Source organism: Burkholderia contaminans, assembly GCF_029633825.1.
Lineage (GTDB): Bacteria > Pseudomonadota > Gammaproteobacteria > Burkholderiales > Burkholderiaceae > Burkholderia > Burkholderia contaminans.
This window is the reverse complement of sequence record NZ_CP090640.1, coordinates 1,603,929-2,065,301: the sequence shown is the minus strand read 5'-3', so window position 1 is coordinate 2,065,301 and position 461,373 is coordinate 1,603,929. Positions and strand designations below refer to the sequence as shown.

At 65.9% G+C, this 461,373-nt stretch carries 401 protein-coding genes, 5 tRNA genes, 3 rRNA genes, 1 other RNA gene, 6 pseudogenes and 1 riboswitch (1 of these 417 cut by a window edge); of the genes and pseudogenes, 181 read left to right on the top strand and 235 right to left on the bottom strand.

Going from position 1 to position 461,373, the window contains the following annotated elements; all coding sequences use genetic code 11:
• Positions 1-168, top strand: the end of a protein-coding gene (gene nusB, locus LXE91_RS09590; RefSeq protein ID WP_021157083.1) for a transcription antitermination factor NusB. Its footprint begins 270 nt before the window's first position; only the last 168 of its 438 coding nucleotides appear in the window; its start codon lies off the left edge, out of view; it ends in the stop codon at positions 166-168.
• Between the two features lie 72 nt (positions 169-240).
• Complete coding sequence (locus LXE91_RS09585; protein ID WP_039371039.1) at positions 241-1,437, top strand: pyridoxal phosphate-dependent aminotransferase; 1,197 nt, start codon at positions 241-243, stop codon at positions 1,435-1,437.
• Positions 1,438-1,535: 98 nt separating this feature from the next.
• On the opposite strand, the gene LXE91_RS09580 is transcribed toward LXE91_RS09585, so the two are convergent.
• Positions 1,536-2,648, bottom strand: a complete 1,113-nt coding sequence (locus tag LXE91_RS09580; RefSeq protein WP_039371029.1) for a lytic transglycosylase domain-containing protein — start codon at positions 2,646-2,648, stop codon at positions 1,536-1,538.
• 596 nt (positions 2,649-3,244) lie between these two features.
• Here LXE91_RS09580 and LXE91_RS09575 point away from each other — a divergent pair.
• Positions 3,245-4,801, top strand: a complete 1,557-nt coding sequence (locus LXE91_RS09575; RefSeq protein WP_039371026.1) for a UbiD family decarboxylase — start codon at positions 3,245-3,247, stop codon at positions 4,799-4,801.
• A 58-nt stretch (positions 4,802-4,859) separates the two neighbouring features.
• Positions 4,860-5,528: a LysE family transporter gene (locus LXE91_RS09570; RefSeq protein ID WP_039371023.1), complete on the top strand. Its 669-nt coding sequence runs from the start codon at positions 4,860-4,862 to the stop codon at positions 5,526-5,528.
• A gap of 123 nt (positions 5,529-5,651) precedes the next feature.
• Here LXE91_RS09570 and LXE91_RS09565 read toward each other — a convergent pair whose 3' ends face one another.
• Entirely contained in the window at positions 5,652-5,954 is a 303-nt protein-coding gene (locus tag LXE91_RS09565) for a hypothetical protein (RefSeq protein WP_039371021.1), read from the bottom strand.
• Positions 5,955-6,469: 515 nt separating this feature from the next.
• On the opposite strand from LXE91_RS09565, the pseudogene LXE91_RS09560 reads away from it, so the two are divergent.
• A pseudogene (locus LXE91_RS09560) lies at positions 6,470-7,397 on the top strand (Rossmann-like and DUF2520 domain-containing protein).
• Positions 7,398-7,468: 71 nt separating this feature from the next.
• Entirely contained in the window at positions 7,469-8,032 is a 564-nt protein-coding gene (locus LXE91_RS09555) for a YggT family protein (RefSeq protein WP_039371016.1), read from the top strand.
• Between the two features lie 16 nt (positions 8,033-8,048).
• Here the strand turns inward: LXE91_RS09555 and LXE91_RS09550 are convergent, their stop codons facing one another.
• From LXE91_RS09550 to LXE91_RS09530, 5 genes are all read right to left on the bottom strand, one after another.
• The gene (locus LXE91_RS09550; protein ID WP_039371071.1) at positions 8,049-8,399 is read right to left on the bottom strand and encodes a DUF190 domain-containing protein; all 351 of its coding nucleotides are present in this window, start codon (positions 8,397-8,399) and stop codon (positions 8,049-8,051) included.
• Between the two features lie 23 nt (positions 8,400-8,422).
• Positions 8,423-8,809: a fluoride efflux transporter CrcB gene (gene crcB, locus LXE91_RS09545; protein WP_039371014.1), complete on the bottom strand. Its 387-nt coding sequence runs from the start codon at positions 8,807-8,809 to the stop codon at positions 8,423-8,425.
• Positions 8,810-9,011: 202 nt separating this feature from the next.
• The gene (locus LXE91_RS09540) at positions 9,012-9,890 is read right to left on the bottom strand and encodes an SIR2 family NAD-dependent protein deacylase (RefSeq protein WP_039371012.1); all 879 of its coding nucleotides are present in this window, start codon (positions 9,888-9,890) and stop codon (positions 9,012-9,014) included.
• Between the two features lie 184 nt (positions 9,891-10,074).
• The gene (locus tag LXE91_RS09535; RefSeq protein WP_039371009.1) at positions 10,075-10,455 is read right to left on the bottom strand and encodes a TIR domain-containing protein; all 381 of its coding nucleotides are present in this window, start codon (positions 10,453-10,455) and stop codon (positions 10,075-10,077) included.
• A complete protein-coding gene (locus LXE91_RS09530; protein WP_039371006.1) occupies positions 10,452-11,051 on the bottom strand; it encodes an NUDIX domain-containing protein in 600 nt (199 codons plus the stop codon). Before LXE91_RS09530 ends, LXE91_RS09535 begins: the two co-directional genes overlap by 4 nt.
• Positions 11,052-11,132: 81 nt before the next feature.
• Between LXE91_RS09530 and LXE91_RS09525 the strand changes: the two genes are divergently transcribed.
• From LXE91_RS09525 to LXE91_RS09510, 5 genes and pseudogenes are all read left to right on the top strand, one after another.
• Positions 11,133-11,888, top strand: coding sequence for a DeoR/GlpR family DNA-binding transcription regulator (locus LXE91_RS09525; protein WP_021157071.1), 756 nt, complete (start codon positions 11,133-11,135; stop codon positions 11,886-11,888).
• 218 nt (positions 11,889-12,106) lie between these two features.
• The gene (locus LXE91_RS09520) at positions 12,107-12,718 is read left to right on the top strand and encodes a chromate transporter (protein WP_039371001.1); all 612 of its coding nucleotides are present in this window, start codon (positions 12,107-12,109) and stop codon (positions 12,716-12,718) included.
• On the top strand, positions 12,715-13,254 hold the full coding sequence (locus LXE91_RS09515) for a chromate transporter (RefSeq protein WP_039370998.1): 540 nt from the start codon (positions 12,715-12,717) through the stop codon (positions 13,252-13,254). The genes LXE91_RS09520 and LXE91_RS09515 overlap by 4 nt, the downstream gene beginning before the upstream one ends.
• 82 nt (positions 13,255-13,336) lie before the next feature.
• Positions 13,337-13,501, top strand: a pseudogene (locus tag LXE91_RS43655) (LysR substrate-binding domain-containing protein); the annotation flags it as partial.
• Positions 13,502-13,579: 78 nt separating this feature from the next.
• On the top strand, positions 13,580-14,224 hold the full coding sequence (locus LXE91_RS09510) for a LysE/ArgO family amino acid transporter (protein ID WP_039370995.1): 645 nt from the start codon (positions 13,580-13,582) through the stop codon (positions 14,222-14,224).
• Here the strand turns inward: LXE91_RS09510 and LXE91_RS09505 are convergent.
• Complete coding sequence (locus LXE91_RS09505) at positions 14,210-15,370, bottom strand: mandelate racemase/muconate lactonizing enzyme family protein (RefSeq protein ID WP_046196663.1); 1,161 nt, start codon at positions 15,368-15,370, stop codon at positions 14,210-14,212. The genes LXE91_RS09510 and LXE91_RS09505 overlap by 15 nt on opposite strands.
• A gap of 276 nt (positions 15,371-15,646) precedes the next feature.
• On the bottom strand, positions 15,647-15,991 hold the full coding sequence (locus LXE91_RS09500; protein WP_014897840.1) for a cupin domain-containing protein: 345 nt from the start codon (positions 15,989-15,991) through the stop codon (positions 15,647-15,649).
• A gap of 298 nt (positions 15,992-16,289) precedes the next feature.
• On the opposite strand from LXE91_RS09500, the gene LXE91_RS09495 reads away from it, so the two are divergent.
• Positions 16,290-16,364 (top strand) — tRNA-Gly (locus LXE91_RS09495).
• A 132-nt stretch (positions 16,365-16,496) separates the two neighbouring features.
• Positions 16,497-17,264, top strand: a complete 768-nt coding sequence (trmB, locus tag LXE91_RS09490; protein ID WP_039367728.1) for a tRNA (guanosine(46)-N7)-methyltransferase TrmB — start codon at positions 16,497-16,499, stop codon at positions 17,262-17,264.
• A 116-nt stretch (positions 17,265-17,380) separates the two neighbouring features.
• Here the strand turns inward: trmB and LXE91_RS09485 are convergent, their stop codons facing one another.
• The 3 genes from LXE91_RS09485 to LXE91_RS09475 form a co-directional block, all read right to left on the bottom strand.
• Positions 17,381-18,211 carry an undecaprenyl-diphosphate phosphatase gene (locus LXE91_RS09485; protein WP_039367732.1) on the bottom strand — a complete coding sequence of 277 codons (831 nt, stop codon included), beginning with the start codon at positions 18,209-18,211 and terminating at the stop codon, positions 17,381-17,383.
• A gap of 81 nt (positions 18,212-18,292) precedes the next feature.
• Positions 18,293-18,874 (bottom strand): DUF1439 domain-containing protein, encoded by a 582-nt coding sequence (locus LXE91_RS09480; RefSeq protein ID WP_039367734.1) that lies wholly within the window; start codon positions 18,872-18,874, stop codon positions 18,293-18,295.
• Positions 18,871-19,197 (bottom strand): YkgJ family cysteine cluster protein, encoded by a 327-nt coding sequence (locus LXE91_RS09475; protein WP_223821079.1) that lies wholly within the window; start codon positions 19,195-19,197, stop codon positions 18,871-18,873. Before LXE91_RS09475 ends, LXE91_RS09480 begins: the two co-directional genes overlap by 4 nt.
• A gap of 160 nt (positions 19,198-19,357) precedes the next feature.
• Here LXE91_RS09475 and hemN point away from each other — a divergent pair, with 160 nt between their 5' ends.
• The 16 genes from hemN (at position 19,358) to ureG (ending at position 34,047) form a co-directional block, all read left to right on the top strand.
• Positions 19,358-20,749 (top strand): oxygen-independent coproporphyrinogen III oxidase, encoded by a 1,392-nt coding sequence (gene hemN / locus LXE91_RS09470; protein ID WP_039367738.1) that lies wholly within the window; start codon positions 19,358-19,360, stop codon positions 20,747-20,749.
• 79 nt (positions 20,750-20,828) lie between these two features.
• A complete protein-coding gene (locus LXE91_RS09465; RefSeq protein WP_006488573.1) occupies positions 20,829-21,086 on the top strand; it encodes a hypothetical protein in 258 nt (85 codons plus the stop codon).
• A gap of 104 nt (positions 21,087-21,190) precedes the next feature.
• The gene (locus tag LXE91_RS09460; protein ID WP_039367744.1) at positions 21,191-21,844 is read left to right on the top strand and encodes a protein-L-isoaspartate O-methyltransferase family protein; all 654 of its coding nucleotides are present in this window, start codon (positions 21,191-21,193) and stop codon (positions 21,842-21,844) included.
• Positions 21,845-21,858: 14 nt separating this feature from the next.
• Positions 21,859-22,182, top strand: coding sequence for a rhodanese-like domain-containing protein (locus LXE91_RS09455; RefSeq protein ID WP_011351193.1), 324 nt, complete (start codon positions 21,859-21,861; stop codon positions 22,180-22,182).
• A 430-nt stretch (positions 22,183-22,612) separates the two neighbouring features.
• Complete coding sequence (gene urtA / locus LXE91_RS09450) at positions 22,613-23,920, top strand: urea ABC transporter substrate-binding protein (RefSeq protein WP_039367747.1); 1,308 nt, start codon at positions 22,613-22,615, stop codon at positions 23,918-23,920.
• A gap of 143 nt (positions 23,921-24,063) precedes the next feature.
• The gene (urtB, locus tag LXE91_RS09445) at positions 24,064-25,683 is read left to right on the top strand and encodes an urea ABC transporter permease subunit UrtB (RefSeq protein ID WP_039367750.1); all 1,620 of its coding nucleotides are present in this window, start codon (positions 24,064-24,066) and stop codon (positions 25,681-25,683) included.
• A 1-nt stretch (position 25,684) separates the two neighbouring features.
• Complete coding sequence (urtC, locus tag LXE91_RS09440; RefSeq protein WP_039367752.1) at positions 25,685-26,872, top strand: urea ABC transporter permease subunit UrtC; 1,188 nt, start codon at positions 25,685-25,687, stop codon at positions 26,870-26,872.
• Positions 26,869-27,726, top strand: coding sequence for an urea ABC transporter ATP-binding protein UrtD (urtD, locus tag LXE91_RS09435; RefSeq protein WP_039367755.1), 858 nt, complete (start codon positions 26,869-26,871; stop codon positions 27,724-27,726). The genes urtC and urtD overlap by 4 nt, the downstream gene beginning before the upstream one ends.
• Positions 27,727-27,730: 4 nt before the next feature.
• Complete coding sequence (gene urtE, locus LXE91_RS09430) at positions 27,731-28,423, top strand: urea ABC transporter ATP-binding subunit UrtE (protein ID WP_039367779.1); 693 nt, start codon at positions 27,731-27,733, stop codon at positions 28,421-28,423.
• A gap of 194 nt (positions 28,424-28,617) precedes the next feature.
• Positions 28,618-29,493, top strand: a complete 876-nt coding sequence (locus tag LXE91_RS09425; protein ID WP_039367758.1) for an urease accessory protein UreD — start codon at positions 28,618-28,620, stop codon at positions 29,491-29,493.
• A 236-nt stretch (positions 29,494-29,729) separates the two neighbouring features.
• Positions 29,730-30,032 carry an urease subunit gamma gene (ureA, locus tag LXE91_RS09420; protein WP_006406310.1) on the top strand — a complete coding sequence of 101 codons (303 nt, stop codon included), beginning with the start codon at positions 29,730-29,732 and terminating at the stop codon, positions 30,030-30,032.
• A gap of 8 nt (positions 30,033-30,040) precedes the next feature.
• Positions 30,041-30,346, top strand: a complete 306-nt coding sequence (locus LXE91_RS09415; protein ID WP_039367763.1) for an urease subunit beta — start codon at positions 30,041-30,043, stop codon at positions 30,344-30,346.
• Between the two features lie 28 nt (positions 30,347-30,374).
• A complete protein-coding gene (gene ureC / locus LXE91_RS09410) occupies positions 30,375-32,081 on the top strand; it encodes an urease subunit alpha (protein ID WP_039367766.1) in 1,707 nt (568 codons plus the stop codon).
• 22 nt (positions 32,082-32,103) lie between these two features.
• Positions 32,104-32,715 (top strand): urease accessory protein UreE, encoded by a 612-nt coding sequence (ureE, locus tag LXE91_RS09405; RefSeq protein ID WP_039367769.1) that lies wholly within the window; start codon positions 32,104-32,106, stop codon positions 32,713-32,715.
• On the top strand, positions 32,702-33,382 hold the full coding sequence (locus tag LXE91_RS09400; protein WP_039367783.1) for an urease accessory protein UreF: 681 nt from the start codon (positions 32,702-32,704) through the stop codon (positions 33,380-33,382). The genes ureE and LXE91_RS09400 overlap by 14 nt, the downstream gene beginning before the upstream one ends.
• Positions 33,383-33,399: 17 nt before the next feature.
• Positions 33,400-34,047, top strand: coding sequence for an urease accessory protein UreG (gene ureG / locus LXE91_RS09395; RefSeq protein ID WP_046196649.1), 648 nt, complete (start codon positions 33,400-33,402; stop codon positions 34,045-34,047).
• 64 nt (positions 34,048-34,111) lie between these two features.
• Here ureG and waaA read toward each other — a convergent pair whose 3' ends face one another.
• The 4 genes from waaA to LXE91_RS09375 all read right to left on the bottom strand — a co-directional run bounded on the left by waaA (position 34,112) and on the right by LXE91_RS09375 (position 38,988).
• Positions 34,112-35,467: a lipid IV(A) 3-deoxy-D-manno-octulosonic acid transferase gene (gene waaA / locus LXE91_RS09390; RefSeq protein WP_039361057.1), complete on the bottom strand. Its 1,356-nt coding sequence runs from the start codon at positions 35,465-35,467 to the stop codon at positions 34,112-34,114.
• A gap of 37 nt (positions 35,468-35,504) precedes the next feature.
• A complete protein-coding gene (gene kdoO / locus LXE91_RS09385; protein WP_039361059.1) occupies positions 35,505-36,389 on the bottom strand; it encodes a Kdo hydroxylase KdoO in 885 nt (294 codons plus the stop codon).
• 34 nt (positions 36,390-36,423) lie between these two features.
• The gene (waaC, locus tag LXE91_RS09380) at positions 36,424-37,419 is read right to left on the bottom strand and encodes a lipopolysaccharide heptosyltransferase I (protein ID WP_039361060.1); all 996 of its coding nucleotides are present in this window, start codon (positions 37,417-37,419) and stop codon (positions 36,424-36,426) included.
• Between the two features lie 174 nt (positions 37,420-37,593).
• Positions 37,594-38,988 carry a phosphomannomutase/phosphoglucomutase gene (locus LXE91_RS09375; protein ID WP_039361063.1) on the bottom strand — a complete coding sequence of 465 codons (1,395 nt, stop codon included), beginning with the start codon at positions 38,986-38,988 and terminating at the stop codon, positions 37,594-37,596.
• Between the two features lie 263 nt (positions 38,989-39,251).
• Between LXE91_RS09375 and LXE91_RS09370 the strand changes: the two genes are divergently transcribed.
• The 5 genes from LXE91_RS09370 to LXE91_RS09350 are packed head-to-tail and all read left to right on the top strand — an operon-like array spanning position 39,252 to position 44,688.
• Positions 39,252-40,508: a lipopolysaccharide biosynthesis protein gene (locus LXE91_RS09370; RefSeq protein ID WP_039361066.1), complete on the top strand. Its 1,257-nt coding sequence runs from the start codon at positions 39,252-39,254 to the stop codon at positions 40,506-40,508.
• Entirely contained in the window at positions 40,505-41,329 is an 825-nt protein-coding gene (locus LXE91_RS09365) for a glycosyltransferase (RefSeq protein ID WP_039361069.1), read from the top strand. Before LXE91_RS09370 ends, LXE91_RS09365 begins: the two co-directional genes overlap by 4 nt.
• A 50-nt stretch (positions 41,330-41,379) precedes the next feature.
• Positions 41,380-42,516 (top strand): glycosyltransferase family 4 protein, encoded by a 1,137-nt coding sequence (locus LXE91_RS09360; RefSeq protein ID WP_039361072.1) that lies wholly within the window; start codon positions 41,380-41,382, stop codon positions 42,514-42,516.
• A gap of 15 nt (positions 42,517-42,531) precedes the next feature.
• Positions 42,532-43,554: a UDP-glucose 4-epimerase GalE gene (galE, locus tag LXE91_RS09355; protein WP_039361075.1), complete on the top strand. Its 1,023-nt coding sequence runs from the start codon at positions 42,532-42,534 to the stop codon at positions 43,552-43,554.
• Positions 43,555-43,581: 27 nt separating this feature from the next.
• A complete protein-coding gene (locus tag LXE91_RS09350; RefSeq protein ID WP_039361077.1) occupies positions 43,582-44,688 on the top strand; it encodes an MraY family glycosyltransferase in 1,107 nt (368 codons plus the stop codon).
• An 81-nt stretch (positions 44,689-44,769) separates the two neighbouring features.
• Here LXE91_RS09350 and LXE91_RS09345 read toward each other — a convergent pair whose 3' ends face one another.
• From LXE91_RS09345 to rfbB (LXE91_RS09265), 17 genes are all read right to left on the bottom strand, one after another.
• A complete protein-coding gene (locus LXE91_RS09345) occupies positions 44,770-47,238 on the bottom strand; it encodes a protease pro-enzyme activation domain-containing protein (RefSeq protein WP_226251526.1) in 2,469 nt (822 codons plus the stop codon).
• A gap of 233 nt (positions 47,239-47,471) precedes the next feature.
• Positions 47,472-49,352: a polysaccharide biosynthesis protein gene (locus tag LXE91_RS09340; RefSeq protein ID WP_039361083.1), complete on the bottom strand. Its 1,881-nt coding sequence runs from the start codon at positions 49,350-49,352 to the stop codon at positions 47,472-47,474.
• Positions 49,353-49,364: 12 nt separating this feature from the next.
• Positions 49,365-50,372, bottom strand: coding sequence for an MraY family glycosyltransferase (locus LXE91_RS09335; RefSeq protein ID WP_039361086.1), 1,008 nt, complete (start codon positions 50,370-50,372; stop codon positions 49,365-49,367).
• An 8-nt stretch (positions 50,373-50,380) separates the two neighbouring features.
• Positions 50,381-51,343 (bottom strand): UDP-glucose 4-epimerase family protein, encoded by a 963-nt coding sequence (locus tag LXE91_RS09330; protein WP_039361088.1) that lies wholly within the window; start codon positions 51,341-51,343, stop codon positions 50,381-50,383.
• Between the two features lie 567 nt (positions 51,344-51,910).
• Positions 51,911-53,101, bottom strand: a complete 1,191-nt coding sequence (locus tag LXE91_RS09325; protein WP_039361090.1) for a glycosyltransferase — start codon at positions 53,099-53,101, stop codon at positions 51,911-51,913.
• Positions 53,098-54,162 carry a glycosyltransferase family 4 protein gene (locus tag LXE91_RS09320; RefSeq protein WP_223274440.1) on the bottom strand — a complete coding sequence of 355 codons (1,065 nt, stop codon included), beginning with the start codon at positions 54,160-54,162 and terminating at the stop codon, positions 53,098-53,100. The genes LXE91_RS09325 and LXE91_RS09320 overlap by 4 nt, the downstream gene beginning before the upstream one ends.
• A 37-nt stretch (positions 54,163-54,199) precedes the next feature.
• The gene (locus LXE91_RS09315) at positions 54,200-55,354 is read right to left on the bottom strand and encodes a glycosyltransferase family 4 protein (protein ID WP_046196651.1); all 1,155 of its coding nucleotides are present in this window, start codon (positions 55,352-55,354) and stop codon (positions 54,200-54,202) included.
• Positions 55,351-56,268, bottom strand: coding sequence for an NAD-dependent epimerase/dehydratase family protein (locus tag LXE91_RS09310; protein ID WP_039361095.1), 918 nt, complete (start codon positions 56,266-56,268; stop codon positions 55,351-55,353). The genes LXE91_RS09315 and LXE91_RS09310 overlap by 4 nt, the downstream gene beginning before the upstream one ends.
• Entirely contained in the window at positions 56,246-57,280 is a 1,035-nt protein-coding gene (gene gmd, locus LXE91_RS09305; RefSeq protein WP_039361098.1) for a GDP-mannose 4,6-dehydratase, read from the bottom strand. Before gmd ends, LXE91_RS09310 begins: the two co-directional genes overlap by 23 nt.
• Before the next feature lie 75 nt (positions 57,281-57,355).
• Positions 57,356-62,158 carry an FkbM family methyltransferase gene (locus tag LXE91_RS09300; protein WP_076841713.1) on the bottom strand — a complete coding sequence of 1,601 codons (4,803 nt, stop codon included), beginning with the start codon at positions 62,156-62,158 and terminating at the stop codon, positions 57,356-57,358.
• Entirely contained in the window at positions 62,155-63,378 is a 1,224-nt protein-coding gene (locus tag LXE91_RS09295; RefSeq protein ID WP_039361104.1) for an ABC transporter ATP-binding protein, read from the bottom strand. The genes LXE91_RS09300 and LXE91_RS09295 overlap by 4 nt, the downstream gene beginning before the upstream one ends.
• On the bottom strand, positions 63,378-64,172 hold the full coding sequence (locus tag LXE91_RS09290; protein WP_039361107.1) for an ABC transporter permease: 795 nt from the start codon (positions 64,170-64,172) through the stop codon (positions 63,378-63,380). The genes LXE91_RS09295 and LXE91_RS09290 overlap by 1 nt, the downstream gene beginning before the upstream one ends.
• Positions 64,172-65,620, bottom strand: coding sequence for a mannose-1-phosphate guanylyltransferase/mannose-6-phosphate isomerase (locus tag LXE91_RS09285; protein ID WP_039361109.1), 1,449 nt, complete (start codon positions 65,618-65,620; stop codon positions 64,172-64,174). Before LXE91_RS09285 ends, LXE91_RS09290 begins: the two co-directional genes overlap by 1 nt.
• Positions 65,621-66,005: 385 nt before the next feature.
• A complete protein-coding gene (rfbD, locus tag LXE91_RS09280) occupies positions 66,006-66,905 on the bottom strand; it encodes a dTDP-4-dehydrorhamnose reductase (RefSeq protein ID WP_039361111.1) in 900 nt (299 codons plus the stop codon).
• Positions 66,898-67,449 (bottom strand): dTDP-4-dehydrorhamnose 3,5-epimerase, encoded by a 552-nt coding sequence (gene rfbC / locus LXE91_RS09275; protein ID WP_039361113.1) that lies wholly within the window; start codon positions 67,447-67,449, stop codon positions 66,898-66,900. Before rfbC (LXE91_RS09275) ends, rfbD (LXE91_RS09280) begins: the two co-directional genes overlap by 8 nt.
• The gene (gene rfbA, locus LXE91_RS09270; RefSeq protein ID WP_039361116.1) at positions 67,434-68,327 is read right to left on the bottom strand and encodes a glucose-1-phosphate thymidylyltransferase RfbA; all 894 of its coding nucleotides are present in this window, start codon (positions 68,325-68,327) and stop codon (positions 67,434-67,436) included. Before rfbA (LXE91_RS09270) ends, rfbC (LXE91_RS09275) begins: the two co-directional genes overlap by 16 nt.
• Positions 68,328-68,338: 11 nt before the next feature.
• The gene (gene rfbB / locus LXE91_RS09265; RefSeq protein WP_039361120.1) at positions 68,339-69,400 is read right to left on the bottom strand and encodes a dTDP-glucose 4,6-dehydratase; all 1,062 of its coding nucleotides are present in this window, start codon (positions 69,398-69,400) and stop codon (positions 68,339-68,341) included.
• A 343-nt stretch (positions 69,401-69,743) separates the two neighbouring features.
• On the opposite strand from rfbB (LXE91_RS09265), the gene LXE91_RS09260 reads away from it, so the two are divergent.
• Positions 69,744-70,583: a symmetrical bis(5'-nucleosyl)-tetraphosphatase gene (locus LXE91_RS09260; protein WP_039361123.1), complete on the top strand. Its 840-nt coding sequence runs from the start codon at positions 69,744-69,746 to the stop codon at positions 70,581-70,583.
• A 39-nt stretch (positions 70,584-70,622) separates the two neighbouring features.
• Here the strand turns inward: LXE91_RS09260 and LXE91_RS09255 are convergent, their stop codons facing one another.
• The 8 genes from LXE91_RS09255 to LXE91_RS09220 all read right to left on the bottom strand — a co-directional run bounded on the left by LXE91_RS09255 (position 70,623) and on the right by LXE91_RS09220 (position 77,228).
• The gene (locus tag LXE91_RS09255; RefSeq protein WP_039361126.1) at positions 70,623-71,480 is read right to left on the bottom strand and encodes a lysophospholipid acyltransferase family protein; all 858 of its coding nucleotides are present in this window, start codon (positions 71,478-71,480) and stop codon (positions 70,623-70,625) included.
• A 19-nt stretch (positions 71,481-71,499) separates the two neighbouring features.
• Positions 71,500-72,780, bottom strand: coding sequence for a dihydroorotase (locus LXE91_RS09250; RefSeq protein WP_039361128.1), 1,281 nt, complete (start codon positions 72,778-72,780; stop codon positions 71,500-71,502).
• Positions 72,781-72,840: 60 nt separating this feature from the next.
• On the bottom strand, positions 72,841-73,872 hold the full coding sequence (locus LXE91_RS09245) for an aspartate carbamoyltransferase catalytic subunit (RefSeq protein ID WP_006476735.1): 1,032 nt from the start codon (positions 73,870-73,872) through the stop codon (positions 72,841-72,843).
• A 73-nt stretch (positions 73,873-73,945) separates the two neighbouring features.
• Positions 73,946-74,458: a bifunctional pyr operon transcriptional regulator/uracil phosphoribosyltransferase PyrR gene (pyrR, locus tag LXE91_RS09240; protein ID WP_039361132.1), complete on the bottom strand. Its 513-nt coding sequence runs from the start codon at positions 74,456-74,458 to the stop codon at positions 73,946-73,948.
• Complete coding sequence (ruvX, locus tag LXE91_RS09235) at positions 74,445-74,894, bottom strand: Holliday junction resolvase RuvX (protein ID WP_039361135.1); 450 nt, start codon at positions 74,892-74,894, stop codon at positions 74,445-74,447. The genes pyrR and ruvX overlap by 14 nt, the downstream gene beginning before the upstream one ends.
• Positions 74,891-75,469 carry a YqgE/AlgH family protein gene (locus LXE91_RS09230; RefSeq protein WP_011351143.1) on the bottom strand — a complete coding sequence of 193 codons (579 nt, stop codon included), beginning with the start codon at positions 75,467-75,469 and terminating at the stop codon, positions 74,891-74,893. The genes ruvX and LXE91_RS09230 overlap by 4 nt, the downstream gene beginning before the upstream one ends.
• A 182-nt stretch (positions 75,470-75,651) precedes the next feature.
• The gene (locus LXE91_RS09225; protein WP_039361137.1) at positions 75,652-76,953 is read right to left on the bottom strand and encodes a FimL-related protein; all 1,302 of its coding nucleotides are present in this window, start codon (positions 76,951-76,953) and stop codon (positions 75,652-75,654) included.
• A 104-nt stretch (positions 76,954-77,057) separates the two neighbouring features.
• Positions 77,058-77,228: a rubredoxin gene (locus LXE91_RS09220; RefSeq protein WP_004186709.1), complete on the bottom strand. Its 171-nt coding sequence runs from the start codon at positions 77,226-77,228 to the stop codon at positions 77,058-77,060.
• 254 nt (positions 77,229-77,482) lie between these two features.
• Between LXE91_RS09220 and LXE91_RS09215 the strand changes: the two genes are divergently transcribed.
• The 5 genes from LXE91_RS09215 to LXE91_RS09195 all read left to right on the top strand — a co-directional run bounded on the left by LXE91_RS09215 (position 77,483) and on the right by LXE91_RS09195 (position 83,737).
• On the top strand, positions 77,483-78,349 hold the full coding sequence (locus tag LXE91_RS09215; protein ID WP_039361143.1) for a hydroxymethylpyrimidine/phosphomethylpyrimidine kinase: 867 nt from the start codon (positions 77,483-77,485) through the stop codon (positions 78,347-78,349).
• Between the two features lie 970 nt (positions 78,350-79,319).
• A complete protein-coding gene (locus LXE91_RS09210; RefSeq protein ID WP_076841711.1) occupies positions 79,320-80,354 on the top strand; it encodes a glycosyltransferase family 2 protein in 1,035 nt (344 codons plus the stop codon).
• Positions 80,351-80,995 (top strand): class I SAM-dependent methyltransferase, encoded by a 645-nt coding sequence (locus LXE91_RS09205; RefSeq protein WP_039361147.1) that lies wholly within the window; start codon positions 80,351-80,353, stop codon positions 80,993-80,995. Before LXE91_RS09210 ends, LXE91_RS09205 begins: the two co-directional genes overlap by 4 nt.
• A complete protein-coding gene (locus LXE91_RS09200; protein WP_141715659.1) occupies positions 80,953-81,873 on the top strand; it encodes a hypothetical protein in 921 nt (306 codons plus the stop codon). The genes LXE91_RS09205 and LXE91_RS09200 overlap by 43 nt, the downstream gene beginning before the upstream one ends.
• Before the next feature lie 49 nt (positions 81,874-81,922).
• Complete coding sequence (locus LXE91_RS09195; RefSeq protein ID WP_039361151.1) at positions 81,923-83,737, top strand: hypothetical protein; 1,815 nt, start codon at positions 81,923-81,925, stop codon at positions 83,735-83,737.
• A gap of 137 nt (positions 83,738-83,874) precedes the next feature.
• On the opposite strand, the gene groL is transcribed toward LXE91_RS09195, so the two are convergent.
• Positions 83,875-85,515: a chaperonin GroEL gene (gene groL / locus LXE91_RS09190; RefSeq protein WP_039361154.1), complete on the bottom strand. Its 1,641-nt coding sequence runs from the start codon at positions 85,513-85,515 to the stop codon at positions 83,875-83,877.
• 46 nt (positions 85,516-85,561) lie between these two features.
• Positions 85,562-85,855: a co-chaperone GroES gene (groES, locus tag LXE91_RS09185; RefSeq protein WP_039361157.1), complete on the bottom strand. Its 294-nt coding sequence runs from the start codon at positions 85,853-85,855 to the stop codon at positions 85,562-85,564.
• Between the two features lie 680 nt (positions 85,856-86,535).
• Here groES and LXE91_RS09180 point away from each other — a divergent pair.
• The 6 genes from LXE91_RS09180 (at position 86,536) to LXE91_RS09155 (ending at position 94,297) form a co-directional block, all read left to right on the top strand.
• Entirely contained in the window at positions 86,536-88,002 is a 1,467-nt protein-coding gene (locus LXE91_RS09180) for a carbohydrate porin (protein WP_039361160.1), read from the top strand.
• Between the two features lie 66 nt (positions 88,003-88,068).
• On the top strand, positions 88,069-89,202 hold the full coding sequence (locus tag LXE91_RS09175) for a hypothetical protein (RefSeq protein WP_039361162.1): 1,134 nt from the start codon (positions 88,069-88,071) through the stop codon (positions 89,200-89,202).
• 11 nt (positions 89,203-89,213) lie between these two features.
• A complete protein-coding gene (efeB, locus tag LXE91_RS09170; protein WP_039361164.1) occupies positions 89,214-90,518 on the top strand; it encodes an iron uptake transporter deferrochelatase/peroxidase subunit in 1,305 nt (434 codons plus the stop codon).
• A 65-nt stretch (positions 90,519-90,583) separates the two neighbouring features.
• Positions 90,584-91,618, top strand: a complete 1,035-nt coding sequence (locus LXE91_RS09165; RefSeq protein WP_039361167.1) for an iron ABC transporter substrate-binding protein — start codon at positions 90,584-90,586, stop codon at positions 91,616-91,618.
• Positions 91,619-91,620: 2 nt separating this feature from the next.
• Positions 91,621-93,219, top strand: coding sequence for an ABC transporter permease (locus LXE91_RS09160; protein ID WP_039361169.1), 1,599 nt, complete (start codon positions 91,621-91,623; stop codon positions 93,217-93,219).
• Between the two features lie 28 nt (positions 93,220-93,247).
• On the top strand, positions 93,248-94,297 hold the full coding sequence (locus tag LXE91_RS09155) for an ABC transporter ATP-binding protein (protein WP_039361173.1): 1,050 nt from the start codon (positions 93,248-93,250) through the stop codon (positions 94,295-94,297).
• Positions 94,298-94,343: 46 nt separating this feature from the next.
• Here LXE91_RS09155 and LXE91_RS09150 read toward each other — a convergent pair whose 3' ends face one another.
• The 9 genes from LXE91_RS09150 to LXE91_RS09110 all read right to left on the bottom strand — a co-directional run bounded on the left by LXE91_RS09150 (position 94,344) and on the right by LXE91_RS09110 (position 103,677).
• A complete protein-coding gene (locus LXE91_RS09150) occupies positions 94,344-94,859 on the bottom strand; it encodes an SRPBCC family protein (protein WP_039361175.1) in 516 nt (171 codons plus the stop codon).
• Positions 94,860-94,903: 44 nt separating this feature from the next.
• Positions 94,904-95,536 carry a LolA family protein gene (locus tag LXE91_RS09145; RefSeq protein WP_039361178.1) on the bottom strand — a complete coding sequence of 211 codons (633 nt, stop codon included), beginning with the start codon at positions 95,534-95,536 and terminating at the stop codon, positions 94,904-94,906.
• Positions 95,533-95,964, bottom strand: coding sequence for a cupredoxin domain-containing protein (locus LXE91_RS09140; protein ID WP_046196665.1), 432 nt, complete (start codon positions 95,962-95,964; stop codon positions 95,533-95,535). Before LXE91_RS09140 ends, LXE91_RS09145 begins: the two co-directional genes overlap by 4 nt.
• 28 nt (positions 95,965-95,992) lie before the next feature.
• Positions 95,993-96,775, bottom strand: coding sequence for an anti-sigma factor family protein (locus LXE91_RS09135; protein WP_039361181.1), 783 nt, complete (start codon positions 96,773-96,775; stop codon positions 95,993-95,995).
• Positions 96,772-97,287 (bottom strand): sigma-70 family RNA polymerase sigma factor, encoded by a 516-nt coding sequence (locus tag LXE91_RS09130; RefSeq protein ID WP_039361534.1) that lies wholly within the window; start codon positions 97,285-97,287, stop codon positions 96,772-96,774. Before LXE91_RS09130 ends, LXE91_RS09135 begins: the two co-directional genes overlap by 4 nt.
• 34 nt (positions 97,288-97,321) lie before the next feature.
• On the bottom strand, positions 97,322-97,681 hold the full coding sequence (locus LXE91_RS09125) for a COG4315 family predicted lipoprotein (protein ID WP_039361183.1): 360 nt from the start codon (positions 97,679-97,681) through the stop codon (positions 97,322-97,324).
• A 294-nt stretch (positions 97,682-97,975) separates the two neighbouring features.
• On the bottom strand, positions 97,976-101,101 hold the full coding sequence (locus tag LXE91_RS09120; RefSeq protein WP_039361186.1) for a beta strand repeat-containing protein: 3,126 nt from the start codon (positions 101,099-101,101) through the stop codon (positions 97,976-97,978).
• A 484-nt stretch (positions 101,102-101,585) separates the two neighbouring features.
• The gene (locus tag LXE91_RS09115; protein WP_039361188.1) at positions 101,586-102,830 is read right to left on the bottom strand and encodes an NAD(P)/FAD-dependent oxidoreductase; all 1,245 of its coding nucleotides are present in this window, start codon (positions 102,828-102,830) and stop codon (positions 101,586-101,588) included.
• 67 nt (positions 102,831-102,897) lie between these two features.
• Complete coding sequence (locus LXE91_RS09110) at positions 102,898-103,677, bottom strand: ABC transporter substrate-binding protein (protein WP_039361190.1); 780 nt, start codon at positions 103,675-103,677, stop codon at positions 102,898-102,900.
• Between the two features lie 379 nt (positions 103,678-104,056).
• Between LXE91_RS09110 and LXE91_RS09105 the strand changes: the two genes are divergently transcribed.
• From LXE91_RS09105 to LXE91_RS09085, 5 genes are all read left to right on the top strand, one after another.
• Positions 104,057-105,031, top strand: a complete 975-nt coding sequence (locus LXE91_RS09105) for an ornithine cyclodeaminase family protein (RefSeq protein WP_039361192.1) — start codon at positions 104,057-104,059, stop codon at positions 105,029-105,031.
• Positions 105,028-105,822, top strand: coding sequence for a helix-turn-helix transcriptional regulator (locus LXE91_RS09100; RefSeq protein ID WP_039361194.1), 795 nt, complete (start codon positions 105,028-105,030; stop codon positions 105,820-105,822). Before LXE91_RS09105 ends, LXE91_RS09100 begins: the two co-directional genes overlap by 4 nt.
• A gap of 196 nt (positions 105,823-106,018) precedes the next feature.
• Entirely contained in the window at positions 106,019-106,750 is a 732-nt protein-coding gene (locus LXE91_RS09095) for a DsbA family oxidoreductase (protein WP_039361196.1), read from the top strand.
• Positions 106,751-106,888: 138 nt separating this feature from the next.
• Positions 106,889-108,328 carry a DHA2 family efflux MFS transporter permease subunit gene (locus tag LXE91_RS09090; RefSeq protein ID WP_039361197.1) on the top strand — a complete coding sequence of 480 codons (1,440 nt, stop codon included), beginning with the start codon at positions 106,889-106,891 and terminating at the stop codon, positions 108,326-108,328.
• A gap of 342 nt (positions 108,329-108,670) precedes the next feature.
• Positions 108,671-109,459, top strand: coding sequence for a sulfite exporter TauE/SafE family protein (locus LXE91_RS09085; protein WP_039361199.1), 789 nt, complete (start codon positions 108,671-108,673; stop codon positions 109,457-109,459).
• A gap of 157 nt (positions 109,460-109,616) precedes the next feature.
• On the opposite strand, the gene LXE91_RS09080 is transcribed toward LXE91_RS09085, so the two are convergent.
• The 3 genes from LXE91_RS09080 to LXE91_RS09070 all read right to left on the bottom strand — a co-directional run bounded on the left by LXE91_RS09080 (position 109,617) and on the right by LXE91_RS09070 (position 114,658).
• On the bottom strand, positions 109,617-111,452 hold the full coding sequence (locus LXE91_RS09080; protein WP_039361200.1) for a S10 family peptidase: 1,836 nt from the start codon (positions 111,450-111,452) through the stop codon (positions 109,617-109,619).
• 613 nt (positions 111,453-112,065) lie between these two features.
• Positions 112,066-114,156 (bottom strand): D-(-)-3-hydroxybutyrate oligomer hydrolase, encoded by a 2,091-nt coding sequence (locus LXE91_RS09075; protein WP_039361536.1) that lies wholly within the window; start codon positions 114,154-114,156, stop codon positions 112,066-112,068.
• 136 nt (positions 114,157-114,292) lie between these two features.
• A complete protein-coding gene (locus tag LXE91_RS09070; protein WP_039361202.1) occupies positions 114,293-114,658 on the bottom strand; it encodes a BON domain-containing protein in 366 nt (121 codons plus the stop codon).
• Between the two features lie 438 nt (positions 114,659-115,096).
• Here LXE91_RS09070 and LXE91_RS09065 point away from each other — a divergent pair, with 438 nt between their 5' ends.
• Together LXE91_RS09065 and LXE91_RS09055 are read left to right on the top strand one after the other, a co-directional pair.
• On the top strand, positions 115,097-117,271 hold the full coding sequence (locus LXE91_RS09065) for a DsbA family protein (protein WP_423191620.1): 2,175 nt from the start codon (positions 115,097-115,099) through the stop codon (positions 117,269-117,271).
• 69 nt (positions 117,272-117,340) lie between these two features.
• Positions 117,341-118,288: a LysR family transcriptional regulator gene (locus LXE91_RS09055; RefSeq protein ID WP_039361208.1), complete on the top strand. Its 948-nt coding sequence runs from the start codon at positions 117,341-117,343 to the stop codon at positions 118,286-118,288.
• A 34-nt stretch (positions 118,289-118,322) separates the two neighbouring features.
• Here LXE91_RS09055 and LXE91_RS09050 read toward each other — a convergent pair whose 3' ends face one another.
• The 4 genes from LXE91_RS09050 to xdhA all read right to left on the bottom strand — a co-directional run bounded on the left by LXE91_RS09050 (position 118,323) and on the right by xdhA (position 123,495).
• The gene (locus LXE91_RS09050) at positions 118,323-118,724 is read right to left on the bottom strand and encodes a polyketide cyclase (RefSeq protein ID WP_039361538.1); all 402 of its coding nucleotides are present in this window, start codon (positions 118,722-118,724) and stop codon (positions 118,323-118,325) included.
• Positions 118,725-118,812: 88 nt separating this feature from the next.
• Positions 118,813-119,430 carry a xanthine dehydrogenase accessory protein XdhC gene (xdhC, locus tag LXE91_RS09045; RefSeq protein WP_039361210.1) on the bottom strand — a complete coding sequence of 206 codons (618 nt, stop codon included), beginning with the start codon at positions 119,428-119,430 and terminating at the stop codon, positions 118,813-118,815.
• Between the two features lie 132 nt (positions 119,431-119,562).
• Positions 119,563-121,926 (bottom strand): xanthine dehydrogenase molybdopterin binding subunit, encoded by a 2,364-nt coding sequence (gene xdhB, locus LXE91_RS09040; RefSeq protein WP_039361212.1) that lies wholly within the window; start codon positions 121,924-121,926, stop codon positions 119,563-119,565.
• Positions 121,927-121,944: 18 nt separating this feature from the next.
• On the bottom strand, positions 121,945-123,495 hold the full coding sequence (xdhA, locus tag LXE91_RS09035; RefSeq protein ID WP_039361214.1) for a xanthine dehydrogenase small subunit: 1,551 nt from the start codon (positions 123,493-123,495) through the stop codon (positions 121,945-121,947).
• A 337-nt stretch (positions 123,496-123,832) separates the two neighbouring features.
• Here xdhA and LXE91_RS09030 point away from each other — a divergent pair, with 337 nt between their 5' ends.
• Entirely contained in the window at positions 123,833-125,047 is a 1,215-nt protein-coding gene (locus tag LXE91_RS09030) for an MFS transporter (RefSeq protein WP_039361216.1), read from the top strand.
• A 122-nt stretch (positions 125,048-125,169) separates the two neighbouring features.
• On the opposite strand, the gene LXE91_RS09025 is transcribed toward LXE91_RS09030, so the two are convergent.
• Positions 125,170-126,060: a DMT family transporter gene (locus LXE91_RS09025; RefSeq protein ID WP_039361219.1), complete on the bottom strand. Its 891-nt coding sequence runs from the start codon at positions 126,058-126,060 to the stop codon at positions 125,170-125,172.
• A 135-nt stretch (positions 126,061-126,195) separates the two neighbouring features.
• Between LXE91_RS09025 and LXE91_RS09020 the strand changes: the two genes are divergently transcribed.
• Complete coding sequence (locus tag LXE91_RS09020; RefSeq protein WP_039361220.1) at positions 126,196-127,131, top strand: helix-turn-helix domain-containing protein; 936 nt, start codon at positions 126,196-126,198, stop codon at positions 127,129-127,131.
• Between the two features lie 27 nt (positions 127,132-127,158).
• Here LXE91_RS09020 and LXE91_RS09015 read toward each other — a convergent pair whose 3' ends face one another.
• Complete coding sequence (locus LXE91_RS09015; RefSeq protein WP_039361540.1) at positions 127,159-128,370, bottom strand: pyridoxal-phosphate-dependent aminotransferase family protein; 1,212 nt, start codon at positions 128,368-128,370, stop codon at positions 127,159-127,161.
• Between the two features lie 180 nt (positions 128,371-128,550).
• Between LXE91_RS09015 and LXE91_RS09010 the strand changes: the two genes are divergently transcribed.
• The 6 genes from LXE91_RS09010 (at position 128,551) to LXE91_RS08985 (ending at position 134,727) form a co-directional block, all read left to right on the top strand.
• Complete coding sequence (locus LXE91_RS09010; protein ID WP_135370764.1) at positions 128,551-128,823, top strand: hypothetical protein; 273 nt, start codon at positions 128,551-128,553, stop codon at positions 128,821-128,823.
• Positions 128,824-129,112: 289 nt separating this feature from the next.
• Positions 129,113-130,096, top strand: coding sequence for a LysR family transcriptional regulator (locus LXE91_RS09005; RefSeq protein ID WP_039361223.1), 984 nt, complete (start codon positions 129,113-129,115; stop codon positions 130,094-130,096).
• 30 nt (positions 130,097-130,126) lie between these two features.
• Complete coding sequence (locus LXE91_RS09000) at positions 130,127-131,125, top strand: 2-hydroxyacid dehydrogenase (RefSeq protein ID WP_039361225.1); 999 nt, start codon at positions 130,127-130,129, stop codon at positions 131,123-131,125.
• 180 nt (positions 131,126-131,305) lie between these two features.
• Positions 131,306-132,070, top strand: coding sequence for a 5,6-dimethylbenzimidazole synthase (gene bluB, locus LXE91_RS08995; protein ID WP_039361227.1), 765 nt, complete (start codon positions 131,306-131,308; stop codon positions 132,068-132,070).
• 233 nt (positions 132,071-132,303) lie between these two features.
• On the top strand, positions 132,304-133,473 hold the full coding sequence (locus tag LXE91_RS08990) for an MFS transporter (protein ID WP_039361228.1): 1,170 nt from the start codon (positions 132,304-132,306) through the stop codon (positions 133,471-133,473).
• Positions 133,474-133,566: 93 nt separating this feature from the next.
• A complete protein-coding gene (locus LXE91_RS08985) occupies positions 133,567-134,727 on the top strand; it encodes an MFS transporter (RefSeq protein WP_039361230.1) in 1,161 nt (386 codons plus the stop codon).
• Positions 134,728-134,878: 151 nt separating this feature from the next.
• Here the strand turns inward: LXE91_RS08985 and fahA are convergent, their stop codons facing one another.
• Genes fahA through LXE91_RS08960 form a run of 5 tightly spaced genes read right to left on the bottom strand, consistent with a single transcriptional unit; the run spans position 134,879 to position 140,805 of the window.
• A complete protein-coding gene (gene fahA, locus LXE91_RS08980) occupies positions 134,879-136,183 on the bottom strand; it encodes a fumarylacetoacetase (RefSeq protein ID WP_039361232.1) in 1,305 nt (434 codons plus the stop codon).
• Positions 136,180-137,514: a homogentisate 1,2-dioxygenase gene (gene hmgA / locus LXE91_RS08975; RefSeq protein WP_039361235.1), complete on the bottom strand. Its 1,335-nt coding sequence runs from the start codon at positions 137,512-137,514 to the stop codon at positions 136,180-136,182. The genes fahA and hmgA overlap by 4 nt, the downstream gene beginning before the upstream one ends.
• Before the next feature lie 15 nt (positions 137,515-137,529).
• Positions 137,530-138,888, bottom strand: a complete 1,359-nt coding sequence (locus LXE91_RS08970) for an MFS transporter (protein ID WP_039361237.1) — start codon at positions 138,886-138,888, stop codon at positions 137,530-137,532.
• Positions 138,885-139,115 (bottom strand): DUF2783 domain-containing protein, encoded by a 231-nt coding sequence (locus tag LXE91_RS08965; RefSeq protein ID WP_039361239.1) that lies wholly within the window; start codon positions 139,113-139,115, stop codon positions 138,885-138,887. The genes LXE91_RS08970 and LXE91_RS08965 overlap by 4 nt, the downstream gene beginning before the upstream one ends.
• 28 nt (positions 139,116-139,143) lie before the next feature.
• Positions 139,144-140,805: an FAD-dependent oxidoreductase gene (locus LXE91_RS08960; protein WP_039361240.1), complete on the bottom strand. Its 1,662-nt coding sequence runs from the start codon at positions 140,803-140,805 to the stop codon at positions 139,144-139,146.
• A gap of 361 nt (positions 140,806-141,166) precedes the next feature.
• Here LXE91_RS08960 and LXE91_RS08955 point away from each other — a divergent pair, with 361 nt between their 5' ends.
• Complete coding sequence (locus LXE91_RS08955) at positions 141,167-141,970, top strand: EAL domain-containing protein (RefSeq protein ID WP_039361242.1); 804 nt, start codon at positions 141,167-141,169, stop codon at positions 141,968-141,970.
• A 204-nt stretch (positions 141,971-142,174) separates the two neighbouring features.
• On the opposite strand, the gene LXE91_RS08950 is transcribed toward LXE91_RS08955, so the two are convergent.
• Positions 142,175-142,585 (bottom strand): GFA family protein, encoded by a 411-nt coding sequence (locus LXE91_RS08950; protein ID WP_039361245.1) that lies wholly within the window; start codon positions 142,583-142,585, stop codon positions 142,175-142,177.
• 137 nt (positions 142,586-142,722) lie between these two features.
• Positions 142,723-143,514, bottom strand: coding sequence for an IclR family transcriptional regulator (locus LXE91_RS08945; RefSeq protein ID WP_039361247.1), 792 nt, complete (start codon positions 143,512-143,514; stop codon positions 142,723-142,725).
• A 410-nt stretch (positions 143,515-143,924) separates the two neighbouring features.
• Here LXE91_RS08945 and LXE91_RS08940 point away from each other — a divergent pair, with 410 nt between their 5' ends.
• Positions 143,925-145,112, top strand: a complete 1,188-nt coding sequence (locus tag LXE91_RS08940; protein ID WP_039361249.1) for an acyl-CoA dehydrogenase — start codon at positions 143,925-143,927, stop codon at positions 145,110-145,112.
• 150 nt (positions 145,113-145,262) lie between these two features.
• Here the strand turns inward: LXE91_RS08940 and LXE91_RS08935 are convergent, their stop codons facing one another.
• Positions 145,263-145,901 (bottom strand): peroxiredoxin, encoded by a 639-nt coding sequence (locus LXE91_RS08935; RefSeq protein WP_039361250.1) that lies wholly within the window; start codon positions 145,899-145,901, stop codon positions 145,263-145,265.
• An 85-nt stretch (positions 145,902-145,986) separates the two neighbouring features.
• On the opposite strand from LXE91_RS08935, the gene LXE91_RS08930 reads away from it, so the two are divergent.
• From LXE91_RS08930 to LXE91_RS08915, 4 genes are all read left to right on the top strand, one after another.
• Positions 145,987-146,199 (top strand): hypothetical protein, encoded by a 213-nt coding sequence (locus LXE91_RS08930; RefSeq protein WP_152683221.1) that lies wholly within the window; start codon positions 145,987-145,989, stop codon positions 146,197-146,199.
• A gap of 19 nt (positions 146,200-146,218) precedes the next feature.
• Positions 146,219-146,521, top strand: coding sequence for an ElaB/YgaM/YqjD family protein (locus LXE91_RS08925; RefSeq protein WP_006494044.1), 303 nt, complete (start codon positions 146,219-146,221; stop codon positions 146,519-146,521).
• 123 nt (positions 146,522-146,644) lie between these two features.
• Positions 146,645-147,034: a phage holin family protein gene (locus tag LXE91_RS08920; RefSeq protein ID WP_039361254.1), complete on the top strand. Its 390-nt coding sequence runs from the start codon at positions 146,645-146,647 to the stop codon at positions 147,032-147,034.
• Positions 147,035-147,077: 43 nt separating this feature from the next.
• A complete protein-coding gene (locus tag LXE91_RS08915) occupies positions 147,078-147,521 on the top strand; it encodes a DUF3318 domain-containing protein (protein WP_039361256.1) in 444 nt (147 codons plus the stop codon).
• A gap of 57 nt (positions 147,522-147,578) precedes the next feature.
• On the opposite strand, the gene LXE91_RS08910 is transcribed toward LXE91_RS08915, so the two are convergent.
• The 7 genes from LXE91_RS08910 to glyA all read right to left on the bottom strand — a co-directional run bounded on the left by LXE91_RS08910 (position 147,579) and on the right by glyA (position 152,364).
• A complete protein-coding gene (locus LXE91_RS08910) occupies positions 147,579-148,025 on the bottom strand; it encodes a type IV pilin protein (RefSeq protein WP_052760097.1) in 447 nt (148 codons plus the stop codon).
• Positions 148,022-148,483: a hypothetical protein gene (locus LXE91_RS08905; protein WP_039361544.1), complete on the bottom strand. Its 462-nt coding sequence runs from the start codon at positions 148,481-148,483 to the stop codon at positions 148,022-148,024. Before LXE91_RS08905 ends, LXE91_RS08910 begins: the two co-directional genes overlap by 4 nt.
• 200 nt (positions 148,484-148,683) lie before the next feature.
• Positions 148,684-149,517, bottom strand: a complete 834-nt coding sequence (locus tag LXE91_RS08900) for a PilW family protein (RefSeq protein ID WP_039361261.1) — start codon at positions 149,515-149,517, stop codon at positions 148,684-148,686.
• Complete coding sequence (locus LXE91_RS08895) at positions 149,507-149,896, bottom strand: type IV pilus modification PilV family protein (RefSeq protein ID WP_220497419.1); 390 nt, start codon at positions 149,894-149,896, stop codon at positions 149,507-149,509. Before LXE91_RS08895 ends, LXE91_RS08900 begins: the two co-directional genes overlap by 11 nt.
• A 17-nt stretch (positions 149,897-149,913) precedes the next feature.
• A complete protein-coding gene (locus LXE91_RS08890; RefSeq protein WP_039361265.1) occupies positions 149,914-150,477 on the bottom strand; it encodes a GspH/FimT family pseudopilin in 564 nt (187 codons plus the stop codon).
• Between the two features lie 153 nt (positions 150,478-150,630).
• Positions 150,631-151,110, bottom strand: coding sequence for a transcriptional regulator NrdR (gene nrdR, locus LXE91_RS08885; RefSeq protein ID WP_006476792.1), 480 nt, complete (start codon positions 151,108-151,110; stop codon positions 150,631-150,633).
• 6 nt (positions 151,111-151,116) lie between these two features.
• Complete coding sequence (glyA, locus tag LXE91_RS08880; RefSeq protein WP_039361267.1) at positions 151,117-152,364, bottom strand: serine hydroxymethyltransferase; 1,248 nt, start codon at positions 152,362-152,364, stop codon at positions 151,117-151,119.
• 137 nt (positions 152,365-152,501) lie between these two features.
• Positions 152,502-152,602: riboswitch (ZMP/ZTP riboswitch) on the bottom strand.
• Positions 152,603-152,782: 180 nt separating this feature from the next.
• Here glyA and LXE91_RS08875 point away from each other — a divergent pair.
• The 9 genes from LXE91_RS08875 (at position 152,783) to LXE91_RS08835 (ending at position 159,324) form a co-directional block, all read left to right on the top strand.
• Positions 152,783-153,529 carry an SDR family NAD(P)-dependent oxidoreductase gene (locus tag LXE91_RS08875; RefSeq protein ID WP_039361269.1) on the top strand — a complete coding sequence of 249 codons (747 nt, stop codon included), beginning with the start codon at positions 152,783-152,785 and terminating at the stop codon, positions 153,527-153,529.
• Between the two features lie 100 nt (positions 153,530-153,629).
• Positions 153,630-154,115: a tol-pal system-associated acyl-CoA thioesterase gene (ybgC, locus tag LXE91_RS08870; RefSeq protein WP_039361271.1), complete on the top strand. Its 486-nt coding sequence runs from the start codon at positions 153,630-153,632 to the stop codon at positions 154,113-154,115.
• Between the two features lie 130 nt (positions 154,116-154,245).
• Positions 154,246-154,923 (top strand): protein TolQ, encoded by a 678-nt coding sequence (gene tolQ / locus LXE91_RS08865; RefSeq protein WP_021157170.1) that lies wholly within the window; start codon positions 154,246-154,248, stop codon positions 154,921-154,923.
• Positions 154,924-154,933: 10 nt separating this feature from the next.
• A complete protein-coding gene (gene tolR / locus LXE91_RS08860) occupies positions 154,934-155,383 on the top strand; it encodes a protein TolR (RefSeq protein WP_011351075.1) in 450 nt (149 codons plus the stop codon).
• Positions 155,380-156,435, top strand: coding sequence for a cell envelope integrity protein TolA (gene tolA / locus LXE91_RS08855; protein ID WP_039361274.1), 1,056 nt, complete (start codon positions 155,380-155,382; stop codon positions 156,433-156,435). The genes tolR and tolA overlap by 4 nt, the downstream gene beginning before the upstream one ends.
• Before the next feature lie 109 nt (positions 156,436-156,544).
• Positions 156,545-157,840: a Tol-Pal system beta propeller repeat protein TolB gene (gene tolB / locus LXE91_RS08850; protein WP_039361276.1), complete on the top strand. Its 1,296-nt coding sequence runs from the start codon at positions 156,545-156,547 to the stop codon at positions 157,838-157,840.
• Positions 157,841-157,857: 17 nt separating this feature from the next.
• Positions 157,858-158,370 (top strand): peptidoglycan-associated lipoprotein Pal, encoded by a 513-nt coding sequence (gene pal, locus LXE91_RS08845; RefSeq protein ID WP_039361278.1) that lies wholly within the window; start codon positions 157,858-157,860, stop codon positions 158,368-158,370.
• 19 nt (positions 158,371-158,389) lie between these two features.
• A complete protein-coding gene (ybgF, locus tag LXE91_RS08840; protein WP_039361280.1) occupies positions 158,390-159,139 on the top strand; it encodes a tol-pal system protein YbgF in 750 nt (249 codons plus the stop codon).
• A 108-nt stretch (positions 159,140-159,247) separates the two neighbouring features.
• Positions 159,248-159,324 (top strand) — tRNA-Lys (locus LXE91_RS08835).
• A gap of 131 nt (positions 159,325-159,455) precedes the next feature.
• Here the strand turns inward: LXE91_RS08835 and LXE91_RS08830 are convergent.
• The 8 genes from LXE91_RS08830 to LXE91_RS08795 all read right to left on the bottom strand — a co-directional run bounded on the left by LXE91_RS08830 (position 159,456) and on the right by LXE91_RS08795 (position 166,694).
• Positions 159,456-160,403 (bottom strand): fatty acid desaturase family protein, encoded by a 948-nt coding sequence (locus LXE91_RS08830; RefSeq protein ID WP_039361282.1) that lies wholly within the window; start codon positions 160,401-160,403, stop codon positions 159,456-159,458.
• Positions 160,400-161,038, bottom strand: coding sequence for a phosphatase PAP2 family protein (locus LXE91_RS08825; RefSeq protein WP_223274324.1), 639 nt, complete (start codon positions 161,036-161,038; stop codon positions 160,400-160,402). Before LXE91_RS08825 ends, LXE91_RS08830 begins: the two co-directional genes overlap by 4 nt.
• Positions 161,014-162,171, bottom strand: a complete 1,158-nt coding sequence (locus LXE91_RS08820; RefSeq protein WP_039361284.1) for a glycosyltransferase family protein — start codon at positions 162,169-162,171, stop codon at positions 161,014-161,016. The genes LXE91_RS08825 and LXE91_RS08820 overlap by 25 nt, the downstream gene beginning before the upstream one ends.
• On the bottom strand, positions 162,168-162,917 hold the full coding sequence (locus LXE91_RS08815; RefSeq protein ID WP_046196653.1) for a ferritin family protein: 750 nt from the start codon (positions 162,915-162,917) through the stop codon (positions 162,168-162,170). The genes LXE91_RS08820 and LXE91_RS08815 overlap by 4 nt, the downstream gene beginning before the upstream one ends.
• Positions 162,914-163,930: a hypothetical protein gene (locus LXE91_RS08810; RefSeq protein WP_039361286.1), complete on the bottom strand. Its 1,017-nt coding sequence runs from the start codon at positions 163,928-163,930 to the stop codon at positions 162,914-162,916. The genes LXE91_RS08815 and LXE91_RS08810 overlap by 4 nt, the downstream gene beginning before the upstream one ends.
• Positions 163,931-163,995: 65 nt before the next feature.
• Positions 163,996-165,060 (bottom strand): glycosyltransferase family 2 protein, encoded by a 1,065-nt coding sequence (locus tag LXE91_RS08805; protein ID WP_046196667.1) that lies wholly within the window; start codon positions 165,058-165,060, stop codon positions 163,996-163,998.
• Between the two features lie 139 nt (positions 165,061-165,199).
• Positions 165,200-165,643 (bottom strand): inner membrane protein YiaA, encoded by a 444-nt coding sequence (gene yiaA, locus LXE91_RS08800; RefSeq protein WP_039361552.1) that lies wholly within the window; start codon positions 165,641-165,643, stop codon positions 165,200-165,202.
• A 103-nt stretch (positions 165,644-165,746) separates the two neighbouring features.
• Complete coding sequence (locus tag LXE91_RS08795) at positions 165,747-166,694, bottom strand: cupin domain-containing protein (protein ID WP_039361288.1); 948 nt, start codon at positions 166,692-166,694, stop codon at positions 165,747-165,749.
• Between the two features lie 128 nt (positions 166,695-166,822).
• Between LXE91_RS08795 and LXE91_RS08790 the strand changes: the two genes are divergently transcribed.
• The 3 genes from LXE91_RS08790 to cysC all read left to right on the top strand — a co-directional run bounded on the left by LXE91_RS08790 (position 166,823) and on the right by cysC (position 168,965).
• A complete protein-coding gene (locus tag LXE91_RS08790; protein ID WP_011351062.1) occupies positions 166,823-167,152 on the top strand; it encodes a carboxymuconolactone decarboxylase family protein in 330 nt (109 codons plus the stop codon).
• A gap of 213 nt (positions 167,153-167,365) precedes the next feature.
• On the top strand, positions 167,366-168,199 hold the full coding sequence (locus tag LXE91_RS08785) for a class II glutamine amidotransferase (RefSeq protein ID WP_039361554.1): 834 nt from the start codon (positions 167,366-167,368) through the stop codon (positions 168,197-168,199).
• A 169-nt stretch (positions 168,200-168,368) separates the two neighbouring features.
• Positions 168,369-168,965: an adenylyl-sulfate kinase gene (cysC, locus tag LXE91_RS08780; protein ID WP_046196654.1), complete on the top strand. Its 597-nt coding sequence runs from the start codon at positions 168,369-168,371 to the stop codon at positions 168,963-168,965.
• Positions 168,966-169,109: 144 nt separating this feature from the next.
• Here cysC and LXE91_RS08775 read toward each other — a convergent pair whose 3' ends face one another.
• The 20 genes from LXE91_RS08775 to LXE91_RS08680 form a co-directional block, all read right to left on the bottom strand.
• Complete coding sequence (locus LXE91_RS08775) at positions 169,110-169,784, bottom strand: GNAT family N-acetyltransferase (protein WP_039361291.1); 675 nt, start codon at positions 169,782-169,784, stop codon at positions 169,110-169,112.
• Positions 169,781-171,109 (bottom strand): aminotransferase class I/II-fold pyridoxal phosphate-dependent enzyme, encoded by a 1,329-nt coding sequence (locus tag LXE91_RS08770; RefSeq protein WP_046543650.1) that lies wholly within the window; start codon positions 171,107-171,109, stop codon positions 169,781-169,783. The genes LXE91_RS08775 and LXE91_RS08770 overlap by 4 nt, the downstream gene beginning before the upstream one ends.
• 65 nt (positions 171,110-171,174) lie before the next feature.
• Positions 171,175-172,092 (bottom strand): UDP-3-O-acyl N-acetylglycosamine deacetylase, encoded by a 918-nt coding sequence (locus tag LXE91_RS08765; protein ID WP_039361296.1) that lies wholly within the window; start codon positions 172,090-172,092, stop codon positions 171,175-171,177.
• Positions 172,089-179,726: a type I polyketide synthase gene (locus tag LXE91_RS08760; protein WP_039361298.1), complete on the bottom strand. Its 7,638-nt coding sequence runs from the start codon at positions 179,724-179,726 to the stop codon at positions 172,089-172,091. Before LXE91_RS08760 ends, LXE91_RS08765 begins: the two co-directional genes overlap by 4 nt.
• 3 nt (positions 179,727-179,729) lie before the next feature.
• Positions 179,730-181,259 carry an LTA synthase family protein gene (locus tag LXE91_RS08755; RefSeq protein WP_039361300.1) on the bottom strand — a complete coding sequence of 510 codons (1,530 nt, stop codon included), beginning with the start codon at positions 181,257-181,259 and terminating at the stop codon, positions 179,730-179,732.
• Entirely contained in the window at positions 181,256-182,047 is a 792-nt protein-coding gene (locus tag LXE91_RS08750) for an SDR family NAD(P)-dependent oxidoreductase (RefSeq protein ID WP_039361302.1), read from the bottom strand. Before LXE91_RS08750 ends, LXE91_RS08755 begins: the two co-directional genes overlap by 4 nt.
• The gene (locus LXE91_RS08745) at positions 182,040-183,245 is read right to left on the bottom strand and encodes a capsule biosynthesis protein (protein WP_039361304.1); all 1,206 of its coding nucleotides are present in this window, start codon (positions 183,243-183,245) and stop codon (positions 182,040-182,042) included. Before LXE91_RS08745 ends, LXE91_RS08750 begins: the two co-directional genes overlap by 8 nt.
• Positions 183,246-183,844: 599 nt before the next feature.
• Positions 183,845-184,801 (bottom strand): phytanoyl-CoA dioxygenase family protein, encoded by a 957-nt coding sequence (locus LXE91_RS08740; protein ID WP_046196655.1) that lies wholly within the window; start codon positions 184,799-184,801, stop codon positions 183,845-183,847.
• Between the two features lie 130 nt (positions 184,802-184,931).
• On the bottom strand, positions 184,932-187,232 hold the full coding sequence (locus LXE91_RS08735; protein ID WP_082139521.1) for a glycosyltransferase family 2 protein: 2,301 nt from the start codon (positions 187,230-187,232) through the stop codon (positions 184,932-184,934).
• 295 nt (positions 187,233-187,527) lie between these two features.
• On the bottom strand, positions 187,528-189,789 hold the full coding sequence (locus tag LXE91_RS08730; RefSeq protein WP_082139509.1) for a glycosyltransferase family 2 protein: 2,262 nt from the start codon (positions 189,787-189,789) through the stop codon (positions 187,528-187,530).
• Positions 189,790-189,809: 20 nt separating this feature from the next.
• On the bottom strand, positions 189,810-190,352 hold the full coding sequence (rfbC, locus tag LXE91_RS08725) for a dTDP-4-dehydrorhamnose 3,5-epimerase (protein ID WP_039361306.1): 543 nt from the start codon (positions 190,350-190,352) through the stop codon (positions 189,810-189,812).
• A complete protein-coding gene (rfbA, locus tag LXE91_RS08720) occupies positions 190,349-191,233 on the bottom strand; it encodes a glucose-1-phosphate thymidylyltransferase RfbA (protein ID WP_039361307.1) in 885 nt (294 codons plus the stop codon). The genes rfbC (LXE91_RS08725) and rfbA (LXE91_RS08720) overlap by 4 nt, the downstream gene beginning before the upstream one ends.
• A 17-nt stretch (positions 191,234-191,250) precedes the next feature.
• A complete protein-coding gene (gene rfbD / locus LXE91_RS08715) occupies positions 191,251-192,141 on the bottom strand; it encodes a dTDP-4-dehydrorhamnose reductase (RefSeq protein ID WP_046196669.1) in 891 nt (296 codons plus the stop codon).
• The gene (gene rfbB, locus LXE91_RS08710) at positions 192,141-193,202 is read right to left on the bottom strand and encodes a dTDP-glucose 4,6-dehydratase (protein WP_198113707.1); all 1,062 of its coding nucleotides are present in this window, start codon (positions 193,200-193,202) and stop codon (positions 192,141-192,143) included. Before rfbB (LXE91_RS08710) ends, rfbD (LXE91_RS08715) begins: the two co-directional genes overlap by 1 nt.
• Before the next feature lie 63 nt (positions 193,203-193,265).
• A complete protein-coding gene (locus tag LXE91_RS08705; RefSeq protein WP_135370762.1) occupies positions 193,266-194,744 on the bottom strand; it encodes a class I SAM-dependent methyltransferase in 1,479 nt (492 codons plus the stop codon).
• Between the two features lie 296 nt (positions 194,745-195,040).
• The gene (locus LXE91_RS08700) at positions 195,041-197,992 is read right to left on the bottom strand and encodes a glycosyltransferase (protein ID WP_083264160.1); all 2,952 of its coding nucleotides are present in this window, start codon (positions 197,990-197,992) and stop codon (positions 195,041-195,043) included.
• Positions 197,993-198,057: 65 nt separating this feature from the next.
• Positions 198,058-198,711 (bottom strand): ABC transporter ATP-binding protein, encoded by a 654-nt coding sequence (locus LXE91_RS08695; protein WP_039361315.1) that lies wholly within the window; start codon positions 198,709-198,711, stop codon positions 198,058-198,060.
• 8 nt (positions 198,712-198,719) lie between these two features.
• Positions 198,720-199,514 (bottom strand): ABC transporter permease, encoded by a 795-nt coding sequence (locus LXE91_RS08690; protein ID WP_034200980.1) that lies wholly within the window; start codon positions 199,512-199,514, stop codon positions 198,720-198,722.
• On the bottom strand, positions 199,504-200,610 hold the full coding sequence (locus tag LXE91_RS08685; protein WP_039361319.1) for a KpsE/RkpR family capsule polysaccharide export protein: 1,107 nt from the start codon (positions 200,608-200,610) through the stop codon (positions 199,504-199,506). The genes LXE91_RS08690 and LXE91_RS08685 overlap by 11 nt, the downstream gene beginning before the upstream one ends.
• A 2-nt stretch (positions 200,611-200,612) precedes the next feature.
• Complete coding sequence (locus LXE91_RS08680; protein WP_039361321.1) at positions 200,613-201,797, bottom strand: polysaccharide biosynthesis/export family protein; 1,185 nt, start codon at positions 201,795-201,797, stop codon at positions 200,613-200,615.
• Between the two features lie 434 nt (positions 201,798-202,231).
• On the opposite strand from LXE91_RS08680, the gene LXE91_RS08675 reads away from it, so the two are divergent.
• From LXE91_RS08675 to LXE91_RS08655, 5 genes and pseudogenes are all read left to right on the top strand, one after another.
• Positions 202,232-203,383: a glycosyltransferase family 4 protein gene (locus LXE91_RS08675; RefSeq protein WP_039361323.1), complete on the top strand. Its 1,152-nt coding sequence runs from the start codon at positions 202,232-202,234 to the stop codon at positions 203,381-203,383.
• 27 nt (positions 203,384-203,410) lie between these two features.
• Positions 203,411-205,423, top strand: a complete 2,013-nt coding sequence (locus tag LXE91_RS08670; protein ID WP_046196670.1) for a capsular polysaccharide biosynthesis protein — start codon at positions 203,411-203,413, stop codon at positions 205,421-205,423.
• A 251-nt stretch (positions 205,424-205,674) separates the two neighbouring features.
• Complete coding sequence (locus tag LXE91_RS08665; protein ID WP_039361326.1) at positions 205,675-206,487, top strand: mechanosensitive ion channel family protein; 813 nt, start codon at positions 205,675-205,677, stop codon at positions 206,485-206,487.
• Positions 206,488-206,731: 244 nt separating this feature from the next.
• A complete protein-coding gene (locus LXE91_RS08660; RefSeq protein WP_135370761.1) occupies positions 206,732-208,717 on the top strand; it encodes a coiled-coil domain-containing protein in 1,986 nt (661 codons plus the stop codon).
• A gap of 696 nt (positions 208,718-209,413) precedes the next feature.
• Positions 209,414-209,828 (top strand): annotated as a pseudogene (locus LXE91_RS08655) (cupin domain-containing protein); the annotation flags it as partial.
• Positions 209,829-209,976: 148 nt separating this feature from the next.
• Here the strand turns inward: LXE91_RS08655 and LXE91_RS08650 are convergent.
• Positions 209,977-210,660, bottom strand: coding sequence for a DedA family protein (locus tag LXE91_RS08650; RefSeq protein WP_039361333.1), 684 nt, complete (start codon positions 210,658-210,660; stop codon positions 209,977-209,979).
• 172 nt (positions 210,661-210,832) lie between these two features.
• Here LXE91_RS08650 and mutL point away from each other — a divergent pair, with 172 nt between their 5' ends.
• Both mutL and miaA read left to right on the top strand, forming a co-directional pair.
• On the top strand, positions 210,833-212,824 hold the full coding sequence (gene mutL / locus LXE91_RS08645) for a DNA mismatch repair endonuclease MutL (RefSeq protein WP_039361335.1): 1,992 nt from the start codon (positions 210,833-210,835) through the stop codon (positions 212,822-212,824).
• A complete protein-coding gene (miaA, locus tag LXE91_RS08640) occupies positions 212,821-213,801 on the top strand; it encodes a tRNA (adenosine(37)-N6)-dimethylallyltransferase MiaA (protein ID WP_039361336.1) in 981 nt (326 codons plus the stop codon). Before mutL ends, miaA begins: the two co-directional genes overlap by 4 nt.
• A 5-nt stretch (positions 213,802-213,806) precedes the next feature.
• Here the strand turns inward: miaA and tetR are convergent, their stop codons facing one another.
• Positions 213,807-214,439, bottom strand: a complete 633-nt coding sequence (gene tetR / locus LXE91_RS08635; protein WP_039361339.1) for a tetracycline resistance transcriptional repressor TetR — start codon at positions 214,437-214,439, stop codon at positions 213,807-213,809.
• 63 nt (positions 214,440-214,502) lie between these two features.
• On the opposite strand from tetR, the gene tet reads away from it, so the two are divergent.
• Positions 214,503-215,696, top strand: coding sequence for a Tet(A)/Tet(B)/Tet(C) family tetracycline efflux MFS transporter (tet, locus tag LXE91_RS08630; protein WP_039361340.1), 1,194 nt, complete (start codon positions 214,503-214,505; stop codon positions 215,694-215,696).
• Between the two features lie 22 nt (positions 215,697-215,718).
• On the opposite strand, the gene LXE91_RS08625 is transcribed toward tet, so the two are convergent.
• Together LXE91_RS08625 and purM are read right to left on the bottom strand one after the other, a co-directional pair.
• Positions 215,719-216,114, bottom strand: a complete 396-nt coding sequence (locus tag LXE91_RS08625; protein ID WP_039361342.1) for a YybH family protein — start codon at positions 216,112-216,114, stop codon at positions 215,719-215,721.
• A 111-nt stretch (positions 216,115-216,225) separates the two neighbouring features.
• Positions 216,226-217,281 carry a phosphoribosylformylglycinamidine cyclo-ligase gene (gene purM / locus LXE91_RS08620; protein WP_006484927.1) on the bottom strand — a complete coding sequence of 352 codons (1,056 nt, stop codon included), beginning with the start codon at positions 217,279-217,281 and terminating at the stop codon, positions 216,226-216,228.
• Between the two features lie 250 nt (positions 217,282-217,531).
• Between purM and hda the strand changes: the two genes are divergently transcribed.
• From hda to panB, 6 genes are read left to right on the top strand one after another with little or no spacing between them, the layout of a single operon-like run.
• The gene (hda, locus tag LXE91_RS08615) at positions 217,532-218,266 is read left to right on the top strand and encodes a DnaA regulatory inactivator Hda (RefSeq protein ID WP_039361344.1); all 735 of its coding nucleotides are present in this window, start codon (positions 217,532-217,534) and stop codon (positions 218,264-218,266) included.
• Between the two features lie 11 nt (positions 218,267-218,277).
• A complete protein-coding gene (locus LXE91_RS08610; RefSeq protein WP_039361346.1) occupies positions 218,278-218,955 on the top strand; it encodes a histidinol-phosphatase in 678 nt (225 codons plus the stop codon).
• A 5-nt stretch (positions 218,956-218,960) separates the two neighbouring features.
• The gene (gene pcnB / locus LXE91_RS08605) at positions 218,961-220,517 is read left to right on the top strand and encodes a polynucleotide adenylyltransferase PcnB (RefSeq protein WP_039361348.1); all 1,557 of its coding nucleotides are present in this window, start codon (positions 218,961-218,963) and stop codon (positions 220,515-220,517) included.
• Between the two features lie 35 nt (positions 220,518-220,552).
• Positions 220,553-221,095 carry a 2-amino-4-hydroxy-6-hydroxymethyldihydropteridine diphosphokinase gene (gene folK / locus LXE91_RS08600; RefSeq protein WP_039361350.1) on the top strand — a complete coding sequence of 181 codons (543 nt, stop codon included), beginning with the start codon at positions 220,553-220,555 and terminating at the stop codon, positions 221,093-221,095.
• Positions 221,092-221,778: a deoxynucleoside kinase gene (locus tag LXE91_RS08595; RefSeq protein ID WP_039361352.1), complete on the top strand. Its 687-nt coding sequence runs from the start codon at positions 221,092-221,094 to the stop codon at positions 221,776-221,778. The genes folK and LXE91_RS08595 overlap by 4 nt, the downstream gene beginning before the upstream one ends.
• 45 nt (positions 221,779-221,823) lie before the next feature.
• Positions 221,824-222,639, top strand: a complete 816-nt coding sequence (panB, locus tag LXE91_RS08590; RefSeq protein ID WP_039361353.1) for a 3-methyl-2-oxobutanoate hydroxymethyltransferase — start codon at positions 221,824-221,826, stop codon at positions 222,637-222,639.
• 117 nt (positions 222,640-222,756) lie between these two features.
• Here the strand turns inward: panB and LXE91_RS08585 are convergent, their stop codons facing one another.
• From LXE91_RS08585 to grpE, 5 genes are all read right to left on the bottom strand, one after another.
• Positions 222,757-224,691 (bottom strand): chorismate-binding protein, encoded by a 1,935-nt coding sequence (locus LXE91_RS08585; RefSeq protein ID WP_039361354.1) that lies wholly within the window; start codon positions 224,689-224,691, stop codon positions 222,757-222,759.
• A 13-nt stretch (positions 224,692-224,704) separates the two neighbouring features.
• Entirely contained in the window at positions 224,705-225,841 is a 1,137-nt protein-coding gene (dnaJ, locus tag LXE91_RS08580; RefSeq protein WP_039361355.1) for a molecular chaperone DnaJ, read from the bottom strand.
• Between the two features lie 267 nt (positions 225,842-226,108).
• Positions 226,109-228,061, bottom strand: coding sequence for a molecular chaperone DnaK (dnaK, locus tag LXE91_RS08575; RefSeq protein ID WP_039361356.1), 1,953 nt, complete (start codon positions 228,059-228,061; stop codon positions 226,109-226,111).
• Positions 228,062-228,208: 147 nt separating this feature from the next.
• On the bottom strand, positions 228,209-228,634 hold the full coding sequence (locus tag LXE91_RS08570) for a thioredoxin family protein (protein ID WP_039361357.1): 426 nt from the start codon (positions 228,632-228,634) through the stop codon (positions 228,209-228,211).
• 10 nt (positions 228,635-228,644) lie between these two features.
• Positions 228,645-229,190 (bottom strand): nucleotide exchange factor GrpE, encoded by a 546-nt coding sequence (gene grpE / locus LXE91_RS08565; protein WP_039361358.1) that lies wholly within the window; start codon positions 229,188-229,190, stop codon positions 228,645-228,647.
• A 355-nt stretch (positions 229,191-229,545) separates the two neighbouring features.
• Here grpE and LXE91_RS08560 point away from each other — a divergent pair, with 355 nt between their 5' ends.
• Complete coding sequence (locus LXE91_RS08560; protein WP_006476841.1) at positions 229,546-229,707, top strand: hypothetical protein; 162 nt, start codon at positions 229,546-229,548, stop codon at positions 229,705-229,707.
• On the opposite strand, the gene LXE91_RS08555 is transcribed toward LXE91_RS08560, so the two are convergent.
• The 3 genes from LXE91_RS08555 to hrcA form a co-directional block, all read right to left on the bottom strand.
• Positions 229,679-230,086, bottom strand: a complete 408-nt coding sequence (locus LXE91_RS08555) for an RNA-binding S4 domain-containing protein (protein WP_039361359.1) — start codon at positions 230,084-230,086, stop codon at positions 229,679-229,681. The two genes, LXE91_RS08560 and LXE91_RS08555, sit on opposite strands and share 29 nt — an antisense overlap.
• A gap of 84 nt (positions 230,087-230,170) precedes the next feature.
• Positions 230,171-231,235, bottom strand: a complete 1,065-nt coding sequence (gene hemH, locus LXE91_RS08550; RefSeq protein WP_039361360.1) for a ferrochelatase — start codon at positions 231,233-231,235, stop codon at positions 230,171-230,173.
• A 147-nt stretch (positions 231,236-231,382) separates the two neighbouring features.
• Positions 231,383-232,405, bottom strand: coding sequence for a heat-inducible transcriptional repressor HrcA (gene hrcA / locus LXE91_RS08545; RefSeq protein ID WP_031399637.1), 1,023 nt, complete (start codon positions 232,403-232,405; stop codon positions 231,383-231,385).
• A 131-nt stretch (positions 232,406-232,536) separates the two neighbouring features.
• On the opposite strand from hrcA, the gene LXE91_RS08540 reads away from it, so the two are divergent.
• The gene (locus LXE91_RS08540) at positions 232,537-233,439 is read left to right on the top strand and encodes an NAD kinase (RefSeq protein ID WP_039361361.1); all 903 of its coding nucleotides are present in this window, start codon (positions 232,537-232,539) and stop codon (positions 233,437-233,439) included.
• Between the two features lie 19 nt (positions 233,440-233,458).
• Entirely contained in the window at positions 233,459-235,108 is a 1,650-nt protein-coding gene (gene recN / locus LXE91_RS08535) for a DNA repair protein RecN (protein WP_039361362.1), read from the top strand.
• A 115-nt stretch (positions 235,109-235,223) separates the two neighbouring features.
• Here recN and glnE read toward each other — a convergent pair whose 3' ends face one another.
• On the bottom strand, positions 235,224-238,028 hold the full coding sequence (gene glnE / locus LXE91_RS08530) for a bifunctional [glutamate--ammonia ligase]-adenylyl-L-tyrosine phosphorylase/[glutamate--ammonia-ligase] adenylyltransferase (protein ID WP_212271368.1): 2,805 nt from the start codon (positions 238,026-238,028) through the stop codon (positions 235,224-235,226).
• 227 nt (positions 238,029-238,255) lie between these two features.
• On the opposite strand from glnE, the gene LXE91_RS08525 reads away from it, so the two are divergent.
• From LXE91_RS08525 to tldD, 3 genes are all read left to right on the top strand, one after another.
• Positions 238,256-242,455: a YhdP family phospholipid transporter gene (locus tag LXE91_RS08525; RefSeq protein ID WP_046196659.1), complete on the top strand. Its 4,200-nt coding sequence runs from the start codon at positions 238,256-238,258 to the stop codon at positions 242,453-242,455.
• A gap of 63 nt (positions 242,456-242,518) precedes the next feature.
• A complete protein-coding gene (locus LXE91_RS08520; protein WP_039361364.1) occupies positions 242,519-243,346 on the top strand; it encodes a carbon-nitrogen hydrolase family protein in 828 nt (275 codons plus the stop codon).
• A gap of 85 nt (positions 243,347-243,431) precedes the next feature.
• Complete coding sequence (tldD, locus tag LXE91_RS08515) at positions 243,432-244,898, top strand: metalloprotease TldD (protein ID WP_039361365.1); 1,467 nt, start codon at positions 243,432-243,434, stop codon at positions 244,896-244,898.
• A gap of 110 nt (positions 244,899-245,008) precedes the next feature.
• On the opposite strand, the gene LXE91_RS08510 is transcribed toward tldD, so the two are convergent.
• On the bottom strand, positions 245,009-245,302 hold the full coding sequence (locus tag LXE91_RS08510) for a hypothetical protein (protein ID WP_172625586.1): 294 nt from the start codon (positions 245,300-245,302) through the stop codon (positions 245,009-245,011).
• On the opposite strand from LXE91_RS08510, the gene aroG reads away from it, so the two are divergent.
• The 3 genes from aroG (at position 245,301) to LXE91_RS08495 (ending at position 247,153) form a co-directional block, all read left to right on the top strand.
• Positions 245,301-246,374 carry a 3-deoxy-7-phosphoheptulonate synthase AroG gene (aroG, locus tag LXE91_RS08505; protein WP_039361366.1) on the top strand — a complete coding sequence of 358 codons (1,074 nt, stop codon included), beginning with the start codon at positions 245,301-245,303 and terminating at the stop codon, positions 246,372-246,374. The genes LXE91_RS08510 and aroG overlap by 2 nt on opposite strands.
• Positions 246,375-246,497: 123 nt before the next feature.
• Positions 246,498-246,767 carry a type II toxin-antitoxin system Phd/YefM family antitoxin gene (locus LXE91_RS08500; RefSeq protein WP_039361367.1) on the top strand — a complete coding sequence of 90 codons (270 nt, stop codon included), beginning with the start codon at positions 246,498-246,500 and terminating at the stop codon, positions 246,765-246,767.
• Complete coding sequence (locus LXE91_RS08495) at positions 246,764-247,153, top strand: type II toxin-antitoxin system VapC family toxin (protein ID WP_011351011.1); 390 nt, start codon at positions 246,764-246,766, stop codon at positions 247,151-247,153. The genes LXE91_RS08500 and LXE91_RS08495 overlap by 4 nt, the downstream gene beginning before the upstream one ends.
• A gap of 73 nt (positions 247,154-247,226) precedes the next feature.
• Here the strand turns inward: LXE91_RS08495 and hmpA are convergent, their stop codons facing one another.
• Complete coding sequence (gene hmpA, locus LXE91_RS08490; protein ID WP_039361369.1) at positions 247,227-248,435, bottom strand: NO-inducible flavohemoprotein; 1,209 nt, start codon at positions 248,433-248,435, stop codon at positions 247,227-247,229.
• Between the two features lie 92 nt (positions 248,436-248,527).
• Positions 248,528-249,079, bottom strand: coding sequence for a cob(I)yrinic acid a,c-diamide adenosyltransferase (locus LXE91_RS08485; protein ID WP_039361370.1), 552 nt, complete (start codon positions 249,077-249,079; stop codon positions 248,528-248,530).
• A 172-nt stretch (positions 249,080-249,251) separates the two neighbouring features.
• On the opposite strand from LXE91_RS08485, the gene LXE91_RS08480 reads away from it, so the two are divergent.
• The 4 genes from LXE91_RS08480 (at position 249,252) to glcF (ending at position 255,039) form a co-directional block, all read left to right on the top strand.
• Positions 249,252-250,661 carry an FAD-binding oxidoreductase gene (locus LXE91_RS08480; protein WP_039361566.1) on the top strand — a complete coding sequence of 470 codons (1,410 nt, stop codon included), beginning with the start codon at positions 249,252-249,254 and terminating at the stop codon, positions 250,659-250,661.
• 41 nt (positions 250,662-250,702) lie between these two features.
• Entirely contained in the window at positions 250,703-252,196 is a 1,494-nt protein-coding gene (locus LXE91_RS08475; RefSeq protein WP_039361371.1) for an FAD-linked oxidase C-terminal domain-containing protein, read from the top strand.
• Positions 252,197-252,381: 185 nt separating this feature from the next.
• Complete coding sequence (glcE, locus tag LXE91_RS08470; RefSeq protein ID WP_039361372.1) at positions 252,382-253,470, top strand: glycolate oxidase subunit GlcE; 1,089 nt, start codon at positions 252,382-252,384, stop codon at positions 253,468-253,470.
• Positions 253,471-253,812: 342 nt separating this feature from the next.
• Positions 253,813-255,039 carry a glycolate oxidase subunit GlcF gene (gene glcF / locus LXE91_RS08465; protein WP_039361373.1) on the top strand — a complete coding sequence of 409 codons (1,227 nt, stop codon included), beginning with the start codon at positions 253,813-253,815 and terminating at the stop codon, positions 255,037-255,039.
• 7 nt (positions 255,040-255,046) lie between these two features.
• On the opposite strand, the gene LXE91_RS08460 is transcribed toward glcF, so the two are convergent.
• Positions 255,047-255,172, bottom strand: a complete 126-nt coding sequence (locus tag LXE91_RS08460) for a hypothetical protein (RefSeq protein ID WP_259397673.1) — start codon at positions 255,170-255,172, stop codon at positions 255,047-255,049.
• Here LXE91_RS08460 and LXE91_RS08455 point away from each other — a divergent pair.
• On the top strand, positions 255,171-255,869 hold the full coding sequence (locus LXE91_RS08455) for a YggS family pyridoxal phosphate-dependent enzyme (protein ID WP_039361568.1): 699 nt from the start codon (positions 255,171-255,173) through the stop codon (positions 255,867-255,869). The two genes, LXE91_RS08460 and LXE91_RS08455, sit on opposite strands and share 2 nt — an antisense overlap.
• Before the next feature lie 54 nt (positions 255,870-255,923).
• The gene (gene proC / locus LXE91_RS08450) at positions 255,924-256,736 is read left to right on the top strand and encodes a pyrroline-5-carboxylate reductase (RefSeq protein ID WP_039361374.1); all 813 of its coding nucleotides are present in this window, start codon (positions 255,924-255,926) and stop codon (positions 256,734-256,736) included.
• A 159-nt stretch (positions 256,737-256,895) separates the two neighbouring features.
• On the opposite strand, the gene ubiA is transcribed toward proC, so the two are convergent.
• The 7 genes from ubiA to recG all read right to left on the bottom strand — a co-directional run bounded on the left by ubiA (position 256,896) and on the right by recG (position 265,061).
• Positions 256,896-257,759 carry a 4-hydroxybenzoate octaprenyltransferase gene (gene ubiA, locus LXE91_RS08445; protein ID WP_039361380.1) on the bottom strand — a complete coding sequence of 288 codons (864 nt, stop codon included), beginning with the start codon at positions 257,757-257,759 and terminating at the stop codon, positions 256,896-256,898.
• 232 nt (positions 257,760-257,991) lie between these two features.
• Positions 257,992-258,480 (bottom strand): non-specific DNA-binding protein DpsA, encoded by a 489-nt coding sequence (gene dpsA, locus LXE91_RS08440; protein ID WP_039361381.1) that lies wholly within the window; start codon positions 258,478-258,480, stop codon positions 257,992-257,994.
• 120 nt (positions 258,481-258,600) lie between these two features.
• Complete coding sequence (locus LXE91_RS08435; RefSeq protein ID WP_256093560.1) at positions 258,601-258,735, bottom strand: hypothetical protein; 135 nt, start codon at positions 258,733-258,735, stop codon at positions 258,601-258,603.
• 101 nt (positions 258,736-258,836) lie between these two features.
• Positions 258,837-261,023, bottom strand: a complete 2,187-nt coding sequence (gene katG, locus LXE91_RS08430; protein WP_039361383.1) for a catalase/peroxidase HPI — start codon at positions 261,021-261,023, stop codon at positions 258,837-258,839.
• A 100-nt stretch (positions 261,024-261,123) separates the two neighbouring features.
• Positions 261,124-261,252 (bottom strand): hypothetical protein, encoded by a 129-nt coding sequence (locus tag LXE91_RS08425; RefSeq protein WP_256093559.1) that lies wholly within the window; start codon positions 261,250-261,252, stop codon positions 261,124-261,126.
• A gap of 393 nt (positions 261,253-261,645) precedes the next feature.
• Entirely contained in the window at positions 261,646-262,605 is a 960-nt protein-coding gene (locus tag LXE91_RS08420; RefSeq protein ID WP_039361386.1) for a hydrogen peroxide-inducible genes activator, read from the bottom strand.
• Positions 262,606-262,730: 125 nt separating this feature from the next.
• A complete protein-coding gene (gene recG / locus LXE91_RS08415) occupies positions 262,731-265,061 on the bottom strand; it encodes an ATP-dependent DNA helicase RecG (protein ID WP_039361388.1) in 2,331 nt (776 codons plus the stop codon).
• 167 nt (positions 265,062-265,228) lie between these two features.
• Here recG and queA point away from each other — a divergent pair, with 167 nt between their 5' ends.
• From queA to LXE91_RS08385, 6 genes are all read left to right on the top strand, one after another.
• Complete coding sequence (queA, locus tag LXE91_RS08410) at positions 265,229-266,296, top strand: tRNA preQ1(34) S-adenosylmethionine ribosyltransferase-isomerase QueA (protein WP_039361390.1); 1,068 nt, start codon at positions 265,229-265,231, stop codon at positions 266,294-266,296.
• A 213-nt stretch (positions 266,297-266,509) separates the two neighbouring features.
• Entirely contained in the window at positions 266,510-267,697 is a 1,188-nt protein-coding gene (gene tgt / locus LXE91_RS08405) for a tRNA guanosine(34) transglycosylase Tgt (RefSeq protein ID WP_039361392.1), read from the top strand.
• 256 nt (positions 267,698-267,953) lie between these two features.
• Positions 267,954-268,277 (top strand): preprotein translocase subunit YajC, encoded by a 324-nt coding sequence (gene yajC / locus LXE91_RS08400; protein WP_006476868.1) that lies wholly within the window; start codon positions 267,954-267,956, stop codon positions 268,275-268,277.
• A 106-nt stretch (positions 268,278-268,383) separates the two neighbouring features.
• Positions 268,384-270,402 carry a protein translocase subunit SecD gene (gene secD, locus LXE91_RS08395; RefSeq protein WP_039361394.1) on the top strand — a complete coding sequence of 673 codons (2,019 nt, stop codon included), beginning with the start codon at positions 268,384-268,386 and terminating at the stop codon, positions 270,400-270,402.
• Positions 270,403-270,418: 16 nt separating this feature from the next.
• Positions 270,419-271,369: a protein translocase subunit SecF gene (gene secF, locus LXE91_RS08390; RefSeq protein WP_039361396.1), complete on the top strand. Its 951-nt coding sequence runs from the start codon at positions 270,419-270,421 to the stop codon at positions 271,367-271,369.
• Positions 271,370-271,573: 204 nt separating this feature from the next.
• Entirely contained in the window at positions 271,574-273,190 is a 1,617-nt protein-coding gene (locus LXE91_RS08385) for a S41 family peptidase (RefSeq protein ID WP_220497421.1), read from the top strand.
• 19 nt (positions 273,191-273,209) lie between these two features.
• Here LXE91_RS08385 and LXE91_RS08380 read toward each other — a convergent pair whose 3' ends face one another.
• The 4 genes from LXE91_RS08380 to LXE91_RS08365 form a co-directional block, all read right to left on the bottom strand.
• Positions 273,210-274,487: an MFS transporter gene (locus LXE91_RS08380; RefSeq protein WP_039361398.1), complete on the bottom strand. Its 1,278-nt coding sequence runs from the start codon at positions 274,485-274,487 to the stop codon at positions 273,210-273,212.
• Positions 274,488-274,681: 194 nt separating this feature from the next.
• Positions 274,682-275,263 (bottom strand): YceI family protein, encoded by a 582-nt coding sequence (locus LXE91_RS08375; RefSeq protein WP_039361400.1) that lies wholly within the window; start codon positions 275,261-275,263, stop codon positions 274,682-274,684.
• Between the two features lie 65 nt (positions 275,264-275,328).
• Complete coding sequence (locus LXE91_RS08370; RefSeq protein WP_006482463.1) at positions 275,329-275,889, bottom strand: YceI family protein; 561 nt, start codon at positions 275,887-275,889, stop codon at positions 275,329-275,331.
• A gap of 8 nt (positions 275,890-275,897) precedes the next feature.
• Positions 275,898-276,458 (bottom strand): cytochrome b, encoded by a 561-nt coding sequence (locus tag LXE91_RS08365; RefSeq protein WP_039361403.1) that lies wholly within the window; start codon positions 276,456-276,458, stop codon positions 275,898-275,900.
• A 257-nt stretch (positions 276,459-276,715) separates the two neighbouring features.
• On the opposite strand from LXE91_RS08365, the gene LXE91_RS08360 reads away from it, so the two are divergent.
• The 8 genes from LXE91_RS08360 (at position 276,716) to LXE91_RS08325 (ending at position 286,093) form a co-directional block, all read left to right on the top strand.
• Positions 276,716-277,381, top strand: a complete 666-nt coding sequence (locus LXE91_RS08360) for a paraquat-inducible protein A (RefSeq protein WP_039361406.1) — start codon at positions 276,716-276,718, stop codon at positions 277,379-277,381.
• A complete protein-coding gene (locus tag LXE91_RS08355) occupies positions 277,378-278,007 on the top strand; it encodes a paraquat-inducible protein A (protein ID WP_039361408.1) in 630 nt (209 codons plus the stop codon). The genes LXE91_RS08360 and LXE91_RS08355 overlap by 4 nt, the downstream gene beginning before the upstream one ends.
• Positions 278,000-279,619 carry a PqiB family protein gene (locus LXE91_RS08350; protein WP_039361410.1) on the top strand — a complete coding sequence of 540 codons (1,620 nt, stop codon included), beginning with the start codon at positions 278,000-278,002 and terminating at the stop codon, positions 279,617-279,619. The genes LXE91_RS08355 and LXE91_RS08350 overlap by 8 nt, the downstream gene beginning before the upstream one ends.
• On the top strand, positions 279,616-280,344 hold the full coding sequence (locus LXE91_RS08345) for a PqiC family protein (protein ID WP_039361412.1): 729 nt from the start codon (positions 279,616-279,618) through the stop codon (positions 280,342-280,344). The genes LXE91_RS08350 and LXE91_RS08345 overlap by 4 nt, the downstream gene beginning before the upstream one ends.
• Before the next feature lie 472 nt (positions 280,345-280,816).
• Entirely contained in the window at positions 280,817-282,940 is a 2,124-nt protein-coding gene (locus tag LXE91_RS08340) for a site-specific recombinase (protein ID WP_039361415.1), read from the top strand.
• A gap of 165 nt (positions 282,941-283,105) precedes the next feature.
• Complete coding sequence (locus LXE91_RS08335; RefSeq protein WP_039361417.1) at positions 283,106-284,407, top strand: THUMP domain-containing class I SAM-dependent RNA methyltransferase; 1,302 nt, start codon at positions 283,106-283,108, stop codon at positions 284,405-284,407.
• 521 nt (positions 284,408-284,928) lie between these two features.
• Positions 284,929-285,333: a VOC family protein gene (locus tag LXE91_RS08330; protein ID WP_039361419.1), complete on the top strand. Its 405-nt coding sequence runs from the start codon at positions 284,929-284,931 to the stop codon at positions 285,331-285,333.
• Positions 285,334-285,406: 73 nt separating this feature from the next.
• Positions 285,407-286,093 carry a helix-turn-helix transcriptional regulator gene (locus LXE91_RS08325; RefSeq protein ID WP_039361421.1) on the top strand — a complete coding sequence of 229 codons (687 nt, stop codon included), beginning with the start codon at positions 285,407-285,409 and terminating at the stop codon, positions 286,091-286,093.
• 82 nt (positions 286,094-286,175) lie between these two features.
• Here the strand turns inward: LXE91_RS08325 and LXE91_RS08320 are convergent, their stop codons facing one another.
• Positions 286,176-287,099, bottom strand: a complete 924-nt coding sequence (locus LXE91_RS08320; protein WP_039361423.1) for a carbon-nitrogen hydrolase family protein — start codon at positions 287,097-287,099, stop codon at positions 286,176-286,178.
• An 80-nt stretch (positions 287,100-287,179) separates the two neighbouring features.
• Between LXE91_RS08320 and LXE91_RS08315 the strand changes: the two genes are divergently transcribed.
• The 3 genes from LXE91_RS08315 to mnmA all read left to right on the top strand — a co-directional run bounded on the left by LXE91_RS08315 (position 287,180) and on the right by mnmA (position 289,843).
• Positions 287,180-288,100, top strand: coding sequence for a LysR family transcriptional regulator (locus LXE91_RS08315; RefSeq protein WP_039361425.1), 921 nt, complete (start codon positions 287,180-287,182; stop codon positions 288,098-288,100).
• A gap of 88 nt (positions 288,101-288,188) precedes the next feature.
• On the top strand, positions 288,189-288,698 hold the full coding sequence (locus tag LXE91_RS08310) for an NUDIX hydrolase (RefSeq protein ID WP_039361426.1): 510 nt from the start codon (positions 288,189-288,191) through the stop codon (positions 288,696-288,698).
• Positions 288,695-289,843: a tRNA 2-thiouridine(34) synthase MnmA gene (gene mnmA / locus LXE91_RS08305; RefSeq protein ID WP_039361428.1), complete on the top strand. Its 1,149-nt coding sequence runs from the start codon at positions 288,695-288,697 to the stop codon at positions 289,841-289,843. The genes LXE91_RS08310 and mnmA overlap by 4 nt, the downstream gene beginning before the upstream one ends.
• Positions 289,844-289,897: 54 nt before the next feature.
• Here mnmA and LXE91_RS08300 read toward each other — a convergent pair whose 3' ends face one another.
• On the bottom strand, positions 289,898-290,272 hold the full coding sequence (locus LXE91_RS08300; RefSeq protein WP_039361430.1) for a winged helix-turn-helix transcriptional regulator: 375 nt from the start codon (positions 290,270-290,272) through the stop codon (positions 289,898-289,900).
• A 74-nt stretch (positions 290,273-290,346) separates the two neighbouring features.
• On the opposite strand from LXE91_RS08300, the gene LXE91_RS08295 reads away from it, so the two are divergent.
• Positions 290,347-291,117, top strand: a complete 771-nt coding sequence (locus tag LXE91_RS08295) for an NAD(P)H-dependent oxidoreductase (RefSeq protein WP_039361432.1) — start codon at positions 290,347-290,349, stop codon at positions 291,115-291,117.
• A gap of 190 nt (positions 291,118-291,307) precedes the next feature.
• Positions 291,308-292,927, top strand: a complete 1,620-nt coding sequence (locus LXE91_RS08290; RefSeq protein WP_039361434.1) for an FMN-binding glutamate synthase family protein — start codon at positions 291,308-291,310, stop codon at positions 292,925-292,927.
• A gap of 111 nt (positions 292,928-293,038) precedes the next feature.
• Here LXE91_RS08290 and LXE91_RS08285 read toward each other — a convergent pair whose 3' ends face one another.
• The gene (locus LXE91_RS08285) at positions 293,039-293,653 is read right to left on the bottom strand and encodes a glutathione S-transferase family protein (RefSeq protein WP_039361436.1); all 615 of its coding nucleotides are present in this window, start codon (positions 293,651-293,653) and stop codon (positions 293,039-293,041) included.
• A gap of 184 nt (positions 293,654-293,837) precedes the next feature.
• On the opposite strand from LXE91_RS08285, the gene LXE91_RS08280 reads away from it, so the two are divergent.
• From LXE91_RS08280 to LXE91_RS08235, 10 genes are all read left to right on the top strand, one after another.
• Complete coding sequence (locus LXE91_RS08280; protein ID WP_039361438.1) at positions 293,838-295,223, top strand: aminopeptidase P N-terminal domain-containing protein; 1,386 nt, start codon at positions 293,838-293,840, stop codon at positions 295,221-295,223.
• 40 nt (positions 295,224-295,263) lie between these two features.
• Entirely contained in the window at positions 295,264-296,451 is a 1,188-nt protein-coding gene (locus tag LXE91_RS08275) for a UbiH/UbiF/VisC/COQ6 family ubiquinone biosynthesis hydroxylase (RefSeq protein WP_278068127.1), read from the top strand.
• A 124-nt stretch (positions 296,452-296,575) separates the two neighbouring features.
• Positions 296,576-297,643 carry a tRNA dihydrouridine synthase DusB gene (gene dusB / locus LXE91_RS08270; RefSeq protein WP_006497523.1) on the top strand — a complete coding sequence of 356 codons (1,068 nt, stop codon included), beginning with the start codon at positions 296,576-296,578 and terminating at the stop codon, positions 297,641-297,643.
• Complete coding sequence (locus LXE91_RS08265; RefSeq protein WP_006476892.1) at positions 297,640-297,873, top strand: Fis family transcriptional regulator; 234 nt, start codon at positions 297,640-297,642, stop codon at positions 297,871-297,873. The genes dusB and LXE91_RS08265 overlap by 4 nt, the downstream gene beginning before the upstream one ends.
• A 44-nt stretch (positions 297,874-297,917) precedes the next feature.
• Entirely contained in the window at positions 297,918-299,483 is a 1,566-nt protein-coding gene (gene purH, locus LXE91_RS08260; RefSeq protein WP_039361442.1) for a bifunctional phosphoribosylaminoimidazolecarboxamide formyltransferase/IMP cyclohydrolase, read from the top strand.
• A gap of 153 nt (positions 299,484-299,636) precedes the next feature.
• Positions 299,637-300,179, top strand: a complete 543-nt coding sequence (ruvC, locus tag LXE91_RS08255) for a crossover junction endodeoxyribonuclease RuvC (protein ID WP_039361444.1) — start codon at positions 299,637-299,639, stop codon at positions 300,177-300,179.
• A gap of 154 nt (positions 300,180-300,333) precedes the next feature.
• A complete protein-coding gene (gene ruvA / locus LXE91_RS08250; protein ID WP_039361446.1) occupies positions 300,334-300,915 on the top strand; it encodes a Holliday junction branch migration protein RuvA in 582 nt (193 codons plus the stop codon).
• 119 nt (positions 300,916-301,034) lie between these two features.
• Positions 301,035-302,105, top strand: a complete 1,071-nt coding sequence (ruvB, locus tag LXE91_RS08245; protein WP_039361448.1) for a Holliday junction branch migration DNA helicase RuvB — start codon at positions 301,035-301,037, stop codon at positions 302,103-302,105.
• A 24-nt stretch (positions 302,106-302,129) separates the two neighbouring features.
• Positions 302,130-303,083, top strand: coding sequence for an oxygenase MpaB family protein (locus LXE91_RS08240; RefSeq protein WP_039361450.1), 954 nt, complete (start codon positions 302,130-302,132; stop codon positions 303,081-303,083).
• 152 nt (positions 303,084-303,235) lie between these two features.
• Positions 303,236-304,363: a ParB/Srx family N-terminal domain-containing protein gene (locus LXE91_RS08235; protein ID WP_039361572.1), complete on the top strand. Its 1,128-nt coding sequence runs from the start codon at positions 303,236-303,238 to the stop codon at positions 304,361-304,363.
• A gap of 60 nt (positions 304,364-304,423) precedes the next feature.
• Here the strand turns inward: LXE91_RS08235 and LXE91_RS08230 are convergent, their stop codons facing one another.
• Genes LXE91_RS08230 through tyrS form a run of 3 tightly spaced genes read right to left on the bottom strand, consistent with a single transcriptional unit; the run spans position 304,424 to position 306,806 of the window.
• Positions 304,424-305,086, bottom strand: a complete 663-nt coding sequence (locus LXE91_RS08230) for a histidine phosphatase family protein (RefSeq protein ID WP_039361452.1) — start codon at positions 305,084-305,086, stop codon at positions 304,424-304,426.
• Positions 305,087-305,109: 23 nt separating this feature from the next.
• Positions 305,110-305,568 carry a D-aminoacyl-tRNA deacylase gene (gene dtd, locus LXE91_RS08225; protein WP_011350959.1) on the bottom strand — a complete coding sequence of 153 codons (459 nt, stop codon included), beginning with the start codon at positions 305,566-305,568 and terminating at the stop codon, positions 305,110-305,112.
• Entirely contained in the window at positions 305,565-306,806 is a 1,242-nt protein-coding gene (gene tyrS, locus LXE91_RS08220; protein ID WP_039361454.1) for a tyrosine--tRNA ligase, read from the bottom strand. Before tyrS ends, dtd begins: the two co-directional genes overlap by 4 nt.
• 142 nt (positions 306,807-306,948) lie before the next feature.
• On the opposite strand from tyrS, the gene LXE91_RS08215 reads away from it, so the two are divergent.
• Positions 306,949-308,097, top strand: a complete 1,149-nt coding sequence (locus LXE91_RS08215) for an anhydro-N-acetylmuramic acid kinase (RefSeq protein WP_039361457.1) — start codon at positions 306,949-306,951, stop codon at positions 308,095-308,097.
• Positions 308,098-308,209: 112 nt separating this feature from the next.
• On the opposite strand, the gene erpA is transcribed toward LXE91_RS08215, so the two are convergent.
• The 3 genes from erpA to rplM all read right to left on the bottom strand — a co-directional run bounded on the left by erpA (position 308,210) and on the right by rplM (position 309,632).
• Positions 308,210-308,581, bottom strand: a complete 372-nt coding sequence (erpA, locus tag LXE91_RS08210; RefSeq protein WP_011350956.1) for an iron-sulfur cluster insertion protein ErpA — start codon at positions 308,579-308,581, stop codon at positions 308,210-308,212.
• A 218-nt stretch (positions 308,582-308,799) separates the two neighbouring features.
• Positions 308,800-309,192: a 30S ribosomal protein S9 gene (rpsI, locus tag LXE91_RS08205; RefSeq protein ID WP_011883283.1), complete on the bottom strand. Its 393-nt coding sequence runs from the start codon at positions 309,190-309,192 to the stop codon at positions 308,800-308,802.
• Between the two features lie 11 nt (positions 309,193-309,203).
• The gene (gene rplM / locus LXE91_RS08200) at positions 309,204-309,632 is read right to left on the bottom strand and encodes a 50S ribosomal protein L13 (protein WP_009687896.1); all 429 of its coding nucleotides are present in this window, start codon (positions 309,630-309,632) and stop codon (positions 309,204-309,206) included.
• Positions 309,633-309,943: 311 nt separating this feature from the next.
• Between rplM and LXE91_RS08195 the strand changes: the two genes are divergently transcribed.
• Both LXE91_RS08195 and LXE91_RS08190 read left to right on the top strand, forming a co-directional pair.
• Entirely contained in the window at positions 309,944-310,249 is a 306-nt protein-coding gene (locus LXE91_RS08195) for a DUF1090 family protein (protein WP_039361461.1), read from the top strand.
• A 411-nt stretch (positions 310,250-310,660) separates the two neighbouring features.
• Positions 310,661-311,125 (top strand): OsmC family protein, encoded by a 465-nt coding sequence (locus LXE91_RS08190; RefSeq protein WP_172625585.1) that lies wholly within the window; start codon positions 310,661-310,663, stop codon positions 311,123-311,125.
• Positions 311,126-311,195: 70 nt separating this feature from the next.
• Here the strand turns inward: LXE91_RS08190 and rnpB are convergent.
• Together rnpB and pyrC are read right to left on the bottom strand one after the other, a co-directional pair.
• Positions 311,196-311,607: RNase P RNA component class A (rnpB, locus tag LXE91_RS08185), an RNA gene on the bottom strand.
• A 68-nt stretch (positions 311,608-311,675) separates the two neighbouring features.
• A complete protein-coding gene (gene pyrC, locus LXE91_RS08180) occupies positions 311,676-312,740 on the bottom strand; it encodes a dihydroorotase (protein ID WP_027788369.1) in 1,065 nt (354 codons plus the stop codon).
• 205 nt (positions 312,741-312,945) lie between these two features.
• On the opposite strand from pyrC, the gene LXE91_RS08175 reads away from it, so the two are divergent.
• The 3 genes from LXE91_RS08175 (at position 312,946) to LXE91_RS08165 (ending at position 319,755) form a co-directional block, all read left to right on the top strand.
• Positions 312,946-313,857 (top strand): class II glutamine amidotransferase, encoded by a 912-nt coding sequence (locus LXE91_RS08175; protein ID WP_039361465.1) that lies wholly within the window; start codon positions 312,946-312,948, stop codon positions 313,855-313,857.
• A gap of 92 nt (positions 313,858-313,949) precedes the next feature.
• Complete coding sequence (locus LXE91_RS08170) at positions 313,950-314,345, top strand: hypothetical protein (protein ID WP_135370758.1); 396 nt, start codon at positions 313,950-313,952, stop codon at positions 314,343-314,345.
• 148 nt (positions 314,346-314,493) lie between these two features.
• Positions 314,494-319,755, top strand: a complete 5,262-nt coding sequence (locus LXE91_RS08165) for an autotransporter outer membrane beta-barrel domain-containing protein (protein ID WP_039361467.1) — start codon at positions 314,494-314,496, stop codon at positions 319,753-319,755.
• A 100-nt stretch (positions 319,756-319,855) separates the two neighbouring features.
• On the opposite strand, the gene LXE91_RS08160 is transcribed toward LXE91_RS08165, so the two are convergent.
• The 6 genes from LXE91_RS08160 to LXE91_RS08135 all read right to left on the bottom strand — a co-directional run bounded on the left by LXE91_RS08160 (position 319,856) and on the right by LXE91_RS08135 (position 325,757).
• Positions 319,856-320,581 (bottom strand): amino acid ABC transporter ATP-binding protein, encoded by a 726-nt coding sequence (locus tag LXE91_RS08160; protein ID WP_027788372.1) that lies wholly within the window; start codon positions 320,579-320,581, stop codon positions 319,856-319,858.
• Entirely contained in the window at positions 320,578-321,255 is a 678-nt protein-coding gene (gene gltK, locus LXE91_RS08155; RefSeq protein ID WP_039361469.1) for a glutamate/aspartate ABC transporter permease GltK, read from the bottom strand. The genes LXE91_RS08160 and gltK overlap by 4 nt, the downstream gene beginning before the upstream one ends.
• Entirely contained in the window at positions 321,255-321,995 is a 741-nt protein-coding gene (locus LXE91_RS08150) for an amino acid ABC transporter permease (RefSeq protein WP_039361471.1), read from the bottom strand. The genes gltK and LXE91_RS08150 overlap by 1 nt, the downstream gene beginning before the upstream one ends.
• A gap of 84 nt (positions 321,996-322,079) precedes the next feature.
• Positions 322,080-322,973 carry a glutamate/aspartate ABC transporter substrate-binding protein gene (locus LXE91_RS08145; RefSeq protein ID WP_039361473.1) on the bottom strand — a complete coding sequence of 298 codons (894 nt, stop codon included), beginning with the start codon at positions 322,971-322,973 and terminating at the stop codon, positions 322,080-322,082.
• 267 nt (positions 322,974-323,240) lie between these two features.
• A complete protein-coding gene (locus LXE91_RS08140; protein ID WP_039361475.1) occupies positions 323,241-324,527 on the bottom strand; it encodes a Glu/Leu/Phe/Val family dehydrogenase in 1,287 nt (428 codons plus the stop codon).
• Between the two features lie 276 nt (positions 324,528-324,803).
• The gene (locus tag LXE91_RS08135; protein WP_039361477.1) at positions 324,804-325,757 is read right to left on the bottom strand and encodes a LysR substrate-binding domain-containing protein; all 954 of its coding nucleotides are present in this window, start codon (positions 325,755-325,757) and stop codon (positions 324,804-324,806) included.
• Positions 325,758-325,988: 231 nt separating this feature from the next.
• Between LXE91_RS08135 and purB the strand changes: the two genes are divergently transcribed.
• Positions 325,989-327,377, top strand: coding sequence for an adenylosuccinate lyase (purB, locus tag LXE91_RS08130; RefSeq protein ID WP_039361481.1), 1,389 nt, complete (start codon positions 325,989-325,991; stop codon positions 327,375-327,377).
• Positions 327,378-327,455: 78 nt separating this feature from the next.
• Here the strand turns inward: purB and LXE91_RS08125 are convergent, their stop codons facing one another.
• Entirely contained in the window at positions 327,456-328,877 is a 1,422-nt protein-coding gene (locus tag LXE91_RS08125; RefSeq protein ID WP_039361483.1) for an NAD(P)/FAD-dependent oxidoreductase, read from the bottom strand.
• A gap of 276 nt (positions 328,878-329,153) precedes the next feature.
• Here LXE91_RS08125 and LXE91_RS08120 point away from each other — a divergent pair, with 276 nt between their 5' ends.
• Positions 329,154-329,801: a TetR/AcrR family transcriptional regulator gene (locus LXE91_RS08120; protein ID WP_039361485.1), complete on the top strand. Its 648-nt coding sequence runs from the start codon at positions 329,154-329,156 to the stop codon at positions 329,799-329,801.
• Positions 329,802-329,879: 78 nt separating this feature from the next.
• On the opposite strand, the gene LXE91_RS08115 is transcribed toward LXE91_RS08120, so the two are convergent.
• The 4 genes from LXE91_RS08115 to edd form a co-directional block, all read right to left on the bottom strand.
• On the bottom strand, positions 329,880-330,383 hold the full coding sequence (locus LXE91_RS08115; protein ID WP_039361487.1) for a gluconokinase: 504 nt from the start codon (positions 330,381-330,383) through the stop codon (positions 329,880-329,882).
• A 13-nt stretch (positions 330,384-330,396) separates the two neighbouring features.
• Positions 330,397-331,758 carry a GntP family permease gene (locus LXE91_RS08110; protein WP_039361489.1) on the bottom strand — a complete coding sequence of 454 codons (1,362 nt, stop codon included), beginning with the start codon at positions 331,756-331,758 and terminating at the stop codon, positions 330,397-330,399.
• A 531-nt stretch (positions 331,759-332,289) separates the two neighbouring features.
• Positions 332,290-332,916, bottom strand: a complete 627-nt coding sequence (gene eda, locus LXE91_RS08105) for a bifunctional 4-hydroxy-2-oxoglutarate aldolase/2-dehydro-3-deoxy-phosphogluconate aldolase (protein WP_039361491.1) — start codon at positions 332,914-332,916, stop codon at positions 332,290-332,292.
• Positions 332,917-332,935: 19 nt separating this feature from the next.
• On the bottom strand, positions 332,936-334,792 hold the full coding sequence (gene edd, locus LXE91_RS08100) for a phosphogluconate dehydratase (protein WP_039361493.1): 1,857 nt from the start codon (positions 334,790-334,792) through the stop codon (positions 332,936-332,938).
• A gap of 282 nt (positions 334,793-335,074) precedes the next feature.
• Here edd and LXE91_RS08095 point away from each other — a divergent pair, with 282 nt between their 5' ends.
• A complete protein-coding gene (locus LXE91_RS08095) occupies positions 335,075-335,923 on the top strand; it encodes a MurR/RpiR family transcriptional regulator (RefSeq protein WP_039361495.1) in 849 nt (282 codons plus the stop codon).
• Positions 335,924-336,029: 106 nt separating this feature from the next.
• Here LXE91_RS08095 and LXE91_RS08090 read toward each other — a convergent pair whose 3' ends face one another.
• From LXE91_RS08090 to LXE91_RS08050, 9 genes and pseudogenes are all read right to left on the bottom strand, one after another.
• Positions 336,030-336,452, bottom strand: a complete 423-nt coding sequence (locus LXE91_RS08090; RefSeq protein WP_011350935.1) for a CopD family protein — start codon at positions 336,450-336,452, stop codon at positions 336,030-336,032.
• Positions 336,453-336,471: 19 nt separating this feature from the next.
• Positions 336,472-337,743: a glutamate-5-semialdehyde dehydrogenase gene (locus LXE91_RS08085; RefSeq protein WP_039361497.1), complete on the bottom strand. Its 1,272-nt coding sequence runs from the start codon at positions 337,741-337,743 to the stop codon at positions 336,472-336,474.
• 138 nt (positions 337,744-337,881) lie between these two features.
• Entirely contained in the window at positions 337,882-338,976 is a 1,095-nt protein-coding gene (holA, locus tag LXE91_RS08080; RefSeq protein WP_039361500.1) for a DNA polymerase III subunit delta, read from the bottom strand.
• A gap of 18 nt (positions 338,977-338,994) precedes the next feature.
• Entirely contained in the window at positions 338,995-339,549 is a 555-nt protein-coding gene (locus tag LXE91_RS08075; RefSeq protein ID WP_039361502.1) for an LPS-assembly lipoprotein LptE, read from the bottom strand.
• A 39-nt stretch (positions 339,550-339,588) separates the two neighbouring features.
• Complete coding sequence (gene leuS, locus LXE91_RS08070) at positions 339,589-342,183, bottom strand: leucine--tRNA ligase (protein WP_046543647.1); 2,595 nt, start codon at positions 342,181-342,183, stop codon at positions 339,589-339,591.
• 291 nt (positions 342,184-342,474) lie between these two features.
• Positions 342,475-342,936, bottom strand: a complete 462-nt coding sequence (locus LXE91_RS08065) for an ExbD/TolR family protein (RefSeq protein ID WP_039361506.1) — start codon at positions 342,934-342,936, stop codon at positions 342,475-342,477.
• A gap of 24 nt (positions 342,937-342,960) precedes the next feature.
• On the bottom strand, positions 342,961-343,629 hold the full coding sequence (locus tag LXE91_RS08060; protein WP_278068126.1) for a MotA/TolQ/ExbB proton channel family protein: 669 nt from the start codon (positions 343,627-343,629) through the stop codon (positions 342,961-342,963).
• Between the two features lie 18 nt (positions 343,630-343,647).
• Positions 343,648-344,445, bottom strand: coding sequence for a 4-hydroxy-tetrahydrodipicolinate reductase (gene dapB / locus LXE91_RS08055; RefSeq protein WP_039361509.1), 798 nt, complete (start codon positions 344,443-344,445; stop codon positions 343,648-343,650).
• 62 nt (positions 344,446-344,507) lie between these two features.
• Positions 344,508-345,324 (bottom strand): annotated as a pseudogene (locus LXE91_RS08050) (outer membrane protein assembly factor BamE).
• Between the two features lie 142 nt (positions 345,325-345,466).
• Between LXE91_RS08050 and fur the strand changes: the two are divergent.
• Positions 345,467-345,895, top strand: a complete 429-nt coding sequence (gene fur / locus LXE91_RS08045) for a ferric iron uptake transcriptional regulator (RefSeq protein ID WP_006400349.1) — start codon at positions 345,467-345,469, stop codon at positions 345,893-345,895.
• 170 nt (positions 345,896-346,065) lie between these two features.
• Here fur and LXE91_RS08040 read toward each other — a convergent pair whose 3' ends face one another.
• The 3 genes from LXE91_RS08040 to LXE91_RS08030 form a co-directional block, all read right to left on the bottom strand.
• The gene (locus LXE91_RS08040) at positions 346,066-346,584 is read right to left on the bottom strand and encodes an ureidoglycolate lyase (RefSeq protein ID WP_039361513.1); all 519 of its coding nucleotides are present in this window, start codon (positions 346,582-346,584) and stop codon (positions 346,066-346,068) included.
• 14 nt (positions 346,585-346,598) lie between these two features.
• Complete coding sequence (alc, locus tag LXE91_RS08035; RefSeq protein ID WP_039361515.1) at positions 346,599-347,606, bottom strand: allantoicase; 1,008 nt, start codon at positions 347,604-347,606, stop codon at positions 346,599-346,601.
• Positions 347,607-347,711: 105 nt separating this feature from the next.
• The gene (locus LXE91_RS08030) at positions 347,712-349,034 is read right to left on the bottom strand and encodes a C4-dicarboxylate transporter DctA (protein ID WP_039361575.1); all 1,323 of its coding nucleotides are present in this window, start codon (positions 349,032-349,034) and stop codon (positions 347,712-347,714) included.
• Positions 349,035-349,246: 212 nt separating this feature from the next.
• On the opposite strand from LXE91_RS08030, the gene LXE91_RS08025 reads away from it, so the two are divergent.
• Positions 349,247-349,969 carry a FadR/GntR family transcriptional regulator gene (locus LXE91_RS08025; protein ID WP_076841700.1) on the top strand — a complete coding sequence of 241 codons (723 nt, stop codon included), beginning with the start codon at positions 349,247-349,249 and terminating at the stop codon, positions 349,967-349,969.
• A 223-nt stretch (positions 349,970-350,192) separates the two neighbouring features.
• On the opposite strand, the gene LXE91_RS08020 is transcribed toward LXE91_RS08025, so the two are convergent.
• Both LXE91_RS08020 and LXE91_RS08015 read right to left on the bottom strand, forming a co-directional pair.
• On the bottom strand, positions 350,193-351,251 hold the full coding sequence (locus LXE91_RS08020) for an L-idonate 5-dehydrogenase (RefSeq protein ID WP_039361519.1): 1,059 nt from the start codon (positions 351,249-351,251) through the stop codon (positions 350,193-350,195).
• A 13-nt stretch (positions 351,252-351,264) separates the two neighbouring features.
• Complete coding sequence (locus tag LXE91_RS08015; RefSeq protein WP_039361577.1) at positions 351,265-352,038, bottom strand: SDR family NAD(P)-dependent oxidoreductase; 774 nt, start codon at positions 352,036-352,038, stop codon at positions 351,265-351,267.
• A 151-nt stretch (positions 352,039-352,189) separates the two neighbouring features.
• On the opposite strand from LXE91_RS08015, the gene LXE91_RS08010 reads away from it, so the two are divergent.
• On the top strand, positions 352,190-353,092 hold the full coding sequence (locus LXE91_RS08010; protein ID WP_039361520.1) for a LysR family transcriptional regulator: 903 nt from the start codon (positions 352,190-352,192) through the stop codon (positions 353,090-353,092).
• A gap of 266 nt (positions 353,093-353,358) precedes the next feature.
• Here LXE91_RS08010 and LXE91_RS08005 read toward each other — a convergent pair whose 3' ends face one another.
• From LXE91_RS08005 to tkt, 3 genes are all read right to left on the bottom strand, one after another.
• Positions 353,359-354,384 (bottom strand): IS110 family RNA-guided transposase, encoded by a 1,026-nt coding sequence (locus LXE91_RS08005; protein WP_278068125.1) that lies wholly within the window; start codon positions 354,382-354,384, stop codon positions 353,359-353,361.
• A 147-nt stretch (positions 354,385-354,531) separates the two neighbouring features.
• Positions 354,532-355,542, bottom strand: a complete 1,011-nt coding sequence (gene gap, locus LXE91_RS08000; RefSeq protein ID WP_039339278.1) for a type I glyceraldehyde-3-phosphate dehydrogenase — start codon at positions 355,540-355,542, stop codon at positions 354,532-354,534.
• A gap of 87 nt (positions 355,543-355,629) precedes the next feature.
• Positions 355,630-357,702 carry a transketolase gene (tkt, locus tag LXE91_RS07995; protein ID WP_039339276.1) on the bottom strand — a complete coding sequence of 691 codons (2,073 nt, stop codon included), beginning with the start codon at positions 357,700-357,702 and terminating at the stop codon, positions 355,630-355,632.
• Between the two features lie 217 nt (positions 357,703-357,919).
• On the opposite strand from tkt, the gene speE reads away from it, so the two are divergent.
• The 3 genes from speE (at position 357,920) to LXE91_RS07980 (ending at position 360,141) form a co-directional block, all read left to right on the top strand.
• Positions 357,920-358,777 (top strand): polyamine aminopropyltransferase, encoded by an 858-nt coding sequence (speE, locus tag LXE91_RS07990; RefSeq protein WP_039339273.1) that lies wholly within the window; start codon positions 357,920-357,922, stop codon positions 358,775-358,777.
• Positions 358,778-358,939: 162 nt separating this feature from the next.
• Positions 358,940-359,356 carry a VOC family protein gene (locus LXE91_RS07985; RefSeq protein ID WP_039339271.1) on the top strand — a complete coding sequence of 139 codons (417 nt, stop codon included), beginning with the start codon at positions 358,940-358,942 and terminating at the stop codon, positions 359,354-359,356.
• A gap of 17 nt (positions 359,357-359,373) precedes the next feature.
• Complete coding sequence (locus LXE91_RS07980) at positions 359,374-360,141, top strand: 16S rRNA (uracil(1498)-N(3))-methyltransferase (RefSeq protein WP_039339268.1); 768 nt, start codon at positions 359,374-359,376, stop codon at positions 360,139-360,141.
• 93 nt (positions 360,142-360,234) lie between these two features.
• Here LXE91_RS07980 and LXE91_RS07975 read toward each other — a convergent pair whose 3' ends face one another.
• From LXE91_RS07975 to LXE91_RS07965, 3 genes are all read right to left on the bottom strand, one after another.
• Positions 360,235-360,798, bottom strand: coding sequence for a barstar family protein (locus LXE91_RS07975; protein WP_006476945.1), 564 nt, complete (start codon positions 360,796-360,798; stop codon positions 360,235-360,237).
• Positions 360,799-360,814: 16 nt separating this feature from the next.
• Entirely contained in the window at positions 360,815-361,246 is a 432-nt protein-coding gene (locus LXE91_RS07970; RefSeq protein WP_039339266.1) for a guanyl-specific ribonuclease, read from the bottom strand.
• Positions 361,247-361,624: 378 nt separating this feature from the next.
• On the bottom strand, positions 361,625-363,967 hold the full coding sequence (locus LXE91_RS07965) for an NADP-dependent malic enzyme (protein WP_269755970.1): 2,343 nt from the start codon (positions 363,965-363,967) through the stop codon (positions 361,625-361,627).
• Between the two features lie 135 nt (positions 363,968-364,102).
• On the opposite strand from LXE91_RS07965, the pseudogene thiL reads away from it, so the two are divergent.
• From thiL to LXE91_RS07950, 3 genes and pseudogenes are all read left to right on the top strand, one after another.
• Positions 364,103-365,100: pseudogene (gene thiL / locus LXE91_RS07960) on the top strand (thiamine-phosphate kinase).
• Positions 365,090-365,641 (top strand): phosphatidylglycerophosphatase A family protein, encoded by a 552-nt coding sequence (locus LXE91_RS07955; RefSeq protein ID WP_039352988.1) that lies wholly within the window; start codon positions 365,090-365,092, stop codon positions 365,639-365,641. Before thiL ends, LXE91_RS07955 begins: the two are co-directional and overlap by 11 nt.
• 31 nt (positions 365,642-365,672) lie before the next feature.
• On the top strand, positions 365,673-366,173 hold the full coding sequence (locus tag LXE91_RS07950; RefSeq protein ID WP_039352991.1) for a CinA family protein: 501 nt from the start codon (positions 365,673-365,675) through the stop codon (positions 366,171-366,173).
• 38 nt (positions 366,174-366,211) lie between these two features.
• On the opposite strand, the gene LXE91_RS07945 is transcribed toward LXE91_RS07950, so the two are convergent.
• The 18 genes from LXE91_RS07945 to mpl all read right to left on the bottom strand — a co-directional run bounded on the left by LXE91_RS07945 (position 366,212) and on the right by mpl (position 386,099).
• Positions 366,212-367,270: a hypothetical protein gene (locus LXE91_RS07945; RefSeq protein WP_039352993.1), complete on the bottom strand. Its 1,059-nt coding sequence runs from the start codon at positions 367,268-367,270 to the stop codon at positions 366,212-366,214.
• Positions 367,271-367,505: 235 nt separating this feature from the next.
• Positions 367,506-368,333, bottom strand: a complete 828-nt coding sequence (gene pyrF / locus LXE91_RS07940) for an orotidine-5'-phosphate decarboxylase (RefSeq protein ID WP_011350899.1) — start codon at positions 368,331-368,333, stop codon at positions 367,506-367,508.
• 39 nt (positions 368,334-368,372) lie between these two features.
• Positions 368,373-369,434 (bottom strand): aldose 1-epimerase, encoded by a 1,062-nt coding sequence (locus LXE91_RS07935; protein ID WP_039352996.1) that lies wholly within the window; start codon positions 369,432-369,434, stop codon positions 368,373-368,375.
• Positions 369,435-369,483: 49 nt separating this feature from the next.
• Positions 369,484-370,290, bottom strand: a complete 807-nt coding sequence (locus tag LXE91_RS07930; RefSeq protein ID WP_039352999.1) for an SDR family NAD(P)-dependent oxidoreductase — start codon at positions 370,288-370,290, stop codon at positions 369,484-369,486.
• Between the two features lie 29 nt (positions 370,291-370,319).
• Positions 370,320-371,336: an L-arabinose ABC transporter permease AraH gene (gene araH, locus LXE91_RS07925; RefSeq protein WP_039353002.1), complete on the bottom strand. Its 1,017-nt coding sequence runs from the start codon at positions 371,334-371,336 to the stop codon at positions 370,320-370,322.
• 70 nt (positions 371,337-371,406) lie between these two features.
• Positions 371,407-372,918, bottom strand: a complete 1,512-nt coding sequence (gene araG / locus LXE91_RS07920) for an L-arabinose ABC transporter ATP-binding protein AraG (RefSeq protein WP_039353005.1) — start codon at positions 372,916-372,918, stop codon at positions 371,407-371,409.
• Between the two features lie 67 nt (positions 372,919-372,985).
• Positions 372,986-373,981, bottom strand: a complete 996-nt coding sequence (locus LXE91_RS07915) for an arabinose ABC transporter substrate-binding protein (protein ID WP_039353007.1) — start codon at positions 373,979-373,981, stop codon at positions 372,986-372,988.
• A gap of 102 nt (positions 373,982-374,083) precedes the next feature.
• The gene (locus LXE91_RS07910; protein ID WP_039353010.1) at positions 374,084-374,863 is read right to left on the bottom strand and encodes an SDR family oxidoreductase; all 780 of its coding nucleotides are present in this window, start codon (positions 374,861-374,863) and stop codon (positions 374,084-374,086) included.
• The gene (locus LXE91_RS07905) at positions 374,863-375,540 is read right to left on the bottom strand and encodes a 2-dehydro-3-deoxy-6-phosphogalactonate aldolase (protein ID WP_039353183.1); all 678 of its coding nucleotides are present in this window, start codon (positions 375,538-375,540) and stop codon (positions 374,863-374,865) included. The genes LXE91_RS07910 and LXE91_RS07905 overlap by 1 nt, the downstream gene beginning before the upstream one ends.
• Positions 375,541-375,562: 22 nt before the next feature.
• Positions 375,563-376,588 carry a 2-dehydro-3-deoxygalactonokinase gene (locus LXE91_RS07900; protein WP_039353013.1) on the bottom strand — a complete coding sequence of 342 codons (1,026 nt, stop codon included), beginning with the start codon at positions 376,586-376,588 and terminating at the stop codon, positions 375,563-375,565.
• On the bottom strand, positions 376,585-377,484 hold the full coding sequence (locus LXE91_RS07895; protein WP_011350890.1) for an IclR family transcriptional regulator: 900 nt from the start codon (positions 377,482-377,484) through the stop codon (positions 376,585-376,587). Before LXE91_RS07895 ends, LXE91_RS07900 begins: the two co-directional genes overlap by 4 nt.
• Positions 377,485-377,833: 349 nt before the next feature.
• Positions 377,834-378,235: an EF-hand domain-containing protein gene (locus LXE91_RS07890; RefSeq protein ID WP_039353016.1), complete on the bottom strand. Its 402-nt coding sequence runs from the start codon at positions 378,233-378,235 to the stop codon at positions 377,834-377,836.
• An 80-nt stretch (positions 378,236-378,315) separates the two neighbouring features.
• The gene (locus tag LXE91_RS07885; RefSeq protein WP_039353019.1) at positions 378,316-379,926 is read right to left on the bottom strand and encodes a S10 family peptidase; all 1,611 of its coding nucleotides are present in this window, start codon (positions 379,924-379,926) and stop codon (positions 378,316-378,318) included.
• A gap of 435 nt (positions 379,927-380,361) precedes the next feature.
• Positions 380,362-381,099: a monofunctional biosynthetic peptidoglycan transglycosylase gene (gene mtgA, locus LXE91_RS07880; RefSeq protein WP_039353022.1), complete on the bottom strand. Its 738-nt coding sequence runs from the start codon at positions 381,097-381,099 to the stop codon at positions 380,362-380,364.
• Between the two features lie 14 nt (positions 381,100-381,113).
• Entirely contained in the window at positions 381,114-381,983 is an 870-nt protein-coding gene (gene aroE / locus LXE91_RS07875; protein ID WP_039353025.1) for a shikimate dehydrogenase, read from the bottom strand.
• Entirely contained in the window at positions 381,980-384,067 is a 2,088-nt protein-coding gene (locus LXE91_RS07870; protein WP_039353028.1) for a ribonuclease catalytic domain-containing protein, read from the bottom strand. Before LXE91_RS07870 ends, aroE begins: the two co-directional genes overlap by 4 nt.
• Positions 384,068-384,147: 80 nt before the next feature.
• Positions 384,148-384,717 (bottom strand): YqiA/YcfP family alpha/beta fold hydrolase, encoded by a 570-nt coding sequence (locus LXE91_RS07865; protein ID WP_039353030.1) that lies wholly within the window; start codon positions 384,715-384,717, stop codon positions 384,148-384,150.
• The gene (mpl, locus tag LXE91_RS07860; RefSeq protein ID WP_039353033.1) at positions 384,714-386,099 is read right to left on the bottom strand and encodes a UDP-N-acetylmuramate:L-alanyl-gamma-D-glutamyl-meso-diaminopimelate ligase; all 1,386 of its coding nucleotides are present in this window, start codon (positions 386,097-386,099) and stop codon (positions 384,714-384,716) included. Before mpl ends, LXE91_RS07865 begins: the two co-directional genes overlap by 4 nt.
• Positions 386,100-386,344: 245 nt before the next feature.
• Here mpl and LXE91_RS07855 point away from each other — a divergent pair, with 245 nt between their 5' ends.
• The 10 genes from LXE91_RS07855 to LXE91_RS07810 all read left to right on the top strand — a co-directional run bounded on the left by LXE91_RS07855 (position 386,345) and on the right by LXE91_RS07810 (position 394,578).
• Positions 386,345-386,989 carry a hypothetical protein gene (locus tag LXE91_RS07855; RefSeq protein WP_039353186.1) on the top strand — a complete coding sequence of 215 codons (645 nt, stop codon included), beginning with the start codon at positions 386,345-386,347 and terminating at the stop codon, positions 386,987-386,989.
• 7 nt (positions 386,990-386,996) lie between these two features.
• Positions 386,997-387,548, top strand: a complete 552-nt coding sequence (locus tag LXE91_RS07850; RefSeq protein WP_039353036.1) for a TlpA family protein disulfide reductase — start codon at positions 386,997-386,999, stop codon at positions 387,546-387,548.
• A 194-nt stretch (positions 387,549-387,742) separates the two neighbouring features.
• Positions 387,743-388,195, top strand: a complete 453-nt coding sequence (aroQ, locus tag LXE91_RS07845; RefSeq protein WP_039353039.1) for a type II 3-dehydroquinate dehydratase — start codon at positions 387,743-387,745, stop codon at positions 388,193-388,195.
• 66 nt (positions 388,196-388,261) lie between these two features.
• Positions 388,262-388,735 carry an acetyl-CoA carboxylase biotin carboxyl carrier protein gene (gene accB / locus LXE91_RS07840; protein WP_039353042.1) on the top strand — a complete coding sequence of 158 codons (474 nt, stop codon included), beginning with the start codon at positions 388,262-388,264 and terminating at the stop codon, positions 388,733-388,735.
• Positions 388,736-388,819: 84 nt separating this feature from the next.
• Positions 388,820-390,187, top strand: a complete 1,368-nt coding sequence (gene accC / locus LXE91_RS07835) for an acetyl-CoA carboxylase biotin carboxylase subunit (RefSeq protein ID WP_021161890.1) — start codon at positions 388,820-388,822, stop codon at positions 390,185-390,187.
• A 2-nt stretch (positions 390,188-390,189) separates the two neighbouring features.
• Positions 390,190-391,092 carry a 50S ribosomal protein L11 methyltransferase gene (gene prmA, locus LXE91_RS07830; protein WP_039353046.1) on the top strand — a complete coding sequence of 301 codons (903 nt, stop codon included), beginning with the start codon at positions 390,190-390,192 and terminating at the stop codon, positions 391,090-391,092.
• A 45-nt stretch (positions 391,093-391,137) separates the two neighbouring features.
• Positions 391,138-392,484 carry a DUF3426 domain-containing protein gene (locus LXE91_RS07825; RefSeq protein WP_039353048.1) on the top strand — a complete coding sequence of 449 codons (1,347 nt, stop codon included), beginning with the start codon at positions 391,138-391,140 and terminating at the stop codon, positions 392,482-392,484.
• 73 nt (positions 392,485-392,557) lie between these two features.
• Positions 392,558-393,061 carry a thiol peroxidase gene (gene tpx / locus LXE91_RS07820; RefSeq protein WP_011350875.1) on the top strand — a complete coding sequence of 168 codons (504 nt, stop codon included), beginning with the start codon at positions 392,558-392,560 and terminating at the stop codon, positions 393,059-393,061.
• Between the two features lie 85 nt (positions 393,062-393,146).
• Positions 393,147-394,085 (top strand): carbohydrate kinase family protein, encoded by a 939-nt coding sequence (locus tag LXE91_RS07815; RefSeq protein ID WP_039353051.1) that lies wholly within the window; start codon positions 393,147-393,149, stop codon positions 394,083-394,085.
• Positions 394,086-394,104: 19 nt separating this feature from the next.
• A complete protein-coding gene (locus tag LXE91_RS07810) occupies positions 394,105-394,578 on the top strand; it encodes an outer membrane lipoprotein (RefSeq protein WP_021161893.1) in 474 nt (157 codons plus the stop codon).
• A 242-nt stretch (positions 394,579-394,820) separates the two neighbouring features.
• Here LXE91_RS07810 and LXE91_RS07805 read toward each other — a convergent pair whose 3' ends face one another.
• From LXE91_RS07805 to LXE91_RS07775, 7 genes are all read right to left on the bottom strand, one after another.
• The gene (locus tag LXE91_RS07805; RefSeq protein ID WP_039353054.1) at positions 394,821-395,522 is read right to left on the bottom strand and encodes a histone H1-like DNA-binding protein; all 702 of its coding nucleotides are present in this window, start codon (positions 395,520-395,522) and stop codon (positions 394,821-394,823) included.
• 28 nt (positions 395,523-395,550) lie between these two features.
• Positions 395,551-395,877, bottom strand: coding sequence for a hypothetical protein (locus tag LXE91_RS07800; RefSeq protein WP_076841698.1), 327 nt, complete (start codon positions 395,875-395,877; stop codon positions 395,551-395,553).
• Between the two features lie 82 nt (positions 395,878-395,959).
• A complete protein-coding gene (locus LXE91_RS07795; protein ID WP_039353057.1) occupies positions 395,960-397,171 on the bottom strand; it encodes a ribonucleotide-diphosphate reductase subunit beta in 1,212 nt (403 codons plus the stop codon).
• Positions 397,172-397,536: 365 nt separating this feature from the next.
• Entirely contained in the window at positions 397,537-400,530 is a 2,994-nt protein-coding gene (locus LXE91_RS07790; protein WP_039353060.1) for a ribonucleoside-diphosphate reductase subunit alpha, read from the bottom strand.
• A gap of 451 nt (positions 400,531-400,981) precedes the next feature.
• Entirely contained in the window at positions 400,982-401,572 is a 591-nt protein-coding gene (gene ampD, locus LXE91_RS07785) for a 1,6-anhydro-N-acetylmuramyl-L-alanine amidase AmpD (protein WP_039353063.1), read from the bottom strand.
• Positions 401,569-401,886: a PP0621 family protein gene (locus LXE91_RS07780; RefSeq protein WP_039353065.1), complete on the bottom strand. Its 318-nt coding sequence runs from the start codon at positions 401,884-401,886 to the stop codon at positions 401,569-401,571. The genes ampD and LXE91_RS07780 overlap by 4 nt, the downstream gene beginning before the upstream one ends.
• A 13-nt stretch (positions 401,887-401,899) precedes the next feature.
• On the bottom strand, positions 401,900-402,793 hold the full coding sequence (locus tag LXE91_RS07775; protein ID WP_011350867.1) for a cytochrome C assembly family protein: 894 nt from the start codon (positions 402,791-402,793) through the stop codon (positions 401,900-401,902).
• Between the two features lie 89 nt (positions 402,794-402,882).
• Between LXE91_RS07775 and ffh the strand changes: the two genes are divergently transcribed.
• Positions 402,883-404,250: a signal recognition particle protein gene (gene ffh / locus LXE91_RS07770; RefSeq protein ID WP_021159890.1), complete on the top strand. Its 1,368-nt coding sequence runs from the start codon at positions 402,883-402,885 to the stop codon at positions 404,248-404,250.
• Positions 404,251-404,344: 94 nt separating this feature from the next.
• Positions 404,345-404,896 carry a hypoxanthine-guanine phosphoribosyltransferase gene (locus LXE91_RS07765; RefSeq protein ID WP_039353080.1) on the top strand — a complete coding sequence of 184 codons (552 nt, stop codon included), beginning with the start codon at positions 404,345-404,347 and terminating at the stop codon, positions 404,894-404,896.
• Positions 404,897-404,989: 93 nt separating this feature from the next.
• Here the strand turns inward: LXE91_RS07765 and LXE91_RS07760 are convergent, their stop codons facing one another.
• Together LXE91_RS07760 and LXE91_RS07755 are read right to left on the bottom strand one after the other, a co-directional pair.
• On the bottom strand, positions 404,990-405,592 hold the full coding sequence (locus tag LXE91_RS07760; protein ID WP_011350864.1) for a MarC family protein: 603 nt from the start codon (positions 405,590-405,592) through the stop codon (positions 404,990-404,992).
• Between the two features lie 21 nt (positions 405,593-405,613).
• Positions 405,614-407,350, bottom strand: a complete 1,737-nt coding sequence (locus LXE91_RS07755) for a proline--tRNA ligase (RefSeq protein WP_039353083.1) — start codon at positions 407,348-407,350, stop codon at positions 405,614-405,616.
• Positions 407,351-407,568: 218 nt separating this feature from the next.
• Between LXE91_RS07755 and LXE91_RS07750 the strand changes: the two genes are divergently transcribed.
• Both LXE91_RS07750 and LXE91_RS07745 read left to right on the top strand, forming a co-directional pair.
• Entirely contained in the window at positions 407,569-408,216 is a 648-nt protein-coding gene (locus tag LXE91_RS07750; protein ID WP_039353086.1) for an RNA pyrophosphohydrolase, read from the top strand.
• Positions 408,217-408,229: 13 nt separating this feature from the next.
• The gene (locus LXE91_RS07745; RefSeq protein ID WP_039353089.1) at positions 408,230-408,838 is read left to right on the top strand and encodes a CNP1-like family protein; all 609 of its coding nucleotides are present in this window, start codon (positions 408,230-408,232) and stop codon (positions 408,836-408,838) included.
• 93 nt (positions 408,839-408,931) lie between these two features.
• Here LXE91_RS07745 and proB read toward each other — a convergent pair whose 3' ends face one another.
• From proB to rplU, 4 genes are all read right to left on the bottom strand, one after another.
• Positions 408,932-410,050, bottom strand: coding sequence for a glutamate 5-kinase (proB, locus tag LXE91_RS07740; RefSeq protein WP_039353092.1), 1,119 nt, complete (start codon positions 410,048-410,050; stop codon positions 408,932-408,934).
• Positions 410,051-410,140: 90 nt separating this feature from the next.
• A complete protein-coding gene (gene obgE / locus LXE91_RS07735) occupies positions 410,141-411,253 on the bottom strand; it encodes a GTPase ObgE (RefSeq protein WP_039353096.1) in 1,113 nt (370 codons plus the stop codon).
• 188 nt (positions 411,254-411,441) lie between these two features.
• On the bottom strand, positions 411,442-411,705 hold the full coding sequence (gene rpmA, locus LXE91_RS07730; protein ID WP_006476999.1) for a 50S ribosomal protein L27: 264 nt from the start codon (positions 411,703-411,705) through the stop codon (positions 411,442-411,444).
• A gap of 24 nt (positions 411,706-411,729) precedes the next feature.
• On the bottom strand, positions 411,730-412,041 hold the full coding sequence (gene rplU / locus LXE91_RS07725) for a 50S ribosomal protein L21 (RefSeq protein WP_006025184.1): 312 nt from the start codon (positions 412,039-412,041) through the stop codon (positions 411,730-411,732).
• Positions 412,042-412,251: 210 nt separating this feature from the next.
• Here rplU and LXE91_RS07720 point away from each other — a divergent pair, with 210 nt between their 5' ends.
• The 9 genes and pseudogenes from LXE91_RS07720 to LXE91_RS07680 all read left to right on the top strand — a co-directional run bounded on the left by LXE91_RS07720 (position 412,252) and on the right by LXE91_RS07680 (position 420,130).
• A complete protein-coding gene (locus LXE91_RS07720; protein ID WP_011544516.1) occupies positions 412,252-413,247 on the top strand; it encodes a polyprenyl synthetase family protein in 996 nt (331 codons plus the stop codon).
• Between the two features lie 149 nt (positions 413,248-413,396).
• Positions 413,397-413,473, top strand: a tRNA-Pro gene (locus LXE91_RS07715).
• Between the two features lie 140 nt (positions 413,474-413,613).
• Positions 413,614-414,906: an HlyC/CorC family transporter gene (locus LXE91_RS07710; RefSeq protein WP_039353101.1), complete on the top strand. Its 1,293-nt coding sequence runs from the start codon at positions 413,614-413,616 to the stop codon at positions 414,904-414,906.
• Between the two features lie 83 nt (positions 414,907-414,989).
• Positions 414,990-416,264, top strand: coding sequence for a GspE/PulE family protein (locus LXE91_RS07705; protein WP_039353105.1), 1,275 nt, complete (start codon positions 414,990-414,992; stop codon positions 416,262-416,264).
• Positions 416,261-417,473: pseudogene (locus tag LXE91_RS07700) on the top strand (type II secretion system F family protein). Before LXE91_RS07705 ends, LXE91_RS07700 begins: the two are co-directional and overlap by 4 nt.
• A gap of 44 nt (positions 417,474-417,517) precedes the next feature.
• Entirely contained in the window at positions 417,518-418,429 is a 912-nt protein-coding gene (locus LXE91_RS07695) for a prepilin peptidase (protein WP_039353111.1), read from the top strand.
• Between the two features lies 1 nt (position 418,430).
• Positions 418,431-419,039: a dephospho-CoA kinase gene (coaE, locus tag LXE91_RS07690; protein WP_039353116.1), complete on the top strand. Its 609-nt coding sequence runs from the start codon at positions 418,431-418,433 to the stop codon at positions 419,037-419,039.
• Positions 419,040-419,148: 109 nt separating this feature from the next.
• Complete coding sequence (gene zapD, locus LXE91_RS07685; RefSeq protein ID WP_039353119.1) at positions 419,149-419,904, top strand: cell division protein ZapD; 756 nt, start codon at positions 419,149-419,151, stop codon at positions 419,902-419,904.
• Between the two features lie 25 nt (positions 419,905-419,929).
• Complete coding sequence (locus LXE91_RS07680) at positions 419,930-420,130, top strand: DNA gyrase inhibitor YacG (RefSeq protein WP_039353122.1); 201 nt, start codon at positions 419,930-419,932, stop codon at positions 420,128-420,130.
• Positions 420,131-420,190: 60 nt separating this feature from the next.
• On the opposite strand, the gene LXE91_RS07675 is transcribed toward LXE91_RS07680, so the two are convergent.
• The 4 genes from LXE91_RS07675 to secA all read right to left on the bottom strand — a co-directional run bounded on the left by LXE91_RS07675 (position 420,191) and on the right by secA (position 425,704).
• Positions 420,191-420,634, bottom strand: a complete 444-nt coding sequence (locus LXE91_RS07675) for an NUDIX domain-containing protein (RefSeq protein WP_039353126.1) — start codon at positions 420,632-420,634, stop codon at positions 420,191-420,193.
• Complete coding sequence (locus LXE91_RS07670) at positions 420,631-421,500, bottom strand: ATP-binding protein (protein WP_039353128.1); 870 nt, start codon at positions 421,498-421,500, stop codon at positions 420,631-420,633. The genes LXE91_RS07675 and LXE91_RS07670 overlap by 4 nt, the downstream gene beginning before the upstream one ends.
• 19 nt (positions 421,501-421,519) lie before the next feature.
• On the bottom strand, positions 421,520-422,761 hold the full coding sequence (gene argJ, locus LXE91_RS07665; protein ID WP_039353131.1) for a bifunctional glutamate N-acetyltransferase/amino-acid acetyltransferase ArgJ: 1,242 nt from the start codon (positions 422,759-422,761) through the stop codon (positions 421,520-421,522).
• A gap of 144 nt (positions 422,762-422,905) precedes the next feature.
• Positions 422,906-425,704 (bottom strand): preprotein translocase subunit SecA, encoded by a 2,799-nt coding sequence (gene secA / locus LXE91_RS07660; RefSeq protein WP_039353134.1) that lies wholly within the window; start codon positions 425,702-425,704, stop codon positions 422,906-422,908.
• 256 nt (positions 425,705-425,960) lie between these two features.
• On the opposite strand from secA, the gene LXE91_RS07655 reads away from it, so the two are divergent.
• A complete protein-coding gene (locus LXE91_RS07655; protein ID WP_039353137.1) occupies positions 425,961-426,437 on the top strand; it encodes a DciA family protein in 477 nt (158 codons plus the stop codon).
• A gap of 88 nt (positions 426,438-426,525) precedes the next feature.
• Here LXE91_RS07655 and lpxC read toward each other — a convergent pair whose 3' ends face one another.
• From lpxC to coq7, 18 genes are all read right to left on the bottom strand, one after another.
• Positions 426,526-427,443: a UDP-3-O-acyl-N-acetylglucosamine deacetylase gene (gene lpxC, locus LXE91_RS07650; RefSeq protein WP_039353141.1), complete on the bottom strand. Its 918-nt coding sequence runs from the start codon at positions 427,441-427,443 to the stop codon at positions 426,526-426,528.
• 240 nt (positions 427,444-427,683) lie between these two features.
• Positions 427,684-428,190, bottom strand: coding sequence for a peroxiredoxin (locus LXE91_RS07645; RefSeq protein WP_039353143.1), 507 nt, complete (start codon positions 428,188-428,190; stop codon positions 427,684-427,686).
• A gap of 188 nt (positions 428,191-428,378) precedes the next feature.
• Positions 428,379-429,575, bottom strand: a complete 1,197-nt coding sequence (gene ftsZ / locus LXE91_RS07640; protein ID WP_011350843.1) for a cell division protein FtsZ — start codon at positions 429,573-429,575, stop codon at positions 428,379-428,381.
• 192 nt (positions 429,576-429,767) lie between these two features.
• Complete coding sequence (ftsA, locus tag LXE91_RS07635; RefSeq protein ID WP_006487138.1) at positions 429,768-431,000, bottom strand: cell division protein FtsA; 1,233 nt, start codon at positions 430,998-431,000, stop codon at positions 429,768-429,770.
• A 26-nt stretch (positions 431,001-431,026) separates the two neighbouring features.
• Positions 431,027-431,779, bottom strand: coding sequence for a cell division protein FtsQ/DivIB (locus LXE91_RS07630; RefSeq protein ID WP_039353148.1), 753 nt, complete (start codon positions 431,777-431,779; stop codon positions 431,027-431,029).
• Positions 431,780-431,798: 19 nt separating this feature from the next.
• Positions 431,799-432,740: a D-alanine--D-alanine ligase gene (locus LXE91_RS07625; protein ID WP_039353151.1), complete on the bottom strand. Its 942-nt coding sequence runs from the start codon at positions 432,738-432,740 to the stop codon at positions 431,799-431,801.
• Between the two features lies 1 nt (position 432,741).
• Positions 432,742-434,139 (bottom strand): UDP-N-acetylmuramate--L-alanine ligase, encoded by a 1,398-nt coding sequence (murC, locus tag LXE91_RS07620; protein ID WP_039353153.1) that lies wholly within the window; start codon positions 434,137-434,139, stop codon positions 432,742-432,744.
• On the bottom strand, positions 434,136-435,239 hold the full coding sequence (gene murG, locus LXE91_RS07615; RefSeq protein ID WP_039353154.1) for an undecaprenyldiphospho-muramoylpentapeptide beta-N-acetylglucosaminyltransferase: 1,104 nt from the start codon (positions 435,237-435,239) through the stop codon (positions 434,136-434,138). Before murG ends, murC begins: the two co-directional genes overlap by 4 nt.
• A 121-nt stretch (positions 435,240-435,360) precedes the next feature.
• Positions 435,361-436,644, bottom strand: coding sequence for a putative lipid II flippase FtsW (ftsW, locus tag LXE91_RS07610; protein ID WP_039353156.1), 1,284 nt, complete (start codon positions 436,642-436,644; stop codon positions 435,361-435,363).
• Complete coding sequence (murD, locus tag LXE91_RS07605) at positions 436,641-438,155, bottom strand: UDP-N-acetylmuramoyl-L-alanine--D-glutamate ligase (protein ID WP_039353188.1); 1,515 nt, start codon at positions 438,153-438,155, stop codon at positions 436,641-436,643. The genes ftsW and murD overlap by 4 nt, the downstream gene beginning before the upstream one ends.
• Positions 438,156-438,183: 28 nt before the next feature.
• The gene (gene mraY / locus LXE91_RS07600; RefSeq protein WP_006477019.1) at positions 438,184-439,353 is read right to left on the bottom strand and encodes a phospho-N-acetylmuramoyl-pentapeptide-transferase; all 1,170 of its coding nucleotides are present in this window, start codon (positions 439,351-439,353) and stop codon (positions 438,184-438,186) included.
• 16 nt (positions 439,354-439,369) lie between these two features.
• Positions 439,370-440,776 carry a UDP-N-acetylmuramoyl-tripeptide--D-alanyl-D-alanine ligase gene (locus LXE91_RS07595; RefSeq protein WP_039353158.1) on the bottom strand — a complete coding sequence of 469 codons (1,407 nt, stop codon included), beginning with the start codon at positions 440,774-440,776 and terminating at the stop codon, positions 439,370-439,372.
• Positions 440,773-442,311 (bottom strand): UDP-N-acetylmuramoyl-L-alanyl-D-glutamate--2,6-diaminopimelate ligase, encoded by a 1,539-nt coding sequence (locus tag LXE91_RS07590; RefSeq protein WP_039353160.1) that lies wholly within the window; start codon positions 442,309-442,311, stop codon positions 440,773-440,775. Before LXE91_RS07590 ends, LXE91_RS07595 begins: the two co-directional genes overlap by 4 nt.
• Positions 442,308-444,155, bottom strand: coding sequence for a peptidoglycan D,D-transpeptidase FtsI family protein (locus LXE91_RS07585; protein ID WP_039353162.1), 1,848 nt, complete (start codon positions 444,153-444,155; stop codon positions 442,308-442,310). The genes LXE91_RS07590 and LXE91_RS07585 overlap by 4 nt, the downstream gene beginning before the upstream one ends.
• Positions 444,152-444,493 carry a cell division protein FtsL gene (ftsL, locus tag LXE91_RS07580; RefSeq protein WP_009694564.1) on the bottom strand — a complete coding sequence of 114 codons (342 nt, stop codon included), beginning with the start codon at positions 444,491-444,493 and terminating at the stop codon, positions 444,152-444,154. Before ftsL ends, LXE91_RS07585 begins: the two co-directional genes overlap by 4 nt.
• The gene (gene rsmH / locus LXE91_RS07575) at positions 444,490-445,431 is read right to left on the bottom strand and encodes a 16S rRNA (cytosine(1402)-N(4))-methyltransferase RsmH (protein WP_011350832.1); all 942 of its coding nucleotides are present in this window, start codon (positions 445,429-445,431) and stop codon (positions 444,490-444,492) included. Before rsmH ends, ftsL begins: the two co-directional genes overlap by 4 nt.
• 23 nt (positions 445,432-445,454) lie before the next feature.
• Positions 445,455-445,883, bottom strand: a complete 429-nt coding sequence (gene mraZ / locus LXE91_RS07570) for a division/cell wall cluster transcriptional repressor MraZ (RefSeq protein WP_006487094.1) — start codon at positions 445,881-445,883, stop codon at positions 445,455-445,457.
• Positions 445,884-446,269: 386 nt separating this feature from the next.
• Complete coding sequence (coq7, locus tag LXE91_RS07565) at positions 446,270-446,896, bottom strand: 2-polyprenyl-3-methyl-6-methoxy-1,4-benzoquinone monooxygenase (RefSeq protein ID WP_039353168.1); 627 nt, start codon at positions 446,894-446,896, stop codon at positions 446,270-446,272.
• 276 nt (positions 446,897-447,172) lie between these two features.
• On the opposite strand from coq7, the gene LXE91_RS07560 reads away from it, so the two are divergent.
• Positions 447,173-448,324, top strand: a complete 1,152-nt coding sequence (locus LXE91_RS07560) for a porin (RefSeq protein WP_039353171.1) — start codon at positions 447,173-447,175, stop codon at positions 448,322-448,324.
• Between the two features lie 277 nt (positions 448,325-448,601).
• On the opposite strand, the gene LXE91_RS07555 is transcribed toward LXE91_RS07560, so the two are convergent.
• The 8 genes from LXE91_RS07555 to LXE91_RS07520 form a co-directional block, all read right to left on the bottom strand.
• A complete protein-coding gene (locus tag LXE91_RS07555; protein WP_039353174.1) occupies positions 448,602-450,275 on the bottom strand; it encodes a long-chain fatty acid--CoA ligase in 1,674 nt (557 codons plus the stop codon).
• A gap of 136 nt (positions 450,276-450,411) precedes the next feature.
• On the bottom strand, positions 450,412-452,487 hold the full coding sequence (locus LXE91_RS07550) for a molybdopterin-containing oxidoreductase family protein (RefSeq protein WP_039353177.1): 2,076 nt from the start codon (positions 452,485-452,487) through the stop codon (positions 450,412-450,414).
• Between the two features lie 432 nt (positions 452,488-452,919).
• Positions 452,920-453,032, bottom strand: a 5S ribosomal RNA gene (gene rrf / locus LXE91_RS07545).
• A gap of 152 nt (positions 453,033-453,184) precedes the next feature.
• Positions 453,185-456,058 (bottom strand): 23S ribosomal RNA (locus LXE91_RS07540).
• Positions 456,059-456,399: 341 nt separating this feature from the next.
• Positions 456,400-456,475, bottom strand: a tRNA-Ala gene (locus tag LXE91_RS07535).
• 39 nt (positions 456,476-456,514) lie between these two features.
• A tRNA-Ile gene (locus LXE91_RS07530) sits at positions 456,515-456,591 on the bottom strand.
• A gap of 64 nt (positions 456,592-456,655) precedes the next feature.
• Positions 456,656-458,186: ribosomal RNA gene (locus LXE91_RS07525) — 16S ribosomal RNA — on the bottom strand.
• Together the 16S, 23S and 5S rRNA genes with 2 tRNA genes alongside form the textbook arrangement of a ribosomal RNA operon.
• Before the next feature lie 567 nt (positions 458,187-458,753).
• A complete protein-coding gene (locus LXE91_RS07520; RefSeq protein ID WP_039362373.1) occupies positions 458,754-459,530 on the bottom strand; it encodes an enoyl-CoA hydratase in 777 nt (258 codons plus the stop codon).
• 129 nt (positions 459,531-459,659) lie between these two features.
• Between LXE91_RS07520 and paaN the strand changes: the two genes are divergently transcribed.
• Positions 459,660-461,366, top strand: a complete 1,707-nt coding sequence (gene paaN, locus LXE91_RS07515) for a phenylacetic acid degradation protein PaaN (RefSeq protein WP_039362370.1) — start codon at positions 459,660-459,662, stop codon at positions 461,364-461,366.
• Positions 461,367-461,373: the final 7 nt, after the last annotated feature.

The window sequence follows — 461,373 nt, the reverse complement described above, 5'->3', positions numbered from 1 at the left end:
GAGCTCACGCACCACGTCGAAACGCCGTACCGCGTGATCATCAATGAAGCTGTCGAACTCGCGAAGACGTTCGGCGGCTCCGACGGCTACAAGTACGTGAACGGCGTGCTCGACAAGCTCGCCGCGAAGCTGCGCCCCGCCGAAACGCAGGCGCGCCGCAACGGCTGAACCCGTTGGTCCGGAACGGGCGCGCATGCGCCCGTTTTTTCTTTTGCCCGCCTCCCTCGCCCTGCCCGCCCGATGAATACCGCCACCGATTCGCTCGTCAGACTCGCCGCACGCGTCGACGCGATCCAGCCCTTCTACGTGATGGAACTGATGAAGGAGGCACAGCGTCTCGAGTCCTCGGGGCGCGATGTTATCCACATGGGCATCGGCGAGCCGGATTTCACTGCGCCGGAGCCGGTCGTCGAAGCGGCCGCGGCCGCGCTGCGCCGTGGCGTCACCCAATATACGAGCGCGCTCGGCATCGCACCGCTGCGCGAGGCGATCGCCGCGCACTACGCACGCGCCTACGGCCTCACGATCAGCCCGGAACGGATCGTCGTGACGGCCGGCGCGTCGGCCGCGCTGCTGCTCGCGTGCCTCGCGCTCGTCGGGCGCGACGACGAGGTGCTGATGCCCGACCCGTCGTATCCGTGCAACCGGCACTTCGTCGCGGCGGCCGAAGGCCGCGCGGTGCTCGTGCCGAGCGGCCCGGATGCGCGCTTCCAGCTCACCGAGGATGACGTCCGTACGCGCTGGGGCGACCGCACGCGCGGCGTGCTGCTCGCGTCGCCGTCGAACCCGACCGGCACATCGCTCGAGCCGGACGAGCTGAAACGGATCGTCGAAGCCGTGCGCGCACGCGGCGGCTTCACGATCGTCGACGAGATCTACCAGGGGCTCAGCTACGACGCGGCGCCCGTGTCGGCGCTGTCGTTCGGCGACGACGTCGTCACCGTGAACAGCTTCTCCAAGTATTTCAGCATGACGGGCTGGCGGCTCGGCTGGCTGGTCGTGCCGCCCGCGCTGGTCGGCACGTTCGAGAAGCTGGCGCAGAACCTGTTCATCTGCCCGTCGGCGCTCGCGCAACACGCGGCGCTCGCGTGCTTCGAGCCGGCCGCGCTCGACATCTACGAAGCGCGCCGGCTCGAATTCAAGCGCCGTCGCGATTTCATCGCACCGGCGCTCGAACGGCTCGGCTTCACGGTGCCCGTGATGCCGGACGGCGCGTTCTACGTGTATGCGCACTGCGGCGGCGTCGCCCACCCTGCGGCCGGCGACAGCGCCGCGCTCACGACGGCAATGCTGCACGATGCGGGCGTCGTGCTGGTGCCCGGCATGGACTTCGGTGTCCATGCGCCGCGTGACTATATCCGCCTGTCCTATGCGACCGCCTACTCGCGGCTCGAGGAAGCGGTCGACCGGCTCGCGACGCTGTTCGGGCAACACTGACACGCGGCCGGCACGGCGGCCACTCCGCCCACCGCAAAAGCAAAAAGGCACCCGATCCGGGTGCCTTTTTCATGTCCTGCCGGCTGGAGCCGTGCAAGTTACGCGCCAAGCTCCGAACGATCGCCGTGCGACTGCTTCGCGGTATCGACGCTCGCGTCGTCCTGCGACGGGGCTTCCTTCGATGCCGTCGACTTCGCCGACGTTTCGAGCGTCGCATGCACGCGCTTCGCGCCGCCTGCGGCCGCCGTCACGGCGGCGGCCGTGACGATCGGCTTCGCCGGCGCCTGCGGCGCATTGACCGGCACGCTACGACCACGTGCGACGTCACGCAGGCGACCGCGCTCGGCCATCACCTTCGAACCGTAGCCGTTGTCGTCGGGGTTCGTCGAGCCGTTGTACAGGCGCAGGCCGTTCGCGAGCGAGCCGCCGCGTGCGATGCAGTCCTTCAGCACGAGTGCGCCGACCTGGAGGTTCGCGAGCGGCTGCAGGGCGGTATCGGTGCCGCCGAAATACTCGAACTTGTCGGAATGGACCTTCGACATGACCTGCATCAGGCCCTTCGCACCGACGCCGCTTTCGGCATACGGGTTGAAGCCCGACTCGATCGCCATCACGGACAGCAGCAGCAGCGGATCGAGGCCGACGTCACGGCCGGTCTGGAACGCAGCCTTGACGAGCTGGCCGAGAGGCTCCTGTGCGACGCGGTAACGGCGCGACAGGTAGGTCGCGACGAGCGCCTGTTCGCGATTCGATGCGAGCGCACGGTCGTCACGCGCATCGGCCGCCACGCGCTGGGTCGGGATCAGCTTCGCCAGCGCGACGGGCGACGGGCCGTTGCGGGCCGGATCGGACGCATCGCCCTGCGCGGCGGCGGCTTCCGGTGCGACGTCGAGGCCGACCGCAAGCGCGTCCGTTTCGGGACTGTTGTCTTCCTGCTGCGGCTGCGCGCCGGCGGGCGCGAAGTTCGGCAGCGGATGGCCGGTCAGCAGACGGGCCGGGCCGGCTTGCACGGCCGCGGATACGACCGGCATCAGCTTCGCGGCGAGCGTGCCGCGGACGGTTGGCAGCAGCCACAGTGCAAGCGCAACTGCGACAGCGAGACAGCCGACAACGCTGAATAGATGGTGACTGACACGCGTCCCGCGACGCAGCATGCTGCGCACGAATTGCGCATGCTGCTCACTAGGACGCCACGATAACCAAGCGTTCATTCAGATCATCTCCCATGAACATGACTCGTGCGGCTCGCTCAGCTCGATGGCGAGACAGGTAACGCGCCGCGGAATCACGACGCCGCACGCTTTGGTTGGGGCGTGCAAGCATCGGGGAAACGGTATAAGTACCGTTCGAGGCCACGGTGTAAGAGGGCCGGCACCTTCGCACAATGGGCGAGGCGGGCATACGCGGTGGCACCCACGCAAAAAACCAGCGTCTGGTGGCGCTGGCTGAGACTACGACTAATGCCGTCGGATACGCCGTGCAGGATTCGGCGGACGGTGACGCGCTGCGTCAAAGATCGGTGATTGGCGGCTCGAAGCCTTTTACCCTGCAGCCAATGTGAGCGGATTCTAGCAGGGTTTTATAGATCGTCAACACTATAAAACATTGAAATCATAACAAAAAGTAATTTACGAGCACTCTTCAGATCGCAAGTCCCGTGCCGTAGGGGGTTTGCGCGCGGTCGACTTTTTTCTCCGCCGGGCGGGCATGCGGCAGCGCGGGTAAAATCGTCGGTCGATTCGGGGTCGCAGCCGGCCGCTGCGCCCACCCATCGCTGCCCGCCTGGCGGGTGGCCCGGACCATCTTCATGAAATACAAAGACTTACGCGATTTCATCCAGCGCCTCGAGGCGCTCGGCGAGCTGCGACGCGTCACGCAGCCCGTGTCGCCCGTGCTCGAAATGACCGAGCTGTGCGACCGCGTACTGCGCGCCGGCGGCCCTGCGCTGCTGTTCAACGCGCCGACCGGCTACGACTTCCCGGTGCTCGGCAACCTGTTCGGCACGCCGCGCCGCGTCGCGCTCGGGATGGGCGTCGATGCGGGCGACGACGCCGCGCTCGATTCGCTGCGCGATCTCGGGCGCCTGCTGTCCGCATTGAAGGAACCCGATCCGCCGAAGAGCCTGAAGGACGCCGGCAAGCTGCTGTCGCTCGCGAAGGCCGTGTGGGACATGGCGCCGAAATCGGTGTCGTCGCCGCCGTGCCAGGAGATCGTCTGGGAAGGCGCCGACGTCGATCTGAACCGGCTACCGATCCAGACCTGCTGGCCTGGCGACGCGGGGCCGCTCGTCACGTGGGGCTTGACGGTCACGCGCGGGCCGAACAAGTCGCGGCAGAACCTCGGTATCTACCGCCAGCAGCTGATCGGACGCAACAAGCTGATCATGCGCTGGCTCGCGCATCGCGGCGGCGCGCTCGACTTCCGCGAATTCGCGCTGCAGAACCCCGGCAAGCCGTATCCGGTCGCGGTCGTGCTCGGCGCCGATCCGGCCACGACGCTCGGCGCGGTGACGCCGGTGCCCGATTCGCTGTCCGAGTACCAGTTCGCCGGCCTGCTACGCGGCAGCCGCACCGAGCTCGCGAAGTGCCTGACGCCCGGCGTCGACACGCTGCAGGTACCCGCACGCGCGGAGGTCGTGCTCGAAGGCTTCATTTATCCGCAGGAAGGCGCCCCCGCCCCGGCGCCGGCCGGCGCACCGCCGCGCCCGGCCGGCAATGCGTCCGCCAAGTACGAGCACGCGCTCGAAGGCCCGTACGGCGACCACACCGGTTACTACAACGAGCAGGAGTGGTTCCCGGTGTTCACTGTCGAGCGCATCACGATGCGCCGCGATGCGATCTACCACTCGACCTACACGGGCAAGCCGCCTGACGAGCCGGCGGTGCTCGGCGTCGCGCTCAACGAGGTGTTCGTGCCGCTACTGCAGAAGCAGTTCACCGAGATCACCGACTTCTACCTGCCGCCCGAAGGCTGCAGCTACCGGATGGCCATCGTCCAGATGAAGAAGAGCTACGCGGGCCACGCGAAGCGCGTGATGTTCGGCGTGTGGAGCTTCCTGCGGCAGTTCATGTATACGAAGTTCATCGTGGTCGTCGACGAGGACGTGAACATCCGCGACTGGAAGGAAGTGATCTGGGCGATCACGACGCGCGTCGACCCCGTGCGCGACACCGTGATGGTCGACAGCACGCCGATCGACTATCTCGATTTCGCGTCGCCGGTGGCCGGCCTCGGTTCGAAGATGGGCCTCGACGCGACCAACAAGTGGCCCGGCGAGACCAGCCGCGAATGGGGCCGCCCGATCGAGATGGATGCGGCCGTGAAGGCGCGCGTCGACCGGCTCTGGCAGGAGATCGGCCTCTGACGCCATGCGGCCGGCGCCTGCCGGCCCGTGGACTGCCATCGCGACACGAACCTCGAAGATGACCTTTCCGCCCGCCTCCATGCTGTCCGACGGCTTCTTTCTGTCGCTGTCGTTGTGTCTCGACATCGGCCTCGTCAATGTCGCGATGCTGTCGCTGACGCTGTCGCACGGCTTCCGGCCGGGCTTCTGGCTCGGTCTCGGCTCGTGCGTCGGCGATCTCGTCTATGCGGCGCTCGCACTTGGCGGGATGGCCGTGCTGCTGCAGTTCGAGCCGGTGCGCTGGATCGTATGGATCGGCGGCGGCGCCGTGCTGCTGTTCCTCACGTGGAAGATGGCGCGTGAAGCGCTCGCGCCGGCCAAGACGGCCGGCGACGATGCCGAGGACACGCCGCAGCCGCGCGCCAGTGCGCGGCGCAGTTTCCTGCGCGGGATGCTGCTCGCGATGTCGTCGCCGAGCGCGATCCTGTGGTTCGCGGCGGTCGGCGGCGCGCTGATCGCGAAAGCCGGCGCGACCACGCCGGCCACCGCATCGGTGTTCCTGTCGGGCTTTTTCCTCGGCGGCCTCGCGTGGACGCTCTTCATGTGCACGCTCGCAAGCCAGGGCCGCAAGCGCGCGGGCGCCGGGCTGATGCGCGGGTGTCACATCGCGTCGGCGCTGCTGTTCGCGTATTTCTCGTACAGCGTGATCGTCGGCGGGTACCGCGACCTGATCGTGCGCGCGGTGTAATCGAAACCGGCCTGCACGCACCACTCATCGAAGTCGGGCGTCAACCCAAAGAAAAACGGCGCAGCGCCCCTCGCGGGACGTTGCGCCGTTTTGCCACGCGCGGCCCAGGCCGCGCGGCACGAATCAGCGACGCCAGTAGCCGTGATGGCCCCAGCCGCCACCATAGTAGCCATGGTGCCAGTACGGTCGGCCATAGTAGCCGCCGACGACCACGGCGGGCGGCGGTGCGTAGTAGGCCGGCGCCGGTGCGTAGTAGACGGGCGGAGGCGGCGGCGCGTAGTACACGGGCGGCGGCGGTGCATAGACGGGGTACGCGGGCGCGACCGGGATACCGATGCCGACCCCGATCGACACGTGAGCCTGCGCAGCGCTTGCGGCACCCAGGCCCAGCGCGGCGGCGGCGATGAACGGAATGAGCTTTTTCACTTCGATTCTCCTGCTGGAGCGGTATTTTGTGCGCCCCTGTCGGCAACGGCGGGCATGCACGTCGCATGGAAGCAATGTAGCGAAAACCCGCCCCTCGCGTGTCGTGCATTTGTTGCAAATTGCAATTGCACGCGGGCGAAGCCGCCGTGCGACATGGCTCGCAGCGCCTGCGGCGACCCTTGCCGGTCGCGCGATTCCGTCCGGTGAGTCGGGTCGCACCATCAGGGCCGGTCAGTCTTACCGGATACGCAGCGCGCGGCGGGCACGCAACCGTAATGAACGATTACAAATTCGAGACAAGATGCCGACATTTCAAGCCGGATACGGGACGATATGTTTCGGGGTCGGGTTCCGTGATCTTGAAGCGACCGTGTGCCGGGCGGTGAAACACTTGCCGATATAGCGCCGCAAACCGATGAGCCAGCCACGTGCCCATGCAGAAACTGCCGTTTCACGGCCCCGCGGTCATTCCTGCGATACTGGCGGCTGCTTCGTTTTCGCTTACACCCGCCGCCATGTCCGTTCCCGACACACCCCGCCTCGGCTTTATCGGCGCCGGCCGTCTCGCACGCTGCGTCGCGCAGCGCTTTGCGCAGGCCGGCTTTCCGGTCGTCGCGATCGCGAGCCGCACGCCCGCGTCGGCCGCCGCGCTCGCCGCGCGCATCGACGGCTGCCGGGCGGTCGACACCCCGCAACAGGTTGCCGACGCCGCCGACCTGGTCTTCCTGACGGTGCCCGACGACCATCTCGCGCCGACGGCCGCGGCGCTGCACTTCGACGCGTCACGAGCTGGCCGGCAGGCCGTCGTTCACTGCAGCGGCGCGTCGGCGGTCGCCCTGCTCGATCCGGCGAAGCAGCAAGGCGCAGCCACCGGCGGCTTCCATCCTCTCTATCTGTTTGGCGGCACCGACGCCGACCTCGCCCGCATCGACGGCTGCTCGGTCACGATCGAAGCCGACGGCGCGTTGCATGCGACGCTGCTGCGACTTGCTGCCGCACTCGGCTGCCATCCGCTGTCGATTCCCGCGGGCGGCCGGATGCTCTATCACGCGGCCGCGCACTACGCGGCGAGCTTCGCGCTGTGCGCGCTGGCGGAAGCCGTCGAGCTGTGGCGCGGCCTCGGTTTCGACGAGGACGCCGCGCTGCGCGCACTGCTGCCGATGCTGGCCGGCACGATCGAGACCGCGCGCGACAAGGGGCTCGCGAACGCGCTGTCCGGCCCGGTGTCGCGCGGCGACACGGGCATCGTCGAACGCCAGTTGGCACTGCTTGAAACGCGCGGCGGCGATCACGCGACGCTCTACGCGCTGCTGACGCGCCGCGCGATCGCGCTCGCGGCGCAGCGCGCCACGCCGCCGGCGTCGCTGCCGGCGCTCGCCGACGCCGTCGAAACGTCGCTCGCGCGCACCGCCGCGCCCCTCCCCGCCGCAAGACGAGGCGTGATAATGTGTCGGCCGATGCGCCGCCATCCGGCGTTGGCGGCCGCACGCTACTGACTAAAAAGGATGCCAACGATGTTCGGCGAGATCGCCCGTTTTCTGCTCAATACCGTCTTCACGCTGTTCGGCGCCGCGCTGATCCTGCGCGTCTGGATGCAGGCCGTCCGCGTGCCACCGTACAACCCCGTCACGCAGGCCGTGCTGCAGGCAACCAACTGGCTCGTGCTGCCGCTGCGCCGCGTGATCGCGGGCGTGCGCGGCATCGACTGGGCCAGCGTCGTCGCCGCGCTGCTCACCGCGCTCGTCTACGTCGTGCTGATGGTCGTGATGGCCGGCTTCGATCCGGCCTCGGTGATCGCGACGCTCGTCGTGGTCGCGCTGCTCACCGTCGTGAAGTGGGCGCTCAATCTCGTGATCTGGATGACGATCCTGATGGCGCTGCTGTCGTGGCTCAACCCGCGCTCGCCGGCGATGCCGATCCTCTACCAGCTCACCGCGCCGTTCCTGAACCCGCTGCGCCGCATCATCCCGAACCTCGGCGGCATCGACCTGTCGCCGATCCTGCTGTTCGTGATCGTGCAGGTACTGCTGATGATCGTCACGCGCGCCGCCGTGTCGCTGACTATGTTCGGCATCTGACGCTCACGCCGCCCCCCTACGCCGCCGGCCCCTGCGCCGGCGGTGCGCCAAGCGTGTCGATCACGCCGAAGCGCGCCGGCATCATCGCGTAGCACACACGCACCTTCTCGTGCGACAGCCTGTCGAGCAAGCGCTGCGCCTCGTCCTCGCTGACGATGAATTCGATCTCGATCGCGAGCGACCCCTGCAGTTCGAAGAAGCGGTCCTCGTGCAGCACGCGATGCTGGCCGAACCCGGCCATCGCGCGAAACGCGGAACCGCCCGCGACGCCCATCCGGTTCGCCTCCTCCAGCAGCCATTCCCACAGCGGCTTCCAGTGCAGCCGATGCTTCTCGTGCACGTAGAAGCGCAGGAAGATCTTGTCCATCGCACCCTCCGATGGCGGCACGCTCAGGCCGCCGCGAGCCACGCGCGCGCGGTCCACATGCCGAGCGCCGTCAGCACGAACGATCCAGTCAAGTGTAGGGCAGCCACCGCAAACGCCCATCCGAATTCGCCCTGCACCGCATGCGTCACCACTTCGACCGAATAGGTCGAGAACGTCGTGAGGCCGCCGAGAAAGCCCGTGATCACGAACAGTCGCCACTCGGGCGGCAGCCCGACGCGGGTCGTGAACACGACGGCGGCGATGCCGATCACGTAGCCACCGATCAGGTTCGCGGCGAGCGTGCCGAGCGGCACGGCGGGAAAGTATGCATTGAGCGCGAGACTCAGGAACCAGCGCAGCAGCGCGCCGAGCCCGGCGCCGACGAAGATCGCGACGATCGAATAGAACAAGGGCGCTCCCGGTCGAAGATGCGGCTGGAGTCAGCCGCCGGCCCCCGGTTGCCCGGGGCGAGGTCCGCTCCCGGACGCCGATGGCGCGTGCGCGGGCGGCACACGCTGAACTGTATGCGGATTCGCCGCGCACCTGCAACGGCGGCCGCCTGCGGGAAACCGGCCCGTTCGGGGCCTTCGGGTCGTCAGCCCGCCCTCAGGCTCACGCGCGTTGCCAGGCTGCGTCGAGCGCGCGCAGCGTTGCCAGCGCGCCGCCCTTCAGGCCGATCACGTCCGCACGGCGCGCATGCGCCTCGCGCGCGTTGATGCGGATCACGTCGGCGCCGAGCCGTTCGCTCAGCAGGCGCACGGTCGGGATCGCGGTGCCCGCGCCGATCTCGACCACGGCAACGCGCCCGGCCCGCGCGAGCCAGTCTTCCAGCGCCCGTTCCTGCGCGTCGTAGCGCGCCCCGAGCCAGCCGGTGTCGCCGAACATCAGGATGTTCGGCCGCGCGAGGCCGCCGCAGTGCGGACAGCGCGGCATGTCGCCGACGAGGCGGCAGGTGGCTTCGTTGACGTCCGGCACGAACGGCGCCGCTTCCCACGTGTCGTCCGAACACGGGCGCAGGCACTGCATCGCATGGATCGAACCGTGGATCTCGACGATCCGCGCCGGATCGAAGCCGGCTTTCTGGAACTGGCCGTCGACGTTGCTCGTCAGCACGAAGCCGCCGTTCGGCATCGCGTCGATCCAGCGGCGGAGGATCGAGAATCCCGCATGCGGCTGCGTCGCGCGGTAAAGCGCGAGACGGTGCCCGTAGAAGCCCCACGCGATCGGCGCGCGTGCCCGGAATGCGTGCGGCGAGGCGATCTCGTGGAATTCGAAACGCTCGTGGCGCAGCGCCGGATAGGCGCGCCAGAAGCCGTCCGTGCCGCGAAAGTCAGGCAGCCCGGAATCGACGCCCATGCCGGCGCCGGCCGTCACGAGCAAGGCGTCGGCACGCGCGAGCGCGGCGACGGCGGAAGCGACGAGATCGGCAGGCAGCTGCGCGGCGGCAGCAGCAGCAGCAGCGGTCGCGGCAGCGGAATCGGAAAGCGGCATGATGGGACGGAGGTGGCGTCGGTCGGTGCTCGAGTGGCGTCGCGATCATACGCCGGTTCGCGCGCAGCGCGGCATGCGCGATTCGACGGCGCGCCCCGATGCTCGCCCGGCCGCGGCGGATGCAGGCAGCCGGCCGATGCTGGCGGCGGCCGGAGGCGCCACGGCCGGCCGCCTTCCCGTCTGTTCAGCGCTCCGAATCGTCCTGCGCGACCGGAATGTCGTCGGCCGCGAAGTACACCGGCTTGCCGAGCTGCCGCGCAAGACCGACGTCCATGTCCGCCCCGCGCGACGCACCGTCGATGCGCAGCACGGCATCGCAGCGGCGCAGCAACCGGTGCGCGGCCGGATACAGGAATGTCTCGCTGATCGCGTCGCCGACCTGTCGCGACCCGGCCGCAACGGCGAGCGGCAGCGACACCCATTCGCCGATCATCGGCACGTGTCCGCGGCGATACACGGCAAGCGCCGCCTCCTCCAGGCGATGCAGGTTCGCGGCGATGCGCGCGGGGTCGCCGTCCGTGCCGCTGCGATAGGGGCCGGCGACCAGCACGAGCAGCGGCGTCATGCCGTGCGCGCGCCGGAGGTTTCCCGCAGCGCGACGTACTGGAGCAACATGATCGTCTTCGCATCGACGATTTCGCCGCGCTCGATTGCGTCCAGCGCCGCCTGCAGCGGCATCTCGACGACCTCGAGATCCTCGCCCTCTTCCGCAACGCCGCCGCCGTCGCCGGTGCGCAGCGACGCATCGTATTCGCCGACGAAGAAATGCAGCTTCTCCGTCACCGAGCCCGGGCTCATGAATGCTTCGAACACCTTGCGCACGCCGCGCACGCGATAGCCGGTCTCTTCCTCGGCCTCCGCGCGGATGCGGGCTTCGGGCGTCGCGTCGTCGAGCAGGCCGGCAGCGGCCTCGAGCAGCATCCCATCGTGCCCGTTGACGAATGCCGGCATCCGGAACTGCCGCGTCAGCAGCACGTCGCCCGTCCCGGCGTTGCGCAGCAGGATGGTCGCGCCATTGCCGCGATCGTAGGTCTCGCGGCTCAGGCGCTGCCACGTTCCGTCGCGGCGCAGGAAATCGAACGTCACCTTCTTCAGCACATACCAGTCATCGGACAGCACCGTCGTATCGACGATGCGGACACGGTCCCGCGTTGCAGCCATCCCAGCCTCCGGTTCGACAAAAGACGGCGCCCATGGTAACGTGCATATTCGTGCAACTTCAAGAAAATTCGTGCAAACACGATGCTGACGACTCAACGCAAGAAAGCGATCCTCGACGCACTCGCGCGTGACGGCCAGGTGCTGGCGGTCGAACTGAGCGCGCAATTCGGCGTGTCCGAAGATACCGTCCGCCGCGACTTGCGCGAGCTTGCGGCCGAAGGCCTGCTGCAGCGCGTGCATGGCGGTGCGCTGCCGGCATCGCCCGCCGTTGCGCCGTTCGCGCAGCGCGAGACGCTCGAAACGGCGGAGAAGCGGCGCATCGCGCGGCGGGCCGCGGAGATGATCGCGCCCGGACAGGTGGCGATCGTCGACGGTGGCACCACCTCGGCGCTGCTCGTCAGCCAGTTGCCGGCCGACCTGCGCGCGACGATCGTCACGCACAGCCCGAGTGTCGCGGTGGCGCTCGCCGCGCATCCGTCGATCGACGTGATCCTGATCGGCGGGCGGCTCTACAAGCATTCGATCGTGGCCGTCGGCGCGGCGGCGATGGAAGGCATCGCGCGCATCCACGCGGACCTGTACTTCATGGGCGTCACGGGCGTGCATCCGGTCGCGGGGCTCAGCACCGGCGATTTCGAGGAAGCGGCGATCAAGCGCGCGCTCGCCGAACGCGCGGCCGAGACGGTCGTGCTCGCGTCGCAGTCGAAGCTGCGCGCGGCGTCGCAGTTCGTGATCGGCGAGCTCACGCTGGCGCACACCGTGGTGGTCGAAAAGGAAACCGACGCCGCGCTGACGAAGCCGATCGAGGCGGCGGGGGTGACGGTCGTGCGCGCGTAGCGGCGGCGGGGGGCTGGCCGCGCGGGGTGTGCGGGGCGCGTGGGGCGCACAAGATGCGCGGGATGCGCGGGGGCGCGGGATGTGTCGGATGCCCCGGAATACGCCCGCCGACTCAGCAGCGGTCTTCCATCACACCGCCCCCGAGCCCATGTCAGCGTGCTGACAGGCTCCGCTTGCTAACATGGGCGACCGCCCAACCGCCACGCGCCGCCCGCCCGATGCCCCCGCCCTCCGCCGCCACCTCACCTGCGCCGCCAGCAGGCGACGCACCGCCGCCCGGCGTCCTCGCGCTGTTCATCGCGTTCTCGCAGATCGGCCTGACCAGTTTCGGCGGCGGGCTCAGCGGGCGGATGATGCGCGACTTCGTCTACGAGCGGCGCTGGCTCGACGAGGAGGCGTTCCTCAATGGCCTCGCGCTGTCGCAGGCGCTGCCGGGCGTCAACGTGAAGAACCTCGCGATCTGGATCGGCTACCGGCTCGCCGGATGGCGCGGCGCCGTGGCCGGCTTCACCGGCATCATCGCGCCGCCCGCCGTGCTGATCGTGCTGTTCGGCGTCGCGTTCTCGACCCTCACGCGCTTTCCGCTCACGCATGTCGCGCTCGCCGGTGCGGCAGCCGCGGCGATCGGGCTGTCGATCTCGATGGCGATCACGGCGGTGCGCCGATTGCCGCGCCGCGCGCTGCCGTTCGCGGTGATGGCGCTCACCTTCGTGTCGGTGGCCGTGCTGCACTGGCCGCTCGTGTGGACCGTGCTGGTCGGCGGCACGCTGAGCGTCGCGCTCGAATATCGCCGCGCGGCCGCTACGCCGGCCGGGAGCGACACGCGATGACCGCATCGCAACGCTACGCCGCGCTGTTCGGTGTGTTCGCGCCGCTGTCGATCGCGACGATCGGCGGCGGACAGGCGATCATCGCCGACATCCAGCGGCAGGTCGTCAACGTACATCACTGGATGACCGCCACGCAATTCGTGAACGACTTCGCGATCGCGCGGATGGCGCCGGGCCCCGGCTCGCTGCTGGCGACGCTGATCGGCTGGCAGGTGGCCGGCTTCTGGGGCGCGGTGATCGCGACGCTCGCGCTGTTCGGCCCGACGGCGTTCCTGATCTACGGCGTCGCGCATCTTTGGCGGCGGCACAAGGGCGCGCGCTGGCAGATCGCGCTCGAGGCCGGCCTGCGCCCGGTTGCGGCCGGCATGATCCTCGCGTCGGTGTGGGTGCTGCTGCAGACGCTCGACGGCGGCTGGACCGCGCGCGCGATCGCGGTCGCGTCGACGCTGTGCGTGATGTACACGCGCATTCACGCGCTGCTGCTGATCGCGATCGGCGCGCTGTTGCTCGTCGGCGTGCACGCGCTCGGCATGTGATGCGCGGCGACGCGGCAAGCGATGGCGGCCGCGAACGACGCAGCCGATACGCGTGCGGCAATACTAGCGCGTCCGCATACCATCACCGTGTGCGCACCGGCTGTTCGCGCGCGACCCGTCGCGGTGCTGGCACGATACGGCGCTCGTCAGCAACGCGGTGCAGAAGGTGAAAGCGGAGATCGTCCTGCTGTTCGACACGCTCGGACAGCGGCCCGAGTGGGCGGCCGGGCGCCCGAAACGGCATTGACAATGCCCTCGGGCGCCCCTTAAGGTTTCGTTCATCGTAACCATCACCGGTTCAGCTTAAGAGGTTGTCGGCCCGCTCGTGCTCGACACCTCTGCCTTCATCGAAGGCCTGCTGCTTGGCGCCGGACTGTTCACGTCCGTCGGCCCCAAGGACGCTTTCGTCATCAAGCGCTCGATCTCGAGCCCCCATCTGCTTTCCATCGCCGTCGTCTGCGCGGGCAGCGACGCGCTGCTGATCATGCTCGGCGTGCAGGGATTGTCGTCGTTGCTGTCGCGACATCCCGGCGTGGTGCTGGCCGCATTGTGGGCCGGAATCGCGTATCTCGCCGGCTATGGCCTGCTCGCGCTGCGCTCGGCGATCCGGCGACGACAGCCCGAGCACGTCGACGGTCCGCGCACGGGCAGCGAACCCACGCGTGCGCGCACGGTGCTCGCGACCGCCGCCGTCTCGCTGCTGAATCCGTATGCGTGGATCGATACCGTGCTGCTGCTCGGTACCGTCATCGTGAGTCACACGCCGGCCGCGCGCGCGCCGTTTGCGATCGGCGCGATGACGGCTTCGTTCGCATGGTTCCTGATGCTCGCCTATGGCGCGCGCGCGTGCCGCGCATGGTTCGCCCGTACGCTGGCATGGCGCGTGCTCGATTGCTTCGTCGCGGTGATGATGCTCGGCTTCGCGGTGCGTTTCGCGATCGACGCGCTTCAGGCGTCAGCGGCGCGATAACGAGCGTAACACCTCGTGCGCGCCGGCATGCAGCTCGAAGCCGATGCCTGGTGCCTGCGGTACCCGCGCGTATCCGGCGTCGACACTCGCGCCATCAGCCAGTCCGCTGAACGGATGGAAGGCGAACGGATTGACTTCCGCGCCGCCGAGCCCAAGCGCCGCGACGACATGCAGCGAGAACAGGTGGCCGCCGTGCGGCCAGAATGCGTCGCGCCGCCAGCCGCGCGATGCAAAGTGCTCGACGATCTGCAGATAGCCCGGCAGCCCGTAGGCATGCACCGGATCGAACACCAGCACGTCGCGATCGGGGCGCAAACCGCCGTAGCGGTCGAGCAGCTTCGCTTCCGCGAGCGAGAACAGCGCTTCGCCGGCCGCGATCGGCGGTGCGTAGCGTGTGGCGAGATCCGCCTGGAGCGGCAGGTCGAGCGGATCGCAGATGTCCTCGAACCACCAGAGGTCGAACGGCGCGAGCATCGCGGCGGCGGCGTCGACGGTCGTCGCGTCGTACGTGTTCATCGCGTCGACCGCGAGATGCGAACTGTCCGCCAATTGCCTTGCGGCCGCTTCGATGCGCCTGCTGTCCTGGCCGAGATCCGCGCCGCCGATCTTGATCTTCGCGTGCGTGTAGCCGAGATCGGCGATGCGGCGCATCTCGTCCGACAGCCGCGCGAGATCGTCATGCGGATAGCGGTAGCCGCCGCCTGCATAGACGCGCACGCGTGGTGCCGCCGTGCGTTCAAGTCGGTCAGCGAGAAAGCGATGGAGCGGCAAGTCGGCGATCTTCGCGGCGGCATCCCAGATCGCCATGTCGAGCGTGCCGACTGCGACGCATCGTTCGCCGTGCCCACCCGGCTTTTCGCCGGCCATCATCGCGCGCCATGCGCGAAACGGGTCGAGGTTCGTGCCGGCTTCGTCGGCAAGCGTATCGGCAGCGGCCAGCAGGCGTGGCGCGAACCGCTCGCGGATCAGGCCGCCCTGCGCGAAGCGGCCTACCGATGCGTAGCCGTAGCCCGTCACCGGGTGGCCATCGCGCACGACGTCGGTGGTGACCGCGACAACGCTCGTCGTCAGGCCGCCGGACGGGATCGCCGGATCGGCATAGCGGGACACGGGAATCGCTCGTTCGTGGATCGCGGTGATGCGCATGGTCGGGGTTCCGAAGGTGACGGCCGAGCGCTGGCGCACGAAACACGCGATGCGGCCGGCACGATGGGCGGACCGCTGCATCATAGGCGCTGTCGCCGCAGGCTGCAGGCGAGCGCCACCGTGGCGGACGATCGCGCTGCAGCCGTTGCGTAAGCGCGGAATTCCGATCCGGAACGAGCTCTATTGAGCCGGAATCGTCCGCTTGCCCTCCCGGCTCCGGGAGCCGGGAAGGGTTCGGGCGACGCAGGTATGCGTGGAGGGAATCGACCGGCCCGCTCAGGCAAAGACGAAGTACTTGCGCACCGTTTCCACCACTTCCCAAGTGCCTTTCATGCCGGGTTCGATCACGAATACGTCGCCGGCCTTCAGGTGCACCGCCTCCTCGCCTTCCGGCGTGATGATGCAGTAGCCGTCGAGGAAGTGGCAGTACTCCCATTTTTCGTAGTTCACCTCGAACTTGCCCGGCGTGCAGATCCAGGTGCCCATGATCTTGCTGCCGTCCTTCGAGAGGTAGGCGTTCAGGTTCACGGTGTGCGGATCGCCGCCGATGCGCTTCCACTTGGTCGCATCGAGGACCGGGGTCGGGCAGGTTTTGCGCAGAACGGTGATGAAATCGGACATGTCGGCTCCAGACTAACGATCGTATGAGAGGCCTGTCACGTTAGTTCGAAAGCATCGGGGGGACTTGTATGCTTCCGACGCGGACTCGTCTATTTTCGACACGGGCTTGCAAGCGGGCACGTTGCCGCGCTTAGTCGATTCCTCGTTGCGCCGACGGGCCGATGCCGGTCGATCCTGGTTGACGACCGTTCCCGGTGGCGCCCCCGCACCTCCGTCGAGCGTTGCCGCCCTCGAAGCCACCGCCCCAAACAAGCCCACTTGCCACATCCCTGCCAAAGCCTGTAGAATTGCGCGTTCTGCGGGCGTCGTATAATGGCCATTACCTCAGCTTCCCAAGCTGATGACGTGGGTTCGATTCCCATCGCCCGCTCCACTTTCCGGCTGCATCGCAGCCTGCGCATGAGCCGCCTCGTCGAAGGCGGCTTTTTTGTACCATGTGCCGGTTCCCCCGGCGCACTGCTGCGCAACGGGCCCTCGCCCGCAACCGAGCCTTTCTCTGTCACCGATGATGCACGACGATCCGAACGAAGCCGGCCTGCCGCCGCACGACGACGCCATTCCTGACGAAGCCGCCGAAGGCGCCGACGCAGTCAATCCGCTGCACCACCGCCGCATCCGCAGCTTCGTGACGCGCGCCGGCCGCGTATCGACCGGCCAGCGCCGCGCAATGGACGAACTCGGCCCGCGCTTCGTGGTGCCGTATGCGCCGGAGTTGCCCGACTGGAACGCGGTGTTCGGCCGCAGCGCACCGCGCATCCTCGAGATCGGCTTCGGGATGGGCGCATCGACCGCGGAAATCGCCGCGAACCGCCCCGGCGACGACTTCCTCGGCGTCGAGGTGCACGAACCGGGCGTCGGCGCACTGCTGAAGCTGATCGGCGAGCAGGATCTGTCGAACATCCGGATCATCCAGCATGACGCGGTCGAAGTGCTCGAGCACATGCTCGCGCCGGAAAGCCTCGACGGCGTGCACATCTTCTTCCCCGATCCGTGGCACAAGGCGCGCCACCACAAGCGCCGGCTGATCCAGCCGCCGCTCGTCGCGCATCTCGCGTCGCGCCTGAAGCCCGGCGCGTACATTCACTGCGCGACCGACTGGCAGAACTACGCGGAACAGATGCTCGAAGTGCTCGGCGCCGAGCCGACGCTCGAAAACACGGCCGCCGACTACGCGCCGCGCCCCGACTATCGCCCGGTGACGAAGTTCGAACGGCGCGGGCTGCGGCTCGGCCACGGCGTGTGGGACCTGGTGTTCCGCAAGCGCGCAGGCTGAGCCCTCCCGCCGAGTCGGGCGCACGCCGCCCTGCTCCGAACAAGAAAAAGCCCGACCGGCCTGTGCCGATCGGGCTTTTTCTTTTCATGCGTGGCGCGCCGGCCTTCGTGTTCGCGTCACGCCCAGTTCAGCCAGCCGCTGTACCCGACCAGCAGCACGAACAGCCCGAACGCGATCCGGTACCACGCGAACACCGTGAAATCGTGCGACGCGACATAGCGCAGCAGCCAGCGCACGCACACGAACGCGCTGACGAATGCCGCGACCGCGCCCAGCACGAACAGGCCGAGCGAATCGACGGTGAACGCCTGCCAGTCCTTGACGGTTTCATAGAGCGTCGCGCCGAAGATGATCGGGATCGCGAGGAAGAACGAGAATTCGGTGGCCACGCGCCGGTCGAGGCCGAACAGCATCCCGCCGATGATCGTCGAGCCCGAGCGCGACATGCCGGGAATCAGCGCAAAACACTGTGCGATGCCGACCTTCAGCGCATCGAGCGGCGTCAGCGCGTCGACCGACACCACGCGCGGCGGCTCGCTGCGCTCGCGCTGTCGCGCCTCGGCCCACAAGATGATCGCGCCGCCCACGACGAGCGCGAACGCGACGGGGACCGGCGAGAACAGCACGGCCTTGATCTTCTTCTCGAACAGGAGGCCGAGCGCAATGGCGGGAATCGTCGCGATCACGACGTTCAGCGTGAAGCGCCGCGCGTCGGGCCGGCTCGGCAGCCCGGATACGATGGACGCGATCCGTTGCCGGTATTCCCAGCAGACCGCGAGGATCGCGCCGAACTGGATCACGACGTCGAACGTCTTCGCATGCGAATCGTTGAAATTCAGGAAGCTGCCCGCGACGATCAGGTGACCGGTGCTCGATACCGGCAGGAATTCCGTCAGCCCCTCGACGACGCCGAGGATCAAAGCCTTGCAGATCAGGATCCAGTCCATCCGTGGCCCAACTCCGAAATGGTCGAATGAATGGGCCACTCTTCCGCGCGCGGCCCCCCTCCGGCCGAGCGCGGTTCGTCGTCATTTTTCGACGATCGCCACGCGTATGCCGTTTGTAAGAATCGTAATTGTACCGGGTTCGTAGTTCACCCCGGCAAATTGCAGTTGTTCGGGCTTGAACGTATAGATCGGATAGTTGGTCAGCAACTGCGTCGCGAGCAGGCCGGCGGCCGCGCCGACCTGCTGCGCGTACATCTGCGCGTCGCCGTCGAGCGCGAGGCTGTCGACGGCCGGCGACCTCAGCACGACCGAGCGGCTCGGCGCGTCGTAAGCCAGCTGGCCCGACACGGTGAACTTGCCGCTGACGGGCGCGCGCAGGAACGGGCTCACGAAGTGCGCGTCGAGCTGCACGGCCACGCGGTTCTGGTCGGGCAGCAGGTTGACGGCCGGGTTCGCGAGCGACACGTCGACGACCTGCGCGACCGTCTTCTGGTACGGGAACTTGCGCGCGACGGCTTTCTGCACGTCACCGCGCGAGAACGTGTAGTGATCGGGGATGAACGGAAACGTCGACGCACACGCGGCAAGCGAGAGCGTCACGCCGATGGCGCCGACGGTTGCGGCGAGAAAACAGCGCCGGCCGGGCGCGCAAGGTGCGGTCATGCTGAACACTCTCCTGGTTGCGACGGCCGCGTCGCGGCCTCGAGACGCGTGAGCCACGCGAGTGCGTCGCCGCGCGACGCGCCGCACATGTCCGCGGCCGGCTGCAGCCCGGAACAGCACGCGGGCCGCTCGGGGCGGCCGAAGATCCGGCAGCGCAGATCGTCGCCGAGCTGCACGCAGCGCACGCCGGCGGGCTTGCCGTCGGGCATGCCGGGAATCGGGCTGGAAATCGACGGCGCGATGCAGCACGCACCGCAGCCCTCGCGGCACGCATGCGGCGGCGGGACGGCTGACGCCGGGCGGACAGGCAATTCGACGGACACTCGGCTCTCTCGAACGAACAACAAAAGACGGTGCGGCAACCGGACGCGGTGCCGGCAGCCCCACCCCGCATTGTGCCATCGCCGGCTGCGACGTTATTACACAATGCAGCCGAATCGCGCGTTTATATACTCGAAAGCATCTAAAAAGCGCGAGATCATCATGCGTTCCGGTTCTGCCGACACATTGTTCCGTCCCGATTTGCTCGCGAAATACGGCGCGAACGGGCCGCGCTATACGTCGTATCCCACCGCGCTGCAGTTCCGCGACGATTTCGACCCGACCGACTATGTCCGTGCGGCAAGCGACCCCGGCGCATCGTCGAGCGAGCTGTCGCTGTACTTCCACATTCCGTTCTGCAACACCGCGTGCTTCTACTGCGGCTGCAACAAGATCGCGACCAACAACCACCGCCGCGCGCGCCCGTATCTCGACCAGCTCAAGCTCGAGATGGCGCTGCAGGCCGCGCTGTTCGATCCCGCGCGCCCGGTCACGCAGCTGCACTGGGGCGGCGGCACGCCCACCTTCCTGTCCGACGATGAAACGGCCGAGCTGATGGCGGCCACGCGCGAGCACTTCATGCTCGCGCCGGATGCCGACGCCGAGTTCTCGATCGAGATCGACCCGCGCACGGTCACGCCCGCGACGCTCGTCCACCTGCGCAATATCGGCTTCAACCGGCTGAGCCTCGGCGTGCAGGATTTCGATCCGGTCGTGCAGCAGGCGATCAACCGCATCCAGCCGCTGGCGATGACGGCCGACCTGCTCTCCGCCGCGCGCACAACGGGCTTCCACTCGGTGAGCGTCGACCTGATCTACGGGCTGCCGCACCAGACCGTCTCCGTGTTCGCGCGCACGCTGGAAACGATCATCGAACTCGCCCCCGACCGGCTGTCGGTGTTCGGCTACGCGCACATGCCGCACCTGTTCAAGATGCAGCGGCAGATCGACGGCGCGACGCTGCCGCCGCCGGAAACGCGCATCGCACTGCTCGGCCTCGCGATCGACATGCTGACGTCGGCCAGCTACGTGTACATCGGGATGGACCACTTCGCGCGGCCGTCCGACGAACTCGTGCGGGCGCAGCGCAACGGCACGCTGCAGCGCAATTTCCAGGGCTACAGCACGCGCGCGGATACCGATCTCGTCGGGTTCGGCGTGTCGTCGATCGGCAAGGTCGGCGACGTCTACGCACAGAACGCGAAGGACCTGCCCGCCTACGGCGCCGCGCTCGACGCGGGCCGGCTGCCGATCGCGCGCGGCGTGCGGCTCACGCCCGACGACCGGCTGCGCCGCGACGTGATCACGCAACTGATGTGCAACCTCGACCTGCCGTTCTCGCACGTCGAGGCCGCGCACGGCATCCGCTTCGCCGATCATTTCGCGCGCGAACTCGACGCGCTGCGCCCGTTCGAGCGCGACGGGCTGCTGACGATCGCGGCCGACCGCCTGACGATCCATCCGGCCGGCCGGATGGTCGTGCGCAACATCGCGATGGCATTCGACGCGTATCTCGGCCAGACGCCGCAGCAGCGCTACTCGCGCACGGTCTGAGCCCGACGTGCCCGGCCGGCCGCACGCGGGCGGCCGGTTTGATACAGTGTGGGGCTTACGCTCCGCCAGAATCCGCACGATGCGCACCACCAAAGCGACCCACGCGGTCGAACGCCTGAAGACCCGCTCCGGCAACCCGCAATTCGCGGCCGTCGCGATGGCGGGCGGCCTGTTCTATCTCGTCGACCGCTCCGGCGGCACCGCCGAGAAGCGCTGCGAGCCGCTACCGCTCGACGAGTTCGTCAAGTTCGTCGACGAATTTGGCCCCAAAAAGCCGCGCAAGGCGAGCAAGCTCGATCTCGCGTTCGAGGCGCAGATCAAGAAGAGCAAGGGGTAAAGGTCTGTTGCAGGCCGCCTGAAGGCTTCGCGGCCGCCCCGTTTGGTACAATCACGAAGTTTCTCTATCCCCGCTGATGGCCGACCAGGCTGCGTGACCACACCATGAATATCGAAAACGCGCGTTTCAACATGATCGAACAACAGATCCGGCCGTGGGACGTGCTGGATCTCGACGTCCTGGGACTGCTGTCGATCGTCAAGCGTGAAAACTACGTTCAGGCCGAATACCGCGATCTCGCGTTCGCCGACCTCGAACTGCCGCTGCCGGGTGGCGGCAAGATGCTGTTCCCGCGCGTCGAAGCGCGCGTGCTGCAGGAGTTGACGGTCAAGAAGCACGAGAACGTGCTCGTGATCGGCGCCGGCTCGGGCTACCTGGCCGCGCTGTTCGCGCACCGCGCGCAGCACGTGACGGCCGTCGAGATCGACCCGACCAACGCGAAGTTCGCGGAAGACAACCTGCGCAACGACGGCGTGACCAACGCGGAAGTCGTGCTCGGCGACGGTTCGCGCGGCTGGGCCGGCAAGGCGCCGTATGACGTGATCTGCGTCGCGGGCGGCCTGCCCGTCGTGCCGCAGGAAATGCTCGAACAGCTGAAGGTCGGTGGCCGCCTCGCGGCATTCGTCGGCGGCCGTCCGGTGATGAAGGCGCAGATCATCACGCGCATCGACGACAAGCAGTACCGCGTCGCCGACGTGTTCGAAACGTACATCGACCACCTCGTCAACGCGATCGAGCCGTCGCGCTTCAAGTTCTGAGCGGCGGAGCCCCCATGCAGATCCTGACGGCCGCGATGCTCGCGGAATGGCTCGGCGACAAGGCGCGCCCCGCGCCGGTCGTGCTCGACGTGCGCGAACCGTGGGAAATCGCGACCGCGCACATCGCCGGCAGCGTGTCGATCCCGATGCAGCAGATTCCCGCGCGCAGCGAAGAGCTCGACGACGAAGCGGAAATCGTCTGCGTGTGCCATCACGGGATGCGCAGCGCGCAGGTCGCGATGTTCCTCGAATCGCGCGGCTTCACGAAGCTGTACAACCTGCAAGGCGGGATCGACGCGTGGTCGCGCGACGTCGATCCGTCCGTGCCGCGTTACTGATCCTGCCCGCGGCGCATCACGCGCCGCCTCGCCGACCGGCACCCTGCCGCCGGCCGCACCGATCCCCCGAACGGGCACGCATCGCGTGCCCGTTTCTCTTTTCCACTCCGGTTCATCACTTCGACGGCACTGCGCTGCGCCCGCGCCCTGCCCGCGTGATGCGAAGTCGTGGTGCACGACGGTTCCAGCCCGACGCGCAGGCTCAGGCACCGGAACGGGGAACCGCGACCGTGCACCATTTACGCCCGCGAACCTGCACCGCGACGGACCGCGCATGCTGCACGACGCATCATCCGCACCGTCACGACGCCCCGCACCGCCCCGCGCAGGCACGCCGGACGTGCATCCGCACGACTGGCACATGCCTTGCGTTACTCGTTGGCCGACGCCTTCAAGGCGCACGCATATCCAACACGTCAAGGGGAACCCGATGAAACGTCGCAGTCTGTTGAAGTTCGGTTCGATGGCCGGCGCGCTCGCGCTCGCGGGCAAGAGCCCGTTCGCCCACGCGGCCGATGCGGGCACCGGCCCGATCAAGGTCGGCATCCTGCACTCGCTGTCGGGCACGATGGCGATCTCGGAGACGTCGCTGAAGGATACCGCGCTGATGACGATCGCCGACATCAACAAGAGCGGCGGTGTGATGGGCCGCAAGCTCGAGCCCGTGGTGGTCGATCCCGCGTCGAACTGGCCGCTGTTCGCGGAGAAGGCGCGCCAGTTGCTCACGCAGGACAAGGTCGCGTGCGTGTTCGGCTGCTGGACGTCGGTGTCGCGCAAATCGGTGCTGCCGGTGTTCGAGGAACTGAACGGGCTGCTCTACTACCCGGTGCAGTACGAAGGCGAGGAAATGTCGCGCAACGTGTTCTACACGGGTGCGGCGCCCAACCAGCAGGCGATCCCGGCCGTCGAGTACCTGATGAGCGCGGAAGGCGGCGGCGCGAAGCGCTTCTTCCTGCTCGGCACCGACTACGTGTATCCGCGCACGACCAACAAGATCCTGCGCGCGTTCCTGAAATCGAAGGGCGTGAAGGACGCGGATATTCAGGAGGTCTACACGCCGTTCGGCCATAGCGACTATCAGACCATCGTCGCGAACATCAAGAACTTCTCGCAAGGCGGCAAGACGACCGTGATCTCGACGATCAACGGCGACTCGAACGTGCCGTTCTACAAGGAGCTCGGCAACCAGGGGATCAAGGCGACCGACGTGCCGGTCGTCGCGTTCTCGGTCGGCGAGGAAGAACTGCGCGGGATCGACACGAAGCCGCTCGTCGGCCACCTCGCCGCGTGGAATTACTTCATGTCGGTGAAGAACCCGACCAACACGAAGTTCAAGGACCAGTTCGCCGCGTGGGTGAAGGCGAACAACCTGCCGGGCGGCGCGAAGCGCGTGACCAACGACCCGATGGAAGCGACCTACGTCGGCATCCACATGTGGAAGCAGGCCGTCGAGAAGGCGAAGAGCACCGACGTCGACAAGGTGCGCGTTGCGATGATCGGCCAGACCGTCGCCGCGCCGTCGGGCTTCACGCTCGCGATGGACGGCAACCATCACCTGCACAAGCCGGTGATGATCGGCGAAATTCGCGGCGACGGGCAGTTCAACGTGGTGTGGAAGACCAAGACCGCGGTGCGCGCGCAACCGTGGAGCCCGTTCATCGCCGGCAACCAGGGCAAGCCGGACATCGTCACGTCGATCCCGGCCTTCCTGCGCCGGCAGCGCGCGGCGCTCGCCTGATGCAGGGCGGTACGTCGCGTGTCACGCGCGACGTACCGCTCGCACGCCGATGCCGAACCCGCTGCGCGGGCCGCGCTCGCCGTGATGAACCGCCCGCGCATCGCCGCACGCATCCGCTTCCCCACGCCCGACAGGAATTCCCGATGCCTACACGCTTTCGCCGAGCCGCCGTCGCGATCGTCGCGTGCGCCGCCCTCGCGGGCGGGCTGCCGCGCGCCGCGTTCGCGCTGACGGCTACCGATACCGCGGCGCTCGCCGGCGACGACTTCGACGCGAAGACGGCCGCGATCGAACGGCTCGCCGCCGACTCCGATCCGCGCGCCGTCGCGGTGCTCAACGCACTGTCGACCGGCGACGCGCTCGCGACCGGCGACGGCCGCCTGCTGATCCAGACCGGCGACACCGCGCACGATGCGCTCACGCAGGCCGCGACGCCGGCCGGCGACGCGCAGCCGGTGATGCTGAACAACCTGCTGCGCACGAAGATCACGGGCGCGCTGTCGGGGCTCGCGCTCGCATCGCCCGACATCGCCGCACGCCGCGACGCGATCGACGCGTTGCTGAAATCGCCCGACCCGGCGCTCAAGCCGATGATCGACCGCGCGCGTGCAAAGGAAACCGACCCCGCGCTGAAGCGCCGCCTCGACGCACTATGGGCGATCGCCGCGCTGCACGATGCCGATCCGGCGAAGCGTCTCGAAGCCGTGCAGGTGGTGGCCGCGCGGCACGACCTCGACATGATCGAGCAGTTGCGCCCGCTCGTCGCGAAGAACGCCGACGGCAGCTATGCGGAGCCCGACGCGCGCGTACGTGACGCCGCGCAGCAAGGTCTCGACGCACTGCATTCGCTGCAGCGCCGCGGCGAAATTGTCGGCACGCTGTTCGCCGGACTGTCGCTCGGCAGCGTGCTGCTGCTCGCCGCGCTCGGCCTCGCGATCACGTACGGGCTGATCGGCGTGATCAACATGGCGCACGGCGAATTCCTGATGATCGGTGCGTACGCAACCTATGTCGTGCAGACGCTGATCCAGCGCTATGCGCCCGGTGCGTTCGACTGGTATCCGCTCGTCGCGGTGCCGGTGTCGTTCGTGACGGCCGCGCTCGTCGGCATCGTGCTCGAGCGGCTCGTGCTGCGGCACCTGTACGGCCGCCCGCTCGAAACGCTGCTCGCAACCTTCGGCGTGAGCCTGATCCTGATCCAGGCGACGCGGATGCTGTTCGGCGCGCAGAACGTGCAGGTCGTGAACCCGTCGTGGATGAGCGGCGGCGTGACCGTGATGCAGAACCTGATCCTGCCGTACAACCGGCTCGCGATCCTCGCCTTCGCTCTCGCAGTCGTATTCGTCGCATGGGCCGTGCTGACGAAGACGCAGCTCGGCCTGTTCGTGCGCGCCGTCACGCAGAACCGCCGGATGGCCGCGTGCGTCGGCGTGAAGACCGCGCGCGTCGACGCGTATGCATTCGCGTTCGGCGCGGGCATCGCCGGCCTCGGCGGCTGCGCGCTGTCGCAGATCGGCAACGTGGGCCCCGACCTCGGCCAGAACTACATCATCGATTCGTTCATGGCGGTCGTGCTCGGCGGCGTCGGGCAAATCGCCGGCACCGTGCTCGGCGGCTTCGGGCTCGGCCTCGCGAGCAAGGCGATCGAGCCGTTCTGGGGCGCCGTGCTCGCGAAGATCGCGGTGCTGGTGATGATCGTGCTGTTCATCCAGAAACGTCCGCAGGGCATGTTTGCCCCGAAGGGCCGCAGTGCGGAGGCTTGACGTGACTTCAACCACCCACTCGTTGTCGAACCCCACCGTCGACTCGCCGAAGCCGGCCGCTGCCGCACGCGCGGCAGACGGTTTCGCGCTCGGCCTGCCGCCCCGCCCCGCGCTGCTGTCGCGGCGCGCGTGGCTCGCGCTGATCGCGCTGTGCATCGCAATCGGCATCGGCGTGCCGCTCGCCGCGCTCGTCGCGCCCGAGTCGAGCGCGTTCCATCTGTCCGCGTACGCGATGACGCTCACCGGCAAGCTGATGTGCTACGCGATCGCCGCGCTCGCGCTCGATCTCGTCTGGGGCTACTGCGGGATCCTGAGCCTCGGCCACGGGCTGTTCTTCGCGCTCGGCGGCTATGCGATCGGCATGTACCTGATGCGCGAGATCGGCCGCGACGGCAAGTACGGCAGCGACCTGCCCGACTTCATGGTGTTCCTCGACTGGCACCAGTTGCCGTGGTACTGGAGCGGCACGCAGCATCTCGCGTGGGCGCTCGCGCTCGTCGTGCTCGTACCGGCCGTGCTCGCATGGGTGTTCGGCTTCTTCACGTTCCGCTCGCGCGTGAAGGGCGTGTACCTGTCGATCATCACGCAGGCCATGACGTTCGCGGCGATGCTGCTGTTCTATCGCAACGAGACTGGCTTCGGCGGCAACAACGGCTTCACCGACTTCAAGCGCATCGCGGGCTTCGCGATCACGTCGCCCGGCACGCGCACGGTGCTGTTGCTGCTGACGTTCGCGACGCTCGTGCTCGCGTTCATCGCCGCGCGCGCGATCGTCACCAGCAAGCTCGGGCGCGTCGTCACCGCGGTGCGCGACGGCGAGACGCGGCTGATGTTCCTCGGCTACAGCCCGCTTGCGTACAAGCTGTTCGTATGGACCGTGTCGGCCGTGCTGTGCGGCATCGCGGGCGCGCTGTACGTGCCGCAGGTCGGCATCATCAATCCCGGCGAGATGTCGCCCGGCAACTCGATCGAGATGGCGATCTGGGTCGCGGTGGGCGGGCGAGGCACGCTGATCGGGCCGATCGTCGGCGCGTTCGCGGTGAACGGCGCGAAGAGCCTGTTTACCGCGTATTTCGCCGAATACTGGCTGTTCTTCCTCGGCCTGATCTTCGTGCTCGTGCCGCTGCTGCTGCCGCGCGGGATCATGGGCCTCGTCGAAACCGTGCTCGCGAAGGGGAAACGCGCATGAACGGAACGGCCCTCTACCAATTCACGCCGCCGCCCGAGGACGAAGGGCTGGCCGTCAGCGGCACCGCGTCGATGGGGCGCGTGGTGCCGCCCGGCATCGACACGTCGCACGGCACGATCCTCTACCTCGAGGATATCGAGGTGAGCTTCGACGGCTTCCGCGCGCTGAAGAAGCTGTCGCTCGCGATCGACGCGGGCGAGCTGCGCTGCGTGATCGGCCCGAACGGCGCAGGCAAGACGACGATGATGGACGTGATCACCGGCAAGACACGCCCCGACGCGGGCAAGGTGTTTCTCGGCCAGACGATCGACCTCGCGCGGATGAACGAGCCCGAGATCGCACGCGCGGGCATCGGCCGCAAGTTCCAGAAGCCGACCGTGTTCGAACAGCATCCGGTGTGGGAGAACCTCGAGCTTGCGATGCAGACCGACAAGGGCTGGCTCGCGTCGCTGCGCGCGCGGCTCGACCGCACCGCGCAGGCGAAGATCGAGGAGACGCTCGCGCTGATCGGCCTCGAAAGCCAGGCCTTTCGCGCGGCAGGCGAGCTGTCGCACGGGCAGAAGCAGCGGCTCGAGATCGGCATGCTGCTGATGCAGCGCCCCGCGCTGCTGCTGCTCGACGAGCCCGCGGCCGGCATGACCGACCACGAGACGATGGAACTCGCCGAGCTGCTGAACACGTTGCGCGGTACCTGTTCGATGATGGTCGTCGAGCACGACATGGAATTCGTCGCGGCGCTCGCGGGCGACACCGGCCGCGTGACGGTGATAGCCGAAGGCGCGGTGCTCGCGCAAGGCACGCTCGACCAGGTCAAGCGCGACGACGCGGTGATCGAGTCTTACCTTGGACGATGATGCGATGCTGAAGATCGATGCACTGAACCAGTACTACGGCGGCAGCCACATCCTGCGCAACGTGAGCCTCGCCGCCGACGACGGCAAGCTCACCGTGCTGCTCGGCCGCAACGGCGTCGGCAAGAGCACGCTGCTGCGCTGCCTGATGGGCGTCGTCGCCGCGAAGAGCGGCAGCGTGTCGTGGCGCGGAACGGCGCTCGGCGCGATGCCGCCGTATGCGCGCGTCGCGGCCGGGCTCGCCTACGTGCCGCAGGGCCGCGACATCTTTCCGCGGCTGACCGTCGAGGAGAACCTGCTCGTCGGCGCGGCGAGCCGCAAGGCGCCATCGAAGGTGCCCGATCGCATCTACGACCTGTTCCCGGTGCTGAAGGACATGCGCGCGCGGCGCGGCGGCGACCTGTCGGGCGGCCAGCAGCAGCAGCTCGCGATCGGCCGTGCGCTGATGAGCGAACCGCAGTTGCTGATCCTCGACGAGCCGACCGAAGGCATCCAGCCGTCGATCATCCAGGACATCGGCCGCACGCTTCGCCAGCTCGTCGACGAATCGAAGATGACCGTGCTGCTCGTCGAGCAGTATTACGACTTCGCCCGATCGATCGCCGACCGCTACTGGGTAATGAGCCGCGGCGAGATCGTCGCGGGCGGCGACGCGCACGAGATGGAAGCGAACGGCGTGCGCGAGCTGATCGCGGTGTAGCGGGACAGGTGGCTCGGGGCGGCGTCGCTTCCGGCCATCGATCCGGCGCCTCGTCGAACGGCACATGTCGGTCTCACGCCGGCAAAACGACACGGCGCGGGATCGGCGTTGCCACGCCCTGCAACGCGGGTATCGAAGCGTATATTGTTGCGGTAGCATCCTCGTTCACCGCGCCCGTCCCCTGTTTCCCGCCGATGTCCGCCCCAGATTCCCATGCCCCGCTGTCCCGCCCCGCCGTCGCCAAGTCGTGGCGCGGCCGCCTCGAACTCGGCTTCGAGCGGCACGGCGCGCGCACGACGCTCGCGCACCGGCTGCACGACGGCCCGCTGCGCGTGCAGCGGCCGCTGTACCCGGAAGGCGATGCGGTCTGCCACGCAGTGATCGTCCACCCGCCGGGCGGCGTCGCGGGCGGCGACCGGCTCGACATCGACATCGCGCTCGGCGACGGCACGCACGCGGTGCTGACGACGCCCGGCGCGACCAAGTGGTACAAGTCGAACGGGCTGGACGCGACACAGCGCATCGGCATCACGGTCGGCGAGCACGCGAAGCTCGACTGGCTGCCGCAGAACAACCTGTTCTTCGACTCGGCGCATGCTGCGCTCGATTTCACGGTCAAGCTCGGCGCGGGCGCCAGCGCGATCGGCTGGGACGCGTCGCAGCTCGGCCGACAGGCGGCAGGCGAAACCTGGTCGGCGGGCCGCATCGCGTCGACTTCGGCGCTCGTCGATGCCGACGGCCGGCCGCTGTGGACCGAACGCGCGCTGCTCGATGCGCACGACCCGCTGCGCGGCGCGCTGCAGGGTCTCGCCGGTTTCCCCGCGTACGGCACGCTGTGGGCCGCCGGCACCGCGTGCGACGCCGCGCTCGCCGAATCGCTCGCCGCGCGGATGCCGTTCGACGGCACGCTACGCGCGGGCGCGACCTGCGTGACGCCGGGCGTCGTGCTGGTTCGCGCGCTGTCGACGTCGATGGAAGCGCTGCTACGGCACTTCACCGAGTGCTGGCTGCAGCTGCGGCCGATCGTGCACGGCGTCGACGCACGGCCGCTGCGCCTCTGGCAAACCTGAGCGCGGCCGCGCCACGCACCGTTTCGGCGCAGTGTCGCGGCGGGCGCTGCACGTTGCCCATGCATCGCGCACCACGATTGCGCATCGCGCTGCGTTTCATGCACATGGCACGCGCCTTGCTCCTTACATAACCGATACACGACGCACGCAAAACAGCGCGGTGCTACGATGAACCGCGCGTTCGCCCCGTTGCGCGCGCACCGATAAAAATTACGTTTTCCTGAACGTCTGCCTTCATGAAACTGACTCCCCGCGAGAAGGACAAGCTGCTGATCTTCACGGCGGCGCTGCTGGCCGAGCGTCGCCGCGCACGCGGCCTGAAGCTCAACTATCCGGAGGCGGTCGCCTTCATCACCGCCGCGCTGATGGAAGCCGCGCGCGACGGCAAGACGGTCGCCGAAGTGATGCATTACGGCACGACGCTGCTCACGCGCGACGACGTGATGGACGGCGTGCCGGAGATGATTCCCGACATCCAGGTCGAGGCGACCTTCCCCGACGGCACGAAGCTCGTGACCGTCCATCACCCGATTCCGTGAGGCCCCGCATGATCCCCGGCGAAATCCTCACCGACGACGGCGAACACGAACTGAACGCGGGCCGCGCGACGCTGACGCTCGTCGTCGCGAACACCGGCGACCGCCCGGTGCAGGTCGGCTCGCACTACCACTTCTTCGAAGTCAACGACGCGCTGTCGTTCGATCGCGCGGCCGCACGCGGCTTTCGCCTGAACATCGCGGCCGGCACCGCGGTGCGCTTCGAGCCGGGCCAGACGCGCACCATCGAGCTGGTCGCGCTCGCGGGCGATCGGGCCGTCTATGGTTTTCAGGGCAAGGTGATGGGGCCGCTGTAAGCCGCGCCCCGCTCTTCAGGAACAGCACATGACACTACGCTTGAGCCGCCGCGCGTACGCGGAAATGTTCGGGCCGACGACGGGCGACCGCGTCCGGCTCGCCGATACCGAACTGCTGATCGAGATCGAACGCGACTACACGACCTACGGCGAGGAAGTGAAATTCGGCGGCGGGAAGGTGATCCGCGACGGGATGGGCCAGTCGCAGCGCGTGGCCGCCGACGTGCCCGACACGATCATCACGAACGCGGTGATCCTCGATCACTGGGGCATCGTGAAGGCCGACATCGCGATCAAGCACGGCCGCATCGCCGCGATCGGCAAGGCCGGCAACCCGGACATTCAACCGGGCGTGACGATCGCGATCGGCGCGGCGACCGAGGTGATCGCCGGCGAAGGACTGATCGTGACGGCCGGCGGCATCGACACGCACATCCACTTCATCAGCCCGCAGCAGATCGACGAGGCGCTCGCGTCGGGCGTCACGACGATGCTCGGCGGCGGCACGGGGCCGGCCACCGGCACCAACGCGACGACCTGCACGCCGGGCCCGTGGCACATGGAGCGGATGCTGCAGGCCGCCGACGGCTGGCCGATCAACCTCGGCTTCCTCGGCAAGGGCAATGCGAGCCTGCCGCAGCCGCTCGTCGAGCAGATCGCGGCCGGCGCGATCGGGCTGAAGCTGCACGAGGACTGGGGCACGACGCCCGCGGCGATCGACAACTGCCTGTCCGTCGCCGACGACACCGACACGCAGGTCGCGATCCACACCGATACGCTGAACGAAGGCGGCTTCGTCGAATCGACGGTCGCCGCGTTCAAGGGCCGCACGATCCACACGTACCACACCGAAGGCGCGGGCGGCGGCCATGCGCCGGACATCCTGAAGGTGTGCGGCGAGATGAACGTGCTGCCGTCGTCGACCAACCCGACGCGCCCGTACACGATCAACACGCTCGACGAGCACCTCGACATGCTGATGGTGTGCCATCACCTCGATCCGTCGATCGCCGAGGATCTCGCGTTCGCCGAATCGCGCATTCGCCGCGAGACGATCGCGGCCGAGGACATCCTGCACGATCTCGGCGCGCTGTCGATGCTGTCGTCCGACTCGCAGGCGATGGGCCGCGTCGGCGAAGTGATCATCCGCACCTGGCAGACCGCGCACAAGATGAAGGTGCAGCGCGGCGCACTGCCGGAAGACAGCACGCGCAACGACAACTTCCGCGCGAAGCGCTACGTCGCGAAGTACACGATCAACCCGGCGCTCACGCATGGCATCGCGCACGAAGTCGGCTCGATCGAGCCGGGCAAGTGGGCCGACCTCGTGCTGTGGGAACCCGCGTTCTTCGGGATCAAGCCGTCGATGATCCTGAAGGGCGGGATGATCGCGATGGCGCAGATGGGCGATCCGAACGCGTCGATCCCGACGCCGCAGCCGGTCCACTATCGCGAGATGTTCGCCACCCGCGGCGGTGCGCTCGCGCGCACGTCGCTGACCTTCGTGTCGCAGATGGCCGCCGATGCGGGCATCGCGGAACGCTACGGCCTCGCGAAGCGGATCGTGCCGGTGCGCAACTGCCGCAACGTGACGAAGGCCGACATGATCCACAACGCGTGGCGCCCGTCGATCAGCGTCGATCCGGAAACCTACGACGTGATCGCCGACGGCCAGTTGCTCACCTGCGAACCGGCCACGGTGCTGCCGATGGCGCAGCGCTATTTCCTGTTCTGATCCGATTGCCGGTTTTCGATTCATGCGCACCCTCGACAAACGCATTGCCCCGAACGTGAAACTCGCCGCGTCGCTCGTCGCGCGCGCACCGACGCTCACGCTCGCCTACGACGCCCGCTGCAAGAGCCGCCTCGCGGCGACGCTCGACACCGGCGAGGAGGTCGCGGTCCTGCTGCCGCGCGGCACGATCCTGCGCGACGGCGACGTGCTCGTCGCCGACGACGGCGCACTCGTGCGCATTGCCGCGGCGCCCGAGACCGTGCTGCGCGTGAGCGCGGCCGATCCGCTCACGCTGATGCGCGCCGCGTACCACCTCGGCAATCGTCACACGCCAGTCGAGATCGGCGACGGCTACCTGAAGCTCGAAGCCGACCCGGTGCTCGCGGACATGTTGCGCCGCCTCGGCACGCAGGTCGAGGAGACCCTCGCACCGTTCCAGCCGGAAGCCGGTGCGTACGGCGGCGGCCACAAGCACGGGCACGATGCGACGTTCGCCGAGGATTACGCACTTGCGCAGCAGGTGTTCGGCGAGCATCACGGCCACTCGCATTCGCACGATCACGACCACGACCACGACCACGACCATCAGCATGGCCCCGGTTGCGCGCACGGCCACGGCCATGACCACCACTGAACTCGTCGCGCTGCTGCACCTCGCGTCGCCGGCGCTGCCGATCGGCGCGTTCAGCTATTCGCAGGGGCTCGAAGCGGCGCTCGACGCGAACCTGATCCACGACGCGGATACCGCGCGCGACTGGATCGCGAGCGGCCTGACCGACGTGCTCGCGCACGGCGAGCTGCCGTTCCTCGCGCACCAGCTCGCGCGCTGGCACGCGCACGACGCGCCGGCACTCGCCGCCGAGAATGCGTGGTTCATCGCGAGCCGCGAATCGGCGGAACTGCGCCGCGAGACCGAACAGATGGGCTGGTCGCTCGCGCAGCTGTGCGCGTCGCTCGAATGGGGCGATGCCGAGCGCCGCGCGACGCTCGCGGCGATTGCGCCGATCGCGCTGCCCACCGCATTCGCATACGCGGCCGCCGCGCACGACGCGAGCGCCGATGCGGTGCTCGCCGCTTATGCATTCGGCTGGGTCGAGAACCAGACGTCCGCCGCGCTGAAGGCCGTGCCGCTCGGCCAGCTCGCCGGGCAACGCATCATCGTCGCGCTGCGCGGTGCGATCGACGCGGCCGTGCGCCGCGCGCTCGCGACCCCGCCCGACGCCGTCAACACGTTCGCGCCGCAGCTCGGCATCCTGTCCGCGCGGCACGAAAGCCAGTATTCGCGGTTGTTCCGCTCCTGAACCCGACGCTACCCGCCATGAACGCACCTGCTCCCTCCTCCGCCCGCCGCACGAAGAAACTGCCGCCGCTGCGCGTCGGCATCGGCGGCCCCGTCGGCTCCGGCAAGACCACGCTGCTCGAAATGCTGTGCAAGGCGATGCGCGACAAGTACGACCTCGTCGCGATCACCAACGACATCTATACGAAGGAAGACCAGCGCCTGCTGACGGTCGCGGGCGCGCTGCCCGAGGAACGCATCATGGGCGTCGAGACGGGCGGCTGCCCACACACGGCGATTCGCGAGGACGCGTCGATCAACCTCGAAGCCGTCGACCGGATGCTGTCGCGCTTTCCCGATGCCGACATCGTGTTCATCGAATCGGGCGGCGACAATCTCGCGGCGACCTTCAGCCCCGAGCTGTCGGACCTGACGATCTACGTGATCGACGTCGCGGGCGGCGAGAAGATTCCGCGCAAGGGCGGCCCCGGCATCACGAAGTCCGACCTGCTCGTGATCAACAAGACGGATCTCGCGCCGCTGGTCGGCGCGAACCTCGACGTGATGGCGTCCGACACGAAGAAGATGCGCGGCGAGCGGCCTTACGTGATGACGAACCTGAAGGCGCTCGAAGGCGTCGCGGACGTGATCGCGTTCATCGAGAAGAAGGGTTTGCTGACGGTCTGAGCGGCGCGGCGGCGCCATACGGTTGCCGCCACGCATGCTCCCGGCGGCATGGCGCCGCCTTTGCCTAGTCGTCGGAAGGGTCCTGCGCGTCCTGCAGTGCGCGCACGCCGCGTTCGGCGGGCGGCAGCAGTGCCGCGAGCACGTCCACCGTGCGCGCGGTCGCGCCGCGGTGGCGCGACGCGAATGCGGCGCCGGCCGCGCCCATTGCGATACGCCGCGCCTTGTCGGCGAACAGCGCATCGAGCACGTGCGCGAGATCGAGCGGATCCTCGACCTGCAGCGCAGCGCCGGTCGCGACCGCGTCGGCGGTCGCCTGCGTGAAGTTGAACACGTGCTTGCCGATCAGCACGGGCACGCCGACCGCGCAAGCCTCGATCAGGTTCTGGCCGCCGAGCGGCAACAGGCTGCCGCCGATGAACGCGATGTCGGCCGCCGCGTAATACGCGCCGAGCTCGCCCATCGAATCGCCGAGCAGCACCGTCACGTCATCCGGCAGCGGCTCGGCAGCCGGCCGGCCAGACGCGAGCGCGGCCTTGTCTGCCGCCCACACCGAGCGTCGCACGCACTTGAGCCCGCTGCGCTCAATGAGCGCCTCGACCTCGGCGAAACGCTGCGGATGACGCGGCACGAGCACCAGCAACGCGCCGGGCGTGCGCATGGCCGCAAAGGCCTGCAGCACCAGCGCCTCCTCGTTCTCGCGCGTGCTCGCAGCCACCCATACGGGCCGCGCGCCGATCGCGTCGCGCCACGCATGGCCGCGCGCCGCGAGTTCCGGCGGCGTCGTCATGTCGAACTTCAGGTTGCCGAGCACGGTCACGTTGCGCGCACCGAGCGACGTCAGCCGCTCCGCATCGGCCGGGCTCTGCGCGAGCACGCGCGAGAAGCCGCCGAACACGTCGTGCGTCGCCGCGCCGAACTTCGAGGCACGCCGGAACGAACGCGCGGACATGCGCGCATTGGTCAGCACCAGCGGCACGTCCGCACGGCGGCACTCGTCGATCAGCGTCGGCCACACTTCGGTTTCCATCACGAGGCCGAGCGTCGGCCGCCACGCGTGCAGGAAACGCCGCACCGCGCCGGGCATGTCGTACGGCAGGTAGCAGCGCAGCACGCGATCGCCGAAGATCTGTTCGCCGGTCGCACGGCCGCTCGGCGTCATGTGCGTGAGCAGGATGCGCGCATCGGGTCGGGCGTGCATCAGCGCGTCGATCAGCGGCTGCGCCGCGCGCGTCTCGCCGACCGATACCGCATGCACCCAGATCAGCGGTGCACGGTCGTCGCGCGAGCGGCCCGCCACGTGGCCGAAGCGTTCGCCGATGTGCTCGCGATAGCCGCGCTCCTTGCGCGAGCGCACATAGAGCCGGATGACGGCGATCGGTGCGACGAGCCACCACAGCGCGCGATAGATCACCCTCAGCATGCGGCGACCCTCGTGTTGCAACGGAGAAGTGGCGCGCTCAAACCAGCGACCTGCCCGTCAGGCGTTCGAGGATGCCGAGCGGCGCGCATTCGCGGCGGACCATCGCGTCGACCGGCAGGAAGAAGGTCTGTTCGAGCATGAACTGGCCGGACATCACAGCGTGCGAAGTCTGATCGGAGAAACATATCCACACGCAGCCCGGCGGGAACGGCATCGTCTCCTGCGGGCTCGTCTTCTGGTAGTCGAGATCGGCCTTCATGCTGTCGTGCAGGTTCAGCATCAGGTGGTCGTACGCGCTGCGCGGCGACTTCGTCACGTGCAGCAGGTTCAGCAGCCACGCCGAACCCGGGAATTGCGGCCGGATCTTCGGCAGGAAACGCTTCGCGACGTCCTCGAACGGCTCGCCGACGCGCCATACGCGCGGCACGCCGGCCGGGTTCACGTTCGTGAACACGCGCAGGATGCGCTCGCCGTAGTTGGGCCGCGACGGGAACGCGTCGACGTGCAGCCGGCTGTCGTCCTTGCGCCACGACGTCTGGCGCGTCTCGACCTGCATCAGCCGCAGGCTCGTCGGCGCGACGCGCAGCTTGCCGCGGTATTCGGGAAAGAGGCCGTCGACGAGCGTGCCGGCCTGCTGCTGGAAGCGCGCGACGAGCGCGCGCACCGCCGACTGCGTGACGCTGTCGCCGAGCACGCCGGCGAGCGCGCCGCCGTTCGGCGCGAGGCTGATGTTCTTGCGTTTCGGGTCGGCGAGCGCCGGATCGAGCAACGCTTCCTCGCCGCCGTCGATCGCGAAGCGCAGGTGCGGGAAATACAGCACCTTGCCCTCCTCGACGGCGGCCAGCAGCTGCTCGCGCGGCGCCGACAGGTTGTGTCCGCTCCAGTCGGCGGACGGGACTTCGATGATCTGGGATTCGCTCATGGTCGGTTCGCGTGGGTTCGCGCGTGTGTCAGCGTTACAGGAGACCGAAGCCCGCGAGCGCCGACTTCACCTGCGCGATCGACGGGGGTTGCCCCGCCGTGCCGAGATTGACGACGCTCGGCGACCAGTAGCCGCCGGTGCGCCAGGCCGTCGCGAAATTGTACAGTTCGACCGTCGGACGCTTCAGCGCGGCCGCGATGTGAACCAGACCTGTATCAACCCCGACCGTCGCGGCCGCGCCGTCGATCAGACCGACCACGGCCGGCAGCGACAGCTTCGGCGGCACGATTGCCGCATCGCCGAATTCCTTCGCCAGCCGCTCGCTGGTCGCGCGCTCCGCGTCGTTGCCCCACGGCAGCACGAGCGACGCGCCGCGCCGCACGAGGGCCTGCCCGAGTTCGATCCATGCGGCGTCCGGCCATTGCTTGTCGGCGCGCGACGTCGCATGGACGAACACCACGTACGGCACCGGCAGGTTCAGGCCGAGCGCGGCCACCGCGAGCGCCGCCGCGCGCGTATCGAGGCCGAAGTCGACCGGATCGGCCGGCGTCGGCGCCGGGTCGCTCAGCGCGGCTGCGACGAGTTGCCGCGAGCGCTCGACGACGTGCGTGCGCGGCGCGATCGGCACGCGCTTGCGATAGAAGAAGCGCACGGGCCACTCGTAGCCGGCGCCGTCGGTGCGGTTGCCGAGCCCGACGAGCGGGCCGCGCGCCCAGCTCGCGACCCAGGCCGTCTTGATGAGGCCCTGGCAGTCGATCACGAGGTCGTACTGCTCGGCCGCGAGGCGCTGGCGGAACGCGCGGATCTCGCGCCACGTGGCGCCCGAGAGCGGCTTCTTGCGCCAGCGGCGCAGCGAGAACGGCAACACGTTGCGCACGCCGTCGACGAGCTTGACCAGGTCGACGAAGCTTTCCTCGACGAGCCAGTCGATCTGCGCATCGGGGTGGCGGCGCCGGATATCGGCGATCACCGGCATGTTGTGCACGACGTCGCCCAGCGACGACACGCGCACGATCAGGATCTTTTGCACGCTGAAAAAACGCCGGCAGGCAGCCGGCGACAGACATAAAGGAGGGATTTTATCCCGGCCGACGGGCCGGACAGACAAAAAGCGGCCGCACGCCTGTGGCGTGCGCCGCTTTTCGGGGATGGCGCGACGATCGGACTCACCGTCGGGCCGGTGGCGGCCCGAGGCCGCCGACGCTCAGAACGGCAGCTTGACGTCCGGCTTCGCGGCCGTCAGCACGCGGCGGAAGTCCTCCTGGATACGCTTGAGCCCTTCCTGCGTCTCCGACTCGAAACGCATCACGACGACCGGCGTCGTGTTCGACGAACGCGCGAGGCCGAAGCCGTCCGGGTACTCGACACGCAGGCCGTCGATCGTCACGACTTCCTCGGCGCCGTCGAACTTCGCCTCTTTCTGCAGCTTGTCGATCAGGCGGAAGTTCTCGCCCTCGTCGAGCCACAGCTGCAGTTCAGGCGTGCTCATCGCGTCCGGCAGCCCGTTCAGCAGCGCGCTCGGGTCGGCCGTCTTCGCGAGGATCTCGAGCAGGCGCGCGCCCGTGTAGAGACCGTCGTCGAAGCCGTACCAGCGATCCTTGAAGAACACGTGGCCGCTCATTTCTCCGGCGAGCGGTGCCCCCGTCTCGCGCAGCTTCGCCTTCACGAGCGAGTGGCCCGTCTTCCACATCAGCGGCTCGCCGCCCTTCGACTTCACCCATTGCGCGAGGTGGCGCGTGCACTTCACGTCATAGATGATCTGCGCGCCCGGGTTGCGCGACAGCACTTCTTCCGCGAACAGCATCAGCTGGCGGTCCGGATAGATGATCTTGCCGTCCTTCGTGACGACGCCGAGGCGGTCGCCGTCGCCGTCGAACGCGAAGCCGATCTCGGCGTCGGTGTCCTTCAGCGCCTGGATCACGTCCTGCAGGTTTTCCGGGTGGGCGGGATCCGGGTGGTGGTTCGGGAACGTGCCGTCGATGTCGGTGAAGCGCTCGACGAGCTCGCAGCCGAGCGCCTTGAACAAACGCGTCGCGAGCGGGCCGGCCACGCCGTTGCCGGCGTCGACGACGAGCTTCATCGGGCGGGCCGGCTTGATGTCGCCGACGATGCGCGCGATGTACTGATCGGCCACGTCGATCTGTTCGTACGAGCCGCTGCCCGTCTCGAAGCGCTCGTCGACGATGCGCCGGTACAGCGCCTGGATCTGCTCGCCGTAGATCGCGGCGCCGCGCAGCACCATCTTGAAGCCGTTGTAGTCGGGCGGGTTGTGGCTGCCCGTGACGACGATGCACGAATCGACGCGGCGCTCGCCGCCCTTCAGCGCGAGCGGGACGTTCGCCGCGAAATAACCGACCGGTGTGGGCACCATACCGACGTCGACCACGTCGACGCCTGCCGCACGCAGGCCGTCGGCCAGTGCGCCGACGAGGTCCGGCCCGGACAGGCGGCCGTCGCGCGCGACGACGACCGCATCGCCGCCCTGCGCACGCACTTCACTGCCGAATGCCCGGCCGATCGCGCGTGCGGTGTCGGTGTCGAGCGTCTTGCCGACCACGCCACGAATGTCATATGCCTTGAAGATGGATTGGGAGATCATCGATTCTCTTCTCTCGGTTGCGTGCATGGAAAATTGTCTGGCTTGCCTGGCCGCCGCTCGCCCGTGCCGCGCATGATACATGCGGGCCCGGCACGGCGTGAAACTGCTGGCGCCGAACGGCGGGAGCGACCCCGATCCCACTTATAATCGCGGGTTTTGATGACGCGCATACCGCCCATTTTAATGCCTAGCCGTCCCGTCGCCGCCAACCTGCAGCCTCCGGGCGCCCTGCCGGCCGCCTCGCGCGCACGCCGCTGCCGCGCATGCTGAAGCGCTTCGGCAACCCGGACGTCGCGAAGGCCGTCGCGAATCTCGTCTGGCTGGGGCTCGAACGGCTCACGCAGATCGGCGTCGCGATCGCGATCAGCGGCCTGCTGGCCCGTTATTTCGGGCCAGATGTGTTCGGCAAATGGCAGTATGCGAATACGCTCCTCCTGGTACTGGCGCCGCTCACCTGGGTGTGCGGCGCGGAAATCCTCGTCCCGACCATCGTCCAGCGCCCGCCCGCCCAGCTCGGCGCGGTGCTCGGCAGCGCATTCGCGCTGCGCATCGCCGTCTCCGTCGCCGCGCTCGTCGCGACCTGGATCGCGATCGCCGCGGGCGCCTTCGATCCGCTGGTCGGCGCGATGCTCGCGGGCCTCGCGGTCACGATGGTGTTCCGCGAGCCGTTCGTCGGCGTCATCAACGCGTGGCTGCAGAGCATGACCTACAGCAAGCCGCAGCTCGTCACCAGCATGGTCACCGCGCTGGTGAAGGCGCTGCTCGTCTGGCTGCTGGTCCGCGCGGCCGCGGGCCCCGCCCGCTTCGCGTGGCTGTGGGCGCTCGAGGCCGCCGCAATCGGCTTCGCGCTACTGCTGTACTACCGGCATCGTAACGGCGGCGCGCTCGGCTGGACGTTCGACAAACCGCTGTTCAGGCACTTTGCAACAGCTGGCACCGTATTTTGGCTCGGCCTCATCTGCATGTACCTGTTCCTGAAGCTCGACCGCCTGATGCTCGAGCGTCACGTGTCGTTCGCCGATCTCGGCCGCTACTCGGCCGCGCAGCAACTCAACGAGAACTGGATCACGCTCGCGCTGATGCTCGCGCAGACGATCGCGCCCGCCTTCGTCTACCGCGTGCAGGACGTCGCGCGGCTGCGCCGCAACATCGTCCGGCTGATCGCGATGACGGCCTGCCTGATGACGGCCGGCGCGCTCGTGCTCGACGCCGCCGCCCCGCTGATCGTCGGCAAGGTGTTCGGCCACGGCTACGAGGCCTCGGTCGACATCTTCCGCTGGGCGGTCTGGCTGTCGGTGCCGGCCGGCATCGAGGCGATAGGCAATCTTATCGTTCTCAAATATCAAGCAAAATTCGTGTTGCTGTCGAAATGGCTGCTCGCGCTCGCGATCGCGGCGCTCGTCAACCTGTTCGCGATCCCGCGGCTCGGCCTGTACGGCGCGCTCGTCGGGCTGGCGGCCGGCTACCTGGCCGCCGCCGCCGTCAATTTTTATTACATCCGTTTCAAGCTGCGACCATGACGTCCCCTGATTGCCCGACCCCGCTCGACGACGTGGCCGTGCTGATGCCGGCCTACAACGGGCACGACGACGTCGGTCGGACCCTCGCGTCGTTTCGCGAGGACACGCCCGTGCACGTGCTGATCGTCGATGACGGCAGCACGCCGCCGATCGTCGCACCCGACCTGCCCGGCCTCACGATCGACGTGCTGCGCATGCCGCAGAACGGCGGCATCGAGCGTGCGCTCGCGGCCGGCATCGATGCGCTCGCGGCGCGCGGCTTCCGCTATGCGGCGCGCATCGACGCGGGCGATCTCGCCGCGCCTCAGCGCCTCGCCAAAGAGCGCGCGTACCTCGGCGCCCACCCGCGCGTGGCCTGTGTCGGCATGTGGACGCAAGTCGTGTCCCGCGCCGGCGAACCGCGCTTCATGCTGACCCCGCCCACCGATCCGGGCACGCTGCGCCGCACGCGCTTCCTGCGCTCGCCGCTCGTGCATCCGTCGGTGATGCTGCGCATCGACGCCGTGCGTGAAGTGGGGAACTATCGTGCGAAATACCGTGCGGCCGAGGATCTCGATCTTTTTTTGCGGTTAATGGAACGCTACGATTGCGCGAACCTGCCGGAACTGGGCCTCTATTACGAACTGAACGAGGGCGGGATCAGTGCGACCAAGCGCCGGCGCCAGCTGGTGTCGACGCTCACGCTGCTGCTGAGCCACTTCAACGCGCTGAACCCGTACGACTGGGCCGGCCTCGCCAAGAACCTGCTGCATTTCGTGACGCCGTACCGGACGTTGCAGCGGATCAAGCAGACGCTGTTCGCCGCGCGGCCGTCCGCGTGACGCCCATTCGGCGTATCCGGCATTTACGACGCTTTATTTATTCTTTTTTCATGTCCGCCACCTCCCCGCTGCGCATCGCGCTCGTCTGCAACACGGCCTGGGCGATCTACACGTATCGCCACGGGCTGATCCGTACGCTCGTCGCGCGCGGCGCCGAGGTCATCGTGATCGCGCCGCACGACCGCACGGTGCCGCTGCTCGAGCAGATGGGCTGCCGCTACGTGGCGCTCTCGGTTGCATCGAAAGGCACGAGCCCGCGCGAGGATCTCGGCACGCTCGCCGCGCTGGTGCGTCACTACCGTGCGCTGAAGCCCGATCTCGTGTTCCATTACACGATCAAGCCGAACATCTACGGCTCGGTCGCCGCGTGGCTCGCGCGCGTGCCGTCGATCGCGGTGACGACCGGGCTCGGCTACGTCTTCATCCAGAAGAGCCGCGCGGCAAGCGTCGCGAAGCGCCTGTACCGGTTCGCGTTCCGCTTCCCGCGTGAAGTGTGGTTCCTGAACCGCGACGATCTCGCGACCTTCACCGATGAGCAGTTGCTCGCGCATCCCGAACGCGCGCGGCTGCTGCACGGCGAAGGCGTCGATCTCGAACAGTTCGCGCCGGTGCCGCTGCCGGCCGGCGACGCACCTGTCTTCATCCTGATCGGCCGGCTGCTATGGGACAAGGGTGTGCGCGAATATGTGGAGGCCGCGCGCATCGTGCGTACGCGCTTCCCGAACGCGCGCTTCCAGCTGCTCGGGCCGCTCGGCGTCGATAATCCAAGCGCGATCGGCCGCGCGGATGTCGATGCGTGGGCCGCCGAAGGCGTGATCGAATATCTCGGCGAAGCGCACGACGTGCGCCCGCATATCGCGGCGGCCGACTGCGTCGTACTGCCGTCGTACCGCGAAGGCGTGCCGCGTACGCTGATGGAAGCATCGGCGATGGGCCGCCCGATCGTCGCGACCGACGTGCCGGGCTGCCGCGACGTCGTCGCCGACGGCGAAACGGGGTTCCTGTGCCGCGTGCGCGACAGCGCGAGCCTCGCGGAACAACTGAATCGCATGATCGCGCTCGGACCGGAAGGCCGGGCAGCGCTGGGCGCACGCGGCCGGCAAAAGGTCGCGGCGGAGTTCGACGAGCAACAGGTCGTCGAGCGCTATCGGGAGACCATCCATTCGTTGACCGGATTCACACTTTGAAGGAGCGCATCTGCAATGACCGCTAAAGGCACCATCCTCGTTACCGGCGGCGCGGGCTACATCGGCTCGCACACGGCCGTCGAGCTGCTCGACAACGGCTACGATGTCGTGATCGTCGACAACCTCGTCAACAGCAAGGCCGAATCCGTGCGCCGCATCGAGCGGATCACGGGCAAGACGCCCGCGTTCCATCAGGTCGACGTGTGCGACGAAGCCGCGCTCGCCAAGGTATTCGATGCGCACCCGATCACCGGCACGATCCATTTCGCGGCGCTCAAGGCCGTCGGTGAATCGGTCGCGAAGCCGCTCGAGTACTACCAGAACAACATCGGCGGCCTGCTCGCCGTGCTCAAGGTGATGCGCAAGCGCAACGTCAGGCAGTTCGTGTTCAGCTCGTCCGCGACCGTATACGGCGTGCCCGAGCGCTCGCCGATCGACGAATCGTTCCCGCTGTCCGCGACGAACCCGTATGGCCAGTCGAAGCTGATCGCCGAGCAGATCCTGCGCGATCTCGAGGTTTCCGACCCGTCGTGGCGCATCGCGACGCTGCGCTACTTCAACCCGGTCGGCGCACATGCGAGCGGGCTGATCGGCGAGGATCCGGCCGGCATCCCGAACAACCTGATGCCGTACGTCGCGCAGGTCGCGGTCGGCAAGCTGGAAAGGCTGCGCGTGTTCGGCTCCGACTACCCGACGCCGGACGGCACCGGCGTGCGCGACTACATCCACGTGGTCGATCTCGCGAAGGGGCACATCGCCGCACTCGACGCGCTCGCGAAGCGCGACGCGAGCTTCGTCGTGAACCTCGGCACGGGCCAGGGCTACAGCGTGCTGGAAGTCGTGCGTGCATTCGAAAAGGCGTCGGGCCGCCCGGTGCCGTACGAGCTCGTCGCGCGCCGCCCGGGCGATATCGCCGAGTGCTACGCGAATCCGCAGGCCGCGGCCGACATCATCGGCTGGCGCGCGACGCTCGGTATCGAGGAAATGTGCGCCGACCACTGGCGATGGCAGGAGGGGAACCCACGCGGTTTTGTATAATCCGCTGTCCATTTTTCGAGCGATCCCATGCTCAGCTTCGCGTCCGGCTTCATCGTCTCCCTGCTCGTCACGCTGTTCATCGTGCGCTATGCGCACCTTCACGAGAAATTCTCGATCGACAGCGACCTGGCCGGCGTGCAGAAATTCCACGTGCGGCCCGTGCCGCGGGTCGGGGGCATCGGGATCCTCGCGGGCGTCGTCGTTGCGGCGCTGATCCTGTCCCGGCGCTATCCGACGATCGCCGGCAGCATCCTGGGCATCACCGCCTGCGGAATGCCGGCCTTCCTGTCCGGCCTCGTCGAGGACCTGACCAAGCGGGTGTCGCCGCGCGCGCGGCTGCTCTGCACGATGGGCGCGGCCGCGCTGGCGTTCTGGCTGATGAACATTGCAGTCACGCGCATCAGCGTGCCGCCGCTAGACTTCCTGCTCGGTTATGTCGCCATTTCGGCGTTCGTCACCGTGCTCGCGGTCGCGGCGCTCGCGAACGCGATCAACATCATCGACGGCTTCAACGGGCTCGCGTCGATGGTCAGCTTCATGATGTTCGCGTCGCTCGCGTATGTCGCGTTCCACGTCAACGACCCGGTCGTGATGTCCGCGTCGATCATCATGATGGGCGCCGTGCTCGGGTTTTTCCTGTGGAATTTCCCGGCCGGGCTGATCTTCCTCGGCGACGGCGGTGCGTATTTCATCGGCTTCATGCTCGCGGAGCTCGCGATCATGCTCGTGATGCGCAACCGCGAGGTGTCCGCGTGGTACCCGGTGCTGCTGTTCATGTACCCGATCTTCGAAACCTGCTTCTCGATCTACCGGAAGAAATTCATTCGCGGGATGTCGCCGGGGATTCCGGACGGCGTGCACCTGCACATGCTCGTGTACAAGCGGCTGATGCGCTGGGCCGTCGGCACGAAGCATGCGCATGACCTGACGCGGCGGAATTCGCTCACGTCGCCCTATCTCTGGCTGCTTTGCCTCGTCGCGGTGATACCCGCAACGCTGTTCTGGCGGCACACGGTGCACCTGTTCGTGTTCGTCGTGCTGTTTGCGCTGACTTACGTGTGGCTCTATCTGAGCATCGTGCGGTTCAGGGCGCCGCGGTGGATGGTGGTGAGGAAGGGGAAGCGGGGGTATTGAGGGGGGCGGGTAGCCGGCTCGCACGGCCCGCGACTGGTTACGGGGCCGTGATGATGTTGCTACACCGCGAGGCACGGCCCACTAGATTCCGGAGGTATTCGTGCTCCAGCGCGGCTGTCGTGTATAGATCACAATGTTACCGTCGTCCTGAACAGCAGTCACCGCGCCCGAATATCCGCTGGTACCGGAATACCAGAGCGGGACGCCCGTCGGGCTGTAGACGACCAGATTGCCATCCGTTTGCATCGTCGCAAATGCACCCGGATGACTATAAGTACCCGAACTCCATTGCGCAACGCCCTGGCGAGCCAGCACCAAGTTCCCGTCTCTCTGCATAGTCACCACGTTTGCACCGTTGCCTGAAGTAAGACTTTGGCCACTGCCGAGGGTGACACCACCCGCCCAGACGGCCGGGCCACTTGTGGAGTTCGTATACACGCTCGAACCGGTCGATGTTGCAAATACCGGAAAGGAAGACCGATAGATCACCATGTTGCCGTCGTCCTGAACGGCAAGATACTGGCCGAAAGACGCACTGTTGGTCGCCGAATACCACAACGCGTTGCCGCTAGCGCCATATATCACAAAATTGCCATCGGCCTGGAAGACGGCATGCGCCCCGATGTTGCCATACGTGCCGGAATTCCATATCGCGGCACCATTGGCTGCGTTAAACAGCACGAGGTTGCCGTCATCCTGCATGGCGAGCGCATGGCTTCGAGACGGCGAATAAACGATTTGCCCAGGCTTGAGTATCGTACCTGCATTAATGTAGCCGCCGTAGATCGGCGACGTCGGAGCGCATATCGCCGAATTCAGCACGCTGACAATCGGTGAGCCCCAGCCGGTCACGAAGTCCCAGCCGGAACCGGCGCTGTATGCGCCGTTGCTGCCGTAGGTGACATCGTGAAAGACGGACCCGGTCGTTGATTGAACGCTGTATATCGTGGGCGCCGCGAACCCCAGCTTCGTCGCGCAACTGCCGGACAGCATCCGCGCCCAGGTCGCGCTGAACAGCGGCGCGGACAGGCTCGTGCCGCCCACCGTCACGAGCTGTCCGCCGACGATGACCTGTGCGCCGCTATTAGGATCGGCATCGAATGCAAGATCCGGCAGGCCGCGGAGCGCGCGCCCCTTGAGCGCGGGTACGTTCGACTGCCATGTCGGAATCGGTTCGAAGCCGCTGGTGCCGCCGCCGCTGTAGTTCCAGGCCGTCTCGCCGGCGTAGCTTCCATTCCCGTTCGTATAGAGGCTCGTGCCGCCTACGGATACGACATAGGGCGAACTGGCCGGATATTGCACCGATGTGCCGGTGCAGCCATATGCCACGCTGCCCGCATCCCCGGAACTCACCGAGAAAGTCTGTCCCTGCGCGACAGCGAGTTGGAACAGCGTATCGATGGAGGCCGTCGGTGCCCAGTTCTCGCAACCGCCAATCGACATATTGATGACCCGGGCGGTGTTGTCGCTCACGGCGCGATTGATCGCGAGCGCAATGTCGCTCCACGCTAACGAGTGCGCAACATAGAAATTGAGTTGCTTGACGCCGCCGGACATCCCGACGATGGTCTGGCTGTCAAGCGACCATTCCATGTTTGCGCTCGTGTCGGCGCTGGGCGTCCCGACCTTGATCACCGAAACGGGAACGGCGGGCAACTTGTTGTTGCTCGTGAACGTAGCCAGGTCGATCACAGGCTGCGTCACGTCGCCTTCGGCAATGATGCCGATCGTGGTGTTGGCCGCCGTCGGGGCGCTGCCGACGGAATAAATACCGGGAAATTCCGTCGGGTTATGGCCCACCGTGACTGCGGAGGTCGTCGGCGACGCATTTGCAGCCGGGGCGGCGGCATTGGAAGCGGGCACGAAATTGGGATGCACGCGAGTCGCGGTATCGAGCCCGAGAACCCCCTGGACGACCCCGCTGATCGCATTGGGCACAATCTCGGGGGCGGTGTTGATATGCGAGTTGGTGCCGTCCGCCATCGCGACCGGGACGAGCGACGTCTGGAACACGCCGGATATTACGCCGGCCGGGGCATCGGCTTCGACGATCATGTTGTTGTCGGCCACCTTGATGTTCGTGAAGCCCTTACTTCCCAAATAGGCCTCCACGTTGGCGACCTGCTCAGCGGTGGGTGCGTATTGCGCGGCAATCTGCGCGGAAGTCAGCACGGCCCCGAAGCGGGCGCTTCCGGGCGTTCGCGCATCCTGCAGAAAGTGGCTCAATCCCGCTTCGTCATTCAGCTTGAGCACCAGCGCGACATGAACCGGTGCCGTCGCGCTCATCGGCGCCGCACTCACCACGTTGCCGGTCGCACGCAGCGCCGACAGTCTGCCGGTTTGCGCAGTAGCCACCGACGGACTTGCGTCGTCGTCCCCGCCGCCGCAACCGGCAAGCGCGAACACCATGAGTGCCGCGCTGATTCCCCTGGCAATATGTTTCATCGAATTGGTATGAACCGGAGAGCTCGTATTTGGTTTTTCACTCTTGTTCTTTACGGCAATCGCACGGCTACCTTGAGGAAAACACAGGCAGGAAATGGCCGGCATTCAAATACGCAGACATATCGAGGCAATGCTCGTCACCCCAATTCGCGCTTTCGGTCTCTTCCAATAAACGCCACATCGTTGTAAAGCTGAAAGAATCGCGTGGCGGGATTCGTCACGCGTCAACGACTTTATCCGCGGTGATTTCACCAATAAAAAATGCCGTTCAGTACACCACTGAACGGCATGGATTCCGCGATCGATCGTTGTCTCGGCACGATCGATTGCCGGCCTGATCACTCGCTGGCAACGATCCGTTTCGGCACGCTTTGCAACACCGGCGCGACGGTCGTCTGATATTCCGGCACCCAGCGCCGCAGATCGCGCCGCACCTCGTCGTCGCTGAGCACGCGGTGCTGCATCAGCCACGGCAACAGCTCATCGAGCAGATGGTCCGGCACTTCCCGGGCGCGGGCGATCCGCAGTTTCGGATGCGGCGTGCGCGTGGTCGTCTCGTCGTCCGCGAGCAGTTCCTCATAGAGCTTCTCGCCAAGACGCAGCCCCGTGAATTCGATCCGGATCTGCCCGTCCGAGAAACCGTAGAGACGAATCAGATCGCGCGCAAGGTCGACGATCTTGACCGGCTCGCCCATGTCGAGAATGAAGATCTCGCCGCCGTGGCCCATGCTCGACGCCTGCAGCACCAGTTGCGATGCTTCCGGAATCGTCATGAAGAAGCGCGTGATCTCGGGATGCGTGACCGTCACCGGCCCGCCCTTCGCGATCTGCTGCTGAAACTTCGGAATCACGCTGCCGGCACTGCCCAGCACGTTGCCGAAGCGCACCGTCTCGAACTGCGTGCCGTCGCTCGTCTGCTGCAATGCCTGGCACGCCATCTCGGCAAGGCGCTTGCTCGCGCCCATCACATTGGTCGGATTGACGGCCTTGTCGGTCGAGATCAGCACGAAGTGACGCACGTTGTGGCGGATCGCCGAGCGCGCGACGCGGTAGGTGCCGAGCACGTTGTTGCGCAGCGCCTGCCACGCGTTGTGCTCTTCCATCAACGGCACGTGCTTGTAGGCAGCCGCGTGGAATACGATGTGCGGTGCGTGACGCGACATCACCTGATCGAGCAGCAGCGAATCCTTCGCGTCGCCGATAATCGGCACGATAGGTTGGTCGGGGAAACGCTCGCGCAGTTCCTCGGTGAGCCGGTACATCGCATATTCGGAGAGATCGAACGCGACCAGTTGCGCCGGCTTGAAACGGAGGATCTGCCGACACAGCTCGGAACCGATCGAACCACCCGCCCCCGTCACCATCACGACACGACCGCGCAGCAGCGCCTCGACATGCGGCGTGTCGATCGTCACGGCCTCGCGGCCGAGCAGGTCCTCGAGGTCGATGTTCCGCACCTGCGACAGGAACCCCTGCCCCGGCATCAGCGCGGTCAGCGACGGCAGTACCATCGCCTTGATGCCGGCGCGCACGCACAGCGTCGCGACGCGGCGCTGCGTTTCGACGGATTCCGACGGAATCGCGATGATCGCGTATTCGACCTTCATCGCGTCGGTCCAGTGCTTCAGATCGTTGAACGAACCGAGCACCTTGTAGCCGTAGATTTCGCGCCCCCGCTTGGTCGTGTCGTCGTCGAGCAGGCCGACCAGACGCCATTCACCAGAGCGCGACAGTTCACGGGCGAGGCTGGCGCCGGCCGTACCCGCGCCGAGCACCAGTACGGGCTTGCCCTGCCCGACGAGCCCGCCGTACAGGTAGAACTCCTTCGTTGCACGGTACAGCGCACGAGCGCCACCCATCACGAGGAACAGCATCAGCGGCGACACGAGCAGCACCGAGCGCGGGATGATCGGTGACGGCTGGAACATCACCGCACCGATCATTACGATCACGCCGCCGCCGATCACGGCCTTCGAGATCCGCATCAGGTCGGGAAGGCTCGCGAATACCCACAGTCCGCGATACAGGCCGAACACATGGAACATCAACGCATAGACCGGCAGCACCCAGACAAGCGAGGTCAAGCCGCCGCTCATGAAATCGGGCGGAACACTACCGTTGAACCGGATGAGATAAGCGAACAACCACGCGGCAGCGACCGCCGTCAGGTCAAACAGGAAAGCGCTCAACGAAAGCCATGATGCTTTGGATCGCAACATCGGCGGGACACCTCAAGAGTTGTTTTCGGCGATCGACTGAAACCGTCGCCAGCGCACGTCGATCAACAATCCGATACATGCCAGGACGCCATACCACGCGAAGAACGACAGCCACTGCTGCAATTCCGGGCGGCCCTTTGCCCACACGGCGACGATTATGCCCGCGAGCATGATGAGGTACCAATAAAAAGCGGTGCGGCGGTGACCTACGCCCGCTCGAACCATCCTTTGATAATAATGCTCCCGGTGCGCCTGCCAGAACTTTTCGCCGCGTAACAGACGTCTCAAAAGTGTTACAGATGCGTCGGCAATAAAGGGTGCGAACACGAGCGCCGGAAACCAGATTGGCCAGACGTTGGCCCGCCAACCCCAGTAGCCGAGCGCACCGGCCAGAAATCCCAACGGAATCGAGCCTGCGTCGCCGAGAAACAGCCTCGCCGGATGCAAATTCAGCAGAAGAAAGCCGAGCGCCGCACCCGCGATCGCAGCGCCGCCCGCCGTGAGATCCGGCGACGTGCCCAACGCAGCGACCGCATATGCACCGAATCCGAACAGCGCCATCCCGCCAGCCAGACCGTCAGCGCCGTCCATGAAGTTGTAAAGATTGGTCAACCAGACCATCACGAAACCGACGCACACGAGGAGCCACCACGGCGCGGCCGCCGGATACGCGGCGATCAGCGCGATGACCGCTGCAAGATGCGCTGCGAACCGCACACGCGCCGGCAGCCCGCGCCGGTCGTCGATTTGCGACACGGCCGCGAGCCCCGCCGCCGCAACGGCGATCGGCCACATCCGCGGCGCGAGCCACAGCAGCGCAACGACGCTCACCGGTACGATGCCCCAGCCGCCCACACGCGGTGTCGGACGCGTGTGCAGCGAACGGTCGTTCGGAATGTCGGTTGCGAGCCGCCACGCCAGGCCGGTGGCGAGCAGCGCGCGCAGGATCGTCGTCGACGCGGCGGCGGCGGGTAGGGCCACCGCCAGCGCGGCGAGCCACGTGGTAATCGCGAATGGCATGTTGCTTATTATCGGATGTCGCGCGAACGATACCACGCGGCGGTCGCTTCGAGACCTTGCCGGGTGGTATAAGGAGGATGCCAGCCCAGCACGCGCCGCAGGCGGCCGGTATCGAGTTGGAGGCTGCCCGTCAGGCGATCGATCGCGGCGCTGCGCCCGGTCAGCTTGCCCAGTGCGCGCAACGCTCCGGCCGGAACCGGGAACAAACGCGCAGGCTTTCCGAGCGCGTCGCCGACCATCCGCAGCAGCCCGGCAACCGACGGCGCATCGTCGTCAGCGACGTGGAAGCACCCGCTCGCGGCGCGCGGATCTGTCGCGCATCGCAGCAGCGCGTCCGCGAGGTTGTCGACGTAGACAAGGCTGCGCCGCGCGGCAATCGTACCAAGCGGCAGCGGCGTACCGCGAGACACGGCGTCGAGCATCCGCAGAAAGTTCGCGCGTACGTCCGGCCCGTAGACGAGCGGCGGCCGGACGATCACGACGTCGAGGCCGACTGTCTCGCCGAACTGCGCGAGTTCCCGCTCAGCGCGCAGTTTCGAGCGCCCGTACGCGTCCTGCGGGTCGGGCGTGACGTCTTCCGCGAGCGGTGCGCCCGCGTCGCGCTCGCCGACCGCCTTGATACTGCTCGCGAAGACTATGCGTCGCACGCCGTGCGCACGCGCTGCCTCGGCGACACGTAGCGTGCCGGTCACGTTGGTCCCGTTGAATGCGGCATCCGGATCAGGTGACTCGTCGCGCATCACGTGGACGCGCGCAGCCAGATGGATGACGCAGTCTGCTTCGAGGTCTTCAGGCCATGAGGCTTCGAGTCCGTAGAAATCGGGGGTGTCATGTACCCATACGCGCACGCCCGCGACGCATCCATCGGGCCTGCGCACCAGCGCGGTTACGGTATGTCCCGCCGCCAGTGCCAGCCGGCAGACCGCGCGACCGACGAAGCCGTTCGCGCCTGTCACGATTATGTGGCTCACCACCACCTCCAGCCGAAGCGGTCACGGACATTACCGACCGATGCAGCGATTTGCCGTTCGCAAAGTAGCCCCGTGTCGATATGCACATCGTTAGCGCTACTGCCATCAATCCGGCATGGATCGATCTGACGCTCCTGTCGTGCGACATGCGTCACGGGCTCGTGCACCGCGTCCTGCCGACCTCTCATTTGCCAGAGCCAAGCGCAACCAGGGCAACAGGCGCCGGAAAACGACAGCCCATTGGTAGAGGAGAACGGCGTGCTTGTATGGTTCATGCGCGATTTGATGGCCCTATGGATAGGTCGCCAGCTACAGGTGGAAGACTCACGATGGCGAAACTCGTCCTTCATTCAGCAATTTATCTCTATCGGCCGGACTACCTATCGGATTGAGTCCCGGTTAATACCTGTGATGGAAGCGTGCGCCGGGGCACACTGGATCGCGTCGACTTCAATCTCAGGGTCAGAAAGCCAAGTTGGTCGTCCAAGGCGATAGGAACGGCTTCGCAGTGCAAACGACCTTCGAGGCGACATCGCTCTCGAGTGCGCGCTTACCGGTTCGCATCATTCATACAACCAACGCGCCCACCCTCTCAACGAGCGGCGCTAGCATCCGTTCCCATCCGTGTTCCCGTTCGACAAACGTCCTCGCGCGCGCGGCCATCTCGGCCGCAAATGCCTCATCGAAAACCAGCCCTTCGATACGGCGAACGAACTCCTCCGGCGTATCCGCGATCAGCAGATCCTGCCCGCTTTTCGCGCCAAGGCCCTCGTGCCCCAGCGATGTGGTGACGACCGGCAACCCGAGCGCCATGTACTCAAGGATCTTGTTCTGCACCCCGGCGCCGATCCGCATCGGGCACACGCCAATCGCGCCGTCCGACGCCGCTTCCGCAACCGAGGCGACCCGCCCCGTCACCTCGACACCTTCGTAGGCACGGAAGCGTTCAGCCAGCACGGGCGCAATGGAACCAACGATCCTGAAACGGTAGCCCGCACGCTTACGTAGCAACGGCAACACTTCTTCGGCGAAGAAACGGCACATGTCCTGGTTCTGGACCGTCCGCATGTCGCCTATGAAAATCAGCAGGCGGCTCGCCATGCTGCGCGCCACGTACGGCAGGCCAGACAAATCCACACCATTCGAGCACACCATCACCTTCCGAGCCGATTCGCCGGGAAACAGGTAGTCGCGGTCGGTCTTGGAGACCAGCACCGACAGATCAAAGTCGTCGACGATCATCCGCTCGTAGTCGAGCAGGCGTTTCGCCTCGATGCCGAACACGCGCGACTTGAGCCCTCGCGCATGCCTAAGCTGCTTGACCCGGCTATAGTTGAGCGAGATCGCGTCAGTCATTTCCAGGACGCGCGGCTTATCCGATTTGCGCACGTACTCGGCGCAGCGCACCAGATGAACGAACACACCGTCGTGCAACGGCAGCAGCCAGGAAACGGCCGCCGCAAACGCTCGGCTCCGGTAGTAGGCAACCTGCAACGGTGTACGCGTGGGCAGCGCAAGCAAAGTATTGACGTACGAACGCCATCTTGGCAGAAAGACCCGCTCGACTCGATCGAATACACCGTCGTCCGGCAATGCGGCGCACATCTCTTCGGGGGTCTCACACAAGCTCAACAGCGTCAGCGAGTAATGGCGGGACAATACCCTGCAGAGGTGATAGACCCGCAACTTGTCGCCGCCGATCACCGGGTAGGGAAATCTGGGTGTCAGGACCAACAGCTTTTTCTTGGCTGTGCTCACGACAAACGCTCCCAGAAGTCCTGAATCAACGGACTAACGGTCGACTCGGAAAACGTGCGAGCACGGCTTATACCCCCGCGAACCATCACATCGACCGCGGCGGCGCCGCTGCAAATCTTGCGAATCTGCTCGGCCATATCGCCGACCGAAAACGGATCGAAATGCAGACCACACCCGCCGACGATCTCAGGCATCGATGTTGTATTACTGCACGCGACAGGCGTACCCGACGCCATGGCCTCGAGGAGTGGGATGCCAAACCCTTCGAACAAGGAAGCAAAGATGAACGCCCGCGCTTGCCGGTAGTACATCGTCAACTCCTGCCGGGAAACATAGCCGAGTAGCTCGACATGGCCTCCGAGCCCCAGTGCTGCTGCGCGTTGGAGAAAATACTTGTGATGTGGGGTTTTAATCCCGGCAATACACAATTTGAGATCCTCGCTTAGCGTCGGCCTGGCCAATGCAAAGGCTTGCAAGAGACGATCAACATTTTTGCTGGGTACCTCCCCCGCCACCGTGAACAGGTACGGCTGACGCTCTGCTCGACTCAGCGGGGGAGCAAACCAACTGTCCGAAATCGAGCACGGAATGACGTGCACATCCTGCTCCGACAGGCCGAATTTTTCCACCAACTCCCGTTGGGTAAACTGGGAGACGGTTAGCACGACATCGGCCCGACGCGCCAATCGGGGCACGACATGCCGCCGGTAAACCCGCCCGGCGGTCTGATACAAGGATCTCGACGCAGGAAGCACACGCCACGGTTGCAGAAAGATCAAATCATAGATGACGGAGATCAGCCGCGTGCTGCCCGTCGACCGCAATGGCCCGGTGTTGTACGGACAAAGCAGGTAATCCAGCTTCTGCTCCCGGCACAGCCGAGGCAGTTCGATCTGCTCCCACAATGGAAAGAAACCGCGGCCATCGCTGATACACGGCCATTCGTCGGTAGTTACGCCGCTCGGGGCGAGTCCTAGCACCGACTCACTGACCGGTGCGACCAGCTGTCGGGCGAACCGTCCCATGCCACGGTAGTTACCAACCATCCAGGTGATATCCACCCCCAACTTCACGCAGCACTCTCCCAGGCAAATTCAATCAGTGGCGACATGAACCATCCAGAACAGCGCGATAGACTGCGCGGGTCTTTTCGGCACACGCCTCCCAGGTCAACTCGCGCGCGCGCTCCAGCCCTGCCGCGCGAAGGGCGTCGGCCACGTGCGGATGGTCGATCAACAGTTGCATGGCGTCGGCAATTTCACCGGAGTTGCAGGGATCGACCATGACTGCTGCTTCCCCGGCCACTTCGGGAACGGATGTCGTGTTGGACGCGATAACAGGAAGACCCGAGGCGAACGCCTCCACAACCGGCAGTCCAAAGCCCTCGCCCAACGACGCAAACACCAGTGCGCTTGCAGCCTGCATCAGTGCACGCACATCGAAATCGGGCAAATATTCCAACCAGCGAACGCTGCCCTCCGCCTCGAGCGCGCGCAAGCGGGCGACAAGGCTCTCGCACCCCCACCCGGCGCGGCCGACCACAATCAACGGTACTTCACGGCGCAATTCAGCCGGGAGGCTCGAGTGCGCATCGAGAACACGATCGAGATTTTTCCGCGGCTGCAAGGTTCCCACACACAGGAAAAAGCGCGCGGGCAAGCCCATTCGTTTCAACACCTCATCGCGAGTCGTTCGGTCGATCTGCTCAAAAAACCGGCGATGCACGCCCAAAGGCACGACGGAAATGCGTTCCGGTGCGATGCGGAAATGTTCGGCAATCGCCTGCTTCGAATACTCGGAGATCGTGATCACATGATCCGCCCAGCCCCCTGAGCGTCGCAATAGCCAACGTCGCAGCGCAGCCAGCCGCATTGTCGTCCACTCGGGATTCGACAACGGAATGGCATCCATCAACGTTGCGATGACAGGTATGCCGGAGAACTTGGGAATCAGGTGGTCCGTCGCATGAAACACATCTATGTGCTGCGCAACAAGCTCCTTCTCGGCGAGGCAGGTCCACGAACTCACGGCGCCCAGCGTCGTCATGACCGAATGCCGGCCCAGATTTACGGGCGGGTGAGCACCCGGGAACACGCCGTCGCCAACCATGGCGCGATAGCCGGCAGGAATCAGCTCGATCTTCCCCTGTGCCAGCAGCGCGCGCCCCAATTCCCGCGTATACGAGCCGATGCCGTCCACCCCGCCGCGAGCGATGCTCCGGGCCAGGGCCGTCGTTCCAAAGCCGACCTTCACCCATGCCCCTCGTCGTACATCCAGCTCAATGTGCGTTCCAGCGGATAATCTTCGAGCGGCCCGACAACGGACTCCAGCCGGGCTGCATTGCCCTGCAGGCGCCGTACTTCATTCGCTCGCACGAACGCAGGATTGACGCGCACTTCGATCTGGTAGCCCGCGATCTGCTCCATCATCGCAATCACAGCCTTCAAGGAAACCGCCCGGCCCGAGCACACGTTAAAGACGCCACCAATCGGTGCAAGCTGCAGCAAGCGCCGATATGCATCCACCACGCGACGCACGTCGGAAAAATCTCGCTCGACATCAATATTGCCGAGTTCGATCACACGCTCGCCGCGCTGGAAATGGCTGACGATCTTCGGCAGCAGAAACTGACCGGACTGTCCCACGCCGGTGTAGTTGAACGGACGCGCGATGACAATTGGCAGCTTGTCCGTCCACAAGCGCGCCATATATTCCATCGACAGCTTGCTGACCGCATAGTCGTTCGCAGGATTCGGCTCCACCGACTCGTCGATGATCTCGACCGCCGCATTCCCGTAGATATTGGCGCTACTGGCCAGCAGAACCGCCTTGGGACGGTTCTTAAGACCCGCCAGCGCCTCCAGCAGGTTGCGCGTGCCGACCACGTTGGTGCGATAAATCGCATCCGCATCGCCGTGCGCGACGAACGCGATCGCAGCAAGATGCGCGACCACATCTGGCTGCACATCTGCCACGACCCGTGCCAGCTGCGCCCGGTCGCACAGATCGACTTGATGGATGTCCGGCCCCAGCGGTTCGGAACCGTGCGCGGTCCCAAAAACGCGATAACCCGCCGCCTCCAGCGATCGTGCCAAATAACGGCCCGTGAAGCCGGCGAGCCCCGTCACCAGCGCCCGAGGCGCCTCAGAACGAGAAGCCGCGCTCATTGCGACGCAAGTCCGCTTCGACCATCATCGCGCACAGCTGCTCGAGCGTGGTCTTGGGTTCCCAACCCAGTTTCTGCTTGGCCTTCTCCGGGTTGCCGATCAGCAAATCGACTTCAGCAGGGCGATGGAACTTCGGATTGACCTTGACAACCGTCTTGCCGCTTGCAACATCAACCCCGATCTCGTTTTCGTCCTGGCCCTTGAACTGGAGGTCGACACCCGTAGCCTTGAATGCCATTCGCACAAAGTCGCGCACCGTCTCCGTACGATTCGTGGCCAGCACGAAGGTATCCGGTTCGTCGGCCTGCAGCATGCGCCACATTCCTTCGACATATTCCTTCGCGAAGCCCCAGTCACGCTTCGCATCCATGTTGCCCAGTTCGAGCACGTCGAGCTGGCCGAGCTTGATCTTGGCGACGGAGTCAGTAATTTTACGCGTCACGAACTCGCGGCCGCGCAGCGGCGATTCGTGATTGAACAGGATGCCGCTGCAGCCGAAGATGTCGTAGCTTTCGCGGTAATTCACCGTGATCCAGTGTGCGTACAACTTCGCAACGCCATAAGGGCTGCGCGGATAGAACGGCGTCGATTCGATCTGCGGCACGGCCTGCACCTTGCCGAACATCTCGGATGTGCTCGCCTGATAGAAACGAATCTTCGGGTTGACGATACGGATCGCCTCGAGCAGGTTCAGCGGACCAATCCCGGTGATTTCCGCAGTGGTAACCGGCTGTTCGAAGGACACGCCAACGAAGCTTTGTGCCGCAAGGTTATAGACCTCGGTTGCGCCGGTAGTCTGCAAAAGCCGGATGCTTGCCGACAGATCCGTCAGGTCATATTCGACCAGATGCAGGTTCGGATGCTTCGCGATGCCCAACTCTTCGATGCGCCAGAAGTTGACCGAGCTCGTGCGGCGATAGGTGCCGTAGACCTGATAGCCCTTATCGAGCAAGAGCTCGGCAAGGTAAGCGCCATCCTGGCCAGAAATACCGGTTACGATTGCTGATTTCATATCTTTCACTAAAACAATTCAGGTTATTTATCTTACCAAAAAGGAAATGACCTCAAACGACTGTCACGCGAAAATTCATTCCCGCGACTCAGCAACAGGAATAACGTTCTCGAGCATCATTTTTGTACTTTCCTTCCAAGTAAGCCAAGGCATATCGCCTGACCGCGGATGCAACCCATCCTTATATAAACTCAACCACTCAGACACGGATTGAGCCAGATCCTCCGGCTTTTCTCCAGCAAAATAAAATGCAAATTTACCAGCCACTTCTCGAAACACTGGTATCCCCCTGGCGATAATCGGCAGTCGATGCTGCGCCGCCTCGATCAGCGGAAGACCAAATCCCTCATTGTAAGAAGCGGCAATCAAACACGCCCCTGCGGCGTAAAGCTTCTCCAAATACACATCACTCACACCTTCCAACCAGAAAAGGCGTTTATTAAGTTCAGAATGATTGCGTAAACGTTTAGCCAGCCCATCCACCATCCATCCCTGCTTTCCAGCAATTACCAGATTGACTTTAAGACCGTCTCTCCAGAGCTGTTCAAAAGCATCCAGCACTTGCTCATGTCCTTTTCTCGGCTCCAGCGTCCCGACCATAAGGAAGGACGTATCGATCTTCATCGCCTCCAAGACACGATCCGACTCAACCGATGAATCTTGAACAGGTGTTGCAAAATCAATATCCGCCCCAAGGTGGAAATAGTCAATTCTCGGCAGCGATTTATCCGGGAACTGATTTCTCAACCAAGCCTCGACATCATGCGCAACAGCCTGAGAAATGCACACCAAACCATCAGCACAGTTTACCAACGAGCTCAACCATGCATGAAATGCCTGGGTTATTCCCGCAACAGTATGATGTGGGTCACGCAGCGGAATAATATCGTAGATTACATAGTACGCACGAGCACCAGAAAGACGAAAATCGGATATATCTTGCTCAGCCTCAGGAAACAAATGCGCAGCCAAGTCGAGACCGAGGAATATATCGCCCGACCGCACCTCGATTGGCAAACCATCGCGCCAAGAACTCCCCTCAGGACTGAATTTACCTGTATATCGAAATCCTTGGCCTTTATCACCATATACCGGCCTTATTTCATAACCGTCCGGCGGGGTCCGGAACAATTCAGCGAGCACATTTCGGACCACACGTTGAATCCCTGTTCGGGCATCGCGATGGTAGATCTCCGACACATCGACCAACAACTGTTTCCGCTGATTTTCCTCCCACATCGCTAGCCAGTCATGGCGAGCAGGAGCCACTACATCTGCTAGTTGACGCTCTCGACGCAGTGTCGCCATCAAAGTCAGCAAACGAGTCGACAACTTGCTCCAATCTCGAGCTTGAAGCCAAGCGCGTTGGCGCTCAATCAAATCGGTAGTGAGTTGGGATTGAGCATGCAGACTCTGCACCGCACGAAGGACATCCGCGGCGCCGTTCCCTTCCATCTTCCAAGTCACATCTGCCAAATCGGAAAAAATCTCCAATGGGCTAACCAAAACTGGCTTAAGTGTAGACAAGCCAATAGTTACAGCACCGCTGGCACTTTCGCGAGTATCTCGGTACGGAAACACAATGTAATCCGCCGCACCCAAAAGCCTCTGGCAGGTTTCTATTGATCGATAGTCGGTAATCCACGAAATTTTATCATTCACACCTAGCTGACGTGCGCGCTCCTGACAGTGCAATATTATTTGCTCACTGCGCTCATCAAGTATCGAATTCAATGCGACCAGATGAACAGCTCGCCCGACGGCCTTTGAAAGCGGCTCGATAACTTCAACCAACGTATCGATACCTTTATGCGGAAGGGCGAAACCAAAACATCCTAAAACCAGCGCATCACCTGGTATTCCGAGTTCTGCGCGTGCACCTTGTTCATGAGGCTCGTCCAATGGCTGGATTACACCATGATGCAAAAGCATTACGTTATCGGCCAGACCCAGGGCCAACATATGATTCAGGTCTTCTGGCTTGTGCACAATGATGCGATCAAGCTTGGCCAACAGCTTGACTGCTGCCGCGGTTACACGGCACTCCTCCAGCAACGGCAATGTGGAATGCAACTCCAATACCACTACTCGCCCCTGATCATGCAATGCCGCCAAACGCTGGCAGCAAATCTCAGAAAGCGGGAACAAGCTTGGCTGATGCTGCACCAATACAACCTGCGCATCCGTTTTTGCAATACGATCCAATACTTCAGGCACTGTGTCATTAGCGCCCACGCGCCAACTGACCAGCGCATTAGCCGGGGCCGAATCCGTGCGGTCGTCACAATAAACGTTCAGCTGTACCCCCGGGTTGTCATTCACGGCGACTAGCAGTTTGTGGCTGTATTCAGCGATACCGCAGCGTGTCGCCCATGGACTCACCAATGCCAAGTGCAATGACTCGAATTTATTTACTGGTTTGCAATCTGCAAGCCACCCCGCACTCGCCAATAAACTGCGCGCACTATTTTCCCAACGGTAGGTGCTCCGCACGTGGTTCAAAGCGACTTGTCGTTGAGCGTTTAGTTCCGGATCTTCAGCCAGGACCCGCTTATGGAGTATACGTAGCTTAGCGGTCAAATCGGCCGCGTCAGGCTCCATCCAGCAAGAGTCACTGGACCGGACGTGGCTACGTGACGGAGCGAAGTGGAAGTTCACTAGTGTGGACGTCGCACGGGTGCAAAAATCAACTTGAGCGCCATAACCAGTGGTAATTACAGGCAAAGCCATAGCGAGGGCTTCCGCTGCCGGAAGATTGAAACCTTCACCGCGCGTTGGCAATACCATGGCATGTGCAGTGCGATAAAGCGCCAGCAACCCTTCGTCGTCAAGTGGGTTCTCATCGATGACAACGCGAGCAGGTCTCTCAAATTCGGCGCTAATTTCCTTCAGTTGCGCACCAATTTGGTTGTGCGGATTGGGAAACGTCTTAATGTATAGCTCAACGTCGTCGTCAGCGGTAAACGCCTTCAAATAGGATGTCAGCAGCACATCAACACCCTTGCGTTCGAATACCGACGATACATGTAAAAAGCGGAAACGCTGCCCCTCGGTCACACGCAAATCACCCAATGGCTGTACATCATCGGATACGAGATGATCAATACCAATAGGAATGACAAAAATTGGAACACTACAGCCAGAGTTGATCAAGGCGCGTTTAACCGATTCCGCGGCAACCCACACCAAGTCAAAAAAAGCATTTATATGATTAACAATGCCCTCTGGAACCGAAGTTTCCTCCCAAAAGAACACCATGCCTCGCTGCCCTGCAGGCAGATCGTCATTGATAAACGGGTAGTGATGGACGATTGAAATCGCATCATCAACAGCCTCGGCAGGAATACTCCTTCGGAGCGCCTGATGCAGAACTTCGTCCTGGTCAGGAGGCAAATTCGGAACCTCAGTATATGGCGTTCCGTGATAAGGCACGAAACTCACCAACTTCCGGGTAACCTGCTCCAATGCGCCAGCCAATCCTCGGTTAACGATGGCAAGGCTGTAGTGACCCTCGACGTGTCCGACCAAACGCACCCATCGACGCGTGCTCGACGCGACTTCGGGCAAAAGCATTGCTTCTGGAATACTCGGTGCTGATGGCAATACGCTTGGATTCGCCAGCAATCCGCCTTCTGCGTCCTTACGCAACACCGGAAGTATCGAGGTTTGTTGGACAAGTATCCGGGCCAGTCGCCCCTTCAGCGCGGGCAATCGATTAAGGACCATCAACATGACGCGCTTGACCTGCGGATATCGGTCAATACGCACGGCTGCATATCGAAGCAAGACCTTAGTCAAGATCTTGCCCCTCAACGACGCGGAAGACACCAAGATGCTTAGTTTCCGCAAAGGCGCAGTAATGCGCCAAGAGTTGCTCGCATAAACTGCAGCCAATTGCGTTGCGACCTGTGCATGCTGTCCAGATGCATGTGCCAGAGCATCCTCGACCTCTTGCATACGTGCGGCAAGGTCGCGCATCTGCGCGTTCTCAGCCTGCAGCGCGGCGCGGCTCTCTTGGGCCGCCCGGAATTGCTCTTGCGATTGATGCAATTGCTCTCGCAATTGATGCAATTGCTCTTGTGACTGAGACCAATGCTCTTGCAATCGATGCAATTGCTCTTGTGACTGACACCAATGCTCTTGTGATTGATGCAGTTGTTCTTGTGCCTTCTGAAGACTTCCCTCCAAAAGTACTTGGTCGCTCCGTACAAAACCGTCAAACACGTTGGGAGGATACTTAAACGCCTCCGCTAGGTCACCATGCTCGCGAGCGAGATAGTACCTATTCAAACCGTCAGCATAGACGAGGCTGTAGCCATGCTGCACCAGCATTGGCTCCCACAACTGATAGTTTTCCACTATCGAATTGGGTAGCGTCGCCTCAACAACGACAATCCAAGGACGGTATTGCTCGAAATTCATTCCGGCAATGACAGACTGCTCAAAGCCCTCAACATCCACCTTTAGAAAATGGATATCACTAGGGGCGTATTCTTTGCAAATCTCAGTCAGGGTCCGCACTGCCACTTTGTGCCAAGTTCCGTTGTGCCCGTCCTCCTGGTGTTTCTTTATCACCGACGGAGAAGACGTGGCCCAACCGCGAACATCAGCTTCCCAAAGATCTAGCTCACCACTGGCCGCACCAGCCGCACACTGGAGATTGGTATCCTCGGGACGATCCCGCTGCAGATCATCCCAATGAGATCGCAGTGGTTCAACATTAATGCCGCGCCAACCTCGCTCATAAAACGCCTTGGTTACCGAATCGATATTCGGATCATTAGCCCCTACGTCGATATAGAAACCCTTCTCCACTGCCTTCAAAGCACGCCAGAGAATGACATCCTCGAGATTCTGTGCGTAAGAAATAAATCTCATCGTTGCTCTATACCAATTTCCGGATCGATCCACGCCAATCCCACAAACGTCGGCTTGCTGACGTTAATGACATTAAAAACCAATGCCAGATCACGCCACTCGTAATTATGGACCAAATGCGTATCAGTGCTGACCAGTGCAGTCTGTATGGAATACGTCCCAGCCCCCAACGAAGCCGAGAAATTAACATTGAACCGAACCAAAGAACCAGCGCGAACATTAACCAGAGGCTGCTTCTTCAAATCCGTATTGGTGCCATAAACCACTTGACCCAATCTATCTTTAATGCCGTAACCCAATACCAAACGCTCGATAAAGGCATGAACACGCACATCCACGCGTAACGTCACGGATTGACCGACGTCTACTACTTCGATTCGCTTTCCGTTAATATCCAACAGCGCAATATCTTCGACGACGGCCTCGCCAGTTCCAGAAACTGTCTGCACCTTGCCATTTTCCAAAACTTCCTGCTGCACGCTTTGATTTTGATGATCTGCAAGTAATGCATTGTAGTAGTCCATTACTGCTTCGGGCTCGCCCTCCATAGCGAGCTTGCCGGCGTCGAGCAAAATGGCGCGATCACAGATGGACTGGATAGCCTGCTTGTCGTGCGACACGATCAGAAGCGTGGTTCCCCGCTTGCGGAACTCACGGATGCGGTCGAAGCTTTTGTGCTGGAAGTAGGCATCGCCCACTGACAGGGCCTCGTCCACAATGAGCACGTCGGGGCGGCGAGCCGTTGCCACGGCGAAGGCCAGCCGCACCTGCATGCCGCTGGAATACACTCGCACCGGTTCATCAATGTACTCACCGATCTCGGCGAAAGCCTCGATATCGGGCATGAGCGTCAAAATCTCTTCTACACTCATGCCCAACAATTGGCCCGCCATGATAGCGTTCTGCCTGCCTGTGAAGTCTGGATGAAAGCCCATACCCAACTCCAGCAATGCCGCCACGCGGCCCGTCATCTCGACGGAGCCAGTGGTAGGTTGGGTAGTACCGACGATCATCTTGAGCAAGGTACTCTTGCCCGCGCCGTTCATGCCGATAATGCCCACGGCCTCGCCCGCGCGTACTTCAAAATTCAGGCCTTGCTGCACCCAATGCAGTTCGTGACGAGGTTTGCCGCGCGGGTCCAGCCACTCCAATAGGCGTGACCAGCGCGAGGGGTACTTTTTGTAGGCCTTGCCCAGATTTCTAACGACAATGGTGCCCATCAGAGTTCATCCACCATTTCACCCGCATGTTTGCGGAAGAGAGTAAAGCCCAACCCGCACAACGCTAATGCCAACACCAACACGGGCCATAGGCTATACCAGTTGGGCCAAGCCCCCCGCACCAGAATCGTCTGAAAGGCTTCAATCAACCGCGACATGGGGTTGAAGCGCATCCAAGACTGAACGCGCTCGGGCAATATGCTCACTGAGTAAACAATGGGCGTCATCCAAAACCAGAAACTAAGGACAATACCGAAGAACTGGCCCACGTCGCGGAAGAACACGTTGAGCACACCCAATGTAATGCCCAGACCAACGGCAAATAACACCAGCAAAGCGATCGTGGGTATCAGAGCGACAAAGGCCAAGCCGGGAAAATTACCGGAAAACATCAAAAACACGGTGAACAGCCCGAACACAATGCCAAAGTTGACCAAGGCATTGGCCACCGCGATCACTGGCAGGCAGAGACGCGGGAAACTCAATTTCTTGAGCAGGTTCGCATTTTCGATGAAGGTGTTCTGCCCCCGACCGACGATCTCCGTGAATAGGCCCCAAGTAAGCACACCCGCGCACAGGTAAACGCTGTATGCAAAACGGTTCTCCACCCCAGGCAAGCGATTGTGCATGACACCGGAGAAGATCACCGTGTAAACCACGATCATCGACAGTGGGTTGAGCACCGTCCATGCCGCGCCCAGCAAGGAGTTGCGGTACTTGGATTGGAACTCACGCTTCACGCTCCCCAGTATGAAGCCGCGGTAGCTCCACAAGGCTTTGAATATTCCCAGCATCACGCGCGCCCGTAAACGTCTTGGAAACGAACGATGTCGTCCTCTCCCAGATACTCGCCGCTCTGCACCTCGATCATCACGAGGTCCAGCACACCCGGATTCTCGAGGCGGTGCTTGTGCCCGGCAGGAATATAGGTGGACTCGTTGGTCCGGACGAAGATTTCCTGATCGCCGTTGACGACCTTGGCCATCCCGCTCACGACGATCCAGTGCTCGCTGCGATGATGATGCATCTGCAGGCTCAGGCTCCCGCCCGGCTTCACTTCGATACGCTTGATCTTGAACCGCGGCCCTTCTTCCAGGACCGTATAGGTGCCCCACGGGCGGCTCACCGTGCGATGCAGCTTGTATGCGTCGTGATTGCGTTTCTTCAGGCGCGCGACGACCTGCTTCACATCCTGCGCGCGGTCGGGATGCGCGACCAGCAATGCGTCGGGCGTATCGATGATCATCAGGTCAGCCACGCCGACCGACGCCACGACGCGATCCTGCGTCTGCACGTACATGTTGCGACTATCGACGAAGATCGCATCGCCGACAGCACGGTTGCTGTCCTCGTCCGGCTCGACCAGGTCACGCACCGCGCCCCACGAACCGATGTCGCTCCAGCCGAAGCTCGAAGGCACCACCGCCACGTTCGACGAGCGCTCCATCACCGCATAGTCGATCGAGATGTCGGGCATTTTCTCGAATGCTTCGGCGGGAATCTCGAGCATCTGCGTCGACGCCTTGTTCGCTTCCTGCACCGCTGCCCAGCATGATTCCGCGGCAGCGGCGACGTCCGGCGCATGACGCGCCATCTCGTCGAGAATGACGCCGGCCTTGAAACAGAACATGCCCGAATTCCACAGGTAGTTGCCCGCCGCCAGGTACTCGGCCGCCTTCGCGGCATCCGGCTTCTCGACGAAGCGCAGCGCTGCACGGCCGGCCCCAACCGGTTCCCCGGCCTCGATGTAGCCGAAGCCGGTATCCGGGCTCGTCGGTACGATGCCGAACGTCACCAGCCGACCCTGCTTCGCCAGTTCGGCCGCGCTCGCGACGGCGGCCACGAAACCCTTCTGGTCCTGCACCAGGTGATCGGCCGCCAGCACCAGCATCAGTGCGTCGCGCCCGTATTTTTCAGCGACGTGATGCGCCGCCATCGCCACGGCGGGTGCCGTGTTGCGACCGGCCGGCTCGAGCATGAACACGCCGGGCCGCTGTTCGCCGAGCGACGCGCTCGCGAACTCGTCCTTGCTCATGAAGTAGTAGTCGCGGTTGGTGACCGTCAGCAATTCTCCGCACGACACATCCTCACCGCCGCCAACCACCGCAGCAGCGCGACGGTAGGTCTTCAGCAGCAGACTCTCGCCATCGGCGAGCTTCATGAACGGTTTGGGATGCCCTTCGCGAGAGACGGGCCAAAGTCGCGTACCGGCACCACCGGACAGGATGACGGGGATTAACATCACATTCACTCCAGATTTAGTATTCGCTGGCGAAGCCAACGCCTTCGCCACTTACATCCATACACCCGCCGGCGTAGTTGCCAGCCGGTCATGCCCAACCCGGCCAGAATGGAATTATAGCCGGCGCCAATCCCCCGAAAACGACCGTCACCCTGGAACGGCCGCCAGAACAGGCCCGAAGACACTTGCCGCGCAACCATCCGGCCCCACATCGGTCCCGATCGGCATCCAATCGTTACCGAACGGTCACCTCGACATCGCCGAATGCGCCACGCCGGTCGTCGTCAGGCCGGGGCCAGCACCTTGCCACCCGTGAACGATCCGACACGACCGTCACTCGGGCCTGCGCCCACTCGACGGTCGCACGCATGCGGGCAGACCGGGATCACTCGCCCAGACACAGCGCCAGCGCCTCGCGCCAGTCCGGCATCTGCAGCCCGAACGTCGCACTCAGTTTGTCCAGCACCAATCTCGAATTCGCAGGCCGCCGCGCCGGCGTCGGATACTCGCTCGACGCGATCGGCTCGACCTGCGGTGCAGGCGCCACCTTCGCGGTCGCGAAGATGGCTTCGGCAAAGCCGCACCAGGAGGTCGCGCCAGCCGACGTGAGGTGGTATACACCGGAGCGGCTTGCCCACCAGTCGGCGTCGCTCGACGCCGCGCCCTGCGCGACGATGTGCGCCGTGGCGGCCGCGATGGTCCTCGCCCAAGTCGGCGCACCGATCTGGTCCGCAACGATCCGCAACGCCGGTCGCTCGGCACCCAGCCTCAGCATCGTCGGCAGGAAGTTTCTGCCCCGACGGCCATACACCCAGCTCGTTCGCAGAATCAGGTGCGCACATCCCGTCGCCGCGATCGCCCGCTCGCCGTCGAGCTTCGTCGCGCCGTAGACGTTCAACGGATTCGTCGCGTCGGTTTCCTCGTACGCCTCCGCTTTCGTGCCGTCGAACACGTAGTCGGTCGAGTAGTGAACCAGCGCACCGCCGCTGCGCGCCATTTCTTCCGCGAACACGCGTGGCACGTCGGCGTTCAGCCGACGCGCGACATCGACATCGTTCTCGGCCTGGTCCACCGCCGTATAGGCGGCCGGATTGACGATCAGCGACGGCTTCACGTCGCGCACGAATGCCCGCACGCGTTCGGTATCGGACAGATCGAGCGTCGCTCGGTCGCACGGCACCACGCGGCCGAGCCCCTGCAGCGTCCCCAGCAGTTCGAAGCCGACCTGACCGTTCACACCCGTTACAAGGATCGTCGGCGCGGCGTTCGGGTCGGTCTTACGCATAGACATCGGACTCGCTCAGACGCTTGCCTGCCGCGTCCTTCGGCGCCAGGACCGGTTCGCCGTCGATCGGCCATGCGATGCCGACCTCCGGGTCGTTCCAGACGATGCTGCGCTCGTGCTCGGGAAACCAGTAGTCGGTGGTCTTGTAAAGGAATTGCGCGGCCTCCGACAGCACGACGAATCCGTGCGCGAAACCGGGCGGCACCCAAAGCTGACGATGGTTGTCGGCCGACAGGACCACGCCGACCCACTTGCCGAAATTCGGGGAGCTGCGGCGAATATCCACCGCGACATCGAACACCTCGCCTTCGATCACGCGCACGAGCTTTCCCTGCGCATGTTCGATCTGGTAGTGCAGCCCACGCAGCACCCCCTTGGTCGACCGCGAATGGTTGTCCTGAACGAATTCGACATCGGATCCAACGCGTTGCGAGAACTCGCGTGCGTTGAAGCTCTCGTAAAAATAGCCGCGTGCGTCACCGAAAACCTTCGGCTCGATGAGCTTGACGTCGGGCAACGCCGTTGACGTTACGTGGATTGCCATGCGACCTGATGGGTGAGAAGGTTCCGGAGGTACTGCCCGTAGGCATTCTTCGCGAGCGGCTGCGCCAGTTTCAGCACCTGTTCCGCGTCGATCCAGTTGCGGCGATACGCGATCTCTTCAGGACACGCAACCACGAGCCCCTGACGCTTCTGCAGCGTCGCGATGAACGTCGCGGCCTCGATCAGGGAATCGTGCGTGCCGGTATCGAGCCACGCGTAGCCGCGCCCCATGATCTCGACGTTCAACGTGCCGTCCGCGAGATACCGCGAATTGACGTCCGTGATTTCCAGTTCGCCTCGTGCGGACGGCCTGATGTCTGCCGCGATGTCGCACACGCGGTTGTCATAGAAGTACAGCCCCGTGACCGCATACTGCGAACGCGGTTTCGCTGGCTTCTCCTCGATCGACAGCGCGCGGAAGTTCCGGTCGAACTCCACCACGCCGTAGCGCTCGGGGTCGTGCACGTGATAGGCGAACACGGTCGCGCCTGCATCGCGCTCGTTCGCGCGCTCGAGCTGCTTCGCGAGATCGTGCCCGTAGAAAATGTTGTCGCCGAGGATGAGCGCCGACGGATCGTTGCCGACGAAGTCACGGCCGATGACGAACGCTTGCGCGAGCCCGTCCGGCGACGGCTGCGTCGCATACTCGATATGCATCCCCCACTGGCTGCCGTCGCCGAGCATCGACGCGAAGCGCGGGGTGTCCTGCGGTGTCGAGATGATCAGCACGTCCCGGATGCCCGCGATCATCAGCGTCGACAGCGGGTAATAGATCATCGGCTTGTCGTACACCGGCAGCAATTGCTTCGAGACCGCGTGCGTGATCGGATAGAGCCGCGTGCCTGAGCCGCCGGCCAGAATGATGCCCTTGCGTGTCATCACCGCTCCTGTCAAACGCGCTCTGCGTAGTTGGTCTCGACCCACTTGCGGTATTCGCCCGAGGCCACCTCGTCGGACCACGCCTGGTTGTCGAGATACCAGAATACCGTCTTCGCGAGGCCGGTCGCGAACGTCTCGGCCGGTTTCCAGCCGAGTTCGCGCTCGAGTTTGCGCGCGTCGATCGCGTAACGGCGATCGTGCCCCGGACGATCCTTCACGTATGCAATCTGATCGCGATACGAACCTTGCGCCCTGGGCCGCGCGCTATCGAGCAGATCGCACAGTGTATGCACGACGTCGAGGTTCGTCATTTCGTTCCAGCCGCCGACGTTGTACGTCTCGCCCGGCACGCCGCGCGCGAGCACTTCGCGAATCGCGCTGCAGTGATCGCCGACGTACAGCCAGTCGCGCACGTTCTTACCATCGCCGTAGACGGGCAGCGGCTTGCCGGCGAGTGCATTGGCAATCATCAGCGGAATGAGCTTTTCGGGGAACTGGTACGGGCCGTAGTTGTTCGAGCAATTGGTCGTCAGCGTCGGCAGGCCGTATGTATGGTGATACGCACGCACCAGGTGATCAGAGCCAGCCTTCGTCGCCGAATACGGGCTGTTGGGCGCATACGGCGTCGTTTCGGAGAACTGTGGATCGGTCGGGGACAGCGAACCGAACACTTCGTCGGTCGACACGTGCAGGAACCGGAAGCCGGCTTGCTCCACCTCGGGCAACGCACCCCAGTACTGACGCGCGGCTTCGAGCAGCGTAAAGGTGCCGACCACGTTCGTCTGAACGAACTCGGCCGGACCGTGAATCGAGCGATCGACGTGGCTTTCCGCTGCGAAATGCAGGATCGCGCGCGGCCGGTGGGCGGCCAACAGCGTATCGAGTGCCGCGCGATCGCAGATGTCGACGCGAGCGAATACGTGCTTCGGGCTTCCGTTCAACGATTGCAGCGTACGAAGGTTGCCTGCGTAGGTAAGCTTGTCGACGTTGAGCACGGCCTCGTCGGATTGACGCAGCCAGTCGATTACGAAATTGGCGCCGATAAAACCCGCGCCGCCCGTCACCAGGATCATGAGGCTCCCTTTAGTCATACATGGCGTGCCTCAAGCAAGGGCCGCCACAAACTCCGAACGCGACGTCACCGTGCGCGTCCCCCCAAGGCGGGCATTCTAACTGCTGACCTTAACCGTCAAAGTCATGAAATGCTAATTTTGTTGAGGAGCGGCCAATTATAAGAAGCTGCGTCGGTCAAACGCCATGTCGCTAACAACTTGAAACAGTCCGCCGGCTCCTCCGCCACCAAAAAATCGGCATTCAAATCAATACGTTAAAATTGTTCGATTACGCGCGAAGTCGCCCGCCAGCGATCGCCCCCCTTTTTCGATCAGCGCCAGGATTCGTCACACCTTGCCTCTCATGACCCTCCCCCCCATCGCCATCGGCGACATCCAAGGCTGCCATTCAGCTTTCCAGTCTTTGCTCGACAAGCTTTCAGCCCCCGCCGACACGCCCCTCTGGATCGCCGGCGACGTCGTCAACCGCGGCCCGGGCTCCCTCGCTGCGCTGCGCGCGGTCGTCGACCTCGGCCCGCGCGCGACCGTCGTGCTCGGCAACCACGACCTGCACCTGCTCGCGGTCTCCGCCGGCCTGCGCACCGAGCGCCCGGGCGACACCATCGGCGAGATCCTCGACGCGCCCGACGCCGACGCGCTGCTCGACTGGGTCCGCCATCGCCCGTTCGTGCATGTCGAAGACGGAAAGCTGCTCGTGCACGCCGGCGTGTTGCCGCAATGGGATGCCACGCTCGCGCTCGAACTCGCGGACGAACTGCAGCGCGCGTTGCGCGCCCCCGACTGGCGCGACACGCTGCAAGGCCTGTACGGCAACGAGCCGAACCAATGGAGTCCGAACCTGAAAAAGCGCGACCGGATGCGCGTCGCATTCAACGCATTCACGCGCGTGCGCTTCTGCACGCCCGACGGCGTGATGGAATTCAAGGCGAACGGCGGCCCAGACAGCGCGCCGCCCGGCTACCTGCCGTGGTTCGACGTGCCGGGGCGCCGCACGGAGGACGTGACGGTCGTGTTCGGGCACTGGGCCGCACTCGGCCTGATGGTGCGAGACAACGTCGTCGCGCTCGATTCGGGATGTGTGTGGGGGAACCAGCTGTCGGCCGTGCGGCTCACGGCCGATCCGGCCCGGCGCACGGTCACGCAGGTGCAGTGCGAAGCGTGCCGCACGCCGGGCGGCGAGTGACGGCACACTGATTCGCCCGGCCGCCGGAAGCGCCGCGTCTCACCCCTCGCGCCCCGGCACCGGCTCCTCGGCCGCCGCGTCGCCCGCCGCACCGGCGCCGAGCCCGGTCGCCGGATACGCATGCTTCTGCAATTCCGCGAGCGACTCGGCCGTCGGCTTGCCAACCTTCTCCTGCAGCTTTGCAAGCGCAGCCGCGATCGCATCGCGCGCCGCCGCGGACGTCGCGCGCCGGTCGCCACCCGGCGCGATCGGTTCACACACGTACAGGTGCGCGACGAGCGGGCCGCCGCGCAACACCATGTCGAGCGACGTGCCCAGCGCCAGTTCGCCCGTATACGCTGGCGCGACCGACTGCCGCCCCTGCGCATCCTCGTACATCAGGCAGATCGGCTGCACCGCGCAGCCGGCCGACACCGCGGCCTGGAACAGGTTCGCATGGAACGGCAGCAGTTCCTGCCCGTCGGTCGTCGTCCCTTCCGGAAACACGCACATCAGCCCGCCGTTACGCAGGCGCTCGGCCATCTCGTGCATGACACGCATCGCCTCGGTGCGCTTCTCGCGCTGCAGGAACACGGTGTCGAGCTTCTCGGCGAGCCAGCCGACCACCGGCCACTGCCGCACCTCGGCTTTCGACACGAACGGCGTCGGCCGCCATGCGTTGACCGTGTAGATGTCGAGCCACGACACGTGATTGCCGACCACGAGCGCGCTCGCGTCGAGCCGCGCGCTGTCGTTATGGACGACGAGACGCATCCCGCAGATCCGCAGCAGCTTGAGCGACCAGCGGCGTATCAGCTCGGCGCGGCGCGCGGGCGTGACGTGCGAAAAACGCAGCGCGACGATCGCCATGCCGCGCAACAGGTGAAAGACGAGACGCAGCTTGCGAATGGCAATCATGGCGAGAGTCCGGCGTGGTTCAGTGGCGCTCGAATGCGACCTGCCCGGCCACGAGCGTCGCGCGCACGGTGGCCGGCAGTTCGTAGCCGAGGAACGGCGAGTTGTGGCCCTGGCTCTTCAGCGCCCGCGGCTCGACACGCCAGTGTGCACGCGGGTCGAACACGCACAGGTCGGCCGCGCCGCCTTCGGTGAGGCGGCCGGCCGGCAGCTTCAGCACATCGGCCGGCGCGGACGTGATGCGGCGCAGCGCCTGCGCGAGCGGCGTGCGCGTCTCGTCGGCCCACTTCAGCGTCAGCGACAGCAGCAGCTCGAGCCCCGTCGCGCCCGGCGTCGCTTCGCCGAACGGCAGCAGCTTCTCGTCGTCGTCGACCGGCGTGTGGTCGGAGCAGATCGCATCGATCGTGCCGTCGGCGAGCGCCACGCGAATCGCTTCGCGATCGCGCTCGCTGCGCAGCGGCGGATCGAGCCGGAACTGCGAATCGAAATAGCCGATGTCGACGTCGATCAGGTGCACGTGATTGACACCGACGTCACAGGTCACGGGCAGCCCCTCGGCCTTCGCCTCGCGCACGAGCGCGAGGCCGGCGGCGGACGACAACCGCGCGAGATGCACGCGCGCGCCCGTCACGCGCATCAGTTCGAAGATCGTGTGCAACGCGATCGTCTCGGCCGCGACCGGCACGCCGGACAGCCCGAGCCGCGACGCCAGCGCACCGCTCGCGGCGACACCGCCGCGGCCGATGAATGCGTCTTGCGGGCGCAGCCACGTGGTGTAGTCGTAAGTGCTCGCGTACTGCAGCGCGCGCAGCAGCACCTGCGTGTCGCGCACCGGCACGTTGGCATGCGTGAAGCCGACGCAACCGGACTCGGTCAGCGCGACCATCTCGGTGATCACCTCACCCTTGAGGCCGACCGTCAGCGCGCCGAGCGGATGCACATTCGCCTGGCGCAGGTTGCGCGCGCGGAACTTGAGCATCTCGACGAGGCCCGGCTCGTCGAGCACGGGGTCGGTATCCGGCGGACACACGAGGGTCGTGACACCGCCCGCGACGGCCGCGGCCATCTCGGACGCGAGCGTCGCCTTGTGCTCGTAGCCGGGTTCGCGCAACCGCGCACACAGGTCGACGAGGCCGGGCGCGACGATCAGGCCAGCCGCGTCGATCGTCTTGTCCGCGTTGAATCCGGCCGGCGCCGCCGTGCCGAGCGCGGCGATCGTGCCGTCCGCGACGAATACGTCGGCCTGCTGCTCGGTGCCGGCGACCGGGTCGATCAGCGTGCCGCCTTTGATATGAATCTTCATGCGCTGTCTGTGAATACGTTGAATGCGTTGAATGCCTGATGAAGGATGCGCGAAACGGGCTCAGTCGCTGTTGCCGGCGACGATGCCCATCACCGCCATCCGCACGGCGATGCCGAAGGTGACCTGGTTGAGGATCACCGACTGCGGGCCATCGGCGACCTGCGAATCGATCTCGACGCCGCGGTTCATCGGCCCCGGGTGCATCACGATCGCGTCGGGCGCGGCGAGCGCAAGGCGCTCGGGCGTCAGGCCCCACGTCTTGAAGTACTCCTGCGCGGACGGCAGCAGCGCGCCGCTCATCCGCTCGTTCTGCAGGCGCAGCATGATGATCACGTCGACGCCCTTCAGCCCTTCGTCGAGGTTGTGGAACACCTTCACGCCCATCTGCTCGAGACCGCCGGGCAGCAGCGTGCGCGGGCCGATCGCGCGCACTTCCGGCACGCCGAGCGTGGTGAGTGCATGGATGTCGGAGCGCGCGACGCGCGAATGCAGGATGTCGCCGACGATCGCCACGCGCAGCTTCGTGAAGTCGCGCTTGTAGTGACGGATCGTGTACATGTCGAGCAGGCCCTGCGTCGGGTGCGCATGGCGGCCGTCGCCGGCGTTGATCACGTGCACGTGCGGCGCGCAGTGCTCGGCGATCAGGTACGGCGCGCCGCTCGACGCGTGGCGCACGACGAACAGGTCGGCATGCATCGCCGACAGGTTGTTGATCGTGTCGAGCAGGGATTCGCCCTTGCTCGTCGACGATGCATTGATGTTCAGGTTCAGCACGTCGGCCGACAGGCGCGTCGCGGCGATCTCGAAGGTCGTGCGTGTGCGCGTCGAGTTCTCGAAGAACAGGTTGAACACGGACTTGCCGCGCAGCAGCGGCACCTTCTTCACTTCACGGTCCGTCACGCTGACGAACTGCTCGGCCGTATCGAGGATATGGTTGACGATCGAGCGCGGCAGGCCCTCGATCGACAGCAGGTGCTTCAGCTCGCCGTTTTTCGTGAGCTGCGGGTTGCCCTTCAGGAAGCCGTAGCGGAACCGGTCGGGGCTCGCGGCCGCAGCGGGATTGCCGGTGCGGCCAGTGGTGTCGGTGGTCATGGTGTGCGTGATTCCAACTATGCAAACGGGCCGCGGTGAAAACCAGCGGCCCGGGATACGGTTCGCGTGTCGTTCAGGCGCCGTGCGCCTCGACGCGCAGCGTGAACTGCGCATCGTCGCGTGCGAGCACGAGCGTCGCGCCGGCCGGCACGTCGAGCGCGCCGCCCGCGAAGCGCGCGGCAACCGGCAGCTCGCGGCCGCCGCGATCGGCGAGCACCGCGAGCTCGACCGCGGCCGGACGGCCGTAGTCGAACAACTCGTTGAGTGCCGCGCGCACGGTGCGCCCGGTAAACAGCACGTCGTCGACGAGCACGATGCGCGCGCCGTCGATCTCGAACGGCAGCGACGTCGGGCTGGCCTGGCTGTGCAGCCCCTTCTTCGCGTAATCGTCGCGGTGCAGCGCGACGTTCACGACACCGAACGCCGGCGCGCCGAGATCGCGCGCGAGGCGCTCGGCAAGCCATGCGCCGCCGCTGTGAATGCCGGCGAGCCGCGGGCCGCCCGGTTCGGCGAAAGCCGTGCCGTACGCGGCGCGGATCTGGTCGAGCAGGACGCGGTAAAGCGCCTCGGCGTCAATGGTGCTCATGGTCGGACAATTGATCGAGATACTGTTGAAGGATGACGCGCGCGGCCTCGGCATCGAGCATGTCGGCCAGGGCGCGGCCGCGCACGTTGCGCTCGCGCAGCCCGGCCTCGGCCTCCACCGACGAATAGCGCTCGTCGACCCACGTGACGGGCAGCCCGAAGCGGCCGTTCAGCTGGTTGCCGAAGCGCTTCGCCTGCTGCGTCATGTCGTGCGGCGTGCCGTCCGGATGCATCGGCAGGCCGACGACGAGCGCGTCCGGCCGCCATTCGGCCAGCAGGTCGCCAACCGCCTTGAAACGGTGTTCGCGGTTCAGGTTCTGGATTACGACGAGCGCACGGGCCGAGCGCGTCAGCGCGTTGCCGACCGCGACGCCGATACGTTTTTCGCCGTAGTCGAACGCCAGGAGCGTCGCATCGCGCGCGCTCGCGCCACTCATGCGTGCCCTGCTTCGCCGGACAGCATCGACGAGCTGACGCCGAGCAGGCCGAGTGCGGCTTCGAAGCGCTCTTCGGCCGGCGTGTCGAACACGATGCGCGGATCGGCGGCGACCGTCAGCCAGCCGTTGCGGGAAATTTCTTCCTCGAGCTGCCCGGCACCCCAGCCGGCATGGCCGAGCGTCAGCAGGAAGCGCTTCGGGCCGGTGCCCGTCGCGACCGCCTCGAGCACGTCCTTCGACGTGGTCATCTCCAGCCCGCCCTCGACGGACATCGACGAGTTGTAGCTCGCGCCCTCCACCGGCTCGTGCAGCACGAAACCGCGCTCGGTCTGTACCGGGCCGCCGAAGTACACAGGGATGTGCAGCAGCGGCTCGATGTCGAGCTTCAGGTCGATGCGGTTGAACAGCGATTCGAGGTCGATGTCGGTAGGACGATTGATGACGAGGCCGAGCGCACCGCGCTCGCTGTGATCGCAAAGATAGACCACCGTTCCCGAGAACGTCGGATCGGCCATGTTCGGCATGGCGATCAGGAACTGGTTGGTGAGATTGATGCGATCGGAAGGCTTTGACATGGTTTGAATTTTAGCAAAGACGCCGCGGCCTGACCGGGCCGCGATCAACAAGCAACGCCGCACCGCGCTGGCAACGGCGCGCACGGATCACACGGCACTCTAACACGCGCGCGGGCGCTGTCGGCAGCGTGTTGCGGGCCCGCGCGGCAAGGGCCGCCGGCGCGTGTCCGTCCCCTTGTTCGTCAGGCCCGGCCGAGCGCCGCGCCGAGCGCGCCGGACGCCGCCGTGAGGTCCGGCGGCGCAACACCGGCTGCGATCTTCAGCAGCGCCGCGCGCAGCATGTCGGACGCGTGGCCGTGCGCATCGAGGCCGCCGTCGGCGAGCGGCACGCCGTGCGCCGCACGCCGCCACGCGAGGCCGAGCGTGTCGGCCAGGAGTGCCGCGTGACCGAGCCCGAGCGCGCACGCGGCCGTGCCGACCCGGTAGGCGGCGCCGGACGCATGCCATGCGGCCCCCGCATCGGCTCTCGCCGGATCGGTAGCAAGGTCGGCCATCGACGCGTCGGCCGTCTGCAGGAAATCCTCGTAGGCATGCGCGTTGACCGTCACGACGCCGAGTGCGCGAGTCGGCGCGGCGGCAACCGCGTCGTGCTCGGCCCGGGCGGCATCGGCCTCCCACAGCGCTTCGGACGCGGGCGTGCCCGCGACGTGCCAGTCGACCGTCAGCCCGTAGTCGTGCAGCACGTCGACGAGCGCGACATCCTCGGCCGCGGCGCCGAACAGCGCGAAATCGCGCCACAGCAGCGCCACCGTCTCGCGCACGAGTTCGGGCGGCGCACTGCGCCGGCCCTGCGCGTGCTCGCCGAGCAGCAGGTTCGTCCGCGCGAGAAATCGCTTCAGTTCGGGCGCGCCGCTGGCACGCAGCGCACGCACGCATGCGGCCGCGAGCCGCCAGAAATCGTATGGATCGTCGCCGGCGAGCGCGGCCAGCATCGCATCGAGTTCGTCGAGTGCCGCATCGGGCGCGCCGTGTTCCGCGCGCAGCACGCCGAGCAACGCCTGTTCGTAGCGGGCGCGAATCCGGGTCGCGAACGCGTCGGGCAGCACGCGCAGCGCGGCTGGCGGCACCGCGCGGCCAACGAGCGCGAGCGCGTCGAGCGGCGCATGCGCGCGCAGGTCGGCGGCGCTTTGCGCACGCAAGGCACTGAAGTGTTCGAAGAGAACGGGCGAGCAGGCAAGCTCGCGCAGGTTGTGGCGTGCGACTGCCGCGCGGAAATCGCGCAGCGCGGCACGCCAGCCGGCCGAAGTCGGCTCGGTGGCGACGAGCGGCGCAGCCGCCGACAGCTGCCCCGCGAAACGCGCGGCCGGCAGCCAGCCGGCTTCCGCCAGCACGGCCGCTGCAGCGGACAGCGGTGCGGCCGCATCGTCGCGATGCTCGAAAGCGTCGGCGGCCGCCGCAAGCCATGCGTCGGCCGCACGCACGGCTCCGCCGCGCGGGTTGGGCAGTGCGTCAGGGTGGGGAACGTTCGCCGGTTCGGGCCTCATGGACACGCGCGCCTGTCATCGTCAACTCGCTCGCGCAAGCCCCGGCGCGCGAGCGCCGGGCCGATGCGAGGCCTGAGCGGTGTGTCCGTGGGCCAAGGGTCCGGTCAGATCTGGACCATCTCGAAGTCTTCCTTGCGGGCGCCGCATTCAGGACACGTCCAGTTGATCGGGACGTCTTCCCAGCGCGTGCCCGGGGCAATGCCCTCTTCCGGCAGCCCGGCTTCTTCGTCGTAAATCCAGCCACAAATCAGGCACATCCAGCTCTTGTATTCCATCTTAAGCCGCGTCGGGAAAGTCGGTAAATTCGGGAGCCATGATGGTACCGTGTCGGGGCCGGACTGCCTAGCAATCGCGCTGGAGTAACGCGACTACGTTGCGCTGCGCTAAAAAATCCGTCGTGCGGGCCGGATTCCGCCGCATAATGGCTGAAAAGTGCGGCCTGCCGGGCAACACAGGGCCGAAAACGCCCATTTCGCCTCGCCGTCCGCATGCCCGTCGCTTTCCCGTTTTTCTCTTGCCCCATTTTTACATGTCCAGCAACGCCCCTCCGATCGTCCTCACCTTTGGCCTGTCCGACCCCACCGGCGGCTCTGGCATTCAAGCCGATCTGTTGACCCTGGCGAGCATGGGCTGTCATGGCGTGTCCGTCATGACGGGCTACACCGTGCGCGACTCGGCCGCCTGCGACGAAGTGACCGGCCTCGATCCCGACGTGGTCGCCGCCCAGGCGCGCATGCTGCTCGAAGACATGCCGGTTGCGGCGTTCAAGATCGGCGCGGCGACGCGCGCGGAAGTCGTGAGCGCGATCGCCGAGGTGGTCGCCGACTACGACGGCGTGCCGCTCGTGCTCGCGCCCGACTTCACGCTCGACGACGAGCACGTGCTCGCAGCCGACGACCTGCGCGAATCGATCGCCGACCTGCTGGCGCCTCAAACCACGCTGCTGGTCGCCGACTACGCGACGCTGATCGCGCTCGCGCAGCCGGACGGCGACGCCGAGGCGCCGAATCTCGACGCGGCCGTCTCGCACCTGCTGTCGCAAGGCTGCGAGTACATCCTGTCGTCCGAGACGGGCTCGCACCGGCTCGTCAACACGCTGTACGGCGAGGAAGGCCAGCTCCGCGAGGACATGTGGGATCGCTCGCCGCACCGGCTGATGGGCATCACCGACACGCTGGGCGCGGCCATCGCGGCGCTGCTCGCGAACGGCCAGGAGCCGCCCGAAGCGGTTCGCGAAGCGCAGGAATATCTGTACCAGGCCGTGCGTGACGCGTTCCGGCCCGGCATGGGTGCGTACCTGCCCGACCGGTTCTTCTGGGCGCGCAGCAACGAAGACTCGGATACGCCGCCGGCCGTCAAGGCCGACCCGGCGCCGAGGACGTCGCACCGGCATTGAGGTGACTGGGGGCACGCGGGCGTTTGAGCGATCAAACGCACGCGTGCCCCTTTTGCCCCCTTACGGCACGCATCCGTCATTCAGTCCGACACGACTGCAGTCCTTTTGGCTGAATCCACCTTCCTCCAGCCCGATTCGATTCGTATCAACGCTCGGTTGAGCGATGAACGGACATCGAACATTTCAACACCCAAGCCAACACCCAAGCTCGCCAAAAATCGAATCGGTCCGTTCGCGTGCAGTTACGGCCTTCACGATGAAGACAACGACACTTCGTGTTATCTGCCGGGATTCTGATTACGATCGCTCAGCGAATCCATAAAAAAGACCCGCATCGCTGCGTCCGTCGTCGGCCGCAGGCCTGCAACCGACGCTGCGTTCGGCAGCACGGTACGCGTCAGGCGCGCAGTAACGAAGACTCCGAACGTCCGATGACGGAAGGCTGCAAAAGCTCGCCGAGAATTGCCCACCACGAAGCTAACGGCCGGATCTTCATGCGTCAGTGCGCCTGGACCGACACCGGAAGATCTGCCGGCCGCGCCTCCGCGCTCGCATCAACGCCCCCTCCATTCCGCGACGCCCTTCCTCGTCAGGTGCAGTGCAGCATACAACGTGTCGCCTTCTTCCTTCCCCCTCTGCCCGGCGCTGCCGACTACCCGACGCCCACGCCTCCCGCCGCAGTTTTTGCAACTTTTGGTTACAAGATAACAGACAGCCCGTCTACACCGACACACCGATCCATGTGGCCGGTTCGCCCGTGGACACTGACCATACCGTAAAAAATCAGCGCGTTTCCGATCGCATCGGGACGTCGTTTTGCTGCCCACGATCGATCATGGAAAGTAATTTATCGTAATTTTTTGTCAATTCAATTTGATTTATATTTCATGGACGTTCGCCAAAACACGATATTGTTTTTCTCAATATTTGAAATCCGGCGACGCGGGGGCGAATCTACCTCTCACGGACGATGAAATTAATTATTCAAATCCCCTGCTTCAACGAGGCCGCCACGTTGCCGATTGCGCTGGCGGCATTGCCTCGCCGAGTGCCGGGTTTTGATAGGGTCGAATGGTTGATCGTCGACGACGGCAGCACCGACTCGACAGTCGATGTAGCGCGCGCCGCCGGTGTCGACCACATCGTCCGACATCCGCGCAACCAGGGCTTGGCGCGCGCGTTCACGACCGGGCTCGAAGCCTGCCTGAAACGCGGCGCCGATGTCATCGTCAATACCGACGCCGACAACCAATACAATGCAGCCGATATTCCCGCGCTCATTCGGCCTATATATGCGGGTGAAGCCGATATCGTAGTCGGGTCACGGCCGATCGACGAAATCGATCATTTCTCGCCGATCAAGAAATCGCTGCAGAAAATCGGCAGCTGGGTGGTTCGTGCAGTCAGCCGTACCGAGATTCCCGATACGACGAGCGGTTTTCGCGCCTACAGCCGCCATGCCGCCCAACGCCTGACAGTATTCAGCGATTACACCTACACCCTGGAAACGATCATCCAGGCAGGGCAGCGCAACATGTCGATCGTCTCGGTACCGATCCGCGTCAACGGGTTCCTGCGACCGTCTCGCCTGGTCAAAAGCATCCACTCGTACGTGATGCGATCGGCCCACACGATCTTCAGGATCTTCGTCATCTATCGGCCTGCCGCATTTTTCGGCACGCTCGGTGCCATTCTGTTCGGCACGGGTGTACTGACCGGACTGCGCTTCGTCTACTTCTGGGCGACCGGCAACGGCACCGGACACGTCCAGTCCCTCATCCTTGCATCGATCCTCGTCGGCGCCGGATTCCAGACGCTGTTGATCGCCATCGTTGCAGACCTCCTGTCGACCAACCGCAAACTGCTCGAGGACGTACGCTTCGCGGTCAAGCAGATGCAAACGGATCTCGACCCTGCTGCCCCGACCAAACAGACACAAGCGAACCGCGGCCACGTCGCCGCGGTCGAGAAGGAAACCACGCGCGCCTTCGGGGTCGTTCAATGAAGATGTCGGGTGGCATGGCCGAACAGGGCATCGTCGTTGGCAACAACTACGACAAGTACGGCTCGACGAATCCGATCGTGCGGCGCCTCATGCGAGGTTTCGACGACGCGTTGACCGATTTCGTAACGCAAGCGGCACCATCGTCGATCCATGAAATCGGCTGCGGCGAAGGCTACTGGGTCCTGCGGTGGCGACAACAGGGCCTTCAGGCCACGGGAAGCGATTTTTCTACTCGCGTGATCGAGCTGGCGCAGGAGAACGCCGTGACGCAGTGCGTCGACCCGGCGCATTTCTCCCGCCAGGACGTCTATCGGATCGAAGCGCAGGACATACAAGCGGATCTCGTCGTCTGTTGCGAAGTGCTGGAACATCTCGAGCAGCCGGAAGTCGCGCTGCGCAACATCGCGACGCTCGGCGCTCGCCACGTGATTTTCAGCGTTCCGCGCGAACCGGTCTGGAGCGCGATGAATGTCGCGCGAGGCAAATATATCTCCGCCCTCGGGAACACGCCCGGCCACATACAGCGCTGGTCGAAACGGGCATTCATCGCATTCGTTTCCACGCGCTTCGACATCTTGTGTGTGCGCACCCCCTTGCCGTGGACGATGTTGCTTTGCCGCCCTCGCATCGCCGCACGGTAGTGAAGTTAGGCAAGCAGCAACGACGCTGGATACACGTCACCGGTAGCGCGCTGGGCGCACTCGGCACGATCTTCGTCGGCGTGAAGCTCGTCGAGTACAGCCACCAGCTTTCGCTCGACACTTTCTCGGCCGTTACCTGGAGCGCCGTAGCGACACTCGGCGCCGGTTACGGGGCTTGCGGCATGCTGCTTGCACTGGCCTGGCTGCAGTTGCTCACCCACCACGGTGTCACGTCGTCGCGCCTCTGGGCGATCAAGACGTACGGCGTCTCGCAGCTTGCCAAATATACGCCGGGCAACATTTTCCATCTCGCTGGCCGACAAGCGATTTGCGTTGCTGCGGGCCTGCCTGCATGGCCCGTTGCCAAATCGATCGTGTGGGAACTAGCGGTCATTGCGTCGACCGCCCTTCCGTTTGCACTGATGGCGGCACCGCTCAAATGGCCGGTGATCGGCACGGCAACCGCCATCGCTGCGTTCGCGGGCGCGCTTGCCATTGCCGTGTCGGGCATCCGGACCTGCTGGTCCCTTTGCATTGCCCGGGCGGTATCGCTGTATGCAGCGTTTCTGCTCGTCTCCGGGCTGATCTTCAGCGCCCTGCTGGCGATCACGGTGCAACACGCGAAGATCGACACGCACGATGCCGCATTCTGGTTGCCCGTATGCGGCGCCTATGTCATTGCCTGGCTCGCCGGGCTCGTCACGCCCGGTGCACCAGCGGGCGTGGGCGTTCGCGAAGCCGTCCTGTACTGGCTGATGCATGGTGTCGTCGGACAAGCGGACCTCATCACCGCGATTGTCCTCGGCCGCATGGTGACGGTAGCCGGCGACCTGATGTTCTTTGTCGGCGCCGCCCTGGTGCCCAGGCCCCCACACTGACCCGGATATGCGTACCACTCCAACAAGCCAGCATCCGTTAGGATCAACCTTGCGCGAGTCGCTGCCGTTCGCGGTCGCGCTATCGATTGTTGCCGTCATCTACGGGGCCGTGCCATTCATCGCCCTTCCGACACTCGGTCAGGCACTGTGGATTTCGTCGTTCGCCCAGTCTTTCGCAAACAGCGGATGGCCATCGATCTTCGTCCACAATTTCGGCCTCCCCGTCCCCGCGCCGATTGCGTTCGGCCTATCCGGCGCGCTGGTGGAAAGCGCTATGCTTGCGGCCACGCCGCTGAACCCCGCCGACGCGTACAGCACGACCACGTTGCTGTTCCTGGCGCTCGCGCTGTGGGGCTCGAAACGCTATGCGTCGGCACTGGGTGCCCCCGCGCGATATGCGCTGGCGTTGGCCTTGGTGTGGGCAACCATGCCGGTCATTTGGGCGCACTCCGGCTATTCGATGCTGTCGATCGGGATCGCGCTGTTGCCGCTTTATCTGTGGACGACGCACCGGCTATGCGAAGCGATCGACGCACGACGCTCCCGGACGATCGCGATATCGGCGCTCGCCCTTGCGGCCGTCGCATGCCTGGCCGTCTTCACCGACGGCTATACGTTCGTCATGTTCGCCTTCGGCTCACTCGTCCAGTATGCGGGCTGGCTCAAGCGATCGAGTGGCCGCAGGGTACGCCTGCTTGCCGTCGGCATGCCGATTTATGCCGCGGACTTCGGACTCGCGTTCGTGCTTTACCGTCAATTCGTCGGCACGCAGAGCTTCGCAGCGGATCCGCTGTCGGTATTCCGTGGCTTCGGCGTCGACGTCACCATGCTCGTACAGCCAACCCAAGGACTTCTGTGGCTATGGGATGTGCTCCGCATCAGCACCCCGAGAAGCGACTCGGCCTACTTCGGCGACGCATCAGTGTGGCTCACGACGTTCATCGCCCCCATCGCCATCGCAGGCCTGGCCGGATTCGTGCTGTCGAAAAACAAGACCCACGGCATTCCGCTACTGGTGCTTGGCATGCTTGCGACGTACCTCGCGCTCGGGCCGTCATTGAAAGTCCATTCCGTGCGGCCCGACGCCGACCGGGCTGCAGGCAACTTCCAGGCCGCGATGCCGCCCGAATATGCGGTCGCGCCTACCGGAACGGCCTATCTGTCGACGCACGTACCGGGCTTCAGGAACATGCGCGCGTCGTATCGATGGTCCGCCCTGACCGTTCTGGCATTCTGGGCATTGTTTGTACTACTGATCGCGGAGTTGTCGCGTCGCGACAGGAACAAGGCTGCGTGGTGGCTGTTGGGTCTGATGATGGTGTCCAACCTGCCGAATCCGGAATCAGGGCTCACGTATTCCGAAGTCCGCCATTACGAACATCAGGTGCGGGTGCATGCGCCACTGCACTTCCGCGACCAGTTCGCGCAGCTCGACCAGTCGATCGTCGCTGACTTCCGGCAGGATGCCCCGAAGGATGGCATCACCGCGTTTTTCCCCCAGGGCAACGACTTTCTCGCCGCCTACCTGGCCGCTGCATCGAATACACACACCTACAACATCGGCGGCGACAAGAACGTTGCGCTGGCACAGGAGCACTGGCCCGCATCCATCTCGACACTGTTCGCGTCCGACACGACGACGCTCGCCGGTAACATCGAACGCACCCTCGGGGATCGCAGCGTCCGCGCCGTCGTCATCAGCTACGTCGACCTGCTATGGAATGCACATCAATGGCCACCGTCATCAGCAGAGCTGGCCCAGGCTCGCGCACGCTACGCCCCGGCAGTGAGTACGCTCTCGGCCGATCCCCGTTTCGTCGTGAAGGAGCGACCCTACTACGCGTTGGTCATGGCGCGCGAATAGCACGGGTGCCAGCCGCCCACTTTCACCTCGCATCGTCATCCGCGCGCACATAAAAAAAGACCCGCATCGCTGCGGGTCTTTTTCTTTGGCTGGAACACGCATCGCTGCGCGCTCCGGACACCATCGACCGAAGTCGATTACATGTCCATGCCCATGCCGCCCATGCCGCCCGGCATGCCGCCCGGCATCGGTGCGTCTTCCTTCGGCAGTTCTGCAACAGCTGCGTCCGTCGTCAGCAGCAGGCCCGCAACCGAAGCTGCGTTCTGCAGTGCGGTACGCGTGACCTTGGTCGGGTCGACGACACCGGCTTCGACCATGTCGACGTACTCGCCCGTCGCTGCGTTGTAGCCGTAGTTGCCTTGGCCTGCAGCAACTGCCGCCACCACGACGCTGGCTTCTTCGCCGCCGTTCGTGACGATCTGGCGCAGCGGCTCTTCCATTGCGCGCAGCACGATCTTGATGCCGGCGTTTTGATCGGCGTTAGCGCCGGTCAGGCCTGCGATCGCGGTGCGAGCGCGGATCAGCGCAACGCCGCCACCTGCCACGATGCCTTCTTCCACAGCTGCGCGCGTTGCGTGCAGTGCGTCTTCGACACGTGCCTTCTTTTCCTTCATTTCGACTTCGGTCGCAGCGCCGACCTTGATCACTGCAACACCGCCGGCCAGCTTGGCCACGCGCTCTTGCAGCTTTTCACGGTCGTAGTCCGACGTCGCTTCTTCGATTTGCGCGCGCACTTGCTTCACGCGTGCTTCGATGTTCACGGCTTCGCCTGCGCCGTCGATGATCGTCGTGTTTTCCTTGCCCACTTCGATGCGCTTCGCCTGGCCCAGTTCTGCCAGCGTTGCCTTCTCGAGCGTCAGGCCGGTTTCTTCCGCGATCACCTGGCCGCCGGTCAGGATCGCGATGTCTTCCAGCATCGCCTTGCGACGATCGCCGAAGCCCGGTGCCTTGACCGCAACGGTCTTCAGGATGCCGCGGATGTTGTTGACGACCAGCGTTGCGAGCGCTTCGCCTTCGATGTCTTCAGCGATGATCAGCAGCGGACGGCCAGCCTTCGCGACTTGCTCGAGTACCGGCAGCAGATCACGGATGTTCGACACCTTCTTGTCGTGCAGCAGCACGAACGGGTTGTCGAGGACGGCGACTTGCTTTTCCGGATTGTTGATGAAGTACGGCGAAAGGTAGCCGCGGTCGAATTGCATGCCTTCGACGACGTCGAGTTCGTCTGCCAGCGACTTGCCGTCTTCGACGGTGATGACGCCTTCCTTGCCGACCTTGTCCATCGCTTCAGCGATGCGATCGCCGATCGACGTGTCGCTGTTCGCCGAGATCGAGCCGACCTGTGCGATTTCCTTGTTCGTCGTGCACGGCTTGCTGATCTTCTTCAGCTCTTCGACAGCCGCTGCGACTGCCTTGTCGATGCCGCGCTTCAGGTCCATCGGGTTCATGCCCGATGCGACGTACTTCATGCCTTCGCGGACGATCGATTGCGCGAGGACGGTTGCCGTCGTCGTGCCGTCGCCTGCGTTGTCGCTGGTCTTGGAAGCAACTTCCTTGACCATTTGCGCGCCCATGTTCTGGAGCTTGTCCTTCAGCTCGATTTCCTTCGCGACCGACACACCGTCCTTGGTGACCGTCGGGCCGCCGAAGCTGCGCTCGAGCACCACGTTGCGGCCCTTCGGACCCAGCGTGACCTTGACTGCGTTGGCGAGAATGTTCACGCCTTCGACCATCTTCGAACGGGCGGAATCGCCGAATACGACGTCTTTAGCTGCCATCTTCTAACTCCTTGAATTCTTGGGAATATGTACCGTCAGTGGACGCTTACTTCGCGTTGACCACGGCCATGATGTCTTCTTCGCGCATGACCAGCAGTTCGCTGCCGTCGACCTTCACGGTCTGGCCTGCGTACTTGCCGAACAGGACGCGATCGCCGACCTTCACGTCGAGCGCGATCGGAGCGCCCTTGTCGTCGCGCTTGCCCGGGCCGACGGCCAGGACTTCGCCCTGGTCCGGCTTTTCAGCAGCGGCGTCGGGGATCACGATGCCCGAGGCGGTCTTGGTTTCCTGATCCAGGCGCTTGACGATCACGCGATCGTGCAAAGGACGAAGGTTCATATTCACTCCTCTCTTGACTGAGATTGAAGAACGCTTAGGGAATCTGCCCGGCTTATCGCCCGGCAGAGAATTGTTAGCACTCTCGTGCAGCGAGTGCTAATTATATGGACGGGTTTTGACAAATTCAAGAAGGGAAACCGGAGGAATTTTCGGGGCGGGGACGGGACGAAAAAAGCATACGAATCCAACAAAAATCCATTAAAAACAAATACCTAAAAGAATCGCCCAGCCTTGCCGGCCGGCCCGCGCGGCCCCGGAATCTCATCGCGCCCCGTTTGGACACCGGGAAAGCACGGAGTTCCCGCGATCGGCGGCGTCATCCTGATAAATTCCGTGGCGGCGTCGATTCCGTCTGCCGGCACGCGCCATCCGACGCCCGCCGGCTGCCTCCTGCGCCCCGCCCCCCCGCCCCATCGATCCGCATCGATCCATTCATTTTCATTACACCGATATTTACGGTTTACCTCGGCACTAAACACGTGCTGGCCTCCATCCGTAAGGAGGCGGATTACATTCAGTAATTTAGATGCGAATCATTCTCGTTTACATTGACTTTCGCATTTGACACTCCTACGATGCGCCGCGTTGCGTTCATCTTCATGCGCTGGCCAATCAGTGCCGAGCGTCCGGACAGCGACCGACAAGCAGGACTCCAGACTAAATAGAACCAGGGATTTGATATGAAGTTTGCGTCGTTCCAGGGAGACAACATCCGGGCCCGGATGCGCCCCGCCGCGTGTGCGGCCATCCTCGCGTGCGCATCGTTCGCGAGCGGCGCGGCTTTTGCCGCCGTGCCGGTCGACGCACAGCCCGAAGCCCCCGAAGCCGACCTGGCGATCCAGGCGAAGCCGACCAACATGTGGACCGGCATCTGGACGCGCCAGAACCTGCTCGGCGACATGGGCGGCATCCGCCCATGGCTCGGCAAGTATGGCGCGACGCTGCTGATCACCGAAACCAGCGAATACCTCGCGAACGTGCGCGGCGGGCTGAACCGCGGCGGCGCCTACGACGGGCTGACGACGGCCACGTTGACGGTCGACACGCAGAAGGCGATCGGCCTGCCCGGCGGCACGTTCAACGTCAGCGCGCTGCAGATCCACGGCACCAACCTGAGTGCGCGCAATCTCGGCACGCTCAACACTGCGAGCGGCATCGAGGCGCAGGGCACGACGCGCCTGTGGGAGCTGTGGTACCAGCAGTCGTTCATGGACAAGCGCGTCGACGTGAAGATCGGCCAGCAGAGCCTGGACCAGGAATTCATGGTCAGCACGTATGCGAACACGTTCGTCAACACGATGTTCGGCTGGCCCGCGCTGCCGTCGTACGACCTGCCCAACGGCGGCCCCGCCTATCCGCTCGCGGGTCTCGGCGTGCGCGTACGCGCGCAGATCACGCCGAAGCTCACCGCGCTCGCAGGCGTGTTCGACGGCGATCCGCTCGGCAACAACCCGAATAACCTGAGCGGCACCAACTTCAACCTGCACAACGGCGCGCTCTATATCGGCGAACTGCAGTACGCGCTGAACCAGCCGTCCGACGGCGAAATGGACACCGGCCGCTCGAACGGGCTGCCGGGCACCTACAAGATCGGCGTCTGGTATCACAACGGCCGCTTCGCGGACCAGAACGTCGGCACCGACGGGCTGTCGCTCGCGGACCCGGCGTCGAACGGCACTGCGCAGCAGCGTCACGGCAACTACAGCTTCTACGCGGTGGCCGACCAGATGATCTGGCGCCCCGACCCGACCGGCCCGCGCAGCCTCGGCGTGTTCGCGCGCGTGATGGGCGCGCCGGGTGACCGTAACCTGGTGAGTTTCTCGGCCAACGCGGGGATCGTGCTGAAGGCGCCGTTCGAAGGCCGCGACAACGACAGCGTCGGCCTCGGCGTCACGTACATCCAGGTCGGCAACCACGTGACCGACCTCGACCAGACCGCGCGAACGTTCGCGACCGGCCCGTACGGCGTGCGCACCCGCGAGACGACGCTCGAAGCGACCTACCAGTACCAGGTCAACCCGTGGTGGATCGTCCAGGCCGACGCGCAGTACACGTTCAATGCCGGTGCTGGCCAGAACCCGAGCGACGCGACCCAGCCGCTGCGCAACACATTCGTGATCGGCGCGCGTACGACGATCACGTTCTGAGCGTGACGCGCCCACGCTGACCATTTTCGCGCGCCGCCCGGACGGCGCGCTCCCCAGGAGATTCACATGATTCAATCCGCCCCGCTTCGCCGCCTCGCGACGGGCGCACTGGCCGCCGCCGCGCTGACGGCCGCCGCCGGCGCACTCGCCGAGCCGCAAGGTTTCCTCGAGACCGTGCATCGCCACACCACGCTCGTCAACACGGTGCCGGACAACGGCGACCAGAACCCGTACGCGATCGCGGTCGCGCCGGTGTCGGCCGGCACGATCCAGGCGGGCGACGTGCTCGTCGACAACTTCAACAACTCGGCGAACCTGCAAGGCACCGGCAGCACAATCGTCAACTACCGCCCGTCGACGAAGCAGCTGAGCCTGTTCGCGTCGATCCCGCGCGACCTGAAGGCGTGCCCCGGGGGCGTCGGCCTGTCGACGGCGATGACGATGCTCAAGTCGGGCTGGGTGATCGTCGGCAGCACGCCGAGCAACGACGGCACGACCAACACCAAGGGCGCCGGCTGCCTGATCGTGCTCGATCCGCAAGGCAAGATCGCGTCGACGTGGTCGACGCCCAACATCAACGACCCGTGGGGCAACATGGCCGTGGTCGACCGCGGCGACAGCGCGACGCTGTTCGTCAGCATGGCCGGCTTCGGCGTCGGCGGCGCGGACGGCAATCCACCTATCTACAAGCAGGCGACGGTACTGCGTCTCGACCTCGACGTGCCGGCCGGCAAGCCGCCCGTGATCAAGCAAGAAACGGTCGTCGCAAGCGGCCTCGGCGCGCAGGCCGACAAGGGCGTGTTCCTGGTCGGCCCGACCGGCCTCGCGCTGTCGGGCGACCAGAAGAAGCTGTACGTGTCGGACGCGATCGGCAACCGCATCGTCGAGATCGACGACCCGCTCACGCGCGACACCAGCGCGGGCGTCGGCCGCCAGGTCACCGCCGACGGCTTCCTGCGCCGCCCGCTCGCGCTCGCCACCGCACCGAACGGTCACCTGCTCGCAACCAATGCGCAGAACGGCCAGGTCGTCGAAATCGACCCGGTTGCCGGCAAGCAGATCTACGCGCGCTGGATCAACACCGACAAGGCGCAGACGCCCCCCGGCAACGGCAACCTGTTCGGCATCGCGATGACACCTGAAGGCGACGGTTTCTACTACGTCGCGGACGACGTCAACACGCTGTTGCTCGCGAAGTAACGGAGCCCATCATGGCAGACGATTCCAACCAGCCACCACGCCCCGCGCGGCGTGGCTTCCTGAAGGCGGGCGGCGCCGCGGTGGCCGCCGGCCTCGCGGCAGCGTCGATCCCGGCCGCGAAGGCGGCGGATGCACCAGCCCCCGCGCCCGCGCCCGCTTTCGCGCATGACGACGTCGAGCCGTTCTACGGCAAGCACCAGAGCGGCATCGCGACGCCGCAGCAGCGCCACGCGTATTTCGCGGCGCTCGACCTGACGACGGCCCAGCGCGCGGATGTCATCGCGCTGCTGAAGACCTGGACCGACGCCGCCGCGCGGATGACGCGCGGCGATACCGCGCAACCGCTCGCCCCGACGGGCGGCGACGAAGTCGCGCCGGCGGACGGCGGCGACGCGCTCGGCCTCGGCCCTGCGCGCCTGACGATCACGTTCGGCTTCGGCCCCGGCATGTTCGTGCTGGCGGGCAAGGACCGCTTCGGCCTCGCGAAGCACCGCCCCGCTGCGCTCGTCGACCTGCCACGTTTCAACGGCGACCAGCTGCTGCCCGAGAAGACCGGCGGCGACCTGTTCATCCAGGCGTGCGCGGACGACGCGCAGGTCGCGTTCCACGCGGTGCGCCAGCTCGTGCGCCTCGGCGCGAAGGCGACGCAGATGCGCTGGGGCCAGGCCGGCTTCACGTCGGGCAAGCCCGGCGAAACACCGCGCAACCTGATGGGCTTCAAGGACGGCACGATGAATCCGCCGATGTCCGACCCGGCCGCGATGAACGAATTCGTATGGGCCGGCAGCGAAGGCCCGGCATGGATGAACGGCGGCACCTACACGGTCGTGCGCCGGATCCGCATCACGCTCGAGCACTGGGACAACACGGAACTCGGCTTCCAGGAGCAGGTGGTCGGCCGTCACAAGTACAGCGGCGCGCCGCTCGGCCAGAAGAACGAGTTCGAGGCACTCGATCTCGACGCGGCCGACAAGGACGGCAACCCGGTGATCCCCGACAACTCGCACGCGCGTCTCGCGTCGCCGCAGTTGAACAACGGCGCGCAGATCCTGCGCCGCGCGTACTCGTACAACGACAGCACGAACTTCTACATCGAGCGCTGGCCGCCGTGGCGCCAGCAGACCGAGTACGACGCGGGGCTGATGTTCGTCGCGCACCAGCGCGACCCGCGCAAGGGCTTCATTCCGATCAACGAGAAGCTCGCGAAGCTGGACATCATGAACCAGTTCACCACGCACGTCGGCAGCGCGATCTTCGCGTGTCCGCCGGGCGCGCAACCGGGTTCGTACATCGGCGCCGCGCTGTTCGAGGCATGACGACACGCAACGCAAGGCAACGCACACCTTCCCGGCCCGGCCGGGTGCAACCTGCTGAAAACCACATGAACACTTCACCCGTTAGCCGCCCGCTGCGGCACCTGATTTCCGCGGCGGCCGCCGCGCTCATGCTGACCGGCGCACTGCACGCCGCGCGTGCACACGCCGCGACGCTCACGCTGTACAACGCGCAGCACGAGCAGGTCGTCAACCAGCTCGTCAAGGACTTCGAAGCACAGAGCGGCATCACCGTGAAGGTGCGCTCGGGCGAAGGCCCGGCGCTCGCCGCGCAGCTCGTCGCGGAAGGCGACCGCACGCCGGCCGACGTGTACTTCACCGAGAACTCGCCGGAGCTCGTGCTGCTCGACCGCAAGGGCCTGTTCGCGAAGACGGACGCCGCCACGCTGCAGTCGGTGCCCGCGCGCTTCAACCCGGCGGACGGCAACTGGGTCGGCGTGCTCGCGCGCGAGAACGTGCTTATCTACAACACCGCGAAAATCCAGCCGCAGCAGTTGCCCGCTTCGCTGCTCGATCTCGCGAAGCCCGAATGGAAGGGCAAGGTCGGTGTCGCGCCGAGCGACGCGGACTTTCTGCCGCTCGTGAGCGCGGTGCTCGCCCTGCACGGCGAAGCCGCGACGCTGCAATGGCTGAAGGGCCTGAAGGCCAACGCGCAGATCTTCGACGACGACGAAGGCGTGACGGCGGCCGTCAACCGCGGCGGCGTGCTGACCGGCATCGTCAACAACTACTACTGGGACCGCCTGCACGCCGAGCTCGGCGACAAGTCGACCCGCAGCGCGATCTACCACTTCGGCAAGGGCGACGTCGGCGGTGCCGTCAACGTGTCCGGTGCCGCGGTGCTGAAGGCATCGAAGCACCAGCCGGAAGCGCAGAAATTCGTCGCGTATCTCGTCAGCGAGCGCGCGCAGAAACTGATGGCCGGCGGCCATATCAGCTTCGAGTATCCGCTGCATCCGGGCGTCGCTCCGGATCCGATCCTGAAGCCGTTCAACGAACTGACCCCGCCGGCGCTGACGTTCGAACAGCTCGGCGATGACAGCCAGGCCGGCAAGCTGCTGCGCCAGGCCGGTCTGCTCTGACCATGAGCGACGCCGTGTCCCGCACGGCACGCGCCGCACGCGGCGGCGAGCACATGGCGACACGGCGCCGCCCGTCACGCGCGCTCGTCGCCGCGGCCGCGTGCGGGCCGCTCGCGATCCTGCTGCCGCTCGGCTTCACGCTGTACCGCGCGGCCACTTTCGGCATCGACGATGCGATCGAGCTGCTGTGGCGCCCGCTCGTCGGCGAACTGCTGGTCAACACGCTGTCGATCACGCTCGCCGCGACCCTCGCGTGCACGCTGCTCGGCACGGCGCTCGCGTGGTTCATCGAGCGCACCGACCTGCCTGCCCGGCCGCTGTGGACCGCGCTCGCGGCGGCGCCGCTCGCGGTGCCGCCGTTCATCACGAGCTATGCGTGGGTGTCGCTGAGCCTCGACCTGCAGGATTTCCTCGGCGCGCTGATCGTGCTGACCTCCGCGTACTTCCCGCTCGTCTACCTGCCGGTGGCCGCCGCGCTGCGCGAGCTCGATCCCGCGCTGGAAGAAAGCGCGCGCACACTCGGCTGCTCGCCGTGGCATACCTTCTTTCGCGTCGTGCTGCCGCAGCTGCGCCCCGCGCTGTGCGGCGGGATGCTGCTCGTCGCGCTCGGCGTGCTGTCCGAGTTCGGCGCATTCCAGTTGCTGCGCTTTCGCACCTTCACGACCGAGATCTACGCGGAATATCGCACCGCATTCGACGGCGGCGGCGCATCGCTGCTCGGCTGCGTGCTGATCGCGCTGTGCCTGCTGTGCCTTGCGATCGAAGCGCGCGCACGCGGCCATGCGCGCTACGGTCATACGCACCGGGCCGCGCGCCGCGTCGCGATGCGTTACCCGCTTGGCCGTCTGCGCGGCCCCGTCACCGTTGCATTCGCCGCACTCGCGGCCGCGACGCTCGGCGTCCCGCTCGCGATGATCGGCTACTGGCTCACGCAACAGGGCGCGGCCGCCGTCACGCCGGCCGACGTGTCGCCCGAGCTGCTGTGGCAGGCCACGCTCGCATCGTCCGGCTATGGCCTGATGGCCGCAGCCGTCACGACGCTGCTCGCACTGCCGCTCGCGTTCCTGCTGGTCCGTTATCCGGGCCGCGTCGCGACGCTGCTCGAGCGCACCGCGATGACCGTGCAGGGCGTGCCGGGCATCGTCGTCGCGCTGGCGATCGTGTCGATCACGGTGCGACTGCTGCAGCCGCTCTACCAGAGCGCACCCGCGCTCGTCGGCGCATACGCGATCCTGTTCCTGCCGCTCGCGGTCGTCAGCGTGCGCGCCGCGCTGTCGCACGTGCAGGTCCGGCTCGAGGAAACCGCGCGCTCACTCGGCCTTGGCTGGCGCGCGACCCTCACGCGCGTGGTACTGCCGCTCGCGGCACCCGGCCTCGGCGCGGCCGCGACGATGGTGTTCATCTCGGTCGTGACGGAACTCAACGCGACGCTGCTGCTGTCGCCGATCGGCACCCGCACGCTCGCGACGCAGGTGTGGAGCGATACGGCGACGCTCGCATTCGCCGCCGCGGCGCCCTACGCGGCGCTGCTCGTCGCGCTGTCGCTCGGCGCATCGGGACTGCTGTTCCTGCTGCTCGGCCGCGCGTCGGTGCGCAACTGAGCGACGCCCTTTTTCCCCGGAACCGCCCATGAGCGAACTACGCATCCACGGCCTGTCGAAATCGTTCGGATCGCATACCGTCCTGCACGACATCGACCTCACGGTGCGGCGCGGCTCGCGCCTCGCGCTGCTCGGCCCGTCCGGCAGCGGCAAGACCACGCTGCTGCGCGTGCTGTGCGGCTTCGAGCGCGCCGAGCGCGGCACCGTCGAAATCGATGGCCGCCGCGTGGCCGCGCCCGACGTGCACCTGCCGCCCGAACAGCGCCGGATCGGCTACGTGCCGCAGGAAGGCGCGCTGTTTCCGCATCTGTCGGTGGCCGACAACATCGCGTTCGGGCTGCCGCGCGCGGCGCGGCGGCGCCATCATCGCGTCGACGAACTGCTCGAGATGGTCGGGCTCCCCGCGTCGTATGCGAGCCGTGCGCCGCAGCAACTGTCCGGCGGGCAGCAGCAGCGCGTCGCGCTCGCACGCGCGCTCGCGCCCGAGCCGTCGCTCGTGATCCTCGACGAACCGTTCTCGGCGCTCGACACGTCGCTGCGCCACGAAACGCGCAGCGCAGTCGCCGATGCACTTGCCGCAGCCGGCGCGACATCGGTGCTCGTCACGCACGACCAGCCCGAAGCAATGACCCTCGGCGATGAAGTAGCCGTGATGTGGCATGGCCGGCTCGTGCAGACGGCCGCGCCGCAGACGTTGTATCGTCAGCCCATCACGCGCGACGTCGCGTCGTTCGTCGGGCAGGCGGTGCTGCTCGCAGGCCGTGTGCGCGGCACGCACATCGCCTGCGCGCTCGGCGACCTGCCGCTCGTCGCGCCGCTGCCGGACGGTCCGGCCGATGCGATGCTGCGTCCCGAGCAGATCGGCATCGTGCCGCTCACGCACGCCGATGCGGCGCGCGGCCATACGGCGCGTGTCGAAGCCGCGCAGTTCGCGGGCCAGGACGCCGACGTGCTCCTGCGCCTCGATGCCGATGGCGACGTGCGCGTGCGCGCACGCGTGCCGGGACACCGGTGTCCGGCCGTCGGCGAACGTGTCGCACTGGTGGTGGATGGCGCGGTGATGGCGTACGCGTGCTGAGCGGCGCAGCACGCCGCTACGCGCTTTTCCTCGCGTTCACCCGCGTTCAGGCATCGGCGCAGCCCGCGTCCGGCAGCGGCCGGAACGTCCGGCCCTCCGTCTCGACTGCCGCGCCCAGCAGCCGCGCGAGCCCCTTCGCGCCTTCACGCATCACGACGTCGTGATTCCATCGGAACAGCGGGCGACCGAGCCACTCCAGCCGGTTCATCCAGCGCACGTGCGTGCGGATGTGCCAGTCGTAGCGCACGATCGTACGGGCGCCGTCGGCAATGAACGACCAGCATCCGTCGCCTTCGATCGCGCCGCCAGCACGGCCTTCGAGTGCATGCGGCGGCTCGACGCGTCGCACGCGCATGTCGAAGGTCAACCGGTAAGGCAGCGCCCCCTTCCACGTGTACCGGTGCAGCGCGCCGACGCCGCGCACGTCGCCCGGCTCGATCTCGACGGTGCGCACGGCCCCCTTCCACCAGACGGGCCAGCGGTCGACCTGGTAGATCGCGTCCCACACCGCCACGAGCGGCGCGTCCACGCGCCAGATCGTCGAGAACCGGTATTCCGCCATGCAGCCTCCGGCATGCCTGTCACGGGCATGAGTCAGCGCACCGCTCAGGGCGCGAAGAAGCGTTCGGGAAACGCGACGTCGATCTCGACGTCGTCGAGCGTCACGGTTTCGAGCGGCACGTCGTCACCGTCCGCGAAACTGACGACCTTCAGCGGAAAGCCGTCCTCGGTATCGAGCCACAGCCGGTAGCGATGCACGCCGTCGACCGCATGCGCGGGCGCGCCCGTGACCGACACGCGCAGCGCAGTGCGGCCGCCGACGGCCTCCTCGCCTTCGGTCACCGTCGCACCGCCCTCCTGCAGCGCATGGACGTTGCGCAGCAGTTCGCCGACGTCCGACCGGTCGACCCGGTGGCCGCTGCGGTCGCGCACGAGCGGATTGGACGGCGACAGCGTCAGCGCGGGCGGCGCGTGCGCGCCGAACGGACGCAACCGCACCTTGCCGTCGCCGGGATCGTACGCGAGCACCGCGCCGTGATGCGGCGACACGAAATCCATCCGGACGAAGCCCGGTTTCAGGTACGCGTAACGGATCTCGGTGTGCTCGCCGCCGCGCGCGGACGAGCGGATCGTCGCGCGATACGAGCGGACGTGGTCGAAATGCGCCTGCGCGACGGTCACGGGATCGGCGGTCATGCTCGCTCCTATCAGGCTCGCGGCCAGCAACGCGGCGATCACGGCGCCGCCTCGACATCGAGCGCGCCTTCCATCCCGCGCTCGCGATGGCTTTTGAAAAACAGCAGCCGATGCGTGCAATAGTAGGCGAACCGGCCCGGCTGCGACGGCGTGAAGCGAAACGTCTTCGGCGTCGTGCCGAGCTCGGTGCGCACCGCGATGCCGGCCTGCGGCGCATCGATTTCGAAGCTGTGCGGCACCGGCCCGGGCTCGGCCGACACGGTCAGCTCGACCGGCACGTGCGCCCGCACGATCACGTGGTTCGGCCGGAAGAAGTAGCTGCCGCCGACGATCGCCACCCGTTGCACGCCATCGGCGTCGACCGGCACGCGCAGCGGCACGTCACCGTCCGCCTGCGCAAGCGCCGTGCCCGCGGCGAGCGCCGCCAGCACCAGCATCGGCACGAGCCCCTTCGTCATCGTCGTCTTCATCACGTGCTCCCTGCCGGCGCCGCGCGCGTCACCCCTTCCACGCATCGGTCGGGCCGCCTAGCGCGCCGCACGCGTCGATCGCGAGTTCGCGCAGGCGCCGTTCGTCGCCCTGGCCGGACAATGCATAGCCCATCCCGCGATCCGACCAGAAATACGTGTAGCGGCCGCCGGCCGACATCGCCTGCGGCGCGAGACGCCGTGTGTCGTAGGCCGTCATGTACAGCGTCACGCGTTCGCCGTCCGCGCGCTGGTACATGAGTTGCGCGGCCGGCCCCGCTTCGCCCGGGAGCAGCCGGCCGCCGAGCAACCGGTAACCGTATTCGTCGAGCGACGGCGCACGCACGGGCCGCCCGAGACGCGCGGACAGCCACGCGACGAGATGGTCAGGGTCGCCCGCACTGACCTCGACCGGATGGTCGCGGTCGGCCACGTACGTCGCATAGGCGACATCCGCGCGCGCGGCGAACCCCGGTTCACCGCCGAACGCCACCCAGCCCGCATGCAGCGCGACACCGATCAGCAGCCCGGCCGCGAGCCCCGCGAACGCATAGGCGATCCCGCGCCGGCGCGGCTCACGACGTTGCACGAACAGCGCGGGCGCGGCGGCCGGCAGCGGAAACAGCGCCTGCAGTGCATCGCGCTGCGCCCGATAGTGCGCGAGTCGTTCGGCCTCCTCCGGATCGGCCAGCACGCGCTCGAGCACCTCGCGACGCTCGTGCCCGGACAGCTCGCCGTCCAGCAACGCGGACAGCAGTTGCGCCGACGCATCGTCATCCCGCGCGTTCGAAGGCTTGTGCGGATCGTCCATCATGTCTTCCCGATCACCCGTAATGCAGCCGTGCCGTGCGCCGGCGGCTCGTCGGACAACAGCGCACGCATCTGGCCGCGCGCCCGTGCGAGCCGCGACATCACCGTCCCCACCGGGACGCCGAGCACTTCCGCGGCATCGCGATAGCTCAATTCCTCGAGCGCGACCAGCAGCAGCACCTCGCGCTGTTCGACCGGCAGCCGGTACAGCGCGCGCTGCACGTCGCGCAGCACCAGCCCGCCGATTTCGCCGGCCGGTGCGGCCATCGTCTGCCACGGCGCCGTCGCGTCGTCGACCGCGATCTCGTGCCGTGCGCGCAACTGGTCGATGAAGCGGTGCCGCAGCAGCGTCAGCAGCCATGCGCGCAGGTTGCCGCCGTCGCGCGGCGGGCGGTTCAGCGCTCGCTCGAGCGTGTCCTGCACGAGATCGTCTGCCCAGGCCCGGTCACCCGTCAGCGCGCGCGCATAACGCGTGAGATGCGGCAACCACACCAGCAGGTCCGATTCGTAGCTCATCAGGATGCCTCGCGCACCGCCCCACCGCCCGTCGTCACGGACGCGCGACGTGCCACATGCCGCCGACCCCATCGCCGCCCGCGTCACCGGGCTTGTGATCGAGCTTCCAGCGATACAGCGGGCGCCCGCGGTATGCCCATTGCTTGCTGCCGTCGTCGCGCGCGACGACACTCAGCGCGCCGGTTGCCTTGTCGTACGCGTCGGCCAGCGCAGGCGGCCAGTTCGTCGCGCATGCGCGGTCGCATGCGCTCTTGCCGGGCGCATCGCGATCGAACACGTACAGCGTCATGTGATCTTCGTCGACCAGCTTTCCGTCGCCGGCTCGCGGCGGTTCCGCGGCGGCCGGTCGCACGACTGCCGCCGTCAGCGCGGCGACGACGAGTATCCGGTTCATGCCCTTTCTCCTTGACACGGCATCGCGATACGGCGGCACCGGCCGGGACGATCGGCTTCGTCACGACCATTATCCCGCCGGCCGGCGTTGCCGGGATTCGGTATGTAAACGGATGGAGGCGACCGGTTATTCCACGCCGGCCGGCGAGCGTCGTCTTCGGCGGCGGCAACCATTCGTGCGGCGAAAGAAAAAAGGGGCACCAAAAGACAACGCGGCATGACATTGCTGTCATGCCGCGTTGTGCGGCCCGTTGCGCACGGCGGCCGATCCGGCTCCGCCGTGCGTGCGCGCCGGTTACTTCGGCAGTGCGCCCGTGAGCGACTGGAGCAGCGACGACACCGGCGCGAGCGGGTTGCCCGGCGCGCTGTTGCCCGAATGCGGCGTGACCGACAGGCCCGGCGCGGAGCCGAGCGCCGTGCCCACCGTCGTGCCGACCGCGTTGACGACCGTCGCCGTCGCGTTGGCGCCCGTCGTCAGCAGCGAGCCGACTGCGCCCGCCGTGCCGCCGGCCGCGTTCGCACCCGAGCCGAGCAGGCTGCCGCCCGCTGCCGCCGTCGAACCGGCCGCGCCCGACAGCGCGCCGGCCGCCTGCCCGAGGGCTACCGGACCGTTCGCGAGTGCGCCCGTCACCGAACCGAGCGCACCGGTCAGTGCGCCGGCCGGGTTGCTGCCGCCCGTCAGACCGCTCACGAGGTTCGTGATCGGGGCGATCGGGTTGCTGCCCGCCGCGCCCGACAGCGTGCCGACGACCTGGTTCACGACGCCTTGCACCGGCGCCAGCGGGTTCGAGCCGCCGAGGTTGCCGAGCGTGCCGACCACCTGGTTCACGACGCCCTGTACCGGGGCCAGCGGACTCGAGCCGCCGAGGTTGCCGAGTGCGCCCACGACGGAGCCGACCGCGTTACCCAGTGCGTTCGTGGCCGTGCCGACCGCGTTGCTGCTGCCGAGCGTGCCGACGACCTGGTTCACGACGCCCTGCACCGGTGCCAGCGGGTTCGAGCCACCGAGGTTGCCGAGTGCGCCCGTCACCGAGCCCAGTGCGCCGGTCAGCGCGCCGGCTGCGTTGCCGCCCGTCGGCAGCGCATTCTGCAGGCCGTTGACGAGGTTCGTGATCGGCGTGATCGGGCTACCGCCACCGGCGCCGGACAGCGTGCCGACGACCTGGTTCACGACGCCTTGCACCGGCGCCAGCGGGCTTCCCGCGCCGCCGAGCGTACCGGCGAGCTGCGTGACGACGCCCTGCACCGGAGCCAGCGGGCTTCCCGCGCCGCCGACGTTGCCGAGCGTGCCCGTGATCGTGTTGACCGCGTTGCTCAGTGCGCCGGCCGGATTGCCGCTGCCGAGCGTACCCGTGACCTGGTCGACGACGCTCTGGATCGGCGCCAGCGGGTTCGAGCCGCCGCCGATGCCGCCCAATGCACCCGTCACCGTGCCGAGCGCGCCGGTCAGTGCGCCTGCCGGGTTGCCGCTACCGAGTGCGCCCGTGACCTGGTTCACGACGCCTTGCACCGGTGCCAGCGGGTTCGAGCCGCCGCCGATACCGCCCAGTGCACCCGTCACCGTGCCGAGGGCGCCGGTCAGTGCACCTGCCGGATTGCCGCTGCCGAGCGCGCCCGTGACCTGGTTCACGACGCCTTGCACCGGCGCCAGCGGGTTCGAGCCACCGCCGATACCGCCCAGTGCACCCGTCACCGTGCCGAGGGCGCCGGTCAGTGCACCTGCCGGATTGCCGCTGCCGAGCGCGCCCGTGACTTGGTTCACAACGCCTTGAACCGGCGCCAGCGGATTCGAGCCACCGCCGATGCCGCCCAATGCGCCCGTCACTTGATTGACGACGCCTTGAACCGGAGCCAGCGGGTCCGAGCCGCCGCCGATGCCTCCCAATGCACCCGTGACCGTGCCGAGGGCACCGGTCAGTGCACCCGCCGGATTGCCGCTGCCGAGCGCACCCGTTACTTGATTCACGACGCCTTGAACCGGTGCCAGCGGGTTCGAGCCGCCGCCGATACCGCCCAATGCGCCCGTCACCGTGCCGAGTGCGCCAGTCAGTGCGCCAGCCGGATTGCCGCTACCGAGTGCGCCCGTGACCTGGTTCACGACGCCTTGAACCGGCGCCAGCGGATTCGAGCCACCGCCGATGCCGCCCAGTGCGCCCGTCGCCGTACCGAGCGCGCTGCTCAGTGCCCCGGTCGCGGTGTTCAGCGCACCGGTCAGGGCACCTGCCGGATTGCCTCCGCTCAGCGCACCCGTTACTTGATTCACGACGCCTTGAACCGGCGCCAGCGGGCTCGAGCCGCCACCAATACCACCCAACGCGCCCGTCACCGTGCCGAGTGCACCGGTCAGTGCGCCGGCCGGGTTGCCGCCACCGAGCGCCCCCGTCACTTGATTGACCACACCTTGCACCGGCGCCAGCGGATCCGAACCACCGCCGATGCCACCCAACGCGCCCGTCACCGTGCCGAGCGCGCCAGTCAGTGCGCCAGCCGGGTTGCCGCTACCGAGCGCACCCGTTACTTGATTGACCACGCCTTGCACCGGCGCCAGCGGGTTTGAACCACCGCCGATGCCACCCAGTGCGCCCGTCACCGTACCGAGCGCACCAGTCAATGCACCAGCCGGGTTGCCGCTACCGAGCGCACCCGTTACCTGGTTCACGACGCCTTGAACCGGCGCCAGCGGGTTTGAACCGCCGCCGATACCGCCCAGCGCGCCCGTTACCGTGCCGAGGGCACCGGTCAACGCGCCGGCCGGATTGCCGCCACCGAGCGCACCCGTTACTTGATTGACCACACCTTGCACCGGCGCCAGCGGATCCGAGCCACCGCCGATGCCACCCAGCGCACCCGTGACCGTGCCGAGCGCGCCAGTCAGTGCACCAGCCGGATTGCCGCCACCGAGCGCACCCGTTACTTGATTGACGACGCCTTGCACCGGCGCCAGCGGGTTCGAGCCACCGCCGATACCGCCCAGTGCACCCGTCACCGTGCCAACCGCATTGCTCAGCGTCCCCGTCGCCGTATTCAGCGCACCGGTCAACGCACCCGCCGGGTTGCCGCCGCCCAACGCACCCGTCACCTGATTCAGCACACCCTGGACCGGCGCGAGCGGCTGCACCGTGCCGCCGCCACCGCCGAGTGCGCCGGTCACCGCCCCCACGGCGCCCGACAGTACTTGGCCGGGATCGCCCAGCGACGTCTGGATCGCGCCCGCCCCGCCTGCCGCCACGGTGACCGAGCCCAGCGGCGACGTACCCGTCGCGACCAACCCGACCGACACGCTGTTCGTCGGCGGGTTGACGATCACTTGCGGAATCGGCAGCGCATCAAGGGCCCCCGCCATCGCGGAACCCGAAGCCAGTACCCCGAACACCGTCGCGACCGACAGCGCTACACCCGTCAATTTCAGATTGTGTCCCATCTTTATTTTCCCCATCTCGGTTGGCACAACGTTGATAAAGCATGGGGACCGATTGCACGAAGTGTGCCAATTCGAAAAACAGGATTGATTCGTCTGTCTAATGACCGGCAATAACGCTTTTTTAATCGATTTCAGACGAAATTCACGGCATTCACGCCGCAATCATCTGACGAAAAAGGCCGCTGGAACACGGATGTAACGTAACGTTTGCGAGCCCCGCGGTAACGTGTTCCGGTACATTCCGCGTAACACCGGAACATCCGCTGCAACGGCGCACCACACCGTCACGAGCGACCGCCTATTACGTATTTCAGCAATATGAAAATGCATTGCTCAATCGCCGATTTGCCGATTTTCTTTATTTCGCGATTATCTTTCTCGGCGATTACGCAGATCATTTCCGATTGCGCGATTTCCGATAATTCGGATAGCAGAATGAAACATTGTGAAGGCCGGCGCGCGCGACGCAGCGCGCACCGCCGGATCAGCCGAAGCGCGCGGGCCGGTACGGATGGGGATCGATATAGGTCGGCGCGCCCGTCATCATTTCGGCGAGCAGGCGTCCGGTTGCGGGGCCGAGCGTGAGCCCGTGGTGACAATGGCCGAACGCGAACCACAGGTGGCGATGGCGCGGCGCGGGCCCGATCACCGGGCGCATGTCGGGCGTGCACGGCCGCATCCCGAGCCACGGTTCGGGATCGAGCCGCTCGCCGATGCCGAATGCATCGCGCGCCAGCGGCTCGGCGCGCGCGAGCTGCACGCCGGTCGGCGGTGCGCCGCGCAGCGCGATCTCGACGCCGGTCGTGAGCCGCAGGCGGCCGCCTTCCATCGGCGCGACGACGAAACCTGCCTCGGTATCGCACACAGGCACGTTCAACGGCGCGCGCGTGGGCCGGTAGTGCATGTGGTAGCCGCGCTTCGCGCGCAGCGGAATCCGGTAGCCAAGCGGCTCGAAGACGTGATCGGACCACGGCCCGAGCGCCACCACGGCCGAGCGCGCCGAGATCGGCCCGTGCTCGGTACCGACCTGCCAGCCGTCATCGACCTGCACGAGCGTCCTGGCATCGCCGAGCGCGAACGTGCCGCCGGCGCGCTCGAACAGCCGCGCGTAGGCCTTGGTCAACCCGCCCGGGCTCGACACGGTCTTCGGGTCCTGCCAGTGGAATGCGCCGCAGAACGCGTCGCCGATACCGGGCTCGCGCGCCCGCAACGCACCCGCGTCGAGCACGGTCATCCGCAGCCCGTGCGCGTCGGCCACGCGCTGCTGCGCGCGCGTTTCCGCATCGAACAGCGCGGGCGAACGGAACGCCTCGATCCACCCGCCGTCGTGCACGAGCGGCTGGGCATCGGTGCGTGCGAGCAGCGCGTCGTGCTCGGCGACGCTCGCGGCGACGAGCGGCAACAGGTCGCGCGCAGCGGCCGCGAGCCGCTGCGGCGACGATTCGCGCCAGAAGCGCGCGAGCCAGCCCGCATACGCGGGCAGCGCGCGGTAGTCCCAGTAGAGATCGACCGAGCGGTTGCGCGCATAGCGCAGCAGCGTGCCGAGCCGGCGCGGAAACGCGTACGGCACGACCGACGAGCGCTCGATCAGCCCCGCATTGCCGTGGCTCGTTTCCTCGCCAGGCGCGCGCCGGTCGACGAGCGCGACGCGCAGCCCGCGATCCTGCAGATGCAGCGCCGACGACACGCCGACGATGCCGGCCCCCAGAACGATGACGTCGAAGTCCATGATTCCCCGTACTGCGTCGAGATTCGATGCGGCACGCGCCGGCGCGGCGGCCGGCGCGCGCCGGTGCTCACTTCGCGACGATGTCGCGCTTGAAGTACTTCTGCGACAGCGCGCTGAGCGTGCCGTCCTTCTTCAGCGCGTCGAGCGCGCCGACGATCTTCGCCTGCAGCGCCTTGTCGCTCTTGCGCATTCCAAAGCCCGTGCCTTCGCCGAGCGTCGCCGGATCCTTCAGCGGCTCGCCGACGATCTGGTAGTCGCGGCCGGCCGGCTTGTCGAGGAAACCGTCCTGCGCGGTCTGCGCTTCCTGCACGGCCGCGTCGAGACGACCCGCGACGAGATCCGCATAGATCTGGTCCTGATCCTGGTACGACACGACGGCCACACCCGCCGTGGCCCAGTGCGCCTTCAGGAAATCCTCCTGCGACGAGCCCTGCAGCACGCCGACGTGCTTGCCGCGCAGGCTCGCGACGTCAGGCCGCAGCGACGAGCCGTGCCTGGCGATCATCACGATCGGCACCACGTAGATCGCCGGCGTGAAGTCGATGCTCTGCCGGCGCTTCGACGTGATGTTCATCGCCGAGTTGATCGCGTCGAACTTGCGCGCCTGCAGCGCCGGGATCAAGCCGTCGAACGCATTCTCGACCCACACGCATTTCATGTTCAGCTTCGCGCACACCGCGTTGCCGATGTCGACGTCGAAACCCTGCAGCTGGCCGGCCGGCGTCTTGCTCTCGAACGGCGGATACGCGGCTTCGATCCCGAAGCGCAACGTGGTCTGTTCCGCATGGGCCGTGACGGCCGCGCAGGCAAGCGCCGCAGCGGCGCAAAGGGAGAGCTTCCAGTTCATGACGGTCCTTCCGTTCTGGATTGAGGCGATGAAGATCGGTACACGACGGCCCGGGCCGGGCGCCGGATCGGCATTCGAAGCAGGCAGCCACCACGCTGCGACGTGTCGTGTCCTGCACGCGAAATATAGACTCAAAGTCTACTATAGACTATAGGGGATACGAGAATCGTGCCCCGATACGCGACGTCCGGAATTCGCCAGGCATTCTGAATGCCTTTGATTTACCGCTGTTTTTTTAGAACCGCGCGACGACACCAAGTCTCGAACAGAAAAATTCTCCCGATTTTGTTTGTCTATATTAGACTTTTCGTCCATCACGAACACCGCCGGACACCGTCGATCGAGACGGCCCTGTCCGGCCCCGACCGGAGATGTCCCCATGACGCAAACCGCCCCGACCCTGCCGCTGACCGTCGACGAAGCCGCGGTGCGCGCGGCCCTGCCGTCGCTCGACGTGCTCGGTACGCTGCGCAGCATGTTCGCGTCGCTCGCCGCGGCGCGCGCGGTGCAGCCGCCGCAAACGCTGACGCTGTTTCCCGACCAGGCCGGCGACTTCATCACGTATCTCGGCGCGCTCGCCGACGCGCAGGTATTCGGCGCGAAGCTGTCGCCGTATGTCGTGACGGGCGGCAAGCCTGACGGGAAACCCATCGTCACCGCGTGGACCGCGCTCATGTCGATGCGCACGGGCCAGCCGCTGATGTGGTGCGACGCGGGGCTGCTGACCGTCGAGCGCACGGCCGGCACGACCGCGCTCGCGGTCGACTGCCTCGCGCCGCGCGACGCGCGCCATCTCGCGATCGTCGGCGCGGGCGCGGTCGGCCTCGCGCACCTGCGGCACACGGCGGGCTTGCGCGACTGGGAGACGATCCGCGTGTATGCGCCTTCGCTCGCCGGCGACGCGGCGCAGCAGGCGGCGCTCGCGCAGCTCGATCCGCGCGCCCGCGCCGCGGCGAGCGTCGAAGCCTGCGTGCGCGACGCGGACGTCGTGATGCTGTGCACGTCGTCGGGCACGCCCGTGCTCGGCGACGGGATGCTCACGCGCCCCGCGCTCGTCACGTCGATCAGCACGAACGTCGCACGCGCACACGAAATCCCGCCCGCCTGGCTGCCCGACATGGACGTGTACTGCGACTACCGGCACACGACACCCGCGAGCGCCGGCGAGATGCAGATCGCGGCGGCCGAGCACGGCTGGGACGCCGCGCGGATCGCCGGCGACCTGCCCGCGCTCGTCGCCGGCACCTGCCCGGCGCCGTCGTATGCCCGTCACGCGTTCTTCCGCTCGATCGGCCTCGGGCTCGAGGACATCGCGATCGCGCACGCGCTGTACACGCACCTGGCACGCGCATGAGCGGCACGCGCGCGCGGGGCCGATACAATGGCGCAACCGCCGCGGCGGCCGCGCGCGGGCGCACGGGCATGCCGGCCAACGGTGCGCCGGCGCTCCGGCCCGACGCGCTGCCCGGCCCCCGCCCACCCGAGATGGCGAACCCGATGCGCAAGAAGAAATCCCCCGTCAAAGACCTGCTGCTCACCCGTTATGCGCCGATCGCCGACGGTATCGCCGCGCTGTTCTTCCCGTACGCGGAAGTCGTGATTCACGACCTGCACGACCAGACCGTGCTGTATCTCGCGAACAACCTGTCGAAGCGCGAGGTCGGCGACGATTCCGCGCTCGAGGAAATCGACCATTCCGCGCGCGAGCGCGTGATCGGCCCTTACGAGAAGCTGAACTGGGACGGCCGCCGGATGCGCTGCGTCAGCAACGTGCTGTTCGACGACGAAGGCCGCCCGGCCGGGATGATGTGCATCAACTTCAACATCGCGGTGTTCGACGAGGTGCGCGCGACGCTCGACCTGTTCATCAAGGGCGCGGGCGTCGTCGCGCAGCCGGACGAGTTGTTCCGCGACGACTGGCAGGAGCGCATCAACACGTTCCTGCACGGCTGGCTGCGCGAGCGGCAGGTCGGGCTGAACGGGCTCACGCGCGAGCACCGGCGCGAGCTCGTCGAAGCGCTTTACGCGGAGGGCGCGTTTCGCGGCAAGAGCGCGGCGAACTACGTCGCGAACGTGCTCGGGATGGGCCGCGCGACGGTCTACAAGCACCTCAAGCACCTGAAGGAAACGCAGGGCGACGCTTGAGCGAAACACGTCGCGGGCCGGCGCGCCGCAACGCGCGGCGGCGGCCCGCATCGGCAATCGCTATCGGGGCGCCGCTTCCGTGTCTATGCTTCGTGGTACGCCGGGCGCCCGTTTCACCCGGTCGCCGGGCAAGACGAAGCGTCGAAGCACGAAGTGATATAGTCCCGGTTACATTTTTTGCTGCCCGGAACCGCCCATGACGACCGCTCCCGCCCCGACTGCCCGCCCGACCCTGACCGTCGAAATCTGGTCCGACCTGATCTGCCCGTGGTGCTGGATCGGCAAGCGCCGCTTCGATGAGGCGCTCGCCACGTTCGCGCACGCCGACCGCGTCGACGTCGCGCTGCGCGCGTACCGGCTGATGCCCGGCCAGCCCGTCGAGCCGGTCGAGGCGATGCTCGGCGGCAAGTACCGGATGTCGCCCGCGCAGGTCGACCAGATGCTGCGCCAGGTCACCGATGCCGCCGCCAGCGTCGGGCTGCGCTACGACCTGCCCGGCACGCTCGTCGGCGACACGCTCGATGGCCACCGGCTCGTGAAGCTCGCGGAAGCGACGGGCCGCGCGCACGCGCTGACCGAGCGGCTGTACCGCGCGTATTTCTGCGAGCACGGCTCGCTGTTCGATCACGCCGAGCTGACCGAATTCGCGGTCGAGGCCGGGCTCGAGCGCTCGGCCGTCGAAGCCGTGCTGCGCAGCGACCAGTACCGCGCCGAAGTCGAAGCCGACGTCGCCCGCGCCGCGCAGATCGGCGGGCGCGGCGTGCCGCTGTTCGTGTTCGGCGGCCGCTACGCGGTGTCGGGCGCGCAGCCGGCCGACGCATTCGCGCAGGCGCTCGACCAGGCATGGCGCGACGGCATCGTCGAGCTCGACGGCGGCGACGCGGCCGCGTGCGGCCCCGATGGCTGCGAGTTGCCGGCGCGCTCGTAACGCCCGTCGCATCCATCATCACGCGCGTCCCGCCCGGACGCGCGACTACGCTTCGCTGCTGCCACAAACCGGCAGGAAGCCCGCGCCGATGGCGCCTACAATGCAGCCTTCCAATAACGATCAGAAGGCGGCAAGCCCATGACCCACGGGATTCACGGCGAGAAGCGCTGGTACGCGCTGATCGTCCTCTGCCTCGGCGTGCTGATGATCGTGCTCGACAGCACGATCGTGAACGTCGCACTGCCGTCGATCAGCACCGACCTCCATTTCACCGAGACGGCCCTCGTGTGGGTCGTCAACGCGTACCTGCTGACGTTCGGCGGCTGCCTGCTGCTCGGCGGCCGGCTCGGCGACCTGTACGGCCAGCGGCGCATGTTCCTTGCCGGCCTCGTCGTCTTCACGCTCGCATCGCTCGCGTGCGGCCTCGCGCAATCGCAGGCGATGCTGATCGCCGCGCGCGCGGTGCAGGGAATCGGCGGCGCGGTCGTATCGGCCGTCGCGCTGTCGCTGATCATGAATCTCTTCACCGAACCCGGCGAACGCGCCCGCGCGATGGGCGTGTACGGCTTCGTCTGCGCGGGCGGCGGCAGCATCGGCGTGCTGCTCGGCGGGCTGCTGACGAGCTCGCTGTCGTGGCACTGGATCTTCCTCGTCAACCTGCCGATCGGCATCGCGGTCTATGCGATGTGCGTCTCGCTGCTGCCGCGCCTGCGCGCGCCGGCCGGCACCGCGCGGCTCGACGTCGCGGGCGCGATCACCGTGACCGCGTCGCTGATGCTGGCCGTCTACGGGATCGTCGGCGGCAACGAAGCCGGCTGGCTGTCGACGCAGACCGTCGCACTGATCGGTGCAGCGGTCGCGCTGCTCGCGATGTTCATCGCGATCGAGGCGCGCGCCGCGCATCCGCTGATGCCGCTCTCGCTGTTCTCGTCGCGCAACGTCGCGCTCGCGAACGTGATCGCCGTGCTGTGGGCGGCCGCGATGTTCGCGTGGTTCTTCCTGTCCGCGCTGTACATGCAGCGCGTGCTCGGCTACGGGCCGCTGCAGGTCGGCCTTGCATTCCTGCCGGCGAACCTGATCATGGCCGCGTTCTCGCTCGGGCTGTCCGCGCGGATCGTGATGCGCTTCGGCATCCGCGGCCCGATCGCGGCCGGCCTGCTGATCGCTGCGTGCGGCCTCGCACTGTTCTCGCGTGCGCCGGTGGACGGCGGCTTCGTCTGGCACGTGCTGCCCGGCATGACGCTGCTCGGCATCGGCGCGGGCGTCGCGTTCAACCCGGTGCTGCTCGCCGCGATGAGCGACGTCGATCCGTCCGATTCCGGGCTCGCGTCAGGGATCGTCAACACTGCATTCATGATGGGCGGCGCGCTCGGCCTCGCCGTGCTCGCGAGCCTCGCGGCCGCCCGCAGCAACACGCTCGCGGCAGCGAATGCCGCGCCGCTCGACGCGCTGAACGGCGGCTACCATGCGGCCTTCGCATTCGGTGCGGCGTTCGCCGCCGTCGCCGCGCTGATCGGCTTCGCGCTGCGCATCCGGCAGCAGGGTGCGGTCGAAGGCGTCGGCCCCGCGATGCACTGACCGGGCGGCGGCGGCTGGTGGCATCGACCGCCGCCATCGAACCGGGGCGCGCACTGTCGCGCCCTTTTTCATACCTGCCGGGCCTCGCACCCGCTTTCTGTTCACCGGGCGTTTCGGGCCGATCCGTCGCGAGGAGAACGGCCATCGCGCCCCTCGCGCTGCTCAAACGCCCGTTTTACTTCGAGCCGGATGCCCGCCCCACGGGCTTTCCCCTCCGATTTTTAACGCAGTCGTACATCCACGCGCCACATTTGCGACAATGGCGGACTTTGACGCGCGCGCCGCGGCCGCGCGCCGCCGCCGAACATCGCACAACCGTCGCCGCATAACCGCCTGCTTCCGATGTCGCTTCCCCATATCGACCTGCTGTACTCGTTGTCCGGCCTGTTCGTCGGCATCCTCGTCGGCCTGACGGGCGTTGGCGGTGGTTCGTTGATGACGCCGATCCTCGTGCTGCTGTTCGGCGTCCACCCTGCAACGGCGGTCGGCACCGACCTGCTGTACGCGGCCGCGACCAAGGCCACCGGCACCCTCGTCCACGGCCTGAAAGGCTCGATCGACTGGCGCATCACGGGCCGGCTCGCGGCGGGCAGCGTCCCGGCCGCGGCCATCACGCTGTGGTGGCTGCATACGCACGGGATGAACGCGCCGGGTACCGCGCGGATGATCCAGCTCGTGCTCGGCGTCGCGTTGCTGCTCACGTCACTCGCGCTCATCTTCCGGCCGCAGCTCACCGCGTTCGCCGCGCGCAACCCGCTCGCGCCGAGCCCCACGCGCACGCTGTGGTCGACCGTACTGACGGGCGCCGTGCTCGGCGTACTCGTGTCGATGACGTCGGTCGGTGCCGGCGCGATCGGCGTGACGGTGCTCCTGCTGCTGTATCCGGCGCTCGCGACGACCCGCATCGTCGGCTCCGACATCGCGCACGCGGTGCCGCTCACGCTCGTCGCGGGCATGGGCCACTGGCTGCTCGGCTCGGTCGACTGGTCGATGCTGCTGTCGCTGCTGCTCGGCTCGCTGCCCGGTATCGTGCTCGGCAGCCTGCTGTCGGCGCGCGCGCCCGAACGACTGCTGCGCAACCTGCTCGCCTCGACGCTCGTCGCGGTCGGCATCCGGCTCGTGCTGGCGTAACACGCGGCGCGCACACCCTGTCCTCGACGGTTTGACGCCATTTCGCGGCCGGCGCACAACGCGCCGGCCCATCGCCCTCCGCAAATGAAAACAGCCCGACCGGCCTGCGCCGATCGGGCTGTCGTCCATCCGGGGCGGCGCGAGCCGCCCGTGCCGCTTACTGCCCCTGTTGCTGCAACTTCTGCTGCTTGAGCTGCTGCGTGCGCATCTGCAGCTTCAGCACGCGCTGCAGCGCAGTGCGGTTGGCCAGGATGCCGTCGTAGAAGTTGGCGAGATCGCCCTTCAGCGCGGTCCGCGACGCGTCGTTCAGGTAGATCATGTGGCCCGACGGGTAGTTCTTGATCGTCAGGTTCTGCGCCTTGAGCGTCGGGTCGAGCGGCATCTGCGCGAGCGTCAGCTCCGTCTGGTGGAACGGCGTGACGGCGTCGAAATAGCCGTTTGCCGACAGCACCTTCAGGTCCGGGTTCACGCTCATCGTCGACGCCAGATCGCCCGCCGTGTACAGCGTATTGCCGCCGCCCTTGTTCGCGCCGGTCGGGTCGGTATGGCTGAAGTCCCAGTTGTTGAAGACCTGGTCGTTCAGGTCCACGAACGACGACGTCGACGTGTACTTGAGGTCGGTGTTGATGTAGCTGTTCCACAGCACCGTGTACGCGCCGCCCACGTTCGTGATCGACGGATCGTTGCTGCCCGAGTTCGGCAGGATGTACGGTGCGATGCCCTTGCCCGTGAAGTTCGCGCGACCGTCGTACTGGCCGATCTGCGTGCCCGGCACGAGCGTCAGGAAGAACGTGTACGGCGGGTTGTCGTTCGACGACGGCACGTTGCCGAGCGCGGCCGGGTTGCCGAACGTCTGGATCAGCGACGTCGGATCCGTGCCGATGTATGCGCCCATCTGCTGCGCGGTCTGCAGGTTCAGGTTCAGCCGCACGTTCACGAAGCCGCCGTCCTGCGGGTTCGGCTTCTGCGCGAGCGGCGCGAGCGTGTTGTCCGCGTAGTTGCGGGCCTGGACCATGTACGCGTCGAGGTCGGTCGGCGTCGGGTTGAGCGTCGTCTTCTTCCAGTAGAACGCATCGGCCGCGAGCGTCGGGAACGTGCCCGGCGCGGACAGCGCATTCGCGTAGTCGAGGATCGACGATTGCAGCGTGATCCCGTTCAGGTCGATGCCGTCCTCATGCAGCACCCACGACACGACCGCGCTGCGCGCGGTGCCGTACGACTCGCCGTACAGGAACTTCGGCGAATTCCAGCGCGAGTATTTCGTCAGGTAGCGCTGGATGAAGCGGTCGATCGAGCGGGCGTCCTGGTCGGTGCCCCAGAAATCCTTGTTCTTCGCCGGGGCGATCGCCGCCGAGTAACCGGTGCCGACCGGGTTGATGAACACGAGGTCGGTACGGTCGAGCAGGCTGTCCGGGTTGTCGAGCAGCTTGTACGGCGCGGGCGGCGTGAAGTTCGGGAACGACGACTGCAGGCGTTTCGGCCCGTACGAGCCGAGCAGCAGGTAGACCGACGACGAGCCGGGGCCGCCGTTGTAGAAGAACGTGACCGGGCGCGGCTTCGACGGGTCCGGATTGTCCTGCGTGTACGCGACGTAGAACATCTTCGCGTTCGGCGCCGACGTGACCGGATCGATCGTCGTCAGGTGGCCCGTGGTGGCCGTGTACTTGATGGCCTTGCCGCCGATCGTGACCGTACGGTGCACGACGGCCGCCCCTTCCGTGGAATCCGTGACCGCGTCGTTCGGCCCGGTGCCGTACACGTCGTTGTCGACGTACGGCTGGTCGGCCGCGGCGGCCGTGGCGTTGGTGTTGGCCGACGTGCTGGCGCCGGCCGACGTCGCGGCGGCGGCGGCGGCCGAAGCGGCCGGGCTCGCCCCGTCGTCGCCACCGCACCCCGTGACGAGCAGCGCAGCGGCCGCGGCCGCTGCGAGCGGCACGCTCAGTGTCGTTCCGAATAGCGCGAAACCGTCTTTCAAGGACTTCCGTGTCGTCATTATTGCCTCTCGAACAGAACGATAAATACCGCCGGTCGCAAAGGATCATCTGCGCCGGCGCTCCGCACCGGGAATGCATTCGTTATGCGACGCACTCCGAGTTTTTTACCGGCTCGACGAATACCGACCGGCATGATTTACCCCACCCATATTTTTGCGACTGCACAATGGAATCAATTCCATTGCGAACGACAATTCGATAATCCGCAGCAATACATATTCATTCGGCGTATTTGCACACGCACAAAATCGACGGCAAAAGCACACCCCGCCAGGCCACTACCCACAAGGGCGCCTCGCTTCGAACAGACGAACAATCCCCCTCGGCGAGATGCCGATTAATCGAAAAACGACGATCAATCGCGACTCGAGCCGATTTAATAAAATCGAAAGGATCGATTAACTAAACGGAAAGGAATATCTCGTATCTGGAATTTATTAAATTAAGTGAAAATACCGGCGCATATTAGGGTCCCGATTTATCGCCGTAAAGTAATAATTTGTTACGGCGCTCGCCATTCCAATAAAAGGCAGTTCGGGACCGATTCCAGGGCAACCAAAAGAAAAAGCCGGACGACTGTCCGGCTTCGTGAGGGCGGCGCGGCGCTCGCCGTCAGAGCGGCACGTCGATCGCGCCGGCCCCGACGGGAATCGCGTTCGCGCCCGGCGCAGCCGAGATCGGCGGCAGGTTCGCGCCCGTCAGCGCGGGCGCGGCGCCCGGCGTGCCGCCGCGCGGCACCGTGCGGATCACCTGCGACGGCGGCAGCGGCGCGCCGTTCTTCAGGTGCTTCCACATCAGGTTCAGCGCCTGCAGGTTGTAGTAATGAACCGGCACGAAGCGCGTGTCGAAGCCCGGCACCGGCAGGAACGCGTCGAAGTGCTGGCCGTTCGTCACCTCGTAGAACACGAGCTGGCTGCGTCCGCCTTCGCTGATGCCGTTCTGCGCGACATACGCGCGCGACGCGTGGTTCACGGGCACGAGCGCGTCGCTGCGGCCCTGCACGATGATCGCCGGCTTGCCCTGCAGGTTCGCGTTCACGCGCACCGCGTCGACGTTCGCGGGCATCCCGAGCATCCCGTTCGTCCAGAGCTGGCGCAGGCACAGCGCGCCCGCGAAGCTTGCATCGGGAGTGGCGAGCCGGTGATCGACGCCCACGCCCGTGTTGAACACGAGGTTGATGCCGGACGTCGGCGGCACGCCGTTGCCGACGCCGAACACGGCCGGCATCGGCGACGTGGCCGGCGCGGCGACGGCGCCCGTCGCCGGGTTCGTCGTCGCGAAGCTGAAATTGCACAGGTTGTCGGTGACGTGCGAGCGCGTGTACGCGTTCGCATACGTGACCGCGATCGCCGGAATCGCCTGCGAATCCCACATCGGCGCCTGCAGCAGGTCGGAATCGGCGAGATAGCCGGCCGCGTGGAGCTGCGCGAGCGCGTCGGCGGCCTGGCTTTGCGTATCGGCGCCCGACACGAGCCCGGCCGCGGCGAGCGTCGCGCAGCGCTGGGTGCGGATCGACTGCGTGGTCGCCGCCGGCAGCGCGCTCAGGGACGGCGCGTCGGCAAGCGACGCGGACGCGGCCGCGCATGGCTCCAGCAGATTCGCGAGCGTCGCATAGTCGGCCAGCGGCCGGCCGAACGACGGCACGGGCTGGCCGCCCGAGCGCACGACCGCGTTCGGCGCCATCCGCACGTTGATCTGCGGCTCGCCGACCACGACCGCGGTGATCCAGCCGCGGTTGTCCTGTTCGGCCGCCGCGAGCGACGCGCCGCCGCCGTTGCTGACCGACGCGGCGATCGTCGTGACGTCGCCCGCGCGATAGCGCACGCCGTGATGCGAGCCGTCGATCAGCGGTCCGAACTGCTCGTTGAGCGCCCAGTACGCGAACTCGACCGACTGCAGCGTGACGCGCCCCCAGTCCTGCTCGGGATTCTGCTGCGAATGCGCATGCTTGAACGCATAGCGGTTCGGGAAGCGGGAATTGAATGTGGCGAGCTCGCCGCTGGTGGCGTTCGCGGTGAACAGGCTCGCGGTGCCGGCCAGCACCGCGTTGGCGAGCGTGCCGTCGATCAGCGTGATGGTGTCCGACATCAGCTCGTGCGCGCCGTTGCCGCCGCCCTTGTCGTTGTAGGCGACCGCGCAGCCGCGCTTGAGCGCCCATTCGCCGGCCGCGGAAATCGCGCCGTACACGCCGCGCGAGCCCGACGACGTCGCGGTGACGATGCACGGCTGCGCGGGATTGAAGCTGGCGGGCACCTGCACGAGCAGCGTGACGTTCTTGCTGCCGCTACCGTCGTCGGCGTACGCGAGATATTCGGTGCCGGGAATCTTGCCTTCGCCGAGCGTGTCGTTGCCGTCGAGGTCGACGTTCGGCCCCCAGAAGCGGCCGTAGCCGCCGTTCGCGCTCATGTCGACGAGCGCGCGATAGTTCGACCAGATCGCGAGACGGCGCAACTCGGCGCTCGTCGGCCGGGCGGCATTCGCAAAGCCGGGGGCGCTCGCCGAGCCGAGGCCCGTCTTGCCGAGGCCGGCCGTCAGCAGGTCGTCGCTCGCGCCGTCGTAGGCCGTCGTGCGCACGCTGCCGGACACGAAACCGGGCAACCGGTTGCGCTCGGCCGATTCGTCGCCGTTACAGGCGCCGAGTATCGCGACCGCGGCCAGCGCCGCGCCGAAAACCATCCGCCTGCCCCACCCGAGCCTCGTCATCGCCGCCCTCTCGATATCGTTGTCGGTCCGCCGCCGCTTCATGCGGCTTGCGGCCTCTCAAGCGCAAACGGGCCCCGGCATGCCGGGGCCCGCCTGGAAACGGGCGCATGCGGCGCTCGCGCGCCGCTGCCCGGCGTTACTGCTGCTGAACCGTCAGCTTGTTGCTGACCGACGTCACGCCCTGCACGCCCTTCGCCGCCTCTTCCGCCTTGTCGATCTGAGCCTGGTCTGGCACCGTGCCCTCCAGCGTGATCGCGCCGCCCTTCGAACGCACGACGATGTTCGCCACGTCGATGCCGCCGGCCTTCGTAATGGCCTTGCGCACCGCATAGCCCAGCTTGCGGTTCGCCTTCTTCGCGGTCTTCGCGGCGGCCTTCGGCGCGCTGGTCGCGGCCGCGGGCGCTTCCGTTGCCGCGGCATCGCTCGACTGCGCATACACGCTGCCAGACAGACAGGCCGCCACGGCGGCGACGCCCAACGCTCTCAACACGATCGACTTCATGCTATCTCCTTATCACTCCGGAACGGCCGTGCACAGTACGGCCGATTACCCCCAAAAAACAGCCGGCCCGCGCGCGAACGGGCGGGACAGCCGGTGTTTTCCACGGCGATACGAGAGAGGCGAGACGGGCTGGCGGCAGGCGCACGCGAAAGCGGGCCGGCCGGGCCGGACAGCCGCCGGCCGAACGCGCCCGGTCTCATTGCGTGCCGGGTCGCGCGCAAATCGGGCGCGGCTGCGTCGCACAATGTAATCCAGCGCCCGCCGAAGCGCAAAGCTTTTGACGCGGGGCCGCCCGCCGGTGTCGCCGCGGTGCCGCGCGAGGCCGCCCCACTCGCGCTTGCCCGGTGAAACCGGGTACCATCGCCGCGAGCATCGGCGTCGTCCATGACGGCCGTCCGATCGTCACCGATACGTCACGCCAGCGTCATCCGCCGCCCCATGAAGCCAGCCCGCCCTCGCCCGCCCCGCCGCATCCTCGCCCGCTTCGTCGCGGTGTCGTGGCGCGACCTCGCGCTGTCGATCGGCCCGACCGTGCTGCTCGCCGGCGCGGCCGTCTGGCTCGCGGTCAAGCTGATCCAGCCGGCCCCGCCGTCCACGCTCGTGATCTCGTCCGGTCCGCCCGGCAGCACGTACTGGAACGCCGCGCAGAAATACAAGACGATCCTCGCGAAGAACGGCGTCACGCTCGACGTCCAGTCATCCGAAGGGTCCGCCCAGAACCTCGCGCGGCTGTCGAACCCGAACGCGCCGGTCGACGTCGGCTTCGTGCAGAGCGGCATCGGCCCGAAGGAGCGCGACGAACACCTCGTGTCGCTCGGCAGCATCGGCTACGTACCGCTCGCGATCATGTACCGCGGGCCGGTCGTCGCGCGCCTGTCCGACTTCAAGGGCAAGCGGCTCGCGCTCGGCGCGGAAGGCAGCGGCGCGCGCGAGCTGAGCCTCGCGTTGCTGAAGATGAACGGCATCGTGCCGGGCGGCTCGACCGAGCTGCTGCCGACCGCCGGCGAAGACGCGGCCACCGCGCTGCTCGACGGCAAGATCGACGCGGCGTTCCTGTCCGGCGACTCGACGCAGATCCCGGTGATGGCGAAGCTGTTCCGCGCGCCGGGCGTGCACGTGTATTCGTTCACGCAGGCCGAGGCGTATGCGCGGCGCTTTCCGTACCTGACCGCGATCACGCTGCCGATGGGGGTCTACGATCTCGGCCGGAACCTGCCGCCCGCCGACATCCACACGGTCGCGCCGACCATCGAGCTCGTCGCGCGCGACTCGCTGCACCCGGCGTTGTCCGACCTGCTGATCGAGGCCGCGCGCGAGGTGCACGGACACGCGACGATCCTGCAGCACGCGGGCGAATTCCCGTCGTCCGTCACGCGCGGCTTCCCGCTCTCCGACGACGCCGCGCGCTACTACAAATCAGGCAAGACCTTCCTGTACCGGCGGCTGCCGTTCTGGGTCGCGAGCCTCGTCGACCGGCTGCTCGTCGTGGTCGTGCCGCTGATCGTCGTGCTGATCCCCGGGCTGCGGCTCGTGCCGTCGCTGTACGGCTGGCGCGTGCGCTCGCGCATCTACCGCTGGTACGGCGCGCTGATCGCGCTCGAGCGCAGCGCGCTCGGCGAGCATACGGCCGAGGAGCGCGTGAAGTTGCTCGACGAGCTCGACGACATCGAGGAAGCCGTGAACCGGATGAAGATGCCGCTGGCCTATGCCGGGCAGTTCTACGTGCTGCGCGAGCACATCGGCTTCGTGCGCGAACGGCTCACCGCGCACGACCAGGACACGCCGGCCGGCCCGCCGGGCGCCGGCGGGCCGCCGCACGCACGTGCCGAGGCCGCGCCGCCGGCCGGCACGCCCCTCGGGCGACTCCCGGTTCCGCGTGAGCGGACGATCCGCGATCATTGCCGCATGCGCGCGCCGCCGCGTAACATGGAGGCCGCCGCCAGGCGCCGCACGCCCCACCCTCTGGAGATCGCCATGACAACCGGCCTCGACACCGCCCAACCCGCCTGGTTCTACGACTTCGTGTCGCCGTTCTCCTACCTGCTCCTCGAACAGCATGACAAGTGGCCGGACGTGCCGTTCGAACCCGTCGCCGTGTCGCTGCCCGACCTGCAGCGTCACTGGGGCCAGCGCCCGACCGCCGACGTACCGACCAAGCGTGTGTTCACCTATCGTCACGCACTGTTTCGCGCAGAACAGCTGGGTATCCGCTTCAAGATGCCGCCCTCCCATCCGTTCGATTCCGACAAGGTGCTACGTCTCGCGATCGCGCTGCGCGCCGACATCGCGACCGTGCTGGAAATGTTCCGGTTCATCTGGCATGACGGCAACGATCCGTCGACGCCGGCCGGGTTCGCCGCGCTGTGCGAACGCGTCGGCGTCGGCCACGGCGACGAGCTGATCGAATTCGAGGAGACGAGCGCGCAGCTGCGCCGCAACACCGACGACGCGATCGCGCTCGGCGTGTTCGGCGTGCCGACGTTCTGGATGAACCAGCAGCTGTTCTGGGGCGAGGACGCGCTGCCGATGGTGCTGTACTGCGCACGCACGCCGAACTGGCTCGAATCGCGCGAGGTCAAGCGGATCAGCACGCTGCCGAAGAGCCGTCCGTGATGGCCGGTATCACGCACGCCGGCGCGCGGCTGCGGTAAGGTTACGCTTCACCCGAATCACCCCCAATCGATGGAAGACGACGACCGTACCGCCTCGCTCGATATCTGGCTCGTGCGCGTGTTGCGCACGCTGCTGCTCGAGCGCAGCGTCACGCAGGCCGCGCTGCGGCTGAACCAGACCCAGCCCGCGATCAGCACCGCGCTGCGCAAGCTGCGCGAGACGCTGAACGACCCGATCCTCGTGCGCGGCAAATCCGGCATGGTGCCGACCGAATACGGCGCATCGCTGCTCGAGGCCGCGCAGCGCGCGCTGCGCGAGGTCGACTTCATCGCGACGCCGCACGGCGACTTCGATCCGTCGTCCGCGCGGCGCACGTTCCGCGTCGCCGCACCCGATTACCTGAACGATTTCTTCATGCCGACGCTGATCGAGCGCTTTCGCGACGCGGCGCCGCATGCGCATCTGGAAATCGATTCGCTGAATCCCGCACTCGATCACGCGGGCGCGCTCGAATCGGGCGCGCTCGATCTCGTGATCGGCAACTGGCCGAAGCCCGACCCGCAGTTCGCGCGTCAGGACCTGTTCTCCGACACGATCGTGTGCCTGATGCGCGATGCGCACCCGCTCGCACGCGAGCCGCTCACGCGCGAAGCGTATGCGTCGGCCGCGCACGTCGCGCCGACGCCGTACACCGGCGACAAGCGCAACGCGATCGAAATCGGCCTGGCACGCGCGCGCCTCACGCGGCGCATCGTGACGACGCTGCCGTACTTCGGGATCGTGCCGCAGGTGCTGCTGCAGTCGGACCTGATCTTCACGACGACGCGCCGCTTCGCAACACACTATGCGCAGCTGATGCCGCTCGTCGTCGTCACGCCGCCCGTGCCGTTCCCGCGCATCAAGAGCTACCTGCTCACGCATCCGCAGCCCGACCGCCCGACCGACATCGCGTGGCTGTGCGCGCTGATGCAGAGCGTGTCCGACGAGCTGACGGTTCCCCGCAGCCGCAAGCGCTGAGCCGCGACACACAACACGGCGCGGCCGCTCGAGCTCAGGCCGTGCAGAAGGTTTCCTGCAGATGGGTCCAGCGCACGACGCCCGCCGCGTCGCGCTCGAACACGGCAGTTGCGCGACGCGCGGGCAGCTCGCCCGAGGCCGCGTGCTGCGCTTCGAGATAGGTGACGGTCACATGCGACGCGTCGGCCGCGAGCACGCGGGTGTCCGACAGCGTGATGCGCAGCCCCGGCTTCGCGCCGGCGAGCTTTGCGAACAGTGCGCGCGTACCGTCGTGATCGACGACGCGGCCGTCGGTCAGGATCATCGTGAATTCGGCGGAAAACGCGGCGAGCAGCGCGTCGAGCGCCTCGGGCGCGGTATCGACGCCGGACAGCCAGCGCTCGATGGCGACGAGGCTCGCATCGAGCGCGTCGAGATAAACCTGATGATCGGACATGGCACGTGCACGGTAAGGCGCGGCCCGATGCCGCGCGTCGTCGTGCAGTGTATGCAAAATCGCGCGGCCCTGCGCTGGCCGCGCGGCGCTACCGCGCGCAGGTCGCGTCGTCGCGCGCACGTCCCGATGCGGCGGCCTTCGCGTCGGCCACCGGCATGCCCGAGCGCGCCTGCAGCAGCTCCGCGCACACGGCCACCGCGATCGCGCCCGGCGCCTTGTCGACGATCCCCGCAACGCCGATCGGGCACACCATTTCCACGAGCCGCGCCGGATCGACGCCGCGCGCGGCAAGCCGGCGCTCGAACTTCACGCGCTTGGTACGCGAGCCGATCATCCCGAAGTACGCGTAGTCGCGCCGCCGCATGATCTGCGCGGCGAGCGAGAAGTCGAGCGCGTGGTTGTGCGTCATCACGAGGAAGTACGCGCCGGGCGGCGCGGCGTCGACGACGGCCTCCGGCGTGTCGGTCGGCTCCGGCTGCACGTTCGGCGGACATTCGTCCGGGAACAGCTCGTCGCGCGTGTCGACCCACTGCACGACGCACGGCAGCGCGCCGAGCAGCGTGACGAGCGCGTGACCGACGTGCCCGGCGCCGAACAGCACGACGTGCATCGGCGCCGGCGTACCGGTCGCGCGGTTGCGCTGGCCGGTGCCCGGTGCGAACACCGCAGTCGACGCGGTGCGGAGCGCGCGTGCGGGGCCGTTCATGTCAGTCTCCGCCGGGCCGCCCCAAGGAGGCTGACCACCCCGTCGGGGGGAGCCGTGCATGGGACCGGAGCAAGCGCTGAAGCGCCAACTCCGGTCGACAGCGAACGAAGTGAGCGTGGGGGCTGTTTCATCTCAGACAGCCTGGGCGGCGCGTGCCGCACGCACCGCGCTGACCGCACGCAGGATCGACTCGCCGGTCGCCGGCGCATCGAGCAGCGGGTTCACCTTGTAGTCGCCGACCGCGGCCACTGCATCGCGCACCGCGAAGAACACCGAGAACGGCAGCAGCAGCGGCGGCTCGCCGACGGCCTTCGAACGGTGAATGCTGTCCTCGACGTTGCGGTTGTTGAACAGCTTCACGTTGAATTCGGGCGGCGTGTCGTTCACCGTCGGGATCTTGTACGTGGACGGCGCATGCGTCATCAGCTTGCCGCCCTTGTTCCACCACAGCTCCTCGGTCGTGAGCCAGCCCATCCCCTGGATGAACGCGCCTTCGACCTGGCCGATGTCGAGCGCCGGGTTCAGCGACACGCCCACGTCGTGCAGCGCATCGACGCGCAGCGTGCGCATCTCGCCCGTCAGCGTGTCGATCACGACTTCCGACACGGCTGCGCCGTACGAGTAGTAGTAGAACGGCCGACCCTGCAGCTTCGACTGATCCCAGTACAGCTTCGGCGTCGCGTAGAAACCGTCGGACCACAGCTGCACGCGCGCGAGGTACGCCTTCGCGATCACTTCGCCGAACGGCACGCCGTTGCCGCCGATCCACACGAAGTCGTTGCCGAACTTCACGTCGGCCGCATCGACCTTGCCGTCGCCGAACTGCTTCGCCGCGAACACCGCGAGCCGCTCGCGCAGCTGGCGGGCCGCATCCTGCGCGGCCTTGCCGTTCAGGTCCGAGCCCGTCGACGCAGCGGTCGCCGACGTGTTCGCGACCTTGCTGGTGTCGGTCGCCGTCACGCGGATCCGCCCGAAGCGGATGCCGAGCTCGTGCGCGACGACCTGCGCGACCTTCGTGTTGAGCCCCTGCCCCATCTCCGTGCCGCCGTGGTTCACGAGCACCGAGCCGTCGGTGTAGATGTGCACCAGCGCGCCGGCCTGGTTGAAGTGCGTGACGTTGAACGCAATGCCGAACTTCACCGGCGTGAGCGCGATGCCCTTCTTCAGCACCGTATTGCGCGCGTTGAATGCGCGCACGCCCGCGCGCCGCGCGCGGTAGTCGCTCGTCGCCTCGAGTTCGCCGAGCAGTTCCTGCAGCACGTTGTCCTCGACCGTCTGCCCGTAAGGCGTGACGTTGCGTTCGGTCTTGCCGTACAGGTTCGCATAGCGCACGTCGAGCGGATCGCGATCGAGCGAACGCGCGACGTCGTCGAGGATGTACTCGATCGCGAACGCGCCCTGCGGGCCGCCGAAACCGCGGAACGCGGTGTTCGACTGCGTGTTGGTCTTGCCGCAGTAGCCTGCGATGGCGACGTCGCCGAGCCAGTACGCGTTGTCGAAGTGGCACACCGCGCGCGTCATCACCGGGCCCGACAGGTCGGCCGAGAAGCCGCAGCGCGACGTCATGTCGAGCGCCACGCCGTCGATGCGGCCGTCGTCGTCGTAGCCGACGTCGAAGCGGTAATGGAAGTCGTGCCGCTTGCCGGTGATCATCATGTCGTCGTCGCGGTCCGGACGCAGCTTCACCGGGCACAGCAGCTTCCACGCGGCAAGCGCCGCACAGCACGCGAAGAGCCCCGACTGCGATTCCTTGCCGCCGAACCCGCCACCCATCCGGCGGCATTCGACCAGCACGTTGTGCGACGCGACGCCGAGCACGTGCGCGACGAGGTGCTGCATCTCGCTCGGATGCTGCGTCGAGCAGTACACGTGCATCCCGTCGTCATCCTTCGGCACCGCGTACGCGATCTGCCCTTCGAGGTAGAACTGCTCCTGGCCGCCGAGCAGCATCTCGCCCGACTCGCGATGCGGCGCGACGGCGAGCCGTGCAGCCGCGTCGCCGCGCGCAAGCTTCAGCGGCGGGATCACGTAGGTTTCGGCCGCGCGCGCTTCCTGCGCGGTGAGGATCGCCGGCAGTTCCTCGTAGTCGACCTGCGCGCGGCGTGCGGCGAGCCGCGCGGTTTCATGCGACGTCGCGACGACGATGAACATCGGCTGGCCGACGAACTGCACGATGCCCTTCGCGAGCACCGGGTCGTCGTGGATGATCGGGCCGCAATCGTTGACGCCCGGAATATCGTCGGCCGTGAACACGGCGACCACGCCCGGCGTCGCGCGCACCGCGTCGAAGTTCATCGACACGATCTTCGCGTGCGGCTTCGCCGACAGGCCGAGCGCCGCGTGCAGCGTGCCCGCGACGACCGGGATGTCGTCGGTGTAGGTTGCACGCCCGCTGACGTGCAGGTGCGCGGATTCGTGCGCGCGCGAGACGTGGACCTGCGCGGCGTCGGCTTGCGGATCGAGGGTGCTCAGGAACGGTTCTGCTTGCTGGTTCATGTTCGGTGTTCTCCGTCTTCAGACGCGCGCCGCGTCGGTGCCGAGTTCGGCGGCCACTTCACGCACATTCAGGGCTTGCTGCGGCAGCGGGTCGTGCGGGCGCGTCTCCAGCCAGAATCGGTAAATCAGGTTCTTCGCGGTATCGAGGCGGTACGTGCTCGTCGCGCGCATGTCGGTGAGCGGCTGGTAGTCGCGCTCGAGCGCCTGCATCGCGGCCTGCGCGGTCGCTTCGTGCCACTGCGCGCCGTCGAGCACGGCTTCCGTCCGGGTCGCACGCTTCGGCGTCGCTGCCATCCCGCCGAACGCGACGCGCGGCTCGCGGATCGTGTCGCCGTCAGCAATGAACGCGAATGCCGCGCACACGGCCGAGATGTCGGAGTCGAACCGCTTCGACAGCTTGTACGTGCGGAACTGCAGCTTCGCGCGCGCGCCGGTGCGGGTCGGCACCTTCAGGCCGACGACGAATTCGTGCGGCGCCATGTCCTTCTGCTGGTAGCCCGTGTACAGCGCCTCGAGCGGCAGCTCGCGCACCGTGTCGCCGCCGCGCAGCACCACGCGCGCGCCGAGCGCGATCAGGCCCGGCATCGAATCGCCGATCGGCGAGCCGTTCGCGACGTTGCCGCCGAGCGTGCCCGCGTTGCGGATCGGCAGCGACGCGAAGCGCTTCCACATCTCGGTCAGTTCCGGATACTGGCCGGCCAGCGCCGCATACCCTTTCTCGACCGTCACGCCAGCCCCGATTTCGATCCAGTCGTCACCGTGCACGATGTTCTGCAGTTCGGCGATCTGGCCGACGTAGATCAGGTCGTCGAGCCGGCGCATCTGCTTGGTGACCCACAGGCCGATATCGGTGCTACCTGCCAGGATGCGCGCGTCGGGCCGCTCGACCTTCAGCGCGGCCAGCGCGTCGAGCGTGCGCGGCGCCGCGAAGCGCGCGCCGTCGATCGTCGTGTAGTCGAACGTCTCGTCACGCTTGAGCGACGCGAGCGTGCGGGCCAGCACGGCCGTGTCGACCGGCGCTGACGGCGCCGGCGCTTCGAACATCTGCACGGCCGCGTCGACGATCGGGCGATAGCCGGTGCAGCGGCACAGGTTGCCGGTCAGCGCATCGGCGATCTCGGTGCGCGTCGGCACGTCCTTCGCCTTCGCGCACGTGCCGGCGCTGCCGCAGCCTTCGTGGCCGTGCTTCTCGTACAGCGCCCACATCGACATCACGAAGCCGGGCGTGCAGAACCCGCATTGCGAACCGTGGCAGTCGACCATCGCCTGCTGCACCGGATGCAGCGCGCCGTCCGGCTGACGCAGGTCCTCGACCGTCAGCAGCGCCTTGCCGTCCAGCGTCGGCAGGAACTGGATGCATGCGTTGACGGCCTTGAATTCCACCGCGCCGGCGTCGGTCAGTTCGCCGACGACGACCGTGCACGCGCCGCAGTCGCCTTCCGCGCAGCCTTCCTTGGTGCCGGTGCAATGCGCGTCCTCGCGCAGGTATTGCAGCACGGTGCGGGTAACGTCCGCGCCGCTGACTTCGCGGATCGCGTGACGATGGTAGAAGCGGATCGGCTCACTCATGTCTCGATGGTTCTTCAAATGGGGGCAAGGCGGCCCGCGCAGTGCGCTCGACCGACGTTTTTCCGACAGTTTGCACGCTATCACCATCAAATTTCGCAACCCATAGCCCATCACGCATGGGGCCCATATAACTGCCGCGATATGAGCGGCGGGCCCGCCCGGCGGCCTTTCCAGACGGCGCTCCCGGCCCCTTCCCCGCGCCCCCGCAACCGTCCGCCATCGTCGAAAACAGGTCCCGATTAACTAAATGGTACCTGCGTGAAAACCGGTTCCATGGGAAAATCCCGATTCCCTTTTTCGCCGTCTTCCTGCTGTTTCGTCCATTCGTTCCGACCCCATGTCAACCGATTCCGCCACACCGCCGCGCAGCGGGTTCGCGGTCACGCTGCAAATCGTGTCCGTCGTCTGCTTCACGTTCATCTGCTACCTGACCATCGGCCTGCCGCTCGCGGTGCTGCCGGGCTTCGTCCACGACGACCTCGGCTTTTCCGCGATCGTCGCGGGCGGCGCGATCAGCGTCCAGTATTTCGCGACGCTCGCGTCGCGCCCGCTCGCCGGGCGCCTGGCCGATACGCTCGGCCCGAAGCAGACGGTGCTGCGCGGGCTGGTCGGTTGCGGCGTGTCGGGTGTGCTGCTGCTCGTCGCGCTGCTGCTCGCGCACTGGCCGGTCGCGAGCCTCGTGCTGCTGGTCGCGAGCCGGCTCGTGCTCGGCGTCGGCGAGAGCCTGTGCGGCACCGGCGCGATCCTGTGGGGCATCGGCCGGGTCGGCGTCACGCACAACGCGAAGGTGATCTCGTGGAACGGCATCGCGACCTACGGCGCGCTCGCGCTCGGCGCGCCGGTCGGCGTCGCGATCGCGAATACGCTGAATCCGGCGCTGATCGGCGTGATCGTGATCGCACTGGCCGCCGCCGGCTTCTACCTCGCGCGCCTGATCGCTTCGGTGCCGCTCGTGCACGGCGAACGGATGTCGTATGCGAGCGTGTTCACGCGCGTACTGCCGCACGGCCTCGGCCTCGCGCTCGGCTCGGCCGGCTTCGGCTCGATCGCGACCTTCGTCACGCTGTACTACGCGGCGCGCCACTGGCCGAACGCCGCACTGTCGCTGACCGTGTTCGGCACGCTGTTCATCGGCGCGCGCCTGCTGTTCGCAAACACGATCAAGACCTACGGCGGCTTCCGCGTCGCGATCGTGTCGTTCGCATTCGAATGTTCGGGCCTGTTGCTGCTGTGGCTCGCGCCGGTGCCGCACATCGCGCTCGTCGGCGCCGCGCTGACAGGTTTCGGCTTCGCGCTGATCTTCCCGGCGCTCGGCGTAGAGGCCGTCGCGCTCGTGCCGCCCGCGAGCCGTGGTGCGGCGCTGTCCGCGTACTCGGTGTTCCTCGATCTGTCGCTCGGCATCACGGGCCCGCTCGCCGGCTATGTCGCGGGCGCGTTCGGCTATCCGCAGGTGTTCCTGTTCGCGGCGGTGGCGGCCGCGGCGGGCGTCGCACTGTCGATGGTGCTGTACCAGCGGCAGGCGCGGGTCGAGGGAAGCGGCGCAGCGGCCTGATCGCGCTGTTCATGAAAAGGGGGGCTGGTCGCGGAAATCACGCCGCCGGCCGCCAAATGGAAAACGCCCGCATCGCGCGGGCGTTTTTGCATCCGACTCGGCCGGTGTAGCGGACAAGCCGATCAGGCCGTCCGCAGAAACAACCGCCGCGTGAGGTCGAACGCGACGAGATTGCCGGCCACGACGAGCAGCAGCCCCACCACCGCCAGCGGCGACCACTGGTAGCCCTCGAACACCGTCGACACGGCCAGCGCGACGATCGGGAACAGCACCGTGCAGTACGCGGCACGCTCGGGCCCGATCCGGCCGACGAGGGTCAGATAGGCGGTAAAGCCGATCACCGAGCCGGGCACGGCCAGGTAGACGAGCGCGCCGAGATAGCGCGGGCTCGTGTCGAGCGTGAACGGCATCCCGGCCGCCACGCTGCCGACGGTCAGGATCGCCGCGCCGATCAGCATCGCCCAGCCGTTGGTCGCGAGCGGGTGCAGCCCCATCGACTGCATCCGGCTCGACAGCAGGTTGCCGATCGAGAAACACATCGTGCCCGCAAACGCGATCGCGAGCCCCATCCACGTCGCATGGTCGTCGAGGTGGCCGGCCATCTGCTGCCAGAACAGGCATGCGATACCGGCCAGCCCGAGCAGCGCACCGGCGATCGCCGACGGCCGCAGCGGACGGCCCATGAACAAGCGGCCGTTGATCGAGTTCAGCAGCGGTGCGGTCGAGAAGATCACCGCGACGAGGCCGCTCGGCACGACCTGTTCCGCATAGTAGAAGCACAGGAAGTTCAGGCAAAACAGCGCAAAGCCCTGCGCGAGGAGAAAGCGCCACGCTTCGCGCGGCGGGCGCACCGGCCGGCGCATCACGCGCAGCAGCGCGAACAGCACGGCGGCCGCGAGCCAGAAGCGCCACGCGATCGACACGGGCGGCGGCACGGAGGCGAGCTGCCACTTGATCGCGATCCAGGTGGTGCCCCAGATCAGCACGGTGACGAAATAAAGCGACAGGTTCATGGCGGCAACGATCCAGAAAGCGGGTGAGACGGATCCCGACTATGCCGCCGCCCGGCGCGCGCCGATTGTCCGGAATTGCGGTCTTTTTCGGGCGGCCGCACGCGGCGCCGCGCGCCCGCTTATACTCGGGCCATCATGAGCCTCTCCCTTTCCGCGCCCCCCGTCGACCACCCCACCGCCCTGGCTGGCGGCGATCTGCCGTTCGGCCTGCAGTCGGTCTGCCGCACGCTCGCCGACGCGAACGCGACGCTCGAACGCTTCGCGTGGCTCGGCGACCATCTGGCGATCGCCGAATGGACGCGGATCACCGACGAAAGCGAGACGGTCTACGAGCAGCCGGGCCACCACACGCTGTCGTGCTACCTCGACGGCGGCTACCGGACGGAGCGCCAGCGCGTGCCGCGCTACGGCGCGCCGAGCCTGCTGTGCGCGCTGCCGGGCGACCATGAATCGCGCTGGTGGGTGCGCGGCGAGATGCACTTCATCCACCTGTATTTCCTGCCCGAGCACTTCACGCAGCGCGCGATCCGCGAACTCGACCGTGAGCCGCGCGAGCTGAAGCTCGCGGACCGCACTTACTTCGAGGATGCGCGCGTCGCCGCGCTGCTGCGCTCGCTCGCGCTGGACGGCTGGGACGATGCCGACGAACGGCTGCGCGTGAACGAGACCGCGCACGAGGTGCTGAGCCTGCTGCTGCGCGGGCAGAGCACGACCCGCACCGACACGTCGTTCCGCGGCGGGCTCGCGCCGGCCGTGCGCCGCCGCGTGCGCGACTACATCGACACGTACCTGACGCAACCGCTGACGCTCGGCGAACTCGCCGACGTCGCCGCGCTGTCCGAGTACCACTTCTCGCGGATGTTCCGGCTGTCGTTCGGCCGCGCGCCGCATGCGTGGGTGGCCGAGCAGCGCCTCGCGCGGGCGCGCGAGCTGCTGCGCACGACGGCGCTGCCGCTCGCGCAGATCGCGGCCGAGTGCGGCTATGCGAATGCCGGCCACTTCAGCCATCGCTTTCGCGACGCACATGGCACGACGCCGAATACGTACCGGCGCGCGATGCAGGGCCGCTGAGCGCGACCCCTCTCCCCGTTTCGCGGCTTACGCGCCGCGCCGCGACAGTTCCTGTTCGAGTGCCGCGACGCCGGCCGGCAGGTCGACCGGCACCTTCAGATCGACCATCGTGCGGCCAAATGCATGCAGCGTGCGGAACAGGTTGTGTTCGCGGCACTGCTCGCCCATCTGCCCGATCCGTACGATCGGCAAGCCGAACGAGCCCGAGATCTCGACCTGGTACTGCTTCGAGATATGGCCGCAGACCATCCCCGGCGTGAGCCCTTCCGGCGTCTCGATCCCGACCACTGAATTGAGCCGGCAGTCCTTCGGCGCATAGAGCTTGAGACCCATCGACTCGACGCCCGCCTGCAGCGCGAGCGAGCAGCGCAGGTGGCGCGCGAAGCGGCTTTCGAGCGTCTCCGCACAGACGAGCCGCAGCGCTTCGTGCAGCGCGAGCACGCCCGACACGGGCGCCGTGTAGTGATAACCGGCGTTGTGCCAGAAGTTCTCGGCGAGCGCCATGTCGAGGCACCAGTGCGCGTTCGGCTCGGGGCGAGTCTTCATCCGCTCCCACGCGGCATCGGAGAACGCGATCAGCGACACGCCCGGAATCGACGACAGCCCCTTCTGGCCGCCCGTGATCACCGCGTCGATACCCCACGCGTCCATCTCGAGCGGCATCGTCGACAGCGTGCACACCGCGTCGACGACCACCAGCGCGCCGGCCGCCTTCGCGAGCGCCGCGATGTCGCGCAGGTCGCGGTTCCATACGGTATTCGACGTCTCGCCCTGCACGATCGTGACGATCTCGGGCCGCTCGCGCGCGATTGCGTCCGCGATCTCGTCGAGGCTGGCGACTGCGCGGTCGGCCACTTCGAGCGTCGCGACGTCGGCGCCGACGCGCGTGGCCATCTCGGCCATCCGCGCGCTGAAGAAGCCGTTGCGGATCGACAGCACGCGCGTGCCGCGCCACGCGAGGTTCGAGATCGCCATCTCCATCGCGGCCGAACCGGGCCCCGCGACACCGAGCACCCACTTCGTGCGGGTCTGGAACACGTAGCGCGCCATCTCCTTCACCTGCTCGATGATCTTCGCCATCGTCGCGCCGAGGTGGTTGATCACGACCGTGTTCGCCTTCGCGACGGCGGCCGGGATCGGGACCGGGCCGGCCCCCATCATCAGCAGCGGTTCTTCGGGCAGGATCGCGTCGAGCGGCACGACGACGGGACAGGGAATCGGCGAGTAATCAATGGACATGGCTGGCAAAAGGTGAGGAAAGGAAGTGCACGGACGCCCGCCGCACTGCATGGCGAACTGATCGATCATTCCGCGTTCCGCCGCCTCGCGCAAGAGGCACGCGCGGCCGGACAGCGCGACGGCGGCCCGGTCGCCGGACCGGGCCAGCGGCCGTGCGCCGGCCGTCCGGATTGAAAATGGATGGCCGGCCAGGTGGTGAAACGGTTCCACTCGCGCGTCAATCGCACGATTTACTTCGTCAATAACACCGCGCCTCGTCGACATCGCCGCTTCAGCGCGACTTCCGCATCGATTGAAATAGACCGGATCCATGATGAAAATCATCTCGCAGAATCCGATACGCAAAACCCTGGCATGCCCGAAAAACATCCATTATTTCGGCATGAATTGGGGCACGCTTCCTGGCAATACCTGAAGAAATCCGCACAAATTGATCACAACTTGTTGAATTAAATACGAAATACTCGCATGAGACATGCTTATCGAATACCGTGCCGCCTTTGAACGGCAGGCATGCGAGACAGCGCCACGTTTAACCCGTTACTCCCGATTTCGATTTTCCGCAACCCGCCCCTTTTCTCAGGTTGACGGATATCGCTCTGTATTGAACAATCATCTGCGGAATCGAAAAAAACGATTTTTCGATACGACGGAAAACTGAGGGCCGCGCGAGGCGCTTTCGAGGTTGCGCGGCGTAAAACCACAACCATAATCAATCAACCGGGCCAGAAATACGCAAGCCATGAACCAGATTCAGACCATGCGTGTATTCGTCTGCGTCGCCGAGCAGCAGAGCTTCCGGCGCGCGGCGCACCATCTCGGCGTGTCCAATGCACTCGTCACGCGTTCGATCGCGATGCTCGAGGGCCACCTGAACACCCGGCTGATCCACCGCACCACGCGGAACCTGTCGCTCACCGAGGCCGGCGTGCGCTACCTCGACGGGTGCCGGGCGCTGCTCGAGGAATTCGACCATCTCGAATCGTCCGTCGCGCATGCCGTGCGCGAACCGGCCGGCACGCTGCGTGTCGTCGCGTCGGGCCTGCTGTCGCCGCTTGCGCTGACACCGCTCGTCAGCACCTTCCGGCACCGCTATCCCGAGTTGCGCGTGCAGCTGACCGTCGCCGAGGGGCCGCTCGACGTGCTCGATTCCGGGTACGACGTCGGCATCGTCACGGGCAACCGGCTCGACGGCAACCCGACGCTGATCGGCCACGCACTTTCGCCCAACCCGTTCGTCGCGGTCGCGGCGCCGGCCTATCTCGAGCGACGCGGCGAACCGCGCCTGCCCGACGACCTGCCGGGCCACGACTGGGTCACGCTCGCGCCGCACCAGCATGCGCCCACGTGGCAACTGGTCGGCCACGACGGCGTCGCGCATTCCGTCACGGTGCGTCCGGCCTGCACGGTCAACCAGCTCGCGCTCGTCCACGCGGCCGCCGTGGCCGGCGCGGGCATCGCGGTGCTGCCCGAGCCGTGCGTCGCCAGCGCGCTCGCCAGCGGCGCGCTCGTGCGGCTGATGGCCGGCTATCGGATCGACGATCCCGACACGCAGCTGTCGCTCGTCTACCCGAATCGCCAGTACGTGCCGGCGCGCACGCGCAGCTTCGTCGAGCACGCGCTCGATCACTTCAGCGCGCAGCCGGCCCGCGAACACACCGATTACGGCTTCCTGCGGCCGTCGCGCGGCCCCGACCGCTCCGACATCGTCACGGGGCTGCAGTAAACTGCGCGCGTCAGCCTTCGGAGGTGCAACGTGCGCGTGATCCTGTTCAGCAGCCGGCAGTACGACGACGATTCGTTTGCTGCCGCCAACCGGCAGTTCGGCTATCGGCTGCACTTCCAGCCGTCGCACCTCGACGCGGAAACCGCGATCCTCGCGCACGGCTATGACGTCGTCTGCCCGTTCGTCAACGACACCGTCGACGCGGCCGTCCTCGAACGGCTGGCGGACGGCGGCACGCGCCTGATCGCGCTGCGCTCGGCGGGCTTCAACCACGTCGACCTGGCCGCCGCCGAGCGGCTCGGCATCACGGTGGTGCGCGTGCCCGCCTATTCACCGCACGCGGTTGCCGAGCACGCGGTCGCGCTGATCCTCGCCCTCAACCGGCGCCTGCCGCGCGCCGTCGCGCGCACCCGCGAAGGCGACTTCTCGCTGAACGGCCTGCTCGGCTTCGACCTGCACGGCAAGACCGTCGGCGTGATCGGCACCGGCATCATCGGCAGCGTATTCGCGAAGATCATGATGGGCTTCGGGATGCATGTGCTCGCGCACTCGGTGCCGCCGTACAACGACGAGCTGATCGCGTTCGGCGCGCGCTATGTCGAGCTCGACGCGTTGCTGCACCACGCCGACATCGTCAGCCTGCACTGCCCGCTGCTGCCGTCGACGCACCATCTGATCAACGAACGGACGCTCGCGCGGATGAAGCACGGCGCGATGCTGATCAACACCGGGCGCGGCGGCCTCGTCGATGCGCAGGCGCTGGTCGACGCGCTCAAGAGCGGCCAGCTCGGCCATCTCGGGCTCGACGTGTACGAAGAGGAAAGCGGGCTCTTCTTCGAGGATCACTCCGACCTGCCGCTGCAGGACGACGTGCTCGCCCGCCTGCTGACGTTCCCGAACGTGATCGTCACGTCGCACCAGGCATTCTTCACGCGCGAAGCGCTCGCCGAGATCGCGCACACCACGCTGTTGAACATCGAGGCGTGGCATGCGGGCACGCCGCAGAACGTCGTGACGGCGAATCGCTGAGAAATCGACTAAACCGGGCCATTTCGTGGTTGCAAGCGATATCGCAATCGTTTGCTTTTGATCGCCGCTGAAAACACGACCTTTTGCGTCAACAATTTCGCGCTTTGTTTCAAATGATGTAACGCGGCGCGTGCGCCGTCTGCTATCGTTGCGCCGACGTTATCCCGCCGCCTCCCGTCCATGCGTTTCGACGATTCCGACATCGCCGCCGTCTACCGCGCCATTTTCGAACGGCGCGACATGCGCCACTTCACGCCGGCGCCCGTCGATCCCTCCGTGCTCGCGCGCCTGCTGCGCGCGGCGCATCACGCCCCGAGCGTCGGCTTCATGCAGCCGTGGCGCTTCATCCGCGTCACCGATCCGGCGCTGCGCACCGCGATCCACGCGCTGGTCGACGCCGAGCGCCGTGCGACCGCCGACGCGCTCGGCGAGCGCCAGGACGAATTCATGCGGCTGAAAGTCGAAGGCGTGCGCGAATGCGGCGAGCTGCTGGTCGTCGCGCTCGCCGACGGCCGCGAGCGCCACGTGTTCGGCCGTCGCACGCTGCCGGAGATGGATCTCGCGTCCGCCGCGTGCGCGATCCAGAACATGTGGCTCGCGGCCCGCGCCGAAGGGCTCGGGATGGGTTGGGTGTCGCTGTTCGACGTCGAAGCGCTGCGCACGCTGCTGCGGATGCCCGACGGCGCGAAGCCGATCGCCGTGCTGTGCGTCGGGCACGTCGACGCGTTCTACGCAAAGCCGATGCTCGAGCAGGAGCGCTGGGCCGCGCGGATGCCGATCGAAGCGTGCCTGTTCGAAAACGGCTGGAGCGATCCGGCCGCGATCGATGCCGCCGGCTCACCATCATCGCCCGCCGACGTGGCGGACGCGGCAACGGAAACCGGGACCGACTCGGCAAGCGCTTCGACCGCGAGCGTCGGCGGGTCCCGCGAACGCATCGCCTGAGAGCCCGCGCCATCATCGTTCCGCCCCCGCAATTTCACCGCCGCCAGGGCCGCCGAATCCCACACTGTGAGCGCCACGCGGGCAATCCCGTCGCACGCCGGCAACAACCGTTTTGGCCCCAAGCATAGGGGTTTTCACTGAAGTAGAATCGCGGCTGTCGTTCGCCTTCCCGCCCGCCCCGCACCGCGCATCCTGCGCCAGCCCGAGCGGCGGCTTTTCCCGAGCCCACCGCGATGCCCTTACCTCTTTTCGCCCTCGCCGTCGCCGCATTTGGAATCGGTACCACCGAATTCGTGATCATGGGGTTGCTGCCCGATGTCGCGCGCGATCTCGGCGTGTCGATCCCGGCCGCCGGCATGCTCGTGTCGGGCTATGCGCTCGGCGTGACGATCGGTGCGCCGATCCTTGCGATCGTCACCGCGAAGATGCCGCGCAAGCGCGCGCTGATGGGCCTGATCGGGCTGTTCATCGCGGGCAACCTGTTCTGCGCGATCGCGCCGGGCTATGCGGTGCTGATGGCCGCGCGCGTCGTCACGGCGTTCTGCCACGGCGCGTTCTTCGGGATCGGCTCGGTGGTCGCGAGCAACCTCGTTGCGCCGAACCGTCGCGCGCAGGCGATCGCGCTGATGTTCACCGGCCTGACGCTCGCGAACGTGCTCGGCGTGCCGCTCGGCACCGCGCTCGGCCAGGCATACGGCTGGCGCGCGACGTTCTGGGCCGTCACCGGCATCGGCATCGCCGCGGCCGCCGCGCTCGCCGTCTGCCTGCCGAAGAATCTCGCGATGCCCGACACCAGCATCACGCGCGAATTCAGCGTGCTGAAACATCCGCAGGTGCTGATGGTGCTCGGCATCAGCGTGCTCGCGTCGGCGAGCCTGTTCAGCGTGTTCACGTACATCACGCCGATCCTCGAGGACGTGACGGGCTTCTCGCCGCGCCAGGTCACCTACGTGCTGCTGCTGTTCGGCCTCGGGCTGACGGTCGGCGGCACGCTCGGCGGCAAGCTCGCCGACTGGCGCCGGATGCCGTCGCTGATCGCGACGCTCGCGCTGATCGGCGTGGTCCTCGCGCTGTTCGCGGGCACGATGCACCTGCCGTTCGCCGCGCTCGCGACGATCTTCGTGTGGGGCATCCTCGCGTTCGCGATCGTGCCGCCGCTGCAGATCCTGATCGTCGACCGCGCCAGCGACGCGCCGAACCTCGCGTCGACGCTGAACCAGGGCGCGTTCAACCTCGGCAACGCGACCGGCGCGTGGCTCGGCGGGATGGCGATCGGCTCAGGCGTGTCGCTCGTGAACCTGCCATGGGTCGGTGTGGCGATGGCTGTTGCAGCGCTCGCGCTCACGCTGTGGTCGGCGTCGCTCGAACGACGACCGGTAACCGTGCCGACCGAGTACGTCTGAAGCCACCCTGTCGAAATCGTTGCGTGCACAACTCCACGCGGACCTGATGGCCTTCATGGACCTTTCAAGGTCCGCGGTGTAGCATCCCCGCCGATGAAAGCCATTCTTAATCGCGATTTCCTCGCACTCATCCTGAGCGTCGCGGTCGTCGGTCTCGGCACCGGCGCCACGCTGCCGCTCACCGCACTCGCGCTGACCGAAGCCGGACACGGCACCAACGTCGTCGGCATGCTGACGGCCGCGCAGGCACTCGGCGGCCTCGCGATCGTCCCGTTCGTCACCGCGCTCGCGCGACACATCGGCTCGCGCCGCGCGATCGTCGTATCGGTCGTGCTGCTCGCGGCCGCCACCGCACTGATGCAGTTCACGTCGAACCTGATCCTGTGGGGCGCGCTGCGCGTGCTGTGCGGCGCGGCGCTAATGCTGCTGTTCACGATCGGCGAGGCGTGGGTCAACCAGCTCGCCGACGATTCGACGCGCGGCCGCGTCGTCGCGATCTACGCGACCAACTTCACGCTGTTCCAGATGGCGGGCCCCGTGCTCGTGAGCCAGATCGCCGAGGCAACGAGCATCCGCTTCGCGTTGTGCGGCGCACTGTTCCTGCTCGCGCTGCCGACGCTCGCGACGATCCGGCGCGCACCGCTCGCCGGCGACGACGCGCATCACGAAGCGCACGGCCGCTGGCTCGACATCCTGCCGCGCATGCCCGCGCTGATCATCGGCACCGGCTTCTTCGCGCTGTTCGACACGCTCGCGCTGTCGCTGCTACCGCTCTATGCGATGGACCACGGCGTCGCGAGCGCGACCGCCGTGCTGCTCGCGTCGATCATGCTGTTCGGCGATACCGCGATGCAGTTCCCGATCGGCTGGCTCGCGGACAAGCTCGGCCGCGAACGCGTGCACCTCAGCGCAGGCTGGATCGTGCTCGCCGGCCTGCCGCTGCTGCCGTTCGTGATCGCCACTCCGTGGCTGTGCTGGCCGCTGCTGTTCGTGCTCGGCGCGGCGGCCGGCAGCATCTACACACTGTCGCTCGTCGCGTGCGGTGAACGCTTCCGCGGTGCGGCGCTCGTCACCGCAAGCTCGCTCGTGTCGGCGTCGTGGAGCGCCGCGAGCTTCGGCGGCCCGCTGGTCGCCGGCGCGTTGATGGAACAACTGGGCAGCAACGCGCTGGTCGGCGTGCTGGTCGTCTGCGTCGCGGCGTTCGTCACTGCCGCGCTGTGGGAGCGCCGGGTCGCGCCGCAGCGCGCAGTCTGACACCAGGGTGCGGGCACGCCCCAGCGCGCCGCCCGAACGACGACGGCACGAACACGCGCCGCCCGTCCACGAATACGCCGGTCACACTGCGAAAACGACGACGGCCCGCGCAAAGCGGGCCGTCGTGCTCACGTGTGCGCCACGTTGCGCGTTACGCCTTCAACGCCGGCAGGATCTTGCCGACACACGCGCCGAAGCCGACCCGATAGCCGTCGCCCTCGCACCATCCGGCGAGCGTGAGCTCGTCGCCGTCCTCGATGAACGCGCGGCTGCCGCCACCGTTCAGCGTGACCGGCTCCTTGCCGTTCCACGTCAGTTCGAGCAGGCTGCCGAACGAATCCTCCGTCGGCCCGCTGATCGTGCCCGAACCCATCAGGTCGCCAACCCGCGTGTTGCAGCCCGCGACCGTGTGATGCGCAAGCTGCTGCGCCATCGTCCAGTACATATGCTTGAAGTTCGTGCGGCTGATCGACGTGGCTTCGGCCGCCCCTTCCTCACGTAGCGTCACTTCCAGCGCGATGTCGAACGCATGCTTGCCCGCGTGCTGCAGATACGCGAGCGGCTGCGGCGATTGCTCCGGCTGCGCGACGCGGAACGGTTCGAGCGCGTCGAGCGTGACGATCCACGGCGAGATCGTCGTCGCGAAGCCCTTCGAATTGAACGGGCCGAGCGGCACGTATTCCCACTGCTGGATGTCGCGCGCGCTCCAGTCGTTCAGCAGCACCATTCCGAAGATGTGCGCTTCGGCGTCCTCGCATGCGATCGGCTCGCCGAGCGCGTTGCCGCGGCCGACGATGAAACCCATCTCCAGTTCGATGTCGAGCTTGCGGCACGCGCCGAACACCGGACGCTCCTGGTCGGGCAGCTTCAATTGTCCGTTCGGGCGCCGCACCGGCGTGCCGCTCACGACCACCGACGACGCGCGGCCGTTGTAGCCGATCGGCATCTCCGACCAGTTCGGCAAGAGCGCATTCTTCGGATCACGGAACATCGAGCCGACGTTGGTCGCATGCTCCTTCGACGAATAGAAATCGGTGTAGCCGGGAATATCGACCGGCAGATGCAACGTCGCGTCGCGCTGTGCGACGAGCACTTGCGCACGCAGCGCCGCATCGTCGCGCAGCCGCGCGTTATCGCGCGAGAACAGGTCCGACAGCTGCACGCGCACGCTGCGCCATGCGTCGCGGCCCAGCGCGATGAACGCGTTGAGCGTCGGCGCGGCGAATACGTCGGCGCCGGCCGGCAGCGTCACGAGGCCCGCGCGCGCGAGCGCCGCGAGGTCGATGATCTGGTCGCCGAGCGCCACGCCCGCACGGCGCGACGCTTGCTTCGCATCGCTGAAGATCCCGAACGGCAGGTTCTGGATCGGGAAATCGCAGGCGGGATCGTTCGCCGTCTCGACCCAGCTCTTGCGGGCCGGGTCGAGCGTCGCGCGCCAGTCTTGGGTGTCGCTCATTTTTGCTCCGGATTGAAGTGTTTCTTGATGCCTTGCCAGCATTCGAAGTAGTCGGCCTGCAGCTGCGCGGTGTCGAGCGCGTAGCACGTCGGCCGGATCAGCGTGCGGGTTTCGAACATGAACGCCATCGTCGCGTCGACCTTGTGCGGCTTCGTCGTGTCGCTCGCCGACGCCTTCTCGAACGTGTCCGCGTCGGGCCCGTGGCCCGACATGCAGTTGTGCAGGCTCGCGCCGCCCGGCACGAAGCCTTCGGCCTTCGCGTCGTATGCGCCGTGCACGAGCCCCATGAATTCGCTCGCGACGTTGCGGTGGAACCAGGGCGGGCGGAACGTATCCTCGGCCGCGAGCCAGCGCGGCGGGAAGATCACGAAGTCGATCGTGTCGACGCCCGGCGTGTCGCTCTGCGACTGCAGCACCAGGAAGATCGACGGATCGGGATGGTCGTAGCTGATCGAGCCGATCGTGTTGAACAGGCGCAGGTCGTACTTGTAGGGCGCGTAGTTGCCGTGCCACGCGACGACGTCGAGCGGCGAATGGCCGATGTCCGCGCGCCACAGCCGGCCGTTCAGCTTCGCGATCAGCTCGAACGCGCCTTCGCGGTCTTCGTACGCGGCTTGCGGCGTCAGGAAGTCGCGCGGATTCGCGAGGCCGTTCGAACCGATCGGGCCGAGATCCGGCAGGCGCAGCTGGGCGCCGAAGTTTTCGCAGATGTAGCCGCGCGCGTCGCCGTCCGGCAGCGTGACGGTAAAGCGCACGCCGCGCGGGATCACCGCGATCTCGAACGGCTCGACGTCGACCCGGCCGAATTCGGTCGCGATGAACAGCCGCCCCTGCTGCGGCACGATCAGCAGTTCGCCGTCCGCGCTGTAGAAGAAGCGGTCCTGCATCGACCGGTTCGCCGCGTACAGGTGGATCGCGCAGCCGTTCATCGCGGCGGCCGAACCGTTACCGGCCATCGTCACGAGCCCGTCGACGAAATCGGTCGGCTCGACCGGCATCGGCAGCGGATCCCAGCGCAGCTGGTTCGGCGGTGTCGGCGGCACGTCGGCCGAGTCGCCGAACTCCGACACGAGCCGCTGCGCGCCCGCGTACGGCTCGAACGGCCGGTGCACGGCCGCCGGGCGGATACGGTACAGCCACGAGCGGCGGTTGTGGCCGCGCGGCGCGGTGAACGCCGTGCCCGACAGCTGCTCCGCGTACAGCCCGTACGGCGCGCGCTGCGGCGAGTTGCGGCCGTGCGGCAACGCACCGGGCAATGCCTCGGTCGCGAATTCGTTCGCGAAACCGCTCTGGTAGCCGGCGGGCGCCGGTGTCGACAAGTCAAGCGTCATCGTTTCCTTTCTCCCTCAATTCATGGCGGCGTTCGGCGCCTGCGCATCGTTGCGCCGCGTGACGCCGGCCAGTCCCAGCACGAACAGCGCCGAGCACAGCACGGGCACCGCGGCCGCATGGAACAGCGCGCCGTTGGTCCAGTTCAGCGCAATCAGTTGTCCGCCGACGAGCGGCCCGAGCACCGAGCCGATCCGGCCGATGCCGAGGCTCCAGCCGATGCCCGTCGAGCGCAGCGACGTCGGGTAATACTGGCCCGCGAGCGCGTTCACGGCCGGCTGCCCGCCGACCACGCAGAACCCGCCCGCGAACACGACCACCAGCAGCCACGGCAGTGCATGCGCGACCGACCCGATCAGCCCCACCGACACGGCCGCGCACGCGAAGCATGCAAACAGCACGCGCACGAAGCCGTAGCGTTCGATGAACCAGCCGAGCGACAGCGTGCCGATCACGCCGCCCGTCTGCAGCACCGTGCCGACGATCACGGCCGTGCCCGGCGAATAGCCCGCGTCGCGCATCACGGTCGGCAGCCAGTTCGACAGGAAGTACAGATCGATCAGGTTCATGAAGCTGATCGCCCACAGCAGCAGCGTGACCGGCAGGCGGCCATGGCGGAACAGCTCGGCCACCGGTGCGCCGGTCGCGGCGCGCTCGCGTACGACGAGCCGCGTATTCGCATCGATGCCGGCTTGCGGCGCGAACCGCGCGAGCCAGTCGCGCGCCTGCGCGACGCGCCCTTTCAGCACCAGGAACTGCAGCGACTCGGGCAGCCGCGCGAGCATCGCGATCGTCAGCACGAGCGGCACCGCGCCGCCGACGAAGAACACCGACCGCCAGCCGAGCGCCGGAATCAGCGCGGCGCTGATGAAGCCGCCGATCGCCGCGCCGAGCGTGAAGCCGCACGACACCATCATCATCCGCTTCACGCGATGCGCGGCCGGGCTGAACTCGCCGACCAGCGCCATCGCGTTCGGCATGATGCAGCCGAGGCCGAGGCCCGTGACGAAGCGCAGCGCCATCAGCACCGGGATCGAACCCGCGAACGGCGTCGCGAGCATCGTTACCGCGAAGAACAGCGTCGAGCCGATCAGCACCGGGCGCCGCCCGATCCGGTCGGCCAGCACCGACAAGCCGAGCGCACCGAGCAGCATCCCGAACAGGCTCGCACTGAACACGGGCCCAAGCGCCTGCTTCGGCACGCCCCATTCGGCGATCACGCTCGGTGCGACGTAGCCCATTGCCTGCGCATCGAAGCCGTCGATCACGAGGCACAGTCCACATAACACGAGCAGCATCCAGTGGAAGCCGGGGCGATGGGTCTCGTCGATCACGCGCTCGACTTCGAGCACGCGCGTATCGGCCGCCGCGTTCACTGCGCCACCTCGGCGGTCGGATGCACGGGCGGCGTCACGCCCTGGCGCGCGAGCGCCATCGCTTCGCGCAGCACGTCGGCGTCGCCGATCTGGTTCGCGAGAAGCAGGATCAGCTTCGCGTTGACGAGCTGGCTGTCTGCGTCGGACAGGTCGCGATGCATGTCGATCAGCGCTTCGTAGAACGCGTCCGGGTCGGCCAGGCGCGGGCGGGTGTCGAGTGGGGGCATGACGGAGTCTCCGGTGTCTTTATCGTTTTCAGCATGCGCAGGTCGCGCGCGCCAGCGCATCGGCCAGCGCCTGACGCTCGAGCGTGCGCATCCGCGCGCAAACGTGCTGGTCGGGACGCAGCAGGTAGAACGTGCCGGGCTTTCCGTCGTAGCGCCGTGCAGCAAGGCCGTCGACGTCCTCCACGACGTCGACACCCGCGACCGGCTGCGCATGCCCGGCCGGCACGACGAGCACGGGCCGCACCGGCAGCGCGAGGCCGTCGAGCGCCTGCGCGAGTGCGGCCGCATCGCCCGGCAACCCGAACAGCACGCCGGTGAAGCCGCTGCCCAGGTGCTGCAGCAGCCAGCCCGACGCGCCCTGCGTACGTACCGGCGCATCGGCCGCCGCCGCGCCCGGCGGCATCGCGCCCGCGAACGCGTCGCCGTTGCGGTCCGGCGTGTTCAGCGGCGAATCGGCCAGCACTGCCGGCACCGACAGGCGGCCGCTGTTCACGAGCTTGCGCGCGAATTCGCAGTCGCGTGCGAGCTTCAGCGTCGCGTCGCGGAACACACGCGACACCGGGCTCTTCGGCGTGATGAAGTCGGTCGAGCGCGTCGAGTTGCGGATGTTCTCGTCGGCCGCGAATTCACGCTCGCTCGCATACGTGTCGAGCAGGCTGTCGGCCGACCGGCCGTCGAGCACGAGCTTCAGCTTCCATGCGAGGTTGTCGGCGTCCTGCACGCCGCTGTTCGCGCCGCGTGCGCCGAACGGCGACACGCCGTGCGCGGAATCGCCCGCGAACAGCACACGGCCGTGCCGGAACGACTCCATCCGCTGGCAGCGGAACGTATAGACGCTCACCCATTCGAGCTCGAACTCGACGTCCGGCCCGAGCAGCGCACGCACGCGCGGGATCACGCGCTCCGGCTGCTTCTCGGCGACGGGGTCCGCATCCCAGCCGAGCTGGAAGTCGATGCGCCATACGTTGTCGGGCTGGCGATGCAGCAGCACCGACTGATTCGGGTGGAACGGCGGGTCGAACCAGAACCAGCGCTCGGTCGGAAACTCCGCCTTCATCTTCACGTCGGCGATCAGGAAGCGGTCCTTGAACGTGCGGCCGTGGCTTTCGAGGCCCATCATCGTGCGCATCGGGCTGCGCGAGCCGTCGGCCGCGATCACGTACTGCGCGCGCAGCGTCGCGACGCCGTCCGGCGTCTCGATCGTCAGCACCGCATGTTCGGCCGACTGGTCGATGCCCGTGACCTTGTGCTTCCAGCGGATATCGATATTCGGCAACTCGAACGCGCGATCGGCCAGGTAGCCTTCGACGTAGTACTGCTGCAGATTGATGAACGCGGGGCGCGCATGCCCTTCCTCGGGCAGCAGGTCGAACGCATAAAGCTGCTCGTCCTGCAGGAACACCTTGCCGACATGCCAGCTCACGCCCTTGTCGACGAAGCGCTCGCCGCAGCCAAGCCGGTCGAAGATCTCGAGCGTGCGCTTCGCGAAGCAGATCGCGCGCGAGCCGGTCGACAGCGTGTCATCGTCGTCGAGCAGCACGACGCTCACGCCCTGCTGCGCGAGGTCGATCGCGGCCGCGAGGCCCACCGGGCCCGCGCCGACAACGATCACCGGGTGAACGGTCGTGTCCTGCGCACGCGGGTGGTATTCGAACTTCAGCGTCTGGTAATCGATGCTCATGGTCGCCATCCGCGCTTCAACCCTGCCGGGCGCGGGCCGATACGCCCATCCCGCCCGTCGCCTGCCGGCGCGCCGCGCCGCTCTCCCGCGTGCCATTCCTGTCAACCGCCACGTCTCGCTCCTTGCTTCCTGTTGATTCGTGAACGGCGCCGTTTCTCGGCGCCCGCATGCCGCATTTCTTGATCGGCGACAAATCTTGGATTTACGAATGGTAAAACCAATTACGAATAGTGAAATAAACGTAAACCCTAGGCGAAGCGTCGACGACGGGATAACCATATGAGCGAAACGCCAAGCCGAGCTTGGCCGGCGCTGCTAATATCAAGCTACGAGGCGACCCGTTCGGCCGCCGTTTTTCCTTCTTACGCCGATGATTCCGCCCACCATTCCCGAGCTGGTCGCCCGTGCCGGGCAACTGCCGTATCTGCGGGATCACCTCACGCTCGCCGATGGCGGCACCGCAAGCGCGAACCTGCCCGAGCGCACGCTCGGCAGCGCCTACGAACCGATCTACGACGTGACGATGCCCGGTGCGCCGCAATCGACGTCGTTCGCCGACGCGATCGAGCGCTACGGCGACGAGCTCGGCTTCCAGGCCGTGACGGTCGTCACGGGTGCAGCGCACGATCCGGTCGACTCGGCCGTCGACGACCAGACACTCGTCGCGATCGACCGCCTGTCGCGCGCGCTGCACGCGATCAACTTCTTCGGCGCGCAGCGCCACGGGCTGTTGTTCCTGCGTGTGCACGAACGGCTGCTGAAGAGCGTGAAGTACGACCACGGCAAGCATTTCTCGTCGGTGCTGCAGCGCTTCGGGCTGCCGGCCGAGCGCGTCGTGATCGAGCTGCCGGCGGTCGCGGTCGCGCACAAGACCTTCCTCGGCTACCTGACCCGCAGCTACCAGCATCACGGCTTCAAGGTCGCGGACAAGCTGCCCGACCCGGGCCGGATCCTCGCGGTCGAATCGGACATGGCGCGCCCGGACTACATCAAGATGGATGCGGGCATCGCGTTGCGCGACGGGATGGTCAAGGCGCTCGTCGCTTATGCGCAGCGCGTGCGGATTCCGCTGATCTTCGACGGCGTCGTCGATGAAACGCAGTGCGAGCTGCTGCGGCAGTACGACGTGCGGTTCATGCAGGGGCCCGTGTTTGCGAAGGTCGTGACGGCCTGAGCCTCGGTGGATGAGGGGCGCCGCACATGCGGAGCGTCATGTGCCGAAAGTGGAATGCAGGTGATGTAACGGGGAATCGGGCCGCGTGGCTTGCCTCGTCGTCCGATGCCCGGCGGTGTGTTGCCCGCCTCGTCAAAAGACCGGCTTCGCGGGAACGTGCGCGCCTCGTTTCCGGCACCGTCGATGTCGGCGCTTACCTACCGCTTACGCCCTTCCATCATCATCGTACTTGGGCAGATCGTCGTCGATCTCGATGCCCGGGAAGCGATCCCCATACCAGACATGCCAGGCCGGACGCAGCCGTGACGGCTCGTCGAGCGTCGCGTAATTGATCTCGACCGTCCGGGGAGCATCGCTGAGCCGGTATTCGAGCTGCGCGCCGCAACGGCCGCAGAAGCGCCGCTCGCCCCACGCGCTCGACGCATACACCGTCGGCTCGCCTTGCAGGTATTCGAACGCGTCGATCGGCACCGATGCCGACGCGACGACCGCCGCGCCGGTCGTGCGCTGACAGAGCCGGCAGTGGCAAAAACCGGCATCGGTCGGAACATGGGTGATCCGGTACCGGATCGCGCCACATGCGCATCCGCCTTCCATCGGTTCTGTGTGAGACATGGCGAGCCTCTTCGTCGGTGAGCTGGCGAACGATCATGCGCGCGGTTCGTCCGTGGCACAACCGGCCGCGGCATCGTGCTCGTATGCTGCCGGACCGTAACCGCGACGCCCCCCCCCTTGCCGTTCACGCCCCTCGCTCAGGCCGTCTGCCCGAGCCGCTGCGCGAGCGCCTTCAACTTCGGCCCGACCTGCGTACGGAACACGTCCTCGTCCATCGACGATGCGGGGCCGCTGCAGCTCAGGATCAGCCAGCGCCCCTCGCGCGGCTCGCGAAACGGGACGGCCGCCGCGTTGACGTCCATGTGCCACGCCCGGAACGAATAGCAGCAGCCACCCGCCGAGAACTCCGCCACCGCCTGCTGCGCGGCGGCGACGAGCGCATCGGCGTCGGCCGCGCCGCCGGCCGCACGATGCAGCTCCGCATAAAGCTGGCGGCGCACGTCTTCCGGCTGCACGGCCAGGTACGCGCGCCCCATCGAGCTCGTCAGCATCGACAGCCGCGAGCCGGGCGCAAGCCCGAGCGTCAGCGCCGTCTCGCTGCGGATCGTCTCCAGGTAGATCATGTCGAGCCCGTCGCGGCAACCGAGCGACACGGCCGCGCCGATGTCGCGCGCGAGCGCCTGCATGTGCGGCCGCGCAAGGTCGATCGTGCCCGAGCCCGACAGCAGCGCGTAGCCGAGCGACAGCACGCCGGCGTCGAGCGCATACTTTCCGAGCGTCTCGTCGTAACGCAGGTAGCCGAGCACGGTCAGCGTGTAGGCGAGCCTGTTCACCGTCGCCTTCGGCAGCCCGGTGCGCTCCGCGAAGTCGCGGTTGCCGAGCATCGTCTCCCCGGGCCGGAATGCACGCAGCAGGTCGAGCCCGCGCGCGAGCGCGACGACGAACTTGCGTTCGTCGATCGTGGTTTCGTCGATGGTTGAAAGTGTCATCTGGTGCTACACTAGGTTCGATTTGCAAAACATTGTTCCGCACAGCGGAACTTCCGTCAAGCAAACTCTCAGGCAACAAACCCGGCTGAATCAGGGACCGACCGTAAAGCATGAGGTCCGGGGGAAGCGCTGAAGTGCTGACTTGGGTTGACTGCAAAGCGTGGGATCTGAGCAAGCGCTGAAGGGCTGACTCGGGTTGACTGCAAAGCGTGGGCTCTGAGCAAGCGCTGAAGTGCTGACTCGGGTCGACTGCAAAGCATGGGACCCGAGCAAGCGCTGAAGTGCTGACTCGGGTCGACTGCAAAGCATGGGACCCGAGCAAGCGCTGAAGTGCTGACTCGGGCCGACCGCAAAGCATGGGACCCGAGTAAGCGCTGAAGCGCTAACTCGGGCCGACAGGAGATGAGACGATGAGTGCTGCAACTTTTCATTGGGACGATCCGCTGCTGCTCGACCAGCAACTGACCGAAGAAGAGCGAATGGTGCGTGATGCCGCACAGGCGTACGCGCAGGACAAGCTCGCACCGCGCGTCACCGAAGCGTTCCGCCACGAACGCACCGACGCCGAAATCTTCCGCGAGATGGGCGAAGTCGGCCTGCTCGGCCCGACGATTCCCGAGGAATACGGCGGCCCCGGCCTCAACTACGTGAGCTACGGCCTGATCGCCCGCGAAGTCGAGCGCGTCGACTCGGGCTACCGGTCGATGATGTCCGTGCAGTCGTCGCTCGTGATGGTCCCGATCCACGAATTCGGCTCCGACGCGCAGAAGCAGAAATACCTGCCGAAACTCGCCACCGGCGAATGGATCGGCTGCTTCGGGCTGACCGAGCCGAACCACGGCTCCGACCCGGGCAGCATGGTCACCCGCGCGAAAAAGCTGCCCGGCGGCTACTCGCTGTCCGGTGCAAAGATGTGGATCACGAACTCGCCGATCGCCGACGTGTTCGTCGTATGGGCGAAGCTGGAAGAGAACGGCAAGGACGCGATCCGCGGCTTCATCCTCGAGAAAGGCTGGAAAGGCCTGTCGGCGCCCGCGATCCACGGCAAGGTCGGGCTGCGCGCATCGATCACCGGCGAGATCGTCCTCGACGAGGTGTTCGTGCCGGAAGAGAACCTGATGCCGAACGTGAGCGGCCTGCGCGGCCCGTTCACGTGCCTGAACTCGGCGCGCTACGGGATCGCATGGGGCGCGCTGGGCGCCGCCGAGTCGTGCTGGCACACCGCGCGCCAGTACGTGCTCGACCGCCAGCAGTTCGGCCGGCCGCTCGCCGCGAACCAGCTGATCCAGAAGAAGCTCGCCGACATGCAGACCGAAATCACGCTCGGCCTGCAAGGCGTGCTGCGCCTCGGCCGGATGAAGGATGAAGGCACGGCGGCCGTCGAGATCACGTCGATCATGAAACGCAACTCGTGCGGCAAGGCACTCGACATCGCCCGGCTCGCGCGCGACATGCTCGGCGGCAACGGTATCTCCGACGAATTCGGCGTCGCTCGCCACCTCGTGAACCTCGAAGTGGTCAACACGTACGAAGGCACGCACGACATCCACGCGCTGATCCTCGGCCGCGCGCAGACGGGCATCCAGGCATTCTTCTGATCATCCGGATGCGGCGAGCGCGGCAACCGCGCCACGCCGTGCTCGCGCAAAAGACACGGCCCGCCCGGCAGTCATGCCGGGCGGGCCGTGTTCCATCGGATCCGCGCGCCGGGCCGCCGGCCCGGTATCGCGCTCATGTGCAGCCGACGCTTACTTGTTCGGCTGCGGCGTGAGGCGCAGATACGGACGCACCGCGTTGAAGCCCTTCGGGAAGCGCTTCTTCAGCTCTTCCGGATCCTGCAGCGACGGGACGATCACGACGTCGTCGCCATCCTTCCAGTTGCCGGGCGTCGCGACCTTGTAGTTGTCGGTCAGTTGCAGCGAGTCGATCACGCGCAGCACTTCGTCGAAGTTGCGCCCCGTGCTGGCCGGGTACGTGATGATGAGCCGCACCTTCTTGTTCGGGTCGATCACGAACAGCGAACGCACCGTCAGCGTTTCGTTCGCGTTCGGGTGGATCATGTCGTACAACTGCGAAACCTTGCGGTCCGAATCGGCGATGATCGGGAAACCAACGACCGTCGACTGCGTTTCGTTGATGTCGTTGATCCAGCCCTTGTGCGACTCGACACCGTCGACCGACAGCGCGATAACTTTTACATTGCGCTTCTCGAATTCGCCCTTCAGCTTCGAGGTCAGCCCGAGTTCGGTCGTGCACACCGGCGTGTAGTCGGCCGGATGGGAGAACAGGACACCCCAGCCGTCACCCAGCCATTCGTGAAACTTGATCGGGCCCAGGCTCGATTCCTGCTCGAAATCCGGTGCGATGTCGCCAAGACGCAGACTCATGATGTTCCCTCCTCGAACGATGCTGGTTGAAACCGCGCCCGGGTCGGCGCGGGAAAGTCTGTCAGCTTACGGGAAGCAATGCGGCATGCGAACGATTATTCCGTTTGATATTCATACTTTTTTGTCATTTTTGCCTGGTGCCGGTGCCGGACAGGCGGCCGCTGGGAAACTTTTCACCCCGTTTGCCGCTCTGTTGATGATTACAAGTCGTTTACCATGCGGTCTTGCACTGCCGTTGTGTGTCTTCCCGGCTCGCCAGCAGGCAGGCGTTTCGCTACGATGTGAACCTGCAGCATGACAGCACGAAGGGAGTTGCAATGTCGGAAATCAACAAGGAGAAACTGATGTCGGATATCAAAACCGTTCTCTCGGACGCCGAAGACCTGCTCAAGCAAGCTGCGAGCAGCACGGGCGACCGTGCGGCCGAGCTGCGCGAGAAAGCCATGTCGCGCCTCAAGCAGGCCAAGGAAAAGGCAGCCGACGTCCAGGTCGTCGTGGTCGAAAAAGGCAAGAAGGCCGCACGCGCGACCGACGATTACGTGCACGAGCATCCGTGGACGTCGATCGGCGTCGCCGCGGGCGTCGGCGTGCTGATCGGTCTGCTGATCAACCGCAAGTAACGCGCTCTGCGCTGTTTCGTCCCGTGGGCCGCGTCGCGCGGCTTGCGGGCGTCGAAGCCAGCCGGCGGTTTCCGCCTGCCGGCTTTGTCCTGGCTGCACACTGCACGCGCACGCACCTTACCCATGACGACAGACACCACCTCGCAGCCGTCCGGCCAAGGACCGCTGCGCCGCCTCGTCGGCTCCGCGATCGGCCTTCTGCAAACGCGCCTCGAACTGGTAGGTATCGAGCTTGCCGAGGAGAAGGAGCGCCTGATGGGCGTGCTGTTCCTCGGGCTCGCCGCGATGATGCTCGCCACGATGGCACTCATCAGCCTGACCGTGCTCGTCGCGATCGCGTTCTGGGATACCTACCGCTGGCAGTCGCTCGCGGCGATCACCGCGCTGTATGCCGCGAGCGGGATCGCATGCGCACTGAAGGCCCGCTCGGGCCTGCGCGCCGCGCCGACCGTATTCGAGGCGACGCTCGCCGAACTCGAGAAAGACCGCGAGCTGTTCCGCGGCAAGCCGTGAACGCAGTCGCGCTCACCCCTCCCACCTACTTCGCCGACGCGCCATGAGCCAGAACGTCACGGGCAATTCACCCCGCTCCCATTCGTCGCGATCGAACTGGAGCGCGTCACAGCATCGCGCGCTCCGCAAGGAACTGCTGATCCTGCGATCCGAAGTCGAGCGGCTCGAACTCGCGGAAGCCGCCGGCGAAATGCGCCAGGCCGTCACGCGCTTCAGCTGGCTCAAGGTGTTCATCCCCGGCCTGTCCAGCAACAAGTTCAGCCAGTCCGCCAAGAACCTGAACGCGAGCCTCGGCCAGCTCGTCAACCAGTATCCGATGCTGAGTTCGCTCGCATCGCTCGTGCTCGCCAAACCCGTTCGCTCGCTGCTGCGCGCGAGCGCGGGCCCCGCACTGAAGTGGGGTACGCTCGGTTTCGCGGCATGGGAGGTCTACCGGATCTGGAAGCAGTCCCGAGACGAGCGTGGTCTCGACACCCAAGACGACTGACCGTCGTCGGCATCCTGCGCGCACGGCCAGGCGCCGTGGCGCGCCTTTCCTCCGAGCTCAACGCGCACCCCAGCAAGCCGCGACCTGTCCGTCGGAGCCGTCACTTCGCACGTTGCCTTTCGTGCCGTCCGAACGCAGCGTGAATGCGCCGCACGCATCGTCGCGCATCAGTCCGGTGTCGAGCGGGATGGCCGCCAGGTCATAAGTCACCGGCGAATCGTCGCGGTCCGGCCGCTTCAGCGCCAGTCGATAAACCACGCGCCCGTCCGGCGGCGCTTGCGCGAGCGCCGCCGGCAATGCCGAGGGTGGCACACCGTCCAGTGTTTCGAGATATTGGGCCGCGCGGTACAACGCGGCGACCGCCGACGCGCGATGAACGCGCACGACATGCTCTCGATACGACGGGATGCCCCATCCGGCCAGCAACGAGACGATCGCGAGCACGATCATCAACTCGATCAGCGTGAATCCCGCCGAGCGGTACACGCACGCGCGACCGTTCATCGCAGCACCGTCGCGACGCGACGCCAGTGCAGGGCGACGACGTGGCCATCACGGATCGCGACCTGGTGCTGCAGCCAGACTGCGCTTAATGCATGCGCACCGACGCCACGCGCGGTGACGACGTAAGCGCGGCCGCCGGCCGGCCCCGCCCCGCGCCACGCTTCGATCAGGCATCGCGGCGGTTGAACGGCCATCGGCCATCCGGCGAACGGCGCGAACGCTTCGGCGCCCCCCAGCGCCGGCATGCGCCGCCACGCGTCGGGCTCCGCGAGCGACTCGCCTTCACTCATGTACGGCGCCGAGCCCCGGCGCAATCGCGCGGTGCACGCTGCCAGCGCGGCGTCGGCCGCGTGGAATGCGACCAGCCGATCGGATAACGCGCGCGTGCGGCGCGATTCCGTCAGTGCAGCTTCGAACCACGTGCCGGTCAGCGCCGCCACCGCTGCGCCCACCGCGATCACCGCAGGCAATGCGAGGCCCGCGTCGCGACGCCAATCGCGGCCGGCTGACCGCAAGCGTATGTGTGGCGCGTGCTGGCTCGCGGGTTGGACTTTCGCACCTGCAGCCTGCCGCGGACCGTCACAGCGTGTTTCGATTCGCCCATGCATGTTGCGTATCGCGACGCACCGCGACTTCTCCCGCGCCGGCCCCGTTCCACTCATCGCGGCACCCCGGGTTCATCCGTGACATCAAGCGACGTATCGTCGAATGTGTGTGCAGCATTGCGCAACCCGACGATGCGATCGAGCGTCAGACGCCCGCGGCCGTCTTGCGCAACGATCGTGCGGCCGTCGCAGTCGACGTGCCGCTCCGGCTCGCCCGTCGGTTCGCCGCGCGCCCGCACGCAGACATGCACGGCCACGACATCGCGCCAGTCGTCGCCGCGCAAGGCATCGGCATCGACGAACTGCGTGCCGCCGCGGCGAAGATAGCGCACCCGCAACTGATCGATTCCCGACACGACCGGCTGCGGCGTGCCCGGACGGCCGCTTCCTTCGCAATACAATTCAGGCTCGCCCGTCGAAGGGCTGGTGTGCACATCGAAGCGGTTCTCCACCGGCGCACGATCGCCGGACACGCCGACACCCTGCCCGAGGCAATCCGACACCTGGCCGCTCGCGGTGAGCCACGTCGATACGGCATCGCCGACATACCGGATCAGCAACGCGTCCGACGCACCGCGCACGGGCTCGCACCGTACCTGCGCGCCCTCGCCCCTCACACGCGCCATCGAACAGCCGAACACCGGTGGCAACGACGACACGCGTTCCATGTCGAGCGGCCGAAATCCGGCCATCTGGATCTGCTGGCCGATCAGCATCAGTGCGGTGCCGGCAGCATCGCGCATCCGGAACCCGTCATCCGCGCGCCGCTGTGCGACGCGCTGCGCGTGGTACAGCGCACCGGCCGCCGCGAGCACGAGCAGACCGACGGTCATCGCGATCAACACTTCAAGCAACGTATGCGCACGCATGCGGCGATCAGCGTCCATCGGCGCCAGCCCCCCGATACGGAATCCGGACGCACGACGGCGGCTGCGCCGAGCGTCCCGCCGCTTCGCATCGCGGCCCGGTGGCCGCATTGCCGCCGCGCCAGCCGACAACCGTGTAGCGAATGCCATCCGGCCCGTCACCGCGCGTCATCGTGCCGCCGGGCAGCGAAGCCGCGGCCCGCGTCGCGAGGCCATCGTCGGCCTGCGCAGCGACGTGCAAGCGCTCGATACGCGCATCGGCCAGCCAAAGCGCGCGCTCACGCCAGATCGTCGCGCGCTGCTCACGCGCCATCGCAAACTGGCTGCCCGCTACAGCCAGCATCACGGTGGCGAGCAGCGCGATCGCCAGCATCGCTTCGATCAGCGACGTGCCGCGCATTGCATTGCGCATGGCCCTCACGCCGCGTCACAACGGCCGGCGACAACTCGCGCCCGGCCGCCTGCCGCGATTCGTACGCAACGCGATGCATGCGCGTCGTCCGCCCCCGGAACGTCGCGTCGCGGACGCAATTCGAAGCGCCGGATGCCACCGATTGCCTGACCAACCGGCGGTGCGAACGCGAGATCGTGCGCGGCTCCCGCGACGGCCACTTCGCCATCGCGCGGATAGCGCCGCAGCACGCGCGACTGCCCGTCGACCTGCCCGCTGACGATCCAGTCACACGACCATTCAGCCGTGTCGCACCGTTCACCCGCACGTAGACAGGCGCTACCACTACCGGCCCGGCACAGCGTGACGCGCACGCCGAGACGCGTCGCCTCGGTACGTGCAAACGACAGCGCACCGAGCAACATGCGCGAGCGTGCATCCACGCGTTCGCGAATGCGCCATTGGTCGAACGCAGGTGCGGCATAAAACGTGAGCCCGGCCGCCAGCGAGATGGCGACCATCAGTTCGACGAGCGTGAATCCGCCCGCGCGTCGCAATACATTTTTCAGGGGGTGAGCGTGCAGTCCCATCGCCGTCGTCCTTCGCCAAGGTGATGCGACGACTGTAGCGACACGTGCGGACACGCACCATTTGCCGAACGGCTGACTGGCGGCATGCGATCGCGACCGACACAATCGGCGCGAATTGACTCAACGGAGAAGACGATGAACGGACGCAGCGCGTCAGCGCTTACGTGGAGTCTTGGCGGGAGAGGCACGACGGAACTCTTCGATCACGTCGGCAAATTCGGAAACGTCCTCGAACCGGCGATACACCGATGCGAAGCGGACATAAGCGATCGTATCGAGGCCGCGCAACTCGTTCATCACGAGTTCGCCGAGCTTCTCGCTACGCACTTCGCGCTCGCCGGTCGCGAGCAGTTGATATTCGATGCGGGCAACCGCCGCGTCGATCGCGTCGGCAGCAACCGGCCGCTTGCGCAGCGCGAGTTGCATGCTGGCGACGATCTTGCGACGGTCGAATTCCGTGCGGCTGCCGTCCTTCTTCACGACGAACGGCAGGGACAGCTCGACCCGCTCGTACGTCGTGAAGCGCTTGTCGCAAGCCGAGCAGCGACGGCGCCGCCGGATCGCGGCGCCATCTTCGGACACGCGGGAATCCACGACCTGCGTGTCGTCATGCCGGCAGAACGGGCAGCGCATCGTCGATCAGCGATAGACCGGGAAACGCTTCGTCAGCTCGGCGACCTGCGCGCGCACGCGCTCGATCGTCGCTGCATCTTCCGGGTTGTCCAGCACGTCCGCGATCAGGTTGCCCACCTGCTCCGCTTCCGCCGGACCGAAGCCGCGCGTCGTCATTGCCGGCGAGCCGAGACGAATGCCGCTCGTCACGAACGGCTTTTCCGGATCGTTCGGGATCGCGTTCTTGTTCACCGTGATGTGCGCCGCGCCCAGTGCCGCTTCCGCAGCCTTGCCCGTGATGTTTTTAGCACGCAGGTCCACCAGCATCACGTGGCTTTCCGTGCGGCCCGATACGATCCGCAGGCCACGCTTCACCAGCGTTTCTGCCAGCACGCGTGCGTTCTCGACCACCTTCTCCTGGTACGCCTTGAACTCCGGCGACAGCGCTTCCTTGAACGCCACCGCCTTGCCCGCGATCACGTGCATCAGCGGGCCGCCCTGGATCCCCGGGAAGATCGCCGAGTTGATCGGCTTCTCGTACTCCGCCTTCATCAGGATCACGCCGCCGCGCGGGCCGCGCAGGCTCTTGTGCGTCGTCGTCGTCACGAAATCCGCGTGCGGCACCGGGTTCGGGTACACGCCTGCCGCGATCAGGCCCGCGTAGTGGGCCATGTCGACCATCAGGTATGCGCCGACCGACTTCGCGATCTTCGCCAGGCGTTCGAAATCGATCTTCAGCGAGAACGCCGACGCGCCCGCGACGATCAGCTTCGGCTTGTGTTCCTGCGCGAGCTTCTCAGCCGCTTCGTAGTCGATGTCTTCGTTTTCGTTCAGGCCGTAGCTCACCACGTTGAACCACTTGCCCGACATGTTCACCGGCGAGCCGTGCGTCAGGTGGCCGCCGTGCGCGAGGCTCATGCCCATGATCGTGTCGCCCGGCTTGAGCATCGCGAAGAACACACCCTGGTTCGCTTGCGAACCCGAGTTCGGCTGCACGTTCGCGGCTTCCGCGCCGAACAGCTGCTTCACGCGGTCGATCGCCAGCTGCTCGACCACATCCACGTATTCGCAGCCGCCGTAGTAGCGCTTGCCCGGATACCCTTCCGCGTACTTGTTCGTGAGTTGCGAACCCTGTGCGGCCATCACCGCCGGGCTCGTGTAGTTTTCCGACGCGATCAGCTCGATGTGATCTTCCTGGCGGCGGTTTTCCTGCTCGATCGCGGCAAAGATTTCGGGATCGACGTTCGCAATGGTGCTTTGGGCTCTGTCAAACATACGGTTTCCGTTAAGTGTGTACAGGTTGACCGGAGCGGCCGAGTACGGTGCGCTGCTGGCGGGACCAGCTCGACGTGGCGGAAGAATCCGTATGACGCGAGGCAGGACAGCCACCGGCGATGCACGCGACGGCGCACAACGGCTGCCCAGGCGAACGGCAAAAACGGCGCCCCGCGCTTCACGGTGGGATGCTCCACCTTGAACCCGAAGGGTTCTATCGCCAGTCACGCGGGGGTGATGAGCGCATTAGTGTATTGGATGCGTCATGAATAGGCAACCGCACGGCAGTGCGCCGGAAGCAATTGGGGCCAGACTCTACGCGCCCGTGCGGGAACGCTGTGCCGCCTTGCCGCGGTGCGGCAATCTCAGTAGGCTTGCGGGATATCACTCGCTATTTTGTCATCCACCAGGAGCAGCAATGATCGTGTTCGTCACAGGCGCGTCCGCCGGCTTCGGCGCCGCCATCGCCCGTGCCTTCGTCACGGGAGGCCACCGCGTCGTCGCGACCGCGCGCCGCAAGGATCGTCTCGATGCACTCGCCGCCGAACTCGGCGATTCCCTTCTGCCGCTCGAGCTCGACGTACGCGATCGCGCGGCCGTCGAGGCCGCGCCGGCCGCCCTTCCCGCCGAATTCGCGGCGCTCGACGTGCTCGTCAACAACGCCGGCCTCGCGCTCGGCGTCGAGCCGGCCCACAAGGCCAGCCTCGACGAGTGGCACACGATGATCGACACGAACTGCACGGGCCTCGTCACGGTCACGCACGCACTGCTGCCCGGCATGATCGATCGCGGCCGCGGCCACATCTTCAATCTCGGGTCGGTCGCGGGTTCGTACCCTTATGCGGGCGGCAACGTCTACGGCGCAACCAAGGCTTTTGTCAGACAATTCAGCCTGAACCTGCGCGCCGACCTGCTCGGCACGCCGCTGCGCGTCACCGACGTCGAGCCTGGCCTGTGCGGCGGCACCGAATTCTCGAACGTCCGCTATCGCGGCGACGACGCCAAGGCGGCGAACGTCTACAACAATGTCCAGCCGCTCATGCCCGAGGACATCGCCGATGCGATCTACTGGATCGCGACGCGCCCCGCGCATGTCAACGTCAATACGATCGAGCTGATGCCGGTCGCGCAAGCCCCCGGCGGCCCGACCGTCCACCGCGGCTGAAGCCACGCGGGCCCGGCCCTCGGGCCGGCCCGCAGTGTGCTACGGCATACTACATTCCGTTACGAATCGGTTACGAATCAGGCCCTTGGCTTCCGGTAGAATGCGCGCCATGACCCAGCCTACCCGCTCCCCGGAAGCGCCGTCCGGCTTCATCTGGCCGGTGCGCGTGTACTACGAGGATACCGACGCAGGCGGCATCGTCTTCTATGCCAACTACCTGAAGTTCTTCGAACGCGCCCGCACCGAGTGGCTGCGCGCATGCGGCATCGACCAGCGCCAGCTCGCCGACGATACCGACGCGATCTTCGTCGTCCGCAGCACGTCGCTCGACTACCGCGCCCCGGCGCGACTCGACGACACACTGGCGATCACGAGCCGGCCCGGACGCATCGGCCGTGCATCGGTGGAATTCACGCAGGAAGCCTGGTGTGGAGACACGCTGCTCGTGGCCGGACACATCCGCCTCGGCTGCGTCGACCGTACCGGCATCCGGCCCGCGGCCATCCCGCCGGCCGTGCTCGACGCGCTGCAGCGCGGGCCCGTCATCAACGACGGGCAGACTGCACTGTCAACGAAGCTCGCATGAGCGCCGTTTAGACAAAGCCTATGAACTTGCCTTTCTGATTCGATACTAAGCAAGGTTCGGCGCCAGGCATGGCCGACGCGCCGCGCCACACGCATACCGGGCGCCCCGAAGGGACGTTACTCAAACCTCTATGAACACTTCTCAAGACCTGTCGATCATTTCCCTCGTCCTCAACGCGAGCGTGCTGGCCCAGGCCGTGATGGGGCTGCTGCTGCTGCTGTCGCTGATGTCGTGGACCTTCATCTTCCGCAAGTGGTTTGCGATCCGCCGCGCACGCGCGCAGACCGAACGCTTCGAGAAGGATTTCTGGTCGGGCGGCGACCTGCAGGCGCTGTACCAGAGCGCCGCCAACAACCGCCACACGATCGGCGCGCTGGAGCGGATCTTCGAATCGGGCATGCGCGAGTTCCTGAAGGCGAAGGAAAAGCGCATCAGCGATCCGGGCCTCGTGCTCGACGGTGCGCGCCGCGCGATGCGCGCGTCTTTCCAGCGTGAGATGGACGTGCTCGAAGCGAACCTCGCGTTCCTCGCATCGGTCGGCTCGGTCAGCCCGTACATCGGTCTGTTCGGCACGGTCTGGGGGATCATGAACTCGTTCCGCGGCCTCGCGAACGTGCAGCAGGCAACGCTCGCGAACGTCGCGCCGGGCATCGCCGAGGCGCTCGTCGCCACCGCGATCGGCCTGTTCGCCGCGATTCCGGCGGTGGTCGCGTACAACCGCTACGCGCACGACATCGACCGCCTCGCGATCCGCTTCGAGACCTTCATCGAAGAGTTCTCGAACATCCTGCAGCGTCAGGCCCAGTAAGGAGCGCGCCATGGCAGGAAGTCCCATCCGATCCAGCATGCGCGGCGGCCGCTCGCGCCGCGCAATGGCCGACATCAACGTCGTGCCGTACATCGACGTGATGCTGGTGCTGCTCGTGATCTTCATGGTCACCGCACCGCTCGTCGCCCCGTCGATCATCAACCTGCCGACCGTCGGCAACGCCGCGCCGCAGGAGCAGACGCCGCCCGTCGTCGTCAACATCAAGGCCGATCGCACGATGAGCGTCAAGTACAAGGGCGACTCGGGCGCGACCCAGGAAGACACGATGACGAAGGCCGAGCTCGACAGCTTCATCGTGGCCCGGCAGGCTGACCATCCCGACCAGCCGGTCGTGATCGCGGCCGACAAGACCGTGCAGTACGATGCGGTCATGACCGTGATGTCCGATCTGAAGGCGCGCGGCGTCAAGCGCGTCGGCCTCCTCGTCAAATCGCAATGAACCGGCAGCAATCCACGCGCAGCTCCGCCTACCCGCCTCAGCCTCCCCGCGAGCGCGGCACCTGGCGCGCATTCGCGCTCGCCGCGCTGATGCACGTGCTGCTCGCGCTGTTTCTGTATCACGGCGTACAGTGGCAGAACAGCACGCCGGCCGGCGCCGAAGCCGAGCTGTGGACCGAAGTGCCCGATGTCCCCGCACCGCGGCCCGTTGTCACACCCGCGCCGCCCGTCAAGGTCGCGCCGCCCCCTCCCCCGGTGCGCGACGAGCAGGCCGACATCGCACTGCAGCAGAAGAAGCGGCAACAGGAAGCAGCCGCGCGTGAAGCACTGCTCGAACAGCAGCGCCGCGCGCAGCAACTGAAGGCCCGGCAGGAAGAGGAAACTCGGCGCGCACAGCTCGCGGCGCAGCAGGCAGCCGCGCTCGCCGCGCAGAAGGCCGCGGAGCGCGACAAGCAGAAGCAGGCCGACAAGCTCAAGCAACAGCAGCTCGCAGAGCAGCAAAAGCTCGAACAGCAGAAACTCCAGCAGCAGAAGCAGGCGCAACTCGAAGCGCAGCAGGCGGCGAAGGCGAAAGCCGACGCGGCCGCGAAGGCAAAGGCGGAAGCCCAGGCCAAGGCGAAGGCCGAAGCCGCGGCACGCGCGAAGGCCAGCGCGGCAGCGAACGCGAAGCTCGACCGCGAGCGCAGCGCACGCCTGGCACAGATGCAGGGCCTGTCCGGCGCCGGTGAAGGCGGCGGCGAAGGCCTCGCGAAAAGCGGCACGGGCACGGGCTCAGGCGGCAATGCCGCGACGCCCGGCTATGCCGACAAGGTGCGCCGCCGCGTCAAACCGAACATCGTTTGGGGCGGCGAGCGATCAGGCCTGACCACCGTCGTCAAGATTCGGTGCACGCCGTCCGGTGACGTATTGAGCGCATCGGTTTCCCGCTCCAGCGGGAATTCGGGGTGGGATCAAGCCGTGGTGAATGCGATCCACGCGTCGGTCCCGTTGCCGCCCGATTCTAACGGTCATACCCCGTCGGACATTACGATTACCTTCAAGGCGGCGGAGTGAAAAGAAATGCGCTTACACTCCGGGCGTCGCTGTCGGACGGGAACGAATCGGGTATTTTTACTGTCTCTGCCGTTGCGCAGCGATCCAAGTCATACGGGAAGCAAGAAGCATGAGTTTGATGACAAAGCTAGGTTTCAGGGCACTCGTGGCCTCGTGTCTGATTACGGCGGGCAGCGCCGCTAACGCCCAGGTCAACGTGCTGATCACCGGTGTCGGGTCGACCCAGTTCCCCATCGCCACCGCGAATTTCGCGAATGAGGCGAACCTGCCGCAGCAGGTCACGTCGATCGTCCGCGCCGACCTCGCCCGCAGCGGCAAATTCACCAACATCGACGCAGGCAGCACGCCCGTGCCGGAGAGCGCATCGGTCGATCTCGGCGCATGGAAGGCCAAGGGCGCGAATGCGTTCGTCGCCGGCAGCGTGAACCGCGACGCGAACGGCCAGTACAAGGTCAACTTCATCCTGTACGACACCGTGAAGCAGCAAAGCCTCGGCGGCCTGTCCCTGACGGCCACCGACACCACGCTGCGCACGGCCGGCCACAAGATCGCCGACTACATCTACCAGAAGCTGCTCGGCGTGCGCGGCGTGTTCGCCACGCGCCTGTCGTACGTGATCAAGACCGGCAACCGCTACCAGTTGCAGATCTCGGATTCGGACGGCCAGAACGCGCGCATCGCGCTGTCGAGCACCGAACCGATCATCTCGCCGTCCTGGTCGCCGAGCGGCACGAAGGTCGCGTATGTCTCGTTCGAGCGCAAGAAGCCGATCGTCTACATCCACGACCTGCCGACCGGCCGCCGCTACATCGTCTCCGACCAGAAGGGCAACAACAGCGCCCCGGCATGGTCGCCGGACAGCAACACGCTGGCCGTCGCGCTGTCGCTGACGGGCAACACGCAAATCTACACGGTCAACTCGACGGGCGGCGGCCTGCGCCGTCTCACGCAGAGCAGCTCGATCGACACCGAGCCGTTCTACTCGCCGGACGGCCACTGGATCTACTTCACGAGCGATCGCGGCGGCGCGCCGCAGATCTACCGGATGCCGGCCCAGGGCGAAAGCGCCGGTGCCGCGCAGCGCGTGACTTTCACCGGCAGCTACAACACGAGTCCGCGTGTCAGCCCGGACGGCAAGCTGCTCGCTTACATCTCCCGCACGGGTGGGGGCTTCAAGCTGTACGTTCAGGATCTGCAGACCGGCGCGGCGAACGCCATCACGAATACGAATCGCGACGAATCGCCGAGCTTCGCGGCAAACGGCCAGTACCTTCTGTACGCTACCCAGTCGGGTGGTCGCAATGTTCTGGCAGCAGTGCCCTCCGACGGCAGCGCGCCGCCGCAAATCCTGTCCGTCCAGGGCGGCTCCGTTCGTGAGCCGTCGTGGGGGCCCTTCATGCAATGACCACAAGGAGAGTAAACATGATGTCGAATAAAGCTCGTCTGGCCCTGGCCGTGATGATGATCAGCGCGCTCGCAGCGTGCAAGTCGGGCGTGAAGCTCGACGACAACGCAAACAACGCGGGCGCAGTCAGCACGCAACCGAGCGCCGACAACGTCGCGCAAGTGAACGTCGATCCGCTGAACGACCCGAACAGCCCGCTCGCGAAGCGCAGTATCTACTTCGACTTCGACAGCTATTCGGTGAAGGACGAGTACCAGCCGCTGATGCAGCAGCACGCTCAGTACCTGAAGAGCCACCCGCAGCGCCACGTGCTGATCCAGGGCAACACCGACGAACGCGGCACGAGCGAGTACAACCTCGCGCTGGGCCAGAAGCGTGCGGAAGCCGTCCGTCGTGCGATGGCGCTGCTCGGCGTGAACGATTCGCAAATGGAAGCCGTGAGCCTCGGCAAGGAAAAGCCGCAAGCAACGGGTCACGACGAAGCATCGTGGGCGCAGAACCGTCGCGCCGACCTCGTCTACCAACAGTAAGTAACGGAAGAATCGCCGTATGACGCACCGTGTATCCCTGCTGCGCGTTGCTGCAGCATTCTGCGTCGCCGGCGCGGCGTGGTCGGCCGCGCCGGCGCACGCCGGCGTGTTCGACGACAACGAAGCGCGCCGCGCCGTGCTCGATCTGCGCAGCAAAACCGACAACCTGGCGAGCCAGTTGTCCGCCGCCCAGCGTACGATCCTCGATCAATCCGGCCGTCTCGACCAGCTGAACCAGCAGGTCGCGACGCTGCGCGGCGAGAACGAGGATCTGACGAACCGGCTGACGACACTCGAGCGGCAGCAGAAGGAGTACTACCAGGATCTCGACACGCGGCTCAAGAAGTTCGAGCCGCAGCAAGCGACGATCGATGGTGTCGAAGGCACCGTGCAGCCGGGTGAAACGGATGCGCTCAATGCGGCGCAGCAGCAGTTCCGCAACGGCAACTTCAAGGCGGCCGCGGCTTCGTTCCGCGCGTTCATCGCGAAGTATCCGCAGAGCCCCTACCAGCCGACCGCGCAGTACTGGTACGGCAATGCGCAATACGCGCTGCGCGACTACCGCGGCTCGACTGCAACGTGGCAAGGGATCGTCAGCAAGTTCCCGCAGCATCCGCGCGCGGCCGACGCCCTCGTGGCAATCGGCACGAACCAGCTCGAACAAGGCCAGAAGGCGGCCGCGAAGAAGACGTTCGAGCAGGTCGTGTCGCAGTACGCCGGGTCGAACGCTGCGCAGACCGCGCAGGGCAAGCTCGAGACGATCAAATAATTATCGCGGCGGGTTGTTGACAGCCTGACAACCCGTCGCTATAATCTTTTGCTCTTCGGGTCGTTGCCCAAGTTATTCAAGCAACGAACCGGCAGGTTTCAAGAACGTGGGGTGGTAACTCAGTTGGTTAGAGTATCTGACTTTTAATCAGAGAGTCGAGGGTTCGAGTCCCTCCCACCCTACCAACTATCTTCGATAGTGCAAATTAAAGCCTCCCAAGCGGAGGCTTTTTTGCGTCTGTCGCTTCCGTATCGCGCGCGACATCTCCGTGATGTCTGCGACACGCTCAGCCGCACCCGGCCGACTTGCCCGCACATCAGCGCACACTGACGTCGCGCAGCACACCACCATATCCCGCGTACAGATTGCCGTCCGGCAGCAACTGCCGCTGCGCAAGCTGCCGATGCACGACCGGCAGGTGATGAAACGGCATCCGCGCGAACAGGTGATGCTCGATATGAAAATGAATCGCGTGCGGGCCGAACAGGAACGTCTGCCACGAACGCCGGACGATCGTGCGCGCGTTGCGGCTCTGGTCCGCACAGGCCGGCAGCCCCGCATGTTCGAAAATCGCCCGCACCTGCCCCGCGAGCGGCAGCAGCGTGACGGACGGTACGATCCATAACGTCACGTACAGCAGCGGATGCCCGGCCCATGCGAGCGCGGCGAACAGCACGCCGTTGCCGGCCAGCATCGACGCAACTTCCCACGCGGCGTACGCACGCGACTTCCCGACCTTCGGCATTGCATGCGCAAACTCGCCGCGCGCGAGCTTCACGACACTCGTCACGTAGCCGATCCCGCATGCGTATGCGAGCAGGCGGCCGATCAGCCGCCCGCGCGTCACCGGATAGTCGTGCACGCCGAACAGCAGCGCGACGGGATCGTCCTGCTCCATCGGCGCTCGATGATGCTTCAGGTGGCCCGCACGATACGTACGCAGCGACAGCCACAGCGGCCCGGCCGCGAACAGTTGGCCCACCGCGTCGTTGACATGCCAGTTCCGCGCCAGCAACCCGTGCGCGCCTTCGTGCATCATCACCGCGAGCGCAAGCTGGCTGCGCGCGATCACGATCGCGGCCAACGCGTACACGAGCGGATGCACAAACACGATCGCAACCGCGAACGCGACCGCAATCATCAGCCAGTCGCCCGCCAGCGCCGCACCCACACGCAACGTGCTCACGCGAAACAGCGCGGGATCGGGCACGAAGCGCGCAAGCTCGACATTCGACCCGGCATGATGAACATGGGCATCCGTCACGCAAGCCTCCCGCGCAGCGAACGCCGCTCGACCCACCGCGCACTGACCATCGCGAGCGCCACGCCACCCAGCACATCGACGACCGTATGCTGCTTGAGCGTCAGCGTCGACGTGCAGATCAGCAGGCCGATCGCCGCGGTCACGAGCCGTCGCCGGTCCGCCAGCATCCGGCAGGCAACGCACGTCACCGCGACATGCAGGCTCGGAAAACCATTGGCCGCGAGATCGAGCTGCCACATGCGCGCAAGACGGTGGCGCACGAACGTGTTGCCGATCTCCGCGACGTCGGGCCGCGGCACGGCTTCCGGAAACAGCAGGAAGCAGACGACACCGAGTACGAACGCGATCAGCACGGCCTCCTTGAACGCGGCGAACGCGGGTGGCCGCGCATACGCGGCAAGCGCAATCACGAACGGAAAGAAGCCGACATAGACGAACCACGACCACGCGATGAACGGAATCCGCGCATCGATCGACGTGGCAAACACGTAGCGCGGCGTGACGCTGCGCTCCAGCACAAAGAAGATCGCGAGGCCGGCTGCCATGCCGAACGTCGCGGCCAGCATCTGCCGGATATCGGGCCGGCGATCGTCACGAAACGACAGCGAATTCATCGTGGTGCCGGCGCCTCGCATCGCGTCTCCGTATCGGTCAGCTTCGCATGCGGACGCAACGCGAGGAGGCGTGACGTCCATGCGTCGACGCGCGCGCGTGCGTGCTCGCGGCCGGCGATCGTTCCTGCCTGCGTACCGGGATCGCGCATCAGTTCGGCGGCAGCTTGCCCGACGTCCCGCCGGAACGCGGCCGCATCGCCGCGCCAAGTGACGACGCGATGCACGAGTTGCAGCCGCGCGGCGCGCTCGGCGTTGCACGCCTGCTCGGGCTGGTCGGACTGCACGAGCAGGATCGGGCGCTGATACACGCGCGCGATCGACAACGCGGCCATGCCGGGCGCCGACACGATCAGCGGGGCATGGGCGGCGCGCGTCACCCAGTCGGTGTCGACGCCGGTCCAGCCGTCGTGCCCGGCATAGCCCTCGCCCACGCGATGGGTGGCGAGCCCCGCGTCGCGCACGCCGGCCGACAACGCATCGGCGAGCGTGATATCGCGGAAGTGCGGGTTCAGATAGATGGCGGCTTCAGCCGGTTCCGAAGCCGACCGCTCGGCGACGATCGGCACCGGCGTCGGCAGACGGTAATGCGCGCACGATCGCCGAATGTCATCGGCGGCATCGTATGCAAAATCGTGTTCGATGCAGCATCGCGCCGAATCGATCTGCCAGTCGACGATCCATGCGAATGCACGCGCCAGTGCGCGCGGCAGACGTGCATCAAAATTCGCGGTCAACGCGCGGCGCAGGCTGCCGCCATACACGTGGACGATGCGGCGTCGCCAGCCCGGCATTGCCCCCATGAACAGCAGCGCCGGATGAAACGAGTCGTTGATCACGAGATCGGCATCGTGGACGATCGCACGCAGCCGAATGATGTCACGCAGCATGCGCGTCGGCCGGAACACGTAGTGCGCGACATTGCGATCGGTCGCGTCGCGCAGCATGTTCTGCCGTTCGTCGAACTGCACCGCGTAGTGACGAGACAGCACGGCCGCGTCGATGTCGAACGCAGCCAGGAACGCCTGCCCCGCATCGGACGTCGTCAGCACGTCGACCTGCGCGCCAGCCGCATGCAGCGCATGCACGAGCAGTTGCGCGCGCATCAGGTGGCCACGTGCGTCGGCCGTCGCGAGATAGACGATTCGCGGCATCATGTGCGCGGACGAAGCGACTGGAGCCAGCCGGCCGCGACCATCGCCAGCGCGCCCGTCACGCCGAAACCGGCTTCGATCGCGCGGATCTCGTCCAGCAACACGGCGAGATGCGCTGCCTCGGACGGCGCAACGAGACGGCGCAGCGTGTCCGAGCAGAGCCGGACATGCCGCGTCTCGTCAGCGAGCACGCACGAGAGTAGCGGGTACAGCGGATGTGCATCGCCGATCGTCGCGCAGTGACGCGCAAGCACGCGCATCGCCATCTGTTCCGCACACAGACCCGTCGCATAGGCCGGCACGAGCACGCCTTGCGAGAAATGCGGCGCATGGCGCTGCGCGAGCCGGCGCCATCGCATGATCTTGCGCCGGCTCAACCAGTCGGGCTCATGCGGTGCTGTCGACGGCGCGACGCCGCGCTCGCGCAGCGCATCGGCGAACGCCGCGGCATGGCGACGCTCGTCCGCGAGATGCTGCTCGATTCGCGGCGCGAGCCAGTCCGGCGGCTGTCCGGTCCAGTCCTCGTTCAACGCGCACTCGGTCGCTTCCTCGCCGATCAGGTACATGCGCAGCACCCAGCGCTCGCCATGTGTACTGCGATGCAACTGCCGGATCGCCGCGCGCTTGAGGCGATCGACGAGGTACGCGCGCATCCTCGCCGCCCCGCGCGGCACGGGCGCCTCGAGACAATCGAAGCGTGCATCGCGCGCTGCCTGCGGCGACGCCGGCAGTTCGCCTGCCGCGCTCATGCCGGCTCGCCTCGTGCAGACACGGATTTCGTCGCAGCCGCCGCAGCGCCAGCAGGATCGCGACGCCATCCGAGGATCAGGCCGATGAAGCTTTCCTGCATGAACGCGTGCGCGGATGCGGTCGCACCCGCAAATGCCTCCTCGCGGCCGTTGACGCGCAGATAGCCATTACCGTCACGCGCACCGAATTCGATCCGGTCGTTCTTTCTGAAGCCGCGCGTGAGCATGTCCTTCACCAGCGCGCTGCCGTCCAGGCCGAACAGGAACAGCTCGCGCTGGGCAACCCACACCGGAATGTGATTGCTCAGCGCGTCGAAACGAATCGTCCATGTGCCGGATGCGAGCGCGTGATCGACGTCGGCATCGCGCGGCGCGTTCGATGTAAAGCTCGCGCGCGCGACCGACTTCGTCAAGCCGCCGACGCCCAGCGCGATCGTGATGTCGTCCGCGGACGGCTGCTTCGGATCGGTCGCACTGACCTTCACGAGATGCCGCGCGAGCCGCGATGCAAGCGACGGATGCGCGAACAACGCCTGCGTTTCGTCCGGCGTGAGCACGTCGCGCTCGGCCTCGCCCTCCTTCACGCGCACGCGATACGGATCGATCCGGACATCGGTGAACCTGCCGTGCACGGGCGCATGGACGTACACGTCGCGGTCCCATTTCACGCCGTCGCGACGCAGCAGCACGTGCACGCCCAGCGGCACGCGCCGGCCGTCGCCGTCGACGCCCGTGCCCTGCAGCAGCACGTCGCCGAGCACGTCCTTCGTGCGGCGCGTCGCATCGCTCGAGAAGACGATCGCGTGCGCATCGGTGTCGATGCTCGCGTGAACGTCCGGCGCATCGAGCGCGACGCGATTGCAGTCAGCAGCGGCCGCGTTCGCGAACGGGCAGCCGCTTTGCGATGCGAAGTGGTAGATCCCGCGCCCCGCATGATCGACCGGCGCGGCATGGGCGCCGGCGCTGGCGGCAAACAGGGCAAGGCAGGCAACACGGGTGGCGAGAGAGGACATGGTCGTTGTCGGGATGGATGCAGGATGTCGGCGTGCCGTGGCCGCGCGTGGTGCGCGGCGCCGGTTCAATGACGGTGATAGGACAGCGCTTCAAGATCGCGCCGGGCCGATGCACGCCCGGTGAGACCCAAACCGCGTGCGAGTGCGCCGAGCGTATCGACGGCGGACGCCGCGATCGTGACGCCAACCGCCGCGAGATAGCGGACGGCGCCAAGCCGCGGCAACTGCTGGCGATTCAGCGCGCGCAGGCTGTAGCCGAGCCGCATCGCCATCACGCAGAACGGGCCGACCGGGCCGCTGCGGCCGAGCCACTGCCAGCCGCGCGGCAGGTACGCGTTCACGAGATACGGCGTCAGGCCGACGCTGTCCTCGCCGCGCATCCAGCGCAGCTTCAGCGATTCGCGTTGCGTGTCCGGCAGCCGATGTTCGGTGTGCGCGCCCGGTGCGAACTCGACGGCCACGCCGGCGGCCTGCATCCGCAGCCCCATCACCTGGCAATGCGCGCGATAGACGCCGTCGAGCGGCTCGTAGCGGAATTGCGCGAACACGTCGCGACGGAACGCGACGTTGTTCGCGTAGAAATTGCGCGTCGCACCGTCACGCAGCGGGCTCGGGAAATACATGAAATCGATCGACGTCAGCGCGATGCCGAGCACGTTCGGCGCATAGCTGGTGCGCCCCGCCACCGCGGCGGGCACATCGCCGGCTTCGCGCGCGAACGGTGCGAGCAGGTGCTCGAGCCAGTCGTCGGCCGGCCGGCAGTCGGCATCGCCGAACACGACGATGTCGCAGCGGGCCGCGTCGACGCGATCGAACCCGTCGTTCTTCGCATCGTAGTAGCCGGTGCTCGCGCCGATCTCGACGAAGTCGATCGGGCGGCCGGCCAGCGCGGCAATTTCCGCGCACGCATCGGCCGGCAGGCCGTCGTGCGTGATGACCCATTGCGCGAGCGCCGCGGGCGGCACGGTCTGCTTCGACAGCGCCGAGACGAGGCGCTTCAGGCTGTCGACGGCCTGCGCAAGCCCCGCACCGCCGCGCAGGTTGTTCGTCTCCAGCACGAGCGCGGTGTGCGCCGCCACGGCATGGGCAGCCGCGCGGGAGCGCCGCGTGGCTTCTGTGAAGTCAGGCATCCGGAATATCTCCATCGTCATGCGCACCGGCATGGATGAAACGAATGGGCGGGGAGCCCGCGACGCATCGGCGAATGCGGGTCGCCCGCGGCCGTCGTCGCAAAGCGGGCGGCCTGGAAGGCGCCCGCTTTGCGTGCCGTCACTCCTGGACTGACGGCGCCGATTCCGCGTCGGTATAGCGCGGCTTCGCGTTCTGCAGGTCGCGCGTGTTCTTCTGCACGGCGACCGAGCCGAACAGCGCGAGCACGAACGACATCGCGTAGAAGCCCTTCTCGCTCAACTGCAGCGTCGCGTTGAAGAGGCCGACGACCAGCAGCGCGATCGACAGCAGCAGCGCGATCCAGCTGAGGCCGTAGTAGATGCCGGTGACGGGAATGCCTTCCGCGCGGTCGCGCACGCTCTTCTGCAGCGAGATTGCCGCGTAGAGACCGAACACCAGCACGGTGAAGTAATAGCCCTTCTCGTTGAGCTGCATGCCGGCGTTCCAGAGACCGATCAGGAATGCCGCGAAACCGGCGAGCAGCGCGGCCCACGACGCGGCCACGAACGCGAACGACGGCTGCTGGATGGTGGTCTGGTTCATTGCTTTGCCCTCTCTTTCTTCTTGTTCGAAATCGTTTTCGTTGAACTGCGTTTCGCGCATGGTAGCAGCTTTGGCGCGTGCCACGACAGCCTCGCTTGCAGTCTTACATGCCGCGCTGCGCCCGTCGCCAGCGTCCCGGCGTCGTGCCGAGCACTGCGCGAAACGCCTTGCCGAAGGCGGCCTCGGACTGGTAGCCGACCGCCTGACCGATCTCCGCCTGCCCGCGCTGCGTGTCCTGCAGCAGCGCGCACGCGTGCATCATCCGGATCTGCGCGACGAATGCGCCGACGCTCATCCCGGCCCGCTCGCGGAAATGCCGTGCGTACGTCGCGCGCGACATCGCGGAGGCGTCGCCGAGCGACTCGACCGTCCACGGTTTCTCCGGCGCCTGCAGCACGGCCTGGACCGACGGGCCGAGCCGCGCGTCGGCCGCCAGCGCCAGCCAGCCGGACGGCACGCGCGCACCCCGACCGTATGCGCGCAACGCGTACGCGAGCAGCGCCTGCCCGAGCGCGTTCACGATCGCGCCGGCGCCCGGCTGTCCGTTCGACGCCTCGGTGCGCAGCACGCTCGTCAGCAGTTGCAGCGGCGCGAACCCCGACGCCTCGCGCAACCCGACATGCAGCACATGCGGCAGCGTGCGCATCAGCAGTTCGCCCGCGCCGCGCGCATAGACGAACCGCCCGCACAACAGGTCCACGCTCGCGCCGCCCGGTTCGGCCGGATCGAGATTCGACTTGACCGGCAGCACCGCGCCGCCGCCGGCGCCCTGTTCGCGCAGCACCGCAGCCGGCCGCGACCGGCCGCCCCCTGCATCGAGCAGGTCGTGCGCGCCACCCGCGGGCAGCAGCACGAAATCGCCGTCGGCGAGCTGCAGCGTGCGCCCGTCCGCGGTACGCAGCCGGCAGGTTCCGGCCAGCACCAGGTGAAACGCCGCCTCGCCGGACGGCAGCGGGTCGTGCGGCATCGCGAACGGCCCGTCGAGCAGGCAGCGCACGTCGAGCTCGACATGGCTGCGGCCCAGCGACAGGAGTTGACTCAACGCATCCATGAGACGATCGCGCTAAAAATTGACACTCTAGCGTATCGAAACCCTCAGCGCGAACGATCAGAATAGCCCTGCATCGCCGAGATCGCGGCACCCGCCGCCCTCCTCACCCCTACTCGAAAGGACGCATCATGCTGAACTGGAACGAATACCGGAAGGAACTCTCGACGCGCATCGGCGAGATCGCCAAGCTGTCGCCCGATACGCTGGCCGGCTACAAGGCGCTGTCGGGCGCCGGTGCCAAGACGGGCCATCTCGACGCGAAGACGCGCGAACTGATTGCGCTCGCGGTCGCCGTCACGACGCGCTGCGACGGCTGTATCGCCGTGCACACCGCGGAAGCGGCCAAGCATGGCGCGACCAAGGAGGAAGTGGCCGAAGCGCTCGGCGTCGCGATTGCACTGAACGCAGGTGCGGCGCTCGTCTATTCGGCGCGTGTGATGGACGCGCTCGGCGAGTGAACCTGACGGCCGCGGCGCTGCCGTCGTGTGGCGGCGCCCGGTCGGATGGCCGGATGACCGCCCGGTTGCGCGTCGCAGACGCGGATCCGGGCAAGCGACGTATGACGATTGGTCAGCGTACCCGCCCGAAGGACCGGCCTGGCCGTGTACAAGCACGGACGCACCGCGAAGTCGGCTACCATGCGCGAACGATCCATCGTGAAGGAGCGCTCCATGTGCCGCTGGCTCGCCTATACGGGTAATCCGATTCATCTCGAGACGGTGCTGTTCCGCGCGAAGCATTCGCTGATCGACCAGAGCCTGCATTCGGAGCTGGGGGCGACGACCACCAACGGCGACGGTTTCGGCATCGGCTGGTACGGGCACCCCGACGAACTCCCGTTCCGCTACCGCTCCGTGCATCCCGCGTGGAACGATCGCAACCTGCGCGAAGCTGCGCGCGCGATCCGCTCGCGGATGTTCATCGCGCACATCCGCGCGGCCACCGACACCCCCGTGCAGGAAACCAACTGCCACCCGTTCCGCCACGGCCGCTGGCTGTTCGCGCACAACGGGCTGATCCGCGACTTCCACAAGCTGCGCCGCGACCTGACGATGAAGGTCGATCCCGCGCTGTTCCCGACGCTCGAAGGCTCGACCGACTCCGAACTGATGTTCCGCCTCGCGCTGACCTACGGCCTCGAGCAGACGCCGCTGCCGGCGCTCGAGCGGATGGTCGGCGTGGTCGAGGAGAGCGCCACGCAGCACCGCGTGGCCGCCCCGCTCAACATGACGATCTGCGCGACCGACGGCGAACGGATCATCGCGGTGCGCTACTCGAGCGAACGGCAGTCGCGCTCGCTGTTCCACAGCACGTCGTTCAAGCACCTGCACGAGTTGTATCCGCACAACCCGCGCATCGCCGAAGCCGGCGACGACGCGTTCATGGTCGTGTCCGAGCCGCTCGTCGACTTGCGGGGTGCGTGGGAGGAAGTGCCGGAGAGCACGGCGATCGTCGCGCAGGGCGCCGATGTGCAGCAGCGGCCGTTCAGCCCGCGGCACAAGTAGCGCATTGACACCGTTGACCGCATCGAGACGGCGGTACCAGACACACGGGCACGAAGCAATTCGTTAAAAAAGGAAGGGATTACAAACTTTCCGTCGCGCTACAATCCGCCCCAGGAGTAAACCGAACTCAAGAATGTAACTGCACGGTCGCCCGCACCTCACATTGGAAATGCCCCAAGATTTCAAGAATTTGTCACCCGCCACGCCGACGAACGGTCATTCCGCCAGTTCTGACGTGAAACAGGATCGAGCCTTCGTGGTGTGGCTGACCGGTATCTCCGGCGCAGGCAAATCGACGCTGGCAACTCTGCTGCAGGAACAACTCAATGCCCGCGGACTGCGCACCTATCTGCTGGATGCTGACCGCCTGCGCGAGGGGCTGAACCGGGATCTCGGATTCAGCGATGCCGATCGCCATGAAAATATCCGACGAACCGCCGAGGTGGCGAAGCTGCTGGTGGATGCCGGATTCGTCGTCATCGCTGCGCTGATCTCACCATTCCAGGAGGCGCGCGCCAAAGCGCGTGCGCGCTTTGCGGCTGGTACGTTCTTCGAAGTCTTTGTCGATACTTCACTCGAAGTCGCAGAGGCTCGCGACCCGAAGGGACTCTACGCGTTGGCAAGGCAAGGCGCGATTCGCCAATTTACCGGCATCGATTCCGTCTATGAGCCACCGCAGTCCCCTGACGTTCACGTCAGGACGGCCGAGACGAGCCCCTCGGAATGTGTAGACGCGATCATCCGGAAACTGCCGCTGGGCGGCTGACGCCGTCGCGATCGAACGTCATCCCGCGCGCGTCGGTGTGCTATTCGTGCGAATGGCAACCACGCTCGCAAAAGATGCCAACGTACACACCGCCGGCCGTTCAGCCCGCGGCACACGTAGCGCAGAGGGCTGTCATTCGCGCCGTCAGGTGCGACGCGACAACCCCATCCGGACCGAATCGAGTTCGGCCAGCAGCCGGCGCGAACGGGCGCGCGGCCGCGGCAATGCGGTGAACCCGAGCCGTTCGTAAAGCGCACGGGCCCGCACGTTGCGGGTCAGCACGTCGAGCACGACGTCACGGCTGCCGTCGGCGGGCAATGCGCCGGTGTCCAACGCATCCCGAAACAACGCGCTGAAGATCCCCGTACCACGCTGACGCTCGTCAGTCGCACAATGCGCGACGAGGATCTGCGAGCGCTTCGGCGCCGGAATTTCCGTTTCGAGGATCAGCCCGCGCAACAACTGGCCAATCGTGCGGCGCACACCGAAAAAGCGCGCCAGTGCCCACACGACATGCACGTCGTCGAACATCGTCTGCTGCCCGTCGTGGATCGCCATCACGGCGAGCACGGAGCCATCGTCCGCGACCGCGACACGATGCCGGCGCCACGAGAAGCGCCCGTGACGCGACCGGAACGCCTGCTGCAGAAACGCGATGCAGCGTGCGTCGCTTTCGCCGAGAAAGAACCCGAATTCGGCCACGCCGGATGCAAACACGAGCGGCGCGCACGCCGCCGCGTCGCCCGCAGCGGCCGCACGAAACCGCACGCGCTCACCGGCGCGCGGCGCCGCCTGCGCGGACGCGCCGGCCAGCGTCACGCGCTGCGCCCCGCGAGACGCGACAATACGGCGACCGTCCGGCTGATCTGCTCCGGCTCGTGCGTCGAGCAGATGAAGAAGCGCAGACGCGCGGCCTTTTCCTCGACGGCCGGATAGAAGATCGGCTGCACGTTGATCCCTTCGTCGAACATCGCATTGGCCCATTGCGCGGCCTTCAGCGAGCTCCCTGTGATCACCGGCACGACCGCGAACCCCGCACTCGTGCCCGTATTCAGCCCGGCGGCACGCGCCTCGGTCAGGAACTGTCGCCCGCGCGCCTGCAGTTGCGCGACGCGCTCCGGCTCGGCCTGCAGGCGCTCGAGCGCGGCCAGCGACGCTTCGGCGAGCGTGGGCGCGAGCCCGACGCTGTACAGGAAACCCGGCGCCAGGTGGCGCAGCATGTCGACCAGCGGCTGGCAGCCGGCGATGAAGCCGCCGCAGCCCGCCAGCGTCTTGCTCATCGTGCCCATCCACATGTCGACCTGGTCGGGCGCGACGCCGCAGTGCTCGCGGATGCCCTTGCCGGTCGCGCCGAGCACGCCGAGCGAATGCGCCTCGTCGACCAGCAGGAACGCACCGTGGCGCGTCTTCACGTCGACGAAGCGCTGCAGGTCGGGGAAATCGCCGTCCATGCTGTACAGCCCTTCGATCGCGATCAGCACGTGCCGGTATTCGCGGCGCACGCGCGACAGCAGTTCGTCGAGCGCCTGCCAGTCGTTGTGCGCGAAGCTCAGCCGCTTCGCGCCGCTCAGCTGCGCGCCCTGCACGATGCTGTTGGGCGCGAGCGAATCGTGGACGACCAGATCACCGGGGCCGAACAGCGCGCCGATCACGGTCACGTTCGTCGCATGACCGCTCACGAACGCGACACAGTCGTCGGTCTCGTAGAACGCGGCCAGCGCGCGCTCGAGATCGCGCTGCACCGGACGCTCGCCCGCGACCATCCGGCTCGCGGAGGCCGACGTGCCGTAACGGTCGATCGCGGCTTTCGCACGCGACGACACGGCCGGATCGCCGGCCAGGCCGAGGTAGTTGTAGTTCGCGAAGTTCAGGTACTCGCGGCCGCCGATCTGCGTCGTCGCACCGGCCACGCCTTCATGCACGCGGAAAAACGGCGAGTCGACGCGCAGCTTCTCGCCCATCTCGCGCATGATCCGGACCTGCTGATACTGCGGCATCGATTCGAAGCGGCTGCGCGCCGATGCGGTCTGCGCGGCCAGCGTGCCGGGCACGCCTGGTGCCGCGGCCGCATCGGTCGCGCGCTCCAGTTGCCGTTTCAGCGCTTTCGCCGCCAGTTGCTGGCGAAGATGCTCTCCCAGTGCCATTGCTTCCTTCGCTTGTATCTCGAAAAGGCGCTATGTTACGCCGCGCATCATGAAAAAGCGTGGTGTCACGCGTCGGGAAACTCGGCCCATTGCCACGCCTCAGGTTCGGCCAGCAGCGCGTCGACCAGCCGGAAATTCATCTCGTGGCTCGGCCGCAGCGCGCTCACGCGCGCCAGCAGCGGCGCGCCGGCCAGCGCGAGATCGCCGACCAGGTCGAGCACGCGATGCCGGACGAACTCTTCCGGCAGCCGCATCCCGCCCAGCACGCGATTGCCGACGATGGACGCCGTGCACGACGGCCGCGCGCCGCGCAGGATCGGCACGCCGCGCAGATAACCGGCGACGATCGCGGGTACCGCCCACTTCACGCGGCCATACGAGCGCGACGGCGCGATTTCGGTCGCGAATGCGGCCGGCGTCAGCGCGCCATCCCAGTGCATGTCGCCGAAGCCGCGCAGGTCGTTGCGCACGCTCAGTTCGTAACGCGGCGCCGGCTCGATCCGCATTTCGCGCCGCTGGTCGCCCTCGCCATCCGTGACGACGACGGGCCGCAGCACGCGGATGAAGCGTTTCGGTGCATCGAGCGCGACACGGCCGCACGCGCGGATGGCATCCACCCACGGCGCGGCGCTGCCATCGAGAATCGGTACTTCCTCGGCATCGATCTCGACGATCGCGTGATCGATCTCGCATGCCAGCAGCGAAGCGAGCAGATGCTCGACCGTGCGAACGCCGACACCATCGGCATTGCGCAGCATCGTGCACAGCGGCTGCGCGCGGCGCAGCGCGGGATCGACCGGCAGCGTCGCGAGCGTGCGCCCCTGCGCGACGCGACGGAACGCGATGCCCGTCACGCCCTCTTCCGGACGCGCGGGCAGGATCCGTACACCGACCCGGCGCCCCGTATGCAGCCCGTGACCGTCGATCGCCAGCGGACGTGCCAGCGTGCCCTGACGTGTTGCCCAGCCGGACGGTGCACTCATCGCGCGACCTCCAGCGTCGGCGACGTCTGGCCCGCCACCGGCGCCTGCCGCGCATCGAGCATCGCGCGCGCCTCGCCGTCGATCGCATGCTTCGCCGCGAGCGCCGCGACGGCCTCCTGCGCGGCATCCGTCGCGGAACCGGCATCCGCATCGGTCGACGCGCCGATCGAATCGACGATACGTCCGGCCAGCGTCGTCACCGACGCGCCCTCGGCAATCGCCATCACCGACAGCTTGACCTCGAACGCTTCCTCGACCGCGAGGCCGAGTTCCATCCCCATCAGCGAATCCATGCCCATGTCGAGCACCGACTTGTCGAGCGCGATGCGGTCCGGCGTCATGTGCAGGATTCGCGCGATCTGCCCCTGCAGCGTCCGGGCAACCAGCGCGATCGCTTCGTCGCGCGGCAACGCCAGCACTTCTTCCCGCAGCTGCGTGCCGCCGTCGCGTGCATCGCCGCCCTTCGCGTGCGATTGCAGCAGCGAATACCGGCGCGCCTTCGCGGCAGGCATCCCGCGCGCCACCGCGTGCCAGTCGAGCCGGACCACGGCTTCACCTGCCGCGCCCGCCACCAGTACGCGCTCGAGCGCGACCATCGCTTCGTCGGACGTGATCGATGCACCGCCGATCCGCGACTGCAGCGCCTCGCGCGTATCCGCGTGGCGCGCGAGGAAGCCGACGTCCTCGAGCGGCCCCCAGGCCATGAACGTGCCCGGCAATCCCGCCGCGCGACGATGTTCGACGAGCGCCTCGAGGAAGGTGTTGGCCGCGACGTAGTTCGACTGCCCCGGATTGCCGAGATAGGTCGTCGCCGACGAATAGACCACGAACAGGTCGAGCGGCAACGCGCGCGTCGCGCGATGCAGGTTCCACGCGCCGGCCACCTTCGGTGCGAGCACCGCGGCCATGCGCGCATCGTCGAGATTGCGCACGAGGCCGTCGTCGATCGACATCGCGGAATGCAGCACGCCCTTGAGCGGGCCGCCGCGCCGGACAATCGCCTCGATCATCGCGTCGACCGCCGCTGCGTCGGTCACGTCGCACGATACGACATCGACCGTGACGCCGAGCGTCGCGCGCCAGCGCTCGACTTCCTCGCGCGCGGCAGCAGCGAGCTCGCCGGAACGGCTCGCCAGCGTCAGCCGGCGTGCGCCGCGCTCGACCATCCAGCGCGCGCTCGCGAAACCGAGCCCGCCCGTGCCGCCGACCACCAGGTACGTGCCATGCGGATCGAGCGCGAGCGAGCCCGCGCGTGTGACGCCGCGCGTCGGAGCCGGCGTGCCGGACGGATAGGTCACGAGCACCTTGCCGATCTGGCGTGCCTGCTGCATGTAGCGGAACGCATCTTCCGCCCGTTCGGCCGGAAACGCGCGATACGGCAGCGGATGCAGCACGCCTGCGTCGAACAGCGCCATCACTTCGCCGAACAGGCGCGCGGTCAGCTCCGGCAACGCACCCATCAGCTGGTCGGCGTCGATGCCGAAATAGCTGATGTTGTTGCGGAACGGCCGCAGCCCGATATGGCTGTTTTCGTAGAAGTCGCGCTTGCCGAGCTCGAGGAAACGCCCGAACGGCCGCAGCGTGTCGATGCTGCGCACCATCGCTTCGCCGGCGAGCGAATTCAGCACGATGTCGATGCCCTGGCCGCCCGTCAGCGCGCGAATCTCGTCCGCGAACGCGAGGCTGCGCGAATCGAGCACGTGGTCGGCGCCGAGCAGGCGCACGAACTCGCGCTTCTCGTCGCTGCCGGCCGTCGCGAACACTTCTGCGCCGAAGTGGCGCGCGAGCTGGATCGCGGCGATCCCGACGCCACCCGCGCCGCCGTGCACGAGCACACGCTCGCCGCGACGCAGCCGCGCGAGCTCGACGAGTGCGTAGTACGCGGTGAAGAACGTGGTCGGTACGGTCGCCGCTTCCTCGAACGACAGACGCTCGGGTTTCAGCGCGATCGCTTGCGCGCGCGTCCGGACGCGCGTCGCGAACGAAGCCGGCGCGAAGCCGAGCATCGCATCGCCCGGCGCGAATTCGGTTACGGCGCTGCCCACCCGCACGACGCGGCCGGACAATTCCATGCCGATGGTCGCGCCCGCGAAGCCGGTCTCGACCGCTTCATCGGACAAGAGCCCCATCGCATACATCACGTCGCGGAAATTGAGGCCGGTGGCAACGGGCTCGATCTCCACCTCGTCGTCACCCAGCTGGCTTTCCGGCAACGCGAACCATTCGAGGTTGCGCAACGAGCCCGGCGCATCGAACGCGAGCACGGCCGCACGCGCAATCGCGCCGTCGTTGCGGGCCGCGGCCTGCGCGGCGGTCAGCATGCGCGGCACCTGCCGCCCGTGTACACCCAGGACGACTTCTTCCTCGATCGCCGCGCCGGTCAGCTCGCGAATCAGCGCGTCCGGGATCCGGTCCGCCGCCCGATCGACGTCGATCAGGCGGCACGCGAGTTCGGGATGCTCGTTCGCCAGCACGCGACCGAGACCCCACAGCGTGGCCTGTTCCGGATGCGCATTCGCGGCCCCGGCGAATGGCGCGCCGCCACGCGTGACGACGGTCAGCCGCGTGGCTGCGTTCGGCTGCATACCGAGCGCGCGAACGAGTTCCGCAAGAGCGATCACGCCGTTACGCTGCGCGGCCATCAGGTCATCGCCCGTCGCCGATTCGGCGAGCGGCGTTTCCGGCGCGCAGAAGACGACATGCGCCGGCTGCCCGGCCGGCAACGACGCGATCGCATCGGCCGCGTGCGTCACGTCGACGATATCGGCCGGATAGCCTGCGCGCGCCAGCGCATCGGCCAGCCGCCCGCCGAAACTGCCGGCAGCATCCGGTGCGTGCATCACGAGCCATTGCTCGCTGCGTGCAAGCGTATCGAGATCGCTCGGTTCCTCGCCGCGTTGCGCGACAACGGCGCTCGCGGGGTTGCGCGCGATGACGAACGTCGGCGTGCCGTCCAGATCGAGCGATTGCTCGACGTGCCGCACGACGTCGACGAAGCCCGCGCGTTCGAGCGCGGCATCGAGATCCGCCGGCGCCAGCGGCGCGGGCGCATCGGCTTCCGCCGACGAAGCCTGCGCGCCGGATACGAGGTCGGAGAAACGGCCGCGACGCGACTCGGCCAGCAGCAGCAATCCGCCCGGCGCCAGCCATGACCGCATCGCATTCAGCGCGTCGGCCACATCGTGGCGGCCGCTCAACGCGCGGTTCGCGACGATCAGGTCGTAAGGGCCGGCTTCGTCGGCCGCCAGCGACAGCCGCTCGCCCGACTGCAGCGCAACCGTGCGCACCGCCGCTTCCGCATCCGCGTCGAACCCGGCCAGTTGGCCGGCAGTCCCGGCGATCGTGTGATCGCAACGTGCGGCCGCGAGATGCATGCCGAGCGTCTGCAGCACGTCGCCGTCCGTCGCGCCCAGTTCGAGCACGCGCAACCGGCGTGCGGGTTGCCATGCGTCGACCGCCTGCTCGACGCTCGCGGCCAGCAATGCGTGCACGTGCTGCCACGTCGGCGATGCGGCCAGGAGTTGTTCGACCAGGCTGTGCCCGGTCGGCGACAGCAGACGGGCGCCGTCCTTTGCGCCGTTCAGGACGTCCGGCAACGCCGCGCCGCAATGCGCGAGCAGCGTCAGCTCGGCCACGTGCCCCGGCGATTCGGCCAGCAGCCCGCGCCAGAGTTCGTCGAGCGGCGGCAACGCCGCGCACGCTGCGTCGTCGCGCACGAGCAGCGCGCCATCGCGATGAGCGAGACCGTCCTCGACCAGCATGTCGGCAAGACGTGCGGCCAGTGCCTCACGCCCGGCCGCAGGCTGCCATGTGCCGGCGAATGCGCCGAGCGTATCGAACGCACGGAGGGCGTAGAGGCTCGCCAGCACGTCGAGCAGCGGCAGGATTTCGGTCAGATGCTGCGTCCGGCGGCCGTCGTGCCCGGCCGCATCGAGCCGCGCGACAGCGTGCGCGAGCAACGCGTCGGGCGCCGGCAAACCGGCTGCATTGACGTCACCCGGCAGCGGCACTTCTTCCAGGCGGTAGACGAAGCGCGCGGGCAGGTTCTGCCGGCGGCCGACGAGGTCGACACGCCGGAACCGGCATGCGCCGAGCCGCGCGACGATCGCGCCGCGCGCGTCGAGGAATTCGAAATGCGCGACGATCGAATGCGGGCTGTGCCGGTCGATCCGCACGAGCACCCGCTCGACCGTGTCGCCGCGCAGATAGTCAACCCGGCCGATCTGCACCGGCACGTAAGCCGGATGCTCGCCTTCGCGCGCGTGCGCCGCAAGCAGTGCGAACAGCGGATGAAACCCGCTGTCCATCAGAGCCGGATGCAGCAGATAGGCGGACAACGCCCGCGCGTCGCCGCATGCGGCCGGCGCGGCGACGTCGGCCAGCGCCGCGCCGTCATCCGCGGCGACCCGCACGGTGCGGACCCAGCGGAACGCCGGCCCGTAGCTGAGGCCGATGGCCGCCGTATTTGCATACAGCGTGTCGCCGTCGGCGGCGGGCACCGCGAGCAGGCGATCGAGCGCGTCGGACGGCACGACGCTCGCATCGCCGAGCGTGTTGCCGCTTTCGAGCATCCGCCCCGTCACGTTCAGCGTCCATGCGCCGTCGGACATCCGGTCGCGCGTCTCGATCGTGAAGGTCGCGGTACGCGGCTCGATCACGAGCCGGAACAGCTTCGCCTGCTGCGGCTGGAATACCACCGGCGTGCGGATCTCGACGTTTTCGAGGGCCGCATCCGGCGTATCGAAGAAGGTGCGTGCCGCGGCAAGCGCCATTTCCACGTAGCCCGCACCCGGGAACGCCACGCCGCCGTCGACGACGTGATCGGCCAGCATCGGCAGCTTCGCCGGATCGAGCTGGTTTTCCCACGCGAATGCGTGCTCGTGCAGGCGATAGCCGAGCAACGGATGTTCGCGGCGACGATTGACGAGGCCGTAGCCTTCGACGGTCGGCGTCAGCCAGAAGTGGTCGCGTTGCCACGGATAGGACGGCAATGCAGCACGCGATTCACCCGGCGCGAAGCGGTCGGGATCGACGCTCGCGCCGTGCGCGATCGCCGCGAGGATCGATTGCCGCAGCGTTGCCGCGCTGCCGTGATCGCGCTTGAGCGTCGGCAGCGCCACGCCGGTCGCGCCGGCGGCCGCGAATGCCTGCTTCACGTACGTGCGCAGGATCGAATGCGGCGAGACCTCGACGAACAGCCGGACACCCTGCTCGATCAGATGCGCGATGCCGTCGCCGAAGCGCACCGGCTCGCGAATGTTGCGCCACCAGTAGCGGGCATCGAGCTCGGTGCCGGCCAGCGCGCCGCCGGTCACGGTCGACACGAACGTGCCGTTGCCCGGCTGCGGCCGCAGGCTCGCCAGTTCGGCCAGCACGACCGGCTCGATGCGGTCCATGTGGCTGCTGTGGAACGCGTAGTCGAGATCCAGCATCTGGAAGAACTTGCCGCTGCCGCGCAGCGCGGCCTCCAGTGCCTGCAAGCCCTGCAGTTCACCCGCGAGCGTCACCGCATCGGGGCTGTTGATGCCCGCGATCTCGACGCGACGCGCGAGCCCGTGGCGTGCGATCAGTTCGCGCGCCGCCGCGTCGCCGATGCCGACGGCCGCCATCCGGCCGCTGCCGCGCGTCATCGCCTGCGCGCGGCTGCGGATCTTGATCACGCGAACCGCGTCGGCGAGCGACAGCGCGCCCGTGACCCACGCCGCGGCAATCTCGCCGACGCTATGGCCGATGGCCGCGTCGTAGCGCATCCCGCGCGCGTCGATCACGCGAATCATGCCGACCTGGATCGCGAACAGCAGCGGCTGCGCGTTCTCCGTCGCGGCGAGCCATTCGGCGCCCGCGCCGGCCAGCCATTCCGCGCTCGGGCCGCCGCGCATCACGTCGACGAGCGACGAGCTGCCATCGGCACACCACAGCGCGTCGACTTCGTCGAGCGCCGCGCGGAATTCGGCGTTCTCCGCATAGAGTTCGTTGCCCATCCCGACCCACTGGCAGCCGTTGCCAGAGAATACGAGCGCGGTGCGCACCGCGTCGGCGGGCGCCTGGCCGGTTGCCACGCAGGCCGGCAGCCCTTCCGCTGCCGGCTGGGCCAGTGCTGCAAGCGCCGCACGGCCTTCGGCTACGCCGGCCGGTGCAACGATTGCACGGTGTTCCAGCCACTGGCGCCGACGTGCGGCCGCGGCGGCCAGCGCCTGCCAGTCGCCGCCATTGTCGAGCATCGCCAGATAGCGGCCTGCGAGCGCGCCGAGCGCACTCGCGCTGCGCGCGGTCAGGACGAGCGGAGACAGTTGCGCTTGCGTCGGCTCGGGTTTGGGCGCGGCCGTCGACGCCGCGTTTGCAGCCGGCGCCTCCGTCAGCACGACGTGTGCGTTCGTTCCGCCGAAGCCGAACGAGTTGACGCCGACCGTCAGCGGCGCGTCGCCCGTGTCGAGCGGCATGTAGCGATCGACGACACGCAAACGCCCGCCGTCGAAATCGATCCCGGGATTGGGCGTGACGAAATGCAGCGAGCGCGGTACCGCGCGGTGCTTCAGGCACAGCACGGCCTTCAGCAGCCCGGCCATGCCGGATGCCGTCTCGAGATGGCCGATGTTGGTCTTGACCGAACCAATGAGCAGCGGACGATCCGCCGGGCGCTCGCCCGACACGACGTCGATCAGCGCACGCGCTTCGATCGGATCGCCGACCGCCGTGCCGGTGCCGTGCGCTTCGAGATAGGCCAGCGACTGCGGATCGATGCCGGCGCGCGCGTACACGCTGCGCAGCAGCGACGCCTGTGCAGCCGCGCCCGGCACGCTGATGCCGCCCGGCGAATGGCCGACCGAATTCACGCCGGAGCCGGCGATCACCGCATGGATCGTGTCGCCATCGGCGAGCGCGCGATCGAGCGGCTTGAGCAGCACGAACGCGCCGCCTTCGGAGCGGACGTAGCCGTCGCCGGTGGCATCGAAGGCACGGCAACGGCCGCGCGGCGACAGCATCGACGCCTTGGAGAAGCTGACGAAACCGAACGGATGCAGCAGCAGGTTGACGCCGCCCGCGAGCGCCATCTCGGCTTCGCCGGACTGCAGCGCCTTGACGGCCTGGTGGAGTGCGACGAGCGACGACGAGCAGGCCGTGTCGACGGACATGCTCGGACCATGCAGGTCGAACAGGTAGGACACGCGGTTCGACGCGATGCTCAGCGTATTGCCGGTCGCCGAATATGGATCGATCACGTTCAGATCGTCCATGTTGCGGTTGCCGTAGTCCATGCTGGCTGCGCCGACGAAGACGCCGCAGTTGCTGCCGCGCATGTCGGCCGGACGCACGCCCGCGTCCTCGAACGCTTCCCATGCGAGTTCGAGCAGCAGGCGCTGCTGGGGGTCCATCTGGGCCGCTTCGCGCGGTGAAATGCCGAAGAACGCGGCGTCGAAGCCAGCGACGTTGTCGACGACGCCGGCCGAGAACGTGTAGCTCTTGCCCGGTTCGCGCTTGGACGGGTGCTGGTAGAAGTCGGTGCCGAAGCGGTCGGCGGGGATTTCGGTCACTGCGTCGCGTTCGTCGCGCAGCAGTTGCCAGAAGTCGCCAAGATTGTTTGCGCCCCCGGGAAACCGACAAGCCACCCCAATTATTGCAATCTTACTGTTCATCTTTTATGTCGCTTTCTCGGATGCGCACGGCTCTTCCGCACGATTTCCGTCATCTTGTACCACATGCAGCAGCGCCGCCCCAAGCTCTTCGGCTGCCAAATTCCGGCATTCTGGAGCATCTGTGCCGTAATTTCGCCAAATGAAGTAGTCACTGGTTTGCGGTGTGACGCCCAGCTTTTCGAATACGTGGGGTAACGCGGGAACGTGGTCGCCGTAAAAACAAACGACTGTTTCACGATCGCTGGCGCGCAAATGATCGAGCAAGCGCCCGATCATTACATCGGCGTTTTCAATATGGCGCAGGTATGCGGTCAGATCACGCCAGGAAGTGCCCTCGCCCAGAGTATGCCTTGAAGACGATTCCCCAGGCAAAACCTGCTCCAGGTGCAGCGGGCCGTGATTTTCCATCGTCATCGCGAACACGAATTGCGGCTTGTCGCGTGCAGCTTCCAGTTCGGCAAGCACGGCGTCCAGCACGGCGGCGTCGGAAATGTATGGGCCCGCTCGCGCCGCATCGGCGAAGTGTTCTATGTCGAGGAACTTATCGAATCCGAGTAACGGGAATACGCGGTTGCGACCAAAGAAATCAGCATAGTACGGATGAATCGCAACCGTGTTGTAACCGGCCTGCGCGAACCAGCGTGCGATCGATGCACACGCGCGACGCACAAACGCATAGGGATAAAAGCGCGCGTAACCCAGCTGTTCATATGCCAGACCGGTCAGCATCGCGAATTCGGTGCGCATCGTGTTTGCGCCCCAGGCCGGCACCGAAAGCTCACCGTAACAGACCGCCTCGCTTCTTGCCCGATCAAAACGGGAAAGCACAGTGGGGTTGATCGCCGGTGAAATACGCCGCACATCGAACAGCGACTCGCTCTGGATCACGATGACGTCCGGGCGTGACACAGGCGTGCCGGTCGCGAACGGTCCCGCTTCGACCGCGCGCCGGAACGCTTCGAACGTCGCGGGACGCATGCCGTTCAGCAAGTATGCGATGAATACTGCGAAAAAACCGTGACGGCGCTGATCGTCCGCGGCGTCGAGCGCCAAAGGCAGGCGAGCTGCAATGTATCGCGCCAGTGAGAATGTGAAGGTAACAACGGCCACCAGCGCGAGCACCGGACGCGGCGTGACGGGCGCCTCGGCGAGATAGCCGGCGACGACCAACACGATCCCCACGCCGATGGCAACGATCTTGCCCGTGCTCAGGAACGGCAGATAGAGCCGCGGATGCGAGAATAACTGGCTGAAGAGGCTGAGATCGGTAAAAACGAACGGTTCGCGTAGCGACTCATACTTGGCATTGCTGACGACGGCGACGAGCCCCACCAGCGCGACCGCGACGGATGAAGAGAAGATCGGACGCGCAGTAACGAGCAGCATCAGCGACGCGAAGAACACGACGACGAGCGCATGCAGAAGCAGCGCGTCGATACGACGCCGAAACTGTACGCGCGGGACGGCGATCCGGTCCGGCAGGAAAGATATGCCGGCCGCGGCGGCGAACGTCAGCCAGATTGCGCCCGTCAATTTACATCTTCCTTGCCGGGCAGATACGAAAGCTTGTCGAGGATCGCATCAGCCAACCTGATGGGCAGCACGGTCAGGATGCGCATGCCGAACGCAAGCAGACCCGGGAATGCGATTTCCGCACGCCCAGCATCGAGCCTCCTGCGAATGAATGCCGCGGCCTGATCAGCAGTCCACATGAACGGCTTGTCACCGGGAAACACGTCGCTCATCGACGTTTTGACGAAGCCGGGAAGAATGACCGAGACACCGACACCATCGCGCTTCAGAAGCGGGCGGACGGAATCGGCGTAGGCCTTGATCGCCGATTTGCTCGCGCAGTACGCGGGCGAGATAGCCATGCCGCGAAGGGCTGCCAGAGAGCTTACTGCGGCGATGCGGCCATGCTTGCGGATGCGCATGCGTTCGACAATCGGGAGAACCGTGTGCATCGCACCGTAGAAATTCGTATCGACGACAGTGGTAATACGGTCGAGGTCTTCCCAGTCGGATGCAGAGGACAGCGTGCTCGCGACACCGGCGTTGGCGATGAGCAGATCGATCGGATACTCGTCGTCGAAACAATGGAGCCATACGCGAATCGGATCGGCCTCCCTGACGTTGACGATGCCGACGATCACCTTTGCGCCGCGCGCCCTGCACGCCGCCGCGGTCAATTCGAGTTGTGTCTCGTTCCGGCCAACGATGCCGAGTACAGTATCGGGCTGCGCGTATGCGAGCGCCAGGGCGCGGCCGATGCCCGCGCTCGCGCCGGTGACAACGACATGCCGAACCGACGCCTTAGCCATCCGCACGCTCTAGCCGGGCAACCGCGCCGGCAATGGCCATCGCTATACCGGTCCGAGTGTAGAAATCGCCGTTGATTTGGGTGTGATGCATCACGTAGTCGAGGAACGCGTGATAGAGATCCATATCTGGCGGCACGCCTCCAAGCCAAAAGTCATCGAGATCACCCTGCCAGGTCAGACCGCTGAAATTGTAGATAGCCGAGCCAAGCGCAACCAGCGGCCGCTTGTGATGCAGCGCGGACAAGCCGACCGTGCTGTTGATCACCACGACCCCACGCGCATGTTCAAGCAATGTCGGAAGATGGCCGGCATCGATGAAACGAATCCGATTCTCCATGCCTGCGGCACGCGCAATTTTAAGCGAAAAATTCCGATACTCGATCAGGCCGGTATCCAGCGGGTGATTTTTGATCACCAACAACGCATCTTGCGGCGCGTATCGCGCAAAAGACTCCAAAACATGGCTGATCGCTGCTCGAATCCCATCAAAAGACGAATGCACGACGATTTGCGCATCCGAATTCAATTGCAGCGGAAACAGGTAGTAAGTCCGTCCGCTGTCGAGCAACTCGCGCGTGACCGTCTCTGCTTCGCGTCGATGTTTGCGCTGCAGAAGCATCCGGACGGCCAGCCCCGAATATTCGAAGAAGCCGTTTTTCGGTCGATGACTGCGATACTTCGGAAACCGGGGCCAGCAGATCGTGTTCGCAAAACGATACGTGATGTCGTGGAAAGCACGCTCATACAGGTTGTAGCCCGTGGCCTTCCACTGTCTGGCGGGGGGCGTTACGCTGCGTTGCTGCAGATACCATTCGGGGTCGCGCGGCAGCAACGAACGCCCGTTGACACCATGGCGCTCCAGCGTGATCCAGTGCGGTCGAACGTAGCCTTCCTCGAACACGTGGACACGCAGGCCGTACGCCGTCGAGACGGCCAGCATCTCGCGATGGACGTCGCGGCAGTCGCCGAACATGATGACGTCGGTGATTCCCTCCCGTCGCACGATATCGTCATACCATTGCGGCAAACCCCCGATCCCGCCGCTGTAATTTAGAACAGTCCCTACTCCACCATACAGCAAGTCGCCACCGCAAAAATTGACGCGGTAGACGGCAAATCCCCTGCTCCGTAGCGCACGCGAGAGTCGATAGAAAAAAAGCGAGGCAGTGCCTTGCAGCACGAGAAACGAGCGCGGCATCTAGGTAATTGAATGGAAGCCAGAAGAAGCACGGAATTCTTGCGTAATGTTGTAGAAAGCAAAATGTAATAAACGCAACCTTTCGCGCCAGACTCTGTGGCTGAATGAGGCGGCAATGACCACCGGAGGTGTGGAGGATACCTCATTGCATTTCAAACGAGAAATATCTGCCGTCGTCAAAAAAACGACATCTCTCGCCTGTCAAAAACGATCTCGCACGTGCGTCACATTCTTGCGGTTGAGCCCGCTCGACGTCGGGCCGGCATCCGCCAATCGCAACGACATACCCGGTTCGCCGTTTCGGGGCCGCGCACCTGCGGCCCTCACGTTCTGGCGAATCCGACATGCTAAGCACGACTGCATTGATCAGGCCTCAATCGATCCAATCTGAGAGTCGGCAGCTTACGGCGCGCCGAGGGGCACCCCGCCATCGCAGCGCATACATACCGAAACACATGCCAGCACGCCATAAGCTCAGCAGTTGACGCTCGCGGAGCATGCCTTCACACGCCGCACCGTTCGCCGTAGCTTCCCTGTCAAACCTGAAGCCTCTCGATAGTTGCGACCCCACTTCCAACCAGGCGAACATATAAGCGGGCTCAGGAGCGACGCATCCACTTGCGCAACCTTCCCGTGAGGATTCGAGATTTATGTGCGCCTGAAGCCGGCGACACAATTTCCTCACCCAGATAGGAATTACGCTTTCGTGTGCCGTCGACTACGCTGACCAGATTGCGGAGCTGCAAGCGGCCCAAATATTCGTCGGAGAACGCCGGCGTGTAGTAAACACAATCGTCGAAGAAATAGTGCGTCACCTGCGACCAGCGTGACATCGCAGGGTCGATCTGTGGGCTCCCTCCGTGCAACAGGTTGGCACACCAGATCAACGCTTGCCCTTTACGCGCCTCGAAAGTCTTGATGCTGGCGCCCTTTGCTTCCACCATGGCATCCCAGATTTCCTGATACGGCAATTGCGCCGACTCACTGGACACCCCAAACCCGCGTCGGCCAGCCGTCGCATTATCGATCATGGGCCAGTTATGCGATCCTGGAACCAGTTGAAGCGGCCCAGCCTCCGGCGAGATATCTTCAAGCGCGACCCACACCCCACACATGAAGCGCTGAGGGATTGAAGAGAAATGCACCGCATCGGTGTGCAGCTTTTGCTGAGTACCGACCCGGAAATTGAGTGTTTGGAACGGGAAAGCCGCCCGACCATACAAGCGTCCGAGCAAATCCAGCATCTGAACGTTGGCGGCAATCGCCTTCACATCGGGATCGTTTATCCACGCATCCTGAATGCGACCAGCAGCATAAAACACACCATCGTTGCTTAGTCCCGTGTCAGCAAACAGCGGGGCCAGGCGTTCACGAATACGAGCAATCCGCACGTCGAGATCCGGATCGGGAAAATCGATCACCGCGTAGCCGTTACGGTTCAGCGCACTCGCAATCTCGTGCTCTCCAGGTGTCAACTCCGCCTGGGAAATCTCAGCATCGAAAAGTGGTGACTCGATCAACGGAATGCCGGGCAGCAGACGCTTCTTTACATCCATGAATATTCCTTCGACGCTACTTTATTCAAGCCACTCCGAGTCACTATAGAGAAGCGATGGAGCACCCCAATCCAAAACAATCGCATGACACTCAGCCTAGTAAGACTTGAGGCAGCCGAGCTCGAGGCATTCAAACCACTCGAGCCCGCCAAGGCTCATATAATCTCGGAAAATCAGCAATAGTAAAATCCTCCCGATCGAGCGTCAGATTTTGATTGTAATACGGATCATTCAACAGGTCGGTCTTCCACCGGGAAAGCATGAAATTCTTCTCTCGATTGAACCTGGCGCGTTTTTCGGGAGACATTTGATCATCCCCTCTACTATAGGACTCGTAATGATGCAAGACTGCGTACGGAGTCCACAAAACTCTGTAGCCTGCCTCTCGGACACGAAGGCACAAATCCACATCGTTAAATGCAACCGGAAGGTTGTCCTCATCAAAACCACCGACAGCACGGAATACATCTCGGCGCATGACAAGGCAGGCCCCCGTGACCGCCGAAAAATTTTGCACAAGGCAAGCTCTTCCAGCATATCCTGGATGCGTCGCAGGATATAGTCGATGAGCGTGACTCGCAAACCCACCGATACCCATCACGACACCCGCATGCTGAATGAATCCATCGCCATAAAGGAGCTTTGCTCCCACGGCGCCGATATCTGGGCGCAAAGCATGCGAGACCATCTCGCTTAGCCACCCCGGCTCGATTGCCTCAACGTCGTCATTAAGAAAGCACAATATTTCGCCAGAAGCATGTTTTTCCGCAAAATTATTTATCGAAGAGTAGTTGAATGGGAAATCATACCTTAACACCGTGACATTACTTCTCTTCGACAACGACCGCAGAAAATCGATCGTTTCCCGACTCTCGCTTTGATTGTCTACAACGACAACTTCAAAATTATCATAAACCGTCCCGTCGAAAATACTATGCATGCATTTTTTCAACAATGGACCACCATCTCGAGTCGGTATGATCACAGTGACCTTGGGAGCGGGTGTTGGAATTGGATATCTCACCCGATAGGTTCCAGGTAACTCTCCTTGGGAAACGCTCACCCCTGGTTGATCACTGAAAAACTCGGAAAGCGCTCGCCCTCTCGCCATACAGGCATTATTTTCCACACTTGGATCGACTGAGCCAGGCTCGCCACGCCGACGAAAATGACAGAGCACACGCGGAATATGACAAATCTGAGATGACACGCTTCTTTTCACGCACCTGAGCGCAAGATCATAGCCCTGCCCTCCCTCATACTCGGCGCGGAACCCTCCCAACTCGCGCACGAGCGATGTTCTGTAAGTAGCCGAGCGAGAAATATTGTCGGAGGAAAAAAACAGGTCCGGATTCCACGAACTTTTGAAACAAACATTACCACGGACTCCGTCGCCATCAATTTCATCGGCATCTGAATATATGATATTCAGATCATCAATTTCGTTGATTTTCGCGACAACAAAGTATAACGCAGCAGATGAAAGAACGTCTTTTTGATCCAGAATTGCAACATATTCCCCTGCTGCTGCCGCCAAGGCGCCATTCGATGAGGTTGACACGGACCCACCCGCACTCAGAAAAACAACCTTTACGCGACCATCACCCTCGGAAAGAGACTTCAGATATGAAGCAGTTTCCGAATCAACATCCTCATCAACAGCGATACACAATTCCCATTCCGCATAAATCTGCTCGAAAACAGATTGAATGGCTGATTTCAGGTGACCAATGGACTCTCCACACACCGGAATCAGAATGGAAATCAGTGGCCGCCTTGCAAACGATCTCATATGCCGTCGAATCGAATCAATTTCGGATTGACGGAGAGTATCGAATTTTCTTACGTACGAGTCGTAATCCAAAGGCACCGAATGGAATCGCAATTTGGCGCAATCCTCATACGCACCCTTCAAATCAGTCAATAAACGCCCCCATGTAATATTATATTTTCTTGCCCGGCCGGTATTTTTGAATTTTATTATATCGCCAGCCACCCACTCCATCATTCTGAAAATCCGTTCCACGCCAGATATTTCTGTTATTCGCAAAAAATCCAACCGAACAATGCCCTCGCTCCGCATGGGAGCCAGACGCAAACGACGGGTGTCGCGTGGAATCTTGATGATTTGTTTAATGTTTCCCGCGCGAGTTGCCGGAATGACAATGGATTCCGCATCCGAAAAACCCGTGCCGGTATCAATGTAGAGTCGAGCCACCAGATGCGCTCCCCGGCGCATCATCCTGGCCTCGACATAGACCCAGCCTGATGGAACAGTTTCGCCCGTCTCCTCCGGCTCGAGGTCAAAGAGAGGATGATCTCCCGTAGACGCCCAGTCGAAGGACGTCGCCCCTGACAAAGCCAGATCCCTGACCGGATTGACCTTGAATCGAACGGTTCGACGAACTATCGACGGGAAGAACTCTTTCATGTTGACCAAAAGTAGATGAATCTGGGTCGACCGCATAACAAGCCCGCACAAGAAGCACGCTTCGCCCGCAGAGGATTTTTAGTGCGGTGCATGGCGCCCCGCGCAAGCAGGAGCCGGCAGAGACGTAGGAGCCGCCGCCCAACAGGCGAGACCACGGTGCACCCGGGGCCACCGCTCGCTAGAGTACACACACTGTCATGCAATTGTTCCCCACGCCCGACTTGGGCGAGTGGTCAAAGAACATTTGGATCCGCTCCGGGCAAGCATAAACAAGTCTCTTGCCCTGAATCTATACTCAAGTCGCGGTCGCTCCAGGCGCATCGAGCGCGAGGCGCCTGAGCGACGCCACCCGCGGCGGCCACGCCAACTGACAGTCGAATTGGTCGAGGGACAGGTTCGGGTTATAGGCGGGGTCATTCGCGATCAGCTCCGGCCAGTGTTGGCGCATGTAATCGATCTCTCGATTAGCCCGAGCGATCTTCTCCACGGTGTCGTCCCTGCCTCGTGTTGCGGACTCGTGGTGATACAGCACGGCATGCGGCGTCCAGAGCACCTTATAGCCCGCTTGTCGAACGCGGAGGCAAAAATCGACGTCGTTGAATGCAACTGCGAGATCGTGTTCGTTCAATCCACCCAGTTGCAGATACAGCGATCGCCGGACGACGAGGCATGCACCGGTTACCGCGGACAGTGACTGCGTCGTTACCGCGCGCGCTTGATATCCCGGCTCATCTCGCCCCAACCCGCGATGCAGGTGATCAGCACAGCCGCTGAGCCCGACTATGACCCCCGCATGCTGAACGGTTCCGTTCGAATAGAGAAGCTTGACGCCGACTACGCCTACCTCCGGACGCAGCGCGTGTCCCATCACTTCGTCGAGCCAGTCGCCGTCGATGACCTCCACGTCATTATTGACCAGAGCGACGAACTCTCCCCGCGCAATATCTATCGCGCGATTGTTGAGAGCGGAGTAATTGAACGGCCGATCGTCCCTGAGGATACTTACACCGTGGTCGATCGAAAGTCTCTCCATATAGTCGAGCGTTTCCGGGTCGTCGGAGCCATTGTCGACAATGATGATTTCGAAGGCGCGATAGCGAGTTTTTTCGATAATCGAATCGACACAGCGACTAAGTAACTCGAGCCCGTTGCGAGTAGGAATGACGAGCGTGACGAGTGGCACCTTCTCCGGCAACAGATACTGTATGCGTCTGCCGTAATCTGTCGACGAAACCGTTGCCTGAACGCCGGCACGCGACAGGTGACGTACGACTGCCATCCGGCTTGCATCGCGCGCATTGCGCCTGACAACCGGATCTTGAATTGAATCCGATTGCGCCCGGGTGTGATAAAGCACACGCGGAATGTGCAGGATCCTGTCCCGGCTCGTATGCGAGAGACAGCGAAGTGTCATGTCATAATTCGACGCTGCCCCGTGGTGCTGATTCCGACCGCCAGACGACGCAAAAACTTCCGCACGGTAAGCACCTAGACCGGTAAACAGATCCAAGGAGAGCATTAGATCCTCGTTCCAGTCGCTTTTGAAACGGGGGCTATGTCGAATTCCGTCGACGTCAATGCAATCTTCATCCGAATAGATCAAGTCGACATCGGGGCGTCGGTTAATCGAGTCAGCTACGACATACAGGCCGTGCTGCGGAAGTACGTCGCGCTGTCCCAGGAACACGACCCAACTGCCACTTTCGGCGAGTTTTCGATCAAGCGTTGAATGTGTCTCCGTCGAAGACTGACCGGAAATTACGCGGATACGAGAATCAGCACGAAGGTCGCGCGGAATCAGTTCAGAGCTGTCGGAGCTAGAGCGTCGATCAACAACCAGAAGTTTCCAGTGCGGGTAAATCTGAGCTGAGACCGAGCGAATTGCCGCCTCCAAATGCGGCGATGGTACGTCGGACACTTCCATGCCAATCGCGAAGACTGGACAAGTCGCGAAGTGACGCAGATTGTCCTTCATGACACGATACGTGTCAGAGCTCGGCGTATCGAAGTGTCGAACCCAGTCTGGGTATCCAACTAGTTCCGATTCATCAAACAGACAGCAGTAATCGCGCCATGCTTGTTCCATGTCAGCGCAACTGTGGAAAATATCAGCCAAGTCGTAATCTTCTCCACATGGCTTGTACTTCGGATGCAATGATTCGAGCTTGGCCATGATTCGCGAACGTGCAAACCGCTTCGTGACCCTGATTAGGCGGAACATCTCAACTCGATCGACAGACCGATCGTCAAGATCAATCTCAATTTCGATCCTTCCGCGCTCCGGGAGTCTTATGAGTCGCTTGCTCAATTGCTGCGAGCTGAGCTCCATCGCAAGCGTTGTGAACGAAGACCTGGCATGCAGCCTCAAGCGGGCACGTACCATTGCCGCCTGACCATTCACACGAAGTTCGATCATGTACCAACCCGGCAGCAATTGGACATTGACCAAATAAGCCCTGAATCTCGGCCGATCTGCGGACACATGCGTTTCGGTATCCGGCAGATCAGCCAAGAACGGCATTCCCCACGTTAGGCGCAGGGCATTGATGTCAAACATAGACTGGCGCGGGATGCGATTCAAAAATACTCAGCATCCTTGAAAGCGGGTGCCGCGCCATCCTTGCCGGACACTAGCGCCTCGCCGGAGATGCGCCATTCGATCGCGAGCGTCGGATCGTCCCAACGGATCGCTCGTTCGGCTTCCGGATACCAGTAATCGGTGGTCTTGTACAAAAACTCTGCTGTATCGGAAACGACAACAAAACCGTGCGCAAAACCTTCCGGAATCCACAGCTGCCGCTTGTTCTCGGCAGACAGCACGACACCGACCCATCGACCGAACGTCGGCGAATCGCGACGAATATCGACTGCGACATCGAACACTTCCCCTGCCACTACTCGAACCAACTTCCCCTGCGCGTGATTGATTTGATAGTGCAGGCCTCGTACAACGTTCTTCGCTGATTTCGAATGATTGTCCTGCACAAACTCGACGGAATGCCCCACCGCTTCTTCGAACACGCGATGGTTGAAGCTTTCGAAGAAGAAGCCACGCGCATCACCGAAGACTTTCGGTTCGAAAATTTTTACGTCTGGAATGGCAGTCGCTATTACGTTCACCGGACTTTTCCTTCTTTCAGGATGTTCTGCAGGTAACGGCCATAGCCGTTTTTGCTGAGTGGTTGCGCGAGCCGTTCAAGTTGCTCGTCGTCGATATAACCGAATCGATATGCAATCTCTTCGATGCACGCGATCTTCAAACCTTGCCGATGCTCCATCGTTGCAATGAAGTGCGAGGCCTCGAGCATCGAATCGTGCGTGCCAGTATCCAGCCATGCAAACCCGCGCCCCATGGTCTGCACGTTCAGCAAACCATCCTTGAGATACAGGGCGTTGAGATCGGTGATCTCCAGTTCGCCTCGTGGAGACGGTTTCAACGATTTTGCAAGATCGACCACCTGCTCATCGTAGAAATAGAGTCCAGTCACCGCGTAATGCGACTTAGGGACTTTTGGCTTTTCTTCGATGCTGACCGCCTTGCCCGTCGCGTCGAACTCGACAACGCCATACCGTTCCGGATCCTGAACATGATAAGCGAAGACCTGAGCACCTGAGGTCTTGTCGGTCGCCCCCTTCAACAAGCCACCAAGGTCATGGCCATAAAAAATGTTATCGCCAAGAATCAGAGCCGAATGGTCACCGTTGATGAAGGACTCACCCAACAGGAATGCCTGTGCAAGTCCGTCCGGACAGGGTTGCACTTTGTACTGCAGGCGAATCCCCCACTGCGACCCGTCGCCCAGCAGCTGTTCGAAGCGTGGTGTATCCTGTGGCGTCGAAATGATCAGAATATCCTGAATCCCCGCCAGCATCAGCGTGCTCAACGGATAATAGATCATCGGCTTGTCATAGATCGGCAGCAGTTGCTTACTGACTGCCTGCGTGGCCGGATAGAGACGAGTACCCGACCCTCCCGCGAGAATAATGCCCTTGCGCTTCATGTTGTTTTTCTTCCGTGTCAGTCGTGCAGTTGATCGAATACGTAATCAACGCCATCTCGCCAATCGGGAAGCGATATCCCGAACGTCGACATTAATTTGCTGCAATCGAGACGAGAATTCATGGGCCGCTTTGCGGGAAGTGGATACTCATGTGTCGCGATTGGCTCGATATCGGTCGAGCGCAACTTTAGATCAAGGCCCCGCGCTTCCGCAAGCGCCACGACGTGGCGTGCATATTCGCACCAATTCGTCTCTCCGGATGCCGTGAGATGGTATGTGCCGAATGCGAAGTGTTCGCGGTCTGCAAGGTAACCGGCAACCAGGTGCGCGGTCACATCGGCGATTAGCGCAGCCGAAGTTGGCGCACCGGTCTGATCGGCTACGATGCGAAGCTGTTCCCGCTCCCGGGCAAGGCGCAGGATAGTCTTAAGAAAGTTGCCGCCATGTGCGCCAACGACCCAGCTCGTGCGAAGAATCAGGTGCTGCGCGCAGGCCAGCCGAACCGCATCTTCGCCTTCGCACTTGGTAGCCCCGTAGATTGATTGCGGATTAACCGGCGCATCTTCGCGATACGGCGTCGTACCGGTTCCTTCGAATACATAATCGGTTGAATAGTGAACGAGCGGCACGTTTCGCACTGCGCCCCATCGGGCCATCGCATCGGGCGCTCCTGCGTTAACTGCTCGGGCCAACTCCGGCTCGCTTTCGGCCTTATCCACTGCCGTGTAGGCGGCAGGATTGACGATCAGATCGGGCTGATAGTGATCCAGCGCTGCAACAACACTCTCGGGATCGCCAAGGTCCACGTCGCGACGAGTCAACGCAACCACCTCTCCAAGCGGCGCAAGCGCCCGTCGCAATTCGAAGCCGACCTGTCCGTTTGAGCCCGTAATCAAGATGCGCGACATCATCGTTCTCCGTAGTGGCGGTCGATCCACGTACGATATTGGCCGCTTGTGACGTTCTTTACCCAACCCTGATTCTTCAGGTACCACTCAACAGTCTTGCGGATACCGGTTTCAAAGGTTTCAGCGGGTTTCCAGCCTAGTTCGCGTTCGAGTTTGCGTGCATCGATTGCGTAACGACGATCGTGCCCTGGCCGGTCCTGCACATAGCTGATCTGAGTCGCATACGACTGGCCATCGCCACGCGGCTGCAACTCATCGAGGATCGCACAGATCGCATACACGACTTCGATGTTCGGCTTCTCGTTCCAGCCACCGACGTTGTAAGTCTCGCCGAGCGCACCGTCGGCCAGAACGGCGCGAATTGCCGAGCAGTGATCTCTGACGTAGAGCCAGTCGCGGATCTGCTGGCCATCTCCATAGATCGGCAGCGGCTTGCCCGCAAGCGCATTCAGGATGATCAGCGGAATCAGTTTCTCGGGAAAATGATACGGACCATAGTTGTTCGAGCAATTGGTGGTCACAACGGGCAACCCATACGTATGGTGCCAAGCGCGCACCAGATGATCCGATGCCGCCTTGCTCGCCGAATAGGGGCTGTTCGGTTCGTACGCGTTCGTTTCAGTGAACGGCGGATCGTTCTCGCCAAGTGTGCCGAACACCTCGTCGGTGGAAACATGCAGGAAGCGAAATGCGCGACGCTCTTCTTCCACTAGGCCAGACCAGTAAGCGCGTACCGATTCGAGAAGGTTGAATGTACCGACAACGTTCGTCTGAATGAAGTCGCCCGGGCCATGGATCGACCGGTCGACATGCGACTCAGCCGCGAAATTGATCACGGCACGCGGCCGGTGTTCAGAAAGCAACTTCGACACCAGTTGACGATCGCCGATATCGCCGCGCACAAAATGATGACGCGAATCACTTTCCAGTGACTTCAAGGTGTCCAGGTTACCCGCATAGGTCAATATGTCGAGGTTAACGATGGACTCATTGGATCCAGCAAGCCAGTCGAGCACAAAATTTCCGCCGATGAACCCCGCCCCACCCGTAACTAACAGCATTATCAATCACCCTAAAATTTTTAAATACAGAAAACACGAACCAGATTGAATGGACACGCACAGCTACGCACCCCTCTTAATAATTCGCCCTTCCTTGATGCCGTGATTTACATAATGCCGCAACGGATCAACATTGGCTCTCAAAACGTCTGGATAAGTAGAAACATAATCCTCATGATCAAACAACCCTTGCTCTTTCAGAGATTTTTTCTGCCATTTATGCCCAAAATAAGCAGGAATCCAAGCAAGCCAACGGGCTTTGTTTGAGGTCGCAAAGCCTTTCGTCAGGACCGAAATGACCCGGCACAACCATTCGATCTGACCTTGCATATCCAATAGCCGCTGGTCGCGTTCCTGAATAAGCTGAGTCAATTTCGCAACTTCGCGAAAGCGCTCCTGCAAACGTCCTTCAGCGGCTGCCTTCTGAACGGCAAATTCGGCAGCCTGAGCCTCAAACGAACGCTTGAGCTCCACGGATTCAGCCCGCTCCCGCTCAAGCTCTGCGGTCAATGCTTGCAGTTCTCTTTCTTGCCCATCGCTCCGATTCATTTTAGTCGCCATATCGGAAAGTTTCCGATCGCGTTCTTGCACTAATCTGGTCAAATTGGCTATCTCTCGAAAACGTACTTGCAAGCACTCTTCAGCTACCGCATTCTGCTCTCTGAATTCAGCAAGCTGAACTTCGAGAGAACGCTGACGCTCACCGGCGTCTCCTCGCTCCCGATCGAGTTCCTCAGACAGTATTTGCAGCCGTCTGCCCTGCTCCTCACTTACAATCAAAAGAGACTTCAATCGCTCATCGCTCGCAGCCTTCTGCGCGACGATTTCTTCGAGTTGCGCTTCGAGAGAACCCTGGAAGGCCGTTACCTGCAACACTGTTTCGCGCGCCTGACGCAGGAGACGCATATCTTCGCTATCATCAACTGCGTTAACGATCAGCGACGATCGCCAATTAATCGCATTTGTGCATCGCACCTTGTTGTGAACAAAATCGCGATTCATTTCAGCATTGGACGGCCCTCGACGAAAGATGGCACAGAAATCGTTCCAATCATCCTCCTCGCGCTCCGTGGTAAAACTCTCAACCAATGATAAATCAAAACCTTCGCTACGCGCATACCCTTCTAATGCGAGCCCCGCGTCCGGATAAAATCGCCAGTAATCCTTCGGAAACCGACGCACCGCCCCATTAGAAGGTACATTAATATAGATGTGTCCACCCGACTTCACTTTCTTACACATCTCAATGAAAGTTCGCCAGAATGACTTATCATGCCCAAAAATCGATGACGCGATAACTAGATCAAAATTTGCGTCCAACTTCAAATTGGCAACGACAACGTCAGCCCGATCCCCCTCCACATTCAGTCGTGTGTATTCTGAATTGCGAGGCGAATGATCCTTCAAATTTCTGCTGATACTTTTCGAACCAACCTCAAGTATCTTGGCAGGAGACACAGGCAAGTATGCACCTATGACCAAACCACCGATCCGATATGCCGCATCATGCATAAGCCCCCCACATCCGAATTTTGAATTCACACTAGTCATCACAGAATATATAGCCGCTTTGCAGCACACTGAGCCATCAAGTAAAAGCCGCCAAATTCATCACAACGCAGCCACGAAAATACAAAGCATACACACTAACTTCAGACTGACAGACATCAAGAATTCCCAGCAGTATTGAGTTAATGCAATTAATCCCCCTCGCGTCCCTAGAAGTACCTCGATCGCGCTCTCGACTCTGTCACCCATCTAGCAATGGAGCGCTATCGAAGTACCGAAACCGCAGAGCATCGGATGCAGCTTGATTAGCGCTCGATGCTCAGAATTTCTCAAAGATTCATTGCCGAGAGCAATCTCCGTGCAAACGCGTCCAAAGTAAAGGTATCTCGAAAGTGCGCCTGTGCGGTGTCAGCAATATCCGCCCATACCGGCCGCTGACCAATCGCCTCGGCCAATGTTTCAGCTAAATCTTCAGGTGCACTTGAACGCGCTACAAAGCCACTCTCCCCATGAACGATATGCCCCGTCGTGCCTACATGAGCAGGAGTAACAACAATTTTTCCAAGCGCCATGGCTTCCGTTGCAACAATGGGCAACGGATCATCACGCGACGAAACAAGAAGAATGTCTGCCTCCGCAATTTCCTGAATCGCGCTGGCATGATCGAGCCCGCCCCCCAACATCACGGAATCGCCTGGCCGAATTCTCGTTTCAATTTCCGCACGAAAGTTCTTATCGAGGGTGCGGCCGAAGCAACGTAGCTCCACCGGAACATCAATCATTTCCTCAAGCCGCTGAACTGCGATAATAGCCAGGTCCTGCGCTTTTCGAGGCTCGTAAGAGCCCATAACCACAATCCGAACACCCTCGTTACGCTCCGACCTTGAAGAAACAATTCTGTCATTCGAATCGACGATATCAAATCCATATGGCATCAACTCGAAAGACACGCCTTTGTCTTCAAGAATTCTCCCCGGAACGTCACTAACCGCGAATATCTTGCTGGTGCGATTTAAGACATCGGCAATTTGCGGAGTACCATCAATCAATCCACGCATAAATTCTCCTTCGTGGATATAGGCGATGGTTTCCACCTCACCAGAGAGCAAGTCCAGTGCAGGCCATGCCACAATCGTATTACCCAGCACGATGTCAAAATTGCGAGCAAACCGCTTGAACGTATCCTGGCGATTCAGGACCAGTTCATCAACGATCACTGTCACTCCCATTCGGACAAGATCGTGCCTTGCCGGCCCATCCTCCGGCGCAATTACAACCACGAAATGCCCCGCCTTTCGCAGAATGGCAGCCATCTGCACCAAGACCATCGGTGCTCCGGATCGACTGAGTTCGTGGCTAATCAGCAAGATATCTTTACCCCCACGCAGCGGATGCGTGGCACCGGGATAAATCGCGTAATATTCCTGACTATCGTGATACACCTGTCTCCGCATCGGCATCGGGAAAAAGGGATCGTTCGCAATTTCCTCCGGCCATTTTCGGAGAAGCGCAATATCGGCTTTATCCACGCGCCGTTTCTTCTCCTGCTTCTCCTCATGCCCAATTGAGACATGACCGATGTGATGAAGACACGCGTAGGGGGTATACACACAGCGTAATCCTGCTGCACGCACTTTCAGGCACAGATCAACATCCGAATGCGCAATCGCGAAATCAACTTCATCCCATCCACCAATGGCGTGAAACACCCCGCGTGGCATAAGAATTAGCGCGCCGCATAAAAGACTCACATCCCGTACGCACTGAGCCATGTTGAAATGGAAGCTCGTATCGGCAGGTAAGCTGTGGAACGCGGTGCCTACCAGGTTACGTACCCCAGTAACCATGCCCGCGTGCTGAATTTTGCCATCTTCATAAAGCAACTTTGCGCCGACCGCGCCGACATCGCTCATCAAGCCGTACTCAAGAAGCGTTTCGATCCAATCGCGCGTAATTGGTCGCACATCATCGTTGAAGAAGCAGTAAAAGTCACCTGACGCAGCATCTGCTCCAACGTTGCACTTGGCGGAAAAATTGAATGCAGCATCGAATGCTGCAAAGCGAACCTTATCCGATGCGATGTCACGCAACTCGCAAATCAAACGAGAGTTAGTTACGACAACAATCTCGAAATTCGAATATTGAGTTCCGTCGATAATCGACTTCACAGCCTCGGAAATATGACGCACATTATCCGATGGAATAATAATCGAGACGGACGGACAGGGCATTTCTCCAGTTCTGTCCACTCGGTTTGCCGTCGACAATGGAACGGCGCGGCCCAGAATATTCCGCCGTCTCATTGCGTCACCGAGCGCCGCAATATTCGAATCACGCGCGTAATCCTTCCCGCCTGCCGCACCAGATCCCGCGATAGCACGCCAGCCGTATAGCAATTCGGGAATATGATAAATCCTCTGCGTCAACTCCGTGACACGCAAAGCCAAATCATAATCCTGAGAAAAATCGAATTCAGAACGAAACCCACCAGCCCGCTCAACAATGTGGCGACGATATACGGAAAAATGCCCGGTATACATATAATTAAGCAGCATAGCGCTGCTCCAATCAGGCTTCCGAAACATGTCTATAGGAGTATCTTGCTCATTCACTCGACACTCATCGGTGTAAATAAGATCGAGGTCAGGGCGACGATTCAGAACCTCCACAACTTTGCTCAAAGCATCCAGCGTCAGAATATCGTCATGGTCGAATAGCGCAATAAACTCACCACTAGCCAGAGAAAGGCAGCAGTTAGTCGCAACAGAAATTCCGCCATTCTGCTCGTTAATCTGAATCTTGATGCGGTTATCTCGTGTAGGCAAGGCTTTTAAATACGACGCCAGCCGCGCATCACCGGACCCATCATCAACGACAATTAATTCCCAATTATCGTATGATTGTTCGATAACCGATTTCACTGCCATGTCCAAGTATATAATCGGACTTTTGTAAGCTGGCACCAATACAGAAATTTTGGGGCGATATTTGAAGACCGGCGCTGGATCGACAGAGTGCAAGCGACGAGCGAAATCCGCTCGTTCAAAGTCGACGAAAGTGGCATTGGAACGAAAACCATGCGATTCGCGTCCTTCTGTCAATTCAGTGAAATGGTTTTGCTGGACTCGCGCCGGCGATCTTCCCAACATCCTACCCAGCCACAAATAATGCTCAGCTGGATCCATCCCGAGTTGCGCCACGTCGGGATATTCACTCAAATACCATTCCGCATCAAATTTGCCGCTAGCGCGCAGATCGTCTAGCTCACCCTTTTGAACCATCCTCTCACCTTCTTAGTATGTTTTATCCCGAAAGCAGCGGGATCTCAAAAAATCAATCATGCACACTAAAGCGATTCGTAAATTTGAATCGCCTCATCTACCGTTTCGCATATCTTTAAAACCCCATTCTCCAAAACGGCCGCGTGACTGCAATGATTTCTAATCAAGTCCGTTTGGTGCGCAACAATAATCATTGCGCGATCGCCACGCTTTTCAAACAATTCGTGATTGCACTTCTGATGGAAACGGTGATCCCCAACCGACATAGCCTCATCGATCAAAAAGCAATCAAATTCGATCGACATCGAAATAGCAAACGCCAATCGCGAAGCCATCCCCGACGAATACGACTTTACTGGCTCATTGAGATACCCACCGAGCTCGGCAAAATCCTCGACCAACGCGAGCATTTTCCGATAATCCGTGTTGTAAACCCGAGAAACCAAGCGCACATTATCTTTACCAGTCAAGCTACCTTGAAATGTGCCGCCAAATGCCAATGGCCATGACACCGACATTGTCTTGATGACTTCGCCAGAATGGGGGCGATCTGCGCCGCTAATAATACGAATCAGTGTCGATTTCCCTGCACCATTGCGCCCAAGAATTCCCCATCGCTCCCCCGCCTGAATACGCAAATTGATGCCTTTGAGTATCTCCCGATGCGAGCGTCCGTGATGGATCGGATAACGCTTATGCACATTGCGCAATTCAATCATACTGAACCTCAGTTTAATTGCACGCGCCGAATGGCAAAATGAGCCATCGAGAGCGAAAAGAGTGTAAAGAACGCCAACACTATGACCGTGTAATCAAGATAATACAACGTCGACATACGCGAACCATAATATCCATGATGGAAATACTCAACTGCATCCACCAAAGGGAAATACGTCAACATTTCAGCTATTTGCGGAGGCAGAACGTACGTAGGGAGAAAAACCCCAGTGAATGGCAACATCAAATAAAGAATAACGTGCGACACCCTCTCGATCGTCTCACTTAGCTCAGACAGCGCAACCATGGTCAAAACGAAGTTAAACGAAAACCAAAGTATCAATAAGAATCCGAGGATCATGTCAAGCAAATCGGCCGGAAGCTGACAGATACCAACCACCACGAATACTATATACAATACGATAAATGCAGCCGTGCCACCCGCAAACTCCAAAATTATACGCGAATACAAAATATCGATCGGGCGAATCGGATTGTAGTGCAACAAAGTGCGATTGTATTCAATAGCCTTTATTAACCGCCCGGTGGTATTACGCCAAAACAACAGCGTCGGATAACTGACAGCCAAATATTCAGCCACCGAATATTTTGCATGCGTATCGGTATGACTAAAGATGATCATTACACCGACCACAAACATAGCAGGCTCCGCCATCATCCATAGCACGCCGAGCCCTTCTCTGCCAAAGCGAGTGATCATCTCGCGCATGACTAGCGCCCAGATGACCCGGACTTGGATTCCCAATTGCTCCCGGAACGTCGGCGGACGGAAATCAGCGGTCATAGTGCTCTTTCACCCCGCCGATCACGATGGTCAACACACCCCACAAAATCAAACCGAGCAGGAAAGTCGCGAGAATGGCGCGGCCGCGACGCGGGTTCATAGCCTGATCCGGCAGACTAGGCTCGGAAATCCGCTCAAGATAGAGTTGCTTCCGCTCTGCCTCAACACGGGCTTGATCCAACAAAGTTATAGCGCCGGCAAGAATTTTGTCGGCAACGTCCTTCTCCAGCGTCAGGCGCTGAAACTCTGCGGCCTTGCTGGCCAACGAACCGCCCGGAGAACCGGCAACATGCTGGCTCACTTGATCGATTGCTTGTTGCAGTAGCTTTGCACGATCGCGCAGAGTCGGCAGCCCAGGGTTGGCCGGCGATAGCCGTTCCATTTGTGCAATCTGCACACGGGTGGCAATCAAATCGTCCTGAAGCTTTCCAACCTGCTGCAACGGAATTGTGGATTGGCGCTCAGGATCGATGACACCTGCGTTGTTCCGATACCGTGCCAATGCCAATGTAGCGATACGATCATTTTCTTTGGCAACGTCGACGTCGTGCTGGGCGGTATTAATCAGATCTGCTCGGGCACGTGCGTTCATTTGATTGACAATCCGCTCACTTAGCTCCAACAGACGCTTATTCATACTCCAGGCGAGATGTGCGTCGTACGCATTGGTGCTCAATGTTACAATCGGAGAGTCGGTATCGACTTTTGCATCGACGATTTTCTTTCCATAGTAGAGATAGAATTCTTCCAGGCTATCATTCAACCCAAACACAGAAAATCTGTTAATCAAATCAATCGAGCCACTTTGAAACTCCGACTTAATTTTTTGCTCTTTGTTCAGCACCATCATTGCATCACGGGAGAGAATGTACTTCTGAACCGTGTAGGCACTTCCTTCCGGCTGAGAAAATCCCCCGACGCCTTTCAGCAACCCGCCCAACCCTGAGACACTTGCTTGTTGCGGGCTGCGAATCAAGAAACTACTGACCGACGTATACTCATCGCTAGCAATAATTCCAAAATAAATAATCGCGATACCGGTCGGTATAAGGACTGTTATCAAAAACAAACGGTTAATACGCTTCAAAAATTTCATAGTTATTTGAACGTCTGAACACCGGACACGATCGGGTAGGCAACGGAGAACACGAGGTTCAGCACTTTCTGCAACTCGGCCACCGGCGCATTGGAAACATAGAGGACGTCCTTGTTGTCCATCATGAAACTCTGCGCCACGAAGAACGAATCAGGGTCCTTCAGATTAATGTGATAGATAACCGGGACTTTGCCATTTGCCGTCGTTCGTACCGGCTGATTGGGCCACTTCAGCGCCTGCTGATCTTCCAACCGGAAAATGAATACGCCCTGTGCGTCTGAACGCGAGTCTTGCAGGCCACCCGCTCGCGCCAACGCCTGCGCCAGCGTAATGCCCTGCGCCTCGAAATTGATTTCCTCGTTCTTGCCGGTCGCACCAAACGCGGTAAAGCTGTAGGGCTGGAACAGTGCGGTGACAACGTCACCTGCCTTCAGCGGTACATTCTGACGCGGGTCGCGGATCACCGTTTCGAGCGGTTCCAACGCGACGGTTTCCCCGCGCGTCACCTGAATCATGGTCTTGTTGATCGGCTGCTTCGTGCCACCTGCCGCGGCGAGCGCGTCGAGCACGCGTTCGCCGCGCGCACTCAGTTGCATGCGCGTGCTGCTCGATACGTCTCCCACCACGGTGACATATGAGGTTTCGTTTCGCGCCAGTTGCACCAGAACCTGTGGGTCATGCGCGATATTCTTGAGACGCGCTGCGATATAGGCTTGCAACTGGCTTGGCGAACGGCCCGTTGCCTTGATGGCGCCAACGAACGGCACATGAATGTTGCCGTTCCCGTCGATCACTTGTGTCGGCAACTTGGTCAGCCGCGCACCAGTTGGTACACCACTGGGCGTCGGGGCGTCACCCGTACCACCACCAAACAAAGTCGCAGGCGGTGCTTCCCAGATCGACACCTCCACCACGTCACCCACACCCAACTGCTGCTGAAATGCCGAGTTGTCGCCTAAGGCCGCGGCAAAGTCCGTACTTTTGCGGCCAGCATAGAGTTGCCGCGCCACCTGATCGGTCACATCAACAACCTGGATTCCTTGCGAACTGACTTGATTTGTGCCGGCACCACTGGCATTAATCTCGGAACGACTCGGCCCGGACGTGGGAATGGATCCACACGCAGCCAAGCCAATGGTGCCGCCAATGGCAGCAGCCAACCATACACTGCATTTTAAACTCTGCATTTAACAATCCAGTCATTCAAAGGCCGCCGGATTTTACCGCACAATGTAAGATGTACCGGGAAATTACCGGCATGGCGCGTCCGAAACCCCGATGGACGCCCTTCAGGCTCCCTCGGTTTTTCACCGTCCAGCGGCCCTGGCTTGCGCTCAGCCGAATCCTCAGCCGGCTCAGGAGCGAGCCGGTCAGGTACAAACAGGGGCGATCTCAATAGTCCATTGCTGCCGCGCGCATGGGCGCGAACGAATCGGTAAATCTGACATCAAGCTTTAATTGTTTGGCATGCCCCGCATTTGTGCTGACCAATAGACGCGCGCGCGAATTGTCCCGCGATGCGAGATGCCATAGAATTACCCGGCGGAATTGTTGCATGAGCCGTCAGGCTTCGGCAAACGGAAACATTTTTCATTTCCGCGCACAACCACATTGCACCTGCGTGACACAAATACTTCTAGACGTCACTCGTCTTGCCACCCGATTTTATGACGGCCTGATCCCCACCGGGGTAGACAGAGTTGGACTGGCTTACATCCGTCGATATGGGGACCGTGCACGCGCAGTCCTGAGCGAACGCGGTTTTTCCGTCGTTTTAACGGAAAAAGACTCGCAGAAGACATTCTCGTTGCTGCTGTCGTCCGATCGAGACCGATGGGCGCTGCGCAGAATAGTTGCTTCCGCGTTGCTAAACGGGCTTCGATCGGCAACATTCGATCGCGCAATTTTGTTGCATACAAGTCACAACGGGATGGAGTTCACCCGATATTATCGAGCGATGGCGCAACGCAACGCGCGCTCGGTCTTCATGGTCCACGATCTGATTCCGCTGACGCATGCGGAGTATTGCCGCCCTGGCGTGGACGCATCGCATCGTGCCCGCATCCATACAGCACTCCGACATGCGAGTGGCCTGATCAGCAATTCACAGGCGACCTACGACGAATTGGCGAACGAGGCCCGGCAAGCATCGCTGCCGCTGCCGCCGGTCGTCGTCGCTCCACTCGCACCCGCCGTGGAACCTCATCCACCGAGCCCGGCTCCGATCGATGGCCCGTACTTCGTGATGCTCAGTACGATCGAGCCGCGCAAGAACCACTGGTTCATCCTGCACGTCTGGCGGCGCCTGGTCGAACAGATGGGGGAAACCGCCCCCAAGCTCGTGGTCATCGGTCGACGCGGCTGGGAATGCGAGAACGTCGTCGATATGCTGGAGCGCTGCACAACGATTCGCGGTGCGGTCATCGAAGAATCGGATTGCAGCGACGAACGACTGCATGCGTGGTTGCAGCATGCACGATCGCTCGTCTTCCCGTCGTTCGCCGAAGGCTACGGGATGCCGCTCGTCGAAGCGCTAATGCTGGGCGTGCCCGTGCTCGCCAGCGACTTGCCGGTCTTTCACGAGATCGCTTCCGATATTCCAGATTATCTCGACCCGCTCGACGGGCCGGGATGGCTTGCACGGATTCGCGAGTACGCTCACTCGGACAGCAGCGAGCGTGCGAATCAGCTCACGCGGATCGGGCGCTTTCAAGCGCCGACCTGGGCCGAGCACTTCGATCGCATCGATGGCTTCCTCGATTCGCTTCGGTAAATGATTCCAGCACCCACCGAGCACTCGATGACGTCCGAACCCCGGTCCTTCGACGCAAGTGCAATCGCACGCGGCCAACGCATGATCGGCTGGCTGACCGGAAAGTCGCCGTTCGTGTGGATCGATTCGTGGCTTGGCGTCGCGCTTGCCCGAACTTCTGCATCGATCGGACGTACCGTGTACCCGGTATGCCCGGGCCCCGTCTTCGTCCGCCACGCAGCACATACCCCGCCTCTTTCGTGTTTCTGTGTTCCATCGGATCTGGTTGCGCGCGGCGGGCTGGTCGCCGCACTCGAGCGCGTGCTCGAGGCCTCGCACATCACCGACGCCGACGAGCGCTGCCGCGACCTGATGCGCCGTGTGCTCGATAGCGACGCGTTGCACATTCGACATCAGGTGACCGAATTGCCGGAGGCATGGCTCGAATCCGGCAGTGCCGAGCGCGTTGTGCTGATCGATGAACGCGAAACGTCGTATGTCGACATTTGTACGCCGGCAAGGCTCCGCGACCGAAACTTTGCTGCGATGGTGGATGCGGCATGTGCTGCGCACCCCGATGCAGACATCTGGGTCTTGCGCTCCGCCGATGCAGGTGCTGGCAACTGGCTTTCGACGAAAACGCAACTGCACGGGAATGCAAGGATTCTCGACGTCTCGCATTCCTTGCGGGACGTGCTGCGGCGCGCCGACGCCGTCCATGTCCTGGGAGCGTCTGAAGGGATGGCGGCGCTTCTGGCCGGCGTCCCGGTTCACGTGTTCGGCACCCCCTACTACGCAGGCTGGGGACTGACGCAGGACCACACCGCCATGCCAGAGCGCCGTGCACGCCCCTCGGTATTAGCGTTATTCGATGCCGCTTTCCTGCAGCTCGCGCGCTACCTTGACCCGGCACGCGGCACACAAGGCACGCTCGATACTGCACTCGACTGCGTCGAGCTGCAGCACGCCGTAGCCGACCGATACGGGGATCTCCGCCAAGTGGCCGGCGTGCGCTTCCAGTGGTGGAAGCGGCCTTACGCCACGCCCTACCTGTCGGCAGGAGGCGGAACATTGCGCTGGATCGCGGATCCGCGCGACACCCACACCGACGAACACGCAGCGATATGGGGGGGGCGGTCAGCCGAAGGCCTGCCCGCCGGCGTCGCCCATGTCCGGATCGAAGACGGCTTTATCCATTCGACAGGACTCGGCTCCGACATGTCGCCACCGTGCAGCCAGGTCATCGACCGCCGCGGCCTGTATTTCGACGCGAGTCGTCCGAGCGACCTGACCGTCATCCTTAACCAGACCACGTTCGACGAAGCGGAATTGCGGCGCGCGGCAGCGCTCAGGCAGGAAATCGTGCGGCTCGGCCTCACGAAATACAATCTCGGCCGCCAAGCGCCGACTTGGCACATCCCTCATGACAAGCGTGTGGTACTCGTCGCCGGCCAGGTTGCGGACGACGCGTCGATCCGACTGGGAACCGGCACGATAGCCACATCGGAAGCCTTGTTAAAGGAAGTGCGTGCTCGCCGACCGGACGCATTCATCATTTACAAACCGCATCCGGACGTACTGTCCGGCAATCGCGCCGGGCTCGTCGATGCAGAACACCTCGCGGACATCGTCGATGCGGACGCGGATCTCATTTCGCTGATCGACGTGACGGACGAGTTGCATACGCTCTCGTCGCTCGCCGGCTTCGATGCATTGATGCGTGGGAAGGAAGTCCATACCTATGGTCTGCCCTTTTATGCTGGCTGGGGACTGACGCACGATGCGCTGGAACAGCCGTGGCGCGAACGCCGCCTATCGCTCGACATGCTGACGGCGGGGGTACTGCTCCGTTACGCCATTTATTGGGACTGGCGGCTCTCGCTGTTCACGACACCTGAAGCAATCGCCCGGCAACTCGCGCCGGATGCAGCTCGGCCGCTCGAGAAAATACGCGGAAACCGTGTCCGCCCACTCGTCAAGGCAATACGCTGGACGCGCAACGCAATACGTTATGCCGGGTGGCAGGGGCGGCGATTCATTCACGACCGAGCGATCCGCTGAAGAGGGTCTGCACGTTTGCTGGCCGATGACCGGTCGTCTTTGCCGAGTCGCACGGCACATCCCGCTCAAACCAATCCAGGTGCCAACCGCAAAGAAGGCCACCCACCGACGGGCAGTACACTCATACGTACTGCCCGTTTTGCACTGCGTCAAACTCCACAAAAGCAGGTTGCCGCGCACGCGCTGGTCAGGTTATAAAAACGCCACCCGGTGCATGCGCCGCCCTTTCTACTTTTGACTTCGGAGAACGCATGATCGATCTCGCCACCGCCCAGCAATTCCTGATGACCCGCGGTCTCGACTTCGGCCTCAACCTCCTCGCCGCGATCGTGTTGTGGTTCATCGGCCGCTGGGCGATCCGCATCGGCACGCGCCTGCTCGGCAAGGTCGTGCGCCGCAGCGGCAAGGTCGACCCGACACTGACCGACTACCTGACCTCCGTCGTCGGCGTACTGCTGACGATCCTGCTGATCCTCGCGATCTTGCAGATCTTCGGCGTGCAAACAACCTCGTTCGCTGCCCTGCTCGCCGGTCTCGGCCTCGCGATCGGCACCGCCTGGGGCGGCCTGCTCGCGCATTTCGCTGCAGGTGTGTTCATGCAGGTGCTGCGCCCGTTCAAGATCGGCGACGTGATCAACGCAGGCGGCGTCACGGGCACGGTCAAGGAACTCGGCCTGTTCGGCACGACGATCGTCACCGCCGACAACATCGTGACGATCGTCGGCAACAACAAGATCTTCTCGGACAACATCGCCAACTACAGCGCGACGTCGTACCGTCGCGTCGACCTGACCGCGAAGATCGCGAACGGCGTCGACGCAGTCGACGCGATCAACCGCCTGAAGACGTCGATCCAGCAGATCCCGAACGTGCTGACCGCCCCGGCGCCGGATGTCGGCGTGCTGCAGTTCACGCCGGAAGGCCCACTGTTGTTCGTGCGCCCGTCCACAGCACCCGAGCACTACTGGCAGGTGTACTGCGACACCAACCGAGTGATCCTCGAGACGTTCCGCGACGCGCAGTATCCGACGCCTGAAACGCCCGTCTCGCATCGCACGGCTTGACGGTGCAATCCGTCGATGCATAAAAATTGCTCGACGCAACCACTTCAGTTTGAGGTCAAACCCGTCGTTATCCGAGAGAAGGGGCGATACTTCCTCAGCCGCCCCTGAACCTTGTTCCTTGGCTTATGAAGTGAGACTCCGGGGCAAAGAATGACGTGTCAGTCGCCGCAAGGCGCTGGAAAACGACCGCAGCCGCAGACGTAGAGTTGGCTATCACCGCCTCACTTACGGTACCTTACAGAAATTGAAACACCACCTTCTCATCGCCGGCACCGGTCGTGCCGGTACAAGCTTTCTGGTCCAATACCTCACGGCGTGCGGCCTCGATACGCACCTCGCGAGAAATCCTGAAGATCGGCTCGATGAGAATGCCAACGCCGGGCTTGAGGATTTTCCGACAGGCGACGCCAATCTTCCCTACGTCATCAAGTCTCCATGGCTTTACGAATTTGTCGACGAACTGCTGGCGCGCGACGATATCCAAGTTGACGCCGTCATCATCCCCATGCGGGATCTTGTCGAGGCAGCTACGAGCAGAGTAGTAAACGAATTGCGTGCGCGTCTCGGAAATGAAGGACTTCCCAGCGAATTGACGCGCTGGCATACGTGGGGATCTACACCGGGAGGCGTTGTCTATTCGTTGAACCCTATCGATCAGGCACGCCTACTGTCGATGGGATTCCACCGTGTTATCCATGCCTGCGTAAAGAAGCGCATACCGCTACTCTTTATGGAGTTCCCTCGCTTCATCACCGACGGGGAATACCTCTACGAACAATTGCGACCGATCCTGAATGGGGTCGATCTTTCTACAGCAATGCTCGCGCACGCCCAAACTGCTCGGCCTGACAAAGTCAGGATCGGTGGCGAGCTCGCGAGTTCGACGACCATCTCGAAGGGCGACCTCTTCCCGAATTTTGACGCACTTGATCGGGTCGCACTTCACCGAGAAATAACCAACGCACGGCGTGATCGCGAAATATATCGTACGGAAGCGGAAACCCTGAAATCCATGATCGTCGATGTGGAGCACAGGCTGGAAGAAAGCATCAGGGATCGTGATCACTGTAAGGAACAGGTCGCGCAGGAGGGCTCGCATCGAGTCCGGATGGCGCAGGAATTGGAGGAGGGTCGCCTCCAGCACGAGAGTCTGGTCTCAGACATGCAACGTGCGCATCAGCAGCAACTGGAAGAAGCCATCAGCGAACGGGATCGCACGATCTCAGAGTTGAGATCCGCCATCCTCGATGTGGAGAACAGGCTGGAAAAGAAACTCCAGGACTGTGATCACTGGAGGGAGCAAGCCGCACAAGAGGGCTCGCATCGAGTCCGGATCGAACAGGAATTGGAGGAATGTCGCCGCCAGCACGAGAGTTTAGTCTCAGACATGCAACGCGCGCATCTGCAGCAACTGGAACACGCGATCGACGAACGGGATTGTGCGATCTCCGATTTGAAATCTACCGTCGTAGCTTTGGAGCAGCGGCTGGAAGAAAACATCCAGGACCGCGACTACTGGAAGGAACAGACCGCACAAGAGGGCTCGCGGCGAGTCCTGATGGAACAGGAATTGGAGGACAGTCGCCGTCAGCATGAGAGCCTGGTCTCGGATTTGCAGCGCGGGCATCTGCGACAGCAGGCAGAAGCCATTGGCGAACGGGATCGTGCGATCTCTGACTTGAGATCCGCTATCGTTAACATGGAACAGAGACTGGAAGAGAACATCCGGGATCGTGACCACTGGAAGGAACAGGCCGCGCAAAACGCGGCGCATCGTGCCCTGATCGAACAGGAATTGGAAGAAGTTCGCCGCCAGCACAAAAGCGTGGTCTCAAGTATGCAACGCGTGCACCTGCAGCAACTGGAAGAAGCCATTGCCGAAACGGATCGTGCGATCTCCGACTTGAGATCCACTATCGTCAATATGGAACAGAGGCTGGAAGAAAACATCCGGGACCGTGATCACTGGAGGGAACAAGCCGCGCGAGAAGGCTCACATCGGGTCCAGATGGAACAGGAGTTAGAGGAAGGTCGCCGCCAGCAAGAGAGTCTGGTCTCGGACATGCAACGCGCACATCTGCAACAACTGAAAGCAGCTATAGGCGAACGGGATCGCTTGGCCTCGGAATTGACTAAAAAGAGTGCAATGATCGACGAGATCCTTACATCAGCCTCATGGCGAATTACAGACCCAATCCGAAAACTGCACACGCTACTGCGCCACAAATAACCTATCACTCTTTGCTTAGGTAACGATGCAGGGTCCGTTGTAACAAGCGAGCACTCGTCAATAGGCCACCTCCGAGCAATCTTGGAAGGTGGTCGGAGCATGATCTCTTGGTCATACCAGAGTTAGGTGAGTGGCAAGGAACGGCCCTTCACCGCGCAAGACGATCCCCGCATGTCAACATGACGGGGCCGACGAGACCCATGCTGCCAGAGATCATCACGACGAGCAGCAGGCCGACGTTCATTTCGCCCGTCGCCGCGAACGCGCCGCCGATGAACAGCGGCGAATCGCCGGGCAGGAGCAGGAGCGCGACTAGCCCCGTCCCGCAAAACACTATCAGAAACGGCTCGATACGAAACAGGCGACGAGCTGTACATGCAGTACTCCCTTGCTAGTCCGACGCATTGCGGTGCGGCAAGACTCTCGCACCGACGGAATACCACTCTTTGCTAACGACGACCCCGTGCTCTTACCCTGACGAGACGGAGTCTTGTCGATCGATACGCTAGTGGGACGCGCCCTCCCGTGCTCTCCTCTCTACTGGAAATTGACATCGCAAGTAGAAATCTCACTCCCAAAGCAGCCGTTAGCCAGTTGCCGAAAACCGCAGCACAACGCATTCAAACCATTGCCCGAAACTATTCGCGCCTGAATGCGACGACGTTCCACCCGACTCGCAATATCCCGCACCTTTTTCCACAGCAGGACGTAAAGAAGGTTGTCGAACAACTGTATCGTTCGGGACGGCTCGCATCCGTCACGCACCGTCGTGTCCCACGGCCGTGGGGCTCCTATGAAAGCATAGATGCCGGCGATCGCTTCCAGGTCAAGCGGATCATCATCGCTCCTGGAGCACAACTGAGCCTGCAGATGCATCATCACCGTGCTGAACATTGGATTGTCGTGAAGGGCACGGGGCTTGTGACGAACGGCGATGCAGAAATCATCCTTACCGAGAATCAGTCGACGTACATCCCCCCTCGGCACCCAACATCGGCTAAGAAACCCCGGCAAGATTTCGCTCGAACTGATCGAAGTCCAGTCTGGCTCGTATCTCGGCGAGGACGACATCGTCCGATTCGAAGACACCTACGGCCGCGCAGCGTCGTAACCGCGACATTCCCCGGTTCACGCCGTACCCGGCCTTGAACCGGCACCCGAAGCGCCGATCTTGCCCCACAACGCGTAACGACGCCGCCGGACGAAAAAAGCGTGGCACCCGCCACGCTTTTTCATTGCCCTAAAAACGAAGCGCCCGCTCAGCGCCCACCCGCCTTCGGCACATTATCCGACTGCTTCCCGCGCACCAGCTTCCACACCGCGCCAAGCGCGACCGGCACGACCGCCGCCCCGATCCCGACCAGCACGATCACGTTCAGGTACTGGCGGATGAACGGGATGTTGCCGAAGAAATAGCCGAGCAGCACGAGCAGCAGCACCCACACCAGCGCACCGATCACGTTGAAAAGCTGGAAACGCGCGGCGCTCATCGACGATGCACCCGCGACGAACGGCGCGAACGTGCGCACGACCGGAATGAAGCGCGCGAGCACGATCGTCTTGCCGCCGTGCTTGTCGTAGAACGAGTGGGTCTTCTGCAGCGCGGCGCGATCGAGGAAGCGCTCGAGCACCGGGATATGCGTATTGAACACCTTCGGGCCGATCCAGCGGCCGATCAGGTAGTTCACGGTGTTGCCGGAAATCGCCGCGACGAGCAGCAGCACGATCAGCAGGCCGACATTCATCTCGCCCGTCGCCGCGAACGCGCCGCCGATGAACAGCAGCGAATCGCCGGGCAGGAACGGGAACACGACGAGCCCCGTCTCGCAGAACACGATCAGGAACAGCACGAGATAGACCCACGCACCGTACTGCCGGATGAAATCGCCGAGGAAGGCGTCGATATGCAGGACAAGGTTGACGAAATGAAGCAGCGTATCCAAATGCGATTCCTCGAAGGCGATAGGGCCGGAACGGCCGAAAAGGCTGAAGCGCCCACCGGTCAAGGCCGGGCGTGTTACGGACCCATGATACCGAAACTACCTTAAGGCTCCGTGAAAAAACGTAACCGCCGGTCGCCCCGGCACGCATTCGCCGCCTCGCTATAATTCGGCCATGTCCGATATCACCGAAACGGCCGCGGGCGCCGCGCCCGCCCCTGCTCCGCGCCCGCTGCGCGCGATCCAGCCCCTGCCCGACCAGCTAATCAGCCAGATCGCCGCCGGCGAGGTCGTCGAACGCCCGGCGTCGGTCGTCAAGGAGCTGCTCGAAAACGCGATGGACGCCGGCGCCAGCACGCTGCGCATCGTGCTGGAAGAAGGCGGCGTCAAGCGCATCTCGATCACCGACGACGGCTGCGGGATTCCGCCGGACGAGCTGGCGCTCGCCCTGATGCGCCATGCCACCAGCAAGATCCGCTCGCTCGAGGAGCTCGAGGCGGTGGCCACGCTCGGGTTCCGCGGCGAAGCGCTCGCGTCGATCGCGTCGGTCGCCGAGATGTCGATCACGAGCCGGACGGCCGATGCCGCGCACGCGATGAAGATCGACGCGCAGACGGGCGTGCTGTCGCCGGCCGCCGGCGCAACCGGCACGACGATCGAGGTCCGCGAGCTGTACTTCAACACGCCCGCGCGCCGCAAGTTCCTGAAGAGCGAACAGACCGAGTTCGGCCACTGCCTGGAAATGATCCGCCGCGCAGCGCTCGCGCGGCCGGACGTCGCGATCTCGGTGCTGCACAACGGCAAGGCGGTCGAGCACTGGAATGCGACCGAGCCGGCACAGCGCGTCGCGAAGATCCTCGGCGACAGCTTCGCGACCGCGCACCTTCCGCTCGACGAGCAGGCCGGCCCGCTCGCGGTCTATGGCTGCGCAGGCCTGCCGACCGCGAGCCGCGGGCGCGCCGACCAGCAATACTTCTTCGTCAACGGCCGCTTCGTGCGCGACAAGCTGCTGACGCACGCAGTGCGCGCGGCCTACGAGGACGTGCTGCACGGCGACCGCTACCCGTCGTATGTGCTGTTTCTTGACCTGCCGCCCGAAGCCGTCGACGTGAACGTGCACCCGTCGAAGATCGAGGTGCGCTTCCGCGATTCGCGCTCGATCCACCAATATGTTTTCCATGCGGTCCAGCGCGCGTTGGCGCGCCACGCGGGCGCGTCGCCGGAAACCACGGCGGGCGGCCATGCCGCGCAACTCTCACCGGCACCGCGCGGGCCCGCTTCATTCCTGGACACACCGCTCGGGCAGAGCCAGGGCCAGGCAACCGGCAGCGGCGGTAGCGGCTTCTCGTCGCCGTCGTCGTCCCCGTCGTCGGGCAACACGTGGATGCGCCAGGCGCGGATGACCCAGGGCACGCTGCCCGTCGCGCAGCCGCTCGCGCTCTATGACGCGCTGTTCGGCCGCAAGGACACGGGCGCCGGCACGCCGGACGGCACGACGACCCTCGCCCGCAATTCGGCCGACGCGCCGATCGTGCCGCTGCCGGGTTTCGCCGCATCGCCGATCACCGCCACCGCGCACGACGAGCAGCCGCTCGGCTTCGCGCTGGGCCAGATCCACGGCATCTACGTGCTCGCGCAGAATGCACACGGCCTCGTGATCGTCGACATGCACGCGGCGCACGAGCGGATCCTGTACGAACAGTTCAAGAACGCGCTGGCCGACCGCTCGGTCGCCGTGCAGGCGCTGCTGCTGCCGATCTCGATGACGGCCACGCCGGTCGAGATCGGGACGGTCGAGGAAGAGCGCGACACGCTCGAATCGCTCGGCTTCGACCTGGCGGTGCTGTCGCCGACGACGCTCGCGATCCGCGCGGTGCCGGCGCTGCTGAAGGATGCCGACCTGCAGTCGCTCGCGCGCGCGGTGCTCGCCGACCTGCACGCGTTCGGCGGCTCGCGCGTGCTCACCGAGCGTCAGCACGAACTGCTCGGCACGCTCGCGTGTCACCACGCGGTGCGCGCGAACCGGCGCCTGACGCTCGACGAGATGAACGCGCTGCTGCGGCAGATGGAAGCGACCGAACGCGCGGACCAGTGCAATCACGGCCGGCCGACGTGGTATCAGCTCACGCTGAACGATCTCGACCGCCTCTTCATGCGCGGCCAATGAGCGCAGCACCGCACGCCAACCCCAGCCCGACGACGATCGCCTGCCTGCTCGGCCCCACCGCCTCGGGAAAGACGGCCGCGGCGCTGGCGCTCGCCGCGCGCCGCCCGATCGAGATCGTCAGTGTCGATTCGGCGCTCGTCTACCGCGACATGGATATCGGCACCGCGAAACCGTCGCTCGACGAGCGCGCGAGCGTGCCGCATCACCTGATCGACATCATCGATCCGGCCGACGCGTATTCGGCCGCGAGCTTCCGCGCGGACACGCTGCGCCTGATCGGCGAGATCACCGCGCGCGGCCGCACGCCGCTGCTCGCGGGCGGCACGATGCTGTACTACAAGGCGCTGACGCAGGGGCTCAACGACCTGCCGGGCGCCGATCCGGACGTGCGCGCGACGCTCGATGCCGAAGCCGAGCGCGATGGCTGGCCCGCGCTGCACGCGCGGCTCGCACAGGTCGATCCCGACACGGCCGCGCGGCTCGCGCCGAACGATTCGCAGCGGATCCAGCGGGCGCTCGAAGTGTTCATGCTGAGCGGGCAGCCGATGTCGGTGCTGCTCGCCGCACCGCGCCGCACGGACGATGCGGCCGCAGCTTACCGCTTCGTGCCGGTCGCGCTCGAACCGTCGGATCGCGCGGTACTGCACAAACGGATCGCGCAGCGCTTCGACGCAATGCTCGACGCGGGCTTCATCGACGAAGTGGAGCGGCTGCGCCGTCGCGAGGACCTCCATCCCGACCTGCCGTCGATGCGCTGCGTCGGCTACCGGCAGGCGTGGGAATTCCTCGACGGCGACACCGACTACCGGACGATGCGCGACAAGGGGATCTTCGCGACGCGCCAGCTCTGCAAGCGCCAGATCACCTGGCTGCGCGCGATGCCGGAGCGGATCGTCGTCGACTGCATCGCGCCGGACTCGACGGCCCGCGCACTCGACGCGCTCGAACGCGTGCTCGACGGCAAGCCGCCAGGCTGACCGCGTCAGCCGCGCCTGCGCGCTGCGAGGCGTGCGCGCGCGCCGTCGACGATCCACGCGACACCACGCTCGAACGCCTCGTCGCCGCTGCGCTCGCGCAGCGCGGCCCAGCCCTTGGCGAGCAACGGGTATTCGGCCGGGTCCGGCAGCGGCGCATCGGCGTCGCCGTCCGGTTCCGCCTGCTCTTCCAGCACCCATCCGACCACGAAGCGGCCCAGCGCATACATCACGTCGACCGCCTCGTCCGGCGCGAAACCCGCGTCGCCGAGCAGCGCGACCTTGCGCTCGATCGAGCCGAAATGCAGCGCACGTGGCCGCGTACCGGCATGCAGGCGCGCGCCGTCGCGATAGGCCAGCAGCGCGCGCCGGAAACTGCGCGCGTTGTCCAGAAGCCACGCATCCCACGCTTCGCCCGGCCGCGGCAGCGATGCATCGTGACGCTCGAGCATGATCGCCTCCGCCATCGCGTCGAGCAGTTCACCCTTGTTCTTGAAATGCCAGTAAAGCGTCGGCGACTGCACGCCGAGCCGCTCGGCGAGCTTGCGCGTCGACAGCCCGTCGATGCCGACTTCGTCGAGCAGTTCGAGCGCCGCGCGCAATACCGTGTCGCGCGTCAGCCGCGCCCCTGTGTCCTTCATCTCTATCACCGATAGGGAAAGCTGTGGAATAATCGCCACTCTATCACCGATAGAGTCACGCTCTTGAATCCATCCCTGATTGCCATCCTGGCCACGGTTCTGCTCGACGCGATCGGCGTCGGGATCGTGATGCCGATCCTGCCCGGGCTGCTGCGCTCGCTCGCCGACGCAGGCAGCACCGACACCCATTACGGGATCCTGCTCGCGCTGTACGCGTTCGCGCAGTTCCTGTGCGCCCCGCTGCTCGGCGCGCTGAGCGACCGCTTCGGCCGCCGGCCCGTCCTGCTCGTGTCGCTCGCGGGCGCCGCACTCGACTACCTGCTGATGGCGCTCGCGCCGACCCTCGCGTGGCTTTACGTGGGGCGGCTGATCGCGGGCATCACCGGTGCGAACGTCGCGGTCGCAACTGCCTACGTCACCGATGTCACCGCCGAACCCGATCGCGCCCGACGCTTCGGCCAGCTCGGCGCGATGATGGGCATCGGCTTCATCGCAGGCCCGCTGATCGGCGGCCTGCTCGGCGCGCTGCACCTGCGTGCACCGTTCGTCGCGGCCGCCGCGCTCAACGCGCTCAACCTCGTGCTGGTCTGGCGCGCGCTGCCGGAGTCACGGCCGCGTTCGGCCCGCGGAGGCCATGCGGTCGGCGCGCTCAACCCGTTCGCCAGCCTGCGCCGGCTGACCGGCGCGCCCGCGCTCGCACCGCTGATCGGCATTTACGTGATCGTGGCGCTGGTGTCGCAGGCGCCGGCGACACTGTGGATCCTGTATGGCCAGGAGCATTTCGGCTGGTCGACGCCGATCGCGGGGCTGTCGCTGGCGGGCTATGGCGCGTGTCACGCACTCGCGCAGGCGTTCGCGATCGGTCCGCTGATCGCGCGGCTCGGCGAGCGCCGCGCACTCGCACTCGGCCTCGCGGGCGACGCGATCGGGCTCGCGGCGATTGCGTTCGCAACCGCCGCGTGGGTGCCATTCGCGCTGCTGCCGCTGTTCGCGGCGGGCGGCATGACGCTGCCGGCACTGCAGGCGATGCTCGCGCGACAGGTCGACGATGCGCGCCAGGGTGAACTGCAAGGCGCGCTCGCGAGCGTGGCGAGCCTGATCGGCGTCGCGGGGCCGCTGGTCGTCACCGCGACCTATGCGGCGACCCGCGCGACGTGGCCGGGGCTCGTCTGGGCCGCGGCCGCACTGCTTTACCTCCTCGTCCCGCCGCTGCTGGCCGGTGCACGGCCGGCGGGCGCGACACGGCCGTCCGCATGAGCGCCAGCGGGTACCGTCGCGCTCACGGCGCGAGCGTCACCAGATTCGCGTCGCGCACGAGCTGCCAGCGGCCGTCGGCCTTGCGGAAGATCGTCAGCGTATGGCCCGACCGCCGGATCGTCTCGCCGCCCGGCGGCGTCGCCTCGATCTCGATGAAATTGCGCATGTACGCCCAGTCGCCCAATACGCGCAGTTCGTCGATCCGGTAACGGCCGTCGATCTTCGGCGCGTGACCGCCGCTGGCGTTCGCGTCGCGCGACGCGGCTGCAAACGCCGCCTTGTCGAACGGCGGCTTGCCGGCCACCATGAAGATCGCGTCGTCGGCGATCAGGTCGAGCACGGTCGCCAGGTCGCCGCGCCGGCTCGATACGAACCAGTTGTCCACGAGCTCGCGGATCGCGCGTTCGTCTTCGGTCATCGTCGTCCCTCCTTCGTCGGCGCGCGCCCGTACGCCACGCCACGCCCGAAAAAAAACCGCCCGGATCGACTCCGGGCGGCTTTCCTTGCTGCATCTGCTGCAGGCAGTGCGTCAGACCACGACCGTCTGCGCCTCGCCTTCGCGGGTCGCACGCACGGTGCCGATCTTCCACACCTGTTCGCCGGCGGCGGTCAGGTCGGCGATCGCTGCGTCGGCATCGGCCGCCGAAACGATCACGGCCATGCCGATGCCGCAGTTGAACACGCGGTGCATTTCCGCATCGGCGACACCGCCGTGCTCCTGCAGCCACTTGAACAGCGGCGGCAGCGGCCACGCGTTCTGGTCGAGCTCGGCGGTGAGGCCTTCGCGCAGCACGCGCGGAATGTTCTCGACGAGACCGCCGCCCGTGATGTGCGCCATGCCCTTCACCGACAGCTTCTGCATCAGCGCAAGCAGCGGCTTCACGTAGATGCGCGTGGGCGCCATCAGCGCGTCGGCCAGCGAGCGGCCGTGGAAATCGGCCGACAGGTCGGGGTTCGCGCGCTCGATGATCTTGCGCACCAGCGAGAAGCCGTTCGAGTGGATGCCGCTCGAGGCGAGGCCCAGCACCACGTCGCCTTCGGCGATCGTGCTGCCGTCGATGATCTTGCTCTTCTCGACCGCGCCGACCGCGAAGCCGGCCAGGTCGTACTCGCCGTCCGGGTACATGCCCGGCATTTCGGCCGTTTCACCGCCGATCAGCGCGCAGCCCGACAGTTCGCAACCCTGCGCGATGCCCTTGACGACCGTTGCAGCGGTGTCGACGTCGAGCTTGCCGCACGCGAAATAATCGAGGAAGAACAGCGGCTCGGCGCCCTGCACGAGGATGTCGTTCACGCTCATCGCGACGAGATCCTGGCCGACGGTGTCGTGTTTGTTCAGATGAAATGCCAGCTTGAGCTTGGTGCCCACGCCGTCGGTGCCCGACACGAGCACGGGCTCCTTGTACTTCTTCGGCACTTCGAACAGCGCGCCGAACCCGCCGATGCCGCCGAGCACGCCGTCGCGCAGGGTTTTCTTCGCAAAAGGCTTGATCTTGTCGATGAGTGCGTCGCCCGCGTCGATGTCGACACCTGCGTCGCGATAGGACAGACCCTGAGCGTCGGGAGCGGATTTCGGAGGATTCATGGGGGAATGCGAGAAGGTCGGTAAAATGCGATTTTACCCGAAGCCGGCCCGTTGGCCGGAATTCCCAGCACCGAATCGTCAGGGATTGCATCTTGGTCAACACGTCCCCGTTTTCATCGCCGAGCGAACCGCGCCGAAACCGGCGTGGCGCCGTGCGGGCGGCCGCGCGTGAAGCCCGTGAAGACGCAAGCCCCGGCGCGTGCCCGGCGTACGGCGCGCGTATTTTCAACCGACCCGCATTGTGACTGTTGTGTCCCGTCAACTGACGCTCGATCTCGGCACGCCGCCGCCCGCCACGTTCGACAACTTCATCATGAACGAGGAGAACGACGAGCTCATCTCGCGCCTGCAGAAGCTCGACCTCGCGCTCGCGGCGGGCCCCGTGCCGGATCGGTCGTTCTACATCTGGGGCGAGCCCGGCTGCGGCCGCACCCATCTGCTGCAGGCGCTCGTGAGCGACGCGTCGTACGGCTATGCGCGCTACCTGACGCCGCAGAGCCCGCTCGGCGCGTTCACGTTCGATCCGCGCATCGGCATCTATGCGATCGACGACTGCGACAAGATGAGCGACACGCAGCAGGTCGCGCTGTTCAACCTGTTCAACGAAGTGCGCGCGCACCCGTCGAGCGCGTTCGTCGCGGCAGGCCCCGCGGCGCCGCTCGCGCTCGACGTGCGCGAGGATCTCCGCACGCGCCTCGGCTGGGGGCTCGTGTTCCACCTGTCGCCGCCGTCCGACGCCGGCAAGATCGCCGTGCTCAAGCTCGCGGCGAAGGAGCGCGGGATCGCGCTCACCGACGACATCGCCGCCTACCTGCTGACCCATTTCCGCCGCGACATGCCGAGCCTGATGGCACTGCTCGACGCGCTCGACCGCTTCTCGCTCGAGCAGAAACGCGCCGTCACGCTGCCATTGCTGCGCCGCATGCTGGCGCGTCCCGGCGACGACATCCCACCACCGGGCACGGGCCCGAACCGCTTCGAGTAAAATGCGCTTCCATGACTAATCTGGCACTCTTTGACCTCGATCACACGCTGATCCCGACCGATAGCGACCACGAATGGGGTCGCTTCATGGTGAAGCTCGGCATCGTCGACGCGGAAAGCTTCTCGCGTCAGAACGATCAGTTCTTCGCCGACTACAAGGCCGGCAAGCTCGACATCCACGCGTACCTCACGGCGATGCTCACGCCGCTCGCGAAGTATTCGCGCGCGCAGCTGGCCGAATGGCACGAGCAGTACATGCACGAGGTGATCCGGCCCGCAATGACACCCGCCGCGCTCGAACTCGTGCGCAAGCACCTCGATGCAGGCGACCTGTGCTGCGTGGTGACGGCGACCAACGAATTCATCACGCGCCCGATCGCCACCGCGTTCGGTGTCGACACGCTGATCGCCTGCGAGGTCGAAACGACCGACGGGCATCCCGATTCGCCGTACACGGGCCGGCCGACCGGCACGCCGAGCTATCGCGAAGGCAAGATCGTGCGGACCGAAGCGTGGCTCGCTTCGCTCGGCAAGCAATGGAGCGACTTCACGCATACCTACTTCTACAGCGACTCGCACAACGACATCCCGTTGCTCGAGAAAGTCACCGACCCGATCGCGACCAACCCTGACGACACGCTGCGTGCGCATGCAAGCAATCGCGGCTGGCGCATCCTCGATCTCTTCTGAACGTCGTGATCAAAAAATTCATCCGCAAGCTGCTCGGCCAGGACGAAACCGAGCAAACGTCTCCCGCAACGGCCCCGGCCGAAGAAGCGGCCCCTGCTACCCCGCGCGCCCCGAAGGGCACGCGCGGCGGCGGCGCGAAGAAACCGCGCAGCAACCATGAACCAACCGTCGTGCCGGCCAGCGTGCACGGCATCAACCCGGCGCTGATCTCGAAGAACGCCGTACGCGTGACCGACACGCTGCAGCAGGCGGGCTTCCGTGCGTTCATCGTCGGCGGTGCGGTACGCGACCTGCTGCTCGGCATCGCGCCGAAGGACTTCGACGTCGCGACCGACGCAACGCCGACCGAGGTGCAGCGCCTGTTCCGTCGCGCGCGCCTGATCGGCCGCCGCTTCCAGATCGTGCACGTGCAGTTCGGTCAGGAGCTGATCGAGGTGTCGACGTTCCGCGCGCTGGTCGACGCGCCGCCCGAGGCGGCTGCTGCCACGGCCGAGCCGCCGAAGCGCCTGAAGCGCGACGAACTCGATCGCCGCACGCATGCGGTGGACGCGAGCGGCCGCGTGCTGCGCGACAACGTGTGGGGCGAGCAGCACGAAGACGCCGCGCGCCGCGACTTCACGATCAACGCGATGTACTACGACCCGTCGACGCAGACGGTGCTCGACTACCACGACGGGATGGCCGATGTGCGCGCCCGCCTGTTGCGGATGATCGGCGATCCGGCCACGCGGTTCCGCGAGGATCCGGTGCGGATGCTGCGCGTCGTGCGCTTTGCGGCCAAGCTCGGTTTCGAGATCGAGCCGCACACGCGCGAACCGATCAACGCGCTCGCCGACCTGATCAACAACGTGCCGGCCGCGCGCCTGTTCGACGAAATGCTGAAGCTGCTGCTGTCCGGCCACGCGCTCGCGTGCCTGACGAAGCTGCGCAAGGAAGGCCTGCACCACGGGCTGCTGCCGCTGCTCGACGTCGTGCTCGAACAGCCGCAGGGCGAGAAGTTCATCACGCTCGCGCTGAACAACACCGACGCGCGCGTGCGCGCCGGCAAGACGGTGTCGCCGGGCTTCCTGTTCGCGACGCTGCTGTGGCACGACATGCGCCAGCGCTTCGAGCAATACACGGCCGAAGGCGAAATCCCGGTGCCGGCGCTCCATCGCGCGATGGACGACGTGCTCGACATGCAGACCGAGAAACTCGCGATCCACAAGCGTTACTCGGCCGACATGCGCGAGATCTGGGGCCTGCAGCTGCGCCTCGAGAAACGCTCGGGCCGCAGCGCGATGCGGCTGCTGGAACACCAAAGGTTTAGAGCGGGGTATGATTTCCTCCTGTTACGCTGCGAATCCGGCGAGCTCGATGCGGAAGTCGGACAGTGGTGGACGGATTTCATCGAAGGCGACGCGGCCGCTCGCGAGGCATTGCTCACGCAGGGCGGCACGAAGGAAAAATCGCCCCGCAAGCGGCGCCGCCGCGGCGGCGTGCGAAACCGCAAGCCGGGTGAAGGTGCCGCCGAGCAGGCACCGGAAGCCTCGGGCGATACCGCGAGCGGTTCCGACGACTGACGCGCTCGCCGGCGAACGACGTAGGAAGTGATGCCATGACGGTTGCATATATCGGACTGGGGGCGAATCTCGGCGATGCGCGCCAGACCCTGAAGGACGCGGTGGTGTGCCTTGCGCAGCAGCGCACCATCTCGATCCTCGGCAAATCGAGCCTGTATCGCACGGCGCCCTTCGAAGCGGGCGGCGACGACTACTACAACTGCGTCGTCAAGCTCGACACGACGCTGTCGGCCCGCGAGCTGCTCGCGCTGTGCCAGAAGATCGAACATCACTTCGGCCGCGAGCGCCCGTATCGCAACGCGCCGCGCACGCTCGATCTCGACATCCTGCTGTTCGGCGACGATTCGATCGACGAGCCCGACCTGATCGTCCCGCATCCGCGCCTCACCGACCGTGCGTTCGCACTCGTGCCGCTCGTCGAGATCGAGCCGGCACTCGACATCCCCGCGCGCGGCCGGGCCGATGCCTTCCTCGCCGCCGTCGCGGACCAGCGCGTCGAGAAGGTGCAGACCTGCCAGTGCCTGATGCAGAAGGCGCTCGCTGCCAGCGAAGCCGCCGACAAGAACCGCTGCCGATGACCCCGACTCCCCTCACCGTCACCGCGCCCGACCTGCGCGCCCCGCATCGCTATCTCGTGATCGAAGGCCCGATCGGCGTCGGCAAGACGACGCTCGCGCGCCTGCTCGGCGAACGCTGGTCGATGCAGACGCTGCTCGAGCGCCCGCAGGACAACCCGTTCCTCGAACGCTTCTATCGCGACACCGCGCGCTACGCGCTGCCCGTGCAGCTGTCGTTCGCGCTGCAGCGCGCGCAGCAGGCTCGCGAGCTGATCGGTGCGCTCGAAACGGGCCGCCCGGTCATCGCCGATTTCATGCCGCAGAAGAACGACATCTTCGCGCGGCTGAACCTGCCGGAAGACGAGTGGCAGCTCTATCGCTCGGTCGCGACGCACGTCGACGTGCCGCAGGCGCCGTCGCCCGACCTCGTCGTCTACCTGCAGGCGAGCCCGGAAGTGCTGTTCTCGCGCATCCAGAAGCGCGGGCTGCCGATGGAACTGCAGATCAGCGATGCGTACCTGCGCTCGCTCGTCGACGCGTACAACGAATTCTTCTACCACTACGATCGCACGCCGGTGCTGACGGTCGCGGCCGAACACCTGAACCCGCTGGATTCCCCCGAAGATCTCGCCCTGCTGGTCGAGCGCATCGAGACGATGCGCGGCCGCAAGGAATTCTTCGTCAAGGGCGAGACGACGCGCTGACGCGTCCTCGCCTGTCGTTCCTCACCCATTCGAACCGGATTTCCCATGACCTATCTCCAGGAATCGAGCCGGCCTGCCGTCACGGTGCCCAAGCTGCAGGCAATGCGCGACGCCGGCGAGAAGATCGCAATGCTCACCTGCTACGACGCGAGCTTTTCCGCACTGCTCGACCGTTCGGGCGTCGACGTGCTGCTGATCGGCGATTCGCTCGGCAACGTGCTGCAGGGCCACTCGACCACGCTGCCCGTGTCGCTCGACGACATCGCGTATCACACCGCCTGCGTCGCCCGCGCGCAGCCGCGCGCGCTGATCATGGCCGACCTGCCGTTCGGCACGTACGGCACGCCGGCCGAGGCATTCGCGAGCAGCGTCAAGTTGATGCGCGCCGGGGCGCAGATGGTCAAGCTGGAAGGCGGTGAATGGCTCGCCGAGACGATCCGCTTCCTCGTGGAGCGCGCGGTGCCCGTGTGTGCGCACGTGGGCCTCACGCCGCAGTCGGTGCACGCGTTCGGCGGTTTCAAGGTGCAAGGCAAGACCGAAGCCGGCGCCGCGCAACTGCTGCGCGACGCGCGCGCGGTCGAAGCGGCCGGTGCGCAGGTCGTGCTGCTCGAAGCCGTGCCGACGCTGATCGGGTCCGAAGTCACGCACATGCTGCGCGTGCCGACGATCGGCATCGGCGCAGGCGCCGACTGCTCGGGCCAGGTGCTCGTGCTGCACGACATGCTCGGTGTGTTCCCCGGCAAACGGCCGCGCTTCGTGAAGGATTTCATGCAGGGCGAATCGAATATCCAGGCGGCCGTCGAAGCGTACGTGCGCGCGGTGAAGGACGGTTCGTTCCCCGGCCCAGAGCATTCGTTCTGACGTCCGGGGAAGTGCCGGCGATGCGTTCGCCGGCGCCTCGATGAAAAAAGCGCGGCGCCCTTTGCGGGGCGCCGCGCTTTTTCTTGCTTACGCTGCCAGTAGCGGTCGCTCTGCCGGTTACTTCAGTACCGCGTCGAGCGCGCCGCGCAGCGCGTTGGTCAGCAATAGCGCCTCCGCACGCGCGAGATCGTCGCGGGTCACGACCCGCTCCGTCGCGCCGAACGCACGATCGTCGAGCAGCACGCCGCGCATCACGCCCGGCAGCACGCCGGACTCGAGCGGCGGCGTCACCCACTGGCCGTCGAGCTTCACGAACAGGTTCGAGCGCCCGCCTTCCGTCACCTCGCCGCGCTCGTTGACGAACAGCATGTCGAAACCGCCGAGTGCCTCCGCCGCCTGCCACGCGCGATCGTATTCGGCGCGGCGCGTGGTCTTGTGCAGCAGCAGCGCATCGTTCGCGCGAGTCGGTGCGAAGCCGTGCGCGGACGCCAGCAGCACGCCGACCGGCCCCGCCGGCAGCGGCTTGAGCGGCGCCGTGATGATCTCGATCGTGCCGTCCTTCGCGAGCGCGAGCTTCATCCGGTAAGCGCCGTCGCCGTCGAGCGCCGCGCAGCGCGCGTCGATCTCGCGACGCAACGCGTCGGCGTCGAAGCGGAAGCCGAACGCATCCGCGCTACGCTGCAGTCGCGCCAGATGGCGATCGAGATGCCGGATGCCGTCCGCACGCGTGGCGGCGGTCGTTTCGAACAGCTGGAAGCCGGGATCGGCGTCCGTCAGGAATCGTGCTTTCAATTCGCACTCCGCATATTCGTCGGCCGCGACACTGTCGAGCACGATGCCCGCGCCGACCCCCATCGTGCCGCGGCGCCGGCCGGCGATTGCCGCTTCCGAACGGCGTGTTTCGGCATCGGCTCGTGTCACACCCTCGCAGTCAGCGCCTTCGCCGGCCGCGTCGAGCGTCAGCGTACGAATCGCGACCGACAGGCAGAAATCGCCGCAACCGGCCAGGCGATCGCCCAGCGCGTCGGAATCGGCACCTTGCGTCGCAGCGTCAAGCCAGCCGATCGCGCCCGTATAGAGCCCGCGCGGCGTCGACTCGATCGCGTCGATCAGTTCCATCGTCTTGTGCTTTGGCGCACCCGTGATCGACCCGCACGGAAACAGCGCACGCAGCATCTGCGCGAATGTCGTCCCGTCGCGCCAGCCGGCCTCGACCGTCGACGTCATCTGCCACACCGACGCATACGGCTCGACGGAAAACAACGCCGGTACGCGGACCGTGCCGGTGCGCGCGATCCGCGACACGTCGTTGCGCAGCAGGTCGACGATCATCACGTTTTCCGCGCGGTTCTTCGGATCGTTCGCGAGAAACGCGGCGGCGGCCGCATCGTCGCGCGGGTCGGCCGAACGTGGTGCGGTGCCCTTCATCGGCCGCGCGCGCAGCACGTCGCCGTGCTTCTCGACGAACAGCTCGGGCGAGCACGACACGACCCACGTACCGTCGGGCAACGCGATCAGCGCGCCGTAGCGCACGGGCTGGCGCGCACGCAGCCGCCGGTACAGCGCGAGCGGCGTGCCGAACACGTCGAAGTTCAGCCGGTACGTGTAGTTGACCTGATACGAATCGCCCGCGCGCAGCGCGTCGTGCACTGCGGCGATCGCCGCGTCGAACGCATCGCGCGACACGCTCTTCCCGACATGCGCGACGCCCGCAATCGACGGCGTACCGCCGCCGTCCTGGTGCGCGAGCCACGCGTCGACTTCGTCGCACGACAGGCGCTCGCAGCACGCATACAGCAAAAAGCGCAGCGGGGCATGGCCCGGCTGCGCTCGTTGCAGGTTGCGTCCGAATTCGTAATCGCCGACGACGACCGCGTGCAGCCCGTCGCGCAGGTCCTGCGCCACGGCCGCGTCGACCTCGTCGAGCCGAGCCGGATCCGTGCACACACGTTCGCGCACGAACCCCGAATACAAACGACTCGACCGCGCGAGCGCGGTCGAGTCGCAATCGTCCAAGAGCGCGAACGACGCGCTCTCGTTGCCTTCAGTCATGCTGTTACTCGAGTTACTCGAAGAAGCTCTTCACACGGTCGAACCAGCTCTTGCTCTGCGGGCTATGACGCGCGCCGCCCTCGGCCAGCGATTTCTCGAACTGCTTGAGCAGGTCGCGCTGGTTGTCGGTCAGCTTCACCGGCGTCTCGACCTGCACGTGGACGTACAGATCGCCCGCGATGCTCGAACGCAGCCCCTTGATGCCCTTGCCACGCAGGCGGAACGTCTTGCCCGACTGCGTGCCTTCCGGCACCGGGAACGAAGCACGACCGGCCAGCGTCGGCACCTCGATCTCGCCGCCGAGCGCGGCGGTCGTGAACGGGATCGGCATCTGGCAGTGGAGATCGTCGCCGTCGCGCTCGAACACCGAGTGCGGCTTGATGTGGATCTCGACGTACAGGTCGCCCGGCGGCCCGCCGTTGATGCCCGGTTCGCCGTTGCCGGCCGAGCGGATCCGCATCCCGTCGTCGATCCCGGCCGGGATCTTCACTTCGAGCGTCTTGGTTTCCTTCACCTTGCCCGACCCGTGGCAATGCACGCACGGCTCGGGGATGTAGGTGCCCGTGCCGTGGCACTTCGGGCAGGTCTGCTGGATGCTGAAGAAGCCCTGCGACATGCGCACCGTGCCCTGGCCGTGACAGGTCGGGCAGGTTTCCGGCTTCGTGCCGGGCTTAGCGCCCGACCCGTGGCAGACCTCGCACGACACCCAGCTCGGCACGCGGATCTGCGTGTCGTAGCCGTGTGCAGCCTGCTCGAGCGTGATTTCCATGCTGTAGCGCAGGTCCGCGCCGCGATACACCTGCGGGCCGCCACGGCCGCCGCGCGCGGCACCGCCCGCGGCCTGGCCGAAGATGTCGCCGAAGATGTCGCCGAACGCGTCCGCGAAACCGCCGAAACCCTGACCACCCGCACCGCCCATGTTCGGATCGACGCCCGCGTGGCCGTACTGGTCGTACGCCGCCCGCTTCTGGCCGTCCGACAGCATTTCGTAGGCTTCCTTCGCCTCCTTGAAATGCTCTTCCGCATCCTTGTTGTCCGGATTGCGGTCAGGGTGATACTTCATCGCAAGCTTGCGATACGCCTTCTTGATTTCGTCGTCGCTCGCATTCTTCGCGACGCCCAGAACCTCGTAGTAATCCCGTTTCGCCATATCGATTCACTGTGCCGCCGCGCATCGCGCACACGGCGGCTCCTTTCGCCTGCAGTAAAGTCTCTCGACTCGTCTGGCGCCGCGCCCGCCGCGGACGGCTCGCGCAGCACCCGCCAAAAAACAAATGTGCCCGGAGGGCCGCGAAGCCCGCCAGGCGTGGAGTCGATCCGGCCATCCGGAAGGAAAGACAGACCGCTTGTCAGCCAACCCGTCGGCCGCGCCGCGCGCGGGTTGCGCGCGCGGCGTGCGGCACCGGGGCAACCCGGCTTAGTCCTTCTTCACTTCCTTGAACTCGGCGTCGACGACATCGTCGGCAGCCTGCTGCGCGCCGCCCGCGTGAGCCGCGCCTTCCGCTGCACCCGCTGCGCCGGCCGCACCTGCTTGCTGGGCCTGCATGTCGGCGTACATCTTTTCGCCGAGCTTTTGCGAAACCTTGCCGAGTTCCTCGACCTTCGCGTCGATCGCAGCCTTGTCGGCGGACGTGTCCTTCAGCACTTCCTCGAGCGACTTCAGCGACGCTTCGATGGCTTCCTTCTCGCCCGCGTCCAGCTTGTCGCCGTACTCGGTCAGCGCCTTCTTCGTGCTGTGGACCAGCGCGTCGCCCTGGTTGCGCGAATCAGCCAGCTCGCGCAGCTTGTGATCTTCCGCTGCGTTCGCTTCCGCGTCCTTGATCATCTGGTCGATTTCAGCCTCGGACAGGCCCGAGTTCGCCTTGATCGTGATCTTGTTTTCCTTGCCGGTCGCCTTGTCCTTCGCGCCGACGTGCAGGATGCCGTTCGCGTCGATGTCGAAGGTCACTTCGATCTGCGGCACGCCGCGCGGTGCCGGCGGGATGCCTTCGAGGTTGAACTCGCCGAGCAGCTTGTTGCCGGCTGCCATTTCGCGTTCGCCCTGGAACACCTTGATCGTCACGGCGCCCTGGTTGTCGTCCGCCGTCGAGTACACCTGAGCGTGCTTCGTCGGGATCGTCGTGTTCTTGCTGATCATCTTCGTCATCACGCCGCCGAGCGTCTCGATACCGAGCGACAGCGGGGTCACGTCGAGCAGCAGCACGTCCTTGCGGTCGCCCGACAGGACCTGGCCCTGGATCGCCGCGCCGACTGCGACGGCTTCGTCCGGGTTCACGTCACGGCGCGGATCCTTGCCGAAGAATTCCTTCACCTTCTCCAGCACCTTCGGCATACGCGTCTGGCCGCCGACCAGGATCACGTCGTCGATGTCCGACACCTTGACGCCTGCGTCCTTGATCGCGATGCGGCACGGTTCGATCGTGCGCTCGACCAGGTCTTCCACCAGCGCTTCCAGCTTCGCGCGGGTGATCTTCAGGTTCAAGTGCTTCGGGCCCGATGCGTCGGCCGTGATGTACGGCAGGTTGATTTCGGTCTGCTGGCTCGACGACAGCTCGATCTTCGCCTTTTCAGCGGCTTCCTTCAGGCGCTGCAGCGCGAGCACGTCCTTCGACAGGTCGACGCCCTGCTCCTTCTTGAACTCGCCGATGATGTAATCGATGATGCGCTGGTCGAAGTCTTCGCCGCCGAGGAACGTGTCGCCGTTGGTCGACAGCACTTCGAACTGCATTTCGCCGTCGACGTCCGCGATTTCGATGATCGACACGTCGAACGTGCCGCCGCCGAGGTCATACACGGCGATCTTGCGGTCGCCCTTCTCGGCCTTGTCGAGGCCGAACGCGAGCGCAGCCGCGGTCGGCTCGTTGATGATCCGCTTGACTTCGAGGCCTGCGATGCGGCCAGCGTCCTTGGTTGCCTGGCGCTGGCTGTCGTTGAAGTACGCCGGCACCGTGATCACGGCTTCCGTGACCGGCTCGCCGAGGTAGTCTTCGGCCGTCTTCTTCATCTTGCGCAGCACTTCCGCCGAAACCTGCGGCGGCGCGAGCTTTTCGCCGTGCGCTTCAACCCATGCATCGCCGTTGTCGGCCTTGATGATGGTGTACGGCATCAGGCCGATGTCCTTCTGGACTTCCTTCTCTTCGAAGCGGCGGCCGATCAGGCGCTTCACTGCGAACAGCGTGTTCTTCGGGTTGGTCACCGACTGGCGCTTGGCCGGCGCGCCGACGAGCACTTCATTGTCGTCCATGTAGGCGATGATCGACGGCGTGGTGCGCGTGCCTTCCGAGTTCTCGATGACCTTGACCTGGTTGCCTTCCATGATGGCGACGCACGAGTTCGTGGTGCCGAGGTCAATACCGATGATCTTTCCCATTTTTCCTAATCTCCAGAAATGCTTGTTTGCTGCGCAAAACGCCGCGTTTGGGGGCGGTTTCGCGCGCCAGAATTCAACTCTGTTCCCGAAATGCGTCCGTCCGATCCGTTTTCAAGACCCGACGAGCGATGCGGATATTAAATTTTTTCAATCGCTGCCGGCTAGCGGATCGCCGCCCGGCGGATCGCCGCCCGACGCGGCGATTTTCGCGCGTGCCGCCGACACCGCTGCCTGGAACTGCGCGAGGCCATGCCAGCCCGTCGCGCGCCCGAGCCGCTTGCCGCGGTGGAAGAAGAACCACGTCGGCACGCCGTGCAGCCCGAAGCGGCGCCCCAGCTGGTGGTGTTCGTACACATTGCAATGGAACCACTTCAGGTCCAGCGCGCGGATCGCGTCGGGCTGGGCGAGCATCGCCTTCTTCGCGATCTCGCAGTTGAAGCAGTCGACGCCCCAGAAGAACACCACCGCGAGCGCATCACCCGCGCCGCCGATCGCCGCGTCGAACGTGCCGGCGTCCAGTGCCTGCATGTCGAACGCGTTGAACGCGGCCGGATCGACGCCGGCTGGCAGCATCGCGACGGCCTTACTTCGGCTGCGCGACGGTAACGAGCGCCGGACGCAGCACGCGGTCGGCGATCGTGTAGCCCTTTTGCAGCACGGTGACGACGGTGTTCGGCTCCTGCTCGGCCGGCACCATCGAAATTGCCTGGTGCTGATGCGGATCGAACTTCTCGCCGACCGGGTTCAGCGCGACGACGCGGCCCTTCTCGAGCGCGCTCGTCAGCTGGCGCAGCGTCAGCTCGACACCTTCGCGCACCTTCGCGATGTCGCCGGACGTATCGTTGACGGCCGCTTCCAGGCTGTCCAGTACGGGCAGCAGGTGCTCCGCAAAGCTCTCGATCGCGAACTTGTGCGCCTTCGCGACGTCGTCCTGCGCGCGGCGGCGGACGTTCTCGGTTTCGGCCTTCGCCCGCAGGTAGCTCTCCTGCAGCTCGGCGACCTTGGCTTGAGCCTCCGCGAGCGCCGCGTCGGCTGCTTCGGCGGCGGGAGCAGCGCCTTGCGCCGCCTGCTTCTCGCTGCCGATATCTTCGGCCGATTGGGATGCCGGGTTCTCTTGCGTGTTTTCCATGTCGCTGAAAGTCGATTAGAGGTTGAAGCCAAATCGGCAACCGCCGGGTTATATACCCGGTGGCACCGCACATTGCTGGTGCAAATAAGGGTGAAAACGACGATTTCAAGAGGGTTATTCGCCGGCATTCTCCAATACCGCGAAACAACCGCGCGTCACGCCGGGGCATCGGCCGCATAGTCCGCCAGATCGGGCGAAACGGCCGGTAACAACGCTTACCTGGCAAGTACTAGCTTGGCACAGGCCCGCTGCACTACACTCCACTCAAGCGTCGGAAAAGCGTGTTTACCCCTAGCTGACCGTCGCCTGACATCCACCTGGCGCCGTTTTCACCCTTCTTCTCGAGGGGAGTACCATGAAACTGACCTTTGCGATCTCGGTGGTCGCGCTGGTACTCATTGCCGGCACCACCACCATCTGCCTGTCGGGAGCCGTCACCGACCGCACGACCGAATACGGAAGCGCGCGGGCGACGTTCGACCAGATGTTCAGCTCCCACCAGAAAATCTGTCGATGATGCGCCGGTCGCGCTTCGTCGGCCGCCCGTGCAACTCGGCTGCCGGCTCGCGATACGTGCGGCGCCGCTCCAGTTCGGCGAGCCGCGCGGCCCGCCCTGCTTCCGTTTCCGCGTAAAGCGTCTGTGCGACGCTCGCCGGCCCGCGCACGTCGCACATGCCGAGCACGGCAATGTGCCAGACGATGCCGTCGATCGCAATCTCGACCTCGTCGCCCACGCGCACTTCCTTCGCCGGCTTGACCGCCGCGCCGCCGATCTTCACGTGCCCCTTGTCGACCGCATCGGTCGCGAGCGAGCGCGTCTTGAAGAACCGGGCCGCCCACAGCCATTTGTCGATGCGCAGCTTCGCGCCCGGTTCGGTCGAAATCTTGTAGTTCATCGCAGCCTCCGCCGGGCCGCCCCAAGGAGGCTGACCGCCCCCTCGGGGGGCAGTGAACGAAATGAGCGTGGGGGTCGTTTCATCTCAACCCACGGTTTCGGGCTGCGCGGCCCCGACCGGCCAGCCCTGCAGATTCTCGGCGACGATCTCGCCGAGCGCACCGATCCACGCGGGCGCGCCATTCAGGCATGGAATGCGGTGGAACACCTTGCCACCGCCGGCGAGGAACTCGTCACGCACTTCCATGCCGATCTCCTCGATCGTCTCCAGGCAGTCGGCCGTGAAACCGGGACAGAACACGTCGGCCCGCCGCACGCCGGCCTCGCCGAACTCGCGCAGCGTCGGCGCGGTGTAAGGCTGCAGCCATTCGGCCTTGCCGAAGCGCGACTGGAACGTGACGCGGCATTCGGTGGTCGACAGCCCGAGCGCGGCCATCAGCAGCGCGCCCGTTTGCTGGCACTGGTCGTGATAGGGGTCGCCGAGGTCGAGCGTGCGCTTCGGCACGCCGTGAAAGCTCAGCACGAGCTTGTCGCCGGCCGCGAAGTCGGGCCGGCCGTGCTGCGCCCAATACTGGCGCACCTGCTCGGCCAGCGCATGGATATAGGCCGGATGGTCGGCGTAGTGCCGCACCGTGCGCACCTCGGGCTGGTTGCGCATGCGCGCGAGCGCTTCGAAGGCGGCGTCGAAGGCCGTGGCCGTGGTCGACGCCGAATATTGCGGGTACATCGGCATCAGCAGCACGCGCTCGACGCCCGCGCGCTTGAACTGCGCGAGCGCGTGCGAAATGTTCGGGCTGCCGTAGCGCATCGCGTAGTCGACCTGCACTTGATAGCCGTTCGACACGAGCAGATGTCGCACGCTGTCGGTCTGGCGTTCCGTGTACACGCGCAGCGGCGAGCCCTCGGGCATCCAGACGGCTGCGTATTTCTTTGCAGACGCGCGGCCGCGCAGCGGCAGGATCACCGTGCGCAGCAGCACCTGCCAGATAGCCTGCGGAATCTCGACGACCCGCGGATCCGACAGGAATTCGGCCAGGTAGCGCCGTACCGCGCGCGGCGTGGGTGCGTCGGGCGTGCCGAGATTGATCAGCAGCACGCCGATGCGATGGGCAGCCGCGGTGCTCGAAGGCGGCTCAAGATCGAAACGCATGGGCAATTACGTGCTCTGGGCACGGGACCGGACGGCTCTCAATTATAGCGGGCCGCTGCGCGCCGGTCGGCTGGCCGTTCGGCCGACTGTCGGCACACACGGTGCCGCGGCACGATGACGGGGCAGGATCGGGCTGGCGACGGCAGGCTACTGCTGGCTCAGCGTGAGCGACAGCAGGCGCGCGGTGATGTCGACGATCGGTATCACGCGGTTGTACGCCATGCGGGTCGGGCCGATCACGCCGAGCGTGCCGACGATCTGCCCGTTCACCTCGTAAGGCGCGGTCACGACGCTCATTTCCTCGATCGGCACGAGCGTCGATTCGCCGCCAATGAAGATCTGCACGCCCTGGGCGTGGCTCGACACGTCGAGCAGTTGCAGGAGGCCCGTCTTTTGGTCGAATACGTCGAACAGCTTGCGCAGCCGAGCCATGTCGGACGAAAGATCCGCCACTTCGAGCAGGTTGCGCTCGCCGGAAATCAGCACGGTGTCCTCGGTGTCCGGCACCTCGGTGCTGGCCGTCACGGCGGCATGCATCAGCGCGGTCATGTCGCCGCGCAACTGGTCGATCTCGTCGCGCAGGCGGCGGCGCACCTCGTCGAACGACAGTCCGGCGAAATGCGCGTTGATGTAGTTGGACGCCTCGGTCAGTTGCGACGGCGAGTAATCGCGCGGCGTCGCGAGCATCCGGTTCTGCACGTCGCCCTCGGGCGTGACGATGATCAGCAGGATGCGCTTGTCCGACAGGCGCATGAACTCGATCTGCTTGAACACGTGGCTGCGGCGCGGCGTGAGCACCACGCCCGCGAACTGCGACAGGTTGGACAGCACGCTCGCGGCGGCCGCCACGACGCGCTGCTGCGGCTCGCCGGCCTGCAGCGTGTTCTGCACCTGCCGCGCAACGGCTTCGGCGTCGATCGGCGCCTCGACCGTCAGCATCGTGTCGACGAACAGCCGGTAGCCGCGCGGCGTCGGCACTCGGCCGGCCGACGTGTGCGGGCTCGACACGAGGCCGAGCTCCTCCAGGTCGGACATCACGTTGCGGATCGTTGCCGGGCTCAGCTCGAGCCCGGAGTAACGGGACAACGTGCGCGATCCGACTGGCTGACCGTCGGCGATATACCGTTCGATCAGGGTTTTCAGGAGGGTTCGTGCGCGAGGATCTAGCATGGTGGAAAATTTTAGCGCAACCGCGCGACCGCGGCGAGTGGCGTCGGCTACCGTTGCGCGGGCCGGCCCGATCCGGCCCCGTCTGCGCACAGCCGGTTCTTTTCGTCAACGAGCTATGGTGTAATGCCGGCATGAAAACCGGTAATCAGTTCAACACTGTCGCGCTCGTCGGCCGGAGCAACACGCCGAACATCGCCGAGCCGCTCGCCACACTGGCCGCCTGCGTCGCCAAGCGGGGCTTCGAGGTCGTCTTCGAAGCCGAAACCGCGCGCGAGATCGGCATCACCGGCTATCCGGCGCTGACCCCGGCCGAAATCGGGGCGCGCGCCGACGTGGCGGTCGTACTGGGCGGCGACGGGACGATGCTCGGCATCGGCCGTCAGCTCGCGCCGTACAGGACACCGCTGATCGGGATCAACCACGGGCGGCTCGGCTTCATCACCGACATCGCGGCGGCCGACATGCAGGCGCTCGTCCCGGTGATCCTGTCGGGCAAGTTCGAGCGCGAGGAGCGCGCGCTGCTCGAGGCCCGGATCATGCGCGACGGCGAACCGATCTACCATGCGCTCGCCTTCAACGATGTCGTCGTGAACCGCAGCGGCTTCTCCGGGATGGTCGAGCTGCGCGCGTCGGTCGACGGCCGATATATGTACAACCAGCGTTCGGACGGCCTGATCGTCGCGACGCCGACCGGCTCGACCGCTTACGCGCTGTCGTCGGCCGGCCCGATCCTCCATCCGCAGCTGGCAGGCATCGTGCTCGTGCCGATCGCGCCGCACGCGCTGTCGAACCGGCCGATCGTGCTGCCCGACGATTCGAAAATCGCGATCCAGATCGTCGGCGGGCGCGACGTCAACGTGAACTTCGACATGCAGTCGTTCACCGCGCTCGAACTGAACGACACGATCGAGGTGCGCCGCTCGAAGCACACGGTGCCGTTCCTGCACCCGATCGGCTACAGCTACTACGCGACGTTGCGCAAGAAGCTGCACTGGAACGAACACGCCTCGAACGAAGACGACAAGGCGTCCTGACGCCGCTCCGCCCGACACCATGCTCCGCCACCTCTCGATCCGCGACTTCGTCATCGTCGCCGCGCTCGATCTCGAATTCGACAGCGGCTTTTCCGTCTTTTCCGGCGAAACCGGTGCCGGGAAATCGATCCTGATCGACGCCCTCGCCCTCGCGCTCGGCGAACGTGCCGACGCGAGCGTCGTGCGCACCGGCTGCGGCCGCGCCGACATCACCGCCGAATTCACGCCGCACGACCGCGTCGCGCGCTGGCTCGACGAACACGCGTTCGACACCGAGGACACCGTGATGCTGCGCCGCGTGATCGATGCGAACGGCCGGTCGCGCGCGTTCATCAACGGCACCAGCGCGACGCTCGCGCAGCTGCGCGAGCTCGGCGAAATGCTCGTCGACATCCACGGCCAGCACGCGCACCAGCTGCTGATGCGGCCCGACGCGCAACGCGAGCTGTTCGATACGCATGCCGGCCTCGTCGCCGATGCCGCGAACGTCGCGCGCGCATGGCGCGTGTGGCGCGACGCGACGCAGGCGATCGAAGCAGCCAAAGCGCACGAGCGCGAGCTGCAGCTCGAACGCGAAAAGCTCGCCTGGCAGCTCGCCGAACTCGACAAGCTCGCGCCGCAAGCCGGCGAATGGGACGAAGTCAGCAACGAGCACAAGCGCCTGTCGCATTCGGCGAACCTGATCGAAGGCGTGCGCGGTGCGCTCAACGCGCTGTCCGAGTCCGACGACGCGATGCTCGCGCAGCTGGGCGCGATCGTGTCGAAGCTGCGCAGCCTCGCCGACTACGACACCTCGCTCGGCGACGCGCTCGCGTCGCTCGAACCGGCGGAGATCCAGTTGCAGGAAGCCGTCTATTCGCTGTCTCACTATGCGCAGCGCGTCGATCTCGACCCCGAACGGCTCGCGCAGGTCGAATCGCGCCTCGATGCGCTGCACTCGACCGCCCGCAAGTTCCGCTTGCCGCCCGACACGCTGCACGAAGAACACGCGGCACGCCGCGCGCAGCTCGCCGCACTCGATGCGGCGGCCGACCTCGGCGCGCTCGTGGCGGTGCAGGCCAAGGCGCGGGAAGCCTATCTCGCCGACGCGAAGCACCTGTCCAAGGCACGCGCGCAGGCCGCCAAGGCGCTCGGCACGGCCGTCACGGCCAGCATGCAGGAGCTGTCGATGGCGGGCGGGAGCTTCGAAGTCGCGCTCGTCCCGCTCGCCGACGGCGGCCCGCACGGGCTTGAACAGGTCGAATTCCGGGTCGCCGGGCACCCCGGCGTGCCGCTGCGGCCGCTCGCGAAGGTTGCGTCGGGCGGCGAGCTCGCGCGGATCAGCCTCGCGCTCGCGGTGATCGCCAGCGCGGCAAGCCCGACGCCGACGCTGATCTTCGACGAAGTCGATACGGGCATCGGCGGCGGCGTCGCCGAAGTGGTCGGCCGCCTGCTGCACCAGCTCGGGCGCGATCGCCAGGTGCTGTGCGTGACACACCTGCCGCAAGTCGCCGCGCGCGGGGATCACCACTACCAGGTCGCAAAAGGCGCCGACGACCGTGGCGGTACGGTGTCGACCGTCGTCGCACTCGACCGCGCCAGCCGCATCGAGGAAGTCGCACGGATGCTCGGCGGCCTCGAGATCACGGCGACCACGCGCAAGCACGCGAAGGAAATGCTGGCCGCCTGACGCTGGCCACCCGTTATCCGTTCATCGAACGCAAAAAGACCGGCGCACGCGCCGGTCCTTTTTTGCCCGGTGGCGCAATCGCGTCCACCCTGCCGCACCGCATCGAACGGCCGTTTCAACTATCCGTTTCAACCGCCCCGAACACGCGCTCCCACAGCGCCGTGACAGCGGCCCGCTCGTCGGCCACCACCGCCGGATCGACCCGCGCCTTTTCCATGCCATCGAGCCGCAGCTTGTGCTGCAGCTTCCGGTACTTCCGGTACGCCGCACCCACCCGCTCGGCCTCGTCCTCGCCCATCAACCCGAAGCGCGCGACCTCGCGCAGCAGCGCGATGTTGCCCGTGTTGCGGATCAGCTCGGCATCGCTCGACGCGTGCAGCAGCACCCAGTACTGGACGATGAACTCGATGTCGACCATCCCGCCGCGATCGTGCTTCAGGTCGAACAGCTCGGTCTGGTTCGGGTGGCCGGCGAACACCTTGCCGCGCATGTCGACGATTTCCTTCGCAAGCACGCCGCCGTCGCGCGGCGTCGTCAGCACCTGCTGGCGGATCGCCTCGAAGTCCGCGCCGATCTGCGCGTCGCCCGCGCTGTAGCGGGCACGCGTCAGCGCCTGGTGCTCCCAGACCCACGCGGTATTCGCGGCGTCGCCCTCGCGCAGCTGGTAGCGGCGGAACGCGTCGAGATCGGTGACGAGCAGGCCGGCCTCGCCGTTCGGCCGCAGCCGCAGGTCGATGTCGAACAGCGCGCCCGCCCCGGTCGCCGTGGTGAGCCACGTGATCAGGCGCCGCGTGAAGGTCGTGTAGACGTCCGCCGAGCGCTCGTCGGCGTCGTCGTACAGGAAGATCAGGTCGAGATCCGATGCGTAGCCGAGCTCCTTGCCGCCGAGCTTGCCGTACGCGATCACCGCGAACTTCGGCACGTCGCGATGGCGCTTCGCGAGCTGCGACCAGACGACTTCGATCGTCACGTCGAGCACCGCGTCGGCCAGCTCGGACAGCCGGTCGCTCACGTGCTCGACCGACAGTTGCCCGGCCAGATCGATCAGCAGGATCCGGAACACCTCCGCGTGCTGGGCGTGCCGCAGCAGGTCCATCTGTTGCTCGGGGCCGTCGGCCGCGGCGAGTCGCGCGCGCAGTGCGTCCTTGAACGCGGGCCAGTCGAACGGGCTCGCGATCGCCTCGTCGTCGAGCAGTTCGTCGAGCAGCTGCGGATGGCGGATCAGGTAGCCGCCGCCCCAGCGCGTCGCACCGAGCACCGACAGCACGCGGTCGAGCGCGGCCGGATATTCGGTCAGCAATGCGAGATAGACACCGCGCCGGCTGACCGTCTCGAGCAGGTCGAACAGGCGCACGATCGTGTCGTCGCGGCGCGCGGCGTCGATGTTCGGCGCGGCGTCGAGCGCCCGCTGCGCGACGCTGTCGAAGCGCTGCCGGCTCTTTTCCGGCAGGCCCGTGTAGCGCGACGACTGCCAGATCGCGCGCAGCCGGGCGAGCACGGTGGCCGGATCCTTGAAACCGAGGCCGTCGAGACGCGCGACCAGCGCGTCGTCCTCGCCGTCGTCGGCCAGCGCGCCGCTCCAGATCCACGCGGCTGCCGTGTCGTCGCCGGCCGCGCAGGGCGCGCCGCTCGCCTTGTCGGCAAAAATCTGGTCGAACTGCGCTTCGACGAACGTGCGGTGGCCGTCCAGCACCGTCATCAGCGCCGCGTAGTCGGCAAAGCCCAGCGACGCGGCCAGCGCCGCGCGTTCGTCGGGCTCGACCGGCATCGCGTGCGTCTGCGCGTCGTTGCGGTACTGCAGCCGGTGCTCGAGCGTGCGCAGAAAATTGTAGGCATCGGTCAGGCGCGCACGCACATCCTCGCCGATCAGCCCGCGCGCCTGCGCATGGCGCAGCACCGCGAGCGTCGGCCGCACGCGGAACTCCGCATCCTGGCCGCCGCGGATCAGCTGGAACACCTGCGCACTGAATTCGATCTCGCGGATCCCGCCGCGCCCGAGCTTGATGTCGTCGGCCTTGTCGGGCCGCATCGACGCGCGGCGCGCGGCTTCCTGCCGGATCTGCTGGTGCAGCGAGCGGATCGCGCCGATCACGCCGAAGTCGAGGTAGCGGCGGTATACGAACGGCTTGACGAGCGACTCGAGTTGCGACGCCAGCCGTTGCGCCGCGTCGCTTTCGCCCTCCGACACGAGCCGCCCCTTGATCCACGCGTAGCGTTCCCACTCGCGGCCCTGCACGTAGAAATATTCCTCGAGCATGCCGAGGCTGCAGACGAGCGGCCCCGAATCGCCGTTCGGACGCAGCCGCATGTCGACGCGAAACACGTAGCCGTCGGCCGTGACTTCCGACAACACGCCGATCAGCCGCCGGCCGAGCCGCGTGAAGTATTCCTGCGTGGACAATGGCGAACGCGTGCCGCCGGTCGTCTCGCCGTCGTCCTCGTAGACGAAGATCAGGTCGATGTCCGACGACACGTTCAGCTCGCGGCCGCCGAGCTTGCCCATCCCGACCACGCCGAGCACGACGCGCTGGCCGTCGGCGCCGCGCGGCTCGCCGTACAGCGCCTCGAGCTCGGCCGACAGCAGCGCGAGCGAGCGCTGCACCGACACCTCGGCGAGATCGGTCATCGCGCCCGTCACTTCGGCGACGTCGGCGAGCCCGCGCAGGTCGCGCTCCGCGACCGCGCCAAACACCTCGGCGCGCAGTTGCCGCAGCGCGCGCTTCAGTTGCTCCTCGGTCGGCGCAGCCGTGCCGGCGGCCGGCGTGCCGAGCAGTTCGGTGAGGCGCGCATCCTGCTGCGCGCGGGCGAGCGGTGCGGCGGCCCACACGGCGATCTGTTCGGCCAGCGCGGGCCGCGCGGCGGCCGCTCGGGCCAGGTAACGGGAATAGGACGTGCAGATCAGGGCGGAAGCGTCGGTCATCGAGAAGCGGGCCTGGCGGAACGGCCGGCCGGCACGGGAAACGCACACGCGCCCCGCTCCCGACCGGCTCCATGGACTCGGCGCGGCGTCGCGGGGCAGGTGCGCCCGTCGCGAAACCGCGCGCCGGAAAGCCCGTGCCGCGCTGCCGCAACGGCCGCCGGCACGAACCCGTGTGATACATTTCAACGTCAGTCTGCAAAACTACCATATCGCCGCCCGTCCGCCGCATGTCCGACCGTCAGGAATCCGCCGTAGCTGCGCCCGAAGCGGGACCTCCGAAGCACGATCATCCGGTCCTGCGTCGCGTGTTCAGGGTGACGCTGGCAGTCGGGATCGGCACCTACTTCGTCGCGTCCGGCGCGTTCCTCGGGCTGCGCTACGTCCTGCTGCCCCGCATCGACGAATTCCGCCCGCGCATCGAACGCGCGGTGTCCGACAAGCTCCACGCGCAGCTTTCAATCGGCAAGCTTTCCCCGAACTGGTCCGGCATGCAGCCGGGCGTCGAACTCACGAACCTGACGATCCGCGGCCGTGACGGCAAGGTCGCGCTGTCGGTGCCGCATGCGACGGCCGCGCTGTCATGGATGTCGCTGCTGCGGCTGTCGCCCGCGCTGTCGAGCCTGATCGTCGACCAGCCCGACCTGGTCGTCGCGCGTGCCGCCGACGGCTCGCTGAGCATCGCGGGCGTCGGCGTGGGGACCACCCACGGCGGCAACGACACGTTCGGCACGTGGCTGCTGAACCAGGAGGCAATCGTGCTGCGCGGCGGCACGCTGCGCTGGCGCGACGCGCAGCATGACGCGCCGGAGCTCGTGCTGTCGGGCATCCGGCTCGCGGTGCTCAACACCGGCCGCGTGCACAAGGCCGCGCTGCAGGCGCCCGCGAACGGCACGCTGCTGCTCGGCCCGCTCGACTTCCGTGCGCGCTTCAAGCACAAGCCGCTCGCGCCGATCGGCAAGCCGGCGAACTGGACGGGCGACGCGTACCTGTCGACGGGCCCGGTCGACCTGCAGACGCTGGCGCGCTACCTCGACATGCCGCTCACGATTCACGCGGGCCGGATCGACAACGCGATCTGGGCTACCTTCAGCGACGGCCACCTGCATTCGGCGGGCGGCGACCTGCAGGGCGCGGACGTCGCGCTGCGCGTGCGCCCGACGCAGCCGCGGCTCGACGTGCCGACGGTCGGCTTCGGCTGGGACATGCAGCTCGACGCCGGCCACGACTACAAGCTGCACCTGACGCGCTTCAACGCGGAGCTCGGCCAGCCGCCGCTGCCGGACGGCACGCCGCTGGCCCGCTCGCTCGCGCTGTCGACGCTGACGGCCCGCTACCGCGTGCCGACCGCGAACCAGGGGCAGTTGTTGAGCGTCGTCGGCGACCGCGTCGATCTCGGCATCCTCAGCGAATTCATTCGCGGCCTGCCGCTGCCGGCACGCCTGCGCAACGAGCTGATCAAGATCGACCCGCGCGGAATGGTGTCGAACTATCACATCGAGGTCGAACGCGCGAAACCCGCGCACGCGGGCCTCGCCGACGAGGAGCGGCGCATGGGCGCCGCGCCGATCGTGCGCTACCGCTTCCTCGGCGACCTGCAAGGCATCAGCTTCGCGGCGCAGGAACCGCCGCCCGGGCTCTCGCCGCGCGGCCACCCGCGCGCCGGCTGGCCGGGTGTCGAGAACCTGTGGGGCCGCGTCGACGCGAACGAGACAGGCGGCTCTGCACATTTCGACACGGTCAATGCGGCCGTCACGGTGCCCGGCGAATTCGACGAGCCGCGCCTGACGTTCGACCGCCTGCGCGGCAATGCCAAATGGACGATCACGCCCGCGCCCGGCGAGAAGCACGCGCGCGTCGACGTATCGCTGCCCGACCTGCTCGTCTCGAACCCCGATGCCGAAATCGCGGTGTCGGGCTCGTACGCGAACCCCGGCCACGGCCGCGGCTCGCTCGACCTGCGCGCCGATTTCGCCCGCGCGTCGGTGGCGCGCATCCCCCGCTACCTGCCGACCGGGATGTCCGAACACCTGCGCGACTATCTCGGCCACGCGCTGCAGGACGGCCAGGTGACCAAGGGCGCGTCGATCGTCGCCCGTGGCCCGCTCGAGAAATTCCCGTTCGAACACGAGCCGGACGCCGGCGTGTTCCACATCGTCGCGCCGTTCACCGGCGGCCGCTTCGAACCGACGCCGTACCCGCCGCGCAAGCTCGCGAACGGCACGCCGAGCGTCTGGCCGGCGCTCGACGGGATCGACGGCGTGTTCGAGCTCGCGCAGAACAAGCTGCGCTTCGACATCCACCGCGCACACTACAAGCGCGTCGCGCTGACGAAGGTCGCCGGCCGCATCGACGATCTCGGCAATCCGACCCACTCGCCGCTCATCATCGACGGCCATGCGCAGGGCCCGCTCGCCGACCTGATCGACTACGCGGACAACAGCTCGCTCGGCACGATGAGCGGGCACATCGGCCAGCGGATCGATGCGCAGGGACCGGCGTCGCTCGGGCTCAAGATCACGATTCCGCAGCACGTCGCGCATCCGCACACGCACGTCGAAGGCGCACTCGCATTCGGCGGCAACACGCTGACGACCAATGGCGTGCCGCCGCTGTCGGCACTGCGCGGCAGTGTCCGGTTCACCGAGGCCGGCGCATCGCTGCACGACCTGTCGGGACGCTTCCTCGGCGGCCCGGTGCGCGCGAACGGCAACTTCCAGTCGCACGGCCCGTACACGGTAGACGTCGACGGCCGGCTCGCGCTCGACGCCGCACGCGGCCTGAACCTGCACGGCCCGGCCGCCGCACTGCTCGAACACGTGGTCGGCGACGCACCGTACAAGGTCGCCGTGCGCGGCGCACCGGGCCGCTTGCCCGACATCAGCGCTCACTCCGACCTGACCGGCGTCGCGCTGAATTTCCCCGCGCCGTTCGCGAAGACGGCCGGCACGCCGATGCCGTTCAGCTTCACACTGCAGCCGGCGCCGCAAACCGACGGCAAGCGCCTCGAACACGCGGACCTGACGCTCGGCCCCGTGTCGGCCACCTACCTGCTCGACGCGACGCGCGGCCAGCCGCTGCGCGCTGTGCGCGGCGCGATGGGCATCCACCGGATGCCCGACATGCCGCAGGACGGCGTGAGCGCGGCCGTCGACGTCAACGAACTGGACGCCGACGCCTGGCTCGCGCTTGCCCATACGCTGAAGCCCGACACGCCGCGCGCGCCGGAGCCGCAGGCCGCGCCGCGTGTCGATTTCGCAAGCTTCGCGCCGAAGCGTTTCGCGCTCCACTTCGGCACGCTGAAGCTGCTCAAGCGCAACTGGGAAAACGTGATCATCGGCGCGTCGCACGTCGACGAACTGTGGCAGGCGAACATCGCGTCGAACCAGGTGTCGGGCTACCTGTCGTGGGCGCCGGGCGGCGGCCACAACGGCGCGGGCGTGCTGAACGCGCGGCTCGCGAAGCTCGTGGTGCCCGACAGCGCGCAGCACGATCTCGTCGGCCGCGCGATGAACCTGCCGACACCGACCGACCGCCCGATGCCGTCGATCGACCTGATCGTCGACCAGGTCGTCGCGCGCAACCACGACATCGGCCGCCTCGTCGTCAACGCGCGCAATATCGATGAAGCCGGCACGCCGGTCTGGCAGCTCGACAAGCTGGAGCTGTCGAACCCGGACGCGAAGCTGACGGCGACCGGCAACTGGCGCACGTCGCGCCGCGCGCTCGCCCGCGGCGCCGACGAGAGCGACGCACCGCGCCGTACCGTGTTCGACTTCAAGCTCGACATCGGCAACGCGGGCGCACTGCTCGACCGCGTCGGCCTGCCGCGCACGCTGGCGGGCGGCCATGGCTCGGTGACCGGCAAGGTCGGCTGGCGCGGCGGCCCGACCGCGCTCGACTTCCCGTCGCTCGGCGGCCAGATCGCGATCGATCTCGAACACGGCCAGATCCTGAAGGTCGACCCGGGCGCGGCGAAGCTGCTCGGCGTGCTGAGCCTGCAGAGCCTCGCGCGCTTCCTGACGCTGAATTTCCGCGACGTGATCGGCAAGGGGCTGCCGTTCGACAAGATCACCGGCACCGGCCAGATCTCGAACGGAATCGCCCGCACCGACGACTTCTCGATGATGACGGGGCCCGCGAACGTCGCCGTGCGCGGCGCGGTCGATCTCGGCGCCGAGACGCAGGACCTCCATGCGCACGTCGCACCGAAGATCAGCGCGGGCGCCGCCGCGATCGGGGCGGCCATCATCAACCCGCTGCTCGGCGTCGGCGTGCTGGCCGCGAACTACGCGCTGTCGGAGACGCTGTCGCGCGCGTTCGCGCTCGACTACGCGATCACCGGCTCGTGGGCGCACCCGCACATCGAGCGGGTGCGGGGCGATCAGGGTAAGATGAATCACGGTCCGGCCGATGCGGCGAATCATTGAGCCGCGCGTCGAATCGCACACGGTGCCGGGCCGCACCCCATTTATGACGCAACCGATCCCGCGATGACCGACCACACCCGTTCCGCCACGCCCTTCCAGGTCGCCGCGCTGCAGATGGTGAGCACGCCGGACGTCGCGCGCAATCTCGCCGACGCCCGCCGCCTGATCGCGGAAGCCGCCGGTGAAGGCGCGCAGCTCGTGCTGCTGCCCGAGTATTTCTGCTTCATGGGCCACCGCGACACCGACAAGCTCGCGCTCGCCGAACCCTACCAGGACGGCCCGATCCAGCACTTCCTCGCGGAAGCCGCGCGTCGCCACGGTATCTGGGTGATCGGCGGCACGCTGCCGCTGAAGGCGCCGGAGCCCGATCGCGTGCTCAACACGACGCTCGTGTTCGATCCGTCCGGCAACGAAGCCGCGCGCTACGACAAGATCCACCTGTTCAACTTCGAGAAAGGCGACGAATCGTTCGACGAGGCGCGCACGATCCGCGCGGGCGATACGGTCGTCGCGTTCGACGCGCCGTTCGGGCGGGTCGGCCTGTCGGTCTGTTACGATCTCCGCTTTCCGGAGCTGTATCGCAGGATGGGCGACTGCGCGCTGATCGTCGTACCGTCGGCGTTTACGTATACGACGGGCCGCGCGCACTGGGAAACGCTGCTGCGCGCGCGGGCCGTCGAGAACCAGTGCTACGTGCTCGCGGCCGCGCAAGGCGGCAAGCACGAGAACGGCCGGCGCACTTGGGGCCACAGCATGCTGATCGACCCGTGGGGCGAGATCGTCGCGGTCCGTGACGTGGGCGCCAGCGTCGTGCTCGGCGCGATCGATCCGCAGCGCATCGCCGACGTGCGCCAGAGCCTGCCCGCGTGGCGGCACCGCGTGCTGACCTGAATCCGCCGCACCGCTTGAAACGCCGCGCGGCCAACCCATCTGCCCAGAAGCACCCGACAACTTTTTGAGAAACCCCGATATCCGCATGAACATCATCGAACCCGGCATCCGCAACCTCGCGCTGGCGAAGGACATCCTGCTCACGCCGTACGGCCTCGACGAAAGCCTGCTCACGCGCACGATCGCCGACATCTTCACGCATCGCGTCGACTACGCGGATCTGTACTTCCAGGCGACCCGCAGCGAAGCGTGGAGCCTCGAGGAAGGCATCGTCAAATCGGGCAGCTTCAGCATCGACCAGGGCGTCGGCGTGCGCGCGGTCGCGGGCGACCGCACCGCGTTCGCGTATTCCGACGACCTGTCGCCGGAAGCCATCGCGCAAGCCGCTGCGGCCACCAAGGCAATCGCGGCGGCCGGCGGCGGCCGCCAGAAGATCAAGGCGGCATCGTCGCTGAAGGGCATCTCGGGCCGCGACCTGTACCTGCCGTCCGATCCGCTCGCGTCGCTCGACGCGACGGCCAAGGTCAAGCTGCTCGAGCGCATCGAGCAGATGGCACGCGGCCGCGACCCGCGCATCACGCAGGTGATGGCTGGCCTCGCCGGCGAATACGATGTCGTGCTGGTCGCGCGCAGCGACGGCGCGCTCGCGGCCGACATCCGCCCGCTCGTGCGCGTGTCGGTCACGGTGATCGCCGAGCAGAACGGCCGCCGCGAGATCGGCTCCGGCGGCGGCGGCGGCCGCTTCGACTACGGCTACTTCACCGACGACGTGCTGTCGCGCTACGTCGACGACGCCGTGCATGCGGCGCTCGTGAACCTCGACGCCCGCCCTGCGCCGGCCGGCGCGATGACGGTCGTGCTCGGGCCGGGCTGGCCGGGCGTGCTGCTGCACGAAGCGATCGGCCACGGCCTCGAGGGCGACTTCAACCGCAAGGGTTCGTCGGCATTCGCGGGCCGGATCGGCGAGCGCGTCGCCGCGAAGGGCGTGACCGTCGTCGACGACGGCACGCTGCCGAACCGCCGCGGCTCGCTGAACATCGACGACGAAGGCAACCCGACGCAGTGCACGACGCTGATCGAGGACGGCATCCTGAAGGGCTACATCCAGGACACGCTGAACGCGCGCCTGATGAAGATGCCGGTCACGGGCAACGCGCGCCGCGAATCGTACGCGGCGCTGCCGATGCCGCGCATGACCAACACGTACATGCTGAACGGCGACAAGGATCCGCAGGAAATCATCGCGTCGGTGAAGAACGGCCTGTACGCGGTGAACTTCGGCGGCGGCCAGGTCGACATCACGAACGGCAAGTTCGTGTTCTCGGCGTCCGAGGCGTACATGATCGAGAACGGCAAGATCACCTACCCGGTGAAGGGCGCGACGCTGATCGGCAGCGGCCCCGAATCGCTGAAGGACGTGAGCATGATCGGCAACGACATGTCGCTCGACTCGGGCGTCGGCGTGTGTGGCAAGGAAGGCCAGAGCGTGCCGGTCGGCGTCGGCCAGCCGACCCTGCGGATCGACAGGATGACGGTCGGCGGTACGGCATAACCGCATCGCGGCGCAGACATTCCGCGCGTTTTCTTCAAAATGCGCGGAATGTCCGCATTTTTGACGTTTCCCGGTTGCCAGCCGCACGGCGACGGGGTATAAATTCCGAATCAACTTTTTTGACGAACCGAATCTCCGTCATGTCCGCCAAGTTTTATTTTTACTTTTTTTGGCATCTCAGACCGCTGGCGGATCGAGAGGGTTGATGGCGCGTAAAGCGCAACCGAAATTCCCGAAAAAACCGCCGGCGAACCCGGCGGTTTTTTTTCGCCCTTCGCCACCCGGTCGCCGCCGCAGCGGTCCCGCGGCCCCGACCGAAACCACTGAATTGCCTGAATTGATGAATCTGCCGCACGCGCACTCGCACTGACCGAACCGCGCCCGGAACCAAGGAGAAACAGCATGCCCCCGCACAACACCGACGACGTCCGTATTCGCGAACTCAAGGAACTGACGCCGCCCGCCCACCTGATCCGCGAATTCGCGTGCTCCGAAGCCGCGTCCGAGCTGATCTACAACTCGCGCCAGTCGATGCACCGCATCCTGCACGGGATGGACGACCGGCTGATCGTGGTGATCGGGCCGTGCTCGATCCATGACACGAAGGCGGCGATCGAATACGCGGGCCGGCTGGTGAAGGAGCGCGAGCGCTTCAAGGGCGAACTGGAAATCGTGATGCGCGTGTACTTCGAGAAGCCGCGCACGACGGTCGGCTGGAAGGGCCTCATCAACGATCCGCACCTCGACAACAGCTTCAAGATCAACGAAGGGCTGCGCACTGCGCGCGAGCTGCTGCTGCAGATCAACGAGATGGGGCTTCCGGCCGCGACCGAGTACCTCGACATGATCAGCCCGCAATACATCGCCGACCTGATCTCGTGGGGTGCGATCGGCGCGCGCACGACGGAATCGCAGGTGCACCGCGAACTCGCGTCGGGGCTGTCGTGCCCGGTCGGCTTCAAGAACGGCACCGACGGCAACGTGAAGATCGCGGTGGACGCGATCAAGGCCGCCTCGCAGCCGCACCATTTCCTGTCGGTGACGAAGGGCGGCCATTCGGCGATCGTGTCGACGGCGGGCAACGAAGACTGCCACGTGATCCTGCGCGGCGGCAAGGCACCGAACTACGACGCGGACAGCGTGAACGCCGCGTGCGCGGACATCGGCAAGGCCGGCCTCGCCGCGCGCCTGATGATCGACGCAAGCCACGCGAACAGCTCGAAGAAGCACGAAAACCAGATCCCCGTGTGCGCCGACATCGGCCGCCAGATCGCAGCCGGCGACGCCCGCATCGTCGGCGTGATGATCGAATCGCATCTCGTCGAGGGGCGCCAGGACCTGAAGGAAGGCTGCGAGCTGACCTACGGCCAGAGCATCACCGACGCGTGCATCGCGTGGGACGACAGCGTGAAGGTGCTCGAAGGCCTCGCGGAATCGGTGAAGGCCCGCCGCGTCTCGCGCGGCAGCGGGAACTGACGGACGCAAACAGGCTGGCCGCATGACCCCGCCTGTCGGTGGATTGGCCGTGCGGCCAGCGTGCGGTCGTCATTTCGCTCTGCTAGACTAGCTAACGTTATCTAGCTAACCAGGGGGGCGACGATGCCGACCGTCAACATGCACGATGCCAAGTCGCGGCTCTCAAGCCTCGTCGAAGCGCTTGAATTGGGGCGCGAGTCCGAAGTCGTGATCGCCCGCAATGGTCATCCGGTTGCGCGGATCGTTCCTTACGCGGCGCCGAAGCGAATCGGTGCCGCTCGTCAATTGCTTGCCGGGCTGAACATCCCGACAACCGTCGAGGCATTCAATGCCGGTGACGAATCGATCGCGGCCGACTTCGATGTCAGTTCGGAACAGGGGCTCGCACCGTGAAGCTGCTGCTCGATACGCACATCGCACTCTGGGCGGCTGAAGGCGCACCTCAACTTTCGGCGACCGCCGCCGCGTTGATCGAGCATCCCGAGAACACGCTGTACGTCAGCGCCGCGTCCATCTGGGAAATCGCGATCAAATACCGCAAAGGCAATCTGCCCGTTCACCCACGTGATGCACGCTCGGCATTTCGGCTCGCCGGTTTTGCGGAGTTACCGATCAGCAGCGATCACGTCGAAGGTGTCGCCGCGTTGCCCGATTTTCCAGATCACGCCGATCCGTTCGACCGCGTGATGGTCGCGCAGGCGCTCCATGAAGGCATGCCGCTCGTCAGTGCCGATCCGAAAGTGTGGCGCTATCACGCGACGCTGATGCTGCGCGCCTGACGCCCTATGCGCTCAACAAAAAGCCCGGCTCGCGCCGGGTTTTTTCATTGGCCGGAGCCCCTCCACCCGCGCATCACTCGAGCGCGCCCGAACCGAAGATCTCGGTATTCACGCGTTCCGGCGCGACGCCCAGCGCGACGAGCGCGTCACGCTGCGCCTTCATGAACCCGATCGGGCCGCAGATGTAGTAGTCGGCATCCGGCACGAGCGCGTATTGCTGCACGCGCTCCGGCGTGAGGCGCCCTTCCAGGTCGTGGTCGATGCCGGCGCGATCGTTCGGGCCAACCCGCTCGTACAACACCGTGCGCTTGACGTCCGCATGCTCGCGCACCGTATCGTTCAGCCAGTCGCGGAACGCGTGCACCGCGCCCGAGCGGCAAGCGTGGACGAACCGCACGTCGCGCTGGCTGCCCTCGGCGACCAGCGTCGACGCCATCGACATCATCGGCGTGATGCCGACGCCGCCGGAAATCAGCACCACGGGCGTCTCGACGCCACGCTTCAGCGAGAATTCGCCCATCGGCGCGGTCACTTCGACGATCGCCCCCTCTTCCACGCCGTCGTGCATCAGCGTCGACACCTTGCCGGCCGGAATGACTTCCGGCTTGCCGGCTTCACGCTTCACCGAGATGCGCAGCCACTTGCGGTGCGGCGCGTCGGACAGGCTGTACTGGCGCGGCTGGTCGACGCCCAGGTCGCCGACGAAGCGCTTCACCGTGATGTACTGGCCAGGCTCGAACGTCGGCGCCGCGCCGCCGTCAGCCGGTGTCAGGTAGAACGACGTGATCTCGTCGCTCTCGCGCACCTTGCGCTCGACCTTGAACGGACGGAACCCGCTCCACGCGGCGCCCGCGTACAGGTCGGCCTCGACGCCGATCAGGATCTGCGCGAGCTGGCCGTACGCGACGCGCCACGCCTCGAGGGTTTCGGCATCGACCGCGTCGCCCAGCACCTCGACGATCGACGCAAGCAGGTTTTCGCCGACGATCGGGTAATGCTCGGGGCGGATGTTCAGGCTCGCATGCTTGTGCGCGATCCTGGTCACGGCGCCGCCCAACGCGCCGAGATTGTCGATGTTCGCCGCATACGCGTAGACGGCTTTCGCGAGCGTTTCCGGCTGGCTGCCCGTCTTCTGGTGCGTCTGGTTGAACAGGTTCTTCAGTTCCGGATGGCGCGCGAACATGCGCTGGTAGAAGTGCTTCGTGATCGTCGCGCCGTGCACGGCGAGGACAGGGGCAGTGGCCTTCACGCGAGCCATCTGGTCAGCGGTGATGTGGGTCATGTTCGTTCTCCGTTAAACATGCACACACAATACATCTTTAAAAATCCATGCTCCCCGGACAAATTGTCGCAGTGCGTCAAAGGGGCAAGCCGTCAACGGACGCGGCCGCGCTCCCAGAGCACGTCCGATCCGCCGTCCGTGCGGTTCAGCACGCGCGCCAGCACGAACAGCAGGTCCGATAGCCGGTTCACGTAGCGCCGCGGCGCATCGTTGAGCGTCTCGGTGCGCCCGAGCGCGACGATCGAACGCTCCGCGCGGCGGCACACGGTTCGGCACACGTGCGCGAGCGACGCCGCGCGCGAGCCCGCCGGCAGGATGAATTCCTTCAACGGCGGCAGCGTCGCGTTGTAGTCGGCAAGCCAGCGGTCGAGACGCGCGAGATGCGTGTCGTCGAGCACGGTATGGCCGGGAATGCACAATTCGCCGCCGAGATCGAACAGGTCATGCTGGATCGTCACGAGCGCCGTGCGGATCTCGTCAGGAAGCGTTTCGGCGAGCAGCACGCCGAGGTTCGAGTTCAGTTCGTCGACGTCGCCGATCGCGGCGATCCGCGTGTCGTCCTTGCCGATGCGCCGGCCGTCGCCGAGGCCGGTGGTGCCATCGTCGCCCGTGCGCGTGGCGATCTTGCTCAAGCGGTTGCCCATGCGAATGTCCTCTCGTGCGCGGCCGCAAGGCGGCCCGGTTGCGTTCGAACGCGATTATCGCAGCCCGTGGTGGCGGGCGCAGCGGGCGTTCAGCGTAGAATGGGCCGAAACCCTGCAGCACGGGAGCCGGGCCTGCGCCAACGCGCTCACCCGGATCGACAAGGAGACGTACGTGAATCACCCTGCCCAGCCGGCCGCCACGCGCCGCCCCCTTCCCCCCGCCATGCTCGATGCGCTGCGCGCCGCCTTCGGCGAGCGCGTGTCGACTGCCGACGCCGTCCGCGCCCACCATGGCCGCGACGAATCGCCGTTCGACCCGCAACTGCCCGACGCCGTCGTGTTCGCGCACAGCGCGGACGACGTGCGCGAAGTCGTGTCGCTGTGCTCGCTGTACAGCGTCCCGCTGATCCCGTACGGCGCCGGCTCCTCGCTCGAAGGCCACCTGCTCGCGGTGCGCGGCGGCATCTCGCTCGACCTGTCGGAAATGAACCGCGTGCTGTCGATCAATCCCGAAGACCTGACCGTGACGGTCGAGCCGGGCATCACGCGCAAGGCGCTCAACGAAGCATTGCGCGACACCGGCCTGTTCTTCCCGATCGACCCGGGCGCCGACGCGAGCATCGGCGGGATGACCGCAACGCGCGCGTCGGGCACCAACGCCGTGCGCTACGGCACGATGCGCGAGAACGTGCTCGGCCTGAGCGCCGTGCTCGCCGACGGCCGCGTGGTGAAAACCGGCTCGCGCGCCCGCAAGTCGTCGGCCGGCTACGACCTCACGCGGCTGTTCGTCGGCTCCGAAGGCACGCTCGGCGTGATCACCGAGATCACGCTGCGCCTGCATCCGCTGCCCGAAGCCGTATCGGCCGCGATCTGCACGTTCCCGTCGATGGGCGACGCGGTGCGAACCGTGATCGAGACGATCCAGATCGGCGTGCCGATCGCGCGTGTCGAATTCGTCGATGCGCTCGCGGTACGCTCGATCAACCGCCATTCGAACCTGACACTGGCCGAAGCGCCGACGCTGTTCTTCGAATTCCACGGCACCGAGGCTGGCGTGAAGGAACAGGCCGAGCTCGTACAGGCGCTCGCCGGCCAGAACGACGGCCAGGGCTTCGAATGGGCCACCCGCCCCGAGGACCGCAGCCGGCTCTGGGCCGCCCGCCACAACGCGTATTTCGCGATGCTGCAGTTGAAACCCGGCTGCCGCGCGGTGACGACCGACGTGTGCGTGCCGATCTCGCAGCTCGCCGCGTGCGTCGAGGAAACCGAGGTCGACCTGCGCGCGTCGTCGCTGCCCTGCCCGATCGTCGGCCACGTCGGCGACGGCAATTTCCACGTCGCGATCCTGATCGACCCCGACAAGCCCGAGGAAATCGCCGAAGCCGAGCATATCAACGACCGGATCGTCGAGCGCGCGCTGCGCCTCGGCGGCACCTGTACGGGCGAGCACGGCGTCGGGCTGCACAAGATGCGCTTCCTGCCGAAGGAGCACGGCGACAACGCGATCGATACGATGCGTGCGATCAAGCTCGCGCTCGATCCGCGCAACCTGATGAATCCGGGCAAGATTTTCACGTGCTGACACGGCGGCGCGACGCCGCGCCGCCTGCTGCAGGAGACCCCATGAACGCTCCCGTCGAACTGTCGAGCGCGGCACGCGCGCAGCGTCAGCGCGAAGTCGTGCAGGCGCTGATGGCCGTGCTGCCGACGCACTGCCTGCTGTACCGCGACGAAGACACGGCGCCGTACGAATGCGACGGCCTGTCGGCATACCGCCGCCTGCCGCTCGCGGTCGCGCTGCCCGAAACGGAATCGCAGGTGCAGCGGATCGTGCAGATCTGCCGCCGCATGGAGGTGCCGATCGTGCCGCGCGGCGCGGGCACGAGCCTGTCGGGCGGCGCGTTGCCGATCGCGCTCGGCGTCGTGCTGTCGCTGGCGCGCTTCACGCGCATCGTCGAAGTCGATCCCTACGCGCGCACGGCGACCGTGCAGCCCGGCGTGCGCAACCTCGCGATCTCGGAAGCCGCCGCGCCGTACGGCCTGTATTACGCGCCCGATCCGTCGTCGCAGATCGCGTGCACGATCGGCGGTAACGTCGCGGAAAATTCCGGCGGCGTCCACTGCCTGAAGTACGGGCTGACCGTGCACAACGTGATGCGCGTGCGCGCGGTGACGATCGACGGCGAGATCGTCGAGTTCGGCTCGCTCGCGCTCGACATGCCGGGCCTCGACCTGCTCGCCGTGATGATCGGCAGCGAAGGGATGTTCGCGATCGTCACCGAGGTCACGGTGAAGCTGATTCCGAAGCCGCAGACGGCCCAGCTCGTGATGGCGAGCTTCGACGACGTGGTCAAGGGCGGCGAGGCGGTTGCTGCGATCATCGCGTCGGGCATCATCCCGGCCGGGCTCGAGATGATGGACAAGCCGGCCACGCAGGCCGTCGAGGCATTCACGCACGCGGGCTACGACCTCGACGCGAAGGCGATCCTGCTGTGCGAATCGGACGGCACGCCGGAAGAAGTCGCCGAGGAAGTCGTGCGGATGACGGCCGTGCTGCGCGAGCATGGCGCGACGCGCATCCAGGTGTCGCGCAACGAACAGGAGCGGCTGCGCTACTGGTCGGGCCGCAAGAACGCGTTCCCGGCCGCCGGCCGCATTTCCGCCGACTATTACTGCATGGACGGCACCGTGCCGCGCCGCGCGATCGGCCCGCTGCTCGCGCGCATCGAACAGCTCGAGACGCGCTACGGGCTGCGCTGCATCAACGTGTTCCATGCGGGCGACGGCAACATGCATCCGCTGATCCTGTACAACGCGAACGATCCGGACGAACTGCACCGCGCCGAGCAGTTCGGCGCGGAAATCCTCGAATGCTGCGTGGAATTCGGCGGCAGCGTGACGGGCGAGCACGGCGTCGGCATCGAGAAGCTCAATTCGATGTGCGTACAGTTCTCGCCGCAGGAGCGCGATGCGTTCTTCGCGGTCAAGCGCGCGTTCGATCCGGCAGGGCTGCTGAATCCGGACAAGGGCATCCCGACCCGCGCGCGTTGCGCCGAGTACGGTCGCCAGCACGTGCGCGGCGGGCTGCTGCCGCACCCCGACCTGCCGCGCTTCTGAACATCGCGCGCGGTACGCGGCCCGTGCCGGCGGCCGGGTCGCGGCGGCGGGCCGCGCCCGCGTGGCCCGCTCGCACGACGGCGCAGGCATGCGGCCTGCAATACGGGGCTTAGGGATAGTCGCGATGTGGATTCGCGCCACCCCGGTACAATCGACCGAACAACAAGTCGAGGCAGCAACAGAACATGGAAGAGGACGACATCGTCGCCGGTTGGGCCGAGCGCATCCGCGCCGCCAGTGCCGACGGCCGGCCGCTGCGGATTCGCGGCGGCGGCACCAAGGACTGGTACGGCCAGGCGCTCGAGGGCGAAATACTCGACACGCGCGCGTTTCAGGGCGTCGTGTCGTACGATCCGGCCGAACTCGTCGTCACGGTCCGCGCGGGCACGCCGCTCGCGCAGCTTGAAACCGTCCTCGCCGAATGCGGCCAGATGCTGCCGTTCGAGCCGCCGCATTTCGGCCGTGCGGCCACCGTCGGCGGCTGCATCGCGGCCGGCCTCGCGGGCCCGCGGCGCGCCACCTGCGGCACACCGCGCGATTTCGTGCTCGGCGTCACGCTGATGAACGGCCGCGGCGAAATGCTGCGCTTCGGCGGCCAGGTCGTGAAGAACGTCGCCGGCTACGACGTGTCGCGGCTGATGGCCGGCGCGCTCGGCACGCTTGGGCTGATGCTCGACCTGTCGATCAAGGTGCTGCCGATGCCCGTCGCCGAAGTCACGCTGAAGTTCGAGATGACCGCGACCGACGCGGTGCGCAAGCTCAACGAATGGGGCGGCCATCCGTTGCCCGTCAGCGCGAGCGGCTGGCGCAACGGCACGCTCGTGCTGCGCCTGTCGGGCGCCGAAGCGGCCGTGAAATCCGCGAAGACGCTGCTCGGCGGCGAAGTCGTCGACGCGGTCGAGGCCGAGCGCTTCTGGGCCGGCCTGCGCGAGCACACCGACCCGTTCTTCAACGGCATCCCGCCCGGCTATGCGCTGTGGCGCCTCGCGCTGCCGTCGATCACCGAACCGATGCACCTGCCCGGCACCCAGCTGATGGAATGGGGTGGCGCGCAGCGCTGGTGGATCACCGATGCCGATGCTCAGACCGTGCGGATGAGCGCGAAGCAGGCCGGCGGCCACGCGACGCTGTTCCGTGCGGGCGACGCGTACGACCGCAGCGCGGGCGTGTTCACGCCGCTTCCCGCCCCGATGATGAAGATCCACCGCGGGCTGAAAGCCGCGTTCGATCCCGCGCGCATCTTCAACCGCGGCCGGCTCTACCCGGACCTATAGGGTCTGTTTACCTATGGAATGCACATGCGAATGCCCGAAATCGCCCGTCCCCCAAGGGGACTTCCTCCGGGGCGTAGGGCACGAAGTGAGGAGCGCCGTTTGGCCTTGCCAAACGCCCCGAAGGAAGTCCTCTTGGGGGACAAGCGACGAGCGACGCCGCCATACGGGCGATTTCGGGCATTCCCGTGGAATGGATTCTTTGATTAGGGGTTGTCACGAGAACGGCCGCTCGCCGCGTTGCGCTCCTTGGCGATACGTCAGTATTCGCGGCGTCACGCGCCTCGCGGCGAGCGGCCGTTCTCGTGGCAACGCATGCGCATTCCATAGGTAAACAGACCCTAAATGCAAACGAACCTCGCCGATTTCATCCGCAATACGCCCGACGGCGACGAAGCCGACGCGATATTGCGCAAGTGCGTGCATTGCGGGTTCTGTACCGCGACCTGCCCGACCTACCAGTTGCTCGGCGACGAACTCGACGGCCCGCGCGGCCGGATCTACCTGATCAAGCAGATGGTCGAAGGCGCGCCTGTCACGCGCAGCACGCAGCAGCACCTCGATCGCTGCCTCACGTGCCGCAGTTGCGAGACGACCTGCCCGTCCGGCGTCCAGTACGGCCGGCTCGTCGAGATCGGCCGCAAGCACGTCGAGGCGCAGGTGCAGCGCCCGGTGCAGCAGCGTCTCGTGCGCCGCCTGCTCGCGAGCCTCGTGCCGAACGCCGCGCTGTTCTCGCCGGTCATGCGGCTCGGCCAGCACGTGCGGCCGCTGCTGCCGAAGCGGCTGCGCGACAAGGTGCCGCCGCGCACGCGGCTGCTCGAATGGCCGCACCGCTCGCATACGCGCAAGATGCTGATGCTCGGCGGCTGCGTACAGCCGTCGATGCTGCCGAACATCAACATCGCGACCGCGCGCGTGCTGGACGCACTCGGCATCGAGACGGTCGTCGCGCCCGATGCGGGCTGCTGCGGCGCGATCCGCCTGCACCTGAACTATCACGACGAAGCGCTCGACGACGCGCGCCGCAACATCGACGCGTGGTGGCCCCACGTCGAGCAGGGCGTCGAGACAATCGTGATGAATGCGTCGGGTTGCGGCGCGACGGTGCTCGAATACGCGCACCTGCTGCGCGACGACCCGGCCTACGCGGAGAAGGCGCAGCGCATCGTGTCGCTCACGCGCGACATCTCCGACGTGCTGCTCGCATTCGAGGCCGAGCTCGCGACGCTCGCGCGGCGCCGCGCGATCCATACCGTCGCGTACCACCCGCCGTGCACGCTGCAGCACGGCCAGCAGTCGCGCGGCAAGGTCGAACGCCTGCTCGAGACGCTCGGCATCGACGTGCGGCTGCCGGCCGACAGCCATCTGTGCTGCGGGTCGGCCGGCACCTATTCGCTGACGCAGCCGTCGCTGTCATACCGGCTGCGCAAGCAGAAGCTGCTGAAGCTGCAGGCGCTGGAACCGCAGATGATCGTCTCCGGCAACATCGGCTGCATCGCGCACCTGCAGAGCGGCACGCAGATTCCGGTCGCCCACTGGATCCAGCTCGTCGAGCATCTGCTGTACGGTTAGCGCATGCTCATGCGAATGACGGATCGGCGCTGGGCGTCGCGCGCGGCGTCCGTATAATGGGCGGATCGATGCGTCGCGTGCCGCGGCGCATCCGCACCACGCCCGCTTCCGTGCCTGCTTTCGTGCCCGTCATGTCCGATCTCGCCGCCCGCCTCGAATCCGTTCATCGCCGCATCGCCGACGCCGCCCGCGCGGCCGGCCGCGATCCCGCCACCGTGTCGCTGCTCGCCGTGTCCAAAACGTTTCCCGCCGACGACGTGCGCGCCGCGCATGCGGCCGGGCAGCGCGCCTTCGGCGAAAACTACGTGCAGGAATCGATCGACAAGATCGACGCGCTCGCCGACCTGCGTGCGGACCTCGAATGGCATTTCATCGGGCCGCTGCAATCGAACAAGACGCGCCCGGTTGCCGAGCGCTTCGACTGGGTTCATTCGGTCGACCGGCTGAAGATCGCGCAGCGCCTGTCGGAACAGCGCCCCGCGCACCTGCCGCCGCTCAACGTATGCGTGCAGGTGAACATCAGCGGCGAGGCGTCGAAGAGCGGCGTCGCGCCGGCCGACGTGGCCGAGGTTGCACGCGCGGTCGCCGCGCTGCCGTCGCTGCGGCTGCGCGGCCTGATGGCGATTCCCGAACCGGCCGGCGACACCGACGCGCAACGCGCGCCGCATCGTGCGCTGCGCGCACTGTTCGACACGTTGTGCGCCGACGGCCTGCCGCTCGACACGTTGTCGATGGGCATGTCCGCCGATCTCGACGCGGCCGTGCTCGAAGGCGCGACGATCGTGCGCGTCGGCACCGCGATCTTCGGCGCGCGCGATTACTCGCACTGAACGCCACGCCCCTTTTCCGCCTTTCCGTTCACTCACTCGCTCATTCCCGACATCATGAAAATCGCATTCATCGGCGGCGGCAACATGGCCGCGGCCCTGATCGGCGGCCTGATCAAGCGCGGCGTCGCCGCTGACGGCCTGTATGCCATCGACGTCAACGAAGAAGTACGCGCGCGCGCCGCGCAGCAGTTCGGCGTGCGCACCGGCGCAGCCATCGACGCGACGCTCGCCGACTACGACGCGGTCGTGCTCGCGGTGAAACCGCAGGTGCTGAAGGACGTCGCGCAGGCGCTCGCGCCGCACCTGAAGTCGCAGCTCGTGATCAGCATCGCGGCCGGCATCCGCGGCAGCGATCTCGCACGCTGGCTCGGCGACTACGCGCGCGTCGTGCGCACGATGCCGAACACGCCCGCGCTCGTCGGCATGGGCGTGACGGGCCTCGCTGCACTGCCGGGCGTCGACGCGGCGGGCCGCGAACTCGCGTCGAACGTGCTCGGCGCGGTCGGCGAGATCGTGTGGTTCGACGACGAATCGAAGCTCGACGCTGTCACCGCGATCTCGGGCAGCGGCCCCGCGTACGTGTTCTATTTCATCGAAGCGCTGCAGGAAGCCGCGCGCCAGCTCGGCATGAACGACGAACAGGGCCGCGCACTCGCAGTCGCGACGTTCACGGGCGCGGCGCAACTCGCCGCGCAATCGGGCGAGCCCGCGAGCGTGCTGCGCGAGCGCGTGACGTCGAAGGGCGGCACGACGGCCGCCGCGCTCGCGTCGTTCGACGCGCAAGGCGTGAAGGATGCGATCGTGCGCGGTGCGCTCGCGGCCGAAGCGCGTGCGAAGGAGATGGGCGACGAGCTCGGCCGCGCGTAAGCGCACCGGCGGTGCCTGGCCGGCCCGGCGCCCGCTACACGGGGGGAGCGCCCTGCCCCGTCATGCTGATGTGCACGCACAACAAAAAAGCGGCCCGGGCCGCTTTTTTGTTGGTGCCGCGTTCCGCACCGCATACCGCCTGCGGTGAGATCGGGAAACTCAGCTCCCTGCCAGCAGGTAATGCACGGCGATCCCGGCGAACAGCACGCCGCCGAGCCAGTTGTTGTGCCGGAACGCCGCGAAGCACGGCATCCGCTCGCGGTCCTTGATCAACGTGTAGTGATACAGCGCACAGCCGGCGGCCGCCGCCCAGCCGGCCCAGTACGCGAGGCCGAAGCCGAGCGTCACGCCGATCCACACGTAGATGCCGAGCGTCGCCGCGTAGCACAGCATCACGGCCGCGACGTCGAAGCGGCCGAACGTCAGTGCGGACGTGCGGATGCCGATCTTGATGTCGTCATCGCGATCGACCATCGCGTATTCGGTGTCGTACGCGACCGACCAGAAAATGTTCGCGACCAGCATCACCCACGCGATCGCCGGCACCGTGTCCTGCACGGCCGCGAACGCCATCGGGATGCCGAAGCCGAACGCGATGCCCAGATAGGCCTGCGGAATCGCGAAGAAGCGCTTCATGAACGGATACGAGCCCGCAACGAACAGCGCGACGACGGACAGCTGCTTCGTCAGCGTGTTGAGCGGCAGGATCAGCAGGAACGAGATGAATGCGAGTCCGACCGCGATCGCGATGGCTTCCCACGCGCGGATCTTGCCCGACGTCAGCGGCCGGTCGGCCGTGCGTTTCACATGGCGGTCGAAGTCGCGGTCGGCGTAGTCGTTCATCGCGCAGCCGGCCGAGCGCATCAGCAGCGTGCCGAGCGAGAAGATCACGAGCAATGGCCAGCGCGGATGGCCGTCGGACGCGATCCACAGCGCGTTGAGCGTCGGCCACAGCAGCAGCAGGCTGCCGATCGGCTTGTCCATCCGGACGAGCCGCAGATACAGGGGAAAGCGGGCAAGCATGGCGAAGCACCGGGAAGATAACCCCGGCATTTTAGAGCCGAGCGGTGCTTCGCGTCATGTCGGCGCGGCTCGCGGGCGGTAGCGGCCGGACGCCAGCGCACTGCCCGCGCCCGCCGCACGTGGCCGAGCCGCGGCACGCATCAATCAAGGGACAGAGCCGGTGCACGCGTGGATCCACGCAGACGGGGGTGGATCAATCAGGGCCGGAGCCAGCATGCCGCGCGCGGCACACTTACGCGAGCAACGACCGCAGCATCCACGCAGTTTTTTCATGAATCTGCAGGCGCTGCGTCAGCAGGTCGGCGGTCGGCTCGTCGCTCGCCGCATCGGCAAGCGGAAAGATCGCACGCGCGGTACGCACGACGGCCTCGTGCCCTTCGACGAGCTGGCGGATCATGTCTTCCGCGGCCGGCACGCCCTTCGCTTCCGGCACCGACGACAGTTTCGCGAAATCGCCGAAGGTGCCCGGCGCGACGACGCCGAGCGTACGAATGCGTTCGGCAACCGAATCGACCGCGAGCCACAGTTCGTTGTACTGCTCCTCGAACATCAGGTGCAGCGTGTTGAACATCGGGCCCGTGACGTTCCAGTGGAAATTGTGGGTCTTCAGGTACAGCGTGAACGTATCGGCAAGCAGGTGCGACAGGCCCTCCGCGATCTTCTTGCGGTCCTTGTCGCTGATGCCGATGTTGATCTGGGCAGCTTGAATTTTCCTGGCCATGTTCCGGACTCCTTATTCAAGAAAGCAGAGCAATGAAAGCGAATCGGGCAATCTGCCTGTAGATACCGCACTACCCGCATACGCGGCCCGCCACGGCGCGTGGCGCGTGAAACGCCGCGCTCAGGCGATCGCGTGCAGCGCCTGCGACACCAGTTCGGCCGCACCGCCGATGACGATGGCGGATCCGACGACGTATCGCGCGACCTCGCCCGGCGTCGCCAGTGCAGCGCGCATGTTGTGCATCATTTGCGTCATGATCGTCACTCCTTCAACAAAACTCAAGGTCGGGAGAAACGGCCGGTCGGGCGACCGGCCGTTTCACGTTACTGCCTCACCGCACTACTGCGCGGCGACGCTTACGCAAGGTCGAAGCGGTCCAGGTTCATCACCTTGTTCCAGGCCGCAACGAAGTCGTGCGCGAACTTCTCCTTCGCATCGGCGCTGCCGTACACCTCGGCCAGCGCGCGCAGTTGCGAGTGCGAGCCGAAGATCAGGTCGACGCGCGTGCCCGTCCACTTGACTGCACCCGTCGCGCGGTCGCGCCCTTCGAACACGTCGTTCGCGGCCGACACCGGCTTCCATTCCGTGCCCATGTCGAGCAGGTTCACGAAGAAGTCGTTCGTCAGCGCTTCCGGACGCTCGGTGAACACGCCATGCTTCGCATCGCCGGCGTTCGCACCCAGCACGCGCAGGCCACCGACGAGCACCGTCATCTCGGGCGCGGTCAGCGTCAGCAGTTGCGCCTTGTCGACCAGCAGCGCCTCGGCCGGCGTCTTGTATGCGTGCTTCAGGTAGTTGCGGAAACCGTCCGCGACCGGCTCGAGCACGGCCATCGCTTCGATATCGGTCTCTTCCTGCGACGCATCCGCACGGCCCGGTGCGAACGGCACCGTCACTGCGATACCCGCATTCTTCGCGGCCTGCTCGACACCGGCCGCACCGGCCAGCACGATCAGGTCGGCCAGCGACACCTTCTTGCCGCCCGTCTGCCCATCGTTGAACGCCTTCTGCACGCCCTCGAGCGTCTCGAGCACCTTCGCGAGTTCAGCCGGACGGTTCACTTCCCAGTCCTTCTGCGGCGCCAGGCGGATACGCGCACCGTTTGCACCGCCGCGCTTGTCCGACCCGCGGAACGTCGCAGCCGACGCCCATGCGGTCGACACGAGCTGCGACACCGACAGACCGGATGCAAGCACCTTCGCCTTCAGCGCGGCGACGTCGGCGGCGTCGATCAGCGGGTGATCGACCGCCGGGATCGGGTCCTGCCACAGCAGGTGTTCCGCCGGCACGTCCGGGCCGAGATAGCGGGAACGCGGGCCCATGTCGCGGTGCGTGAGCTTGAACCACGCGCGTGCGAACGCGTCGGCGAACTCGGCCGGGTTCTCGTAGAAGCGGCGCGAGATCTTTTCGTAGGCCGGGTCGAAACGCAGCGACAGGTCGGTCGTCAGCATCGTCGGGCGATGCTTCTTCGACGCGTCGAATGCATCCGGAATCACTTCGCCTGCGTCCTTCGCGACCCACTGGTGCGCGCCGGCCGGGCTCTTCGTGAGCTCCCACTCGTAGCTGAACAGGTGCTTGAAGAAGTCGTTGCTCCACTGCGTCGGCGTCGAGGTCCACGTGACTTCGAGGCCGCTCGTGATGGCATCCTTGCCCTTGCCCGTGCCGAACGTGCTCTTCCAGCCGAGCCCCTGCTCTTCGAGGCCCGCGGCTTCCGGCTCGGGGCCGACGTTCGAGGCCGGACCGGCGCCGTGCGTCTTGCCGAACGTGTGGCCACCCGCGATCAGCGCGACCGTTTCCTCGTCGTTCATCGCCATGCGCGCGAACGTCTCGCGGATGTCGTGCGCGGCGGCAACCGGGTCGGGGTTGCCGTCCGGGCCTTCCGGGTTCACGTAGATGAGGCCCATCTGCACCGCGGCGAGCGGGCTTTCGAGCTCGCGCTTGCCCGAGTAGCGGCTGTTCGGGCCGCCGCTCAGTTCCAGCCAGATCTTTTCCGAACCCCAGTACACGTCGTCCGGTTCCCACGTATCGACGCGGCCGCCGGCGTAACCGAAGGTCTTGAAGCCCATCGATTCGAGCGCGACGTTGCCGGTCAGGATCAGCAGGTCGGCCCACGAGATGTTGCGGCCGTACTTCTGCTTGATCGGCCACAGCAGGCGGCGCGCCTTGTCGAGACTGACGTTGTCAGGCCAGCTGTTGAGCGGCGCGAAGCGCTGCTGCCCGCCGCCCGCGCCGCCGCGGCCGTCGGCCGTGCGGTACGTGCCGGCGCTGTGCCAGGCCATGCGGACGAACAGGCCGCCGTAGTGGCCGAAGTCGGCCGGCCACCAGTCCTGCGACGCCGTCATCAGCGCGTGCAGGTCCTTCTTCACCGCCTCGAGATCCAGCTTCTTGAATGCTTCGGCGTAGTCGAAATCCGGGTCCATCGGATCGGACAGCGCCGAATGCCGATGCAGGACGTTCAGGTTCAGCTGATTCGGCCACCAGTCCTTGTTCGTCGTGCCGCCACCAGCGGTGTGGTTGAACGGGCACTTCGTTTCGTTCGACATGCTTTTTCTCCTTGTCTTGCTCGTAGGCCCCCACGTGCCAGGCGCGGTTCGTGGAGCATTGCGGGGGGATGAAACGGAACAGGCGGTTCCTCCTGTCGTACTACGGGACGTCGTGCGCGGCCTGCGACCCGCTTTCCCGCAGCGACGCGCCGCAGGCGGGGCGCTCGGGAAAGCGGCTGCCGGCAGTCGTCGTGCCGGCGAGGCGGGCGGCTTTTCGGGTATCGGACATGCAATGCTCCCTCATGGCTCGGCGGCAGTTAGTCGGGGGAACACAGGACCGGCGTGCGGCGGCACTCATCCGCCATACACACGGTCCGCCAGGTACGCGAACGCAATCGGACGCAGGCTGCGAACCGCCGCCCTGGCGCGATGTACGACCGCGTCGCGCGACGGGATGTTCCGCTGCGCGTGCTGCAATACCGACCGCATCATGACATCCTCCTTTGACGCTTGCATTCAACGTGCTGATCAGTCGTTGACATCACGCTGATCCATGTTGAGGATTCTATCTAAATCTATCGATTGATTAAATTTGATAAATGTTATCTATTCGATAGAGAAAAATAAACGGGGTCGCAAGACCCCGTTCATCGTGCTGCCACACGCGCATGCCGCAGGGTGCTCAGTTCATCGTCGCCGGCATGTCGAGCTTCGCGACACCCGGCAGCTCGCACGCGGAAATCGCGTCGCTGATCGCGTCGATCGCGGGCATCCGCGTGAAGCTCTTGCGCCACACGAGCACCACGCGGCGGTCGGGCACCGGCTCGTTGAACGGCACGTACGACAGCAGTTCGGCATCGGGGCCGTTCGCGCGCGGGCCGACCTCGGCGACCGACATCCGCGGCAGCACGGTGATGCCGACGCCGCTTGCGACCATGTGGCGGATCGTCTCGAGCGACGAGCCCTCGAAAGTCTTCTGGATGCCGTCGGCCGTCTGCGAGAAGCGCATCAGCTCCGGGCACACGCCGAGCACGTGATCGCGGAAGCAGTGGCCGTTGCCGAGCAGCAGCATGGTTTCCTGCTTGAGATCCTCCGCGTCGATTTCGTGGCGCTTTTCCCACGGATGACCAGCCGGCAGCGCGACAACGAACGGTTCGTCGTACAGCGGGCGAACCATCAGACCCGTTTCCGGAAACGGCAGCGCCATGATCGCGGCGTCGATTTCGCCCTGCTTCAGCAGTTCGAGCAGCTTCAGCGTGTAATTTTCCTGCAGCATCAGCGGCATCTGCGGGACACGCTGGATCATCTGCTTGACGAGCGTCGGCAGCAGATAGGGCCCGATCGTGTAGATCACGCCGAGGCGGAACGGGCCGACCAGCGGATCCTTGCCCTGCTTCGCGATCTCCTTGATCGCGAAGGTCTGCTCGAGCACGCGCTGCGCCTGCGTGACGATCTGGTCACCGATCGGCGTCACGCTCACTTCGCTCGCGCCGCGTTCGAAAATCTGCACGTTGAGCTCGTCTTCGAGCTTCTTGATCGCCACCGACAGCGTCGGCTGGCTCACGAAGCATGCTTCGGCCGCGCGGCCGAAATGCCGTTCGCGCGCGACCGCGACGATGTATTTCAATTCAGTCAGCGTCATTGTGGGTCAATCAGAGATATACAGGCGATAGGTTTAATTTATACACCCTGTGACACCGGTTCGCCAAGTTTCTCTGCATCGGAATGCTTCAAACGGCGGTTTTAAATCCGGCCCCGACCCGCGGATCAGGCCTTCAAGTACTGCTCCCGCGCGCCGAGCCAGCGTGCGAGATGCTGCGTGACGATCTCGGGATACGCGGCAATCAGCCGCGTCGCGGCCTCGCGGGCCGGTTCGATCAGCCAGCCGTCGGTCTCGAGGTTCGCGAAGCGCAGCATCGCCGCGCCCGACTGGCGTGCGCCGAGGAATTCACCGGGGCCGCGGATCTCGAGGTCGCGCCGTGCGATCTCGAAGCCGTCGGTCGTCTCGCGCATCGTCTTCAGCCGCTCGCGGCCCGTCGGCGACAGCGGCCCCGTGTACAGCAGCACGCACACCGACGCCGCGGTGCCGCGCCCGACCCGGCCGCGCAGCTGGTGCAACTGCGCGAGACCGAAGCGCTCCGCGTGCTCGATCACCATCAGCGACGCGTTCGGCACGTCGACGCCGACCTCGATCACGGTCGTCGCGACGAGCAGCTGCACGTCGTTGCGCGTGAACGCTTCCATCACGGCCGCCTTGTCGGCCGGCGACAGCCGGCCGTGCACGAGCCCGACCTTCAGCTCCGGGAGCGCGGCGGCCAATGTCTCGTATGTCTCGACGGCCGTCTGCAGCTGCAGCGTCTCGCTCTCCTCGATCAGCGGGCACACCCAGTACACCTGGCGTCCGGTCAGCGCGGCCTCGCGCACGCGGGCGATCACCTCCTCGCGCCGCGCATCGCCGACGAGGCGCGTCAGCACGGGCGTGCGGCCCGGCGGCAGCTCGTCGATCGTCGAAACTTCGAGATCGGCGTAATACGTCATCGCGAGCGTGCGCGGAATCGGCGTGGCCGACATCATCAGCTGGTGCGGCTGGAAATCGCGCGCGCCGTTGGCCGCATTCGCGGCCTTCGCACGCAGCGCAAGCCGCTGCTCGACGCCGAAACGGTGCTGTTCGTCGACGATCACGAGGCCGAGCCGCGCGAATTCGACCGTGTCCTGGATGATCGCGTGCGTGCCGATCACGAGCTGCGCGGTGCCGAGCGCGGCCGCCTCGATCGCCGCGCGCTTCTCCTTCGCCTTCAGGCTGCCCGCGAGCCACGCGACCGTGACGCCGAGCGGCTCCAGCCATGCGCGCAGCTTGCGCGCGTGCTGTTCCGCGAGAATTTCGGTGGGCGCCATCAGCGCGGCCTGGTAGCCGGCGTCGATCGCCTGCGTCGCGGCCAGCGCCGCGACGACCGTCTTGCCGCTGCCGACGTCGCCCTGCAGCAGGCGCTGCATCGGGTGCGCAAGGGTAAGATCGTTCGCGATTTCGTCGACGACGCGCGCCTGCGCGCCCGTCAGCGTGAACGGCAGCGCGGCGTAGAGCCGGGTCGTCAATGCATCGGCATCGCTCGCGGTGCGGCGCGGCATCGCGGGCGCCGCACGCGTGCGGCGCTCCTCGTGCGCGCGCTTGAGCGACAACTGCTGCGCGAGCAGCTCCTCGAACTTGATGCGCGTCCACGCCGGATGCGAGCCGTCCATCAGCGCGGCTTCGTCCGAATCGACGCGCGGGTGGTGCAGGATGCGCACCGCCTGCTCGAGCGTCGGCACGTCGAGCGGCTTCAGATAGTCGCGCTGGATCTCGGGCGGCAGCAGCTCGGGCAGCGGCGTGCGCTCGACCGCGTTCTCGATCGCCTTGCGCAGATAGGCCTGCGACACGCCGGCCGTGCTCGGATAGACGGGCGTGAGCACCTGCGGCAGCGGCGCATCCGCTTCGACGACACGCACCGCCGGATGCACCATCTCCATCCCGAAGAAGCCGCCGCGCACGTCACCGCGCACGCGCAGCCGCTGGCCGACGGCCATCTGCTTGACCTGCGAGCCGTAGAAATTCAGGAAGCGCAGCACGAGGTGCTCGCCGTCTTCGTCCTGGATCTTCACGACCAGCTGGCGGCGCGGCCGGTACGCGACCTCGTTGTCGAACACGACGCCTTCGGTCTGCGCGATGCCGCCCGGCAGCAGCTCGCCGATCGGCGTGAGCGTGGTTTCGTCCTCGTAGCGCATCGGCAGATGCAGCACGAGATCGATCGAGCGCGTAAGGCCGAGCTTCGCGAGCTTGTCGACGGTCTTCACGGGTTTGTCGGCGGCGGGCTTCTTCTTGCGCTTCGCGCCGCCCGCGCCTGCCGTGTCGATTTCAGCGGCGCCATCGGCATCGGGCGCGGCGGCGGCCGGCTGCGCGAGCCTGCCGTCGGCGCCGCGCCTCGGGCCGGCGCGGCGCGGCGCGGCGCGCGGCGCGGAAGCACGCTCCCCCGCGCCTTGCGCGGGCGGCGCGACATCCTCCGCGTCGAACGGATCGGCGGAATCGGCAACGGCAGCGGGGGAACGGCGTGGTGACACAGGCATCGGATCGTCTGGGTGCTTCTCAAGGCAAGTACAATAGCGGCTTTCACGTCGTCCGAACGAACGACGCCGGCTAGGCCGCGCATCCCGCCATCATAGCGGCTCGCGCGCCCCATTTACGCGTTTCCGCCCTGCCGGCGACGCCCGCCGGCCGTTTCGAACCAGCCCGCATGTTCACGCTTTCCGATTTCGATTTCAATCTGCCGCCCGAGCTGATTGCACAAACCGCGCTGCCCGATCGCACCGCGAGCCGCCTGCTCGAGGTCGACGGCACCGTCGCGCCCGCACGCCTCATCGACCGTCATTTCACCGAGCTGCCGTCGTGCATCGCGGCCGGCGACCTGCTCGTCTTCAACGATACCAAGGTGCTGAAGGCGCGCTTCTTCGGCCAGAAGGCGAGCGGCGGCAAGATCGAGGTGCTGATCGAGCGCGTGACCGGCACGCACACGGCGCTCGCGCAAATCCGCGCGAGCAAGTCGCCGGGCGCCGGCACGACGCTGCGGCTCGCCGATGCGTTCGACGTGACGGTCGGCGAACGCGTCGACCCGTTCTTCACGCTGAACTTCCCCGCGCCGTGCCTCGACCTGATCGAGCAGTACGGCCGCCTGCCGCTGCCGCCCTATATCGAGCACGATCCGGACGCGACCGACGAGACGCGCTACCAGACCGTCTACGCGAGCAACCCGGGCGCGGTCGCCGCGCCGACGGCCGGGCTGCACTTCGACCAGCCGATGCTCGACCGCCTCGACGCGACGGGCGTCGAACGCGCGACACTCACGCTGCACGTCGGCGCCGGCACGTTCCAGCCGGTGCGCGTCGACAACATCGCCGAGCACAAGATGCACAGCGAGTGGTACGACCTGCCGCAGTCGCTCGTCGACAAGATCGCCGCGACCCGTGCTCGCGGCGGCAAGGTGATCGCGGTCGGCACGACGTCGATGCGCGCGCTCGAAGCCGCGGCGCGCTCGGCCGACGAAGCGGGCCGCCCGCTCGCGGCGACGCAGGCCGAAACCGACATCTTCATCACGCCCGGCTATCGTTTCCGCGTGGTCGACCGGCTCGTCACGAACTTCCATCTGCCGAAGTCGACGCTGCTGATGCTGGTGTCCGCGTTCGCAGGCGTCGAGACGATCCGCGCCGCGTACCGGCACGCGATCGACGAGCGCTACCGCTTCTTCAGCTACGGCGACGCGATGCTGCTCACGCGGCGCGACGTGCCGGAGGCGCCGGGCGCGTAAAGCAAGGCGGGCGCGACGGCCCGCGCGGCCGCCGTTGCAGCGCAGCGCCGTTTTCCCTTTGTGTGCGCGACGCTTTTGCGCGCACCCGCTTTTCCCCGCCGCCGGTTTCTCGGCAGCGTTTCCAACATGCGCCGGACTTGCGATCCAGAGTTAGCGCTTTAGCGGTTACTCTGGTCCCATGCAGAGCAGCCCGGTAGCAAGGAGAATGACTCGATGACCGAAGGTTCATCCCACGATACGCACGCCCCCGTGCAGGACCGCCCGGCGAACGGGCTCGAATTCGAACTGCTGACGACCGACGGCCATGCGCGCCGCGGCCGCGTGAAGCTCAACCACGGCGTGGTCGAGACGCCGATCTTCATGCCGGTCGGCACGTACGGCACCGTGAAGGCGATCCAGCCGCGCGAGCTGCACGAGATCAAGGCCCAGATCATCCTCGGCAATACGTTCCACCTGTGGCTGCGCCCGGGCCTCGACACGATCGACGCGCACGGCGGCCTGCATGGCTTCATGGGCTGGAACAAGCCGATCCTGACCGACTCGGGCGGCTTCCAGGTGTTCTCGCTCGGCGACCTGCGCAAGATCACCGAGGACGGCGTGACGTTCGCGTCGCCGATCAACGGCGACAAGCTGTTCCTGTCGCCGGAAGTGTCGATGCAGATCCAGAAGGTGCTGAACTCCGACGTCGTGATGCAGTTCGACGAGTGCACGCCGTACGCGACCAACGGCGTGCCGACCACGCACAAGGAAGCGGCCGACTCGATGCGCATGTCGCTGCGCTGGGCGAAGCGCTCGCTCGACGAGTTCGACCGGCTCGGCAACCCGAACGCGCTGTTCGGGATCGTCCAGGGCGGGATGTTCGAGGACCTGCGCGACGAATCGCTCGCGGGCCTCGCCGAACTCGGCTTCCACGGCCTCGCGATCGGCGGGCTGTCGGTCGGCGAGCCGAAGGAAGACATGATGCGGGTGCTGCAGCACGTCGGCCCGAAGCTGCCGGCCAACAAGCCGCACTACCTGATGGGCGTCGGCACGCCGGAGGATCTGGTCGAGGGCGTCGCGAACGGCATCGACATGTTCGACTGCGTGATGCCGACCCGCAACGCGCGCAACGGCTGGCTGTTCACGCGCTTCGGCGACGTGAAGATCCGCAACGCGACGCACAAGAATTCGCTGAAGCCGCTCGACGCGAGCTGCACGTGCTACACGTGCCAGAACTTCTCGCGCGGCTACCTGCATCACCTGCACCGCGTCGGCGAGATCCTCGGCGCACAGCTCAACACGATCCACAACCTGCACTACTACCTGCAGCTGATGAGCGAGATTCGCGAAGCGATCGAGACCCACACGTTCGACGCGTTCCGCCAGCGCTTCGCGGAGGATCGCGCCAGAGGGGTCGACTGACCGGCGGTCGGACCGCCCTTGATAGGACAAACACTATACGGATCGACAATCTGGTGGGACTCGTCCTAAACAATTGAGTCCCAACTGCCGCCCGGATCCAACAAACATTACAATTGCCTTTCCATACAAGTCGCAACGGTACCGGTTCGCGCTTTAACAGCTTGATCCGAAAGCGCATTTGCCGAGCCGTTTGCGCATGGGGCCGGTGGTAGAATAACCGGCTTATTTTTCGATCTTCCCCTACGGAGAGACCAACGTGCCGTTCATTTCCAACGCGTTCGCCCAAGGTGCCGGTGGCGCCGAATCGAGCCTGATGAGCTTCCTGCCGCTCATCCTGATGTTTGCCGTGCTCTACTTCATCATGATCCGTCCGCAGATGAAGCGTCAGAAGGAGCACCGCAACATGCTCGCGGCCATGGCCAAAGGCGACGAAGTCGTCACGAGCGGCGGCCTCGTCGGCAAGGTGACCAAGGTCACCGAAGGCTACATCGGCGTCGAAATCGCCGAAGGCACCGAAATCACCGTGCAGAAGGCCGCGGTCACGACCATTCTGCCGAAGGGCACGATCAAGTCGCTGTAAGCCCTTCACCGAGCGTCCGGCTCCCCGCGCCGTGCCCGCCTGAGAGAGCGGGCCGCCGCGGCGCCGGACGCGACGCTTTCACGCCAACCACCCGTTCGGCTCCCTCATGAATCGTTATCCACTCTGGAAATATGTCGTGATGGTCGTGGCGCTCGCCATCGGCCTTCTGTACACATTGCCCAACTTCTTCGGCGAAGCGCCGGCGGTGCAGGTGTCGAGCGGCAAGGCCACGGTCAAGCTCGACTCGACCACGCTGACCCAGGTCGAATCGGCGCTCGCGTCCGCGCAGATCACGCCGGACGACGTCACCTTCGAGAACACGGCGACCGGCGCGAACATCCGCGTGCGCCTGAAGGACACCGATACGCAGCTGCGCGTCAAGGACCTGCTGCAGAAGTCGCTGAACGCCGACCCGAACGATCCGCAATTCGTCGTCGCCCTGAACCTGCAGAGCGCGTCGCCGCGCTGGCTGACCTCCCTGCACGCACTGCCGATGTATCTCGGCCTCGACCTGCGTGGCGGCGTCCACTTCCTGCTCCAGGTCGACATGACGGGCGCGCTGACGAAGAAGCTCGATTCCGACGCGTCCGACGCGCGCACGCTGCTGCGCGACAAGAACATCCGCGACGGCGGCGTGAGCCGCGTCGACCAGTCCGTGGTCGTCAACTTCAGCGATGCGCAGACGGCGGAAGACGCCCGCAAGCTCCTCGCGCTGTCGATCACCGAGCTGCAATGGGCGACCCAGCCCGGCGGCGGCGGCACGCAGGTCGTCGGCACGTTCACGCCGGCCGTGCAAAAGTCCGTCGAGGACGCCGCGCTCAAGCAGAACCTGACGACGCTCCACAACCGCGTGAACGAACTCGGCGTGTCCGAGCCGATCCTGCAGCAGCAAGGTAGCGACCGTATCGTCGTCGAGCTGCCGGGCGTGCAGGACACCGCGAAGGCGAAGGACATCATCGGCCGCACCGCGACGCTCGAAGCGCGCCTTGCCGACCCGATCAACACGCACCCGAACCCGAACGACCCGGTGCCGCCGGGTGAAGAGCTGTTCACGCAGGGCAACCAGGCGCCGGTGCTGCTGAAGAAGGACGTGATCTTCACGGGCGACCGCATCATCGATGCGTCGGCCGGCTTCGACGATCACCAGCGTCCGTCGGTCAACATCCGCCTCGATTCGGCGGGCGGCCGCTCAGTGCGCGCAGTCTCGCGCGAGAACATCGGCAAGCCGATGGCGATGGTGCTGTTCGAGAAGGGCAAGGGCGAAGTGCTGACGGTCGCGACGATCCAGTCGGAACTCGGCGACCGCTTCCAGATCACGGGCCAGCCGACGCCGCAGGCCGCGGCCGACCTCGCGCTGCTGCTGCGCGCCGGTTCGCTCGCAGCGCCCATGGACATCATCGAGGAACGCACGATCGGCCCGAGCCTCGGCGCGGACAACATCAAGATGGGCGTCCACTCGGTGATCTGGGGCTTCTGCGCGATCGCCGTGTTCATGATCGCGTACTACATGCTGTTCGGCGTGATCTCGGTGATCGGCCTGTCGGTGAACCTGCTGCTGCTGGTCGCCGTGCTGTCGCTGATGCAGGCGACGCTGACGCTGCCGGGTATCGCCGCAATCGCGCTCGCGCTCGGTATGGCGATCGACTCGAACGTGCTGATCAACGAGCGCGTGCGTGAGGAACTGCGCGCGGGCCAGCCGCCGCAACTCGCGATCCAGTCCGGCTACGCGCATGCGTGGGCGACGATTCTCGACTCGAACGTCACGACGCTGATCGCCGGCCTCGCGCTGCTTGCGTTCGGCTCGGGCCCGGTTCGCGCGTTCGCGATCGTGCACTGCCTCGGTATCCTGACGTCGATGTTCTCCGCGGTGTTCTTCTCGCGCGGGATCGTCAACCTCTGGTACGGCGGCCGCAAGAAGCTGAAGTCGCTCGCGATCGGCCAGGTGTGGAAGCCGGAAGGCGCTGCCGCCGCGTCGTTCACCGACGCCGACGAATCGACCGACACCGCACGCGCCGCGAAGCTCGCTGCCCCCGCGAAGGGCAACGCGCCGCGCGCCGGCAAGCCGCAGCTGCGCAACCGCGCGCAGCAAGGCGTGTCGCCGAAGAAACCGGGCTCGACCCAATAAGGCCCCGGAGAAGACCATGGAATTTTTCCGCATCCGTAAAGACATTCCGTTCATGCGGCACGCGCTGGTGTTCAACGTGATCTCGCTGGTCACGTTCCTCGCCGCCGTGTTCTTCCTGTTCCACCGCGGGCTGCACCTGTCCGTCGAATTCACCGGCGGGACGGTGATCGAGGTGCAGTACCAGCAGGCCGCGGAGCTCGAGCCCGTGCGCGCGACGCTCGGCAAGCTCGGCTATGCCGACGCGCAGGTGCAGAACTTCGGCACGTCGCGCAACGTGCTGATCCGCCTGCAGCTGAAGGAAGGCCTCACGTCCGCGCAGCAGAGCGACCAGGTGATGGGCGCGCTGAAGGCGCAGAACCCGGACGTCACGCTGCAACGCGTCGAGTTCGTCGGCCCGCAGGTCGGCCGGGAGCTCGCGACCGACGGCCTGCTCGCGCTCGCGTGCGTCGTGATCGGCATCGTGATCTACCTGTCGTTCCGCTTCGAGTGGAAGTACGCGGTGGCCGGCATCATCGCCAACCTGCACGACGTCGTGATCATTCTCGGCTTCTTCGCGTTCTTCCAGTGGGAGTTCTCGCTGGCGGTGCTCGCGGCGATCCTCGCGGTGCTCGGCTACTCGGTCAACGAGTCGGTCGTCATCTTCGACCGGATCCGCGAAACGTTCCGCCGCGAGCGCAAGATGAGCGTGCAGGAAGTGATCAACCACGCGATCACGACCACGATGTCGCGTACGATCATCACGCACACGTCGACCGAAATGATGGTGCTGTCGATGTTCTTCTTCGGCGGCCCGACGCTGCACTACTTCGCACTCGCGCTGACGGTCGGCATCATGTTCGGCATCTACTCGTCGGTGTTCGTCGCGGGTTCGCTCGCGATGTGGCTCGGCATCAAGCGCGAAGACCTGATCAAGGAAAAGAAGTCCGCGCACGATCCGGACGATCCGAACGCAGGCGCGCAGGTTTAAGCGCCACGCTGCTTCGGCACAGACCAAAAGCCGGCCCGGTTGGGCCGGCTTTTTTCATGCCCGCACCACTGCCGTGCATCGCGCCGCCCGCTCGCCCTGCCCCGTCACGCGCGTCGGCTACAATCGTGACCGTCCGCCGCGCCGCCCGCCGGCCGTGCGTCGGCGGAACAGCACCTTCGCCCTCCGTTCAAATGCGCGGCCCCGATGATGCCTCCCACACGTGTCGTTCTTCGCCTTGCCGTTTGCGCTGCCGTCACGGCCACGCTCCTGCCGTGCATGTCGTCCGCCGATGCGCAACAGCCGGCGTCCGCCCCGCCCGCTTCTGCCGCTTCTGCCGCTTCTGCCACTTCTGCCGCTTCTGCCGCTTCCGCCGCTTCTGCCGCCTCTACCGCTTCCGCACCCGCCGCGTCGCCCGCCAAGGTCCAGCCGCCCTCGCCCTGCCCGCCCGACTGGGAGCCGCAGATCTGCGAGCTCAAGGCGGCCGTCGAATTGCTCAAGAAACAGCACCTGACCGACATCGACATCGGCGCGCTGCTCGACGCAACGACCCACGCGGGAATCAAGACGCTGCCGTACGCGCGTTTCTTCGACGCGAAGGAGGAGCAGGAGCGGCGCGACGACGAACGTCGCGCGCGCGACGGCACGCCCGGCATCGGCATCGTGTTCGAGACGCGGCCCGACGGGCTGCACATCGTCGACGTGATTCCCGACGCGCCCGCGGAAAAAGCCGGCGTGCGCCCCGACGATCTCGTCGTCGCGATGAACGATACGAGCGTCGTCGGCATCGATGCCGCCGACCTGACCAAACTCGCCAAGGGCGACGCAGGCGTGCCGCTGAAGCTCACGGTCCAGCGCGGCCCGTCGCACGCGGTGCTGAGCTTCGCGCCCGTGCGAACGATCCTCAAGCCGCATCCGGCGACCGCGAAACGGCTCGACGGCGACATCCTGTACACGCGGCTGTCGAGCTTCCCGGAGCCGGCGGTCGGCGACTACGTCGACGCGATACAGGCCGCCCGCCACGCGGGGCCGCCGGTGAAAGGCGTGATTCTCGACCTGCGCATCAACGGCGGCGGCGCACTCAATGCGGCGATCGGCATCACCGCGCTGTTCGCGGGACGCGACCGCACCGCGATGGTGACAGTCGAGCGCGGCGACGCCAACCGCCGCCGCTACACGACCAACTGGCCCGACTACGAATTGCCGGTCATGCACGGCCAGGATCCGCTCGCGCCGCTGCAGGCCGACGACTGGTGGCGCACCGTGCCGCTCGTCGTACTCGTCGACGGACAGAGCGCATCGGCCGCCGAAGCGACCGCGGCGGCGCTGAAGGATCTCGGCCGCGCGAAGCTGCTCGGCATGCCGACCTACGGGAAGGGGCTCGCGCAAACGGGCGTCGACCTGATCGACGGCACGCGCCTGAATTTCACGTACGCGCGCAACCTGCGGCCGAACGGCTGCCCGATGGACGGCTACGGCGTCGTGCCGGACTGGCTCGTGCCGCCGCGTCGCGACTCGGACATCGACGGCGTGCTGCTGTGGTACCGGGAAGCCGATCTCGCCCGTGCGCCGTATGCGGACCGGCTGGCGCCCGATCCGTTCGCGAAGGTGCGCAAGGAACGGCAGAAGTTGCGCGAGCAGCGTGCGCTCGCGAAGATCGATACGGCGAAGAGCGCGGCGCTGCCGCAGCGCGAGTTCGGCACGGCAACCGACTGGCAGCTCGGCCAGGCGCTTGCGGCGCTCGCCGGGCGCCCGGTGCGGACCGTCGAAGCCAGACCGCAGTTGATGCCGGCACAACCCGTATGCGAGCGCACCGGCAACTGACGCGCGCCGCCCCGTCCTGTCACCGGAAGCCGAACCGCCTGCGCAGCACGACCAGCGCCACGAGGCTCAGCACGGCCGCGAACATCAGGTAGAAGCTCGGCGCGGTCTTCATCCCGGTCGCCTTGATCAGCCACGCGATGATGAACGGCCCGAAGCCGCCGAAAATCGTCACCGCCACGTTATACGCGAGCGACATCCCGGTCGTGCGCGTCTGCACCGGAAACACTTCGGACAGCAAACCCGGCAGCGCCGCGAAGTAGCCCGTCATCAGGAACGCGAGCAGCACCTGCAGCGCGATCAGCGTGCCGAAGCCCGGATGGGCGTTCAGGTAAGCGAATGCCGGGTAGATCAGCACGAGGATGCCGACGGCCGGCGCGATCATCACGCGTACGCGGCCGTAGGTGTCCGACCAGTGGCCGACGAGCGGCGCGAACGCCATCTGGATCACGCCGACGACGAGGATCGCCGCGAACGCGGCCGACGGCGCGAGGCCGAGCTGCTTTACGCCGTAGGTCGGCATGAACAGCACGAGATAGGTCGCGACGGTGCCTAGCACGACCACGCCCATCGCGGCGACGAGGCGCGCCTTGTGCGATGCGAACGTGTCGCGCAGCGGGTTCGCGGTGCCTTCCGCCGCGAGGAACTCGGGGGTCTCGTCGACCTTCGTGCGGATGTAGTACGCGACCGGCCCGAGCAGCAGGCCGAAGAAGAACGGCACGCGCCAGCCCCACGACGCCATCTGCGCGGCCGTGAGCTGCGCGTTCAGCACGGTGCCGAAGCCGGCGGCGAGCAGGGTCGTGAGCCCCTGGCTCGCGACCTGCCAGCTCGCGAAGAAGCCGCGCCGGCCCGGCACGTGCTCGGCGAGGAACGCAGTCGCGCTGCCGAACTCGCCGCCGGCCGAGAAGCCCTGCATCAGCCGCGCGGCGACGAGGATCACCGGCGCCGCGACGCCGATCGTCTCGTACGTCGGCAGCACCGCGATGATCAGCGTGCCGCCCATCATAAGCAGGATCGACAGCGTGAGCGCGGCCTTGCGGCCCGCGCGGTCGGCATACGCGCCGAGCACGATCGCGCCGAGCGGGCGCATGAAGAACGACACGCCGAACGTGCCGAGCGTGAGCAGCAGCGACACGGTGTCGTTGCCGGCCGGGAAGAACAGCTTCGAGATCGTCACCGCGAAGAAGCCGTAGACGACGAGATCGAACCACTCGAGCGCATTGCCGATCGACGCGGCGACCACCGCGCGCCACACGCGCGGCGACGAAGCAATGGAGCTGGACTGCGTGACGGCATGCATCGGTGATCTCCTTGTCGTTGTACGTTCTGTTCGGGGCGGCCGCCCGCGCGCCGTCGGCCTGCCCGGCGCCGCATGGCCGCATGCTGCGCTCGGGCGATTATAGGCGCGCAAAAAAAACCGCCGCGCCCCCGGTGACGGGAGCGCGGCGGTTTGCCCGCGGCGGTCGGCGCGACGGCCGGCCTCGCCGGGAAGTCTTACTGCTGCTTGACCGCTTCGGCCGTGATCAGCAGCTTCGTCTTCATCTTGAAGCCGTACTGCTTGCCGTAGTCGAGGCCGAAATCGTCGCGGCTGAATTCGCCGACGGCGTCGACACCGCACACTTCACGCTTGAGCATCGGGTGCGGCATGCACTTGAGCGAATCGATCTTCAGCGTCAGCGGCTTCGTGACGCCGTGCAGCGTCAGGTTGCCGACCACCGATACCGGCTTGTCGCCGTCGAACTTGATCGTGCCCTTGTAGTTCGCCTGCGGGAACTTCGCTGCATCGAAGAATTCGGCCGTCTGCAGGTGCTCGTCGAGCTTCGCGCTGCCGGTGTGGATCGACGCGATGTCGGTCGTCACGTCGACGGTGCCCGTCTTCGCCGCGCGGTCGAGCGTCACGGTGCCGCTCGACTTGTCGAACTTGCCGCGCCAGACCGACAGGCCGCCGAAGTGGTCAGCCTCGAAGCTCGGGTACGTGTGGCTCGGGTCGAACTGATACGTTGCGCTGTCGGCAAATGCCGAGAACGACAGCGAAGCGGCCAGCGCGCCGGCGGCGATGATCAGATGCTTTTTCAAACTTTTTCTCCTGGGAACGGCGCCGCGCCCTCGCGCGGCATTCAGTTGAGGCGGCAACCCGCCGCTTACTTCGTGGCGACGAGATGGAACTTGATCTGCACTTCGTCCGCGACGATCGACGTGTCCTTCCACTCGCCGGTACCGACGTTGAAGGCCGAACGCTTGATCGGCAGCACGCCGTCGAAGGTCTGCGTCGCGCCGTTTTGCGCGACCGTGACGGGCACCGTGACGGTCTCGGCCTTGCCCTTGATCGTCAGCTTGCCCGTCACGTTGTACTTGTTGCCGCCGGCCGGCGCGATCGCCGACGACACGAAGGTCGCCTGCGGATAGGTTTTCGCGTCGAACCAGTCCTTGCCGGCGACCTGGTCGTTGTACATCTTGTCGCCGAGGTCGAAGCTCGCGACGTCGATCGTCATCTGCGCGCTGCCCTGCGCAGCTTTCGCCGGGTCGAACTTCACCTGCGCGGAAAACTTCTTGAACGCGCCTTCGGTCGGCACGTTCATCTGCTTCGACACGGCGGACACCTTGCTCTTCGCGAGATCGACGTCGGCATGCGCCGCGCCCGACGCGACAAGCGCCGCCGCGGCGAACGCGGTCAGCATGGAGCGGGAGAAAGACACTTTCATGGGATCCTTCATTTGGCAAAGGGAAGCATGCGCGACAGCAGGCCGTCGCGGTCCAACAGCTGGTGCTTGAGCGCCGCGAGCACGTGCATCGCGACGAGTGCAAGCAGAATGTAATTCAAAGACACATGCAGCGTCTTGAAGGTTTCCTTGAGCGCCGGATCGGGGTCGATCAGCCGCGGCAGCGGCACGATGCCGAGATAGACGACCGGGATGTTCGACGCCGAGCTGTACAGATAGCCCGTCGCGGGAATCGCGATCATCAGCACGTACAGCAGCATGTGCACGCCGTGCGACGCCGCGCGCTGCCACGCGGGCGTACCGCCCGGCAGTGCCGGCGGCACGTGGGTCGCACGCCAGAGCACGCGCACGACGGCCAGCGCGAACACCGTCACGCCGATCCACTTGTGCCACGAGAAGTACTTCAGCTTGGTCGGCGTGAAGCCGGGAATGTCCGTCATTACCCAGCCGAGCGCGAAGCCGCAGACGATCAGCAGCGCGATCAGCCAGTGCAGTGCGATCGCGGTATGCGCGTAGCGTGCCGGCACCGCCGGCAGCGATTTCGATGCCATCTTGGATTCCTCAGTTCAGCGAACGGCCGCGCCGGCATTCGTCCGACGCGTGTCAAGGGCGCCATGCTACCGCAACCTTTTGACGCGCGCGGACTCTGAAGACAGGCCCGCCAGCCGGCTGACAGCTTCCTGTCATGTTACCGATCAGTCACTGAACGCGAGATCGTTGACACGCCGAAAAAGGCCTTTTGGTAAGATTGGCGCGGGTTCCGGCCCCGTCGACGTGTCTCCCCAGCCGTCGCACCACTGCCTTTTCCATGCAACGAAACGACCTGATTGCCTGCCACGAGTGCGACGCACTGTTGCACAAACCGCGCCTGAGCGGACGTGAAATCGCACGCTGCCCGCGCTGCGATGCACTGCTCTATCGCAACAGCACCGCGCAGATCGAGCGGATCTGCGCGCTCGCGCTCGCGGCGCTGATCACGTTCTCGATCGCGCAGGCGTTTCCGATCCTCGAAATGGACGTGAACGGCAACCGCGTGCAGACCACGCTGATCGGCGCGATCGATTCGCTGTGGCACCAGGACATGGCGATCGTCGGCGTGATGGTGTTCTGCTCGACCGTGCTGTTCCCGCTCGTCGAGATGTCCGCGCTGCTGTACCTGCTGCTGCCGATACGGCGCGGCGTCGTACCGCCCGGCTTCAACCTGGTGCTGCGCGCGATCGAGCTCGTGCGGCCGTGGGGCATGATCGAGGTGTTCATGCTCGGCATCCTCGTCACGATCGTGAAGATGGTGAGTCTCGCAAGGGTCGTTCCCGAGGCCGCGCTGTTCGCATTCGCCGCGCTTACGCTGATGATCGCCGTCGTGCTGATGTTCGATCCGCGCACGCTGTGGGACATCGCCGACGATCTGCGCGCCGGCCGCTCGCCCGGGCAGCCCGACGATGCCGCCCCGCTGCCGGAAGCCGCCCGCCGATGACGATCCCGACCGCCGCCCGCGAGGGCTACGCCAGCTGCCACGCATGCGGCCTCGTGCAGACGCTCGACCATCCGCACGCACACTGCGCGCGCTGCGGCAGCGTGCTCCATTTCCGCACGCCGAACAGCCTGATGCGCACGTGGGCGCTGCTGCTCGCCGCCGCGATCCTCTACATTCCCGCGAACCTGCTGCCGATCATGCGCACCGCGTCGATCGTCGGCTCGCAGGAAGACACGATCATGAGCGGCGTGATCTATTTCTGGGTCTCCGGCGACTGGCCGCTCGCCGTCGTCGTGTTCGTCGCGAGCATCCTCGTGCCGATGCTCAAGCTCGGCGTGCTGCTGATCCTCGTGATCAGTGCGCAGCGCCGCGCCGCCTGGCGGCCGCTGCAGCGCACGCGCCTGTTCCGGATCGTCGAGCGCATCGGCCGCTGGTCGATGCTCGACATCTTCGTCGTGACGCTGACCGTCGCGCTCGTCCATTTTCGTTCGCTCGCCATCATCACGGCCGGCCCCGGCGCGCTCGCGTTCGGTTCCGTCGTGATCCTGACGATGCTCGCATCGATGCAGTTCGATCCCCGCCTGATCTGGGATCCAGTCGAAACCTCAGGGAATCACCATGAATAGTCCACAAGGCCCGCAGCACGACGCGCCCCGGCCGCCCGATCCGACGATCTCGACGAAAAGCGGGTGGCTGCCGTCGCTCGTCTGGCTCGTGCCGCTGATCGCCGCGCTGATCGGCATCGGCCTCGTGATCAAGTCCGTGCGCGAGCGCGGCCCGGAAATCACGATCAGCTTCCACAGCGCCGAAGGGCTCGAGCCCGGCAAGACCCAGGTCAAGTACAAGGACGTCGAGATCGGCATGGTCAAGACGATCAAGCTGTCGAAGGATCTGTCGCGCGTGCTCGTCCAGGTGCAGCTCAAGAAGGAAGCGGAGGACTTCGCGGTCAAGGGCTCGCGCTTCTGGATCGTGCGGCCGCGCGTCGGCGCGACCGGCGTGTCGGGGCTCGGCACGCTGCTGTCGGGCGCGTACATCGGCGTCGACGCCGGGCGCTCGGAGGATACGCTGACCGACTTCACGGGCCTCGAGACGCCGCCCGCCGTCACGGGCGACCAGAAAGGCACGCAGTACGTGCTGCGCGGCGATTCGCTCGGCTCGGTCGACATCGGCTCGCCGGTCTACTACCGCCGCGTGCAGGTCGGCCAGGTGGTCGGCTTCTCGCTCGACAAGGACGGCACGGGCGTCACGTTCAACGTGTTCGTCAATGCGCCGTACGACCAGTACGTCGGCGTGAACTCGCGCTGGTGGCAGGCAAGCGGCGTGGACCTGCGGCTCGACTCGAGCGGCCTGAAGCTGAACACGCAGTCGCTCGCGACGGTGATCCTCGGCGGCATCGCGTTCCAGACGCCGCCGAACCAGGGCACCGGCGCGACGGCGCCGAACAACACGACGTTCCGCCTCGCGTCCGACGAGGGCGACGCGATGCGCGACCCGGACGGCCAGCCGCTGCAGGTCGTGATGAACTTCAACCAGTCGCTGCGCGGGCTCGCGGTCGGCGCGACGGTCGACTTCCGCGGCATCGTGCTCGGCGAAGTGACGAATATCGGCATCGACTTCGATCCGAAGACGAAGAACTTCCTGATGCCGGTGACGATGAACGTGTATCCGGAACGCCTCGGCCGCCGCTTCCGCGAGACGATCGAGAGCAAGGGCGACCAGGCGCGCCGCGAGATCGTCGAGCGGCTCGTCCAGCACGGGCTGCGCGGCCAGCTGCGCACCGGCAACCTGTTGACGAGCCAGTTGTACGTCGCGCTCGACTTCTTCCCGAAGGCACCGGCCGTGAAGATCGACACGGCGCGCCAGCCGCTCGAGCTGCCGACCGTGCCGAACACGCTCGACGAGCTGCAGCTGCAGGTCGCCGACATCGCGAAGAAGCTCGACAAGGTGCCGTTCGACCAGATCGGCGCGAACCTGAACAGCGCGCTCGCGAACGCGGACAAGCTGTTCAAGCAGCTCGACACGCAGGTCGCGCCGGAAGCGCGCGACACGCTGTCGGCCGCGAAGCAGACCTTCTCGACCGCCGAGGCGACGCTGCAGCAGGATTCGCCGCTGCAGTCCGACGTGCGCGGCGCGCTGAAGGAACTCACGCGCACGCTGCAATCGCTGAACGCGCTCGCCGACTATCTGGAGCGCCACCCCGAATCGCTGCTCAAGGGCAAGCCAGGAGATAAACAATGACGACGACACGCGTGAACGGTTTCGCGAGCGGCGCGGCGGCGGCTATCGCCGCCCTCGCGCTCACCGCGTGCAGCTCGCCGCCCGCGCGGTTCTACACGCTCAGCCCGGCCGACGCCGCGACGCCGCTGCGTACCGCGCCGGCCAACCCGGCATTCCTGATCGAGGTGCCGGCGGTCAGCGTGCCCGAGCAGGTCGCGAAGAGCCAGCTGGTCGTGCAGAAGAACGCCGCGCAGGTCGACGTGCTCGAGCAGGAACGCTGGGCGTCGCCGCCCGCCGACGAGATCCGCCGTGCGCTGTCGGACGATCTCGCCGCGCAGCTCGGCACGATCGACGTCGCGAATTCCGCGTACCCGCCCGGCGTGCCCGTGTATCGCATCAGCGTGAACGTGCAGCGTTTCGAATCGTGGCCGGCCAGGCGCGCGGCGGTCGACGCCGTGTGGAGCGTGCGCTCGCTCGCCACGCAGGCCGTGATGACGTGCCGCACGAGTGTCGCGGAACCCGTTGCCGACGGCTACGACGCGCTCGTCGCCGGCCACCGGCGCGCGCTCGACGTGATTGCCACGCAAGCCGCGGCCGGCGTGCGCGCGATGGCCGCGCGACGCGGCACTGCGGCTGCCACGGCGCCCGCTGCCGGCAGCAGGACGGCCACCGCGCCGGTCGTGCCGTGCCCGGCCAACCCGACCTCCGGCGGCGACGCCGGCGCAACGGGCAAGTCCGGCGCGTAAGCAGGCAGGGCGAAGGCGAGCACTCGGCGGCAGGCTCGCCGGCGCGGTTTCGGGCGGCGTGACCGGGACCGTCGCCAACGCGCTGGCCGCCGCCGGCGTTGCGGCGCCGCCCGCCCCCATCACGCTCATCGGCCAAAAGGCCGCTTTGCATTGTTTGTCAAAGTCGGCCGGAACCGGCGCCATGCCATACGGTCGGCTTGCGTTTTCCGGCCCGATTGACGATCCTACGCACTTTCCGGCTCGCGCCGTTCGTCGTGCGCGCCGGCCAGCGCCGCCGGGCCGCGTTCGGCCCGACTGCCGTGCCTCCCGGCGCCCGCACGCGATCGGCGTGCACCGCAGCGGGGCAGCCGCATCGCGGGTCGCCGCGCATCGTCCGGCAACCGGCCCCGTCTCACCCGTTCTCCCCGGCGCCGCGCCGTTTCCCCGGCCGGCATCCCGAACCCGCCCGCCGAGGGCTTTCGCTATTCCGTTTATGTTTCGTTCCCTGACGACCCTGATCAAGAAGTGGCGCGCGTCGCGCAATGCCGGTCACCAGCTCGATGCGCTGCTCGCGCATGCCGACGCCGATGCGTCGTACGCCGAGCGCAGCGAATGGCTGATCGAGCTCGCGCACTGGCTGCGCCGCACCGGCACGATGCAGGCCGCGCACGACGCGCCGGCCGATCGCGACGCCGATGCGCGCGCGTATCCGGCCCATGCGCGGTTGCGCTACCTGTTCCACGTGCTCGATCGCAATCCCGCGTGGAAAACCCACGCCGCGCGCATCCTGCGCGGCATCCTGCGCGAGTGCGACGGCATTTCGTTGCTGTGCGACGCCGGCATGCCCGTGCACTCGGGGTTCTTCGGCGCGCTGTTCGAGCGGATCGACTCGTCGCTGATCCCGCCCGCGCCGAACCGCCGCGAGCTGTCGGCGCTCTTCACGCTGATGTTCCCGACGCCGGAAGACGCGCAATGGATCGACGCGTTGCCCGACGATCTCCTCACGCGCCTCGCCGAACTGCTCTCGTTCGACGTCACCGACGAAGAGCGCCACGAGCCGGGCTCGTTCTCGCGCGACCTGCTGGCCGCGCTGCACAATCTGACCTGCCAGATCAGCTCGACCGGCCTGTCGCAGACGGTGCGCAGCCGGCTGTCCGACGACGATGCACGCAAGCCGCTCGAAACGCAGCCGTTCTACCGCCTCACGCGTGCGATGCTCGCGGTCGAGACCGCGCATGCGGCCGTCGAGGACGGCGGCGACCCGAGCAAATTGCTGCACGAAGTGAACTACCTGCGCGTGCTGCTCGACGAATGCCGGATCGCCGTCGACGACGTGTTCTCGCACCTGTACCGCAACGGCGTATCGGTCGACATCGTGTTCCAGGTCGAACGGATGCGCATGCGCATCGTGCGCGCCGAGATGCTGCTGAACGCGTGGATGGCGCGCGACGACCTGCACGGCATGGCGCACCTGACGGCCGAGCTCGTCGACGCGAACCACAACAGCCAGAGCGTGTCGCACCTCGTGCGCAGCAACTTCTCGCTGTTCGCGCGCAAGCTCGTCGAGACCAACGCGGACACCGGCGAGCACTACATCTCGCGCGGTCGCGCCGAGTACCTGAAGATGCTGCGGATGGCCGCGGGCGGCGGCCTCGTCACCGTCGTGACCGTGTGCGTGAAGTTCGCGATCACGGGCGCGCACCTGCAGTCGATGCTCGAAGGGCTGCTTGCGGGCGTCAACTACGCGGCCAGCTTCATGCTGATGCACTTCCTGCATTTCACGCTCGCGACCAAGCAGCCCGCGATGACCGCGCCGACCCTCGCGCGCGAGCTCGACGACACCGGCAACGAGGAAGGCGTGAAGGCGTTCGTCGCGTCGGTGATCGCGCTGATCCGCACGCAGGCCGCCGCGATTTCCGGCAACGTGCTCGTCGTGCTGCCCGTGTGCCTGCTGGTGCAGCTGTTCGCCGGCAACCTGCTGCACGCGAACCTGATCTCGCCGGAGAAGGCGCATGCGACGCTGCACTCGTTCTCGCTGCTCGGCCCGACGCCGCTCTACGCGGCGCTGACCGGCGTGCTGCTGTGGGCGTCGAGCCTGCTCGCCGGCTGGGCCGACAACTGGTTCGTGCTGCACCGGGTCGGCGACGCGCTCACGTACAACCGCCGGCTGCGCCTCACGCTCGGCAAGGCCGGTGCCGCGAAGCTCGCGCACTTCTGCCGGTCGAACGTGGCCGGCGTGGTCGCGAACGTCGGGCTCGGCCTGATGCTCGGCCTCGTTCCGGCGATCGTCACCGTGATCTTGTTCCCGTTCGAGGTGCGGCACGTGACGCTGTCGGCCGGCTCGATCGGCATCGCGCTCGGCGTGCTGGGCAAGGGTGCGCTCGGCACACCCGAGCTGTGGTGGGCCTGCGCCGGCGTGCTCAGCATGGCGATCCTCAACGTGCTCGTGAGCTTCGCGCTCGCGTTCACGATGGCCGTGCGCTCGCGCAGCCTGCGCCGCACCAAGGTGCGCGCGCTCGTCGCCGCGATCGTCCGGACGGTGCTGTCGAATCCGCTCGCGCTGTTCTGGCCGGGCAGCGGCCAGGCCGCGCGCGCCGGCCAGCCGGGCTCACACTGAGCCCGCAGCGGCATGGCGGTGCCCGCCCGGGCACCGCCGCGCGGCCTGCTGGCACGCCTGTGCGGCGTCCCGCCCCGCGCCGCAGCACCGAAACGCGACGCAACGCCGGCCCCGGCCGCCCGCGCCGCGTACAATAGTGGACTTTTGCACGTCCTCACCCGCCTTATGTCCTCGCCCACCCTGTACGAATTCTTCGCTCCCTGCCCGCGCGGCCTCGAAGCGGCGCTTGCCGCCGAGCTGGCCGAAATCGCCGGCCGCCATCTGAACGGCGCGCCGTTCACCGCGGGCGCGCAGGTGCCGGGCGGCGTCCACTTCAGCGGCGGCTGGGCCGCCGGCATGGCCGCGAACCTCCATTCGCGGATCGCGAGCCGGGTCCTGCTGAAGATCGCGCACCGCGCGTACCGCAACGAGCAGGACGTCTACGCGCTCGCGCTCGAGCAGCCGTGGGAGCGCTGGTTCGCGGCGACGCAGACGCTGCGCGTCGACATCACCGCGATCAAGTCCCCGCTGAAGAGCCTCGAATTCGCGACGTTGCGCGTGAAGGACGCGATCTGCGACCGGATGCGCGACAAGACCGGCGCGCGCCCGAGCATCGACACCGGTGCGCCGGACGTGCGCGTGTTCGCCTTCCTGACGGCGGGCGAGTGCACGCTGTACCTCGACACGTCGGGCGAGCCGCTGTTCAAGCGCGGCTGGCGTCTCGACAAGGGCGCGGCGCCGCTGCGCGAAAACCTCGCGGCCGGCATCCTCCGCCTGACGGGCTGGACGCCCGGCACCGCGCTGTACGACCCGATGTGCGGCAGCGGCACGTTCCTCGCGGAAGCCGCGCAGATCGCGCTCGGCGTCGCGCCGGGCGTCGAGCGCCGGTTCGGCTTCGAGAAACTCAAGCAGTACGACATCACCGCGTGGCAAGGGCTGAAGGTCCCCGCGCTGGACGCGAAGCGCGCGGCGCGCGGCAAACGCGGCGAAGCGCTCGGCGTGTACGGCAGCGACATCTCCGGCGACATGCTCGAGAAGGCGCGCGCGAACCTCGAGCGTGCAGGCGTGCCGTCGGTATGGCTCAAGCAGGTCGACGCGCGCGGGATGACGCCGCCGTGCGACGGCCCGGGCATCATCCTCGCGAACCCGCCGTACGGCGAGCGGATCGAAGTGCGCGGCCGCAGCGCGCGCGGCGAGGTGCGCGAGACGGGCCGCAACCGCGGCAACGACGACGCATTCCGCCGTACCCACACCGACGCACCCGACAGCGAGTTCTTCAACGCGCTCGGCGATGCGCTGAAGCAGCGCTTCACGGGCTGGCAGGCGTTCCTGCTGACGTCCGACCGTTCGCTGCCGGGCCAGCTGCGGCTGCGCGAATCGGCGAAGACGCCGCTGTTCAACGGCGCGCTCGAATGCCGGCTGTTCCGCTTCGACCTGATCGCCGGCAGCGTGAAGGCGCGCCCGGCCACGCCGGAAGGCGACGCGTAAGCCTCACCGTCGCGCGGGGCCGCCGGCGCGGCGCCCGCGCATGCTGCCGGCGCGCGTCGGTGCTTCGGCAGCGCGCACGAAAGCACGCCCCCCGTCTCGAGCAGCCTCTCCCGGCGTGTTCGCACGGGCGGCCAGCCGCCGCGAATCTCCGAATCACCCCCGAATCATCCCCGGTTCATCCCCGAGCCGGACACGACCGTCTTGCGTGACGGCCAGCCTCACGACACCGTCGTATGGCTCGAGCCGATCGATCACGCGCGATTCCCCCTCCTTGAACGCGTGCGCCATCTGACGCCCAGCCGGCGCGGCGAATCGGTCTCGGCCGCTTCGCCGAGATGTCGGCCCGCGCCGGATCACCGTCATCCCGACGCGCTCGCCGCGAACCCGGCCGCCATCCATGTCAGGGCTGACAACTCTACTGACAATACGGTGTCAGCAGCCCGCGCTCACACTGCAATCCCGGCGCAATGCAGGCTGGTTTTACTCCCGAACCCGAATAACAACGCAACAAGGAGCTCGTCATGACGTCAGCAACCGCCACTGCCACCCCGGAACGCGCGATCGCGTGGTTCGACATTCCGTCCCTCGATTTCGACCGTGCGATCCGCTTCTACGAAACCGTGCTGCAAACCACGTTGGAGCGCGCAGTCATCGGCGGCGTGCCGATGGCCACGTTCGACCGCGACGCGTCCAGCACGGGCGGCAGCATCGTGTTCGATCCGCAGCAGATCAAACCGAGCGCGAACGGCGTGCTCGTCTACCTGAACGCCGGCGAATCGGTCGTCGCGGCGCTCGAACGTGCGAAGCGCGCGGGCGGCGTCGTGCAGGGCTCGGTCGTCGAGCTGCCGAACAACTACGGCTACGTCGGCTACCTGATCGACACCGAAGGCAACCGCGTCGGCCTGCACGCGCCGAAATGCCACTGAGCACAACGGCCGTCGGGCGCGCGCGGCGCTATCATCGCGAGGTCCCCACTGCCGTTGGAATCGAGGTGCCGTCATGACGCGCCGTGCCGACCGCCTGTTCCAGATCGCCGAGCTGCTGCGCGGGCGTCGTCTCACGACCGCGCAGCAGCTGGCCGACTGGCTGTCGGTGTCGCCGCGCACGGTCTATCGCGACGTGCGCGACCTGCAACTGTCAGGGGTGCCGATCGAAGGCGAGGCCGGCATCGGCTACCGGCTGAACCGCAACGCGAGCCTGCCGCCGCTCACGTTCACGGCCGAGGAGCTCGCGGCGCTCGCCACCGGCGCACGCATGCTCGAAACCTGGGGCGGTGCGCGCTTCGCGAGCGGTGCGCGTTCGGCGCTCGCGAAGATCGCATCGGCAATGCCGGCCGACAAGCGCACGGCGCTCGACCGCCTGCCCGTGTTCGCGCCGTCGTTCCACATCGACGAGACGTTTTGCGCGAAGGTCGACGCGATCCACCAGGCCATCGATACGCGCCACGTCGTCAGCTTCGACTACCGCGACCGGCTCGGCGCGCATTCGCAACGCCGCGTGTGGCCGCTCGGGCTCGTCTACTGGGGCGGGCGCTGGACGATCGGCGCGTGGTGCGAGCTGCGCGAGGATTTCCGCACCTTCGACATCGCGCGGATGGGCGACATCCTCGTACACGAGCAGTTTCCGGACATGGAAGGACGGCGAATCGCCGACTACATGCGAATCGCGGAAGCGCCGATGCGCTGACGCGGCACGACGGCGCGCGCGTTGCGCGCCGTCGCCGCTCTTGTTCCGGGCCGCCGCCCGGCGCCCGGCCCACCTCCGCTCCCTACCCGCCGAACACGACCGTCCGCTTCGGCCGCTCGTCGACGTGCAGCGAGAACACGTCGGGCCGCGCGTAATGCCCGACCACGTCGAAGTCGTAGCGCGCCCGCACGAGTTCATCGGTATCGATGCGCGCGGTCACGAGCCCGGCTTCGCCGATCAGCGGCTCCGTCAGCAGGTCGCCGAGCGGCCCGACGATCACGCTGCCGCCACGGATCAGCGGCCGCTCCGGATCCCAGCCCGGCACGTCGATGCCGAGCGCACGCGGCGACGGCTGCACCTGGCACGCGCTGACGACGAAGCAGCGCCCCTCGTGCGCGATATGCCGCATCGAGCTCTGCCAGACGTCGCGCTCGTCGACGGTCGGCGCGCACCAGATCTGCACGCCCTTCGCGTACATCGCGCAGCGCAGCAGCGGCATGTGGTTCTCCCAGCAGATCGCGGCGCCCGCGCGGCCCGCGGCCGTGTCGACGACGGGCAGCGTCGAGCCGTCGCCCTGCCCCCAGATCAGCCGCTCGGTGCCGGTCGGCATCAGCTTGCGATGCTTCGCGACGAGCCCGTCGCGCGGATCGAAGAACAGCGCCGTGCAGTACAGCGTGCTGCCGCCGCGCTCGATCACGCCGACCACGAGGCTTGCGCCCGTGCGCTGCGACAGCGCGGCCAGCTCGTCGGTTTCGGGCCCCGGCACGTCGATCGCCTGCGCGGCATAGCGCGCGTACGCGTCGCGGCCTTCGGGCAGCCGGTAGCCGAGCCGCGTGCCGAAGATCTCGCCTTTCGGATAGCCGCCGAGCACGGCCTCGGGCAGCACGACGAGCGACGCGCCGCTGTCGCGGATCGCGGTTTCGTAGCCGAGGATCGAGTCGAGCGTGGCGCGCGTGCCGGCGGGCGATGCGCCGATCTGCAGTGCGGCGATGACTGACGTGGACATGAAGGCGTCTCCGGTGAATGAGGTAACGCCATCTTTATCGATATGATGTCATCGATCAAATCGATAGAACGATAAGTGTCATGAATGTGGATGATATCGCCGGCCTCGACCTGAACCTGCTGAAGGTGTTCGAGGCGCTGTACGAGGAAGGCGGCGCGAGTCGCGCGGCGCTGCGGCTCGGCCTCACGCAGTCGGCGGTGAGCGCGGCGCTCGCGCGGCTGCGCGTGATCTATGCCGATCCGCTGTTCGTGCGCACCGGCCGCGGGCTCGCGCCGACGCCGCGCGCGGACGAACTGAAGCCGATCCTGTCCGACGCGCTCGACCGTTGCCGCGAAAGCCTCGCGATCGCGGCCGACGGCGGCGACCGCATCGGCCGCACGATCTCGATCGGGCTGTCGGACGACTTCGAGATCGCGCTCGGCCGCGCGCTGATCGACGCCGTCGCGCGGGAAGCCGCCGGCATCCGGCTGATCTTCCGCCAGACGCACAGCGGCATCGCCGGCGACGCGCTGCTGCGCCATGGCGTCGACCTTGCCATCGCATCCGGCGGTTTCTCGGCGAACGGGCTCAGCCGACGCGCGGTCGCGACGGGCGGCTATGCGTGCCTGATCGACCCGGCCGCCCGCGAGCGGCCGCCGCGCACGCTGACGCTCGCCGATTTCCTGCGGCGCGACCACCTGCTCGTATCGTCGGGCGGCGTGATCGGAATCGTCGACGAGGCGCTGGCCACGCTCGGTCACAAGCGGCGCGTCGCGGCGTCGACCACGCATTTCGCCGCATTGCCGTACCTGCTCGCCGGCTCCGATGCGATCGCGACGATTCCCGCGCATGCGGCGCGCGCGATCGCGCAGTCCACCCCGCTGCGCGCGCTCGCATGCCCGGTCGACTTGCCGCACTACCCGGTCGAAATCGGCTGGCGCACGAGCACGCAGCGCGACCCGGCGATCGTGCGCGTACGCGATACGATCTCCGCATGCGTCGCCCATCTCGTCGCGCCGTGAAATCGGCAAGCCAGACGAATTGAAAGGGTCTGATTCGTTTAGCGCAGCGACCGGCAGCGTTCGGGCGCAACCGGTAAAATGCCGAACCATGAAACCTGAAATCTGGACCCCGCATGTGACGGTCGCCGCGCTCGTCGAGCACGCCGGCCGCTTTCTCATGATCGAGGAAGAAACCTCGTCGGGCCTGCGCATCAACCAGCCGGCAGGCCATCTCGAAGCCGGCGAAACGCTGGCCGACGCCGTGATCCGAGAAACGCTCGAGGAAACCGCGCACCCGTTCACGCCCGACGCGCTCGTCGGCGTCTACCTCGCGCACTACGACCGTCCCGGCACCGCCGGTGCAACCTACCTGCGCTTCACGTTCTGCGGCGCGGCGGGCGAGCCGATCGCGGGCCACACGCTCGACGACGGCATCGTCCGCACGCTGTGGATGACCGCCGACGAACTGCGCGCCTGCAGCGCGCGCCATCGCTCGCCCGCGGTGATGCGCTGCGTCGACGATTACCTCGCCGGGCGGCGCATTCCGCTCGATTTCGTGCACACGCATTCGGTCGCACCGCGCCCCGAAGCATTCGAACGTCAGGCGGTCAACAAATGAGCAAGCGCCGTGTAGTGGTGGGCATGTCGGGCGGCGTCGATTCGTCGGTGACCGCGTGGCTGCTCAAGGAACAGGGTTACGACGTGGTCGGCCTGTTCATGAAGAACTGGGAAGACGACGACGACGGCGAATACTGCTCGACGCGCCAGGACTGGATCGACGTCGTGTCGGTGGCCGACCTGATCGGCATCGACGTGGAAGCCGTCAACTTCGCGGCCGAATACAAGGACCGTGTATTCGCCGAATTCCTGCGCGAATACTCGGCCGGCCGCACGCCGAACCCCGACGTGCTGTGCAACGCCGAGATCAAGTTCAAGGCGTTCCTCGATCACGCGATGTCGCTCGACGCGGAAATGATCGCGACCGGCCACTACGCGCGCGTACGCGAGCGTGACGGACGTTTCGAACTGCTGAAGGCCTTCGATCATACGAAAGACCAGTCGTACTTCCTGCACCGGCTGAACCAGGCGCAACTGTCGAAGACGATGTTCCCGCTCGGCGAGATCCCGAAGACGAAGGTGCGCGAGATCGCCGCGCAGATCGGGCTGCCGAACGCGAAGAAGAAGGATTCGACCGGCATCTGCTTCATCGGCGAACGGCCGTTCCGCGATTTCCTGAACCGCTATCTGCCGACCAAACCCGGCCCGATGAAGACGCCGGATGGCAAGGTCGTCGGCGAGCACATCGGCCTCGCGTTCTACACGTTCGGCCAGCGCAAGGGCATCGGCCTCGGCGGCAGCAAGACCGGCAACGGCGATCCGTGGTTCGTCGCCGCAAAGGACATCGCGTCGAACACGCTGTACGTCGTGCAGGGCCACGATCATCCGTGGCTGCTCGCGCGCGAGCTCGTCGCCGGCAACGTGAGCTGGGTTGCCGGCGAACCGCCGGCCGAAGGTTTCGCGTGCGGTGCGAAGACGCGCTACCGGCAGGCCGACGCGGCATGCGCATTCGGCGCCGCCACGCCCGGCCCGGCTGGCGAAGCACGCTTCTCGCTCGCGTTCGACGACGCGCAGTGGGCCGTCACGCCCGGCCAGTCGGCCGTGCTGTACGACGGCGAGATCTGCCTCGGCGGCGGGATCATCGAATCCGCGCTGTCCGGCAGCACGCAGCCGAACGAAGCACCGGCCCTCGCGCTCGCCCGCTGACGCACTGCCGCCGGTGCAACGCAAACGGGCGCCGGCCGGAAGCGGCCCCGCCGCTCATCGCATGTTCTGCACCGACGCGTCGTAGCGCTCGCGCGCCGCGTCCAGCTCGGGAAAATGGCGCTCGGCCCAGCGGTCGAGCGCCACGAGCGTCTCCACGAGCGACCCCGCCACCGCCGTCAACCGGTACTCGACGTGTGCGCGCCGCGCCGCCACCGCGGTGCGTTCGATCAGCCCGTTGCGCTCCAGTTCGCGCAGCGTCTGCGTCAGCACCTTCTGGGAAATCCCGCCGATACGCTTGAGCAGCTCGCCGTTGCGCAGCGGCCGCTCGGCCAGCGCCGGCAGGATCAGCAGCGACCACTTGCCGGCGACCAGCGCCAGCGCATCGCGCGCCGAGCAGTCCGCCGCATAGACGTCGCCGGGAAATGCCATGGTTACCTCCGGGTGCGTGATTGCGCGGCCCCACTGCCGCCGGCCATCATCGTCGCACACTCCCGGAGCGCGCCATGCATGTGCTGATCGTCGTCGCCCATCCCGAACCGCAGTCGTTCAACGCCACACTCGCCCGCACGGCGGCCGACGCCTGGCGCGCGGGCGGCCATGTCGCGACGGTCGCGAACCTGTATGCCGATGCATTCGACCCGTGCGAGGCACCGCGCCACTATGCGGACCGGATCGACACCGCCCGCTTCGACGCACAACGCGAGCAGCGCCATCACTGGGAGCGCGGCACACTCGCGTCCGATGTCGCGCATCATATCGGCCTGCTGAAGCAGGCCGATGCGCTGATCCTGCAGTTCCCGCTGTGGTGGTTCGGCGCGCCCGCGATCCTGAAGGGCTGGATGGATCGCATATTCGTCTACGGCGGCCTCTACAGCAGCCGGCAGCGTCACGATCGCGGCGTGCTGCACGGGCGGCGCGCGTTGCTGAGCGTCACGACCGGCTCGTCGGCCGCCGCCTGCGCGCCCGACGGCCGCGAGGGCGATACCCGCCTGCTGCTGTGGCCGATCATGTACGCGCTGCGCTATGTCGGCTTCGACGTGCTCGAACCGCACCTGATCCACGACGTCCGCGGCGGCCTGGCCGACGACGACGCGCGGCAGCAGGACGCGCGCCTCGCACGAAGCGTCGCCGACTACCGCACGCGGCTGCGCGACTGGCCCGCGTGGCCGCTGGTGCCGTTCAACCGGGACGAGGATTTCGACGACGACGCCAGGCTGAAACCCGGCGCACCGGCGTACAGCCCGTTCATCCGCCCGGCCGGGGCCGGCCGGTAGCCGCCGGCTCGGCAACACGAGCATCACGACACCCGTAGTAGACTCTCGACCATCGTGGGCGCCGGCAGCGGCGGGTACTGTACGGGCAGCATGCCCGCCGGGCCTGCGCGATGCCTCGGGCGCCGACCTGCCGGCCGCCGCGCAATCCTGGCGACGTGACGGCCATCCAGACAATGACGATGGAGTCCCCATGTTTTCCCGACGCTATATCGCGATGTGGTGCGCGGTCCTGCTGTTCGTGGCCGTCGCGGCGCTCGCTGCCCGGCACACGATCGCGTGGCTGTGGCTCGTAATCCCGGCCGCCCTCGTCGCCCTCGGCCTGTACGACCTGAAGCAGGACCGCCACGCGATCCTGCGCAACTATCCGCTCTGGGGCCACTTCCGCTTCCTGTTCGAATTCATCCGACCTGAAATCCGCCAGTATTTCGTCGAGGACGACACCGACGAGAAGCCGTTCTCGCGCGCGCAGCGCAGCCTCGTCTACCAGCGCGCGAAGAACGTCGCCGACAACCGGCCGTACGGCACCGAGCTGAACGTGAAGGCCGTCGCGCACGAATGGATCAGCCACTCGCTCGCACCGACGAAGCTGCCGAACCACGATTTCCGTATCCGCGTCGGCGCGAACCGCGCGCAGCCGTACGACATTTCGATCTTCAACATCTCGGCGATGAGCTTCGGCTCGCTGTCCGCGAACGCGATCCGCTCGCTGAACCTCGGCGCGAAGAAAGGCGGTTTCGCGCACGACACGGGCGAAGGCTCGCTGTCGAAGTACCACCGCGAAAACGGCGGCGACATCATCTGGGAAATCGCGTCCGGCTACTTCGGCTGCCGAAACGACGACGGCACGTTCAATCCCGACAAGTTCGCGAAGCAGGCCGCCGATCCGCAGGTCAAGATGATCGAGGTGAAGCTGTCGCAAGGTGCGAAGCCCGGCCACGGCGGCGTGCTGCCGGCTGCGAAGATCACGCCGGAAATCGCCGAGACGCGCGGCGTGCCGATGGGCAAGGACTGCATCTCGCCCGCGACGCACTCGGAGTTCTCGACGCCGCGCGGGCTGCTCGAATTCGTCGAACGGCTGCGCACGCTGTCGGGCGGCAAGCCGACCGGCTTCAAGCTGTGCATCGGCCATCCGTGGGAATTCTTCGGGATCGCGAAGGCGATGCTCGAAACCGGCATCGTGCCGGACTTCATCGTCGTCGACGGCGCGGAAGGCGGCACCGGTGCGGCGCCGCTCGAATTCACCGACCACGTCGGCGTGCCGCTGCAGGAAGGGCTGCTGCTCGTGCACAACACGCTCGTCGGGATCGGCGTGCGCGATCGCGTGAAGCTCGGCGCGAGCGGCAAGATCATCACCGCGTTCGACATCGCGCGTACGCTCGCGATCGGCGCGGACTGGGTGAACTCGGCGCGCGGCTTCATGTTCGCGGTCGGTTGTATCCAGGCGCAGCACTGCCATACCGACCGCTGCCCGACCGGCGTCGCGACGCAGGACCCGGTGCGCCAGCGCGCGCTCGTCGTGCCCGACAAGGCCGAGCGCGTGTACAACTTCCACCGCAATACGCTGCACGCGCTGCAGGAGCTCGTGCAGGCGGCCGGCCTCGCGCATCCGTCGGAGCTGCGCGCGCATCACATCGTGCAGCGGGTCGCGCCGCATGAAGTACGACTGATGTCGCAGTTGCTGAAGTACCTGAAGCCCGGCGCGCTGCTCGACGGCCAGACCTGCGGCTTCTCGCTGTACGACAAGTGGTGGCCGATTGCACGCAGCGATTCGTTCACGCTCGGCGAAGCCGTGTACGCGTCGATCGAATGACGCGGGCCACTGCCCCCGCCGCGGGGCGGCCCGGCAAAAAGAAAAGCGCCCCGCGGGGCGCTTTTCTTTTGTCTGCCGAATGCGTAATCGCGTGAATGCGTCGCGTGCGGCTCAGTTCTGCGGCAGCGTGTCGGCGAACGACGGCCGCTGCAGCAGCTTCGCGAAGTGCTTGTCGAGGTTCGGGTGGCGATCGCGCCAGTTGAGCTCGGGCATCCGGAAGTCGAGATAGCCGAGCGCGCAGCCGAGTGCGATGTCGGCGAGCGTGTAATGATTACCGACGCACCACGTCTTGCCGCCGAGGCCCTGCGACATCGCGACGAGACCGTCGTCGATCTTGCGTTGCTGGCGCGCGATCCAGCTCGCGCTGCGCTGCGCTTCGTCGCGCATCGTATGTTCGACGCGAATCGCGACCGCCGCGTCGATCACGCCGTCGCCCAGCGCTTCCCAGCACCGCACCTCGAGGCGCTCGCGGCCCGACGGCGGAATCAGCTTGCCGACCGGCGACAGCGTATCGACGTATTCGCAGATCACGCGGGAATCGAACACCGCGGCACCATCCTCCATCACGAGGCACGGGACCTTGCCGAGCGGATTCGATGCATGAATATCCGTCTCCGGCGCCCACACGTTCTCGAGCTCCAGCTTGTAGTCGATCTTCTTTTCAGCCAGCACGATCCGCGCCTTGCGGACGTACGGGCTGCTGAGCGAACCGATTAATTTCATCATCTGCCTTTTTAAGGGAACCGCCGAGAGTATACGTTGTCGCCGATCATAACCGGCCAGCGTCGCGCGACAGAAAATCGCCCGGACGGCCTGTGGATGGTTTGCAACAACCGCCGCACGGGCCTTCCGGGGCGGCTTCCCGCCCCCTCTCTCACGCATGGCGTCCCGCGGCGCTACAATCGCACGAATGAACGCGCCCCTCGATACCGCCATCGCCGTCGACGTCTACCGCCAGCGCCGTGAACGCGTGCTTGCCGCACTGCGTGCCGCCGGCGGCGGCGTCGCCATCGTCCCCACCGCGCCGGAAGTGCCGCGCAACCGCGATACGGACTATCCGTACCGGTTCGACAGCTACTTCCACTACCTGACGGGCTTCAGCGAGCCGGATGCCGTGCTCGTGCTCAACGCGGCCGCGCCGCACGGCGCGCCGGAGTCGATCCTGTTCTGCCGCGGCAAGAATCCCGACCGCGAAATCTGGGAAGGCTTCCATTACGGGCCCGAAGCCGCGCGCGACGCATTCGGCTTCGATGCGGCGTTCGCGGTCGACGTGATCGATACCGAGATGCCGCGCCTGCTCGCCGACGCGGGCACCGTGCACTACCGGTTCGGCGCCTCGGCCGATTTCGAGCGTCAGCTCGCAGGCTGGCTCGACGCGGTGCGCGCGCTGGCGCGCACGGGTGTCGCAGCACCGGACGCGATGCTCGACCTCACGCCGCTGCTCGACGACATGCGGCTCGTGAAGGACGAGCATGAGCTCGCGATCATGATGCGTGCCGCACACATCTCCGCACTTGCGCACCGCCGCGCGATGCAGGCGTGCCGCCCCGGCATCCGCGAATACGAACTCGAGGCCGAGCTGCTGTATGTATTCCGCAAGCACGGCGCGCAGTCGCCCGCGTACGGCTCGATCGTCGCGGCCGGCGCCAACGCATGCGTGCTGCACTACCCGGCCGGCAACGCAACCGCACAGGATGGCGACCTGATCCTGATCGACGCCGCGTGCGAACTCGACGGCTACGCATCGGACATCACGCGCACGTTCCCGGCCAACGGGCGCTTCTCGCCCGCCCAACGCACGCTGTACGACATCGTGCTCGCCGCGCAGCAGGCCGCGATCGACGCGACGCGCGCCGGCGTGCCGTTCGAGGCGCCGCACGACGCTGCCGTGCGCGTGCTCGCGCAGGGGCTGCTCGACACCGGCATCATCCCGAAAACGCGCTTCTCGAACGTCGATGACGTGATCGCCGAGCGTGCCTACGCGCGCTTCTACATGCATCGCACCGGCCACTGGATCGGCATGGACGTGCACGATTGCGGCGACTACCGCGAGCGGCTCGCCGAACGCGACGGCAACGGCGCGCTGCCGTGGCGCACGCTGAAAGCCGGCATGACGCTGACGATCGAGCCCGGCCTGTACGTGCGCGCCGCCGACGACGTGCCGCCCGAGTACTGGAACATCGGCATCCGCATCGAGGACGACGCGATCGTGCGCGAGCACGGCTGCGAGCTGATCACGCGCGGCGTGCCCGTCGCGGCGGACGAGATCGAAGCGCTGATGCGCGCGGGCGCATGACCGGCTGCCGCCGACCGTTACTTCCGTTTCACGAATCAAGATGACGACCGCCTCTTCCCCGGCCAAGCCGGACTACGATCTCGCCATCGTCGGCGCGGGCCCCGTCGGGCTCGCGCTCGCCGGCTGGCTCGCGCGCCGCAGCGCCACGCAGCACGCATCGATCGCACTGATCGATGCACGCGAACCGGCCGCGAGCACGAACGATCCGCGCGCGATCGCCGTGTCGCACGGCAGCCGCGTGCTGCTCGACACGCTCGCGTGGCCCGCCGACGCGACGCCGATCGAACATATCCACGTCTCGCAGCGCGGCCATTTCGGCCGCACGCTGATCGACCGCGATGAGCACGGCGTCGCCGCGCTCGGCTATGTCGTGCGTTACGGCTCGCTCGTGCAGGCGCTCGCGGGCGCCGTGCGCGGCACGCGCGTCGACTGGCTCACGTCGACCACCGCGCGCGCGCCGCAGCAGGATGCCGACGGCGTCACGCTGGCGCTCGACGGCCCGCAGGGCGAGCGCACGCTGCGCGCACGCGTCGTCATCAATGCCGAAGGCGGCCTGTTCCACGAACAGCAGGCCGACGCCGGCAAACATCGCCGCGACTACGGACAGACCGCGATCGTCGGCACGGTCACGGTATCGGCGCCGCGCCCGAACGTCGCATGGGAACGCTTCACGCACGAAGGCCCGCTCGCGCTGCTGCCGCTCGGCGGGCCGCGCCGAGCCGAGTACGCGCTCGTCTGGTGCTGCACGCCCGACGAAGCGGCGCGCCGCGCCGCGCTGCCCGACGATGCGTTCCTGCGCGAGCTCGGCACCGCATTCGGCGCACGCATGGGCGACTTCGTCGCGATCGCGGGCCGCGCATCGTTCCCGCTCGGCCTGAGCGCCGCGCAGACGCTCGTCAACGGCCGCGTCGCGATCGTCGGCAATGCCGCGCAAACCCTGCACCCCGTCGCGGGCCAGGGGCTCAACCTCGGGCTGCGCGATGCGCATACGCTCGTCGATACGCTGTCCGCGCAAGGCTTCGAAGCAACCGCACTCGCCACCTTCAACGCGCGCCGCGCACTCGACCGACGCTTCACGATCGGCGCGACCGACACGCTGGCACGCCTGTTCACGATCGACTCGGGCCCGCTCCCGCTGCTGCGCGGCGCCGCGCTCACCGCGCTGGAGTTCGTGCCGCCGCTCAAGAAGGTGATCGCGCGCCAGATGATGTTCGGCCAGCGCAACTGACCCGCGGCGCGCACAGTCGCGCCACTCAAACCGGGTCAAATCGGCGGGGCATGGGAATACGGTAAAATGCGCGTTTCCGCCTACCCTTTCCCTGCCCGCGCCCGCCGCGGGCGGTGCCATTGCGATGCCCGTTATCGGCCCTCACGTATTGCGTAACAACCTGTTCGTCGCGCCGATGGCCGGCGTGACGGATCGTCCGTTCCGCCAGCTCTGCAAGCGGCTGGGAGCCGGTTACGCCGTGTCCGAGATGGTCGCGTCCAACGCGCAGCTGTGGAAAAGCGCGAAGACGATGCGGCGCGCGAACCACGAAGGCGAGGTGGAACCGATTGCGGTCCAGATCGCCGGCGCCGATCCGGCGATGATGGCCGAAGCGGCCCGCTACAACGTCGACAACGGCGCGCAGATCATCGACATCAACATGGGCTGCCCGGCGAAGAAGGTCTGCAACGTCGCGGCCGGCTCCGCATTGCTGCAGAACGAGCCGCTCGTGCAGCGCATCGTCGAGGCCGTCGTCGCGGCCGTCGGCACGGGGCCCGATGCGGTGCCCGTCACGCTGAAGATCCGCACCGGCTGGGATCGCGAGCACAAGAACGCGATCACGGTTGCGCGCCTGGCCGAAGCCGCCGGCATCTCGATGCTCACCGTGCACGGCCGCACGCGCGCCGACCTGTACCGCGGCGACGCCGAATACGACACCATCGCCGCCGTGAAGGCGGCTGTGCGGATTCCGGTGGTCGCGAACGGCGACATCACGTCGCCCGCGAAGGCGAAGGCCGTGCTCGACGCCACCGGCGCCGACGCCCTGATGATCGGTCGTGCCGCGCAAGGTCGGCCGTGGCTGTTCCGTGAAATCGATCATTTCCTGCAAACCGGCGAGCTGCTGCCCCCGCCGCGGATCGACGAGATCCAGCACGTGATGAACGAACACCTGGAAGACCACTACGCTTTCTATGGTGAATTCACGGGAGTCCGTACTGCGCGCAAGCACATCGGCTGGTACACTCGCGGCCTTTCCGGTGCCAACGGGTTCCGGCACAGGATGAACACGCTCGATTCCACCCGCGAGCAGCTCGCCGCCGTCAATGCATTCTTCGAGGCGCAAAAGGCGCTGTCGGACCACCTCGTCTACGTCGATGACGAAGAGGAAAACGGCCAGGGCGAGTCGGACGACCATAACCAGTTAGCAGCATGAGCAAGCACAACATCGAACAATGTGTCCGCGAGAGCCTGGACGTGTATTTCCGGGATCTAGACGGCTCCAATCCGCATGACGTCTATGAAATGGTGATGTCCTGCGTCGAAAAGCCGATGCTCGAGGTCGTGCTCGTACAGGCGGGCGGCAACCAGTCGCTCGCCGCGGAGTACCTCGGCATCAATCGCAATACGCTGCGCAAGAAGCTGCAGCAGCACGGCCTGCTGTAGGCAGCCGTCCCGTCCCCGTTTCCCTGGCTATTGGTGGTTCCATCATGATCAAGCAAGCGCTCATTTCCGTTTCCGACAAGACCGGCATCGTCGACTTCGCGAAGTCGCTGTCTGACCTCGGCGTCAAGCTGCTGTCGACGGGCGGCACCGCGAAACTCCTCGCCGACGCCGGCCTGCCCGTGACCGAAGTGGCCGATTACACGGGCTTCCCGGAAATGCTCGATGGGCGCGTGAAGACGCTGCACCCGAAGGTGCACGGCGGCATCCTCGCCCGCCGCGACCTGCCCGAGCACATGCAGGCGCTCGAGCAGCACGGCATCCCGACGATCGACCTGCTCGTCGTGAACCTGTATCCGTTCGTCGCGACGATCGCGAAGGACGACTGCACGCTCGCCGACGCGATCGAGAACATCGACATCGGCGGCCCGACGATGCTGCGCTCGGCCGCGAAGAACCACCGCGACGTGACGGTCGTCGTCGACCCGGCCGATTACGCGGTCGTGCTCGATGAAATGAAGGCGAACGGCAACGCGGTCGGCTACGCGACCAACTTCCGCCTCGCGACGAAGGTGTTCGCGCACACCGCGCAATACGACGGCGCGATCACGAACTACCTGACGAGCCTGACCGACGAGCTGAAGCACGCATCGCGCAGCGCGTACCCGGCCACGCTGAACCTGGCGTTCGACAAGGTGCAGGACCTGCGCTACGGCGAGAACCCGCACCAGAGCGCCGCGTTCTACCGCGACCTCGCGACGCCGGCCGGCGCGCTGGCGAACTACCGCCAGCTGCAGGGCAAGGAACTGTCGTACAACAACATCGCCGATTCCGATGCAGCGTGGGAATGCGTGAAGACGTTCGACGCACCGGCCTGCGTGATCATCAAGCATGCGAACCCGTGCGGCGTTGCAGTCGGCAACGATTCGGCCAACGCGTACGCGAAGGCATTCCAGACCGACCCGACGTCGGCGTTCGGCGGCATCATCGCGTTCAACCGCGAAGTCGACGAAGCGGCTGCCCAGGCTGTCGCGAAGCAGTTCGTCGAAGTACTGATCGCACCGTCGTTCTCCGACGCCGCGAAGCAGGTGTTCGCCGCGAAGCAGAACGTGCGCCTGCTCGAGATCGCACTCGGCGACGGCCATAACGCATTCGACCTGAAGCGCGTGGGCGGTGGCCTGCTCGTGCAGTCGCTCGATTCGCGCAACGTGCAACCGAGCGAGCTGCGCGTCGTCACGAAGCGCCAGCCCACCGCGAAGGAAATGGACGACCTGCTGTTCGCGTGGCGCGTCGCGAAGTACGTGAAGTCGAACGCGATCGTGTTCTGCGGCAACGGCATGACGCTCGGCGTCGGCGCCGGCCAGATGAGCCGCGTCGATTCCGCGCGCATCGCGAGCATCAAGGCGCAGAACGCCGGCCTGACGCTGGCCGGCTCGGCCGTGGCATCGGATGCGTTCTTCCCGTTCCGCGACGGCCTCGACGTCGTCGTGGCGGCCGGCGCGACCTGCGTGATCCAACCGGGCGGCTCGATGCGCGACGACGAAGTGATCGCGGCGGCCGACGAACACGGCATCGCGATGGTCCTGACGGGCGTGCGCCACTTCCGTCACTGATCACGGCATGCGGCCCGCGCGGCCGCTGCACGACAACCCGGCGGCATCCCCCCGCCGGGTTTTTTATTGCGCGGCGCCTTCGCGCACGACCGGGCGACCGGCTTGCCGCGCCAATCGTTGTAGTATCGCTGCATCACGCCATTCTCCTCACTCATGCGAATTCTCGGCATCGACCCCGGCCTGCGCGTCACCGGCTTCGGCGTCATCGACGTCAGCGGCCACCGGCTCGCCTATGTCACGAGCGGCGTGATCCGCACGCCGACGGCCGACCTGGCCACCCGGCTCGGCACGATCTTCCAGGGCGTCTCGACCATCGTGCGCGAGCACGCCCCCGATCAGGCCGCGATCGAAAAGGTGTTCGTCAACGTGAACCCGCAGTCGACGCTGCTGCTCGGCCAGGCACGCGGCGCCGCGATCTGCGGGCTCGTCGCGGGCGGCCTGCCGGTCGCGGAATACACGGCGCTGCAACTCAAGCAGGCGGTGGTCGGCTACGGCCGCGCGACCAAGACGCAGATGCAGGAAATGGTCACGCGGCTGCTCAACCTCTCCGGACAACCGGGCTCCGATGCGGCCGACGCGCTCGGCATGGCGATCTGCCACGCGCACGGCGGCGATACGCTCAGCACGCTCGGCGGCCTCGCGCCGGCACTCGCGAAGAAAGGGCTGCGTGTGCGGCGCGGGCGGCTGGTCGGCTGACACCGGCGCCCCTTCACACGGCACGCCGGATCGGCCGCCGTGCCCGCGCGCGATGCGCACGCGCCGTGCATCGCCCCGGCCTGATGGCCGAGTCCGTCGGCATCGCGCCGCACGTGCGCTACACTCGCGCTTTCTTCCTCGCATCAAGCCATCCATGATCGGTCGCATCGCCGGCATCCTGCTCGAAAAGAACCCGCCCCACCTGCTCGTCGACTGCAACGGCGTCGGCTACGAAATCGACGTGCCGATGAGCACCTTCTACAACCTGCCGCAAACGGGCGAGCGCATCGTGCTGCTCACGCAGCAGATCGTCCGCGAGGACGCGCACCTGCTGTACGGCTTCCTGACGCCGCAGGAGCGCACGACCTTCCGCGAGCTGCTGAAGATCACCGGCATCGGCGCGCGCATGGCGCTCGCCGTGCTGTCCGGCATGAGCGTGCAGGAACTCGCGCAGGCCGTGACGATGCAGGACGCCGCCCGCCTCACACGCCTGCCCGGCATCGGCAAGAAGACGGCCGAGCGCCTGCTGCTCGAACTGAAGGGCAAGCTCGGCGCCGATCTCGGCGCGCTCGCCGGCGCCGCGTCGCCGTCCGACCACGCGACCGACATCCTCAACGCGCTGCTCGCGCTCGGCTATTCCGAAAAGGAAGGCCTCGCCGCGATCAAGAACGTGCCGGCCGGCACCGGCGTATCCGAAGGCATCAAGCTCGCACTGAAGGCGCTGTCGAAGGGGTAACGCCCGCATGACGCGCCGCCAACCGGTGCGTTGAAGCCAGTGTCGCGCAGCCGCACGACGCTCGCCAGTCGGCCGTTCGGCCAGGTGGGCGCGACAGCGGCGCGCGGTACAATGGCCGCATGATTGAAACCGACAAACTCGCCACCGAGCAGCGGATCATCGCCGCCACGCCCGCCTCGTCGCACGAGGAGGTGTTCGAACGTGCGCTGCGGCCGCGCCAGCTCGACGACTACGTCGGCCAGGAAAAGGTGCGCGGCCAGCTCGAGATCTTCATCGAAGCCGCCAAGCGCCGCTCCGAGCCGCTCGACCACGTGCTGCTGTTCGGGCCGCCGGGCCTCGGCAAGACGACGCTCGCGCACATCATCGCGCGAGAGATGGGCGTGAACCTGCGCCAGACGTCGGGCCCCGTGCTCGAGCGTGCGGGCGATCTCGCCGCGCTGCTGACGAACCTCGAAGCAAACGACGTGCTGTTCATCGACGAGATCCACCGGCTGTCGCCGGTCGTCGAGGAAATCCTGTATCCGGCTCTCGAGGATTACCAGATCGACATCATGATCGGCGAAGGCCCGGCCGCGCGCAGCGTGAAGCTCGACCTGCAGCCGTTCACGCTCGTCGGCGCCACCACCCGCGCCGGGATGCTGACCAACCCGCTGCGCGATCGTTTCGGGATCGTCGCGCGCCTCGAGTTCTACGATGCCGATCAACTGTCGCGCATCGTGCGGCGCTCGGCGTCGCTGCTGAACGCGCAGATCGATCCGAACGGCGCGCTCGAAATCGCGAAGCGTTCGCGCGGTACGCCGCGGATCGCGAACCGGCTGCTGCGCCGCGTGCGCGACTTCGCGGAAGTGAAGGCCGACGGCCAGATCACCGCAGCCGTCGCCGATGCCGCGCTCGCGATGCTCGACGTCGATCCGGTCGGCTTCGACCTGATGGACCGCAAGCTGCTCGAGGCGATCCTGTACAAGTTCGACGGCGGCCCGGTCGGTATCGACAACCTCGCGGCGGCGATCGGCGAAGAGCGCGACACGATCGAGGACGTACTCGAGCCGTACCTGATCCAGCAGGGCTTCCTGCAGCGCACGCCGCGCGGGCGTGTCGCGACGCTGCTCACGTATCGCCACTTCGGGCTTTCCGCGCCCGACACCGGCCGCACCGAACGCGGCGAGTGGGATACCCCCGACGGGAAGTAACCCGTCGCCCGAACCGCAACCGCCATGACGACGCCGCCCAGCTCCCGCCCCGCCGCACCCGCACCGGGCCCGCGCTGGGCCGAGCCGATCCGCAAGCGGCTCGTAGCCGGCGTCACGCACCTGACCGTGGGCGGCGGCGGCCCGTCGCTCGACCTCTCTTCGCCGCCGGGCGACCCTGGCCTGTTCGGCCCCGACGCGATCTGCTGGCGTGTGCATGCCGACTTCACGTCGATGATGACGGGCGGCATCGCCGCGCTGCTGCTGCAGGCGCTCGACCCGCTCGCGCTCGCGGGCGTCTGGGATCACTCGTCGTTCCGCACCGACATCCTGGGCCGCCTGCGACGCACCGCCACGTTCATCACCGGTACGACGTTCGGCAGCCGCGCGGACGCACTCGCGCTGATCGAACGCGTGAAATCGATCCACGCGCACATCTCGGGTACCGCGCCGGACGGCCGCCCGTACCGCGCCGACGATCCGGCGTTGCTGACGTGGGTGCATGTCGCGGAAGTGTCGAGTTTCCTCGCCGCGCATCTGCGCTATGTGAATCCGGCGCTGCCGGGCGAGTTGCAGGACCGCTACTACGCCGAGACGGCATTGATTGCCGAACTGCTCGGCGCACACGAGGTGCCCCGTTCGCGCGCCGAGGTGGCCGCCTATCTCGCGCGCATGCAGCCCGAGCTCGAGGCCGGGCCGCGCACGTTCGACGTGATGTCCATCCTGTTGAACGTGCCGGTCGCGAAGCCCGCGCTGCGGCCGGCCGCGTCGCTGGTGATGCATGCGGGAATCGACCTGCTGCCGCCGTGGGCGCAGCGCATGCTCGGCGTGTCGGCGTTCGCGCCGCTGCGCCGCGCCGTGGTCCGGCCGGGCATCCGGGTCGTCGCGCCCGTGCTGCGCTGGGCGCTCGTGAACGGCGCGTCAAAGCGTGCGCGCCGCCGCGCCACCGCGACACCGCCCGACGGCACCCCGTCTACCTGACGATTCGCTTCCTCTTATCATTTCAATTTACTGTCAAATACCTGTGACAAGCTGACGGGCTTGCACCCGCGCACGGTCGCACGCACCGTCCGTCCCGCCTGTCCGTGACCCGCGTGGTGTCCCGCCCACCCGACCGACACCCGATGCCCGCGATGCCACGCCTGCCGATCCGTTTCGCCCTTGCCGCCAGCCTGTCCACCGTCTTCGCCCTCACTGCCTGCGGAGGCGACGATGTCGCCGCCGTCGCGCGTTCGGATGCGCAAACGCCGTCCGGCGGCACCCCGGCCGCGCCGGCTCCCACGCCGCCGGCCACCGTCACGCCGCAACCGGGCAAGTGGAAGGCCGCTCGCACGGGCGACCTGATCGACGTGACGCTCGGCGATCTCCACCCGACGCAAGGCGCAATCGGCTACGACCAGATCTATTACAAGCTCGGCCGCTACGAACTGCAGCCCGACAAGAAATTCGACGACTTCTGCGCGGACGAAGGCCTCGGCGGCGTCGCTTCGGGCGGGTACACGGCCAAGTCGGTGCTGCGCGAGCCCGCGAGCTACACGTGCACGACGACCGATGCGAACGCCCGCGACCGCTCGGTGCTGAACCCGGTCGTGATCGGCCCGAACGGCGATGCGCTGTACCTGACCGACGGCCATCACGGGCTGTCGACCTACTACGAGACACCCGACGGCGGCCCGGCGCTGCGCGTGCACGTCGTCGTCAAGGACAACCTCAGCGACTACTCGGGCGACGCGTTCTGGCAGCAGATGCAGAGGCGCGGCTATCTGCGCCTCAAGAATGGCGAAGGCAAGCCGATCACGACCGCGCAACTGCCGACCGGTCTCGGCCTGAAACTCGGGATGACGAACGACCGCTACCGCTCGCTCGTCTATTTCACGCGCGACATCGGTTACAGCAAGCCCGCACAAGCCACCGACTACCTCGAGTTCTACTGGGCCGACTGGCTGCGCGCGCAACCGGGCACGTTCGCGCTCACCGGCTATGACCTGACGCGCGCCGGCATAACCGATCCGGATCCGGCGAAGGCCGACACGGGCTACCTGAACGCGGTCTGGAATGCGTCGACGCGCATGGTCGCGGCCACCGACCCGGTGATCGACGGCAAGACGGGCGCCGACCTCGGGCGCGCGGACGCGATCAACGGCGGGAAGAAATACAACAAGGGGGAATTCGACAAGCTGCGCCAGCCGATCACGGCGGACAAGCCCGGCAAGATCGCGTACGCGCTCGACTACAAGACGCGCCACGCGCTGCCGCAGTAAGCAGCCGGCACCGCGCAGGAAGGAAACCCCGACCGGCGATGCCGGACGGGGCCTGCAGGCTCAGAGCACCTTGCGGTACCCATCGTCGTCGCTTGCGGCGTCCAGGTGCGAGACGTCGGCCCACTGCACGACCTGCGCGCGGCCATCGACGTAATCGACGACGTTGATGCTCGTGTTGAGCAGCTGATAATTGCGCGGCGCCGACAGCTCGATGCCGTTCGCAAAACGATAGACGCAGTCGAGCACACCGCCATGCGCGACGCACGCGATCCGGCCACCCGGATGCTCGGCGACGATCGGTTCGAGCGCATGCAGCACGCGGTGGTAGAACTCGCGCTGCGACTCGCCGCCCTCCGGCGCGAAGCCGGGGTCGCGCGTCTGCCAGGCCGCGTACGCATCGGGAAACAGCGTCTCGATCTCTGCGCTGTCGTGCCCCTGAAACTGGCCGTACGAGCGTTCGCGCAGCCCTTCCCGCAGCCGCGGCGTCAGCCCGAGCGCGTCGGCGAACGGCTGCGCGGTCTGCTGCGCACGCATCAGGTCGCTCGAATAGATCGCGTCGAGCCGTGCACCGTCACGCGCGTCGCGCGCGAGCCTCGCGGCAAGCCGCTGCGCCTGCTCGAGGCCCGTTTCTGCCAGCGGGATGTCGATATGACCCTGGATGCGCTTGATGCGATTCCAGGCCGTCTCGCCATGGCGGATGAAAAGAATCTGCGTGGTGGCCATCGCGGCGCGTCTCCGGGGAAGAATCAGGGCCGCACTTGCAGCCAGAATGTCACGGGGCCGTCGTTGACGAGGGACACCTGCATGTCGGCGCCGAACTCGCCCGTCTCGACGACCGGATGGCGCGCACGCGCGGCCGCGACGAAATAGTCGAACAGCCGCGCGCCTTCGTCGGGCGGCGCGGCCGGCGTGAAGCTCGGCCGCAGCCCGCTGTTGGTATCCGCCGCGAGCGTGAACTGCGACACGAGCAGCAGGCCGCCTGCGCGGCCCTCGCCGTCGATATTCGACACCGGCAGGTTCATCTTGCCGGCGGCGTCGCTGAACACGCGGTAGCCGAGCATCTTCGCGAGCAGCTTGTCGGCCGCTGCGTCGGTGTCGCCGCGCTCCGCGCAGACCAGCGCGAGCAGGCCCGCGCCGATCTCGCCGGTCGTGCGATCGCCGACGCGCACGTCGGCGCGCTTCACGCGCTGGATCAGCGCGATCATGCGGTCAGCGTGACGCGTGCGAAGCGGCGCTTGCCGACCTGCACGACGAATTCGCCGGCTTCGACCTTCAGGCCCTTGTCCGAGACGGTCGCGCCATCGATCTTCACGCCGCCCTGCTCGATGTTGCGCAGTGCCTCGCTCGTCGACGGCACGAGGCCGGCCTGCTTCAGCAACTGGCCGATCGCGAGCGGCGCGCCCGCGAGCGTGACCGACGGGATGTCGTCCGGCACGCCGCCCTTCGCGCGATGGTTGAAGTCCTCGAGCGCACGCTCGGCGTCGGCCTGCGAGTGGAAGCGCGCGACGATTTCCTGCGCGAGCAGCACCTTGAAGTCGCGCGGGTTGCGGCCGCCTTCGATCTCGCGCTTGAAGCCGGCGATCTCGTCCATCGGGCGGAACGACAGCAGCTCGAAGTAACGCCACATCAGCGTGTCCGAGATGCTCATCAGCTTGCCGAACATGTCGTTCGGATGCTCGCTGATGCCGACGTAGTTGCCCTTCGACTTCGACATCTTCTCGACGCCGTCGAGGCCTTCGAGCAGCGGCATCGTGAGAATGCACTGCTGTTCCTGGCCATACTGCTTCTGCAGTTCGCGCCCGACCAGCAGGTTGAACTTCTGGTCGGTGCCGCCGAGCTCGAGGTCGGCGTTCAGCGCGACCGAGTCGTAGCCCTGCATCAGCGGGTACAGGAATTCGTGGATCGAGATCGGCACGCCGCCCTGGAAGCGCTTCGTGAAATCCTCGCGCTCGAGGATCCGCGCAACCGTGTAGCGCGACGCGAGCTTGATCATCCCGTCCGCGCCGAGCGGCATCGACCATTCGCTGTTGTAGCGGATTTCGGTCTTGTCGCGGTCGAGCACGAGCGCGGCCTGCTCGAAGTAGGTCTTCGCGTTCGATTCGATCTGCTCGCGCGTGAGCGGCGGGCGCGTCGCATTGCGGCCCGACGGATCGCCGATCAGCGACGTGAAATCGCCGATCAGGAAGATGACCGTGTGGCCGAGATCCTGCAGCTGACGCATCTTGTTCAGCACGACCGTATGGCCGATGTGGATGTCAGGCGCGGTCGGGTCGAGGCCGAGCTTGATGCGAAGCGGCGTGCCCGTCGCCGCGCTGCGTGCGAGCTTCTGCGCGAACTCTTCCTCGACCAGCAGCTCGTCGACGCCGCGCTTCGTGACGGCGAGCGCATGCCGGACTTCGTCGGTGATCGGGAAAACAGGCTTGGAACTGGGTTCGGTGCTCATCGGTGCCAGGAAGAATGTCGCAAAAACAGGGATTTTCCCATAACTTGCGCGCCCATCGCTTAACGGCGCGTCACGTTGCGCGGATAATCGGGCGCAAGGCGCGCGGCACCGGCCCGCGCCGCACGATCCAGGAGGACCCAACGTGCCGCAACGACAGCCGCAACACGCCCATCCGGCCGACGGCATCTACTTCGGGCTGATGTCGGGCACCAGCATGGACGGCGTCGATGGCGTCGCCGTGCGTTTCGAGGCCGGCCGTGCGCCGGTCGTGCTCGCGGAAGCGTTCGTCGGCTTCGCGCAATCGCTGCGCGACGCGCTGTTCGCGCTGCAGCAGCCCGGCGACGACGAGATCGACCGCGAATCGCTCGCGGCGAACGCGCTGGTCGCGCGCTACGCGGTGTGCTGCCACGAATTGCAGCGCACGGCCGGGCTGTCGCGCGACGAGATTCGCGCGATCGGCGTGCACGGCCAGACCGTGCGCCATCGCCCCGAGCGCGGCTATACGCGGCAGATCAACAACCCGGCATTGCTCGCAGAGCTGACCCAGCTCGACGTGATCGCCGATTTCCGCAGCCGCGACGTCGCCGCGGGCGGCCATGGCGCGCCGCTGGCGCCGGCCTTCCATGCGACGGTGTTCGGCACACCGGGCGAGACGCGCGTCGTCTGCAATCTCGGCGGGATCAGCAACATCACGATCCTGCCCGGCGAAGGCGGCGACGTACGCGGCTTCGACTGCGGCCCCGCGAATGCGCTGCTCGACGAATGGGCGACCCGCCATCTCGGCAAGCCGTACGACGACGGCGGCAAGTTCGCCGCACGCGGCACCGTCCACGCGCCGTTGCTCGACGCGCTGCTCGACGAACCGTATTTCACCGCCCCGCCGCCGAAAAGCACCGGGCGCGACCTGTTCAATCCCGCCTGGCTCGACGCGAAGCTCGCCGCGTTCGCGCTGGTCGCGCCAGAGGACGTGCAGGCGACCCTCACCGCGCTCACGGCCGTGTCGGTCGCACGCGAGGTCGCGCAGCACGCAGCCGGCTGCAAGGCCGTGTTCGTCTGCGGCGGCGGCGCACGCAATCCGGTGCTGCTCGACGCGCTCCGGAACGCGCTGCGCGAGGCCGGCGTGCCGGCCACGGTCGATACGACGGCCGCACTCGGCGTGCCGCCTCAGCAGGTCGAGGCGCTCGCGTTCGCATGGCTCGCGTACCGCTTCACCGCGCGCCAGCCCGGCAATCTCGCGACGGTCACGGGCGCAGCCGGCAATCGCGTGCTGGGCGCGCTCTATCCGCGCTGACGCGGCACCTGCTCCACGGCAGGCGCCCGTCGCCATTGCGAACGGGCACAAAAAAACGGGGCATGAAGCCCCGTTTTTCATTCCGGCGAACCGGATCGGATCTGCGGTGTGCTCAGACCGAGAACGACGAGCCGCACCCGCAGGTGGTGCTCGCGTTCGGGTTCTTGATCACGAACTGGGCGCCGTTGAGGTCGTCCTTGTAGTCGATCTCGGCGCCGACCAGGTACTGGTAGCTCATCGAGTCGATCAGGAGTTGGACGCCGTTTTTGTTCATCACGGTGTCGTCCTCGTTGACTTCCTCGTCGAACGTGAAGCCATACTGGAAGCCGGAGCAGCCGCCGCCCTGCACGAACACGCGCAGCTTCAGGTCGGGATTGCCCTCTTCGTCGATCAGTTGCTTGACCTTGTCGGCTGCGGCGTCGGTGAAGACGAACGGAACCGGCATTTCGGCCGTCGTTGCTGCGGATTCGGTAACAGCGTTCATTGCGAACTCTCCAAAAAGCTTTAGCCGCTATTGTAGGGCCGATCAGAAGATCGTGCTGAAGTCCATGAAATCAATAGGTTCTTGTCGATTTCATCAAACACGCCTGCGCGGGCCGCGGCAGCACGCGCCTGGAGACGGACATAAAAAAACCGCCAGCGCGAACGCTGGCGGTTTTTCCGGCGGACGCCGCCCGGGAGCGGCGAGGCCATGAAGCGGAATTAACGCTTCGAGAACTGCTTTGCGCGGCGTGCCTTGCGCAGACCAACCTTCTTACGCTCGACTTCACGTGCATCGCGCGTGACGAAGCCTGCGTTCGACAGCGACGGCTTCAGCGTCGCATCGTAGTCGATCAGTGCACGGGTGATGCCGTGGCGCACTGCACCTGCCTGACCCGTTTCGCCGCCGCCGTTGACGTTGACCTTGATGTCGAACGTCTGGCCGTGGTTCGTGAGTTCCAGCGGTTGACGCACGATCATCAGCGACGTTTCGCGCGAGAAGTAGTCAGCGATGGGCTTGCCGTTGACGATGATGTCGCCCTTGCCAGCCTTGATGAAGACACGTGCGACTGCGCTCTTGCGGCGGCCCGTACCGTAGTTCCAGTTACCGATCATGTGGGCTCCCCTTAGATCTCGAGCGCCTTCGGCTGTTGCGCCGAATGCGGATGCGTAGCTTCAGCGTAGACCTTCAGCTTCTTGATCATCGCGTAGCCGAGCGGGCCCTTCGGCAGCATGCCCTTGACCGCCTTCTCGAGCGCGCGGCCCGGGAAGCGTTCTTGCATCTTGCCGAACGTCGTTTCATAGATACCGCCCGGGTAACCCGAGTGACGGTAGTACTTCTTGTCCAGCGTCTTGTTGCCCGTGACCTTCAACTTGCTTGCGTTGATGATGATGATGAAATCACCAGTGTCGACGTGCGGGGTGAACTCAGGCTTGTGCTTGCCGCGCAGACGGCGTGCCACTTCGCTGGCAACACGGCCGAGAACCTTATCCGTCGCGTCAATCACGTACCATTCACGCGTCACCTCATGGGCTTTTGCGGAAAACGTCTTCATGATCGATCCAAAAAAATTGCTTAGCCCGATGTGTTCTTCCTGCTTGTCTGTGTGCGCTTCGAGGCGCGGTGCAGGCTCTCCCTGTTCTTTTTCCGTGGGCATGAATGCGGAAAAGCCCTGAATTATAAAGGAAATACGACAAGGCGGTCAAAGGGAATCCACTTCCCGTGTCCATGGCGGCCGAAATGGGCCAAAATCCGTTCGTGCCCCGGCAAGCCAGGCGAACCGAGCGCCCGGGGAGGCACCCATCGACGCGCGGCACATGACCATCCCGCGCCAGACCGGCCGAATCTGGAAAACAACAAACAAGCATGATGAATCAACGACTTACGCCCTTCCTTGCAGCCGCACTGCTGGCCGCCGCGGCGCCCGCCGTCGCCGCCCGCACCGACTGCGAAGCCAAGCTCGACGCACTCGATACACGCATTACCGAAGCCCGCGCCGCCCATGCCGAGGATCGCGTCGCCCGCCTGCGCGCGGTGCGCGAACGCGTCCGCCACTTCTGCGCGCGTGGGCACGGCCATGCGTCGGCCGTCCACGCACCGGCACCCGACGCACGCTCGCCCGGCACGACGCCCGGCCCGACCGCGCAGCCGGCCGCCAAGCAACCGGCGTAACGATGCCGGGGCGCGCAAGCCGCACGCCGATGTTTGCATGGGACGAAAAAAAGCCCGAACGGCTGGTTCGGGCTTAATCCACCATAGGAGGAGGGTGGAGGAGACATTCGGAGGTTGCCGCAGCGCGACAACCAATGAGGCTCATTATACGAACGCGTCGCCGGCTGCACAAGAAAATTTGCATTACGAAATCAAACACCATAATGCGGAATATCTCGCATCGCGTTTGAAAAATCCACCTTCCCTTTTAAAATCAATTACTTGATCGCACACAGCAGGGTCGAAATTCGCCTTCGATTAGAGCAAAGCCCCTAAATTCGACGGGGAATTGGCCGTCCGGCGCACCGCTTGCGCCGTTCCGGCATTGCGCGTCGTGCAGCGCATCAGCCGGCCGTTGCGCAGCGGGCTACAATGCCGGATCGAATCCGAATCAGGCAACGCTGGAGTGCAAGCATGGAATGCAAAGTAAGCTGGATGGGCCAGGACGGCATGGCGTTTTCCGCCGAGACCGGCAGCGGCCACCTCGTCACGATGGATGGCGCGCCCGAAGGCGGCGGCCACAACCTCGCGCCGCGCCCGATGGAAATGGTGCTGCTCGGCACCGGCGGCTGCACGGCCTATGACGTCGTGCTGATCCTGAAGAAGAGCCGCCAGGAAGTCAGCGGCTGCTCGGTCACGCTGAAGGCCGAACGCGCGAGCGAAGATCCGAAGGTGTTCACGAAGGTGCACTTCCACTTCACCGTCACGGGTCGCAACCTGAACCCGTCCACGGTCGAACGCGCGATCAACCTGTCGCACGACAAGTATTGCTCCGCGTCGATCATGATCGCGAAGACGGCCGAACTCACGCATTCGTTCGACATCGTCGCCGGCTGAACCCACGGCGAGCGCGCATGAAAAAAGGGCCGGCGCTCCGTGGGGAGACGCCGGCCCTTTCCCATTCGAGCGGCAAAGCAGGCCGATAAGCCGGATTCTGTGCACGCTGCGCGCCGAAGCACGCAACGCGTGGCAGCCATTCCTCTAGGCGCGCCATTGCTGACGCGCTCAAGCTTCCTACCCGCAGACGAGACGGGGGCCCCGTCCTGCATCCGAAAATGCGCGCCTGCCTACTTGGAATTGCTCCGGGTGGAGGTTACCGTGCCGGCGAACGTCGCCGTCGCCGCGGTGCGCTCTTACCGCACCGTTTCACCCTTACCTGATCCCGGCTTGCGCCGGGCCATCGGCGGTTTGCTTTCTGTTGCCCTGTTCCGCGTGTCGCCACGGATGGCCGTTAGCCATCACCCTGCCCTGTGGAGTCCGGACTTTCCTCGCCCCCGCGCGCCCGAAGGCGGCGAGGCCGCGACTGCCTAGCCTGCTTTGCGACGCGCATTCTAGCACTGCGCGCCGCGGGCCGCATGGAGTCGGGCTCACGCGGCGGTGCTAAAGGTCACGCCAGTTTCCAGCCGATCGTCTCGCCGCCTCGCAGCGGCACGACGGGCGTATCGCCCGCGAAGATCTCGCGTGGCAGTTCCCATGCCTCGCGACGCAGCGTGACCGTCTCGGCGCTGCGCGGCAGCCCGTAGAAATCGGCGCCGAAGAAGCTCGCGAAGCCTTCCAGCTTGTCGAGCGCGCCGGCATGATCGAACGCTTCCGCATACAGCTCGAGCGCGTGCAGCGCCGTGTAGCAGCCCGCGCAGCCGCACGCGGTTTCCTTCGCGTCGCGCGCATGCGGTGCGCTGTCGGTGCCCAGGAAGAAGCGCGGGTTGCCCGACGTCGCGGCCTCGACCAGTGCAACGCGATGCGTCTCGCGCTTCAGCACCGGCAGGCAGTAGTAGTGCGGGCGAATCCCGCCGACGAACAGCGCGTTGCGGTTGTAAAGCAGGTGATGCGCGGTGATCGTCGCGCCGAGCAGGCCGGGCGCCGCGTCCGCGTCGCGCACGTAGTCGGCCGCGTCCTTCGTCGTGATGTGTTCGAACACGACCTTCAGGCCCGGGAAATCGCGGCGCAGCGGCGTCATCACGCGGTCGATGAAGACCTTCTCGCGGTCGAACAGGTCGATCGACGCATCGGTCACCTCGCCGTGCACGAGCAGCGGCATGCCGGTTTCCTGCATCGCCTCGAGCGTCTTCGCACATTTCGCGAGATCGGTGACGCCGTGGTCGGAATTCGTCGTCGCGCCTGCCGGATACAGCTTCACGCCGTGCACGAAGCCGCTTTCGCGCGCGCGGCGAATCTCGTCGGGCGGCGTGTTGTCGGTCAGGTACAGCGTCATCAGCGGTTCGAACGTCATCCCGGCCGGCAGCGCCGCGAGGATGCGCTCGCGATAGGCCTGCGCCTGCGCGGTGGTCGTCACCGGCGGCTTCAGGTTCGGCATGACGATGGCGCGGCCGAACTGGCGCGCGGTGTGCGGCAGCACGGCGGCGAGCATGTCGCCATCTCGGAGGTGCAGGTGCCAGTCGTCGGGACGGGCGAGCGAGAGCGTCGCCGGGGAGGAAGCGTTCGAGGCAGTCATAGGAGGCGTCGTGAGGAACGGGCTGGCCATCGGCGGGGCCGGAACGCGCGTGCGCGGGCCGACTGACGGCAAACCGCAACACGGGGCCTTCGGCCGGCGGAATCCGCTTTTTACCGCTCAGGGCTCGGTGATATGCTAGAAGCCGCATTGTACCGGGGTTCGCCCGGTTCGTTACCCCCCGCCTCAGCCTGCTGCCCCACGTAAAATGTGCCAACTCTTAGGAATGAACTGCGCCGCGCCGACGGACGTCACATTCTCCTTCACAGGTTTCGCGGCCCGGGGCGGCCTCACCGATCACCATGCCGACGGCTGGGGCATCGCGTTCTTCGAAGATAAAGCCTGCCGCCTGTTCATCGATCACCAGGCCTCGGCCACGTCGCCGATCGCCGAAATGGTGAAGCGCTACCCGATCAAGTCCAAGAACACGATCGCGCACATCCGCAAGGCGACGCAAGGCCACATCCTGCTCGAGAACAGCCATCCGTTCATGCGCGAGCTGTGGGGCCGGCACTGGATCTTCGCGCACAACGGCGACCTGCAGGATTACGCACCGGACATGGACGGCAGCGTCTACCACCCGGTCGGCACGACCGACAGCGAACAGGCGTTCTGCGTGCTGATGCAGGGGCTGCGCGAAGCGTTCCCCGGCGCGCAGCCGCCGTTGCCCGAACTGTTCGAGCGCGTCGGCGAGCTGACGCGCGGCATCACCGATCACGGCGTATTCAACTTCCTGATGTCGAACGGCCAGGCGCTGTTCGCGCATTGCTCGACGCGGCTGCACTACCTCGTGCGGCGCTGGCCGTTCTCGACCGCGCACCTCGTCGACGAGGACCTGTCGATCGACTTCGCGAAATACACGACGCCCGAGGATCGCGTCGCGGTGATCGCGACGCAGCCGCTCACCGACAACGAAGTCTGGACTGCGTTCGAGCCGGGCGAGCTGATCATGTTCCAGTGCGGCGACGTCGCCGCGCGGATGCGGATCCCGGTGCCGGAGCGCGTGCTCGAGAAGCTGCGCAATCCGTCGCTCGACGCGTCGGCATCGGCGCCGCGCGACACGCGCGAGGTGCTCGCCACCGCCGCCGAAGTCGATTCCGACGACGCGATCGACTTCTGAGCGTCCGGCGCGCCAGCGCCCTCCTCCTTTCACCTTTTCGCCGCGTCACCGCACGTCGATGGCCCGCCGCGTCGAATCGCGGCGGCGGCTTCGTGCGCAAGCGACTCGGTAACGCTCACCGTCGCAACAAATCGCCCTCCCCTGCGCCGACTGCGTTTCATCCCGACCACAGTCCGGCATATCGAAGCGACGCCGCACAACACTTTTCGGATTTGATTTATTTTCAATTTAAAACAAATCGAAAACCAAAATACGGCGGCGGTATTCAGATAATCCGGCAACCGCATTTTAACGCACCAATCCGGCACAAACCGTGCGGCACCTCACCGAGCCAGCAGCCGCTGATTTGCATCACCCAAGCCCGCCAAGACCCTATACAGCAAGGCTTTCAGTTCGATTCATCGCACAACCAAAAAATACCCGATGAAAACAGCATGATTGCCGCATTTGTTAGATTCCCGACAATCGATCACTCGCCCGATCAATAGACTCCGCCCATCCTCGGTGTAACGAATTGCGATTCGCGGAGAAACGGCCACGGCCGCCGCACACCCATTCACGCCATTCTCCACCGCGGATTGCGATTTCACCGCGCCGCGGTGAAAACCACATCAAAACAAGAGAGAGGGGCTTGTCGTGAATCATTCATTTCGATCGATATGGAGCGAGACCACCTGCTGCTGGGTCGCGGTTGCGGAAACGGCCCGGGCGCGCGGCAAGCGCCCGGGCAGCGCGTCCGGCACGAGCCGCCGCGCCGCTCACGCGGCAACGCACCGGACCTCGCTTCGCATCGTGGCATTCGGCGCGTTGCTCGCCGCGCTGTCGGCCGGCTCCGCGCATGCGTCGACCTGCGGCAGCGGCACGGCCGTCGCGAACGGCGGCACCTGCGCACCCGGCAGTTTCAGCCCGACCGTCAACGACAACCTGGCAGGCTCCACCACCGTCTCGGGCGGCGACACCGTCGGCGTGTCGGGCGCATGGACCGGCGCCGGCGGTGACCCGGGCTACACGCTCACGCCGATCGGCAGCACGACCATCGTGTCGGGCAACCCGACCCAGCCGCTGCTGTCGCTGGGCGGCAAGACGCACAGCGTCAGCACGCCCGACTCGATCACCGGTACCCACACGACCGTCGCGACCTACGACTCGTCCGCGTTCTCCGCGTCGACGGCCGGCGCGACCGAGGTGCCCGTCTACCATGACGTGAACGGCGATCAGTATGTGAACGCGCGCATCGGCACCGTCACCGCCACCGGCGGTACGCTCAACGTGTCGATCGGCAATGCGGCGAACGCGCCCGATGCAGCCGGCAACGCGATCTCGATGGCCGCGAAGGGAACCGACCTGACCTTCGCGGACGGCACGGGCGCCACGACCAGCACCGTCAACTGGAACTCGCGCAACCAGATCCGCTTCACCACCGGCGATTACGTGGCGGACGGCGGCGCCATCGGCAGCCACCAGCTCGACGTGCCGGCCTACGCGGGCACCTTCACCGCATTCGACGGCAGTACGTGGAAGGTCACCGACGCCGCCTCGCTCGCCGCGTACAACGACTTTCTCGTGCGCTCGGTGCAAAGCGGCGCACTCGGCTCGCAGGCCGCCTACGACAGTGCGCTCGGCCAGGCCGTCACGTTCTCGCAGCAAACCTTCCAGTATCAGAACAACGTGTCCCCGGGCGACAAGAACACGTTGCCGATCGGCTTCCTGTCGGCGATGCACGGCACGGGCGCGAACGCGACGCTGCACATCGGCACGGACGGCCAGATCGACTTTCGCGGCGTCAACACGATCGTCCCGAGCTCGGCCGTGCTCGCGGAAAACGGCGCGCACTTCATCAACGACGGGCGCCTGTCGGGCGACTTCACCCTGGTGCGCCTGCTGAGCGGCGCAAGCGGCGTCAACAACGGCGTGATCTCGTCCGGGTACGCGTCCGGCGACGACTTCGACACGAGCGGCAGCACGCCGCCGAACAACTTCAACTACAACGCGTATACCGAAGGCAACGGCGTATTTGCGAACGGCACGGGCACGTCGTTCGTGAACAACGGTGTGATGAACGTCGGCGCATGGACGCTCGACGGCAACCAGCCGGACCTGCAGAACTACGCGGTCGCCGTGACAGGCGGCGCGACGGCATCGAACGCCGGCACGATCAACGTCGGCGTCAATGCGACGACGCTCGACAGCCAGGTGATCGGCGGCCTCGTCGACGGCGGCAGCTTCACGAACCAGGCCGGCGGCACGATCTACCTCGGCCGCTCGGCGCAGTACGCGCCCGGCGGATCGGCAAACGACGTCGCGCTCGCCGCGCACGCGTACGGCATCCTGCTCGGCAATTCCGGCACCGCGAGCAATCTCGGCACGATCGTGATCGGCTCGCAGACGCAGAACGGCGCCGCGATGGCTAGCATCGGCTCGGCGGCCGGCACGCTGAGCAACGCGGGCGCGATCGTCGTCGATGGCGCGGCGTCCGGCACGCCGCTCGCCAACGTCGGCATGCTCGCGGCCAACACGGCCGCGACCGTGACCAACACCGGCACCATCACGCTGAACGGCGTCAACGGCATCGGCATCATGGTCGTCGGCACCGGCACGACTGCGACGGCGGCGACCTCGACCGGCGCGATCAACGTGGCCGGCGGCCTCGATCCCGCATCGGGCACACGCAACTACGGCGTATGGGCCGAGGGGCCGCTCGCGAAAGCGACGCTCGACGGCGCACTCAACCTGACGGGTACCGGCGCGATCGGCGCGCACGCGCGGTCGGGCGCGACGATCGACGTCGGCGCCAATGCCGTGCCCGCCTTCATGTCGGGCACCAACCAGATCGGCTTCTACGCGTATGGCGCGGGCTCGAAGATCAACGTCGCCGCGCAGCACCTCAGCGTCGACACCGACGATTCGACGCTGTTCCGCGTTGCGGGCGGCGCAGCCTACACGGGCGCGTCGACGGCCGGCACGCTGACGACCGACGTCAACGGCCAGCGCGCGCACGGCGTGCTCGCGACCGACGCCGGCACCTTGCTGTCGACCGGCAACGCGATCTACAACGTCAACGGCGCGAACGGCATCGCGATCGCGGTCGAAGGCGGCGCGCAGGGCACGATCGACGCCGGTGCGACGATCAACCTGAACGCGGCCGGTGCGATCGCCGGAGTCGTCGACGGCCAGGCGCACGACCTCGCCGGTGCCAATGCCGGTGCACCGGTCGCGACGACGCTCACCAACGACGCTGCCGTCACGTCATCGACGGCCGGCGTGACGGGCTTCGTCGCGCAGAACCTCGGCACGCTCGCGAACCGCGACACGGTGCTGCTGACGGGCGCCGGCTCGACGGGCGTCGTGATCGGCGCACTCGGCACGGTGAACAACGCGTCGACGATCCGCGTATCCGACGGCACCGGCGCGCTCGTGCAGGGTGCGTCGGCGACGCTCGCCAACGCAGGGCTGATCGAAGCCGACGACGGCATCGCGGGCGTGCACCTGACGGGGGCCGGCGCATCGGTCGCGCTGTCGGGCACCGGCACCGTGAGCGCGAACGGCAGCGCCGACGGCGTGCTGATCGACTCGACCGTCACCGGCGGCGGGCTCGCGGCCGGCGCGACGTCGATCGCGGTCGGCGGCTCGGGCAAGGGGATCGACAACCAGGGGACGAACGCGATGATCACGCTGGCCGGCACGCAGATCGGCACGACCGGCAGCGGTGCCGACGGCCTGTCGTCGACGGGCGCCGGTGCACGCATCGCGGCCGATGCGGCGACCGTCGTCCGGACCACCGGCGACAACGCACGCGGCTTCGTCGTGTCGGGCGCGGATTCGACGCTGGCAGTCAACGGTACGACCGTCACCACGACCGGCGCGGGTTCGGCTGCAATCGTGACCACCGGCGGTGCGACCGTGCTGCTGTCGGGCGCGAAGATCACGACGGCCGGCGCGACCGCCGACGGCATCGTCGCGCAGAACGGCGGCCGCATCGGCGATACGGGCTCGACGATCGCCAGCACCGCCGGCAACGGCGCCACCGCCGACAGCGGCGGCGTGCTCGCGTTGACCGGCACGACGCTCAAGGGCGCGACGGCCGGTGTGCTGACCTCCGATACGCTCGCAAACGGCGCGACGAGCTCGGTGCTCGTCGACGGCGGCAGCGTCACGTCCACCACCGGGCCGGCCTTCGCCGCGCGCGGCGGCACGGCCGACATCGCCGTGCGCAACGGCACGGTCGTGACGGCCGGCAACGGCACGCTGCTCGACCTGTCGAACGGCAGCCACGCCACCTTCACCGCATCGGCCGTGAACCTGGCCGGCGACATCGTCTCCGACGCATCGAGCACCGGCACCGTGTTCCTCGCGAACGGCACGACGCTGACCGGCAAGATCGATCCGGTCGCGCTGTCTATCGACAACACCAGCACGTGGCGCATGACGGGCAGCTCCGTGCTGAGCAGCCTGAACAACGCGGGCCTCGTCACATTTGCCGCACCGACCGGCTCGCCGACGCTCGCGGGCAGCTACAAGACGCTGACGACCGGCAGCTACGTCGGCAACGGCGGCACGATCGCGCTCAACACGTTCCTCGGCGCCGACGCGTCGCCGACCGACCGCGTGATCGTGAACGGCGGCGCCGCGAGCGGCACGACGGGCCTGAAGATCTCGAACACGGCCGGCACCGGTGCACAGACGAAGGGCGACGGGATTCCGGTGGTCGTCACGGCCAACGGCGGCACGACCACCGCATCGGCGTTCCAGCTCGCCGGACCCGTACAGGCAGGCGCGTACGAATACCGGCTCTATCGCGGCGGGCAAGGCGACGCGAACGGCTGGTACCTGCGCTCGCAACTCGATCCGTCGGATCCCGGCAACCCGATCCATCCGTCCGGCGGCGGTGACGGCGGCAACAACGGGAACGGCAACGGCGGCACGCTCGCGTATCGCCCTGGCGTGTCGGGTTATGCCCTCACGCCGCTGCTCAACGCCGATTACGGCTTCTCCACACTCGGCAAGCTGCACGAGCGCGTCGGCGACATCTACAACCTCGAGAAGCAGCAGCCCGGCAATCGCGACGGCGTGTGGGGGCGCATCGGCGGCCAGAGCCTCGACGCGAACGCGGGCCGCTTCGCGGCCGACGAGCGCACGTTCTTCGCGCAGTTCGGCAAGGACTGGACGCTCGACCAGGCGCCGAACGGCGGCGGCAGCACGCATGCAGGCGTGACGGCCAGCATCGGCGTGTCGAACGCGAGCTTCAGCGACATGGCGCGCGCGGATACGGCCAACCTGTCGACGTCGACGGGCTCGGTCGAGATGCATGCGCAAAGCGTCGGCGGCTACTGGACCAGGTACCTGCCCGACGGCACGTACTTCGACAGCGTCGGACAGGTCACGCACTACGGCAACCGCTATCGCGACAGCTACGGCAACGAGGCGTCGCAGAACGGCTTCGGCGTCGCGCTGTCGCAGGAAGTCGGCAAGCCGTTCGCGATCGGCGCGCTGCCGGTCGCGGTCGAGCCGCAGGCGCAGCTGATGTACCAGTACCTGAAGCTGAACGGGTTCAACGACAACGTCTCGGCGGTATCGGGCACGACGACGAACGCGCTGCGCGGCCGCGTCGGCGTGCGCATCTTCCGGCCGAACCTCCAGTCGGACGCGGGCGGCGGCGCAGCCACGCCGTACTTCACGGCCGACGTGCTGCACGACTTCCTGTCGCCAGGGCAGACCGTCGTCGGCGGCACGCCGTTCGCGACGCATCTCGGCCGCACGTGGTACGAGCTCGGCGTCGGCGTGACCGCGGGCTTCGGCAAGTCGGGCGAGCTGTATGCGAACGCGAAGATCGCGCGCAACATCGGCGGCGACTACCGGCGCGGCATCGTCGGGCAGGTCGGCTACCGGTACAGCTGGTAACGGCGCTCGCCAGCGTGACGGCAGACGAAAAAAAACCGCCCGGCACTCGACCGGGCGGTTTTCGTATCGGCGCACCCGCAGCGCCGACGAGCGCGAACGCTCAGTGCAGGATCTTCGCGAGAAAGTCCTTCGCGCGTTCCGATTTCGGATTCGAGAAGAAATCGTCCTTGCGGTCGTCCTCGACGATCGCGCCCTTGTCCATGAAGATCACGCGATGCGCGACCTTCTTCGCGAAGCCCATCTCGTGCGTGACGACCATCATCGTCATCCCTTCCTGCGCGAGTTCGACCATCACGTCGAGCACTTCGTTGATCATCTCCGGGTCGAGCGCGGACGTCGGCTCGTCGAACAGCATCGCGATCGGATCCATCGACAGCGCGCGCGCGATCGCGACACGCTGCTGCTGGCCGCCCGACAACTGGCCCGGGAACTTGTGCGCATGCGCCTTCAGGCCGACGCGGTCGAGCAGCTTCAGGCCCTTCTCGTTCGCCTCGTCCTTGCCGCGGCCGAGCACCTTGATCTGCGCGAGCGTCAGGTTCTCGGTGATCGACAGGTGCGGGAACAGCTCGAAATGCTGGAACACCATCCCGACCTTCGAGCGCAGCTTCGACAGGTTCGTCTTCTTGTCGCCGACCGACTGGCCGTTCACGAGGATCTCGCCCTGCTGGAACGGCTCGAGGCCGTTCACCGTCTTGATCAGCGTGGATTTACCCGATCCCGACGGGCCGCACACGACGACCACTTCGCCTTTCTTGACCTCGGTCGTGCAGTCGGTGAGAACCTGAAACTGGCCGTACCACTTCGAAACGTTCTTGATGGAAATCATCTTGTGACCTTTTTCTGGAGACCCTTGACGAGTGCAGACGCCAACGAGCAAATCACGAAATAGCATGCGCCGGCGAACAGGACCATCTCGACGGTCGTGCCGTCGCGATCGCCGACGTTCGCAGCCGTGCGGAAGAAGTCCGCGAGACTGATCACGTACACGAGCGACGTATCCTGGAACAGGACGATCGCCTGCGTGAGCAGCAGCGGCACCATCGCGCGGAACGCCTGCGGCAGGATCACGAGGCGCATCGCCTGCGCGTAGTTCATGCCGAGCGCGAACGCGGCGTTCACCTGCCCGCGCGGCACCGCCTGGATGCCGGCGCGGATGATCTCGGAATAATACGCGGCTTCGAACAGCGAGAACGCGACCATCGCCGACGCAAGACGAATGTCGATCGTCGGCGACAACCCGAGCACGCCCTGCAGCAGCTGCGGCACGATCAGGAAGAACCACAGCAGCACCATCACGAGCGGGATCGAGCGGAACACCGTCACGTACGCTTTCGCGAACCATGCGAGCGGCTTCACGCCCGACAGCCGCAGCAGCGCCAGCAGCGTGCCCCAGACGATCCCGACCACGATCGCGATCAGCGTGATCTTGAACGTGACGATCGCGCCCGTCCACAGCGTCGGCAGCGCGCCGGGAATACTACTCCAGTCGAACTGATGCATCACTTGCCTCCGATATAGCCGGGCAGCCGCGTACGGCCTTCGATCCAGCGCATGAACGCCATCACGACGAGGTTGATGATCACGTACGCGAGCGTCACCGCGATGAACGATTCATACGTCTGCGCGGTGTAGTCGACGAGCTGGCGCGCCTGCGCGGACAGGTCGAGCAGGCCGATCGTCGACGCGACGGCGGAGTTCTTGAAGATGTTCAGGAATTCCGACGTGAGGGGCGGTACGATGATGCGGTACGCAACGGGCAGCAGCACGTAGCGGTACGTCTGCCATTGCGTGAAGCCCATCGCGAGGCCGGCGGCGCGCTGGCCCTTCGGCAGCGCGTTGATCCCCGAGCGCACCTGTTCGCACACGCGCGCGCCCGTGAACAGGCCGAGACAGATGATCGACGCGGTGAAGAACTGCGTGGCGGGCGGCAACTGCTTGATCCAGGTGCCGATCGATGCGGGCAGCAGCTCCGGTATCACGAGATACCAGACGAAGAACTGCACGATCAGCGGAATGTTCCGGAAGATCGACACGTACACGGTGCCGATCGCGGACAGCCATTTGTTCGGCACGGTGCGCAGCACGCCGAACAGCGAACCGACGATCAGCGCGATGACCCAGGCGACGAGCGACACTTCGATGGTCACCCAGAAGCCGGACATCAGCCATCCGAAATAAGTCGTCGGCTCGCCGGTCGACACGGGGCTCAGGAAGATGCCCCAGTTCCAGTGGTAAGACATGGGCAAGACTCCAGCAAAAAGAGACGGAAGAAGCGGGGCCTCTTCCGTCTCATTAGCGTCATTTCTGCATCAACGGCCCTGCGGTCAGTCGAGTGCCTTGTCGTTCGGGTTCGCGTACAGCTTCTTCATCGAATCGGACAGCGGGAAGTTCAGGTTCAGCCCCTTCGGCGGGATCGGGTTCTCGAACCACTTCGCGTAGATCTTCGCGGCTTCGCCCGACTTCTCGACTTGCGAGATCGCGTCGTCGACGACCTTCTTGAAGTCCGCATCGCCCTTGCGCATCATGCAGCCGTACGCTTCTTCCGATTGCGGCGTGCCGACGATCACCCACTCGCCCGGCTGCTTCGCCTTCGCGCGTTCGCCCGCGAGCAGCGCGTCATCCATCATGAACGCGACCGCGCGGCCCGATTCCAGCGTATTGAACGAATCGCCGTGATCCTTCGCGCTGATGATGCTCATGCCGAGCTGCTTGTCGTTGTTCATCTTGCGCAGCAGGCGCTCCGACGTCGTACCGGCGGTGGTCACGACCGTCTTGCCCTTCAGGTCCGCGAAATCCTTGACGCCCGAATCCTTCTTCGTCATCAGGCGCGTGCCGATCACGAAGATCGTGTCGGAGAACGCAGCCTGCTGCTGGCGCTCGAGGTTGTTGGTCGTCGAGCCGCACTCGATGTCGACCGTGCCGTTCTGCACGAGCGGGATGCGGTTCTGCGACGTGACCGGGATGTTCTTCACCTGCAGGTTCGGCAGGTTCAGCTTCTTCTTCACCGCGTCGACCACCTTCAGCTGGAATTCGCGCGAATAGCCGACCACCTGCTGGTTCTGGTCGTAGTAGGAGAACGGAATCGACGATTCGCGGTGGCCCAGTGCGATCACGCCCGTGTCCTTGATCTTCTTCAGCGTGCCCGTCTCCTGAGCATGCGCGCCGCTTGCGAACGCGCAAAGCGCCGCGAACATCAGGACTGCCTTTTGGTATTTCATTTTGGTCATCTCCTTGGCTAAAACCCGCGCCAGTGTATCAAAGTAATATTTTTGAAAGTACTGGTTGTTTACCGCACTACGAATCGCGCTGCGCGAAGCCTTCCTCCCGGCTTCGGGCGCCCCTTCCGGCGCCTGAATGCGCGCGCGGGCGATGCCGGATTCGGCACCGCCCGCGAGGGTTCATGCACGCAACCGGATGGATTGCGTCATGGATTGATCGTAGTCAACCGATCCGGAATCGGCAACCGCCGATCGAGGATCGCACGATCAGGGGTACAGGCCGCGCATTTCGCGCGCCATCAGGATGCGCTTGCACGCAACGATGAACGCTGCGGTACGCACCGACACCTTGTGCTCTTCCGCGACCGCCCACACGCCGGAGAACGCTTCGCGCATCACGCGTTCGAGACGGTGGTTGATCTCGTCTTCCGTCCAGAAGAAGCTCGAGAAATCCTGCACCCATTCGAAATACGACACGGTCACGCCACCCGCGTTCGCGATCACGTCCGGGATCACCAGCACGCCGTTCGCGGTCAGGATGTCGTCCGCCGCCGTCGTCGTCGGGCCGTTCGCGCCTTCTACGATGATCTTCGTGCGGATCTTCCCTGCGTTCTTCTCGGTGATCTGGTTTTCCAGTGCCGCCGGGATCAGGATGTCGGTTTCGACGGTCCAGAACTCGTCATTCGGCATCGGCTCCGCGCCTTCGAAGCCCGCGACGCCGCCCGTGCGTGCGACGTGGTCGAGCAGCTTGTTCGAATCGAGGCCGCCCGGCTGGTAGATCGTGCCCGTGTGATCCTGCACCGCGATCACCTTCGCACCCGCTTCCTGGAACAGCTTCGCAGCGATGCCGCCGACGTTGCCGAAGCCCTGCACCGCGATGCGTGCGCCTTCGATCTCGAGGCCCTTCTTCTTCGCCGCTTCGCTGCCGACAACGAACACGCCGCGGCCCGTTGCTTCCTTGCGGCCGAGCGAACCGCCGAGTGCGATCGGCTTGCCGGTCACGACGCCGGTCGACGTCTGGCCCTGGTTCATCGAGTACGTGTCCATCATCCACGCCATCACCTGTTCGTTGGTGTTGACGTCCGGCGCCGGAATGTCGGTGTTCGGGCCGATGATGATGCCGATTTCGCTGGTGTAGCGGCGCGTCACGCGCTCGAGCTCACCACGCGACAGCTTGCGCGGGTCGACGCGGATACCGCCCTTCGCGCCGCCGTACGGCACGTTCACGGCCGCGTTCTTGACCGACATCCATGCGGACAGTGCCATCACTTCCGACAGCGTCACGTCCTGGTGGTAACGCACACCGCCCTTGCCCGGGCCGCGCGACACGTTGTGCTGCACGCGATAGCCTTCGAAGTGCGCGACGGTGCCGTTGTCGAGCTCGATGGGGCAGTCGACGATCAGGATGCGCTTCGGGCGCTTCAGCGTTTCGAGCCAGCGCGACAGCGAGCCGAGATACGGCGCGACGCGGTCGACTTGCTGAAGGTAGTTGCCCCACGGGCCGAGATCGTCGGCGTGCAGGTAGGACGGGATGGACTGCAATTGCGAAGACATGGATGCTCCAACGGTCAACAGGTGCGCACATTGTCGAAAAACCCGTTTTTTTTATCCAATGCCGTTTGCTTATTCGATTATGCGTTTCTTGCATGATCGCGATTTTTCGCAAATCCGCGGTCGATTTGCGCAAGAACGCACGCGATCGATCGTGCATCGCGTGCGTGAAAAATCGTGTTTCCTGGATGCGGGAGGGCCGCCGGACGGGCGCCCGGCAAGCGCCGCAAGCTCGGCGACAGCCGGCCGACCCGCGCGGTCGCGGTTAACCGCCCGCGGTTAACCCGCGGTTTCGCGCAGCTCGTCGCGCACGACGTCCCACAGCGCTCGCACGAGCTTCTGGCGCGGATCGTCGCCCTGCAGCGCGAGCTTGTCGCAGTACAGCCGGATCTCCATCGTCAGCGTGAACGGGTACGCGCCGCCACGCACCGACCGGTCGAGCCGGATCAGGCGGCCGCCGGCGACCGCATCCTCGACCGCACTGTGCGGCAGGAACGCGATGCCGTGGCCCGCGAGCGCCATCGCCTTCAGCCCTTCGGCCATGTCGGTCTCGTAGACGCGATCGAGGAACAGCGGCGTCGACGCATTCGCGACGATGACTTCCGTCATCCGGCCGAGATACGCGTTCGGCGTATACGACAGGTACGGCACGCGCGCGTCGGCCGTGCCGGGCAGCGTATAGCGCGGCCGCCCCGCGCGGCCCGGCGCGGAGAACGGGCTGATCGGCTCGCTGCCGAGGATCAGCATGTCGTAGCGCGCCGGGTCGAGCGCGACCGGATGGCTCGGGTGGTGGTAGCCCATCACGAGATCGCAGCCGCCCTCGACGAGCGACAGCACCGCGTCGTGCACGTTCAGCGCGCGCAGCCGCGTGTGGACCTGGCCCATCTTCGCTTCGATCCGCTGCAGCCAGCGCGGGAAATACGTGAGCGACAGCGTGTGCGGCACCGCGAACTCGATCGTCGGCACCGGCGCGCCGACGTGGCCGCGCAGCAGCGTGCGCGCCTCGTGCGCCTGCGACAGCATCGTCAGCGCCTGTTCGTAGAAGATCTGCCCGGCCTGCGTGAGCCGCGTCGGATAGACCGAACGATCGATCAGTTCGGTCGCGAGCCACGCCTCGAGCGCCTGGATGCGTCGCGAAAACGCCGGCTGGGACACGTGCCGCAGCTCGGCGGACCGGCTAAAGCTGCGCGTTTCAGCGAGCGAAACGAAGTCTTCGAGCCATTTCAGTTCCATGCAGGCGGGCGCGGCGGGCGGCGGTCGGGAAGAAGCCTGCATTCTACCGGCGGGCGAGCGCGGCCGGCGGCGCGGCGAGCGGCCCGGCGCCCCGCCGCGAACGGGCGCCGGCGCGGTATCCGCACGCGGCAGCGGCCGCCGGCCGCGCGCGACCGGGATCGTCCCGCGCCGATGGTAAAATGCCGGATTCTCCCTCCCCTCGCTCGACCCGGCCCCAAGGCCCGCCCGATCATGTCCGACACTCGTCCCGATACGCTTTTCGCCCTCACCGCGCTTTCGCCCATCGACGGCCGCTACGCCAGCAAGACCGAAGCGCTGCGCGACTGGCTCTCCGAAGCCGCCTTCATGCGCCACCGCGTCACCGTCGAGGTGCACTGGCTGATCGCGCTGTCGCGCGCCGGCTTCGCGGAAGTCCCGCGCTTCTCCGATGCGTCCGAACAGTTCCTGCTGCAGCTCGCCGAGCGCTTCACCGCGCACGACGCCGCCCGCATCAAGGACATCGAGCGCGTGACGAACCACGACGTGAAGGCCGTCGAATACTGGCTCAAGGAATCGGTGAAGGGCCAGGAAGAACTCGAAAAGGCCAGCGAATTCATCCACTTCGCGTGCACGTCGGAAGACATCAACAACACGTCGCACGGCATGATGCTCGCCGGCGCGCGCGAACACGTGATCCTGCCGGCGCTGCGCACGGTCTACCAGCGCCTCGTCGCACTCGCGCACGCGCACGCCGAGCAGCCGATGCTGTCGCGCACGCACGGCCAGCCGGCCAGCCCGACGACGCTCGGCAAGGAACTCGCGAACGTCGCGGCCCGCCTCGCCCGTGCGATCACGCGCATCGAGAAGGTCGAGATCCTCGGCAAGATGAACGGCGCGGTCGGCAACTTCAACGCGCACCTGTCCGCGTATCCGGAATTCGACTGGGAAGCGTTCTCGCGCGACGTGATCGAAAACCGCCTGAAGCTCACGTTCAACCCGTACACGATCCAGATCGAGCCGCACGACTACATGGCCGAACTGTTCGACGCGGTCGCCCGCGCGAACACGATCCTGCTCGACCTCGACCGCGACGTGTGGGGCTACATCTCGGTCGGCTACTTCAAGCAGAAGACGAAGGCCGGCGAGATCGGCTCGTCGACGATGCCGCACAAGGTCAACCCGATCGACTTCGAGAACTCGGAAGGCAACCTCGGTCTCGCGAACGCGACGCTGCGCCACCTCGCCGACAAGCTGCCGGTGTCGCGCTGGCAGCGCGACCTGACCGACTCGACGGTGCTGCGCAACATGGGCGTCGCGCTCGGCTACTCGCTGCTCGCGTACGACTCGCTGATCCGCGGCCTCGACAAGCTCGAAGTGAACCCGCAGCGCCTGAACGAAGATCTCGACAACTGCTGGGAAGTGCTCGCGGAGCCGGTGCAGACGGTGATGCGCCGCTACGGCATCGAGAACCCGTACGAGCAGCTGAAGGAACTGACGCGCGGCAAGGGCATCACGCGCGAAGCGCTGCAGGAATTCGTCGGCACGCTGGCGATCCCGCAGGATGCGAAGGACCGCCTGCTCGCGATGACGCCGGCGTCGTACATCGGCAAAGCCGTCGAACTCGCGAAGCGGATCGCGTAAGCACCGCCGTCGCCTGACGTAAAAAAGCCCGATGCGAAGCGATTCGCATCGGGCTTTTTGTTGCCTGCCGCAGTCCGGTCAGAACGAGATCATCCGCCCCGGATTCAGCGCACTCATCACGCTCATCGCGGCCTTCGCGGCGGGAATCGCGATCGGCGACAGCTGGCGGCCGAGCGGAATCGCGCGATGGTCGATGCCGGTCAGCATCGAGAAATCGTCGTTGCGTCCGACGAAATCGTCACAGATCGCCTTGCCGATCCGCACCGTCTGCGCGACGCCGTGGCCGCTCCAGCCCTGCACCATGTACATCGGCACGCGGCCGTCGGTCTTGCGGCTGTCGGTCGCGCCGTTCAGCGTGAAGTCGCTGACGCCGCTCCAGCAGTAGTCGAGCGCGAACCGGCCGTCATGCTGCGGGAACACCGTGTTCAGCCGCGTGAGCAGGTACGCGTTCACGTCCGGCTGCGCCCAGCAACTGCCGGTGCCCTGCCCGCCGAACAGCAGGCGGTTGCCGCGGACCGGCCGGTAATAGTCGATCTGGAACTGCGTGTCGTACACGGGCATGCCGGCCGGCAGCAGCGTCGCGACGTCGACGTCCAGCGGCGCCGTCACGCTCACGTAGGTAAAGAACGGCACCGTGGTCGCCGCGCCTTCGTCGAGCAGCCGGAACGTCGTGTTGTGCAGCGCGAGCACGACGCCGCGGCGCGCGGTGATCGTGCCGCCCGGCGTCGTCGCGACGACGCCCTCCCGTGTCTCGTCGAGCTCGAGCACCTCGGTGCCCTCGAACAGCGCGCCGCCGTTCAGCCGGAAGCCGTGCACGAGGCCGCGCACCAGCGCGAGCGGATGAATCTGCCCGCCGAGCGCGTCGATCGCCGCGCCGTGGTACAGCGCCGAGCGCACGTAGTCGTCATGCAGCTGATGGCGGCCGACGAGCGTCACGCCCGCGTCGCCGAGATGGCGGCGTGCATCCGCGCCGTCCAGCAACGCGCTCATGTGGCCCGGGTGGACCGCCGCGGTAATGTGGCCGCGCTTGCGATCGAGTTCGAGCGCGTAACGTGCGCCGATCGCATCGATCAGGTCCATCGATTCGGCCGACGCAAAGCGCCACAGCCGCTTCGCGTCGTCGTGCGACAGGTAGTCGATCATGTCGGCGGCTTCCCAGCGCGCGAGGCCGGGTGTCAGTTGCCCGCCGTTGCGGCCCGATGCGGCCGAGCCGACGTGATGCTTGTCGACGAGGATCGTGTCGACGCCCGCTTCCGCGAGATGCAGCGCGGCCGACGCGCCTAGCAGGCCCGCGCCGATCACGAGCACGTCACAGACGGCATCGTGCGCGAGCGGCGCGCTGTTCGCGTGACGCGACAGCGACGCCTCGTACCAGTTCGCCGGGCGCTCGCCGTCGTAGCGGGCCGGGTCGCACCAGTTCCAGTTGTCCTTTTCGATGTTCAGTTGCGTTTGTTCGAAACGCGATTCGCCCTGGATCAGGGGTGTGTTATCGGAAGTCATGATTGCACTTGCATGGTCTTAGGCCGCCTGTCGAAGAGCCTTCTGGCTTCGCGGGTGGGGCAGCCGGTTCCACATGGGTGTCAACGAGAAAAGAGGCGCGATGGCCCGTGTTGACGGCGGGCACGCTCGTGCCGCCTGGATCCCGGACTGTGCGAAAGCACGTATTGAAAGGTGCCGGGACACCCAATTTCTACACCGCAGAAATAATTCTACAGTGTAGAATAAGCTTTCGTCAAGTTTACAGCCGGTGTCGCACCGACACGCCAGCCCGCATCGATGAAAGACAAACCCGCCCAGGGCCCGCGCGGCCTCGACAAGGATGCGATCGTCGCGGCCGCACTCGCGCTGCTCGAAGACGTCGGCGAAGCCGCGTTCAGCGTGCGCAAGCTCGCGCAGTCGATCGGCTGCGACCCGATGAGCGTGCTGTACCACTTCAAGTCGAAGGAAGGCCTGAGCCGGGCGATCGCGAATGCGCTGTCGCGCTCGCTCGTGCCGGTCGATGCCGCGCTGCCGTGGCGCGAACGGCTGCGCGACCTCGCCCGCCAGTACCGCGCGCTCGCGCTGCGCTACCCGGCCGCGTTCGCGCTGCTGCAGCGGCACATGAGTACCGGGCCGGCCGATCTCGCGCACATCGAGGCCGTGCATCGCGCGCTGGCCGACGCCGGCATCCCGCGCGCGGCACTGCCGTCGGTATGCGTCGGCTGGTATGCGAGCGTGATCGGGCTGGCCGCGGCCGAAGCCGGCGGCCTCACGCGCGCCGCGAACGACGTCGAGCTCGCGGAGATGGAAGCGTTGTCAGACACCGCGCATCCGCTCGTCAAGGCGGCCGCCCCGCTCTATGCGCAGCTCGATCCGACCGCCGTGCACGACACGATGCTCGACGTGCTGCTCGACGGCATCGCGAAGCAGGCACGCGCGGCGTGACCGGCTCGGGACCGACGAGCCGCCAACGAAAAAGGCGCCCGAAGGCGCCTTTTTCATGACGATTGCCGCGAACCGCGCTCAGTGCTGCTGCGCGATGCCGATCTTCAGCATGACCTGATCGACGATCTGTTCGGGCGTCAGCTCGATGCTGACCTCGATCGCTTCGTCCGGGCCCGGCTCCTCGAGCGTGTCGAGCTGGCTCTTCAGCAGCGACGGATCGAAGAAATGGCCGGTGCGGCTCTTCAGGCGCTCCTGCAACACCTCGAACGAGCCCTTCAGATACACGAACCGCACGTCGGTGTCGGTGCCGCGCAGCACGTCGCGGTACGACCGCTTCAGCGACGAGCACGTGAACACGGCCGTTTCGCCCGCGCGCTGCTTTTCCTCGATGGCCGCGCGGATCGTGCGCAGCCACGGCCAGCGGTCTTCATCGGTCAGCGGAATGCCGTTGTGCATCTTTTCCTTGTTCGCCGCGCTGTGAAACGCGTCGCCATCGGTATAGCTGCACGACAGGCGTTCCGCCAGCATTTCGCCGATCAGCGACTTGCCCGCGCCCGACACGCCCATTGCGATCAGAATCATTGACTACCCCTTGTTACAGAACCAAGCTCAGCAGCAGCGTAAAGCTCAGACCGAGCACCGAGATGATGGTTTCGAGCAGCGACCAGGTCTTGAAGGTCTGGCCCACCGTCATCCCGAAATATTCCTTGATCAGCCAGAAGCCGCCGTCGTTCACGTGCGAGAAGATCAGCGAGCCCGAGCCGGTCGCGAGCACGAGCAGCTCCGGCCGGACCGACGCGCCCGACGCCGCCGCGATCGGCGCGACGATGCCGCAGGCCGTCGTCATCGCGACCGTCGCCGAACCCGTCGCGAGACGCATCAGCGCCGCGACGAACCAGCCGAGCAGCAGCGGCGACAGGTTGGCGTGCTTCGCGGTCTCGACGATCTGCTGCGAGATCCCGCTGTCGCGCAGGACGCCGCCGAAGCCGCCGCCCGCGCCGACGATCAGCGTGATCCCGGCGATCGGCGCCAGGCACTCGCTGCAGAACTTCTGGATCTGGTCGCGGTTGAAGCCCTGCTTCGCGCCGAAGGTCCAGAAGCTGACCAGCACGGCGATCAGCAGCGCAACGTCGGAGTTGCCGGCGAAGCGCAGCAGGTTGTTCGGCAGCGACTTCGGCGTGAACACCAGGTCGGCCCAGCTGCCGACCAGCATCAGCACGACGGGCAGCAGGATCGTGAACAGCGTGATGCCGAAGCTCGGCAGTTCGCGCTTGCGGCCGTCGGTGTTCGTATCGACGAACTGCGCGGCGAGCGGATTATTTTCCGGCAGCTTCACGAACTTGGAGATCGTCAGTGCGAACAGCGGGCCCGCGATGATCGCGGTCGGCACGCCGACGACGAGGCCGAGCGCGATCGTCTTGCCGATATCGGCGCCGTATTGCTGGACGGCCAGCAGCGCGGCCGGGTGCGGCGGGATCAGCCCGTGCACGACGGACAGGCCGGCCACCATCGGCAGGCCGACGACGAGCAGCGACTTGCCGGTGCGCTTCGCGACGTTGAACGCGATCGGGATCAGCAGCACGAAGCCGACTTCGAAGAACACCGGCAGGCCGACGATGATCGCGACGAACATCATCGCCCAGTGGATGTTCTTTTCACCGAACCAGTCGATCAGCGTGGTCGCGATCCGTTCGGCGCCGCCCGATTCGGCCATCATCTTGCCGAGCATCGTGCCGAGGCCGACGACGATCGCGATGTGGCCGAGCGTACCGCCGGTGCCCGTCTCGAACGACTTGACGATCTTGTCCATCGGCATGCCGACGACCAGGCCCAAGCCGAGCGAAACGATGATCAGCACCAGGAACGGGTAGATCTTGAAGCGCGCGATCATCAGGATCAGCGCGGCAATCGCGATCAGCGTGAATACGAGCAGCATGCTGCCTTGGACAGCCCCCATGTGGCACTCCTCCTAGAATTGTTCGAACCGGGCGAGTTGTTGCGAGTATGCCCGGCTATGCAGGTCTCCGAAACACGGGGGGTACCCACCCCGTCAGGACGCTGAATTTTACTTATCTTTACGGTCCGCGGATAGAACCGGTTCCATCAGCAAAAACCCTCGGCAAAACAAGCACTAAGGCTCGCTTTCCGAGGGTTAAGGGCCTGTTCGCGCCAGTAACGGGTTTGCGCTGGCCGCCAGAAGGGCCGAGCGCAAGGAATGCGACGAAGCGAATACTCGACGTATTCGCAAGGCGCATGACGCCGCGATCGGCCCTTCTGGCGGCCAGCCCGACGATTGATTGTTCCATAAACAGGGGAACGAGCCTCTCCGCCCACATTGCGGCGTCGTTCGTCGCTTGTTTGGCTCGGCCAAACGGCGCTCCTCACTCCTTGCACGCGCCCAAAGGAAGTCCCCTTGGGGGACGGGCGGAGAGGCTCGTTCGCAAGCCCGTTACTGGCGCGAACAGGCCCTTATCATCTCGTACAAGTCTTAACGGGGAAGCTGGCTCGCGGCTTGCGCCAGGCGCGTGACTTCGGCCCAGTCCTGCGCGGCGAGCGCGGCTTTCGGCGTGAGCCACGAGCCGCCGACGCACACGACGTTCGGCAGTTTCAGGAAATTCGGCGCCGTTTCGACCGTGATGCCGCCGGTCGGGCAGAACTTCAGCGCCGGGAACGGGCCGTGGAACGCCTGCAGCATCGGCACGCCGCCCGCCTGCTGCGCGGGGAAGAACTTCACGATCTCGTAGCCGAATTCGAGCGCCTGGATGATGTCGCTCGGCGTCATCACGCCCGGCAGCAGCGGCAGGTCCGCGTCGAGCGACGCGAGGTGCAGCTCCTTCGTCAGGCCCGGCGACACGCCGAACTTCGCGCCCGCGCGCTTCGCCTGCTCGCAATGCTCGGGCTTCGTGATCGTGCCGACGCCGACGACGATGTCGTCCGCGAGCTGGCTGGCGCGCTGGATCGCTTCCAGGCCGGCCGGCGTGCGCAACGTGATCTCGAGCACCTTCACGCCGCCTGCGTGCAGCGCACGCGACACGTGTTCGCCCTGCTCGACCGAGTCGAATGCGAGCACCGGAATGACCGGGCCCAGCTTCACGATTTCAGCAATCGTCTTCATTGAATTGGCTCCTTGAAATTCATGCGGCGACGTGGGCGGCCGTTTCGCCGACCAGCGCGCCAAAAACCGATGCGCCCTGCTCGGCCGGCGCGGCGGCCGCGCGGAACACGCCGAACAGTTCACGCCCGAAACCGACCTCGTTCTCGGCCTGGTGCAGCGGCTGCGCGACCAGGCGCGCCTGCCACTCGGCGGCGTCGACCTCGATGTCGAGCACGCCGGCTTCCGCGTCGATCACGAGCGTATCGCCCGTCTTCACCTTGCCGAGCGGGCCGGCCAGCAACGCTTCCGGCGACACGTGGATCACGGCCGGCACCTTGCCCGACGCACCCGACATGCGGCCGTCGGTGACCAGCGCGACGTGGAAGCCCTGATCCTGCAGCACGCCGAGCAGCGGCGTCAAACGGTGCAGCTCGGGCATGCCGTTCGCGCGCGCGCCCTGGAAGCGCACCACCGCGACGAAATCGCGCTTCAGCTCGCCGCGATCGAATGCTTCCTGCACGGCTTCCTGCGAATCGAACACGATCGCGGGCGCCGTCACCTTGCGGTGCTCGGGCGCGACCGCCGAAATCTTGATCACGCCGCGGCCGAGGCGGCCCTGCATCAGGCGCAGGCCACCGTCCGGCTGGAACGGGTCGCGAATGCCGCGCAGCACCTTCGTGTCGTGGCTCTCGGCCGCGCCGTCGACCCACGTCAGCTTGCCGTCGATCAGCTTCGGCTCCTTCGTGTAGTGCGCGAGACCCTTGCCGGCGACCGTCGTCACGTCCTCGTGCAGCAGCCCGCCTTCGAGCAGGTTGCGCACCAGGAACGCGACACCGCCCGCCGCGTGGAAATGGTTCACGTCGGCCTTGCCGTTCGGGTAGATCTTCGCGAGCAGCGGCACGACCGCCGACAGTTCGTCGAAATCGTTCCAGTCGATCAGGATGCCGGCCGCGCGCGCAATCGCGACGAGGTGCAGCGTGTGGTTGGTCGAGCCGCCCGTCGCGAGCAGCGCGACGATCCCGTTGACGATCGCCTTCTCGTCGATCACGTGACCGATCGGCGTGTAGTGGCCGCGCTCGACGGTCAGGTCGAGCACGCGGCGCGCGGCCTCGGCCGTCAGCGCGGTACGCAGCGGTGTGTGCGGATGGACGAAAGCCGAGCCCGGCAGGTGCAGGCCCATCAGCTCCATCAGCATCTGGTTGCTGTTCGCGGTGCCGTAGAACGTGCAGGTTCCGTGGCCGTGATACGCGGCCGATTCGGCTTCGAGCAGCGCGTCGCGGCCAACCTGGCCGGTCGCGAACTGCTGGCGGATCTTCGCCTTGTCGTCGTTCGACAGGCCGCTCGTCATCGGGCCGGCCGGCACGAAGATCGTCGGCAGGTGGCCGAACTGCAGCGCGCCGATCAGCAGGCCCGGCACGATCTTGTCGCAGATGCCGAGGCAGAGCGCCGCGTCGAACATGTTGTGCGTGAGCGCGATGGCCGTGCCCATCGCGATCGCCTCGCGCGAGAACAGCGACAGCTCCATCCCCGGGTTGCCCTGCGTGACGCCGTCGCACATCGCGGGCACGCCGCCCGCGAACTGCGCGACGCCGCCGTTCTCGCGTGCGGCCGCCTTGATGATCTCGGGGAAATCCTTGTACGGCGCATGCGCGGACAGCATCTCGTTGTATGAGGACACGATGCCGATGTTCGGCTCGCGGATCGCCTTGATCGAGAACTTGTCGTTACCCTCGAGGCCGGCGAAACCGTGCGCGAGGTTCGCGCACGACAGCGCGCCGCGCGCCGGGAACTTGCCCTGCGCGCCGTCGATGCGCTGCAGATAGGCGGAACGGGTCGATTGGCTGCGGGCGATCACGCGTTCGGTGACCTTCGCCAGAGTGGGGTGCAGCGACGTCATGCTGGGCGCTCCTGTATGCCGGCCGACACCGGCGGTTGGAATCGTGGGGACGGTCGAACACGTCGACAGAACGAAGCCAGTCTAGTAGAAAAACTACAAGCACGCAATGTGGAATCAGTGGCCCGCAACCCTTATTCCCGCTACCAGTATGGCGATACCTAGTAAAAACCCTAACCAGCCTCACTAAAAGCATTACGCCCACGCTAGTATTTTCATGTAGATTTTCTACAATTCGATTGCGATACACTCGCTCATCCGAACCCGATTTCCGCCTGCCTCCCCATGCTGCCCCGCATTGAAGCGATCCGCACCGAGTTGCGCCCGTCCGAGCGCAAGCTCGCCGACTACATCCTCGCCGCGCCGCGCGAGGTGCTCGACCTCGCGATGACCGAGCTGTCGACGCGCGCGGGCGTCAGCCAGCCGACGATCGCCCGCTTCTGCCAGGCGCTCGGCTGCAGCGGCTTTCGCGAATTCAAGATCCGGCTCGCGCAGAGCGTCGCGCCGGGCGTGTCATCGGTCTATCGCGACGTCGAGCCCGACGAACCGGCGCCCGGCATCATCGGCAAGGTGTTCGACCGCACGATCGGCGCACTGATCGAGGTGCGCAACAGCCTGTCCGCCGGCAGCGTCGCCGAGGCGATCGGGCTGCTGTCGAACGCGTCGCGGATCGAGTTCTACGGCGCCGGCGGCTCGGGCATCGCCGCGCAGGACATCCAGCACAAGTTCTTCCGGCTGGGCGTGCCGAGCGTCGCGTATTCGGATCCGCACACGTTCTCGATGTCGTCGGCGCTGCTCGGCCCGCACGACGTCGTCGTCGCGATCTCGAACACCGGCCGCACACGCGACATCGTCGATGCCGCACGCTCCGCGCTCGCGTGCGGCGCGAAGGTCGTCGCAATCACGCAGAGCCATTCGCCGCTCGCGAAGCTCGCAACGGTGAGTCTCGCGTCGAACGTGGCGGAAGAAACGGACGTGTTCTCGCCGATGACGTCGCGGATGTCGCATCTCGCGATCGGCGACATCCTCGCGGTCGGCGTCGCGCTGTCACGCGGCCCCGCGCTGATGGAACGGGTCGGCCGTGCGAAGGAGGCGATCACGCGCCGCCGGATCGACGACGGCACGAAGGATTGAGCAGACGCCCGCGCCGATCGCGCGCACGAACCGTAAACGACAAACGGCGCCCCGCGGGGCGCCGTTGCGAATCAGGCAGCGCCGGCAACCTCGCCGGCGATGTCGCTCAGAACGGCTTGATCACGACCAGCGCGACCGCCGCGAGCATGCCGAGCACCGGCAGCTCGTTGAACACGCGATACCACTTGTCGGTGCGGCGGTTCTCGCCACGCTCGAACACCCGCAGCAGGTGCCCGCAATACGCGTGATAGACGATGAGCAGCAGCACGACCGTCACCTTCGCGTGAATCCAGCCCTGCCCCTGCCCGATGCCGATCGACAGCCAGAGCCACAGCCCGCAGGCCAGCGCCGGCACCGCGATCATCGTCATGAAGCGGAACAGCTTGCGCGCCATCAGCAGCAGGCGACGCACGGCGGCCGGATCGGTTTCCATGGCCAGGTTCACGTAGATGCGCGGCAGGTAGAACAACCCTGCAAACCACGCGGCGATCAGAACGATATGGAACGTCTTGACCCAGAGCATCGCCATCGGTTGTGTGCCTCGCTGTTTACTGGCGGCCTTCGCCGTGTCCGAGCACGACGTACTTCAGCGACGTCAGCCCTTCCAGGCCGACGGGGCCGCGTGCGTGCAGCTTGTCGTTCGAGATGCCGATTTCCGCGCCGAGGCCGAACTCGAAGCCGTCCGCGAAACGCGTCGACGCGTTGACCATCACGCTCGCCGAATCGACTTCGCGCAGGAAGCGCATCGCGCGGTCGTGATCCTCGGTGACGATCGCATCCGTGTGGTGCGAGCCGTAATGGTTGATGTGCTCGATCGCGGCGTCGAGGCCGTCGACGACCTTGATCGCGAGCACCGGCGCGAGATACTCGGTGTGCCAGTCTTCCTCGGTGGCGTCGACGAGCGGACCGACGCCCGCATCGGCGAGCACCGCGCGCGCGGCCGCATCGACGCGCAGCTCGACCTGCTTGTCGCGATACAGCTTGCCGAGCGGCGGCAGCAGCGTTGCCGCGATACCGCTCGACACGAGCAGCGTCTCCATCGTGTTGCAGGTGCCGTAGCGGTGCGTCTTCGCGTTGTCGCAGACGGTCAGCGCCTTGGCGAGATCGGCGCGATCGTCGACGTACACGTGGCAGATGCCGTCGAGGTGCTTGATCATCGGCACGCGCGCCTCGTTGATCAGGCGCTCGATCAGGCTCTTGCCGCCGCGCGGCACGATCACGTCGACGTATTCGGTCATCGTGATCAGCTTGCCGACCGCCGCGCGATCGGCCGTCGCGACGACTTGCACCGCATCCTGCGGCAGGCCTGCCGCCTCGAGCCCTTCGCCGATCAGCTTCGCGAGCGCCGCGTTCGACTCGAGCGCTTCGGAGCCGCCGCGCAGGATCGTCGCATTGCCCGACTTCAGGCACAGCGCGGCCGCGTCGATCGTCACGTTCGGGCGCGATTCGTAGATGATGCCGATCACGCCGAGCGGCACACGCATCTGGCCCACCTGGATGCCGCTCGGGCGGTACTTGAGGTTGCTGATCTCGCCGATCGGATCGGCCAGCGACGCCACCTGGCGCAAGCCTTCGACCATCGTCTTCAATGCCTTGTCCGACAGCGTCAGGCGATCGACGAACGCGGCATCCAGCCCCTTTTCACGGGCACGGGCGACATCGCGTGCATTCGCATCCTTCAGCACCTGCGCGTCGCGTTCGATCGCGCTCGCCACGGCGTCGAGCGCCGCGTTCTTCGCCGCCGTGCTGGCGCGCGCCATCGCGCGGGAAGCGTGCCGGGCGCGACGGCCCAGGTCGGTCATGTACTGATCGATATCCATCGTGTGACTCGAGAAGCGCGCCGCGCTGGGCGGCATGAATTCGTGGGGAAGCGTGAGCGGCGGCGGCCGGAGAGCCGCGCCAGCTATCGAAACATTGTAAGCGGGTTGCGCAGCGCGCGCTGAAGGCCCGAACGGGACTTAGCGTCGCACGCGCCCCGCGGTCGGCGGTCGCTCGCCGCGGGCACCGGCCACCGTCATCGCGAGCTGGAACAGCCCGTCCCACGGATCGGGCGGCGGTTCGTCCTGCGTGCGGCGCCCCGGCGTGACGGCCGTGAGCCCCTTGACCTGACGGTCGAGCTTCGCGGCAAACGCGAGCGCCTTCTCGAGCACGGCTTCGGACACGCGATTCAGCGCGGGGCCGATCAGCCGCTCACGCGGCCCCCACACGCGGTTCTCGCGCAGCAGCGTCGCGAGCGGCTTGCCGGCCGTCGTACCGCGCTTGATCCGCAGCAGCGTGCGCAATTCCTCGACGACGGCCCACATCACGAGCACGATCGCCTCGCCCTCGCCCTTCAGCCCGTCGATCATCCGCGCGAGCCGCGCGGCGTCGCCGGCGAGCATGGCTTCGTTCAGCTTGAAGACGTCGTAACGCGCGACGTTCAGCACCGCGTCGTGCACCTGCTCGAACGACAGTGCACCCTGCGGATACAGCAGCCCGAGCTTCTGGATTTCCTGGTGTGCGGCGAGCAGGTTGCCTTCGACGCGCTCGGCGATGAACTGCAGCGCGCGCCGCCCGTCCTCGCCGGGCGCAGCGCGCTGGCCCTGCATCGCGAGGCGCTGGCCGATCCAGTTCGGCAGTTGCGCGCGGTCGACCGGATCGATCTTCAGCGCGACGCCGCCGTTCTGCAGCGCGGTGAACCATGCCGATTTCTGCGTGGCCGCATCGAGACGCGGCAGCGTGACGAGCATCAGCGCGTCGGGGTTCGGCGTGGCCGCGAGCGTCTTCAACGCATCGGCGCCTTCCTTGCCGGGCTTGCCCGACGGAATGCGCAGCTCGATCAGCTGGCGCTCGCCGAACAGCGACATCGCCTGGGTCGCGCCGAGCAGCACACTCCAGTCGAAGCCGCGCTCGACCGTATGCACCGAACGCTCGGTGAAGCCGGCCGCGCGTGCGGCCGCACGAATGCGGTCGCACGCTTCCTGCGCGAGCAGCGGCTCGTCGCCGTAGACGGTATAGAGCCCGGCCAACCCCTTCGCGAGGTGCGGCTCCAGCGCATCAAGTCGCAGTTGCATCGATACGTGCGCCGTCGATCAGAGCGGCGGCGGCGGCAACGGCGCGCGCGGTGCGACGCCCGGTACCACGTCTTCCGGCGCCGGCGTCAGCGAATGGACGATCGCGAGACGCCGCATCAGTTGGTCGACCGCGTCGTTCTGCATGTCGCCGTAAAGGATGTCGGCTTCCTGCGCCTTCGCGTTCGTGTACTGGTCGCTGTACGTCATCGCGCGGTTCAGCGCGATCGCGCTCGGCGGGATCAGCACCGTGCCGTCCTTGCTCGTCAGCGTGTAGTTCAGCGTGTAGAACAGCGCATATTCCTGCGCGGAGCCGTACTTGTTGAGCGTCAGCGTGTTCTGCCCGCGCGATTCCCACATGCGCAGCACGGCGTCGGCGTCGTCCGCCGACTTGACGATCTTCGTGTCGCTGCCGGCCTCGACGAGGCGCACGAGACGCGCCTCCACCGGCGCCGGCGCGCCGGCGATCAGCAGGTGCTTGAACGCGTAGTCCTGCTGGCCGCGCAACTGGAAGCCGCATGCCGACAGCGCAACCGCGCTGCCGACAGCGAGCATCAAAAACGATCTGCGGATCACCTTCGCTCCTTCTGGGGTAGTCCCGACGGCCAGCGGCCGTCAGACGACGATGTTCACGAGGCGGCCCGGCACGACGACGATCTTCTTCGCCGGCTTGCCTTCGCTGAACTTCGCGAACGCGTCGTCGGCCACCGCCGCGGCTTCGATCGCCTCGCGGCTCGCGTCCTTCGCCACCTTCAGCGCGCCGCGCACCTTGCCGTTCACCTGCAGGACGAGTTCGATCTCGGCCTGCTCGAGCGCGGCCTCGTCGACCTTCGGCCACGGTGCGTCGAGCAGCGGGCCGAATTCTTCCGCGTAGCCCAGCGCCTTCCACAGCTCGAACGTGACGTGCGGCACGACCGGGTACAGCACGCGCAGCAGCACGCCGTACGTTTCACGCAGCACGCCGGGCGTCGCGCCCTTCGCGCCGTCGATCGCGTTCAGCATCTTCATCGCAGCGGACACGACCGTGTTGTATTGCAGGCGCTGGTAGTCGAAATCGGCCTGCTTCAGCACGCTGTAGATCTCGCGGCGCAGCGCCTTGTCGGCTTCGCCGAGCGCGGCCGCATCGAAGCCCGCGCGCGCGGCGAGCGCTTCGCGGTTCGTCGCACCGAAGCTCCACACGCGGCGCAGGAAGCGGCTCGCGCCTTCGACGCCCGCACCCGACCACTCGAGCTGCTGCTCGGGCGGCGCGGCGAACATCGTGAACAGGCGCGCGGTATCCGCGCCGTACTGGTCGATCAACAGCTGCGGATCGACACCGTTGTTCTTCGACTTCGACATCTTCTCGATGCCGCCGAGCACGACCGGCTGGCCGTCCGCGTTCAGCGTCGCGCCGACCGGGCGGCCCTTGTCGTCGTGCGTGACCGTCACGTCGAGCGGGTTGTACCAGGTCTTCTTGCCGGAAGCGTCTTCGCGGTAGCACGTCTCGTTCAGCACCATGCCCTGCGTGAGCAGGTTCTTCGCCGGCTCGCCGAACTTCACGAGGCCGAGGTCGCGCATCACCTTGGTCCAGAAGCGCGAATACAGCAGGTGCAGGATCGCGTGCTCGATGCCGCCGATGTACTGATCCATCGGCATCCAGTAGTCGGTGCGCGCGTCGACCATCGTCTCGGCGTCCGGCGCCGTGTAGCGCGAGAAGTACCACGACGAATCGACGAAGGTGTCCATCGTGTCGGTTTCACGCTTGGCTGCCGCGCCGCACTTCGGGCACGCGCAATTCAGGAACGCTTCCGACTTCGCGAGCGGGTTGCCCGAGCCGTCCGGCACGAGGTCCTCCGGCAGCACGACGGGCAGATCCTGCTCGGGCACCGGCACGTCGCCGCACGACGGGCAGTGGATGATCGGGATCGGCGTGCCCCAGTAGCGCTGGCGCGACACGCCCCAGTCGCGCAGGCGCCACGTGACCTGCTTGTCGCCGAAGCCGCCGGCCTTCAGGTCGGCCGCGACCGCGTCGACCGCATCCGTATAGCGCAGGCCGTCGTACTTGCCGCTGTTCACGCAGACGGCCGTTTCCTTGTCGCCGTACCACTCCTGCCATGCGTCGAGCGAGTACTGCTGGCCTTCGGCCGAGATCACCTGCTTGATCGGCAGGCCGTATTTCTTCGCGAACGCGAAATCGCGCTCGTCGTGGCCCGGCACGCCCATCACCGCGCCTTCGCCATAGCTCATCAGCACGTAGTTGCCGATCCACACCTCGACCGGCTCGCCGGTGAGCGGGTGCGTGACCGAGAAGCCCGTCGCGACGCCCTTCTTCTCCATCGTCGCGACGTCGGCCTCGGCGACGCCGCCGCGCTTGCATTCGTCGATGAACGCGAGCAGCTCGGGCTTGTCCTGGGCAAGGCGCGTGGCGAGCGGATGCTCGGCCGCGATCGCGCAGAACGTGACGCCCATGATCGTGTCGGCACGCGTCGTGAACACGCGCAGCAGCTTCTTCTCGCCGTCGAGTTCATACGGGAAGCCGAAGTTCACGCCGAAGCTCTTGCCGATCCAGTTCTGCTGCATGATCTTCACGCGCTCGGGCCAGCCGAGGCCGTCGAGGTCGTTCAGCAGCTCATCCGCGTACTGCGTGATACGCAGGTAGTACATCGGGATCTCGCGCTTCTCGACGAGCGCGCCCGAACGCCAGCCGCGGCCGTCGATCACCTGCTCGTTCGCGAGCACGGTCTGGTCGACCGGGTCCCAGTTCACGGTGCCCGTCTTCTTGTACGCGATGCCCTTCTCGAGCATCTTCAGGAACAGCCACTGGTTCCACTTGTAGTAGTCGGGCTTGCACGTCGCGATTTCGCGCGACCAGTCGATCGCGAGGCCCATCGACTGCATCTGGCCCTTCATGTAGTCGATGTTGTCGTAGGTCCACTTCGCGGGCGGCACGCCGTTCGCCATCGCGGCGTTCTCGGCCGGCATCCCGAATGCGTCCCAGCCCATCGGCATCAGCGTGTTGTAGCCGTTCATCCGCAGATAGCGGTACATCACGTCGTTGATCGTGTAGTTGCGCACGTGACCCATGTGCAGCTTGCCGGACGGGTACGGCAGCATCGACACGCAGTAGAACTTCGGCTTCTGCGAATCTTCCTGCGTCTTGTAGGCATCGGCTGCGCGCCAGTCGCCCTGGGCGGCGGCTTCGACGTCGGCGGGTACGTATCTCTCGTGCATGGTGTGGTTCGGACTAGGCTTTAAGCGACGCGACGGCGCGCGCGCAGGAGTGGATCGAAAATCGTGCTTGCCCGGCGGACATGCAGGTTCGCTGTTGCGGACCTGTTCGCGGTTTCCGGGCATTTTCCGGGTAACCCGCAGCATGCCCGGGTAGCCTGGAAAATTCCGGGTTACCTGAAAAAAGCCTGCCAACCGGGAAAAACGTTGATTATACCGCCCGCGCCGGCCCATTCGACCGGTCTTGCGGCGTGCGGCCCGATCCCGCGGCGGGGACGGGCCCGCCGGCTCCGCTCAGCGGTTGACCGGCACGGCTGGCGCCGCCGCGGAACCGCCCGCCTGCGGCGGCACGTCGGTCACGAAACCGATCCGCGTGAGACCGGCGGCCTGCGCGGCGCCCATCACCTGCGCGATCACGTCGTAGCGGGTCGCGCGCGACGCGCGCAGCCTCAGCTCCGGCGGTGCGCCGCCCGCGGCGGCGGCCCGGAAGCGCGCGGGCAGCGCATCGAGCGCGACCGGTGAGTCGTCCCAATACAGCTTGCCCGCATCGTCGATCGACAAGGTGACGGATTGCGGCGTGTCGCGCGCGACGCTGGCCGCGACCTTCGGCAGGTCGAGCCGGATCGCGTGCGTCATCAGCGGCGCGGTGATGATGAAGATGACGAGCAGCACCAGCATCACGTCGATCAGCGGGGTCATGTTGATCTCCGCCATCGGCGCGGACGTCTTGTGGTGCTCGAGTCCGCCGAATGCCATGGTCGCTTCTCCGGAATGGGTACGTCAGGCTTCCTGCGCGCACACGAACACGTGCAGGTCGCGCGCGAAGCCGTCGAGCTCCTCGGCAAGCTGCCGCACGAGCCGCCCGAGGATGTTGTAGGCCAGCACGGCGGGAATCGCGACGACGAGACCGAACGCGGTCATGATCAGCGCCTCGCCGACCGGCCCCGCGACGTTCTCGATCTGCGCCTGCCCGCTCGCGGCGATGCTGCCGAGCGCGTGGTAGATGCCCCATACGGTGCCGAGCAGCCCGACGAACGGCGCGGTGCTGCCGATCGACGCGAGCAGCACCTGGCCGAATTCGAGGCGCCGCTGCGAGCGCAGCATCGCGTGCCGCAACGCGCGCAGCACGCGTTCGCTGCGCTCGACGCGCGCAGCCGGGGCAGCCGGGTCGTGGTCGTCGGCCGCATCGCGCGCGGCTTCGGCGAGCGGCACGAACACGCGCTCGCGATCGGCGCCGGCGAGCGCGGCGATGCCCGCGTCGAGCGACGACGCGCGCCAGAACGCGGCGAGCGCGCGCGGCCCCTGCCGCTTCGCACGGACCAGGAGCCAGGCTTTCATGAGGAGGAAGCACCAGCTGGCGACGGACATCGCCAGCAGCACGTAGGCAACGGCATGCGTGATCGCATCGCCGCTTTCGAGGTAGTGGACAACGCCGGTGGGTATCGCCATCGGAGTTTCCCCGTGGTATCAGCGCAGGCCGAGCACGTCCTGCATGTCGAACAGGCCGGCGCCGCGCGCCGACAGGAAGTGGACCGCGCGCAGCGCGCCCTGCGCATACGACACGCGGCTCGACGACTTGTGCGTGATCTCGATGCGCTCGCCGATCCCGGCAAACAGCACGGTGTGATCGCCGACGATGTCGCCGCCGCGCACCGCGGCAAAGCCGATCGACGACGGATCGCGCTCGCCCGTCACGCCGTGGCGGCCGTACACCGCGCACTCGTCGAGCGAACGCCCGAGCGCGCCGGCGACGGCTTCGCCCATCATCAGCGCGGTGCCCGACGGCGCATCGACCTTGTGACGGTGATGCGCCTCGATGATCTCGATGTCGTAGCCGTGCGAGAAATGCTTCGCCGCGAATTCGAGCAGCTTCAGCGTGACGTTCACGCCGACGCTCATGTTCGCCGCGAACACGATGCCGATCTTGCCTGCCGCGGCCTGCAGCTCGGCCTTCTGCTCGGCGGTGAAGCCGGTCGTGCCGATCACGAGCTTCACGTCGTGGCGCAGCGCGGCCTCGATATGCGCCATCGTGCCTTCCGGACGCGTGAAATCGATCAGGGTGTCGGCCTGCGCGAACACGGCGTCGAGGTCGGCGGTCAGCTTGACCCCGGTTTCCTTGCCGAGGAACGCGCCGGCGTCCTGGCCGAGGAATGGCGAATCGGCGCGGTCGAGCGCGCCGACGAGCTGCGCGTCGGCATCGTTGAGAACGGCTTCGATCAGCATCCGGCCCATTCGGCCCGATGCCCCGGCAATCGCAATCTTCATGGCTTTCTACACGACAGGTCTAAAGACGGGCGGCACACGCCGCCCGGTTTCCGCACGCGAACTTACTGTGCCGGCGCGGTGAGCGGCTGGTTCTGCAGCGTATCGGAGCCTTGCGGGCCGACCGGCGGCGATGCCTCGTTCGACACGTTCGGCTGCGGCGGACGATGGAACTGGAACTGCGGCTGGATCGCCGGAACCGCGCCCGGCGGCTGGCCGCCCGGCACCGGCGCACCGCCGGCAGCCTGCGTGGACGGCGCGAACCGCCGTGCGGCCGTGCCCTGACCCGACACCGGTTCGTCGCACGGTTCGCCGCGCGAGCGGCCTGCGCGTTCGCATCCGGTCGACCGCCGCACCGGACGCCGGCGCGGTGGACGGGCTGGCGACAGCCTCCGGCGCCGGCGCGCTCGCGGCCGCTTGCGCGGCGCTCGCGGCGGCGGCGGCCTCGGCGGCCTTCTTCGCCGCTGCGGCTGCCTTCGCCTTCTTGCCGCCGCGGTCGCCGTCGATGTCGGCCAGCAGGTCGAGCTCCGAAGGCAGGTTGTCCGCCCCCGTCCAGCTCGCCAGGCGATCGCCCGAGAACGTCACGACGAGATCGCGCTGCTGGACGACTGCCGTCGAGCCGCGCTTGAAGTAGAAGAGGTAATCCCAGCGGTCGGCGTGGAACATGTCGGCCAGCAGCGGGGTGCCGAGCAGCGCACGCACCTGCTCGCGCGACATGCCGACCTGCAGCTGCGCGGCCTTCTCCTGCGACACGAAGTTGCCTTGCACGACGGTGATCCGATAGGGGGTGATGCTCTGCGCGATGCGCTGCGTCACGCTGTCGTACGACGAACAACCAGCCAGCGCGGCAACGGCGGCGGCAGCGATGATGACACTCCGCATGCGGCTCCTCTGAAAGTGCGAAAGAGATTCTGGAATCATTTCCCTCACCGTGCAGGCCCGCGTTGCAGGCCGCGCGTGTTTCTGGAACGGCGAAAAGCCGGTAACATTGAAGCCCTGCATTGTACTCTAGGGATGCCTAGCCATGACCAATCCGACGGATCTCAAGAATATCGGGCTAAAGGCCACCCTACCGCGCCTCAAGATTCTCGAGATCTTCCAGCAAAGCCCGGTGCGCCACCTGACGGCAGAAGACGTCTACCGGAACCTGCTCAACGAGCAGCTCGACATCGGGCTGGCCACCGTCTACCGCGTGCTGACGCAGTTCGAGCAGGCCGGCCTGCTGTCGCGCAGCAACTTCGAATCCGGCAAGGCCGTGTTCGAACTGAACGAAGGCTCGCACCACGACCACCTCGTGTGCCTCGATTGCGGCCGCGTCGAGGAATTCTTCGACGCCGAGATCGAAAGCCGCCAGCAGGCGATCGCGAAGGAGCGCGGCTTCCGGCTCCAGGAGCACTCGCTCGCGATGTACGGTTCCTGCACGACCGAGAACTGCCCGCACCGCAAGCACTGATTCGCGCGCCTCGCGCACGCAGCACGGCCCGGCCGGCATCTCGCCGCCCGGGCCGTGTCCTTTTCGGGATAACGGCGCCGCGCGAATCGTGCGCCCCAGGCTTTCGAAAACCCTTCGACATCCCCGCCCGGGCTGCCGTCAGGCTGCCGGAGCAGGACGCCGCCCTTGCGTCAGGCCGCGCAGGCCGGCTCGAACTCGAGCGCCCACGCGCACTCGAGCGGAATCTCGTCGCAATTCGGCTGCGGCCCGCCGCGATCGACGATCACGAAATCGCTGACCGCATCGAGCGCGAGCAGCGGATGGTGCCAGACGCCCTTCGCATAGTTCACGCCCTGCCAGCCTTCCGCGAGGAACGCGCGCATCGCGTCGGGCCGGAATTCGCCGGCCGGCGCGACGACGATCGCGTAGCGCGACACGGCCGCGAGCGGGATGAACGCCTGGCTGCCGTGCGGATGGCGCTCCATCAGCGTGACCGCGACCGGCAGCGCGCGCGGCTGTGCGCGGAAAACGCTGACGAGCGGGCGGCCGCCGTCCGCGCATACGTCGATCGTCGCGAGATCGTGGAAGCGCTCGGTCGTGCCGCCGTTGATCGGAAAATGACGCGCGCCTTCGAGCGCGATCACGTCGCCGAACGGCGCAAACGCTTCGCGCGTCAGGCGCTCGACGCGCAGGATCCGGGATTCGCTCATGCCCTTGCCCTCCTTCAAGCCGGCTCGCCCCACAGACGCAGGCGCGACACGCCACCGTCCGGGAAGATGTTGAAACGCACGTGCGTGACGGGGCCGAGCGCGGCAAGCTGGTCGAACGTGTGGACGTGGTCCATCTGCAGCTTCTGCTCGCCGAGCAGTTCGGCCCAGAACATCGCCTGCGTGACGAGCGAATCGTCGGTGCCGCCCTCGACCCGCGCGGCCTGCAGCGAGCAGCGGTCGGGGAAATTGCCCTTGAAGAACGCGGTATCGACCTCGACGCGCCGGATGATGCCCGGCCGCGCGAGCGCGACGATCGCCCAGTCGTTGCCGGGCTCGCGGCGCCGCCGCGTTTCCCAGCCGTCGCCCATGTTCACGCCGCGCCCCGGCATCAGCATCTGCGATGCCGGGCCGAAGTGCTGGTTGTTCGCGGCCACCAGGTAACCGCCGTTCTCGATCGCCGCGAGATCGACGAGCTCGCCGGCCGGCACCTGGCGCCAGTCGCGCTGCGGCTGGCCGTACACGCGCAGCCGTGCGAGGCCGCCGTCCGGGTACAGGTTCACGCGCAGGTGCGTATAGGGCTGCGCATCGTCGACGCTCACGTAGTGATGCGAATTGCCCTGCAGCGTCGTCGCCGGGACGATCGGGCGCCATTGCGTGTCGTCAGGCGGCAGGTCGCCTTCGGCGACGCATGCGTCGATCGACGCGGCCGGCGGGAAGTTGCCGGTGAAGTGGCTCGTATCGAGGTCGACGCCGTGGATCACGCCCGGCCGCGCGAGCCGCACCACGCAGAAGTCGTGGCCGGTCGTGCGCTTGCGGCGTGTTTCCCAGCCGTCCATCCACTTGCCGTGGTCGTCGTACTTGCCGGGGATGAATACGGCCGGCTCGGGATTCAGCATGCGCTCTTTCGGCGCGAAGAATTCATCGCTGGCAAAGAGCGCCTGCGCCCCGAGGCGCGGGTCGGCGAGGTTCATGTAACGCCGCGTAAAGGCAGGCGCATTCGGATCGAGGATGGGGGCTGCCATGTCGTCTCCTGATGTTTGATGGCGTGCCGGCGCATCGAGGCGCCGGCTGCATGAATTCGGTTGCGCGGGACGACCAGGGGAAGCCGCCCCGCGCGGGGGGTGCGCTCAGAGCGCGTGAGCCTGGTCGCCGGCGACCGGCGCCGTGCGGCCTTCCTCTTCGGCCGGCACGTAACGCAGCTCGCGGTTCAGCACGCGCGTCGCGCGGGCACGATCGATGTCGTTCTCCCACACCGCGACGACGACCGTCGCGACGCAGTTGCCGATCAGGTTGGTCAGCGCGCGGGCGATGCCGACGAACCAGTCGACCGGCAGGATCAGCACGAGGCCGAGCACCGGAATCGCCGGGATCGCCGACAGCGTCGCCGCGAGGATCACGATCGCCGAGCCCGGGATCCCGTGCGCGCCCTTCGACGTGACGAGCGATACGAGCAGCACGACGATCAGGTCGTGCGTCGACAGCGGCGTGTTGGTGGCCTGTGCAATGAACAGCACGGCGAGCGTCAGGTAGATCGAGAAGCCGTCGAGGTTGAACGAATAGCCGGTCGGGATCACGAGGCCGACCGTCGAATCCTTCACGCCCATGTATTCGAGCTTGCGCATCACCTGCGGCAGCACCGCATCCGACGACGCCGTGCCGAGCACGATCGACAGCTCCTCGCGCAGGTAGCGGATCAGCTTGAACACCGAGAAGCCCGCGAGCCGCATCACCGCGCCGAGCACGACCGTGACGAACACGAAGCAGCTCAGGTAGAACACCGCAACCAGGTAGCCGAGCTGCTTGAGCGACGCGACGCCGTACTTGCCGGTCGTGAACGCGATCGCGCCGAGCACGCCGAGCGGCGCGAGCTTGATGATGAAGCCGATGATCCGGAAGAACACGTGCGACAGTTCCTCGATCAGCGAGTTGACGCGCTGCGCCTTGTCGCCGAGCAGCGACAGCGCGGAGCCGAACAGCACCGCGAACACGAGGATCTGCAGGATGTCGCCCTTCGCGAACGCGTCGATCGCGGTCTCGGGGATGATCTTCATCAGGTAGCCGGCCGTGTCCTTCAGGCTTTCGGCGTTCTTTGCGTACGACGCGAGCGACGACGCGTCGAGCGAGCGCAGGTCGATGTTCATCCCGACGCCCGGGCGCGTGACCCACGCGAGGACGAGGCCGATGCCGAGCGCGAGCGTCGTCATGATCTCGAAGTAGATGACGGCCTTCAGGCCGACCCGGCCGACCTTCTTCAGGTCGCCCGCGTTGGCCATCCCGCTGACCACCACGCAGAACACGATCGGCCCGATCACCATCTTGATCAGCTTCAGGAAGCCGTCGCCGAGCGGTCGCAACGACTCGGCGAAATGCGGGAAGAACGCACCGAGCGCGATCCCTAAAATTAGTGCGACGACTACCCGGCCAAACAGCGAATTGAGGAATTTCGACACGGCGCTCTCCCGATCCAACGGTTGCAGTTTCGTCTGTTCATACTGGTAAGACCAGTGATGTTATGGTGGATAGTAGGAAGCCGATATAGTCGCGTCAAGGACGGACAAAATAGGGATTTCCCGCCCCTGCCCGCCTGGCTTCGATCCGTCGGACAGGGGCGGATCGTGGCTTTCCCGTAGGGCGGTCATGCACCGCCCGCGTGCGGATTACAATGCCGGTCAGACCGGCCAAAGTTCACATCATGAAAAACGTTCCGCATACCGTGACCGACGCCGCCATCGCGACGATCCGCGACCGGATCGAGGCAGGCGTTTATCCGGTCGGCAGCCTGCTGCCGGCCCAGCGCCAGCTCTCCGAGGAGCTGGAGATCAGCCGCGCGTCGCTGCGCGAGGCGCTGTCGACGCTCGAGGCGCTCGGGATGCTGCGCATCCGCGCCGGCAAGGGCGTGTATGTCGAAAGCGCGCAGGCCACGGCCGCGCACGCATGGCGCTTCGCCGAGCAGTCGTCGCCGCCCGACACGTACCAGATGCGCTATGCGCTCGAAGGGTTCGCCGCGCGGATGGCCGCGCACGTCGTCAGCGACGACGACATCGCGTGGTTCGAGGACAACCTCGCCAGCCTGCACGTCGCGCTCACCGAAAGCGCGCTCGACGACGCGTCGCAGCTCGACTTCGACTTCCACATGCGGATCATCCATCTCGCCGGCAACGCGGCGATCGAATCGGTGCTGCGCAGCAGCGCGGACATCATGAAGGAAAGCCAGCGCATGCCGTTCTACCGGCGCGAGCTGCTGCTGTCCACGTGGCAGGAGCACCGCGCGATCGTCGACGCGCTGATCGCGCGCGATGCGGCCGCCGCCGGCACCGCGATCGAGACGCACATCGCGAACGCCGCGCAGCGCGCGGGCGTCTTCTTCCCGACGCCCGGCGCGTAGTCCTCCCACGCCACCGCCCGGCCGTAGCGGTCACCGTTCCGATGGATCGCGATGCACGAGCACGCGCTCGATGAAAGCGCACGCCGCGTCGCTGCGGGTCACGCAGTCATGCGGCAGGCCGGCAATCCGTTTCCGCCGCACGACGAAAAAGGCACGCGCCGCACGTTGCGGGCGTGCCTTTTTGCCGAGGGCGCTGCAGCCGTCGCGCGCCAGGGCCGCACCGTCAAGCGGCCTCGGTCGCGAAATCGATCAGTACCTTCATCGCGCGCTGGCGATCGCCGGCCAGCTCGAACGCGAGGTTCGCATCGCGCATCGGGAACACGCGCGTGACGGCCGGACGCAGGTCGACGCGCCCCGCGTTGATCAACTGCACCGCGAGCGCGAATTCCGCGTGAAAGCGGAACGAGCCGCAGATCGACAGCTCTTTCGCGACCACGACGTTCTGCGGCAGGCTGACATCGCCGCCGAGCCCGAGCTGCACGACGACCCCGCGGGGACGCATCACGTCCAGCCCGTCGCGCAGCGCGCGTGCATTGCCTGAACACTCGATCATCACGTCGAAAGTGCCCTTGTCGGCGCCGTAGCGCTCGACCCAGCCGGCATCGGCCGCCGCATTGATCGTGCGGTCGGCGCCGAGCGCGCTCGCCACTGCCAGCGGCGCTTCGACGACATCCGTCGCGACGACCTCCGCCGCGCCGTGCACGCGCGCCGCCGCCACCGCCAGCACGCCGATCGGCCCGCAGCCCGACACGAGCACGCGCTTGCCGATCAGCGGGCCCGCGCGCGACACCGCATGCAGCCCGACCGCGAATGGCTCGGCGAGCGCCGCAAGAGACAGCGGCACGTGGTCGGCGACCTTCACGCACTGCACCGCGTCGCACACGAGCGCATTACGGAACGCGCCCTGCACGTGCGGCATCCGCATCGCGCTGCCGTAGAAGCGCATGTCGAGACACTGGTTCGGCAGCCCTTCGAGGCAATAGCGGCACGCGCCGCACGGCCGGCTCGGATTGACCGCGACGCGATCGCCGACCTTCACCGACGTCACGTCCGGCGCCACTTCCGCAACCGTGCCGGCCACCTCATGACCGAGCACCATCGGCTGCTGCAGCCGGATCGCGCCGAAGCCGCCGTGCCGGAAATAATGGAGATCGGAGCCGCAGATGCCGCCCATCGCGACATCGACGCGCACCTGGCCCGGGCCGATCTCGCCCGCGTCCTGCTCTTCCACGCGCAGGTCGTTCGGCCCGTGGATCACGACACACATGCAACGCATACGCATGACAGCCTCCTTGTCAGACGGCACTCGTCAGCCCGCCGTCGACGAACAGCGTCTGGCCGTTCACGAAATCGGATGCAGCCGACGCGAGGAAGATCGCCGCGCCGCACAGCTCGTCGACGCGCCCCCAGCGGCCGGCCGGCGTACGCTTGCACAGCCAGTCCGAGAACGCCGCGTCGTCGACCAGCGCGCGGTTGAGTTCGGTTTCGAAATAGCCGGGCGCGAGGCCGTTCGCCTGGATGCCGTGGCGCGCCCAGTCCGCGCACATCCCTTTCGTCAGCATCCGCACCGCGCCCTTGGTCGCCGCGTACGGCGCGATCGTCGGCCGTGCGAGCTCGCTCTGCACCGAGCAGATGTTGATGATCTTGCCGCGGCCGCGCGCGATCATGTGCCGCGCGACGGCCTGCGCGACGTTGAACACGCCGTCGAGGTTCACGCGCATCAGCGCATGCCAGTCGTCGGGCTCGAACGCGTCGAGCGGCGCGCGGCGCTGGATGCCCGCGTTGTTCACGAGGATGTCGATCGCACCGACGCGCGCCTCGAAATCGTCGATCGCCGCGCGCACCTGCGCATGCTCGGCAACGTCGAATACCGCGTAGTCGGCCGTGAAGCCTTCCTCGCGCAGGTGCTGCACGAGCGTCGCGGCCTTCTCCTCATTGCGATCGTTGATGACGATCGCGGCCCCCGCCTCGGCCAGCCCCCGGGCGAGCGTCAGCCCGATCCCGCGGCCGGAACCGGTAATCAGTGCGCGGCGACCGTCGAGACGGAACCGTTCAAGCGCGTTGGTCATGCGTGTCTCCTCGTGCCAGTCGAGCCGGCGGCCCATCGCGGCCGGTCTCGCGTTGCCGGTATCTTCGGCTGCCTGCCGGGCGCCGCGCCAATGGTCTTTTTTGATCCGGTTATCATGAAACCTGATCACCGCTTTCTCGTGCTCGCCGCCCATGGAACTCAAGCAATTGCGCGCCTTCGTCACGCTCGCGGAAGAGCTGCATTTCGGGCGCGCCGCGCAGCGCCTGTTCATCGTACAGCCCGCGCTGAGCATGCAGATCAAGGCGCTCGAGGAAGAACTCGGCGCGCGCCTGTTCGAGCGCGACCGGCACAAGGTCGAACTGAGCGATACGGGGCGCGTGTTCCTGCCCGAGGCGCGCGCGACGCTGCAGCAGGCCGCACGCGCGGAACAGCTGGCCCGGCTGTCGAGCCGCGGCGAAATCGGTACGCTGCGGATCGCGTTCGTATCGTCGGTGCTGCCCGTGCTGCTGCCGGCCGTGCTGCGCACGATGCGCGAGCGCTATCCGCTGATCGCGCTCGAACTGAAGGACCTGCCGACGCCCGACCAGATCGCCGCGCTGCGCGACCGGCGGATCGATTTCGGGATGATCCGGCTGCCGGCCGCGTATGCGGGCATCGACACGCGCGTGGTACTCGAGGAAGGTTTCGTCGTCGCGCTGCCGCTCGACCATCCGCTCGCCGCCCACGATGTGATCGCGCCGGCCGCGCTGCGCGGCCAGCCCGCGTTCGTGCTCGCGCGCCGCTACGCGCCGGGCTTTCACGACGACATGCTGCTCGCGCTGAGCCGCGCGGGCACGACGCTCGAGATCGCGCAGGAGTTCGGGGAATTCACGACGATGCTCGCACTCGTCGCGGCGGGGATGGGCATCGGGCTGATTCCGGCGGAAGCCGCCAGCGCGCTGCCGCCTAACGTGCTCGCGCGGCCGCTCGACCTGGCCGGGCACAGAACGGGCATCGGCCTCGCGTGGACCGACCTCGACAGCCCGCTGAAGCGCGCGTTCGTCGCGGCGCTCGAGCAGGTGACGGCAACATCGGGCAACAATGGCGCGCAATAAAAATCTATGGTCAGCCCGATTTTTGCAAGCGAGGCAGTGTTGACCTAAAGTGGACTTGCTCGAATCTATCCGGGGTCGCGGATGGGAAAGATCCCGCCCCATGATGGGAGCCGCGCCGGGCAAACCTCAAAAAGCCCACAGCATTGAGGTGCTGTTTTTTGTGTCAGGTTACTTGCCCGGCCGTTGAGTCGTTTATGCCTTCACGTATCTCGCGTCGCAAAACCAGAGGTGACTACTGAAACTGAAGCCGTAAGCGATAGGAAGCGTCAGACTGAGGGAACAGCCTCGATGCTCCGGTAGTGTGTCCCTTTGGCGAGGATGGCCCAGGCGATCCTCGCCAGTTTGTTGGCCAGGGCACAGGCCACCACGTTCGAGTGTCGCCGCGCCAACAGGCTGCGAATCCAGACGCCCAATGCATCCGTGCGGTGCTCGATGCGCTGCATGATGGCCCGCGCACATTGCACCAGCAATCGTCGCAGTTCCTTGTCGCCACGCTTGCTGATGCCCAGTAGCGTTGGTTTGCCGCCGGTGCTGTACTGCCGCGGCACCAGACCAACCGAAGCTGCAAACTGCCTTGCTGAGCCATATTGCTGGGCATCGCCCAACTCAGACATCAACACGCTGGCGGTCATCGGGCCAATGCCGTGAATCTCGAGCAGTCGTTCACTGCGTTCATCCTCGTGTAGCTGGGTAAGCAACTCACGTTCGAGCTGGTGGATCTGCTCGTCCAGATACTTGAAGTGCGCCTGCAAACGTTCGAGCACGACCACCAGCCTCGGCGGCAACGATTCTGCCTCGAGCACGGCAGGCAGTCGCCGGATCACTGCCATGCCGCGCGGCAAGCTGATACCGAACTCCAACAGAAACGCATGAATCTGATTGATCGTGCCGGTGCGGTCACGCACCAGCCGCTCGCGCACACGGTGCAAGGCTGAAACGATTTGCTGGGCTTCGTTGTGCGGGCTCACGAAACGCATGCTCGAACGAGCGGCTGCTTCGCAGATCGCCTGGGCGTCCGCGAAATCGTTCTTGTTGCCTTGCCGGAACGGTTTGACGAATTGCGGAGAAATCAGCTTGGCCTCATGGCCCAGCGCTTGAAGTCGACGTGCGATCCAGTGAGCACCGGCGCAGGCCTCCATGACCACAATGCAACGCGGAAAATTGCCCAGCAGCGTGAACATCTGGCTACGCGTGAGCTTTTTACGGAACACCATCCTGCCTGACGCATCCTGTCCATGCAGGTGGAAGCAGTGCTTGCCGAGATCGATTCCGATCAGCGATACCGTGTCCATGATGGCCCTCCAGAAGGACAAAATCCTCACTCAGCGTAGTCCACTGAGTGAGGATCGGGCTGACCATCCTATTAAGCCCGGCCGAAAAACCGGGCCGGGCTCGTTCGCCGCGCAGGCCGCCTTGCAGCGGCCGCGCAACGTGCGGGATTACTTCGCGTTCGCGAACGCGACAGCCGTATCCAGCATGCGGTTCGAGAAACCCCACTCGTTGTCGTACCAGCTCGACACCTTCACGAGGCGGCCCGACACCTTGGTCAGCGTTGCGTCGAACGTCGACGAAGCCGGGTTGTGGTTGAAGTCGATCGACACCAGCGGTGCTTCGTTGTAGCCGAGGATGCCCTTCAGCGCGCCTTCCGAAGCTTCCTTCATGATCGCGTTGACTTCCTCGACCGTCGTGTCGCGCTTTGCGATGAACGACAGGTCGACGATCGACACGTTGATCGTCGGGACGCGGATCGCGTAGCCGTCGAGCTTGCCGTTCAGTTCCGGCAGCACGAGGCCAACGGCCGAGGCAGCGCCAGTCTTCGTCGGGATCTGGCTGTGCGTGGCCGAACGCGCGCGGCGCAGGTCTTCGTGATAGACGTCCGTCAGCACCTGGTCGTTCGTGTACGCGTGGATCGTCGTCATCAGGCCGGTTTCGAGGCCGATCTTGTCGTTCAGCGGCTTGACGAGCGGTGCGAGGCAGTTCGTCGTGCACGATGCGTTCGAGATGACGGTGTGCTCGGCCTTCAGCACGTCGTGGTTCACGCCGTAGACGATCGTCGCGTCGACATCCTTGCCGCCCGGTGCCGAGATGATCACCTTCTTCGCGCCGCCCTTCAGGTGAGCGCTGGCCTTTTCCTTCGTCGTGAAGAAGCCCGTGCATTCCATCACGACGTCGACGCCCAGCTCGCCCCACGGCAGTTCGGCCGGGTTACGGTTTGCCAGCACGCGGATCTTGTCGCCGTTCACGACGAGGTAATCGCCGTCCACCGACACTTCACCCGGGAACTTGCCGTGCGCGGTGTCGTACTGGGTCAGGTGCGCGTTGGTCTTCGCATCGCCCAGATCGTTGATCGCGACGATCTCGATGTCGTGCTTCTTGCCGTTCTCGTAGAACGCGCGCAGCGTGTTGCGGCCGATGCGGCCGTAGCCGTTGATTGCGACGCGAATCGTCATGGTCTATCTCCTGATGGCTGAAAAAATTCGTTTCGTGCAGCTTCACGGTGCGACGCGCGCGAGGGGTGGCGCGCGTCGCGTATGCTTTTAGGCCAGCACGGCCTTGGCGGTCTCGACGACGTGCTCGACGGTGAAGCCGAAGTACTTGAACAGCACGCCGGCCGGCGCCGATTCGCCGAACGTGTCGATCCCGACGACGCCGCCTTCGAGGCCGACGTACTTGTGCCAGAACGACGTCACGCCCGCTTCGATCGCGACGCGGCGCACGCCGTGCGGCAGCACGCGTTCACGGTATTCGGCGTCCTGGCGGTCGAACACGTTGGTCGACGGCATCGACACGACGCGTGCCGCGATGCCCTGCTGCGCGAGCGGCTCGACGGCCTTCATCGCGAGTTCGACTTCCGAGCCCGTCGCGATCAGGATGATCTTGCGCGCGACGATTTCGTCGTCCCAGTCCTTCAGCACGTAACCGCCCTTCTCGATGTTCGCGATCTGCGCATCGGTACGCGGGTTGAACGCCAGGTTCTGGCGGCTGAAGATCAGGCTCGACGGACGGTCGGCGGCGACCGCGTGCGTCCAGGCCACGGCCGTCTCGACCGTGTCGGCCGGACGCCATACGTCGTGGTTCGGGATCAGGCGCAGGCTCGACACGTGCTCGATCGACTGGTGCGTCGGGCCGTCTTCGCCGAGGCCGATCGAGTCGTGCGTGAACACGAAGATCGACGGCACCTTCATCAGCGCGGCCACGCGCAGCGCGTTGCGGCTGTAGTCGGAGAACGTCAGGAAGGTGCCGCCGAACGGCTTGTGGCCGCCATGCAGCGCGAGGCCGTTGATCGCGGCGCTCATGCCGAATTCGCGCACGCCGTAGTTGATGTGGTTGCCCAGCTGGACGCCCGGGCCTTCCGGATTCGCGCGGACGGCCTTCGATGCCTTCCAGTTGGTCAGGTTCGAGCCGGTCAGGTCGGCCGAGCCGCCGAGCAGCTCGGGCAGCGCGGCAGCCAGGCCTTCGATCGCCTGCTGCGACGCCTTGCGGGTCGCGACCGTCTCGGCGCGCTCGTTCGCGCCGGCGATGATCGCCGCAGCCTTTTCGGCCCAGTCGGCCGGCAGCTGGTTGGCCATCCGGCGCTCGAATTCAGCGGCTTCTGCCGGGAACTTCGCGCGATACGCGGCGAACGTCGCATTCCATTCGGTTTCCGCGCGCTTGCCGGCTTCCTTCGCATCCCATGCCGCATAGACTTCCTGCGGAATCACGAACGGCGCCCAGGTCCAGCCGAGCGCTTCGCGCGTCTTCGCGATTTCTTCCGCGCCGAGCGCCGCGCCGTGCACGTCGTGGCCGCCGGCCTTGGTCGCCGCGCCCTGGCCGATCACCGTCTTGCAGCAGATCAGCGTCGGCTTGTCCGACAGCTTCGCCTTCGCGATGGCTGCGTCGACCGCGTCGACGTCATGGCCGTTCACGTTCGGGATCACGTTCCAGCCGTACGCTTCGAAGCGCTTCGGCGTGTCGTCGTGGAACCAGTTCACGACGTCGCCGTCGATCGAGATGCCGTTGTCGTCGTACAGCGCGATCAGCTTGTTCAGCTTCAGCGTGCCGGCGAGCGAGCAGGCTTCGTGCGAGATGCCTTCCATCAGGCAGCCGTCGCCGAGGAACACGTACGTGTGGTGATCGACGATCTTCGCGCCGTCACGGTTGAACTCGTCGGCCATCAGCGCTTCGCCGAGCGCCATGCCGACCGCGTTCGCGAGACCCTGGCCGAGCGGGCCGGTGGTCGTCTCGACGCCCGGCGTGATGCCGTATTCCGGGTGGCCCGGCGTCTTCGAGTGCAGCTGGCGGAAGTTCTTCAGCTCTTCGATCGGCAGGTCGTAGCCGGTCAGGTGCAGCAGCGAGTACAGCAGCATCGAGCCATGGCCGTTCGACAGCACGAAGCGGTCGCGGTCTGCCCAGTGCGGGTTCGTCGGGTTGTGCTTCAGATGGCGCGACCAGAGCGCGACGCCGATTTCGGCCATGCCCATCGGCATGCCGGGGTGGCCGGAGTTCGCTTGCTGGACGGCGTCCATCGCGAGCGCACGGATCGCGTTGGCCATCAGGGTGGTGGAGGCGGGAGACGAAGTCGTCATGTCGAGTCCGGAGAACGAGTCGAGGAAACGGGGGCACGGCGGCATCCGGAAGCTCGAGCGTCAATCGTTCCCGGCGCGCGGTGCGGCGCCTGACGGACGCGAAGCGGACGGAGCCTACGGACGGGGCTGCAAAGCTCGTCATTTTAACAGATGGGCTGACATTTCCCTTGTCCGCGCGTAGTGTTCCGGCACGGTTTTCCGTCAACGCGCCGGCCTCCTATAATTCAGACGTCGGAACTGCCTGCCCCCGAGTGGCCCGCCCGTGAGCACCACGCTTCTCTTTCACCCTACGCCCCACGCCACCTACGGCTTCCCGAATGCCCGGCGGCTCGCGCACGTCGCGTCCCCGCACCAGCAGATCGAAGTCTGGGAAACGCCGCAGCTCGGCCGCCTGTTCACGCTGGACGGCCGGCCGATGACGTCGGTCGGCGACGAGTACGTCTATCACGAGTGCATGACGCACCCGGCCGCGCTCGCGCACCCGTCGCCGAAGAAGGCGCTCGTGCTCGGCGGCGGCGACGGCGGCGCGGCACGCCAGCTGCTCAAGCATGCGTGCCTCGAGCGGATCGTGATCGCGGAGCTCGACGACGAGGTGGTCGGGATGGCACGCCGCTATCTCGACGACGTGCACCAGGGTGCGCTCGACGACCCGCGCGTCGAGGTCGTGATCGGCGACGCCGCGCATTTCGTGGAATCGACCGTCGAGCATTTCGATCTCGTCGTGTTCGACCTCACGCCGCCCGATTCGCCGGCGGCCGGCCTTTATACCCGCGCGTTCTATGCGCGGCTCAAGCGGATCCTGACGCCGTGCGGCGCGATCTCGATGCATCTCGGCTCGCCGGTGTTCCATGCAACGCGCATCGCCGCGCTGCTCGACGACCTGCGCGCGAGCTTCGCGGTCGTCGATCCGCTGTCCGCGCACGTGCCGCTGTACGGTTCGCAGTGGCTGATGGCGATCGCGAGCGACACGCTCGACGCGGCCGCGCTGTTCGCACACGACATCGACGAACGGCTCGCGGCCCGTCGCGTCCACGGCCTGCGCTACTACGATGCGCGCCTGCATGCGTCCCTCTTTGCCCTGCCGCGCGCGCTGCGCGATACACTGGGCATCCGCCGCTGAGCGTCCGCGCAGCCGCCTCGCTTCCGTTTTTCCATCGCGTCCTTGCGGGATTCGCGATGCATGGCGCCGGGGCGAAACGTCCCGGACGCCGCGCCGCCCCCTGAACGAACGCCCGGGCATCGAATCAGAACACGTGCCCAAGCGCCCCCACAGGAGATTTTCATGACCGATCCACGTCCGGCCAACGTGCCTTGGTTGACGCCCTACCTGGCCGTACGCAACGCGCGCGCGGCCATCGATTTCTTCAAGGCCGCATTCGGCTTCGAGTTGCGCGACGTGCACGACGAGGACGGCGTGATCATGCACGTCGAGATGGCCTACCGCGGCCAGCTGATCGTGATGTTCGCGCCCGAAGGCGCATTCGGCTCGACCGCGCGCACGCCGAAGAGTGCGAATGCCATCGCGCCGCAATCGTTCTACCTGTATGTCGACGACGTCGACGCCACCTGGCAGCGCGCGCTCGACGCGGGCGCGAAGTCGCTGAGCGCGCCGCAGGATCAGTTCTGGGGCGACCGGTTCGCGCAGATCGAGGATCTCGACGGCTACCGATGGGCGCTCGGGCGCCGTCTCGACGCATGACTCCAACCGTTACACGCATGAACGAAGCCACCACCACCGCGGCCGTGCCGCGCTTTTTCGTCGACGCGGCATTGCGCGCCGACGCCACGCTCGCGTTGCCGGCCGAGGTCGCGCGCCACGCACAGGTGCTGCGCCTGCAGCCCGGCGACGTGCTCGCCCTGTTCGACGGCACCGGCGGCCAGTACCGCGCACGGCTCGTCGAGATCGACAAGCGCAGTGCGCTCGCACAGATCGACACGTTCGAGCCGGCAGAGGCCGAACCGCCCTATCGCGTGACGCTCGCCCAAGGCATCGCCGGCGGCGACAAGATGGACTGGGTGATCGAGAAGGCCGTCGAGCTCGGCGTGACGGCGCTCGTGCCGCTGTCGACCGCGCGCGGCGTCGTGAAGCTGTCCGGCGAGCGTGCGGACAAGCGCGTCGCGCACTGGCGCGGCGTCGTGCGCGCGTCGTGCGAGCAATGCGGGCGCAACCGCGTGCCCGACGTCGCGCCGGTCGCCGGCTTCAGCGCATGGCTCGATAGGCTGCCTGCCGCACCGGCCGACGGCGAGCTGCGGCTGCTGCTGTCGCCGCGCGCGAGCATCCCGTTCACGTCGCTGCCCGACGCGCCGCCCGCTGCAACGGTCACGCTGCTGATCGGACCGGAAGGCGGGCTGTCGCCCGACGAGGAAAATGCGGCACGCGCACGCGGGTTCACCGCGCTGTCGCTCGGCCCCCGCGTGCTGCGCACCGAGACGGCCGGCGCGGCCGTGCTCGCGGCGCTTGCGGCGCGCTGGGGGGGATGGTGACGGGAAGTCGCACCTTCGCGCGGACGCAAAAAAGCCCGCTCGCAGCGGGCTTTTGACGGTGATTCGACGGATCGGCCGCTGGCCGACGTGCACTTACGCGAACGAGTAGAACACGCGGAACGCGACCTTGCGCTCGGCCCAGAATTCGGCCGCCTCGCGGAACACGTCGAGCAGTGTCTCGCGCCCTTCCTTGTCGAACTTCTGCGCGATCGGCAGCCCTTCGAGGACGATCACGAAACCGGGCTGCGCACCGGCCTTCGCGACGAGGTCGGTGAGGCAGTCGTACAGCGCGTCGTAGTTCTTCCCGAAATGCTTCGGAAACAGGAACGACGTCGCGATCGTTTCCATCACTTCCTGCTTCGACTGCGCGGCGCCGCAATACGCATACAGGAAATGCTGGCCGAGCCGACCGGCTTCGTCGGCGAGATCCTGCACGCGGAACGCGCGGATCGACTGCACGAGATTGGGTCGCACGGTCGTGAAAAGGCTCATAGGCTCCTCGTTCGATGAAAGCCCGGGCTCGGCTTCCTGTTGCTCCGGCGTGCCGCCGGCCTGCGCCGCCGCGTGCAGCTGAATCACACGCTGAAACAGATTGCCGTCGCCGGCCGCGAACAGTTCCGCCGCCGCCGTGTCGTGCGCGTAGATGGAGTCGCTCATGCCATTCGTCCCGAAGTCATTCAACAATACGTTTAAAACTGTTGTAGTGGTCGCCCGTGTAATAACAGTTGTCGATCCGGCGCAACGGCCCGCCACAGACGATCCGGCGCGCGCCGCGATTGCGCGCACGCGGCGTCGGCACCGTGTACTCATGGTAGTAGCCGCGCTTCGCCTTCGGCAGGATCCGCTCGCGGTTGCCGAACACGACGCCGTCTTTCTCGTACGGATAGGGGCCGCCGGCGCTGATCAAACCCAGCGTGGTCACGGCCTCGCGCGGAAGACGGGCGGTCGGGATCGTATCGAGCCCGCTCGCGGCCACGTCGGCCGGAACGGCCTCCCGTGCGTAAGCGGCGGAAACCAGACTGCCCGTCGGCGTGCCGACGATACCCATCGCGAACATCGCGAAGACGGACGCGAGCGCGCCGTTGCGGAGCCACTTGCGTGCCATGAACCAGGGTTCCCGCTGTTAAATCAAGTAGTTGACGACCAACAAAGGCGTTAGCGTAGCGTTATTGGCCGCGCGAATCAATGTCCGTTTGGGAATCGAAAGGCCAGTGATACCCGGAATTGCGCATTTTTTACCGAATTCGCACTACATTTATCTTACATGAGATAAAATACGGGCGGCATCTCTGCCATGGCAAGACTCTGCCTCCTTGCCGTGCTCGCTACGCTGAGTGGAGAGAGATGCTGATGTTGCTTGAGGGAAGCGTGTTTGCGCCCTGCCCGCGGCGTGCCCATTGCGGGCACGCCTCTTTTTGCTTTTGTTTACAATTTCGCCCGACGCGCCACACCGGATCGACCTGCCTGGCGCGTTCGTTTTGGCTCAGCGCGTGGCGTTCACGTCGGCGACCAGCAGCGCCGCCATGTTGACGATGCGACGAACGGTCGCCGATTCGGTCAGCACGTGTACCGGCTGCGCAGCGCCCAGCAGGATCGGCCCGATCGCGATGTTGTTGCCCGCGGCCGTCTTCAGCAGGTTGTACGCGATGTTCGCGGCGTCGATGTTCGGCAGGATCAGCAGGTTCGCTTCGCCTTCAAGCGTCGATTCCGGCAGGATTTCCTTGCGCAGCGCCGCATCGAGCGCGACGTCGCCGTGCATCTCGCCGTCCACCTTCAGCTCCGGCGCGCGTTCCTGCAGGATCGCGAGCGTATCGCGCATCTTCTTCGCCGAAGGTGCGTTGCTCGTGCCGAAATTCGAGTGCGACAGCAGCGCGACCTTCGGCTCGATGCCGAAGCGGCGCACTTCTTCCGCAGCCATGATCGTGATCTCGGCCAGCTCTTCCGGGGTCGGATCGACGTTCACGTGCGTGTCGACGAGGAAAATCTGGCGGCCCGGCAGCACGAGGCCGTTCATCGCCGCATACACGCTGCAGCCCGGGCGCTTGCCGATCACCTGGTCGATGAAGTGCAGGTGGCGGTGCGTGGTGCTGATCGTGCCGCAGATCATGCCGTCCGCTTCGCCCTTCTTCACCAGCATCGAGCCGATCAGCGTCGTGCGGCGGCGCATCTCGACGCGCGCGAGCTGCTCGCTGATGCCCTTGCGCGCCATCATCTTGTAGTACGTCTGCCAGAAGTCGCGGTAGCGCTCGTCGTGCTCGGTGTTCACGACCGTGAAGTCGGTACCCGGCGTCAGGCGCAGGCCGTAGCGATGGATACGGTGCTCGATCACCGACGGGCGGCCGATCAGGATCGGCTTCGCGAGTTTTTCGTCGACGATGATCTGAACGGCGCGCAACACGCGCTCTTCTTCGCCTTCCGCGAATACAACGCGCTTCTTCTCTTCCGGCGCAGCGCGCGCGATCTGGAAGATCGGCTTCATCGTCGTGCCGCTGTGGTACACGAACTGCTGCAGGTGAACGCGGTACGCCTCCATGTCCTCGATCGGGCGCGTCGCGACGCCGCCGTCCATCGCGGCCTGCGCGACGGCCGGTGCGATCTTCACGATCAGGCGCGGGTCGAACGGCTTCGGAATCAGGTATTCGGGCCCGAACGACAGGTCCTGGATGCCGTACGCGGTCGCGACGATGTCGCTCTGCTCGTGCTGCGCGAGCTCGGCGATCGCGTTGACGGCCGCGATCTCCATTTCACGCGTGATCGTCGTCGCGCCGACGTCGAGCGCGCCGCGGAAGATGAACGGGAAGCACAGGACGTTGTTGACCTGGTTCGGATAGTCGGTGCGGCCGGTCGCGAGAATCGCGTCGGGGCGCACTTCGAGCGCGGCTTCCGGCAGGATTTCCGGCGTCGGGTTCGCGAGCGCGAGGATCAGCGGGCGCTCGGCCATGCCCTTCACCATCTCCTGCTTCAGCACGCCGGCAGCCGACAGGCCGAGGAAGATGTCCGCGCCGTCGATCACTTCGGCCAGCGTCCGCGCTTCCGTTTCGCGCGCGAAACGCTCCTTGTCCGGATCCATCAGCTCGGTGCGGCCCTTGTAGACCACGCCGGCCAGGTCGGTCACCGTGATGTTCTCGAGCGGCAGGCCGATGTCGACCAGCAGGTCCAGGCACGCGAGCGCGGCCGCACCCGCGCCGGACGCGACGAGCTTGACCTTCTTGATGTCCTTGTTGACGACCTTCAGCCCGTTCGTGACGGCCGCGGCCACCACGATCGCGGTGCCGTGCTGGTCGTCGTGGAACACCGGAATCTTCATCCGCTTGCGCGCTTCGCGCTCGACGATGAAGCAATCCGGCGCCTTGATGTCTTCCAGGTTGATCCCGCCGAAGGTCGGCTCCAGCGCGGCGATCACGTCGACGAGCTTGTGCGGGTCCGACTCGTTCAGCTCGATGTCGAACACGTCGATGCCCGCGAACTTCTTGAACAGCACGGCCTTGCCTTCCATCACCGGCTTCGACGCGAGCGGGCCGATGTTGCCGAGACCGAGCACCGCCGTGCCGTTCGTGACCACGCCGACCAGGTTGCTGCGCGCGGTGAAGCGCGCCGCGTTGAGCGGATTCTCGACGATCTCCTCGCATGCGTACGCCACACCCGGCGAGTACGCGAGCGCGAGGTCGCGCTGGTTGATCATCTGCTTGGTCGGGGCGATCGCGATTTTCCCGGGGGTCGGGAATTCGTGATAATCGAGCGCGGCTTCGCGAAGTTTGGCTTTGGAGGAGGCTTGGGTAGACATGTGTCTCTTGGCGGGCGGATTAGAATAACTCTTCGACGGCATTGTAGCGCCAATCATCGGCCGCCAGACCGGCGATTCAGGTGCAACAGCCGCGACAAAATTGTACTGAACGGTGCAGGAGCGCCGCCGCTCGCCTCGTACAATGCCGTTCCTTCCACCGTTTCGGATCCATCCGCCGTGCCAGCCGCCCTCTCCGAGTTTTCGCTGATCGAACGCTTCTTCACGCGCCGCGCCGCGCAGGGCGCCCGCGCGTCGACGCTCGGCATCGGCGACGACTGCGCGTTGATCGCGCCCCGATCCGGGAAATTGCTGGCCATTTCGACGGACATGCTGGTGGAAGGCCGTCACTTCTTCCCCGACGTCGCGCCCGACGCCCTCGGCCACAAGACGCTCGCGGTCAACCTGTCGGACCTCGCCGCGATGGGCGCCGAGCCGCGCGCGTTCACGCTCGCGTGCGCGCTGCCGCGTGCCGACGCCGCGTGGCTGGAAGCGTTCAGCAACGGGCTGTTCGCGCTCGCCGAGCGCTACGGCTGCGAGTTGATCGGCGGCGACACGACGAGCGGCCCGCTGAACCTGTGCGTGACCGTGTTCGGCGAAGTCTCGCCGGAAGCGGTGCTGCGCCGCGATGCCGCGCGCGACGGTGACGACGTCTGGGTGTCCGGCACGCTCGGCGATGCGCGCGCCGGCCTCGGCGTCGCCCGCGGCGAGTGGGCGGCCGGCGCAAACGAAGCCGCGGCATTCCGGCGCGCGCTCGAGTACCCCGAACCGCGCATCGCGCTCGGCCTCGCGCTCGCGGGCGTCGCGCATGCGGCGCTCGACCTCTCGGACGGCCTCGCCGGTGACCTGCAGCACATCCCGGCCCGCTCGAACGTGCGCGCCGAGATCGATGCCGACGCGGTGCCGCGCTCGGCCGCGCTCGCGACGCTGCCGCCCGACGTACAGCGCCGCTGCACGCTGGCCGGCGGCGACGATTACGAACTGTGTTTCACCGCGCCAGCGGCGGCCGCGCGGCGGTCGAGGCGGCGGGCGTGACGGCCGGCGTGCCGGTCACCCGAATCGGTACAATACGCGCGTTGTCCGCGCCGTCGGACCAGCCCGCGATCGCGTGGCGCGACGCTGCCGGCGCGCCTCTCGCTCTCACGTTGCACGGCTTCGATCACTTCCATGCAGACTGACCCGACGCCCGCGCACACCGCGGCCGAGCCCGGCGCCGCATCCGGCGGCAACGCGCCGCGGCGCGCGACCGCACGTTTCATGCTGTCGCACCCGGCGCACATCGTGTCGCTCGGCTTCGGCAGCGGGCTCGCGCCGATCATGCCCGGCACGTTCGGCTCGCTGTTCGGCTGGCTCTCGTTCGTCGTGCTCAACCGCTATCTGACGGTGCCCGAATGGTGGGCACTGATCGCGGTCGGCTTCGTGGCGGGCACGTGGCTCACCGGATTCACCGCGAGGAAAATGGGCTCGGCCGATCCGGGCGCCGTCGTCTGGGACGAGATCGTCGCGATCTGGCTCGTGATGCTGTTCGTCACGCCCGCGACCTTCGTCGGCCAGCTGTGGGCGTTCGTCGCGTTCCGCGTCTTCGACATGCTCAAGCCGCCGCCGATCCGCTATTTCGAGCGCCGCCTGAAAGGCGGGCTCGGCATCATGGTCGACGACCTGGTCGCCGCGTTCATGACGCTGCTCGTGATCGCCCTGTGGCGCTCCGTCGTCGGCTGACCGATTTTCCGACTCCCGTTTCCCGACGCGCATGCCAACCGATTCCGTCGTCCACCAGCTTGCGATCCGCGCAGGCAACAAGCTGCGTGACGAGCACCTGACGCTCGCCACCGCCGAATCCTGCACCGGCGGCATGATCGCCGCGGCGATCACCGACATCTCCGGCAGCAGCCAGTGGTTCGAGCGCGGCTTCGTCACGTACTCGAACCAGGCCAAGATCGAGATGATCGGCGTGCCGCCCGACCTGATCGACAAGCACGGCGCCGTCAGCGAGCCCGTCGCGCGCGCGATGGCCGAAGGCGCGCTGCGCAACAGCCGCGCGCAGGTCGCGCTGTCCGTCACCGGCATCGCGGGCCCGGCCGGCGGCAGCGAGAAGAAGCCGGTCGGCACCGTGTCGTTCGGCTGGAGCAACCGGCTGCACACCGACGTCGAGACGCTCGTGTTCAAGGGCGACCGCGACCAGATCCGCACGCAGGCGGCCGCGCATGCGCTGCGCGGGCTGCTGAAGCTGCTCGACGAGCGCGAGGGCTGATCGGGCCGGGGGCGCACGCCGCCCCCCCGCTTGCCCGCTTACTGGATCGCGTCGGGCTTCACGACGATCCAGTTCTTGTCCGCCGTGACCGGCAGGCCGAGCGATTTCTGCTGCGCAGCCGATTCATCCGACCACGCGCGGATCTGCGCCATCTGCTTGTCCTTCTTGTTCACCCACACGCGCACGCCGCCGCGCGCGACGTCGGTCGCGTTCAGCAGCATGTAGCCGTCGGACGTCGGCGTGTCGCCCGCGACGAGCACCGGCTTCTTCCACTGGTCGATCCAGCCGACGATCGAGCCGAGCTTGCCTTCGTACCACGTCATCGGGTTCATCAGGAACGGCGTGATCACCAGCCCGCGGTTCGCGGCCTCGTCGTACTTGCCGGCCTTGATCTGCAGCCGCGATGTGGTCAGCGCACCGGTGGCCGGGTTGCGCAGCAGCGTCGTCACGCCGATCACGTTCTGCGGCTTCACGTTGTAGCCGTACTTCGGGTCGGACAGCACGAGCCGCGCGAGCTCCTCGTGCGCGGCCGTCATCACGTACACCTCGATCCCGTTCTCGCGCAGCGCGGTGTACAGCTCCTGCATCCCGCGGAAGAAGCGCGGCGGGTTCACCGTGCCGTCGACCACCTTGTCGCCCTGCCAGTAGCGGATCGGGATCGGCTTGCCGTCGGCGAGCATCGCGTCGACGTGGCGCTTCAGGTCGGCCAGCGACTGGCCGGCGAACGCCTGCGCGATCCACGGGTAGCAGACCAGGTCGTCGATCTCGCACAGCCGGTAGTAATAGCTCGTCAGCGATTCCCGGTAGTCGGCGGAATCCTTGAACGGAATCAGCTTCAGCGACGGGTCGAGCGTGTCGCGCGTCAGCACGCCACGGTTCTCGAGGTACGGCAGCAGCGACTCCTCGAGGTCGTAGCGATAGGTCGTGTTGTCGGCGTCGAACACCGCGTAGTCGCCGCGGTGCGCGTGCGCGGCGATCATCGCGTTCAGCGCCTTCGCGCTGTCGGCCGGCCAGTGCGAGAGGTCCGCCGCATGGGCGAACGTCATGCACAGCGATGCAGCGAATGCGCTCAGAAGTCGGCGGGACAGCTTGGGCATGGCGTCACTCCCTTTCTTGACATTTTCGTTACGGATCGATGACAAGCGGGAGCATCGCGCGATTAGATTGGCGACATGCGATACGGAAGCGACGGGAAGTTGTCCGCGTGCGCCAGTGCAGGCCAGGCGGGCGGAGGAACGGAAAAACCGAGGGGAAGCGGCGGGCTCGCGCGCGGGAGCCCGCCGGAACCGGCTGCCCGGAGCGGGCTCCTGCCCGGACCGCCGGTGCAACCGATCAACGATGCGCGTTGATCGTGTCGCGCGTCTTCTGCGCGGCGAGCGCCGCGGCTTCGGCGAAATCCTCGCCCTTGCTCGCGTACAGGATCGCGCGCGACGAGTTGATCATCATGCCGGTGCCGTCGGCGGTGCGGCCCGCATTGACGGTCGCCTGCACGTCGCCGCCCTGCGCGCCGATGCCGGGGATCAGCAGCGGCATGTCGCCGACGATCCCGCGCACGATCTCGATTTCCTTCGGGAACGTCGCGCCGACCACGAGGCCGAGCTGGCCGTTCTTCGCGTTCCACTTGTTCGCCGCGAGATCGGCTACGACCTGGTACAGCGGCCGGCCGTTCGTGTCGAGGAACTGCAGGTCGGAGCCGCCCGGGTTCGACGTGCGGCACAGCACGATCACGCCCTTGCCTTCGTGCTCGAAGTACGGCTCGACCGAGTCGTAGCCCATGTACGGGTTCACCGTGACGGCGTCCGCGCGGTAGCGCTCGAACGCTTCGCGCGCGTACTGCTCGGCCGTGCTGCCGATGTCGCCGCGCTTCGCGTCGAGGATCACGGGCAGGCCCGGATGCTGGAGGTGGATGTGCGCGATCAGCCGCTCGAGCTGGTCTTCCGCGCGATGCGCGGCGAAGTAGGCGATCTGCGGCTTGAACGCGCTCGCGTATTGCGCGGTCGCGTCGACGATCTGCCGGCAGAATTCGAAGATCGCGTCGGGCTGGCCGTCGAACTGCACGGGAAAGCGCGACGGCTCGGGATCGAGACCGACGCACAGCAGCGAATTCGTGCGCTGCCACGCGGCGCGCAGCGACTCAATGAAAGTAAGCGGGGAAGACATGGCGGATACTCGCGGCAAACCGTTGGTAGACCGCGTATTTTACCCGCGTCGCCGGCCCGCCTCGCGTGTCGCGGCATTGCCGCGCGCATCGGCGCGCTCGACGGTGAACGCGAAACGCCGCGTGAGCCGCTCGCCGGGCGCGAGCAGCGTCATCCCGTGCGCGGCCGCGCCGCCCGGCAGGTTCACCGCATTGATCGGATGATCGACCGGCTCGAAGCAGAAGAAATCCTCGCCGGGCGGCGTATAGAGCACGTACGCGTCGGCGTCCGCCGCTATCGTCAGCGACAGCCCGCGGCGCGGCCAGCTCACCGTCGCGTGGCCGCCCCAGCCGGTGAACGCATGATTGACGAGCGCGGCCGGCAGCGGATACGCGACGCCGAACTGCCAGGCCGGCGGCACGCTGACGTGCCGCACCGGCAGGAAATCCGCGCCCGACAGCCACAGCCCGCCGGCGGCCGCGGCCAGCTCGGTCGCGGCATCGCGCACGAGGAACGGATGCACGCCGAGCCCGAACGGCAGCCGCGCGCGCCCCGCGTTCTCGATCGTCAGCGCGATCGACAGCGTCGCGTCGTCGAGCTCGAACGACTGAATCGCACGGAACGCATACGGCGCGCCGGCGGTGCGATCGAGCGACAGTTGCAGCGACGTGCCGGTCGCATCGTCCACCTGCCACCGCGCGAGCCAGCCGTCGCCGTGGATCGGCAGCGGCTCGTCGCGGCGGTTGCGCGGCACCGCGACGCGGCGCCCGTCGCATTCGAACCGCCCGTCGCCGATCCGGTTGGAGTACGGCAGCAGCGGATAGCACGCGAGTTCGTTCGGGTCCGTTGCCGTCTCCGGGTGCTCGCAGCGGCGGAACACCGGCACCAGCGCGCCGTTGTCGCCGCGCCAGTCGAAGCGCGCGATGCCGCCACCGAGATGCGGCAGCACGTCGAGCCGCAGCAACGCGTTCGACAGCGTGACGGCCGCCGCATGCGCGGCGCCGACGCCCTGCGCGAAAGCCGCCGTCTGCGGGCCGGGGCTGACCGGCTGCGCGGCGGCGGCCAGGCGCGCGCGGCGCGACTGGCTGGTGGACGACGATGCGCGCGAGGACGTGGCGGTCATGGTGAACTCCTTTCCTTCGTCGAAGAAACGATGCGGAACGTGCGAACGGTCAGGCCCAGCCGCCGTCGACGATCACGTCCTGCGCGGTGATCATCCGGCTGTCGTCGGCCGCGAGAAACAGCGCCATCCGCGCGAGGTCGGCGGGCAGCAGTTCGGCATCGAGGCACTGGCCGGCCTTGATCGCCGCGCGGCCCGCGTCGTCGAGCCACAGCCGGCGCTGCTTGTCGGTCATCACCCAGCCGGGCACCAGCGAATTCACGCGGATGCCGAACGGGCCGAGGTCGCGCGCGAGCCCGCGCGTGAGCCCCTGCACGGCGGCCTTCGCCATCACGTAGACGGGATAGCCGCCGTTCTTCAGCATCCAGCTGATCGAGCCGAGGTTGATGATCGCGCCGCCGCCCCGCTGCTTCATGTCGTCGATCACCGCCTGCGCGGCGAAGAACTGGTGACGCAGGTTCACCGCGATGCCCGCGTCGAACGATGCGGGCGTCACGTCGCCGATCGCGTGGCGCGTGTCGTTCGCCGCGTTGTTCACGAGCACCGCGATCGCGCCGATGCGCGCGCGGATCGCGTCGATCGCATGGCGCAGCGCGTCGATGTCGGTCAGGTCGCACTGGAGGAACAGCGGTGCATGGCGCACGTGCGCGAGGCTTTCCGCGAGCGCGGCACCGGCCGCCGCGTCGAGGTCCACGAACGCGACGCGCGCGCCGTGCTCGGCGAAGTGTTCGACGAACGCCGCGCCGATGCCGGTCGCGCCGCCCGTGATCAGCACCGCGCGATCCTCGAGGCTCGGGTAGCGGGCATAGCGCGCGTGGCTCGCGGTGTGCGGGTCGGGCGCGGAAGTGTCGATGGTCATGCGGTTCGTCTCCGTAAGAGCGGATCGGGTCAGTCGCGGACGCCGCGGTTCTTCAACTGGTCGAGCAGCACGGCCGCGAGCAGGATCGCGCCGCGCACGAGGTACTGGTAGAACGCGTCGATGTTCAGCAGGTTCATCACGTTCTCGACGGTGCCCATGATCAGCACGCCGATCACGACGCCCGAGATCGTTGCACGGCCGCCCATCAGCGACACGCCGCCGAGCACGCACGCCGAGATCACGTTCAGCTCGAAGCCCTGCGCGGCGTTCGGCTGGCCCGACGTGATGCGCGATGCGAGGATCACGCCCGCGAGCGCAGTCACCGCGCCCTGGATCAGGAAGATGTACACGCGCGTGCGTTCGACGTTGATGCCCGCGAGCCGCGAGGCTTCCGGGTTGCCGCCGATCGCGAGCGTGTTGCGGCCGTATACCGTCTGGTTCAGCAGCACGCCGAACGCGATGAAGCACAGCAGCGTGACCCAGATCGGCAGCGACACGCCGAAGAGCGTGAGCCCGCCGAGCGCGATGAAGGTATCCGACGACACGCCGACCGCCTGCCCCTTCGACACGATGAAGCCCAGCCCGCGCACGATCTCCATCGTCGCGAGCGTCGTGATCAGCGCGTTGATGCGCAGGTACGCGATCACCGCGCCGTTCACGAAGCCGATCGCGGCGCCGGCCGCGACCGCCGCGACGATCGCGACGAACGTGTTGTCGGTCGCGTTCAGCACCATCGCGCACAGCACGCCCGAGAACGCGACGGTCGAGCCGATCGACAGGTCGAAGTCGCGCGATGCGAGACAGAACATCATCGTGCACGCGACCATGCCGATCTGCGAGATCGACAGCGCGAGGCCGAGCATGTTGTCGATCGAGAAGAAGTGATCGACGGTCAACGACATCGTGATGAACATCACCGCGAAGATCGCGATCAGGCTGTATTCGGTCAGATGCTGCCACCACTTCTGGCGGTCGCTCTGCTGTGGCACCAGCGCGTCGGCCGACGGCTTCACGGCGGCGCTGCCAAGGTTTTCGTTGACTTGCATGATTGAGTCTCCTGCTCCTGCATCGCACGGCCTGCGCCGCGCATGTCCGATTCGATTGTCGTGTCCTGCGTCAGGCCGCCTCGACGGCGCTCGTCTGCGGCAGCGCCAGGCTCAGCACCGCGTGTTCGTTCGCCTGGTCGCGCGGCAGCTCGCCCGCGATCCGGCCCTCGCGCATCACGACGATGCGGTCGGACACGCCGAGCACTTCCGGCAGCTCCGACGACACCATCACGATCGCGCAGCCGCGTTCCGCGAGCCGGTAGATCACGTCGTAGATCTCGTGTTTCGCGCCGACGTCGATCCCGCGCGTCGGCTCGTCGAGGATCACGACCTTCAGGTCGGGCTCCGCGAGCCAGCGCGACAGGATCGCCTTCTGCTGGTTGCCGCCCGACAGGAAGCGGATCTTCTGCCGCCGGTTCGGCGTCTTGATCTTGAGCCGCTGGATGAAACGGTCGGCCGTTTCGCTCTCGGCCCTGCGGTTGATGAAGAGCCCCGCGCGCAGCGAATGGCGGCGGCAGCTGATGTTGATGTTCTCCGCGACCGACGCGATCGCGATGATCCCTTCTTCTTTACGATCCTCGGGGCACAGCACGATGCCGTGCCGGATCGCGTCGCCGGTGCGCTTCACGTCGATGCGCGCGCCGTCGAGCGTCAGCGCGCCCGCGCGCCGGCGATCCGCGCCGTACACGAGCCGCATCAGCTCGCTGCGCCCGGCGCCCACGAGCCCGAAGAAGCCGACGATCTCGCCCGCGCGCACCGAGAAGCTCGCGGGTTCGCGCAGTGCCGGGCCGTCGATGCCGTCGGCCGCGAAGCGCACGTCGCCGAGCGCACGCGGCGCGTAATGGTAGATATCCGAAATCTCGCGCCCGACCATCTCGGCGACGAGCCGTTCGCGCGGCACGTCGGCGAGCGATTCGTGCGATGCGATCTTGCGCCCGTCGCGGAAGATCGTGCAGGCGTCGCACAACCGGTAGATCTCGTCCATCCGGTGCGAGATGTAGATCAGCGCGCGGCCCTGCGCACGCAGGTCGTCGACGAGCTTGAACAGCACTTCGGTCTCGCGATGCGACAGCGAGCTGGTCGGCTCGTCGAGCGCGATCACGCGCGCATTGCGCATCAGCGCCTTGCAGATCTCGACCATCTGCCGCTGCGCGATCGACAGCCGCCCGAGCTTCGCGTCCGGATCGAGGTCGACGCCCATCGCGGCGAGCCGCTCGCGCACGAAGCGCTTCGCCTCGCGCTTCCTGACCCAGCCGAACGCATTCGGCAGGCGGCCGAGCAGCAGGTTTTCCGCGACCGTCAGGTCGGGCACGTACTGCAGCTCCTGGTGAATCACCGCGATGCCGGCCGCGATCGACGCGGCCGCACTCGCGAACTGCACGGGCTGGCCGTCGACCAGCACGCTGCCCGCATCGGGCTGGTATTCGCCGCCGAGAATCTTCAGCAGCGTCGACTTGCCCGCGCCGTTCTCGCCCATCAGGCCATGCACCTCGCCCGCATGCACGTCGAACGAAATGCCGTCGAGTGCGCGCACGCCGGGAAAGACCTTGCCGATATTGTCAAAACGCAGTGCCGCTGACACGTCGTCTCCCTACTTCCTGGTCGATCGACCGCCGGCCGCCGCCTCGCGGCGGCAGCCGGCGGGCCGCTTACTTCGACGCGAGCCCCATCTCGTCGCGCACCTTCGACACGTTGTCGCGCGTCGCGAGCATGCCGGTCGTCAGCGTCAGCGCCGGCGGCGCCTTGCCCTGCGTGATCCACGTGTACATCAGGTCCGAGGTTTCCTCGCCGTGGCGCTTCGGGCTGATGATCACGGTGCCGTAGAAGCCCGTCGGCTGCGGCTTCTTGAACTCGTTCAGCGCCGAATCGGAACCGCCGATGCCGATGCCGATCATGTTGTCCGCCTTGAAGCCGCGCCCTTCGGCCGCGCGCACCGCGCCGAGCACGGCCTCGTCGTTCAGGCCGTACGCCACCCAGTGCTTGAACTGCGGATTCTTCGTGAGCGCGATGTTCGCCGCGTTGAAGGCATTCTCCGTGTCGGTCTTCGCCTGCGGCGCCGCGATCACGTTCGCCTTCGGGAAGCCGGCGGCCACCAGCGCGTCGGTCGCGCCGCTGGTGCGGTCATGCGCGGTCGGCAACTGCTCGTAGGTGATGTCGATCGCGCCGACGTCCTTCATGTCCCAGCCGCGTTTCTTGATCTCGGCCGCGATGCCGTCGCCGACCTGCTTGCCGATGTTGTAAGCGGAAATCCCCATGTGCGGGACCGCCTCGATCGGCTTGCCCGCGCCGTCGACGAGGCGGTCGTCCACCGTCATCATCTTCAGGTTGTGCGACTTCGCCTTCGCGACGATGCCCGGCCCGAGCTTCACGTCGGGCGTGCAGATGATGAAGCCCTGCGCCTTCTGCGCCGACAGGTTGTCGATCGCGCTCATCACCTTCTCGCCGGACGGCGCGCCGATCTTCACGAGCGTGAAGCCCTTCTGCTTCGCGGCGATCTCGGCGAATTTCCACTCGTCCTGGAACCACGGCTCTTCCGGCTGCTTCACGAGGAAGCCGATCTTGACCGGGTCGGCCGCGTGCGCGACCGGACTGCCCATCACCACCGCGGCCGCGGCCGCCAGCGTTACGAACGTTCTGCGTTTCATCTCCAGTGTCTCCTTGTTTTCATCGAACAGGATGTAGCCGCTTGTTGGTTTCGACGCTGCGTGCGCGCGGCCGTCGCACGTGCGGTCTTTCGAATCGTTGCGTCAGTCGTGATACAGCGCCGCGCGCCCGCCATCGACGGTGATGCACGCGGCATTGATGAACGGCGCCTCGTCGGACGCGAGGAACACGGCCGTCATCGCGACCTCCTCCGGCCGGCCGATCCGCTTCATCGGCTGCAGCGCGAGCGTTTCGGCGCGCGCGGCAGCAGGGTCGGGTTGTGCGTCCCACCAGTCGCGCGTGAGCTGCGTCTCGATGTAGCCCGGCGCGATCGCGTTCACGCGCACGTTGCGCGCCGCGTATTCGATGCCGAGCGCGCGGGTGAGGCCCAGCACGCCGTGCTTCGCGACCGGGTACGGAAAGCAGCCCGGAATGATCCTGAACGCGTGCGTCGACGCAATGTTCACGATGCTGCCGCGGCCGCGTTCGACCATCCCCTCCAGCGCCGCGCGGCAACCGTGCCACACGCCGTCGAGGTCGACCGCGAAGCAGCGCCGCCAGTCGTCGTCGGTCATCGTCAGCGGATCGGCGAACACGTTGATGCCCGCGTTGTTCACGAGCACGTCGAGCGGGCCGAACGCCGCCTCGGTCTGCGCCAGTGCAGCACGCACCGACTCCTGCCGCGCGACATCCGCGTGCAGCGGCAGCACGCGCGCGCCGGCAATCTCCTGTGCAATCCCGGCGGCCGTGCGCTGCGCCTGCGGAAAGTCGAGATCGACGAGCGCGACGGCCGCCCCCTCGCGAACGAACGCGCGGGCGATCGCGGCGCCGATGCCCCGGCCCGCGCCCGTCACCATCGCGACCTTGTCCGCGAGGCGGCCCATCATGCGGCTCCGCCGCGCGCCGCGCGCAAGCCGGCCTGGAACGCATGCGCGTTCGCCGCGGTCGCGTCGGCCGACTGGCCGGGGCGATACAGCGCCGAGCCGAGCCCGAAACCGTTCGCGCCGGCATCGAGGAACGGCGCCATGTTGTCGGGCGAGATACCGCCGACCGGAATCAGCGGCACCGCGCGGTCGATCACCGCGCGCCACGCCTTCACGACAGGCACGCCGAGCTGCTCGGCCGGAAACATCTTCAGCACGTCGGCGCCGTTCGCGAGCGCCGCAAAGGCTTCGGTCGGCGTCGCCACGCCCGGCGCGCTCGCGAGGCCGCGCTCGCGAGCGCGGCGGATCACGGCTGCGTCGCTGTGCGGCATCACGATCAGCGCGCCGCCCGCATCCTGCACGCGGTCGACATACTCGGCGCGCAGCACGGTGCCCGCGCCGACGATCGCGTCGTCGGGCAGCGCACGCCGCAGCGCGGCGATGCTGTCGAACGGATCGGGCGAATTGAGCGGCACCTCGACGATCCGGAAGCCGGCTTCATAGAGCGCATGGCCGTGGTCGGCCGCTTCGGCAGGCGTGATCCCGCGCATGATCGCGATCAGCGGGCACGCGTCGAACGCACGCATCAGCGCGGCGTGGGGCGCATACGGTGCGGGCAGGGTCAGGTCGGAGGGCATCGAAAATTCCTCGGCAAACAGTTCATTGGTCGGCACAGACGGGCTCCCCATCCGCACGCACGAGCCCGGCGCGAGACGCGATTCGCCACAGGCCGCGATCGGTCGCGTGTGCGACGACGCGGGCGGGCGGGTGGCCGAATTCCTGGAGCGCATCGGCGTAGCGCGCGCACAAGCTGTCGTCGCCGATCAGCAGCAGCGGCTGGTCCGCGAGCGCGATGCCGCGCTCCGCGAGCATCGCGTCGAGCGCGTTGAGTTCATGGCCGATCAGCAGCCCGGACAGGTAATCGCCCTGCGCGTCGGGCGCGAGCCGGTCGGTCAGCCCGAGCGTGCGCGTGCTGAAGATCGTCGCGAGCAGCCCCGTGTGCTGCGCGCCGCGCGCGACCGAGACGCCGCGCACGAACGCCGCACGATCGGGCGATGCACCGGCGCGCATCGTGCGGCCGAGGATCGTGTGGTCGCGCAGCACCGCGAACAGCTCGCCCGTCATGAAGGTCTGGAAACGCTCGATCAGGCCGTCCCTCACCCATGCCCATTTCGCATGGGTGCCAGGCAAGCCGATCAGTACCCCTGAACGATCGGCGCCAAGCGTGGGATCGCTCGCGAGTGCACCGAATATCTGCGTTTCTTCGCCGCGCATCACGTCGGGCAATTCGCCCGTGGCGATGACGCCCGGCACGATCGAGATCGTCGTGCCGCGCGACGTCGTCACCGTAATGAGGCCCTTGACGAGCGCATCGGCGCCGGCCGGCACCGCGACGTACGGCGCCTCGCGCCAGCCCTGAGCGCTGCCGACCATCCCGGCGGCGAGCACCGGCAGGCCCGGCGTGCGGTCGAGCCAGTCGCCGCACGCTTCCTCGAACACGGCGTCGAACGCGCGCGCGCCGCCGCCCGGCACATGCATGACGCCCGCCGCACGGCTGCGCGTGTCGATGAGCGCGCCGTGCGCGTCGTACAGATAAGCGCGCAGCGACGTCGTGCCCCAGTCGAGCGCGATCAGCGACGGAGTGGCGGTACTGGCATCCGGAACGGGCCGGGTCGAAGTCGTCATCGTTTGATCCTGCGGGTACCCTGCGGCGGGCTCCAGCCCAGTTCCGCGGAAATGGCTCGCGCTTCGCGCTGCACGAGCGGAATCAGTTCGTCCATCCGGTCGTGCGGCATGTACGGAATCGTGCTCGCGACCGACACGGCCGCGACGATCGCGCCCGATGCGTCGCGGATCGGCGCGGCCACGCAGCGGATCGACGCCTCGTTTTCCTCGAGATCGAACGTGTAGCCGCCGGCCGCGTAATGCGCCATGCGCTGCAGGAACGCGCTCGTCTCGGGCCGGTTGTCCGGCTTGAAATTGACGCCGGCGAGCGCCCGCCGCGCGGCCTCGAACAGCGAGCGCCACGTGTCGGGATCGGTGTCGAGCATCATCGCCTTGCCGATGCCGGTCGACGCGAGCGGCATCCGGTGGCCGACGCGCGAGCGCATCTCGAGGCCGCGCGTGCCGGGAATCTTGTCGATGTACAGCACGTCGTCGCCGTCGCGCACGCCGAGATGGATCGTGTCGAGCGTCGCTTCCGCGAGCGCTTCGAGGTGCGGGCGCGCCACCGCGGTGAGCGGCATCTGCTCGAGCGCGATCGTGCCGAGCTCGATCAGCTTCGGGCCGAGCAGGTAGCCGCCCTGCACCTGGCGCAGGTAGCGCGCCTGCACGAGGCTGCTGACGAGGCGATGCGTCGTGCTGCGCGTCGTGCCGAGCGCGGCGCCGATCGCACGCATGTCGCGCGCGCCGTTCGCGATCGCCTCGAGGATCGCGAGACCGCGCAGCAACGTCTGCGTACCGGCCTGCTGTGCGGCGAGATCGAGCGGCGTGCTGGTCGCGCCGATGCTGTCGGTCAGCGACGCATCGTCCGGCGTCGCACGCCGGGCGTCGAGGGCAAGGGTATCGGGCATCTTGGTCATGGGGCGGGCTTCTTCAACGGAATCGGTGAAGCCGTTCGCACGATGCCGGAACTGCGCGCGGCGTCGCGACGAGGCGGCGGTCGATGCACCGAGTAAAGCGCCCGGCGAACTTCATGGAAGGTGTCTCCGTGTGCGTCGGGCGCCGCGCGATGCGTGGGTCCGAAGCTGTCGATGTGCTTCGGATTGTAGGAGCGCACGCACTCGCCTCCAATATTTGAATGCGTTGCCCAGATAATGAGAATTCGGCGTGAATCCGCCAGGTATTCGACGTAACGGCGGCTTCATGTGCACGGGGGCGAAACCCGCCGTGCAGCAGGTTCCGCCCCCGTTTGTTCACCGCGCGCCGTGCTTACTGCTGGCTGCTCGTGCTGCGTGCCTGCATGTAGCGCTGGACGTCCGCGAACGACACGCGGCCGTTGCCGCCCGAGTCGATCTGCCGGAAGTGGTTCGCGACATAGCCGAGGCCGGCCGCGCGTGCCTGCGACTCCGTGATCGAACCCGTGTTCTGCGCGTCGGCCGCGCTGAACTGTCGCGCGAGCTTGCGCACCACCTGCGCATGCAGCGCGGCGCCCGTCGTCTGCGTGCCGGCGGTCGGCTTGCGCGCGGCCGGCGGTACATACGGATCGCCGAGCTGCGCCTGGCGCGCACGCACCGGTGCGGCGGCGTCGCTCGCCTGCGCGAACGCGGATACGGATGCTGCTGCGCCGGCACAGGCGAGCGCCGCTGCAACGACGATGAAACGGTTCTTCATATCAGGCTCCAGTCTGGAATGAGGTCGTCGACGGCAGGCGCGGCGCCACCGCGGGCGCGCATCGCCTGCCTGGCGCAGCATCAGTGCGCGGCCGCGTTGTAGAAGGTCACGAGGTCGGCTTTCTCCTGCGGACGCGACGTATCGTCGAGATAGACCATGTGTCCGCCCTGATAGTCCTTGATCGTCAGGTTCGGTTGCGTCCCGAGCCGCGCGAGGTCGAGCTCGGTCTGGTAGAACGGCGTCGCGATGTCGTGATACCCGTTCAGCGACAACACCTTCAGTTGCGGATTCAGCGACAGCGCCGCGGCGAGATCGGGGATCGTGTCCGGCATCGCGAGGCCGTCGTGGGTCCAGTCCCACGTGTTGATCGCATTGCTGCTCACCGAGTAGGCCGACTGCGCGGTGTACTTCAGCTCGTTCGGCAGGTACTTGCCGATCGTGTCGGTGAACGGCTTCGTGATGAACGAGCTCGACGGATCGCCGTCGGCCGCCAGCGGGCTCGATACCGGCACGTTCACGCGCGCGTCGTAGCGGCCGATCAGCGTGCCCGGGATCAGCGACAGCTGGAAGCTGTTGTCGAAGAAGGTCGGGATCACGTTGAAGTCCGCATTCCACAGCGACTGCTTCACGCCGGTCGAATTCACCATCGTCGTGACGAGGGTCGGCGGCGGCGGCGTATGGCTCGCCAGATACGCGTTCACGGCCGGCGCGTAGCTGCCGGCCGTCAGCAGGCGCATCTGGTCCGCGTACTGCGGCAGGCTCGACGGGTTCGGGTTGTCGAGCTGGTAGTACGCGCCGACCGTGCCATACGACGGCACGAAACCCGCGCAACTCACCGGGCTCGACCCGTTGTTCGAGTTGCCGATGTAGTCGCTCGCCATGTCGCAGTTCACGTTGTAGTTCAGGATCGACGACTGCAGCACGATGCCGTCGAGCTTCACGCCGGCCGTCTCGAGCAGGTTCGCGAGCACGTCGGTGCGCGGCGTGCCGTACGATTCCCCGAACAGGTATTTCGGCGAGTCGTTGCGCTGGTTCACGGCGATGTAGCGCGTCACGAAATCGCGGAACGCGCCGCCGTCCTGGTCGACGCCCCAGAACGTCTGGTTCGTGTTCGGCGCGATCGCCTCCGAGAAGCCGGTGCCGATTGCATCGACGAACACGAGGTCGGTCGTGTCGAGCAGGCTTTCCTGGTTGTCGACGAACGGGAACGTCGACGTGTTTGCGTTCGGGTCGCCCGTCTGGATCCGGCGCGGGCCGAACGAGCCGAGGTGCAGCCACACCGATGCCGAGCCGGGGCCGCCGTTGTACAGGAACGTGACGGGCCGCTTTGCCGCGGGCTGGTTGTCGGCCGTATAGGCGACATAGAAGAACGATGCTTCGGGCGCGCCGGTCTGCGGATTGCGCGCGACGAGATGGCCGGCCGTGGCCGTGTAGCGGATCGTCTTGCCGTTGAGGGTGATCTGGTGATGCGTGACGGCGGCCTTTTCAACCGCGGCGGAGGCGTCGAGCGACGCGTTTGCGCTCGACGAATAACTGTTCGGATCGTTGTACGCCTTGTCCACCTGACTGGCGGGATCGGCTGAATTGTCGGCGCTGGCAGCAGTAGACGAAGTCACGTCGTCGTTGCAGGCCGTCAGAATCAGCGAAGAAAACACCACTCCCAACAACAGCTTCGCTTTGCTTGCTGGCATCGTTGCTTTCCTTCTCTCGGATGTTGTTGTGTCGAGCAGCCGGATAAGCCACCCCCGCCTCGATAGCGGCCGATAAGCCGAGGCGCTGGCCAATATACGCGAGCCCGTCAGCTTTGAAAAATTTTGAAATATTTGGCTGGCGGCCGGTGCGGCGCACACCTTTCAGGAATGCTTCGGTTTGCGAAACGTTGCATTTCACACACCTTTCATCGACTTTCGTGTTTACGCGGGAAGACTAAAAATCCCGGAATTTCGTGCCATATCGGCAAACAAAATCGCACGGCGCCCGGTATTGCTCAGCAAAACGAAATAGATGGATTCGTCTAAAGGATGTGGCACGAAATGCGTATGACACACATGCGCTGCAGCGCACAAACGATCCGCGCGTGGCGCACGGGCGATGAAACCGTCAATGCGACGGCGCGAGCGCGCCGTTCATTGTGATTGCGGCAGCTCGGCCGCGCCCATCCGGCGGGCAATGACTGCCGCACGCTGCGCCTGGTAGGCCGAGCCGCGGTGCGCGTCGAACCAGCGCGGCTTCGGCAGCATCACCGCGAGGCGCGCCGATTGCCACGCGCCGAGCCGGCTCGCGGGAATCCTGTAGTAATAGCGGGCGGCCGCTTCGGCGCCGTACACGCCGCGCCCCCACTCGACGGAATTCAGGTAGATCTCGAAGATCCGCTCCTTGTCGAGCACGGTTTCGAGCATCCACGTGATGATGAGCTCCTGCCCCTTGCGGATGTAGCTCTTCTCGCGCGACAGGAACAGGTTGCGCGCGAGCTGCTGCGTGATCGTCGAGCCGCCGGAGACGATCCGGCCGCGCGCCTTGTTCTTCTCCCACGCCTGCAGGATCGCGTCGACGTCGTAGCCGTTGTTGGTCGCGAACGTCGAATCTTCCGACGCGATCAGTGCGCGCTTCAGGTTGCGCGAGATCTGGTCGTACGGCACCCATTGATGCTGGATCTGCGCGGGCGGCTTGTCGCGAGACAGCCACCACGCGTCGGTGCGCATGAACGCGGTCGAGCCCGGGTTCACGAACGACCACAGCGCGATCTGCGCGAGATAGAACAGCTGCGTCGCGAGCCACGCGCCCGCGAACACCGATCCCGCATAGACGATCCAGCGAGTCGGGCTCACCGTCCGCGTGGGCTGCGTGCCGCTCACCGCCACCACGTGCCGCGCTCCGTTCAGCTTGCCGCAAGCGCCTGGCGCAGCGCGGCCAGCACCGGTGCGCCGTCCGGCCGCACGCCGCGCCAGATGAAGAACGATTCGGCCGCCTGCTCGACGAGCATCCCGAGGCCGTCGGCCGTGCGCGCGCCGAGCGCCGCCGCATGCTGCATGAACACCGTCGGCTGCGCGCCGTACATCATGTCGTACGCAAGCGTGCCCGCGCCGAATGCCGCCGCGTCGCACTCCGGCAGCGCGGCATCGAGGCTGCCGGCCGTCGCATTGATCACCACGTCGTACGGTTCCGCGCGCACGACATCGGGGCCGCCGCCCGCGAGCGTGCAGCCCGCGTCGTGCGCGGCCTGCATGAACTGGCCGACGAGCGCTTCGGCCTTGCTCGCGGTGCGATTCACGATCGTGATCGACAGCGGCGCGCGGTCGAGCAGCGGCAGCACGACACCGCGTGCCGCGCCACCCGCGCCGAGCAGCAGGATGCGTGCGCCTGCCAGCGACACGCCGAGATTCGCTTCGATGTCGCGCACGAGGCCGACACCGTCGGTGTTGTCGCCGTGGATGCGGCCGTCGGCGTCGATGCGCAGCGTATTCACGGCACCCGCCGCCGCGGCGCGCGGCGACAACGTATCGGCGAGCGCATGCGCGTCGAGCTTGAACGGCACCGTCACATTCGCACCGCGACCGCCTTCGGCGACGAATGCCCGCACGGCCGCCTCGAAACCGTCGACCGGCGCGAGCCGGTGCGTGTATTCGACCGGTTCGCCCGTTTGTGCGGCGAATTGCGCGTGAATGAACGGCGACTTGCTGTGCGCCACCGGATTGCCGAACACCACATAGCGGTCGGCGCCGCTCGTCGACGACGCAACCGCGGTCATGATGCGCGCCCCTCTTCGCCGGCGTCGCCGTTCGCGGCTTCGCCGCCTTCGCCAGCTGCTGCGCCATCCGCTTCCGCCAGTGCTTCGGCTTCGGTTTCGGCCGTCGCGTCTTCGGCGTCGATCAGCGTGTCTTCGCCGCCTTCGGCGTCATCCTCTTCCTCGGCCGCGTCGCTGCTCGTCACGGTCGGCGCGTCGAGCACGTTCAGCAACCGCACCGACGCCTCGATCGTCAACTCGTCGAGCGACATCACGTCGAGCAGCACGCGCGTGCCGCGCGCATGCACGCCGAGCCCCGGCACGTGCAGCAGCAGCGGAATTTCCTCGAGGCGCACGAGGTCGCCCTTCACGACGCTCGCGACGACCTGCTTCTTCTGTTCCTGCGCGAGCCAGCGCAGGCACCAGAAATATTCCATCCGGCGCTGGTAGTCGGCGTAGGCCGTGTAGGTGTCGTCGAAGCCCTGCACGACTGCGTACAGATCGGCGTCCTTCGGCTTGAACGGCGCGGCGAGCTTCGCGGTAACGCCATGCTGCACGCACGCGAGCAATTGCCACTGGTTCACGAGGTCGACGTAGCGGCGCAGCGGCGACGTGCTCCACGCGTACTGCGCCACGCCGAGGCCTTCATGCGGCGCGGCCGTCGTCTGCATCCGCGTGCGCTTCGGGCCCGGCGCGCCGAAGCCGCGCTGCGAGCGGTAGATGCCCGGTACCGTGTGGTCGTGCAGGAACGCGCCCCAGGTCGAGTTCGCGAGGATCGCGAGCTCCGACACGATCAGGTCGAGCGGCGACCCGCGACGGCGCGGCGTGATCGACACGTGCTCGCCGTCGACGTAGAAGTTGTAGTCGGTGTTGCGCTGCACCTCGCGCTTCAGGCCATAGCCCGCGCGCGCGACCTGGCGCTTCTCGAACAGCGCCTGCGCGAGCGGCCACAGCACGGCGATGTCGTCCTTGTGCGGATAGTCGCCGGTGCCGGCCGCGAGCGTCTCTTCGTTGACGAGTTCGTCGAGGTGGTTGTGTCGCAGGTTGCTCTTCACGAACACGAGCTCGGCGCGCGTCTCGTTCGCGACGATCTCCTGCGTTTCGCGGTTGACGATGATGTACAGCGACAGCGCCGGGCGGTAATCGCCCTCTTTCAGCGTGAACACGTCGACGACGTCGTCCGGCAGCATCGTGATCTTGTCGCCCGGCATGTAGACGGTCGACAGGCGCGTGCGCGCGATCGCGTCGACCGGGTCGCCGCGCACGATGCCGAGCGCCGGTGCCGCGATGTGCACGCCGATCCGCACGCGGCCGTCGGCCAGGTGCTCGACCGAGAACGCATCGTCGATTTCGGTCGTCGTGATGTCGTCGATCGAGAACGCCTGGACGTCCGCGCGCGGCAGGTCGTCCGGCAGCGCGCCGACCGTGACGGCCGGGAAGCCCGTACCGTGCGGGAAGAATTCCGCGAGGAAGCGCGCCTCGTGCAGCGCGCGCGGCGACGCGATGCCGCCGCAGTCGAGCATCAGCCGCGCCGGCGACACGCCGCGCGCGGCAGCCGCCGCTTCCATTGCCTTGTATTCGATCGCGTTCTTGTCCGGCCGCGTCAGCAGCCCGAGCACCTTGCCCGCGAACGCGTCCGGCAGCTTGCCGGCCTTCAGTTCCTCTTCATACTGCACCTGGACGAGCGCCTGCTGGCGCTTGCGCTCGAGCGACGCGAGCGCCATCTTGAGCTGCTCTTCCGGCGCGCGCTGGTACTGGCCGCGCCCCTTGCGGCGAAAGTAGACGGGCGAGCCGTGCAGTCGCAACACCAGCGCCGCGCGCTCGACCGGGCCGTACGTCGCGCCGAAGTATTCCGCGGCCAGCGCCGTATACGCGAACTCGTCGGCCGGCGCGCATTCCCACAGGAAATCCAGATCGATCTGCTGCGCGGCCGTGTCGGCCTCCTGCATCAGTTCGCTTGCGGCCGGCTTGTCGAATTCGATCAGCACGTCTTTCGCGCGCACCTTCGCCCGCCGCCCGCCGGGCAACTCGACCTGAAACGCGTCGCCCTGGCGCGACAGCACGCTGCCCGCCTTGAAACTGCCCGATTCCTCGAAGAAAACGTTCACTCAGTACTCTCGTTCAGACTGCCGGGCGCCGCGTCGGCGGCGCCGCATGATGATGGGAATTCGATCGGCACGTGGCCGGTTTAAGACGTCTTTCCGTCGCAAAACGCGAGAACGTCGTCGACATAGTCGGCAAATTCGCTGATCCCGTGATCGCTGCCTTCGATCACGCGCGTTTTCGCGCCCGGGTAATGCGCGAGCATCTCGCGGTAATCGAGTACCTCGTCGCCGGTCGCCGCGAACAGATAGTAGCGTTCGGGACGCGTGATCGCCGGCACGCGCAGCGCATCGAGCTCCTGCAGGTGACGGCGCTCGACGACGATCGTGCCGCCGCCGTGGTACAGCGGCTGTTCGCCGAGATGCTGCTCCAGATCGCGTTGCGGCACGATGGCCGGATTCAGCAGCACGGCCTTCCAGCCGTGCTTTTCGGCCAGCCAAGTCGCGTAATAGCCGCCGAGCGAGCTGCCGATGACGGTCACGTCGCGCGCACCGGCCACCTCCGCCTCCGCGACCGCGATCGCCTCGAGCGGCGACACCGACAGCGACGGGCACCGCCACTCGTCGGTGCGGCCGAGTTCGGCCATGCGCGCGGCAAGTAGCCGCGACTTCTGCGATTCCGGCGACGACCGGAAGCCGTGCAGGTACAGGATCACGGGCGGCTCCCGAGCGCGTCGAGCAGCTTCTGGTGCACGCCGCCGAAGCCGCCGTTGCTCATCACGAGCACGTGGTCGCCCGGGCGCGCGGCCGCGACGACGGACTTCACCAGCAGGTGCAGATCGTCGAATGCGTGCGCCTTCTCACCCAGCGGCGCCAGGGCCTCGGCCAGATTCCAGCCGAGCGCATCGCGCCCGGTCGGCGCGCCGTAGCCGAACACGAGATCGGCGTCGGCCAGGCTCGCCGGCAATTGCGACTTCATCACGCCGAGCTTCATGGTGTTCGAGCGCGGCTCGAGCACCGCGAGGATGCGGGCATTCTGACGGCCGATGCGTGCACGAAGGCCGGCGATCGTAGTGTCGATCGCGGTCGGATGGTGCGCGAAGTCGTCGTAGATGGTCACGCCGTCCACGCTGCCGCGCACTTCCATCCGGCGCTTCACGTTACGGAACGACGCGAGGGATTCGGCCGCCTGCGCGGGCGGCACGCCGACATGGCGCGCGGCCGCGATCGCCGCGAGCGCGTTCATCCGGTTGTGATCGCCCTGCACTTGCCACGCGACTTCGCCGACGCGTTCCGCGTGCGAATACACCGCGAAGCGCTCGTCGACCGGCACGCCGTCCTCGGCCGGCAGCGCCTGCCAGCCGCCGTCGACGCCGAAGCGCTCGACCTCGCTCCAGCAGCCGCGCGCCAGCACGCGCTCGAGCGCATCCGAGCGGCCGTTCGTGACGATCCGGCCGACACCGGGCACCGTACGCACGAGATGGTGGAATTGCGTCTCGATCGCAGCGAGATCCGGGAAGATGTCGGCGTGATCGAATTCGAGGTTGTTCAGCACCGCGGTGCGCGGCCGGTAGTGGACGAACTTCGAGCGCTTGTCGAAGAACGCCGTATCGTATTCGTCGGCCTCGATCACGAAGAAGCTCGAATCGGTGAGCCGCGCCGACACGCCGAAGTTCAGCGGCACGCCGCCGATCAGGAAGCCCGGATTCAGGCCCGCGTCTTCCAGCAGCCACGCGAGCATCGACGACGTGGTCGTCTTGCCGTGCGTGCCCGCGACCGCGAGCACCCATTTGCCGGCCAGCACGTGCTCGCCGAGCCATTGCGGGCCCGACACGTACGGCAGGCCGCGATCCAGGATCGCCTCCATCAGCGGATTGCCGCGCGTGACGACGTTGCCGATCACGAACAGGTCCGGTTTCAGGTCGATCTGCTCGGCGCCGTAGCCCTCGATCAGCGTGATGCCCTGCGCCTCGAGCTGCGTGCTCATCGGCGGATAGACGCCCGCGTCGCAACCCGTCACCGTGTGGCCCGCCTCGCGCGCGAGTACGGCGAGACCGCCCATGAAGGTGCCGCAGATGCCAAGAATGTGGATGTGCATAGATGAATGCTTTCGCGCCGCCGGGCGCCGTCGATTCGGAAAGAATGCGTGTGCGGCGCGGCGGACGGGCCGTGCGGCCGACGCCCGGCCAACGGCTTTTGCCGCGACACAAAGAACACTATTGTAACTGACGGCCTGCCGTGCCCGGCGGCCCGAACGCTGCGCGCGGACGGCGCCGGCACGCCGGGCGGCAGGCCGCCGCACCGCGCTCGGGCCCTGCGGCGATCGAGTATGATTGCCGGATCATGTCTCGTAAAACCCTTCTCGACCCGCGGCGCGTCCGCGAGGAAATCGCCCAGTCCGCCGCGCGCCTGATCGCGGAGGACGGCCTGGACTATGCCGGCGCCAAGCGCAAGGCCGCGCGGCAGTTGCTGGGCGATACGCGCGTTGCCGGCGAATGGCTGCCGGATAACGACCAGATCGAGGAAGAATTGCGCGAGTACCTCGCCCTGTTCCAGAGCGACACGCAGCCGGACGAACTGCGCCGCCTGCGTGAAATCGCGCTCGACTGGATGCGCCGGCTCGCCGAGTTCCATCCTTATGTGACGGGCGCCGTGCTGAACGGCACCGCGAACGCGCATTCGGACATCCATTTGCAGGCATTCACCGACAACCCGAAGGACGTCGCGATCTACCTGCTGAACCAGAACGTCCAGTACGACGTATCCGAGACGCGGCACTTCGCGGGTCGCGCCGACGTCGAGACGCTCAGTTTCCTGTGGCGCCCGCGGCGCGACGTCGATGCAATCGGCATCCACCTCGCGCTCTATGCGAGCGACGACCTGCGTGGCGCGGTCAAGGCCGACGCGCGCGGCCGGGTCGCCCGTGCGGATGCCGCCGCGCTGCGCGCGCTCGTCGAAGCAGGCAAGACCCCTTCCGAACCGGAATGATTCAACGATGATGATGAAACGCATGTTGGCGCTCGCGGTGGTCGCGGCCGCCGCCGTTGCCGGCGGGCTCGCCGCCGGCCATTGGTTCCGCGGCACCGCGGATGACGGTGTCGCCGTCGCCGCACCCGCCGCGCACGGCACCCCGGTCGAACAGTTGTGGGCCGCATCGCTGACGGGCACCGACGGCAAGCCGGCCACGCTGTCCGCCTTCAAGGGCCAGAAGGTCGTCGTCAATTTCTGGGCGTCGTGGTGCGGCCCGTGCGTCGAGGAGATGCCGGAGCTCGTCGCGCTGTCGCACCAGTACAAACAGAAGGGCATCCGTTTCATCGGGATCGGCGTCGATTCCGAGCAGAATGTGAAGAACTTTCTGCAGAAGGTGAAGGTCGATTACCCGGTATTCGTCAGCGGATATGCCGGCGCCGATCTGGCCCGTAATTTCGGAAATACTGCCGGCGCGTTGCCGTTTACGGTCGTCATCGACGAAACCGGCAAGATTCGCGAGACAAAATTGGGACAAATCCAGCCGGCCGAGCTGAAAAAGACGCTCGACGCGCTGTAACCTGCCCGAACGGCGGCCCGCACGTTGGCGGCGACTTGCCCGTCGATCGCCGCAATTTCGCGTGAATTCGCCGATACTTTGAATGCGCGCCGGTAATTCTTGCAGGTCGCGCGCGCTCGGCCGCTCGGCAAAACTAGACAAATTTCTCTAAATAGCGCTAAAGTTCGCGCAATTCCGCAGAAATAGAAGCGACCATGACACGATTGCTGGTGTTGCACGGCCCCAACCTGAACCTTCTCGGCACCCGGGAACCGGAGGTGTACGGCCGCGTCACGCTCGCACAGATCGATCAGGCGCTTGCCGCGCGCGCCCGGGAAGCCGGCGCCGAACTGTCGTCGTTCCAGAGCAACCATGAGGGCGCGCTGGTCGACCGCATCCAGGCCGCGCGGGAGGAACAGACCGATTTCATCCTGATCAATCCGGCCGCGTACACGCACACGAGCGTCGCGATCCGGGACGCGATCGCCGGCGTTGGCATCCCGTTCGTCGAGGTTCACTTGTCGAACGTGCATCGCCGCGAAGCGTTCAGGCACCACTCCTACTTTTCCGACCAGGCCGAAGGCGTGATCTGCGGGCTCGGCTGGAAAGGTTATCTGTACGCGCTCGAGCACGCGCTGGACAAGCTGCAAGGCACGTCGCGCGGCTGATTTCGCGATCTAGATTCAGCGCCGGCCCCTAACCGGCGCTTTCACGTATTGAAAGGGGAATTCCCGATGGATCTTCGTAAGCTGAAAACTCTGATCGACCTCGTTTCCGAATCCGGCATCTCCGAGCTGGAAGTGACGGAAGGCGAAGGCAAGGTGCGCATCGTCAAGAACGCACCGCCGGTCTACGTGCAGCCGACGGCTGGGTATGCCCCGCAAGTCAGCGCGCCCGCTCCGTCGGCCGCGCTGCCGACCGAAGGCGCTGCCGCGCCGGCCGCAGGCGCCGCCGCCGCTCCGGCTGTCCCGCAGGGCCACGTCGTGACGTCGCCGATGGTCGGCACGTTCTATCGCGCTCCGTCGCCGGGCGCGGACCCGTTCGTCCAGGTGGGCGACACGGTCAAGGAAGGCCAGACGATCTGCATCATCGAAGCGATGAAGCTGCTCAACGAGATCGAGTCGGACAAGGCCGGCGTGATCAAGGAAATCCTCGTCGAGAACGGCCAGGCCGTCGAATACGGCCAGCCGCTTTTCGTGATCGGCTAAGTCCGCCGCGCGGCCTGCGGGCCGCGCGCCGCCGATGCCCGCCAGGCGCCGTTCGCGCGCCCCTCGAAGAGACGAATACTCGCTATGTTTGAAAAAATCCTCATTGCCAACCGCGGTGAAATCGCGCTGCGCATCCAGCGTGCGTGCCGTGAGCTCGGCGTCAAGACGGTGGTCGTCTACTCGGAAGCCGACAAGGAAGCCAAGTACGTGCGCCTCGCGGACGAAGCCGTCTGTATCGGCCCGGCCCCGTCGAACCTGAGCTACCTGAACATGCCGGCGCTGATCAGCGCCGCGGAAGTCACCGATGCCGAGGCGATCCACCCCGGCTACGGCTTCCTGTCGGAGAACGCCGATTTCGCGGAACGTGTCGAGCAGTCGGGCTTCACGTTCATCGGGCCGCGCCCGGAAACGATCCGCATGATGGGTGACAAGGTCACCGCGAAGCAGACGATGATCAAGACCGGCGTGCCGTGCGTGCCGGGCTCGGAAGGCGCGCTGCCGGACGATCCGAAGGAGATCGTCAAGATTGCGCGCGCGATCGGCTATCCGGTCATCATCAAGGCGGCAGGCGGCGGTGGCGGGCGCGGGATGCGCGTCGTGCACACCGAGGCCGCGCTCGTCAACGCGGTCAACATGACCCGCGAGGAAGCCGGCCGTGCGTTCGGCAATCCGCAGGTGTACATGGAGAAGTTCCTCGAGAACCCGCGCCACATCGAAATCCAGGTGCTGTCCGACGCGTACAAGAACGCGATCTGGCTCGGCGAACGCGATTGCTCGATGCAGCGCCGCCACCAGAAGGTGATCGAGGAAGCGCCGGCACCCGGCATTCCGCGCCGCCTGATCGACCGCATCGGCGACCGCTGCGCGGACGCCTGCAAGAAGATGGGCTACCTCGGGGCGGGCACGTTCGAATTCCTGTACGAAAACGGCGAGTTCTACTTCATCGAGATGAACACGCGCGTGCAGGTCGAGCACCCGGTATCGGAGCTGATCACGGGCGTCGACATCGTGCAGGAACAGATCCGCATCGCGGCCGGCGAGAAGCTCACGCTGCGCCAGCGCGACATCCAGTTCCGCGGACATGCGATCGAATGCCGGATCAACGCTGAAGATCCGTTCAAGTTCACGCCGTCGCCGGGCCGGATCACGTCGTGGCATACGCCGGGCGGCCCCGGCGTGCGCGTCGATTCGCATGCCTACAATGGCTATTTCGTGCCGCCGAACTATGATTCGATGATCGGCAAGCTGATCACCTACGGCGCGACCCGCGAGCAGGCGATCAGCCGGATGCGCATCGCGCTGTCGGAAATGGTCGTCGAAGGCATCCAGACCAACATCCCGCTGCACCGCGAGCTGATGATCGATTCGAAGTTCGTCGAAGGCGGCACCAGCATCCACTACCTCGAAAACCGGCTCGCCCAGAAGCAGCAGGTCGCACCGGAAGAAGCGTAAGCATGAGCTATCGCGAACTCGTCGTCGAACTGGCCCGTGAGCATGCGGAGGCGCTGTCCGACGCGCTGCTCGAACTCGGCGCGCTGTCGGTGTCGGTCGAAGATGCCGACGCCGACACGCCCGACGAACAGCCGCTCTTCGGCGAGCCGGGCCTCGTGCCCGACCGCACCGCGTGGCAGCACTCGCGCGTGGTCGCGCTGCTCGCGGCCGACCATGAGCCGGCCGTGCTGCTCGCGGCCGCCGCGAACGAGATCGGCGTCGCCGAGACGCCGGCGTTCACCGTCCGCGAAGTCGAGGAACAGGACTGGGTGCGACTCACGCAATCGCAGTTCGAGCCGATCCCGATCGGTGAGCGGATCTGGGTCGTGCCGTCGTGGCACGATGCGCCCGATCCCGACGCGCTCATCCTCGAACTCGATCCGGGCCTCGCATTCGGCACCGGCAGCCACCCGACCACGCGCCTGTGCATGGAATGGCTCGAGCAGTCGGTGAAGCCGGGCCAGTCGGTGCTCGACTACGGCTGCGGCTCCGGCATTCTCGCGATCCTCGCGAAGAAATGCGGGGCGAACCCCGTCATCGGCATCGACATCGATCCGCAAGCGGTCGAATCGGCGCGGCAGAACAGCGAACGCAACCATGCGGAAGTCACGTATGGGCTGCCCGATGCGTGCCCGGACGGCGAATTCGACATCGTCGTCGCGAACATCCTGTCGAATCCGCTGAAGCTGATGGCGTCGATGCTCGCATCGAAGGTCAAGCCGGGCGGGCGCATCGCGCTGTCGGGCGTGCTCGCGCGCCAGGCGGACGAAGTGGCGGCCGTCTACGCACGCTACGTCGACATCTCGGTCTGGCGTGAGCACGAAGGTTGGGTATGCCTCGCCGGAACCCGACGCGAAAGCCATTAGAATAGCGCTGTCCTTCACTCTGGCCAGCAGGCCGCCCGGCTCGACATGCTTCTTGCGACGCGCTGCCCTCATTGCGAAACCGTCTTCCGGCTGCAGCAGGAACAGCTCTCGCTGCATCAAGGGCTCGTGCGCTGCGGGCATTGCCACGAAGTCTTCAACGCATCCGAGTCGCTCGTTCCCGAGCACGCGCAGCAGCCCGAGCCGGCCCTGACCGAACCGGCCGCCGCGCCGGATCGCGGTGATGCGCCTCTTCCGGCCCCGCCTCGGCTGTTCGCTGCCGAAGCGCCGGCCGGGTCACCTTCCGACACCGATTACAAGCCGGAAGGCTGGGACATGTGGGCGCCGTGGCTCGATGCCGGCGTCGACCCGTCGCTGCAGCACAGCGTGCGGACCGTGCGCACCGAGCCGCTGATCCCGCTCGCCCTTCCGTCGACCGAAGCCGGCGTCGTTCACCTGTCGGGTACGCCCGCACCGTTCGCGCCCTCCCCCGCCGAGCTGGACGCCTCCGCTGCCGTCGAACAACCGGCCGAATCGCTGCATACGCAAACGCAGGCGCCGCAGGATACCGAACCATCGGCCGCGCCCGTCGAACGCGACCCGCGTGAGCCCCGCTTCGTCGCCCATCTTCCGTCGGACGCAGAAACCGCTCCCGATGCCGCCGAACCCTTCGGTACCGCGCACTTCGCCGTGCCGGACGACGAGCGCGCGCCGCGCGAACCGCGCTTTGCGTTCGCGCCTGCGCCAGCCGTCACCGAAGCCGGATCCGAGCCCAATACCGCTGACACCGCCCGGCACGACGAGACGCCCGCCGCAACGCCCCACGCGCCGGCCGCCCCCTTCCCCGCCGCGCTGACCGACGACGATCGTCCGCATTTCGCCGTCACGCGCGAGACGCGCGCGCCGCAGCGACGCGGCATGCTCGGCGGCTTTTTCGGCGGCCTCGTCGCGGCCGTGCTCGCCGTGCTGCTCGTCGGGCAACTCGCATGGTGGCAACGCGAAACGCTGATGATCTACTGGCCCGTCACGCAGGGGTGGCTCCGGCAGGCCTGCGCGCCGCTCGGCTGCAAGGTCGCGCCGCCGCGCGCGATCGACGGCCTGCGGCTCGACGCGACCGACCTGCGCCAGCTCGACGGGCCACGCGAGCTCGAGCTGAAGGTGCCGCTGACGAACCGCTACCGTGTCGCGCTCGCCTACCCGTCGCTCGAGTTGACGCTGCTCGACGACACCAACCACGTGACCGTGCGCCGCGTACTCGCGCCGCGCGACTACGTGCGCCCGGGCACGCCGATCGACGCCGGGCTGCCGCCCGGCACGACGCAGACGATGGTCGTCCGTGTCGACACGAACGGCACGCCCGCCTCGAATTTCCGCGTCCAGATTTTCTATCCGTGACGCGCCGCGGCGCGCGCCTGCGCGCCCGTCTCAACCCGCGCGCCCGAGCGGCGCGCTATTTCGGAGCACGAACATGAGCAAAGTTACGCTGGGTGGCAACCCGATCGATCTCGCCGGCACGTTCCCGGCCGTCGGCGCACAAGGCGCCGATTTCAAGCTGGTCGGCAAGGACCTCGCCGACCTGTCGCTCGCCAGCTTCGCCGGCAAGCGCAAGGTGCTGAACATCGTCCCGAGCCTCGACACGCCGACCTGCGCGACGTCGACCCGCAAGTTCAACGAAGCCGCTTCGTCGCTCGACAACACGGTCGTCGTCGTCGTGTCCGCCGACCTGCCGTTCGCTGCTACGCGCTTCTGCACGACCGAAGGCCTCGAGAACGTCGTGACGGCTTCGACGTTCCGCACCGGCCGCGCGTTCGCGAACGCGTACGGCGTCGACGTGACGAGCGGCCCGCTGAACGGCCTGACCGCACGTGCGGTCGTCGTGCTCGACGCGCAGGACAAGGTGATCCACGCGGAACTCGTCGGCGAAATCAAGGACGAGCCGAACTACGATGCAGCGCTCGCCGCACTGAAGTAAGCTTTCTTTCGCTTTCCCCTGCCGCGCCGCGCCTTTCGCGCGGCGTTGTCGCGCAGGGTCCCTCATTTCTACAGGAACGCACACCTTGGCTACGTTGATTTGCGGCTCGATCGCCTACGACTCCATCATGACTTTCGAGGGGCGGTTCCGCGAGCACATCCTGCCCGACCAGGTGCACCTCATCAACCTGAGCTTCCTGGTGCCGACGATGCGCCGCGAATTCGGCGGCTGCGCGGGCAACATCGCGTACGCGCTGCACCTGCTCGGCGGCGATGCGCGCATCATGGGGACGATAGGCGCGCTCGACGCGCAGCCGTATCTCGACCGGCTCGACCAGCTCGGCCTGAGCCGCGATCACGTTCGCGTGCTGCCCGAGACTTATACGGCGCAGGCGATGATCACGACCGATCTCGACAACAACCAGATCACGGCGTTCCACCCGGGCGCGATGATGCAGTCGCACCTGAACCACGCGGGCGACGCGCCGGGCATCAAGCTCGCGATCGTCGGCCCCGACGGCTTCGACGGGATGGTGCAGCACGTGGAAGAACTCGCCAGGGCCGGGGTGCCGTTCGTGTTCGATCCGGGCCAGGGCCTGCCGCTGTTCGACGGTGCGACGCTGCGCCGCAGCATTGAACTTGCGACCTTCGTAGCGGTCAACGACTACGAGGCCAAGCTGGTGAGCGACAAGACGGGATGGTCCGAAGATGAAATCGCCAGCCGGGTCGACGCCCTCGTCATTACGCGCGGCGAGCACGGCGCGACCATCCGCCACAAGCAGGGCACGGAGCAGATTCCTGTCGTGCCGGCCGAGCGGATCTCCGATCCGACCGGCTGCGGCGATGCCTTCCGGGGTGGCTTGCTGTACGGCATCGAGCATGGCCTCGACTGGGCAACCACGGGCCGCCTCGCGAGCCTGATGGGCTCGATCAAGATCGCCCACCAGGGGCCCCAGACTTACGCACTGACGCGCGCCGAAATCGACGCGCGCTTCGAGACTGCATTCGGTTACAGTCTCAAATGAATTTTGTGGGAGAGCAAAGATGTTGACGAAAAAGACCCTCACGCTCGCGGCCATGCTGACGGCCTCGCTGACGCTCACCGGCTGCTTCACCGCACCCGGTTCGGCGGATGTCTATAGCGTCGGCCAGGCGCAGCGCGAACAGACGGTTCGCATGGGCACGGTCGAAAGCGTCCGCGCGGTACGCATCCAGTCCGACGGCGGCGGCAGCGCGATCGGCACGCTCGGCGGCGGCGCACTCGGCGCCGTGGCAGGCAGCGCAATCGGCGGCGGCAAGGGGTCGATCCTGACCGCGATCGCCGGCGGCCTCGTCGGCGCGGTCGCGGGCAACGCGGTCGGCGAAAACCTCAGCACGGCGAACGGTGTCGAAATCACCGTGCGCCTCGACAACGGCGATCTGCGCTCGATCACGCAGGCGGCAAGCGGCGAAGCGTTCCGCGCCGGCGAACGCGTGCGACTGCTGTCGAGCGGCGGCGTCACGCGCGTCACGCACTAACAGGTACCTCAGCACGCGGCGCAAGCCGCGGTCGAACGCATGTGCGAAGCTGCACATGCGTTTTTTTTCGTCCGTACTCGCCGCAGCCGGCATACGGGCGCCAGGTATGCCGGCACCCGGCACATCGGCAAGGACGGACGAAAAAAATCCCGCCACCTGAGCCAGATGGCGGGACTGATTGAGTAGCGCTACTCAACCCACGGACACCACGTGAGTGTCCGGGTGGTGCAGGTCAGCCTCGATTACGGACGGCTGCCGGTCGGGAACGGCCATGCTGCTGCCGGGTTGAGCGCGGTCTTCACGCCCGATGCCGGCGCAACCGATGCGGTCGACGCGGTCGTTGCCGGCGCAGCCTTCTTCACGACGGCCTTCTTCGGAGCAGCAGCCTTCTTCGGAGCGGCGGCCTTCTTCGCCGGAGCCGGAGCGGCAGCCGGAGCAGCAGCGGCAGCCTTCTTCGCGGGAGCAGCGGCCTTCTTCGCAGGGGCAGCCTTCTTCGCAGCAGGCGCAGCCTTCTTCGCGGCAGCCTTCTTCGCCGGCGCAGCCTTCTTCGCAGCAGCCTTCTTAGCCGGCGCGGCCTTCTTCGCAGCAGCCTTCTTCGCCGGTGCGGCCTTCTTCGCAGCAACCTTCTTCACTGCGACTTTCTTGGCTGCAACCTTCTTCGCTGCGGCCTTCTTGGCCGGCGCTGCCTTCTTCGCGGCAACCTTCTTCACTGCGACCTTCTTGGCAGCAACCTTCTTCGTTGCGACCTTCTTCGCAGCAACCTTCTTCACTGCTGCCTTCTTGGCCGGCGCTGTCTTCTTCGCGGCAACCTTCTTCACCGCGACCTTCTTCGCAGCAACCTTCTTCACTGCAGCGGCCTTCTTCGCCGGAGCAGCAGCCTTCTTCGCAGCGACCTTCTTCACTGCGGCCTTCTTTGCAGCCGGTTTCTTCTTGGCAAGTGCCATGTTGTTCTCCTTCAGGTTCAGATGAGAGTCAGTTCAAACTACACCCTTCGTCAAAACCCGCTTCCCGCGGACGCTGTTCAGGACGTGCGCTTCGAAGCGGGCTATTCATCGGCGTACGCGGATACCACGCGCTTACGCTAATGAATACGGTATGGCGCGCGTGGCCACCCGGCCTCGCGCGCCAAATCAAGTCGGTAGCCGGCGCACCTCGCGCCGCTACCCCTAATCGCTTGATCAAGCGGACCGCCACACGGCCGTCCGCTTTTTCCGGAGGGAAGTTTGCCCATCCCACTGAAGGGTTCGCAAAGTGCCTGTCGTGTCGTCGTGCCGTTAAGGCACCGGGCATGCTTTGCATCAGGCGTTCTTGCTCCTAAACCTTGAGCCGGGGCCGAGAGGCCGCCGGCTGTTCCATCATGTGACGGGTTCGCTGCTGCGGGTTATTCCCAGGACAGCGCACCACCCGTCTGATACTCGATCACACGCGTCTCGAAGAAGTTGCGTTCCTTCTTCAGGTCGATCATCTCGCTCATCCACGGGAACGGGTTTTCCTCGTTCGGGTACAGCGGATCGAGGCCGATCTGCTGGCAACGACGGTTGCTGATGAAGCGCAGATAGCTCTTGAACATCGACGCGTTCAGACCCAGCACGCCGCGCGGCATCGTGTCCTCGGCGTAGCGGTATTCGAGTTCGACAGCCTGCTTGAACAGCTCGCGGATCTCGGCGCGGAATTCGGCGGTCCAGAGATGCGGATTCTCGAGCTTGATCTGGTTGATCAGGTCGATGCCGAAGTTGCAGTGCATCGACTCGTCGCGCAGGATGTACTGATATTGCTCTGCAGCACCCGTCATCTTGTTCTGGCGGCCGAGTGCGAGGATCTGCGTAAACCCGACGTAGAAGAACAGGCCTTCCATGATGCAGGCGAACACGATCAGCGACTTCAGCAGCTTCTGATCCGCTTCGAGCGTGCCGGTCTTGAAGGCCGGATCCGTCAGCGTGTGGATGAACGGAATCAGGAATTCGTCCTTCGCGCGGATCGACGTGACCTCGTGGTACGCGTTGAAGATCTCGCCTTCGTCGAGACCGAGCGATTCGACAATGTATTGGTACGCGTGCGTGTGGATCGCCTCTTCGAACGCCTGGCGCAGCAGGAACTGCCGGCACTCGGGCGCCGTGATGTGGCGGTACGTGCCGAGCACGATGTTGTTCGCCGCGAGCGAATCGGCCGTCACGAAGAAGCCGAGGTTGCGCTTCACGATGCGGCGCTCGTCCTCGGTCAGACCGTTCGGGTCCTTCCACAGAGCGATGTCGCGGGACATGTTGATTTCCTGCGGCATCCAGTGGTTCGCGCAACCGGCCAGATACTTTTCCCACGCCCACTTGTACTTGAACGGCACCAGCTGATTGACGTCAGTCTGGCCGTTGATGATGCGCTTGTCGGCGACATTGACCCGCGCTTCCGAACCGCCGGCGGGAACAGCCGATGCTTGCGGGGGCACCGCAAGATCGCCTTCGAAAATGTCGCGGACCTGATGGGCGGCAGGCGTTGCAGCCTGCAGTCCGACAGCCGTTCCTGCGGAGGTGCGCATCGCGTTTTGCTGCGCTCCGCTCGCGGGAGTTACGGCAGTCTTCTCTTCATCCCAGTTGAGCATAAATTCTCACCATCAATTTAGAACGGTTTGTACCATCTTTTCCTGAGCGATAAAAGGGTTCGCTCACGAAAAATCCTTTTTTCGATTCGCGTTGCGACCTCGATACAACACTTTGAGCAACGCATCGTCGTTCATGCAGCGCGCGACGTGTGTCGCGCGTGTATCGCGAGGTGCGCTCGACGCATCGAACGCTGATCGAAACGCGACGTCGTCGGGGATGTTTCGATCGCTTGTCACTGCCTGCAACGCAGGTGCCGCGTTACAGATTCCTTATCATTTTTTTAGTTGAGAGCGGCGCACACTTCAACCTCGATCGGTCGTCGTGTGCGCCGCGCTGACCTGCTTCCCAGGTCAGGCGCACCGCGTTACTGGCACGCTTCGCATTCGTCGAAGCCAGGATCGCCCGGACGCATCGTGCACACCGGACCATCTGCCTCGACCGGTGCGAGTGCCGGTGCCGCGTTGACCGCGCCCGACGACGCATCGCCGCCTGCCGCACCGAAGCCGCCAGCCGCGCCTTGCGCGCCGCCGCTGCTCGAACCGCCGCTCGTCGGCACGGCGTTCAGCGCGCCGTGTGCGACCGTCGACTTCTCGACGTGCGTCGCCGCCATCGTGCGGAGGTAGTAGGTCGTCTTCAGGCCACGCAGCCATGCGAGCTTGTAGACCTCGTCGAGCTTCTTGCCCGACGCGCCGCCCATGTAGATGTTCAGCGACTGCGCCTGGTCGATCCACTTCTGGCGACGCGATGCCGCTTCGACCAGCCACGTCGGGTCGACTTCGAACGCGGTCGCGTAGATCGCGCGGAGGTCGGCCGGGATGCGGTCGATGCGCGACAGCATGCCGTCGAAGTACTTCAGGTCGGCGACCATCACTTCGTCCCACAGGCCGCGTTCCTTCAGGTCGCGCACCAGGTACTCGTTCACCACCGTGAATTCGCCCGACAGGTTCGACTTCACGTACAGGTTCTGGAAGGTCGGCTCGATACAGGCCGACACGCCGATGATGTTCGAGATCGTCGCCGTCGGCGCGATCGCGACGCAGTTCGAGTTGCGCATGCCGTGCGAGGCGATCCGCGAACGCAGCGACGTCCAGTCGAGCGATTCGGAGGTGTCGACCTCGACGTAGCCGCCGCGTGCTTCCGTCAGCAGCTTCAGCGTGTCCTGCGGGAGGATGCCGCGATCCCACAGCGAGCCGCGGTAGCTCGAGTAGCGGCCGCGCTCTTCGGCCAGCTCGGTCGACGCGTAGTACGCGTAGTAGCAGACCGCTTCCATCGAACGATCGGCGAACTCGACCGCCGCTTCCGACGCGTACGGCGTGCGCAGCAGGTGCAGGCAGTCCTGGAAGCCCATGATGCCCAGGCCGACCGGACGGTGCTTCAGGTTCGAGTTACGCGCCTTCGGCACCGCGTAGTAGTTGATGTCGATCACGTTGTCGAGCATGCGCATCGCGACGCTGATCGTGCGCTTCAGCTTGTCGTGGTCGAGCGCGTAGCTGCCGTCGGCCTGCTTCACCAGGTGGGCGACGAGGTTCACCGAGCCGAGGTTGCACACCGCGATTTCGGTGTCGCTCGTGTTCAGCGTGATTTCCGTGCACAGGTTCGACGAGTGGACGACGCCGACGTGCTGCTGCGGCGAGCGCACGTTGCACGGATCCTTGAACGTGATCCACGGGTGGCCCGTCTCGAACAGCATGCCGAGCATCTTGCGCCAGAGTTGCTGCGCCGGGATCTTCTTGAACAGCTTGATCTCGCCGCGCGCGACCTTGTCTTCGTAAGCCGTGTAAGCCGCCTCGAATTCCGCGCCGAACTTGTCGTGCAGGTCCGGGCAGGTCGACGGCGAGAACAGCGTCCAGTCGGCGCCTTCCATCACGCGCTTCATGAACAGGTCGGGAATCCAGTTCGCCGTGTTCATGTCGTGCGTACGGCGGCGATCGTCGCCCGTGTTCTTGCGCAGCTCCAGGAACTCCTCGATGTCGAGGTGCCACGATTCGAGGTACGCGCAGACCGCGCCCTTGCGCTTGCCGCCCTGGTTGACCGCGACGGCCGTGTCGTTGACGACCTTCAGGAACGGGACCACGCCTTGCGACTTGCCGTTCGTGCCCTTGATATGCGAGCCGAGTGCACGCACGCGCGTCCAGTCGTTGCCCAGGCCACCGGCGAACTTCGACAGCAGCGCGTTTTCCTTCAGCGCTTCATAGATGCCGTCGAGATCGTCCGCGACGGTCGTCAGGTAGCACGACGACAGCTGCGAGCGGTGCGTGCCCGAGTTGAACAGCGTCGGCGTCGAGCTCATGAAGTCGAAGCTGGACAGCACGTTGTAGAACTCGATCGCGCGCGTTTCGCGGTCGATCTCGTTCAGCGACAGGCCCATTGCGACGCGCATGAAGAATGCCTGCGGCATTTCGATGCGGGTGCCCTCGACGTGCAGGAAGTAGCGGTCGTACAGCGTCTGCAGGCCGAGGTAGCCGAACTGCAGGTCGCGGTTCGCGTCGAGCGCTTCGCCGAGGCGCTTCAGGTCGAACTGCAGCAGCTTGTCGTCGAGCAGGCCGGCGTCGACGCCGCGCTTCAGGAACTGCGGGAAGTACTCCGCGTAACGGGTCGACATCTCGGCCTGGACCACTTCCTCGCCGAGGATCTCGCGACGGATCGTGTGCAGCAGGATGCGCGACGTGACCTGGCTGTATGCCGGATCCTTTTCGATCATCGTGCGCGCAGCCAGGATCGCCGAGTCGTAGACCTGGCTCATCGGCACGCCGTCGTACAGGTTCTTCACCGTTTCGGCGACGATCGGATCAGGGTTAACCGCAGCGCCGAGGCCGTCGCATGCCGACACGATCAGCGCGCGCAGCGCGTTCAGGTCGAGCGGACGCGTGACGCCGTTGTCGACGACGTTGATGCCGGTACTCGCCTCGCCGCCGGCTGCCGCTGCTTCCTCGCCCGCATGCTGGCGCTCGAGGTGACGCTTCTCGCGATACAGCACGTACGCACGCGCGACGTTGTGCTCGCCGCCGCGCATCAGCGCGAGTTCGACCTGATCCTGGATGTCTTCGATATGGAACGTACCGCCGTTCGGGCGGCTGCGCACGAGCGCGCGCACGACGTTGTGCGTCAGTTGCTCGACCTGCTCGCGGACGCGCGCCGATGCCGCGCCCTGCCCGCCATTGACGGCCAGGAAAGCCTTGGTCACCGCAATCGCGATCTTCGAAGGTTCGAACGAGACGACGCTGCCGTTGCGGCGGATCACCTTGTAGTCGGCGAACGTGGCCTGCGGCGCGAGCGCCTTCGCGCCCTGTTCGGTCCCGCCGAGCGGACGGCTCGAGGCGCTCTCGTACTGGGACGTCGCGTTGTCGGTGGTTTGCATGTGCAAAGCTCCTGGTGTTGGATGGTGCGGAGAGAACCGCGGATTAAAACGAACGCTGCGCAACGCGGTGCGCGAGCGGTAAGAGGCGAGCGATGCGCCGGGGAAGCCGGTTCGGTCGATGCGCGACAACCGATCCGGTCGTGTGCTTCGTCATGTGTACCCTGCCCCGTCGATGTTCGCTGCGCTGATTGCGACGCCCGGACCGCCCGGCCTGACGCGCCGCCCTGAGAACCCTGTCCGCCGGCGTTGCCCGCCGGCCGGTGCCGCTCGGGTTTCCCCTGCGACACACACTATATCTAGTGCGGAACTGCTCAACTGGCACCAAGTATAGTGGACATTCGGAGGACGTCCAAACGGATAATTTGCGATGGAGGTCTTGACATCGCTCACGCGCAGACACGGCAAGGCATTGGTCGGAGAAAAAACTTTCTCCGGTCAAAAAACCCCGCGATCAGTGCTGACGGAAAGGAAAGTATTCGGCGGAAAAACCGGCATCGCTCGCGAAGCGTTGCCAATCGAAATGCGGGCCCGGGTCGGTCTTGCGGCCCGGCGCGACGTCCGAGTGCCCCGCGAATGCGTCGACCGGGTAGCGAGCGGCGAGCGCGCGGGAGAGCGCCGCGAGCGTCGCATACTGCGCGTCGTCGAACGGCACGTCGTCCGCGCCTTCGAGCTCGATGCCGATCGAGAAATCATTGCAGCGCGCCCGGCCGAAGAACTCGGACGAGCCCGCATGCCACGCGCGCTCGTCGCACGACACGAACTGCACGAGTTCGCCGTTGCGGCGTATCAGGAAGTGCGCGGACACGCGCACGTCGCGCAGGTGGCTCTGGTAATAGGGGTGCGCATCGCAGTCGAGACGATTCAGGAACAGCGCCTCGATCGCGTCACCGCCGAATTCGCCGGGCGGCAGGCTGATGTTGTGGACGACCACGAGCGTCGGCACCGCACCTGCGGGCCGCACCTCGAAGTTCGGCGACGGCGCATGGCGCGCTTCGCGCACCCAGCCGTCCGAGTCAACCGACAGCAACCGCGCGTCGCTCATCGTGCGTCTTGACCGCTCGTACGCGCGGCGTGGCGCTGCGCGTGCTCGGCACTGCAGAAGTATTCGCCGCCCGCGGCGACGGCGTCGCCCTTCGGCGCATGCACGCCGCATTCGGCGCAGCGCACCATCGGCTCGGGCAACGCCCGCGCGTCGCCGTTCGGGCGCCCCGAACCCGCGCCGCCGGCGCCGGGCGTACCGTCGTAACCGGCGCCGCGGCCGGTGCGCGCCTGCGCGTGCTCCTGGGCCTGGCGCAGCTTGCGCGCGATCCACGAACCCGCGAAGAAGAGAAGAATCAGGAGAAGAATCTGTCGCATCGGAAACCTGCGTTCAAACCACGGAACGGTGCAGCAGCACCTCGAAAACGAACCGGCTGCCGACATACGCGAGCAGCAGCGCGGCGAACGACACGAGCACCCAGCGCGCGGCACCACGGCCACGCCAGCCCGACGTCTTGCGGGCGACCAGCAGGCCGCCGAACATCAGCCACGACAGGATCGCGAATACCGTCTTGTGGTCGAGGCGCAGCGCGCGCGCGTCGACCTGCTCGCTGAACAGGATGCCCGACGCGAGCGTCAGCGTGAGCAGCACGAAGCCGGCGCCGATCAGGCGGAACAGCAGCTTCTCGAGCGTGAGCAGCGGCGGCAGCGTCTCGAGCCAGCTCGCGATCCAGCCCGTCGAGCCGTCGCGCCCGCCGCTCCTCAGCGACTGCAGGCGCCGCTCGACCATCAGCATCAGGATCGCGTGCAGCGCCGCGATCGCGAACAGGCCGTATGCGATGTTTGCGATCAGGAAATGCAGCTTGAACAGCGGCGCTGCGGCATAAGGAAGCACCCGCACGCCGCCGAACACGAGCGGCAGCAGCGACGCGCCGCACGCGAGCGGCAATACCAGCAGGCGCAGGCTGTCGAGCGGGAAGAAGAAGCTCTCGATCCAGTAGATGCCGGCGCCGAGCCAGAACATCGCGGACAGCGCAAACGCGAAGCCGAACACCATCGCATCGTTCGGAAAGATCGTCGTGTGGAGCAGCACGCCATGCGCGACCAGCGCGGCGAACAGCAGCGCGCGGCCGGCCCCGCTCATCCCGGACGCGGCCGACGCGGGAACCGGCACGGCCGGCACGCTCGCGACGAGCGGCGTCGCGCCCTGGCGGTGCGTGCGCCAGCCTGCGACGGCGAGGCCGCCGTACAGGAATGCGGTGAGGGCATACAGTACAATATCCATGTTCGAAGTTTACACTAGGCCCCCTTCCCGCGACGGCTCCCTTTGTTCGGTTCCGCCGCGCCTTCGGGCCCCACTGTCCATCGCTCCCCATGCTCGACAATCTCACTCAACGGATGGCGCGCGTCGTCAAGACGCTGCGCGGCGAGGCCCGGCTTACCGAGGCGAACACGCAGGAGATGCTCCGAGAGGTGCGTCTCGCCCTGCTGGAGGCCGACGTTTCGCTGCCGGTCGTCCGCGAATTCATCGCCAAGGTCAAGGAAAAGGCGCTCGGCGAAGAAGTGATCAGCAGCCTGTCGCCGGGTCAGGCGCTGGTCGGCGTGGTCCAGAAGGAACTGACCGCCGTGATCGGCGGCGACTACGAAGGCAAGGCCGCCGAGCTGAACCTCGCGGTCACGCCGCCCGCCGTGATCCTGATGGCCGGCCTGCAGGGCGCGGGCAAGACCACGACCGCCGGCAAGCTCGCGAAGCTGCTGCGCGAGAAGTACAAGAAAAAGGTGCTGACCGTGTCGTGCGACGTGTATCGCCCGGCCGCGATCATGCAGCTGAAAACGGTGAGCGAACAGGTCGGCGCCGACTTCTTCCCGTCCACGCCGGACCAGAAGCCCGTCGACATCGCGGTCGCGGCCGTCGACTGGGCGAAGCGCCACTACCATGACGTGCTGATCGTCGATACGGCCGGCCGCCTCGGCATCGACGAGGCGATGATGCAGGAAATCGCCGCGCTGCACGGCACGCTGAAGCCGGCCGAAACGCTGTTCGTCGTCGACGCGATGCTCGGCCAGGACGCGGTCAACACCGCGAAGGCGTTCAACGACACACTGCCGCTCACCGGCGTCGTGCTGACCAAGCTCGACGGCGATTCGCGCGGCGGCGCCGCGCTGTCGGTGCGTCACGTCACGGGCAAGCCGATCAAGTTCGTCGGCGTGGCCGAGAAGCTCGACGGCCTCGAGGTATTCCACCCCGACCGGATGGCGAACCGGATCCTCGGCATGGGCGACATCCTCGCGCTCGTCGAGGAGGCGCAGCGCGGTGTCGACGTGCAGGCCGCGCAGAAGCTCGCCGACAAGGTCAAGAAAGGCGGCGACTTCGACCTGAACGATTTCCGCGCGCAGATCTCGCAGATGAAGAACATGGGCGGCCTGTCGTCGCTGATGGACAAACTCCCTGCGCAGTTCCAGCAGGCGGCGGCCGGCGCCGACATGGGCCAGGCCGAGAAGTCGATCCGCCGGATGGAAGGCATCATCAGCTCGATGACGCCGGCCGAGCGCGCGAAACCCGAGATCATCAAGGCGACGCGCAAGCGCCGCATTGCAGCCGGCGCGGGCGTGCCGGTGCAGGAAGTCAACCGGATGCTGAACCAGTACGATCAGATGCGTACGATGATGAAGAAGCTGAAGGGCGGCAACATGCAGAAGATGATGCGCGGCCTGAAGGGCATGATGCCCGGCATGCGCTGATTCCGCCCATCGGCCGGCGCGCGGGTTTTTGCTGTAGCGCGCGCCCGCCGTTCTGCTTCATTCTTATTTGTATACCGACTGCCCGCCAGAACACATGAACCGCGAAGAAGCCCTCCACATTTTCAACCACTCCGAAGAGATCGTCTCGGCGGACGCCGTCAACGCGTCGATCTCCAAGATGGCCGACGCGATCCGCGCCGAGATCGGCGACGCGTTCCCGCTCGTTCTCTCGGTGATGGGCGGCGCCGCGGTGTTTACCGGGATGCTGCTGCCGCATCTCGATTTCCCGCTGGAATTCGATTACATCCACCTGACCCGCTACCGCAACACGACGCAGGGCAGCCCGGAAATGCACTGGCGCGTCGCGCCGCGCGAATCGGTGAAGGACCGGATCGTGCTCGTGCTCGACGACATCCTCGACGAAGGCGAGACGATGGCCGCGATCCGCGACCGCATCCTCGACATGGGCGCCAAGCGCTTCATGTCGGCCGTGCTGTGCGAGAAGACGCTCGCGAAGGCCAAGCCGCTGCACCCCGACTTCTGCGGCTTCTCGGTGCCGGACCGCTACGTGTTCGGCTGCGGGATGGACGCGAAGGGCTACTGGCGCAATCTGCCGACGATCCGCGCGCTGACCGCGAACGTCTGAGCGCCCCGCTCCGCACTATATAAATAGACAGCGGCGCTCCGGTTTCCCGGAGCGCCGCTTTTTTTGGCAGCTTGCGTGTGCGCCGCCTGCGCCCTACAGCTGGTGCACGAACGCGCGGACGCCGCCCAGCATCATCTCGACCGAAATCGCGACGAGCACGAGGCCCATCAGCCGCTCGAATGCCGCGACGGTCCGCTCGCCGATCCATTGCTGGATCCGCTCGGCCAGCACCAGCGTCACCGCGCAGACGATCATCGTGACCGTCAGCGCGCCGACCCACTCGAGCATCTTGCCGGGCCCCTGCGACGTCAGCAGCATCACCGTCGCGAGCGCGGACGGCCCGGCGAGCGCCGGAATCGCGAGCGGCACGATGAACGGCTCGCCGCCTGCGCGCGGATCGTTGCCGAGCGCGCCGTCCGGATGCGGGAAGATCATCCGCAGCGCGATCAGGAACAGCACGATGCCGCCGCCGAGCCGCAGCGACAGGTCGGTGAGGCTCATCATCCGCAGGAAGCGGTCGCCGACCAGCATGAAGAACAGCAGGATCACGAACGCGATCCCCACTTCGCGCAGGATCAGCTTCACGCGCCGCTCGCGCGGCACATCCCGCATCGCCGAAATGAACAGCGGGATGTTGCCGAGCGGATCGGTGATCAGCACCAGGAGCACGGTGGCCGACAGGAAGGTGTATTCCACCGCGTTCCCCGGTCGGTGCGCTTAGCGCGCGAGCGCGGCGCGGATCTTCTCCGCGACCGTCGCCGCAGCCGCATCCGCCGGCAGCAGCGTCGCTTCGGCGTCGCGGCGGCCCTGATACTCGATCTTGCCTTCCTTCAGGCCGCGCTCGCCGATCACGAGGCGATGCGGCACGCCGATCAGTTCCCAGTCGGCGAACATCACGCCCGGGCGCTCGCCGCGATCGTCGAGGATCACGTCGATGCCGGCTGCGACGAGTTCCGCGTACAGCTTGTCGGCGGTCTCGCGCACCATGTCGCTGCGGTCATAGCCCATCGGGCACAGCACGACTTCGAACGGCGCGATCGACTCGGGCCAGATGATGCCGCGGTCGTCGAAGTTCTGTTCGATCGCCGCGCCGAGAATGCGCGTGACGCCGACGCCGTAGCAGCCCATCAGCATCGGCTGCGGCTTGCCCGACTCGTCGAGGAACGTCGCACCCATCGCTTCCGAATACTTGGTGCCGAGCTGGAACACGTGGCCGACCTCGATACCGCGGCAGATGTCGATCACGCCCTTGCCGTCCGGCGACGGGTCGCCCTTCTTCACGTTGCGCACGTCGGCGACGTCCGGCTCCGGCAGGTCGCGGCCCCAGTTCACGCCCGCGATGTGATAGTCGACCTCGTTCGCACCGACGACGAAGTCGCTCATGTTCGCGACCGTGCGGTCCGCGATCACCTTCACCGGCTTCTTCGTGCCGACCGGGCCGAGATAGCCCGGCGGCGTGCCGAACCACTCGACGATTTCCTGCTCGGTCGCGAAGCGGTGGTTCTTCAGGCCCGGCAGTTTCGACACCTTGATCTCGTTCAGGTCGTGATCGCCGCGCAGCATCACGAGCCAGATGGTCGGCTCGGCGCCTTCGTTGTCGGTCGCGAGCACGATCGACTTGATCGTGCGCTCGAGCGGGATGGCCAGCAGCTCGGCGACGGCTTCGCACTTCGCCTTGCCGGGCGTCGCGACCTTCGCCATCGCTTCGGCCGGCGCCGCGCGCTTAGGCGTCAGCGGCAGCGCTTCGGCCGCCTCGATGTTCGCCGCGAATTCGGACGTCGGGCAGTATGCGATCGCGTCTTCACCGGTGTCCGCGATCACGTGGAATTCGTGCGAGAAGTTGCCGCCGATCGAGCCGCTGTCGGCCGCGACCGCACGGAACTCGAGGCCGAGGCGCGTGAAGATGCGCACGTACGCGTCGTACATCTTGCGATACGACTCGTTCAGGCCGGCCGCATCCTTGTCGAACGAGTATGCGTCCTTCATGATGAATTCGCGGCCGCGCATCACGCCGAAGCGCGGACGGATCTCGTCGCGGAACTTCGTCTGGATCTGGTAGAAGTTCACCGGCATCTGCCGGTAGCTCTTGATCTGGTTGCGCGCGATGTCGGTAATGACTTCCTCGTGCGTCGGCCCGATCACGAAGTCGTTGTCCTTGCGGTCCTTGAAGCGCAGCAGCTCGGGGCCGTACTGCTCCCAGCGGCCCGATTCCTGCCACAGTTCGGCGGGTTGCACGGCCGGCATCAGCAGCTCGATGGCGCCCGCCCGGTTCATTTCCTCGCGCACGATCGCCTCGACCTTGCGAATCGAACGCAGGCCGACCGGCAGGTAGTTATAGATGCCGCCGGCGACGCGACGGATCATGCCGGCGCGCACCATCAGCTTGTGGCTGACGATCTCTGCGTCGGCGGGTGCTTCTTTCAGGGTGCCGATAAAGAAACGGGAAGCTTTCATGCGGACGGTTCCAAAAACGGCGCCCCCAGGCGGGGCGCCCGAAAAAGTTTCAAGGTGAAAAAGCTGCGCGCGACGGACGACGATGGCGCAGATGACGTAGCAGACTAATCAGGGACAATTCAGCCGGTGTGCCCCGCGCGGATTCGCTCCGTCACGGTGCGCAGCGCCCGTTATCTGTTTATAATCAAAGCAATTTTAAAGGATTCGAAGGTGGTTGTATGCTGGATCGTGAAGGCTTTCGCCCGAACGTCGGCATCATCCTCTTGAACGCGCGCAACGAGGTGTTTTGGGGCAAGCGGCTCCGCGAGCATTCCTGGCAGTTTCCTCAAGGTGGGATCAAGTACGGCGAGACCCCCATGCAGGCGATGTACCGGGAACTGCACGAGGAAACGGGCCTGCATCCGGAACACGTCAAGATAATCGGCCGCACACGCGACTGGTTGCGTTATGAGGTGCCTGACAAGTTCATTAAACGCGAAGTACGCGGTCATTACCGCGGCCAGAAGCAGATCTGGTTCCTGCTGCGGATGGTTGGACGCGATTGCGACATTTGCTTGCGCGCGACCGACCACCCGGAGTTCGATGCGTGGCGCTGGAACGAGTACTGGGTGCCGCTCGATGCGGTGATCGAGTTCAAGCGGGATGTCTATCAGTTGGCGCTGACGGAACTGTCGCGCTTCCTGCGCCGCCCGGCGCAGCGAGCCGAGAAGCCGCGTGGGCCGCGTCTGTCGCGCTATCCGCGCGTCATTGGCGTGGAGGCCCAGCAGACGCTGACGATTGTCGACACATCGGTAGTCTGTTCGGAGATCGAAGTGGAAGCGGGCACGCTCGACGAGATGCCGCCCCACGTGATCGTCGGCAAATGACGAATCGAACTGCATGACCGGGCGCGACCTTGGTGTCGCGCCCTTTTTTTACGAGGAATGCATATTGAAAGCGATTGCTCTCGCGCTCGCATCGATTGCCGCGGTCGCCACGCTGGCAGGTTGCGCGAATTCGAAGACACCCACCAACAAGGATGACAGCGAGTTCGTGTATCTGCTGGACCGCCAGGGCACGTGGAAGGAAAACACGGTCGACTCGCTGCCGCCGCTGCCGCAGACGGGCGACCTCCTGCCGTTCAACGTATCGCAGAACACGCCGCTCAAGTTCTTCGTCGACGCGAAGTCGCTCGCGGTCGGCACCGATGGCGTCGTGCGCTACGCGGTCGTCATCACGAGCCCGGCCGGCGCGCGCAACGTGAACTACGAAGGCATCCGCTGCGACACCTACGAATGGCGCCAGTATGCCGGCCTGAATTCGGAACACGACGGCTGGGACCGCACCGTCGAGAACGACTGGCGGCGCATCGAGAACGGCGAGCTGAATGCCTACCATTCGGCGCTCTATCAGGACTACTTCTGCGCGAACAAGATGCCGCAGGGCTCGACCGCGCAGATCCTGGAGAACATCCGGTTTCACCGCACCGCGATGAGCCAGTTGCGCTGACGGCGCGCGGCGCCCGCCGCGCCCCGTTCGTCGCATGAAAAAGCCCGCATCACGCGGGCTTTTTCGTTTGACGGCCGGAACCGGCTCGAATGGTCACACCAGCACCAGGTTGTCGCGATGGATCAATTCCGGCTCCAGCATGTAACCGAGCACGGATTCGATCTCACCACTCGGCTTGCGGTGAATCAGCTTCGTCTCCGCACTGCTGTAGTTCGTGAGCCCGCGCGCCACTTCGCGCCCGTCGGGGCCGACACATGCGATGACTTCGCCGCGCGCGAACGCGCCCTGCACGTCGATCACGCCGATCGGGAGCAGGCTCTTGCCGCCGGCCGTCAGCTTCTCGACCGCGCCCGCATCGATCACGACATGGCCGCGCACCTGAAGATGGTCGGCCATCCACTGCTTGCGCGCCGCCATCCGCGCGGTACGTGCGATCAGTTGCGTGCCGATCGCCTCACCGGCCGCCAGGCGCACGAGCACGTCGGCCTCCCGGCCGCTCGCGATCACGGTGTTCGCGCCGCTGTGCGCGGCGCGTTTCGCCGCGAGGATCTTCGTCAACATCCCGCCACGGCCGAGGCTCGAGCCCGCGCCGCCGGCCATCGCCTCGAGTTCCGGCGCGCCTGCGTTGGCTTCCGCAACGAGCGTCGCGTTCGGGTCCTTGCGCGGATCGGCCGTGAACAGCCCCGACTGGTCGGTCAGGATGATCAGGGCATCGCCTTCGATCAGGTTTGCAACGAGCGCGCCGAGCGTGTCGTTGTCGCCGAACTTGATTTCGTCGGTGACGACCGTGTCGTTCTCGTTGATGATCGGCACGACGCCAAGTCGCAACAGCGTCAGCATCGTCGAACGCGCATTCAGGTAACGCTCGCGGTCCGCCAGGTCGGCATGCGTCAGCAGGATCTGCGCGGTGCGGATGTCGTGCTCGGTGAAGCGGCTTTCATAGACCTGCGCGAGCCCCATCTGGCCGACTGCGGCTGCAGCCTGCAACTCATCGATTTCCCGCGGTCGCTTGCTCCAGCCGAGCCGCTGCATCCCTTCGGCAATCGCGCCCGAACTGACGAGCACGACTTCCTTGCCCTGGGCGCGCAGTGCGGCGATCTGAGCCGCCCAACGGCCGATTGCCGCATGATCGAGCCCCTTGCCGTCGTTGGTCACGAGGCTGGAGCCCACCTTCACCACCAATCGCTTCGAATCCGCGATGATCGAACGCATCCTGCACTGTCTCCTGTATCTGCTGCCTTTCCGACCGGGCGCGATTGAACGCCGGCGCCGGGCGGCATGCCCGGCGCGTTCCGGAATCGCTCAGGCGTCGTCGCCCGGCGCTGCGTCGCCCTTGGCGGGCGGCGCATCGCGGAAACGCACGTCTGCCGCGAGATCTTCCGCCTCCGCGGCGCGATGCGCGTCCGAATGCTCGGAGAGGTAGTCGTAGATCGCGTAGCACAGCGCTTCACAACCCTGGCCCGTCAGTGCCGAGATCTCGAACACGGGGCCGTCCCACTCGAAGCGCTCGAGGAAATCCTCGACCCGTGCCTTGCGTTCGTCCTCCGGCACCATGTCGAGCTTGTTGAGCACGAGCCAGCGCGGCTTCTCGTAGAGCGCCTCGTCGTACTTGCGCAGCTCGCCGACGATCGCCGTCGCTTCCGCCACCGGATCGACGCTTTCGTCGAACGGCGCGAGATCGACCAGATGCAGCAGCACGCCGGTGCGCTGCAGGTGACGCAGGAACTGATGGCCGAGGCCCGCGCCTTCGGCGGCGCCCTCGATCAGCCCCGGGATGTCGGCGATCACGAAGCTCTTGCTCGGACCGACGCGCACCACGCCGAGATTCGGCGCAAGCGTCGTGAACGGGTAGTCGGCAATCTTCGGCCGCGCGTTCGACACCGACGAGATGAACGTCGACTTGCCTGCGTTCGGCATGCCGAGCAGGCCGACGTCGGCGAGCACCTTCAGCTCGAGCTTCAGCATGCGGCGCTCGCCGGGCTTGCCGTCCGTCTTCTGGCGCGGCGCACGGTTCGTGCTCGACTTGAAATGCAGGTTGCCGAGCCCGCCGGCGCCGCCCTGGGCAAGCATCACCTGCTGGTCGTGCTCGGTCAGGTCGGCGATCAGCTCGCCGGTATCCATGTCGCTGATGATCGTGCCGACCGGCATGCGCAGCGTGACGTCGTCACCGCCCTTGCCGTAGCAATCCGATCCGCGCCCGTTTTCGCCGTTGCGCGCCAGGTGCTTCTTCGCGTAACGGTAGTCGATCAGCGTGTTGATGTTGCGGTCGGCAATCGCGTATACGCTACCGCCCCGGCCGCCGTCGCCGCCGTCCGGCCCGCCGAACGGGACGAATTTCTCGCGGCGCATCGACGCACTGCCATCGCCTCCGTCGCCGGCGATGACTTCGATTCGTGCTTCGTCAATGAACTTCATTCGTCACTCCGCCCAGTATTTCCGCTATTGTGCCGCGCGCCGGCGCGCTTGAACAATCTGCCGTTCGGCCGATCGTACGCCGGTTGCGCGATGGCCGCCCGAACGCACACGCGCCCGGCGACCAAATAAAAAAAGGCCCCGCGAAGACTGCGGGGCCTTTCGGCTACGAAGCCCGTGGGTGCCTGAACTTAGGCAGCCGCCGGGACAACGATGACCAGATGCTTCTTGTCCGCGCCCTTCGTCGCGAACTTGACGTGACCGTCGACCAGCGCGAACAAGGTGTGATCCTTGCCCATGCCGACGTTCTCGCCTGCGTGCATGCGCGTACCGCGCTGACGCACGATGATGCCGCCGGCATTGATTGCCTGGCCGCCGTACACTTTCACGCCGAGACGTTTCGACTCGGAGTCGCGGCCGTTCCGGGAAGAGCCGCCTGCCTTTTTGTGTGCCATCTGATTGCTCCTTTACCGAGGCGCTTACGCGTTGATCGCGTCGATGCGCAGCTCAGTGTAGTTCTGGCGGTGGCCGCCGTGCTTTTGGTAGTGCTTCCGGCGACGCATCTTGAAGATGGTGACCTTGGCATGACGACCGTGCGACACAACGGTGGCCTTGACGGAAGCCCCACTGACCAGCGGCGTACCGAACTTAATCGATTCGCCTTCGCCCACTGCGAGAACCTGGTCGAGCGTGATTTCAGCGTCAATGTCAGCCGGTATCTGTTCTACTTTGAGTTTTTCGCCAACGGCAACCTTGTACTGCTTGCCGCCGGTTTTTATGACCGCGTACATTGAGAACCTCACTCTGGATCCAATTTTTCCGCACACCACGCGCGGAAAACACGTGATTATACATGGGCTTAGCACCCAAGTCAAAGCCGATCGACGATTGCCGCGCGCGGGCCTCTGCCGGACGGCCAAAATCGCGCCGCTGGTACGTCTGACAGACCGGCATATCGCGGATTCGACTTATAATCCGCCGCATCACCCAATTCCATCATCATGTCGTCGTCCACCGCCTCCCCCACCCTCAGCGCCGCCCACCTGCTCGCTCCGATCACCAGCGACATGGAGCAGGTGAATCGCGTTATCCGGCAAAGCCTCGCGTCCGATGTGCTGCTGATCAACCAGATCGCCGAGTACATCATCGGCGCGGGCGGCAAGCGGCTGCGTCCGGCATTGCTGCTGCTCGTCGCCGGCGCGCTCGGCGAGACGTCGCACCAGCGGCACGTGCTGGCCGCCGTCGTCGAGTTCATCCACACGGCCACGCTGCTGCATGACGACGTCGTCGACGAATCCGAGCTGCGCCGCGGCCGCCAGACCGCCAATGCGCTGTTCGGCAACGCGGCGAGCGTGCTGGTAGGCGACTACCTCTACTCGCGCTCGTTCGAGATGATGGTCGGCGTCGGCAAGATGCGCGTGATGGAGATCCTGTCCGAAGCGACGACGATCATTTCGGAAGGCGAGGTGCTGCAGCTCCTCAACATGCACGACGCGGACGTCGACGAAACGCGCTACATGCAGGTGATCCGCTACAAGACGGCCAAGCTGTTCGAGGCGTCGGCACGCCTGGGCGCGGTGCTCGCGGGCGCCGATGCGCCGACCGAGGCCGCCGCCGCCGAATACGGCCGCCGGATCGGCACCGCGTTCCAGATCATGGACGACTGGCTCGACTATGCGGGCACGGCCGAGGCAATGGGCAAGAATGCCGGCGACGACCTGCGCGAAGGCAAGCCGACGCTGCCGCTCATCTATCTGATCGAACGCGGCACGCCCGAACAGTCGGCGCTCGCACGCGAGGCGATCGAACAGGGCGGCACCGATCGCTTCGACACGATTTTCGAAGCGATCACGCGTTCGGGTGCGCTCGATCACACGCTCGAATGCGCACGCCAGGAAGCGCAGGCGGCAGCCGCTGCGATTGCCGCGTTCCCCGATTCGATCTACAAGGAAAGCCTGCTCGGGTTGTGCTCATACTCGACGTCGCGGCAGTCGTAAACACGCCGCGAACGCGAAGCGATACCTTGTCTCGAAAATTTTCTTCATCAAAGTATTCCCTTTTAGAAAAAACATCGTTATAGTTACGTTCTTGCTTGTGACGACGCAGCGATTCTTAACGAAGACGGCGAAGTCCGAAGAGCAAAAATCGGGGTGTAGCTTAGCCTGGTAGAGCGCTACGTTCGGGACGTAGAGGCCGGAGGTTCGAATCCTCTCACCCCGACCAGATTTGAAAAAACCGTGCACTTCGTGCACGGTTTTTTTTTGCCCGGCCGCCGCAGACCCCTTGTGTCGCGCACGACACATCGCGGTCGCCAGCCTCTGCTATATTCCTTCCATCCCAGTCCTTCACTGCCCTTCCAACGCGTGGACCAAATTCCCTTATGGGCGCAATTCGGCGCCGTCTTCCTGCTTCTCCTCTGTTCCAGCTTCTTTTCGATTTCCGAGACCGCGATGATGGCGCTCAACCGCCATCGGCTGAAGCATCTCGCCAGCCAGGGCGCACTCGGCGCGAAAACCACGCAAGGGCTGCTCACGCGCACTGACCTGCTGCTCAGCGTGATCCTGATCGGCAACAACCTGTTCAACACGATCATCCCGGTCCTGACGACGTCGCTCGCGCTGCATACGTTCGGCCGCAACAACGTCGCGCTGTCGATCGCGACCGGCATCGTCGCTTTCCTGATCATCGTGTTCGCCGAAATCGCGCCGAAAATCGTCGGCGCGACGTTCCCCGAACGCATCGCGCTGCCCGCGAGCCTCGTGATCGCGCCGCTGATGCGCGTGTTCAAGCCCGTCGTCTGGTTCGTCAACGCACTCGCGAACGGCGTGCTGTGGGTGCTGCGCATCAACACGAAGAAGGGTCGCGACCAGCGAATGTCGGCTGACGAGCTGCGCGCCATCGTGCTCGAGTCGAGCAGTTTCATGCCGACCAAGCACCGCAGCATCCTGCTCAACCTGTTCGACCTGGAGAACATCACGGTCGACGACGTGATGGTGCCGCGCCGCCAGATCGAATCGCTCAACTTCTACGCGCCGCTCGACGACGTCGTGCACCAGCTCGAGACCTGCTATCACAACCGGCTTGTCGTCTACGAAGGCGACATCGACAAGGTGCTCGGCGTGCTGCACGTCCGCAAGACGCTGACCGCGCTGCACAACCAGGAGTTCGACCGCGAGACGCTGCGCACGCTGCTCGCCGAACCGTACTACGTGCCGTCCGGCACGCCGGTGGTGCAGCAGCTCCAGTTTTTCCAGGAAACGCGGCAGCGGACCGCGCTCGTCGTCAACGAGTACGGCGAGCTCGAAGGGCTCGTCACACCCGAAGACATCATCGAGGAGCTGATCGGCGAATTCACGACGTCGATGCCGCGCAGCGAACGCGCGGGCGGCTGGGACGAGAACGGCGAATGCATCGTCTCGGCAAGCATGCCGCTGCGCGAACTGAATCGCTGGCTGCACCTGAAGCTGCCTACCGACGGGCCGAAGACGCTGAACGGCCTGGTGCTCGAAATCCTCGAGGAAATTCCGGAAGACGACGTGTGCCTGAAAATCGGTGACGTGATGCTCGAGGTGATGCGCAGCGACGATCAGGCCGTGCGCACCGTCAAGCTCTTCAAGCCGCGCGGCTCGCGCACCGCGCGCGCCACCAGGCGCTAGCCGAACGGCCGACTGCCGGCGCCGCCCGCGACGCGCGACCATCTGCTGGTCACGGTCAACAGGCGGCCAGCGTGCCGGCTCACATGCATTTCCCTCCTCCCGGGGCGCCGCTGCGCATGCAGCCGCCCGCCCACTCCGATGCGTCGCCCGCCGCCGCACCACGCGCGCTCGACGCGGCTCAGCTCGACGATGCGCCGGCCGTGCGGCTGCTGACGGATACGCTTCACGCGGCTCGCGTACGCGACGCATCCGACATCCACGTCGAACCATTCGAAGCCGGCTGGCGCATCCGCCTGCGCATCGACGGCGTGCTGCACGAACATGCGCGGCCGCCCCTTCATCTGCGCGACGCGCTCGTCACACGGATCAAGGTGCTTGCGCGCATGGACATCGCCGAGCGGCGGCTCCCGCAGGACGGCAGGCTTCGCATCGTGATCGACGGCGGTACGCGCGGCGACTACCGTGTCAGCTCGCTACCGACGTTGTTCGGTGAGAAGCTGGTGCTGCGGCGGCTGGAAACCATGCCACCGGACCTCACGCTCGCCCGCCTCGGCTTCGACGCGCAGCAAGCAGCCGCGATGGAGGCCGCGATACGCGCACCGCATGGCCTCGTACTCGTCACGGGTCCGACCGGCAGCGGCAAGACGCTGTCGCTCTACTGCGCGCTACAGATGCTCGATCGCGACGCGCACAACGTCTGCACGGTCGAGGATCCCGCCGAAATCCAGCTCGACGGCATCAGCCAGGTCGGTGTCGCCGAAAAGGCCGGGCTCACGTTCGCGACTGCACTGCGTGCGCTCCTGCGGCAGGATCCGGACATCATCATGGTCGGCGAGATTCGCGATGCGGAGACGGCCGACGTCGCGATCAAGGCCGCGCAGACCGGCCATCTCGTGCTGTCGACGCTGCACACGAACGACGCACCGGCCGCCGTCGCGCGGCTGCTCGACATCGGTGTCGCGCCGTACAACCTCGCGGCCGCACTGCACCTCGTCACCGCGCAACGCCTCGTCCGGCGGTTGTGCACCGCCTGCCGCGTGCATTCGGACGCGCCTGTGCCCGTCCTGCGCGAGGCCGGCTGCGACCCGGCTGCCCTCGCAACCGGATGGCGGCCGTTCGTCGCGCGAGGTTGTCCGGCCTGTCACGGCATCGGCTATCGCGGCCGTATCGGCCTGCACCAGACGATGCCGGTATCGTCCGGGCTGGCGGAACGCATCGTCGCACGGGCGAGTGTTGGCGAACTCGCGCAATGCGTGGCGGCCGAAGGCGTGCGCAATCTGCGCGACGCGGCGCTCGCACGCGTCCGTGACGGCACGACGAGCATCGCGGAAGCCCTCACCGCGACTCCTGCCGCATGAGCATGCGCACGCCGCCGCGCGAAACCCGCCTCGCGTGGCGCGGCCGCCGTCGCGACGGCACGTTGCGCCGCGGGACCGTTATCGCATTCGACGCCGCGAGCGCACGCGCCGCGCTTCGCACGCGACGGCATCGCCGTACTGTCGCTCGACGTTCGCGGGCCGGCCCGGCCGCCAACGGCCAGCGCGCGAGACGTCACGCGCTTCACGCGCCAGCTCGCGAGCCTGCTGCAGGCCGGGTTGCCGCTCGCGCCGTCGCTCGAGATGCTCGCGCGCACGCGGCCACACGATGGCCTGCCGCGCATCGCAGCGGGTCTCGCCCGCGAAATCGTCGGCGGCCGGCGCTTCGCCGATGCGCTCGCACGCTATCCATCCCAGTTCGGCACGCTGTATCGCCAGCTGATCGAGGTCGGCGAAGCGTCAGGCTCGCTCGGCATCGTGCTGACGCGGGTCGCGGAACACCGCGAGCGCACCGACGCGCAGTGGCGCAAGCTGCGGGCCGCACTCGCGTACCCGGCGGCCGTCATCCTGTTCGGGCTCGCGATCTCGGTCGCATTGATGGTGTGGGTGGTACCGACGTTCCGGCAGATCTTCGACGGATTCGGCGCCGCACTACCGGCGCCGACCCGCGCGCTGCTCGCACTGTCCTCCGCGCTGTCGGCATGGGGCGGCGGGCTCGCTGCCGGTACGGCGGCAGTCGGGCTGGCAGCGCATCACGCGCTGCGGCGGTCGGCACCGCTGCGCCACGCCGTCGCGCGGCGCCTGTTACATGCGCCGCTCGCGGGTCACGCGCTCAGCCGGTACGCGGCCGCACGCTGGTGCCGCTCGCTTGCGACGCTGCTCGGCGCCGGCGTGCCGCTCGCCGACGCCTTTGCCACGCTCGAGCGCACCGCCGGCCATCCGGTGTTCGAGCATGCCACTGCGCACATCGCGGCCCGCGTGCTGCGCGGCGCACGCCTCGCGGACGCGATGCAGTCGGCCGGCTGCTTTCCGGACGACGTCGTGCAGCCGATCGCCGTCGCCGAGGAAACCGGTACGCTCGACACGATGCTTGCCGACATCGCCGCGCTGTGCGAACGCCAGCTCGACGCGCGTCTCGATGCCCTCGCCGCGCTCGGCGAACCGTTGATCGTGATCGTACTGGGCGCACTCGTCGGCGGCCTCGTGATCGCGATGTACCTGCCCATCCTTCAGCTCGGCAACGTGGTGTAGCATCGCAACCGATTCTGTCGCCTTTTAGTCCGAACCTTGAGCTCATGACGCCAGCGCCCCTGTACTCCGTTACCGATTCGCCCGAGAGCGCGCTGCTCGCGCTGGCAATGCTGCCGCCCGCGCTGCAGTATGCGTTCGCGGTCGTCGTCGGCCTTTGCATCGGCAGCTTCCTGAACGTGGTCGTCCACCGGCTGCCCGTGATGATGCAGCGTGCGTGGCAGGCCGAGATCGATGAAGCGACCGGCAACACGAGCGCCCCGCCCGACGACGGCTACCCGCCGCGCTACGATTTGTGGCGCCCGCGCAGCGCCTGCCCGCATTGCGGCCACGTGCTGAGCGCATGGGAAAACATCCCGCTCGTCAGCTTTCTGATGCTGCGCGGGCGCTGCCGGCGCTGCGGCCACGCGATCGGCATCGTATATCCGCTCGTCGAGCTCGCGTGCGCGCTGCTCGCCGCCGGCTCACTCGCGGCATTCGGCCCGACCGTCGCCGCGCTTGCCGCGTTCGCCCTGTGCGCCGCGCTGCTCGCGATGAGCGCGATCGACATTCGGACGGGCTACCTGCCCGACTCGATGACGCTGCCGCTCCTCTGGGCCGGGCTCGTGCTGAACCTCGGCGGCACGTTCACGTCGCTGCGCTCGGCAGTGATCGGGGCCGTGGCCGGCTACCTGTTCCTGTGGTCAATCTACTGGCTGTTCAAATGGCTGCGCGGCATCGAGGGCATCGGTTTCGGCGATCTGAAGCTGCTCGCCGCGCTCGGCGCATGGATGGGCTGGGCCGCATTGCCGCAGGTCGTGCTGTTCGCCGCGGTGACGGGCGCGATCGTCGGGCTCATTGCAACCTGGCGCGGCCGCATGCGCTTCGAGGAGCCGATTCCGTTCGGCCCGTTCCTCGCGGCAGGCGGCGTCGCGACGCTGTTTTTCGGCACCCCGTTCTATTCGGCGCTCGGAGGCTGACATGTTCGCAATTGGACTCACCGGCGGCATCGGCAGCGGCAAGACGACCGTCGCCGACCTGTTCGGCGCCCGCGGCGCGTCCCTGGTCGATACCGATCTGATCGCCCATCGCATCACCGCACCACGCGGTCTCGCGATGCCCGCGATCGAACAGGCATTCGGTCGCAGCTTCGTTGCCGCCGACGGCTCGCTCGACCGTGCGAAGATGCGCGCACTGATCTTCAGCGACGACGCCGCGCTCCGGCGCCTCGAGGCGATCACGCATCCGCTGATCCGCGCGGAGACCGATCGCGAAGCACGCGAAGCGCAAGGCCCGTACGTGATATTCGTCGTGCCGCTGCTCGTCGAGTCAGGCAACTGGAAGGCGCGCTGCGATCGCGTGCTCGTCGTCGATTGCCCGGTCGAAACACAGATCGCACGCGTGATGCGGCGCAACGGCTTCACGCGTGAGCAGGTCGAAGCGATCATCGCGAAACAGGCAACACGCGAGGCCCGCCTCGCGGCGGCCGACGACGTGATCGTCAACGACGCGACGACACCCGACGCGCTCGCCGCACAGGTCGATGCACTGCACCAACGCTATCTCGGGTTTGCGGCCGCCGCGCGCTGAACCTCGCGCCCGATCGTGATGGTGTACGAAATTGGCGCGTTGCTAGGGTAGAGAGTGAGCATTAGAATGTCCTGCATTGTTTCAATCCCTACCCAAGAGGCGAGCGCGCTTGATTCTTTACGAGTATCCGTTCAACGAGCGAATTCGCACGCTGTTGCGCCTCGAAGATCTCTTCGAGCGCTTCGCGTTCTTTTTGGCTCAGGAGGACCCGCGTGAACACCACGTCGCGCTGACGACGCTGTTCGAAATCGCCGAGGTAACGGGCCGCGCGGACCTGAAATCGGATCTGATGAAGGAGCTCGAACGTCAGCGCCAGACGCTCGCCCCCTTTCGCGGCAATCCGGGCATCGAGCAGAACGCGCTCGAAGCCGTGCTCGGCGAAATCGAGCAGACACTCGCCAATCTCGCGCAGATGCAGGGCAAGACCGGGCAGCACCTCGTCGACAACGAGTGGCTCGCCAGCATCCGCAGCCGTGCGGTGATTCCCGGCGGCACGTGCAAGTTCGACCTGCCGTCGTACTACGCATGGCAGCAGTGGCCCGCCGAGCAGCGGCGCCAGGACATCGCGAAGTGGATCCTGCCGATGCTGCCGCTGCGCGACGCGGTGACGATCGTGCTGCGGCTCGCGCGCGAATCGGGCCAGGCTTCGAAGGTCATGGCGATGCAGGGCAGCTACCAGCAGATGCTGTCCGGCCGCACCTACCAGTTGATGCAGGTGCGCGTGCCGCCGGAGTTGCGCGTCATTCCGGAAGCGAGCGCGAACAAATACATGCTGTGGGTACGGTTCACCATGCAGGACGGCGATGTGCGGCCGCGCGCGGTGGACATCGACGTGCCGTTCCATCTGACACTGTGCAATCTGTAACGGCCGCGGGCCGGATCGCTTTCGTATGACTACCGTTGTGAAATGCCCGTCGTGCGGCGCCGAAGTGCGCTGGACGCCCGAAAATCAGTTCCGCCCGTTCTGCTCGGCCCGCTGCAAGCAGCTCGACCTCGGCGCATGGGCCGCGGAAAAGTACCGGATCGGCGGATCTTCCGACGAGGGCCCCTCGTCGGAAGAAGACGGCACGGACAGCCGCCGCGACAGCTGAGCGGCGCGCAGCACCGCCCGCTAGTGATATGGCCCGCCTTTCCGGCAGGCCATCATGGCGTCAGTTCGACGCGGCTTCCTTCTCGAGCAATTCCAGCACCGGCAGCGCAGCCGGCAACAGCGGCGCGACGGCGACCGGCAGTTGCTGCCACACGAACGCCTGCCCTTCCTTGCTGTGCGGCTCGCCCGTCCAGCCCGTCACCTTGCAGAAATACAGCCGCACGTATGCATGCGGATAATCGTGCTCGAGCGTGTGCCAGCGGTGGCTGGCGGTGACTTCGATGCCGAGCTCCTCGTGCAGTTCGCGCGCAAGCGCGTCCTCGACGCTTTCGCCCGCCTCCAGCTTGCCGCCCGGAAACTCCCAGTAGCCTTCGTACGGCTTGCCTTGCAGGCGCTGCGCGAGCAGGTAGCTTCCGTCCGGCTGCACCATCACGCCGACCGCGACTTCCGTCACCTTGCGGCCGTCGGGCGCGCGTACCGCGCCTTGTGCGAGATCCGCGCTCATGCCTGCTCCTTGCGGCCCGACCAGTCACGCGCAAACTGCCATGCGACGCGCCCCGAGCGCGAACCGCGCTCGAGCGCCCACACGAGCGCGTCGCCGCGTGCGGATTCGATCTCCGTATCCGGACAGCCGAAATGACGCAGCCAGTGCCCGACGATGTCGAGGTAGTCGTCCTGCTTGAACGGATAGAAGCTGACCCACAGGCCGAAGCGCTCCGACAGCGAGATCTTTTCCTCGACGACTTCGCCGGGGTGAATCTCGCCATCCGGAAGATGCTTGTACGACTCGTTGTCGCTCATGTACTCGGGCAGCAGATGGCGGCGGTTCGACGTCGCGTAGATCAGCACGTTGTCCGACTGCGCGGCGATCGAGCCGTCGAGCGCGACCTTCAGCGCCTTGTAGCCCGACTCGCCTTCCTCGAACGACAGGTCGTCGCAGAACACGATGAAGCGCTCGGGACGCTGCGAGATCAGGTCGACGATGTCGCCGAGATCGTGCAGGTCGTCCTTGTCCACTTCGATCAGGCGCAGGCCGTCGTTCGCATACGCGTTCAGGCACGCCTTGATCAGCGACGATTTGCCGGTACCGCGCGCGCCGGTCAGCAGCACGTTGTTGGCCGGCTTCTGCTGCACGAACTGCCGCGTGTTCTGTTCGATCAGCCCTTTCTGGCGATCGATGTTGTGCAGATCGTCGAGCGTGATCGACGACACGGCGGGCACCGGCTGCAGATAGCCGCGCCCCTGGCGCTTGCGCCAGCGGAACGCGTGAGCCGCATTCCAGTCGACCGCTGCCGGCGCGGGCGGCAGCATCCCCTCGAGACGGCCGAGCAGCGCCTCGGCACGCGTCAGAAACTGTTCAAGCTTGTCCATGTCGTTCGAACGCTCCCGGTCAGGAGCGGTAATCCGCGTTGATGCTCACGTAGTCGTGCGACAGGTCGCACGTCCAGATGGTGGCCTGCGCGTCGCCGCGGCCGAGCAGCACGCGGATCGTGATTTCGCTCTGCTTCATCACGCGCTGGCCGTCTTCTTCCTGGTAAGCCGGGTTGCGGCCGCCCGCCTTCGCGACGAGCACGTCGTCGAGATAAAGGTCGATCTTGTCGACGTCCAGATCCGCGACGCCTGCATAGCCGATCGCCGCGAGAATCCGGCCGAGGTTGGGGTCGGATGCGTAGAAGGCCGTCTTCACGAGCGGCGAATGGCCGATCGCGTAAGCGATCTGGCGGCATTCCGCGACACTCTTGCCGCCTTCGACCTGCACCGTCATGAATTTCGTCGCGCCTTCGCCATCGCGCACGATCAGTTGCGACAGCACCTGTGCGACTTCCGTCACCGCATCGCGCAGCGCCGCATAGGCCGGCGAATCGGTCGACGTGATCGCCGGCAGCGTGCTCTTGCCCGACGCGATCAGGATGAACGAGTCGTTCGTCGACGTATCGCCGTCGATCGTGATGCAGTTGAACGAGCGGTCGGCTACTTCCTTCACGAGCGTGTCGAGCACCGGCTGCGCGACGTTCGCGTCGAACGCGAGGAAGCCGAGCATCGTCGCCATGTTCGGCTTGATCATGCCCGCGCCCTTGCTGATGCCCGTCAGCGTGACCGTATGGCCGTCGATCGTCACCTGGCGCGACGTGGCCTTCGGCAGCGTGTCCGTCGTCATGATCGCCTGCGCGGCGTCGAACCAGTTCGCGGCCGTGCGATTCGCGAGCGCGGCCGGCAGGCCGGCCTTCAGGCGATCGATCGGCAGCGGCTCGAGGATCACGCCGGTCGAGAACGGCAGCACCTGCGCCGGCTCGATGCCCGCGAGGCGCGCGAGTTCCGTGCAGGTTTCGCGTGCGTTCACGAGGCCCGGCTCGCCGGTGCCCGCGTTCGCATTGCCCGTATTCACGACGAGCGCGCGAATGCCCGCGCCGCCTGCGCGCACCTTCGCCAGGTGCTCGCGGCAGACGGTGACCGGCGCTGCGCAGAAACGGTTTTCGGTGAACACGCCCGCGACCGTCGCGCCTTCGTCGACGGAGATGACCAGCACGTCCTTGCGATTCGGCTTGCGGATGTTCGCTTCCGCCCAGCCGAGCGTGACGCCGGCGACAGGATGCAGTTGGGCGGGATCGATCGACGGAAAATTGACAGCCATGGGGCACACCTGCCGGATGGAAAATGCCGGCATGCGCCGGCATCGATTGGAAGAACCAGCGGCCGCACGCGCGGGCCGCCGCAACTCACATCACTCACGCGAAGCTGCGAACGAAGCGGCACGCATGATGCGCGCCGCCGTCGATCATGACAGCTTCCCGTGACATTGCTTGTACTTCTTGCCGCTGCCGCACGGGCACGGGTCGTTGCGGCCGACCTTCGGCATTTCGCCGCCGGGGCCGCTATGCGTCATCGCGCTGCCGACCATGTCGGCGGTTGCCGTGGCCGCCGCGGCAGCCGCGACGTTGGCCACCGGCGCACCGGCTTCCGCGTAATCGGCGTGCTGGTACTCGACGTTCTCGAGGTGACCGCCACGCTCCTCGATCTGCTCGGCGGCCTGCTCGAGCTGTTCCGGCGACTGGATCTGCACGTTCATCACGACGCGCGTGACTTCCTGCTTGATCGCCTCGAGCATCGCGGCGAACAGTTCGAACGCTTCGCGCTTGTATTCCTGCTTCGGATTCTTCTGCGCATAACCGCGCAGGTGGATGCCCTGGCGCAGGTGGTCGAGCGCCGCGAGGTGCTCGCGCCACAGGCGGTCGACCGTCTGCAGCATCACCGAGCGCTCGAACGCGCTGAACGATTCGCGGCCGACCAGCGCGACCTTCGCCTCGTACTGCTCGTCGGCGGCCGTCGTCACCGCGTCGAGGATCTCCTCGGCCGTGATCGACGAGGACTCGTTCACCATTTCCTGGATCGCGAGGTCGAGCTGCCAGTCGTTGCGCAGCGCTTCTTCCAGCTCGGGCACGTCCCACTGCTCTTCGATGCTGCCTTCCGGCACGAACTGGCGAACAACTTCGGTGATCACGCCGTGACGCATCGCGGTGATCGTCTCGGTGATGTCGTGCGCTTCGAGCAGCTCGTTACGCTGCTGGTAGATCACCTTGCGCTGGTCGTTCGACACGTCGTCGTATTCGAGCAGCTGCTTGCGGATGTCGAAGTTGCGCGCTTCGACCTTGCGCTGCGCGGACTCGATCGAGCGCGTGACGATGCCGGCCTCGATCGCCTCGCCTTCCGGCATCTTCAGGCGATCCATGATCGAGCGCACGCGGTCGCCCGCGAAAATGCGCAGCAGCGGATCGTCGAGCGACAGGTAGAAGCGCGACGAGCCCGGATCGCCCTGTCGGCCCGCACGGCCGCGCAGCTGGTTGTCGATCCGGCGCGATTCGTGGCGCTCGGTGCCGATGATGTGCAGGCCGCCCGCGGCCTTCACTTCCTCGTGCAGCGTTTCCCACTCGTCGTGCAGCTTCTGGATGCGGCGCGCCTTTTCGTCGGCCGGGATCGCATCGTCGGCCTCGATGAACGCCGCCTGCTTCTCCGCATTGCCGCCGAGCACGATGTCGGTCCCGCGGCCGGCCATGTTGGTCGCGATCGTGATGCGCTTCGGCCGGCCGGCTTCCGCGACGATCGCCGCTTCACGCTCGTGCTGCTTTGCGTTCAGCACTTCGTGCGGGAGCCCGGCCTGCTTCAGCAGGTGCGACAGCAGTTCGGAGTTCTCGATCGACGTCGTGCCGACCAGCACCGGCTGGCCGCGCTCGTAGCAGTCGCGGATGTCGCGGATCACCGCGTCGTAGCGCTCCTTGGCCGTCTTGTAGATCTGGTCCTGCTTGTCGATCCGCTTCGGCGGGCGGTTGGTCGGGATCACGACCGTCTCGAGGCCGTAGATCTCGTTGAATTCGTACGCTTCGGTGTCGGCGGTACCGGTCATGCCGGCCAGCTTCGCGTACATCCGGAAGTAGTTCTGGAACGTGATCGACGCGAGCGTCTGGTTCTCGCTCTGGATCTTCACGTGCTCCTTCGCCTCGACCGCCTGGTGCAGGCCGTCGGACCAGCGGCGGCCGGCCATCAGGCGGCCCGTGAATTCGTCGACGATGACCACTTCGCCGTTCTGCACGACGTAGTGCTGATCCTTGTGGAACAGCGTGTGCGCGCGCAGCGCCGCATACACGTGGTGCATCAGCGTGATGTTCTGCGGCGCATACAGGCTCTCGCCCTCGCCGATCAGGCCCCATTCGGCGAGCAGGCGCTCGGCTTTCTCGTGGCCCGATTCCGTCAGGAACACCTGGCGCGCCTTCTCGTCGAGCGTGTAGTCGCCCGGCTTCTCGACGCCCGTGCCGTCGGCCTTCTCTTCGCCGATCTGGCGCTCGAGCAGCGGCGGCAATGCGTTCATCCGCACGTACAGCTCGGTGTGATCCTCGGCCTGGCCCGAAATGATCAGCGGCGTACGCGCCTCGTCGATCAGGATCGAGTCCACTTCGTCGACGACCGCGAAATTCAGCGCCCGCTGCACACGCGCGTCGGTCTCGTAGACCATGTTGTCGCGCAGGTAGTCGAAGCCGAATTCGTTGTTCGTGCCGTACGTGATGTCCGCCGCGTAAGCCTGCTGCTTCTGGTCGTGCTCCATGCCGGACAGATTGATGCCGACCGACAGACCGAGGAAGTTGTAGAGGCGCGCCATCCATTCGGCGTCACGCTGCGCGAGGTAATCGTTGACGGTCACCACGTGCACGCCGCGGCCTGCCAGCGCGTTCAGGTACACGGGCAGCGTCGCGACGAGCGTCTTGCCCTCGCCGGTGCGCATTTCCGCGATCTTGCCGTAGTGAAGCACCATGCCGCCGATCATCTGCACGTCGAAGTGCCGCATCTTCAGCACGCGACGGCTGGCCTCGCGACAGACCGCGAAGGCCTCGGGCAGCAGCTTGTCGAGCGACTCGCCGGCCGCGACCCGCTGGCGAAACTCATCCGTCTTGCCGCGCAACTGGTCGTCCGTCAGCTTCTCGATCTGCGTTTCGAGCGCATTGATCGTCGCGACGGTCTTTTGGTATTGCTTGACGAGCCGCTGGTTGCGGCTGCCAAAAATTTTCTGGAGAAAACCGGTTGTCATCGGATCGGATCCTGCGTCGCAGCACCGGCGCCCGGCGCGTGTTGCGCGCCCCGACGCCCGAGCCCCGGCGGCTTAGCGAATTAGTGGAATCAAACGAGGAATTTTAGCACGCGGGGAAGCATGCGCCCGTGTCTCGGGCGGACGGGCACTGCGCGCAGACGGCCGGGCCAACGGGGCGAAAGCCGCCCGTGCACGGGCCCGCGCGGGTACAATCGGCGTCAACGTCCGCGCGCGTGCGCGCCCGAAGAATGTCTCGATGAACCGATTTTCCAAGCGTTTCGGCCCGCTCGCCCCATATCGCCCGCAACCCGTGTCCGAAGTGCTCGGCCGCACCGACGCGTTCGCGGCGCTGCGCGCCGGCGTCGAACAGATCGCATCGCTGCAGCGCGACCTTGCCGCGCTCCTGCCCGACTATCTTGCGAATCATGTCGAACCGGGCTTCATCAAGGACGGCACCCTGACCCTCTTTGCTGCGCACAACGCGTTGGCCGCTCGGCTGCGACAGGTCGAACCGCGGTTGCTCGGCGATCTGCAAAAACGGGGCTGGCCGGTCTCGACGCTGCGCGTACGCGTGCGCCCGAAGGATGCGCCGGAGCCGCCCCACGTGAAGCAGGCGCGGATGACGTCGGTCGGCGCGGCCGCGTTGCGCGACCTGGCCGATCATCTCGAACCGTCACCGCTGCAGGACGCGCTCGCGCGGATGGCGGCCCGGCATGGCGCGAAGCCGCGCTGACGGCGCGCGTCGCCGGCAGCGCCGGGTGGCCCGGCCAACAAAAAAGCAGCCCGAAGGCTGCTTTTTTATTGCTTGCGCGGAACGCAGGTCAGGCGAAGGCCGTCTGCATGTCGAACGCGAAGCCCTTCGGTGCGGTTTGCGGATCGTCGAACGTGACGATCTCGTACGCATCTTCGTTGGCGAGCAATTCGCGCAGCAGCGCGTTGTTCAGGCCATGGCCCGACTTGTACGCCGTGTACGACGCCAGCAGCGGATGGCCGATCACGTAAAGGTCGCCGATCGCGTCGAGCATCTTGTGCTTCACGAACTCGTCGTCGTAGCGCAGCCCGTCGTTGTTCAGGATGCGGTACTCGTCGAGGACGATCGCGTTTTCCATGCTGCCGCCGCGGGCGAGACCCATCTCGCGCAGCATCTCGGCTTCATGTGCGAAGCCGAACGTGCGTGCACGCGCAATCTCGCGCACATACGAGGTATTCGCGAAATCGACCTCGAGCTCCTGACCGGTCTTGTCGACGGCCGGGTGACGGAAGTCGATCGAGAATTTCAGCTTGAAACCGAAGTACGGATCGAGACGCGCGAACTTGTCGCCGTCACGGATTTCGACCGTTTTCTTCACCTTGACGAAGCGCTTCGGCGCGTTCTGCTCCTCGATCCCGGCAGACTGGATCAGGAACACGAAGGTCGCCGCGCTGCCGTCCATGATCGGGATTTCCTCGGCCGTCACGTCGACATAGAGGTTGTCGATACCGAGGCCGGCACATGCCGACATCAGGTGCTCGACGGTCGACACGCGCACGCCATCCTTCTGCAGCACCGACGCGAGCCGCGTATCGCCGATCGACGTCGCCGCGGCGGGAATATCGACGGGCGTGGGAAGGTCGACGCGCGAGAAGACGATGCCCGTGCCCGGTGCGGCAGGACGGAGCGTCAGCTCGATCTTGCGGCCCGAGTGGACACCGATACCCACGGTCTTCACGATGGACTTGATGGTGCGCTGCTTCAGCATGATGTTCTTCGTCGTGATTGAAGATATCAATCAGGAGTTATATTCGATAGGGGAGATTATAGCGTAATTCCCTATTCAGCGTAGTTTGAAACTGCGTATCAATCTGTTTCGACTGTTTACCCGCGCCGATACGGGACGGGCCGATGCCCGGAACGGAGGCGTTTCCGGTCATCAGCCCGTGTTACAACTGCCCTGAGGCCGGTGAGCAGCGTTGCCGGAAGGCAACGGCGCACCGCACGATCAGGACGTCAACGTCGCGAGAACACTCGCCGCATCGCTCACTTCGAATTTGCCCGGCGCCTCGACGGCCAGCGTCTTGACCACACCGCCGTCAATCACCATCGCGTAGCGCAGGGAACGAATTCCCATGCCACGCGCGGACAAATCCTGCGTCAGCCCCAGCGCATGAGTGAAAGCCGCGCTGCCGTCCGCCATCATGCGCACCTTGCCCGCGGTGTGCAGATCACGTCCCCATGCGCCCATCACGAATGCGTCGTTGACGGACACGCACCAGATCTCGTCGATGCCCGCCGCGCGCAATTGCCCGGCGTGTTCGACGTAGCCCGGCACATGCTGCGCCGAGCAGGTCGGCGTGAAAGCGCCCGGCAATCCGAAGATCACCACCCGCTTTCCCGCAACCTGGTCGCGCACGCTGAAGGCATTCGGCCCCAGCGTGCACCCTTCGCGCGCGTCGTCGATGTACTCGAACAGTTGCGCGTCGGGCAGCGCGTCGCCCACTTGAATCATGGCTGGTCCCTCATAGCGATACGGTTTTTCAGCGTGTCGCGGACAGCACGGTCCATCCCGCCCCGCTTGTGCGGAGAGGGCACGTTTCCCGGCCCGGCGTCGCAGCCGACGCGGCCTGTCGTGGTCCGTAGCATCCGTCACGCCGGCGATACCGCGGCAGATTCGCCGCGGCTTCGCCTGTGTTTGCGTCAGTCAGCCTGCTTGCGCAGGAAAGCCGGGATGTCGTACGTGTCGACCCCCTTCTCCTGCAGCGCCTGCACGTGCGATGCCGCGGTTTCGCGCGAATTGCGCCACACCGCCGGCGTATCGAGCGCGCCGTAGTCTGCCGTGCTGACGTGATGCGTCGGAGCGTAGCCGTGCGAAACCGCGCTGACCGGCTGGTTGTCCGTACCCGTGCGCAGCAGCGTCATCGGTGCCGACTGCTGCTTCTTCGCCGCACGGCCCAGACCCGTCGCCACGACCGTCACGCGCAGTGCATCGCCCATCGCGTCGTCGTACACCGCACCGAAGATCACCGTCGCATCTTCCGCCGCGTAGCTCTTGATCGTGTTCATCACTTCACGCGTTTCCGACAGGCGCAGCGAACGGCTCGACGTGATGTTGACCAGCACGCCGCGCGCGCCCGACAGATCGACGCCCTCGAGCAGCGGGCTCGCCACGGCCTGTTCCGCCGCGAGGCGTGCGCGATCGACGCCGGCGACCGTCGCCGTGCCCATCATCGCCTTGCCCTGCTCGCCCATCACCGTCTTCACGTCTTCGAAGTCGACGTTCACGAGGCCATCGACATTGATGATTTCGGCGATGCCCGCGACCGCGTTGTTCAACACGTCGTCCGCGCACTGGAAGCACTTGTCCATCTCGGCGTCGTCGCCCATCACGTCGAACAGCTTGTCGTTCAGCACGACGATCAGCGAGTCGACGTGATCCTCCAGTTGCTGCGATCCTGCTTCAGCGACGCGCATGCGCTTGCCGCCTTCGAATTCGAACGGCTTGCTGACGACACCCACCGTCAGGATGCCCATCTCCTTCGCGATCTGCGCGACCACCGGTGCCGCGCCCGTGCCCGTGCCACCACCCATGCCGGCCGTGATGAACACCATGTGCGCGCCGCGCAGTGCGTCGGCGATACGCTCACGCGCTTCTTCCGCTGCCGCACGGCCCATTTCCGGCTTCGCACCAGCGCCCAGGCCCGTGTTGCCGAGCTGGATCACCGACGATGCGCGCGAACGCGACAGCGCCTGTGCATCCGTGTTCATCACGATGAAGTCGACGCCCTGCACGCCGCGGTTGATCATGTGCTGGACGGCATTGCCGCCAGCGCCGCCAACGCCGACCACCTTGATGATGGTGCCGTTGGTCTCGGTTTCCAGCATTTCGAATTCCATTGTTGCCTCCGTCAAGAGAATGACTGCTACTCGGCCGTTATTCGGCAGGAGATCGGGCAACCCCCTGTCGCGCGCCAGCCGCCGGCACCAGCGCGAATTTCGATTCGGTTCGTCCCCAAGAAAACACCGGGCCGCCCCCGGTTTTCTTGGCCCCCTCGGGGGCAGGCTCGGCGTGCCGAGCCGTGGGGGTACTCAAAAATTGCTCAGGAACCATTCCTTCATCCGCGAGAACACCTGTCCCGCGTTGCCGGACTGCACGGCGACCTTGCGGCCGCGCATGCGCTGGGCACTGCCTTCGACGAGCAGCCCCATCGCCGTCGAGTAGCGCGGATTGCGCACGACGTCGGAAAGGCCGCCTGCATATTCCGGCGCGCCGATGCGCACCGGTTTCAGGAAAATGTCTTCGCCGAGCTCGACCATGCCCGGCATCATCGAAGCGCCGCCGGTAATGACCACGCCGGAGCTCAGGAGTTCTTCGTATCCCGACTCGCGCACGACCTGCTGCACGAGCGAGAACAGCTCCTCGACGCGCGGCTCGATCACGGCTGCCAGCGCCTGGCGCGACAGCGTGCGCGGGCCGCGTTCGCCGAGGCCCGGCACTTCCACCATTTCGTCCGGATCGGCGAGCGCCTGCTTCGCGATCCCGTAGCCGACCTTGATGTCTTCCGCATCCGGCGTCGGCGTGCGCAGCGCCATCGCGATGTCGCTCGTGATCTGGTCGCCGGCGATCGGAATCACCGCGGTGTGGCGGATCGCGCCTTCCGCGAAGATCGCGATATCCGTCGTGCCGCCGCCGATGTCGACCAGCACCACGCCGAGATCCTTCTCGTCTTCCGTCAGCACGGCCAGCGACGACGCGAGCGGCTGCAGGATCAGGTCGTTCACTTCGAGCCCGCAGCGGCGCACGCACTTGACGATGTTCTGCGCGGCGCTCACCGCGCCCGTCACGATGTGCACCTTCACTTCCAGCCGGATGCCGCTCATCCCGATCGGCTCGCGTACGTCTTCCTGGCCGTCGATGATGAATTCCTGCGTGAGGATGTGCAGCACCTGCTGGTCGGTCGGGATGTTGATCGCCTTCGCGGTCTCGATCACGCGCGCGACGTCCGTCTGCGTGACTTCCTTGTCCTTGATCGCGACCATCCCGCTCGAGTTGAAGCTGCGGATGTGGCTGCCCGCGATCCCCGTGAACACGTTGGTGATCTTGCAGTCGGCCATCAGCTCGGCTTCCTCGAGCGCGCGCTGGATCGACTGCACGGTGGCCTCGATGTTGACCACCACGCCTTTCTTCAGACCCTTCGACTCGCTCTGGCCGAGACCGATCACCTCATAGTGGCCTTCGCCCTTCAGCTCGGCGACGATGGCCACCACCTTCGACGTGCCGATGTCGAGGGAAACCAGCAGATCCTTGTAGTCTTTGCTCATAAAGTGCTCTTACGTGTGATCTCTCGTTACTTCTTGCGCTTGTCGGTATCGGTCAGGAACCGCATGCCTGCCGCGCGAATCGCGAATCCGTTCGGATAGCGCAGGTCCGCGTACTCGATGTCGTTGCCCCAGCGCTCCGTGACGGCCGGCCATGCGGCCACCAGGCGCTGGCTCCGGTCATGCAGCGACTCGCTGTTGCGTTCCTTGCCCAGCTCGACCTGCATGCCGTTCGACAGCTTCACCGTCCACGCGTACCGCGCCGACAGCGTCACTTCTTCCGGCTCCGCCTTCAGCGGCGCAAACCATTTCCCGAAGTCGCGATACCGCGTGACGACTTCCTTCGCACTGCCCTCCGGGCCGTCGAACGCCGGCAGTTCCTGCTCCAGCTCGCCCTGGTTCGCGGTGAACAGCTCGCCATCGACGCTCACGAGCTGGTCGCTGCCCCAGGTCCCGAGCGGTTTGTACTCCTCGAGCGTGACAGCCAGCGCATTCGGCCACACCCGGCGCACGCTCGCATGGCGCACCCAGGGCATCTGCTCGAACGCGGCGCGCGCGGCGTCGAGATCGACCGTGAAGAAATTGCCCTTCAGCCGGCCGACCACGCCCGCGCGAACCGTCGGGGAATTGATGTGCTCGGTGTCGCCGTCGATCCGGATTTCCCGCAGCGCAAACGTCGGGCGCTGGATCAGCCAGTAGCAACCGGCCGCCGCCAACACGAGCAGCAACAGCGCGTACAGCGCGCTGGCGGCAAGGTTGAGTTGGCGAACGTTGTTCCACATACGTCGTTCCGTTCCTGCGTCAGTCGTTGAGCGTGAGCGACAGCACCTTAACGACCAGCTCCGAATAGCTGATGCCGACCGCGCGCGCGGCCTTCGGCGGCAGCGAGTGGTCGGTCATCCCGGGGGCCGTGTTCACTTCCAGGAAATACGCATTGCCGGCCGCATCCAGCATGAAATCCGCGCGGCCCCAGTCGGTGCAGCCGAGCACGTCGAACGCCCGGCGCGCGACGCGCTTGAGCTCCGCTTCCTTGTCGGCGGGCAGCCCGCACGGAATCAGGTATTGCGTGTCGTCGGCGACGTACTTCGCGTGATAGTCGTAGAACTCGCCGGCCGGCACGATCTTGATCACCGGCAGGTCGAGATCGCCGGCGATGCAGGCGGTGTACTCGCCGCCGCCCTCGATGCTCTTCTCGACGATCACGATCGGGTCATGCTTTGCGGCTTCCGCGAGCGCAGCGGGCAACGCGTCGGCCGTCTTCACCTTCAGCACCGCCACGCTCGAGCCTTCGCTCGCCGGCTTCACGAACAGCGGCAGGCCGAGCTTCGCGACGATGTCCGTCGCGCGCGCCGCGAGATCATCGCCGCGCAGCACCGTCTCGAACGGCGGCGTCGGCACGCCCGTCTGCTGCCACACGAGCTTCGTGCGGAACTTGTCGAGGCCGAGCGCCGATCCGAGCACGCCGCTGCCCGTGTAGCGAATGCCGTAGAAATCGAGCGCGCCCTGGATCTGGCCGTTCTCGCCGTAGCCGCCATGCAGTGCGTTGAACGCGCGCACGAACCCTTCGTCCTTCAGCGCCGACAGCGGGCGCTCGGCCGGATCGAACGGGTGCGCGTCGATGCCCGCGTCGCGCAGGCCCTGCAGCACGAGCTTGCCCGACGTGAGCGACACCTCGCGCTCCGAGGACTCACCGCCGAACAACACCGCCACCTTGCCGAAACGTTTCGGATCAATCCCGCTCATGTCATGCCTTCTGTTGAGTGTGCTGCGCAACCTTCGCCGGCACGCCGCCGATCGAACCCGCGCCCATCGTGATCACCACGTCGCCGTTCTGCGCGACCTTCGCCAATGCGTCCGGCACGTCGTCGACCGTCGCGACGAACACCGGGTCAACCTTCCCCACCGCGCGCAGCGCACGCGACAGCGCGTCGCCGTTGGCGGTCGAGATCGCCGCCTCGCCCGCCGCGTAGACTTCCGTCAGCACCAGCGCGTCGACCGTCGACAGCACGTTGACGAAATCGTCGAAGCAGTCGCGGGTGCGCGTGTAGCGGTGCGGCTGGAACGCCAGCACGAGGCGGCGGCCCGGGAACGCGCCGCGCGCGGCCGCGATCGTCGCGGCCATCTCGACCGGGTGATGGCCGTAGTCGTCGATCAGCGTGTAGTGGCCGCCGTCCGCGGTCGGCACTTCGCCGTAGCGCTGGAAGCGCCGGCCGACACCGTTGAATTCCGCCAGCGCCAGCTGGATCGCGTCGTCCGACACGCCGAGATCGGTCGCGATCGCAATCGCCGCGAGCGCGTTCTGCACGTTGTGCAGGCCCGGCATGTTCAGCACGACCGCCAGCGGCGCGCGCCCTTCGCGGATCACCGTGAAATGCATGCGGCCGTCGCGCGCATCGATGTCTTCGGCGCGCACCTGCGCGTCCGGCGACAGCCCGTAGCGCACGACCGGCTTCGAGATGAACGGGATGATCTGCCGCACGTTCGGATCGTCGACGCACACGACCGCGCTGCCGTAGAACGGCAGGCGCTGCGTGAATTCGATGAACGCCTGCTTGAGCCGCGCGAAATCGTGGCCGTAGGTGTCCATGTGGTCGGCGTCGATGTTCGTGATGACTTCGATCACCGGATACAGGTTCAGGAACGACGCGTCCGACTCGTCGGCCTCGGCGACGATGAAGTCGCCCGTGCCGAGCCGCGCGTTCGCGCCGGCGCTGATCAGCCGCCCGCCGATCACGAAGGTCGGATCGAGCCCGCCCGCCGCGAGCACGCTCGCGACGAGGCTCGTCGTCGTGGTCTTGCCGTGGGTGCCCGCAATCGCGATGCCCTGCTTCAGGCGCATCAGCTCCGCCAGCATCACCGCCCGCTGCACGATCGGCACGCGCTGCGCGCGCGCGGCCAGCACTTCCGGGTTGTCCGAACGCACGGCCGTCGACACGACGACCGCGTTCGCGCCCTCGATGTTCGCCGCGTCGTGGCCGATCGCGATCCGGGCGCCGAGCGCCTGCAGACGATCCGTCACTGCGTTGCGCGACAGGTCCGAGCCGCTGACCTCGTAGCCGAGGTTGACGAGCACTTCGGCGATGCCGCTCATGCCCGCGCCGCCGATCCCGACGAAATGAATGTGTTTGACGATGTGTTTCATTGCAGTTCTTCCAGGTTCGCGCCGGCCGCCTTCGCGCACACGCGCGCGACTTCGTCGGTGGCCTCGGGCTTCGCCAGCGAGCGCGAACGTTCCGCCATGTCCGCGAGCGATGCCCGCGACTGGCCGCGCAGCCAGTCGGCGAGCAGTTCCGCCGACAGGTCGCGTTGTTGCACCAGCACGGCCGCGCCCGCATCGGCGAGGAACGCGGCGTTGCTCGTCTGATGATCGTCGACCGCGTACGGGAACGGCACGAACAGCGCCGCCACGCCCACCGCCGCGATCTCCGACACCGTCATCGCGCCCGACCGGCAGATCACGAGATCCGCCGCCGCATACGCGGCCGCCATGTCGTCGATGAACGGCACGAGCCGCACGTCTTCGCCGGCCGCGAAACCGGCCGCTTCGTAATTCGCCTTCAATGCTTCGATGTGCTTCGCGCCGGCCTGGTGCACGATGCGCGGGCGTTCGCCCGGCGCCAGCATCGCCAGCGCGCGCGGCACCACTTCGTTCAGCGCGGCCGCACCGAGGCTGCCGCCGACGACCAGCACGTTCAGCGGGCCGCTGCGCGACGCATAGCGTGCTTTGGGCGCTTCCGTGCCGGCAAGTTCCGCGCGAATCGGGTTACCCGTCCATTCCGCGTGCGGCAGCGCACCGGGGAACGCGACGAGCACGCGTTTCGCGAATTTCGCGAGCACCTTGTTCGTCAGGCCCGCGATCGAATTCTGTTCATGCAGCACGAGCGGACGGCCCGACAGCGCGGTCATCACGCCCGCCGGGAACGTGATGTAGCCGCCCATCCCGAGCACGACGTCGGGCCGCACGCGGCGCAGCGCGGCCAGACTCTGCCCGCATGCGCGCAGCAGGTTGAACGGCAGCGTCAGCTTGGTCTTCAGGCCCTTGCCGCGTAGTCCGCCGAACCGCACGTATTCCATCGGAATGCCGTGCTTCGGCACGAGCGTCGCTTCCATCCCGGCCGGATTGCCGAGCCACACGACGCGCCAGCCCGCCGCTTCCATCCGGTGAGCGACCGCGAGCCCCGGGAACACATGGCCCCCGGTGCCGCCTGCCATCACCATCAGCGTGCGTTGCGACGCGGTCATACCTTCCCTCCCCGCATCAGCAAGAGTGAACGAATATTTTGGCTACGGCCGCTTCGCTTAACTTCGCGCGCTTCGCGCACGAAGTTAGCCTTCACCGAAATCGCGTACTGACGCGGAGAGGTCATACCTTCCCTCCCCGCATCAGTACGCGATTTTCATAGTCGACCCGCAGCAGCACCGCGAGCGCGACGCAGTTCAGCAGAATGCCCGAGCCGCCATAGCTCACGAGCGGCAGCGTCAGGCCCTTGGTCGGCAGCAGCCCGAGGTTCACGCCCATGTTGATGAAGGTCTGCGCGCCGAACCAGATGCCGATGCCCTTCGCCATCAGGCCCGCGAACGTGCGATCGAGTGCCAGCGCCTGACGCCCGATCTCGAACGCACGGCGCACGATCCAGTAGAACAGCAGGATCACGACCAGCACGCCGACGAAACCGAGCTCCTCGCCGATCACCGCGAGGATGAAGTCGGTATGCGCTTCCGGCAGGTAGTTCAGCTTCTCGACGCTGCCGCCGAGGCCGACGCCGAACCACTCGCCGCGGCCGAATGCGATCAGCGAGTGCGTGAGCTGATACGCCTTGCCCTGCGCGTAACGCTCGTCCCACGGATCAAGGTACGCGAAGATCCGCTCGCGACGCCACGGCGACAGCCACACCAGCATCGTGAAGGTGCCGATTGCGGTCGCGACGAGGCCGCCGAACAGCTTGCCGTTCACGCCGCCGAGGAACAGCACGCCCATCGCGATCGCCGCGACCACCATGAACGCGCCCATGTCCGGCTCGAGCAGCAGCAGCGCCCCGACCAGGCCGACCGCGAACGCCATCGGCAGGAAGCCCTTGGCGAAGCTCTGCATGTATTCCTGCTTGCGCACCGTGTAGTTCGCCGCGTAGATCGTCACCGCGAGCTTCATGATTTCCGACGGCTGCATGTTCGTGATGCCGAGCGGAATCCAGCGGCGCGCACCGTTCACGCCCTTGCCGACGTGCGGAATCAGCACGATCACGAGGCCGACGAGCGCGATCAGGAAGAGTTGCGGCGCGTATTTGTCCCACGTCGACACCGGCACGCGGAACGCAATCACTGCCGCGATGAACGCGACGGCGAGCGAGATGCAGTGGCGCATCAGGAACGCGTAATCGTGATACGACGCGTATTTCGGCGAATCGGGCATCGCGATCGACGCCGAATACACCATCACCACGCCGAGCCCGAGCAGCGCGATTGCGACCCACAACAGCGAGTAGTCGAAGTCGAGCATCCGCGAACGGCTCGGGCGCACGCCGTTGACGACGCTCGAGAGGCCGCCCGTCGCGCCGCGCGTGGCGGACGCGACGCGGCCGCCCGCAGCGTTGCCGCCGGTGTCGCGACGATCGTTGAAACGGGAGACGAGGCGATCGGACCAGCTCATGGCGTCGCTCCTTTGTCGATGGCGATTTCGTCGACCGCCGCGCGGAACACATCCGCGCGATGGGCGTAGTTCCTGAACATGTCGAGACTCGCGCATGCGGGCGACAGCAGCACCGCATCGCCCGGCTCGGCCAGCTCGGCCGCCGCGTGCACCGCGCCTTCGAGCGTCGCGTGGTCGGCGAGCGGCACGCCCGTTTCGGCGAGCGTGTCGCGGATCGCCGGCGCATCGCGGCCGATCAGCATCACCGCACGGCACCAGCGCGCGACCGGCGCGACCAGCGGTGCGAAATCCTGCCCCTTGCCGTCGCCGCCGGCGATCAGCACGATCTTCTGCGCAAGCCCGTCGAGCGCGGCAACCGTCGCGCCGACGTTCGTGCCCTTGCTGTCGTCGACGTAGTCGACGTCGTCGATCGTCGCGATCACTTCGACGCGATGCGCCTCGCCGCGATACTCGCGCAGCGCGTGCAGCAGCGGCGCGGCCGGCAGGTCGATCGCGCGTGCGAGCGCGAACGCGGCCAGCGCGTTCGCGGCGTTGTGCAGCCCGCGGATACGCAGCGCATCGGCCGGCATCAGGCGCTTCTGCGCGATGTCGGGCGTATGCGCGGCATCGCGCTTGCGCCGACGGGTCGTCGTCGCGGTTTCATCCGGTGCGTCGCGATCGACCGCTTCGACGAGCCATGCGATGCCGTTGTCGCGCGACAGGCCGTAGTCGCCGTCCTGCACCGGTTCGTTCAGGCCGAACGTGACCGTGCGCGGCGCATCGGCCGCGCCGGCTGCCGGCGCGAACTTCATCACGGCCGCATCGTCGCGGTTCAGCACGCGCGTGGTCGTTGCGCCGAAGATCCGGCCCTTTGCCTGCGCGTACGCGTCGAAGCTGCCGTGCCAGTCGAGGTGGTCCTGCGTGATGTTGAGGATCGCGGCCGCATCGGGCGCGAACGTGCGCGCGGTCTCGAGCTGAAAGCTCGACAGTTCGAGCACCCACACGTCGGGCAGCGCGGTTTCGTCGATCGCACCGGCGAGCCGGTCGAGCATCGCGGGGCTGATGTTGCCCGCGACAGCGACCTTCTTGCCCGAGCGCTGGCACAGCAGGCCGGTGAGGCTCGTCGTCGTGGTCTTGCCGTTGGTGCCCGTGATTGCGAGCACCTTCGGCTGGTAGCCGCTCGTGCCGAGCGCACGCAGCGCCTGCGCGAAGAATTCCAGCTCGCCCCACACCGCGATGCCGCGCTCGTTCGCGGCCGCGACCAGCGCCGCGAGCGCCGGTTCGAGCGGCGACAGCCCGGGGCTCAGACCGACGAGCTCGACGCCGCCGTCGAGCAGCGCAGGCGTGAATGCCCCGCCGACGAATTCCGCATCGATGCCTTCGGCCTGCAGCGCGGCAAGGTTCGGCGGCGCCTCGCGGGTATCGGCAATACGCAGCCGGCACCCGTGCCTCGCGCACCATCGCGCGATCGCGAGACCCGATTCCCCGAGCCCCAGTACGAGCACCATCGGCCGTTGCCGATCTCCAAACATCTCGCCAGACATCCTTGTTACCTTTCCTTTACCGCAGCTTGAGGGTGGTCAGACCGAACAGGCACAGCATCAGCGTGATGATCCAGAAACGCACGACCACCTGCGTTTCCTTCCAGCCAGACAATTCGAAATGGTGATGCAGCGGCGCCATCTTCAGCAGGCGCCGCCCTTCGCCGTAGCGCTTCTTCGTGTACTTGAACCACGAAACCTGCAGCATCACCGACAGCGTTTCCGCGACGAAGATGCCGCCCATGATGAACAGCACGATTTCCTGGCGCACGATCACCGCGACCGTGCCGAGCGCGCCGCCGAGCGCCAGCGCGCCGACGTCACCCATGAACACCTGCGCGGGGTGCGTGTTGTACCAGAGGAACGCGAGCCCTGCCCCACCCATCGCGGAACAGAAGATCAGCAGTTCGCCCGCGCCCGGAATGTGCGGGAACAGCAGGTATTTTGAATAGACCGCGCTGCCCATCACGTACGCGAACACACCCAGCGACGCACCGACCAGCACGACCGGCATGATCACGAGGCCGTCGAGGCCGTCGGTCAGGTTCACCGCGTTGCTCGCGCCGACGATCACGAAGTACGTCAGCACGATGAAGCCCCACACGCCGAGCGGGTAGCTGATCGACTTCAGGAACGGCAGCATCAGGTCGGCGCGTGCCGGCAGCCCCATCGACAGGCCGCTCCTCACCCACGCCATGAACAGGTCGAACACGCGCACGTTGTTCGCTTCCGACACGCTGAAGGCGAGGTAGACGGCCGCGAACAGCCCGATCACCGATTGCCAGAAATACTTCTCGCGCGACGACATCCCGCGTGGGTCCTTGTGGACGACCTTGCGGTAATCGTCGACCCAGCCGATCACGCCGAAACCGAACGTGACGAGCATCACGATCCAGATGAAACGGTTCGTCAGGTCGCCCCACAGCAACGTCGCGACCGCGATGCCGATCAGGATCAGCACGCCGCCCATCGTCGGCGTACCGGACTTGACCAGGTGCGTCTGCGGACCGTCCTTGCGCACGGCCTGACCGACCTTCATTTGCGTCAGCTTGCGGATCACCCACGGTCCGCACACGAGCCCGATCCCGAGCGCGGTGATGGTGGCCATCACCGCACGGAACGTGAGGTACGTGAACAAGCGCAAAAAGCTTGCGTCTCCTTGCAGCCATTGCGCCAGCGCCAGCAGCATGCTTCCTTCCTTCTACTCAGTGTGCAGCGGGCGCAGTGCCCGCCGCGGGTTGGTTCGTCAGCGCGTCGACCACGCGCTCCATCTTCATGTACCGCGAGCCCTTCACGAGCAGCGTCGCCTGCGCGCCGTAGCCCGCTGCGAGCAGTGCCTCGACCAGCGCGCCGACGTCGTCGAAATGACGGGCCGTGTCGCCGTATGCCGTGCAGGCATCGCGCGACGCCTCGCCGAGCGCGAACAGCACGTCGATCCCGCGCTCGCGCGCGTAGGCACCGACCTCGCGATGGAAAGCCGGCCCTTCGTCGCCGACCTCGCCCATGTCGCCGATCACCAGCACGCGCGGCGCCGGTTGCGCGGCGAGCACGTCGATCGCGGCACGCATCGAATCGGGATTCGCGTTGTACGTATCGTCGACGACCGTCGCCCCCGCGAGGCTGCCTGCGATCGCCTGCTTCACCTGCAGCCGGCCTTTGACCGGTTCGAACGATTCGAGGCCCTGCTTGATCGCCGACAGTGCAACGCCGGCGCCCAGCGCCGCTGCCGTGGCGGCCAGCGCGTTGCGCGCGTTGTGCTCGCCGAGCGCGCGCAGCCGCACCGTGACGGCGCCCGCGGGCGTGTCGATCGCGAGTTCGCCTCCATGGAGGCGGCCCGTGACCTGCGCGTCGGTCTGCCGTTCGGCATCGTGCAGCGCGAAATCGAGAATCCGGTTGCCGGTCGCCGCGACGCGCCAGATGCCCGCGTAGGCATCGTCGGCCGGGAACACCGCGACGCCGTCCGGTGGCAACGCGTGAATCACGGCCGCGTGTTCGAGCGCGACGGCTTCGACCGTCGCCATGAACTCCTGGTGCTCGCGCTGCGCGTTGTTGACGAGCGCGACCGTCGGCGCCGTGAGGCGCGCGAGGACTTCGGTCTCGCCCGGGTGGTTCATCCCGATCTCGATCACCGCGAGACGATGCGCGGCCGACAGGCGCAGCAGCGTCAGCGGCAGGCCGACATCGTTGTTCAGGTTGCCGGCCGTCGCGAGCCGCGCGTCGGCGCCGACCGCCGCCGCGAAGATCGACGCGATCATTTCCTTGACGGTCGTCTTGCCGTTGCTGCCCGTCACCGCGACGAGCGGCAGCGCGAATCGTGTGCGCCAGCCATGCGCAAGCGCGCCGAGCGCGGCACGCGTTTCACCACCTTCGATCGCCGGCATCGCGACGCCCGCCGGCACGTGCGCGACCAGCGCCGCCGCAGCGCCGCGCGCGGCGACATCGCCGAGGAAGTCGTGCGCATCGAAGCGCTCGCCTTTCAATGCGACGAACAGGTCGCCGGGGCCTGCCGTGCGGCTGTCCGTCGATACGCGGTCGAACGTGACGCCTGCGTCGCCGTGAACGGTCGCGCCGGGGATCAGGCGGGCGGCTTCGCCGAGACTGAGCATCGTCATTCCGCGCCTCCCTTGCCGTGCGTCGCGCGCGCTGCCAGCGCGAGCCGCGCGTGATCCTGGTCGGAGAACGTACGCTTCTTGCCCATGATTTCCTGCGTGGCCTCGTGGCCCTTGCCGGCCAGCACGACGACATCCTCGCGTGCCGCGCCGCGCACGGCCTGCAGGATCGCGCTCGCGCGATCCTCGATACGGCGTGCGTGATCGGGCGCGGTCATGCCCGCGACGATCTGGTCGATGATGCGCTGCGGATCCTCGCTGCGCGGGTTGTCGCTCGTGACGACGGTTTCGTCGGCAAGCCGCTCCGCGATCGCGCCCATCAGCGGGCGCTTCGTCGCATCGCGATCGCCTCCGCAGCCGAACATGCAGACGAGCCGCCCGCCGCGCGCCGTAGCGATCGGGCGCAGCGCGTCGAGCGTCTTTTCGAGCGCGTCGGGCGTGTGTGCGTAGTCGATCACGACCAGCGGTTCGTCGTTCTGCAGACGGCCGCCCAGCCGCTGCATCCGGCCGTTGACGGACTCGAGCCGTGCGATTTCGGCGAGCGCCGCGTCGAATGGCACGTCGGTCGCGAGCAGCGAACCGAGCACCGCGAGCAGGTTGCTGACGTTGAACGTGCCGAGCGTGCCGACCTCGACGTCCGCGTCGCCCCACGACGAACGCAAGCGGAACGCCGTGCCGGTCGTGGTGGCACGCACGTCGAGCGCGACCAGTTCGCGATCGGCGTCCGGTGCCGGTGCGTCGCCGATCCCGTACGCGATCGTGCGCACGCGGCCGGCCAGTTTCTCGAGCAAGCGCTGTCCGGCTGCGTCGTCGCGGTTGACGACCGCCGCGCGCAGGCCGCGCCACGCGAACAGCTTCGCCTTCGCGGCCTCGTATGCATCGAACGTGCCGTGATAGTCGAGGTGATCCTGCGTGAGGTTCGTAAACACCGCGATGTCGAAGGCCGTACCGTTCACGCGCCCCTGGTGCAGTGCGTGCGACGACACCTCCATCGCCACGGCCTTCGCGCCCGCGTCGCGCAATTGCGCGAGGCTACGCTGCAGTTGCGGTGCGTCGGGGGTCGTGAAACCCGTCGGCACGAGCTGGCCGGGCATCCCGCTGCCAAGCGTGCCGATCACCGCGCACGGCTGGTGCAGCGCCGTCAGCGCGGTGGCGATCCACTGCGTGCACGAGGTCTTGCCGTTCGTGCCGGTCACTCCTACCGTGAGCAGGCTGTCGCTCGGATCGCCGTACCAGCCGCTGGCGATCTCGCCGGCGAGCTGGTCGAGCGCCGGCACGGCCAGTGAGACGGGCACCGCCGGCGCAGCGTCCAGCCCTTCCGGCTGATACAGCACGGCGGCCGCACCGCGCGCGACTGCTTCGGCAATGAATGCGCGGTTGTCGGCCCCGTCGACCGCATACGCAAAAAACACGTCGCCCGCCTCGAGGCTGCGCGTGTCGGCATGCAGTTGCACTGCGGGGGCCACATGCTGACGCAGCCACGCAAGCGCGGCTGCGATCTGCTGATGCGCCGGATGGGAACTGCGAGCGGCGCTCATCGAACAACTCCTGGTGAATTACGCGTCGTGCTGGACACGATCATATGCTTCGCACCGCCACCCGCGGGCAGCTTTTGCGGCCCCGTCGCGGAAGGTGCTGCCTGCGAATCGTCAGACACGACGAGCTGCTTGATCGGCATGTTCGGCGGCACGTTCAGCGCACGCATCGTGTCGCCGGCGATCGCCGAGAATACGGGGCCGGACACCTGGCCGCCGAAGTGGCTGCCGGCGGTCGGCTCGTCGACCGACACGGCGACGACGATGCGCGGATTCGGCATCGGCGCCATCCCGACGAACGACGCGCGGTACTTGCGCGTATAGCCGTGACCTTCATGCTTGTACGCAGTACCGCTCTTGCCGCCGACGCGATAGCCCGGCACGGCCGCGTCGGGCGACGTGCCGCCCGGCGCCACCACCGTCTCGAGCATCGCGCGCACTTCGCGCGCGGTGGTCGGGTTGAACACCTGCGTGCCCGCGACCGGCTGGTTGGGGTCGGTTTTGAAAATGGTCACGGGCATCAGCTCGCCGTCATGCGCGATCGCCGTATAGGCGCGCGCGAGCTGGAACAGCGACACCGACAGGCCGTAGCCGTACGACATCGTCGCCTGCTCGATGCGGCGCCAGCTCTTCCACGGACGCAGGCGGCCGGCTACCGCCCCCGGGAATCCGACCTTCGGCGCCTGGCCGAGGCCGATGCTCGTATACATATTCCACATTTCCTCGGGCCGCATCGTCATCGCGATCTTCGTCGCGCCGATGTTGCTCGACTTCTGGATCACGCCGCCGACCGTCAGCGTGCCGAAACCCGCGTCGTCGGTGATCGGTGCACCATCGAGCACGAAATGCCCGTTGCCCGTCTCGACGAGCGTGTTCGGCGTCACGCGGTGCAGGTCGAGCGCGAGCGATACCGTAAACGGCTTCATGATCGAGCCCGGCTCGAACACGTCGGTCATGATCCGGTTGCGCAACTGCTCGCCCGTCATGCGCGAGCGGTCGTTCGGGTTGTACGTCGGGTAGTTGACGAGTGCGAGCACCTCGCCGGTGCGCACGTCGACCACCATCGCCGCGCCGGCCTTCGCCTTGAACTTCTCCACGGCGGCCTTCAGGTTCGCGTACGCGATGTACTGGATCTTGCTGTCGATCGACAGGTCGACGTCGGTGCCGTTGTGCGGCGGGATCTGCTCGGCGACGTCCTCGACGATGTGCCCCATCCGGTCCTTGATCACGCGACGCACGCCCGACGTGCCGGACAGCAGCTTCTGGTCACCCAGCTCGACGCCCTCCTGCCCTTCGTCCTCGACGTTCGTGAAGCCGATCAGGTGAGCGGTGATCTCGCCTTCCGGATAGAAGCGCTTGTATTCGTTGCGCTGGTAGATGCCGGGAATGTCGAGCGCGGCGACCTTGTCCGCGACGTCGATCGGCACCTGGCGCTTCACGTAGACGAAACCCTTGTCTTCCGACAGCTTCACGCGCAGTTCCTTCGACGTCATGCCGAGGAGCTTGCCGAGCTGGTTGACCTTGTCGGCATCGAGATCGTCCGGCACCGCGTCGGGAATCGCCCAGATCGCGCGCACGGGCAGGCTCGTCGCGAGCACGAGCCCGTTACGGTCGAGAATCTTGCCACGCGTGGCCGGCAGATCCAGCGTGCGCTGGTAGCGGCTTTCGCCCTGCTTCCGATAGAACGCGTTGCCGGGCCCCTGGATCCAGAACGCGCGCGCGGCCAGCGCGACGAACGCCATGAACAGCAGGAACACGACGAGCTTCGAGCGCCACATCGGCAGATGCACGCCCAGCACGGGGCTCGACGAGAACTTCACGTTCTGGCGCTGCTGGGACGGCTTCATCGCGCGCCTCCCTTGCCCTTGCCTGCCGTGTCCGCCGAAGCCGGGATCGGCGCATCGATCGCCTTCGCGGCGCCCGGCGGCAGCGTCAGGTATTGCGTGCGGCCGGTCGTGATCGGCTGCATCTTCAGCGAATCGTTCGCGAGCTGCTCGATGCGCGACGTCTTCGACAGCGCGCTCTGCTGATATTGAAGCTGCGCGTAGTCCTGCTGGAGCTGACGCTCCTGCGACTGCGCACGCTGCAGCTGGATGAAGATCTGGCGCTGCTGGTTCGTCGAATTGACGACCGACAGCGCGCAACCCATCACGATGATCAGCAGGAAGATGTTGAAGCGGCTCATGGCGTGACGCGCTCCGCAATGCGCATCACGGCCGAGCGGGCGCGCGGATTCGCAGCGACTTCCGCTTCACTCGGAAACTGGCGGCTGATGATCTTGAGCGGCGGGCTCGGGAGGTCGACGGCGCGGATCGGCAGGCGACGATCGACCGCAGGCGCACTCGCGTGCGCCTGCATGAATCGCTTGACGATCCGGTCCTCGAGTGAATGAAAGCTGATGACCACCAGCCGCCCCCCTTGCTCCAGCAACGACAGTGCCGCGTCTAGTACGACTTGCAGGTCCGCAAGCTCTTGATTGACGTGAATCCGTATAGCCTGAAAGGTGCGGGTTGCCGGATCCTTGCCCTTCTCACGGGTTTTGACGACGTGACCCACGATTTGGGCAAGCTCGCCCGTGGTGTCGAGAGGCCCAAGACGGTCGGACTCTGCCCGGCGAGCAACAAGCGCCTTTGCAATCTGAAAAGCAAACCGTTCTTCCCCATAATCCCGTATCACCTCCGTCAATTCCTGCACCGAAGCCCGTGCAAGCCATTCCGCCGCCGACTCGCCGCGCGTCGGATCCATCCGCATGTCCAGCGGACCATCGGCGCGGAAGCTGAAGCCGCGCGCCGGATCGTCCACCTGCGGCGAGGACACGCCCAGGTCGAGCAACACACCCGACACCTTCTCGACGCCACGCGCCGCAAGCGCGTCGCGCATCGATGCAAAGCTGTCATGCACGATCGAGAAGCGCGCATCCTCGATGCCCTGCGCCGTCTCGATCGCCCTCGGATCCTTGTCGAACGCGATCAGCCGCCCGCCCGGCGCCAGCCGCGCGAGCACCGCGCGGCTATGGCCGCCGCGGCCGAACGTACCGTCGACATAAATGCCGTCCGGTCGCGTCACGAGCGATTCGACCGCTTCGTCCAACAACACGGTCCGATGCTGCAATTCGTTTCCCATCGCGGGCGTCTCCGTCACCGCAATCAGAACGTGAAATTCTTCAGCGCGTCGGGCATGCCCTGCGCCATCGCCGCCTGCTCCTTCGCGTTGTAGGTCTGCGAATCCCACAGCTCGAAGTGACTACCCATTCCCAACAACATGACTTCCTTTTCCAGTCCGGCTGCCATGCGCAGCTCGGGCGATACGAGAATCCGGCCCGCGCTGTCGAGATCGACATCCATCGCATTGCCGAGAAAAATGCGCCGCCACCAGTGCGCGTCCATCGGCAGCGCGGCGATCTTGGCGCGGAATACTTCCCATTCGGGGCGCGGAAACAGCAACAGGCAGCCGTCCGGGTGCTTGGTCACAGTCACCCGTCCTTCTGCCTGTCCTTGCAGCGCTTCGCGATAGCGAGCCGGCACCGACATCCGCCCTTTCGCATCGAGCGTCAGCGCCGACGCCCCTTGGAACACTTTCCGCTCTCCCGTTCAGGGCACCGAAGCACCCGCTCAATGCTCAGAATTTAGCCGGAATAGCCCGCCAAATCACACAAAAATACACTTTCTCACACTGTCTCCCACTTTAGAGGAAGGGTGTGGCACGGTCAAGGGAGCGGCCCGCTTTTTTGACGAATTTTGTTAGTTAGAACAAGGACTTACGCGCACATGCTCATGCGCCCCTTCATTCTAAAAACCGTTATAAATGAAAGAGCTAGTGCAACTTGTGAAGGTGATACGTGAGAAAGACGGGCCAGACGGGTGAGCGGACGGGGCTTTCGGGGGCGGGAAAACGAGGAATAAACGGGCGGTATCGGCGGCGGGGAACCGGGGCGACGTCACGCATCGCCCCGGAACGAATCTCACAGATAGTATGCAGTGCTCGTCATGACTTTCGATGCGGCGCGCATCAGCATTCGCGCGGGCAGCGGCAGCTCGATCCCGCCTGCGTCGGCCGCGGCCTTGCCGTGCTTCACCTCGTCGATACGCATCTGGTCGACGATCGCACGCGACGCGGTATCGGCCGCGGGCAGTTCGGACATGTGGCCTTCGAGATGGCTTTCGACCTGCCGTTCGGTCTCGGCCATGAAGCCGAGGCTGACCTTGTCGCCGAGCGTGCCGGCCGCCACGCCGATCGCGAGCGAACCCGCATACCACAGCGGGTTCAGCAGGCTCGGGCGCGAGTCGAGCTCTTTCAAGCGATGCGCGGTCCACGCGAGATGATCTTCCTCCTCGCGGGCGGCTTCCTCGAACATCGCCTTCGCCGACGCCGTACGCGCCGTGAGTTTCTGCGCCTGATACAGCGCCTGCGCGCAGACCTCGCCGACGTGGTTCACGCGCATCAGCCCGGCGGCATGCGTACGCTCCGCAGGCGTCAGCTCGGCGGCCGGCGCCTCTGCCGGCGCGGGCACCGGCCGGCTCATCCGGCTAATGCCGGTCAGCGATCGCAGGCCGCGATCGAATTCGCTGATCAGTTCATCAAACACCATCCTGTTCTCCTGGCTGCAGGTGCTGCCGCGAGCGGCAAGGGCACGAGTCCGCTGCGTAACCGACTTGATTATTCAGCGGAAATTGCGGTTAACCCGTGATTTTAACCATTGTTGCATAAAGGAAACATGGCGACCTTGAGCTGCGGCATTTCGCTTTGTGGCAAAAAACGGTTTTGCTACATTACGTGCGACTTCTTGCGAAGTTGATGGGGCCAGTCGACAGAACATAACTATCCGCCCCGCCAGAAAAATTCAGTGAATTTTGGAGATCCGTTAATGAAAAAGTCGCTTCTCGCGCTCGTCGCGCTGGGCGCGTTCGCTGGCGCTGCCCATGCGCAAAGCAGCGTGACGCTTTACGGCATCATCGATGAAGGCCTGCTCTTCAACAACAACGCGGGCGGCAAGCACCTGTACAGCATGGCCAGCGGCGTGATGCAAGGCAGCCGCTTCGGCCTGCGCGGCACCGAAGACCTCGGTGGCGGCCTGAAGGCGATCTTCACCCTCGAAAACGGTTTCGACGTGAACAGCGGCAAGCTCGGTCAGGGCGGCCTCATGTTCGGTCGTCAGGCTTACGTCGGCCTGTCGAGCCAGTACGGTACGGTCACGCTGGGTCGTCAATACGACTCCGTCGTCGACTTCGTCGGCCCGCTCGAGGCAGGCGACCAGTGGGGTGGCTACATCGCCGCTCACCCGGGTGACCTCGACAACTTCAACAACGCGTATCGCGTGAACAACGCAGTCAAGTTCACGAGCCAGACCTACGGCGGCTTCTCGTTCGGCGGCTTGTACAGCTTCGGCGGCCAGGCAGGCCAGTTCTCGAAGAACCAGGTCTGGTCGCTCGGCGCAGGCTACAACAACGGCCCGCTGGTCTTGGGCGTCGGTTACTTGAACGCACGTACGCCGAACCAGTTCGGCGGCATGTTCAACAACGGCTCGGCGTCTTCGTCGGTCTCGTCGCCGATCTACGGCGCGTACGCGAACAACGCGAACACGTACCAGGTCATCGGTGCCGGCGGCGCCTACACGTTCGGCGCAGCGACGATCGGCGCGACGTACTCGAACACGAAGTTCAAGGGCTTCTCCGCAGGCCCGTTCGTGAACCAGACCGCGACGTTCAACAACGGCGAAATCAACTTCAAGTATCAGCTGACCCCGGCGCTGATTCTCGGCGCAGCGTACGACTACACGCAAGGCAGCAAGATCGACGGCAACTCGGCAGCCAAGTACCACCAGGGCTCGCTGGGCGTCGACTACTTCCTGTCGAAGCGTACGGACGTGTACGCAATCGGCGTGTACCAGCACGCATCGGGCAACGTGCTCGACTCGAACGGCGACGTCCTGAAGGCGACGGCAGCGATCAACGGTCTCGCAGGCTCGAGCTCGGCCAACCAGGTCGCAGCACGCGTCGGCATCCGTCACAAGTTCTAATCAGCTTGTCTGACAAGCCGCAGCATATTGAAGGCGCCTTCGGGCGCCTTTTTCTTTTCCGGCCGGTGCAGCCGCAAAGCCTGAGCGTGGCGAATCGTCCCGGCTGCGACAAACTGGTCTCGGGGGTGCGGTGCCGCCCCTGCTGCATCGAAACGCGCTGCCGCCGCCGCAAGCCCACTCCGGCAGCCAAGTCGCTCGAAAACAGCCTCGCCGGGGCCACGCAGCAAACAAAAAAACCCGGCACAAGCCGGGCTTTCCCATTCGATCGACCGCGCCGTTACGCGCGTCCGTCGCGCAGTTCGCGCCGCAGGATCTTGCCGACGTTCGTTTTCGGCAGCTCCGTGCGGAACTCGACCAGCTTCGGCCGCTTGTAGCCGGTGAGCCGCTCCTTGCAGTAGGCAAGGATGTCCTTGTCGGTGAGCGCCGGGTCCTTCTTCACGACAAACAGCTTCACGGCTTCGCCGGAATGCTCGTCGGGCACACCGACCGCCGCCACCTCGAACACGCCCGGATGCGACGCCACCACGTCCTCGACTTCGTTCGGGTACACGTTGAAGCCCGACACGAGGATCATGTCCTTCTTCCGGTCGACGATCTTCACGTAACCTCGCGCATCCATCACGCCGACGTCACCCGTCTTGAAGAAGCCGTCCGCGAACATGACCTTTGCGGTTTCGTCCGGCCGGTTCCAGTAGCCGGCCATCACCTGCGGCCCGCGTATGCAGATCTCGCCGGGTTCGCCGAGCGCGACGTCGTTGCCCGCGTCGTCGCGAATCGCCACTTCGGTCGACGGCAGCGGCAAGCCGATCGTCCCGCTGTACTCGGTCGCGGTCACGGGGTTGCAGGTCGCCACCGGCGACGTTTCGGACAACCCGTAACCTTCGATGATCGCGGTGTGGGTCTTTTCATACCAGCGTTTCGCGACGCCCTCCTGGATCGCCATGCCGCCGCCGTTGGCGATCACGAGCTTCGACAGGTCGAGCTGACTGAATTCCGGGTGGTTCAGCAGTGCGTTGTACAGCGTGTTGACCGCCGGGATCGTCGAGATCTGGTAGCCCTTCAGTTCCTTGATCATGCCGGCGATGTCGCGCGGATTCGGGATCAGGATGCCCATCCCACCGGTACGCATCGTCAGGAACCCGCAAACGGTCAGCGCGAACACGTGATACAGCGGCAGCGCGACAACAGTCACGAACTGTTTCACTTCCGGGAACTTCTCGTGAGCCGGATGATGCCAGGCGCCCGCCTGCAACACGTTAGACACAATGTTCCGGTGCAGTAGCGTCGCCCCCTTCGCCACGCCGGTCGTACCGCCCGTGTATTGCAGGAACGCGACGTCATCAGGGCCGATTTTCTGCGCCTTGAATGCCTGGCGCGCACCTTCGGCCAGTGCGGCCTTGAAGCGCGTGAACGACGGCAGCTGCCAGGCAGGCACCATCTTTTTCACGTTGCGCACGACGTAGTTGACGAGCCATCCCTTGATGCCCAGCAGATCGCCCATCGATGCGACGACGACGTGCTTGACGTCCGTATTCGCGATGACGGCCTGCAGCGTCGATGCGAAATTCTCGAGGATGACGATCGCCTCCGCACCGCTGTCCTTCAGCTGATGCTCGAGCTCGCGCGGCGTATAGAGCGGATTGACGTTGACGACGGTGTAGCCCGCGCGCAGTATCGCGGCGATCGCCACGGGGTACTGCAGCACGTTCGGCATCATGATCGCGACACGCGCCCCGCGCGCAAGCCCGCGCGATTGCAGCCACGCGCCGAACTGGCGCGACAGCTTGTCGAGTTCGCCGTACGTGATGCCCTTGCCCATGCAGACGAATGCCGTGCGGTCACGATACTGCCGGAAGCTTTCGTCGAGCAGGTCGGGGACGGAGGGATAAGGAGACGCGTCGATTTCGGCTGGAACGCCGGGTGGGTACGATTTCAGCCAAATTTTATCCATACTGCGCGTCTCCTCACATATTTTCGAATGGTCGTGCTAAAACGCATCGTAACGGCTCGCTCGTTCCGAGACAACAGGGTTAGATGTTCACTTCGAACTTCCGTGGAAATTCGTCTGATCATACGGTGATATCCGATCAAATGCGCTCAACTTCCACAAGACAATCGTAGAACGTCGCCGAATTGCCAAGATCGGTGAGCGCCTGGCTCGTCACTTCGTTCGCGTTTCTGCCGTCCGGCGATAGCTTCTTCCACCAGATCGACAGCCCGACGACGAGCCCTGCGCGTGCGCGATCGGTAACTCTCGCGACCGCCTGCATCGATCCGCGGTCGTTGAAGATGCGAACGACGTCACCTTCGGCGATACCGCGCACATCGGCGTCGGACGGGTGGATGTCGAGATGCGGCTCGCCTTCGGTATGACGCAGGCTGTCGACGTTCACGAACGTACTGTTGAGGAAGTGGCGAGCCGGGGGCGAGATCATCGCGAGCGGATAGCGCGCGGCGAGCTCGGGTGCGGCCTCGGCCGACTCGAACGGCGGCAGGTAATCGGGCACGGGATCCACGCCCATCTGCTCGAGTCGCGGGCTGTAAAACTCACACTTGCCAGACGGCGTACGAAAACCACCGTTCGCGAACGGCGCCTCCGGCAGCTTGAGCTTCAGCCAGCCGGCGCGCTTCAGCGTGTCCCAATCGCTGGCGAGCACCGGATCGTCCCAGCGGAGCGCCGCACGCGCGACCTCTTCGTCGCTGTGATACAGCGCCGGTTCGTCGAGCCCCATGCTGCGCGCGATGCCGCGGAAGATTTCCGTATTCGGCCGCGCCTCTCCCACCGGCGGAATCGACGGCAGGTTCGCCATCACGTAGGTGTGACCGTACGATTTGTGGATGTCCAGATGCTCGAGCTGCGTGGTGGCCGGCAACACAATGTCGGCGAAATCGACGGTATCTGTCTTGAAATGTTCAAGAACGACCGTGAACAGATCGTCACGCGCGAACCCAGCCGCGACCTTCGATGAATCCGGCGCGACAGCCACCGGGTTCGAGTTGTACACGATCACCGCCTCCACCTTCGGCCCGAAGGTTGCATCGCCCGGGTGCAGCAGCGCGTCGCCGATCGCGTTCATGTTGATGATGCGCGGCAGCTTGTGCGGCCAGCCCGGCATCAAATCAGGGCGCAGCAGCGCAGCCTGGTTGACCGGCGCGGATTCCGAGGACGAGAGCAAAAGCCCGCCTGCACGATCCCGCCAGGCGCCCGTCAGCGCCGGCAGGCTTGCGATCGCGCGTACGGCATTACCACCGCCGCGAACACGCTGCATGCCATAGTTGAGGCGGATCGATGCCTTACGGGTGGCGCCGTAACGACGCGCAAGGTCGATCAGCTCGAACGCGTCGATGCCGCAGATCTGCGCAACGCGTTCCGGCGGATAGGACATCGCCCGCTCCTTGAGCGCGTCGAAGCCGAGCGTATGGCTGGCGATGTAATCGTGATCAAGCAGGTCTTCGGTAATCAGCACGTGCATCATGCCGAGTGCGAATGCGCCGTCGGTACCGGGTTTCAACGCGATGTGCTGATGACATTTCTCCGCTGTCAGCGAACGGTACGGATCGATGGCGACAAGACGTGCGCCTCGGCGCTTCGCTTCCTGCGCACGCGTCCAGAAGTGCAGGCTCGATGCGATCGGGTTTGCTCCCCAAATCAGGATCAGCTCGCTTTCCTCGAAATGCTCGAGGTGCATGCCGAGGCTGCCGCCATAGGTGTAACGCAATCCCGCTGCACCAGCCGCCGCGCAGATCGTGCGCTCGAGTCGCGAGGCACCGAGCTTGTGGAAGAATCGCTGGGCGATGCCCTCCCCCTGCACGAGGCCCATCGTCCCCGCATAGCTGTACGGCACGATCGCTTCCGGTTCGCGCGCCGCAATTTCACCGAGGCGACGGCCGATCTCATCGAACGCCTCGTCCCAGCTGATCGGTACTAAATGCCCTTCCCCTTTCGCACCGACGCGCTTGAGCGGGACGGTGAGGCGGTCAGGGTGATGAACGCGATCAGCGTATCGGCTGACTTTCGTGCACAACACGCCTTGTGTCGGCGGATGGTCGGGATCGCCCGTGACCTTGATCGCCTTGCCATTTTCGACGGTCACACGCATTGCGCACGTGTCTGGGCAATCATGCGGGCAAACGGCCCGAGCTACCTGAATGGCGGCGTTCATCGTTTTGTGTGCGGAGATGGGGATTCACAAATTTTACGTGGACACGCCGAATAAAGCGTTCATTTCGTACGGGTTCCGAGATATTTGGCCGAAAACCGATGTCAGGCAGCGGTGAAGTTCGGTGGTTCGGTACGCCTGCTGCGGAGGGCTTGCATGGCCAACTCGACAATCTTGTCGACGTTGGGAAGCGGTTCGCGCGTGACAGTGCAAGCCGATACGCTGGGAGAGGAATTGGAGCTTTGATCGGAGATAGAAGCAATTGGCCAAGGGATCGCGGATGATACGGGGCCAATTGACGTGCAGGGAGCTGAGAGTGGTCGTACTTGGGCGATGTGGAAACTCCAGCCAGGCCGTCATCCCGCCCTTCCGCGCATTTCCGCCGCTGAAATGCAAAAACCCCCGCCTTTCGGGCGGGGGTTCTTGGCTTAGGGAGCCTGACGATTACCTACTTTCACACGGGAATCCGCACTATCATCGGCGTAGAGTCGTTTCACGGTCCTGTTCGGGATGGGAAGGGGTGGGACCGACTCGCTATGGTCATCAGGCAAAGAGGGTTGTTGCGCTGGCTTCGCAGCACAACCAATCCTGGAAGAAGCAGTAATTAGGTTGTGTGTATCACACACGAGAATCCAACTTGTCGCTTTGGATCGCGGCCGGTGCTTTCGCACGGCGCCGATCTACAAGGCAGACTTGTTATAGGATCAAGCCTTACGGGCAATTAGTATCAGTTAGCTGAACGCATTACTGCGCTTACACACCTGACCTATCAACGTCCTGGTCTCGAACGACCCTTCAAGGGGATCTAGTCCCCAGGGATATCTCATCTTAAGGCGAGTTTCCCGCTTAGATGCTTTCAGCGGTTATCTCTTCCGAACATAGCTACCCGGCGATGCCACTGGCGTGACAACCGGTACACCAGAGGTTCGTCCACTCCGGTCCTCTCGTACTAGGAGCAGCCCCCTTCAAATATCCAACGCCCACGGCAGATAGGGACCAAACTGTCTCACGACGTTTTAAACCCAGCTCACGTACCTCTTTAAATGGCGAACAGCCATACCCTTGGGACCGGCTACAGCCCCAGGATGAGATGAGCCGACATCGAGGTGCCAAACACCGCCGTCGATATGAACTCTTGGGCGGTATCAGCCTGTTATCCCCAGAGTACCTTTTATCCGTTGAGCGATGGCCCTTCCATACAGAACCACCGGATCACTATGACCTGCTTTCGCACCTGCTCGACTTGTCGGTCTCGCAGTTAAGCACGCTTATGCCATTGCACTATCAGCACGATTTCCGACCGTACCTAGCGTACCTTCGTACTCCTCCGTTACGCTTTGGGAGGAGACCGCCCCAGTCAAACTGCCTACCATGCACTGTCCCCGACCCGGATCACGGGCCAAGGTTAGAACCTCAAACAAACCAGGGTGGTATTTCAAGGACGGCTCCACCGAAACTAGCGTTCCGGTTTCATAGCCTCCCACCTATCCTACACAGATCGGTTCAAAGTCCAATGCAAAGCTACAGTAAAGGTTCATGGGGTCTTTCCGTCTAGCCGCGGGTAGATTGCATCATCACAAACACTTCAACTTCGCTGAGTCTCGGGAGGAGACAGTGTGGCCATCGTTACGCCATTCGTGCAGGTCGGAACTTACCCGACAAGGAATTTCGCTACCTTAGGACCGTTATAGTTACGGCCGCCGTTTACCGGGACTTCAATCAGAGCTTGCACCCCATCATTTAATCTTCCGGCACCGGGCAGGCGTCACACCCTATACGTCCACTTTCGTGTTTGCAGAGTGCTGTGTTTTATTAAACAGTCGCAGCCACCAGTTTATTGCAACCCCTTCACCCTTCTGGCGCAAGCCAGTCAAGCTAAGGGCGTACCTTATCCCGAAGTTACGGTACCAATTTGCCGAGTTCCTTCTCCCGAGTTCTCTCAAGCGCCTTAGAATACTCATCTCGCCCACCTGTGTCGGTTTGCGGTACGGTCATCGTTAGACTGAAGCTTAGAGGCTTTTCTTGGAACCACTTCCAATTGCTTCGCTCCCTAAGGAGCTCGCGCCACACCCTTGAATTCCGCGCCCGGATTTGCCTAAGCGCCTTCTCCAATGCAGCGACCGGGACTTCCAACACCCGGACAACCTTCCGCGATCCGTCCCCCCATCGCATCTAACAATGGTGCAGGAATATTGACCTGCTTCCCATCAGCTACGCATTTCTGCCTCGCCTTAGGGGCCGACTCACCCTACGCCGATGAACGTTGCGTAGGAAACCTTGGGCTTACGGCGAGGGGGCCTTTCACCCCCTTTATCGCTACTCATGTCAGCATTCGCACTTCCGATACCTCCAGCACCCTTTACAAGGCACCTTCGCAGGCTTACGGAACGCTCTCCTACCATGCGAGCAAAGCTCGCATCCGCAGCTTCGGTATATAGCTTAGCCCCGTTACATCTTCCGCGCAGGACGACTCGATCAGTGAGCTATTACGCTTTCTTTAAAGGGTGGCTGCTTCTAAGCCAACCTCCTGACTGTTTTAGCCTTCCCACTTCGTTTCCCACTTAGCTATATTTGGGGACCTTAGCTGGCGGTCTGGGTTGTTTCCCTCTTGACACCGGACGTTAGCACCCGATGTCTGTCTCCCGTGATTGCACTCTTCGGTATTCGGAGTTTGCTATGGCGGGGTAATCTGCAATAGACCCCCCAACCATGACAGTGCTCTACCCCCGAAGGTGAGACACGAGGCACTACCTAAATAGTTTTCGGAGAGAACCAGCTATTTCCAGGTTTGTTTAGCCTTTCACCCCTATCCACAGCTCATCCCTAACTTTTCAACGTTAGTGGGTTCGGACCTCCAGTACGTGTTACCGCACCTTCATCACGGCCATGGATAGATCACCGGTTTCGGGTCTACGCCCAGCAACTGAACGCCCTATTCGGACTCGCTTTCGCTACGCCTGCCCTATACGGTTAAGCTTGCTACTGAACGTAAGTCGCTGACCCATTATACAAAAGGTACGCCGTCACCCCTTACGAGGCTCCGACTGTTTGTATGCATGCGGTTTCAGGATCTATTTCACTCCCCTCCCGGGGTTCTTTTCGCCTTTCCCTCACGGTACTGGTTCACTATCGGTCGATCACGAGTATTTAGCCTTGGAGGATGGTCCCCATCTTCAGACAGGATTTCACGTGTCCCGCCCTACTTGTCGCACACCTAGTTCTTTCATACTGTTTTCGCCTACAGGGCTATCACCTGCTATGGCCGCACTTTCCAGAGCGTTCGGCTAACAATACAAATAAAGAGTGCAAGGCTCATCCCATTTCGCTCGCCACTACTTTGGGAATCTCGGTTGATTTCTTTTCCTGCGGTTACTTAGATGTTTCAGTTCACCGCGTTCGCTTCGCATGGCCTATGTATTCAGCCATGGATACTCCAAAAGGAGTGGGTTTCCCCATTCGGACATCTACGGATCAAAGCTTGTTTGCCAGCTCCCCGTAGCTTTTCGCAGGCTACCGCGTCCTTCATCGCCTGTGATCGCCAAGGCATCCACCACATGCACTTGTTCGCTTGACCCTATAACGAGTCTGTCTCGTGTCGGCCATCGTTAGCGCTTTAGCGCTTACGAGGGCCCCATCCCCGCATGGGGACGACAGTCGCTACAGGTTGAGTTCTCGCGTTGTGCCGTATTCCAATTTAAGTCGAACATAGAGTTCGAATCATCTTGAGATACATCGATACAATCACAACCCGGATAACTTTCACGTCCATCTCAAGACGCTTCCGCTATCCAAATTACTTACTTCTTCCAGATTGTTAAAGAACGACAGCCGATATCTGTTGATATCCTCTGACTGGCTCAATCGCCAATGACAAAGACTCGAACAATCGTCATTCGAATGTTTGTCATTGAAGATTGGTGGAGGCAGACGGGATCGAACCGACGACCCCCTGCTTGCAAAGCAGGTGCTCTCCCAGCTGAGCTATGCCCCCATTGAGTACAGATGACCTCAGGTACCTACCGCCAGACAATGGTGGGTCTGGTTGGATTCGAACCAACGACCCCCGCCTTATCAAGACGGTGCTCTAACCGACTGAGCTACAGACCCCTGAGTCTGTCTTTAAATTTACAGCCGATAAGCGTGAGCGCTCAACTTTGCGAGATAGCTCTGGAAAGGAGGTGATCCAGCCGCACCTTCCGATACGGCTACCTTGTTACGACTTCACCCCAGTCATGAATCCTACCGTGGTGACCGTCCTCCTTGCGGTTAGACTAGCCACTTCTGGTAAAACCCACTCCCATGGTGTGACGGGCGGTGTGTACAAGACCGGGAACGTATTCACCGCGGCATGCTGATCCGCGATTACTAGCGATTCCAGCTTCATGCACTCGAGTTGCAGAGTGCAATCCGGACTACGATCGGTTTTCTGGGATTAGCTCCCCCTCGCGGGTTGGCAACCCTCTGTTCCGACCATTGTATGACGTGTGAAGCCCTACCCATAAGGGCCATGAGGACTTGACGTCATCCCCACCTTCCTCCGGTTTGTCACCGGCAGTCTCCTTAGAGTGCTCTTGCGTAGCAACTAAGGACAAGGGTTGCGCTCGTTGCGGGACTTAACCCAACATCTCACGACACGAGCTGACGACAGCCATGCAGCACCTGTGCGCCGGTTCTCTTTCGAGCACTCCCACCTCTCAGCGGGATTCCGACCATGTCAAGGGTAGGTAAGGTTTTTCGCGTTGCATCGAATTAATCCACATCATCCACCGCTTGTGCGGGTCCCCGTCAATTCCTTTGAGTTTTAATCTTGCGACCGTACTCCCCAGGCGGTCAACTTCACGCGTTAGCTACGTTACTAAGGAAATGAATCCCCAACAACTAGTTGACATCGTTTAGGGCGTGGACTACCAGGGTATCTAATCCTGTTTGCTCCCCACGCTTTCGTGCATGAGCGTCAGTATTGGCCCAGGGGGCTGCCTTCGCCATCGGTATTCCTCCACATCTCTACGCATTTCACTGCTACACGTGGAATTCTACCCCCCTCTGCCATACTCTAGCCTGCCAGTCACCAATGCAGTTCCCAGGTTGAGCCCGGGGATTTCACATCGGTCTTAGCAAACCGCCTGCGCACGCTTTACGCCCAGTAATTCCGATTAACGCTCGCACCCTACGTATTACCGCGGCTGCTGGCACGTAGTTAGCCGGTGCTTATTCTTCCGGTACCGTCATCCCCCGACTGTATTAGAGCCAAGGATTTCTTTCCGGACAAAAGTGCTTTACAACCCGAAGGCCTTCTTCACACACGCGGCATTGCTGGATCAGGCTTTCGCCCATTGTCCAAAATTCCCCACTGCTGCCTCCCGTAGGAGTCTGGGCCGTGTCTCAGTCCCAGTGTGGCTGGTCGTCCTCTCAGACCAGCTACTGATCGTCGCCTTGGTAGGCCTTTACCCCACCAACTAGCTAATCAGCCATCGGCCAACCCTATAGCGCGAGGCCCGAAGGTCCCCCGCTTTCATCCGTAGATCGTATGCGGTATTAATCCGGCTTTCGCCGGGCTATCCCCCACTACAGGACATGTTCCGATGTATTACTCACCCGTTCGCCACTCGCCACCAGGTGCAAGCACCCGTGCTGCCGTTCGACTTGCATGTGTAAGGCATGCCGCCAGCGTTCAATCTGAGCGGGATCAAACTCTTCAGTTTAAACCTGTTACTGTTTTCGGTTCAGTTAAGAACCGGTCGCTCACTCAAAGCTGACAGGAATATGAATCACTTCATAAACCTGACTTACTTTAGTGTGAGACTCTTGATACTTTCGCTATCTGATCCGAGGATCAGCTCGCTGCCATCAAGCGCCCACACTTATCGGCTGTTAATTTTTAAAGAGCATTCTGCGAGGAACTTCGTGTTTCCCGGCAGCGCTGCGTTTTCAGCAGCAGAGAAGCGAGATTATGAACCGTGTTTCGCAGTTCGTCAACAACTTTTTACACTACATCGTTGCGACTGCGGGGCTCAACTTCCAGGCCGGTTGCGCGCTTCAGACTGCTGCGCTCCACCAACCTTGCTTCCCTCTCCCGCGCCGCGTTTCCGTTAGCGCGAAAGAGGCGTGATTCTAAGCACCCACCCCCAACTCCGCAAGCCCCTTTGTGAAAATATTTTGAAAAAGCCCCCGTGCGCTGACGCGCACGGGGGCTTCGGGCTCGACGGGCCGGGCAATCACGCCGACGACCGATATCGCCCCGTCGCCGGCCAACTACCCGAGCAGCCCCATCAGCGATGCTTGAACACTGGCTTTCGTTTTTCGACGAATGCCGCCATCCCTTCCTTCTGGTCTTCAGTCGCAAACAGCGAATGGAACAGCCGACGCTCGAAGTGGACGCCTTCGGCCAGTGTCGTCTCGTATGCACGATTCACCGACTCCTTGACCATCATGACCGCCGGCAGCGAAAACTCGGCGATCGTCGCCGCGGCGGCAAGCGCCTCGTCGAGCAGCGTGGCGGCCGGCAGCACGCGCGACACGAGCCCAGCGCGCTCCGCCTCGGCAGCATCCATGAAGCGGGCCGTCAGGCACATGTCCATTGCCTTCGCTTTCGATACCGCGCGCGGCAAGCGCTGCGTGCCGCCCGCACCCGGCATGACGCCAAGCTTGATTTCCGGCTGGCCGAACTTGGCCGTGTCCGCCGCGAAAACGATGTCGCACATCATGGCCAGCTCGCAGCCACCGCCCAGCGCAAAGCCCGAGACCGCGGCAATGATCGGCTTGCGGATCTCGCGGACCGTCTCCCAGTTGCGCGTGATGTAGTCGCCCCGGTAGACATCCATATAGGAGTAGGTCGCCATCATGCCGATGTCCGCACCAGCCGCGAACGCCTTCTCGCTCCCGGTCACGACGATCGCACCGATGCCGTCGTCCGCATCGAACGCCTTCAGCGCGGCACCCAGTTCATCCATCAGTGCATCATTCAGCGCATTCAGGGCCTTCGGACGGTTCAGCGTAACCAGCCCGACACGCCCCCGGGTCTCCACCAGGATGTTCTCGTAAGCCATCTATTTCTCCTCGATCAATGAAATGAGAAACGCCTCGCACATGCGAATAGTTTGATGCTACCATTCTCCGACCAACCGGTCGGTTAATTAATCGATCCAACCCCTCTCAACGTCCATCAGGCTGCCGCCATGACCCATGCACTGTTCACGAAGCACGAAGACACGCTGAAACACGCACTCGCCGCCATCGAGAGCCGCGGGTACTGGAGCCCGTTCGCCGAAATGCCGAGCCCCAAAGTGTACGGGGAAAGCGCGAACGCAGATGGCGAAGCCACGTTCAAGTCGCACCTCGACAAGACGTTCGCGCTCGACCAGCCGGCATCCGGAGAAACGGTCGGCGCAGAGCGGTCGCCGTACGGCATTTCACTGGGCATCCGGTATCCGAAGTCGACCCCTGACGAACTGATCGCCGCCGCTGCGGCAGCACAACGCTCGTGGCGCGAAGCCGGCCCGAGCGCCTGGATCGGCGTCAGCCTCGAAATCCTCTCGCGCCTGAATCGCGCCAGCTTCGAAATCGCTTACAGCGTGATGCACACCACGGGGCAGGCATTCATGATGGCGTTTCAGGCCGGCGGCCCACACGCACAAGATCGCGCGCTCGAAGCGGTCGCCTATGCATGGGACGAACTGCGCCGCATCCCGGCCGACGCGCACTGGGAAAAGCCTCAAGGCAAGAACCCGCCGCTCGCAATGCACAAGCGCTACACGATCGTCCCGCGTGGCACCGGGCTCGTGCTCGGCTGCTGCACGTTCCCGACCTGGAACGGCTACCCGGGCCTGTTCGCCGATCTCGCAACCGGCAACACCGTGATCGTCAAACCGCATCCGGGCGCGATCCTGCCGCTCGCCATCACCGTCCGGATCGCTCGCGACGTGCTGCGCGAAGCCGGTTTCGATCCGAACGTCGTCACGCTCCTCGCGACCGAACCCAACGACGGCGCGCTCGTCCAGGACCTCGCGCTGCGCCCCGAGATCAAGCTGATCGACTTCACCGGCAGCACGCAAAACGGCACGTGGCTCGAACGCCACGCCCACCAGGCACAGGTCTATACAGAGAAGGCTGGCGTCAACCAGATCGTGATCGACTCGACCGACGACCTGAAGGCCGTCGCCAAGAACATCGCGTTCTCGCTGTCGCTGTACTCCGGCCAGATGTGCACGGCACCGCAGAACATCTACGTGCCGCGCGACGGCATCCGGACGGCGGACGGCCATGCGAGCTTCGACGAGGTCGCACAGGCAATCGCCATTGCCGTGCAAAAACTTACCGGCGACCCGGCACGCTCGGTCGAACTCATCGGTGCAATCCAGAACGAAGGCGTGACGGCACGCATCGACGACGCCCGCCAGCTCGGCCGCGTGCTCGCCGACAGCCTGACCCTCCAGCACCCTGCGTTCCCTGACGCCCGCGTGCGCACGCCGCTCGTGCTGCAACTCGACGTGACCGATCGCGAGAAATTCACGCAGGAATGGTTCGGCCCGATCTCGTTCGTGATCGCGACCGACTCGACCGCGCAGTCGCTCGACCTCGCCGGGGAAATCGCAGCGGAACACGGCGCGCTGACCCTCTCCGTCTACAGCACCGACGATGCGATCGTCGACGCCGCCCACGACGCGGCGGTGCGCGGTGGCGTCGCGCTGTCGATCAACCTGACGGGCGGTGTGTTCGTGAATCAATCGGCAGCGTTCTCGGATTTCCATGGCACGGGCGCGAACCCGGCAGCCAACGCAGCGCTGGCCGACCCGGCGTTCGTCGCCAACCGGTTCCGCGTGGTGCAAAGCCGTGTCCATGTTGCCCCGAAGGCTGCTCCTGCGGGAGCCGGCCAACCGGCATAACCCGAAT

Bases quoted from the DNA above. Each gene is read 5' to 3' on its own strand.
- LXE91_RS07800 (WP_076841698.1), bottom strand. From the start codon at position 395,877: ATGCAAAGCATGCCCGGTGCCTTAACGGCACGACGACACGACAGGCAC.
- edd (WP_039361493.1), bottom strand. From the start codon at position 334,792: ATGACGTCGCTGCACCCCACTCTGGCGAAGGTCACCGAACGCGTGATC.
- LXE91_RS09050 (WP_039361538.1), bottom strand. From the start codon at position 118,724: ATGTCCGATCATCAGGTTTATCTCGACGCGCTCGATGCGAGCCTCGTC.
- pal (WP_039361278.1), top strand. From the start codon at position 157,858: ATGATGTCGAATAAAGCTCGTCTGGCCCTGGCCGTGATGATGATCAGC.
- LXE91_RS07895 (WP_011350890.1), bottom strand. From the start codon at position 377,484: ATGACCAAGATGCCCGATACCCTTGCCCTCGACGCCCGGCGTGCGACG.
- LXE91_RS07645 (WP_039353143.1), bottom strand. From the start codon at position 428,190: ATGATTCAAGTGGGCGACGCGCTGCCCGACGCGCAACTGTTCGAGTAC.
- LXE91_RS08500 (WP_039361367.1), top strand. From the start codon at position 246,498: ATGCCGACCGTCAACATGCACGATGCCAAGTCGCGGCTCTCAAGCCTC.
- LXE91_RS07850 (WP_039353036.1), top strand. From the start codon at position 386,997: ATGATGATGAAACGCATGTTGGCGCTCGCGGTGGTCGCGGCCGCCGCC.
- LXE91_RS09085 (WP_039361199.1), top strand. From the start codon at position 108,671: ATGTCGCTTCCCCATATCGACCTGCTGTACTCGTTGTCCGGCCTGTTC.
- LXE91_RS08990 (WP_039361228.1), top strand. From the start codon at position 132,304: ATGCCCTTACCTCTTTTCGCCCTCGCCGTCGCCGCATTTGGAATCGGT.
- glcF (WP_039361373.1), top strand. From the start codon at position 253,813: ATGCAAACGAACCTCGCCGATTTCATCCGCAATACGCCCGACGGCGAC.
- LXE91_RS09505 (WP_046196663.1), bottom strand. From the start codon at position 15,370: ATGCGCATCACCGCGATCCACGAACGAGCGATTCCCGTGTCCCGCTAT.
- LXE91_RS08740 (WP_046196655.1), bottom strand. From the start codon at position 184,801: ATGGATGTAAAGAAGCGTCTGCTGCCCGGCATTCCGTTGATCGAGTCA.
- LXE91_RS07630 (WP_039353148.1), bottom strand. From the start codon at position 431,779: ATGTGGAACAACGTTCGCCAACTCAACCTTGCCGCCAGCGCGCTGTAC.
- LXE91_RS08370 (WP_006482463.1), bottom strand. From the start codon at position 275,889: ATGAAAGTGTCTTTCTCCCGCTCCATGCTGACCGCGTTCGCCGCGGCG.
- LXE91_RS08570 (WP_039361357.1), bottom strand. From the start codon at position 228,634: ATGCTGCCAGCCGGCGTCGATCCGGCCGCGTTCAACGCGTTCGACATG.
- LXE91_RS08025 (WP_076841700.1), top strand. From the start codon at position 349,247: ATGCCGGTCAGACCGGCCAAAGTTCACATCATGAAAAACGTTCCGCAT.
- dnaK (WP_039361356.1), bottom strand. From the start codon at position 228,061: ATGGGAAAGATCATCGGTATTGACCTCGGCACCACGAACTCGTGCGTC.
- LXE91_RS08960 (WP_039361240.1), bottom strand. From the start codon at position 140,805: ATGGCGACCATGAGCATCGATTACCAGACGCTGAAGTTCGAATACCAC.
- rplM (WP_009687896.1), bottom strand. From the start codon at position 309,632: ATGAAGACGTTTTCCGCAAAAGCCCATGAGGTGACGCGTGAATGGTAC.
- xdhB (WP_039361212.1), bottom strand. From the start codon at position 121,926: ATGAACCAGCAAGCAGAACCGTTCCTGAGCACCCTCGATCCGCAAGCC.
- LXE91_RS08235 (WP_039361572.1), top strand. From the start codon at position 303,236: ATGCCACGCCTGCCGATCCGTTTCGCCCTTGCCGCCAGCCTGTCCACC.
- LXE91_RS08765 (WP_039361296.1), bottom strand. From the start codon at position 172,092: ATGAGTGCACCGTCCGGCTGGGCAACACGTCAGGGCACGCTGGCACGT.
- LXE91_RS07935 (WP_039352996.1), bottom strand. From the start codon at position 369,434: ATGACCGCCACGTCCTCGCGCGCATCGTCGTCCACCAGCCAGTCGCGC.
- LXE91_RS07825 (WP_039353048.1), top strand. From the start codon at position 391,138: ATGCTTCTTGCGACGCGCTGCCCTCATTGCGAAACCGTCTTCCGGCTG.
- LXE91_RS09100 (WP_039361194.1), top strand. From the start codon at position 105,028: ATGAGCGGCACGCGCGCGCGGGGCCGATACAATGGCGCAACCGCCGCG.
- tetR (WP_039361339.1), bottom strand. From the start codon at position 214,439: ATGAAGGACACAGGGGCGCGGCTGACGCGCGACACGGTATTGCGCGCG.
- LXE91_RS09210 (WP_076841711.1), top strand. From the start codon at position 79,320: ATGAAATTAATTATTCAAATCCCCTGCTTCAACGAGGCCGCCACGTTG.
- LXE91_RS09335 (WP_039361086.1), bottom strand. From the start codon at position 50,372: ATGCCATTCGCGATTACCACGTGGCTCGCCGCGCTGGCGGTGGCCCTA.
- rfbB (WP_039361120.1), bottom strand. From the start codon at position 69,400: ATGATCCTGGTGACGGGCGGCGCGGGTTTTATCGGCGCCAATTTCGTA.
- fahA (WP_039361232.1), bottom strand. From the start codon at position 136,183: ATGAGCGACACCCAAGACTGGCGCGCGACGCTCGACCCGGCCCGCAAG.
- LXE91_RS09220 (WP_004186709.1), bottom strand. From the start codon at position 77,228: ATGGAATACAAGAGCTGGATGTGCCTGATTTGTGGCTGGATTTACGAC.
- holA (WP_039361500.1), bottom strand. From the start codon at position 338,976: ATGCAACTGCGACTTGATGCGCTGGAGCCGCACCTCGCGAAGGGGTTG.
- ureG (WP_046196649.1), top strand. From the start codon at position 33,400: ATGAACGCACCTGCTCCCTCCTCCGCCCGCCGCACGAAGAAACTGCCG.
- LXE91_RS08060 (WP_278068126.1), bottom strand. From the start codon at position 343,629: ATGGCGATACCCACCGGCGTTGTCCACTACCTCGAAAGCGGCGATGCG.
- LXE91_RS09005 (WP_039361223.1), top strand. From the start codon at position 129,113: ATGAACCAGATTCAGACCATGCGTGTATTCGTCTGCGTCGCCGAGCAG.
- LXE91_RS07720 (WP_011544516.1), top strand. From the start codon at position 412,252: ATGTCGTCGTCCACCGCCTCCCCCACCCTCAGCGCCGCCCACCTGCTC.
- ftsL (WP_009694564.1), bottom strand. From the start codon at position 444,493: ATGAGCCGCTTCAACATCTTCCTGCTGATCATCGTGATGGGTTGCGCG.
- LXE91_RS08875 (WP_039361269.1), top strand. From the start codon at position 152,783: ATGATCGTGTTCGTCACAGGCGCGTCCGCCGGCTTCGGCGCCGCCATC.
- LXE91_RS07910 (WP_039353010.1), bottom strand. From the start codon at position 374,863: ATGGGCCGCCTCGCGGACAAGGTCGCGATGGTGACGGGCGCGGGCCGG.
- LXE91_RS09550 (WP_039371071.1), bottom strand. From the start codon at position 8,399: ATGGACAAGATCTTCCTGCGCTTCTACGTGCACGAGAAGCATCGGCTG.
- LXE91_RS08520 (WP_039361364.1), top strand. From the start codon at position 242,519: ATGACCGACCACACCCGTTCCGCCACGCCCTTCCAGGTCGCCGCGCTG.
- LXE91_RS08320 (WP_039361423.1), bottom strand. From the start codon at position 287,099: ATGTCCACGTCAGTCATCGCCGCACTGCAGATCGGCGCATCGCCCGCC.
- LXE91_RS08985 (WP_039361230.1), top strand. From the start codon at position 133,567: ATGAAAGCCATTCTTAATCGCGATTTCCTCGCACTCATCCTGAGCGTC.
- LXE91_RS08010 (WP_039361520.1), top strand. From the start codon at position 352,190: ATGGAACTCAAGCAATTGCGCGCCTTCGTCACGCTCGCGGAAGAGCTG.
- LXE91_RS08425 (WP_256093559.1), bottom strand. From the start codon at position 261,252: ATGTCCGATACCCGAAAAGCCGCCCGCCTCGCCGGCACGACGACTGCC.
- LXE91_RS07965 (WP_269755970.1), bottom strand. From the start codon at position 363,967: ATGCCGTCGAAGAGTTATTCTAATCCGCCCGCCAAGAGACACATGTCT.
- ruvC (WP_039361444.1), top strand. From the start codon at position 299,637: ATGCGAATTCTCGGCATCGACCCCGGCCTGCGCGTCACCGGCTTCGGC.
- grpE (WP_039361358.1), bottom strand. From the start codon at position 229,190: ATGGAAAACACGCAAGAGAACCCGGCATCCCAATCGGCCGAAGATATC.
- rplU (WP_006025184.1), bottom strand. From the start codon at position 412,041: ATGTACGCGGTCATAAAAACCGGCGGCAAGCAGTACAAGGTTGCCGTT.
- LXE91_RS09055 (WP_039361208.1), top strand. From the start codon at position 117,341: ATGGAAGACGACGACCGTACCGCCTCGCTCGATATCTGGCTCGTGCGC.
- pyrR (WP_039361132.1), bottom strand. From the start codon at position 74,458: ATGAGCACCATTGACGCCGAGGCGCTTTACCGCGTCCTGCTCGACCAG.
- LXE91_RS08485 (WP_039361370.1), bottom strand. From the start codon at position 249,079: ATGGGCAACCGCTTGAGCAAGATCGCCACGCGCACGGGCGACGATGGC.
- dpsA (WP_039361381.1), bottom strand. From the start codon at position 258,480: ATGGCCAGGAAAATTCAAGCTGCCCAGATCAACATCGGCATCAGCGAC.
- LXE91_RS08625 (WP_039361342.1), bottom strand. From the start codon at position 216,114: ATGACCGAAGACGAACGCGCGATCCGCGAGCTCGTGGACAACTGGTTC.
- araH (WP_039353002.1), bottom strand. From the start codon at position 371,336: ATGCAAGTCAACGAAAACCTTGGCAGCGCCGCCGTGAAGCCGTCGGCC.
- LXE91_RS08930 (WP_152683221.1), top strand. From the start codon at position 145,987: ATGCGAACGATTATTCCGTTTGATATTCATACTTTTTTGTCATTTTTG.
- LXE91_RS09250 (WP_039361128.1), bottom strand. From the start codon at position 72,780: ATGAAGATTCATATCAAAGGCGGCACGCTGATCGACCCGGTCGCCGGC.
- LXE91_RS07520 (WP_039362373.1), bottom strand. From the start codon at position 459,530: ATGGCTTACGAGAACATCCTGGTGGAGACCCGGGGGCGTGTCGGGCTG.
- LXE91_RS08950 (WP_039361245.1), bottom strand. From the start codon at position 142,585: ATGTCTCACACAGAACCGATGGAAGGCGGATGCGCATGTGGCGCGATC.
- LXE91_RS07555 (WP_039353174.1), bottom strand. From the start codon at position 450,275: ATGGATAAAATTTGGCTGAAATCGTACCCACCCGGCGTTCCAGCCGAA.
- fur (WP_006400349.1), top strand. From the start codon at position 345,467: ATGACCAATCCGACGGATCTCAAGAATATCGGGCTAAAGGCCACCCTA.
- LXE91_RS09090 (WP_039361197.1), top strand. From the start codon at position 106,889: ATGACCCACGGGATTCACGGCGAGAAGCGCTGGTACGCGCTGATCGTC.
- tolQ (WP_021157170.1), top strand. From the start codon at position 154,246: ATGAACACTTCTCAAGACCTGTCGATCATTTCCCTCGTCCTCAACGCG.
- LXE91_RS07930 (WP_039352999.1), bottom strand. From the start codon at position 370,290: ATGACCATCGACACTTCCGCGCCCGACCCGCACACCGCGAGCCACGCG.
- LXE91_RS09010 (WP_135370764.1), top strand. From the start codon at position 128,551: ATGGCCGGCCAGGTGGTGAAACGGTTCCACTCGCGCGTCAATCGCACG.
- LXE91_RS07705 (WP_039353105.1), top strand. From the start codon at position 414,990: ATGCATTTCCCTCCTCCCGGGGCGCCGCTGCGCATGCAGCCGCCCGCC.
- LXE91_RS08315 (WP_039361425.1), top strand. From the start codon at position 287,180: ATGAATGTGGATGATATCGCCGGCCTCGACCTGAACCTGCTGAAGGTG.
- LXE91_RS09105 (WP_039361192.1), top strand. From the start codon at position 104,057: ATGACGCAAACCGCCCCGACCCTGCCGCTGACCGTCGACGAAGCCGCG.
- argJ (WP_039353131.1), bottom strand. From the start codon at position 422,761: ATGGCTGTCAATTTTCCGTCGATCGATCCCGCCCAACTGCATCCTGTC.
- LXE91_RS07955 (WP_039352988.1), top strand. From the start codon at position 365,090: ATGCAGACTGACCCGACGCCCGCGCACACCGCGGCCGAGCCCGGCGCC.
- LXE91_RS08730 (WP_082139509.1), bottom strand. From the start codon at position 189,789: ATGTTTGACATCAATGCCCTGCGCCTAACGTGGGGAATGCCGTTCTTG.
- LXE91_RS08810 (WP_039361286.1), bottom strand. From the start codon at position 163,930: ATGTCCTCTCTCGCCACCCGTGTTGCCTGCCTTGCCCTGTTTGCCGCC.
- gmd (WP_039361098.1), bottom strand. From the start codon at position 57,280: ATGAAATCAGCAATCGTAACCGGTATTTCTGGCCAGGATGGCGCTTAC.
- LXE91_RS09290 (WP_039361107.1), bottom strand. From the start codon at position 64,172: ATGCTGGGAATATTCAAAGCCTTGTGGAGCTACCGCGGCTTCATACTG.
- urtD (WP_039367755.1), top strand. From the start codon at position 26,869: ATGAACGGAACGGCCCTCTACCAATTCACGCCGCCGCCCGAGGACGAA.
- LXE91_RS08160 (WP_027788372.1), bottom strand. From the start codon at position 320,581: ATGATTTCCATCAAGAACGTTTCGAAGTGGTACGGCCAGTTTCAGGTT.
- mutL (WP_039361335.1), top strand. From the start codon at position 210,833: ATGTCCGATATCACCGAAACGGCCGCGGGCGCCGCGCCCGCCCCTGCT.
- ruvA (WP_039361446.1), top strand. From the start codon at position 300,334: ATGATCGGTCGCATCGCCGGCATCCTGCTCGAAAAGAACCCGCCCCAC.
- LXE91_RS08540 (WP_039361361.1), top strand. From the start codon at position 232,537: ATGAAAACCGGTAATCAGTTCAACACTGTCGCGCTCGTCGGCCGGAGC.
- LXE91_RS07765 (WP_039353080.1), top strand. From the start codon at position 404,345: ATGAACCGCGAAGAAGCCCTCCACATTTTCAACCACTCCGAAGAGATC.
- LXE91_RS07750 (WP_039353086.1), top strand. From the start codon at position 407,569: ATGCTGGATCGTGAAGGCTTTCGCCCGAACGTCGGCATCATCCTCTTG.
- LXE91_RS09555 (WP_039371016.1), top strand. From the start codon at position 7,469: ATGTTCGGCGAGATCGCCCGTTTTCTGCTCAATACCGTCTTCACGCTG.
- LXE91_RS09540 (WP_039371012.1), bottom strand. From the start codon at position 9,890: ATGCCGCTTTCCGATTCCGCTGCCGCGACCGCTGCTGCTGCTGCTGCC.
- ftsW (WP_039353156.1), bottom strand. From the start codon at position 436,644: ATGAGCTGGTCCGATCGCCTCGTCTCCCGTTTCAACGATCGTCGCGAC.
- ftsZ (WP_011350843.1), bottom strand. From the start codon at position 429,575: ATGGAATTCGAAATGCTGGAAACCGAGACCAACGGCACCATCATCAAG.
- LXE91_RS07915 (WP_039353007.1), bottom strand. From the start codon at position 373,981: ATGAAACGCAGAACGTTCGTAACGCTGGCGGCCGCGGCCGCGGTGGTG.
- tkt (WP_039339276.1), bottom strand. From the start codon at position 357,702: ATGCCGCCGTGCCCCCGTTTCCTCGACTCGTTCTCCGGACTCGACATG.
- LXE91_RS09485 (WP_039367732.1), bottom strand. From the start codon at position 18,211: ATGGACTGGATCCTGATCTGCAAGGCTTTGATCCTCGGCGTCGTCGAG.
- LXE91_RS08745 (WP_039361304.1), bottom strand. From the start codon at position 183,245: ATGCCGCGCTCGTTTCTCGTGCTGCAAGGCACTGCCTCGCTTTTTTTC.
- secF (WP_039361396.1), top strand. From the start codon at position 270,419: ATGGAATTTTTCCGCATCCGTAAAGACATTCCGTTCATGCGGCACGCG.
- coq7 (WP_039353168.1), bottom strand. From the start codon at position 446,896: ATGGTGTTTGATGAACTGATCAGCGAATTCGATCGCGGCCTGCGATCG.
- rfbC (WP_039361113.1), bottom strand. From the start codon at position 67,449: ATGGCAATCCACGTAACGTCAACGGCGTTGCCCGACGTCAAGCTCATC.
- LXE91_RS08085 (WP_039361497.1), bottom strand. From the start codon at position 337,743: ATGGATATCGATCAGTACATGACCGACCTGGGCCGTCGCGCCCGGCAC.
- LXE91_RS08365 (WP_039361403.1), bottom strand. From the start codon at position 276,458: ATGGCATCGAAATCGCTGCCGGCGGTGCCGGCACGCTACGCGCATACC.
- LXE91_RS07550 (WP_039353177.1), bottom strand. From the start codon at position 452,487: ATGAACGCCGCCATTCAGGTAGCTCGGGCCGTTTGCCCGCATGATTGC.
- LXE91_RS08290 (WP_039361434.1), top strand. From the start codon at position 291,308: ATGTTTTCCCGACGCTATATCGCGATGTGGTGCGCGGTCCTGCTGTTC.
- LXE91_RS08095 (WP_039361495.1), top strand. From the start codon at position 335,075: ATGCTGCCCCGCATTGAAGCGATCCGCACCGAGTTGCGCCCGTCCGAG.
- LXE91_RS09370 (WP_039361066.1), top strand. From the start codon at position 39,252: ATGCTGAAGCGCTTCGGCAACCCGGACGTCGCGAAGGCCGTCGCGAAT.
- LXE91_RS09375 (WP_039361063.1), bottom strand. From the start codon at position 38,988: ATGATCTCCCAATCCATCTTCAAGGCATATGACATTCGTGGCGTGGTC.
- LXE91_RS07975 (WP_006476945.1), bottom strand. From the start codon at position 360,798: ATGAGCGACTCCATCTACGCGCACGACACGGCGGCGGCGGAACTGTTC.
- trmB (WP_039367728.1), top strand. From the start codon at position 16,497: ATGATGCACGACGATCCGAACGAAGCCGGCCTGCCGCCGCACGACGAC.
- LXE91_RS09065 (WP_423191620.1), top strand. From the start codon at position 115,097: ATGAAGCCAGCCCGCCCTCGCCCGCCCCGCCGCATCCTCGCCCGCTTC.
- rfbD (WP_039361111.1), bottom strand. From the start codon at position 66,905: ATGCGTAAGACCGACCCGAACGCCGCGCCGACGATCCTTGTAACGGGT.
- LXE91_RS08585 (WP_039361354.1), bottom strand. From the start codon at position 224,691: ATGACTGAAGGCAACGAGAGCGCGTCGTTCGCGCTCTTGGACGATTGC.
- LXE91_RS07655 (WP_039353137.1), top strand. From the start codon at position 425,961: ATGAACCGATTTTCCAAGCGTTTCGGCCCGCTCGCCCCATATCGCCCG.
- dapB (WP_039361509.1), bottom strand. From the start codon at position 344,445: ATGAAGATTGCGATTGCCGGGGCATCGGGCCGAATGGGCCGGATGCTG.
- LXE91_RS08280 (WP_039361438.1), top strand. From the start codon at position 293,838: ATGAACGCGCCCCTCGATACCGCCATCGCCGTCGACGTCTACCGCCAG.
- hemN (WP_039367738.1), top strand. From the start codon at position 19,358: ATGCGTTCCGGTTCTGCCGACACATTGTTCCGTCCCGATTTGCTCGCG.
- LXE91_RS09285 (WP_039361109.1), bottom strand. From the start codon at position 65,620: ATGTTAATCCCCGTCATCCTGTCCGGTGGTGCCGGTACGCGACTTTGG.
- LXE91_RS09425 (WP_039367758.1), top strand. From the start codon at position 28,618: ATGTCCGCCCCAGATTCCCATGCCCCGCTGTCCCGCCCCGCCGTCGCC.
- rsmH (WP_011350832.1), bottom strand. From the start codon at position 445,431: ATGGGAAACGAATTGCAGCATCGGACCGTGTTGTTGGACGAAGCGGTC.
- LXE91_RS08020 (WP_039361519.1), bottom strand. From the start codon at position 351,251: ATGCGTATGCGTTGCATGTGTGTCGTGATCCACGGGCCGAACGACCTG.
- queA (WP_039361390.1), top strand. From the start codon at position 265,229: ATGTTCACGCTTTCCGATTTCGATTTCAATCTGCCGCCCGAGCTGATT.
- LXE91_RS08945 (WP_039361247.1), bottom strand. From the start codon at position 143,514: ATGACACTTTCAACCATCGACGAAACCACGATCGACGAACGCAAGTTC.
- tolB (WP_039361276.1), top strand. From the start codon at position 156,545: ATGAGTTTGATGACAAAGCTAGGTTTCAGGGCACTCGTGGCCTCGTGT.
- pyrF (WP_011350899.1), bottom strand. From the start codon at position 368,333: ATGTCTTCCCCGCTTACTTTCATTGAGTCGCTGCGCGCCGCGTGGCAG.
- LXE91_RS09255 (WP_039361126.1), bottom strand. From the start codon at position 71,480: ATGATTGCCATTCGCAAGCTGCGTCTCGTCTTTCACCTGTTGCGCGGC.
- LXE91_RS08190 (WP_172625585.1), top strand. From the start codon at position 310,661: ATGCCGGATCGAATCCGAATCAGGCAACGCTGGAGTGCAAGCATGGAA.
- mpl (WP_039353033.1), bottom strand. From the start codon at position 386,099: ATGCACATCCACATTCTTGGCATCTGCGGCACCTTCATGGGCGGTCTC.
- LXE91_RS07855 (WP_039353186.1), top strand. From the start codon at position 386,345: ATGTCTCGTAAAACCCTTCTCGACCCGCGGCGCGTCCGCGAGGAAATC.
- LXE91_RS09465 (WP_006488573.1), top strand. From the start codon at position 20,829: ATGCGCACCACCAAAGCGACCCACGCGGTCGAACGCCTGAAGACCCGC.
- LXE91_RS09260 (WP_039361123.1), top strand. From the start codon at position 69,744: ATGACCCTCCCCCCCATCGCCATCGGCGACATCCAAGGCTGCCATTCA.
- rfbD (WP_046196669.1), bottom strand. From the start codon at position 192,141: ATGTCGCGCATCTTGATTACGGGCTCAAACGGACAGGTCGGCTTCGAA.
- LXE91_RS08560 (WP_006476841.1), top strand. From the start codon at position 229,546: ATGAAACTGACCTTTGCGATCTCGGTGGTCGCGCTGGTACTCATTGCC.
- LXE91_RS08965 (WP_039361239.1), bottom strand. From the start codon at position 139,115: ATGCCCCCACTCGACACCCGCCCGCGCCTGGCCGACCCGGACGCGTTC.
- LXE91_RS08920 (WP_039361254.1), top strand. From the start codon at position 146,645: ATGACGACAGACACCACCTCGCAGCCGTCCGGCCAAGGACCGCTGCGC.
- folK (WP_039361350.1), top strand. From the start codon at position 220,553: ATGACGGTTGCATATATCGGACTGGGGGCGAATCTCGGCGATGCGCGC.
- glyA (WP_039361267.1), bottom strand. From the start codon at position 152,364: ATGTTTGACAGAGCCCAAAGCACCATTGCGAACGTCGATCCCGAAATC.
- secA (WP_039353134.1), bottom strand. From the start codon at position 425,704: ATGACAACCGGTTTTCTCCAGAAAATTTTTGGCAGCCGCAACCAGCGG.
- LXE91_RS09155 (WP_039361173.1), top strand. From the start codon at position 93,248: ATGAGCGAACTACGCATCCACGGCCTGTCGAAATCGTTCGGATCGCAT.
- proB (WP_039353092.1), bottom strand. From the start codon at position 410,050: ATGCGTTCGATCATCGCGGATTCGAAGCGATTGGTGGTGAAGGTGGGC.
- LXE91_RS08125 (WP_039361483.1), bottom strand. From the start codon at position 328,877: ATGACTTCCGATAACACACCCCTGATCCAGGGCGAATCGCGTTTCGAA.
- LXE91_RS08895 (WP_220497419.1), bottom strand. From the start codon at position 149,896: ATGCGCGGCACGTCGCTGATCGAAGCGATGCTGGCGATCGCGCTGCTC.
- LXE91_RS08770 (WP_046543650.1), bottom strand. From the start codon at position 171,109: ATGGCACTGGGAGAGCATCTTCGCCAGCAACTGGCGGCGAAAGCGCTG.
- LXE91_RS08695 (WP_039361315.1), bottom strand. From the start codon at position 198,711: ATGATTGAATTGCGCAATGTGCATAAGCGTTATCCGATCCATCACGGA.
- LXE91_RS08435 (WP_256093560.1), bottom strand. From the start codon at position 258,735: ATGACGCAAATGATGCACAACATGCGCGCTGCACTGGCGACGCCGGGC.
- LXE91_RS09460 (WP_039367744.1), top strand. From the start codon at position 21,191: ATGAATATCGAAAACGCGCGTTTCAACATGATCGAACAACAGATCCGG.
- LXE91_RS08295 (WP_039361432.1), top strand. From the start codon at position 290,347: ATGCATGTGCTGATCGTCGTCGCCCATCCCGAACCGCAGTCGTTCAAC.
- ureA (WP_006406310.1), top strand. From the start codon at position 29,730: ATGAAACTGACTCCCCGCGAGAAGGACAAGCTGCTGATCTTCACGGCG.
- ftsA (WP_006487138.1), bottom strand. From the start codon at position 431,000: ATGAGCAAAGACTACAAGGATCTGCTGGTTTCCCTCGACATCGGCACG.
- LXE91_RS09520 (WP_039371001.1), top strand. From the start codon at position 12,107: ATGCCCCCGCCCTCCGCCGCCACCTCACCTGCGCCGCCAGCAGGCGAC.
- aroG (WP_039361366.1), top strand. From the start codon at position 245,301: ATGCCCCCGCACAACACCGACGACGTCCGTATTCGCGAACTCAAGGAA.
- LXE91_RS08900 (WP_039361261.1), bottom strand. From the start codon at position 149,517: ATGGACGCTGATCGCCGCATGCGTGCGCATACGTTGCTTGAAGTGTTG.
- galE (WP_039361075.1), top strand. From the start codon at position 42,532: ATGACCGCTAAAGGCACCATCCTCGTTACCGGCGGCGCGGGCTACATC.
- LXE91_RS08065 (WP_039361506.1), bottom strand. From the start codon at position 342,936: ATGGCATTCGGCGGACTCGAGCACCACAAGACGTCCGCGCCGATGGCG.
- LXE91_RS08555 (WP_039361359.1), bottom strand. From the start codon at position 230,086: ATGAACTACAAGATTTCGACCGAACCGGGCGCGAAGCTGCGCATCGAC.
- LXE91_RS09295 (WP_039361104.1), bottom strand. From the start codon at position 63,378: ATGGGCACCATTGTCGTTAGAAATCTGGGCAAGGCCTACAAAAAGTAC.
- glcE (WP_039361372.1), top strand. From the start codon at position 252,382: ATGGAAGAGGACGACATCGTCGCCGGTTGGGCCGAGCGCATCCGCGCC.
- leuS (WP_046543647.1), bottom strand. From the start codon at position 342,183: ATGCACGAGAGATACGTACCCGCCGACGTCGAAGCCGCCGCCCAGGGC.
- LXE91_RS09535 (WP_039371009.1), bottom strand. From the start codon at position 10,455: ATGACGCCGCTGCTCGTGCTGGTCGCCGGCCCCTATCGCAGCGGCACG.
- LXE91_RS07950 (WP_039352991.1), top strand. From the start codon at position 365,673: ATGCCAACCGATTCCGTCGTCCACCAGCTTGCGATCCGCGCAGGCAAC.
- LXE91_RS07980 (WP_039339268.1), top strand. From the start codon at position 359,374: ATGAACGAAGCCACCACCACCGCGGCCGTGCCGCGCTTTTTCGTCGAC.
- LXE91_RS08265 (WP_006476892.1), top strand. From the start codon at position 297,640: ATGAGCAAGCACAACATCGAACAATGTGTCCGCGAGAGCCTGGACGTG.
- dusB (WP_006497523.1), top strand. From the start codon at position 296,576: ATGCCCGTTATCGGCCCTCACGTATTGCGTAACAACCTGTTCGTCGCG.
- LXE91_RS08340 (WP_039361415.1), top strand. From the start codon at position 280,817: ATGTTTCGTTCCCTGACGACCCTGATCAAGAAGTGGCGCGCGTCGCGC.
- LXE91_RS09400 (WP_039367783.1), top strand. From the start codon at position 32,702: ATGACCACCACTGAACTCGTCGCGCTGCTGCACCTCGCGTCGCCGGCG.
- LXE91_RS07900 (WP_039353013.1), bottom strand. From the start codon at position 376,588: ATGACGACTTCGACCCGGCCCGTTCCGGATGCCAGTACCGCCACTCCG.
- LXE91_RS09180 (WP_039361160.1), top strand. From the start codon at position 86,536: ATGAAGTTTGCGTCGTTCCAGGGAGACAACATCCGGGCCCGGATGCGC.
- rfbA (WP_039361116.1), bottom strand. From the start codon at position 68,327: ATGACACGCAAGGGCATCATTCTGGCCGGCGGCTCAGGCACGCGGCTC.
- LXE91_RS08140 (WP_039361475.1), bottom strand. From the start codon at position 324,527: ATGTCTTCGCAATTGCAGTCCATCCCGTCCTACCTGCACGCCGACGAT.
- LXE91_RS08525 (WP_046196659.1), top strand. From the start codon at position 238,256: ATGTCCGACCGTCAGGAATCCGCCGTAGCTGCGCCCGAAGCGGGACCT.
- LXE91_RS08735 (WP_082139521.1), bottom strand. From the start codon at position 187,232: ATGAAAGAGTTCTTCCCGTCGATAGTTCGTCGAACCGTTCGATTCAAG.
- rfbB (WP_198113707.1), bottom strand. From the start codon at position 193,202: ATGCTGTTAGTTACGGGTGGGGCGGGGTTCATCGGCGGAAATTTTGTG.
- rpmA (WP_006476999.1), bottom strand. From the start codon at position 411,705: ATGGCACACAAAAAGGCAGGCGGCTCTTCCCGGAACGGCCGCGACTCC.
- LXE91_RS07625 (WP_039353151.1), bottom strand. From the start codon at position 432,740: ATGAGCGGGATTGATCCGAAACGTTTCGGCAAGGTGGCGGTGTTGTTC.
- secD (WP_039361394.1), top strand. From the start codon at position 268,384: ATGAATCGTTATCCACTCTGGAAATATGTCGTGATGGTCGTGGCGCTC.
- LXE91_RS07810 (WP_021161893.1), top strand. From the start codon at position 394,105: ATGTTGACGAAAAAGACCCTCACGCTCGCGGCCATGCTGACGGCCTCG.
- ubiA (WP_039361380.1), bottom strand. From the start codon at position 257,759: ATGCTTGCCCGCTTTCCCCTGTATCTGCGGCTCGTCCGGATGGACAAG.
- panB (WP_039361353.1), top strand. From the start codon at position 221,824: ATGACCTATCTCCAGGAATCGAGCCGGCCTGCCGTCACGGTGCCCAAG.
- groES (WP_039361157.1), bottom strand. From the start codon at position 85,855: ATGAACCTTCGTCCTTTGCACGATCGCGTGATCGTCAAGCGCCTGGAT.
- LXE91_RS07970 (WP_039339266.1), bottom strand. From the start codon at position 361,246: ATGGCACGCAAGTGGCTCCGCAACGGCGCGCTCGCGTCCGTCTTCGCG.
- LXE91_RS09075 (WP_039361536.1), bottom strand. From the start codon at position 114,156: ATGACGAGGCTCGGGTGGGGCAGGCGGATGGTTTTCGGCGCGGCGCTG.
- LXE91_RS08665 (WP_039361326.1), top strand. From the start codon at position 205,675: ATGATCGATCTCGCCACCGCCCAGCAATTCCTGATGACCCGCGGTCTC.
- LXE91_RS08510 (WP_172625586.1), bottom strand. From the start codon at position 245,302: ATGCTGTTTCTCCTTGGTTCCGGGCGCGGTTCGGTCAGTGCGAGTGCG.
- LXE91_RS09070 (WP_039361202.1), bottom strand. From the start codon at position 114,658: ATGAAGTCGATCGTGTTGAGAGCGTTGGGCGTCGCCGCCGTGGCGGCC.
- LXE91_RS08690 (WP_034200980.1), bottom strand. From the start codon at position 199,514: ATGACCGCTGATTTCCGTCCGCCGACGTTCCGGGAGCAATTGGGAATC.
- LXE91_RS09500 (WP_014897840.1), bottom strand. From the start codon at position 15,991: ATGTCCGATTTCATCACCGTTCTGCGCAAAACCTGCCCGACCCCGGTC.
- hrcA (WP_031399637.1), bottom strand. From the start codon at position 232,405: ATGCTAGATCCTCGCGCACGAACCCTCCTGAAAACCCTGATCGAACGG.
- LXE91_RS07805 (WP_039353054.1), bottom strand. From the start codon at position 395,522: ATGGCACTTGCCAAGAAGAAACCGGCTGCAAAGAAGGCCGCAGTGAAG.
- LXE91_RS07675 (WP_039353126.1), bottom strand. From the start codon at position 420,634: ATGAGCGCGGATCTCGCACAAGGCGCGGTACGCGCGCCCGACGGCCGC.
- pyrC (WP_027788369.1), bottom strand. From the start codon at position 312,740: ATGACTGCCTCGAACGCTTCCTCCCCGGCGACGCTCTCGCTCGCCCGT.
- tgt (WP_039361392.1), top strand. From the start codon at position 266,510: ATGACCGAAGGTTCATCCCACGATACGCACGCCCCCGTGCAGGACCGC.
- hmgA (WP_039361235.1), bottom strand. From the start codon at position 137,514: ATGACGCTTGACTTGTCGACACCGGCGCCCGCCGGCTACCAGAGCGGT.
- LXE91_RS09570 (WP_039371023.1), top strand. From the start codon at position 4,860: ATGACCTTTCCGCCCGCCTCCATGCTGTCCGACGGCTTCTTTCTGTCG.
- LXE91_RS08925 (WP_006494044.1), top strand. From the start codon at position 146,219: ATGTCGGAAATCAACAAGGAGAAACTGATGTCGGATATCAAAACCGTT.
- LXE91_RS08310 (WP_039361426.1), top strand. From the start codon at position 288,189: ATGAAACCTGAAATCTGGACCCCGCATGTGACGGTCGCCGCGCTCGTC.
- nrdR (WP_006476792.1), bottom strand. From the start codon at position 151,110: ATGCGCTGCCCGTTCTGCCGGCATGACGACACGCAGGTCGTGGATTCC.
- tldD (WP_039361365.1), top strand. From the start codon at position 243,432: ATGAACATCATCGAACCCGGCATCCGCAACCTCGCGCTGGCGAAGGAC.
- LXE91_RS09585 (WP_039371039.1), top strand. From the start codon at position 241: ATGAATACCGCCACCGATTCGCTCGTCAGACTCGCCGCACGCGTCGAC.
- LXE91_RS09140 (WP_046196665.1), bottom strand. From the start codon at position 95,964: ATGAAGACGACGATGACGAAGGGGCTCGTGCCGATGCTGGTGCTGGCG.
- urtB (WP_039367750.1), top strand. From the start codon at position 24,064: ATGCCTACACGCTTTCGCCGAGCCGCCGTCGCGATCGTCGCGTGCGCC.
- LXE91_RS08275 (WP_278068127.1), top strand. From the start codon at position 295,264: ATGACGACCGCCTCTTCCCCGGCCAAGCCGGACTACGATCTCGCCATC.
- glnE (WP_212271368.1), bottom strand. From the start codon at position 238,028: ATGACCGACGCTTCCGCCCTGATCTGCACGTCCTATTCCCGTTACCTG.
- LXE91_RS08785 (WP_039361554.1), top strand. From the start codon at position 167,366: ATGTGCCGCTGGCTCGCCTATACGGGTAATCCGATTCATCTCGAGACG.
- purB (WP_039361481.1), top strand. From the start codon at position 325,989: ATGTCCGACACTCGTCCCGATACGCTTTTCGCCCTCACCGCGCTTTCG.
- LXE91_RS08135 (WP_039361477.1), bottom strand. From the start codon at position 325,757: ATGGAACTGAAATGGCTCGAAGACTTCGTTTCGCTCGCTGAAACGCGC.
- LXE91_RS07780 (WP_039353065.1), bottom strand. From the start codon at position 401,886: ATGCGACAGATTCTTCTCCTGATTCTTCTCTTCTTCGCGGGTTCGTGG.
- LXE91_RS09110 (WP_039361190.1), bottom strand. From the start codon at position 103,677: ATGAACTGGAAGCTCTCCCTTTGCGCCGCTGCGGCGCTTGCCTGCGCG.
- eda (WP_039361491.1), bottom strand. From the start codon at position 332,916: ATGAAGACGATTGCTGAAATCGTGAAGCTGGGCCCGGTCATTCCGGTG.
- rfbA (WP_039361307.1), bottom strand. From the start codon at position 191,233: ATGAAGCGCAAGGGCATTATTCTCGCGGGAGGGTCGGGTACTCGTCTC.
- ampD (WP_039353063.1), bottom strand. From the start codon at position 401,572: ATGAGCGACGCGCGGTTGCTGTCGGTTGACTCGGACGGCTGGGTGCGC.
- LXE91_RS08790 (WP_011351062.1), top strand. From the start codon at position 166,823: ATGCTGAACTGGAACGAATACCGGAAGGAACTCTCGACGCGCATCGGC.
- purH (WP_039361442.1), top strand. From the start codon at position 297,918: ATGATCAAGCAAGCGCTCATTTCCGTTTCCGACAAGACCGGCATCGTC.
- efeB (WP_039361164.1), top strand. From the start codon at position 89,214: ATGGCAGACGATTCCAACCAGCCACCACGCCCCGCGCGGCGTGGCTTC.
- LXE91_RS08420 (WP_039361386.1), bottom strand. From the start codon at position 262,605: ATGACGCTGACTGAATTGAAATACATCGTCGCGGTCGCGCGCGAACGG.
- LXE91_RS08285 (WP_039361436.1), bottom strand. From the start codon at position 293,653: ATGATGAAATTAATCGGTTCGCTCAGCAGCCCGTACGTCCGCAAGGCG.
- kdoO (WP_039361059.1), bottom strand. From the start codon at position 36,389: ATGAGCGAATCCCAGATCATCGAAGTCCCGTCCGCCGACTGGAGCGGA.
- ureE (WP_039367769.1), top strand. From the start codon at position 32,104: ATGCGCACCCTCGACAAACGCATTGCCCCGAACGTGAAACTCGCCGCG.
- gltK (WP_039361469.1), bottom strand. From the start codon at position 321,255: ATGCATCAGTTCGACTGGAGTAGTATTCCCGGCGCGCTGCCGACGCTG.
- LXE91_RS08360 (WP_039361406.1), top strand. From the start codon at position 276,716: ATGCAACGAAACGACCTGATTGCCTGCCACGAGTGCGACGCACTGTTG.
- LXE91_RS09025 (WP_039361219.1), bottom strand. From the start codon at position 126,060: ATGAACCTGTCGCTTTATTTCGTCACCGTGCTGATCTGGGGCACCACC.
- LXE91_RS08230 (WP_039361452.1), bottom strand. From the start codon at position 305,086: ATGGCCACCACGCAGATTCTTTTCATCCGCCATGGCGAGACGGCCTGG.
- urtA (WP_039367747.1), top strand. From the start codon at position 22,613: ATGAAACGTCGCAGTCTGTTGAAGTTCGGTTCGATGGCCGGCGCGCTC.
- murC (WP_039353153.1), bottom strand. From the start codon at position 434,139: ATGAAACACATCGTCAAACACATTCATTTCGTCGGGATCGGCGGCGCG.
- mnmA (WP_039361428.1), top strand. From the start codon at position 288,695: ATGAGCAAGCGCCGTGTAGTGGTGGGCATGTCGGGCGGCGTCGATTCG.
- LXE91_RS07790 (WP_039353060.1), bottom strand. From the start codon at position 400,530: ATGCAAACCACCGACAACGCGACGTCCCAGTACGAGAGCGCCTCGAGC.
- LXE91_RS08455 (WP_039361568.1), top strand. From the start codon at position 255,171: ATGTCCGATCTCGCCGCCCGCCTCGAATCCGTTCATCGCCGCATCGCC.
- accC (WP_021161890.1), top strand. From the start codon at position 388,820: ATGTTTGAAAAAATCCTCATTGCCAACCGCGGTGAAATCGCGCTGCGC.
- LXE91_RS07775 (WP_011350867.1), bottom strand. From the start codon at position 402,793: ATGGATATTGTACTGTATGCCCTCACCGCATTCCTGTACGGCGGCCTC.
- ureC (WP_039367766.1), top strand. From the start codon at position 30,375: ATGACACTACGCTTGAGCCGCCGCGCGTACGCGGAAATGTTCGGGCCG.
- LXE91_RS09365 (WP_039361069.1), top strand. From the start codon at position 40,505: ATGACGTCCCCTGATTGCCCGACCCCGCTCGACGACGTGGCCGTGCTG.
- LXE91_RS08915 (WP_039361256.1), top strand. From the start codon at position 147,078: ATGAGCCAGAACGTCACGGGCAATTCACCCCGCTCCCATTCGTCGCGA.
- prmA (WP_039353046.1), top strand. From the start codon at position 390,190: ATGAGCTATCGCGAACTCGTCGTCGAACTGGCCCGTGAGCATGCGGAG.
- LXE91_RS07670 (WP_039353128.1), bottom strand. From the start codon at position 421,500: ATGGACAAGCTTGAACAGTTTCTGACGCGTGCCGAGGCGCTGCTCGGC.
- ybgC (WP_039361271.1), top strand. From the start codon at position 153,630: ATGCGCGCCATGACCCAGCCTACCCGCTCCCCGGAAGCGCCGTCCGGC.
- hemH (WP_039361360.1), bottom strand. From the start codon at position 231,235: ATGCGTTTCGATCTTGAGCCGCCTTCGAGCACCGCGGCTGCCCATCGC.
- LXE91_RS07905 (WP_039353183.1), bottom strand. From the start codon at position 375,540: ATGCCCTCCGACCTGACCCTGCCCGCACCGTATGCGCCCCACGCCGCG.
- hmpA (WP_039361369.1), bottom strand. From the start codon at position 248,435: ATGACCCACATCACCGCTGACCAGATGGCTCGCGTGAAGGCCACTGCC.
- LXE91_RS09525 (WP_021157071.1), top strand. From the start codon at position 11,133: ATGCTGACGACTCAACGCAAGAAAGCGATCCTCGACGCACTCGCGCGT.
- aroQ (WP_039353039.1), top strand. From the start codon at position 387,743: ATGACACGATTGCTGGTGTTGCACGGCCCCAACCTGAACCTTCTCGGC.
- aroE (WP_039353025.1), bottom strand. From the start codon at position 381,983: ATGACCGCGGTTGCGTCGTCGACGAGCGGCGCCGACCGCTATGTGGTG.
- LXE91_RS08935 (WP_039361250.1), bottom strand. From the start codon at position 145,901: ATGAGTCTGCGTCTTGGCGACATCGCACCGGATTTCGAGCAGGAATCG.
- LXE91_RS09580 (WP_039371029.1), bottom strand. From the start codon at position 2,648: ATGAACGCTTGGTTATCGTGGCGTCCTAGTGAGCAGCATGCGCAATTC.
- LXE91_RS09095 (WP_039361196.1), top strand. From the start codon at position 106,019: ATGACGACCGCTCCCGCCCCGACTGCCCGCCCGACCCTGACCGTCGAA.
- LXE91_RS08330 (WP_039361419.1), top strand. From the start codon at position 284,929: ATGACGTCAGCAACCGCCACTGCCACCCCGGAACGCGCGATCGCGTGG.
- accB (WP_039353042.1), top strand. From the start codon at position 388,262: ATGGATCTTCGTAAGCTGAAAACTCTGATCGACCTCGTTTCCGAATCC.
- LXE91_RS09080 (WP_039361200.1), bottom strand. From the start codon at position 111,452: ATGACGACACGGAAGTCCTTGAAAGACGGTTTCGCGCTATTCGGAACG.
- murG (WP_039353154.1), bottom strand. From the start codon at position 435,239: ATGACCGCGTCGCAACGCACGCTGATGGTGATGGCAGGCGGCACCGGG.
- LXE91_RS08040 (WP_039361513.1), bottom strand. From the start codon at position 346,584: ATGAGCGAATCCCGGATCCTGCGCGTCGAGCGCCTGACGCGCGAAGCG.
- LXE91_RS08380 (WP_039361398.1), bottom strand. From the start codon at position 274,487: ATGCATGCCGTCACGCAGTCCAGCTCCATTGCTTCGTCGCCGCGCGTG.
- LXE91_RS07890 (WP_039353016.1), bottom strand. From the start codon at position 378,235: ATGAAGAACCGTTTCATCGTCGTTGCAGCGGCGCTCGCCTGTGCCGGC.
- xdhA (WP_039361214.1), bottom strand. From the start codon at position 123,495: ATGAGTGAGCCGATCCGCTTCTACCATCGTCACGCGATCCGCGAAGTC.
- LXE91_RS08005 (WP_278068125.1), bottom strand. From the start codon at position 354,384: ATGGACACGGTATCGCTGATCGGAATCGATCTCGGCAAGCACTGCTTC.
- rpsI (WP_011883283.1), bottom strand. From the start codon at position 309,192: ATGATCGGTAACTGGAACTACGGTACGGGCCGCCGCAAGAGCGCAGTC.
- waaA (WP_039361057.1), bottom strand. From the start codon at position 35,467: ATGCTGAGGGTGATCTATCGCGCGCTGTGGTGGCTCGTCGCACCGATC.
- LXE91_RS07695 (WP_039353111.1), top strand. From the start codon at position 417,518: ATGACGCCAGCGCCCCTGTACTCCGTTACCGATTCGCCCGAGAGCGCG.
- LXE91_RS08345 (WP_039361412.1), top strand. From the start codon at position 279,616: ATGACGACGACACGCGTGAACGGTTTCGCGAGCGGCGCGGCGGCGGCT.
- LXE91_RS08955 (WP_039361242.1), top strand. From the start codon at position 141,167: ATGATTCCGCCCACCATTCCCGAGCTGGTCGCCCGTGCCGGGCAACTG.
- recG (WP_039361388.1), bottom strand. From the start codon at position 265,061: ATGCCTGTGTCACCACGCCGTTCCCCCGCTGCCGTTGCCGATTCCGCC.
- LXE91_RS09455 (WP_011351193.1), top strand. From the start codon at position 21,859: ATGCAGATCCTGACGGCCGCGATGCTCGCGGAATGGCTCGGCGACAAG.
- LXE91_RS08760 (WP_039361298.1), bottom strand. From the start codon at position 179,726: ATGAACAGTAAGATTGCAATAATTGGGGTGGCTTGTCGGTTTCCCGGG.
- LXE91_RS08670 (WP_046196670.1), top strand. From the start codon at position 203,411: ATGACGTCCGAACCCCGGTCCTTCGACGCAAGTGCAATCGCACGCGGC.
- LXE91_RS08610 (WP_039361346.1), top strand. From the start codon at position 218,278: ATGACTAATCTGGCACTCTTTGACCTCGATCACACGCTGATCCCGACC.
- LXE91_RS07595 (WP_039353158.1), bottom strand. From the start codon at position 440,776: ATGACGATGCTCAGTCTCGGCGAAGCCGCCCGCCTGATCCCCGGCGCG.
- LXE91_RS08595 (WP_039361352.1), top strand. From the start codon at position 221,092: ATGACCCCGACTCCCCTCACCGTCACCGCGCCCGACCTGCGCGCCCCG.
- yiaA (WP_039361552.1), bottom strand. From the start codon at position 165,643: ATGAACCAGACCACCATCCAGCAGCCGTCGTTCGCGTTCGTGGCCGCG.
- LXE91_RS07945 (WP_039352993.1), bottom strand. From the start codon at position 367,270: ATGCCCAAGCTGTCCCGCCGACTTCTGAGCGCATTCGCTGCATCGCTG.
- xdhC (WP_039361210.1), bottom strand. From the start codon at position 119,430: ATGAACGGCCCCGCACGCGCGCTCCGCACCGCGTCGACTGCGGTGTTC.
- ruvB (WP_039361448.1), top strand. From the start codon at position 301,035: ATGATTGAAACCGACAAACTCGCCACCGAGCAGCGGATCATCGCCGCC.
- tolR (WP_011351075.1), top strand. From the start codon at position 154,934: ATGGCAGGAAGTCCCATCCGATCCAGCATGCGCGGCGGCCGCTCGCGC.
- tyrS (WP_039361454.1), bottom strand. From the start codon at position 306,806: ATGAGCACCGAACCCAGTTCCAAGCCTGTTTTCCCGATCACCGACGAA.
- LXE91_RS07755 (WP_039353083.1), bottom strand. From the start codon at position 407,350: ATGAAAGCTTCCCGTTTCTTTATCGGCACCCTGAAAGAAGCACCCGCC.
- LXE91_RS09030 (WP_039361216.1), top strand. From the start codon at position 123,833: ATGTCAACCGATTCCGCCACACCGCCGCGCAGCGGGTTCGCGGTCACG.
- LXE91_RS07985 (WP_039339271.1), top strand. From the start codon at position 358,940: ATGACCGATCCACGTCCGGCCAACGTGCCTTGGTTGACGCCCTACCTG.
- LXE91_RS09350 (WP_039361077.1), top strand. From the start codon at position 43,582: ATGCTCAGCTTCGCGTCCGGCTTCATCGTCTCCCTGCTCGTCACGCTG.
- miaA (WP_039361336.1), top strand. From the start codon at position 212,821: ATGAGCGCAGCACCGCACGCCAACCCCAGCCCGACGACGATCGCCTGC.
- LXE91_RS09160 (WP_039361169.1), top strand. From the start codon at position 91,621: ATGAGCGACGCCGTGTCCCGCACGGCACGCGCCGCACGCGGCGGCGAG.
- LXE91_RS08750 (WP_039361302.1), bottom strand. From the start codon at position 182,047: ATGGCTAAGGCGTCGGTTCGGCATGTCGTTGTCACCGGCGCGAGCGCG.
- LXE91_RS09515 (WP_039370998.1), top strand. From the start codon at position 12,715: ATGACCGCATCGCAACGCTACGCCGCGCTGTTCGGTGTGTTCGCGCCG.
- LXE91_RS08240 (WP_039361450.1), top strand. From the start codon at position 302,130: ATGACGACGCCGCCCAGCTCCCGCCCCGCCGCACCCGCACCGGGCCCG.
- bluB (WP_039361227.1), top strand. From the start codon at position 131,306: ATGCGTTTCGACGATTCCGACATCGCCGCCGTCTACCGCGCCATTTTC.
- LXE91_RS08700 (WP_083264160.1), bottom strand. From the start codon at position 197,992: ATGGTTCAAAAGGGTGAGCTAGACGATCTGCGCGCTAGCGGCAAATTT.
- LXE91_RS09225 (WP_039361137.1), bottom strand. From the start codon at position 76,953: ATGAGGCCCGAACCGGCGAACGTTCCCCACCCTGACGCACTGCCCAAC.
- purM (WP_006484927.1), bottom strand. From the start codon at position 217,281: ATGAATCCTCCGAAATCCGCTCCCGACGCTCAGGGTCTGTCCTATCGC.
- coaE (WP_039353116.1), top strand. From the start codon at position 418,431: ATGTTCGCAATTGGACTCACCGGCGGCATCGGCAGCGGCAAGACGACC.
- LXE91_RS09115 (WP_039361188.1), bottom strand. From the start codon at position 102,830: ATGGACTTCGACGTCATCGTTCTGGGGGCCGGCATCGTCGGCGTGTCG.
- katG (WP_039361383.1), bottom strand. From the start codon at position 261,023: ATGTCGAACGAAACGAAGTGCCCGTTCAACCACACCGCTGGTGGCGGC.
- LXE91_RS08825 (WP_223274324.1), bottom strand. From the start codon at position 161,038: ATGCGAGGCGCCGGCACCACGATGAATTCGCTGTCGTTTCGTGACGAT.
- LXE91_RS07590 (WP_039353160.1), bottom strand. From the start codon at position 442,311: ATGAGCGCCGCTCGCAGTTCCCATCCGGCGCATCAGCAGATCGCAGCC.
- obgE (WP_039353096.1), bottom strand. From the start codon at position 411,253: ATGAAGTTCATTGACGAAGCACGAATCGAAGTCATCGCCGGCGACGGA.
- LXE91_RS08685 (WP_039361319.1), bottom strand. From the start codon at position 200,610: ATGAAATTTTTGAAGCGTATTAACCGTTTGTTTTTGATAACAGTCCTT.
- LXE91_RS09175 (WP_039361162.1), top strand. From the start codon at position 88,069: ATGATTCAATCCGCCCCGCTTCGCCGCCTCGCGACGGGCGCACTGGCC.
- LXE91_RS07585 (WP_039353162.1), bottom strand. From the start codon at position 444,155: ATGAAGCCGTCCCAGCAGCGCCAGAACGTGAAGTTCTCGTCGAGCCCC.
- LXE91_RS07680 (WP_039353122.1), top strand. From the start codon at position 419,930: ATGACTACCGTTGTGAAATGCCCGTCGTGCGGCGCCGAAGTGCGCTGG.
- LXE91_RS09165 (WP_039361167.1), top strand. From the start codon at position 90,584: ATGAACACTTCACCCGTTAGCCGCCCGCTGCGGCACCTGATTTCCGCG.
- LXE91_RS08680 (WP_039361321.1), bottom strand. From the start codon at position 201,797: ATGCAGAGTTTAAAATGCAGTGTATGGTTGGCTGCTGCCATTGGCGGC.
- LXE91_RS09245 (WP_006476735.1), bottom strand. From the start codon at position 73,872: ATGACCACCGACACCACTGGCCGCACCGGCAATCCCGCTGCGGCCGCG.
- LXE91_RS09020 (WP_039361220.1), top strand. From the start codon at position 126,196: ATGAGCCTCTCCCTTTCCGCGCCCCCCGTCGACCACCCCACCGCCCTG.
- LXE91_RS09345 (WP_226251526.1), bottom strand. From the start codon at position 47,238: ATGCCGGCCATTTCCTGCCTGTGTTTTCCTCAAGGTAGCCGTGCGATT.
- LXE91_RS08820 (WP_039361284.1), bottom strand. From the start codon at position 162,171: ATGATGCCGCGAATCGTCTATCTCGCGACGGCCGACGCACGTGGCCAC.
- LXE91_RS07795 (WP_039353057.1), bottom strand. From the start codon at position 397,171: ATGCTCAACTGGGATGAAGAGAAGACTGCCGTAACTCCCGCGAGCGGA.
- groL (WP_039361154.1), bottom strand. From the start codon at position 85,515: ATGGCAGCTAAAGACGTCGTATTCGGCGATTCCGCCCGTTCGAAGATG.
- urtE (WP_039367779.1), top strand. From the start codon at position 27,731: ATGCTGAAGATCGATGCACTGAACCAGTACTACGGCGGCAGCCACATC.
- LXE91_RS08335 (WP_039361417.1), top strand. From the start codon at position 283,106: ATGTCCTCGCCCACCCTGTACGAATTCTTCGCTCCCTGCCCGCGCGGC.
- LXE91_RS08150 (WP_039361471.1), bottom strand. From the start codon at position 321,995: ATGTCTTACCACTGGAACTGGGGCATCTTCCTGAGCCCCGTGTCGACC.
- LXE91_RS08195 (WP_039361461.1), top strand. From the start codon at position 309,944: ATGATGAATCAACGACTTACGCCCTTCCTTGCAGCCGCACTGCTGGCC.
- LXE91_RS08110 (WP_039361489.1), bottom strand. From the start codon at position 331,758: ATGGGGGCTGTCCAAGGCAGCATGCTGCTCGTATTCACGCTGATCGCG.
- LXE91_RS09135 (WP_039361181.1), bottom strand. From the start codon at position 96,775: ATGATGGACGATCCGCACAAGCCTTCGAACGCGCGGGATGACGATGCG.
- dnaJ (WP_039361355.1), bottom strand. From the start codon at position 225,841: ATGGCGAAACGGGATTACTACGAGGTTCTGGGCGTCGCGAAGAATGCG.
- LXE91_RS07885 (WP_039353019.1), bottom strand. From the start codon at position 379,926: ATGCCAGCAAGCAAAGCGAAGCTGTTGTTGGGAGTGGTGTTTTCTTCG.
- LXE91_RS08940 (WP_039361249.1), top strand. From the start codon at position 143,925: ATGAGTGCTGCAACTTTTCATTGGGACGATCCGCTGCTGCTCGACCAG.
- dtd (WP_011350959.1), bottom strand. From the start codon at position 305,568: ATGATCGCGCTGATCCAGCGCGTGAAGCGCGCCGACGTGCGCGTCGGC.
- murD (WP_039353188.1), bottom strand. From the start codon at position 438,155: ATGTTTGGAGATCGGCAACGGCCGATGGTGCTCGTACTGGGGCTCGGG.
- LXE91_RS09575 (WP_039371026.1), top strand. From the start codon at position 3,245: ATGAAATACAAAGACTTACGCGATTTCATCCAGCGCCTCGAGGCGCTC.
- ybgF (WP_039361280.1), top strand. From the start codon at position 158,390: ATGACGCACCGTGTATCCCTGCTGCGCGTTGCTGCAGCATTCTGCGTC.
- alc (WP_039361515.1), bottom strand. From the start codon at position 347,606: ATGGCAGCCCCCATCCTCGATCCGAATGCGCCTGCCTTTACGCGGCGT.
- gap (WP_039339278.1), bottom strand. From the start codon at position 355,542: ATGACGATTCGCGTCGCAATCAACGGCTACGGCCGCATCGGCCGCAAC.
- LXE91_RS08120 (WP_039361485.1), top strand. From the start codon at position 329,154: ATGAAAGACAAACCCGCCCAGGGCCCGCGCGGCCTCGACAAGGATGCG.
- LXE91_RS09480 (WP_039367734.1), bottom strand. From the start codon at position 18,874: ATGACCGCACCTTGCGCGCCCGGCCGGCGCTGTTTTCTCGCCGCAACC.
- paaN (WP_039362370.1), top strand. From the start codon at position 459,660: ATGACCCATGCACTGTTCACGAAGCACGAAGACACGCTGAAACACGCA.
- LXE91_RS08385 (WP_220497421.1), top strand. From the start codon at position 271,574: ATGATGCCTCCCACACGTGTCGTTCTTCGCCTTGCCGTTTGCGCTGCC.
- LXE91_RS08175 (WP_039361465.1), top strand. From the start codon at position 312,946: ATGTGCCAACTCTTAGGAATGAACTGCGCCGCGCCGACGGACGTCACA.
- LXE91_RS08015 (WP_039361577.1), bottom strand. From the start codon at position 352,038: ATGACCAACGCGCTTGAACGGTTCCGTCTCGACGGTCGCCGCGCACTG.
- mraY (WP_006477019.1), bottom strand. From the start codon at position 439,353: ATGCTGCTGGCGCTGGCGCAATGGCTGCAAGGAGACGCAAGCTTTTTG.
- LXE91_RS09125 (WP_039361183.1), bottom strand. From the start codon at position 97,681: ATGAACCGGATACTCGTCGTCGCCGCGCTGACGGCGGCAGTCGTGCGA.
- LXE91_RS09300 (WP_076841713.1), bottom strand. From the start codon at position 62,158: ATGAGATTTATTTCTTACGCACAGAATCTCGAGGATGTCATTCTCTGG.
- tpx (WP_011350875.1), top strand. From the start codon at position 392,558: ATGAGCAAAGTTACGCTGGGTGGCAACCCGATCGATCTCGCCGGCACG.
- LXE91_RS09205 (WP_039361147.1), top strand. From the start codon at position 80,351: ATGAAGATGTCGGGTGGCATGGCCGAACAGGGCATCGTCGTTGGCAAC.
- LXE91_RS08815 (WP_046196653.1), bottom strand. From the start codon at position 162,917: ATGAGCGCGGCAGGCGAACTGCCGGCGTCGCCGCAGGCAGCGCGCGAT.
- LXE91_RS08115 (WP_039361487.1), bottom strand. From the start codon at position 330,383: ATGATTCTGATCGCAATGGGCGTGTCGGGCGCGGGCAAGTCGCTGATC.
- LXE91_RS08090 (WP_011350935.1), bottom strand. From the start codon at position 336,452: ATGGCGATGCTCTGGGTCAAGACGTTCCATATCGTTCTGATCGCCGCG.
- LXE91_RS08890 (WP_039361265.1), bottom strand. From the start codon at position 150,477: ATGGGACTGCACGCTCACCCCCTGAAAAATGTATTGCGACGCGCGGGC.
- LXE91_RS08350 (WP_039361410.1), top strand. From the start codon at position 278,000: ATGAATAGTCCACAAGGCCCGCAGCACGACGCGCCCCGGCCGCCCGAT.
- LXE91_RS08475 (WP_039361371.1), top strand. From the start codon at position 250,703: ATGAACGCTCCCGTCGAACTGTCGAGCGCGGCACGCGCGCAGCGTCAG.
- LXE91_RS09215 (WP_039361143.1), top strand. From the start codon at position 77,483: ATGTCCAGCAACGCCCCTCCGATCGTCCTCACCTTTGGCCTGTCCGAC.
- LXE91_RS08460 (WP_259397673.1), bottom strand. From the start codon at position 255,172: ATGACGGGCACGAAAGCAGGCACGGAAGCGGGCGTGGTGCGGATGCGC.
- LXE91_RS07745 (WP_039353089.1), top strand. From the start codon at position 408,230: ATGACCGGGCGCGACCTTGGTGTCGCGCCCTTTTTTTACGAGGAATGC.
- LXE91_RS08300 (WP_039361430.1), bottom strand. From the start codon at position 290,272: ATGGCATTTCCCGGCGACGTCTATGCGGCGGACTGCTCGGCGCGCGAT.
- LXE91_RS09530 (WP_039371006.1), bottom strand. From the start codon at position 11,051: ATGGCTGCAACGCGGGACCGTGTCCGCATCGTCGATACGACGGTGCTG.
- LXE91_RS08145 (WP_039361473.1), bottom strand. From the start codon at position 322,973: ATGAAATACCAAAAGGCAGTCCTGATGTTCGCGGCGCTTTGCGCGTTC.
- LXE91_RS09340 (WP_039361083.1), bottom strand. From the start codon at position 49,352: ATGTTGCGATCCAAAGCATCATGGCTTTCGTTGAGCGCTTTCCTGTTT.
- lpxC (WP_039353141.1), bottom strand. From the start codon at position 427,443: ATGCTGAAGCAGCGCACCATCAAGTCCATCGTGAAGACCGTGGGTATC.
- LXE91_RS08910 (WP_052760097.1), bottom strand. From the start codon at position 148,025: ATGAACGGTCGCGCGTGCGTGTACCGCTCGGCGGGATTCACGCTGATC.
- LXE91_RS08325 (WP_039361421.1), top strand. From the start codon at position 285,407: ATGACGCGCCGTGCCGACCGCCTGTTCCAGATCGCCGAGCTGCTGCGC.
- tolA (WP_039361274.1), top strand. From the start codon at position 155,380: ATGAACCGGCAGCAATCCACGCGCAGCTCCGCCTACCCGCCTCAGCCT.
- LXE91_RS09230 (WP_011351143.1), bottom strand. From the start codon at position 75,469: ATGTCAAAGCCTTCCGATCGCATCAATCTCACCAACCAGTTCCTGATC.
- LXE91_RS09130 (WP_039361534.1), bottom strand. From the start codon at position 97,287: ATGAGCTACGAATCGGACCTGCTGGTGTGGTTGCCGCATCTCACGCGT.
- ruvX (WP_039361135.1), bottom strand. From the start codon at position 74,894: ATGAGTGGCGCGAGCGCGCGCGATGCGACGCTCCTGGCGTTCGACTAC.
- LXE91_RS09360 (WP_039361072.1), top strand. From the start codon at position 41,380: ATGTCCGCCACCTCCCCGCTGCGCATCGCGCTCGTCTGCAACACGGCC.
- erpA (WP_011350956.1), bottom strand. From the start codon at position 308,581: ATGAACGCTGTTACCGAATCCGCAGCAACGACGGCCGAAATGCCGGTT.
- LXE91_RS09015 (WP_039361540.1), bottom strand. From the start codon at position 128,370: ATGTCCATTGATTACTCGCCGATTCCCTGTCCCGTCGTCGTGCCGCTC.
- LXE91_RS09120 (WP_039361186.1), bottom strand. From the start codon at position 101,101: ATGGGACACAATCTGAAATTGACGGGTGTAGCGCTGTCGGTCGCGACG.
- LXE91_RS09310 (WP_039361095.1), bottom strand. From the start codon at position 56,268: ATGAGCGCGGCTTCTCGTTCTGAGGCGCCTCGGGCGCTGGTGACGGGG.
- proC (WP_039361374.1), top strand. From the start codon at position 255,924: ATGAAAATCGCATTCATCGGCGGCGGCAACATGGCCGCGGCCCTGATC.
- LXE91_RS09150 (WP_039361175.1), bottom strand. From the start codon at position 94,859: ATGGCGGAATACCGGTTCTCGACGATCTGGCGCGTGGACGCGCCGCTC.
- LXE91_RS08805 (WP_046196667.1), bottom strand. From the start codon at position 165,060: ATGCCTGACTTCACAGAAGCCACGCGGCGCTCCCGCGCGGCTGCCCAT.
- LXE91_RS08795 (WP_039361288.1), bottom strand. From the start codon at position 166,694: ATGGATGCGTTGAGTCAACTCCTGTCGCTGGGCCGCAGCCATGTCGAG.
- LXE91_RS08355 (WP_039361408.1), top strand. From the start codon at position 277,378: ATGACGATCCCGACCGCCGCCCGCGAGGGCTACGCCAGCTGCCACGCA.
- LXE91_RS09415 (WP_039367763.1), top strand. From the start codon at position 30,041: ATGATCCCCGGCGAAATCCTCACCGACGACGGCGAACACGAACTGAAC.
- recN (WP_039361362.1), top strand. From the start codon at position 233,459: ATGCTCCGCCACCTCTCGATCCGCGACTTCGTCATCGTCGCCGCGCTC.
- cysC (WP_046196654.1), top strand. From the start codon at position 168,369: ATGCCCCAAGATTTCAAGAATTTGTCACCCGCCACGCCGACGAACGGT.
- ffh (WP_021159890.1), top strand. From the start codon at position 402,883: ATGCTCGACAATCTCACTCAACGGATGGCGCGCGTCGTCAAGACGCTG.
- LXE91_RS07560 (WP_039353171.1), top strand. From the start codon at position 447,173: ATGAAAAAGTCGCTTCTCGCGCTCGTCGCGCTGGGCGCGTTCGCTGGC.